Genomic DNA, 349,388 nt, shown 5'->3' on the forward strand with positions numbered 1-349,388 from the left:
TTGTGTGAATCTCCCGTGACTTGGGCGTGACGCCGTGCCATCCGCCTGTCGCCCTCTGCTTCCACGCCGCTCCCGCAGTCGGCCGCGTGCCTCTGGATGCGTGAGCTGGCTACCCCTCGACGCGCGGCAACGCCGCCGATGCCACGACGTCGCCGCTCTCTGCGCGGATTTCGACACTCGTGACCTCCTCGCGGAGGGCGGCCGCGTTCACGGCGCAGTTGATCTCGACTTCGGATCCGAGGAAGGTTCCAGAGCCGACCTCCTCGCCGGCCTCGTCGTCGACGACGACTGAATAGAACTCGCCACTCGGCAGGCCGGTGACGGTCAGCAGGGTCTCTGTGCCCCAGGTGTGCGCGACGACGCTTCCGTCGATCTCGACCCCAGACGGCTCTCCCTGGAAGTTGACGGCTTCAACCGCGCCGAGGGTGCCGGGGCCGCCGACCGGAGGTGGGGTGTCCGCCCGTGGGAGGTGGAAGTCTCCGACAGCGCCGATCACGAGCCCGGCGGCGGCGACTCCGAGGAGCAGCCCGCCTCCGAAGCGGGACCGCCGCAAAGGGGTGATCCGCGCATCCTGCTGGCCGGGGATCCGCGTATCCTCCGGGTCGCTCACGGTGCCGGCGCCAGCCTCGCGCCCGCGACGTGTGGCTTCCGATGGCCCGGACCCAACAGGTGTCCCCACGGCGCTCGCATCTGCAGTTCTGGCCTCGTCCGTTCCCGACTCGTGCGCTCCCGGTTCGTCCGTTCCCGACTCGTCCGTTCCCGACTCGTGCGCTCCCGATGCTCCGGCTCCGGCTCCAGTTCCAGTTCCAGCTCCAGACGCCCCACTCCCACCCCTGTCTGCGGCCGCGATCCCCAGCACCCGCTCGCGCAGCTCCTCGCTGGGTGACGCCTCCATCCAGTCGGGCAGCCCAGAGATGTTCCCGGTCAGTCCCTGGAGCTGAACCAGTTCGGCGTCGATCGTGGGGTCGGAGGCGCGCATCCGCTCGAATTCGGCCGCTTCGGCTTCGGTCAGTTCGCCCACGAGTGCGGCGGCGATGAGCTCGGCGCGGCGGTCTGCGTTCTGGTCAGGCACGAGCTCCTCCTGGTTCGTCGAGGTGGCCGCGGATGGCGCGGAGGCCGTAGAAGACGCGGGTGCGGAGAGTGGCGACGGGCACCCCACAGCGGGCGGAGAGCTCAGCGTAGCTGTAGCCCGTCAGGTGGATGGCGACGATCGCTTCGCGCTGTTCGTCTGGCAGTCGGGCGAGGGCTTCGGTGAGTCCGAGCCCGGTGAGGGGGTCGGGTGTCTCGGCTGCTGGTTCGCCGGCCCCAGTCGGGGGACCGCTCGCAGAGACGCGGGGCAATCGTTCGCGGGCGCGGAGGGCGTCCGCGATGACGTTGCGGGCGATGGCGAACAGCCAGGTGCGCTCCCCGCCCTTGGCGGGGTCGAAGCTGTCGCGGGCCCGCCACGCGCGCAGGAACGTCTCCTGCACGCAGTCCTCAGCCAGCGCGCGGTCGCGGAGGGCGTTGACGTTGAAGCCGAGGACACGCTGCCGTGGTCGCGGAATGCCGACTGGAGGTCGAACGAGTGTGGCGCATCCGCCATCCGTGCGTGTCCTCTCGTCGTCGTCCCCCTTGCGCGGTCAACGATAACGGCAGTGCTCACAGCTCCTCCCTCCAGCGACTCAACTGCGGTTGGTAGAGGGGTGTACTGCCTTACTGCGTGCCGCGTTCAGAGTGTCCCCGAAAACTTTCTCGAAAAAGTCTGGGGTCGGATGAACGCGGGAGGGCTTCACGCCGTATGCCCCTGTACAACGGCTCCACCGGGGAGCTGCGAAGCAGGAAGGCACCCTCATGCCCAAGCACACGTTCGCGAAGTCGCTCACCCTCGGCGCCACAGCTGTCGCCGCCATCGCTCTTGTCGCCGCCGCGCCCGCAACCACGGAGACGGAAGTCTCCGAACCCGACTCGTTCACGAGCGCCTACACGGTCATGGCGACCCCGGACGCGGTCATCAACAACGATGGCGACGTGACGCCGGGAGAGCCCGGTTCGATGGGTCAGTTCGACTTCCGCATCAACTCTGACCTGAACATCATCTGCTACGACATCACCCTCACTGGCGTGACGGGGGAGTACGAGAGCCCCGCGAAGACGGCCACGCACATTCACGAGGCGGCGGAGGGGGCAGGCCGGCCCGCCGCGCATCGCGTTCCCGAACCCCACCGACAACGGTGACGGCACGCGCACGAGTAGCGGCTGCCTCGAGGGTCCGTTCACGACGGGTCTCAACAGCGACGCTGGCACTGACACGGGCGATGGGTTCACGCTCAAGCAGATCGAGGCGAACCCGGCCGGCTTCACGGGCGACTCGCACACGGCTGACTTCAAGGCCGGCGTCGTGCGCGGCCAGCTCGTGCAGGTTCCGATCGGCGGCGTCGACACCGGTGCGGGCGGCGTAGCTGCCGGTGGCGCTGCTGCTGCCGGTGGTCTCGACGCCACGACGCTCGGCTTCCTCGGCCTCGGTGGCCTCGCCGTTGTCGGCGCGGCTGGCGTTGCAGTTGCGCGCAAGGCTCGCGCAGCGGGTCAGTGACCACACATCTCGATTGGTTGCCGGGGCGCGCACTGCGCGTCCCGGCGCTCGCCGTTGCAGCGTTGCTCCTTGTGAGCGGATGCGCGGCCGCGCCGAGCGGGGAGGGTTCAGCATCCGAAGGCACCCAGTCGCCGGCGGCCTCTGCCGAGGCAACTCCGGCGGCACCGTCCGAGGCGGCGACCGTTGCGCCGGCGCCCGAAACCCAGCCGCCGGCCGGGGCGGGCGGCGTCGAGGTCATGCCCGAGGGCATCGAGCCGACCGCCGTCTCGATCCCCGCCATCGACGTGGAGGGCACGCTCATCGACCTCGGCATCGCCGCCGACGGCAAGATGGAAGTGCCCGTCGATTTCGACGAGATCGGCTGGTTCACGGGCGGCGGCAAGCCAGGCGGTCGCGGGCCGACCGTCATCGCCGCGCACGTCGACGGCCTCGCCGGGCCCGCCGCGTTCTTCCGTCTCGACGAGCTCGCTCAAGGGGACGTGGTGAGCGTCACCGACGCAGAGGGCGGCGTCACGAGCTACGAGGTCACCGAGGTTGTCACGGTCGAGAAGGCCGAGTTCCCCACAGCGCGCGTCTTCGGCGCAGTTCCGGGCGACGAGCTCCGCCTCATCACGTGCGGCGGCTACTTCGACCGCGACATCGGCCATTACGATAAGAACGTCGTCGTGTTCGCAACGGCAGTCTAAGAACAGCTGGCGTCCGGCGCCGCGCTCAGAAGAACGTGCTGATCGCCGTGATGATGCCGGCGCTGATGATGATGCCGGTGCCGCAGATCGCGATCGCCTCCAGGGGGAGGGTGCTGCGTTGGTAGGCGTCCCAGAAGCCGTCGGCTGTGGTTACCTGTCGGCTCTCAGCTTCGTGGTCGATCCTCGTCTTGGGCATATAGCTAGTCTAACTAACTATTCCCGCGAAGCAAGGAATCGCCGACGTGGATGGGATGAACGCAGTTGGAAACGAACGTCAGGCACCGGGGTGCGGCTGCTCGAAATCCCGATACGGCACGGCTCCGAATGGTTTGCGGATGTGTCGAAGCATCCGGGTTCTGCTCGCCGCTCTCCATGACGGGGGATTCTCTCCCCGTGGCGGCTTCCAAGCGTCCGACTGAAAGCTCCAGAAGTGAGGTCCGTGACGATGCTCACGCTTGAGGCCGCACCGGCAGTAGCCGTAGCACCAGCAGCGACGGCCGTAGCCGTCGTGAGGGAGATGCCGTCCGTCGCCCGCACGAAGGCCATGGCTCAGTTCCGGAGCGTGGCCGCCCCCGGCGACAGCGACGAGTTCCTCGCGGGGCTCGCGTCGCTCGGCGATGCCCGCGCGTTCGACCTGCTTGTGCAGCGATACCGAACCCTCATGTACGTCTGCACCCGCCGGCGCCTCGGTTCTGACGCCGAGGCCGACGATGTCGTGCAGGAATCGCTCGCGCAGGCATGGACCAAATTGTCGACCCTCAAGGACCTCGCGGCCGTGCGGTCGTGGATGCTGCGCATCGTCGCATGCCGCAGCGTGGATGTGCTCAGGCGTCGCCGCGAGCACGACCGGGTCGATGAGTGGGAGCCGGCCGCGTCGGAGAACGAGTCGCCGACGACAAACACTCAGCTCGCGCTCCTCTCCGCAGCTCTCCATGTCGCCCTCTCGAACCTCCCCGAGCAGCAGCGCCGATGCTGGGTCTCGCGGGAGCTCGAGTCCATGAGCTACCAGGGCATCGCGGACCAGCTAGAGATTCCCGTCAGCACCGTTCGCGGTGCCATCGCGAGGGCGCGCAAGGCGCTTGCGGTTGCGATGGCTGACTGGCGCTAGGAGCGCGCCACCCGGCCCGCACAGACAAGACGTGGCCCGGACCACCTCTCGGGTTTTCCGGGCCACGCCCTGCCACGCGCATCCATCGTCGTCTGCTACTTGATCGACCCCCGCGTGACGCCGGAGATGACCCAGCGCTGCGAGAAGATGTACACGATTAGCAGGGGCGCCATGGCCATGAGGTACGACGAGAACGCCACCGTGTAGTCAGTGTTGTATTGGCCCTGGAACACGTACTGGGCCAGCGGCAGCGTGCGAGCGCCCGGGTCGGTGAGGATGACGAGCGGCATGATGAAGTCGTTCCACGCCCACACGCAGGTGAGGATGCCGACGGTCGCGTTCATCGGTCCGAGCAGCGGGAAGATGATCTGCCAGAACACTCGCCACGTGGAGGCGCCGTCGATGCGGGCTGCTTCCTCGAGCTCCATGGGGATGGAGCGGATGTAGGCCGTGTAGATGAACACGTTGAGCGAGAGGCCGTAGATCGTGTAGAGCACGATGAGGCCGAACGGGTTGTCGAGGCCGAGCAGTGACGTCTGCTTGACCAGCGGCAGCATGATGATCGGGAACGGCACGAAGAGCGCAGCCAGCAGGTAGAAGTAGACGCCCTTGAAGAAGCGCTTCTGCAGGTTGCGCGCCAGCGCATACGCGACCAGTGAGCTCGTCAGCAGCGTGAAGATCACCGACCCGACCGTGATGAGGCCCGTGTTGAGCAGCGCCTGCGGGAACTCGGTGCGCTCCCACGCGTCGGCGAAGTTCTCCCAGCGGATGGGCCACGGCAGCTCGAAGCCGGTGCCGTTAGCGACCTGCTCCGGAGTCTTCAGCGCGACCGCAACCGCGAGATAGAGGGGCACGAGGACGGTGAGGGAGCAGACCGCGATGAGCGCGGTCGCCCACCAGTTGGTCTTGCGGCTGTCGTCGTCGCTCTCGCGGACGCGCTTCCGGCGCACACGACCGACGGGCTTGTCGGGGAGCGGGGCTGCCGCGAGTTCCTGCGCGGCGGTGGTGGTTGCAGTTGACATCAGAAATCGGCCTCTCGACGCTGAAGGACCCGGAATTGCAGGAGGGAGATGACGGTGATGACGATGAAGAAGATCACCGCGTTGGCGGTCTGGTAGGCGAACTCGCCGCCCGAGAAACCACCGCGGAAGATGAGCATCGTCACGGACTCTGTAGACGTGCCGGGCCCGCCGTTCGTGAGCGAGATGATCGGGTCGAAGACCTGCAGGAACCCCTTCAGGCTCAGCACGACGTTGATCGTGAAGAACGCGCTGATGAGCGGGAAGGTGATGGCGGTGAACTGCCGCCACGGCGAGGCCCCGTCGAGGGAGGCGGCCTCGTAGAGGTCGCCCGGGATGGTCTGCAGGCCGGCGAGGTAGATGATGATCGAGAATGCGCACGACTGCCAGACGGCGAGGATCACGATCGCGACCCACGCCAGGTCGGGGTTGGTGAGGATGTTCTCGGCGATGAACGGGATGTTCGGGAGCAGCTGCGGCAGCGAGTTCGAGAAGATGAACTGGAAGACGTAGCCAATCACGAGGATCGCGAGCACGTACGGCACGAAGAAGACGCCGCGGAAGAAGTTCCGCGCCTTGATCTTCGCGTGCAGGCCGAGCGCGATGGCGAGCGAGATGACGTTCGTGAGGATGGTGGCGACGATCGCGAACAGGAACGAGAAGCCGTACGCCTCCAGCACCCGGTCATCCCGGAACAGGTTGACGTAGTTTGCGAAGCCGACGGCGTTCCATTCCCCGTAGCCCGCATAGTTCGTGAAGCTGAAGAAGATGCCGACGATCATGGGAACCGTGTGGAAAGCGGCGAAGGCGATGACCGCGGGCCACACCATCCAGTAGTAGCTGGAGCCGGTGCGCGAGCCCGTGTTTCGGGTGCGGGATGCGCGTTTCGTCTCGGGTCCGGACGCTGTGGTCCGCACCGCTTGCGTGAGCGTGGCCATGTCAGTCCTCCGTCAGCGGGATCGTCCGGGCGGCGACTTTTCGCCACTCGTTGTCGAGGGTCGCGAGGGCGGCGGAGCCGCCGTCGTTCGCGAAGAGGGACTCCTGGATGATGCCGACGAGGGGAATCGCTGGCGGCACCTGGTGGTCGATGAAGCCCGTGATCTTGCCGGCGTCGAAGTAGGGCTTGACCGACTGCAGGGCGGGGTCGTCGCTCGGCTCGGCCCCGATGATGGACGGGATCATGGTCTGGGAGGCCGCGTACTCCTCGACGGTCTCTTTCTCGAACATGAAGTTGATGAAGCGCAGCGCCTCCTCCTGGTGCGGCGTGTCCTTCGCCATCGTGACGACGACGTCGACGCCGGAGACGAGCATCCGGTCGTCCGGATTCTCCGGCACCGGGTAGGGGAAGATCGCCGCGTCGATGTCGGGGTTGATGTTCTTGACGGGGCTGAGCGCCCAGATGCCCTGCATGAGCATCGCGACCTCGCCGTTGGCGAAAAGGGCGCTGCCGTCGTCGTAGGAGGCGCCGCGGTAGCCGTCCTGCGTGTAGCCGAAGAGCTGCTGCTGCTTCGCCATGGTGTCAGGGAAGTCCTGCTCGAACGAGACCGCCGAATCGGGGCCAACCGCGTCCCCTTCGGCGCGCATGTCCTCGAAGAAGCCGTCCTGGGTCGCGTAGGCGCCGATCGCGTTCCACGAGGGCATGCCCGTCCAGCTGTCGGCGAGGGTGCCGGCGAACGGTGTGATGCCAGCGGCTTCGAGTGCGTCGCACGCGGCGATCAGCTCGTCCCACGTCGTCGGCACCTCGATGCCCTGCTCCTCGAAGATCTCCCGGTTGTAGATGATGCCGTTTGCGTTGTTGACGTAGCCGAGGCCGTTGACCTCACCCTCTGCGTTGCCGAGCTCGGCGAGGATCTCCTGCACGGCGGGGCTCACGGTCTGCAGCACGGGGTCTTCGCTGAAGTCGTGGAAGACGCCGGCCTCGGCGAGGCGTCCGAAGTTGCCGTTCGCATTGAGGGTGATGACGTCGGGCGTGCGGTCCTTCACGAGCAGCGTGCGGATCGCCGTCTCCGAGTCGGCGATCTGGTTCTGCACGACCTTGATGTCGGGGTTCTCGGCCTCGAAGTCGGCGATGATCTTCGCGAAGTCCTCGATCGCTTCTCCCTTGTACTGGAAGAAGTTGAGGGTCGTCACCCCCTCGTCGGCGTCGGTGCTGCAGCCGCTGAGGCTCGCCGAAAGGGCGAGGACCCCGACGGCGACCGCGGCCACCCTGGTGAATCTCTTCTTCATGTGCGCCTCCTTGCGCGTTCCGAGCTCGCCGCCGGTCAGGCGGTGAGCTCGATGACGATGCCTTGTTGTGGGTTCTGCACGGGTGGGCGCACTCCGACGATGGAGAGCATCCGCCCGGTCAGCACGGTGTTGTGGTGGGCCCAGGCCAACGGTGACTGGGCGGGTGATTCGGTGATGCCGCCCGGGGTGACCAGGCGCACCTGGTACTCGCGGTCGGGGTCGAGGCCCGGCAGCCGGACGCGCCCGGCGGGGGAGGAGATGAGGGTCTGCGTCTGCGCGACGGTGAAGTAGGCGCGGCTCTGGTCGTCGGAGATCACGCCGCGCACGTCGAGGCCGGGGTCGGCGGTGTCGACCTGCACGGATGCTCCCGTGGCGACGAGTGGACGCACCTGCTTGGAGAGTTCCACCCATTCGGAGACGGTGGCGCGCTCGTCGTCGGTGAGGGTCGTGAGGTCCCACTCGATGCCGAAGTGGCCGAAGAGGGCTACGGATCCGCTGAACGCGAGCGAGACGGTGCGGCCCGTCGAGTGCACGTGGGGAGTGGTGAGGTGCATGCCCATGAGCTCGGGCGGCACGACGAGTGAGGTGTAGCGCTGGTTCTCGAGCCGCTCGACGGGGTCGAGGCAGTCGCTCGTCCAGACGCGGTCGGTGCGGTCGAGAATTCCGAGGTCGACTCGGGCGCCACCGGATGCGCAGCTCTCGATCTCGAGGCCCGGGTGGGTCGTCTTGAGCTCGTCGAGCAGGCGGTAAAGGGCGAGCGTCTGCTCGTGGACGCGCGCTGCCTGGCCAGGGCCCGCGCCCGCGTCGACCAGGTCGCGGTTGTGGTCCCACTTCAGGTAGGCGATGGGGTACTCGTCGAGGAGCGCGTTGAGGTGCTCTGCGATGTACGCGTAGGCGTCGGGGTTGGCGAGGTCGAGCACCTGCTGCTGGCGGCCCGACGGTGGCAGCGTCGTGCGGGAGCGGAGGATCCAGTCGGGGTGCGCCCGCGCGAGGTCGCTGTCGGGGTTGACCATCTCGGGCTCGACCCACAGGCCGAACTCCATGCCGAGGGCCGTGACCCGATCGACGAGTGGATGCAGGCCCTCGGGCCAGACCCCGGCATCCACGGTCCAGTCGCCGAGGCTCGAGGTGTCGTCGCGGCGGCCGTGGAACCAGCCGTCGTCGAGCACGAACCGTTCGACGCCGACGTCGGAGGCAGCGTCGGCCAGGGCGAGCAGCTTGTCGAGGTCGTGGTCGAAGTAGACGGCTTCCCACGTGTTGAGGGTGACGGGGCGTGGCCGCATCGGGTGCTGCGGGCGGGCGCGCCACTCGGTGTGGAAGCGGGCAGCGAACTCGTTGAGGCCCTGCCCCCACGAGCCCAGCACCCACGGTGAGGAGAGTTCCTCGCCGTGGCCGAGCACGATCTCGCCGGGGAGGTAGAGCTCGCCGCCGCCGAGGAGCGATTCTCCCGTCGTGGCGCGCTCGGCGAAGGCGCGCTGGTTGCCGCTCCAGGCGACGTGGATGCCGTGCACGAGGCCAGACTCGAAGCCGAAGCCGGGGGTGCCGGCTGCGAGGAGCAGCGTCGAGTCGGCGCCGGGGCGGCCACGACGGCTTTCGCGGAGGTGGGTGCCGAAGGTCAGCTCGCTGCGCTGGGCGGAGCGTTCGCGGAGGTGGCGGCCCGTCGTGTCGAGGATCTCGGTCGCGTCCCAGGGGAGCGGGAACAGCAGGTTGAGTGCATCCACCGTGTACGGCGTCTCGCCGACGTTGCGGATCGTGATGCGCTGGCGCAGGAGGCCGCTCGCCCCGAGCTGGAGTTCGACGCGGGCCGTGAGGCCGCCCTCGTCGTCGGTGAGGAAGATGGCGATGCCGTCGGAGGTCGTCTCGGTGCGGGGGGATGCGCTGCTGGGGGCCGTGAAGCTCGTCGAGAAGGACAGGCCGCCGCGGTGGCCGGCGAGGGTCGGGGTGCCGAACCAGCCGTCGGCCGCCGTCGTGACGGTGCGGAGGCGGGGCGTCTCGTCGAGGCCGCCGGAGACGCGCTGGGGGCGGGTGGCGATCGCGAGGGAATCGAGGGTGGACGCGTCGGCCTCGCCGAGGTCAGGCCCCCAGTGCACGATGGCCGGAATGCTCCCTGTCTGGGCGTCGATGACGACGCTCGTGCCGCCCCGGCGCAGGTGGATGGCGCCGTTGCGGGTCACGGCCGAGACGAGGACGTCGTTGTCGAGGGAGTGCACGGATTAGTTTTAGCACGGAAGTAATCGCGGGGGCAACGACAAGTTTCTCCAGTCAGAGCACCCGCGGGAAGCCGACTTCGTGCCACAATGGAAGTAACTGATCGATGTCGAGGGGGTGGCGACCAATGGTTGCAAGCGGCGAGATCGCGGTGGCTCGGGCTGTCCTCATCCACGGGCCGCTGTCGCGCACGGCCCTGACGACGAGGCTCGAGCTGTCACCTGCCAGCCTCACTCGCCTGGCGAAGCCGCTCATCGACAAAGGCTTCCTCGTGGAGCTCGGCGATGTCGCCGACGGTTCCGTGGGCCGCCCATCCCGCCCGCTGGATGTCGCTCCCGACGCGGGCAGGTTCGTCGGCGTGAAGCTCACGGGCGAGCACCTTTATGCCGTGGCCACCGGCATCCGGGCTGAGCCGAAAGCCTCGCACGACCAGCCGCTGAGGAGCCGTAGCCCCGACGACGTGGTGTCCGACATTGTTCGCAGCGCCGAGGCGCTGGATGTGACCGACCTCAGCGGGGTCGGCGTGAGCCTCGGCGGGTTCATCCGCAGCGGCGTTGTGGAGAGCGCACCGTTCCTCGAGTGGAGTGGCGTCGACCTTGGCGGGATGCTGTCGTCGCGCCTCGGCGTGCCGGTGACGGTCGAGAACGACGTCGTGGCACTCGCAGAGGCGGAGCGTTGGTTCGGCATGGGACGCAACCTGCCCGGTTTCGTCGTCATCACGGTTGGCGTTGGCGTCGGCTACGGGCTGGTTGTCGACGGGCAGACGGTGCGAACCGTGGATGCTGGGGCTGGCACGGGCGGGCACATACCGCTCGCCGCATCCGGCCCCGTCTGCCCCGACGGGCACCGCGGATGTGCGCGAGCGATGCTCACGTCTGACGCGATCGCCGCTCAGGTGTCGACGGCGCTGCAGCGGCCGGTCACCTACGACGAGGTGCTGTTGCTCGCCGCGTCCGGCAAGGCTGCGGCGAGCACAGTGGTCGAGGCAGCGGGGGACGCGCTTGGCCGCTTCATCTCGCTCGCCACGAACCTCACGCTGCAGTCGTCGGTCGTCCTCGCCGGTGAAGGCGTTGGGCTGTACGACCTCGTCGCCGACCGGGTGCGGGCAGTTGTCGATGCCGAGCGCGATGCGCAGGCGGAGCCCGTGCGGATCCACGTCGACCGGGCGGGGTTCGGCGCCTGGGCGCGCGGCGCTGCCGTTGTCGCGATCCAGACGGCGATCACGCGACTGCCGGCGTAGGGCAGGAAAGCCGCCGCTTCTAGCTAGCTTTGGCCTGCTATTTCCTTGGGCAACGTCTGGCGAGGCTCGGGACGGACTGAGCTGACGCGTGTCGCCCTCGGCAGGTCCGCCGGCGGTTTCGTGCGCGCGCGCTCAGGCCGCCCCGGAGGCTACTGGCAAGATGGTCGCGTGCCCTGGCGCGGGCAACCAGGACAGCGAACAGGACGTGCACATGACTTCGCAGGATTTCGGGTTTCCGGACGCGGACAAACTCATCCAGCAGATGATCGCTGGAGCGTCGCCAGATCAACTCGCGGCCATGTTCGGCGGCGTCGGCGACGCGCTGAACGACTATCGTCGCCCCGAACCGAAGCTACTGCCGGTGCCCGCCACGACTCGCGGGTTCCGCATCCGCGTCGACCTGCAGCGCACGAAGCCGCCTGTGTGGCGACGTATCGAGGTTGCGGGTGACATGCTGATGCCGCGCCTGCATGAGGTAATTCAGGCGGCGATGGGATGGACGGACAGCCACCTGCATCGGTTCCGCACGGGCCATGAGCGCAACGCGCCCGAACTGCTGACGCAGTTCGACCTCGACGAGGGCGACGAGGGGATGCTCGAAGACGGGGTGCGGCTCGACCAGCTCGTCGCCAAGGTCGGCGACCGCCTCTGGTACGACTACGACTTCGGCGACGGGTGGGGCCACATCCTGCGCGTCGAAGAGGTGCTCGAGGAAGCGCCCCCTGTCGCGACGTGTGTTGCGGGTAAGTTGGCGTGCCCGCCGGAAGACTGCGGGGGCCCGTGGGGATACACGGAACTGGCAGACTGGGTGCGGGGAGGGTTCGCGGAAGAGTTGCGCCCGGAGGTGTTCGAGTCGGCCCGTGAGGCGAAAAGCTGGCTGCCAGAGGAGTGGCACCCGGACGTGTTCGACCTCGCTGAAGCCAACAGTTGGGTTTCGGAAGTGTCACGCGAAGCTGGGCCCGTGGGCGAAGAGCTGTCGTCGCTCCTCAACGCGGAACGGCGACACCGAATTGGTGCGTTGCGTGCCCGCCTCGCGCTTCCCTCATCGGCCGGTGGCACCGAAGTGGGTGCGGATGCGGCGGACAGGCTGACAGCGCCGTTCCGGGTGCTGCTCGAGGTTGTCGGCGACGGAGTGCCGCTGACCAGCGCCGGCTACTTGAAGCCCGCGCACGTCGAGGAGATCGCGCGGCGCACCGGCGTGAGCGAGTGGTGGATCGGCATGTGCAACCGGGAGGACCAGACCTGGCCGGTCGCGCAGCTGCGCAACGCGGCACGAAGCCTTGGCCTGGTCGCGGTTCGCAAGGGCCGCATGGTGCCGACTCGGGCCGGACAGGCGGTCGCCGGAGACCCGCAGGCGCTCCTCGCGCACATCCAGAGTCGGCTGCCGCTCGGGTCTGCCCCGCACGACCGGCACTCCGGGTGGAGCGCACTCGCAGTGGTGGGGAGCGAATCGCGTGCGGAGGAGTGGCGCGCCCAAGTCAGCGAGGTTCTGTTCTCGCTCGGGTGGCGCGATGGAAGCGACCACTATTCGGCCCCGCCGGCCGAGAGTAAGACGATGGGCGTGTTGGAGCTCCTCGCCGGCGCGACCCGCGCGGGTCGGCGGCTGCGCGGTGTTGACGCCGACGTCGCCGCGTTCGCGAGGGGCGCCACCCGACGGATCTAAGCCGGGGCCGCCTGCCCACCCTCTGCCGCATCCAGCCGCTCGCCGACGACCGCCATCGCACGCTGCTGGGTGGGGTTGAGCATGGACGCCGAGTACTCGTCGAAGAGCCTCGCCGCGTCGGACAAGTTGAGGTCTGGGGCGTCCGTGCGGAACGCCTCGACGACCTGCTCGAAGGTCGTGACGAAGCGTTCGATGAACGCGTCGAACCTGTCTTGGCTGGTGTGTTCGTCGAGTTCGTGGAACTCGGCGGCAATCGCGATGATCTGCGGCACCAGCGCAGGGTCGCTGAGCTGCTCGTAGTAGCCGACCAGGTGCGGCATCCCCTCCTCGCCGACGAGGTGCGCGAGCAGCACGGTCTGGTCGCGGTCCATCTGCTCGAGCTCGGGGGAGAGGTGGCTGGAGAGGGTGCCCATGAAGGCGGCGAGCTCCGGCGGCAGGTCCGGGGTCGTGGGGAGGCCGCGTAGCTGCGCGATGAGCGCCCGCTGCGCGGTCAGCCTCTCGATCTGAGCAGCGAGCTCGGCGTCGAGCCGGTCGAGCATCGCGGGCGTCTCGGCACCGTCTTCGTCGAGGAGGTTCGGCATGTCCTCGAGGGCGATCCCGAGGGCGGCAAGGCGGCGGATGCGCAGCACCCGGATCAGGTCGTGCACCCCGTACTGCCGGTACCCGTTCGAGGTGCGGGGCGGCTCATCCAGCACCCCGAGCTGGTGGTAGTGCCGCAGCGCGCGCACCGTGACGCCGGCGCGGCGGCGAGCTCACTGCTGTTCATCGCACTCCACCCGCGTTCACGCTCGCTGACTGGGGTTCCAGTGTACGAAGCGGGCGGGCGGCGAGGCCGTAGACGAACGCGCATCCCCAGGCTCCGAGCAGCACAAGCGCGGCGGCGTTGACGCTCGCGTACTCGGTGAGCACGGCCACGAGCATGATGCCAACCGACGGGGCCGCCGTCGTGAGGGCGTTCTGGGTGCCCATGATGCGGCCGCGCAGCTGCTCGGGGATGCGCTCGATCATGAGCACGCCCATGAGGCTGCCGAAGAGTCCGCTCGCGGCGCCCAGCACGAAGGCGCCCGCGAACGCGATCCACACCGAGGTGAGCAGGCTGATGAGGCCGATGCCGATCGTCGTGCCGATCATGCCGATTACGAACCAGGCCCGGCGCGGACCGCGCGTGCCAGCGAAGGCGTAGGCGCCACCGCCGACGAGCATTCCGAGGGCGAGTGCGCTGAGCACGAACCCGAGGAGCCCTGGCTGGTCGACGAGCTTGAAGTAGACGGGCAGCACGAGCCCCTGGAGTCCCGCGAGCACAAACACCGATACGAGGCTGAGCGCCGTGGTGGCGACGAGGAAGGGGCTGCGGAACAGGGCCCGCCAGCCGTCGCGTAGCTGCGACCATCCGCTGCCTGTTGGGGTGAATGCGCGCGAGCCGTCGTCGGCGACGAGAACGCCCACCGCCTTCGGGATGAGGAGGGTGATGAGGGCGGCGAGGAGTGAGGTGGCGGCGGTGATCCAGAGCACGGTGGAGCCGTCGAAGAGCACCATGAGGGTGCCGGCTGCGGCGGGGCCGACGAAGATGGCGACGGCGCTGAGGCTTTCGCGCAGGCCCATGAGGCGTTCGGCGCTGAGGTTGCCGTGGCGCACGATTGCGGGGAGGAGGGCTTCGCGGGCGGTCATGCCGGGCACGTCGCCGAGGGATCCGATGATGCCGAAGAGCACGAACCAGCCGAGGTTGAGCCCGGAGACGAGGTCGACGATCGGGAGCGCCGCGATCGAGGTGGCGGAGATGAGGTCGGTGACCACGGATGAGGTGCGCCGGTTGATGCGGTCGATGACGACCCCCATGAAGAGGCCGGCGAGCACGGCCGGGATGGCCGTGGCCGCCGCGACCGTGCCCGCCCCGAGGGTGCTGCCCGTCGTCGAGAGCACGATGAGCGGGAGGGCGATGCCGGCGATCGAGTTGCCGAGCAGGGACAGGACGTGCGAGGCGAGGTACGTGACAGGCAGGAGGTTCATGCGGTCAAGCAGAAACTATGACGTTGGGGCGGGGTCAAGTGGGTGGGGCGATGCTCTGCCCTCAGACCGGACGAGGCTGGGGCAGAGCGCAGGCTGCGTCACTGGGCGAGTAGCATCGTCGGACCGGTCTAAGGAGGAGCATGCGTCGAGTACGGCCGACCTTGCGGGTGATGAAGTCGTTGCCCGAGACACCTGCCATTTTGGAGGTGCTCTCCGCCATTGCTCGGGCCAAGTCGCTGGCCTCGGCGGACGAGTCGGCTCGGATACTCAAGCGGCTTGACCTTTATGCGCTCGATTGCGACCTCCTCAAGGATGCTCAGCGAGAGATCGACTCCGGCACTCCGTCCAAGCACGGTGAAGCTACCAAGTCCTTTGGTGCGACTGTTGTCGAGGCACGCGACCGATCGGGCGCTGGTTACCGGGGCGCTGTCGTATTCGACGGTCACGGTGACCCTTGGCTGGTGTACGCGGAGCGCCACGATCGGTTTCACGCGCACGTCGCGGAGGTGCTGAAGCTTGGCCAGCGTGAGGGTGCGGCGACGCCGGCCTACATGCCCTCGCGGTTCGAGTATTCGCTCCGTGAAGCTGAAGAGAGCCGCCAGGCCCTGCACGACGTCCAGGTCGACCTCGTCCGAGTCCTGTGCGACGGACTGCGGTCGACTGTTCGAGATGCACGCGAAGTGGTCTTAGTTTCGCCCGCGCACCCGAACGGAGGACAAGCGGGAGAGGCGCTCGAATTTCGGCTGAGCGTGGAAGTTGGCGATCCCGCAGATTCGGTTGGCGAGGCGAACTGGTCGTTTGGTGTCGTGTCCCTCACCGTCGCATACTCGCCGAGGACCCGCCTCATGCGGGAGCAGCTGATCTCGTGCGGCAGTGTTTACCTGCAACCGGATTCGCGGTATCGGGAGCAAGTGCATCTCCCGAGTGGAATTGTTTGCACTGGGTCGACTCCCTGCATCACACGGAAGGCTTCGTGCTCGGCCGCGCTATCCGCTCGCTGTGCGGTGCCTGGTTTGTACCGTCAGAGGGAGAGAATGCCGATCTGCCGGTCTGCCGTCTGTGTGAGAGTGTCAAGCCGCTCGCTCAAGCTTTTCTCGACCGAGTTCGTCTGATGCACGGCACTACAGGTCGTTGAGCTCCCGCAATTCCTCGTCGGTGAACGGTTCGACGGCCGAGTTCTGCGCCGCTGCGATGACTTCCGCGACGTATTTCGATGCGCTGTCGCGTCGGGCGACGAAGTCCTCGTAGTCCGCGAACGCGATCCGGAGATGTGTTCCGACGTGGTGTGCTTTCAACGCACCAGTGCGCACCATCTTCATGATGTGTGGCCGACTGACACCGAGAAGCGCGGCAACCTCGTTCGGGCTGAGCTCTTTGTCTTGTTCGACAAGTGTGATGCCCGCGCCTCGATCGAGAGCGGCGAGCATTCTGGTGACGACAGCGCGCACAGGGCTCTCGGGTGGAAGCGACTCGACGGCGGCGGTCAGCTGGTCGACATCGTTTTGTTCGATGGCGGCGCCTTGCAGGATCGTGGAAGTGTTCACGGCAGTACCCCTAACTGCAATAACTGTAACGCATCGCGTGGTGGGCGTGAAGCTTCGATCAGCTTCTGTGCAGTTACGCGCTGGAGTCGGCGGTCGATGTCCGCCGGGCGCCCGCCCTACGCGACCGTTGAGCGCCTTATTCTTCCATCCCGCGCCACGCGACCTCGAGGCCGGCCCGGCAGCGGGCGCGCGCGGCTGGGTCGTCAAAGCGGTCGCCGCGAACGACGAGTTGGTAGTAGAAGATGCCGGCGATGAGGTCGAAGCACGCCTCGACGTCGAGGTCAGCGCGCAGTGACCCCTCGGCGGCACCGGCGCGGAGGGCGTCTTCGATGGGGCGGCGACGCACGGAGACGTGTGACTCCCAGTACGCCTGCTGCAGTTCCCGGTCGCTCATGACGAGGCGGATGCGCTGCCGGAACCGCTGGTCCGGGTAGCTCGTCTCGTCTAGTTCGGCGGATGCCCCCATCAGGAACTCGAAGATGCTCGCCCGCAGGTAGCCCGGCTTGGCGAGGGGTGGGGGCACCGTGCGCCCGACGTCGAGGGCGTCCGCGATGAGGGTCGTCATCGACGGCCACCGTCGGTAGAGGGCAGCCCGGCTCACGCCGCTGCGCTCGACGACCCTCGACACGGTCACGGCCTCGCCGGCGTCGATGATCGCGAGCGTCGCTGCGAGGATCTGCCCGTCGAGTTCCTCGGTGCGGGGTCGACCGGGGCCGCGCCGCGTCTCCGACTCCTCGCTCACTGCCGCGGGCGCCGCGGCGCCCGCATCCAGTTCAAGGGATGCGGGCGCGGCGGCAGTCGCGGCGAATGTCACGCGAGCGCCTTCGCCCGAAGCTGCGCGACGGTCGCGTCGGTGAGCCCGGCCGCGCGCAGCGGCGCGAGGGGGTCGCCGTGGCGCTCGCGGAGGCGGGCGAGGAGGATGCGCATCGACACGTCCATGGGTTCGGCCCCGTCGAGGAGGGACCCGTTGAGCTTCGACACCTCTTCGAGGTCCTTGCCGAACTTCGCGAGCAGCACGCTCATCGTCGGCCCGATGCGGGTGAGGATCGCGCCCATGTTCGCGTCGGTCTTGGCGTAGTCGCGCACGACGTCGTCGTCGTTTGCGCCGAGTGCGAGGAGCAGCATTGCGGCGAGCACACCAGTGCGGTCGCGGCCGGCCGCGCAGTGGAAGGCGGTCGCGCCGGGGGAACGGCGATGATGCCGAGCGCCGTCGCGAGCTGCGGCGCGGCCGTCTCGACCATGAGCGCATACATTTCGCCCATGCCGGCGTGCGCGCTCCCGTGCTCGTCGGCGGCGGGGATGCCTCCGCCGACGCTGCCCATCAGGGGCAGATGGTGGTAGGTGACGGCGTGCGTGGCGAGCGGGCCGCGGCCCGTGAGGGCGACCTCGTCGGCGGTGCGCAGGTCGATGACCGAGGCGAGCCCGCCAGTGCTCAGCTCGCGTGCATCCTCTTCGGTGATGACGGACAGGTCGTCGGCGCGGATCGCGAGGCCGTCGCGGAGGGTGCCGCCGGCGATGGGGGTACCGCCGAGGTCGCGCAGGTTGACGGGCGCGGAGAGGGTGATGTCGAGCGTGGTGGTCATGTGAGTCGCTTTCGGATGAGGGCGCTGCCCTGGTCGATCAGCGTGACGAGCACGATGATGCAGATGATGATGGCGCTGAGATGTCCGTAGTCGTACATCTTCATCGCCGTGGTGAGCTCGAGGCCGATGCCGCCGGCCCCGACGAGGCCCAGGATGGTGGCGCCGCGCACGTTGCCCTCGAAGAGCAGCAGCGTGTACGACACGAGGAGCGGCGCGGCTTGGGGGAGCACGCCGTACTGGATGAGCTGGCGGCGGGACGCGCCGACGGCCTGCATGGCCGACATGGGGCCGCGGTCGACGGATTCCATGGCCTCGGCGTAGACCTTGCCGATGGAGCCGATCGAGCCGAGCGTCATGGCGAGGATTCCCGCGAACGGCCCGAGGCCGACGGCCGAGACGAACATGAGCGCGAAGACGAGGTCGGGCACGGAGCGGATGATGTTCATGACCCAGCGGGCCGGGTAGTACATCCACTTCGGGGCGATGTTCGACGATGCGGCGAACGCCATGAACAGCGACAGCACGGCCCCGAGGACGGTGCCGACGATGGCCATCTGCAGGGTTTCGATGAGGAGCGAGAAGATGGTGCCGAACTTCGAGAAGTCGGGCGGGAACAGGCGCGAGAGGAACTCGCCCATGTTGATGGCCCCGTCGCCGAGCTTCGCGAAGTTGAACTCGGCGCCCGCGATCGACCACAGCAGCACGATGACGGCGACTGGGATGCCCAGCATGAAGCGCGCTCGCGGGATCGAGAAGGCGCGTTCGAGGCGGTCGCGCTCGGCGGTCGTGAGGGTGGGGGCCGTGGATGCGCGGGGCGGCTTAGGCGCGGTGGTGGTCATCGTGGGCCTCCTCGTCGTCGTAGAGCACGGAGAGCTTGTCGGCGTCGAGCGCACCGCTTGGCGCCGAGACGAGCATCTCGTCGTGGCGGAGGCCGATGATGCGGTCGGTGTGGCGGAGTGCGAGGGGCAGCACGTGGAGGCTGACGAGCACGGGGATGCCGTCGCGGGTGGCGATGTCGCGCAGAAGTTCGAGCACGGAGTCGGCGAGCTTCGGGTCGAGGGATGCGACGGGTTCGTCGGCGAGGATCACTCGCGGCTGCTGCATGAGGGCGCGGGCGATGGCGACGCGCTGCTGCTGGCCGCCGCTCAGCGAGCGGGCGGGGTCCTTCGCCTTGTGCGCGACGCCGACGCGGTCGAGCAGCTCCATCGCCCGTCTGTGGTGTTCGCTGCTGAAGCCGCCGACGAGGTTGATGGGGCCCGCGCTGTGGAGGGCGCCGGTGAGCACGTTGGTGAGCACGCTGAGGCGGGGGATGAGGTTGAACTGCTGAAACACCTGACCGACGCCGGCGCGCAAATGCCGGAGCTCGCCCCGCCGGAGGTTGGTGACATCGTGGCCGGCGACGCGTGCCGTCCCGCCCGTGATGGGTGCGAAGCCGGTCAGGCTGCGCATGAGCGTCGACTTGCCGGAGCCGGACGCGCCGAGAAGGGCGACCATCTCGCCGGGGTGCAGGTCGAGGTCGACGCCGTCGAGCACGGTCGTCTCGTCGTAGGCGACCCGGAGGCCGCGCACGGTGACGCGGGGGAGGCGGGTGAGTGCATCCATGTCGCTGGTCGTGGTGGTTGCTGGTGCGGGCGCGGTGTTCGCGCTGGGTGCTGGGGCGAGGTTCGTCATTCGAGGTCCTCGAGCTTCACGCCAGCGATGCCGGCAATCTCCACGAAGCCATCGAAGACGGAGGGCTCGGGGTCGACGGAGACGGGGAGTCCGATGAAGCCGGAGCCGAGGGCGCCGAGGGCCTCGGCGTTCTCCTCGACGAAGACCGCCTGGATGGCGTCTTGGATGACGGTGCGCTTCTCGTCGCTGAGTTCAGGGCTGCCGAGGACGCTGCCCATGACGGGCATAGGCGCGCTCTCGCCGACGCCGCGCCACTCGCCGTCTGCGAAGGGGAAGATGGGTTCGCCGAGCTCGGTGAGCATGATGGAGGTGCAGGCGGCGTCCACCTGGCCTTGTTCGAGGGCAGCGAAGGAGCCCTCGTGGCCGCCGGCGAAGATCGCCTCGTAGTCGGTGCCCTGCTCGAGGCCCGCCTCCTGGAGCATGTGGACGGGCATGAAGTAGCCGGAGCTGGAGGCCTGGTCGGCGAAGGCGACGGTCTTGCCCTCGAGGTCGGTGAGTTCCTGCACGGGGGAGTCGTTCAAGACGACGCAGGTGGAGACGGGGTCTTCGCTGCCCTCCCAGGCGAGCAGCGCATCCACTTTGCCCGTGTTGACGGCGAGGGCGGACGGGAAGCCGCTCATGATGCCCATGTCGACGTGGTCGGCGCGGATGGCCCGACGACGCTGAGGTAGTCGGGCACGTCGGTGACCTCGACGGTGTAGCCGGTCTCGGCTTCGAGGAGCTCGACGAGTGCGTCGATGGGGTTGGCCTGGGTGGGGTCTTCGCCGAGGGGGATGGTGGCGATCGTGATGGTGGTGTCGTCGGCGGTGGCTTCGGCCGTCTGGCAGCCGGTGAGGGCGAGGGCGCTGACGCCCATGATGCCGAAGGCGAGGAGCGGTGAACGGCGCAAGTTCGGGGTCCTTCCGAGGGATGCTCCCGGGATTTCGAGGTATGCAAACTCGCGAAGGTGACCGGCAATTACGAGACCGCTGGACTGGAAATTGGCGCGCAGGTGAACAGTTGGGGTGGGGCGGCGGTGCCCAGTTCTAGTACGTAAAGACGTACGTGTTCTGGTACTATTGCGGCATGGCAACCACACGCATCCTGTCCAGCTCGGAAGCCCGCAAGGACCTCCCGGCCATCGGCAAGCAGATCGAGGCGGAAGGTCTCGATTTCAAGCCGGTCTTGTTCGGGACGCATCGCAAACCGGTCGGGGCGATCATTCCCGTCGAGCTGCTCGATCGTATGGAGAGTCTGCTCGAGGATGCCTTTATCGCGCGTACCGTAGCGCCCCGGCTTGCTGCCGGCGAGGGTGACGCCAGCATGGCGGAGATCGCTGCTGGTCTGGGTCTCGACCCGGCGCGCTTCGAGTGACGAGGTTCGCGAAGCCGCCTCGGGGGTTCCAAGCAGACCTCGATGCATTGCCCGACGATGCGACCCGCGTGAAAGCCCTGGAGATGGCAGTGCTCGTGCGAGACGGCAAGGTCCGCGGCCATTCGCTGGATGATCGAGTCGCGACCGGTGATCTCTCGGACTGCTTCAAGCTCTATTTCGACACGGTCGGCGGTATCAAGCCTCGCTTTCGGCTCGTCTATCGAGAGTGCCGGGATCGTGTGCAGCTTGTTGCCGTGCAGCCGGTCGCGGTCGGATTTCGTGAGGGTCTCGACGCCTACACGCGGGCGGCCAAGAACCTCGGCCGCTGAACTCGTGGCGAGGCTCCGACACGCGCCTCGGGGCTAGGCGTCGCGACTGGCGCGTTCGCGGAGCTTCTCGTACATATCCATCGCCAGCAGCATCTCTTTCACGCGGTCCCAGTCTTGTGACTGCAGCAGGTGCTGGAACGCGCGATTCTGCTGGGCACCTGACGCGTAGGCCGCGTCTTCCAGCTCGACGTTGATGCTCGGTGAGAACTCGAAATCGACGCGGGTGTTGGCGTTGGCCTGCGACCGCAGCTCATCGCTTTCGAGCACCTGGCCCATGAGCGTGTTCGCAGCCTCGACGGCCTGAACCTCGTCGATGTCAGCGCCAGCAAACAGGTCGTTGATCTTGTCGATCACCTCCGAAAGCAGCCCGTACTTCGTTTCTCGCGGCGAGGCCGAGCCAGCTGCCTTCAATCCGCTCAGCTCGCCTGCCTCCCCATCGACGAGCCGCAGCCGAGCCTGCTCCTGCTTCTTGAGCTGGAAGTGCTTCAGCACGATCTCGTCGGTGTCGATCGCCGACGCGAGGGTGTCTTTGCGCTTGATAGGCGTCCGGTACACGCGGAGGAAGATCGCCCATTTCTCGATGTCGGTGTCGTCGTAGTTGACGATCTGCGACAGGAAGTCGTATGACTTCACGAACTGGTTGACGGTGCCCCGGAACTCTTCGAGGCGAGCTAGCTCGACGGCATCCTCGTCGGCAACCGCCGCATCCCACCGATCCCAGAACACGTCCCGGGACACCTTGATGTAGGAGTAGAGCGCGTTGTGTCGCTTGCCTTCGAGCCACTCGTGCACGACCCCGTCGATGTCGTGCTGGTCGATGATGCGCATCGCCCGCAGCTTCGACAGCATCTCGTGGATGACGTTCGGGTCCGACTCCTCCGTCAGCTTCGCGTCCTCGTAGTAGACCTGGAACGCGGCGAGAATCTCGTTCGGGTCGTTCACGAAGTCGAGAACGTACGTGTTCTCCTTCCCCGGGAACGTTCGGTTGAGGCGAGACAGCGTCTGCACGGCCGTGATTCCCGACAGCTTCTTGTCGACATACATGCCGACGAGCATCGGCTGATCGAATCCGGTCTGGAACTTGTTCGCGACGATCATCACCTGGAACTCGTCACCCGCGAACGCCATCTCCAACGACCTGCCCTTGAGGCCAGGGTTCAGTTGGGCTGCCGCTATGTTCTCGGACAGTAGCTCCCCGGTAAATTGGGTAGGGAAGTCGCCGGGAGGGGCAATTCATGTCTCGTAGAAGATTTACGCAGGAATTTAAGGACGAGCTCTGTCAGGAGGTGATCGCGTCGTCGAAACCGATCAAGGACGTTGCAGCGTCGTATGGTGTGGGCGCGGAGACTCTCCGGAATTGGCTCGCGAAGTATCGGGCGGACAACCCGGTCACGGAACTCCCTGTGAGTGGATCGGAGCGAGAGCGACTCCGTGAGCTCGAGAAGGAAGTCCTGGAGCTACGGGCGGAGACCGCGTTCCTGAAAAAAGCTACGGCTTACTTCGCGCGGGAGCAGCGGTAGTGAGCAAGTATGAATACATTGACTCCCTGACCATTGACGCGAGTGTTAATCATTCCGTCACGAAAATGTGCGCTTGGCTTGGTGTTTCGAAATCTGGTTTCTATTCCTGGAGGGACCCGACGCCAACTCGCACGCAGGAGCGACGAGACGCACTTGTCGAGAAGATCACAATGTTCTTCGAAGCGTCGGACGGGACGTATGGGTATCGGCGAATTCACGCTGACCTTGCCGAGGCTGGCACGCACTGTTCCCCGGAGCTCGTTCGCCGCCTGATGGCTGAGCACAAGCTTGTGGCCTGCCAGCCTCGACCGTTCCGAGTCACGACAACCACGGATGGCGAGGAGCATGCCCTCCCGGATCTCGTCGAGCGCGACTTCACGGCCACCCGACCGGGTCGGAAATTCGTCGGCGATATCACCTACATTCACACCTGGCAGGGTTTCGTGTATCTCGCGACCGTCATCGATTGCTATTCAAAGAAAGTCGTTGGGTGGGCCATTGAGGACCACATGCGGACCGAGTTGATCGAGCAGGCGCTCAGAAATGCCGCCGAGAGCACACCGATTGAGGAGGGCGCTGTGTTCCATTCCGATCGCGGAAGTGTCTACACGTCCAGCGATTTTCGGAAGTCGGTGAAAGATCTCGGAATGCGTTCCTCGATGGGGCGAACTGGTGTATGTTGGGATAACGCGATGGCCGAATCATTCTTCGCTGCCTTGAAAAATGAGCGAGTGTATCGGACGACGTATCCGAGCAAGAAGCATGCTCGGAAGGATATCGTTCGCTATATCGAGGGGTTCTATAACAGTCGGCGTCGCCATTCGGGGTTAGGGTATCAAACGCCGAATCAGGTCCATCACGGGCCACTCACGTTGGCAGCATAAAAGTCATCGCATTCAGGCTGGGGACAGTCCGAAAACATCGCGGCAGACCAAGTGTCGTCTCCGTGTACTCGCTGGCCCCGCTTTCCGGGTCGGTGACCGTGCCCGAGAACGCTACGAGCGCGCCGAGGTTGCCGCCGTATCCGCGCTCCTTCAAGTATTTGTCGATGGCGAGCTTGTACCGCACCGCCTCCTTGCGCGACCCCGTTACGACCATCGCCTTCGCGCGCCCGCCGAGCTCGGGCTGCACGTTCGCGCGGAAGTGCTCCACGATGATGGCAACCTTCTGGCTGATGTTCGTCGGATGCAGCCGCACCCACCGCATCAGCTCCTTGCCGGCCTGCTGCGTGTCGACCTCAACCTCGGTGCCGCTTGAGTCGGTGTGCGCGATCTTGAACGCCAGGTCGTAGGGCAGGTAGTTCTTGAGCACGTCGAGGATGAAGCCCTCCTCGATGGCTTGCTTCATCGAGTACAGGTCGAACGCCTGCTTCGTGCCGCTCTCGTCCGGGCGCCCGAACAGTTCGATCGTCTTGCCCTTCGGGGTCGCTGTGAACGCGAAGAACGAGATCGATCCGGTGCCCACGCGACGCTGCATCACGTCGGCGAGCACGTCCTCGGCGTCGACGGATGCTTCGCTTGCGTCGGCATCTGCAGTGGCGGCGCCCGTGGTGTTTTCCTTAGCCACATCGAGGAGGTCGCGAGCGGATGCGCCCTTCGCGCCCGCGGTCAGCACCTGCTTGAGTTTGTCGGCTGCGTTGCCCGACTGTGAGGAATGCGCCTCATCGGCGATAACGGCATACTTCCGCCCGGCGAGGCCGACGCTTTTCTCGATGGTGTCGAGTGCCCACGGGAAAGTCTGAAGGGTGACGCCGATGATCTGCTTCCCAGCGAGGAGCGCGGCGGTGAGTCGAGCTGACTTCGCGGCGTCGCCGCCACGAGTGATCGCCTCGAACACGCCGCCGGTGGTCTCGAGCTGTTCGACGGCGCGCTGGAGCTGCCCGTCCAGCACCTGCCGGTCGGAGACGACGATGACCCCATCGAACACCTTCTCGCCGTCGGCGTCGTGGAGCTGCGCCATGCGGTGCGCGGTCCACGCGATGGAGTCGGTCTTCCCGGAGCCCGCCGAGTGCTGGATCAGGTAGTTGCTGCCAGGCCCCTCTTCACGCACCGCGGCTTCGAGCTTCGTGACGGCGCGCCACTGGTGGTAGCGGGGGAACCGCACCTGCTTGCTGACGGTCTTCTTGCCCGTGACGCTGTCGGTCTTCTCCTCGAACCGATAGTGCATGAACCGGCCGACGAGGTCGAGCCAGGTCTCGCGTTGCAGGATCTCCTGCCAAAAGTACGCGCTCGGGCTCGTGCCCGGGATGGGCGGGTTGCCGGCGCCGTTGTTCTTGCCGCGGTTGAAGGGGAGGAAGTAGGTGCTGGCGCCGGAAAGGCGCGTGGTCATGTGCGCTTCCTCGTTGGTGACGACGAAGTGCACAAGCGCCCCGCGCCCGAAGGTCAGAAGGGGTTCGCCGTCGGGGCGTCGGTCTCTCGCGTACTGCTTCAGGCCTGCTTGCAGGTTCTGGGTGAGGTCGGTCTTGAGCTCGATCGTCGACACGGGCAGACCGTTGACGAACAGCACCAGGTCGATGCGGTTGCCGTTCTTCGTCGAGTACCGCACCTGACGCATCACGCGGAGGCGGTTGGATGCGAACCGCTCGTTTACCTGCGCGTTCAGCTCGGTCGGTGGCTTGGCTTGGAAGAACGACAGCTTCGCCGACCCACCGCCCGCGGTGACGCCGAGCGGGTCACGCAGCAGGCCGAGGGTACCGCCACCGTTTTGGGGGTCCGTTGTGAGGTGTTTGGTGATGCGGTCGAGGATCTGCCGCTCCGCCTGCGCCTGCACTTCAGTGGATGCGCTCGGCTTGATCAGCTTGTCGAGCTGCGGTTGCTGCGTCTCCCGCAACCACGCGAAGAGATCCTCGGGGAAGATGGCCCGTTCGCGGTCGTAGCCGGCATCGTTGGGGGAGTAGAGCCAGCCGTTTGCTTCGAGGTGCTCGCAGATCTCGACCTCGAACGCGTCCTCTTTGTGGATGCTCATGCGTTGACCTTGCCGTGTTCCCGCACGTCGATCTTTCCCGTCACCGCGGCCGAGATGAGCGCGGCACGACGCTCCTTCGACAGGGCGATGGCTTGGCGGGCTTCGGCAATCGTCGCGTCGAGCTGCGCAGTAGTCGCGCGGCTACGTGCGAGCAAGAGACTCTGCATTTCCAAGTCCGGCACCGGCACCAGGATCTCGCGGACAACGGTCGTATTCAGGCGCTGGCGGGTGGAACCGCGTGAAGCGGTACGCATTCGGCTTCCCACACCAGGTGAGGAAAGCGCCCAGGCAAGGTAGGGGCCGGTCGTGAGCTCGTTTGGGCGAACTCTGAAGCAGTCAGCTTTGACTATGGCCGGTCCGATTTCGGGTACGACGGCGGCTCGCCCGAGCGGCATACGGTCGTCGCCCAGCCCTGCAACTATCACGTCCCCCGTGACTGCTTGGTGTGCGCTCAGCTCCGCGCCGTAGTCGGACGGGATGTAAGCCTCGTCCTCGCGCTTGAACTCGTTGATACCAACGTTTCCAAGACGAATGACTCGGGTCCCTGAGTCCGAGTAGTGCTTAGACGACAGCGATGATCCGAAAGGCCCATCTACGATCGACTTGATCACGCGCCGAAGTGGCAGGAGCGGGGGAACTGCCTCGTCAATGAGCTTCTGCCACGCTGCTGCGCGGCGCTCGATGAGAAGCTCGATGAGCTTCTCCTGGTCCGCGATGAACGCGTCGATCTCCGCCGTCTCCCGGTCGAGGTAGTCAGCTACTGCGGATTGGGTCTCCACTTGAGGTGCGGGAATGGAAAACGCCGCAACCTTCTCAGCAGTGAAATGTGGGAGCGTCGCCAGATTGCACGCCACTGCAATCTCGCCGTGTACGAGCGCGCTCTGAAGGGCGTAGTTGATAAACCGCCCATCCGACAGGTGGGCGTCCGGTCGGACCCGTACAATGGAGTTCTGGAAGCCCCAACCGGTGAGATCCTCTTCAAGGTATGTGCTGCGGCCGAACCCGGCTCCGCCCTCGACGATCGCGACATCGCCAGCGCGAAGCTCGAGGGACCGCAACTCGGCGGGAGAGAACCACATGGTCTGCTCGGGGAGGTCCAGTCTGCGACCGTTCGGCTGAATGTGCGCTGCCCGAAGATAGGGGGCACTGATGTCTGTTGGGTCGTTAGGCGCTGGCTGGACCATTTTGCCAAGTGCAACTCTGCCGAGTCGCTTGATCGGTTCTGGCGCAAAACTCCTCACGCCTTCACAGCCTCGAGGCGCGCGCGGATGCGCCCGAGGACCTCGTCGAGGTCGCGGTCGATCTCCTCGAGTGAGCGTGGCGGGACGTACTGGTAGAAGTGGCGGGTGAAGGGGATCTCGCACCCTTCCTTCGTCTTGGACTCGTCGATCCACGCGTTGGGTGCGAACGGCTTCACCTCGCGGTCGAAGTACTCGTGGATGTCCTCGTTCCACGGCACGTTCTCCGTGTCACGCAGCGACGAGTCTGCGATCGGCTTGCCCTTCGGGTCGAGGTTGAACTCGCCCCGCTCGTCCTCCTCGCTGAGTGTGTCAGCAAGAGCGGTCAGCGCGGCCGCCGGGAGCGCGACCGACGCCGTCTTCAGCCGCTTGTTGAGTTCGGCGGCGAAGGGCTTGCGGGCGAGCCAGACGCGAGGTGCCGCGCACGACTCGGGGTCGGTCTCAGCCGCGAGGTTCTCGAGGACGCGACGCAGTGCATCCGCTGCCTGCTCGTCGAGTTTCTGCACCTGCTTGAGCTGCATCGCGGCCTCGAGGTTGTCGGGGGTGACCGAGTAGGCGCGCTGGAGCGGGCGCTCGACGGTGATGGTGCGGTAGTAGAACGCTTCGCGGTCGAAGATCTTGGAGCGGTCGTTGTCTTCGAAGGCGGCGTAGAGGCGGGCGATCTCGTCGATGTTCTCTTGGCCGAGTTCGTTGCGCTTCGACCCGAGCCCCTTGCGCATCTTGCGGAACAGCTTGCTGCCGTCGACGAGCTGCACCTTGCCGCGGCGGTCCGGGTGCTTGTTGGTGGAGAGCACCCACACGTAGGTGGCGATGCCGGTGTTGTAGAACATGTCGGTCGGCAGCGCGATGATGGCGTCGAGGAGGTCGCGGTCGAGGATCGACTTGCGGATGTTGCTCTCGCCAGAGCCGGCTCCGCCGGTGAAGAGGGGGCTGCCATTGAGGACGATAGCGGCGCGCCCGCCTCCGTCTTCCGCTCGCCGCATCTTGGAGACGAGGTGCTGGAGGAACAGCATGGAGCCGTCAGAGACGCGGGGGAGCCCGGGGCCGAAGCGTCCCGCGTATCCGCGTTGCGTGTGCTCTTCGGCGACAGTTTTCTGCTGCTTCTTCCAGTCGACGCCGAAGGGTGGATTGGACAGGCCGTAGTTGAAGGTCTTGCCGAGGTGACCGTCGTTGGTGAGGGTGTCGCCGAAGAAGATGGCGTCGACGCTCTGCCCCTTCACCGTCATGTCGGCTTTGCAGATGGCGTACGACTGCGGGTTGATCTCCTGGCCGGCGAGGGTGAGCGTCGCGGTGGGGTTCATCTCGCGGATGTGGTCTTCGGCGACGGAGAGCATGCCGCCGGTGCCGGCCGTTGGGTCGTAAATGGAGCGGACCGTGTGCGGGGTGCTGAGGGTGTCGCTGTCGGGGTCAAGAAGCACGTCGACCATGAGCTCGATGACGTCGCGCGGGGTGAAGTGCTCACCGGCTGTCTCGTTGGAAGCTTCCGCGAACTTGCGGATGAGCTCCTCGAAGATGTGCCCCATCTCTTCGTTGGGAACTGCCCTGGGGGAGAGGTCGACGCCCGCGAAGCGTTGGGTGACATGGAAGAGGAGGTCGGCTTCGTCGAGTTCGGCGATGCGGTCGCTGATCTTGTACTTATCGAAAATGTCTTTAACACCGTCGGAGAAACCGTTGACGTAGTCGAGAAGGTTCGCGGCGAGGTTCTCGGAGTCACCGAGGGCGGTAGCGAGGTCGAAGCGCGAGGCGTTCCAGAACGAGTACGTGTGGCCGGCTTGATTCTTCAGGTACGCGGGGCGTACGGGGATGCCGGAGCGGTTCGCGATCTCGACTTCGCGGACCACGGCCTTCTTAGTCGGCGCGAGGACCGCGTCAAGGCGGCGGAGCACAGTGAACGGCAGGATGATGTCGCCGTACTGGTGTGCCTTGAAGCTACCCCGCAGCAGGTCTGCGATCTGCCAGATGAAGTTGGCGTGGTTGTTACTGCTCATAGGCGGGGTGGGGCTCCTTCGCGCGGCGGTGCGGGTGTTGCTATGTCAAATGTAGGCGAGATCGGTAGTCGGTGAACCCAGTCGACGAACTCGATGCCGAGCGAGACGCGGTGGTAGCGTCACCGTCTAGCGGCCGCTGTGCGCTCAACATAACCGGCTTGTGGTCCGGTCCAAAGGTCATTAGTCTGAACGCGAGAGATCAAGAAGGCATCAATTGAAGCTGTTATAACTGGTCCCTTACGCAGTGGTAGTAGCGGCGCCAAGCCTTTTTTTCTGCGGAAGATCTGTTTCGCGTCAGTCGCTATGCCTACTGAATCCAGGGGAAAGTAGGTGCCAACTTCAGTTGAACTAAATGCAACCAAGTGGGGCGTGGACGGGTTCCTCACCCCAAAAGAAGTTCTCCAGAAACTCCTCATCACAGAGTCAGTTGCTTCCACGACTTGACACCGACCTCGTCTCTGAAAAACTTACGTGCGATCAGTGGAGCAGACCAAAGGCGGTATGTGTGCGTATTAAGTCAGTCGGCATTGAGAATTTTCGATGCCTCAACGAAGTCGACATCGATTTTGACCAGATCACGACCTTTATTGGCCCCAACGGGGCCGGAAAAAGCTCAGTGCTTCGCGCGTTGGATTGGTTCTTCAACGGTGGAGTCATCGACGAGAAGGATGTCTGGTCGGGAAGCGACCTACAGCGAGTACGAGTGCGAGTCACCTTTGACACATTGACCAGCACAGATCGCGCGGCCCTTGGCGATAAGTATGCTCCAGTGAACGCCGATACATTCACCGCTTGGCGCACGTGGACCAATGGTCAAGACAAAATGACTGGGAACGCCTTAGTGTTCCCGCCTTTCGAGACAGTTCGAAACGCGTCTGGGGCTGGCCCGAAGAAGGATGCTTTAACCGAACTACTCGCGAATTACCCTGATCACGAACTACCCAAGTGGTCTTCCATGTCCAAGGTCGAGTCCGCCATGGATGAATGGGAACGCGCCAACTCTGAACACCTTGAAGAGTCCGAATCAGGCGGAAGCCATCTATTCGGATTCAACGGGCAGAACGTCCTGTCTGGAGTCTTCGATTTCGTGTTGGTAACTGCTGATCTTCGCGCCAACGAAGAGAGTCAAGATTCTCGGGGAACAATCATTGGTCGCATCCTTGAGAAGACAGTTGATCGTGCCAAGGCTGATGCCGCGTATTCCCGGCTCGCGGAGGACGTGGCGAGTCGTAGAGAAGCAATATCAAAAGAACATCTCGTTTCTCAGCTTGATCAGCTTGGCTCTGACCTAAGCCGTGAAATCGAGGCGTTCACCGCCGGTCGCAAAATCCAGTTGTCGGCTCAAGAGCCCGAGCTCAAGCCCCAGATGTCGAAGATACGGGTGACTGTAATGGACCAGATGACAGAAACCGATGTTGACCGGCAAGGGCATGGTTTTCAGCGTGCCCTACTAATCTCCAGCCTGAAAATGCTTGCCAGCAAGAGCGCAGGCGAGGATTCCGAGAGTGTCATTTGCCTAGCAATTGAAGAGCCTGAACTCTTCCAGCACCCCACGCAAGCTCGAGCATTCTCCAGCGTGCTCAGGACGCTCGCGAGCGACCTCGCCAATGGCCTGCAGGTCGCCTATGCAACACACTCACCCTATTTTGTAGACGCTCGGTACTTCGATGAGATTCGGCGAGTTCGGCGAAGTGCGGATGCCCCTGATCAGCACGCTCAGGTCACAGTCTCGCACGCAAAATTGGATGCAGTTGCTTCCAGGTTGACGGGTTATGTCGACCCGAAGGTAGTCACCGCCAGGTGGGACATGGTGTGCAACCAGCACCTATCCGAAGCCCTCTTTGCGGACGCCGTAATGCGGCTCTTCGGACTTTCGGTGGGGGTAGGGCTCGCCGGGTGAGGTTCGACGGGTAGGGGTCGAGGTCCCGGAGGATCAGAAGCGCTAACCACCTGATCCATCACGAGGACCTCGACGTGCTTCACCCTACTTCGGTGTGCGCTGACGCGCGCTCTGCCACTGACCCGTGTTCCCGCTGTGACCTCCTGCTCGGCCTCGAGGGCGTCCATGTCGAGCACGTGGACCGCCGCAACGGACTACTGATCGTGACGGTCTCGAGTCCTGCGGCGCCTGCCGGTTGCCCGTCGTGCGGGACCGTCGCGACCGGCCGTGGACGTCGCCGCCGGCTGCTTCATGACGTGCCCGGCATGACACGGGTGCGAATCGTGTGGCGGCAGCGAGTCTGGCGGTGTGACGAGTCGGGCTGTGCACGGCAGACGTTCGTGGAACAGCTGCCGTCTCTTGTCGCCCCGCGTGGGGTACTCACCCGACGCGCGGTCGTCTGGGCAGTCGGTCAGCTGCGTCGCGAACACGCCACGATCGAAGGACTGCGTCGCCAGCTGGGCACGTCGTGGAAGACGGTGTGGCGGGCCGTCGAGCCGGAGCTTGTGAAGCTCGCGGCCGATGAGTCCCGGTTCGAGAACGTGACAACGCTGGGCGTTGACGAGCACATCTGGCATCACGTCGACCCGCGCAAGCGCGGTCCGAAGGAGCTGACCGGGATGGTCGACCTCACCCGCGACAGCACCGGGAAGACGCGGGCCCGGCTGCTGGACCTCGTGCCGGGCAGGTCGGGGAAGGCCTACGCGACCTGGCTCAGCGCACGTGGCGACGCATTCCGCAAGCAGGTGAAGGTCGCGGCGCTGGATCCGTTCGCCGGTTACAAGACCGCGATCGACGACAAACTGCAAGATGCCACCGCCGTGCTGGACGCGTTCCATGTCGTCAAGCTCGGCACTCAAGCGGTCGACGAGGTCCGCCGCCGGGTCCAGCAAGACACCCTCGGCCATCGCGGACGGACCGGCGACCCGCTCTACGGGATCCAGACCATCCTCCGCGCCGGGGCGGAGAACCTGACCGAGAAGCAGCAGGCCCGCCTCATCGCGGCGATCGAGGCGAACCCGGCCCACGACGAGGTGTTCGTCGCATGGCAGTGCGCCCAACAACTCCGCGCTGCTTACCACCAGAGAGACCTGACCACGGGACGCCGGATCGCCGAGAAGGTCATCGAGTCGTTCCACACCTGCCCGATCCCCGAGATCGCACGCCTCGGCCGCACCCTGCGACGCTGGCGCTCAGCGTTCCTCGCCTACTTCACCACCAGCCGGGCAAACAACGGCGGCACCGAGGCGATCAACGGGATCATCGAGCTGCATCGTCGCCTCGCTCGCGGCTTCCGAAACCGAGAGAACTACCGGCTCCGCATGCTCCTCGCCGCCGGCGGACTCACCCCATGACCCCCACCGAATGTCCGAAGAGCCCGTAATGCTCGTCGAAGGTGATGACGATAAGGCCGTGTTCGAAGGCGTTGCTGCGCGGTCCAAGGATCTTTCTACAGATGGCATTGCAGTCGCTGCAGCACAAGGCAAGGGCCACCTGTATATCCCCCATGCAATCTTGAGCGAACTAAAAATTCCGACGATGGTGGTCTTCGATAACGATTCAGGCTGCGAGGCCCGGATGACTGAGAAGAAAAAGCATGAGAAGAATCCTGAGAAGATTAAAGAGAACGAGAGGGCTGTCAAAAATGCCGGTTACAATCATGTCAAAGACAACAAAGCTCTCCAGCGGTACTTTAATCTAGATGAGCTTGACTACCCAATTGGCGCTTTGTCGACTGAACTCCACGCTGTTGATGACACGCTTGAGACAGTCATCAACATTGACTGGCCCAGTTGGAATGACACCCTTCAGGAACTGGTTGACAGCGGCCAGGGTGTGGGAAATAAGAACGCGGCAACATATGCTCTTGCTTCGACAAACTGCGCTGACGAACCCAGTGGCCAAATCGCATTGGCAGTCGAGAGCATCAGAAACTTGGTACGCGCCACTAACCTCGATCTTTCATCGGGGGCCCGCGGGGTGTGATTCGAGCGTCGTTGCTGTTGTCGGGTGTTGATTCTGTCGTATGGGTACGACATTGGGGCGCGTGACGCTGCGTGCGGGGTTCCAAGCCGGTGGGTGTCCTCGGTTGTGGTGTGCGGTAGCAGTCCAGTGTCATCCGGGTGCTCGTGCGTGAGCGCGGAGCGTGCTGATCGCGGCCAACGTGGTCGTAGCCCAGGCGGCTCGGTCCGAGAGGTGCAGGGTGATGCGCCGCCCGGTCTTCGCGAGACTCGCGGGGAGAGAGAAGAGCCGGTAGCGGAGCCGTTTCGGCTCCCAACGCCGCGCCTGCTCGCCTGGGTGGCCGAGCATTCCCATCCAGGCGGTGATATCGGTCGCGAGGGCCACGAGCAGACACCAGATGCGGTTTTGCTCGAACCCGTGCAGGGGTAGATTCCGCAGGCCCGTATCTTTCGCGATGCGGATACGGTCCTCGCAGCGCGCCCGCTTGCGGTGCCGGAGCTCGAGATCGGGGAGCTGCCCTCGTGTCGTGTTCGTGACGAACGCTGTCAATCGGTAGCCGTCAACGTCCTCGAAGCGGAGCTGCGCGCCCGGATGCGGGCGTTCCCGGCGGACGATGACGCGCATACCCGCAGGCCACTTCTGCAGGTTCATGAGCCCGGTGAACTCGGCAACGTCCGTGCCGTCTCGGATGTCGCCGTCGGCGTCGTAAGCGGGCGTCCAGATCTTTTCGGGGATCTGTTTGTAGAGCTCTGGCGTCTCGAACGGGAGCGTGAACCCAACCGAGTAGGAGAGTCTGCGTCCGGTGAGCCAGGCGAGGAACTCGTGCGTGCCGCCGCCCCCGTCGGCGCGGATCAGAACTCTCTTCCCGGGCCGGGGCGAGCTGCCTGGGAGCTGCGCGAGTGCCTGCTGGACGACGTCGATGTGATCGGCCGCGGTGTTCGACCCCGCGTTCCCTGGGCGGAGTTTGATCGCGAGCGTCTCCCCGGTGCCGGCGGACCCGTGGTCCGCGAACGCGCAGAGCGGGTGGAAACCGAACCCCTTCTTGAACGTGGGTTTCGCGGATTCCTTCTCGGAGTGCGCGGTGATCAACGTCGCGTCCAAATCGATGACCAGCGGGTGCCTCGCGCTCGCTGCATGGTCGGGGGGCGTGCTCGCCGGCCAACGACCATGCCCGGGCGCGAGCAGCTTGGCGCGCCGTGTTGATCGCTGTGATCGCCCGGACGGGGTCGGCGGCGAGCGCGGTGATCAGGCGGGACACGGTCGGATCCGACGCGACAAGCCCGAACACGCCCGGCTCGCCCCGCAACGCGTCGATATCGGCGAGCGCGTCACCACCCAGAGCGAGCGCGATCGCGAGATCCGCGACAATTTTGCCCGGATCATGTGTCGCGAACGGTTTCCGCCACGACGACAACGCGTCCGACAACGCCAGGTCGAGGCCTGTCGCGCGCACCGTTTCCGTGAGCAGGACACCGCCCGCTTGCCCGACCGCGGCGACTCGCGCGGTGTCGACGCGAACTCGTGGGTACGCTCCGGTATTCTTCACCTTGAAGGTGCTCCTTTTGTGGACAATGAAGCTCTTAGACAAGCTCAATTATCCCAGATCAGGGGCACCTTTCTTACGCCACCACGCACCTCAACGACGAGAACCGTGAAACCCCGAGGCTAACCTCGATCTTTCACCGGGGTCTCGTGTGGCGTGAGTTGAGCGTCGTTGCTCGTCTTGGGGAGTCATTTTGCCTTATGGGTACGAAATTGGGGCGCGCGACGCTGCGTGCGGGTTTCCAGGCCGGCGGGGTCTCTCGGGTCGTGGTAGTTGCGGGTGCCCGGCGTTAACCGGCTCATCGCGTTTGAGAGTGTAGGAGTGGGGTAGCGCGTCTTTGCGTTGGTAGAGGTCGAGGTCTCCCAGGATGGAAGTTCCTACACACCCATCCGAGAGACCTCGACATGCGTAACGCTACCCTCCAGTCGCCGAACCTCACGACCTTCTGCCGTCTTGACGACCTCGGGCTGGAGGTGACCGGGCAGCTCGTGACGCACGAGCGAACGGTCCTCGTGTGCCGGGTCGTTGAGGCCGATGACTGGTGTCACCGCTGCGGCAGCCAGGGGAGGCTGAGAGACTCGGTGACGCGCAGGCTCGCGCACGAACCTTCCGGATGGCGACCTACTGTGCTCCTGCTCCAGGTGCGCCGCTACCGGTGCGAGCACTGCAAGCACGTTTGGCGGCAAGACACGACCGCCGCGGCCGCACCTCGCGCGAAGCTCTCCCGAGCCGCGCTGCGATGGAGTCTGGTCTCGCTCGTGTGTCAGCATCTCTCGGTCGCGCGAGTCGCTGAAGCGCTTGATGTGTCTTGGGACGCCGCGAACCGCGCCGTCCTGGCCGAAGGGCATCGCTTGCTCATCGACGATGAGCGCCGTTTCGAGCACGTCACCACGATCGGGGTCGATGAGCATGTCTGGAGACACACGCGACACGGAGACAAGTACGTGACCGTGATCATCGACCTCACCCCGATCCGCGCCAAGACAGGCCCATCCCGCCTTCTGGACATGGTCGAGGGCAGATCGAAGGCCGTGTTCCGGGACTGGCTCGAAGCCCGCCCCGACGCATGGCGCACCGGTGTCGAGATCGTCGCGATGGACGGGTTCACGGGCTTCAAGTGCGCCGCGGTCGAACAGCTCCCAGACGCGGTCGAGGTCCTCGATCCGTTCCATGTCGTGAAGCTGGCCGGTGACGCCCTCGATACCTGCCGGCAGCGAGTCCAGCAAGCAACGACCGGACACCGCGGCCGCACGAGCGACCCGCTCTACGGCGTCAGGCGAGCGTTGCGCACCGGGACGACGCTCCTCACTGAGCGTCAGATCGGGCGTCTCGAGAGCGTGTTCGCGAACCCCGAGCATGCCGAGGTCGAGGCTGTCTGGACGATCTATCAACGCGTGATCACTGCCTATCGAGAACCCCGGAAGCAGCTCGGGAAGACCGCGCTGCGCGCCGTGATCAATGCGCTCGCCGAGGCTACCGCGAAGACGGTCCCGGAGCTGGCAACGCTCGGCACCACGTTCAAGCGCCGGGCCGCCGACATCCTCGCGTTCTTCGATCGTCCCGGGAGCAGCAACGGCCCGACCGAGGCCATTAACGGGCGCCTCGAGCACCTCCGCGGTATCGCGCTCGGCTTCCGGAACCTGACCCACTACATCGCAAGATCACTCCTCGAGACCGGAGGATTCAGGCCCTATCTACACTCTCAAACGCAATGAGCCAGAAAAGCCCGTGGCGCGCGGTGATTCTTCGCGCGTAGCGCCTCAGTATCGCGATCTGTTCCAAGCGGTTCGCGTCACTGGCCCTGGACAAGCGACGGAGATAACGCTTCCTGATGGGGAGAATGGGATCTGGTTCGCGGGTAACGGCAAGGGTGATCTGCCTGCCATCGTGGCTCACATGGGACGCAAGGGTTGCGAACTTAACTCGTCGAAGGCTGGCGCGTTCAAGAGGCGGCTGGAAGCCCACAACGCGAGCGGCGCCGCACTGGCGACAGCGTTGGTCAGCGAGCTGCGCGACTTGTCCACGCGCAAGAGTGCTTGCTCGTGTGGAGTTCCGCTCGTTTTCAGCTAGAGCAAGACCTCGCGCTATGCAGGGCCGAGGCGACCGCGGCAGGGTGATCCGGAGCGACGGGGCTCGGGTTGTCGGAACGAAAGCCTCGCCGGCATCAGGGATCTGTAGCTCCGAGGCTCGCTTCCGATCGCCTCCTGAGGCTGTCGAGTACTCTGTTTGCATGCAAACGCGTCTTGCTGATCCCGCCTACACCCTGCCGCTCTATGGCAAAAGCGAAGCGGCACAGATCGTTCAGGCGCCGTCCTCGTCGTTTGCTCGCTGGGCCAACGGGCAACAGTTCGATCAGCGCGACGGTCAAGCGGGTTGGACGCCCCCACTCCTCACGGGAGTGACCGAGGGGCGAGGCCTCACCGTTCCCTTTGATGCCCTTGCCGAGGCGTTCATTGTCGAGTCGTTTCGCAAAGCAGGACTGCACATGACGCGCATCCGCCCCGCGGTGGAGGTGCTCCGCAAGGAGATGGGCTTACGGCAGGCGCTGCTCAGCGACAAGCTCCGGACTGACGGGGCCGAAATTCTCTACGAAAAGGGAGAAAACCAGCTCATCGTTGTTCGGAACGGGCAGGGTGTCTTCAATGAAGTTGTCGCGGAGTTCCTGGAGAGCATCGACTACGGTGACGGCTTCGCGCAGCGCATCCGCCTCCCGTTCTTCGAGCCCATCGACGTGATGGTCGACCCACGTCTGAACGGGGGGCAGCCTACGATCGCCAGAATCGGGGTCAGCATTCATGACGTTGTTGGCCGCGTCAAGGCTGGTGAGTCCAAACGCGATGTTGCCGAGGACTACGGGCTGACAGCTCCTGAGATCCGCTCGTTGATCACGCGAGCAGCCGCCTGACATGTCGGGGCCTCGGTTTCTCCTGGATCGCTCTCTCGGGCAGCGAACGGTGCGATCAAGGCTCGAGGGTGCCGGTTGGTCGGTGACAACGCTCGCCGCCAAATTCGGTGACGCTGAGGCTCAACGAATGCAGGACGAGACGTGGATCGCGGCCGGCACCGCGGCGGGGTTCATTCTCCTCACGAAAGATCACCGGGTAGCCACGAGACCGCTTGAAGCGCACGCCATCTACACTCACGACGCACGCGTCGTCTCGTTGGCAAGCGGCAGCCGAACCAGGGAACAGATGGCGGATCTCTTCTTGCTGCACGAGCGACGCATCCATGGGCTCGCCGACGCTCGCGGGCCGTTTGTCTACTCTCTGTCTCCCAGTGCGATGAAGCGGAAAACGCTGAATCTGCTGTACTAAGGGCCGCCCAGGAGGCGCGCTGGCCAGCCCGTTGCCCACTACAGTTCTCAGGTACCCGCGCGAGCCCCGCCCCCTTCTTCGGCTCGCCCGAGAAGAGGACACCCCTTTGACGCAGACACTCACCCGCAAGCTCGGCGTGCCCGGAATCGTGTTCATGGTGATCGCGGCCGCCGCGCCCATCACCGTGGTCGCAGCGAACTTCCCGATCATCTTCGGTGTCTCCGGCTCCGTCGGCGCACCCCTCATGGTGCTCGTCGCCACCGCGATCCTGTTGCTCTTCTCCGTCGGATACGCGTGGATGACCCCGCACGTGCCAGACGCTGGCGCCTTCTACTCGTACGTCGACCGCGGGCTCGGGCGACGCCTGGGGCTGGGCACCGCATCCATCGCCCTGCTCTCCTACGTGCTGCTCACCGTGTCGATGACCTGCTACCTCGGCGTTCAGGCCGGCAACCTCTTCGAGCTGTGGACCGGGATGCAGGTGCCCTGGTGGATCATCTCGGGCCTCATGATCGCGATCGTCGGGTTCCTCGGCTACCGCAACATCGATCTCTCCGCGAAGGTGCTCGGCGTCGTGCTGGTGCTCGAGGTCGTCGCGGTCATCGTCATCGACGTGGGCGTGCTCGCCTCCGGGCGTGAGCTCACGACGCTGCCGTTCAGCGTCAGCGAAGCCGTCTCAGGCACGCCCGGACTCGGGTTGCTCTTCGCGTTCCTGGGCTTCTTCGGCTTCGAAGCGACCGCCGTGTTCCGCAACGAAGCCCGCGACCCCGAGCGCACGGTTCCGCGCGCCACCTACATCGCGGTCATCGCCGTCGGTGCCCTCTACTTCGTCTCCTCGTGGCTCGTCATCGCGGGCCTCGGTGCCGATGACGCGGTCGCCCTCTCGAACGAAGACCCAGCCGGCGTCGTCGTCGGCCTCGCCGGCGACGTGGTCGCGCCGATCATGGCCGACATCGTGCAGGTGCTCGTCGTGACGAGCATGTTCGCGTGCATGCTCGCGTTCCACAACATCGTCACCCGCTACCTCTTCACGCTGGGGGAGCGGGACGTGCTCCCGCGCACCCTCGCCGCCGTGCACCCGAAGCACTCGGCGCCGTCGCGCGCATCCCTGTGGGTGACGATCATTACCGCGGTCGTGGTTGTCGTCTCCGCGCTCGCGCAGCTCGACCCGGTGCTGCAGATCTACACCTGGTACTCCGGAGCGGGCGCCGTGGGTGTCATCGTCATGATGACACTCGCGAGCTTCGCCGTCGTCGCCTTCCGCGCACGCCTGAAGCGGGATGCGGCCGACGGGACAGCCTCGTCCTGGGTCACGGTCGCGTCGTTGGCGGGTGGCATCGGGCTTGTCCTCGTGCTGGTCATCGCGATCTGGAACTTCCCGTTCCTCGTCGGCGGGGTCGTCGCCGCGATCATCTGGGGTGTTGTGCTGGCCGCTTTCTTCGTAGTCGGGATGCTGCTGCCTGCCCGCGTTGGCGTAGACGCAGCACCGGCTTCCGAGCCTCAGACTGCCCCTCGCGCGTAACCGAAGCATTGCGCTTCCCCGCGCACTGCCTGACCGGAGGAGCCGCCGAGGCGCTGTGAACCCCGGCGGCTCTGGCCGCACAGAACGGGTACTCGGTCCCGGACGATGCACTTCACCCGCAGAGATTCGCTGCGCGGCAAGTGATCAGGCCGGCCGTCAGGCCCGAACGTTCACTGGAGGTGGCGCCACCCCGCCGCGTGATTGAGGAGCACCTGCGTCTCAGCGTCAGAGTCGTCGTCTCGGTTCTCCACCAGCACCGTGTTCAGTAGCTCGTGCTTGAGCAGCTGCTCTCCGAGAGGGATGCCCCAACGTTTCCCTTCCGGGTAGAACTCCCACTGCCCGTCGTAGTCGATGCGCCATGCATATCGAACGACAGTCTGACCGCTTGGCGTCGGGATACCCAGGAGCAGATCCCGCGGACGGTCTCCGGCCCCTTGCATCCACGAAACGACCCTCCAACCTGCGATCGGCCAGTAGCGGCGAGCTCTGACACTCGCCTCTGCGCCTTCCCAGGGCTCGTCAGGGTCCCAACCCCGCCGCTCGCGTTCGACTTCAACAGACTCGAGCACCTTGATCCGGTCGGCGAGAGCACCGAAGCCGGCCGAGAGCAGGGACGCATCGGCCAGTCGATTCTCGAACAGGGCGAGCGGCTCGCGCGTCCCCTTCACGAGAAGCACCGGATGGCTGAAAGGCTGGACGCTGACATTGCGTCGCCGCGGGCTTATCTCGACAGGTATGTGAGGGAACGAGGCACTTATCGGTTCTTGGCCTCTGTCGTCCTCGCCCTGCTGGACTTCCTGGATCAGCGTGCCAGGGATGCGGGTCACCTGCTGTCCATGCCCGGGCGTCGCGTTCGACAGTGAGCGGCCCTGTGTACGAAGTAAGGCCTCAACGAGCGTCATCGCGAGTTGCTCCACGTTGTAGGCGTCCTTCTCCGTCTCGATACCCTCCGCGAAGATCAGCGCAGGAATCGATTCACCGCGTTCCAAGATGCGGCGGATCGTCGCCTGCTTCGAACCGAGTCGCTCGGAGATGATGAGTGCTTCCTGGACGTCCCTGGAATGCTGCTTCCAGCGTCGTCCTTTTCCCTTGCCCACATAGAACACGGCAAAGAGCTCATCTGCGGTTTCGCGAGCGACCTTCGGATCGATGAGGCCGTAGACGTAGAACGCGTCGTCAACCGCGGAAGGTTCAGACATGTGCCGAATTCGTCACGGCCGGAGCTGCGTCTGCGTTCCCGTTGAGCTCGCGGAGGACGCTGCCACTTCGCTCCCAGCGCACGCCGCTGGCATCGGTGAACGCAATGGAGTGCACGCGCCATTCTGGACGCTTCGTGATCGGGTGGATAGTGCCCTTGATGTAGCTTCTCGGCTTCGCGAGAGACCAGGGGAACTTCTTGTTGCGGAGCATGACAAGATCCCCCGGCGGAACGATGCTCAACGTCGCGTCCTTGTTCATGCCTGCAAACGAGCTGCTTCGAACAACAACATCGTGGACAGGAGCGTTCGACGAGTTCTGGATGCGCACGCCGTCTGACTCTTCGATGGGCGCACCGCGGAACTGCTCGAGCTCGTGGTCGGGGCAGGAAACCGTCCACGCGGAGATGAGCGTTGCTTGCTGCTGTCTGATGCGATTCGCGTTGTCGTGATCGCGAGCACGTTCGATCGTGAACAATGCCGCAGAAGTTCTGCCAGCCCAAACTGCAGCGACGAGAGCAGAGACTGCAGCGAACGCGGCTACCCATTCGGCGATGCTTCCCCAGAATTCCATCTGTCCCCCCAGGCGTCTGCACGATTCGATGTTGAATCGATGAGGTGAACGTAGCGACTTTTGTAGGCCAACGTGACTCAGCCTGGGCGCATTCGCGTATTGATCGCCCGTTTGGGCTACTTTGCTGCTTCGGTACGCACGATCGTTGCGGACTCGGACTCTGGTTCGACCCGCCCACCGCTTTGTCGGTGGCACATTGCACACTAGGAACATGACCCTCACCCCACCCCAGCTCGACCGCGCACGCGGCGCCGTCCTCGCATCCGCTGTCGGCGACGCCCTCGGCTCGCAGTACGAGTTCGGGCCGCCGCTCTCGGATGCGACGCCCGTGTCCTACGGTGTCGGCGTGTTCGGCCACGGGGTCGGCGAGTGGACCGACGACACCTCCATGGCCATGCCGATCCTTCAGGGCCTCGCGGCGGGGGAGTCGCTGAACGACGCCCATGTGCTCGCACGAATCGTCGTCGCTTGGCGTGAGTGGGCTCGGGATGCGAAGGACGTTGGAGCGCAGACGCGCACCGTGCTGTCCGCCCTCGAAGGAGAGGTCACAGAAGACCGAGCCCGCGGCGCCGCCCGCGACGTCCACCTGCGCGCCGGCCGAAGCGGCGGCAACGGCGCCCTCATGCGCACCGGCCCCGTCGCCCTCGGCTACCTCGCCGACGGCCAAGAGCGCGACCTCGCCGACGCCGCCGCCCGCATCGCGCAGCTCACCCACTGGGAAGACGACAACGCCGATGCCGGCGTGCTCTGGTGCCTCAGCATCCGCCACGCCATCCGCACCGGCGAACTCGACGTCCTCAGCCAGCTCGACGCCCTCCCCAGCGAACGCCGCGACAGGTGGCGCGGCTTCACCGAGGAAGCGCTCGCGCCCGGCGCCCACCCCCGCGACTTCTCCGAACAGAACGGCTGGGTCGTCCGCGCCTTCCAAGGCGCACTCGCCGCGATCACCGGTGCCACGTCAGCAGTGGATGCACTCGAACGCGCCGTCCGCGGAGGCAACGACACCGACACCGTCGCCGCCATCGCCGGGTCACTCGCCGGTGCCGTCCACGGCGCCGAAGCCCTCCCGGGGCCAGTCACAGAGCCGAATCACGGGTGGCCCGGCCTCCGCGCCGCGGACCTCAGAGACCTCGTCGACGCGGCCACCGCAACCCCAGCGGGCTCGAAGAACCCGAACTGACCAGCCGCGCACCGCCCCGGCCACCCGCACCCCGCTACCCGTGCGCGACCGGCCCCGCCCCGCAGCACCCACCCGACTCCCCGGATCCGCCCGACTCACCCGACCCGCCCGCCGCATCCTGGCCGCCGACCTCCTCCGCAGCGCAGCAGGAGCTCACCGCCCCGTGCGCCTTCATCGGCTCCGGCACGTCCAGGGTTGGGTTCCTGTCGAAGAACCCGTGCGGCACGAGACTGAACCCCGTCGAATCGACGGGCATGATCGGCCAGTCCTCGGTGCGCGGGAAATGGGTGAGCCCGAACGTGTGCCACAGCACGATGTCCTGCCCGTCGATGCCAGCGTTCCGCGCCACCCAGCCATCGATCGTGCCGAACCCGTCGTTCTGGTTCACCAGCTCGCCCGACGGGAAACGCTCCATCGGGCTGTACCTCGTCACCCACAGATCCTTCGTCGTGAACGCCGCCCTCCGCGCGATCGACGACGCAGGATCGGCGAGGAGACTCGGCTGCCCCTGGGCTGCCGCTATGTTCTCGGACAGTAGCTCCCCGGTAAATTGGGTAGGGAAGTCGCCGGGAGGGGCAATTCATGTCTCGTAGAAGATTTACGCAGGAATTTAAGGACGAGCTCTGTCAGGAGGTGATCGCGTCGTCGAAACCGATCAAGGACGTTGCAGCGTCGTATGGTGTGGGCGCGGAGACTCTCCGGAATTGGCTCGCGAAGTATCGGGCGGACAACCCGGTCACGGAACTCCCTGTGAGTGGATCGGAGCGAGAGCGACTCCGTGAGCTCGAGAAGGAAGTCCTGGAGCTACGGGCGGAGACCGCGTTCCTGAAAAAAGCTACGGCTTACTTCGCGCGGGAGCAGCGGTAGTGAGCAAGTATGAATACATTGACTCCCTGACCATTGACGCGAGTGTTAATCATTCCGTCACGAAAATGTGCGCTTGGCTTGGTGTTTCGAAATCTGGTTTCTATTCCTGGAGGGACCCGACGCCAACTCGCACGCAGGAGCGACGAGACGCACTTGTCGAGAAGATCACAATGTTCTTCGAAGCGTCGGACGGGACGTATGGGTATCGGCGAATTCACGCTGACCTTGCCGAGGCTGGCACGCACTGTTCCCCGGAGCTCGTTCGCCGCCTGATGGCTGAGCACAAGCTTGTGGCCTGCCAGCCTCGACCGTTCCGAGTCACGACAACCACGGATGGCGAGGAGCATGCCCTCCCGGATCTCGTCGAGCGCGACTTCACGGCCACCCGACCGGGTCGGAAATTCGTCGGCGATATCACCTACATTCACACCTGGCAGGGTTTCGTGTATCTCGCGACCGTCATCGATTGCTATTCAAAGAAAGTCGTTGGGTGGGCCATTGAGGACCACATGCGGACCGAGTTGATCGAGCAGGCGCTCAGAAATGCCGCCGAGAGCACACCGATTGAGGAGGGCGCTGTGTTCCATTCCGATCGCGGAAGTGTCTACACGTCCAGCGATTTTCGGAAGTCGGTGAAAGATCTCGGAATGCGTTCCTCGATGGGGCGAACTGGTGTATGTTGGGATAACGCGATGGCCGAATCATTCTTCGCTGCCTTGAAAAATGAGCGAGTGTATCGGACGACGTATCCGAGCAAGAAGCATGCTCGGAAGGATATCGTTCGCTATATCGAGGGGTTCTATAACAGTCGGCGTCGCCATTCGGGGTTAGGGTATCAAACGCCGAATCAGGTCCATCACGGGCCACTCACGTTGGCAGCATAAAAGTCATCGCATTCAGGCTGGGGACAGTCCGAAAACATCGCGGCAGACCACCCTCCGGGCGCAGCACGTAGCCGACCGGCTGGCCCACACAGTTCAGCGACTCCGGATTGATGACCCGCCACACCACGCCCCGCTTGCCGTCAGCCTCGCGCACGCCCTCCAGCTCCGACCTCAACCGCGTCGTCGCCAACGTGAACCCGTTGCCGTACGGATTGCCCCCACCCATCGGCACCCGCTGCGCCGCCAGCTCCTCCACCGAATTCTCGACACCGTCGACCGTCATATCCAGTCGCGCCGAGAACAGATGCTGGTGGTAGGGAGCCCCCACACCCGGGGCGATCTCCGACGCCCACGGATACTCGCCGCCATCCTCGAGCGGACCGGGGAACGCCGACGCGAACACCACCCCCGTCGCCTTGCACTCCAACTCGATGCGCCCGTCGAGGTACAGGTGCCAGTAGAAGCCGTAGTCGTAGTTGCCGACCGTGATGAAGAACGACACCACCAGGCGCCGGTTCCGCCGCACATCGCTCGAATGCGTGTACTCGTCGCTGTGCTTCCACAGGATCGACGCATCTTCCTCGTGCATGCAGATCGCGTTCCGGATGGTGCGCGGCCGGCCATCCGTCGCCGCGATCGTCGCGTCGAAGTAGCGGATCTCGCCCAGGCAGTCGCAGCCCAGCTCCAGCGAGTTCGCGACCTTGCCGAGCGAGTACTCGCCAGCATCGAAGTAGTTCTGCCAGAACCGCACCGGGCTCGGGTCGCCGTACGGCACCACCATCTCCGCGATCGACGCGCGGTACACGATCGGCCGAAGACGCCCGCCATCGGTGAAGCCGATCTCGTGCAGCGTCAGCCCCTCCACCTGGTTGTAGCCGATGCGGAAGCGCCACTTCTCCCACTCCACGACATCACCGTCGACCGCGAAGCTCGGCCCCTCCGGCTGCGTGATCACGATCGGCTTCTGCGTCGTCCGGGCCGCCGGTCGCTCCGCCTTCAGGTGGTAGTTCTCGCGCCGCGCCGGCACCTCGAAGATGCGGTCGTCGATGAGCTCCAGCACCTCGCCCGAGATGAGATCCAGGTACGCGACCACCCCGTCCACCGGATGCGCCCACGCGTTGTCGTCAGGGTCCTGCTGCAGGAACGACAGGCACCGCACGATGCGCCGCCCCTCCTCGCCGGGCAGGCCGAAGCGGCCCGCCGACAGCGCCGATATGCGCACCAGCGACACGTCCGTGATCCCACGGCGAGCCATCGCCGCCACCCACCCCTCGTGCCTGCGAAGCAGCTCCTCGACCCGGTCGAACTCCTCATCGACGATAGGTGGCTGCCCCTCCCGCTCCACATCCACGACGCGACTGCTCGCCACGCGCGGCGAGGTGAGCTCCGTCACCAGCTCCGTCACCGTGCCATCACGCCGATCGAGCAGCACGTTGCCGACCCGACGCTCGCGCACCGTCCCGGCCAGCACCTCCGCCTTGTCCGGCTCGACGAGGTTCGTGAGCATGAAAGCCGTCGAGGCTTCGTCGTGACCGGCGGCGAGCACGAGCGTTCGGTTCAGGTCGATCTCCTCGGCACTGAGCCGGGCAAGCGGATGCGTCATGGTGGAGCCTTTCGCGGAGAGGGATGCGCTCATCGGCCGGCGAACCAGGTCGTCTTGAGCGAGGTGTAGTTGTCGAACGCATGCAGCGACAGGTCGCGGCCGCTGCCGGACTGCTTGACGCCGCCAAAGGGGGTCGTCACGTCGAGCGCGTCGACCGTGTTCACGGAGACCGTGCCCACCTTGAGGGCCGACGCGACCCGATGCGCGCGGTGGATGCTGTCGGTGAACACCGACGCGGCGAGGCCGTACTCGCTCGCGTTCGCCAGCGCTACGGCCTCGGCCTCCGTCTCGAACGCGGTGACGGCGAGGACGGGGCCGAAGATCTCCTCCGTCGCGATGCGCGCATCCGGTCGCACGCCCGCGAACACGGTGGGCGACGCGAAGTAGCCGCCACTCGCATCCGCCGCACGCACACCACCCGTCACGAGTCGCGCCTCGGCGCTCCCGGACACCATGTAGTCGTGCACGCGCTCGAGCTGCCTCGCGCTCACGAGCGGACCCAGCTGCGTGGCCGGATCGAGCGGATCGCCGACGACGAGGCCGGCGGCGCGCTCCGCGACCAGCTCCGAGAGGCGCTCCGCGATCGAGGAGTGCACCAGCAACCGGGAGTTCGCGGAGCACACCTGGCCAGAGCAGGTGAAGATACCCGCGGCAGCCGCATCGGCCACCATCTCGAGGTCGTCGACGTCCGGGAACACGAGGTTCGCGCTCTTCCCGCCGCACTCGAGCCAGACGGCCTTCATGTTCGAGCGAGCCGAGTACTCGAGGAACCGCTTCCCGACGGCGGTCGATCCCGTGAAGGCGATGACGTCGACGTCCGGGTGGAGGCCGAGCGCCTGCCCCGCCTCGACGCCGAGGCCCGACACGACGTTCAGCACGCCCTCCGGCAGCCCCGCAGCGACCGCGATCTCCGCGAGCCGCAGCGCCGACAGGGGGCTCTCCTCAGCAGGCTTCAGCACCACGCTGTTGCCAGCGGCGAGCGCAGGCGCGATCTTCCACATGGCCGTCTCGAGCGGGTAGTTCCACGGCACGACGGCGCCGACGACCCCCACCGGCTCACGCGTGATGATCGCCAGGTCAGGCGCCGCAACAGGGGCGACCTCCCCGTAGCGCTTGTCGATCGCCTCGGCATACCACTGCAGGATCGCGGCCGTACCGGGCACGTCGATCGTCGAGGTCGCGCTGATGAGCTTGCCCCCATCCAGCGAATCGAGCACGGCGAGCTCGTCGGCTGCCGCCCGAATCGCATCCGCGACCGCGAGCAGCACACGCTTGCGCTCACCGGGTGCAGCTCTCGACCACACGCCTCGCTCGAACGACGCCCTCGCGGCGGCGACGGCCCGGTCGACATCGACGGATGCGCCGCGCGCGACCGTCGCGAGCACCGTGCCGTCCGCAGGGTTGAACGTCTCGAACGTGTCGCCCGAGGCGGCGTCGGTGAACTCGCCGCCGATGAAGAGGCGCGTGCGCGGGGTGACGGAATCGGCGATCGCCCGCCAGGCGGTCAGGTCGTTCATGCGGACTGCTCCTCGGAGTTGGGCACTGACGCGGTGCTGGTGCTCGTGCTCGTGCTCGCACCGTCGATCGCTCGTGCGGGAAGGTGCGCGAGCGCGTCGTCGATGATGGTCTGCGCCATCAGGATCGCCCCGTCGAGCGCGGCGCGGTCTGCGGCCGGAGTCGCGGCCGCGGCGGCGAACGCCGCCTGGTGGTTGACGGCCGGCGCCGAGTCGATGCCCAGGTACGGGTGGATGGACCGGACGAGGCGAGAGACGTTGCCCATGTCGGTCGACGCCGTGTTCATACCCGCTGGCTTCTTCTCGGCCAGGTCCATGTCCCGGCCGAGCGCTGCCGCGTTCTCGGCGAAGGCGCCGAGCAGCGGTGCGTCGTTCCGGAACTCGGCGTAGCGCCCGCTCGTCTCCTCGAGTCGCATCGTGCATCCCGTCGCGAGGGCGCCAGCCTCGAAGCAGGCGGCGACGCGCGGGAACAGCGCGTCGAGCTGCTCGAGATCATCGGCGCGCACGTACCAGCTGCCGAGCGCCATCGCCGGGATCGCGTTCGGCGCCGTGCCGGCCTCGCGCACGATGCCGTGCACGCGCACCCCGTCCGGGAGCTGCTGGCGGAGCAGGCCGATCGCCGTCTGCGCGACGGTGAACGCGTCGGCCGCGTTCACGCCGAGCTGCGGGTAGGCGGACGCATGCGACTCGACCCCCGTGTACTCGACGTCGAAGTGGGCGACGGCGCGCGGGCGGGCCCAGGCCGCGTCATCCGGCCCCGGATGCACCATCATCGCGAGGTCGACGCCCTCGAAGACGCCGCGCTCGAGCATGACGATCTTGCCCCCGCCGCCCTCCTCGGCCGGCGTGCCGATGACCCTCACGGTGAGGCCGAGCTCGTCGGCCACCGGGGCGAGCGCGATCGCCGCGCCCACGGCAGCCGCCGAGATGATGTTGTGCCCGCACGCGTGTCCGAGCCCGGCCAGGGCGTCGTACTCGGCGATGACCGCGGCCGTTCGCGGACCCGCGCCCGCCGTCGCGACGAACGCCGTCGGCAGCCCGGCGCTCCCGGTCTCGACCGTGAGGCCCGCCTCCTCGAGCGCCGCCACGATGAGCTCGGCGGAGCGATGCTCCCGCCACGCCACCTCGGGGGCGGCGTGCAGCGCGTGGCTGACGCCCAGGATGCGCGCGCTCGCCGCCTCGACCCGCGCGCGCACCTCGTCCTTGAGGGCGCCACCTGAATCGACGGCCCCCGGCGCGCGGCCCGCGGCGCTCACTCGTCCGCCTCGTCGCCTGGCACCCCGTACGAGGGGGCCTCGTCTGGCCGGAGGGCCCGGCTCAGGTAGGCATCCTTCTGCGGCAGCCACAGCCGCACGAGCCGCTCGAGCTCGCCCACCGGGTCATCGTGGTCGTCGACGCGCAGGTCGGTGACGCGCCAGGAAGCCCCCTCGACGACCGCGAGGCCCGCCGAGCGCAGCTCGCCCGCCTCGCCACCGGCGTCTGCAGCCGCGCGCAGGCCGGCCATCAGCCGTTCCTCGAACGGCCCGTCCGCCGACTCGAAGCCGGCCACCATCGCGGCCAGCACGCCGTCGCCCGCGAGCAGGTTGCCGGCCGCCACGCACGAGTCGCCGACGTGCTCGCCGTGCACGCCGAGGGCCCGCGCACCGGAGCGCACCGCAACACTGCCGAGCGCATCCACCGCCGTCAGCTGGCGGAAGTCGGGGAACTCGTCGCCGGCGAGGGCGGCCTCGAGCGCCGCATCCGCTGTCGCCCCCGACTCGAGGGCGTCGAGCACCGCACCGCCGAGCGCCGGGTTGGTCACGTTCTGCGAGGCGGATGCGCCGACACCCGCCCGCAGGTGCACGCAGCGGGAGGCGACGGCCGGGCTCGAGGAGGAGATGATGATGCCGAGCGCACCATCGGACGACCTGGCCGTGAGCGAGAGCGTCATCGTGTGCCCTCGATTCCGGCGTCCGCTGCCGGCTCGCTGATGACGGCAGTCGCATCGATCTCGACGAGCCACTCCGGCCGCGCGAGCGCGTCGACGACGAGCCCCGTCGACACCGGGTGGACGCCCTTCAGCCAGCGACCCATCACCCGGTAGACCGGCTCGCGGTAGCGGATGTCGGTGAGGTAGACGACGACCTTCACGATGTCCGCGAGCTGCGAGCCGCTCTCGCGCAGCAGGAGGTCGATGTTCGCCATCGCCTTCTCCGCCTGCGCCTCGACGTCGCCGATGCCCACGCTCTCGCGCGAGTCCAGGTCCTGGCCGATCTGGCCGCGCAGGTACACGACCCCGCCGGCGACCACCGCCTGGCAGAGGTCGTTGTCGAGCTCCTGCTCGGGGTACGTCTCCTTCGTGTTGAACGGGCGGATGCGCGTGTGCGTCGTCATGTCAGTGCTCCAGGGTCTCGAGGACATGGCTCGCGTGAGCCTGTCTGGTCGGAACGGGGTCGGGCTCGGTGTCGGCGCCAGGGGAGTAGGCGAGGTAGCTGCGCTGGATGGCGATGTGGTCGGCGAGGTGACCCGCATCGTGCCAGACGCCCCAGATGAAGCTCGAGCCGCGCCTCGACTGCCACGGCAGGCCGAGGAAGTAGATGCCGGGGGCCGCCGAGACGCCGCGCAGGTGCACGGGCTTGCCGCGCTCATCCACGGCCCCCTCCGGCAGCCACGAGTAGTCGGCCGAGTAGCCGGTGGCCCAGACGATGCTCGTGACGCCGGCCTCCTCGAGGTCGAGCTCCAGCAGCGGGTTGGTGACGGAGTCGGGATCAGGGCCCAGGAGGTGCGCCTCCGGTTCCGGAGGGAGGTCGATGCCCGTTCGCTCCACGTAGGCGTCCGCCTCTGCGAGCAGCGCACGCAGGTTCGCGTCGCCTCTGGCGATGTTGTCGCCGAGGTCAGGCGCGAACCGCAGCAGCGTTCCGTCGGCCGACTCGGTGCGCCCCACGAGCGTGATGCCGGCCGCGGCGAGGCCGCGGAAATCGACCGTGTGCCCTCCGTCGGCGCCGCTCACGGCGATCGTCACGTGCTTCGCCCCCAGCGGCGGCGTCGACGCATCCCACTTGTTCAGCACTCCGAGCCACCAGACGAAGTCGCGGCCACGGTAGCTGCGCGGGGGCCGCTCGTGCGGGCCGACCGAGAGGAAGACCTCGCGGCCGGCTCGCCGGAGCTCCGCGGCGATCTGCACGCCGGAGGAGCCGGCACCGACGACAAGCACCGCGCCGGGAGGCAGCTGCGCTGGGTTCCGGTAGTCGGCCGAGTGCAGCTGCGTGATCGCGTCGCTCTCCGGGACGATCGCCGGAACCACCGGCACCTGGAAGGCCCCGGTCGCCGCCACGACGGCGCCCGCCGAGATGCGCCCCGCCGACGTGTCGACGTCGAACTCCGGGGAACCGGGACGACGCCGCACCGCCGTCACCTCGACGCCCGTGCGCACCGGGCCGCAGAAGCGCTGCACGTACTCCTCGAAGTAGTCGGCCACCTGATCCTTCGTGGCGAACCCGTCAGGAGCGAGGTTCGGGAACTCCAGGCTCGGGAACCGGTCATGCCAGGCCGGCCCGTTCGCGACGAGCGAGTCCCACCGGCCCGTGCGCCATCGCTCCGCGATTCGATCGCGCTCCAGGACCAGGTGGCTGATGCCCTTCCCGGCGAGGTGCTCGCTCATCGCGACGCCCGCCTGTCCTGCGCCGACGACGAGCACGTCGACGTGCTCGCGGGGGAGACGATCCTGATCCGTGTGGGGGTCGTGCGGGGAAGTTGGCATATTGCCTGCTGCTTTCGCTTGTCCGGCTCTGTCGAGATCGAGTCTCGGAACCGGCGCGAGGCAAAGCAAATAGCCACAGCAGGCCTAAAGTATCTAAAATAGAGATGCAAGAGCTCGGCAATATCTCCGTAACACATTCGAAACGAGGACCGCATGCGCGCCACAGGACGCACCGACGTCTCCCTCACGCAGCTCCGCTACTTCGTGGCCGCCGCTGAGCAGGGGAGCATGACCTGGGCGGCCGACGAGCTCTTCGTCGCGCAATCCGCCGTCTCGACCGCGATCGCCAACCTCGAGACCGCGGTCGGCGCGCAGCTGCTCATCCGCCGCCGCGCGAAGGGGCTGCAGCTCACCGCGACCGGCGCCGACTTCCTGGTCCGCGCTCGCGGCATCCTCGCCTCGGTCGACGACGCCCTCGGCGCGCTCCGCCCGGAGAACACCGCGGGCCGCCTCACCGTGGGCTGCTTCCGCACCCTCGCCCCGTTCTACCTCCCATCGGTCATCAGCGGCCTCGGCGAGGCGCACCCCGAACTCCTCGTGGACGTCACGGAGATGACGGCAGAGAAGGTCCCGGATGCGCTCGCCAGTCAGGCCATCGAGATCGCCCTCACCTACGACCTGGGCCTGACTCCCGACATCGAGCGCGAGGTGCTCGCGGAGGTGCCGCTGTACGCAGCCGTCAGCGTGCACCATCCGCTCGCCGACCGCGAGAGCGTGAGCCTCGCCGAACTCGCCGAGCTGCCCATGGTGCTCCTCGACATGCCCGTGAGCCGCGACTACTTCCTCCAGTGGTTCACACGCGCCGGCCTCCGCCCACACGTGCGCTACCGCTTCGCGAGCTTCGAGGCGGTGCGCGCCATGGTCGGAAGCGGCCACGGCTTCACGCTGCTCAACCAGCAGCCGCGCGTCGCATCCACGTACTCGGGCGGGGAGCTCCGGCACCTCCACATCGTCGACAACCTCCCCCCGCTCGAGCTCGTGCTGGCCTGGTCAGGCGGCGCGAAGCAGCTCACCAAGAAGGCGGAGCTCTTCGCCGCGCAGTGCCGGCGCTCCGTCGCCGAGTACGGGGCGGGAGCCACTCAAGGGGCCTGGTAGACGAGCTCCCCGCCGACGTACGTGCGACGAACGCGCGCCGAGCCGTAGGCGCCGACCTCGCGGAGATCCGCATCGACCCAGACCAGGTCGGCGAGGCAGCCGGCCTCGAGGCGACCGGTCTCGGTCTCGAGGCGGTTCACCCAGGCCGCGTCGGCGAGGTAGGCGTCGAGGGCCACGCCGAGCGGGAGCGCCTGCTCCGGCAGCAGCGGATCGTCGAGCACGCCGGCCCCGATCGCGTGCGGATCCTCGGCCAGCCCCCGGCGGGTGACGGCGGTGCTGATCGACCAGAGCGGGTTGGGTGTCGTCACCGGCCAGTCGCTGCCACCCACGATCCGCGCACCAGCACGGTGCAGGTCGCCGAATGGAAAGTGCCGTTGCTCGCGTTCCGCGCCGAGCAGCGGCAGCTTGCGGTGCACGATCTCCTCGTCGCGCCGAGCCCAGAGGGCGGTGACGTTCGCGGCCACCTCCAGCTCCGCGAAGCGGGAGACGTCGGACACGTCGATCAGGTCCAGGTGCGCCACGTGGTGCCGGTTGCCGCGCAGCCCATGGTGCCTGATCGCGGCCTCCACGGCGTCGAGCGCGTGCCTGGCGGCGGCGTCGCCGACTGCGTGGAAGTGCACCTGGAAGCCTGCGGCGTCGAGCGCCGTGGTGAGCCCGATGAGCGTCTCCGGGCTGAGGAACGCGATGCCGACGTCACCGGGGTGGCCGGCGAACGGCTCCAGCATCGACGCCGTGTGGTTCTCGACCATGCCGTCGATCATGACCTTCACGGTGCCGGCATCCAGGCCGGCCGCCGCGGCGCTCGCGCGGACCTGCTCGAGGTCGGCCAGCTGCTCGAGCCCGCGTGCGCGGTCCCACCACTGGGCGAGCACGACGCGCGCCGTGAGGCGACCGTCGCCGGCCAGGCTGAGGTAGGCGGGCAGTGGGTCGGGGCCGAGGTCGCTCTCGCCGACGGCCGCGTCCTGCCAGGTCGTGACGCCGACCGAGTGCAGCTCGCGTTGCGCCGTCTCGAGGGCGGTCTCGAGGAAGGTGCTGTCCGGCACCGGGATGAGGTGCTCGACCAGGGCGACGGCCGATTCCAGGAGCATCCCGGTCGGACGCCCGCTCTCGTCGCGCACGATACGCCCGCCGTCCGGGTCGGGGGTGGTCTCGTCGATGCCGGCGGCCTGGAGTGCGGCCGTGTTGACCCACAGGCCGTGCGCATCGTGGCTGTGCAGCATCACGGGCCGGTCGTCGATGCCGTCCAGATCGGCGGCCGTGGGGAACCCGTCAGCGAAGACGTCGCCGAACCAGCCGCCTCCCGTCAGCACGTCTGCGTTCGGGTTCGCTTCGGCGTGCGCGGCGATGAGCGCCAGGTACTCGCCTCGGTCGTGCACGGGCTTGAGGTCGATGCCGAGGGCCTGGATGCCGGCGAGCAGCGGGTGGACGTGGGCGTCGTGGAATCCGGGCAGCAATGTGCCGCCCTCGAGATCCACGAGCTCCTCGGCGGCAGGGAGCTCGTCGCCCTCGGCAATGACTCGCAGGATCCGATCGCCGTCGACCAGCAGCGAAGCGTGCGCGAACACTCCGCGGCCGAGGTAGAGCTGGCCGTTCGTGAAGAGGGTGGCGTGCATGGTGCTCCCGTCCTGGGAGGCCGCGGTGGCCTGCCATATCGGCCACCCTGGGCGGGCTGTGTTTCGTATAGATTTCGTGGATATTGCTAGGCAATTGCATCGTATTTTTAGATGCGAAGATTCGTGTCTCGCTATTTGCTTGTGCTCCGCGGCCTCCCGATTCTTGACCCAACCCGCCCCAAGCGAACCGAGTCCCGGAAGGACCACCATGACCACCACCAAGAACGCACTCCGCACCGCGGGAGCCCTCGCTCTGAGTGCCGCGCTGCTGGCCACGACCGCATGCTCCGCCGACTCCGCAGCCTCCGCCGACGGGGAGGCCTCGACGATCGGCATGGGCATCCAGCCCTGGCTCGGCTACGGGCCCTGGTACATCGCCCAGGAGAACGGCTACTTCGAGGATGCCGGCGTCGACGTCGAGATCACCAACTTCACCAACGACGCGGACATGACCGCGGCGTTCGCCTCCGACCGCGTGCAGGTCGCTAACGTCGCGAGCCAGACCGCGCTCCAGTTCATCGAACAGGGCCTCGACGTCAGCATCGTCCTGCTGCTCGACGCCTCCCTCACCGCCGACGCGATCCTCTCCGACGGCAGCGTGACCGACATCGCCGACCTCAAGGGCAAGCAGATCGCCTTCGAGGAGGGCTCCGTGAGCAACCTCCTCCTCGGCTACGCGCTGCAGGAGAACGGCCTCAGCCTCGACGACATCGAGCACGTCCCCATGGACCCATCCGAAGCGGCAACCGCCCTCATCGGCGGCAGCATCCCAGTGGCGGTCACCTACGAGCCCTACATCTCCGAAGCCCGCACCTCGAGCCCCGAGATCACCGAGATCTACACGGCGGCCGAGAACGCCGGCCTCATCAGCGACGTCCTCGTCGTCGACAACACGTACCTCGAGGAGAACCGCGAGACCGTCCAGAGCGTCGTCGACGCCTGGGGCCCCGCCATCGACTTCTACGAGTCCGACACCGACGCCGCGAGGGCGATCATCGCCGAGAATCTCGGCAGCGACGTGGAAGCGCTCAACTCCGCCTTCGACGGCGTGCAGTTCTTCTCGCTCGAGCAGAACCAGACCGAGCTCGGCGGCAACTACCTGAACACCGTGCTCCCCAGCGTCGACAAGATCGCCGCCGAGATCGGCATCCTCGAAGGCGGCACCGACCTCCCGTCCATCGTCGACCTGACGTTCGTCGGCGCAGAGTAACCACAGGAGACCTGAGTCCCATGGCAGTTCAGAGCACCACCCCGGTCGCGAGCACGCGGCCCGCGACCGGGGCGCGCCGGAAACCGGTCAGAGCGCCGCTGACCCGGCGCCAGTACCTCATCACGTCCGTCGTGACCTTCGTCCTCCTCCTCGCCGTGTGGACCGCGGTCTCCACGAGCGGCCTCGTCCGCCCGCTCTTCCTCCCATCGCCGATCTCCGTGGGCGAGAAGCTCATCGACCAGGCGGTAAACGGCCAGCTCTGGACCGACATCGCCGTGAGCACGTACCGCGTGATGGTCGGCTACCTGCTCGCCAGCGTCATCGCGATCCCCATCGGCGTGCTCTGCGGGTCGATCCCGAGGGTCGAAGCCGCGATCGAGCCGATCATGGACTTCATCCGCTACATGCCCGTCGTGGCCTTCGTGCCGCTCACGATCCTGTGGGTCGGCACCGACGACTCGCAGAAGGTGCTCATCATCTTCCTCGGCACCTTCTTCCAGCAGGTGCTCATGGTCGCCGACGCCGTGCGGCGCGTCCCGATGTCGTACCAGAACCTCGGCGCGACCCTCGGCCTGAGCCGCACGAAGATCCTCGTCCGCATCGTCTTCCCCTCCGCCCTCCCGCGGATCTGGGACGCGCTGCGCATCAGCCTCGGCTGGGCCTGGACCTGGCTCGTCGTCGCCGAGCTCGTCGCGGCCACCGAGGGCATGGGCTACCGCATCACCCAGGCGCAGCGCTTCCTCGAGACCGACCTCATCATCGGCTACGTCATCGTGCTCGGAGTGCTCGGACTCGTCTTCGACCAGGTCATGCGCGCGCTCGGCCGCCAGTTCTTCCGCTACCTGAAAGGACGTGTCTGATGGCCGTCGAAACCGCACTCCGCGCACCCAAGGTCGTCGTCTCGGACGTCACGAAGCGCTTCGGCGAGGTGACGGCGCTCGCCGACGTCGACCTCGTGCTCGGCGACCGCGAGTTCGTCTCCGTGGTCGGGGCATCCGGTTGCGGCAAGAGCACGCTGCTCTCCGTCATCGCAGGCCTCGAGGCTCCGACCGCCGGCACCGCCTCGCTCAGCGGGCACGAGATCCTCGGCCCTGGTCGCGATCGCGGCGTCGTGTTCCAGCAGGCGACGCTCCTCCCGTGGCTCAGCGCCATCGACAACGTCGTGTTCGCGCTCGACGGCGAGGCCGATCTGACGAAGCGGCAGCGCATCGACCGGGCTCGGGATGTGCTCGACCAGGTCGGCCTCACCGGCTTCGAGTCGAAGTACCCTGCACAGCTGTCCGGCGGGATGCAGCAGCGCGTCGCGCTCGCCCGCTCGCTCGCCTACGGCCCGGACGTGCTCCTCATGGACGAGCCGTTCGGCGCCCTCGACGCGCTCACGCGCCGGACCATGCAGGAACTCCTCACCGAGGTGTGGGAGCGCCACCGCATGACCGTCATGCTCATCACCCACGACATCGAGGAGGCGGTCTTCCTCTCGGACCGCGTCATCGCGATGACACCGCGCCCCGGGAAGGTCGCCGCCGAGTTCGAGATCGACCTGCCCCGGCCGCGCGAGGTCGACGTGCTGGGAAGCCCGGAGTTCCACGGCTACTACACGGAGATCCTCGACCTCATCCACCGCGGCTGAGACGGAGAAGCGCGTGAGCGAAGAATCGGAAGCCCAGTTCGACTACCTGGTGCTCGGCGGCGGCACCGCCGGATGCATCGTCGCGGCGAGGCTCAGCGAGCAGCCGGGAGTCTCGGTTTTGCTCGTCGAAGCCGGCCCCAGCGACGCCGACGAGCCGAGAGCGGCGAGCATCCGCCGCTGGGACGAGATGCTCGAGGGGGAGTACGACCTCGACTACCGGAGCGAGCCGCAGGCACGTGGCAACTCGTTCATCCGCCAGGCGCGCCTGCGCATCCTCGGCGGCTGCTCGACGGCGAACACGATGATCAGCTGGCGTCCGCTCCGCGGAGACCTCGACGAGTGGGCGTCCCTCGGCCTCGAGGGGTGGGGGTACGAGGAGGTCAGCCCCTGGTTCGACCGCATCGCGGCGACGATCACCCCGGTCGCCGCCCAAGACCAGAACCCGTACATCCGTGACGCCGTGGACGCTGCGGCTGCCGCCCTCGAGGTCCCCAGGCGCGAGCGCTGGAACGACGTGGAGTTCATCGACGGGGCCGGATTTTTCGAGATCGGCTACGAGCCCTCCACGAACCAGCGCTCATCCGCCTCGTTCTCCTACCTGCACTCGCAGCCGGAACGGCCAGGCCTGACGATCCGCCTCGAGAGCATCGTCGAGCGGCTGCTCATCGAAGACGACCGCGCCGTGGGCGCCGTGCTCCGGAACCCCGACGGGACCTTCACGACGGTCCGGGCGCGACACGAGGTGGTCGTCAGCTGCGGCGCGATCGACACCCCGGCCCTGCTCATGCGCTCGGGCATCGGGCCGGCAGCCGTCCTCGAGGCCGCCGGGGTTCCCGTGCTCGTCGACGCGCCAGGCGTGGGGGAGAACCTCCAGGATCACGCGGAGGGGCTCGTCGTGTGGGAAGCGGCCGGGGAGCGCTCCGCGGTGTGCGCGACAGGGTGGGACGCGGGCTACGTCGTCAGCGTCGACCCCTCGACCAGCACCCCGGACATCTCGACCCACATCCCCCTGCACTCCTGGACCGTGCACGCGGAGCGAGTCGGCGCGCGGATCCCGACGAACAACGTGTCGCTCGCCCCCAACGTCGCGAAGCCGCGCAGTCGCGGCCGGGTGTGGATCACGTCCCCGGAACCCGACGCGCGACCATCCATCGACTACGGCTCCTTCACCGACCCGGAGGGGCGGGATGAGCGGATGCTCGTCGAGGGCGTGCGCCTCGCCCGTCGCGTCGCCGCCGCCGAGCCGCTCGCCACGCACCTCGTGCGCGAGGTGTTCCCCGGCCCGGAGGTGCAGAGCGACGAGGCGCTCTCGGCCGTGCTGAGGGAGACGCATCAGACCGTCTACCACGTCTCCTGCACCGCCCGAATGGGTGCGGACGGCGACCAGATGGCCGTGCTCGACAGCCGGCTGCGCGTGCGCGGCGTCGAAGGGCTGCGCGTCGTCGACGCCTCCGTGTTCCCGACCATCACGGCACTCAACCCGGTCGGCATGATCATGACCATCGCCGAGCGCGCCGCGGCGTTCCTCCTCGAGGACCGGGCGCAGGAGTCCGCGCCCCCATCCGCGATCGCGTCCGCCAGCGATGACGCGGCGACCTTCCGGGCGCTGCTCCTCGACGAGGACCTCCGGCTCACCGTCGGTCACCGTCCCGCCGTCGCACCCGCACCTGGTGAGGTCGTCGTGGCCGTCGAACGCGCGGGGATCTGTGGCTCCGACCTGCACGTCCTGCGCAGCGGCGACTGGGTGAGCTACTGGCCGGCCACCCTCGGGCACGAGGTCGTCGGCCGCATCCTGCAGAGCAGCGACCCGGGCTGGCCCGTCGGCACGCGTGTGCTCATCGACAGCCGCACGCCGCGAACCGACGACGGCAGGACCGTGCCGGCCGATCGACTCGACCCGAACCTCACCTGGCTCGGGGAGGAACGGCCGGGCGGATTCGCCGAGCGAGTCGTCGTCTCGACGGCGACGCTGCACGCCGTGCCCGACGCCCTCGATGCGCAGACCGCCGTGCTCGCCGAACCCCTCGCGGTCACCCTGTGCGCCTTCGACCAGGCGCGCGTCGAGAGACCGGAAACGGTGCTGATCATCGGCCACGGACCGATCGGCTTCCTCGCCAACGCCGAGGTGCGCCGTCGGTGGCCCGAGGCGGCCGTCGACGTCATCGATCCCGTGCCCGAGCGGTCCGACCTCGCCCGCGAGCTCGGCGCACACGCCATCGCCCACATCGAGCGCGACGACTACGACCTCGTCATCGACGCCGCGGGATACGACGGGTCCCTGGCGGCTGCCGTGGCCGCCGCGGCCCGCGGCGGCAGCATCCTGCTCGTCGCGCTCGGCCACTCGCCGTCCCAGCTCATCCCGGCCGACGTCGTCGAACGGAGCCTCACGATCACCGGCAGCGTCGGCTTCGACACCAGACACCTCGACGAGGCGCTCCGCATCCTCGAGCAGTCACCCGACGTGTACCGGCGCTCGGTCACGCACACCATCCCGCTGCTCGAGCTCCCCGCCTTCCTCGCCTCACCGGCTCGCCGCGAAGCCATGAAGATCCTCGTCGACTGCGGCGGCGCGTGATGGCGGCCGACGACGGCCGGGTGCTCATCACCGGCGGCACCTCGGGCATCGGACGCCACGTCGCCGGGCACCTCACCGCATCCGGTGCGCGGGTCTGGATCACCGGCACACGTGAAGAGACGGTCGCCGCCGCCCTGCAGGCCGGCGTCGCCGAAGGCGCGACGGTGTGCGACGTGACGAGCCCCCAGCAGCTGGAAGGCGCGTTCCGGGATGCGGCAGACACGTTCGGCGGCCTCAGCGGGGTCTTCGCCAACGCCGGCATCGACGGCCAGGGCAAGCCGGCCGTCGACCTCGACATCGGCGAGATCACCCGCCTCTTCGACGTGAACGTCGGCGGCATCCTGCGGACCGCGCAGCTGGCGCACCGCCACCTCGACCGCCCGGGTGCCCTCGTCGTCAACTCCTCCGTCAACGCCCTCCGCCCCGAGAGCGGGTTCGCCGACTACAACGCCTCCAAGGCGGCGGCAGCCTCCATCGCCCAGTCGCTGGCCGTGGAATGGGCCGCCGAGGGCATCGCCGTCACCGGCATCTGCCCCGGCTACTTCCCCTCGAACATGACCCAGGGCTGGCTCGACGACCCGGAGACCCGACAGCAGCTGCTCTCGCACATCCCCATGGGGCGCTTCGGTCGACCCGAGGAGATCGGGGCGACCGTCGCCTTCCTCCTCACCCCGCAGGCCCAGTTCCTCAGCGGAGCGCTGATCCCCATAGCCGGCGCCTCGAACGTCTGACCGCCCCACCCCGAGACGACACCCTCCCACCACCGACCTCGTGCCGAGCGCATCGACGTCGAACAGAACCAGGAGCACGACATGACCATCGAACGACCCCTGCGCGACCGCGGCCCATGGAGTCAGCTCTCCGCCGACCAGAAAGCGGACCTCCTCGATCGCGGAGCCGCCCGCATCTTCGATCCGGCACTTCGCGACGGCGTGCTGAGCATCATCGAGGACGTCCGTGACCACGGCGACGAGGCACTGCTGCGAGCACTCAAGACCTTCGACGGCGTCGACATCACGGCCGACCAGATCCGCGTCAGCGACGAGGAGTTCGCCGAGGCGCGCAGACAGATCGCCCCCGAGCTCGTGACCGCGATCCGGGACCTCATCGCGCATCTTCGCGCCTTCAACGAGAACCTCGTCGGCGCCGGCAGCTGGGAGTTCGAGTCGGAACCAGGACTGCTCGTCGGCGAGAAGGTGAGCGCCATCGCGAGCGCCGGCCTGTTCGTGCCGAGCGGCAAGGGCTCGTACCCCTCCGTCATGGCGCAGCTCGGCACGCCTGCCGTCGTCGCCGGCGTCAAGGAGCTCGCCGTCGTCGTCCCGCCCATCCCGGGCTCCGACGGGCAGGTCGACCCGGCCGTCCTCGTCGTCGCGGACGAGCTCGGGATCCGCAACGTCTTCCGGGCGAACGGTCCGGCGGGCATCGCCGCGCTCGCGTTCGGCACCGAGACGATCCCGAAGGTCCGCAAGGTCTGCGGTCCCGGAAGCGCTCCGGTCGCGTGCGCGCAGATCGAGGTGCAGCGCTTCGGGACGGTCGGCGTCATGCTCCTGGGTCCGAGCGAGTCGCTCATCCTCGCGGATGCGGCGGCCGACCCGTACCTGATCGCGGCCGACCTGCTGACCGAGGCGGAGCACGGGCCCGACTCCACGAGCGTGCTCGTGACCGACAGCGCCGACCTCATCGAGGCGGTGCAGCTCGAGCTCGTGACGCAGCTCGCCGACCTGCCAGACCAGCGCGCAGAGTACGCCCGCACGGCGCTCGGCGTGAACGGCGGGGCCGTGCTCACCCGCTCGCTCGAGGAATCCGCGGACGTCGCCAACGCCTTCGCTCCGGAGCACATGCAGATCGCGACGGCGCACCCGCGCGAGGTCCTCGAACTCATCGAGGACGCGGGGGAGGTCCTCCTCGGACAGGACACGACGATCTCCATGGCGAACTTCGTCATCGGCTGCCCCGCCGCGCTCCCGACGAGCGGCTACGCCAAGGTCTCCAGCGGCATCACGGTCGAGGCGTTCCAGAAGAAGACCGCCATCGCCCAGGCAGACACGACCGCGCTGCGACGCGTCGCGGACACCGTGGTGAGCTTCACGCAGCACGAGGGCTTCCCCGCCCACGAGGCGGCCGTGACCCGTCGCATCGCTCGGCTCGAGACGCAGCGCGCATGATGGTGTCGGAACCGACAGGCGGCGTCCGGTGAAGATCCGCGACGCGCTCTCGCTCATCGACCTGCGCCTGCCCTCCGGCGACCTGGCCGCGCGTCAGCTCGCCGCCTGCCACAGCATCGAAGACCTCGAACGGCTCGCCAGGCGACGACTGCCCCGCTCCGTGCTCGACTACGTCAACGGCGGCGCCGATCATGAGTTGAGCCTCGCGCAGAACACGGACGCCATCCGCCGCTGGTCGTTCACGCCGCAGGTGCTGACGGACGTCGCGCAGACCTCGACGGCGACGAGCATCCTCGGGCACCCGGCGGCCGCCCCGTTCGGCTTCGCGCCCACCGGCTACACGCGGATGATCTCGCCCCTCGGGGAGAAGGCCGTCGCCGCGGCGGCCGGGCGCGCGGGCATCCCGTACGCCCTCTCGACGATGGCGACGACCTCCCTCGAAGACCTCGCCGCGCGCGACGCGGGTCGCACCGACCTCTGGTTCCAGCTCTACATCTGGCGGGACCGCCGCCTCACCCAGCAGCTCATCGCTCGGGCCAGCGACAGCGGCTACCGAGTGCTCGAAGTGGCCGTCGACACGGCCGTGTCGGGCCTGCGTCTCCGCGACGCGCGGAACGGATTCACGATCCCACCGAAGCTGACCCTCGCGAGCGTCCTCGACATCGGCACGAAGCCGAAGTACTGGACGGGCATGCTCCGCAGCCCCTCGATGGAGTTCGCGAACGTCTCCGCCGCCGACGGACCAGACGGCGGGTACACGATCGAGAACATCACCAAGCAGTTCGACCCGTCGGTGCAGTGGTCCGATCTCGAGGACATCCGGTCGCGCTGGGACGGAAAGCTGGTCCTGAAGGGGCCGATCGGCCCGGCGGATGCGCTGCGCGCCGCTGACCTCGGCGTCGATGCGCTGCACCTCTCCAACCACGGAGGCCGGCAGCTCGACCGCTCGATCGCGCCGATCGACCTCGTCGCCCCTGTTCGTCAGGCGGTCGGCGACGACCTCGGAATCGTCGTGGACTCGGGCTTCCGGCACGGCGCGGACATCGCGACCGCCATAGCCCTCGGCGCGGACGCCGCATTCGTCGGGCGCCCATACCTGTGGGGCCTCGTCGCGGGCGGGCACGCGGGGCTGGACACCACTGCGCGTCTCTTCATGGACGGGCTGCGCCGCACCATGCAGCTGCTTGGCGTGCGTGACGTCGCTGAGCTCCGCCGCCGGGGCCCGGAGCTCCTGAGCACGCACGAGGCGAGAACAGGCCTGTTCTCGGACACGCCATACACATCAGTCGAGGAAACCCTATGACCAGAACGAGCACGGTCGCCGATGCTGTGGCGGACGTCGTCGCGGCCCACAGTCCCGTGGTGTTCAGCTTGGTGGGCAACGGCAACGCGCACTTCGTCGCGAGCCTGACGAGCCGCGGCCACCGCGTCGTGAGCGTGCGCCATGAGACCGCGACGGTCATCGCCGCGCACAGCTACGCCCTGGCCGGCGGAGGCGTCGCCGCGGCCTCGGCGACCTACGGTGCCGGCTTCACGAACCTGCTGACCTCGCTCGCGGAAGCGCGTCTCGCCCGAGTGCCCGTCGTGGTGATCGTCGGCGGGGAGCCGACGACCGGCTCCCGCGCCATCGACATCGACCAGATCGGGGTCGCAGCCGCGATGTACGTGCAGACGCTCACCGTCGGACGGGCGAACGCGACGGCGCAGACCGAGCTCGCCTATGCCATCGCGGCCAGGGACCGGGTGCCGGTGATCGTCACGATCCCGTACGACCTGGTGGACGCGTCAGTGGACACGTCAGTCGAGCCTGCGTCGCCGGTCGCCGCGCTCGAACAGGAGGCGGTGCTTCGGGCGCACGAGCTCGCGGAGGCCCCCGACATCGAGCGTGCGGACGCCACCCACGTCGCCGGACTCCTCGCTCGCGCACAGCGACCGCTCATCCTCGCTGGCCACGGGGCGGTGCTGGCTGAAGCCGGCGACTCGCTGCGACGGGTCGGCGACAGGGTCGGTGCGCTCTTCGCGACCTCCCTCATGGCGCACGGCCTCACCGGGTCGCCATGGGACCTCGGCATCGCCGGCGGATTCTCGAGGCCAGACGTCGCCGAGCTCATCGGCGAGGCCGACGTCGTGCTCGTCGTCGGCGCCAGCATGAACCTGTGGCAGATGCGCTACGAGACCCTGCTGACGCACGCCGAGACCATCATCCAGGTCGACACGCGCCCCGGCAGCACGCATCCGCGCGTCGACGAGTTCCACCGGGCGGATGCACGCGCCTTCGCGGAGGCGCTGCTCGCGGAGCTCACCGACGCCGACCGCGACGGGTGGCGCGGGTCTGTGACCATGCCCGGCGCGGACTCGCGGCCCTTCGAGGAGGTCGCCCCGGACGGACGGCTCGATCCCCAGGCCGTGATCACCGAGCTCGAGGCTATCCTGCCGCTCGAGCGGAGCATCACCCAGGACAACGGGCACTTCATGGGCTGGGCGCCGCGTCACCTCAGCGCCCCGGACCCGCACGCCATGCTGCTGCCAGGGCTCGCGCTGCACTGCATCGGCCTGGGCGTTGGGTCGCTGCTCGGTGTCGCGGCCGCCCGCCCCGACCGACTCCCGGTGCTCGTGACGGGGGACGGGGGATTCCTGATGGAGTTGAGCGAGCTCGACACGCTGCTCCGCGAGGTCCCGTCGGCGCTCGTCGTCGTCATGAACGATGCGGCCTTCGGCATGGAGGTGCACCAGTACGGCGTGCGCGGCCTCGACACCGACGCCATGACCTTCGCCGAGGTGGACTTCGCGGCGCTCGCGGTGGCCATGGGCGGGCGCGGGGCGAAGATCACGGCGCTCTCCGACCTGGACCGGGTGCAGGAGTGGCTCGACCGTGGGGCTGAGGGGATCTTCGTCGCCGACGTGGCGATCTCCCCGAACGTCGTCGCTGACTGGCTGCGGCTGAGCAATCGCTACAACGGGGTCGTGGAGGTGTCCGCCTGACTCTGGACGGCACCCGACCGAGCCTCCGCCAGGCACGGACGCACTGCCGATCGGCTTCGCGGCCGACCCGTAGCCTGTTGGTATGTTCTCCGCGCATCCCCGACTCCTGACGGCACTCGCGACTGCGCTGCTCGCCTCCACCGTGCTCAGTGGATGCGGGCCCGCGTACCCGGAGATCCCTCGCGACGCCGAGACCGGCGGGCAGACGCTCGTCGAGCTCGAGGACACCCTCAACTCCATCGAGGGGCTCACCTTCTCCGACGTCGGCGGGTCGGATCCCAACATCAAGGGCAACACCGGGTTCGGGATGAAAGTGACCCTGGAGGAGGGGTACCAGCTCGCCAACCCTGGCGCGCTCCTCGTCTTCCTCACCGAATCCGCGTGGTCGGTGCGCGACGGCTACATGCCGAACATCGCCGTCGAGATCCACTACATGGGCCCCGTGGACGACGACATCGACATGACCGCCGTCGGCATCGAAGCCGGGTGGGTGCCGAGCACCACCTCGACTCCTGGGGTTGCCGACAACGGCTTCACCAGCGTGTCCGTTCCCGTCGCCGACTACGCCGCAGAGAAGGGGGTGCCCGAGAACGCGCTGCGACTCGGGCCGTGGCCCGGCGACGTGCCCGAGGTCCCGACCGGGATGGTCGTCGAACGCCGCGACTGACCGACGCGCCCACTCCGCATGCCAGGGGGAGCATCCGGCCGCTCGCGTCGCATACTGGATCGGTGGCACACGCAACCGAGACCCCAGACCGACGCCAGTGGATGCGCGAGGCGATCCGCGTGCTCGAGGCCGACGCGAACCGCAGCGCCGACACGCACCTCCACGTGTTCCCGCTTCCGCCGGAGTGGGGCATCGACCTGTATCTGAAGGACGAGTCGGTGCACCCGACTGGGTCGCTGAAGCACCGCCTCGCGCGCTCCCTCATCCTCTACGCCATCGTGAATGGGCAGGTCGGTCCGCGCACCACGCTCGTCGAGGCGTCGAGCGGGTCGACCGCCGTGTCGGAGTCGTACTTCGCGCGGATGCTCGGGCTGCCGTTCGTCACCGTCGTGCCCCGCACCACGAGCCCAGAGAAGATCGAGCTCATCGAGTTCTACGGCGGCCGCTGCCATCTGGTCGACGAGCCCCTCCACGTGTACTCGGAGGCGGAACGGCTCGCCGCCGAGCTCGACGGGCACTACCTCGACCAGTTCACCAACGCCGAGCGCGCCACCGACTGGCGCGGCAACAACAACATCGCGAAGAGCGTCTACTCGCAGATGACGCTCGAACGCTTCCCCATCCCCAGCTGGATCGTCGTCAGCGCCGGCACCGGCGGCACCTCCGCCACGTTCGGCCGCTACGCCAGGTACTGCGGGCACGACACCCGCCTCGCCGTCGTCGACCCGGAAGGCTCGGCGTTCTACGAGGCCTGGAAGAGCGGAGACCGCAGCCACGCGACCGGTCGGGGCTCGAAGATCGAGGGCATCGGCCGCCCACGCGTCGAGCCGTCATTCATCGAGACCGTCATCGACGACATGATCCAGGTGCCGGACGCCGCATCCGTCGCCGCGATCCGCGTCCTCCGCGAACGCACTCAGCACTGGGCGGGCGGATCCACCGGAACGAACCTCGTGGGCGCCCTCCAGATCATCGCGCGGATGCTCGCCGCGGGTGAGCGGGGCAGCGTCGTCACCCTCATCTGCGACGGGGGAGCCCGCTACGCGAACACCTACTACGACGACGCCTGGGTTGCGGCGCAAGGATGGGAGCTCGAACCCCACCTCGACCGGATGCATGCGTTCCTCGACACGGGCACGTGGAACGACTGAGTCTCGCGGTCAGCGTCTTGCTCGGATCGCGCAAGGCGCAGGCCCCAGGCTGAGCGCGAGCACGGGCAAGACGAAACCCCGGCGATGTGGCTGGGCCAGGGATCGATCCGGGGTCTTCGAATGTCAGCCTACTAGCGGAGGCCTGAATGTCAACATCTGCATACTCCCGCGACGGTCTCCTCCCGTTGCTCACTGCGGAGCGTCTTGGGTCATACTCGCGCGCCACAAGCGGGTCAACCGAGGATGTCTTCGCCCTGTACGAGTGGAACATGAGGGCGTGCGCGAGCGTTGTCGAACTGACCTCGATGGTAGAGGTACTCGTGCGGAACGCCCTTGACCGAGAACTACGAGCGTGGTCCGCGGCAAGGGCGGGAGGGGTCTCCTGGTTCGACATCGCACCACTTGACGCGCGCGGTCTGGCAGACGTTGCGAAGGCCCGTGGCCGCGCAACTCGACAGGGGCGTCGCCCGGAAGTACACGGGAGAGTCATCGCTGAACTCACTCTCGGATTCTGGCGATATCTCGTCGAATCTCGGTATCTGACGGCACTTTGGGTGCCATCTACACATCGGGCTTTTCCAGACGGGCCGGGTGACCTTCGCGACCGACAGCAACAGGTCGCGTTCGCATTGCAACAACTGAACTACGTTCGGAACCGCGCCGCGCATCACGAACCCGTCCACGCGCGCGACCTTCGGCGTGATCGCAGGCTTGCTCTCGACCTCGCCGGATGGATCGCGGAGGACGCTCGTGAGTGGATCACAGATGTTTCGTCATTATCGAACGTTATCGCCCAGCGACCGTCGACCGCAGTCGAGCGCTGACCGCCAGGAAAGTCATCACGACGCAGTCGCACTTCGCATCGGACGGCTTCGTTCTGTTCCGCGAGCAGCTGCTCGAGCAAAGGCTGGCCGAGCCCAAGTCGAGCAGGCGTCCGCACTTTCTGGACAAGCGTCCGAAACTTGCTAGGCTCGTCGTGTGCCAACGACCGCCACGCCCCGCTCGCCTGACCCTCGCCCCGCCCGGACGCAGGCCGCGATCGTCGCCGCCGTCGAGGAGCTGTCAGCTCGTGGCGAAGAGGTCACGGTGCCAGCGATCGTCGCCGAAGCCGGCGTCAGCCGCTCGACCTTCTACGCGCAGTTCCGCGACCTCGACGCGCTCGCCGTCCGCATCCTCACCGAGGTCTTCACGCAGATCGAGGAACTCGACCTGAGCCTGCGCGCGTCCGCGACCCCCATCGAGACGGCCCGGGCGACGACCTCGCAGCTCGTCGCCGAGTTCGCGAAGCGCCGCACGCTCTACGCCGGCGTGCTCGGCAGCCGCACGACCACGGAAGCGGCCCGGGCCGTCCGCGCGGCCTTCGCCGAGCAGACCCTCGGCACCATGCAGCTCACGGTGCCTTCAGGCCTCGACCCGAAGGTCGCCGCCGAGTACGTCGCGGGCGGCAGCCTCGCCGTCATCACAGCCTGGCTGCTCAGCGATACCCCAGAACCCACCGAACAGCTGCTCGCGCTCCTCCCCGCCTGGCTCCTCAACGACGATAAGGACACCCCCTCATGACCCGCACCTACGTAGTCACCGGCTCCGCCTCCGGCATCGGCAAGGTCACCGCCGAGAAGCTCCGCGCCGACGGGCACACCGTCATCGGCGTCGACCTCAAGGGCGCCGACGTCAACGCCGACCTCACCACCGCCGAGGGGCGAGCTGAGCTCGTCGCCCGCGCCGAGGAGCTCAGCGGCGGCGTGGTCGATGGCGTGCTCGCGATCGCCGGCCTCGTCATCCCGGCCCCCGTCACCGTCGCCGTGAACCACTTCGGCGCCGTCGCCACGCTCGAGGGCCTCCGCCCGCTGCTCGCGAAGTCGGACGCGCCGCGCGCCGCCGTCGTCGCCTCCCTCGCCGCCCTCGAAGAGGTCGACCAGCAGTTGTTCGAGCTCATCGAGTCGGGCGACGAGGCCGGTGCGCTCGCCTACGCCGACTCGCTCGGTGCCACCGCCAACGCGACGGGCTCCTCGGTGCTCTACACGACCTCGAAGCTGTCGATCGCCCGCTGGGTGCGCAGGAATGCCCCGAGCGCCGAGTGGGCGAAGGCCGGCATCGCGCTCAACGCCGTGGCCCCCGGCGTCATCCTCACTCCGATGACCGCGGCCGCGCTCGAGACCGAAGAAGGCCGCGCGGCGATGGATGCGGGTGCCCCGGCACCATACGGTGGCCCGGCCGCCGACCCCATCCAGGTCTCGAACCTGCTCGCGTGGCTCACGAGCGAGGACAACGGATACGTCACCGGGCAGATCATCTTCATCGACGGGGGAGCGGAGAGCATCCGCCGACCCGAGCTGGTGTAGCGAGCACAGGCTCATCAACGAAGCCGGCCGGCAACGAGAATCCCGCTGCCGGCCGGCCGGCTTCGTCGTCAGACGACCTTCTTGACCACGCTCGACTTCAGCTGCATCTGCCCGAACCCTGGCACCTTCGCGTCGATGTCGTGGTCGCCGACGCCGTCCGTGATCAGGCGGATGCCGTTGACCTTCGTGCCCACCTTGACCGTTCCGCCGCCTGCGCCCTTGACCTTGAGGTCCTTCGCGATCGTGACGGAGTCGCCGTCGGCCAGCACGTTCCCGACCGAGTCCCGAACTTTGAGGTGTGCCTCGGCACCGTCGGCGTCATCGGCCGACCACTCGTGGCCGCACATCGGGCACACCAGCAGCGCACCCATCTCGTAGGCGAGCTCGCTCGCGCACTCGGGACATGGGGGAAGCTGATCAGGCATCGAGGCTGACCTCCAGGAAATCTTGCCGAACTCGGAACGTCGACAACGCTAGGGCACGAGGAGCTGCCGCACCGAACGAGGGCTATGGGCCTGCGAGCTGAAAGGCGACGACGGCCTGCTCCGTACGATGGTGCAGATGGATACCCCGTTCGCCGTTCGAATCGTTCTGGCAATCGTCATGGCAGGCTCCGGGCTCCTCGTCATGTGGATGGCCCAGGCCGCGGCCTCGGGCCAGCTGAGGCGGAACGACATCGCCGGCATCCGGACGCCGAGCACGATGTCAAGCGACGTGGCCTGGCTCGCCGCGCACGTGCGGTCGAAGCGCGCCACGATGACCGCCGGCATCCTGGCGCTCGTGACCGGCCTGGTGGTGCTGATCCCGATGCCCAGCCCGGTCATGATCGGGGTTGTGATGGCCGGATGCCTCGCCCTGCTCGGGTTCGTCCTCTACGGTGCCCGCGTTGGCGTCCGAGCGGCGAAGGCCGTCGGAAGAAGCTCGCAGAGCTGAGACTCTCACGCAATGCATCGAGATGTTCGCGGTCTTCATCGGGCTGGCAATCCGGGGACTGCCCGGGGATACGCATCGTGAGTATTTTCCCTAGCCTTCAGGAAACTCCCAGTTTCCGTCAGAAGGTTTCCGAATGTCCCCTCCTCCAGCAGCACCCAACTTCGGTGCGCAGTCGCAACCTCAGCCTCCGCAGAACGGGTACGGCCAGCAACAGAATCACCACAGCTTTCTCCCGGCTCAATCAGTCGGGAAGAAGCTCAAGGGGCTCGCGGTCACGGCCCTGGTAGTCGGCATCGTCGCTTTCCTGATCGGGCTCGTTCCGGTTCTTGGATTGCTCGTCGGGTTCGTGGCGATCGTGTTCGGTGTTCTCGCTCTCAGCAAGGGGCAGAGCCGGCCCATGGCGGTCGTTGGAATCGTCCTCGCGTCGTTGGCTGTGGTCGCGTCGATCGGCACCACGATCGGACTGGGCGGTTCGGGGGATGCAGACGAGCCGGTTGCGGCCGTTGCGACGACGGAAGCGACCGCTGCCGCAGAAGTAGAAGCTGTCGTCGAAGTGCCCGCTGAACCCGTTGAGGAGGCCCCCGCGGTTACTCCCACGCAAGCGCCGGCGGAGCCGGTTCCAGCTGACGCCTACGGTGGTTACCCCGACCAGCAATTGTCATTTGTCACGGTCGCTGATCAGCACCTGGACGCTTACGACGCAGCGTCTACAGAGCTTCAGGAATCGGAAGCCATCCGTTCGAGAGATGCAGCGCTCTGCGAAACCGTCCCTGGCGGTGCTACCCAGCAGTGGGTGGGCAAGATCATTGAGATCGGGGCCAACGATGAGGGCAAGGCGCACGTTCGCATCGAAATTGCGGAGAACATGGTCTTCCAGACCTGGAACAATGCGTTCTCGGACATTGGCGACAACACTCTGATCGAGCCTGGGACTCCGATGTTCACCGCCCTGACGTCAATGGAGGAAGGGCAGCTCGTCACCTTCTCTGGGACGCTCCTGACCGGTACCGACTCGTGCCTCAAGAAGGCAAACCTGACGGACGCCTTCTATGCCGTCGACCCGAACTGGCTCATGGTCTTCTCCGACATCCGCGCACAGTAAGACTTCGAGTGAACTGAACCGTCGTGGCTGCTGCCAGAGCAGTGGCGACGACGGTTCATCCGCGTCCGAACGACTCCACCTGAGTGCGCTCGCCGGCGCTGAACTCCTCCAAGGCACGATCGAACGTGTACGACGAGGCGCGGAACATGACGGACTCGTCGTCCCCGACGAGGATCATGCCGCCGCCGCGAACCGCGCGGAACACCGCGACCCCGCCCTCGAATGGCACCGCGCGCAACGGGTGAGGGGACTCCTGACCGGCCTTTGTCGCCATCACGCCGAACAATCGTCCGGCGGTCAGCGCGAGCCGCCGCTCATCCGGCGTCAGCGCCACGAACGAAGGGTCGGTCTCAAGGTTCTGCTCAGTCCCGGGCTCCTCGGGGACTCGTTAGGGAACCGCGTCGGAATCTCCGGAACCGGAGTCGACGCTGTTTGCGTCCCTCACGCGACGGAGCACTTCGCCTCGACCTCCACGAACGTGAACTGCTCGTCGCGGTCGTTCACGATGTTGTGGCGTGCGCCGGCCTCGCGGCTGTAGCTCACGCCGGCCGTGCACTCCATCGCGAACGGGTCAGCAGTCTCGGTCTCGACGGTCAGGGTTCCCGTCGTCTGCGGCACGACGACATACGGCATCGTGTGCGTATGCCAGCCGGTCTCGGCACCGGGAGGGAAGCGCCACTCGGTCACGCGGAATCGGTCGTCGTCGACCTGGACGGTTGGGGTGGCGGCGGGGCGAGTCATGACACGACGCTACCGGTCACGACGATGCGACGCCCATCCGCCTAGTTCTGCTCCTCGGCAGGGTCCTCTTCCTCCTGCTGCGTCTCCTCGGTGCGGTCGCGGAGCTTGTCGGCCATAGCGGCCGCGCCGTCCCGCCCGTGCTCGCCCTCGACCTCTTCGATGATGTCGCGCAGGTTCTCGTCGCCGGTCGAGGAGTCGTTCGAGTCGCCGGACGCGGGGGATACGTTCTGTGGGGTCGTCATGGCGCGACCGTACGCGAACAGTCTGGCTGGCGCATCCGTACCCGCTCGAACGTGCACCGCGCACACAGCCGCCTGTCCCGGGTTCCAGATACGAGGAATCCACCCTTCATGAGCCCGCGAGGTCGCCCTGCCTCCGTGTGTCTGGGGGTCAGCGGCGACCTGCGCCGCCCCAAGCAATGAACTCGGTGAGCAAGCGCACGCCGAACCCGGTGCCGCCGCTTGCCGAGAAGGCATCCGCAGACGTTTTGAAGGCGGGCCCCGCCATGTCGATGTGCGCCCACGGGATACCGCCGACGAACTGGTGCAGGAACAACGCAGCAGTCGACACACGGGCCTCCGCCGTGCCGGGGAAGTTCTTATAGTCGGCAACGTCCGAACGAATCTGTTCCTCAAGCTCTGGCTGCAGCGGCATCCCCCAGACGAGGTCGCCCGATTGCTTGCCAGCATCGATCAGGAGTTCCGCGAGTCGCTCATCTGAAGCCACCATTGCGGCGTAGCGCGAGCCCAGTGCGTGGTTCGCGGCGTACGTCAAGGTCGCGAGATCGACGATGGCTGCCGGGCAGCTCTCTGCTGCCAGCGCAAGCGAATCCGCCAGAATGACGCGCCCCTCGAAGTCGGTGTTCAGGATCTCCAATGTGGACCCGTTGCGCAGGACGACGACGTCACCGGGGCGCACTGACCTCGGGCCCGGCATGTTCTCGACAAGCGCGATGACGGCGCGAAACGAGCTCCCGGGGGCGAACTGTGGGAGTACTGAGAACACGGCAACCAGGGCCGCCGCACCCGCCATGTCCGACTTCATGTCCATCAGTGCGTCGGGAGGCTTCAACGACAGCCCACCCGAGTCATAGGTGACTCCCTTGCCGACAAACGTGCATGTGGGCGATTCCTCGCCGAACGCCAGCTCAAGCAGCACGGGAGGGTTGTCCGCCCCCTTGCCGATCGCGGTGATTCCGCCGAAGCCCTGCGCCTCAAGCTCAGCCGCATCGCGACGGGCCACGTTTACCCCGAGAGGGAGCAGCAGCTCGGCGGCCAGATCAGCGAACCCCGTCGGCGTGAGGGCCGACGCAGGGAGGTTGACGAGATCGCGGGCGCCGGCGACGGCGTGTGCCAGAGCGAGCTCAAGGACCGGAGCCTGCATGGCAGTGCCATCAGGTCGCCTGACGCTGACTCCGAGGGTCGATGATAGGTGGGTCACGGCGTCCAGCATCTGGAACTCGTAGCCGCCCTCGGACGCCCCGGCGAGCACTGCCGAGCGGAGCGCGGCGGCCGGTGCCGTGCGCGGGTTGAGGAACGAATCCACATCAACCACCAGATCGACGGCTGCACGCTCCGGCGACCTCGCTGGCAGCGCACGGGAGATTCGTCGCGCACCGGCGCGCGCGGCCATGCGAAGATCGGCCGCGGTGCCGGATGCGCGGGAGCCCAGCCCCGTGAAGCAGACGACCTCGCCGTCCACGTCCTCGATTCGAGTCTGCCCTGGTCGAGCGACGAAGCCGTCGACCGACCGGGCACCGAACTTCGCACAGGCACCGGCATTGGAGTCGTCCGCCCAGACCCCCTGCAGGACAACCCGGTTCATTGAGACGCCGACGCCGTGATGGGGACACCGTCCAGGACGACGCGTGGCCGACGCTGTGACCACAGCAGCTCCGGCGTCTCCAACGGGTTCCCGTCGAAGATCAGCACGTCGCCGAATGCGCCAGCGCCGATGCGGCCGAGCCGTTCCTCCCGGAGCAGGGCCGCGTTGACGGACGTGAGGCTTCGCAGCAGCTCGAGCACGCCCGTGACGTCGCTCTGCAGTCGGAGCCCCTGCAGTTGCTCGCCTTCGAGATCACCCATGAGGTCGGAGCCGAACCCGACCGGCACGCCGGAGTTTTTGGCGAGCTCGATAGCGTGCTTCCCTTGCTCAAGCACCTCAGCATTCTTGCTCAGCCCGACTTCAGTCATCCCCAGCGATCGCCCGTGACGCGACATCGCGTCGTAGGTAACCAGCGTCGGGACGAGGTAGGCGCCGGCCTCGCGCATCGCCTCCGCGGTTGGCGGATCCAACAGGTTGCCGTGCTCGATCGAACGGACCCCGCCGCGCAGCGCGTGCTGGATGGAGTCGGGGGAGTACGCGTGCGCGGCCACGTAGGAGCCTCGGCGCCCAGCTTCCTCGGCGACGACCTGGATCTCTTCAAGCGAGTACTGGGGGATCTTAAGTGGGTCGGCGGGAGAAGTGACCCCGCCCGAAGCCATGATCTTGATGGCGTGCGCGCCCCCATGCATCCGTGTCCGGACGGCGAGGCGGAGCGCCTCGACCCCGTCGACGATCTCCAGGCCGGGCCCCGAGTGGAAGCAGAGCGTGTCGTCGGCCGCGGTCGGGTCACCGTGCCCACCCGTCTGGCTCAGGGCGGCGCCCGTGTAGTAGTACCGCGGTGACTCGATGAGGCCCTCCTCGATGCCTCGATGGAGGCCCGCATCGCCGCCCGCGACGTCGCGCACGGTCGTGAACCCCCGGTGCAGGGTGCGCCCGAGCCGCTGCTTCGCGACGAGCGCCACGTAGCTGAGCAGGCGCGTCTCGTTGGTGAGCAGCGTGAGTGACAAAGCGTACGCGTGCAGGTGCGCGTCGATGAAGCCCGGAGTGACCATGCCGCCCTTCGCGTCGAGCGTCGGCACGTCGCGCGATCCGGAGCCGACCGTCTGCTCGTCGACGATGATCCCATCCCTGATGAGCACATCCCGGGCCTCGAGCGTCTCTGAGGTGCCGTCGAACACGAGTCCGTTCCGGATGCGGAGCGACCCGCCTCGAGTAGCGAACCGCGTCACCGGGTCACCTCGGGGAACGCCTCTGCGCGGGCCCTCGCGACGGCCGCGGTCGCCCGCGCCGTGATGTCGAGCGCCACTGCCACCGACTCCGAGGTCAGGCTCCCTTCGCTGCCGAGGAAGTTGATGGAGCCGATCGTCTCGCCGTCGAGGACCACTGGCGTGTTCACGATCGCACCGCAGCCGAGGCTCTCGATGGTCTTCCAGTCGAAGAAGAACTCGCGCACCGCGTCGCGGTTTGCGCCCAGGAACGCCTGCTGCCCTTCCACGACCTGCGACTTCCAAAGCGGGGAGGTCTGCGAGGGATCCATGCGCTTGCGACCGCCAACAGCGTAGGTCTCAGGGTGCGTGGAGTACAGGCGGGACACTTCTGTGCCGTCCGGTGTGAGGGCGGTCACGGTGACGAGAATGCTCGAGAGTTTCGCCGTCGCCTCCCCTGCGGCAGCGGTGAGCGAGAGCTGTGTGGGTGCGGTCATTCGTGGGACTCCATTTCCTGATCGGTTTGGTCGTGAAGGGGGAAATTCTGCTCTGGGCCGTCGGCGACGATCGCTGCGAGAAGCAGGTGCACGGGCAGGACCAGCTCGGGGCGATCAAGGCTGACTCCGAGTTCGGCCGCGCGACGCAACCGCCCCTGCAGCGTGTTGCGGTGCACTCCGAGGCGGAGGGCGGCTGACGTGCCGGACCCCGCCGCGTCGAGGTAAGCAAGCACTGCACGCATGATCTCGTCTGCCTGCGGATCCGCGAGGAGGTCCGGGTAGCTGACCTCGGCGAGCGCCCTCGCATCCTCGCGAGTCAGCAGCCGACGAAGCAGCGGGACGCCGATGTTCTCTGCGTCGATGACCTCGCCGCTACGCGCGAGTCGCGAGGCGAGGTGCGCGCGCCGCAGCAGCGCAGATTTCTCGTCGACAGAACCCGACGCGAGCCCGACGGCAAGTCCAAGACGTCCCGCCCCGCCCGTACCGCCGGGAATTCCGGATTGCCCGGCCAGACCAGCGCGACCAGGCTGTCCAGTCAGGAGGCTGTCAAGGCTGCGGTGAAGCTTGGCGTCGCCGCGTTCGTGCGGCACAAACGCGAACCAGCCGCCGGACGCGCGCGCCAGGGGCAGTTTGGGGAACGCGGTCCGCCACCGCTGTGACACAACCGGCGCAAGGCGAGAGGCGGCCAGGTCATCATTGCCTTCGACCCGCAGCACGACAACTGTCAGGGACGCTGTGTCGCGGCTCCGCGCCTCGGAACGCGAGAAGGTCGTGGTGGACTCGGCCTCCAGCGAGGGGACCACGGGCGTGTCAGCCAGTTCGGCGAAGCTGAGGAGCGGCGCGGCCGCGTCGATGTCGGCGAGCTCCTGAGCCATGAGGAGTGAATGGATGGTCGCGGCGGCCCTGGCGAGCGCCTGGTCGGCGAACTCCTGCTGGCCGCGCGCGACGAAAGCGCGCAGCTCGCAGTCGGCCTCGCGGGCGTCCAGGACGCGCCGCACCTCGATGGAGTCTGCCGGTGGCTGTCCGGCGCCGAAGAGCTCGATGCCGCCGACTACAAGCTGAACGCCAGCGCCGCCGAACTCCGTAGCGAGCGCCTCGAGAGCGCGCTGCGGCGAAGCCGACTTGGCGACACGCGACTGCAGCGCATCCAGTCGGCTAAGGACGCCGGCTTCGAGTGCTCCCAGCTCCCTTGCGAGCGAGACCGCGGCCCGGTCGATCGCGGCGCTCGCGGTGAGGAGCGCGACGCCGAAGCGCCGAGCCAGCTCGATGATGGAGTCGGAGAACACCTGCTCCGAGACGATCACGGCGACAGCGTGGCGTTCCCAGGCGTAGCGGAGGGCTACCGAGACGACCCAACCGCCAAGCGCGAGCTCCTCGCCAAGCAACACGACGCTGTCGGGACCGACGCTGAGTACGTCGTCGACGTTGGTGATGATGATCACTTCGCGCACCGCCTGCGGGTGCTCCGGCAGATGATGTGGAGTGAGCTCGTCGCCCGCCTGTGATGCGAGGAGGTCGGTGAGGTTCACTCCTCGTCGTGGAACGATCACCGGCGCCCCCGTTCGCCAATACCGCGCACTGTGTGCGTGGTCATCGGGGCCAGCAGCGAGAGGCCTTCAGGCGTATACCACTGCTCGGCAGCAGGGAAGGAGACGAGGTCGAGCTTGTTGCCAACCCACAGATCCTCGAGGCTCGTCACGCCCGCGTCCTCGGGCCTGAGCATGGTGATAATGTCCGGGATGATCGCGTGCACGGCCCCGTCGACGAGCATCATGAGGATCTCGTTCTGGACCTCCAAGCGGATGATGCGCCCCTGCGCCTCGTCGACGAGCGTGACGCTCGAGGGGCGGTCAGGGAGGCCGGGCAGGGTGGGTCGGGATAGCCCCTCCACGGCGGTGACTCGGGCGCGGATGGCCTTCTTCATGCCAAGGAGTCTGGTCAGTTCTGCGTGCTTCTCATGGGTGAACTTGTCGGAGTCAAGGATCCGACCGATTTCGATGAGGCGGCTGATGCTGCCGACGACCCCGTGCTGCAGGAGCTGCGCCCCTGTGACCGGGTACGAGGCGGTTGCCGCCCATCCACCGAGCTCGGCGGCCAGCGCACGCACGATGCGTTCTGCGCGAGCGGGGGAGAGCACTTCGAGGACGGCGGTCTCGCCCGTCGGACCCGTGAGCCCGATAGGCCCTGCGTTGAGCCCGGCGAGCGCAAACGTCGTCTGATCGAGCAGGGGAAAGACGCGGCCCATGGGGTCCGCATCAACCAGAGGAAGACCCGTTCGGAGCGCGACGTACAGCGGCACGATCACGTTGATGCTCGCCGCGGCCAGTGGGAAGACGCCCTCGAGCGGCTGGCTCAGGTGTCCGGCGAGGAGCTCAAGCGCCGTCTCGAACTCGTCGCCGACCGGTATCATCTCCAAGGTCATGAGGCCTTTGTTCACGAACCCCAGCGACGCCGACATGGCGTCGCTGTCGAGTTCGTCTGGAGAGATGAGCAGCGGACGCCGGCCGGTGGCCGACATGGCGGCGAGCGCCAAGTCGCGGTACTGCAGCGTGCCGCCGTGGTCAATGGTGCACGCCACAAACAGCGCGCCGGTGCAGAGGTGGCGCACGTCGGCCTCATGCAACTCGCGCCTCACGCGCCAGCTCCCAGGCTTGGGACGGTGCCGGCAATCGGCGTGAGCGAGTCATCGTGCAGAGGCGACGCATCGACCCCTGGTTTCCCGGTGTGGGCGACGCCCCGAACGCGGATGCGCACCATGTGAGTTTCGCCATAGGCCGTGCTGAGCACGCGTGATTCGGCGATGCGCACGGCTGCCGGTTCGGCTCCCGCAGCCACGAGGTTGGCGCGGGCGACAGTTTCCCCGTGCTGCAGGGCCCGGGTCATGCCTGCCGCGTCCTGCGCAGTCGTCACGCTGTGGTGCCAGTAAGACATGGGCGCAACTGCGGCGCCCACCGCCACGAGGTCCTCGTCGGTGACCGCGGTCGGCGCGAGCCCGAAGGGCGCGAGCGCCCGCTCTCCTCCGGGCACAAGCACCGTTGCCGTCGGCGACGCTGAGCCGGCAAGCAGGACTTCCGTGAGAGGCACCACTCGGGCCGCGCTCGAGGCGAGGGATGCGCCGCCAGGGAGATCGGTGCGGTTCAGCATCGCCGGCAGTCCATCGATGAGTTCGCCGATCACCACGCCGTTCTCTCTTGCGATCACGATCCACCCCTCTGACCTGCCGACGAGCGTCGCCGCGCCGATGAGCGACACGGACGGCTGGGAACGAAACGAGTGAACGGGGGTGATGGGGAGTCGAGTGAGCGGCGTGCATCCACCGTCGTTGGTGGTCACAAACGCCCGCACGCTGTTGTCGGACAGGGTCGCCACGGCGTCGGCCAGCCCTGAGGCGAGAAGCTCGGCGCTCGTGAGGAGCAGTGAGTTGACGACGGCGGTGAACTCTCGCGAGAGCAGGCTGTCGCTGGAGAACGAACTCGACTCGACCACGCTCGCGACTGTGGACCTCGACCGGAAGGCCGCCGCCGTGCGGTGCTCGTGTTCGGCGTTGACCGGGGAGCCTGCGGCCGAGACGACGATCTGCGCACCGGTCGGCACCCGCTCGACGAGGCGATGCAGCTCTGCAGTGCTCAGCTCGACGAGCTCGTGACCGAGCGCGTTGTGGCCACCTCGCAGTGCCTCGACCTGCACGGGGATATCCTCCGCCGCCCAGAAATGCGAGCGGGGTTCGATCGGGGAGCGGGGTTCGATGAACACCGAGGTCACGTTCGCGCCAGCGTCGAGCGCCAGCACCTCGCTCACGTCGAACACCACGGAGGAGACCCGCTCACCACCGGCGTCCCGCAACTCGGCGATCGCGGCGGCGACGGCGGCCACGAATCCGAGCGGTGACCTTGTTCCTGCTGTGAGCAGGCGGCCGTCTCCGAGCATCCCAACCGCCGAGATTTCGTCCTCGGACACGCGAACGCCGATCCGCATGGTGCCTCCTCGCTTCTGTTCACTGCATCGTGCGCCAGACGCCGCCACCTGCGCCAGACTTCCGAGTTGACGCTCGGCGCGCTGTCGGGTCTATCCTCCCGCTCGCCGCGACTTCCGCGACAGCCACGCATCCGCGGCGACGGCGATGAGGATCAGCGCGCCCGTGACGACCTGCTGGTAGGTCGTGTCCCAGCGGAGCAGGTTGAAGCCGTTGCCGATGACCGTGAGGATGATCACGCCGACGACCGTTCGCCAGACGGCGCCCGCGCCGCCTAGGATGCTCGTGCCGCCGATCACGACAGCAGCGATGGCGGTGAGCTCCATCCCGGTTCCGAGCGACGGCTGCGCTGAGCCCGCCCTGGACGCCAGGACCATGCCGGCGGCCGCCGCGCAGACGCCGTTGATGGCGAACACGGAGATGTGGATGAGCGGCGTCCGCACGCCAGAGAGCCGGGCCGCCTCCTCGTTGCCGCCGACCGCGTAGATGCGTCGGCCGAAAGTGGTGCCCCAGAGGACGAAGCCGAGCACAAGTGCCGCGATCGCGAAGAGGATCGTTCCGCCAGAGATTCCGCCGAACACGGGCGTCGCCCAGACCCGGAAGCCCTCGAGCTGCTCTGCAGGGACGGCGAGGATCATCCCGCCCGTGAGCACCACGGCAAGCCCGCGGTAGATGATGCTGATTGCGAGGGAGCCGATGAAGGAGTTCACTCGGGTTGCCACGATCATCGTGCCAGTGAAGGTGCCGAGCAGGGCACCGACGAGCAGAGCAAGCGCGAAGCCCACGCCGACGCCGAACTGCGAGGTGAAGTACACGCCCGCGATGGCCGAGACGGCCAATGTTGCTGACGAGGAGAGGTCGAAGACGCCCGAGACAATACAGAGCGTAGCCCCGACCGCGAGCAGCCCTATGACGACGGCTTGGTCGAGGAGATTCACGATGTTCTGGCCAGTGAAGAACGTCGACGTCGAGAGGCTCAGGTAGACGATGATGGCGAGCAGGCCGCCGAGGATGCCGAAGTCTTTGAGGTCAATACGCTTGTGCAGCGGCCGCGTCTCAGTCTCGACGGGAACGGTGTCTGTGGTCACGGTGTTCAACTCCTAGAGAAAAGCGGCGGACATGATGTCCTCGCGGTCGGCGGGGCTCGTGAACTCGGCGGCGATGCGGCCGTGGCGCATAACGAGGATTCGATGCGCCAGCGCCATCACCTCTTCGAGCTCGGAGCTCACAACGATGACCGCTGTGCCGGCGGCGGCGAGGTCGAGGATGAGGTTGTGGATGTTGACCTTGGCGCCGATGTCGACACCTCGAGTCGGTTCGTCGATCAGGAACACCTTCGGGGGAGTCATGAGCCACTTCCCGAAGAGCGCCTTTTGCTGGTTGCCGCCGGAGAGAGCGCCGAGCGGCACGTTGCGCACGGTGCCGCGCACGTCGACGGTCGCGATGACGCGGTCGACCGCCTGCCGCTCCGCCCGGCGGCGCAAGATCCCGCCCGTCTGCCTGGATGCGAGCGACGGTAGGGCGATGTTCTCGACGGTGTCGCGGCGCAGCACGAGACCGGTCTCCTTCCGCGACTCGGGGACCAGCGCAAGACCTCGGTCGATCATCTGGCGGATGCTGCTGCGCTTGACCTCGGAACCGCCGACTTCGATCGTGCCTGCGGTGATCCGGTCGGCGCCGAACAGCGCCCTGAGCACCTCCGATCTGCCGCTGCCGACGAGTCCGGCCAGGCCGAGGATCTCGCCGCGTCGCACGTCCAGGGAAATGTCCGTGACCCGCGCGCTGCTCATGCCGGTGGCTCGAAGCACGACCGGTGCACCCGCCGGAACGGGGTCCGGGGTTCGCGAGAGCGCGGCGACCTCGCGCCCCACCATGAGGCGCACCAGCGTTTCGGTGGAGTGGCCAGCGGCGGGTTCCGTCGTGATCTGCGCACCGTCTCGGAGGACGGTGATGCGGTCGGCGATACCGAGGACCTCCTCAAGGAAATGCGAGACGATGACGATCGTCGTGCCCCTGGCTGCGAGCGCCCGGAGTACGGCGAGGAGCTGCTCCTTCTCGCCCTCGCCGAGCGCGGCCGTCGGCTCGTCCAGGCACAGCACTCGAGAGCCTCTGGCCAGGGCCTTCAGGATCTCAACCTGCTGCGCCTTGCCGAGCGGGAGCGACCCGACGAGCGCCGACGGGTCGAGCTCGAATCCCGACTCCTCGCAGAGCCGATCAAACTCGGCCAGGTCGGCGGCCCGCGTTGCGAAGCCGGCCGCGTTGGCCCAGCGCCCCAGGAAGACGTTCTCAAGCACTGTGCGCCTCGGGAGCAGCGCTAGCTCCTGGGCGATCAGCGAGACGCCGTGCGCGATGGAGTCCCGAGGGCTCGAGAGCCGGATGGGGGCGCCGTCGAACGTGAGCGTGCCGACGTCGGCGGGGATTGCACCGCCGAGGATCTTGAGGAGCGTCGACTTGCCCGCGCCGTTCTCGCCGAGGAGGCCGTGGATCTCGCCAGGCACGATCTCGAAGGTGACGTCGCGCAGTACGGAGACGCCGTTGTAGGACTTCCCGACTCCGTCGAGCCCGATTGTTGGTGTGCGGGGGAGTACCGCGGTGCTGTCCACAGCTGCTTCCTCTCGTGTCTGCGGTCATCGGACCTGGGGTGCCTGGCGGGGCGTGACGCCCCGCCAGGCGGCAGGGTCAGTCGTCGTAGGTCGACTCGAAGCCCTCGAGGTTTTCGGCGGTGCCGATGCCCTTGCCCGGGGCCAGGTCGGCCTCGTTGACGGCGACTTCGACCTCTTCACCGTTGTGCTTGCCGATGCCGAGTTCGGCCGCCGTGTACCCGTTCGTGTAGTTGTCCAGCGAGTACGTCGCGAACCAGTCGCCGTTCTTGACGGCCTCGATGGCCTGCCTGGACGAGCCATTGCCGACGAAGAGGACGTCGCTGTCGGCGCCAGCCGCGAGCTTCGCGCCGCCAACGGCCTGCGAGGAGCCGATGACCACGTCGACGTCCGGGTTGGCCGTGATGATGTCCTGGAACGCGGCCTGGCCTGCATCCGCCGTGTAGCCGCCCTCGACCTTGGCGACGACTTCAGCGCCGCCCTCGGTGAGGGTGTCGACCACTGCCTGCGTGCGGGCGTTGTCGAGGGCGAGGGTGCGGAACCCCTCCATGTACGCGACCTTGCAGGGGGCGGAGCCGGCCTCTTCACACGCGAGGAGCCCCATTTCGCCGAGCTTCTCGCCGTTGGTGACGGCCGGATCCACGATCGAGATGGCACCCTCGATCTGCGGTTCCACCATCTCGAAGTCGGGGCCGACCGCGGTGAACTCGACTACAACCGTGATCCCTGCCGCGATCGCCGACTCCAGCGGCTGCTGCACCGCGAGGTTGTCGTTCGCCTGGATGATGATGACGTCGTATTGGCCTGTCGTGACCGCGTCGGTGATCTGCTGGGCCTGCAGCTGTCCGTCGAAGTTCGAGTCCACGAACTCCGCGGTCGCGCCGAGTTCTTCCGCCGCGGCCTCGACCCCACCCCACGTGCCCTGGGCGAAGGAGTTCGCGGCTGCGAAGCCGAAGAACCCGATGTTCAGCGATTCCTCGCCACCACTGGCAGTGGCTTCGGGTGCAGCGCCGCTGCAGCCGGCGAGAACAGCGACCGAGGCAAGTGCGATGCCCGGGAGGAGGACGGCATTCCTAGTCTTCATGATGAGTGCTCTTTCTCTGGAAGGGAGTGAGTGTCGCTAGGGGATCAGGATGTGGGCTGGAAGCCGTAGTCGGCAGCGGCTCGTTCCGCCGAGATGAAGCCGTTCTCGACGTCGTAGCGAATGGCTTCTGGGTCGCGTTTGCTCGCGTCGCCGTACCCGCCACCACCGCCGACGGCGAGGCGCACGACGGTGCCCTTCTTCGCGGGCTCCGCGTTGAGCTTCAGCGTGCGCTTCTCCTCGATGGTGCCCGGGTTGATGACCACCTCAGGGCCCGTGGCGCCGCTGCCCTCGAAGAGCCCCCACGCGGGAGTCTTCGAACGCTCGAACCAGAGGCCGAAGACGCCGTCGGCGAGGAACTCGTACTCGCGCACGACGCCGTTCCCGCCGCGCCACTGACCGGCTCCACCGGAGTCGGGGCGGATGGAGTACTCGCGGATGCGGAACGGCCACTTCGTCTCGACCATCTCGATGGGGAAGTCCTGCAGGGAGCCGTTGACGTTGTTGATGAGCGCCGACTCGCCGTCCGCGCCGTTCCATGCACCCCAGCCGCCGAGGGTCGCCTCCATGGAGACCCACTCGCGCCCGACGCGTGGATCGAACCCGGCGCTCGTGATGATCATCGAGTCTCCATGGCTGGCGGCAGCGACCCGATCTGGGAGCGCAGGTGCCAGCGCGCGGGACACCATGTCGATGAGCATCCCGAGGTGGGAGAAGTACCACTGGCAGGCGGCCGGAGCGACCGCCCCGAGCACGGAGCCCTCGCGCACCGTGACGGTGAGCGGACGGAACGAGCCGCCGTTGGAGTTGCTCTCTGGGCTGACGAGGATCTTGTAGCCGACCCGCAGCGCGGAGATCGTCTGCGCAACGCCGCAGTTCACCGGGCCCTCCGTCTGGTCAGCCGACTCGGTGACATCGAACTCGATCTGGTTGCCTGACACCGTGACGACGAGCTTGATCGGGATCGGCACGTCCAGGTTGATGCCGTCGTTGTCGAGCACTCCCTCGGCCGAGTAGACCCCGTCGGGGATCTCCCGCACCCGCTCGAGCTCGAGCGCCTCCGTCTGGCGGAAGATCTCGTCCCGCGCCGTCTCGATGACCTCGATCCCGTACTTGCGCACCAGCTCCTGCATCCGCACGGCACCCATGCGCAGGGCCGCAACCATCGCGTGCATATCGCCGATGGTCTGGTACGGGAAGCGGGTGTTCGTCTGGATGAGCTCAACCACGTCGGTCTCGACCCCGGCCGACATCAGCTTCACTGGCCCCATGCGGAAGCCCTCCTGGAAGATGCTCGTCGAATCCATCGACGCACCCACGTCCTTGCCGCCGACGTCCATCCAGTGCGCGCGTGTCGCCGAGAACCCGACGAGGCTGCCGTCGACGAAGACTGGCGCGAAGATGGTGACGTCGTTGAGGTGCGTGCCGCCGATGTACGAGTCGTTGAGGATCCAGACGTCGTCTTCCTGCCAGACGTCGCGGCCGTACTTCTCCTCGACCGCCTTCGAGCACGTCTCGATGTTGCCGAGGAACAGCGGGAGCCCCGCCGACTGGCCGAGCACCGCGTGGTTCTTGTCGAGCAGTGCGACCACGCAGTCGCCACCCTCGTAGATGATCATCGAGTAGGCGGAGCGGATGAGCGTGGCGTTCATGTCTTCGGCCGCGCTCGTGAGGGCGTTGCGGATGATCTCCACGGTGACCGGGTCGACCGTGACGGGAGCGAAGGTTGTGGTGGAACTCATGGGTCAGTCCTCACTTTCGATGTCGAGGTTGGTAATGATGAGCGAGCCGTGTGCGTCGACGGAGACCTCGAAGCCCGGGGGCACGACGGTGGTGGCCGTCGCCTCGATGACGATCGCCGGTCCTGCGAAGGTGTGTCCGGCGAGGAGCTCATCGCGCTCCGTGACGAGGGTGTCGAGCTGCTGGCCGTCGAAGATGACCTGCCTGGTCTCGTGGGCAAACGACGGCGACTCGGCTTCCCCGATGTAGTACGTGGATGCGCCCTTCAGGCGCCCGACAACCCGGGTGCGCAGGGTGACGATCTCGAGCGGGGCGCCGAGCGTCGAGTGCCCGTACCTTGCCTCGTACGCCTGGGCGAAGCGCTCGCCGAGCGCGGCGAGGAACCCCTCCCGAACCGGCTCGTCTGCGGACTCGAGCGGAATGGTGAGGAAGTACTCCTGGCCGACATAGCGCACGTCCACCGCGTGCTCAGCGTGACGGTCGTCTGCGGGAATGCCCTCGCTCTCGAGCGAGTGCAGCGCCGTCGCCTCCACCTCGCGCAGCACCCGCGACATGTCCGTCGCGTCGACATCCTCGTCGAGGAAGTAGTACGGCTCCGTGAAGTCTCGGCGGATGTCGCCCTGCAGCATGCCCCACGCTGAGAAGGCGCCAGGGAAGCGTGGCACGACGGTCTCCCGAATGCCCAGCTCCTTCGCGAGGAAGACGGCGTGCATGGGGCCGGCACCGCCGAACGCGACGAGCGAGAAGTCGCGGGGCTCGATGCCGCGCGAGATGGTGATGGTGCGGATGGCCTGGGCCATCTGCGAGTTCGCGACGTTGCAGATCCCCTCTGCCATCTGGACGACGCTCAAGCCGAGCTCGCCTCCGACGGATTCGAGCGCCGCGTTGGCCGCATCACGGTCGAGGTTCATCTGCCCGCCGGCGAAGTTCTTCGCATCCACTCGCCCGAGGATGAAGTTGGCGTCGGTGACGGTCGGCTCGGTGCCGCCCCGGCCATAGCACGCCGGTCCAGGTTGGGCGCCGGCCGAACGCGGTCCCACGCGCAGTCCACCAGCCTCCACCCATGCCACCGAGCCGCCACCCGCGCCGATGGTGTGGATGTTGACGATGCTCATCAGCATGGGGAGGCCCTCGAGGGTCGCCTCAGTCGAGACATCCGGAACCCCGTCGACAACCAGCGACACATCGAAGGACGTGCCGCCCATGTCAACGCCGATGAGGTTCTTGTTGCCAACGATTTTGGCGAGCGCCTCGCCGCCGATGGCCCCGCCGACCGGGCCAGAGAGGAGCGTCTGCAGCGGTCGCTCGCGGGCGGAATTCGCCGTCAGGACGCCACCGGAGGACTGCATGATGTGGAGGGGAGCTTCGACGCCGCGGTCGCTGAGCTTCTCCTCGAGGTCAACGAGGTAGTTGCGAACGACGGGGCCCGTGTACGCCTCGATGACCGCGGACGAGGTGCGCTCGTATTCGCGCCACTCCTTGGCGGCTTCATGCGAGAGGGCCACGGTGAAGTCGGCGCCGAGCACCTCTCGGATGATCTCGCGGGTTCGGAGCTCGTGCGATGCGTTGCGGTAGCTGAAGAGGTAGGCGACGGCGACTGCTCCGTAGCCCTCTGCTTTCGCGCGTTCGGCTGCGCTGCGCACAGCGGCTTCGTCGAGCGGCTGGAGTTCGGTGCCGTCGTACTGGAAACGGCCAGCGATGCCGACGACGTCTTTGCGCTCGACGAGTGGTTCCGGCTTGTGGTACTGCGCATCGTAGAGGCGAGTGCGGGGGCCGCGGGCGATGTGGTACACGTCCTCGACGCCCTGCGTGGCCAACAGCAGCACCCGCACGCCGCGGCGTTCGAGGAACGCGTTGAGCCCCTGGGTCGTGCCGTGGACGAGGAAGTCGATGTCGGTCAGGTCGCCGACGATCGACTCCAGGCCGCTGAGCACACCCGTGCTGAGCTGGCCCGGTGTGGTTGAGGCCTTGGTTGCGCTGAACTCGCCGGTTTCCTCGTCGAACCGGACGATGTCAGTGAATGTTCCGCCGATGTCCATGGACACCCTGTAGCTGGTCATGTAGTGCGCCTTCCGCTGCGTGCGTCTGATTAGTTGAGAACTCTAGAAACGCGGATGCAGCGGGCGAGTGCAGGTTGTCACCCCGGAGCTGAAGATGCTGTGCAGGGTGCACTTCGGGTGGAACTGGGGCGGGGTTCGGGGGAAAAGTCCCGCGGAAACTGCTGGATGTGCGCACCGTCATCACGGTGCAAGCAGCATGTTTCGAGTTTGTAAGATCCTCGAAACCGGGCTTGCGCGCCGGGTGTGGGGTGTCGGACTACGGCTGGAGTGACTCGAGTCTGCTGTGCAGGTCCAGCTTCTCGATGGCCCGCACCGCATCACGCCCCGCACGGTTCGCGCCAACGGTCGACTGCGACGGCCCGAATCCGATGAGGTGGATGCGCGGCTCCTCGGCCACCTGCGTGCCCCGCATTGTGATCCCGCCGCGCTCGTTGCGCAGGCCCAGGCTCTCGAGGTGTGCCAGGTCGGCCCGGAACCCTGTCGCCCACAGGATCGCGTCGACCGGCGTGAACGACCCGTCGGCCTCCCGTACACCCTCCGGCTCGATCGACGTGAACATGGGGCGCCGCTCGAGCGCACCCCGGTCGCGGGCGGCGATCGCGTACGGCGACCAGCCGAGGCCCGTGTACGAGACAACGCTGCTCGCGGGCTCGCCCGCCTCGACGTCGGCCGTCACCCGCGCGATCGTGCTCCTGCCCTCGACCTCCGGGTTGAAGCCGCGCTCCAGGAACACCGGCTCGCGCCTCGTGTACCAGAACGTCTTCGCGTCGCGCGAGATCTCCTCGAGCTGCTGCACGGCCGAGATGCCGCCGCCCACGATCGCGACCCGCTGCCCGGCGAACTCATCCGCCGACACGTAGTCGCGCGTGTGCAGTCGTCGCCCCTCGAACGACTCCTGGCCCGGGATGCTCGGCAGTAGCGGGTTGTTCCAGGTTCCGGTCGCGTTGATGATCGCGCCGGCACGCCACGATCCGGCGCCATCCGTGCGCACCAGAAAGTCGCCCCGCGGGTCGGCGTCAACGCGAGCAACCTCGAGCACCCGCACCGGCCGGAGGATGGGTAGTGGATTTGCCTGCTCGAACTGGGCGAAGTACCGCGGTACCGCATCCCGACTCGGCTCGGCTTCGCTCCCCGGCGTGCGCGCTAACGTCGGCAGGTCGAAGATGCCGTTCACGGTTGCCATCGTCAGCGACTCCCAGCGGTGCTGCCATGCCCCGCCGGCCCGCGGGTTGGCGTCGAGCATGACGAAGGTGCGCTCGGCGTCCGGCGCATCAAGCGCGCTCGCGAAGCCCCGCCGCTGCAGGTGGAAGCCGGCCGAGAGTCCGGCCTGGCCTGCGCCGATCACGATGACCGTCGCGAAGTGCGCGGCGCCAGCCGGAATCTCGCTAGCAGCGATCTCGTCAGTCACGATCTCGTCAGTCAAGATCCGGGCCGCCCTCCGACTCGTCGAGTCCCAGGTGCCCACGAAGGGCATCCGTCAGTGACGCGACCTGGGCCAGCTGCTCGGGGGAAAGGGCATCGAGGAATAGCTCCTGGATCGCCTTGAGGTGCGGCACCGAGCCGCGCCGGAACGCCGTCGCGCCCTCGTCGGTGAGGCTCACAACGGAGCCCCGCGTGTCTTCTGGGCAGGGGTCGCGGCGCAGTAAGCCGCGCTTCTCCATGCGGCCGAGCTGGTGCGAGAGGCGGCTGCGCTCCCAGCCGATCGACGACGCGAGCTCGGACGAGCGCAGTGAGCGACCAGGCGCCTCGCGCAGGGCGAGCAGCACGCCGTAGTCGCCCGTCGACAGTGCCGACTCGCTCTGCATGCGGCTCGCCAGGCGGGAATTGAGCACGCTTGTGGTCTCGATGAACCCGCGCCAGACACGCAATTCCTCTGCACTGATCTGGGTGCGGGGGTTGATCTGGGTTCGCTGCTGCTTGCTCATGGGGTGCTCCGCTCACTTCGGCCCCCATCATGCCACGTGGTTGACATATCAACTACTCGGGCGCATGATTGACGCGTCAACTACCTGGAGGCCCTGATGAGCGAGAGAGATGCAGTAGGCGCAGTGGATGCAGCCCAGTTCGGATTCGAGATCGGCCTCAACTCGTTTGGCGACGTGCCGAACGTCAACGGTCAGCCTCTGTCGGACGCCGAGACCGTCCGTCTCCTCGTCGACGAGGCGCGCCTCGCCGAAAAGGAGGGCCTCGACGTGTTCAGCATCGGCGAGCACTACCGCGAGGGCTTCGTCGACTCCGCGACCCCCGTGATCCTCGCCGGCATCGCGACCGCAACCGAGCGCATCGGCCTTGGCTCGGCCGTCACCGTGCTCAGCACCAACGACCCCGTGCGCCTCTACAACGAGTTCTCCACCCTCGACGCCCTCTCGAACGGGCGTGCGCAGATGGTCGTGGGGCGCGCATCCCAAACCCAGTCGTTCCCGCTCTTCGGCTACGACATCGCCGACTACGAGCAGCTCTTCGAGGAGAAGCTCGACCTCTTCATGCAGCTGCAGCGCAGCGAGGCGGTGACCTGGTCGGGCACCGTGCGTGCGCCGCTGGTCAACCAGACGCTGCACCCGACCATGCGCCCGGGCGGCATCCCCACCTGGGTCGGCGTCGGCGGCAGCCCCGACTCGGTCGTGCGCGCCGCCCGTTACGGCCTGCCGCTCATGCTCGCCATCATCGGCGGGCAGCCCGAGCGCTTCGCCGGTCACGTCGACCTCTACGACCGCGCGCTCGAGAAGTTCGGGATGCCCGCAAACCGGGTCGGTCAGCACGCGCTTGGCCTCGTGGCCCAGACCGACGAGGACGCCGCCGAGATCTGGTGGGAGTCATGGAAGCCCATGGTCGAGATGATGGGCAAGGAGCGCGGCTTCTACCCGCCCACCAAGGACCGCTACCTCATGGAGCTCGAGACGGGCGCCCTGTTCGTCGGTTCGCCAGACACGGTCGCGAAGAAAATCGTGCGCATGGTCGACGCCCTCCGCATCAGCCGTTTCGACCTCAAGTACGACCTCATCGGCCTCTCGACGGATGCTCGCTCGCAGACCATCACCCTGCTCGGCACCGAGGTGGCGCCGCGGGTGCGCGCGCTGCTCGCGAAGGAGTCCATCAATGTCTGACGCCCAGTCCGCGGCGAACCTGCCGGCCGTGAGCCTCCCCACGATCGGGATCCTCGGCGCCGGCAAGGTCGGCACGGTGCTCGCGCGCCTCCTCATCGGCAGCGGCTACCGCGTGCTCATCGCCGGGTCCGGCGCACCGAGCAAGATCGACCTCATCATCGACGTGCTCGTGCCTGGCGCGACCACCGGAACGAGCGCCGAGGTCGCAGCGCAGGCTGACGTGGTCATCTTGGCGCTGCCCCTCGGCAAGGCCCTGCCGCTCGACGGCCGCGAGGCGATTCCCCGCGACGAACTCCGCGGCAAGCTCGTCATCGACGCCATGAACTACTGGTGGGAGATCGACGGCGTGCGTGACGACCTCAACGACCCGTTCACGGCGAGCAGTGAGCTGGTGCAGGAGGCCCTCGCCGAGTCCCGGGTTGTGAAGGCTTTCAACCACATGGGCTACCACGACCTCGACGAGGGGCCCGTGCCCGCCGGTACAGCGGGGCGTCGTGGCATCGGCATCACGGGCGACGATGAGGCCGCGCTTGCGGGTGCCGCCAAGCTCGTGGATGCGGCAGGCTTTGACCCCGTCTTCGTCGGCACCCTGCACGACAGCTTCCTCCTGCAGCCGGGCAGCGAGCTCTTCGGCGCCAACTTCTCGGCCGACGACGTGCGCGCGACCGCCGAGCGCTTCCCCGCGAGCGAGCGTGGCCTTGAGCTCGAAGCTCAGCGCGCCTCCGCGCTCGACGATGCCCGCGCCTGACCTCAGATCTTCAGCACCTCAACGATCCAGCACCTCACACCACCGAACGGAACCCCCATGATCATCGCCCTCTGGGTCATCAACATCCTCCTCGCCGTCGCCTTCCTGGGTGCAGGCGCCATGAAGCTCGCACGCTCGAAAGCCGCGCTGCAGGCCAACGGCATGGGCTACGTCGAGGACTACAGCGCCGGCGCCGTGAAGGCCATCGGGGCGGTCGAGATCCTGGGCGCGCTCGGCCTCATCCTGCCTCTGGCAACCGGCATCGCGACGGTCCTCACGCCCATCGCCGCGGCCGGGCTCGCCATCACGATGCTGCTCGCGGTCCTCGTGCACGCGCGCCGCAAGGAGAGCTTCACGCCAGCGCTGATCCTCATGCTCCTCGCAGTGGTCAGCACCGTGATCGGATTCCTCGTCGTCCTCTGATCGGGCCGCCCACCTCGCCCGCGTCGCGTGGATGCTCGCCTCGGGTGGGTGAGCACGGTACCAGCCGAGAGTCTCCGAGCCTGAGCCGCGCCAAGCTCCCGCACACCGCGCATCCACGTGGGGGTGCTCCACTGTTCTCGTGGCGCAATCGCGTCGATCCGACGAAGCGAAGGAGACCGGATGGTATTCGAGAACATCGGTGACAAGGCAGCGCAGGCGACGAACAGCGAACAGGGTGAGCAGTTCACCGACCACGCGTTCGACGCCGCCGGAGACCACGCCGACACGGCGATCGGCAACCAGCACGACGAGCACATCCAGAAGATGCGCGACGGAGCCGACGCGGCCGTCGGCACCGAGTAGCGGCACGTCCGCAAACGCCGAAGGCCCGCCCAGGTGGCGGGCCTTCGGCGTGCGCAGAGCCCCCGAGCCGGGCTACCGGATGCGTGCGCGCAGCTCCTCCGTCGACGTCACGCCGTCATCGATGACGGTCCTTGCGGCGTCGCGCAGCGCCTCGTCCTCGCCGACGTCCCAGAGCAGCACGCCGACGGGGGCGCCCGATTCGTCGCGGAAGTAGATGACCCGGCTCTCATCCGACTCGCCAGACTCGGGCAGCTCCGCCTCGAGCACCTCGAGTGCCGGGTCGAGGGTTCCCACGGCCTCCCACCGCGTGCCGAACACCATCGAGTAGAAGTACGGCGTGTGCGAGTACGGGTCTGCGGCGCCCGCCATGGAACGGCCGGCGGCCGCCCCCATCTCGGTGGCGTTGTCGACGTGCTCGACGCGCGTCTGCCCAAGCACCGGGTCCGGGTAGACGGCGATATCGCCCGCCGCCCAGATCGACGGGTCGATGGTGCGCAGCAGCTCGTCGACCACGACGCCGCCCTCATCGACGACGAGCCCAGCCTCCTCCGCGAGGTCCACGACCGGCTTCGCGCCGAGCCCGAACACCACGAAGTCCGCTTCCGTCTCGGCGCCGTTGTCGAAGACGACGGTCACCCCAGACGATGACGTCGCGGGGGAGGAACCGCCCCGCTCACCCTCGGCGTCGCCCTCGCTGCCCACAAGCTCATCGGCGCTCTCGTCGAACGGCACCCGAACCTCGGCACGGACCCCGTCGACCCGCCGGCCGGGCACGAGCCCGACCCCGTGCTCGACGAACAGCTCCTGGAACCGCTCGGCGAGCGCGGACGGGAACGTGGATGCGCCGAGCACCTCCTCGGGGAAGACGAGGTCGACTTCGACGTCGTTCTGGGCGAGGGCGGCCGCGATCTCCGTGCCGATGTACCCGCCTCCGACGACGACGCCGTGGGCCCCACCCTCGCTCAGCTCGCGGAGCCAGCGGTAGTCGCTCGCCGAGCGGAAGAACAGGATGCGCGGGCTCTCCGGCACGTCGATCTCGACGGGCTTCGACCCGGTCGCGAGCAGCAGCTTCCCGTAGGTGAGCGTCTCGCCGCCGTCCGTCGTGACGGTCTTCGTCTCCCGATCGATGCCGGTCACGAGCGTGCCCAGGCTGATCTCCGCCCCCGTCGCGTCGCTCGTTCCGAGCGGCGTCTGCTCCCAGGTGAAGTCGGGGTCGACCCAGAGCTTCTTCGAGAGGGCCGGCCTCGCGTACGGTTCGTCGACGTCCGCACTGAGGATACCGATGGTGCCCGTCGTATCCCGTTCCCGGATGCCGCGAGCCGCCGCATCCGCCACCATTCCGCCGCCGATGATCAGGTAGTCGTAAGCGCTCATGCCCTCGAGGCTACGAAGCCAGCTCGGGTGCCTCCTGGGAGTGACGGCCGCGGCCGGGCGTCGTGCGGGTGCTCGACGACCCGGCAGCGAGGAAAGCGCTCCCGGCTTTTCCGACGGTTGTCTCACGGATGAATCCACGTTATGTTGGATCCATCGGGAAAGCGGTTACCACAAGTCTCGCCTTCACCCGAATTCCCTCTTACAACGCTGTAAGGAGCTCCGCATGACGAGCGCAACCACCAACACCCCTGTCATCGGCTCGCCGAGTGACACACCGACGCCCCCGCCCGCGAAGCGACGCTCGATCGCCAAGGGACTCTCCGGCTACACCTACCCGGCCATCTTCCTCATCGTCGCGTTCGCCGCCTGGTGGGCCGTGACGGAGACCGGAACCGTCGCCTCCTACATCCTGCCCTCACCCGCGGACACGCTCGCGGCGTTCACCGACAACCCGCAGTACCTCTGGGACAACACGTGGGTGACGACGGTCGAGACCGTCATCGGCTTCGCGCTCTCCGTCATCCTCGCCGTCGCCGTCGCCGTCATCATGGTCTACTCGCGCACCCTCGAGCGCACCTTCTACCCGCTCATCCTCTTCGCGCAGGTCATCCCCAAGATCGCCATCGCGCCCCTCTTCATCGTGTGGATGGGGTTCGGTCCCGAACCGAAGATCCTCGTCGCCGTGCTCATGGCCTTCTTCCCCATCGTCATCGCCGGCATCAGCGGCCTCCGCACCATCGACCCGGAGATCCTCGAACTCACCAGCACGATGGGAGCGTCACGCTGGAAGACGTTCGTGAAGGTGCGCTTCCCCGCAGCGCTCCCCGAACTCCTCTCCGGCATGAAGGTCGCGGCGACCCTCGCCGTCACGGGCGCCGTCGTCGGCGAGTTCGTCGGCGCGAACGCAGGCCTCGGCTACGTCATCCTGCAGGCCAACGGCAACGTCGATACCGCCATGCTCTTCGCCGCACTCATCATCATGTCGCTCCTCGGCATCCTGCTCTTCGCCGTGATCCTCGTCGCCGAGCGTTTCCTCGTGCCCTGGCACGCCTCGCGCCGCAACCTCGAGAGCTGACTACCCCACGACGCCCTCGCCTCCACCAGCCACCGAACATCCCCAACACCCACAAGGAAAGGCCCCTCATGTCAAAGAAGACAATCCGCACCGGGCTCGTCACCGCCGTCGCCGCCGGCGCGCTGCTCCTCACCGCCTGCTCGGGCAACGCCTCCACTGAACCGGCAGCGGGCGGAGCCGAGGGCGAAGGTGGCCTCACCGACGTCACCCTCATGCTCAACTGGTACCCGTACGGCGAGCACGCTCCCTTCTACTACGGGGTCGAGCAGGGCATCTTCGAGGAGCACGGCATCAATCTCACGATCCAGGCGGGTCAGGGATCGACGAAGACGGCGCAGGCCGTCGGGCAGGGTCAGGTCGACTTCGGCTGGGCCGACACCCCCGCAGTGCTCGCCAACATCGACAAGGGCGTGAGCATCCGCAGCGTCGGCGTCTTCCTCCAGACCACGCCGTCCGCGGTGCAGGTGTTCACCGACTCCGGCATCACGACGCCCGCCGACCTCAAAGGCAAGACCATCGCCACCTCGGCCGGCGACGCACCGACAACCACGTTCCCCCTCTACCTGGAAGCCGCAGGCCTCGAAGAAGGCGATGTCACACAGCAGAACCTCGATGCCGCGGGCAAGATGGCCGCGATGATCAACGAGCAGGTCGACGGACTCATCGGCTTCGCCCACGACCAGGGCCCGACCATCGCCGCGCAGAGCGGCAAGGACGTCACCTACCTGAAGTACTCCGACGTCGGACTGAACTTCTTCAGCAACGGCCTCATCGCCAACACCGACCTCATCGAGAGCGACCCCGACCTCATCGAGAACATGGTCGCCGCCACCTCCGAGGCCTACGCGGCCGCCGTCGAGGCACCGGAAGACGCCGTCGCCGCGATGGACGGCAAGGACCCTCAGATGCCCGCCGCAGAGGTGCTCATCGAGCAGTGGAACAACACCATCCCGCTTCTCACCTCGCCGGACAGCGACGGCAACGCCCCCGGCGTTAACACCACCACCGACTGGGAGGCGACCATCGACGTCCTCTCGACAGCCGGACTCATCGAGGAAGCCAAGCCGGTGGAGGAGTACTTCGACGCGAGCTTCGAACCAGGCGGAGCGGCAGAATGAGCATGACGGTCAACGAGCGCACGGCCCCAGCCTCGGCGGGCGGCCACCAGGACTACCTCCTCGGCATCAACGACGTCGGTATCCGTTTCGAGACCAAGCGGCGCAGCGTGCAGGCCCTGCGCGACGTGGACCTGCACGTCCGAAAGGGCGAGTTCGTCTCCATCGTCGGGCCATCCGGCTGCGGAAAGTCGACGCTCCTCAGGGCGGTCGCTGGCCTCACGGTCCCAAGCGAGGGAACGATCGAGCTGCGCGGCTCCCGCGTCACCTCGCCCCGGCAGGACGTCGGCTTCGTCTTCCAGCGCCCTGCCCTGCTCCCGTGGCGCGACGTGCGCGGCAACATCCTGCTGCAGGCCGAGATGCGGAACCTCGACAAGGCAGCAGCGTCCAAGCGCTGCGACGAGCTCCTCGAGCTCACGAGCCTCACCGACTTCGCGAAGGCCCTCCCGCACGAGCTCTCCGGCGGCATGCAGCAGCGCGTCTCGCTGTGCCGTGCGCTGCTCCACGACCCCGATGTGCTCCTCATGGACGAACCCTTCGGGGCGCTGGATGCGCTCACCAGAGAGCATCTCAACGTCGAGCTCCAGCGCCTCTGGGCGCAGACCGACCTCACGGTGCTCCTCGTGACGCACTCCGTGCCGGAGGCCGTCTACCTCGCGAGCCGGGTCGTCCTCATGGGACCGCGCCCCGGAACCATCATCCAGGAGTTCGACGTCGACCTGCCCCGCGAACGCGCGTACGAGCCGACGCTCGAGGATCCGCGCTTCCACAAGGTCGCCGGTCGCATTCGCGAACTCCTCGGCAGCCCTCTCGGCGGCGACTGACCGCATCCGGCGAAGGTCCACAGCCCGCTCACCGCACGGTGAGCGGGCTTCTTCGCGCGTGGAGGCGGGGGAGACAGTGGTGGGGGAGTCGTCGGTGGGTGAGGCGGCGGTGCTGTGCCGCTCAGTCTGCGCGCGCAGCAGAGCGCCTGCCCCGGTGGGAGGGCAGGCGCTCGGCTCGTGTGGAGTCGGCGGCTCAGCTGCGGACTGGCACCGCGAGGTGGCCGCCGACGTGGGCGCCGAACGCTTCGACGGTGTCGGCGACAGCCTCGTCGAAGTCCTTCGCCCACAGCTCGGCGTTGAACACCTCGACCTCGACGTCGCCCGTGTACCCGGCCTCGCCAACCCACCTCGTGAGCTCGGCGAAGTCGATGACTCCGGCCCCCGGCAGGTGGCGGCTCAGGAGCACGTCTGCCGGCAGGGGAGTGGCCCAGTCGCACACCTGGTAGGAGGCGATGCGTCCGTCCCGTCCCGCTCGAGCGATCTGCTCCTCGGCGTCCGGGTCCCACCAGACGTGGAACGCATCGATGACCACGCCCACGGCGGGGCTGCCGACGCGGTCGGCGAGGTCGAGCGCCTGCTTCAGTGTCGACAGCACGGCCCGGTCGGACGCGTACATCGGATGCAAGGGCTCGAGCACGAGCGTCACGCCTGCCGCCTCGGCCTCTGGCGCGAGTTCGGCGATCGCCTCCTCCAAGCGTCCGCGGGACCCGGCGAGATCGCGACTCCCGTCGGGGATGCCGCCGGCGACGATGATGAGCGACGCCGACGAACCGTCGGCTCCGGCGGCCGCGAGCGTCGCCGCCTCCTCGATGGCCCGGCGGTTGTCGTCGATGGCGGCCCGGCGCTCGGCGCCCTCTGCCATCGTCACGAACCCGCCGCGGCAGTGGCTCGAGAACCGCAGGCCCGAGTCGCCGAGCACGCGCGCCGACTCGGCGAGACCGAGCTCTGCGACCGGCTCACGCCACAGCCCGATGCTCTGCACGCCCTGCCGCACCGTGGCGTCGATGGCCTCGCGCAGCGACGCGTGCTTGATGGTCGCCTGGTTGATCGAAAGGCGTGGATGCGCGCTCATGCTTCGACCCCGTTCAGGCGGAGCATCGCGTTCCAGCGCTCGGCCGCGAGCTCCGGCCGCTCGAGCGCACCCGAGCCGTTCGCGAGCTCGACGATGCGGGAGAGGTGTGGGAGGCTGCGGGCCGCGTGCAGCCCGCCCACCATCTGGAACGCATCCTGGTGACCGTTGAGCCAGCTCAGGAACGCGACGCCCGTCTTGTAGTAGAAGGTCGGCGCCGCGAAGACCTGGCGAGACAGCTCCTGCGTCGGCTCCAGGATGCGCCGGAACTCGGCCGCGTCTCCCGCGTCGAGTGCCTGCACGGCCGCGGATGCGTTCGGAGCGAGCACGCTGAAGGCGCCCAGGAGGGCGTCCGAGTGGATGCCAGCCGCGTCATCCTCGATGAGCTCCACGTAGTTGAAATCGTCACCCGTGAACATCGTGACGCCCTCGGGGAGGCGAGCCCGCACAGCCCGCTCGGCGTCCGCATCCAGCAGGCTCATCTTGATGCCGCTGACCTTGTCCGCGTGCTCCTCGATGAGGGCGATGACGAGGTCGGACGCCTGCTGCCAGGCGTCGGCTCCGAAGTAACCGCGCAGTGCCGGGTCGAACGCCGTGCCCAACCAGTGCAGCACCGCCTTCGAGGTGACGGCGCCGAGCACGCGTGTGTACACGCGCGTGTAGTCGGCCGGCGACTGCGCCGCGCGGGCAAGGTGACGGCTCGCCATGATGACGGGCAGCGCACCCTGCGCCTCGGCGAACTCCAGCTGCTCGAGGTAGGCGCGCTCGATCTCGTCGAGCGTCAGCACCTCCTCGGTGCGGGAGTCGGTGTTGACGCCGACAGCGATCCTGCCGCCCGCGTCCTTCGCTGCCGCCGAGCTGCGGGCGATGAGCTCCCTTGTCGCGGCCGCGTCGAGGCCCATGTTGCGCTGCGCCGTGTCCATGGCGTCGGCGACGCCGAGGCCCCACGACCACAGCTGCCTGCGGTAGTCGAGTGTCGCATCCCAGTCGATGTCGGCAGGCGCGCCAGGTACGTTGTCCGCCGTCGTGCGCGGGATGACGTGCGCGGCGGCGTACAGCTCGCGCGAGCGAAGCCCGCCAGCCGGGCGCTGGAAGGCCGGGGCCTCGAGCAGCTCGACCCGCGACGCCTCGCCCGCAGGAGAGAGCAGCGTGAGACCAGTGCCCGTCGCACTGCGCGGCGCGGCGATGAGCTCGGTGGACGTCACTTCTCGCCCGCCTGCTCTGCCAGCGACACCCGGCGGCCGGAAGCGTTCGACTCGAGGGCGGCCTCCGCGAGCAGCATGCCCTTGGCGCCCGAGCGGAAGTCGTAGTTGTGCTCGCCGTCGTCGAGCACGTAGCGCAGGAACTCGATCCACTGCAGCTTGAAGCCGTTGTCGACAGCGTCGTTCTGCGGCACCTCGATCCAGTCGGCCGAGTAATCGTGGTCGTCGCGCAGATCGGGGTTCCAGGTGGGCTTCGGAGTGACGTTGCGAGGCTGCACCTTCGCGCCGAACAGACCAACCACGGCGCTACCGTGCGTGCCGTCGACGTGGATCTCGACAAGCTCGTCGCGGTTCACCCGCACCGTCCAGCTCGAGTTGAACTGCACGATCGGGCCGTCGGCGAGGTCGAAGATCGCGTAGGCCGCGTCGTCGGCCGTCGCCGTGTAGCTCTTCCCCGCCTCGTCGAAGCGCTCCGGGATGTGCGTGCGCGTCTCGGCGTAGACCGAGGAGATCTCGCCGAAGAGGTTCTCGATGACGTAGTTCCAGTGCGGGAACATGTCGACGACGATGCCGCCGCCGTCTTCCGAGCGGTAGTTCCAGCTCGGGCGCTGCGCGGGCTGCCAGTCGCCCTCGAAGACCCAGTAGCCGAACTCTCCGCGCACCGAGAGAATCTCGCCGAAGAAGCCGCTCTCGATGAGGCGGCGAAGCTTGATGAGCCCGGGCAGGTAGAGCTTGTCGTGCACAACCCCGTTCTTGACGCCGGCGGCCTCTGCCTCCTCCGCGAGTGCTAGCGCATCCGCGTAGCTCTCCGCCGTGGGCTTCTCGGTGTAGATGGCCTTGCCTGCCGCGATGGCCTTGCGGATCGCGGGGACCCGCAGGCGCGTGATGAGGGCGTCGAAGTAGACGGGGAAGTCCTCGTCGGCGAGCGCCACGTCGAGGTCCGTCGTGAACTTCTCGATGTCGTGCTTCGCGGCGAGCTCGCGGAGGCGCTCCTCGTTGCGCGCCACCAGGTAGAGCTCGATGGGTCGGCGCGTGCCGTCGGAAAGCGGAATCCCACCCTCGTCGCGGAGCGCAAGTAGGGAGCGGACGAGGTGCTGGCGGTAACCCATGCGCCCCGTCGCGCCGTTGACGATGATCCCGAGCTTGTCCGTGGTCATATCCATCCTCTCGTCTGAGCCTCGGCATTGAGGCTCAGGCCAGCGTATTGGAAAGCGCTTACCGAAACAAGCGCGAATTGAACGAGCGGATGCGGCGCGGGAGATCGCGGGAACGCGACGCTGAACGCGCGCCTTGCGTCGAGGGTGGGTCAGCCCCGCTGCGGGGTGCTCTCGCGGATGACGACGGCTGTGTTCACAGGGAGGACAACCGGGCCGTCCTTGCCGCGCTCGGCGAGGGCGAGGCGCACCGCGCGGTAGCCCATGTCGCTCAGCGGGGCGACGACGGTCGTGAGGGGAGGGGTGACGTCGCGCACGAGGGCGATGTCGTCGAAGCCCGCGACCGACACGTCGCGGCCAGGCTCCTTCCCGAGGTCCCTGAGCGCGGTGAGCACGCCGGTCGCCATGAGGTCGCTCGTCGCGAAGATGGTGTCGGTGTCCGGGAAGCGTGAGAGCAGGGTGCGCAGGGCCTCGTAGCCGCCGTCGCGCGTGAAGGCGGCCGGGACGATCGCGTCCTCGTGCACTGCGAGGTCTGACTCTGCGAGTCCCGCGCGGAAGCCGTCGACTCGATCCCGGTTCGTGAGCAGGTCGAGGGGGCCGGTGACGATGCCAAACGCTCGCCCGCCTTGCCTGACGAGCTGCCGCGCGAGCTCCTGCGCGCCGTCTCGGTTGCGCAGCTCCACGACGTCGAACGGGGACGGTGCCTGGGCAACGAGGACCACTCGCCCGCCGGAGGCGTCGTACGCGATCAGCTGCTCTTCGAGGGCAGCTTGCTGGGGGTCGTCGAGTCGGCGGGACCCCGTGAGGATGATGGCGCGTGGTCGTTGCCCACGGAGCGTGCGCACGATCTCCAGCTCGCTCGTGACGCTGCGCTCGGCGGCGGCGATCGTCACGATGAGGTTCGCCTCTTCGGCTCCCCGCATGACGCCAGCGGCGATGGCGCTGAAGTAGGGGTCGGCGATGTCGCTCACGACAACCGCGATGGTCGAGGATGCACCTCGCGCGACGGCCTGCGCGCTGAGGTTTGGCGAGTAGCCGAGCCGGTCCGCGGTCTCCTGCACCCGCTTCTTGATCTCCTCGTTCACGCGTCTGCCTGCGCTGCCGTTGATGGCGCGCGAGGCTGTGGCGATCGAGACGCCGGCGGCCTGCGCGACCTCGCCGAGCGTGACGTGGTTTCCGTGTCGACTCACGAGTCTCCTCCCCGGCGCGCGGCGGTGCGCGCCGCCCTGACTACCAGGAGCCTAGCGGGAAACGCTTTCCTCGGTCGCGTCTCGTCGGTAGATTGGGGGCATGCAGCGCCGCACCGTCATCGCACCCGATTCGTTCAAGGGCACCGCCTCCGCGGCTGAGGTCGCCGCGGCGATCAGGCGGGGGTGGCTGCGTGCCAGGCCAGATGACGACTGCGTCGAGGTGCCGATGGCTGACGGCGGCGAGGGTACAACCGCCGCGATTGCGGGGTCCGTTCCCGGCGCGCGGGTTGTCATCGTGCCGGTCGAGGGCCCCGTCGGGGCGCCGGTGGATGCAGAGCTCGTGGAGCTGCCAGACGGCACTTGGGTGGTTGAGCTTGCCGAGACGAGCGGCATCGCGCTCCTCGCCGGGGTCGACCATGACTCGTGTTTCCGTGCGTCGACGATCGGGCTTGGGCAGGCCATCCGGTACGCGGCCGAGCATGGAGCGAGGCGGGTGCTCGTCGGGCTGGGGAGCAGCGCATCCACGGATGGTGGCGCCGGGATGCTGACTGCTCTTGGTGCTCGGTTCCTGGATGCTCACGGTGCCGAGATCCCGCTTGGCAACAGTGGACTGCACGCTCTGGAGAGCGTCGACCTTTCCGGGCTCGTCCGGATTCCTCCTGACGGTCTTGTTGCGCTGACCGACGTCGTGAACCCGCTGTTCGGCGAGCTCGGTGCGGCGGCGGTCTTCGGCCCGCAGAAGGGGGCAGCCCCAGAAGATGTTCCCGTGCTCGAAGCCGGGCTGGCTCGCCTGACCCAGGTGCTCGAGAGGGCGCCAGAGGCGAGTGGCGATGTTCTTGCGCTCGCCGCGGAGCCCGGTTCTGGGGCGGCGGGTGGCACCGGGTTCGGCCTGCTGGCTATCGGTGCGGAGATCTCCGCGGGTGCCGTCGCCGTCGCCGAGGCGGTCGGCCTGCGTGACCTCCTGCGCGGGGCGGACCTCATCATCACGGGAGAGGGCAGCTTCGACGCGCAGTCGGCGGCCGGAAAAGTCCCGTCGCTCGTTCGGAAGCTCGCGCAGGAAGAGGGGGCGCGGTTTAGTGTGATCGCAGGTCGCGTCGGCCTCGAAGCCGAGGAGCGTCAGGCGCTCTCCGCAGCAGGGGTCAGCATTCTCTCGCTGTCCGAGCTCGCGGGGTCGGGGCAGCGGGCAATGGACGAAACGCTCGAATGGCTTGAGGTTGCAGGGGAGCGGATGGCGGCGGAGGTCGCTTAGCGCGCGCTCAGGAGCTCACCGCGCGGTGGATCGCGCCGTCGACGCCGCCGCCGCGCATCCCGGTGTTGGCCGCGTGCACGACCGCGTCGACGCCCTGCTCGGTGATGTCGCCAAGAATTGCCACGATGCGCGTCAAGCGATCAGTCTCGCAGGCAAGGCATCAGAGAGCGAGGGTGGGGAGCACTCACGCTAGCGCTGGCTGCGGCGGATACCCGAGGCGAATTCGTCCAGCGCGTCGAGGACCCCCGAGTGCTGCCAGACCCGTCCTCGACGTCGGCCCGTGCGCTCGGTGAGGACGCCTCGCTCCGTGAGCAGAGACAAGGCGCGATTCGCGGTCACCGCATCAACGGAGAGCATCCGCTGCACGAACGCGGAATCAACGATCGGCTGCCCCACGAGCAGTGGCAGCAGGCGCAGCCCAGTGGCCTGCGGCCGCACACCTGCAAGGAGCTCGCGTGAGCTGTCGAGTTCAGAACGCAACGCATCCACGAGATCCCGGCCAGCCGCCGCCGCGAACCTCGCCGCCTGCGCAAACGTGCGGACGATCGGCGCAGCGTCTCCCTGCCGGAAGGCGCCGAGTGCAGCGAAGTAGAGCTCGAGGTCGGTCAACAGGCCAGCGGAGAGCGGGACGGTCGTGTGCGACACGATTCCGCTCGCGCGAAGCATGACCTGGACCAGGGCGCGGCCCGTTCGCCCGTTGCCGTCGACGAATGGATGGATCGTCTCGAATTGCGCGTGCGCAACAGCGATCTGCAGCAGGGCGGGCATATCAGCGCGGTCGGCGAAGGTGAGCAGGTCATCGAGTGCTGAGGGTACGAGCTCCGGTTGGGGCGCCACGAAGTCGGCCTCTCGCGGGCCGGCGTTGCCTTTTCCGATCCAGACGAGTTCCTTGCGAAGCCAGCCGGCATGCTCCTCCATTCCGCGCTGGTGCGTGAGCAGTTCGCGGTGCATCGTCAGGATCGCGTCGACGGACAGCTGCTCCGTCAGCGCGACCGCCGCCTCCATTGCGCGGACGTTCCCAATGACCGTCTGTGAGTTCGGGGAGGCTCCAGCGCCGATCTCTGCCAGCGCGAGCTGTTTCGCGCTTACCGTCAGGTTCTCGATCTGCGAGCTGGATGCGCTCTCCGTGCGCAGCAGGATCGCCGACATCGGGCCGAGGGCGGCATTTTCTGTGCCCAGGACAAGCGAGGCGTGGCGATCGAAGTCGCTCAAGGCTCGCGTTGCATCCTCGAGGTCTGCCCCGAGCTCGCTCGTGAGCGTGGGTGACCAGGCTGCGAGCTGTGCCGGTACCGCTGACGTGTATGTGCCTGTCTGTCGTCTCACCTCGGAACGGGAAAACAAGCGGGCGTCGGAGGGGCGCCAGCTGTGGCGCGCCGCGCCGACCGCTGGCACGGCTATCACGGGCTCGCTCGTCTTGCTCTCCAGTGTTGCCATGCCTCCACTTTAGTAACACTTATGCCAAGAAGTGTTACTAGGTGGAACTCGTGTTGACACCATTGCCGATGGACGGTCTTGCGCTCACAACGACTTCTGCGTTGCGAAACGCTCGCACCGCGCCGCTCGCGGCCACTACTGTGACCAGCAGAGCCGAACACTTCCCCGCGACGAACGGAGCCTCCCGTGATCATTCAAGAGTTGTGGACGCAGGACACCGACCCGTTCGGGAATCCATGGATCTCGGCGCTCGTCGCCGTGATCCCCATCGCGATCTTCCTCGTCTGCCTCACGGCGCTCAAGATGAAGGGCATCCTCGCCGCGAGCATCGCCGTCGTCGCCGAGATCGTGGTCGCGCTCGTCGCGTTCGGGATGCCGGGCACTGCGGTCGCAGGGTCCGGGTTCCTCGGAATCCTCACGGCCATCTGGCCCATCGCGTACATCATCGTCATGGCCGTGTGGCTGTACCGCCTCGCCGTCGCCAGCGGACGCTTCGACGTGATCCGCGCATCCATCTCAGGTATCTCGCCCGACCAGCGCATCCAGGTGCTGCTCATCAGCTTTGCGTTTGGCGCCTTCCTCGAGGGGGCGGCCGGCTTCGGCGTGCCCATCGCGATCTGCGCCGCCTTGCTCGTGCAGCTCGGCTTCAAGCCCGTGAAAGCCGCCATGCTGTCGCTCGTCGCGAACGTCGCTGCCGGCGCCTACGGTGCCATCGGCATCCCCGTCATCGTCGGCGCGCAGGTCGCAGGCGTCGAGGTGCTCGAGATGTCGCGCATGATGCTGCTGCTTCTGCAGCCGCTGACGTTCCTCGTGCCGTTCCTGCTTGTCATCATCCTCGACGGCTGGCGCGGGCTCCGCGAGACCTGGCCCGCCACGCTCGTGGTGAGTGTCGTCTTCAGCGGAGTGCAGGCCTCCGTCCTCTGGTTCCTCGGGCCTGAGCTCGCCGACCTCGGCTCCGGCCTCACCGCCATGCTCGCCCTCTTCGCCCTCGGCCGCGTGTGGCAGCCGAAGCGAATCTTCCGCGAGGGCGGGGGAGAGGCTCCGGCCGTCGAGCGCCACAGCGTGCGCGAGATCGCCGTCGCCTGGAGCCCCTTCTACATCCTCACCGGCCTCATCCTCGTGTGGAGCATCCCCGCCTTCAAGCAGCTCTTCGCCGCCGACGGCCCGCTCGCGGCGGCCGTCATTAAGTTCCCCATCCCCGGGCTCACGGGACAGATCACGCTCCCGAGCGGTGACCCCGTCGCCAGCACCTGGGACTTCGCGCCCATCAGCGCGACCGGCACGGCCATCCTGCTCGCCGTCATCGTGTCGTTCCTCACGACGTCGAGCCTCAAGGCCGCCGACCTCTGGGGTGAGCTCGTCGCCACCCTCCGCGAACTCTGGCAGGCGCTTCTGCTCATCGCGCTCATCCTCGTGCTCGCGAACATCGCCAACTACTCTGGCGGCTCCGCCAGCATCGGAAGTGCGCTTGCCGCCGTCGGCCCCGTCTTCCCGCTGCTCGCCCCCATCATCGGGTGGCTCGGCGTGTTTCTCACGGGCTCGGTCGTCAACAACAACACCCTCTTCGGGCCCTTGCAGGTCGCGACCGCGGGACGCATCGGAGTCTCGCCCGAGCTGCTCGTCGCCGCGAACACGGCCGGCGGCACGACGGCGAAGGTCATCTCCCCGCAGTCGATCGCGATCGCGGCGGGCGCGGTTGGGCTCTCGGGGCGCGAGGGTGAGATCCTGCGCATCTCCATCGGCTACAGCCTCGGGATGCTTGCCTTCATCTGCGTGTGGAGCTACACGCTCTCGGTGCTGCTCCCGGTGTAGGCGCCGCATCCGCCGCATCCGCCGCTCGCCGCCGCTCGCCGCCGCTCGCCGCCGCTCGCCGCCGCTCGCCGCCGCATCCCTCCGCCCGCTCCAAGAGCGCAGAGTTGTGCCAGTGTGCGGTCCCGGATGCGGGCAACAGCGTTCTGCCACAACTCTGTGCCCGCGAGCCGCCCGCGGGGCGCACGCGGCACCCGCATCCGCTGCTGGCCGGCTGCTTCGGGCCACAGGATTGTGGCGTTGTGCTGTTCCGGATGCGCGGAACAGCGTTGTGCCACAACCCTGTGCCCGCGCCTCGCCTGCGCCGAGCAGTCGCAGCTACTTCGAGACGAAGAACTCCAGCGCGATCTGGTCGGGGTCCTTGAAGCTCAGAGCGCAGCCGTACGGCGCCTCGACGATGCCGCTGTGCTCGATGCCGTGCTCGCTGAGGTGGCTTGCCCAAGCCTCGAGCTCGTCGCGGCTCTCGACGGTGAAGCCGATGTGGTCGAGCCCGGGGGAGAAGGGTGAGAAGCTGTCGGCCCCGTCGCCAGCGCCCTTCGCGCCCCGGTCGTGCTGCGTGAGACCGAGGTTCGTGCCGCCCGGCAGCGCGAAGAGCTTGCGGTGCAGCTGGTTGTCGTCGATCTCGGTCGCTGGCTCGAAGCCGAAGACCTGCGCGTAGAAGGCGACGCTCGTGTCGAGGTCGCGCACGGTCACCGCGAGGTGATGGATGTTCGTGAAGGTGGGCATCGTCGCTCATTCCTGCGCGTGGGGGTCGCGCGCTCAGGAGGCCATCTAACGCCTGCGCCGCTGGGAGGCCCCAGCACGCAACCTTCGGGTGTCAGAGAGTTCGCCTCAGGGAGCCCGGCTCGTTTCGGGCGTCAGGTTCGCCCACAGGGGTGTGGCTAAGTGCGGTTGCCGTGCGTTGCAAGAGCACTTGCCCACAACTTTGGCGGCAGGCAGCCGCGGCAGGCAGCGGCGGCAGGCGGCAGGCGGCAGGCGGCAGGCGGCAGGCGGCGACAGGCGGGAGCGTGGCGGAGACAGCTGTGGCGAACCGCACCCCAGGAGTCAGAGGGTGCGGTTCGCCACAGCCTCGGACCGGGCGGGCAGCGCAGTCTGCGCCGCCCGGTCTCCCCAGACGTCAGCGCAGCACTGACACCCCACGGAAGCGCAGCGTGACCAGCTGGAACGGGCGCACCGAGAGCGCCAGCGCGCCCTCCGCATCCACGATCGCCGTCTGGTCGACGTCACGTTCGAGCAGGTCGGTCTCAGCGACCGACTCGAACGCGAACCCGGGCGTCACGACTGCCCGAGCCTTCGCACCGCGAGCCTCATACAGGCGGACGACGACGTCGCCGCTCTGGTCCTCGGCCAGCTTCACGGCCTCCACCATGACGGCCGGGTCGTCGACCGTCAGCAGCGGCTCGATCGCCGCGGCTCCGGTCACGGCGCGCGGTGCGACGTTGAGCCGGTAGCCCTCAGCGGCCGCGTCCAGCACATCCGCACCCACTCGCACCGAGGTGCGGAGCACGTGCCGGCCCTGGTCGGCGTGCGGGTCCGGGAAGGTGGGAGCGCGCAGCAGCGACTCCCGCACGAGGGTGGTCGTGCTGCCGGCTTCGCGGGTCGTGCGGGTCACGTCGTGCCCGTACGTCGAGTCGTTCGCGACGGCGACCCCGTAGCCGGTCTCGCCGACGTGCACCCAGCGGTGCGCGCTCGTCTCGAACCGTGCGACGTCCCACGACGTGTTGCGGTGGATGGGGCGGTTGACGTGCCCGAACTGGATCTCGGACGACGACCGCTCCGCGTGCACATCCAGCGGGAACGCCAGCTTGAGGAGCTTCTGACGCTCCTGCCAGTCGACATCCGTCGTCAGGTCGAGCGTCGGACGCCCGGCGCTCAGCGACAGCTCCTGCACGAAGGTGCTCGAGCCGTGCGAGCGAGACACGCGCACGACGACCCGGTCGGTGTCCTCCGAGACGACCTCGATCGAGTCGACCGAGCGGATCGGGCGGCCGTGGCGCTGGTAGTGCACGTCGATGTCCCACGCATCCCACTGGGCGGGGGTGTCGCGGTAGATCCACAGCTCGGCGGCGCGCTCACCGGCCGGAACCAGCTCGAGATCAGCGGCGATGTCGAAGAGCGACGACACGAGACCGTCGGCGTCGATCGTGACACGCACCAGCGAGTTGTCGAGCACGAGGGTGTCGCCGGAGCGCGTGAGCGTCACCGGGGCACCGTGCGAGGCGGCACCTGAGTTGGCACCGGATGCGCCACCACCGAGCGCGGGCACCCCGTCCACCGCGTACGGTCTGGCGTTCGCGAGCAGTGCCGTCTCGCCGGCGCCCGTCAGCGAGCCGAGCGCCGACGCGATGAGCGTCTCGAGCTCACCCGCGACGCGCTCGTAGTGCTCCTCCGCGACCTGGTGCACCCAGGCGATGGAGGAGCCCGGCAGGATGTCGTGGAACTGCTGCAGCAGTACCGTCTGCCAGGCTGAATCGAGCTCGGCGTACGGGTACGCGGCTCCCTTGCGGATCGCCGCGGCGGTCGCCCAGAGCTCTGCCTCGCGCAGGAGGTGCTCGCTTCGGCGGTTGCCGCGCTTCGTGCGCGCCTGCGAGGTGTAGGTGCCGCGGTGGAACTCGAGGTAGATCTCGCCGGACCAGACCGGGGCTGCTCGAGCTCGGCCTCCGCCTGCTCGAAGAACGCCTGCGGGCTCGTCATCTCGACCGTCGGGGACCCCTCGAGGTTGCGGGTGCGCTCGGCGGCCGAGACCATCTCGCGCGTCGGGCCGCCGCCGCCGTTGCCGTAGCCGAACGGCACGAGCGACGAGTTGGCCTCGCCCTTCTCCTTGTAGTCGCGCTGCGCCTTGTGCAGTTCCTCCTGTGAGAGCACGGAGTTGTAGGTGGCGACGGGCGGGAAGTGCGTGAACACCTGCGAGCCGTCGATGCCCTCCCAGTTGAACGTGTGGTGCGGCATGACGTTCGTCTCGTTCCACGACGGCTTCTGCGTCAGGAAGTACTTCGAGCCGGCTGCCTTCACGATCTGGGGGAGCGCCGCCGAGTAGCCGAAGGAGTCTGGCAGCCACACCTCTGGCGGCTCGATGCCGAACTCGCGGATGAAGAAGCCCTTGCCCGCGACGAACTGGCGGGCCATGGCCTCGCCGCCAGGCAGGTTCGTGTCCGACTCCACCCACATGCCGCCGACGGGCACGAAGCGCCCGTCGAGGACGCGCACCTTGATGCGCTCCAACAGGTCGGGGTAGTGCTCCTTCATCCACGCGAACTGCTGCGCGGACGAGCAGGCGAATAGGAAGTCGTCGTTCCCGTCCATGAGCGACAGCACGTTCGAGAAGGCGCGGGCGCACTTGCAGATCGTCTCGCGCACGGGCCACAGCCAGGCCGAGTCGATGTGCGCGTGCCCGACGGCGACCAGGTGGTGGGCGCTTGCGTAAGCGGGGGAGGCGAGCAGGGGCGCGAGCACCTCGCGGCCGGCTTTCGCCGTGCTGGAGATATCGTCCGGGTCGAGCGTGTCGATGAGGCGCTCGAGCCCGCGCAGGATCTCCGCGCGCCGAGGCTGCTCCTCGCCGAGCTCGCGCCACAGGCCATCGAGGGTCCACACGTCCTGCGCCAGCTCCCACACGGGAACGTCGCGCAGGCCGATGTCGAGCACACCTGTGCGGTAGTTGGGGGCATCGCCCGAGGTGGCGAGGTCGCCCATGGGGGTCGGCGCGTAGACCGACTCGCCCTGCACGTCCGGGTTCGAAGCGGCCTCTATATAGAGGTCGATGCTGTCGCCTGGTCCGATCTCGAGCGGCACCGCGGTGTTGCGCGGCTCGATGGCCTTCAGGATGTGCCCCTCGGGGGTCCAGACGAGCCCCTCGGCCTGGAAGCCGGGGTGGCCGCTCACGAAGCCGAGGTCGACGAGCACCTCGACGCGAGCATCCGTCATCTCCCAGTCGGCGGGAACCGTGCCGGTGATGTGGAACCACGTGGTTCCCCACGGGCGGCTCCACTCGTCGCCGACCCGGAAGGGCGCGTACTCCTGGGCGACGGCCTCGGCGAACGGCACGGGCTCGCCCGGCACATCCCACGAGGTGAACGTGAGCGGCACGCGCTCGCGGTAGATGGCGGGGGTGAGGCGTTCGGAGACGAACCGGCGGTTCCGGAGGTCGACGAACTGCGTGGGGTCAGGCATGGGGCGCCTTTCTGCGTTGGAGGAAGAGGTGGAAGTCGTAGGTCAGCCCTTGACGGCGCCGGCGAGCGCAAACGAGCCGCCGCCGAGGCGGGACACGAGCACGTACAGCGCCAGGACCGGCAGTGAGTAGAGGAGCGAGAACGCGGCCAGCTGCCCGTAGGCGACCGCGCCGTACTGGCCGAAGAACGAGAAGACGCTCACCGCGGCGGGCAGCTTGTCTGGGCTCAGCAGCAGGATGAACGGGATGAAGAAGTTCCCCCAGGTCTGGATGAAGACGAAGATGAACACGACCGCGATGCCGGGGCGCCGTCCGTCCAGGCGGCCTCCTCGAGGGAGACGGGCACCGAGTCCATGAAGTTCTTCATCATCCAGATCGCCATCGGCAGGGACGTCGCGGCGAGGAAGAGGATCGTCCCGAACATGTTGTCGATGAGGTTGAACGCCACGAACAGCGCGTAGACGGGCACCATCATCGCCGTGATCGGCAGGCAGGTCCCGAACAGCACCCCGTAGAGGAACGGCTTGTTGATGCGCGACTTGTACCTGGAGAGGGGATACGCGGCGAGGATCGCTGCGAGCACCGTCACGATCGCGCAGCCGCCGGAGAGCACGAGGCTGTTCCAGAGCGGGATGAGCGAGATCTCCGGTGTGAGGACGGCCGTGAAGTTGGCGAACGACGGGGCTTCCGGCCACTTGACCGACAGGGTGGCGGTCGAGTCGAAGGACGCGAGCACCAGCCAGACGAGGGGGAGGAGGAAGATGACGCCGATGACGACGAGCACGATGTTGGCGAACCAGCGCATCGCCCGCCCGCGCGGGGCGGCTGCGCTCGTCTCGATGTGGTGGCTGCCGGTCGCGATCGACCTGGTAGTGGGCGCGGGATCAGCCGCGGCCACGGATGTGTTGAGTGACATGGTCAGTCCACCTCCGGTTTGAGCGCCCGAATGTAGGCGACCGAGAAGAGCGCGCCGACGAGCAGGAGCATGGTGGCGATGGCGGTGCCGAAGCCGAGTTGGCCGAAGCGGAACGCCTCTTGGTAGGCGAGGAGCGGCAGCGTGGTGCTGTCGGTGCCCGGCCCGCCGTTGGTCATGACGAAGATGAGCGCGAAGACCGAGAGCGTCTGCAGGGTCGTGAGCATAAGGTTCGTCGAGATGCTGCGGCGGATCATGGGCAGCGTGATGAGGGCGAAGCGCTGCCATCCCGTCGCGCCGTCGACCTCCGCCGCCTCGGTATTTGCGAAGTTCAATTCGACATGTCCTGACCGTTCCTGCTGTGTTGGCCGTCGTTGTCGGCGTCGTCGTTTGGGAGATGCTCCGCCTGCAAATCGCCGTCGCGTTCCTCTTCACGGTTGTGCTTGAGATCGCAATGGGCGTCAAATCGTCCGTGCCGATGGCAGGCGTCGCGTCCCGAATCGACGATCGGTCCCGTCGAGTGTTTCTGACCTTCGGCATCGTGCTCGGGGTCGTCTTCGACAGGCTCCTGATTCCTGAGCTCGCGGTCGCGGCGGAGCACCTGAGTACTGGAGACGTGGGGCGAGCGCTCCGCGAGATCGTCGACGAGCCTGACCTCTTTGCGGCGGACCTCCTGGCGGTTCGACCCCTTCTCGCAGCATTCGGGGCGGTCTTCGTGTGGCTCGTGTTCGCCGAGTACCTCTTCAACACCGACCGCACGGAACGACGGGCGTGGCTGGGGGCGCCGGAAGCCGCGCTGGCCAGAGTGGAACGACCGTGGCTGGTGTCTGCGATAACGGCCGCAGCAGGCGCGACCACCGTTGCCGTCTTCGTGGAAGGGACCTCCTCGGTCGTGATCCTCGCGATGGGAGCCGCTGGCGGTGCGACGTACGCTCTCTCGAAGGGCATCTCGCGTTGGGCTCGTCGCAGCACGGGGCGCCGCGCCGTCTCCGTGCACGCAGGTACCGTCATTTTCGAACGCGCCCTCGTGATCTTCCTCATGTGCGAGATCCTCGACGGTGTGTCGGTCCTGCAATCGATGAAAGTTGTGCCGCAGCCCATCCTGCAGATCCTGGTCGTTGGCGCTGCCGTGACGGTTGGTGCCGTGGTTCTTGCACGCGCCAGCAGCCGAGTCGTCGAAGCCGAGGGGCTCAGCAGGAACAAGCATCTGCGTGCGGGGGCCGCCTACGTTCTCGGCGTCCTGAGCATCATGCTTTGGGCGAGTCTCCTCTTCCCCATTCCTGGCATCATCGCCGCCTGGGTGGGTACCGTCATCATTCTGGCTGCCTTTGTCACCTCCTGGCAGAGCTGGGACGACCTCAGGGCCAGCCTCTTACGCCGCACCCCCACGACCCAGAGCAAGCTGACGCCGGATGAAGCCGAACTCCCGCGCTAATGCGTCGGCGCCCATTGCAAGCCAATACCCTAAACAGCAGGCCCCAGATGAAAGAGGAAACATGACTGCACCCCGCGTGACGCCACAGGAAGCCTGGGATGACCTCGTCCAGGGCAACGAACGCTTCATCAAGGGCGATCTGCTCCACCCGCAACAGAGCGCAGCCCGCCGCACCGAGATATCCGGCAGCCAGGCGCCGAACGCCGCGTTCCTCGGGTGCTCCGACTCGCGAGTCGCCGCGGAGATCCTGTTCGACTGTGGCCTTGGCGACCTGTTCGTCGCCAGGAACATGGGCCAGATCGCCAACGAGAACACGACCGCGACCATGGAGTTCGCCGTTGCTGAGCTCGGTGTTGCCGTTATCGTCGTGCTCGCCCACGGCTCGTGCGGCGCGGTCAAGGCCGCCATCAACCAGACGACGGCGCACCCACGCGACGTGACGCCGGCCATCAAGGACGAGCTTGCGCGCATCCAGCCGTCGGTGCAGGAAGAGTGGTTCACGAGCGACCAGTCGACTCCGTACGTCGATGAGGCGCAGATCGACCCAGACGCCGTCGGCCGCCGCCACCTGTACTCGACGATCAACGCACTCGTGCGCAGCTCGCGCGTGATCAGCGACGCCGTCGCGAGCGGTGCACTCAGCATCGTCGGCTGCCAGTACGAGCTCGCCGACGGGCGCGTGGCACCTGTCACGGCCATCGGCCAGCTCGCCATCACCCGCTGAGCCGGCGTGTCCGGTCGCGCGGCGCGAGAGGCTCCGTCGAGGTGAACTAATGAGCGTCGAAGACGCCTCAAAGGCTTACGCCGAGCGCGCTCGGGAGTACGCGGACCTGCTCGGCAGCATCTCAGCGACCGCCGAGCAGGACCGCGAGCTCATCGGGTCATGGGCGCACCGGATCGAGGGTCCAGTGCTCGACGTGGGCTGCGGGCCAGGGCACTGGACGGCATGGCTGCGAGACCGCGGGGTGGACATCGGGGGAGTCGACCCTGTTCGCGAGTTCCTGGCCATCGCCGCGGACCGCCACCCGGGCTGCGAGTTCCGGCACGGCACCGCCGAGGCTCTCGACGTGGCGTCGGCGAGCCTGGGCGGCGTACTTGCCTGGTACTCGCTTATCCACCTCGAGCCGTCCCGCCTCCCGGTTGCGCTCGCGGAACTCGCCCGGTGCATTCGCCCGGGCGGCGGGCTACTTGTGGGCTTCTTCGAAGGGGCGAGGGTCGCGGCGTTTGAACACCGGGTGATCACCGGGTACACATGGCCGATTGCCGAGCTGGCCGCCCTCATCGACGGCGCAGGGTTCGCCGTTCAGGAGGCTCACGCGCGCACCGACTCAGGCGCGCGACCGCACGGGGCGCTCGTCGCGGTGCGCGTATCCGGAGACTAGGACGCCGAGAAGATCAGGCGGGGACGTGCGGCGGCCCCCGAAGGGAGTGCACGAACGCGAGCTTCTCGATGACCTTGTCCGGCAACACAAACGGGTAGAGGTCACGCTGCCCGAGCGAGCGGTTGACGACGTTCATGGCGGTCGCGAACGGCATCCAGCTGTTGATGACCACGTCGCGAGCAGATGCGCCGGGCTCCGGCGCGGGCAGCAGCTCGAACGCCACCGCCGTCTCGAGGGTGTCCTGGATGTGCAGGTAGTGCGCCCAGGTCTCCGCGAAGTCCTCGTACGGGTGCATGGTCGCGTAGCTGCTGAGGTAGTCGTCGCGCCAATTCTCCGGTGGGCCCTCCTCGTAGTGGCGGTCGATCTCTGCCTGGTAGTCGGCGCGCTCTTCTCCGAAGAGCTCCCGAGCCTCGTCGATGCGCGAGGTCAGTTCGACGAGTTGCCACTCGTAGTAGTGCCCGCTCTCGTGGCGGAAGTGCCCAAGCATCGTGCGGTAGGGCTCTTCGAGGCGCTGGCGCACCTGCTCCCGGTAGCTGTCGTCGCCCTCGGCGAGGTCGATCGTGATGACGCCGTTGGCATGGCCGATCGTGACGTTCTCGGAGACGCTCGAGAGCAGGTCGAAGACCGGCGCCTGCCCGACGGTGGCGGGCTCGCCGCCCTCCTGGGGTCGCGTCGCGAAGCCGAGGCGCGTGAGATCGCGCACGAGGTGCCGCTTCGACTCCTCGGCGACGGGGAACAGCTTCAGGCCCTTGGCATCGGCGTTGCTCGGCCGGGTCCGGGTCAGCTGGCAGCTCTCGCAGAGTCCTGACGGCTGCGCCGTCAGCCACGTGCATCTCGCGAGTTCAGCGTTGCTGCACCGCCGGAGGCCGGCGTCCTGTGCAGCGTTGCCACCTTCGACGAGCACGTCGTCGAGGCCGAGGACGTAGCCCAGCTTCGACGAGCATCGCTCGCAGGACACCGAGTCGAAGAAGACCTCGTTCTCGCACACATCACAGTGGAACCGTCGCACGGGGGAGCCTCACTTCTGCCGCGGCTCAGGGGTGCCGCGACGACCGACGCATCGCTGTACGCGGGGTCAGGTGGGAGGCCGCGGCGCTTGACATTGCGCCGGCTACTCGCGAACGGCCCCCTCGAGCATCCCCTGGATGAAGTGGCGCTGCAGGAACACGTAGAGCACGACGACGGGCAGCGCCACCATGATGGCGCCCGCCGCGAGCAGCGCCGTACCCTGCGTGTACTGCCCTTGGAAGAACGCGAGGCCGAGGGGCGCCGTGCGCACGCTACCGTTCGGCGACATGACGAGCGGGATGAGGAACTCGTTCCAGGTCCACATGAACGTCAGCAGCACGAGCGTCAGGATCGCGGGTCGGCCGATGGGCACGAGCACCTGCCACAGGATGCGCATGGAGCCTGCCCCGTCGAGCTTGGCCGCGTCGATGAGCGCCTGGCTGGAGGAGCGGAAGTAGGTGCGCATCCAGAACGTGCCGAACGCGATCGACATGGCGATCTGGGGAAACGCGACGCCCCACACCGTGTTCGTGAGGCCCACGGTGCGCAGGTCGAAGTAGAGCGGAACGATGAACGCCTCCGTCGGCACCATGATGCCGAGCAGGAACAGGTAGAAGATCGGCGTCGCGCCGCGGAACTTCATGGTGCCGAGCGCGTAGCCAGCGAGGATGGACGCGAGGACGGCGACCACCACCACGATCACCGCGACGACCACCGACGTCAGCATGTACTGCCCGAACCTGGCGACCTCCCACGCCGTGGGGAAGTTCTCCCAGTGGAAGACTCGGCCCTCCTGCGCGACGCTCGCGTTCTCCGGCCCGAACGCAAGCGTGACGATGACGCTGATCGGCCCGAGGATGACAAGCCCGAAGACGCCGAGGATCAGGTAGTTCGCGACCTTCTCGAACGGGGAGACCTTCATGCGCGGTCTCCGATCCGGTTCACGACGAAGTTGATGGCGAAGACGATAAGGGTGAGCACGGCACCGACGGCCGTTGCCGCCCCGACCTCGCCGAGTTCGAACGCCCGGCGGTACACCTCGAAGCTCGGTACGGTCGTGGACGTGCCTGGCCCGCCGCTTGTCGTGACGTAGATCAGGTCGAAGGTCTTGAGGGCCGCCACGATCGTGAGCGTCAGCGCCACCGTGATCTCGCCGCGCACGGAGGGCAGGGTGATCGAGAAGAACTCGCGTACGGGCCCGGCCCCGTCGAGCCGCGCCGCCTCGTACAGATCCTTCGGCACCCTGCTCATGCCCGCCATGAGCAGCACCGTCACGAGGCCGAGCGACACCCACGAGCCGATGAGGCCGACGGCCGGCAGCGTGAAGGTGTAGTCGCCGAGCCACGCGCGCGTCCAGCTCTCCAGCCCCACGAGGCGCAAGAGCCCGTTGAGCGGCCCGTCCGGCGCGTAGATCTGCCGCCACGTGACGGCCACGACGACCATGGCGATGACCTGCGGCAGGAAGATGAGCGTGCGGAAGAACCCAAGCCCGCGCACCTGCGCGCGCGTGAGGATCGCCGCGAGCATGAGCCCGACCGCGAGCGGCAGGATCGAGTAGAAGAAGATGAGCACAAACGCGTGCCCGAACGCCTCCCGGAGGCGCTCGTCCTGAACGATCTGCACGTAGTTGTCGAACCCGACGAACGTAGATGCGCCCAGCCCATCCCACTCGAAGAACGAGAACTGCACGGCTCGGACGAGCGGGAACAGCAGGAACGTGCCGTAGAGGATGAACGCGGGCGCGAGGTACGCGAACGGCACCCAGGCGGGGGTGCCCCTGCTGGCACCCCTCGCCGGGCGGCGTCCACGCGCCGTCGTGCTCGAGTCAGACATTCGCCGCGAGGTTCGCGCTACTCGTTGTCGGCGACGAAGGCCGCGTAGTCGGTCTCGAGCGCTTCCGTGAACTGCTGCGGGGTGAGCTGCCCGTCGATGAGCCCCTGCAGGGACTGGCCGATGGTGTCACCGAAGGTCGGCGTTGCGTAGTCCAGGTACGGGAGCACGCTCCCAGACTCGGTGACTTCGCCGAAGGCGCCGTAGATGTCGGCGAAGACGCCGGACTCCGGCGCGAGCTCCGCCGAGTTGTTGACGGGCAGGTTGCCAGTGTCGGCGAGGATCTGCATCGCTTCGTCGCTCGTGAGGAAGTCGATGTAGGCCGCGGCGACGTCGGTGTTGTCAGCTGCGGAGGTCATCGCGAAGGGCAGGCCGGTTCCGCCGGTCGTCGCGAGCGTGCCCTCGCTCGTCTTCGGCACGAAGAAGCCGAGGTCGTCGCCCATGCTCGCCTCGAGGTCAGCCGCAAGCCAGGAGCCGCCGATCAGGAAGACGCCGTTGCCGCCCGCGAGGGCCTGCCAGGCGGCGTCGTAGTCGGTGCCGTTCACGCCGCTGTTGAAGTAGCCGTCGTCAACCCAGCTCTTGAGCTCGGTCGCCGCCTCGACGTTCTCCGGGGTGGTCCAGCTGGCGCCAGGGTTGCCGAGCCCCAGGTTCGTGATGCTCTCCGCATCCACGTACTCACCCTGCAGCGGGCCGAACACGTGACCCGCCGGCCACTGCTCGATGTTGCCGAGCTGCAGCGGCGTCTCACCTGCCGCCTTCGCGGTCGCGAGCGCCGCGTCGAACTCGGCCCAGGTTCCAGGCACCTCGACGCCGATCTTCTCGAGCTTCGCCTTCGAGTAGAAGATGCCGACGACCTCGCCGACCTGGGGGAGGCCGTAGAGGTTGCCCTCGCCGAACACCTTCGCGTCCTCGCTATAGGTCGAGTACTGCAGGATCGACTCCTGGTAGCGGTCGAACCAGCCGTACGCCTCCGCGTAGTCGTCGAGCGGACGCAGCTGACCCGCTTCGACGAACGCTCCCATCGTGTTGCGGCCGTTGTTGGCTTGCACCACGTCGGGCGCATTGTCGTCGGTCAGCGCAAGACGGAGGGTCGTCGCAAGGTCGTCGAAGGCCTGCGAGTTCCGTTCGATCGTGACGTTCGGGTAGAGCTCCTCGAACGCCGCGTTGAGCTGCTCGATCTGCTCGTTCTGCCCGCCGCGCACCTCCTGGTCCCAGACCGTGAGGGTCACTTCCCCGACCTGCGAGATGTCGGTGCTGATCTCACCAGCCGGCGCAGCTGGAGCATCCGTCTGCCCAGTGCCTGGGGCGCAACCCGCCAGGGCGAGGGCAAGCGCCAACCCGCCAGCGACTGCCGCGGTTTTCCGGTGCTTCTCGTTCATGTTGGGCTTCCTTCTCTTGCTGGCTGCGGGGGAGCAGAGGGTAAAGATATCGGTTGGGGAGCTCACGTGGCGGGCTTCGTCACTCAAGCTGCGAGGGCCATTCAAGTGGCCGGGAAATGGTCGATGAGGCGGAAGGTCGCCTCGGCGCGGCGCACCGCCCCGGGGCGCTCCGGCGGGAGCACATCTTGCAGGAAGCCGTAGCGACTGATGAGGTCGGCGTCACCGGAGGCCCGCGTCGCATCCCACCAGTCGGAGATGTCACCCCATCCAGGGGCCGCGAGCGAGCCGCCGAACTGCTGCACGGCGAGCGCTGAGCAGAGCGCAGAGAACTTGAGGCGCTGCTCGAGCGGCCAGTCGCGCAGCGTACCGAGGACGAAGGATGCGCCGAACACGTCGCCGGCGCCCGTCGCGTCGTACGCGCGAACGGGCACAGCCGGGACACGCACTTCCTCGCCCGTCGCCGAATCGATGCCGATCGCACCGTCCTTGCCGCACGTCACCACCACGAGCGGGACGTGCGCTGAAAGTGCGCGCGCCGCGGCGAGCGGGGAGTCCGTGCGCGTGTACTCGACCGCCTCGCGTTCGTTGGGCAGGAACGCGTAGCAGGAGGAAAGCGGCTCGAGCACAGCCGGGTCCCACGCGCCGGTGTCGTCCCAGCCGACGTCCGCGAAGATCCTGGTGCCCTGTTTCGCGGCCCGCAGCCACCACGGCTCCTGCTCGAGGCTCGACATGACCCCGAGCTCCGTCAGCGCCGTGCGGCTCGACACGCCGTCGCTCAGCAGCGCGTCGCTCGAGATCGGACTCGGGTGCCCGTGCGTGATCATGCTGCGGTCGCCGTTCTGCGCCACCGAGACCGTCACGGCGGTGTGCCAGTTCTCGAAGCGCCGCGAGTGGCTCAGGTCGATGCCCTCGTGCTCCTCGAGCAGCTCCCAGCACCAACGGCCGTAGACGTCGTCGCCGAAGACCGACGCGAGCGAGGTCGTGAGACCGAGGCGGCTTGCCGCCACGGCCAGGTTGGCGATGCCGCCCGGCGTCGAGCCCATGCCCTCGGCCCACACCTCGGTGCCGGCGCTCGGCACTCCGTGAAGATCGGTGAAGACGATGTCGAAGAAGACCGAGCCCGCGAGCACGACGTCGAAGCGCGCATCCACGACCGCACCGGTCGGTGGAGTCTGGCGGTGTACCGAAGCCATCGCGATTCCTCTCGCTCTCAACAGCAGTGTCTGAGCTTCAAGTATGTTCGATCACTGGTGGAGCGCGCTTGCGGTTTCCCGCGCGGTGGTCGTCGACGCGAAAGCAGAGGTGTTGTTCTCATGAAGCTCACGATCATCGGAGGCGGAGGGTTCCGCGTTCCCCAGGTGTTCGAAGCGGTGGCGTCAGACGAAGCCCCGGTGCGCATCGACGAGCTGACCCTCTACGACGTGTCTCCCGAACGGCTCGCGATCATCCGCGTCATCGTCGAACGCATCGCGAGCGAGAAGCGCTTCGCGCCGCGCGTCACGGTGACCACCGACCTCGAAGAGGCCCTGCGTGGCACGGACTTCGTGTTCAGCGCGGTCCGCGTCGGCGGGACGGCGGGGAGGGTCGCGGATGAACGCATCGCCCTCGGCCTCGGGGTGCTCGGCCAGGAGACCGTCGGCCCTGGCGGGTTGGCGTACGCGCTCCGCACGATCCCGCTCATGGTCTCGCTCGCCGAGACGATCCGGCGGGTCGCGCCGGAGGCCTGGGTCATCAACTTCACGAACCCGGCCGGCATCGTGACGGAGGCGATGCGCGGAGTCCTCGGCGACCGGGTCGTCGGCATCTGCGACACCCCGATCGGACTCATGCGCCGCGCGGCGGCGGTCGCGGGGGCAGCGGCGCCAGGGAGCGCCGGAACCGCGTCGACCGTGGCGTTCGACTACGTCGGCCTCAACCACCTCGGCTGGCTGCGCTCGCTGCAGGTCGACGGCGTCGAGCGCCTCCCAGAACTGTTGGCTTCCGATGCCGCACTGCAGCGCATCGAGGAGGCGCGCCTGCTCGGATTCGACTGGGTGCGGGCGCTCGGCGCGCTGCCCAACGAGTACCTGTACTACTACTACTTCACGCGTGAGGCGAACGAGAGCATCCGTGCTGCCGCGACCACGAGGGGCGAGTACCTCGACGCGCAGCAGGGCGAGTTCTTCGCGAACCCGGGCTCGGACCCGCACGAGTCGTGGATGCACACCAGGCACGAGCGCGAGGCGAGCTATATGGCGGAGAGCCGCGAGGAAGGTGAAGAGCGCGAGGTCGAGGACGTCGCGGGAGGCGGCTACGAGAGCGTCGCGCTCGACCTCATGGCGGCGCTCTCGTCTGGCAAGCCCGCGACGATGATCCTCAATGTGCGCAACGGGTCGCTTGTGCCCGCGCTCCCGGAGGACGCCGTGGTCGAGGTCGGCTGCGTCGTGGACGCCGACGGCGTGCACCCGTGGCCCATCGCCCCCGTCGAGGGGGCGATGCTGGGGCTCATGACGCAGGTGAAGTCGGCCGAGCGCCTCGTCATCGAGGCCGCGACGAGGGGATCTCGTGAGCTCGCGTGGCGAGGCTTCGCCGCGCATCCGCTTGTCGACTCCGTTGGCGTCGCCCGCAAGCTCGTCGACGGGTACAGCGCACACTTCGAGGGCATCGGGCGACTGCTGCGGTAGTTGCCGGCGTAGATGCGTCGGCGTGTGGCCGCGTTGCCGTTGGTGAGGAGCTAGCGGGAGCCCAGGGCCCGGCTCATCCCGCGGAGCAGGAGCTTGCGGGGTGCGAGCTTCGAGCCGACGGTCAGGACCGTGTTGATGGGGCCGGGCACCACGGACGGCCCGGGCTTCGGCTTCTTGAGTTCCCGGAGGGTGATCGCGACGACGCTGCGCGCAGACATCCGTGGCAGGCCGGAGCCGATGTCCTCACCGGCGACGTCGAAGAACCCCGTTGAGGTCGGGCCGGGGGAGAGCGCGACCACGCGGAGGCCCGTGTCGGCCGACTCGGCCCAGAGTGCCTCGGTGAAGCTGCGCACAAACGCCTTCGTGGCTCCGTAGACCGCGAAGCCGGGCGTCGGCTGGTAGCCCGCGACGCTCGCGACGTTCACGAGGAAGCCGTCGCCTGCGCGCAGCTGCCCGATGAGCGCCTGCGTGAGGTCGACGAGCGCCGCCACGTTGAGGGCGATCTCGGCGCGAACCCGCTCGGGGGCCTCGTCGTGGAAGGCGCCGCTCGTGCCGAACCCCGCGTTGTTGATAAGACTCGTCACGCGCACGCCCCTGCGTTCGATCTCTGACGTGAGGGCGGACGCGGCGCCAGGTTCCCCGAGATCGGCGGCGATCGTCGTCACCGTCACGCCGTACCGGCCACGAAGGTCGGCGGCCAGCTCCGCGAGCTTGGCCTCGCGGCGAGCCACCAGCACGAGGTCGCTCCCGCGTGACGCCAGCTGCCTGGCGAACTCTGCGCCGAGTCCGGAACTGGCCCCCGTGACGAGCACGGTTTGCGAGCCGAAGCGGAGGGGGAGCATCCGGGAAGTCATGCCGCCAATGTACGAGCGGGCTGCTGACGAAGCCTGCATGCGGGCGCAGGAGCGTCAGGCCGTGCCAAAAAGTAGCTAGGCGGCCTCCTGAACCGGACGAAATCCGAGTCATGCTCGCGCCTTGGTTCTAGGGTTGAGCCAACCCCCTCAGTACCAACGAACCGCGCCCTAGCAGTCTTCGCCGCGCCTGTTTGCGGCTCATACGTCACTGAGCGAAACGCTCCCTCAGCGTGAAGGATCTCCCCAATGACTCGTACGTACGTTGTCACAGGCTCGGCAACCGGTCTCGGCAAAGCCACGGCCCTCAAACTCAGAGAAGACGGGCACCGGGTCATAGGCGTCGACCTCGTCGGCGCCGATATCAACGTCGACCTCACGAACGCCGACGGCCGCGAGGAGCTGGTGCGCAGGCGACCGAGTTGAGCGGCGGCATCGTCGACGGTGCCCTCGCGATCGCCGATCGCATGCGCCCCTCCTCCGAGACAGTCTCCGTCAACCACTTCGGCGCCGTCGCCACGCTCGAGGGGTTGCGGCCCCTCCTTGCGCTCTCCGACGCGCCACGCGCCGCGGTGGTCGCGACCCTGGTGCCGCTCGAAGAGGTGAATGGTCGGCTGCTCGAGCTCATCGAAACCGGCGACGAGGAGGCAGCCCTCGCCTACTCGGATGAGCTCACCTCAGAGCTGACCCCGCTCGGCTCCTCAGTGCTCTTCGCGACTTCGAAGCAGTCCGTTGCCCGGTGGGCCCGGCAGGCAGCGACCCGGCCGGAGTGGGGCGGATCGGGGATCGCCCTCAACGTGGTCGCCCCGGGCCGCTCCTTCATGTCGATGACGGCCGGGGCACTCGAGACGGACGAGGGCAGGGCCGCGCACGGCCACGAAGAGCCGGTGGCGCCCGGCCAACTGACGGGCGACGCCAGCCACGTCGCGAACCTCCTCGCCTGGCTCACCAGCGAGGACAACGGCTACGTGACGGGCCAGGTCATCTACGCAGACGACGGCGCCGAGAGTGCTCGCCGCCCCGCGCGCGTCTGACCCGCGCGCACCCGCCTGCCTGCGCACTTGCCTTCCCGCACATCCGCGCGCCCGTCTGTCTGCCTGCCTGTGTATCCGCGCGCTCGCGTCTTCGCGCATCCGCACCCCGGCGCATCCGGCAGGAAATGCAGGCTCGTTCGGGAACGAGCCTGCATTTGCCGTGAGGATGCGCGTGGTCGCGTCGGCGGACGCTGGGCAAGCGAGGGGGCGTCAGCGGACGCCGGCGACTTCAGATTCGTCACGCTGCACGTCGCGCTCGGCGGCCTTCGCCCGCATCGCCTTCTCGTCGTCGAGCCAGTTGACTCCCTTGTTGTTGAGGAAGAAGACGTAGACGACAAGCGACGCGGCGATCGCGATCGTGACGTAGACGATGAAGAGCGGCACTTGCTGAGCTTCGCCCGCCGCCGTGTAGAGCAGGGGCGCGGTGCCGCCGAACAGCGAGTTCGCCATGGCGTAGCCGAAGCCGACGCCGAGTGCACGGATGTGCGTCGGGAAGAGCTCGGCCTTCACAACGGCGTTGATGGAGGTGTAGCCGGTGAGGATCACGAAGCCGCCGACGAGGATGGCGAACGCCGCGAGCTCGTTGGTCTGCTGGGGCAGGTACGTGAGCAGGAACCAGGTGTAGAGCACGCCGCCTGCGCCGAAGAACACGAGCAGCGTCTTGCGGCCGACGATGTCGGAAAGCCAACCGCCGAGGGGCTGCAGCAGCATGAGCACGGTGAGGGCGATGAGGTTCAGGATCGTGCCCGAGACCACGTCATCTCCAGCGAACGCCTTCTTCACGATGCCGGGGCCCGTCACCGAGTAGGTGTAGAAGGCGACCGTGCCACCCATCGTGATGAGGAAGCACAGGAGGAGCGGGCGCCACTGGTGCAGGATGAGCTCCTTCATGGAGCCAGAGGTGCGCGACTGGCCGTCCTTGACTGACTCGAGGGCCGATTCGCTGAGCGACTCGTCCATCGTGCGTCGCAGGTAGAAGACGACGATTGCTGCGACGCCTCCGATACCGAACGCGATGCGCCAGCCCCACTCGGAGATCGCCTCGGTCGGCATGGCGAGCACCATGACCAGGAGCGTCGCCTGGGCGAGCACGTGGCCGCCGACCAACGTCACGTAGTGGAACGACGACAGGAAGCCGCGGCGTCCGCGGATCGCCGCCTCCGACATGTAGGTGGCGCTTGTGCCGTACTCGCCGCCCGTCGCGAAGCCCTGCACGAGGCGGCACATGATGAGGATGATCGCGGCACCCGCGCCGATGACCTCAGCCGACGGGGTGAGCGCGATGAGGAACGAGCATCCGGCCATGATCGAGACCGAGACGGTGAGGGCGAGGCGGCGACCGTGCCGGTCGGCGAAGCGCCCGAAGAACCAGGCCCCGATAGGGCGCATGAGGAAGGTGACCGCGAAGATGGCCCAGATGTAGATCTGCGAGTTCTTATCTTCCGAGTCGAAGAACTGGAACTCGAAGTAGGAGGCGAAGACCGAGTAGACGTAGACGTCGTACCACTCGACGAGGTTGCCGGCCGAGCCCTTCAGGGTGTTGGAAATCGAGCGGCGCAGGCTGCCCGGCACTTGTGTCGTCGTCATTGACTTCTCCATCGTCGTTGATCTGCTTCTGCCATCGGGGCGGGGCCCCGGCCCCACCTCGGTGTGGGTGTACTCGACAACTCTCGAGAGTGCGCAAGGGCTCGCGCGCGGATCCTTACATTCCCTTTACGTGGGCTGCGCACGGGCTGTCTTGGGATGTGCTCGACGGCTCGCATGGGCGTGACGGCCCACCCCACGCCTACCATTGGGGCATGCGTGTGCTCGTCGCCGAGGATGACGCGTCCGTCTCCGCCGCCCTCGCGGCCGTGCTCGGGCGCGCCGATCATGCCTGCCTTCGGGTCGCCCGCGGCAGCGACGTCTTGCTGCAGCACCGTGACGTTGAGCTTGTGCTCCTCGACCTCGGCCTCGAGGACATGGACGGGCTCGAGGTGCTCAGGCGGCTCCGCCAGGTGAGCCAGGTGCCCGTCATCGTGGTCACGGCTCGCGGCGATGAGCGCTCGACGGTGCGGGCCCTCGGGCTCGGCGCCGACGACTACCTCGTGAAACCCGTGCGCATGCACGAGCTGCTGGCTCGCATCGACGCGGTCGCCAGGCGGCGCGCTCCGGAATCAGAGCCGGAGGTCGTGCACGTCGGTGAGGCGCGCATCGAGCTGCTCTCGCGTCGGGTGGTGGTTGGCGACGGCGAGGTGGCCCTGACGCCGACCGAGTTCGAGCTGCTCGCCGTGCTCGCGAAACGGGTCGGCCGGGCGGTCAGCCGGCAAGAGCTCCTCGACCAGGTGTGGGGCGACGCCTACGCGGCGACCTCCCGTTCGTTCGACGTGCACCTCGCGCAGTTGCGGCAGAAGCTGCCAGCCGTCGCGATCACCACGATCCGCGGGTTCGGCTACCGACTCGAGACGAAGCTCACGCCGTGAAGCTGCAGGTGCTGCTGCCCCTCATGCTGTTCGGTCTGCTCGCCATCGTCGCGATCATCGTGCCGGCGAGCGAGGGCATCGCCGTGAACCGCACGCAGCAGCTCACTCTGCAGCGGGCGACCTCCATGGACCAGATCGTGCAGCGAGCAGAAGCGGCGGTCGCGAGCGACGACGCTGCCGGACTCGACCGTTACCTCGAGCGCTTCGCCGAGACCTACGGTGAAGCCGCGATGGTCGTCGACAGCGAAGGTCAGGTCGTGTCATCTGTCGGCGGCATCGAGATGGATGCGCGCGTCGCATCGCTTGTGCTCGCCGCGTCTCGCACGGTGCCCCAGCGTTCGATCCCGACCATCTACCCGTGGAGCGACGACACCCATCTTGTCGCCGAGCCCTTCGCGAACGGGTCGAGCGCAGCATCCGGTGCCGTTGTGCTCGAGGTGAACCAGGCGGAGGCCAAGGCCCAGATCGCGAGGTGGTGGGCGCTCGTCGCGCTCGCGGGCCTGCTCCTCTTGTTGCTGCTCTTCGCGGCGTCGCAGTTCTGGACGAGTTGGGTGCTGCGCCCCGTGCGCGCCCTCGACGCTGCGGCCAACGCGCTCGCGGAACAGCGCGAACCGGATCTCGAGGCGGCGACGGGTCCTCTCGAGCTGAGGCGCCTGTCGTCGTCGTTCGCTCGCATGTCGCGGGGTGTCGAGGATGCGCTCGAGCAGCAGCGTGGGTTCGTCGCGGAGGCGTCGCACCAGCTGCGCAACCCGCTTGCGGCGATCCGGCTTCGCATCGACGCCCTGCCGCGAGACGACGCTGACGAGGCGGACCTCGAGGCCGTGGGCGGTGACCTCGACCGGCTCGAGCACGTCGTCGACCGCATGCTCGTGCTGGCCAACGCCGAGCATCGCGCGACCGCTGAGGCGAGCGGCAGGCGCACCGGCTTCGCCGACGGCGCCGCCCGCGAGCACCTCACGTCCGCTGCCATGCTCGCGGCGCCCCACGAGGGGCGCTTCCGTGAGGCCGGGATGCGGCTGCGCGTCGTCGGCGACGCTGAGGTGCGGGTCGCGTGCCGAAAGAGCGACCTGGAGGAGATCGTCGAGACGCTGCTCGACAACGCGCGGAAGTACGCGGGGGACGGAGCGGAGATCGTGGTGGGTTTTGTTCTCGCGAGTGACTCCGATGAGGATGCGCGCGAGGACGACGTTGACGACGGCGGCGGCGCGGCCGGGCGCGCGGTGCTCGAGATCAGCGACAACGGGCCCGGCGTCGACAGCGGCGAGCTCGCGCAGCTCGGCACGAGATTCTGGCGCTCGCCCGCGCACCGAGCCAAGCCGGGAACCGGGCTCGGCCTCGCCATCGTCGGCGAGCTCGCGAGGGCCAACCGGGCCAGCGTCGGCTACGACCGTGCGCCGGAGGGTGGGCTCCGGGTGCGGGTGAGCCTGGTGCGAACATGGTGAGCCTCACACGCCGCGGACTGCTGCTGGGGGCCGGGGCCGGGGTGGCCGCGGCCGCGACCCTTGCGCTCAGCGGGTGCTCGCTCGGCCAGGCGCCACAGCGTATCCGCATGGCCTGCGGCGAGCAAGGCGGCACCTACGTGCAGTTCGGCGAGCTGCTCCGCGACGCCCTCGACAAGGACGGCACGACGGGCCTCGAGGTCGTGACGACCGGCGGAAGCCTCGCCAACCTGGCGCTGTTGCAGGCGCGGGACGCCGAGCTTGCCATTGTGCTCGCCGACGCCGCCGCGATCGACGCGCAGAACAAGGTAGCCATCGGTCGCGTCTACCAGAACTACCTGCAGTGCTTCGTCCGCAGCGGCGGGCCGATCGGCGGTGTCGGGGACCTCGCCGGGCGCAGGGTCTCGGTCGGGGCGCCGCAGTCTGGCGCGGCGCTCACGGCCAGGCGCGTGCTCACCTCCCTTGGCCTCCTCGACGGGCCCGGCACAGCGGTTGTCTCCGAGCTCTACCTCGACGAGGCTATGGCCGCGATCGAAGCCGACGCGGTCGACGCGATCTTCTGGTCGGGAGGCCTGCCGTTGCCGGCCGTGCAGAACCTCGAAGCGGGTGTCGAACTCGTCGACCTCACGAGTGCCCTCCCGGCTCTCGAGGTTGAGTTCCCGGGCGTCTACACGCTCACGGCCGTCCCGGCGAGCACCTACGGGAGCGACGCCGCGGTGCCGGCGATTGGCGTCTCCAACTACCTCCTCGCCCGTCCCGACCTGCCGGATGACATCGCTGACTCGCTTGTCGACGTGCTCATCCGGGATGCAGCGCAGCTCGTTCCGGAGGGGTCGCTCGGAGTGCAGTACCTGACGGCCTCGAACCTCATCGACACGTCACCGATCGCGCTGCATCCGGCGGCCCAGCGCCGGTATCGCCAACTGTACGGGTAGGGCACTAGCCCAGGCGGTGCCGTTAGCCGAGGAAGGCGTGCGCGATCGTGAAGATGGTGACGCCGGCGAGCGCCCCCACGATGGTGCCGTTGAGGCGGATGTACTGCAGGTCGCGCCCCACCATGAGCTCGATCTTCTCACTTGTCTCCTCGGCGTCCCAGCTCGCGACCGTGTCGGAGATGATCGACGAGATCTCGTGCCGGTACCGGTCGACGAGGAACACGGCGGCGTCGGTGACCCACGTGTTCACGCGCTGCTGGAGCTGCGCATCCGTCGTCAGCCGCTGGCCGATGTCGACGAGGGCCGCCGTGGCCCGCGTGCGGAGGGCGCTCTCTGGGTCCGCGAGCGAGCGGATGAGCCCGGTCTTGGCGGCGTTCCACGCCTCGGCCGCGAGCTCGCGCATGCGGGGGCTGTCGAAGATGTTCCCCTTCGCGCCCTCGAAGCGAGCGATGAGCTCGGGGTCGTGCTGCAGCTGGTCCGAGAGGCGGGCCAGGTAGCCGTCGATCGCGGCTCGTGCGGGATGCGCGTCGTCGGCCCGAACGGCGGCTACGAACTTTACGGCCTCGTTGTAGGCAGTGTTGTCGACGAGCCGCGTCGCGACCGACGGCACCCAGGACGGCAGGCGCCGCGAGACGAGGCCGTCGAACGCGCCCTGGTTAGCGGCGAGCCAGGCTGCGGCGCTGTCGGCGGCAAGGTCGACGGCCCCGCGATGCGCGCCGGTGGCGACGACGCGCGACATCCACTCGCCGAGCGGAGGGGCCCACTGCGGCTCCACGAGGTGCTCGCGGGCCAGGTCCTCGATGAGGCCCTGTACGTCGTCGTCGCTGAGCGCCTCGAGCACACCCGTCGCCATGATCGACGCCTCGGAGGCGATGCGCTCTGCATGCTCCGGTTGCTCGATCCACTCTCCGAGGCGAGACGCGATCGACGTTGCCTGAAGCTTCGTGCGGACGACGTCGCCGCGCAGGAACTCGGTCTCGACGAACTCGCCGAGCGTCCGGCCGATCTCGTCCTTGCGTTTCGGGATGATCGCAGTGTGCGGGATCGGGATCCCGAGCGGGTGCCGGAACAGGGCCGTGACGGCGAACCAGTCTGCGAGCGCGCCGACCATGCCGCCCTCGGCCGCGGCACGCACGTACGCAAACGCGGGAACGTCGCGCTGCAGCGCGAAGGCGACCACGAAGACGACCGCCATGAAGAGGAGCGCCCCGAGGGCAACGGCCTTCATGACCCGCAAGCTGCGTCGTCGCTCCTGGTCGGCAGGACTCAGGAGCTCGGTCGGGGTGCGCGACATGCGGTCATCCTCGCACGCGCGAGCCGGGCGGGAGCCGCGCGCCGCCCCGGGTCCCGCGCGGGTCTCCGGGGATTCGCGCGCCAACGCAGTTCGGCAGACTGGATGCATGACCCCACACCCCCAGCGTTCGTTCCGGTCCGCCGCTGACGGGTCCTCCGCGACGTCATTCATGTGGTGGGTGGTGTTCCTACTCATCGGGGCCCTGAGCGGAATCGTCTCGTCGCTCGCCTCAGCGCAGCTGGCTCTCGTCACGGACCATCAGGAGACGTTGGGCGTTGTGCTCTGGGTCTCGCTCATCGTCTGTGGGGTGTGTGGCGTCGGCGCGTTTGCCGCGTTCGTCCGTACGTTCTACGTGCTGCTCGACCGGAGTGACCGGCGCTGGAGCGGGGAGTAGCCGCGCGGGTCAGTCTGCTTCTGGCCTCGGTGGCTGACGGTGCCCGGTGCCCGGTGCCCGGTGTTCTAGGTCGCTGATGGTCTGGGTCGCTCATGGTCTGGGGTGCTGACCGAATCGGGCGATCTCCGTCGCGCAGCCGACGCGGCGGCCCGGGCGGATTTCGTACGGTTGAGCGCGTGGATCTCTCGTCGATGAACATGGGAGCGGTCGTCGCATCCGTCACGTGGATCGGGTTCGTGCCGTGGACTCGGCTGAGGCGCCAGCGCGAACTTGAGGCTCAGGTCCAGGTCCAGGTCCAGGTCCAGGCCCAGCCCCAGGCCCAGCAGGTGGCAGGGCGGTCAGAAGCCGGGGGAACGGGCGAGGAGCCGACCTCAACGCCCTAGCGTGAGCTCGGCTGGCGTGAGCGCCTCGTGCTTCACGACGCGGGGTAGGAAGGTCATCGCATCAGCGTAGGACGCTGGCTCTTCCCTCTTCTGTTCGGACGGTCCTGCTCTGTTCGGAGGGACCCGTGAGCAAGATCTCGCGATGGGCTGCTCGCGGATTTACCCTGCTCACCAGGGGATACTGCGCGTCGTGATTTTCTGTCGTAAGTAGATACGAGTTTGTCGTAGAAATCCTGGTCAATACCTAGTTTTTGGCGCGGTCCAGTGCTAAGCTGATGGTGATCTTGGGGGAGGTTATCGTGGCATCGGAGTCAGTGCAGGAGACGCATCGTCAGTCGTCGCATGAGACGGCTGTTGTGGATGCGCTTCTTGAGGCTCGGGCGCAGCTTTCGGGGGTTCCTGACGCTGAGATCGTGGTGATGGTGCACGAGTTGGTGGCTCGGCGTCGGGTTCTGGACGCGGCGCTGGTGGAAGTGGCTGGCGAGTTGCTGCGTCGGGAGGGCGAGACGCCGCGGTCGGAGACGGTCGCGCGGAAGGCGGGGTTCCGGAACTTGCCTGCGATGTTCGAGCAGGTGCTTGGCGTGAAGCCGGTTGAGGCGAACATGCTTGTGAAGGTGGCCGAGGCGACGCGGGGGCGGATGAGTTTCTCGGGCGAGCCGATCCCGGCCGCGTATGCGGAGGTGTCGCGTGCCGTCGCGTCTGGTGTGATGTCGGTGGCGCAGGCCTCGGCGATCACGAAGGGCTTGGAGCAGACCCGGAACCGGGTGGACGTCGAGGACGTCGCGCGGGCGGAGGTCGAGCTGGTGGCGTCGGCGTGTGGGCTGAACCCGGAGGACGAGCAGCCGGCGGTACCGAAGGTTCTGGAGGTGCAGGCCGCGACGTGGGTGTCGTGCCTGGATCCGGACGGTGACGAGCCTCGGGCGGAGAAGGTCGCGGAAGAGCGCGGCTTGTGGTGGGTGCGGCGCGCTGATGGTGCGATCGCGGGGAAGTTCGTCGCGACGCCCGAGCAGGGCGAGCAACTGATCTCGGTGCTGGACGCGCTCCTCGCGCCCCGCCGGAAGGTCGAGTTCCCCGCAGCATCCGAGTGCGGGGAGCCACACGCGCCAGCGCTCGGAGCCAACGAACTCCCACTGGCTGACACCCAAGTCGAAGACGGCTCCGATAGCCCCGAAGGGTCCGACACCTCCGACACCTCCGACGCGATCGGCGAAGTTCCGCTGGTGGACCCACGCTCGATCGAGCAGCGGCGGATCGACGCGCTCGACATGATCCTCCGCTGCTACGCGGAATCTCCCGACGCGCCCCGCACAGGCGGTGAAGCGCCCACAATCGTGATCGTCACCGCCGAAACCGGCTTGGCAGGAGAAGCAGAACGCCCCGAAGACGTGCCCCACCTCGAGCGCACGGGAGAGCCCATCCCGCCATCGTTCGCGGCCAAGACCATGTGCGACGGCTTCATCCGAATCGCTACGCGAACCGCCACCGGGGAGATCCTCGAGCTCGGCCGCAAGCAGCGCCTCTTCACCACGGCCCAACGCCGAGCGATCTTCGTCCGCGACCGACACTGCCGAGCCCCCGGGTGCGGAGCCCCAGCACGCTGGTGCGAAGCGCACCACGCTGTGCCCTGGAGTGAAGGCGGCCCGACCGACGTGAAGGACGGCATCTTGCTGTGCTCGTTCCACCACCACGAAGTCCACCGGAGCAGGCTCACCCTCATCCTCGGCCCCGACGGCCGCTGGAGAGTCGTCGCGACCGTCGGCCACCACGTACGGCGCCGAAACCCACGACGACGCACCTACGAGAGCACCGACGCCCCACGCCCCGAATGGAACCGCAGAACATGAAATCTGGATCCGGAACCACGAAACATGAAGTTGCAGGATCCGAAACCGTCGGAGCCGTCAGAACAGTCGGAACCGTCGGAACCGTCGGAACCGTCGGAACCGTCGGAACCGTCGGATCGGTCAGATCGAGCCGCCGACCAACGCGAAAGTGCCGCCGAGATCACGAGGACCAGGGCGGCACCGGTTGCTGTCCAACTCCGCTCAGGAAGAGCGGGGTGCAGCAGCGCGACTAGAGCTGCGGCTGACGAGTGTTGTAGCCGAAGCGCGTGGGGCGCTGCGCGTACCCATCCTTGCGGACGGCGCGAACAGTCTCAGCGGCGAAGGCGACAACCGCCACAACCCCGATACCAATAGCAAGAAGTTCCATGAGTCCACCTCCGTGATCTGCCGGCAGGCGCCGGATATTGCAATCCAATCGCAAACGCCCGGGCGTGTCGCGGTCCACTCGGGGGTCACTGGACTGGTCGCCGCAGGTCAGCCCGCGACTCCGGCCAGCCACTCCTCGAGGAACACCGCAACGCCGTCATCCGTGTTGCTCGGAATCACCGACTCCACCACCGCCAGCGCCTCGGGGCGCGCGTTCGCGACGGCGATCGGATGGCCGACAACCTCAAACGCGGGCAGGTCGTTGTAGTTGTCGCCGAAGTAGTAGAGGTCCTCGCGACCGACACCCAGCTGCTGCGCTACCGCGAGCAGGCCCGTCCCCTTCGAGCAGTCGGCGTTCGCGATCTCCAGGTACGTGTCCTTCGACCGGTAGCTCACCACCCCGGGGTGCCCGGCGAGCGCCGCCTCGAGCGCATCCACGAGCGCGGGGTCGCCCATGCACATGACCTTGTGCGGGGGAGTCGCATCCACGCCCCCGGAAGCGACGAACTCCAGCGTCGAAGCCGCCTCTGGATGCACCCACGTGTGGGTGCGCTCACGGTCCGTCCACTCGTCCTCACCCCACGTGTACCAGTGCTCCCCGGCGAAGAAGCTCGCGTGCAAGCCAGTGCCCTCGCAGTGCTCGGCGATGAACCGCGCATCAGATGGCGAGATCGGCACGTCGTGCTGCACCTCACCGCTGCCCGAGAGCACCAGCCCGCCGTTGAAGGCCACGAGCGGCGACCCGATTCCCCCGTACAGGCGCTCAAGGACGCGCATCGACTCGGGCGGGCGCGACGAGCAGAGTACGAAGTGGTGACCAGCTGCTCGCACCGCCCTGATCGCCTCGATTGTGCGGGGGGTGAGCGTGCGCTGAGCACCCGGCAGGGTGCCGTCGATGTCGCTGATGAAGAGAGCCATAGTCACACCATCTCAGGCAGACGCGTGTCAGCCATCGAACGGAGGTCGCGCGCCGAGAGTTGAGCCCACGAGTCGGCGAGGATCCGCGTCCCAGCTTCGAGGTCCGCGATCGGCGCCGTGAACGGCACCCGCAGGAACCGCTCGAGGCTCCCGTCGATCGAGAACTTCGGCCCCGCGACGAGTGCCAGACCTCGTGCCTCCGAGAGGGACGTCATGGCCGAGCTCGCCGACTGGGCGAGATGCACCCACATCGACAAACCACCGTCCGGCAGCGGGACGTGCCACTCCGGCAGGTGCAGGCTCAGGGCCTCGTGCAGCGCGTCGCGGTGCACCCGCATCTGCTCCCGGCGCCGCGGCAGCAGCTCGGGCAGCGCCCGCACGATCCGCTCCGCCAGCAGCTGCTCGATCTGAGGGGTCCCCAAGTCGCCGGCGGGCCGCGCCTGCACGAAGCGCCTGATCAGCGCGGCATCCGCCCGGATCCACCCGATGCGCAGTCCCGCCCAGGCCGCCTTGCTGAGCGACCCGACGGTCACGACCCCGGAACCGGAAAAGGGGGAGGCGCCCCGCGCGTGACGCGCGAACGGCCCGTCGTCCCAGGGTCGGTCGATCGACAGGTCGGCGGTCGTCTCATCGACGACCAGGATGGTGCCAGCAGCTCGCGCCGCCTCGGTGACCCGCACCCGGTCCTCAGGCTGCATGGACGCCCCCGTCGGGTTGTGGAAGTCCGGGATCACGTACGCGAGCGCCGGCCGCATCCGCTCGATCGTCTCGATGAGATGCTCGATCTCCCAGCCGCTTGTCGTGACGGGCGTCGCGATGAGTCTCGCCCCCGCCCGCCGCATCGCCTCGTACGCGTGCGGGTACGTCGGCGACTCGACGAGCACCACGTCGGAACGCGTCAGCAGCGTGTGGGCCGTCAACGAGATGGCGTGCTGGGCGCCCATCGTCACGATGATCTGGTCGGCCGTCGTCGGCAGGCCACGAGAGGTGTACCGGTCAGCGATCGCCGACCGGAGCGACAGCGTTCCGAGGAGGTCGAAACCGGGGGCGCCGAGCGCGAGTGGCATCGAGGCCGAGGCATCGGCGATGATCTCAGCCAGGCCCTCGACGGGTGACGGAACGGCCCGCGCGAAATCCACGCCGTAACTCTCCCCATCGCCGCTCGGGCGGTAGTCCTGCCTGCCGAGCCGGGGGAGCGTCACTCGGCTCCCCGACCCCTGCCGACTCAGCACATGCCCGCTGTCGCGCAACGACTGGTAGGCCGCCACGATCGTCGTTCGGCTCCGCCCGGACTGCACCGCGAGCTCACGCTCGGAGGGCAGTCGCGTGCCGACAGGAATGCGCCCGTCGACGATCAGCAGGCGGATGCGCTCGGCGAGGGCCTCGTACGCGGTCGAGTCGTCACGAAGCTCACCCGCCAGCGACAACAGGGTGCGGGCGGAAATGCGAGAACCAGAATTCGACTCCATGGGTCCAGTATGCGCGAAGTGGACCGCGACGGCCAGGCCAATACGGCGATTGGATGTGCGTACACGCAACATTCGTCGAACGTCACGGAGGTGGCCTCATGGAACTCATCACACTCGTCATCACAGGAATCTTCGCAGCCACGATCGCCGTGGCAGGCGTGACGGCGACCATGGTCGTCGTGCTCCGTGACGGCTACCGGGCCCGCCCGGTCCAGTCCAATTACGACTCCCGCCAGCCGCAGTAGTCGGCCCGCCTCGCGAGCGGCGACGCCGGCGCGGGGCAATTCTGGGGCACCCGCCGAGATTGCGGCCCGTACACTGGCCGCAACCTTGGGGGAGGCCACATGACCAGTGTCGATCACGGAGCCGACCGGGCTCCGGCCGTCAGCAGTGGCGCCGCTATTGGGAGGGCACTCGCCGCCGCGGTCGTCATGGCGATCGGCCTCGTCGCGTCGACCGAAGCCTCCGTGCTGCTGTTCGGCGTCGACGCAACCGCGGCGAGCGGGTTCGGGTTCAGGGTGCTCGTGGCGTCGTGCGTCACCGTGCTCGTCGTCGGGGCTGTCCTCCTGCTGCGGCGGCGCCTCGACCGACGCGCCCTCGCCAGCATCGGCCTGACGGGACTCCGGTCGGACGCTTCGGGGTTCGCTCTCGGCTTCGGGGTGCTCGCCGCCTCGGGAGTCGCCGTGCTCCTGCTGCTGGACCTCACGAACGTCATCCAGCTCATCGCCCTCGACCCGCTGCAACTCCTCGGCTTCCTCGCAACGAACACCGTCGTCGCGCTCCTCCTCGAGGCCATCCCAGAAGAGTTCGCCATCCGCGGCTACGCCCTCACGAACCTGCGTGACGCCTTCCCGCCTGCCGCCGCGGTTGTCCTCAACATCGCGACGTTCCTGGTCGTGCCCGTTGTCGTGCTCGCCGCCCAGTGGCTGCTCGCCGAGACGCGAGGGGTGAGCGACGGCATGCGGTTCGCGCCGGCCGGCAACGACCCGATCGTCTACTACACGATGCTCGCGGCCTTCGGGTACCTGCTGATCTGCGCGCGCGACTCAACAGCATCCGCCACCGTCTGGACCTGCATCGGCGCCCACCTCGGCTGGCTCACCATGAACCGCCTCGTGCTCGGCGTTGAGGGCGTGCAATTCGAGATGGATGAGCTTGGCATGCTGCTCTTCTTCGTGGGCTACGCGAGCCTCTCGATCATCGCCTTCAGCTGGCTCCGAGGACGACGCACGGGTGCCAGGTAGCTCGGCGTCGAGCCGATGAGGCGGGCCGGTGCTGGCGCCGGGGAAGCGGCTAGAAGAAGTTCACGAGCACAACAAACGTCGCCGTCCCGAGCCCGACGCTGAGGAGCGTTCGCCGCCCGAAACCCAGGTGCACGCCAACCGTCACTGCCAGCGCAATAGCTGCCCACAAGGCCGTGCGCGGCTCGCTCGCGAAATCGCTGAACGTCACGACCGCGAGAATCGCGAGGATTCCGGCGGGCATCCACACGGCAAGTCGCTGCACAGTCTTCGAGTCCCGCAGGGGCTTAAGTGCCGCGAACGGCAGGGCGCGCAACCCGAACGTGATCCCGCCGCACACGGCGAGTGTGCCGATGAACCACCACACGTCAAACATCGTGCACCCGCGTCTCCTTGCGGTCGCGCCGCGCGGCGAAGACCGCTCGCCCCGCGAGCGCTACGGCGAAGATGATGAGCGCCGCGAACAGGGGAGCGCCAGGCACGAACAACAGCCCGAACGACACGCTGAGGCCCGCGATGAGCAGTGACGGCACGTCTTCCCTCGAGCGGACCGCGTCGAGTGCGAGCACCGTGAACAGCGCGCACAGCGAGAACTCGAGTCCCTCGATCTCTACAGGCAGGATGCTTGCGAGCGCCACCCCGAGCAGCCCGCCGCCGACCCAGTACGTCTGCAGCGCGAGCTGCAGGGTGAGGAGGCGCGTCGCGGAGCGCTGCGCTGGCGGGATGGGGGTGATGATGGCGTACGCCTCGTCCGTCATCGCCCAGATCGAGTACAGGCGTGCGAGGCGCCCGCGCACGAGGTGCAGCGGGAACGAGAAGGCGTAGAAGACGTGGCGGAAGTTGACGAAGAACGTCGTGAGCGCCATCGTCGCGATCGGCGTCCCGGCGGCGATAAGGCCCACAAGAAGGAGCTCGATCGAGCCAGCGTAGACGAACACCGACAGTGACGGCGCGACCCACCATGGCAGTCCCGCCTGGAGAACCAGGACGCCGAAAGCCACGCCGAGCGGCACCACGCCGAGGCCAGCCGCGAGCGAATCGCGCAGTCCGGCGCGGATGCGCGCGCCGCGCGTCGCGGGTACGGCGGGTGCCGAAACGCCGCGGCCCCCGACGCTCGGTGGGGGTCGCTGCAGGCTCCGGAGGGCACGGTTCGCGTGCTTCGGGGTCTGCCGTCGTCATGCGAAAGATCTTGGCACGGAAGGCGCGCATCCCGAGAGCCAATTGGGGCACGCCGACGCCATATTCGGCAATAATCAAGTGTGGACACCATCGATCGCGCAATCGTGCGCGAACTGCAGGCAAACGCCCGACTCACGAACGCTGAACTCGCGCAGCGCGTGGGTCTCACGCCGGCGCCTTGCCTGCGACGAGTGCGTCGCCTCGAGGAAGACGGCGTCCTTCTCGGCTACCACGCGGAGGTCAACCCGGACAAGGTTGGCCGCGCCTTCAAGGTGCTCATCGATGTCGACCTCACGAGCCAGGCCCACACCACGGTCGAGGCGTTCGAGTCGCAAGCCGTCGAGCTTCCCGAGGTCACCGAGGTGCGACGCATGTTCGGCTCGCCCGACTACGCGTTTCGAGTCGAGGTCGCCGACCTCGAGAGCTTCGAGAAGCTGCTCCGCGAGAAGGTGTGGCGCCTCCCCGGCGTCCACCGCGTCACCTCCCACTTCACGATGAAGGTGCTCAAGGGGTGAGCGAATCGTCGTCGAAGCCCGCTCCGCGACGCGAACGGGCCTGGCTCGCTGCCGCGCCCGCCGTGCTCATGATGGCCTGGGGCGGCAACCAGTTCACGCCGCTCCTATTGCTCTACCGCAAGGTCGAGGGCTACTCGGCCCTGCAGGTCGACCTCTTCTTCGGCGCCTACATCATCGGGCTCATCCCCGGCTTCCTCATCGCCGGTTCGCTCTCCGACCGCTTCGGCCGCAAGCCCCTCATGGTCGCGTCCGTCGTCCTGAGCGTCGCCGCCGCTGCGGTGCTTGCGCTCGGAAGCGCGAGCCCGACCGCCATGATGGTCGGCCGCTTGCTCTCCGGTGTCTCAGTGGCCGTCGCCATGGTCGTCGGCACCACCTGGATCCGTGAGCTGTCCACGGGCATCGTTCCGCCCGCCGTCGCCGCGAGGCGCGCATCCCTCACCATCACGGCCGGGTTCCTGCTCGGCGCCGTCGCCGCCGGTCTGCTGGCCCAGTGGGCGCCATGGCCGACCCTCACCCCGTACATCGTGCAGCTCGTCCTGACGGCGATCGCCGCCGTCGCGCTCACTCGGGGAGCCGAGACCGCCGGCCCGCGGTCCCGGCAGGAAGCAGAATCCCCTCACTCGGGAGTCACCCCTCAGGCGGGGGAGGCTAGGCCGAGTCGGCCCCTCGTCGACGTGCACATCGCCCCGGAGCACCGGCGACGGTTCTTCACGGTTGTCCTGCCGATGGCACCGTGGGTGTTCGCGGCCCCGGCGCTCGCGTTCGCCGTCTCGCCCGCCATCGTCGTCGAGCAGCTCGGCGGCCTCGAAATTGCCTTCGCCGCCCTCCTGACGCTCGTGACCCTCACGGTCGGTTTCCTCATCCAGCCGAGCGTGCCGCGCATCGCGGCCCGCGTCGGGGGAGCGTCCGGCTCGCTCGGACTCGCACTGCTCGCCCTCGGCGCGCTCCTCGTCGCCGCCAACGTCGCCTTGCAGTCCCCGCTGCTCGCGTGCGCCGCGGGCGTCCTGCTCGGCGGCGCCTACGGGATCTGCATGCTCACGGGACTCGTCGAGGTGCAGGCGATGGCCGGCCGGCGCAACCTCGCGGGACTCACGGGCCTCTACTACGCCCTCACCTACATCGGCTTTGCCCTCCCCGCCATCCTCTCGGCACTCGCCCCGACCTTCGGCATGATCATCCTGCTCGTGGCAGTCGCGATCCTGGCGAGCGGATGCGCGGCGCTCGTCGCGCTCGGGGTTCGGCGCACGCGGTAGCCCCGCATCCCGAACCTGGGTGCGCGGACACCTGCTGGTCAGAGAACACCCACGTTCTGTCCCTAGCGTGAGATGGGTTCTCGGGCGGCCCACTGTTGCAGGCGAAGCGCCGTCCGCCAGTCACGACGCACAACCGACCCCCAACGGAGGCGAACGATGACCGCACTCACAGACCCACGCACGCTGTTCCGCGACAGCGGATTCCCCGACCAAGAGCAACAGCAGCCCGGTCTCACGGGCGAGACGACTCCGGCCCCGGACCACGGCGAGCACAGCTACACGGGCCACGGCAGGCTCAAGGGGCGCCGCGCGCTCATCACGGGCGGTGATTCCGGCATTGGCCGCGCCGTCGCGATCGCCTACGCCCGCGAGGGCGCCAAGGTGGCCATCTCGTACCTGCCCGAAGAAGAGGACGACGCCCAGGAGACGGCGCGCCTCATCAACGAGGCCGGCGAGACCGGGTTGCTCCTGCCCGGCGACCTCCGCAACGAGCAGTATTGCGCCGAGATCGTCCACGCAACCGTGGCGGCGTTCGGAGGCATAGACCTGTTGGTCCTCAACGCCGCTTACCAGCGCGACCGCATGAGCATCGGCGACACCCCGACCGACGAGATCCGCCGGGTCATCTCGACCAACCTCGAGGCGCCCATCTACACGCTCCGCGCCGCCGAGTCGCACCTCCCGCCCGGCGCATCCGTCATTTTCTCGTCCTCCGTACAGGGCTACGAGCCCAGCGAAGGGCTCTTCGACTACGCCATGACCAAGGCCGCCCTCGTCTCGCTCACGGAGTCGATGGCCAAGGAGTTCGGGCCGAAAGGGGTGCGCGTGAACGCGGTCGCGCCCGGGCCCATCTGGACGCCGCTCATCCCCGCCACCGGGTGGGACGAGGAGAAGCTCGCGAGCTTCGGGCAGGACACGCCCCTTGGCCGCGCGGGCCAGCCGGCCGAGCTCGCGGGCGCGTACGTCTACCTGGCCTCGGACGACGCGAGCTACACAACCGGCGCGATCATCGCTGTCACGGGTGGCAAAAACCTCTGACGGCGAGCCCGCAAGGCGAGAGCCTCCGGGCTATGGAGGGCCAGGCCCGACCCAATCGGGTCTCGACTGAGAGGAGCGGAGATGCCCAAGAAGAGCGACGACCAGCCCAGCCTGAAAGATCAGGAGCTCTACGAGAAGCTGCGCGACGAGGGCAACTCAAAGGAGAAGGCCGCCCGCATCTCGAACGCCGCGGCCAAGAGGGGGCGCGGCGCAGTGGGGAAGAAGGGTGGGGAAGCCGGTTCCTACGACGACTGGACGGTCGCCGAACTCAAGAAGCGAGCCAAGCAACTGGACCTCACGGGGTACTCGGGCAAGCGCAAGAGCGAGCTCATCGAAATGCTCCGCGAGCACTGATGCTCGCGCTGCCCCGCGGTGGGAGTTAGTCGAGCTCGAGCGTCTCGAACGGCTGCAGGTCGATGAGCTGCGCGCCCGCCCGCTCGGCCGACTCCCGCAACCGGGTCGTGGCGAGCGCCTTCCCGAGCTTCGCGAGCAGCATCTCGTGCACGGGCAGCACCCGCTTCGGACGAACCCGCTCGATGTAGTCCATCGACTCGGCAACGCGCATCCACGGCGCGTTCGCGCAGACGGCAAGCACGTCGATGTCGACGCCTTCCGGCGCGACGTAAGCGTCGCCGCCGTAGTAAAGGGCGCCGTGTTCGACCAGTACGCCGATGTTCTCGATGCGGGGGATCGAGCTGTGGATGATCGCGTGCTCGCCGCCGAAGAACTCCAGGTCGAACCCTCCGACGAGCACGGACTCGCCCGCGGCGACGTCGATGACCTCGCCGATGTCTGGCAGGTTCGCCGCCAGGATTTTCTCGGCGGCGGAGGTTGTCGTGAAGATCGGCGTCTTCGGGTTCCTGGCGAGGATGCGGGTCAGCTGCTCAGGGGTCCAGTGGTCGTCGTGCTCGTGCGTGATGACGATCGCGACCGTTCCGGCGGCTTCCGTGATCGGCGTCGTGAACTTGCCCGGATCGATGAAGAGTCGTGAGCCGCTCTTCTCGATCGAGAGTGCTGCGTGTTCAAGCTTGGTCAGGCGCATGATCCTCCTCGGTTCAGGTGGCCCCTTGGACACCGGACCGACGCGTCAACGCTAGCAACCGGCGTCTGGCCGGACCCTCAACAAGCCCGGAACGGCGGGCGACGCGCCGCCGCCCACACTCCGACTTGCGCTGGCTTCACCCGGTGTGCCAGAATATCCGAGTTGCCAAAACGGTCCCATCGTTTAGCGGCCTAGGACACCGCCCTCTCACGGCGGCAGCGCGGGTTCGAATCCCGCTGGGATCACCAACGGAAGCCCGGTTCGAGAATTCTCTCGCACCGGGCTTTCTGCATGCCTGTCCTTAATTGCACTCCGTGCCCCTCATCTCTCGGTTGACGCTTCTCGTGAGCAGGGATACGTTGGTGTGATTCCTGTTCCCGAAAGATTGGCAGGCCGGTGAGGATTCTCGACGCCCCCGTAACGCACACTGTGCGCTGACGATCGTCGAACCCACCTTCTGAGGCTTCCGGTGTCAGTGCGCGCACTGAACCACTAGGGAGCCCCATGTCTACGACGACACCCCACAACACCTTTCCACTCGCGTTCGACCTCCTCAGCCTGAACTGGCCAGATGGGACCCCCGCGCTCGACGCACTTTCTGGCGCCTTCCCGCCGGGCAGAACCGGCCTCGTGGGCCGCAACGGCAGCGGCAAGTCGACGCTCCTGCGCCTCCTCGCGGGCGAGCTCGCCCCGACCGGCGGAGTCCTACGGGCTGCTGCCGATGTGGCGTACCTCCCGCAGCAGCTGACGCTCGATACCGATCTCCCGGTCACGGCCCTCCTCGGCGTCGATGCCAAGATCGCCGCCCTGCGCGCCATCGACGGTGGCTCCATCGATCCCGCCGACTACGAAACGCTCGGCGACGACTGGGATATCGACGTGCGCGCTGAAGCCGCGCTCCGAAACCTCGGTCTCGATGAGGCGATGCTCACGCGTACCGTCGGCGGCCTCTCCGGCGGTGAGGCGATGCTCGTGGCCGTAGCGGGGCTCCGCCTCGGCGGTGCCCCCATTGTCTTGCTCGACGAGCCGAGCAACAACCTCGACCGGGATGCACGCGAGAAGCTCACCGCACTCGTCTCGTCGTGGCGGGGCACACTCGTCATCGCGAGCCACGACGAGGAGCTGCTCGAGCACGTCGACCAGATCACCGAGCTGCGGCGAGGCGAGATCAGCCTCACGGGCGGCGGGTACTCTCTCTATCTCGAACAGCTCCAGCGCGAGCAGAACGCGGCCGCACAGGCGCTGCGCTCAGCGGAGGGTGCGCTCAAGTCCGAGCAGCGCGACCGGAGAGAGGCCGAAGCCAAGATCGCGGGCAGCCTCCGAGCCGGGAAGAAGGCGCAGGCCAACAAGCGCGCGCCGAAGATCCTCATGAACGGGCAGAAGGCTCGGGCCCAGGTCTCCGCGGGGAAGCTGAGGGGAGAACACGACGCACGCCTGGCGGACGCTCGAGACGCCGTTGAGCGGGCCGAGGGTCGCGTGCGGGACGACGCGAGCATCCGCATCCAACTGCCTGACCCCGACGTCGCTACATCTCGTCGCCTCGCGACCCTCGAGTTGCCCGTTGAATCCGGTGGGCTCCGGCCCGTTGTCCTCATGGGGCCGGAACGGATCGCGCTCACGGGGCCGAACGGATCGGGCAAGACCACGCTCCTCGACGCCATCGCCGCCTCGGCTCAAGCGCTTGGCGGAGGTGGCGTCGATGGCGGAGCTGGCGCCGATGCCGCCGAGGGGACAGTGCGCGTCAGCACGCGAGGGGGAGCGTGGGTGGAGGCATCTACCTCCCGCGTCGGCTACCTGCGTCAGCGCCTCGACGGACTCGACGACGCGGCGAGCGTGCTCGAGAACGTGCAGCGATCGGCCCCCGAGACAGCCGTGCAGGAACTGCGCGCGTAGCTCGCCCGCTTCCTGCTCAGAGGCGCCGTCGTCGACAGGCCCGTCTCGTCGCTCTCCGGCGGGGAGCGCTTCCGGGTCTCGCTCGTGCGGCTCCTGCTCGCGACCCCGCCCGCGCAGCTCCTGCTCCTCGACGAGCCCACCAACAACCTCGACAGGGAGTCGGCCGCGCAACTCGTCGACGCGCTGCGCGACTACCGGGGCGCTCTGCTCGTCGTGAGCCACGACGAGCGGTTCCTCGGGCGGCTCGAACTGACCGGGCGCCTCAAGCTGACCCGCTCCGGGGGCCTCGATCCGGCGGGCGACATCGTTGAAGAAGCCTGAGACTGTGGCGGTCTCGCTGGCCGGTCTCGCAGCAGGGCCGCCGCAATGCCACAATGGACGCACGCGCGATCTACGCGTACAAGGTGTGCCTTCGGGGCAGGCCACCCGGGCAGAGTTCCAGAGGTGCTATTTGTGAATACTGAACTGGCTTCGTCGTACGCACGCGCGGAGGAAGCTGTTGCGCTGCGCGTGAGTGCCGCCAGCGACGTCGGAAGCGTGCGCCAGGTCAACGAGGACTCCGTGCTCGCGCGCATGCCCGTGTTCTTCGTCGCAGACGGGATGGGCGGCCACGCCTACGGCGACCGGGCGAGTCAGACGGTCGTCGCGACCTTTGACGAGGAGTTCCAAGTCGAGGAGCCTGCGACGCCTGACCGCGTCCTTCGCACCATCGACCGTGCCAACCAGGCAGTCCAGGACCTCGTGACCGAGGCCGACGGCCCAGGCGCCGTCGCCGGCACCACGCTGTCCGGCATCGCGCTCGTCGACCTCGCGGACCTCGGCGCCGAGCTGCTGCACTGGATGATCTTCAACGTCGGCGACTCTCGCGTCTACGGCTGGAACGGCCGCGCCCTCGTGCAGGTCACCGTCGATCACTCCGCCGTGCAGGAGATGGTGGCCATGGGCCTCATCTCGGCAGCGGATGCGCTCATCCACCCCGACCGCAACGTCATAACTCGCGCAGTCGGCTCCGAGAGCGACGTCGAGGCCGACATCTGGCTCATGCCAGTGCACGGCCACCAGGTATTCCTCGTCTGCTCGGACGGCCTCACGAAGGAGCTCAGCGACGAGCAGATCTCGCAGGTCATGCTCGATTACCACTCGGACCCGGAGCCGGAACTGACGCTCGCGGAGACGCTCGTGCAGACCGCCGTCGAGGTGGGAGGACGCGACAACGTCAGCGTCGTCGTCATCGACTCCGAGTACGCCAACGCCGACCAGGCCTCCGCGATGCCGATCGTCACGACAGGGCCGATCGCTGCTCCGCCCGCGGATGACACCTTCGAAGACACGACGCCGAGGTAACCATGACCGAGGCACTCAACGAGGTCGAGGCTGAAGCTTCCGTGATCTTCCGCCAGCGCCGCCACGCCCTCCTGGTCCTGAGGCCGCTCGCGTCTTCGCAGCTGGCAGACCCGGCCCTTGAGAGCGACGCGGGCTGCGAGGCAGGCGGCGCCCTCGGGGCGGCTCGCCTGGCTTTCGGAGACGGCGCGCTCTCGCACGACAGGGTCTTCGCGGCCCTCCTCGGTGGCGGCCCGCTCAGCGAAGTCGCCCCATTCGTGTACCTGATCGCCGAGGGCAACGGCCTTCGTGTCATCGCCAGAGGGCCGCTGCGCGTTGTCGAGCTCCCGAACGCGCCGCAGGTCGGGATCCGCCCATCGGTCATCAATTCTGGCGACGCTCTGACGTGGGTCGAGGCCGTCCTCCCAACTGCTCGAGGAGTCGAGGTCACCGTCCACGACGATCGGCGTGGGCTCGACGAGGTGCCCATCCAGCTGTTCTTCGCCGAGCGTGACGAGGAGATCTCGGAGACGCTCGCGCCTGCGAACGAGGCCCCGGAGACGGCAGCAGACCCGGACCTCGACGGCGCCGTCGGCCCAGGCGAGGCAGTGCAGGAGGGGGACATGCTCGAGGAGCAGACCCCGTCTGAGGATCGAACCCCGTCCGAGGAGCAGATTCCGTCCGACGACTCAGCAGCCGACGCGAGCGACGAACTCCCAGAGGCGACGATCATCGAGCTTCCGTCCGACGACGAGCTGGCTCTCGAGGACGGGCAGGCTCTCGAGGACGGGCAGGCTCTCGGAGACTCACTGGAATCCGGTGGAGACTCGGAGTCCGACGGCGAGCCGAACCGCGGCGCGCACACCTTCCCTGTCCCGATTCTCGACGCCGAGGCGCAGGCAGACCTGGTCGGGGAGCACGACGGTCGCACGATTCTCAGCGACGAAGCGAGCCGCATCCGACAGGAGGCGTCAGCACGACGCGCTGCCCGCCAGGAGTCGCGGAATGACGCGGACTCGCGCTCGGAGCCACGCGAGCTCGGTGAGCACGACGGCTTCACCGTCGTGGCAGCCTCTCTGCGTGATCTTCGCGGTGGCGCGATAAATCAAGCGGGTCTCGGCGAGCTCGGTGAGACCGTGCTCGCGCAGGCGCTGTCCTTCGAGACCCACCCGGAGGGGGGAGTTACGCCGCTCGCAACCCGGATGGCCCCGCCTGCTCCGACGACACCGACGGCTCCTCCGGTCGCCGCCGCGCCGAGCGCCTCCCCGGAGCCGTTCATCGCCCATCAATCGCCCGCACCCACCGCGCCAGACCAGCGCCGCGCGCACGGCGAAGCCGCGTACATCGTCGAACTCTCCACTGGCGGCACGGTCGAGCTCGCTGGCCCGCTTGTGCTCGGCCGAGCGCCCAACATGGGATCTGAGCAGACGGGAGGTGTCGAGCCACGCCACGTCAAGCTGTCAGGCGCCACCGACATCTCTCGCAACCACGTGCTCTTGAGCGTCGAGGGCGGCGTCATCGTGGTCACCGACCTGCACTCGCGCAATGGCACCGACGTCGTCATGCCTGGCCGCGGGCCCCAGCGCTTGCGTGCTGGCGAGCCGACCGCGGTCATGCCAGACACGGTCATCGACCTCGGCAGCGGCATCTTCCTGACCGTGCGGAACCTGTCGATGACGGCGAGGCACTAGGCATGGCCGGGCAGCGACGCTCGCCAGCGGAGCCGCCCGAGATTCCTGGCTACGTCTACCGAAAGCACTTAGGTTCCGGCGGATTCTCCGACGTGTTCCTCTACGAGCAGCAGTTCCCGAGACGGCTCGTGGCGGTCAAGGTGCTCCTCGGCGGAGACGACCTCGGCGAGACGAGCAGGCAAGCGTTCATCGGCGAAGCCAACCTCATGGCGCAGATGTCGTCACACCCCTACATCGTCACGATCTTCCAGGCGGATGTGGCCGGCGACGGCAGGCCCTACTTCATCATGGAGTTCGCGTCGGGGCTGAGCCTGTCTGAACGCTACAAGCGCGAGCAGATCCCGGTCGAAGAGGTGCTCCGCACCGGAGTGCGCATCTCCAGCGCGGTCGCGACGGCGCACGCCGTCGGGATCTTGCACCGGGACGTGAAGCCCGCGAACATCCTCACCAACGACTTCGGCTGGCCCGCACTCACCGACTTCGGCATCTCGTCAGCGGTCGACGATGAGCTCGCCGACGCGGGCGAACTCGTCGAGGCGGCCCCGGCAGGCGGAGGCGGGCTCTCGGTCCCGTGGTCCCCTCCGGAGATGTTCGAGGACGAGCCGAAGCCGGATGTGCGCAGCGAGGTGTTCTCCCTGGGCGCCACGGTCTTCTCGCTCGTCGCCGGTCACACCCCATTCGAACGACCCGGCCAGAAGAACACCACACTCGACCTCATCTCCCGCATCGAGCGCGGAGCCATCTCACCCATCGACCGAGGCGACGTGCCCCGTTCGCTCGTGAGCGTGCTCCACAAGGCCATGGCACGAAATCCCGCGCACCGCTACCAGAGCGCGGTCGAGTTCGCCTACGCGCTGCAGCGGGTCGAGTTGGAGCTGAACTACGCGCCGACCGCAATCGATGTCCCGAACATGACGATCTCAGCGCCGGCAGCGACCGGCGACGGGGATGTCGACGCGACGAGCCTGCGTCCCGTCTCCCTGATCAACGCACAGGTGCACGAGGGGGCAAGGGCCAGCAAGGCCGAGCTGACCTCGGCCCGCGCCGTCGTGCGCGTTGCGGCCCAGCAGGCGCCTGGTGGCTTCGCGGCACGGTACGAGACCGCCAGTGGGCCTCGCCCTGGCCGGAAGGTTCGGGGGCCAGAGCACACCGGCGGGCAGGCGATCGACGACTCCGGCCCGACCACTGCTCGCCGCATCACGACCCCGGGCCGGGCAGTTCCCGGACCCGCGCCGCTGGCACCGGACTTCGGCGGCGCATCCGCCGCTCCGAACCCCCAGTTCCCCGGCGGCAGTGCCTCGATGGCCGATGAACTGGCTCGCGTGAGTGAGGCCAACGCCGCCGCAAGCCAGAAGAAGCTGTCGCGCAATGGGCTCGTCGGCATCATCGCCGGAGGACTGGTGGTGGTTATCGGCGTCGCCGCGGCGGTCGCGTGGATGCTCACCCCGGGCGACGAGGAGATCGGGCGCGCGACCGCAACTCCCGTGTCGATCGAGGCAGGCGGCTTCCCCCCGGTTCTTGTCGCCCCCGTCGCCGTGCGTAGCCTCGACGGGTCCGTCACCTTCTCGTGGTCGAACCCCGACCCGAAGCCCGGCGACGTCTACTACTGGACGATGGGCGAGGGCGGGAAGGACGGGTCGACAACAAGTGAAACGTCGGTCGTCATCCCGGGAATCGCTGACGGCGCGCTCACCTGCATCGAGGTTGAGATTCGACGCGGCGGAAAGGTCAGCCCGGAGCCGCTCGAGGTCTGCTACCCGCAATGACCTCGTCGATCAGCCATGATGGTCATATGAGTGAGAGCAAGTACACCTCCGCCGCGGAAGCGAACGAGGTCCCTGAAGAGGCCGTCGAGATCCCGGACAGTGACGAGCGCGTCGTCAGCCAGGTGCCGCCACTCGGGCCGCTCCGCCTGGAGTTCGTGGGCGAGTGGTACGAGCTCGACCCGGCCGAGCCGTTCACGATCGGCCGCGACGCTGACCTCGTGATCGACGAGAACCCGTACCTGCACCGCCAGTTCCTTGTCCTCCAGGCGGAGTTCGGGATGTGGTGGCTCTCGAACGTCGGCTCCGTGCTCTCGGCGACCGTGACCGACGATTCAGGCCAAGTCCAGTCGTGGCTCTCGCCCGGCGCGAAGCTGCCCGTCGTGTTCCAGCACATGCAGGTCATGTTCACGGCCGGTTCGACCACGTACGACTTCGCCATCCACTCGGCATCTGACTTCTACAACACCTCGCACGTGAACATGTCGCCGTCCGGCAACACGACGCAGGCGGTCATCCACCTCACCGAGTCCCAGCGCGAGCTGATCCTCGCCCTGGCGGAGGATGTCCTGCGCAACTCCGTACCTGGCCGCGGCGTCATCCCGAGCTCCGCGGACGCGGCGGCGCGCCTGGGCTGGACCCTCCCGACGTTCAACCGCAAGCTCGACAACGTCTGCGACAAGCTCGACAAGTTCGGAGTCTCGGGACTGCGAGGCGGCCGCAACAAGCTCGCGTCGAACCGTCGCGCACGCCTCGTCGAGTACGCGATCTCGACGCGACTCGTGACACCGGAGGATCTCGACACCCTCGACCGTCGCTGACGAGGCCGCGCGGCACCCCGCCTCGATCACGAAGGTCCTGGTGGCCTACTCCACAGCAGGGCGCACCTAGGGAGTGTCTGACAATGGATCGCCGCAGCGAGCACGGCCTGGTCGTGCGAGATGCAAGGCGGAGAACGAAGCCCAATGCGGAGCATTGCGTGAGTTCTCCAACGCAGCAGATCGCGCGATCAGGACGAGCGGAGTAGGCGAGACATTGTCAGACACGACCTAGTCGAGAGGACTACGGGGAGCTCTACCGGTCGCGCTTGTGTCGAGTCCTCGTGCACAATGAAGTTTGGTGCGCTCTGGACGAGGCGCTGACGAGTTCTGCCGGGGGTGGGGAAGCATGCGCGGAACATCGCCGACCTCGCGAGGCCGCCGACAGCTCGCGATGACGCTTGTGCTTGCCTTGCTCATCGGCACGCCTCTCCTCTTCGCCTTGCTCCACGAGGGCTTCCCCGCCGCCGAGATCGAGCTGGAGAGCAGCGACGTCTGGGTCTCCAACAGCCAGGACCTCCGGGCGGGAAGACTCAACGCGCAGATCCAGGAGCTCGACGCGAGCGTCAGCCTCGTGACGGCCGACGTCGGCATCCTCCAGGACGGCGACACCGTCTTCTTGCACGACCAGACGAGCGGCTCGCTCGGCCGCGTCGACCCGGCGATGACCGACCTGCGCGAGAGCATCCTGACCCCGGCGGGCAGCCGGAGCGCCTACGGTGCCGGCGTGATCGCACTGCTCGACCCCGCGACCGGCAGCCTCTGGCTCATCGACGCCACGCAGCCGCTGGCCTTCGACGCGGCAACGGCTGAGCCCGTCGCCGAGCTCGGGGCCGACGCGCAGGTCGTCGTGACCTCGCTTGGCACGGTGCTCGCGGTGTCGCCCGAGAAGCAGCAGATCCTCCGCATCGAGGGCATCGGCGCCGAGCAGCGCTGGGAACCCATGGCGAGCGCGCCACGCGCCTACGAGTTGACGGCCGTCGGAGAGCAGCCCGTCGTCTTCGACACCCAGGCGAGCACGCTGCTTGTCGACGGCCAGACTCGCGAGGTTCCCAAGAGCACGCTCCGAGTCCAGCTACCGGGTGCCGCGGCCCCCGAGGTCGTGCTGGCGACGGTCGACGGGATCCTGCGGGTGCCTCTGAGCGGCGGCGAGCCCACTGGAGTGCCTGCCGGTATCGTCGGCTCGCAGGCCACCTCGGCTGGCACGGCGCGCCCTGCCGTCGTCGGCGGATGCACGCACGCGGCTTGGGGTCAGGCCGCCGCGACGATGGTGGTGTGCGGCGACGACGAACCCCGTGTGCAGTCGATGTCGACGGCTCCACTCGGGGAGATCCTCTACCGCGTGAACCGCAACGTCGTCGCCCTCAACGACGTCGCAACCGGCCAGGTGTGGCTGCCGCAGGAGAACATGCGGCTGGTGGAGAACTGGAACGAGCTTGTGCCACCGGAGGACACCGACGGCGTCGAGGGCGAGAACGAGGCGACGGAGGAGTCCTTCGAGGCCACGCTCGCCGAGCGAGGCGAGGAGAACACTCCACCGGAACTCATCGACGATTCCTTCGGCGTGCGCGCAGGCTCGACGGGCTACCTGACCGTGCTCGACAACGACTCGGACGTCGACGGTGACATCCTCACGATCGCTGGGCTTTCGGGCGAGGTGCCGGAGTCATTCGGAGAGCTTCGGCTCATCGACGCCGGACGCGCCCTGCAGTTCCGTGCCGCAGATGGCGCATCCGGTGAGCAGACCCTGACGTACACCGCCACGGACGGCAGACCGGGTGGCGTCGCGGATGCGCGGCTCACGATCCGCATCCAGCCAGCTGACGCCGAGAACCAGACGCCTACGACGAACCGGACGAGCACCGTCGCAGTCGAGGCTGGCCAGAAGATCTCCTACAACGTCATGCCCGACTGGGTCGACCCGGAGGGCGACCCGATCTTCCTGCAGGGCGCTACGGCCCCGGTCGGCGACGCCGTCAGCTTCACCCCTGACGGCCGCATCACCTTCACTGCCGTCAGCGCCGAGCTGGGGGAGCGGGTCGTGCCATACCTCGTCTCGGACGGCACCTCGCAGGCCGCGGGCGAGCTGCGCGTCCGCGTCGAGGCCCCGGGAACCCTCGGCCCGGTCGGTACCCCCGACTACGCGAAAGGTGTCGTGGGTGAGCCCATCACGGCTCAGCCCCTCGTGAACGACCTCTCGCCGAACGGGCAGGCCCTCGGACTCGTGGAGATCGCTGAGCTCGGCACGGCGACGGGAGGGGCGAGCTTCAACCCCGACCTCGGCACCGTCACCTTCGTCTCCGAGACCGCCATGACCGCGTACGTGCAGTACACGCTCACGGCAGGCGGTGCGACCTCGGTCGGCATCATCCGCTTCGACGTCGAAGAGCCAGCGGCGGAGCCGACGCAGGTGACGGCCGTGCGTGACCTCGCCTACCTGCGTCCCGGCCAGTCGAACGCCGTGAACGTGCTCGGGAACGACGTCTCGACGGGTACCGGTGTGCTATCCGTGCAGAGCGTCGAGACGACGGATGCGGCGCGGATCGCTGGCCTGGCCGTCGAGCTCATCGACAACACGATCGTGCGGCTCTCATCGCAGTCGGCGATCCAGCAGCCCATCGAGCTCCCGTACACGATCACGGACGGTACCGCGACGTCCGTCGGGTTCATCGTCGTCGTCCCGGTCGAGCCCGCAGTGACGCACGAGCCTCCGGTGGCAGTCGACGACACGAGGCGTGTGCGCGCAGGCGACTACACGAGTGTCTCCGTGCTCGAGAACGACTCGCACCCGGACGAGGCGCAGATGTCGCTGGCACCAGAGCTCAACAATGTGCAGGTCGGCGACGGCTACGCCTTCGTCTCAGGCGACGACGTCCGCCTCCAAGCGCCGACCGAACCGGGCAGCTACTCGCTCGGGTACACCGTCATCGACGAGCACGGGGAGCAGGCCGGCGCCAACGTCTCTTTCCAGGTCACGGCCCCGGATGAGTCGAGCAACAGGCCCCCGGCACCTGGCGTGGATACGGCGCGGGTGTTCGAGGGCGCAAGCGTCCGCATCGAGGTGCCGCTGAGCGGCATCGACCCGGACGGCGACTCCGTCGAGCTCACGCAGCTCATCGACGTGCCAAAGCTCGGCTCGGTGCGCGAGGTCACGCAGACCTCCTTCATCTACGAGGCGTTCGCGGGCGCCGCCGGCACCGACGTCCTGCGCTACGAGGTCGTGGACGGCTACGGCCAGCGGGCGGAGGGCACAATCAGGGTCGGTGTCGTCGCGCGGCCCGCCGCGACGTCGCCTCCCGTTGCTGTCGACGACAATGTCCGTGCCAAGCCAGGCTCGCGCATGGCGGTGCCCGTCCTGCAGAACGACTCGGACCCGAACGGGTACAAGCTCGAGCTCGTGCCGGAACTCGTCGGCGTCGACGCGAGCCTTGAAGCCGAGGTCGACGGCGAGTCCGTCATCGTCACGGTGCCAAGCGAGGGCGAGTTCATCTCCGTGCCGTACACGATCACGAACGGCCAGGGTGGGCAGGACGCCGCCTTCATCCACGTGACGATGAGCGCGGACGCACCGACGCTCCCACCCACGGCGACCGACCACGTCGTGCGCCTCGACGACTTCGCCGGGGCTGAGACGCTCAGCGTCAACGTGCGCGATGGCGCCGCGAACCCTGGGGGCCGCGTGAGCGAGCTCGCGGTCGACCTCGTGGGCACCGGCGCAGGGGCTGCGGAGGTCGAGGAGGACGGCCGCGTGACGGTGTCGCTCAGCGACGTCAGGCAGATCATCGTGTACCGGCTCACGGCCGCAGACACGGGCCTCACCGCTGCTGGCTTCCTCATGATTCCCGCGCTCATCACGGAGGAGTCGAAGCGCCAGTCTCCGTTCCTCATCCCCGATCTGCCAGCCCAGAAGGTGAAGGCCGGCGAATCCATCTCGTGGGACGTCAACGACCTCGTGCGCGCACCGTCGGGCAATAGGGTCGCCCTCATCAACCCGGAGCAGGTGTGGGCCGAGCAGGCCGACGGAAGCACCCTCGTGCAGGGCGATACAAAACTGAGTTTCACGCCGAAGCCCGGGTTCCGCGGGCCCGCCTCCATCACCTTCCAGGTCTCGGATGCGCAGGGCGACAACGATCCGAACGCCGGCATCGCGACCATCCGCGTGCCGATCACGGTCGGCGACCCCGACTTCTTCGACGTCGCACCGACGTTCGTGGCCCCACAGCTCACCGTCGAGCAGGGGACAGAGCAGAGCTTCGACCTGCGAACGGCCACTGGCCACCCCAACAAGGACGTCCTGCCGCAGGTGCAGTTCTCGAAGCTGACGGGTGGTTCCGGTGACCTGAAGGCGAGCCTCGACGGCAGCACCGTCAAGGTCGGGGCGGGCGTGACCGCGAAGGTCGGCACCGTCGCGAAGTACACCGTGACCTACACGTTCCGCGACTTCGTGCAGACGGGAACCGTCACGGTGACGGTCGTCTCGACCTCAAAGCCCCTGCCGCGCGCCGTGCCAGACGAGCAGCTCGCGCGCCGCAACGAGACCGTCACGATGAACGTCACCGGCAACGACTTCAACCCGTTCCCCGAGTCGCCGCTCAGGCTCATCTCGGCAAGCGAGGTTTCGGGAGCCGGCTCCGGCGCCGCCGTGTCGATTGTCGACGGGCAGGTCCGCATCGTTCCCAAGGCGAACTTCATCGGTACCATCACCGTCAGCTACCGCATCGGCGACCAGACCGGCGACCCGCTCCGCGAGACGACGGGGCTCGCGACCGTCCAGGTGCAGGACGTGCCTGGCGCGCCGACCACCGTGACGCTCGCGAAGGGCAGCGCCCTCGGCACCTTGGTCGTGAGCTGGTCAGGTGCCGTCTCGAACGGGCAGGAGATCACCGGCTATGAGGTGACGCTCACGGGCGGCCCTGTGCCAATCGAGAAGTCAGCCGGTCTCGCCAACAGCGTGACGTTCACCGCGGCGGACGGGCTTCTGCCCGGCCGCGAATACACGGCCACCGTGCGTGCCGCAAACGGACTCGGATTCGGACCACCCGCCAGCTCCGCCGGTGCGAAGCCGATAGACCTTCCACAAGCCCCGCAAGGTCTCAGCCTGCCGGACAAGTTGGCGGTACCCGGCGAGCTCACGGGCTCGCTGACAGCAGAATGGTCTGCGCCAACAGCGGATGGCGGCGGCCTCACCGGCTACGACGTGACGGTGCAGATCGGCACGCAGGCCCCGACGACCACAAGCGTGCCGGCCACTCAGCTGTCGTTCGAGATCACGGGGATCACAATCCCGAAATCAGCGTCGACGCAGGTGACTGTCTATGTGGCTGCGAAGAACGAGGCTGGCGTCTCGAACGCCACAGGCAAAGTCTTCGGCAACCTGATCTACACGCCTCTCTACAAGGTCAGCGTCACTGGCGGCAAGGCTGTTGAGGGAGAGCCCGACGATGTCAAGAGCTTCGTCATCAAGGGGGAGGACTTCCTGGCGGCAACGTCCTACGACGTCAAGTGCTACAGCAACAACAAGCCGGGAGACGATAAGTCGGTCGGTGGGCAGTCCGGAGTGAGCGCCACCGCGCTGAACTCCGAAGGCGGGGTCAACATTCCGAACTGCAAGGGGAGCCTCGGCGGGTACTGGGTGGAGATCATCGACAAGGGTGCAATCGTCGTGACGAGCCCCGTGCTGGAGAAGTGGTAGCCGAATGTCGGTGGCAGAAGAGACGATCAACAGAGGCGGCCCACAGCCGTCGCGAAGAGGAGCCCGTGTGACAGTGACCGAAGAGCAGGCGGCCTGGTTCCAGGATGCGTTCGACCGGTTGGCGGCGAACATCGAGCGCGCGGTCGTCGGCAAGCGCCACGTCGTCGAGCTCACTCTCACGACGCTCTTCAGCCAGGGGCACCTCCTCCTCGAGGACGTGCCAGGGACAGGCAAGACAGTTCTCGCGAAGGCGCTCGCGAAGACCATCGACGGCACCAACAGTCGTGTGCAGTTCACGCCAGACCTGCTGCCCTCCGACGTCACGGGCGTCACGATCTTCGACCAGGTGAAGCGCGACTTCGAGTTCCACCCAGGCCCGATCTTCGCGTCCATCGTGCTCGCCGACGAGATCAACCGAGCCTCGCCGAAGACGCAATCCGCGCTCCTCGAGGTGATGGAAGAGGGCCGGGTCACGGTCGACGGCACGCCGCATCCGGTGCCGGCCCCGTTCCTCGTCATCGCCACGCAGAACCCTGTCGAGCAGGCCGGAACCTACAAGCTGCCCGAAGCGCAGCTCGACCGCTTCCTCATGAAGACCTCGCTTGGCTACCCCGACCACGAGAGCACCGTCCGCCTGCTGATGGACGCCGGCAATCGGCAGCGCGCCGACAGCGTGCCAGCCATTCTCCACGCCGAAAACGTCGTCGTCATGCAGGAGCTGGCCGCCGAAGTGCACGTCGACGAGTCGATCATGGCGTACGTGTCGGAGATCGTGACGGCCACTCGCGCCGACCGCGACGTGCTTGTCGGCGTCTCCGTCCGCGGGGCCCTCGCGCTCGCGCGCGCCGTGAAGGCATGGGCCCTCGCGCACGGCCGCCGCTACGTCATCCCAGACGACGTGCGCACCCTCGCGCACCCCGTCCTCGCGCACCGCCTGATCCTCGACCCAGAGGCCGAGTTCTCCGGCACCACCCCCGATCAGGTCATCGACCGCTGCCTCCTCGAGGTGCAGCCTCCTCAGCACCGGGCTGTCTAGTGAGCGATGAGCACGAACCCGTAGGAGCCGACGTCGCCGAGCGCGACCGGCTCACGATCGGCGACGCCATCAAGTGCGTGACGCCGCTCGGCTGGATCGTGCTCGTTGCCGGTGTCCTACTCCTCGCCGCAGGGATCGCCTTCGGCTGGCTCGAGCTCATCGGCATCGGGGGAGTCCTCGTCGGAGTCTTCGCTGCGGCAGTTCCCTTCACGATCGGCCGGGAGAGCTTCGGCGTGCAGGTCGAACTCGAGCCGCGACGCGTGCGCGTCGGCGACCGCGCGCTCGGCCGCCTGCAGGTGACGAACCTCGGCGAGCGGCGCGTCCTCCCGACCCGCCTCGCGCTCCCGGTGGGGCAGGCCACGGCGCAGTTCAGCGTGCCGCCGCTCGCGCCAGACGAGACCCACGAAGACCTCTTTGCCGTGCCCACCACACGCCGCGCCGTCATCGAGGCCGGCCCAGCCCGCTCGCTGCGAGGCGACCCGCTCGGCCTCCTCGAGCGGGCCACGAAGTGGACCGGCGTCCTCGAGCTGTTCGTCCACCCGCGAACGGTGCGCATCACGGCTCAGGTCGCAGGCCTCCTGCGCGACCTCGAGGGCGTGACCGGCGAGCGCATCACCGACGACGACCTTGCCTTCCACGCGCTCCGCCCCTACGAACCGGGCGACGACCGGAGGAACATCCACTGGCGGACAAGCGCGCGCACGGGCCTGCTCATGGTTCGGCAGTTCCAGGAGACCAGACGCTCGCAGGCCAACGTGCTGCAGACGCTCGAGACCGCCGCCTACGCCTCGGAAGAGGAGTTCGAGCTTGGCGTTGAGGTGCTCGCCTCGCTCGCGCAGGAGCTCATCCACTCCGGCGTCTCCGTGAGCGCAATGACGCAGGGTGGGCGGCTGCCGACGCGAGCAGTCTCGTCGATGCTCGACGGCAGCAGCCGGCTCGAGCCGCTCGCAACGGCCGCTCCGTCGCTGCGAGACTTCGTCGCGCTCAGCGCACGGCGGCTCCCGCAGGCCAGCATCGTCTTCCTCGTCTGTGGCAGCGCCACGACCGACGCGCAACTCGGGCAGTTGCAGTCCGTCTTCACCGCCGACGTAACGCTCGTCGTCTTCCGATGTTCGATCGGGCACCCCGCGAGCCGCACGCGTCTCCGCGAGACGGTCGTGTGCACCGTGCCAGAACTTGACGACCTGCCCCGCCTGGTGCGCGAGACGCGGGTGCGCACATGACGACAGCGCAGGGACAGACCGGTGGAGCCCCGAACCCGCCGGGCAAGCCGCAGGCGCGGGCGCTCGGAGCGAGCGTCCTCGTCGACGCGGGCGTCATCGCGGCGCTCACTCTGCTCGCCTCGTGCGGGTTCGCGGCCGCCTACGGCAGCGCCTGGTTCCTGCTCGCCGTCGCGGGCGGGCTCCTCGTTGGCATCGGATCCGCGGTCCTCGGCGCCTGGCTTGGGCTCACTCGCTTCAACACGCTGCTCGTCGCGATCGCCGCCTACTTCCTGTTGGGGACAGCGTTCGCGCTGCCGCGCTCGGGCCTTGGCGGGGTGCTGCCGACGCTCACGACACTCGCCGACCTCGCCAGAGCGCCCGTATTCGCCTGGCGAGACGCCGTCACCCTTTCGACTCCACTGCTCGCGCCCACCCACCTCGCGGTGCTCCCGTACTTCGCGGCGACCGTCTCATCCCTCGTCTCGATGCTTGTGCTGCTGTGGGTCGCGCCGAACCGCCCCGGCGCCGTCTGGCCTCCGACGGTGGCCCTGCTTGGCCCCCTCGCGGTGCTCGCCAGCGCGATCTTCATCGGAACGGAGGACAGCGTCGCCGGCGTCCTCCGAGGAGGAGCCTTCGCGGTCATCGCGCTCGTCTGGCTCAGCTGGCGCCGCGGCCTCGGCAACATCGCATCGAAGGACGCGAGGCGTGCGCTCGCGCGCTCCCGCGCCCTCGGCACCGGCGTGCTTGTCCTCGTCGCCGCGCTGCTCACAACCGCCGGCGGCTTCGTGGCCTCCACGACCATCGCCGACCAGCGCGTCGTCGCACGAGAGCAGATCACGCCGCCGTTCGACCCGCTGACCCACACGAGCCCGCTCGCCGGCTTCCGCGAGTACTCGAAGCTCGCCCCAGACACGGTGCTCTTCGACGTGACCGGCCTCCAAGGCGGAGACCGCATCCGTCTCGCAACGCTCGAGAGCTATTCCGGCAAGGCCTGGCAGATCGCCGACCCGCAGGAGTCGATGGACGCAACGGGCAGCTACAACCTGTCGGGTCGGGTCGTGCCGAGCAACCCGTTCGTAACGTCGTCGTCCGATCGAGCGCTCGGCGTGACCGTCCGCGGATACTCTGACATCTGGCTGCCGAGCGTCGGCGTGCCCACAGGCGTGAATTTCACGGGCGGCAGCCTGCCTGGGCGCAGCGGCGACTTCCGCTACAACTCGCGCACGGGTGGCGGCCTCATCACCTCGGGCCTCCGGGAAGGCGACACGTACGAGATCGCCGCCCTGGCCCAGGACCTCCCGGTCGAGGGGCAGCTCGACAACGTGAACGTCGTCGACCTCGACTACCCGGCTATGCCAGCGGCCCCGGCTGCGCTCGTCGAGCGGATGCAGAGCTACGTCGCGGGCGAGACCTCCCCGTATCTTCAGCTCAAGGCCATCGAGAACGCCCTGGTCGCCGAGGGGTTCCTCAGCCACGGGACGGCAAGCGATACGGTTCCCTCGCGCGCCGGCCACGGGCTCGACCGCATGCAGGAGCTCTTCGACCTGCGCTACCTCGTCGGAGACCAGGAGCAGTACGCGTCGGCCATGGCGATCATGGCCCGCCAGCTCGGATTCCCGGCACGCGTGGTCATGGGGTACGCGCCGGAGCAGATCTCGGCCGACGGTACGACCGAAGTGCGCGGGTCCGACGTCACTGCCTGGGTGGAGGTCCCCTTCGAGCGATTCGGCTGGGTGGCCTTCGACCCGACACCCGAGCAGACCGACGTGCCCGTCAACACGACAACCGACCCGCAGTCGAAGCCGAAAGCCCAGGTCCGACAGCCGCCCCAGACGCAAGAGAAGCCGGATGAGCTCCTCACGAGCGCCGACGAACGACGGCAGGAGGAGGAACCTGAAGATGAGGAGAACCTGCCTGCCTGGCTCACCACAGTCGGCGTCTCACTCGCAGTTCCCCTTGTCCTCTTCCTGGCACCACTCCTTGTCATCGGCCTGCTGAAAAGACGGAGGCGGCGGAGGCGGCAGCACGAGGGCAGCCCTGACCTGCGCGCCGCGGGGGCCTGGAGCGACGGCATCGACAGGTTCGCCGAGCTCGGCTACCAGGTGCCGCCTCAACGGACGCGGCTCCAGATCGCGGAGGCGGTGCATCCGTCGCTTGTCTCGATCGCGGACCGAAGCGACCGGGCCGTGTTCGGCGACGAGCTTCCGACCGACGAGCAACTCGATAAGCTGTGGGCCGACGTGGACTCGTCCGTCGCAGAGGCGATGAGCTCCGCAGGCTTCTGGCGCCGTCTGCGTGGACGATATACGTTCCACAGGACCCAGCGAGCCGTATCATGGCGACGTGGAACGTTCGGGGTTCATCCAAGTACCGCCGGGAATGATCGGCCAGGAGCCGGTCGTGCCTGAAGCGGCGGGCCAGTCGGGTCGACCCGACTGGTCGCCTCACGGGGCAGGCAATGGGGCAGGCAACGGAGGAGCAGCAGAAGCTCCGGCCGATGACTGGCTGCGCGCCGAGCTCGACGACGAGTATCCGCTACCGCCAATGCCGGCCCCTCGGCCAAGGCTCGCGCCGCAGCCGCAGCCAGAACAAGGGCAGTCACTCCAGCCGGCGCCCGTCCTGCCTCCGGCCGCTCCACGCTTCGGCGAGGCTGCACAGCCGACGAGCGCGCCACTCGAGTCGCTGCTCGGACAACCATCAGCGCACGGTGGACAGCCGTCAGCGCAGGTCCCAGCCCCGTCGGCTCCGCCATCCGTGCTGGAGGCGCCGAGCGCGCCTGGGAGCGCAACCCCCGCCCCGTTGCCGGGGGAGACCCCGTTCGGTGCGCCGAACGGGCAGCCGGGCCAGAAGGAACAGTCCGGCCTTCCCGGCCAATCTGGCCAGCACGACCAGCATGACGCGGTCGAGCAGCCCCTCCCCGAATGGGTCATCGTGCTCTCCGACGGGGTCAGCCTCCCCATCTACGGACCGGTGGTCATCGGGCGGAACCCCTCTCAGGAGCGCTTCCCCGACGCGTCGGTCTCGGCAGTCGCCGACCTCACGCAAACCATGTCGAAGACTCACGCACGGTTCTGGGCCGACGGAGATCGCTTGTACGTCGACGACCTCAACTCGACGAACGGCGTCGCGCTCTTCCCAGGCGGGAATGCGCACGGTGCCCTCGCGGTTGAGCCTGGAGTCCCAGCGGAACTCCGCTCGGGCGATGTTGTACAGCTGGGCGAGTACCGGCTGTCGATTCGCCGGAGCTGAGGCCCGCACTCGCCCACGTCTCGTCAGGAGCCGCATGGTCACGTCGATGCGGTTCACACCCCAGAAGTCGGCAGGAGGTGCAGTGTTAGCATGGTTCGCATGTCTGCCGGTCTGCTCCTCCTTTGCTGCCGCGACGGGGGCTAACTTCGCCGGTGCATCCCGTCGCGGTGTCGATGGTGCCTGAGCAGATGCGAGGAGACACAAGCAACATGAAGACGAAAAACAGCACGACAGCAGCGCCAAGCACCGCCCCAGCGCAGCCGAGGACCCTCGCGCAGAAGGTCTGGGAAGACCACCTCGTCGCCAAGGGCGAAGATGGCTCACCTGACCTCATCTACATTGACCTGCACATCATGCACGAGGTGACGAGCCCGCAGGCGTTCGACGGGCTTCGGGTCGCGGGTCGACCGGTCAGGCGCCCTGACCTCACGATCGCGACGGAAGACCACAACACCCCGACGGTCGACATCCTGAACCGCATCGCGGACACCACGAGTCGCACACAGATCGAGACGCTGCGCCGGAACGCCAAGGAGTTCGGCATCCGCCTGCACCCGCTCGGCGACGCCGAGCAGGGCATCGTGCACGTCGTCGGACCGCAGCTCGGACTCACGCAGCCGGGCATCACCGTCGTGTGCGGCGACTCGCACACTTCGACCCACGGAGCCTTCGGGGCCATCGCGTTCGGCATCGGCACAAGCGAGGTCGAGCACGTGCTCGCGACGCAGACCCTCGCGATCAAGCCCTTCAAGACCATGGCGATCAACGTTAACGGGACGCTCAAAGAGGGCGTTACGGCGAAGGACATCATCCTCGCCGTCATCGCGAAGATCGGCACAGGCGGCGGCGCCGGCTACGTGCTCGAGTATCGCGGCTCCGCGATCGAAGCCCTCTCCATGGAGGGGCGCATGACGATCTGCAACATGTCCATCGAGGCGGGGGCCCGGGCCGGTCTGGTCGCGCCCGACGAGAAGACCTTCGCGTACCTCGAAGGCCGCGACCACGCCCCGAGCGGTGACGACTGGGATGCGGCGCTCGACTACTGGCGCACGCTCAGGACCGACGACGACGCCGTCTTCGACGCCGAGGTGTTCATCGACGCCGACAACCTCGAGCCGTTTGTGACGTGGGGGACCAACCCCGGCCAGGGCATCTCGCTGAATGGCGTCGTACCAGAGCCGTCCGACTTCACCGACCCCAACGACCGCCAGGCCGCCGAGCGCGCGCTCGAGTACATGGCGCTCGAAGCCGGTCGTCCCATGAAGAGCATCCCAGTCGACGTCGTCTTCATGGGCTCATGCACCAACAGCCGGATCGAAGACCTCCGGGCGTTCACGTCGGTCATCCAGGGGCGGAAGAAGGCCGACGGCGTCCGTGTCATGGTCGTTCCCGGTTCCGCGCGAGTGCGCCTCGAGGCGGAAGCCGAGGGCCTCGACAAGATCATCACGGAGTTCGGTGCCGAATGGCGCTTCGCTGGATGCTCGATGTGCCTCGGTATGAACCCAGACCAGCTCGAGCCGGGCCAGCGCTGCGCATCCACCTCCAACCGCAACTTCGAGGGCCGCCAGGGGAAAGGCGGGCGAACGCACCTCGTGTCGCCCCTCGTCGCCGCCGCGACCGCAGTTCGGGGTACGCTCTCGAGTCCGTCCGATCTCGACACGCCCGCCGCATCCGCGCCGAGCCATGACGCGCAGCGGCCGCAGGAGGTGACCGTCTGATGGAGAAGACAAGCCGCATCGAGGGCTCCGCCGTGCCGCTGCGGCGCTCCAACGTCGACACCGACCAGATCCTTCCAGCGGTCTACCTCAAGCGCGTCACCAAGACCGGCTACGAGGATGCGCTCTTCAACGGCTGGAGGCAGGACCCGAAGTTCGTGCTCAACCGGCCCGAATACCAGGCCAACCCGCGCATCCTGCTCGTCGGACCCGACTTCGGCACCGGCTCGTCTCGCGAGCACGCCGTGTGGGCGCTCAAGGATTACGGCTTCCGCGCCGTCATCGGCTCCCGCTTCGGAGACATCTTCCTCGGCAACGCCGGCAAGCAAGGGCTGCTTGTCGCCACGCTGGAGGAGCACATCGTAGAACAGCTCTGGGACGCCGCAGAAGCGGACCGGAGCGCTACAGCGGTCGTTGACCTCACTACGAACACCGTTACTGTCGGAGACATGACGGTGACGTTCGAGATCGACGACTACACGAGATGGCGTCTGCTCGAGGGCCTCGACGACATCTCGTTGACGTTGCGTGACGAACACGCGATCTCCACCTTTGAGTCACGCCGAGAGGCGTGGCGTCCGCGGACTCTTCCAATCCGCAGGTCCACCACCGCAGGGAGTGCAACTCAGTGAACACGATCACCAACGACTCGGCTCGCGCCGGCGCATCAGTCGGTCTGACCGGCGACACCATCGTCTTCAACGGCGGACGCCCGCTCTCGGGTCGCATCGAGGTGCGTGGCGCGAAGAACCTCGTGACGAAGGCCATGGTCGCGGCGCTCCTCGGCGAGGAAGTCAGCGTCCTCCGCGACGTGCCGGACATCTCCGACGTCCGCGTCGTCGCAGGGCTCCTCACGCTGCACGGCGTGAAGATCGACCGCAACGAGGTCTCCGGCGACCTGCGCCTCGACCCGACGAACGTCGAGACGGCGCACATGGCCGAGATCAACGCACACGCCGGCTCTAGCCGCATCCCGATCCTCTTCTGCGGCCCGCTGCTGCACCGTCTGGGCGAGGCGTTCATCCCCGACCTCGGCGGCTGCCGCATCGGCGACCGCCCGATCGACTTCCACCTCGAGGTGCTCCGCAACTTCGGCGCCGTCATCGAGAAGCTGCCGAGCGGCATCCGGATGAGCGCTCCCGAGGGCCTGCACGGCGCGAAGGTCACGCTCCCGTACCCGTCCGTCGGCGCCACCGAGCAGGTCCTGCTCACCGCCGTCCGCGCGAACGGCCGCACCGAGCTGCGCAACGCGGCCATCGAGCCCGAGATCATGGATCTCATCAACATCCTGCAGAAGATGGGCGCCGTCATCTCCGTCGACGCCGACCGCGTCATCCGCATCGAGGGTGTCGAGCGTCTCGGCGGCTACAGCCACAAGGCGCTCTTCGACCGCAACGAGGCAGCAAGCTGGGCCTCGGCGGCGCTCGTCACGAAGGGCGACATCTACGTCGGCGGCGCGAAGCAGCCCGAGATGCTCACCTTCCTCAACGTCTTCCGCAAGGCCGGCGGAGCCTTCGAGATCCACGACGACGGCATCCGCTTCTACCACCCGGGCGGCGAGCTGCGCCCCGTTGTCATCGAGACCGACGTGCACCCAGGCTTCATGACCGACTGGCAGCAGCCGCTCGTCGTGGCCCTCACGCAGGCCCACGGAGTCTCCATCGTGCACGAGACGGTCTACGAGCAGCGCTTCGGCTTCGTCGACGCACTCGTCGAGATGGGCAGCGACATCCAGCTGCACCGTGAGTGCCTTGGCAGCCAGGAGTGCCGCTTCGGTCAGCGCAACTTCCAGCACTCCGCCATCATCTCCGGCCCGACGAAGCTCAAGGCAGCCGACATCGAGGTCCCCGACCTGCGCGGCGGCTTCAGCCACCTCATCGCGGCGCTCGCGGCGGAGGGCACCTCGCGTGTCTCCAACGTCGGCATCATCGCGCGCGGCTACGAGAACTTCATCGCGAAGCTCGAGACTCTCGGAGCTGACTTCACGGTTGAGGCGTAGGGGTGTCCGCTGAGAAGCGGGGATCTGCGGAGAAACGTCTTTCGCCAGAAAAGGGTCGGCCTTCGATCTTCTGGTTCCTCGCGGCGGTCGCCTTCCCGTTGAGCTGGCCGATCATGCGGTGGGAGATTAAGGGCAAGCTGCCGGAGCGCGGCGCGTTCATCGTCGCCCCGAACCACACCAGCGAGATCGACCCGCTCATCATGGGCATGGCTGTCTGGAAGCTCGGCCGCGCGCCGCGCTTCATGGCCGCCGACCGCCTCTTCCGCGTGAAGGGGCTCGGCTGGATTCTCCGCAAGAGTGGGCAGATCCCCGTTTCGCGTGACGTGCGCGGCGCCAACCAGGCGGCCATCGCATCCGCGCAGCAGCTCGTGCGGCTCGGCCAGGGCGTCATCATCTACCCAGAGGGCACGCTCACCCGCGAGCCCAACCTGTGGCCGATGCGCGGCAAGAACGGCGCGGCCCGTGTTGCGCTGAGCGCCGACATCCCCGTCTACCCGACGGCGATCTGGGGCGCGCAGAACATCCTGCCCCGGTACGCCAAGAAGCCAACCCTGGGCTGGCGGAAGAAGATCACGGTGCACGTCGGTGAGCCCGTCAGCCTCGGAGAGTTCAGCGGGCGGATGCACAGCGCAAGCGCCATGAAGGGCGCAACGGAGCTCATCATGCACGACATCACGGGGCTGCTCGAGGGCATCCGTGGCGAGGTGGCTCCCGCCGAGCTCTACGACCCGGCGAAGCACGGGCAGACGGAGCACGGCAAGTTCCCGCAGGACCGCGGCGGCTCCTCCCGAGAGTCGGGCGGCGCGTGAGCTCGGCGCAGCGCGCGGTTGTGCTCGGCAGCGGAAGCTGGGGCACGACGTTCGCGAAGGTGCTCGCGGATGCGGGCCACGAGGTGACCATCTGGGCGCGTCGCCCCGAGGTCGCGAACGAGATCAACGAGTCGCACCGGAACACGGGCTACCTGCCCGGCATCGATCTGCCGAGGAACCTGCGCGCGACGCCCGACCTCGTCGAGGCGGTCAGCGGGCAGCACTTCGTGTTCGTCTCGGTGCCCGCGCAGACGGCGCGCGAGCTCGCCGTGCAGCTCGCCCCGCTCATCGACGACGACGCCGTCGTCGTGAGCCTCATGAAGGGGGTCGAGCGCTCGAGCGGCCTCCGCATGAGCGAGGTGCTCGAGGGCGTCCTGGAACTCCCGACCGACCGGATCGCCGTCGCGAGCGGGCCGAACATCGCGCTCGAGATCGCGAAGGAGCAGCCGACCGCGATCGTCGTCGCGTCGGACAGCGAGGTGACGGCGGTGAGCGTCGCGAAGCTCGCCCGCAACGGCTACCTGAAGTCGTTCGTGAACGTCGACGTCATCGGCACCGAGTTCGGCGGGGTCCTGAAGAACCTCATCGCCATCGCGGTCGGCATCGTCGACGGCGTCGGCTACGGCGAGAACACCAAGGCCTCCGTTATGACGCGCGGCCTCGCCGAGATCTCCGACTTCGCCGTCGCCATGGGCGCCCAGGCGTCGACCATGATCGGGCTTGCGGGCCTCGGCGACCTCATCGCGACCTGCGAGTCGCCGCTGTCACGCAACTTCACAGCGGGCCGGCTCCTCGGGCAGGGCTACGTCTACGACGACGTCGTCGCCCAGATGCAGCAGACCGCGGAGGGCCTTCGATCGGTCGGGGCGATCCTCGAGCTCGCCGAGCGGCACGGCGTCGACATGCCCATCGCGAAGCAGATCGACGACGTCCTCCACGGCCGCATGAGCCCCGCCGACCTGGCGCCGCACCTCGCCACCGACGACGGCCCGAGCGGCGAGTAACGCAGGCTCCCGTTCGTCTCGACCCGTACCCTTGGTAGCCGTGAGCGAAGACTCGCTCGTGGAAGGAACCCTCATGCCGATTGCACAGCCGAACGCCACCGCATCCGCCGACTCGCGGCCCCTCATCGCCGTCGTCTTCGGCGGCCGGTCGAGCGAGCACGCGATCTCCTGCGCGACGGCGAGCGGTGTCCTCGGGGCGATCGACCGCGAGAAGTACCGGGTGCTGCCGATCGGCATCACCCGCGACGGCGCCTGGGTACTGGAGGACGACGACGCGGACAAGTTCGCGCTCGACCCCGAGAACCTGCCGGAGGTCGTCGACAACGGCACGCGCATCCACCTGCCCGACTCGGCGAAGCACCGTGAGGTGACGGTCTCCCGTGTCGAGGGCGACGCACTCGGGGCTGAAGCGGGCGCAGAGCTCACCGAGCGCACCTCGCTCGGTGAAGTGGACCTGGTCTTCCCGATCCTCCACGGCCCGTTCGGCGAGGACGGCACCGTGCAGGGCATGCTCGAGCTCGTCGGCCTGCCGTTCGTCGGCTCGTCCGTGCTCGCGGCCAGCGTTGGCATGGACAAGCACTACACGAAGATCGTGCTCCGGGATGCGGGTCTTCAGGTCGCCGACGGCGTCACGATCACGCAGCACCAGTGGGACACGCAGGGCGAGTCCCTCGCATCCGAGGTCGTCGATCGACTCGGACTTCCCGTCTTCATCAAGCCGGCTCGCGCAGGCTCGAGCGTCGGTGTGAGCAAGGTCGCGGCGCTCGAGGAGTTCGCCGCCGCCATGACGACGGCGCTCGCGGAGGACGACCACGTGCTTGTCGAGGCCGCGGTTGTCGGGCGCGAGGTGGAGATCGCCGTACTCGAGTCGCGTCCGGGTGAGCGCGCACGAGCCTCGGTCGCTGGCGAGATCGTCATGACGAAGGCCGAATTCTACGACTTCGAGGCGAAGTACCTCGACGACTCTGGCGTCGAGCTGCGCTGCCCCGCCGAGCTGAGCGACGAGCTGCTCGCCGAGATGGCGGAGCTCGGCGTTCGTGCCTTCGAGGCGCTTGGCGCTTCGGGCCTCGCCCGAGTCGACTTCTTCCTTACCGACGACGGGTTCGTCGTCAACGAGATCAACACGATGCCCGGTTTCACGCCCATCTCGATGTTCCCGAAGTGCTGGCAGGCGAGCGGCATGAGCTACCCGGAGCTCATCACCGAGCTCATCGAAGTCGCGAGCGCGCACGCGGCGGCTCGCGAGGCACGGCTCACGCGCTAGCTGTTCGGCCGTGGAGCGCCAGCCGGCCCGCGCGGGCCGGTTGTTGTGCCCCTACTGGGCTCCGAGGACGTCGTCGGCGCCGACGCACGCGCCCGTCTTCGGGAGCTTCGCGACGGCGTTCTCGAGGTCGATGAGCACCGCGGTGCCAGAGACCACGTCGGAGTCGACGATGACCTCGACGGCGGGGGTGCGCCCGTAGCTCGTGAAACGGTACGTGGGCGCCTGGCTGTCGTCGAGCACCCAGTCGATGCCGTTGAGGTTCTGGCAGTAGTCGGTGGTCGGCCCCGGCGTCGGCACGCCGCAGCGCAGCAGCACGCCGGCCGGCGTTCCCCACGCCCCAGTGGCCTGGGCGTTGGTGAGCCGCAACTCGAGCCCGTCGACGGTCGAGGGGAGGCGCACGGAGACCTCGGCGCACTCGGGGGCCGCGGCGTCCGGCGCGGGTTCCATAGGCACGCTCGCGCTATTGCAGGCGGTGAGGAGCACGATGGATGCGGCGGTCGCGAGCGCGGCTGAGCCGATTCGCGAGAGTGAGCGGGAGGTTCGAGACATTTGCTCCCAGGCTATCGTGAACGGGTGCCTGCTCTCCCCGACGAAGCCGCCCGCCGCCCCGCCTCTGCCGCACTGACCGTTGGCGAAAGCCGTGAGGCTGAGGTGCTGCGGCGCATCCTCGCGAGGGTCCCAGCGTCTGCCGCCGCCGTGCTCGGGGCCGGCGACGACGCCGCTGTGCTCTCGGCGGGTGATGGGCGGGTGGTCATCACGACCGATCTCATGATCGAGGGGCCGGACTTCCGACTCGCCTGGTCGTCGCCTCGCGACCTTGCACGGAAGGCCTGCGCCTCGAACCTCGCCGATGTCGCCGCGATGGGCGCCACCCCGACGGGGATCACCGTGGCGCTCGCGCTGCCCGGCGAGACCGAGGTCTCCTGGGTTGAGGAGCTCGCTGAGGGCTTCGCGGAGGGGCTCGCAGACATGGCGCCCGGCTGCGGCGTCATCGGCGGCGACCTCTCGACGAGCGAGCAGCTCACGATCGCTATCACGGCGTTCGGTGATCTGGGCGGGGGAGACGCGGTGTTGCGATCCGGTGCCAAGGCCGGGGACGTCCTGGCGCTCAGCGGCCCGGCCGGTCGCAGCGGCGCCGGTCTCTCGCTGCTCTACTCGCTCGCCCGGAATGCGCGAGGCGAGGCCCTGGCTGAGGGCATCGCGGCCCTGCGCGCGCGCGGCGAGGCCGTGGCCGCAGTGATCGACTGGCATGTGGCCCCCACGATCGACGCCTCTCTCGGTCTCGCGGCCAGAGCCGCCGGCGCAACGGCCATGATGGACGTCTCAGACGGGCTCCTGCTCGACGCCGCCAGGCTGGCGCGTGCCAGCGGCGTGCAACTGGAGATCGAAACCTCGTGGCTCTCCTCCGACGTCGCAGCCGTTGAAGCCGCGCTTGGTGCTGCCGTGCCGGGACTTGCTGGCGAGGAGCGGCGCGCTCGAGCCACTGAGCTGGTCGTGGTCGGCGGCGAGGATCACGGCTTGCTCGCGGCCTTCCCGGCCGGGACGACGCTGCCGGACGGCTTCAGAGCCATCGGGCGGGTGCATCCGCTGCCCGACGGGAGCGAACCATCGGTGAAGGTCGACGGCGAGCCGAGGGATGCGCGGGGCTGGGACCCTTACGCCTGGGACTTCTCCTCGTCTGACTCCTCGACGGGGCTCGCCTCGTAGCTGTAGACGATCGTCTCGCCGTAGGCCTTGCGTCGCAGCGGCTCGAAGCTCTCCGGCACGAGCGGCGCGGGGGAGCGTGATCCGCGTTCGATCACGACGACCGCCTCAGGCGCGAGGTGCGGCACAAGCGCTTCGAGTGCTTCCGTGAGCTCGGCCTCGCCGAGTTCGTACGGGGGGTCGATGAAGACGAGCTCGAAGAGCTGGCCTGGGGGCGTTCGCAGGAAGCTGGCCACGGAGTTCTGCGCGATGCGCGACGTCACCGTGCGCCGTCCCTGCTCGCGCGCCACCCGAGCGAGCAGCTCGGCGTTCGCCCGCAGCACGCTGGCGGCCGACTTGGACTGCTCGACGAGCACGGCCGTGGATGCGCCACGGCTGAGGGCCTCGAATGCGAGCGCACCGGAGCCTGCGTACAGGTCGAGGACGGCGACGCCGCCGAGGTCGAGGAGCGACTCGAGCGAGGAGAACATCGCCTCACGAACTCGGTCGCTCGTGGGGCGCGTACCGCTCTTGGGGACGGCGAGCGAGTGGCCCCTGGCGGCTCCGGCGATGATGCGTGTCACGCAGTGATCGTAGCCGCGAGCGGGGGAGTGTCATACACAGCGGAGAGCGGTTGGCCGAATTTGTCGGGGGTGCGTGGAATGATGGGCACTTGAATTCGGAGGTGGCCATGGAATACGGCAACAGCGCGGAAACCGCAGCAGCGGGGGCCATGCCTGCTCAGCGGACTCCTTCTGCAGAGCGAGCTGGAAGAACTCGCGCATCGAGCACGGCCGTCGCGTTGCAGGACGGCGCGCGGCAGATCCGCGAGAGCGTGTCTTCGGTCATCTCCGGCAAGGACGAGCAGGTGCACCTCGCGGTCGTCGTGCTCCTCGCCGGCGGCCACCTGCTGGTCGAGGACGTGCCTGGCGTCGGCAAGACGGTGCTCGCGAAGACGCTGGCCGCGGCGATGGACTCGAGCGTGAGCCGCATCCAGTTCACCCCGGACCTTCTGCCCTCCGACGTGACGGGCGTCGCGATCTACGACCAGGTCGAGCGGCGCTTCGAGTTCCAGCAGGGGCCCGTGTTCGCGAATGTCGTCATCGGCGACGAGATCAACCGCGCCTCGCCGAAGACCCAGTCGGCGTTGCTCGAGTGCATGGAAGAGGGCCAGGTCACGGTCGACGGCGTCACCCACAAGCTTCCTGCGCCCTTCACGGTGTTCGCGACCCAGAACCCCTCTGAGATGGAGGGCACGTACGCACTCCCGGAGGCGCAGCGCGACCGCTTCATGGCGCGCATGTCGATGGGCTACCCGGAGCGTGACGACGAGCTGGCGATGGTCGATCGCCGCGACTCGAGCGACCCCCTCGCCAGCGTGCGCGCCTCGCTGAGCGCTACCGACGTGTCCAACATGATCGAGCAGGCGTCGCGAATCTACGTAGCCCCCGCCATCAAGCAGTACATCGTCGACCTCGCCCGGGCCACCCGCGAGCACGCCGACGTGCGCGTCGGCGTGAGCCCACGCGCCACACTGCACCTCGTGCGCGCCTCGCGGGCCGCTGCGGCCGTCGCCGGTCGCGACTTCGTGGTGCCGGACGACGTGGCGAAGCTCGTCGGTCCGGTCTTCGCGCACCGTCTCGTGCTGAGCGCCCGCGGTTCGCGGGGTACGGCGGCCTCGGCGTCTGCCGCCCGCATCATCGATCAGATCTCCCAGCAGATCGCCGTCCCCACGAGCGCGGCGACCGCGTAGCGCGTGGCGACGAGGCGTATCGAGAGGCGGCTCAGGCCCACCAGCCGCGCCATCGGACTGGTGGTGATCGGCGTGCTGCTGGCGGCCGCTGCCGTTGTGTTCGGCCGGGGCGAGCTGCTCGCGCTCGGCGGCTTCCTCGTCGCATTGCCCATCGTCGCCTTCGTCCTTCGCCTCATCTGGCGTCCGCGCCTCGAGGCCGAGCGCACCATCTACCCGACGACACTCGCCGTGGGCGACCGGATGCGCGTGGTCACCGAGGTGCGGAACCGCTCCTGGATCGCCCTCGAGCCGAGTTCCTACATGGACCTGCTGCCAGGTGCCGAGCCCTCGAGCATCGGCGGCGTGCTGCCGGCGATCGGGTCGCGATTCAACCGCAACGAAGACAAGCGCCGTCGCCGCGTCGCATACGGCATCGATTCCATGCGCCGCGGAGTCCATGAGGTCGGCCCGCTGTTCTTCGACAACATCGACGGCCTTGGGCTGACAAGGCGAGTCCTCAAGATCGGCGAGGCGACCTCGGTGGAGGTCTGGCCCCGCGTCGTCGAGCTGCCGGCCATGTCGGTACCGAGCGGCAAGAGCGGCGGTGAGGTCGAGGCCGGCGTCGCGCAGTCGGGTGACTCCGACGATGTGCTGACACGTGACTACCGGCGAGGCGACCCGTTGCGGCGCATCCACTGGCGTGCGACGGCGCACGCCGGGGAATTGCGAGTGCGCCAGGAGGAGCACCACGCTGAGGACACCTCGGTCGTGATCCTCGACACGAGTGAGGCGCAGGCAGGCGAGGAACCGAAGGCGCCGCTGACACTCATCGACCTCATGAACGAGCAAGCCCTCCCTGCGACCGCCGTGGACGCCGAGTTCGAGCTCGCCGTCTCGCTCGCTGCCTCCGTGCTCGCGCGTTTCCACCGCTTCGGCTACGAAACTGAGCTGTTCGAGACGCACGCCCACCCAGAAGGTGACACCGAGAGCACGCGCACCCCGTCAGAGGAAGCCCTGGAGGGCGTCATGCGCCGCCTCATGCTGACGCAGCCCCACTCGGCGGACGCCGAGCGACGGGAAGCCTGCGCCGAGGTCGTCGACGACATCTCCCGTGTCGCGCGCACGCCCGTCGTCTACGTGCACAGACACCTCGCCGGAGAGGGGCTGACGGCCATCCGCTCGCTCTCATCGTTCGCATCGCCCGCACTCGCGCTCATCGTCTCCGCGAAGCCCGTGCCGCCAGCCACGCTGAAATCGTTCACCGAAGCCGGCTGGAACGTCGCCGTCTACTCACCCGCCCGAGCCAAGCCGTTCACCCCGGTGCTTGAGCTGGAGGCCACTGCATGAGCACGCAAGCGAAGACTACGGCGCAGATGCGTCGACGCCAGGGCTGGAAGGGCACGCCAGGGGCCAACGGCTCGTGGGTTGTCACGGTCGCCCTCGCCGTCTTGATCTTCAGCGCGACGAACCTCCTCTGGCCGATCTTCGACACGAACTCCTGGTCGGCGAAGGCCATCGTCCTCGTCACGATCATGCTCGGCGCGGCAGCGCTCGTGCGAACGTTCACGGGCTCCCAGCTGTGGGCGCTCATCGCCTCGATCGTCGGTGGCGCCGTTGTGCTCGTCGGATTCACGGGGCGGGGGTCGCCGCGCGCGACCGTCGAAGGCTGGGGCGTGCTCACCGAGCAGCTCGTCGAACAGCTGCGCTCGGACGCAGCTCCTCTGCGCGAGACCGAAGCGATGACGATGCTCGTGCTCATCGGCGTCGCCGTCATCGTGGTGCTCTGCGACTTCTTCGTCTTCGGTATCAGGGGTCGCTCGCTCGCGATGCTGCCGCTGCTCGCCTTCCCGCTCATCCCCATGGCGCTCGGCGTCGACGCCTTCGACGGCTGGTCCTACGTGTTCGCCGCGCTGGCGCTCGCGGTCTTCCTCTACGCGGTCTCGAGCTGGCATCAGCGCGTGCACGACGAGGAACTCTCGTATCAGGGGTTCCTCGTCGACAACCGGGGCCTCGCAGGCCTCGGCGGAGCGCTCGCCGTCACCGCCGTCTCGCTCGTCGCGGTGCTCGTCGCATCGACGGTTGTGCCCGCGCCGACCGGCATCGAGGCGATCAGGCAGGCCTCGACTTCAGGGCTCTCCACGAACCGAGCGAACCCGATCATCGACCTCGGCGAGGACCTGCGCCGCAACAACCCGGTCGAGGTGCTCCGCTACGCCACGACCACCGACCAGGGCTCGCTCCCGTACCTGACGCTGCAGACGCTCAGCGATCTGAGCGGGAGCGACGACTGGATGCCGGGTGCCTTCGACGGGAACCGGCCCGTCGACGGCGGCGACCTGCCTCTCCCCACCGGCGTGAGCGCTGGAGCGCAGTCAAGCGAGTTCACGACGCGCATCGTCCTCAACGACGGCGTCAGCTCGTTCTTGCCTCGCCCCGGCTTCGCGGCCAACGTCATCGACCTGCAGGGGGAGTTCCTCCTCGATCAGCAGACGGGCGACGTGCGCAGCGCGAACGACGAGGCGCTCGCGCAGAACTACGAGATCCAGACGGTTGTGCCAACACCGAGCTTCGAGGTCATCTCCCAGCTCGACGTCGAGGTCCCGCCGGAGCTCGAGCCCCTCACGCAAGTGCCTGAGGGGCCGAGCACCGATCGCATCCGCGAGGTTCTCAGCGGGATCGTCGATGAGACTGCGCCGACCGGCACGCAGGCGCTGCAGTTGCAGGCGTTCTTCGCAGACGGCTTCGCCTACTCGGAGACCGCTCCGGTCCAGCAGGGGTACGACGGCACGAGCCTCGATGTCATCGCCGAGTTCCTGGAGGCCCGGGCGGGCTACTGCGTGCACTACGCGTCCTCGATGGCGGTCATGGCGCGCATGCTCGGTATACCTTCCCGCATCGGCGTCGGCTTCACACCGGGCTCCGCAGGTGAGCTGAACGCCGAGGGGCAGCCGGTCTACACCGTGACGAGCGACCAGCTCCACGCCTGGGCTGAGCTCTACCTGCCAGGCCACGGCTGGGTCATGTTCGAGACGACGCCGGCTGGCGCGCTCGGCAACCTCGTCGCACCCGGCCCCGGTGAGACGACGGCGCCCACCACCGATCCGTTCGAAACGACGACCCCGACCCCGACGCCCGTCGAGACCGAGAGCACGGGCGCACCAACCGCGCCACCAGAGACGCCCACGCCGACGCCCACGCCGACCGACGGCATCGAGAGCGCAGGAGAGCAGGACGGCGACGAGGCTGGGGTCGACCTCACCGCCCTGTTCGTCTCGCTCGCGGTCATCGCCGGTCTGCTCGCCGTCGCCGCGCTCCTCCTCATCCCTGCCTTCCTCCGCGGTGCCAGGCGTCGCGGGCGCAGGGCCGCGGTCCTGACGGGCTCACCGCCGCAGCACCCGAGCCCGGGCGGCGCCGCCTGGCAGGAGGTCTCCGAGAGCGCGGTTGACTACGGGATCCGTCTGCCTGCTGGCCTCACGCCGGAAGCGGTTGTCGACGCCATCGGGCTTGCCATCGCGGTCCCGGAAGACCAAGCAGCTACAGGCACAGGCACAGGCATAGGCACCGATACAGGTTCGGCCGTCAGGGCTGGCGCCGCGGAGCAGGCAAGCGAGGCTCGCGCAGCGCTCGGCCGCATCAGGGTGGAGCACGAGCACGCCGCCTTCTCCGACCCGGGCAGCGAGCAGTCTCTGAGGCAAGAGCAACGTGTGGAGCTCTGGAATGATGTCCTCGTGGTCCGTTCCGCACTCCGTTCCTCAGCCACGCCCGCTGCGCGCCGCCGGGCGGTGCTCGCGCCTGCTTCCCTGTCAGGGAGGCGCTAATGGAGGCTTTTGGCCTCGAGACCTTGCTCGAAGACGTTCTCGGGAAGCGCGACGCGCAGCAGCTCAAGAAGCAGCTCGACGTGACTACGGTGGCCGGCATGCTCGAGCACTACCCGCGCCGCTACGCTCGCCGGGGCGAGATGACAGCGATAGAGTCGCTGCCGCTCGGCGAGCACGTCACGCTGGTCGCCCGCGTCCTCCGGGTCAACGACCGACAGATGCGGGCTCGACGCGGCTCCATCCTCGAGGTCGAGATCACCGACGAGAAGGGCATCGTCTCCCTCACCTTCTTCAACCAGAGCTGGCGAGCCAAGCAGCTGCAGCCCGGAGTGACGGGCATCTTCTCCGGGAAGGCCTCCGCCTACCGCGGAGCGATCCAGCTCGCGCACCCCGAGTACGAGCTCTTCGAGAACGCCCCGCTCGAGGCCGTTTCGGAGCGACGCGACCAGTGGCTGAAGGAGCCGATCCCGATCTACCCCGCGACGGCAAGCCTGCCGACGTGGAAGGTTGCGGCCGCCGTCGAGGCTGTCCTCGACGCCGTGCCGTTCCTGCGCGACCCGGTCCCCGTCGAGACGCGCGCCATGTTCGGGATGTACAGCTACGACGAGGCGGTGCGCGCAATCCATCAGCCCGAGACCTTCAAGCTACTTGAGCGCGCGCGGGAAGCGCTGCGCTTCACTGAGGCGTACGTGCTGCAGGCCGCGCTCCTGCAACGCCGCGCCATCTCCGAGCTTGTCGCCGCGAGGGCCAGGACCGACGACGTCGGGCCAATGCTCGCGGCGTTCGACCTGCTCGTGCCCTTCGAACTGACACCCGACCAGAAGACGGTCGGCCGCCAGATCGCGAAGGACCTCGCGCGTGGCGTGCCCATGCACCGCCTCGTGCAGGGTGAGGTCGGCTCCGGCAAGACGCTCGTCGCGTTGCGGGCCATGCTGCAGGTCGCCGACGCCGGCGGCCAATCGGCGATGCTCGCGCCGACGGAGGTGCTCGCCTCCCAGCACTACCGCTCGATCATCGACTCGCTCGGGCCGGAGCTCGCTGCGAAGCTCAAGCCGACGCTCATCACGGGCAGCATGCCCAAGGCTGAGCGCAAGCGCGCGGCCCTCAGCGTCGTCGCCGGCGAGGCGAAGATCATCGTCGGAACCCACGCGCTCCTGAGCGACGACGTCATGTTCGACGACCTCGGCCTTGTCATCGTCGACGAGCAGCACCGCTTCGGCGTCGAGCAGCGGGAATCGCTGCGCGCCAAGGGCGCTCAGCCGCCGCACCTGCTTGTGCTCACCGCCACGCCCATCCCTCGCACGGTCGCGATGACGGTGTTCGGCGACCTCGACATCTCGAGCATCGTCACGATGCCGAAGGGCCGCCAGAAGATCGAGACGTTTGTCGTCGCGACGAGGGAGCATCCGCACTGGCTCGAGCGCGCCTGGCAGCGCGTCGCGGAAGAGGTCGACCGTGGCAGGCAGGCGTTCGTCGTGTGCCCGGCCATCGAGCCGACCGAACCCGCGGAGCCAGCTGAGGGGGAGGAGCCACCCCACCCGATCGCGGCCGTCATGGAACTCGCCCCGACGCTCGCCGTGCATCCGCTCTTCGCCGGCAAGCGCGTCGCCGCCGTGCACGGGGCGATGCCGAGCGACGAGAAGGACGCCGCAATGCGGGCCTTCGCGGAGGGCAAGATCGACGTGCTCGTCGCCACGACCGTCATCGAGGTCGGGGTCAACGTGCCGAACGCCTCGGTCATGATCGTGATGGATGCTGACCGCTTCGGCGTCTCGCAGCTCCACCAGCTGCGCGGCCGCGTGGGCCGAGGTGAGCACCCGGGCCTATGCCTGCTCGTGTCGAACTCCGAGGAGGAGTCAACAGCGCGCGAGCGCATCAACGCCGTCGCGGAGACGCTGGACGGGTTCGAGCTCGCCGAACGCGACCTCGAACTCCGCCGCGAGGGTGACGTGCTCGGCACAGCCCAGTCCGGTGGGCGCACCTCCCTGAAGCTGTTGCGAGTCATCGAGGACACCGACCTCATCCGCTCGGCGAGAGACGAGGCGGCGTTGCTCGTCAACGACGACTGGAGCCTGAAGCGCTGGCCCGACCTCACCGCGGCGATCGGGAGGCACAGCTTCGAGGAGCGGGAGTTCCTCGGGAAGTCCTGACTCGCCCTCGTCTGGCGTCGGCGGGATCCTTTAGCCGTCCGTCGTCCGCCGTCCGTCGACATCGCGGTCGGCCTCGGCCTCGGCCTCGGGTCGCCCTCGTGCCGCTGGCCTACGATGGTCGAGTGACCTCATCCTCCTCTGCACAGGCGCTCCGGATCGCCTCCCGCCTCATGCTTGCCGCGATGCTCGCGTTCCTGGCGCTCGCGCTTGGCCTCGGCTCACAGTTCGCGTCGGCGCACGACCAGCTTGTCGAGTCGACCCCGTCAGCGGACGAGCAGGTGGATGTCGCCCCGGTGAGCGCGACGCTGACCTTCTCCGCTGAGGTGCAGGCTGAGGGCACGCTCGGCCCGCAGCTGGAGCTGTTCTCGGTGAGCGCCGTCGAGGAGACTGCCGTCGGTTTCGAGTCGCCCGCGACGGTCGATGGCGCGGTTGTCACGCAGCCCCTCCCTGAGCTTCCCGCCGGCAACTACTCGCTCAACTGGCAGGTCGTCTCGTCCGACGGTCACCCGATCTCCGGGACGATCCCGTTCACCGTCTCCGTGGGAGTCGCACCGACCGAGGACGCACAGCCGTCCGCGTCGGCCCCGGCCGGCTTCGGTGCCGCCGAGAACACCGAGGGTGCGACCATCACGAACAACGACGCGGGAACCGCCGACGAGGCCGAGCAGTCCACGACGTCGGCCCCGCAGGACTCGGGCATCCCGCCGTGGGCCTGGGTGCTCATGGGCCTCGCCGGTGTCTCGGTCGTGCTCGTCTCGTTTGTCGTGTTCCGTCGCAAGGCCGCGGACCTCGAGGCGAGCCGCAAGCCACAGGCCGACAAGTCTCAGACCGACGAGCCGAACGCCGACGGTCTCGACGACACGCCCAACGGGGTCTGACGAGGGCTCCTCGACGCGCGGGTTTCGGCGCGAGGCGCCAGCCTCGCCGCCGAGTGAGGTGATCCTGCGCGTGACGCGCAGGACGTGCCCCGTAGTCTTGTCGGCATGAGCAGAATCGCTGTCGTTCCCGGCTCGTTTGATCCGGTGACCCTTGGCCACCTTGATGTCATCCAGCGCGCCGCCACGGTCTTCGAGGAAGTCCACGTCGTTGTCGTCCATAACCCGGACAAGCACGCGCTCCTGCCCATCTCCCGACGTGTGGAGCTCATCGAGCAGGCGGTTTCCGCGACCGGTATCCGCGGCAACGTGCGCGTCGCCTCGTGGAGCGTGGGACTGCTTGTCGACTACTGCACGGACGTTGGGGCGAAGGTCATCGTCAAGGGCATCCGCTCTCAGGCGGATGTGACGTACGAGACGCCGATGGCGATCGTGAATCGCAACCTCGCCCGCGTCGAGACCATGTTCATGTTGCCCGATCCGAGCCATGCGCACGTCTCGAGCTCCTTGGTCCGCCAGGTCGCCGGCCTCGGCGGCGACGTCTCGCCGTACGTGCCGCGGGTCGTCTACGAGTACCTGCAGGGCGACACCGACACGTCCATCGAGTAGGGGTCGGGATGCACTCCGAGCCGAAGGCGTACAATCTCCCGGTGACTTCCTCTCCGTACCTCGTGAACATCGCGACCATCGTGGGCAAGGCCGGCACGATGCGCACGCTCGAGCTCGACTTCGACGCGCCTGAGCGCATCGGCGAGGGGCTCGGCTACATCGAGAAGGGCACGCCCATTGAACTGGACGTGCGTCTCGAGGTGCTGCACGACGGAATCTTGGCGACCGTCGGCCTCGCATCGCGGATGAGTGGTGAGTGCAGCAGGTGCCTGACGCCGCTGGAAGAGCCGCTTCAGGTCGATTTCGCAGAGCTTTTCGCGTATGCTCGCGACGAAGCCCTCGAGTACGAGGTTCACGACGACACTGTCGACCTTGAACCGCCCGTTCGCGATGCGGTAGTGCTAGCACTGCCATTCCAGCCGGTTTGTCGGCCGGACTGCCTCGGCCTAGATCCCGAAACCGGCGAGAAGCTGGTGGAGCCGCTCGAAGAGCAGGCGCCCGCGGTTGACCCGCGTTGGGCAGCGTTGGCAGAGTTTGGCGCTTCAACAGAAGCAGCCGAGGAACCCGCAACGGGTTCTGAGGAAGCCGCGGATCCTCGTGAGGGTGCGCGCAACCATGATTACAAGGGGGAGCCGGGCCAGAATTGAGCCCGCCTCCCTGCACGATGAAAGATGAAAGGTAGACGCCGATGGCTCTCCCCAAGCGCAAGATGAGCCGCTCGAACACGCGTTCGCGTCGTTCGCAGTGGAAGGCCTCCGTGCCGACCCTCGTCAAGACCGTTGAGAACGGCAAGGTCACCTACAGCCTCCCGCACCGCGCGAAGGTTGTCGAGGACGCAGCTGGCACTCCGCTGTTCTTCGAGTACAAGGGCCGCAAGGTCGCAGACGTCTGATCCTTGCGTCATGCACGACGTGAAGATCATCGACCCCGACGCCGCACCGTCAGCTGAGCTGGCAGGCGGCCTCGGGGTCGACTTCGTTCCCGCTCTCCTCGAGCTCGCGCTGACCCACAGGTCGTACGCCGTCGAGAACGGCGGTATCCCCGACAATCAGCGCCTCGAGTTCCTCGGCGATTCGATTCTCGGTCAGGCCGTGACGGTCATGCTGTACAGCACGTACCCCGACTACACGGAGGGGCAGCTGTCGCGTCTGCGCGCATCCCTCGTGTCGACCGTGGCGCTTGCTGAGATCGCGCGGGGTATCGACCTTGGCGCCTACCTGCACCTCGGTCGCGGTGAGCACCTGACCGGCGGCAACAACAAGGACTCGGTGCTGGCTGACACGATGGAGGCCGTCATCGGCGCCGCGTATCTGTCTGCAGGTGTCGAGGTCGCAACTGAGCTGATCCTGCGCCTCGTCGAGCCGAAGCTCGCAGTCGTGTGGCGCCTCGGGGCGGAGCAGGACCCGAAGACGGCCCTGCAGGAGCTTGCCGACACCCGTGGCGCGGAGCCGCCGAGATACGAGGTCGAGGGTTCTGGGTTGGAGCATGACCGCAGCTTCACAGCGACGGTGACGGTGCTGAAGAAGAAGCGTGTCCTCGCGCAGGCGCAGGGGGTCGGTACAAGCAAGAAGCAGGCCGAGGTGGCCGGCGCGCTCGCGGCCTGGCACCAGCTGAGCGAGGGCGGCGACGGCGCCCCTGCGGTCTCCTAGCCGTGCCAGAGCTGCCCGAAGTCGAGGTTGTTCGCCTCGGCCTTGCACCCGCGGTGACGGGTGCAACCGTGTCTGCCGTCGAGGTGCTCGACGAGCGTTCCCTGCGCCGCCATGCCGGGGACTCGACTGACTTCGTGGGCGCCTTGGAAGGTGCGCGCATTCAGGCCGTCTCGCGTCGGGGCAAGTTCCTGTGGATGCCGCTCGAGGGGCGGGACGAGGCGCTGAGCGCGCACCTGGGCATGAGCGGTCAGATGCTGCTGCGCACCGCGGATGCGGCAGACGACCGACACCTGCGGGCGCGCATTCGGGTCGACGGTCCGGCCGGCGACTTCCTGGTCGCGTTTGCCGACCAGCGCGTGTTCGGCTCGCTCGCAATCGACCGTCTGGTGCCGACGGCGGACGTGGCGGGGGAGCGCGTTCCATCGCAGGTGGTGCACATCGCTCGCGACCCGCTCGACCCGAACTTCGACGACGACGCCTGGGCCGCGGCGATGCTGCGACGGAAGACGGGCGTCAAGGGGGCGCTGCTCGACCAGACGCTCATCTCGGGGATCGGCAACATTTACGCCGATGAGGCGCTCTGGCGCGCACGCCTGCACTACGCGCGCAACACGGCGGGCCTCTCGCCGTCGAAAGTGCGGGAGCTGCTGCAGCACGTACGCGAGGTGTTCGCGAAGGCGCTCGCCGAGGGTGGCACATCCTTCGACGCGCAGTACGTCAACGTCAACGGTCAGGCCGGCTACTTCGCGCACTCGCTCAACGTCTACGGGCGCCAGGGGCAGCCCTGCCCGCGGTGCGGGCGGCCAATCGTGCGCGAGAAGTGGATGAATCGGAGCTCGCACTTCTGCGAGAAGTGTCAGCGCGAGCGGTAGTCGCTCCAGCCCGCGACGTCGGCTCCGCTCGGACGAGCACTGCGGTCAGCGTCGGCCTGCGGCCACCGACTCGACTGCCGCCACCGCCGCATCCACTCCCTCGCTCCACGGGGCACCGTGGCCGGGTAGCACCCACTTAGCTTTGGTGCTGACGATGGCCTGCAGGGATGCGATCGCTTGGGCGGGCTCGTCGGTGAACGGGGCCGGTTGCGGGCCCTCCTGGCCCGTGAGGACGTGACGAGTGGTGAGCCCGTCGCCCACGAAGACCGCATCCGCTGCCGGCACGTAGACGGCGATGCTGCCCTCGGAGTGCCCGGGCATGCTGATGATCTGAGGTGAGCCGGGCAAGTCCAGTGTCTCTCCGCCCTGCACCTCGACCACCTCGGTCAGCCACTCGGTGCGCGCCCCGCCCTTGCGCAGCGTGTAGGCGGCGAACCCGAGAAGGGGGCCGAGTTTCATCGACTGCTTCGCGGTGGCTGGCTTCGGACCGCCCTTTGCGCGCTCCGCGTCTCCGGCGTGGATGAAGACCGGCACGCCGTGGTCGCGTCGGAGACGCTCCGCGAAGCCGACGTGGTCGGAGTCGCCGTGCGTCAGGATGACGCCTTTCACGTCGTCGACGGTCAGGCCGATCGACGCGAGCTCGGTCAGCAACTCCCGCCAGTGGCCGGAGAGCGCCGCGTCGATCACGGTCACGCCCTCCGGCGTCACGACCAGGTAGGCGGCCACGATGTTGTTGCCGATGCGGTGCAGCGAAGCGTCGAGTTTCATGATGGCTAATCTATGTAGCCATCATGGCTACTGTCAATAGCTATAGTGGATGCATGCCAACCCCGGACAGGACCTCCCTCGACGCCATCGTGCTCGCGGCCCGTGACCTTCTCGAGAGCGAGGGGCTCGCCGGCCTGAGCATGCAGGCGGTCGCCGCGCGGGTGGGCGTGCGGCCCCCCTCGCTCTACAAGCGCGTCGCGAACCGCGAGGAACTCATCCAGTTCGTTGCCGAGGCGAGCCTCGTCGAGCTCGGTGAACGGCTCGATGCTGCGAGCGACCTGTCGGATCTCGCAGACGAGTTCCGCGCCTTCGGGCACGAACGCCCCGCAGCTTTCCAGCTGATCCTGAGTCCAGGGGCGGGGACCCCAACGGCCAGGCCCGAGTTCGGTGCGGCCGCGAGCCAGGGCATCCTGCGTCTCGTGCGCAAGCTCGCCGGCGATGCTCATACGCTGGAGGCCGCCCGGACGGTGACCGCGTGGGCGGCCGGCTTCGTGAGCATGGAGCTCAACAGCGGGTTCAACCTCGGAGGAGACGTCGACGAGGCGTGGCGGTTCGGGCTCGCGAGTATCACCCGAGCTATCAGCACGGAGTAGACCGCGTCGAATCGCGAGCTACTGCGGCCGGCGGGCGTAGCCATGTCTCGATCCTACGGGTGGGCCTCTCGGGGCGTCTCAGGCGAGTTCCAACGCCAACGTCACCAGCATCGACAAGCCTAAGACGGCGAGGAAGGCTCCTGCTGCCTTTGTGAGAAGCGGGATCCAGCGGGAGAGCCTCGCGAGTCAGCGCTTTGAGCCGATCATGATCGCCACGAACAGGTCCCAAGCCAGCACTACGGTGACCATCCAAGCCCCATAGAGCAGAAGGGTCGAAGGCTGCGCGGAGGCGAGTGCCGCGGCAAGGCTGACGTAGAAGAGCACGTTCTTCGGATTGAGGAGTCCGGAAGCCAGCCCCAGGAGCAGGTTTCGTGCCCAGGCGGCTTGGGCGGCTCTTTCCGCTGCAGGCAGAGCGGTCGGCGCTCGGCTGCGCAGGAAGACCCAGCCGATGTAGATCAGGAAGACGCCGCCGGCTCCCTGCAGAACCAAGAGGACCTCTGGTTGAGAGATAAGAGCGATTCCGGTGAAGGTCGCCCCGATGAGAAGGCCGTTGGCGAGCGCGATTCCCACGCACACGCCGCCCGCGACCTTCCACCCGTTCGCCATGGCGCTTCGTGCGATGAGGAAGAAGTCGACACCGGGAATCAACAGCGCGAGGAAGTGGGCGACGGCGACGCCGAGAAATTGATCCATGGGCTTCCTGGACGAGTGAGGTGGACTCGACCAGTGTGCGGATCAGGTGGTCGGCGGGTCTTGTACGAAATTGCGTCGGCGGCGGTAGGCGCCGGGGGAGGCCGCGACGTGAGCCTGGAAGACCCGGTGGAAGTGGCTCTGGTCGACGAAACCGAGCGAGTGCGCGGTGTCGGCGATGCGCTCGCCCGAGCGAAGCCTGCGGCGTGCTTCCAGAACTCGAGTGTTCTGCCGCCAAGCGAGCGGTGAGAGTCCCGTCGCCCGCTTCATCTCCCTGATGAGCTGGAATCGGTCCATGCCGACGAGGTCGGCGAGATCATCCAGCCGGGGATTTGTCGCGTCGTCGCGTAGCCGCTGAAGCGCCGGGCTCAGGGTGGAGACCAGCGCTGGCTCGATGCTGCCCGCGACCCGAAGCTCGGGGAGTACAGCGCCGAGTTGGCCGAGCAGCCCAGCGAATGCGGATCTGAGCTCGAGCTCTGGGCGATCCGCGAAGATCGCGTCGATCGGGTCGTCCAGGGCATGTCGGAGCGTGGCGTCGCGGAGCACGGAGATCGATGCGGTGAGGTCGGCGGTGCCGGCCTGCGGTGAGAGTGATGTGAGCCACGCCTCGTCGACGTGGATCATCCGGTACCGCCAGCGTCCATCCAACGGATTGCAAGCGTGAACCTGACCGGATGGGATAAGAATCACGTCGCCCGGTTCCAGACGAACTGGTCCCGTGGTCATACCCGCGAAGTTCGAAGCACCGGATTCTATGAACCCGACCGAGAAGGCGTCGTGAGTGTGCGCCCGGTAGCACGAGTTCTCCTGCGATGAACGCCTAGCCTCGAGGTGGGCGACCGCGCTGCTCCGCGCGAACTCAGTCACGGCAAGTTCTCAAGGCTTCTAAGGCGGCGGGACACTGCAGAGCTAGCCTCGGCCGAGTGCCTGGTCGACGCCCTTGTTGGCGAGCATGTCGGCGCGCTCATTGCCGACGTCGCCAGAGTGGCCCTTTACCCAGCGCCACTCGATGGTGTGGCCGCTGTCCTCGACAAGCGCGTCGAGCTCCTTCCAGAGCTCTGCGTTCTTGACGGGCTGCTTCGAGGCGGTCTTCCACCCCTTCGCCTTCCACCCCTTGATCCATTCCGTAATGCCTTTGCGCACGTACTGGCTGTCGAGGTAGAGCGCGACGTTGCACGGCTTCTTGAGTGCGCTGAGGCCCTCGATGACGGCCTTGAGCTCCATGCGGTTGTTCGTCGTGTTGAGCTCGCCGCCGAACAGCTCCCGCTCGTGGTCGCCCGACTTCAGCCAGACGCCCCAGCCGCCGGGGCCCGGGTTGCCCTTGCAGGCCCCATCCGTGTACATCACAACATCGCTCACGTGCGTCCCTCATCTCCGTCGCCGACCACGCAAGAGTAGTCGCGGGAATGCTTCGACGCAGACTCAGCGCAGGCGGCGCACGAGCACGACGCTGTCCTCGAGCGTGCCGGGAACACCGTCCGGGGAAGTGACCTCGCGTGTTCGCGACTCGGCGATCACCGTCTCCCACTCGCCGACGGGGAGGGCCAAGTCGGCGACCTCGCGCTCGGGACGCACAAACAGGTGCGCGGGATGCTCCGAGTTTTCGACCCAGGACGGCGGGCCGGCGTGCGCGACCGTCAGGAGGTGCCCGCCAGGTGCGAGCATGAGGGCCGCCTCCCGGAGGATCTGGGTGCGCGGCAGGTGGACCGGCGACTGGAAGAAGCTCGCCGTGACGAGGTCAAGCGGCTCGTCCGGGCGCCACGTCTCGAGGTCGCCTGCCACGAAGTCGAGCAGCGACGCACCGATGTCCGCGGCGAGGGCCGCCGCGCGTGCGCGTTCGATGGCGACCGTCGAGATGTCGATGCCCGTGACCCGCCAGCCCTGCTGGGCGAGCCAGATCGCATCGCCGCCCTCACCGCATCCGAGGTCCAAGGCGCGGCCGGGCGTGAGCGCGCCGGCGACACTCGCGAGGTTCGCGTTCACGCGACCAGACCAGACCGCGGGCTTCGCCGAGTACAGGCCTTCCCAGAATTCGGTGGGGGCCTGCGGCTGATCGGCGGTCGCGGCAGAGGTCGCGCTCGAAGCGGCGGAGGCGTCGGATGCGTGGTGGTGATGCGAGGTCATGCGCTCAGCATGCGTACCAACTCCCGCATCCGCAACCATGCTTGCGGAAACCGCAAACGGGGCGCGCGTCCAACTTGCGGGACGATCCGGCCGACGGATGCGCGATGCTGGCCGTCCGCGTGCGTCTCATCACGCAAGTTGGCCGGCGTGCTGGCTACAACCGCTTCTGCCAGCCGCCCTCCGGGGCGAGGGGCGTGAAGCCGAGCGCCTCGTTGACGCGCAGCATGTGCGTGTTCTCCTCCGCGTTCCAGGTGAAGACTCCCGTGCATTCCGGGTAGCGCTCGGCCAGCTGCATGAGATTCGCGGCCTTCACGAGCATCCCGAGACGCTTGCCTCGGTGAGCCTCGGTGACAAGCGTGTTGTCCTGCTGCGCGGGTCGTGTCGTGTCGTCGAGGTCGAGCTGCAACATCGACTGGGCCACGAGGTGGCCGCTCGGGATGTGCAGCACGGCGGCGTTGAGGAACGTCGCCCCGGAAGCGATCGCGCGGCGTTCCATCTGCACGACCCGCTGGGCGTCCCAGTGCTCTTCGTCGACCTCGAGCTCGCCAGCAGGGGCGTCGATCGACATGTCGCCGTTCAGGCGAGCGAGGTCGTCGAGGTAGGCGGCGTCGCTCTCGCCCTCCCACGTCACCACGCGGTAGTCCGCCCCGGCGCGAGCCGACGCGGCCGCCGACTCGGCCAGCAGCACGTCGACGGGCACCGGCAGTCGCAGCTCACTGATCCGCTCGATCTGGCCGAGCTCCCAGCCGTGCTTCCAGAGGAAGCGGGCTGCCGGGTCAGCCGCCGAGACGCTGCCGTGGCCGGTCGGAGCCGGCACGCGCTCGCCTCCAGGGGTCGGATGCTCGACCCAGGCCTGCAGGGAGGTCCGCCCGTCCGCCCGCGCGATGCCCTCGAGGTGGGCCGCGACGAACGAGCCGATGCCGCGGCGGCGGTGGGGCGCATCCACCACCACGTGCGGGTATGCGTGGGCGGGCGAGTCGCGCGGGGAGACCATGAGCTTCGCCGCCGCGACCGGACGCCCTTCCTCGGCGGGCTCGTCACCCGACCGGAAGACGAGGAAGAGGCGGCTCGTGACGGGCCCAGGCATCGTCCAGTCGGCAAGCGTGTGCTGGCTGGTCTCGAGCACGCGTCCCGGGCCGTACGTCGCCGCGTAGCCCTGGTTTACCAGCGCTGAGTACTGCTCGAGGAGGCGCCAGGACTCCCCATCTCTGCCCGACGTTGGGTCTGGAGGCGTGAGCTCCCGAATGAAGTGGTCCACTCCGGTACCGTAGCTGTCAGGCAGGGGCCGCGTCAGCCCCGCCAGCGTGCCGGGCAACGGCACCGCCGGCTCACTCCGAGCGCCCAGGCCAGCCCGACCCACCATCCCAGTCGACCCACCAGCGAAGTCTGATCCAGCAGCGAGAGGCCAGCGAGCGCGCATGCATTTGAAGAGCCTCACGATGAAGGGCTTCAAGTCGTTTGCGCAGCCGACGACGCTCGCGCTCGAACCCGGCGTGACGTGTGTCGTGGGGCCGAACGGCTCCGGCAAGTCGAACGTCGTTGACGCGCTCGCCTGGGTCATGGGCGAGCAGGGCGCCAAGAGCCTCCGCGGCGGCAAGATGGAGGACGTCATCTTCGCCGGCACGGCGACCCGCGGGCCGCTCGGCCGCGCCGAGGTGACCCTCACGATCGACAACGCCGACGGGATGCTCCCGATCGAGTACAGCGAGGTGACGATCCGGCGAACCCTGTTCCGTAACGGCGGCTCCGAGTACGCCATCAACGGCGACGCTGTGCGGCTGCTCGACGTGCAGGAGCTCCTGAGCGACACGGGGCTCGGCAAGGAGATGCACGTCATTGTCGGGCAGGGGCGGCTCGACGCCGTGCTGCGCGCGACGCCCGAGGAACGCCGTGGCTTCATCGAGGAAGCGGCCGGGATCCTCAAGCACCGCCGCCGCAAGGAGAAGACGGTGCGCAAGCTCGAGGCGATGGAGGCCAACCTCACGCGCCTCCGCGACCTCACCAACGAGGTGCGCCGCCAGCTGAAGCCCCTCTCGAGGCAGGCCGACATCGCTCGCCGCGCCCAGGGCATCCAGGCCATCGCGCGCGACGCGAAAGCGCGCCTGCTCGCCGACGACGTCGTGCAGCTGCGCGCCGCCCTTCGGCTTGCGACCGGCATCGAGCAGGAGCGCTCCGAAGAGCGGGTCGTGCTGCAAGAAAAGCTGACCGCGGCGCTCAACCGGGCCGAGCTGCTCGCGGCCGAGAACCGCGGCGACGCGGCCGACGGCGCGCGCCGGGTCGTGTTCGACCTCGAGAGCGTGCGCGAGCGCATCCAGAACCTCAACGCGCTCGCCTCGCAGCGCAAGGGGCTGCTCGTCTCGCGGCTCGAGTCGCCCGCGTTTGTGCCGACCGTGACCCTCGAGGCCGTCGACGTCGCGCGCCGAGAGGCCGAGGTGCTCGTCGAGCGCGCCGCCGAGGCCGAGTCGCTCTGGGAAGCGACCAAGGTCGCGACCCAGGATGCGCGTGCCGCGCTCGACCGCATCGACGTCGAGATCCAAGCCCAGGCGACCCGCATCTCCGCCTACGACCTCAGCGGGAGCGAGCTGCGCGGCGCCGCCGACACCGCCGCTTCGAGGCTTGCCTCGGTGCGCGGCGAGGTGCTCAGGCAGCGCAACGCCCGCGACGCGGCAGGCGATCGCCTGGCTCAGGCCACCAAAGCGAAGGATGAACTCGACGCGAGCGCCGCCCAGAGCGCGTCGGACTCGAGCGAACTGGACGCCGCGTACAAGCGCGCCGAGGCCACGCAGCGCGAGGCGGAGCAGCAGCTCGACGGCGGGCGCACGAAGGCCCACGAGCTCGAACGCGAACGCGACGCCCTCCAGGCCCGCGTGCAGGCGCTCACCCTCGCGACGGCGGCGAAAGACGGCACCGCGGCCCTCCTCGCTGCTCGGCTCGACGGCGTCGAGGGGCCGGTCGCCGAGCACCTCCGTATTGACGAGGGCTACGAAGCCGCCATCGCAGCGGCGCTCGGATCGACGGCGGACGCGGTGCTCGCGAGCGACGCCGACGCAGCATTCCGGGTGCTCGCGCACGCCACGGGCGAGAAACTTGGCCTCGTCGAAGTTGTCGCCGAGCTGGGCGCTGTGATCGCGACTCCGGATGCCAGCTCTGCCCACGGCTCGGGCGGCGACGCGCTCGGGGCAGGTTTGCGGCCCGCCACGGATCTCGTGCAGGGGCCGCGGGCCATCACGGCGCTGCTCGCCCGCGTGCATGTGAGCGAGACGCTCGACGAAGCGCGGTCCGCGGTTGCTGCGTTCGCGTCCGCGTCCGAGGGAAGCTCCGGGGGAGGTGCGCTCACCGTCGTCACCCGTGCGGGTGAGGTCGTCACGAGCACCTCGCTGCGCGGCGGCTTCGCGGAAGAGGGGACAAGCCGGCTCGAGCTGCTCGCGGCCCGCGACCGTGCATCCGCTCGCCTCACGGTCGTCACCGACGAGCTCGACCAGGCAGCGCTCGCGCTCGCGGAGCACCGGGCCGCGTCTCAGGCCACGAAGACCGAGGCGAAGCGCACGCTCGATGCGCTGCGCGCCTTCGACGGGGCGCTCGCCGCCGAACGCGAGCAGCTCAACCGAGCCAGCGCGCGAGTGGATGCGGGCACGGCCGAGCTCGCGCGCGCCGCGAAGGCCTTCGACCTCGCCTCCGGCGGTGTCGAAGCCGCAGAGCAGGCGGCGAGCGCGGCGAAGGCTACGCTCGCGGAACACGAGGCCCTGCCCCGCCCCGAGCTCGACTCCTCGGCGCGCGTCGACGCCAACGCCGGTGTGGAGCGCGCCCGTGAGACGGAAGTCGAGGCGCGGCTGCAGCTCGAGACGCTGAGGGAACGCTCGCGCAGCGAACGACTCCGCGCCGAATCCCTCGATCGCCAGCTCGAAGCCGACCGGCAAGCCGCCGACAAGACCGCCCGCGAGACCGTCGTGCGGCGGGCGGAGCTCGCGCAGACCGAGCGTGTGCTCGCTGCGATCCCGCGCCTCGCCGCCGCCGTGCAGGAGTCGCTCGCCGAGGCCCAGCAGCAGCTCGCCGAAGCCGAGCGCGAGCGCGCCGCGCAGCACGAGGAACTCGGCCAGCTGCGCCAGACCGAGCAGCAGCTGCGCGCTCGCCTCAGCGAGATCACCGAGGACGTGCACTCGATCGAGCTGCAGATCTACGAGAAGAAGAGCTCCCTGCGGTCCACCCTCGAGCGCGCCGCGAGCGAGCTGCGCCTCGCCGAAGCCGTGCTTGTCGCCGAGTACGGGCCAGACCAGCTTGTGCCCGCCGACGACGACGCCCTGCGCGCGAAGGCCGAGCGTATTGCCTCGGCGCTCGCCGAGCAGCGCGCCAGGCACGAAGTCGCCGCCGAGGGTGAGGCGGAGGGCTCGGCTGCTGCGAACGGCGCGGAGGAGCCCGCCGCCGGACCCGCCGCGACCGGCAAGGACGAGCCGACGGATGCAACCGGCGGGCCGCGTTCATCCGGTGACTCGGCCGGCGCTGAAGCCGCTGCGACCCACGCTCCGACCGCGGCGCAGGCTGTTGGCCAGGCCGAGACGGCTACGGGCCCGGCGCTCGCGGAGCAGCTCGACGAGGACCTCGCGGCGACCCTTGAGGACGACGCCGAGGAGGAGTTCGTCGGCGTGCCGTTTGTGCGCGCCGAGCAGCAGGCGCGCCTCGCGGCGGCCGAACGCAAGATGTCGACGCTCGGCCGCATCAACCCGCTCGCCCTCGAGGAGTTCGCGGCCCTCGAGCAGCGGCACGCGTTCCTCGCGGACCAGCTCGATGACCTCGCCGCGACGAAAGCCGATCTGCTGCGCATCGTCGGCGACATCGACGAGCGCATGCGCACCGTCTTCGAGGCGGCGTTCGAGGACACCCGCGAGGCGTTCCACACGGTCTTCCCGATCCTCTTCCCCGGAGGATCAGGCGACATCACGCTCACGGCGCCGGACGACATGCTCGCGACGGGCATCGAGGTCATGGTGCGTCCGGCCGGGAAGAAGATCGAGCGCCTCTCGCTGCTCTCGGGCGGGGAGCGCTCGCTCGCGGCAGTCGCGATCCTCGTGTCGATCTTCAAGGCGAGGCCCAGCCCGTTCTACATCATGGACGAAGTCGAGGCCGCCCTCGACGACGCGAACCTCGGGCGCCTCCTCGCGGTCTTCGAAGAGCTGCGGGCCTCCAGCCAGCTCATTGTCATCACGCACCAGAAGCGCACGATGGAGATCGCGGATGCGCTCTACGGCGTCTCGATGCGCCAAGACGGCGTCTCCGCGGTCGTCGGCCAGCGCATCCACCGCGACGAAGACCGCCCTGTGGAGAGCGACCCCGCCGCGTAGAAGCACGCCTTTGCCGCGCATGCGCGCCCGTCTCCCTCCCTCCCTGCCACCGCGCGTGCGCCTCGGCGTGGGACGATGGATGCAATGACTTCCGTCGACGGCACCTCCGCCCCAGCCCCCGCCATCCCAGAGCCCAAGCTGGGTCTCGTGACCCTCCTCCCGGACCCGTACGACGCCGACTCGATGTTCGAGGCGTTCGAGCTGTGGACGACAAGCCGTGGAATCACGATGTACCCGGCGCAGGAGGAAGCCGTCATGGAGCTTGTCTCCGAGGCGCACGTCATCCTGTCGACGCCGACGGGCACGGGCAAGTCGCTTGTCGCGATCGCGGCCCACGCGGCCTGCCTCGCGCAGGGCGGCCGCAGCTACTACACGGCGCCCATCAAGGCGCTCGTGAGCGAGAAGTTCTTCGCGCTCGTCGAGATCTTCGGCGCCGCGAACGTCGGCATGGTCACGGGCGACAGCTCCGTGAACCCGGACGCGCCGATCATCTGCTGCACGGCCGAGATCCTCGCGAACCTCGCCCTGCGCCATGGATCAGACGCCGATGTCGACCAGGTCGTCATGGACGAGTTCCACTACTACGGCGACCCCGATCGCGGGTGGGCGTGGCAGCTGCCGCTGCTCATGCTGCCCGACGTGCAGTTCCTCTTGATGTCGGCGACCCTCGGCGACGTCACCGAGATCGTTGAGGACCTCGAGCGGCGCACGCAGCGCGACGTGTCGCTCGTGACCGGCGTCGAGCGCCCTGTGCCGCTCGACTTCTCGTACGTCGTCGCGCCGACCCACGAGACGGTCGAAAAGCTCGTCGAGGAGCGCAAGACGCCCATCTACATCGTGCATTTCTCGCAGGCCGCGGCCATCGAGCGGGCGCAGGCGCTGTCGAGCCTGAAGGTCGTCGACCGAGCCGGCCGGGATGCGATCGCTGAGGCGATCGGCGGGTTCCGCTTCACGACGGCGTTTGGCAAGGTGCTCTCGCGGTACGTTCGAGCCGGCATCGGCGTGCACCACGCCGGCATGCTGCCCCGCTACCGCCGCCTCGTCGAGACGCTCGCGCAGAAGGGGCTTCTCCGCGTCATCTGCGGAACCGACACGCTCGGCGTCGGCATTAACGTGCCCATCCGTACGGTGCTCATTACGGCGCTCGCGAAGTTCGACGGGCAGCGGATGCGGCACCTCTCGGCGCGTGAGTTCCACCAGATCGCGGGCCGCGCGGGACGTGCCGGCTACGACACCGCCGGGACCGTGGTCGTCGAGGCGCCAGAGCACGAGATCGAGAACGCCGCCGCCGTGCGCAAGGCGGGCGACGATGAGAAGAAGCGCAAGCGCATCGTCAAGAAGAAGGCGCCGCAGGGCTTTGTGTCGTGGGGCGAGAAGTCGTTCGAGAAGCTCGTCTCCGCCGAGCCCGAGCCGCTCACCTCGCACATGCACATCACGGCGTCGATGATCATCAACGTCATCGCGCGCGGGGGAGACGTCTTCGGCAACGCGAAGAAGCTCGTCTACGACAACCACGAGAAGCCGGCCCGCCAGCCGGAGCTGGCGTTGCGTGCCATCGGCATCTTCCGCACGCTCGTGACGGCAGGCATCGTCGAGATCGGCAGGCAGGGGCGCATCACCCTCACCGTCGACCTGCAGGCGAACTTTGCGCTCAACCAGCCGCTCTCGCCGTTTGCGCTTGCCGCCATCGAGCTCCTCGACCCCGAGGCGGAGGCGGCACCGGGCGACCGCGGCTCCGAGGAGAACACGAGCGGCGAGGGCGCGGTCGGCTCCGGCCACTACGCGCTCGACGTCGTCAGCATCATCGAGTCGACCCTCGACGACCCACGCCCCGTGCTCTCGCAGCAGCAGTTCAAGGCTCGCGGCGAGGCGGTCGCGCAGATGAAGGCCGACGGCATCGAGTACGACGAGCGCATGGAGCGCCTCGAGGAGATCACTCATCCCAAGCCGCTCGAGGGGCTGCTCGCGCAGTCGTTCGAGTTGTTCGCGCAGCACGAGCCGTGGGTGCGCGACTTCGAACTCTCGCCGAAGTCGGTGGTGCGCGACATGTTCGAGCGGGCTATGAGCTTCGCCGAGTACGTGAACTTCTACCAGCTCATGCGCAGCGAGGGCCTCGTGCTTCGCTACCTGAGTGACGCCTACAAGGCGATCCGCCAGACGGTACCAGACGAGGCGAAGACGGAGGAGCTGCTCGACATCATCGAGTGGCTCGGCGAGCTTGTTCGCCAGGTCGACTCGAGCCTCATCGACGAGTGGGCGTCACTCGTTGACCCCGAGCAGCAGGCCGCGAGCGACGAGCCGGTCGTGCCGCCGGCACCGCCAAGCGTCGTCGGTAACCGCCGCGCCTTCACGGTGCTCGTGCGCAACGAGATGTTCCGCCGCGTACAGCTCGCGGCCCTCCAGCGCGACGAGGCGCTCGCCGAGCTGGACCCGGACGTCGACTGGTCGAAGGCCCTCGACGACTACTTCGACGACCACGACACGATGGGGGTAGATGCGGCGGCCCGTTCGCCGAAACTCCTCACGATCGACGACTCGGAGGTGCGCCAGTCCGGCGGCCTCTGGAGCGGCGTGTGGCGCGTCGAGCAGATCATCGACGACCCAGCAGGCGACCACGACTGGCGCATCCGCGCGGAGGTCGACCTCGCCGAGTCGCACGAGGCCGGCGAGGCCATCGTGCGCGTCACGGACGTGTCGCGGCTCTAAGCGCGTCACCAAGCTCCGCGCCCACGGCCACCGAGAGCGGTGTTGTGGTCGCTCGAGCGCGCGTGAAGCGACCACAAGTCCGCCCTGGGTCGCCAGGCACCAGGCGGGAACGACAAAACCGGATGCTCGCGACTGGCGCGTGCATCCGGTTTTGTCAGTGCTGGTGGCCCAGCGGGGCGACTAGCGGTGGTCTGGCTCGTGGCTCGCGACCGGTGCAGCGTCGGTGTTCTCGGCGGTCTCAGGCGTGGTGCCTTCGACGCCAGCAGCTGCGGCCTCGGGGCCGCCGGCTGCGGAGCCCACGGCGCTGGCCTCGGGCTCCCCGCCCTTGGCGCGGGTGTAGATGATGCTCGCGATCGTCGCGACGATGAGCACGCCGAAGATGAACGTGAGCGACAGCCAGATCGGGATCTCGGGGATCCAGAGGAGCGGCTCGCCGCCGTTGATGAACGGCAGCTCGTTCTCGTGGAGAGCGTGGAACATGAGCTTCACGCCGATGAAGGCGAGGATGAACGCAAGACCAAGGTCGAGGAACACGAGGCGCTCGAGGAGCCCGCCGATGAGGAAGTACAGCTGGCGGAGGCCCATGAGCGCAAACGCGTTTGCCATGAAGACGAGGTAGGGCTCCTGCGTGATGCCGAAGATCGCAGGAATGGAGTCGAGCGCGAAGAGCAGGTCCGTGAAGCCGAGGGCCACGATGACGAGGATGAGCGGCGTCCAGACCTTCTTGCCGTTCTCGAGGATCTTCCACTTGTCACCGTCGTAGTGCTCGCTCGCGGGGATGACCTTGCGGACGAGGTTGACCCACTTGGGCATCTCGGGCTCTTCGTCCTTGAACGAATCGATGGCCTGCTTGACGGCCATGTAGAGCAGCCAGGCGGCGAAGATGTAGAAGACGGAGACCCAGGCCTCGAGGATCGCGGCACCCGCGATGATGAACGCGAAGCGCATGACGAGCGCGATGGCGATGCCGATGAGCAGCGCCTTCTGCTGCGCGATCTTCGGCACCTTAAAGCTCGTCATGATGATGAGGAAGATGAAGAGGTTGTCGACGGACAACGCCTTCTCAGTGGTGTAACCGGCGATGAACTCGCCAGCGTGCTGCCAGTCCCACACGAGGCCGACGCCGAACATGAAGACGACGGCGAGGGCGATGTAGAAGATCGACCACCAACCGGCTTCCTTGAGGCTCGGCTCGTGGGGGGTCTTCACGTGCGTGAAGAAGTCAAAAACAAAGAAGCCGATGACCACGGCAATGGTCACCGCCCAGATCCAAATAGGAACGTCCACGGGTCCTCCGGAGGGGTGTGTTCGGCGAATCGGCCGAAGGTCTCTTCCGCCGGCAGAAACCGACCGACGCGCCCGGGTGGCCGATGACAGTCACCGTGATGACGAGCGCGTCGCAGGAGGAATACTCCCCTTCAACGAAGCTCATCGTACACCGTGGAGAGGGCCCCGCTAGGGGTGGGATCGAATCTGTGGTGTGAATCCGGGACGCGCCCTACGGGGTGGGGACAAGCGGGTAGCCGTTCAACAGGGTGACGACGAACTCGCCTTCGGCTCCTGGCCGCAGGATGCTGAGGGCGAGGTTGCCGATGTGCGGCGCCTGGGCGCCGAGGATCGCCGTGAGGACGAGGCGGATGACGCTGCCGTGGCAGACGATGAGCGAGTCCTCGTCCGGATGGGCGGCCGCGACCTCACTGATCGCGGCCAGCGACCGCTCGACGACAGCCGCGCGCGGTTCGACGCTCGGGTGGTCGAGTGGGCGGCGCGTGCCGTCGGGCATCCAGTACTTCTCGCCCTCGAGGACACCGAAGCTGCGCTCGATGACCCCCGGCAGCAGGGTGGGTGCGCCGAGGCTGGTTCCTTCGCCGATGATCTCGGCCGTCGCTCGCGCCCGGGAGAGTGGCGAGCTGTAGAGGCGGCTCCAACCCTGCCCGACGAGGAGCCCTGCTGCGTCGCCCGCCTGGTCGAGGCCTCTGGAGTTCAGCGGGATGTCGGTCGCTCCCTGGAGGAGTCCGGTCGCGTTCCACTCGGTTTCGCCGTGGCGGATGAGGCCGATGCGCATAGTGCTCCATTCGAGGTTCCAGGCCGTCGCTGCTGAAGATTCAGCGGCTGGCTGAGGGGTCAGCACCCATGGTGTCAGAGCGCTGACTACGCTTGGCACATGGCTGAACGCACTCCCTGGTCACTGTCCGGCGCTCTGCGCGGCATGTTCGGCAGGCAGAAGATCGACGAGACGACGTGGGATGACCTCGAAGAGGCGCTGATCACAGCGGACTTCGGGCCTGATATCACCGACGAGATCGTCGAGCAGCTGCGTGACCAGGTTGCCAGGTTCCACACGGAGGACCCGAAGGACCTGAAGCGGATGCTCCGCGAGCTCATCGAGGAGCGCCTCTCGAAGTTCGACACGACCCTGAACCTGCGCGAGCGTCCGGCGGTGACGCTGGTGGTCGGCGTGAACGGGGTTGGTAAGACGACGACCATCGGAAAGTTCGCGAACTTCCTGCGCATCAACGGCCGCACGGTGGTGGTGGCTGCGGCCGACACGTTCCGTGCCGCCGCTGTCGAGCAGCTCGCGACGTGGGCGCAGCGCGCTGGGGCCGGCATCGTCCGCCCGCAGCAGCACGGGCAGGACCCGGCGTCGGTCGCCTATCAGGCGGTGGAGATCGCGATGCGCGAGGGCCTCGAGATGGTGGTCATCGACACCGCCGGGCGTCTCCAGACGAAGAGCGGCCTCATGGACGAGCTGTCGAAGATCCGCCGCGTGGTCGAGAAGCTGGCGCCCGTCTCCGAGGTGCTCCTGGTGCTCGACGCGACGACCGGCCAGAACGGCGTCGCGCAGGCTGAGGCGTTCATCCAGCACGCCGGCGTGACGGGGCTTGTTGTCACGAAGCTCGACGGTTCGGCCAAGGGCGGGTTTGTGCTCGCCGTGCAGGAGCGCACCGGCTTGCCCATCAAGCTCATCGGCCAGGGTGAGGGCATCAACGACCTTGCCGGCTTCACGCCGCACGTGTTCGCGGAGAAGCTTGTCGGCTGATATGCGCTCGCAGGCGATGGCAGACGTGCAACGAGGAGGCTGCTGATGGAGACCGACGCGCGGTTCGGAGTGCTGTCTCTCGCGCTCGCGGTGGTCCTTGCCGTGGCCGGCGGAGCGCTGCTGGCCGTCGGCTCGGTGCCGGCCAGGTCTTGGCCCGTGACGGCGCTGGCGGCGGCGATCCTGCTCGGAGCGGCGGTGCTGATCTGGTCTTCGTTCGGATCGCAGCCGTGGGTCGGCGCTGTCCTGGTGCTTGTCGCAGTCGCTGCGAACATCGTGGGGAGTGCACTGCGGTGGCGGAAGCTCCCGCAGCTCACTGGGGCCAGGCTGCCTGAGTTGCTCCGTCTCGTCGTCCTGCGGCCGGACATTCTGCGCCGAATGGCGGCGGATGCGGCGCAGTTGGAGGAAGGCAAGCGTCGGAGGTAGGGACGCTCACCGAAATGTCGGTGTCCCGGAGTAGCCTGCAGGCCACGTGCCGAGGAGGTCGCTGATGATGACGGATGTGCTGTTCGTGTTCCTGGCGTACGCCCTCGCGGTTGTGCTCGCCGGGAGCGGGGGCGTCTTCTACGCGCTCGGTTCCGTGCCCATCAACTCGTGGCCCGTCAAGGTGTTTGCTCTCTCGAGTCTCATCGGAGCGGGCCTCCTCGTCTGCACGGCGTTCCCTTCGCTCACGTGGATCGGCGTCATCTACGTGCTGGTCGCCGTCGGCTCCAACGCGGTGGCGAGCGCGCTGCGCTGGAAGTCGCTTCAGCGGTTCCAGGATGTGCCGTTCCCCGAGCTGCTGCGTTTCGAGCTCCTTCGTCCGTCGATCCTCCGTCGCATGGCCGCGGATGCGGGCGGACCACCGGATGGGGCTGTGCACCCAGAGGGCACCCGAAAAAGTTAGGCCGCTCGGTTTTCCCACGATGCGAGACAAAGCGCCGAATTTGCCCGCGTACGGAAGCAAACACCAGAGTTGCGGGTTGCCTGACTCGTGAACCGCCAGCAACGCCAGATCCTCGTCATCGCGATCCTCGCCTCGTTTGTCGCCTTCCTCGACGGGTCGGTGACCAACGTCGCCCTGCCTGCGATGGTTGCGGAGCTCGGGGGCGGGCTCGGCACGCAGCAGTGGATCGTTGACGCGTACCTCATCACGCTCGGTTCGCTCATCCTGCTCGCGGGCTCATTGTCCGACGTGTTCGGCCGCATTTCCGTGCTGCGCTTCGGTCTCATCGGCTTCGGCATCACGAGCGTCGCGATCGCGCTCTCTCCGACGCCGGAGTTCGTCATCGTCGCGCGGGCGCTGCAGGGCGTGGCCGGGGCTCTGCTCGTTCCGAGCTCGCTCGCGCTCATCATCTCCGCGTTCCGCGACGCGGCCCAGGCGAAGGCGATCGGCGTTTGGACGGCGTGGACCGGCGCCGCGTTCCTCGCGGGCCCCTTCCTCGGCGGCCTCGCAGCCGACTACCTGACCTGGCGACTCGTCTTCGGCATCAACGTCATCCCGATCCTCGTCACCCTGTGGATGCTCACCAGGCTCGACAAGGGCGTCGACAGTAGGTCGGGAGGCCGCATCGACATCCTTGGTGCGGTCCTCGGGTTCCTCGGACTCGGCGGGCCTGTCTTCGCGCTCATCGAGCAGGGCAACTACGGGTGGGGGAGTCCCGTGGTGTTCCTGCCGCTTGTGCTCGGTCTCCTGAGCTTCGCGGCGTTCCTCTTCTGGCAGGCGCGCGCCCCGCATCCGATGCTGCCGCTTGGGCTGTTCCGCATCCGTAATTTCTGGGCCGGCAACATCGCGACGGTGTTCATCTACGCAGCGCTCTCGCTTGGCGGCTTCGTGCTGGCGATCTACCTGCAGCAGGTCGCCGGCTTCAGCGCGACCTTCGCCGCACTGGCGACGCTCCCCACTTCGATCGCTAACGTCGCGCTCTCCTCGTGGTTCGGCTCGCTGAGCGGGCGCTTCGGCCCGCGAATCTTCATGACGGTCGGGCCCATCCTGGCCGGTATCGGAACCCTCATGTATTCGGGGCTCGGGGCCGAGGTGAACTACTGGACTCAGGTGTTGCCTGGCGTCATCGTCTTCTCGCTTGGACTCTCCATGACGGTCGCACCGCTGACGTCCGCCATCCTGGGGTCCGTGCCGACGACACAGTCGGGCATCGGTTCGGCCACGAACAACGCCATCTCGCGCGTCGCCGGGCTCGTTGCGATCGCCATGATTGGCGTCATCGCCGGCGGCACCATCGACGTCGTCAGCTTCCAGCCACTCATGTTCGTCACGGCCGGCCTCCTCTTCGCTGGGGCGCTGAGCTCGTGGCTCGGCGTGCGGAACCCGAAGCCCGAGGTCGTGCCCGCGAGGTGAGGGCTGCGAGCTTGTCGCCGCCTCGAGGGCGAAATCGCCCTCGGCGGAAGGGGTGCGTCGGGGAGAGGGCGCTGGGAGGATGGGCGCATGAAGATCGCGATCGCCGGGGGCACGGGCACTGTGGGACGCCTCGTCGTTGACGCGGCGCAGGAGCGTTGGCACGAGGTTGTTGTGCTCACCCGTTCGAACGGCGTCGACGTGACGGCCGGATCGGGGATCGTCGCGGCGCTCGCGGGCGTCGACGTCGTCATCGACGTCCTCAACGTGACCACACTGAAGAAGGCCGAGGCCGTCGCCTTCTACGAGACGACGACCGAGAACCTGCTCGACGCTGAGCGACAGGCGGGAGTTGCGCACCACGTCGCCCTTTCGATCGTCGGCATTGACACCTCGCCGTCCGGCTACTACGAGGGCAAGCTCGCGCAGGAGCGTGGCGTGAAGGCGGGCCAAGTGCCATGGACGATCCTGCGGGCGACCCAGTTCCACGAGTTCGCACCGCAGATGTTCGGCACACTCCGCCAGGGGCCGGTCATGCCCATCCCCATCATGGCGACGCAGCCGGTTGCAGCTCGCGAAGTCGCGGAGATGCTCGTGGGGATCGCCGAAGCCTCACCGCGGCGCGCGACGCTCCAGCTCGCGGGGCCCGCCCCAGAGCGCCTCGTCGACATGGTCCGCAGCGACGGCCGTGCGACCGGAGTGAAGGTGCTCTACGTGCCGCTGAATCTGCCGGGCGCATCCATGGTCGCGATGCGAGACGGGACGCTCCTGCCGAAGGGCGAGTACCGAAAGGGTCGCGAGAGCTACGCGCAGTGGCTCGAACGCGTCACGTCGCGCTGAGGGTGAACTCGAGCAGGGTGTCGTCTCCATCGCGCGGAGAGCCCCGCCCGTCCGTGTTGTTCGTCAGCACCAGCAGCTTGCCGGCTGAAGTGACGACGGTGTCGCGGAGCCTGCCGAACTCGTCGACGTAGAGCGCCTCGGCGCTCGCCTCGGAGGCCTGCGGAATCGCGATCTTCCAGAGGCGCTCGCCGCCGAGGCCCGCCATGAACAGCGTGTCTCGCGAGTAGGCGAGGCCGCTCGGGCTGGCCTCGTCGGTCGGCCACTGCAGCACGGGATTGAGGAACGAGGGGTCGTTGCCCTGGCCTTCTACGGCTGGCCAGCCGTAGTTGCCGCCAGCCTCGATCTTGTTGAGCTCGTCCCACGTGTTCTGCCCGAATTCGCTTGCCCACAGGGCCCCAGCCCCGTCGAATGCGAGTCCCTGCGGGTTGCGGTGGCCCATCGAGTAGACCAAGTTGCCGAACGGGTTGTCCGCGACGGGGGATCCGTCGAGCTGCATGCGCAGGATCTTGCCGTTGAGTGAGTCCTGGTCTTGCGCGAGGCCGGTCTGGGAGGCGTCGCCCGTCGCTGCGTACAGGTAGCCGTCGGGCCCTATCGCGAGCCTGCCTCCGTTGTGGTTGCCCGCCTTCGCGATGCCATCGACGATCACCTCCGGCTCGCCGACGCCGATCCCACCCTCCCAAGTGACGGGGAAGCGCACGATGCGGTTGTCAGAGGCCGCCGTGTAGAAGGCGTACAGCCACTGTTCGTCGTCGTCGCTTGTGCCTGCGAGCGCGAGGCCGAGGAGCCCGCCCTCGCCACCGGGCGCGACGTCCGCAACCGTCGTCACGACTCGGTTCGGGTTGGAGCCGTCGGCGGAGACCTGGACGATCTGGCCGGAGTCGCGCTCGCTCACGAGGTAGTCGCCCGTCTCGAGCTCAACCATCGACCAGGGCGCCTGCAGCCCGGTTGTCACGACGCGTGGATCACCGCTCGGCGTGACGGGTCCGGCTTCCTCGGCGGCCGGCGACGAGGCCTCGGGGGGAGCTGATGCCGGAGTCGCGGATGCTTGAGGTGCGGTGTTCTGGCTTGTCGAACTCGGCGCGGATGGCGAGGCGCTTGGCGTGCATCCGGCGAGGGTGAGGGCTGTGACGGCGGCGAGGGCAATGAGGGGAGCGGTGCGCTTGGTCATGGTGGCGGCCAATCGGTCGACGGCGGATGCGACCAGTCAAGCCGAGCAGCCTGTACTGGTGCTCCGTGTCGCGCGCGCTGGCTCGTCGGCCGCGAGGGCGCCCTAGCTGTAGTTCCCCGACACGTTGTGAACGCGAGCCGCAGGGACCGCCCCGCCGATTCCCGAGTGGGGGCGGTGATGGTTGTAGTGGTGCAGCCAGCGCGGGTAGTCCACCGCGCGAGCTTCGTCGGAGTCGTAGGCGGCCGCGTAGGCCCACTCAGCCGCGAGTGTCCGATTGAATCGCTCGACCTTTCCGTTTGTCTGTGGCCGGTATGGACGGGTGCGGCGATGCTTGATCTCGCCAAGCGCCGTCGCGAAAGCACTTGACCGGTAGCAGGAGCCGTTATCTGTCATCACCGCTGTGACCTGGATGCCCGCGCGCTCGAAGAACACTCGAGCCCGCGGCCAGAACGCTGCGGCTGTTTCTTTGCGCTCATCGCTGAGGATCTCGGAATAGGCCAGCCGCGAATGGTCATCGACGGCATGGTGGAGGTAGGCATAGCCCCGTCCCTGCTTCTTGTTGTTCCGCGCGCCGGCCTTTCGGCCGAGCACGCGATGGCCTCCGCCGTCAGGGATGCGTCCGAGCTTCTTGATGTCGATGTGGACGAGTTCACCGGGAGCTGACTTCTCGTAGCGAATTGGCTTCGCCGCGCGGACTGGGAGGCCGGTGGCTTGGTCGAGGTGCGCCAACAGCGGCATCCGATAACGGTTCAGCACCCGTACGACTGTGGAGCGCGGGATACCAAGGTGGTAGCCGATTCGATGTGGACCCCAGCGCCTGTTGGCACGAAGCGAGATGATCCGTCGTTCCGTATGTGTGTCTGCGCGTTGAGGCATCCTGTGCGGGCGTGAGCTGAGATCGGTGAGCGGCAGGCCGGCTCGGTGACGCCGCACCCATTTCGAGACCGTCGCAGGTGAGCATTGGAACCGGTCGGCGGCTCGCCGGAGCGGCCATCCGTGTTCGACGACCAAGGCCACGAGCCGTCGCCTACCTTCGGCCGTGAGGGGTGCGTTCGCGTGTGTCACACCGAGTCCGATTCGACCCGTTCGAGGAGCCGTCGAAGTGTTCCGAGGCTGCGCGTGGTTGCCGAAGCATTGACGAGGGATTCCACGAACCTGTTCACATCTCCCGCCTTCGAGCCGGGTTTCCAGCAGAAGCTGACCGCGACCCCGGCTTCAAGCTCGCGCAATTCGACGAGGCGGTCGCGGCTTTGCATCGGGATCTGGACCCGCGGGACCGAGGGGACATCAAAGAACGAGACCATGGTGCGGTAAACGCCGCGATCTCGGTCCGGTTCCGCGGCGTGCTCGATGGCCTGGTGGATCTCCGCGCTCGTGCGGATGACGACGGGCTGGGTGTAGCCGGCGGCACGTAGTCGATCAATTCCCCGCGGCAGGAGCGTGCGTGCGGAAGGCCCAGTAAGGAGGACTGTTCCGTTCGTCTGAAAGATGCTGGCCGATTGAGGTCCGCCGAATATCGTGAGTAGCTCTTCGCCTGTAGGGCTGCCAGGGTGGCCGAGATTCATGTTTCGGAAGAGGACGACGGTAGTCACGGTGTCGCCAGTTCTTCGATCACTGCGGCGGTGAGGGCTGGATCGGTGATCATCGGCCAGTGTCCAGTGGCAAGGGTCCGGAAGGCCCATCCACGCGTCGTGTCGGCGATGTCTGCAACGGGTGGAGTGGTGCGGACGCACCGAACGTAGTCGAGGTGAGTCTTCTCGGGGTCAATCTCTCGCGTGATTGCCGGTTGCGCATACGTTCGGATTGGTTGGGCGGCAATGTGCGCGCCCATCCACTCCCAGTCATCTCGACTGATCCCATGTCCCGGGTGGATTTGGTCGAGCTGCTCCAGCGTGAAGAACGGAATGGCGCTCTCCACTGCGAGTGACGACATGAATGCCTTGGTCTGGGGCCCCATGACGTCGAACCACGAACGATTCGGGGCGGGCAGCGCAGCATCGAGAAAGATGGCTCTTCGGACAATGCGGGGGTTCCGCTCGAGTGCCGCTGCGGCCACGTAGCCAGCAAACGAGTGAGCCACGAGCACGGTGTTGTCGAGGTTCGACGCCTCGAGCGCGCCGAGAAGGTCCTCGGCCCAGTCCGAGAGTGTGACCTCTGTTGCCGAAGTGGGGTCGTCGCCAGTGGATCTCAGTTGGGGTAGGACGACATCAAATCCACGCGCCTCCAAGAATGGTGTGACGCGTTCCCAGGCCCACGGGCCCAGGCCGCTGCCTCCTAGTAGAACTACGGTCGTTGAGGACGTCATGCCACGGTCTCCATTCGGTTCACGAAGTCGGAAAGGTCTGAGATGAAGCTGTCAGTGGCGTCGAGGGCCGCGACGTGACCGCCGTCGGCATGCTCGTACCAAGCGATCAGATTGTTCTCTCGCATAGAGACCTCACGGCAAGCGAAATCGCCGGTTCCGAACACGCTCACTGCGGTCGGAACCGCCGAGGGTGGAGCGGCGGGAACATCCCTGTTCTCGGAGTAGATGCGCATGCTGCTCCCGATTGAACCCGCAGCCCAATAGAAGGTCGCGTTCGCAAGAATGAAGTCTTCGCCAAGCCCGAAGTCTGGACCGAGGCTTGCCTGCCACAGCTGATACTTGTCGAGTTGCCACGCGAGCAATCCCGCGGGCGAGTCGCCCAGGCCGACGGCCAGGAAATCGGGACGATGCGACTGAAAGTGGAGATAGCCCCTGCCTTTGTCGGCGAAGGCACCGAGGCGTCGCCAGGAGTCACCGCATGCGGGACCGTCGGCCATGAATCCTTGTAGCCCCGCACTGACGTGCACCCCGACTACGCGATCAGGGAAACTGACCGCAATCTGCCGGGCGACGACTGAGCCCCAATCCTGGCCGTGGACGATAAACCGAGAATGCCCGAGGAGCATCATCGCGTCCGCGAGTACCCCGGCAATGGCGGCGATCGCCATGCCGTCCTTGGGAGCCGGAGCGGTGCCGAACCCGGGAAGGATCGCCAAAACGACCTCCGACGCCATCTGCCTCACCGGCCCGATTGCGCGATGGAACGCGAGGAAGGACGTGGGCCATCCATGGATTAGCAAGATAGGTATCTTCCCGTGGCCGACGAATCGAATCACATGCGCTTCTCCGTGACTCGTCGGGATGAGCAGGGACTGGCCATCCGATGGACCCGGTTCTTGCTCAAGCCATCGCGCCCACGCATCGACGAAACGGAGGGTCAATGCCGCTGCTGCGTCGTCGGACCCCGCAGGAAGCCACCGAGTGTTTTCCAATCGATCCGTGAGGTCGGACGCGGTGTGAGCCAGCTCGGGCGTCACAGTCGAGAGAAGTTGGTAACATGTTGTCACTCCGCAACTCTAAGAAAGGTGACAACAAATTGTCAACTGTGGAAGAGGTGGACGATGTGATTCACGCGCTTGTCTACGTGAACAAGCTTCTGCGCGACGCCGGCGAGAAAGCGGCCGCCGCTGCCGGACAGACGCACGCGCGCCGAATGGTGCTCCAGAGCGCGGGCGATGGCACCACGGTCGCCGACATCGCGCGAGCGCTCGGCCTCCAGCGCCAGGGTGTGCAACGAATTGCTGACGAACTCGTGGCCGACGGTCTCGGGCGCTACGGGAACAATCCGCGCCACAAAAAGTCCAGACTGTTCGCAGTAACACCGTCCGGACAATCGACGCTCGCGGCGGTCCACGAAGAGCACGCCGCCTGGCTCACCGAGCTCAATGAGGCGGCACCTGACATGGACTGGGCCTCACTCCACCTAACCCTCGATCGCCTCACGGCGGCGCTTCAGACCAGCAGCCACCAGCCTGCCCGAGCTTGACCTGCGGCCTCTCGTGCCGATTGCTGTTCACAACGTGTCGGGGAACTACACCTAGCTCGTCATGAGCAGGATCCCGAGGAGTGCCTGCGCGACGCCGATGACGAGCGCCGTCAGCACGAGCACGGCGTGCACCGTGAGGAAACGAGTCGGGCGGCCGTTCTCGTCGCGGGCTCGAGGGTCGTTCGAGACGCGTCGGTAGAAGGACGGCCAGACGAGGACGTTGAAGACGGCGCCGACGAGGAGGGCGATGCTTGCGAGGAGGACCATCCTTCAAGCCTATTCGCGGGGGAGGGCCTCTCCGAGTGCAGGGGCCTCGCTTGACGGGCTCTGCCGTTTCGCAAGCGCGACGTAGCCGGACGCGTGAGGGATGAACGCCGCGCTCTCCTCAGTCGTCAGTTCGCGACGGACCTTGGCCGGCACGCCAGCTGCCAGCACGCGATCCGGGATGTTCGCCCCCTCCAAAACCACCGCACCGGCCGCAACGAGCGAGCCAGTGCCGATGACTGACCGAGACAGGCAGGCGGCCTTCATGCCGATGAGTGTCCCGTTTGCGATCGTCGTACCGTGCAGGAGCGCCTGATGGCCAGCGGTGACGTCGTCGCCGATGATCGTGTCGACGTCATGCTCGACGTGCACAACCGTGCCGTCCTGCAGGTTCGACCTGGCTCCGATGACGATGCGGCCGCCCACATCCGCTCGCAGCACGCAGCCGTACCAGACCGAGGAATCGGGGCCGATTTCGACGTCTCCGATGATGACGGCGCCTGGCGCTATCCATGCAGATTTGTGGATGCGGGGCGTCTTGCCCTCGAACGGAAGGATCAGGTGAGCTGCGCTGGTCATGCCCCGATGATCGCAGTTGTGCTTCTCCCAGGCCACCCCGCGCGCCAGAGTCCGTCACCTCGGCTAAAATGGGCGAACTATGGCCATTTTCGGGAACCTCTCTGACCGGCTGACGCAGACGCTCGCCGGCCTCCGCTCCAAGGGCAAGCTCACGCCCGCCGATGTCGACGGCACCGTGCGCGAGATCCGTCGCGCCCTGCTCGAAGCCGACGTCGCGCTTCCCGTGGTCAAGGACTTCGCCGCGCACGTGCGTGAGCGTGCCCTCGGCGACGAGGTCAACCGCGCCCTCAACCCTGCGCAGCAGGTCGTGCAGATCGTCAACGAGGAGCTCGTGCGCATCCTCGGCGGCGACACTCGGCAGATCGAGTTCGCCAAGCAGCCACCGACGATCATCATGCTCGCCGGCCTCCAGGGTGCAGGTAAGACGACGCTTGCCGGCAAGCTCGCGAAGCGCCTCGCGGGGGAGAAGCACACGCCGCTCCTCGTCGCGGCCGACCTCCAGCGCCCGAATGCCGTGACGCAGCTGCAAGTCGTCGGCCAGCAGGCCGGCGTGCAGGTCTACGCACCCGAGCCGGGCAACGGTGTCGGCGACCCCGTGCGCGTCGCGAAGGACGCCGTCCGATTCGCGCAGGACAAGCTGCACGACGTGGTCATCATCGACACGGCCGGCCGCCTGGGCGTCGACCAGGAACTCATGAAGCAGGCGGCCGACATCCGCCGCGCCACCAACCCGGACGAAGTGCTGTTCGTCATCGACGCGATGATCGGCCAGGACGCGGTCGCGACGGCGAAGGCGTTCCAGGATGGCGTCGACTTCACGGGTGTTGTGCTCTCGAAGCTCGACGGTGACGCTCGTGGTGGTGCCGCGCTCTCGGTGGCTCAGCTCACCGGCCGCCCCATAATGTACGCGTCGACCGGTGAGGGGCTCGACGACTTCGAGGTCTTCCACCCCGACCGCATGGCGAAGCGCATCCTCGACATGGGTGACATCCTCAGCCTCATCGAACAGGCGCAGAAGGCGTTTGACGAGGACGAGGCGATGGAGATCGCCAGCAAGCTGGCGACTGAGAACTTCACGCTCGATGACTTCCTCAAGCAGATGCAGCAGCTCCGCAAGGCTGGCAACTTCAAGAAGATGATGGGCATGCTCCCCGGCATGGGCCAGATGAAGGAGGCGCTCGAGAACTTCGACGAGCGCGAGCTGGTCCGCACCGAGGCGATCATCCAGTCGATGACCACCGCCGAGCGACAGAACCCCAAGCTCCTCAACGGCTCCCGTCGCGCGCGGATCGCCCGTGGCTCCGGCCGCACGGTCACTGACGTCAACGAGCTCGTCAAGCGCTTCGAACAGGCCGCGAAGATGATGAAGACCGTCGCTCGCGGCGGCACCCCGCAGATTCCGGGCATGGGGCCCATCCCGGGTCAGCACGGCGGTCGCAAGGCTGTCGCGAAGGGCGGCAAGAAGAAGCAGCAGGGCAAGCGCAGCGGCAACCCGGCGAAGCGCGCACAGCAGGCGGTCGAAGAAGCCGCGGCCCCGAAGCGCCCGGGCGGCGCCTTCGGCGGCGCCGGATTCGGGCGGCCAGCGGCCGGCGATGGGCAGCCGAACGAGGCTGAGCTCGAGCAGCTGCAGAAGTACCTGGGCCGCGGCTAGCTCGCAACGGCTCATCTGAGCGAGACACGAAGCGGAGGGGCGCACCCAGACACCTGGGTGCGCCCCCGTTTGTTTGCGTCGGCCGTGTGTTTGCGTCGGCCGGTGTCCCCGATTTCGGCGCATGCACCCGGGGCGCATCCGCTCTTTCGAGTGGATGCGCCCCAGGGCTCGTGCGTTCCCGCTTAGTCGGAGTTCCTCATGCGGCGCGTGAGGAGCAACGTTGCGCCTGCGGCGAGCAGGAGGCCCGCGCCGATCGCGAGCGTCGGTGCGAAGCCGTCAGCGCCCGTTGTGGCGAGTCCGCCTCCCGGTGCCGGCGGCGTCGTCGCGGTGGCAGTTGGGGTCGGCGTCCAGGTGGGGCTCGTGGTCGGAACCGGAGGTACCACTGTGGCGGTTGTCGTCGGTGTAGGCGTGATGGTCGGTGTCGGTGTTGCCGTCTCGGTTGGTGTCACGGAGGGAGTCGGTGTCACAACGACAGGGCTCACCGTGATGGTGACGGTGGCGACCTCGCTGTCGAGCGCCCCGTCGTTCGTGGAGAACGTGAAGCTCGTCTCTCCCTCGAACCCTTCCGCGGGCGTGAACGTGAGGTTCGGGCCATCGCCGCTCAGCGTGCCGTTCTCGGGCTGCGTGAGAACCGAGTAGGTCAGCGGGTCGCCTTCAGCGTCCGTTCCCGCGAGTGTGATGTTGAGCGGAGTGTCGATGTCAGTCGAGAGCGACTGCGAGGCAGCGGTCGGCGGGGTGTTCGAGCGGAAGCTGCCCGCCTGGATGAGCACAGCGGAGTCGTAGGCGTAATCACCTCGGTCGGCGATGACGAGCTTGATGTGGTTGCTCTCGCCCTGCTGGACGGGCGCCGAAAGACCGAGCACCGTCGTGAGCCCGTCGAGGCCTGTGTCGAAGGAGCCGGAGTCGACCGGGTTGTCACGGTAGAGCTCGGTGTTCCGCAGGTGGTTGATGTTGTTGATCGCGACGGCAGTGTTGGTGCCGTCGGCGTCGAACGTCGCGTAGTTCGTGCCGTTGACGAAGAACGCGAAGACGTCGTTGTAGTCCGTGTCGACGAACTCCTGGTACTCCTCGGAGCCGAAGACGTAGGAGAACGCGATGTTGTCTTCTGTGGGCACGAAGTCGAACTCAAGCACGGAGGCGTCTCGGGTCTCGCCCTCGACGATCGCGTCGAGGTCGGCGTCTCCTGGAAGGCCGCGTGACGCGCTCGTCGAGTCGTCGCTGTTTGGGCCCAAGAGCGCCCCGCCTTCGCCGGCGGTTCCCGTTGTCAGCGCGATGCCGCTCTCGACACCGAGGTCAGTGAATCCCGAGTAGGTGCCGGCCGCGAGGGCATCTCCTGTGTAGACGACGTTTGAGACTGCGGTCTCGTCACCGACAAGGGTCGCTACGAGGTCTTCCGGGGTCTGTGCCGAGAGGTCAGTGACGGTCTGCCCGGGTGAAGCGGCGGCGGCGCCGACTCCGACTCCGAGAAGCAGGACCGATGTTGCCCCTGCGGCGAGGGCTGTGCGGAGTCGCATGAGTTCTCCTGAAGGTCTGGGGGTTCGGTGATGTTAAGCCGACAGTTCGCTGAAGATCAAGAGAATTGAGGGATACGGGACCCGTTGTTTCGCCTCGTGACCTCACCGGTGTGACGGGTGTGGTTCGTGTGAATGAACGCCACTCCGAAGGCGCCCCTCGTCGTCCACGCGGGGACAGGTACTCTTGTCACGTCATCAAGCCGTTTGAGGAGTGCGCCATTGAGCAATGAAGCTGCAGCAACAGGCGAGGCCCGACTCCCGCTCGGGCTCTTCGTCGGCATCGATCGTTCGAGCCCGGTACCCCTCTACCACCAGGTCTCGGAGCGCATCGAGAAGGCCATCCGCGACGACACGCTGCCGGCGGGTTCAAAGCTCGAGAACGAGATCTCGCTGGGCCACAGGCTTGGGCTCTCGCGCCCGACCGTTCGCCGGGCAATCCAGGAGCTGGTCGACAAGGGCCTTCTCGTGCGTCGTCGCGGTGTCGGCACGCAGGTGGTGCACGGCCCCGTCACCCGCAACGTCGAGCTGACGAGCCTCTTCGAGGACCTCGAGCGCTCCGCGCAGAAGCCGACCACGACGCTGCTCTCCCGTCGCGTGGAGGCGGCCACGCCTGAGCTCGCCGAGACCCTCGGTATCGAGGTGGGAAGTCCGACGCTGCACATCTCGCGCTTGCGGAGTGCCGACGGTGTTCCACTCGCGATCCTCGACAATGTGCTGCCCGAGCCATTCGTTGAGCTCACCGAGGACGAACTTGTGGAGCACGGTCTCTACCAGCTGCTGCGCGCCAGGGGTGTGACCATGCGCGTCGCCAAGCAGCGCATTGGCGCGAGGGCTGCGTCCCGCGAAGAGGAGCGACTGCTCGACCTCTCCGGTGGGGCCGCGGTGCTCACGATGTCGCGCGTTGCATTTGATGCTGCGGGGCGCGCCGTGGAGTACGGACGCCACTGCTATCGCCCAGACCTCTACACGTTCGAGATCACGCTCGTCGAGCGCTGATCTCTGGCTCCGCACCGCTGATCTCTGTCTCCGCACACAGGAACGCCCACGGCTCTGCCGTGGGCGTTCCTGTCTTGTACGGCGGGTACTACGCGCGGTTCGGCACCGCGAGCTCGCCGGTCAGGTACTGCGCGCGACCGAAGCCGAAGGTCCAGTCCTCTGGCCCGTTCTCGACGTAGCCGATGAAGACGTCGTTGCCCTCCACGCCCTGGGTGCCGAGCGCCTCGGCGATGCGCGCGTAGAGTGCCTGCTTGGCTTCCGTGGTGCGCCCGCGCTGCGTGAAGATCTGAATCATGACGACGCCGGACGAGCGGTCGAAGCCGAGACCAGCATCCTGAGCGATGATCTGGCCGCCCTGGTGCTCGGTGATGATCTGGAAGCGGTCGCGTGCCGGGATGCCGTACTCCGCGACGATGGCGTCGTGGATAGCGTCGGCGATGGCGGAGATCTGCTCAGGCGTGCGGCCGGCATTGACGTCGATGCGTACGAGAGGCATGGTGCGGTGTCCTTGTGGTCGAGGTGTGACGTGCGTTGTCTGTGCTGTCAGCCTAGCGTTAAAAGTCCTAATGTCCTAACAAATGATGTAGGTGGACGGGAACCACAAAGGGCCGCGTCCAAAGGGATGCGGCCCTGGTGGTCGGGCGCGGGGCTCTCGCAGAAGAGTCGCGCCCAAATCTGGGGTCAGAGCGACGCTTTGAGCGCGGCGTCGGCGTCGGCGAGGACTTTCGCCGCCACCTCGAGGCCTTCGATACGTCTAAGCGAAGTGTCCTCGTGTTCGATGTTGACCCACATCTCCGGGTCGACCTCGTGGAGCGCGCGCAGGAACTCCGTCCAGAACTCCGTGTCGTGGCCGCGTCCGAGGGCGACGAAGTCCCACGCGGAGTTCTTCGGCCACTCGTTGGCCCACTCGTCGCCACCGAGGTTGGTGCGCGGCTCGTCGGCCGAGAGCTTGCGGAACTGGTTGTCGAGCACACCGTAGATCGCGGCGGCGGGGTTGACTCGAACGTCCTTGGCGGCCGCGTGGAAGACCCACTTGCCGAGGTCGCGGACCACGGCGACCGGGTCCATCTGCTGCCAGAAGAGGTGCGAGGCGTCGAGCTCGACACCGATGTTGGTCGTACCGGCCCGCTCAATGAGCTCGCGGAAGTTCGCCGGGTTGAAGGCCACGTTCTGCGGGTGAAGTTCGAGTGCCACCTTCACGCCGTGCTCGCGGGCGAGTTCGTCGATCTCGGCCCAGAACTTCGCCGCAACGTCCAGTTGGTAGTCGATGACGTCGAGTGCAGCCGAGTTCCAGGCGTTGACCACCCAGTTCACGGTCGAAGCTCCTGGCTCGCCCCCGGGGAGGCCCGACATTGTGACGACGCGGTCCTGGCCGAGTCGAGCCGCGAGGCGGATCGAGCGGCGGATGTCCTCCGCGTGCTTCTCGCCGATCGCCCGGTCTGGGTGCAGCGGGTTGCCGTTGCAGTTGAGCCCGGCGATCGAGACGCCCGTGCCCTCGAACTGGGCGAGGAACGCATCCCGCGCCTCGTCGCTCTCGAGGATCTCGTCGAAGTTCGGGATGTGGGTTGCAGGGAGGAAGCCGCCCGAGTTGAGCTCGATTCCCGTGAGCCCGAGGTCGGCGATGACCTTGATCGCCTCAGGCAGCGACCGGTCGTGGAGGATCGCGTTGTAGACGCCGAGACGCATCAGGAACCTGCCTTCGCGGAGATCGTGGTCGAGGAGTCGATCGTGACCGTCGCGCCGCCGGCCGCAGCCGACTCGGCAACTGCGCCGAGCAGTTCCATGTTGTGGATGCCCTCTGCGAACGTGGCGCAGCGGGGGAGTGCCTCGGCTTCCGGTACGCCGGCAACCTCTTCGAGGAACGAGCGCGCCTGATAGGCAAAAGCATCGTTCTGGCCGAAACCCACGCTCGGCGCATCCATGGCGAGGCCGCCGCCGATGTAGGGGTGCTCCGGGCCGAGGATGACCTGGCGGTAGCCGTTCTGGGTGCCTTCACCGGTCTTGAGGAAGAGCTCGATCTCGGCGGGGCGGCGCTGGTCGAAGCGCGCGGCACCGTTCTCGCAGAAGACCTCGAAGATGAGACTGTTGGCGTGGCCCGGGGCGACGCGGGAGACCTCGAAGCCGCCGACGCCGTGCTCGAACTTCGCCGAGAAGGCTGCGTAGTCATCGTTTTCGACGGGTTCGAAGGTGTCGCTGACGGCGGCGTGATCGTGGCCGAGCACTGCGCCGAGCGGCAGGGGGCGCTCGGTGATGACAGTGCTGAGTCGGCCGCCGCTGATCTCCTGGATGTCGCCGCACAGGAACTCCGCGACGTAGGCCAGGTGGCTGCCGACGTCGGCAAGTGCACCAGTGCCGGCACCACCCTTGAAGCGCCAGCTCATGGGTGCTGTGGGGCTGGAGGCGTAGTCGGTCCAGTAGCGGCCGCTGAAGTGGAGCACTTCGCCGAGCGTTCCGTCCTGGATGAGCTGGCGGATGTATGCGATGCCCGGCGTGCGGCGGAACGTGAAGCCGACGCGAGCGATGGATTCGGCGCGCTCGGCGGCCTCTGCCATGGCGTAGGCGTCCTCGATGGAGTCGCTGAGCGGCTTCTCGCAGAGCACGTGCTTGCCGGCCGCGAGGAGTCCCTCGACGACCTCGCGGTGCAGCGAGTTCGCGATGACGACGCTCACGACGTCGATGTCGTCGGCGGCCGCGATGGCCTGCCAGGACGAGTCGGTGCGCTCGTAGCCGAAGCGCTTGGCGGCGAGGGCGCCGAACTCCGGGTTGACGTCGCCGATGGAGACGAGGCGGATCTCAGGCAGCGTGGGGCTGTAGAGGGTGGATGCAACGCGGTAGGCCGCGGCGTGTGCGCGCCCGGCCATGCCTGCGCCGATGACGGCGACGCCCAGTGACTTGGACATTGGTTCTCCTGTAGTTCTGCGAGAGCTGTGGTGGGTGAGCGCAGGCGACCGACGACGGTGTTGGAGCGCTACACTGGAAGGTAGGTCATGAAAGAATGTCCTGTCAAACACAAGTTCTCCGGAGTGTCGAATGCCTGCATCCCCTCGCCAGAAGCGACCGACGATCTACGACGTCGCCGAGAGGGCCGGGGTTTCCAAATCGCTCGTCTCACTTGTGCTGCAGAACTCGACCCGGGTGAGCGACGAGAAGCGCGCAGCCGTTCGCGCCGCCATCCAGGAGCTTGGCTATCTGCCGAGCCGGGCGGCGACGGCACTCGCAGGGAATCGGACGCGCGCGATCGGCGTCATGATCGACGACTTCAGGAACCCGTGGTTCGTCGACCTCCTCGAGGGGATGCAGGAGGTCCTCAACGGGCCCGGCTTCCACGTGACTGTCGCAGATGCGAACCTGAACGCACACCTCGAGCAGTCCCCGATCAGCGGCTTCCTGGCGGCCGGAGTCGAAGGTCTTGTCATCGGCGGCGACGTCGACGCGGTGCCGGTGGAGGGCTTCCCGGTGCCGACCGTCGTCGCGGGGAACCGGGCGACGGTTCCGGTCGGGGCGGACCTCGTGGCCAACGATGACGAGGCGGGGGGCCGCCTGGCTGTCGAGCACCTGCGAGCGCTCGGACACACCAAGATCGGCCACGTCACGGGAAGCGGTCGCGCGGCTGAGCTACGGCGCAGCGCCTATGAGGCGGCGATGGTGGAGGCGGGGCTTGAGCCGCGAATCGTCGGGGGGTCCGGCGTGACCGACCAGGATGAAGGTCGTCGGGCATCGCGTGAGCTGTTCGAACGCTGGCCAGAGACGACCGCGATCTTCGCGGCGAACGACGTCATGGCGCTCGGCGTGCTCGGGACGCTCGACGAGCTCGGGATGCGCGTGCCTGCCGACGTGTCGATCGTCGGCTACGACGACTCTCACCTCGCGGGTGCCGACCACCTGTCGCTCACGTCCGTCGACGACCGGAGCGCCGACGTCGGACGGGTCGCGGCGGAACTCCTCCTGGCTCGTATCGAGCGGCGGCTGCCGAGTTCGGGCGAGGCGACCGTTACGGGCGAGGCGACCGCCACGGGTGAGCTTGGGGGAGTCCGCAGGCTCATCCAGCCGACGCTCACCGTTCGCGGGTCGACGGCGTTCGCGAAGCGCTCAGCCTGAGCGCCGCGGGTCGTGATGTCACGACCGTGAGGGATGCGCCTCAGCGGTCTCGTCTGGCGCCGGCTTCGGGCTCGAAGGAGAGCACAAGTGGCGCCTCCCAACCTTGCTCGGCGTAGGCGCTCAAGACGCTCTCGCGTAGCTCTTCGACTTTGTCGACGGGGTGCATGACAAACACCGAGCCTCCGAGGCCCGTGCCGGTCATACGCGCACTCGCCGCGCCGAGGTAGGTCGCCAGCTCGACCGTGAAGTCGATTCGGGCCGTGGAGACCTCGAAGTCCTCGCGCAGCGAGGTCTGTGACGCCGCGAGCAGGTGATTCCGTTCCTCGGGGGACTCGCCGGTTCGCATCAGCTTCGTGAATTCGAGCGTGCGCGCGATCTCGGAGACGACGTGCCTCGCGCGACGGAACACAACCTCGTCGAGCTTGTCTGCAGCGGCGTCGAGCTCGGCGGGCCGAACTTCTCGAAGTGTCTGAAAGCCGAGAACCTCCGCGGCCCTCGCGCAGTCGCCGGCCCGTGTCGCGAACTCGGCCGACCAGTTTCGGTGCGACTCCTTGGTGTCGATGAGCACGCGGGCGAGGCCCGATTCCGCCGAACTCGTCGCGGCGAGGATCGAGACGTCGGAGCCACGCGCGTCGAAGAAGACGTCCTCGTCACTTCGCGCCGCGTGCACGGTGATGTGGTCGGTCAAGCCGCCTGGCGCGCCGACGATGTCGGCCTCCGTTTGGCGTCCGACCTCAGCGAGTTCCTCGACGTTCATGCCGAGGCCCCAGAAATCGTTGAGTGCAGTGCTGATCGTCGCGCAGATGGATGCCGAAGAGGCGAGTCCTGCCCCGATCGGGATATCCGTCGTGAGGAAGATCTCGAGGCCCGTTCCGAGGAAGAAGGGAACCCCAGGGTCGGTCTCGTCACCGTCGCCTCGCGTGCCCTCTGGCGGGTTCTCGCGTGCGAAGCGGAGCATGCTGGCCACGGCTCCGAGGGGGTAAGCGCGCCAGTCCTGAGTTGGGATCTCGGAGGAGATGGACCGCAAGTCGGTCACGGCCTCGTCCGTCGAGAGGTCCGTGACGATGCGGATGCGCCCGTCCTCGCGCGGAGCGATCGCGGCGCTCGAGCGGAGGGGGATCGCGCAGGCGTAGCCGACCCCGTCCTGCAGATCGGTGTGGTCGCCCATGATGCTGACCCGGCCCGGCGCCGACCAGACTCCGAGGGGCTCGCGATCGAACGCGGCTCGGAAGCCGTCGCAGACGATCGTCGTCAGGTCTCTGCTCATCTCGTCACCGTTTCTCAGGCATGGGCGATAGGTGGCCGCCCTGTGCATGCGCAGGGTGATTCTAATAAATGCGTCCTGAATGACCGCCGAAACCCTCATCCGCAGGCCTGCCATCTGGTTGGGATCGAAGCGACGTGCTAGGGTCGACAGCTTGTGGGTCCTATTTCCCACAATCGTCGTACCGTTTGTTGTTCGAGGGCACCTTTTCTGCCTCGGCACGATTTCACGAGTTGCGGCGAACGGGCACATTCGCCCGCATCATCGCCGCAAGAGCGCAGCACACGAGTGTTGTGCGTTCTCTGCGTGCCGATTGAAAGGCAACACCTCCATATGACGGAAACAACCTCAACTTTCGCCGAACTCGGCGTCCCCAAGTCGCTCGTGAGCGTGCTCGATGCAGCAGGCAAGCACGAAGCATTCCCCATCCAGCAGTCGACGCTCCCCAGCACCCTCGCTGGGCGCGACGTGCTCGGCCGCGGCAAGACCGGCTCGGGCAAGACCCTCGCCTTCGCCATCCCGCTCGTCGCACGCCTTGCTGGCGCGGTTTCCGGTGGCAAGCGCCGCCCGGGCCGCCCGCTCGGCCTCGTGCTGCTCCCGACGCGCGAACTCGCGACTCAGGTCGCCGCGGTCATCGAGCCCCTCGCCAAGGCTGCCGGCCTCACCGTGACGACCGTCTTCGGCGGCGTCTCACAGCGCCCGCAGGAGACCGCGTTCCGCAACGGCGTCGACATCGTCGTGGCCTGCCCTGGCCGCCTCGACGACCTCATGAAGCAGCGCATCGTGAACCTCGACGCCATCGAGGTCACCGTCCTCGACGAGGCCGACCACATGGCCGACCTCGGCTTCCTGCCCGTCGTCACGCGCATCATGAACGCCACCCCGCAGAGCGGGCAGCGCCTCCTCTTCTCCGCCACGCTCGACAACGGCGTGGACAAGCTCGTCAAGAAGTTCCTCAACGACCCGATCCTGCACTCGGTCGACGAGTCCAACTCGCACGTCGCCGCCATGACGCACCACGTCTACGAGGCGGAGACGCCTGAGGCGAAGACCGCGCTTGTGCACGCTCTCGCGAGCGGCAAGGGTCGTCGCATCATGTTCATGCGCACCAAGCACCAGGCGAAGAAGCTCGCGAAGCAGCTCACGGCGTCAGGCATCCCGGCAGTCGACCTGCACGGCAACCTCTCGCAGAATGCCCGCGACCGCAACCTCGCAGCCTTCTCCGGCGGTGAAGTCAACGTGCTCGTCGCGACCGACGTCGCCGCCCGCGGCGTCCACGTCGACGCGATCGAGCTGGTCGTGCACGTCGACCCGCCCGCCGAGCACAAGGCGTACCTCCACCGCTCCGGCCGCACGGCACGCGCCGGCTCCGAGGGTGACGTCGTCACGCTCATGCTCCCGAGCCAGCGCAAGGACACGGAGATGCTCCTCCGTCGCGCGAAGATCGGTGTCACGCCGCAGCGCGCGAACGTCAACTCGCCCTTCGTGGCCGAGCTCGTCGGCGAGGTCGCCCCGACCGTGCGCCCCGTTCCGGGCGGACCGGGATCCGGCAACGTCGAGGTCAATCAGGGCCGTGGCACGTCGCAGGGCGCCAACGCGCGCCGCAAGCGTGACGCTGCCCCTGCACGTGGCGGTTCTGCGCGTGGTGGCTCCGGCAACGGCGGCGGCGGTGGCCGCGGTCGTGCAGCCTCGTCTTCCTCGCAGGGCTCGTCTGCGTCGCGTCCAGCGCGCGGACAGGCTGGCGAGGGGGCGGCTCAGGGTCAGCGCCGCGGTGAGGGTCGCCCGCGTCGTGCAGGCACCTCCTCGCCCGCATCGCCGTCACGCGGCGGCGAGCGCGGCTCGCGTCGCGCCAGCTGGTCGTCCGGCCAGTAGTCAGCGGCAGACACGCAGTATCCCCGAACGGGCGGTCCGAGCAATCGGCCCGCCCGTTCGGCGTCTGCGCTGCGCCTGCTCCCGCTGTCGCTGTCGCTTGGTGCGCAACAGTGAGCCAAAACCACCCTGGCGAGAAAATCAGCGTGTATCTGGCTGACTTCTCAGTAAGGCGCTAGGCGCTAGGCACTAGGCGTCGGGCGCTAGGCGCTAGTTCGCTGGGTGCGGCAGGTTGGGCGACAGCAAGTGCGCCGTGAGGGCATCGAGGTGGGCGCGGACGGCGGCTGGGCCCTCGCGCTCGAGCAGACGCAGGTAGTCCTCGTGATCATCGGCGAGGCCCGCAGCGCCGTAATGCTCGTGCGCCCCCGCGAGCAGCAGGCGCACTTCGCTTTCCAGTGAGCGGGCGGCCTCGCTGATCCTCGGGCTCGCGGCCGCATCGATGATTGCCTGGTGCACCGACGCATGGGCGGTCTCGAGCAGACGCCAGGACTCCTGGTCTCGTGCTTCGAGCGCTCGGAGCCGTTCGATCTCTGCGAGCACGGGCGCCCGCACCTTTTCCGGCCATCCCTGCGGGTGTCTCGTGTTCAGGATGCGCACGGCCTCGGACTCGAGGGCGCACCTGAGATCCTGCATGGCGCGGATCTCGGCGTCGTCGAGCTTCGTGACCTCGACCCCCTTGTACGGCGCAGAGTGGACAAGGCGTTCCGCGGCGAGCGCGGCCAGTGCAGTGCGCACCGTGTGCCGTGAGAGTCCAAACTCGGCGGCGAGATGCTCTTCGCGGAGGGACTGGCCGCGGGCGTAGCGCCCCTCGAGAATTCGTTCGCGGAGGGTTGTGGCCAGGTTCGCGGCTGCGGTCGGCCGTGGTGGTGAGCCCGGCGTCTCTGCGGCGGTCATCGCTGCCCCCGATCCGTCGAGTCAGGACTGGCGCTGGCGCTCGCGCTTGCACTGACACTCGCGCTGCCACCGGCACTGGCCGGAGCCGCTGCCTTGGTGCCGCGACGCGTGAGGGCGCCGGTTGAGCCGAGCACCAGCACGACGATGCCTGCCGCGAGTACGGCGAGTCCCAGGGCCTCGAGCGTCGCTAGCTGCTCGCGCAGCACGAGGAGGCCCAGGATGCTCGCGGTCAGCGGTTCGGCGAGCGTGAGCGTCGAGACGGTCGCGGCCTGCAGCTTCGCGAGCCCCGCCCCGAAGCAGAGGTAGGCGATGGTAGTCGTGACGATACCGAGCCACGCGGCGGTCGCGAGCCCGGTCGGGGTGAGCATCCACTCTGCGCCGCTCAGGAGGAGTAGGGGGATGCTCACGAGGCCTGCGACTCCGAAGACCACGCCCATGGTTCCGTCGGCGCTCCAGCCTCGGTTCATGAGGGCCTTGGCTGAGAGCGTGTAAATGCTGTAGCTCGCGCCCGCGCCGATTGAGGCCGCGATGCCGCCGAGGTTTGCGCCGCCCGCATCCCCCGCTCCGGCAGCTGCGATGAGCGTCACGCCGAGGATGGCGATCGCGGTTGCGACTCCCCAGCTCAGGCCGGGGAAGCGGCGCGCAAGCGCCCACTGAAGCAGGCCGGTGAGAACCGGTGCCGAACCGAGCGCAAGCACAGTGCCGACGGCGACTCCGCTGCCGGCCGTGCCCGCGAAGAAGAGCGGCTGGTAGAGGAGCACTCCGAGCGCACCCACGAGGACGAGGACGAGGTGGGTGCGGGTGGGGCGGCGGAGCGCGGTCGCCTGCAACCTGATCCCGGCATCTTCACGAGAGCGGCGGCGTTGGGCGGCAATCAGAGCCCAAAGGCCAAGCAATGTCCCGCCGAATGCGAGTCGAGCGGAGCCCAGCGAGAGGGCGCTCACCTCTGGGGCGCCTAGCGCCTGCGCGGTGCCGGTTGTGCCGAAGCAGACCGCGGCGAAGAGGACGAGGAGGAGGGCCATCACGGCTAGATTGTTACACAATCTGCGAGCTTGCGCTGAGCAAGACCCAACGAGCGCTGGGCTCGGCCGAAGTGGCCAAGCCCAGCGCTCGTTGTTGGAAGGTCCGAACTCCTACTTCGCAGTCGGGAGGAAGATCGCTCCGGTCGTGACGTCCTCATCCAGCGACTCGAGCGTGCGGCCGCGAGTCTCGGGGATCTGCGTCGCCACGAAGATGAGTGCGATCACGTTCAGCGCGCCGAACAGGAAGAAGGTTCCAGTGATGCCCATCCCGTCGACGAGCGAGGGGAAGTACAACGACAGGAAGCCGTTCGCGACCCAGAGGAAGAAGATCGAGACGCCCATGCCAATGCCGCGCATGTGCAGCGGGAACACTTCGGACAGGTAGACCCAGACGGCCACGTTCAGGAACGTCTGCATCGACCCGACGAACGCGACGACGAGGAACAGGATGACCCAAGGGCGCAGCGGGTTGCCGACCTCGAGCAGCATCGAGGACAGGCCGATGAGCAGGTGGCAGATCGTTGTCAGTGTGAAGCCGATGATGAACGTCTTGCGGCGGTCGAACTTGTCCATGTAGGAGAGTGCGATGAACGCACCGACCACGGCGATGATGCCGGGGGCGATGTTGGCGATGAGCGCGGCGCTCGAGTCGAAGCCAGACTCGATGAGCACGATCTGGCCGTAGTACATGATCGAGTTGATGCCCGTGAGCTGCTGGGCGACACCGAGTCCGATGCCGACGAGGAGGATGCGGAGGAGCCACTTGTTCTTGAGGATGGCTGCGAAGCCGACCTGCTTCTCGTTCCCCTCCTCGATCGCGACCTTCTCGACCTGGGCGAGCTCTGCTTCTGCGCGCTCGGGGGATCGGACCGTCTTGAGGACCTCGAGCGCCTCGGCGTCGCGGCCCTTCTCGACGAGCCAGCGGGGCGACTCTGGCATGCGCAGCATGCCGAAGAACAGGCAGATGGCCGGGATGGCGCAGACGGCGAACATGATGCGCCAGACGCCGTCGAGGTGGCCGAGTGTGTTGCCGAGGATGGCGTTGATGATGAAGGCCGAGAGCTGGCCGATGACGATGGCGGCTTCGTTGCGGCCCGAGATGGACCCGCGGATCTCGTAAGGCGCCAGCTCGGCCAAGAAGACCGGGACGACGGTTGACGCGCCGCCGACGGCGAGACCCAGGAGGATGCGGCCGACGACCAGAACTTCGAAGTTCGGCGTGAAGACGACGACGAGCGTGCCGAGGAAGAACAGCACGGCGAGCATGATGATCGTCTTGCGGCGGCCCCAGCTGTCGGAGAGGCGGCCGCAGAAGATGGCGCCGATGGCCGCTGCGAAGACGAGGGAGCTCGTGACGACACCCTCGGTGAAGGGTGTGAGTCCGAGCTCTTCGGTCATCGGGTTCAGGGCCCCGTTGATGACACCGGTGTCATAGCCGAAGAGGAGACCGCCGAAGCACGCGACGATTGAGATCAGCCCGAGCCGCGAGCGGTGCGGTCCGGCTGTGAGGGGCGGAAGTGATTTCTCGGCGGTGTTGCCCGCCGGATGCGATGAGGCCATTTTGGACGTCCTTGTCGTGGATGCTGCGAGGTTGTGCGAGGTGCTGCCAGACGCGTCTTCTGCGAACGCGTGTCATGATGGTAACCGAAGAATGACAGGATGTTAATATGTCCTGACAATTTCTTCGAAGCCGAGTGTGGCCCCGCAGCTCAGAGCTGCGGGGCCACACTCGGGTCAGGAGGAGGCGACAAGCTCCCTGATCTTCTCGAGCTGAAACTTCGAGACCTCGTCGGCCCGCTCGTCTTCCGCGAAGACGTTCGAGACGATGAGCGCGTCCGGGCGGTCGAGGTAGCCGATCTCCTTGAGCGTCGTGAAGAGCTCCGTGAAGTCGACGTCGCCGTCCCCGATGCGGAGGTGCTGGTGGATGCGGGCCTCGTTCCCTGGAGGGTTCGAGATGTAGCGCAGCCCGTGCGAACGGTGGTGGTCGAACGTGTCGGCCGTGTAAACCGCGCCGAGGCGCTCGCCAAGCTCGGGCAAGAGGGTGGTCGCCCGGTCGCCGTAGTGGAACGTGTGCGAGGCGACGTACACGAAGCCGACGTTCTTGCTGTTGAGGCCGCGGATGACGCGCCATCCCTCGAGGCCGTCCTCGACGAAGTCGTTGGGGTGCGGGTCGATGTTCAGCTGGATGCCCTCGCGCTCGAGGATCGGCAGGAGCGTCTCCATGGAACGGTGGAAAGCATCCTCCGACTCGTTGAACTGCGAGGGTTCGCCGCTGAACTCGGTGTTGATGACCGGGATCTCAAGCAGGGAGGCGAGCTCGATGACCCGTGTGAAGTTGCGCACGGCCGCGAGGCGGCCCGCCTCTTCTGGGCCCGAGATGCGCTGGACCGGCAGGATGGCGGGGATCGTGACCCCAGCATCCGCTGCGCGCTTCTTGAACTTCAGTGCGTAGGCGTCATCCGCCGACGGGTGGCGGAAGAACCACGAGAAGTCGGGGTGCGGAGTGATCTGCAGGTATTCGTAGCCCAGGCGGGCTGCGATATCCGGGAAGTCGAGGAAGCCGGCGTCGTGGTGGAACGGCGTCGGGTCCAGCGCGATGCGAACCATTGGAGTCTTTCCTTATGCCTTGTCGTAGAACGCGGGGCGCTCGACCTGCTGCACCTCGACGATGCCGCCGTCGAACGCCTTGACGCCGGCCTCGCAGGCGAGGGCCACGCGGTAGCCGTGGAAGGCGTCCGGGCCGTCGATCGTGCCGCGGGCAACCGCGTCCACCCAGCGCTGGATCTGAACGTCGTAGGCCGCCGCGAAGCGGGTCACGAACGACCGGTGCTCTTCCTTCGCGAACGCGCCGTCCGACCAGGTCTGCAGGCCGTTGGCCTGGCCGATGCGGGCGAGCCCGTTCGAGAACACGGCCTCGGTGGCGACCTGGTAGCCGAACTTGATGCTGACGTTCATCTCGACGTCGACGAGGATGCCGTTCTCGAGCTCGAGGAGCACGAGGATCGGCTCGCGGAGGCGCTCCGGAGAGTTCGGGTTGCGACGCATGTACTTGATCTCGATGCTGCGGATCTCGCTGCCGGCAAGCCACGGGATGACGTCGAGCTCGTGCACGACCGAGTCGTTAATGAGCATGTCCTGCGTGTACGTCTCCGGCACGTCGGGGTTGCGGTGCACGGCGCGCAGCGCGAGCAGCTCCCCGGCCTCGCCGGACGCGATGATCTCGCGCAGACGGGCGTACTCGGCGTCGAAGCGACGCATGAAGCCCAGCTGGATGAGGGGACGGTCAGACGCGGCCATCTCGGCCTCGACGACCCGCAGCGACGACGCGGAGTCGGCCGTCAGCGGCTTCTCGCACAGGATGGGCAGCTTCGCCGCGAGTGCAGGGAGCAGCACTGGCTCGTGGAACTTGCCAGGGGTCGCGATGACAACCGCGTCGACGGCGTTCGCCGCGATGGCGTCCTCGATGCTCGTGAACCACTGCGCGCCAGGGGCGTTCTGCAGGGCCGCGGTGCCGCGCCCCTCGTCTGGCTCGATGACGGCCGAGACGACAGCGCCGCTGATGCGCTTCGTGATGCGGGCGATGTGGTCGGCGCCCATGAGGCCGGCGCCGACGACGCCGACGCGGAGGTCAGTTGAAGTCATGTCGATGGTTCCTGTTCTTCTCGGGCGTTACTTGGCGCGGGCGGCTGGTGTGGAGCCGCAGATGTGCTTGAGGGTGCGCTCGGCGATCGGGTACGGGCGGTCGGCGGAGCAGCCGAACATGTCCTGCTCGACGATGCCGAAGATGTTCGGGTCGATCTCGGCGGCGCGGGCCACGATGGGGCCGAGCTCCGGGATGCCGTTCGGCGGCTCGACCATGATCATGTCGGCGGCGGCTTCGGCCCACGGAACGTCGTTCTTGAGGACGTCGAACAGGCGGTCAGGATCGACCTGCTTGAGGTGCAGGTAGCCGATGCGCTCGGGGTAGGCGTTCATGAGGCGCAGGCTGTCGCCGCCGTAGTAGGAGAAATGACCCGTGTCGAGGCAGAGATTCGTGTACTGAGCGTCGGTCTCGTTGAGGAGACGCTCGACCTCGCGGTACGTGCCGACGTGGCTGTCGGCGTGCGAATGGAACTGCTGCTTGACGCCGTACTCCTCGAGGAGCGCCTTGCCGAGCCGGTCGTGGCCAGCGGCGAGGCGCGTCCACTGCTCGGCGTCGAGCGTTCGTGGTTCCTTGGCCTGACCCGTGATGTCGTCGCGCCACATGTCGGGGATCGTCACGAGGTGCTCGGCGCCGAGCTTCGAGGCGAGGCCCGCGACGGCGATGGCCTGGTCCCAGGCGCGCTGCCACTGGCTCTCGTCCTCATTGTGGAAGCCCGTGAACACCGTGCCGGCGGAGAGCTTGAGGCCACGCGACTCGAGCTCGTCAGAGAGCTGGTTGGGGTCGGTGGGGAGGTAGCCGTACGGGCCGAGCTCGATCCACGTGTAGCCGGCCTTCACAACCTCGTCGAGGAAGGTCTGCCAGGGGATCTGGCCGGGGTGGTCGGGGAGCCAGATGCCCCAGGAGTCAGGGGCGGTTCCGATTCGGATGCTCTGCGACATCGTCGTCTGCTTTCTGTTGGTGTTCGTAGTGAAGTTCGTGTGCGTGTTCGTGCGTGTCCTGCGGTGAGGGGCCGGCGGCGGGAGATCCGATCCGGCCCCGACCGGTCAGCCGAGCAGGGGCCGCTGAGCGGCCTTCTGCTGCTTGTAGTCCTCGAGCGCGCTCTTTGTGGAGTCGAGCGTGGAGGTCTCGGCGACCGGCACATCCCACCATCCTTCGCCGTCAGGCGCGTAGATGAGGGGGTTGCTGTTGATGTGGATGAGCGTCGAGGTGTCGGAGGCCTTCGCCTTGGCCATGGCCTCGCGCAGGTCGCCGATCGCGTCGGCGCTCGGCTCGATCTCGATGGTGTCGATGCCGTAGCTGCGGGCGTTGGCGGCGAGGTCGACGGGCAGGATCTGGTCGCCCTGGAAGTTCGAGCCTGCCTCGTCGAACGCGCGGTACCAGGTGCCGAAGCGCTCGGAACCGACGGTCTCGGAGAGGTGTCCGATGGAGGCGTAGCCGTGGTTCTGGATGAGCACGACGATGATCTTGATGCCCTCGGCCACTGCCGTCACGAGCTCCGTGTGGAGCATGAGGTAGGAGCCGTCGCCGACCATGACGATGACGTCACGGTCCGGTGCGCCACGGCGAACGCCCATGCCACCGGCGATCTCGTAGCCCATGCAGGAGAAGGCGTACTCGACGTGGTAGCCGAGTGGGTCGCGGACCCGCCACAGCTTGTGGAGGTCGCCGGGCAGCGAGCCGGCAGCCTGGACGATGACGTCGCGCGGGTCGCTCGACTCCTGGACAGCGCCGATGATCTCCGGCTGGCCCGGCAGGTCGAGGCCGCTCGGCTCGAAGGCGACATCGACGGCCGCGTCCCACTCGCTCTTCTCGGCCGCGATCTGCCGCGAGTAATCGTCGCTCACGCGGAACCCGGAGAGGGCACCGATGAGCTTCACGAGCGTCTCACGAGCGTCCGCTACGACGGGCAGCTGCGAGCCGTGCTTGTAGGCGTCGAAGGCGGCGACGTTGATGTTCACGAAGCGCGCGCCGTCGTTCTGGAACACAGTGCGGCTGGCCGTCGTGAAGTCGCTGTAGCGCGTGCCGATGCCGATGACGACGTCTGCCTGCGCTGCGAGGCGGTTGGCCGCTGTTGTGCCGGTCGCGCCGATGCCGCCGAGGTACTGCGGGTGGTCCCAGTCGAGGGATCCTCCGCCTGCCTGGCTTGTACCGACGGGAATGCCCGTGGCCTCCACGAAGGCGCGCAGCTCGTTCTCGGCACCCGAGTAGATGACGCCGCCGCCGGCGACGATGATCGGGTTCTTGGCGTTCTTGATCGCCTCGACGGCGCGCGCGAGCGGGCCCGCTTCGGGGAGGGGGCGGCGGATGTGCCACTCGCGCTCCTCAAGGAAGGCGAGGGGTACGTCGATGAGCTCTGCCTGGACGTCCTCGGGCAGCGCGATCGTCACGGCACCGGTCTCAGCCGGGTCGGTGAGGACCCGCATGGCGGCAAGCGCGATCGAGTACAACTGCTCGGGGCGCTGCACGCGGTCGAAGAAGCGGGAGAGGGGACGGAACGCATCCGTCACCTGGATGCCCGTGTCGTGCGGGAACTCGAGCTGCTGCAGCACGGGGTCGGCGACGCGCGTCGCGAAGGTATCGCTCGGCAGGAGCAGCGCTGGCAGGCGGTTCGCCGTGGCGAGGGCCGCACCCGTGAGCATGTTGGCTGCGCCCGGTCCGACGGACGCGGCGCTCGCGTAGGTCGCGCGGCGGCGGTGCATGCGCGCGTAGCCCACCGACTGGTGCACCATCGCCTGCTCGTTGCGCGCCTGGAAGTACGGCATGAGCGTCGGGTCCTCGACGTTGGCCTGCTTGAGCGCCTGGCCGATGCCGGCGACATTGCCGTGGCCGAAGATTCCGAACATGCCGGGGATCGTGCGCTCGCGCACGTCGCCATCGACGGTGTACTGCTTGCCGAGGAACTCGACGAGGGCCTGGCCGACGGTCATTCGCTTGGTTGACATCTGCGTCATCTTTCTGCGTTGGTACTGAGCTGTTGCTGGTGCGCTGGAGGCGCGGCGTTACTGCTTGGGGCCGTACGGGAGGCGGGAGTCGAACTCCTGAGAGGTCCACTGCTCGCGCACCCAGCCGTGGGCCGGGTCGTCGCTGATGAGCCACTCGCGCGCCTCGTCCGGACCCGCCATGACGTTCAGGTAGTACAGGTCGTAGCCGGGGGCCGCGACGGCGGGGCCGTGGTAGCCGAACGGGACCAGCGCGATGTCTCCGGTGCGGACGATCTCGTTGATCGAGATCTCGCCGGCAGGCGACGTGTAGGTCGCGAACATGCCGAAGGCGTCAGCGCCCTCTGGGACCGTCGCGTTCTTGGTTGGCTCGCTCTCGAAGTAGTAGATCTCCTCGAGGCGGCTCTCGTGGCCCGGGTGGTGCTCGTCGTGCTTGTGGGGAGGGTACGACGACCAGTTCTCGGCCGGCGTGATGACCTCGCACACGATGAGCTTGGCGGCCTGCAGCGAACCGGGGATGCCGAAGTTCTGCACCTGACGGCTCGAGCGGCCCGCACCCCGGAGCTCGACCGGCACGTCGCCCTTGCGCAGCACCTGGAAGGGGAAGACCTGCGTCGTCGGTGCCTCTGCAACGGCGACCCTGCCGCTGCCGGTCACCGTGGCGCTGGTCCCGACGGGCAGGTAGGCCACGTCAGCTGGCCCGTCGAAGACTGAGGGACGGCCCTCGAGCTCGACGGATGCGGGCGCATCCGCCCCGTCGAGCTCGAGGCGCGCGTTTCCGCGGAGGGGGATGACCATTCGCTCAATGTCGCCTGCTGGCAGCTCGAGGCGCAGACCATCGGAGAGGTTCGCGACTCGGATGCCGGTGTGTTCCCAGCCGGGGAGCGTCGCATCGACAACGCTCTCCCAGCCGTCTCGCGAGAGGGCTCCGCGGGCCCTGAACCAGGTGTTCTCTGCTGTGTCCCTGTGGGGAGATGCTGCGTGTGAGGACATTGCTCGTGAGTCTTTCTAGGTGCGAATGGTCTGGCTAGCCGTGTGGGCTAGTCGTGCTGGGCTGGTTATTCGTTTTCGGGGAAGCCGAGGTTGATGCCGCCGTGCTTGGCGGGGTCGAGCCAGCGGCTGGTGACGGCTTTCTCGCGGGTGTAGAAGTGGAAGCCTTGGAGGCCGTAGGCCTTGCTGTCGCCGAAGGCGGAGTCTTTCCATCCGCCGAAGGAGTAGTAGGCGACGGGGACGGGGATGGGCACGTTGATGCCGATCATGCCGACCTGGATCTCGTTCTGGAAGCGGCGGGCGGCGCCGCCGTCGTTGGTGAAGATCGCGGTGCCGTTGCCGAACTGGCCGGTGTTGATGAGCTCAACGCCTTCCTCGAAGCTCTTGACGCGGACGATGCCGAGGACGGGGCCGAAGATCTCTTCCGTGTAGGCGCGGCTGGTGGTGGGGAGGTTGTCGATGAGGGTCGGTCCGAGCCAGAACCCGCCGTCCGCGCCTTCGGCCTGGATGGTGCGGCCGTCGACGAGGACGTCGGCGCCGTCGTCTTTCGCGATCTGGATGTAGGAGGCGATCTTGTCGCGGTGTACTTCCGACACGATGGGGCCCATGTCGGGTTCCTTGTGGGTGTCGGTGGGGGTGCCGTCACCGATGCGGAGCTTCGCGATGCGCTCGGTGACTTTCTCGATGAGCTTGTCGGCGACGGGTTCGATCGCGAGGACCACGCTGATGGCCATGCATCGCTCGCCCGCGGACCCGTAGCCGGCGTTGATGGCCTGGTCGGCGACGAGGTCGAGGTCCGCGTCTGGGAGCACGAGCATGTGGTTCTTCGCGCCGCCGAGCGCCTGGACGCGTTTGCCGTTCTTGGACGCGGTTTCGTAGATGTACTGCGCGATCGGGGTCGAGCCGACGAACGAGATCGCGGCGACGTCGTCGTGGTTCAGGAGGCCATCGACGGCTTGCTTATCGCCGTGGAGGACGTTGAAGACACCGTCGGGAAGGCCCGCTTCTTTCCAGAGTTCGGCGAGCCAGACCGCGGCGGACGGGTCCTTCTCGGAGGGCTTGAGGACGACGGTGTTGCCGACGGCGATCGCGATGGGGAAGAACCACATGGGGACCATGGCGGGGAAGTTGAAGGGGCTGATGATGCCGACCACGCCGAGGGCTTGCTTGATGGAGAACACGTCGACGCCGGTGGAGGCGTTCTCGGTGAAGTCGCCCTTCATGATGTGGGGGAAGCCGGTCGCGAGTTCCACGACCTCGAGGCCGCGCTGGATCTCGCCAGCGGCGTCGGAGACGACCTTCCCGTGCTCGGACGTGATGATGCGGGCGAGCTCGAACTTCCGCTCGTTCAGCAACTCACGGAACTTGAAGATGATGTTCTGGCGCTTCGCGATCGACGTGTTCGACCAGCCGGGGAAGGCGGCCTTGGCGGCGGCAATCGCGGCGTTGATTTCAGCATCGTCGGCGAGAGCGACGTTGCTCGTCGCGGTGCCGAGAGCCGGGTTGAAGACCGGCGAGGTGCGCGCTGGCGTCGCGGTCGAGAAGGCGCCGTTGATCCAGTGCTGGATCGTGGGCAGGGCGGTGTCAGTCATGGGTGTTCCTTCGCTGTGTTGCGCCGGTCTGGAGCGGCGCTGGTGGATGCGGCAGCTGCCGCGACGAGGGGTGTTGGTGGTCCGAGCTCAGCTCGTGGTGTGGACGAGGCTTGCGGCCGTGTCCACGGCCGCGGCGACGTCGCCATCGGCGGGGTAGAGGAGGGTGCGCCCCACGACGAGCCCACGAACGCCCGGGAGGGCGAGGGCGTCAGCCCACTTGGCGTACACCGCCTCTTGGTCGCCGTTCGGCTCGCCGCCGAGCAGGAGCGTCGGCAGGGTCGTCGCCGCCATGACGCGCTCCATCTCAGGCACGACGGGCAGCTTCATCCAGGTGGATCCGGAGCTGTTGCCGAGGCCGGAGGTGATCGCGATCGAGTTGATGACGGCGTCGGGCGACAGGTCGTTGACGATCCGTCCCTCCCTCCACTCGCTCATGAACGGCTCGAGCATGATGGGGAGGGATGCTGCTGCCGCGTCGTCGACCGCACGGGCGTTGGCCTCGAGCGTCGAGACCGTGCCGGCATCCGCAAGGTTCACTCGCACGAGCGTCTTGGCGAAGTCGATGCCGTCGCGCACCATCGAGTCGACGTCGTAGCCCGTGAAGCGGTCGTCCATCTCGAAGCTCGCGCCCCTGAGGCCACCGCGGTTCATGGAACCGACGATGAGCTTGTCGTCGAGCACGCCCAGCAGGGCGAGGTCGTCGATGATGTCCGGCGTTCCGAGCACACCGTCGACGCCGGGCCGCGAGAGGGCAAGCGCGAGACGGTCGAGCAGGTCGTAGCGGTCGGCCATCGCCATGGCGTCGTCGCGGACGCCGAGGGCGCCACGCGCAGGGTGGTCGGCGGCCACGAAGAACAGCCTGCGGTCTTCAGGGAGGAGCGACGCACGGCGCTTGCGGTTCGCGAGCGCTTCCCGCAGTGCCGCGGGGCCATCAGCCCTGGCGTCACGGAGCTTCTCGAACGCCGCTTCGTCGAGGATCCGGTACTTCTCAGGCAAGAGAGTTCTCCTTCAGGATCTCGTCGACCTCCGCCGTCGATGGCATTGCGGTCGAGCACTCGAGTCGCGAGGCCACGATGGCGCCGGCGATGTTCGCGAAGCGCAGGATGTGCTCGAGGTCCCACCCTGCGATGAGGCCCTTGCAGAAGGCTCCGCCGAAGCTATCGCCGGCTCCGAGGCCATTGATGACGTCGACGAAGTGCGTCGGCACTTCGATTGAGCCCTCGCGGGTCTTCGCGAGGACGCCCCTCGGACCCTGCTTGACAACCGCGATGTCGACGCCTCGCTCGAGGAGCGCATCCGCCGCCCGCTGGGGCTCGGTCTCGCCGACGGCGACCTCGCACTCCTCCTTGTTGCCGATCGCGATCGTCGACTGCGCGAGGATCGGCTCGATCACGGCCGTCGCGGTGGCGGCGTCGGGCCAGAACATGGCGCGGTAGTCGAGGTCGAGGATCGTGTGGTCGCGGCGAGCACGCGCAGCGAACGCGGCGTGGTGCGCGGCGCGGCTCGGCTCCTCGGAGAGGCCCGTGACGGTCGCCCAGAAGATCTTGGCGTTGCGGATCGCGTCGAGGTCGAGCGTCTCGGCCTCGATGTTGAGGTCCGGAGCCTTCGGCTGTCGGTAGAAGTAGAGGGGGAAGTCATCCGGCGGGAAGATCTCGCAGAACGTGACCGGGGTTGCGAGCGAGTCGTCGCGCGTCACGAAGTCGCTCTTGACGCCGAGGCGCTCGAGCTCCCGCACGATGTAGCGGCCGAAGGGGTCGTCGCCGGTGCGGGTGATGACCGCCGAGCTCAGGCCGTGCTTCGCACCGGCGACGGCGACATTCGTCGCGCTGCCGCCGAGGAACTTCCCGAAGGTCGAGACGTCCTCGAGCCCGACTCCGGTCTGGAGGGGGTAGATGTCGACACCCACACGGCCAAGCGTGATGAGGTCAAACGCGGAGGTTTGTGTTGCAGTGGTCATACGGCTCTGTACAACTTTCAGTCCGATGGTGAACGAGGACGAGAGTCAGCATACACCTAATGTCCTGACAAAGTAACAAAGTCTGGAAGGCGAATTCGAGGCCCCAGCAGTAGGGGAGTGTCAGGCCTTGAGTTCGGCGATGAGCGAGTCCACGACCGGCACGAGTGCGCCGTCGTGTTGCTCGGCCACGCGCCGCTGGCGGTCGCTCGATGAGCCGCTCTCGATGATCTCCGCGATCGCGCCGAGCTCCTCCGTGCATCCGAGGTCCTCGGCCACCTGCAGGTAGTCGCCCTCGATGCGCTCGGCGAGTACCTCAGTGACGGGGCGCTCGTTGCCGGCTGCGTCCTCGATGATGATCGCGTCGAGGCCGTAGCGCGCTGCTCGCCATTTGTTCTCCCGCACGAACCACGATGGCAGGCGGTCCGTGTCTCGGCCTGCGTCGAGCTGGCGAGAGGCGTGCTCGACGATGACGTGATTGAGCGCGACCATGGCGCCGAGCTCGCGCAGGTTCGTCGCGCCGTCCGAGACGCGGATCTCAACCGTGCCCCAGTGCGCGGAAGGGCGCACGTCCCAGCGAAGCTCCTGGACCTCGTCGACGATGCCCGTGTGCAGGACGTCGTGCGCGACGCGCTCGTAGTCCTCCCAGGTCTCCATCTCTGGGGGCAAGCCGCCCGTCGGGAGCTGCTGGAAGATCATCGTGCGATGCGAGCTGAAAGTCGTGTCCTCGCCCTGCCAATACGGGCTGGACGTCGAGAGGGCCAGCATGAGCGGGTAATTCGCGAGGGCCGCCCGCATGATCGCCGGCACCTTGCGGCAGTCCTCTACGCCGATGTGCGTGTGCACGCCCCAGATGGCGAGCTGCCCTCCCCAGCGACCTGAGCGCTCAGTGACCAGGCGGTAGCGCTCACCGGGCGAGCGCTGCTGCTCCCGCCACTTGGAGAAGGGATGCGTGCCGGAGCCGATCACGCCAGCGCCCGCCGCATCCGCCGCGGTCAGCAGGGAGTCCCTCAGGCCGCGCAGTTCGTCAACGGCCGACCCAGCCGATCGATGCACGCCCGTCACGAGTTCGACGGTGTTCGTGAGGAACTCCTTCGTGAACCGCTCGTCGCCGAGGCGCGAGATCAGTTCAGGGCCGATGCCGGTCAGCTCGCGCGACTCAGCGTCGACGATACCGAGCTCCCATTCGACACCAAGTGTCGAACGCTCTGATGAGGCGAAACGCATGGTGAAAGCGTAGACGTACCAAGGGTCGCGGCGTGTCTGCATTGCGGGCCAATCGGCATCCGCCGCAATATAGAGAAAGGACTAGGGCGACGGCACGCGCCGCCCCCAGAAGCGGAGGCCCCCATGCGCTACTCGGATTCCCTTGCGGAACTTGCGACGGCCGGAGCGCAGGACTTCGTTCCGTACGTGATCGGGGCCGTTCTGCTTGTCCTGATCGGCGGCATCGTGCTCTTCTTCGTCCAGCGTCGGCAGCGCGCCGCGGAGCGAGCAGCGGACCTCGGCGAGCGTTCGGGGTCCGGCCACGATTCTGCGGTTGGCTAACTGGCCAAGTATCTGCCAAACTAGGCAGTTGAGTCTCGCGGGCTCGACCCTCTAATCCGGCCCGCGGTTCACCATTGAGCTCTGCCGAGTGTGCCCCACGCCCTCCGGCTGTCGTTCGCCGATACACACACCATCAGGAGACACGTGGCTGTCAAAATTCGTCTGAAGCGCCTTGGAAAGATCCGGGCACCCTACTACCGCATCGTCGTCGCCGACTCGCGCACCAAGCGCGACGGTCGCGTCATCGAGGAGATCGGCAAGTACCACCCCACCGAGAACCCCTCGTTCATCGAGGTCAACTCGGAGCGTGCACAGTACTGGCTGAGCGTCGGCGCACAGGCCTCCGAGGCTGTCGTCGTCCTGCTCAAGCTCACGGGCGACTGGGGCAAGTTCAAGGGCGAGGGCTCGACCGAGAACCAGGTCAAGGCACCTGAGGCCAAGGTCCCCTTCGTCGCAGAGGCTGGCAAGAAGCCCGTCCTGCGCCCCAAGGCTGAGCCGAAGGCAGCTCCGGCCGCCGCAGAGGTCACCGAAGAAGCGGCGACTGAAGAGGTCGAGGCCTAGTCATGCTCGCTTCCGCGCTGGAACATCTCGTCAAGGGAATCGTCGATCACCCCGACGATGTCCGCGTGGACCGCAGCACTGCTGCACGCGGCGAGGTCCTCGAAGTGCGTGTGCACTCCGAGGACCTCGGCCGTGTCATCGGTCGCTCCGGCCGCACTGCCAAGGCTCTGCGCACCGTAGTGACCGCACTTGCCGATGGCCGCCGAGTTCGCGTCGACGTAGTTGACGACTGAGGTGGCAGGCAAGAAGAAGGGCATCACCCAGCTCCGTGTCGGGCGCCTCACCAAGGCCCACGGCCTCAAGGGCGCTATCAAGCTCGAGCTCTTCACCGACGAGCCAGACCGGCGCTTCGTGCCAGGCGCGAGCTTCAGCCTCCAGGTGCCGCCCGACCACGAGTGGCACGGCAAGAGCCTGGAGCTGCATGAGCTCCGCTGGTACAACGGGCACCCCGTCGGATTCTTCGTCGGCGTTTCTGACCGCACCGCCGCCGAGAGCCTCGCCAAGGCGATCCTCTGGGTCGACTCCAACGACGCCGAGGAGCTCGAGGACGACGCCTGGTACGACCACCAGCTCGTTGGCCTCGATGTGCAGCGCGATGGCGTTTCCGTCGGCAGTGTCATCCGGGTCGAGCACTTCCCGGCCCAGGACCTGTTGGTCGTCAAGACCGCGGACGCCGAGGTGCTTGTTCCACTCGTGAAGGCGATCGTCTCCGAAGTCGACCTCGAGGCCGGAGTGGTCAGCGTTACCCCTCCCAACGGTCTCTTCGAGGAGATCGAAGAGACGCCGTCAGAGTCGAAGGCCCCGGCCGTCGAGCCCAAGGCCGACGCCGAGTAGTCTCGCCTCTCCATCTGCGTAGTCCTGCGCGCCCGCGATCAGTCGCGGGCGCGCATCCGCTTAAGCTGGACCCCATGCGCGTCGACATCGTCACCATCTTTCCCGAGTTCTTCCAGGTGCTCGACGTCTCACTCCTCGGCAAGGCGCGGCAGGACGGCATCATCGACGTCCGCGTGCACGACCTGCGCGACGCGACGACCGACCGGCACCGCACCGTCGACGACACGCCATACGGCGGCGGCGCCGGCATGGTCATGAAGCCAGAGCCGTGGGGGCAGACGATCGACGCCATCCTCGATGACGCCGCCGGCCAGCCGGCCGTGCCAGCGGAAGGCTCGGGCTCGGGGGACGCGCGCCCCCTCGTCGTGTTCCCGTCGCCAGCAGGGACGGTCTTCACGCAGGCAACCGCCAGGCGGTATGCGCTCGAGCCGCACATCGTCTTCGGCTGCGGCCGTTACGAAGGGATCGACCAGCGGGTCTTCGATGACACTGCTGAGCGCGCCAGGGTTGAGCTCGTGAGTCTCGGCGACTATGTGCTCAACGGGGGAGAGGTCGCCGTCACCGCCATGATCGAGGCGTTCGGACGGCTTGTGCCGGGCGTCGTCGGCAACCCCGAGTCGCTCGTTGAGGAGTCGCATGAAGACGGGCTGCTCGAATACCCGAGCTACACGAAGCCGGCTCTGTGGCGCGGGCGAGAGGTTCCTGACGTGCTGCTGAGCGGCCACCACGCGAAGATCGCCGCCTGGCGCCACGAGCAGCAGATCGAGCGCACGCGCCGCGTCCGCCCAGAGCTGCTGCCGCCAGAGCTCCGGTAGCGCTGGCCCCGCTTCAGCGCTAGCTGCGCGCGGTGAGGATGATGGGGTCGCCGTCGGTGATGACAACCGTGTGCTCGCTGTGCGCCCCGCGCGAGCCGTCAGCGCTGCGGAGCGTCCAGCCGTCCGCATCCTGCACGAGCTTGTCCGTCGTCTCGAGGAACCATGGCTCGATCGCGAGGACGAGGCCCGGCTTGAGCGGCATGCCGCGGTTCGCGCGACCGCGGTTCGGGACGCTCGGCTCCTGATGCATGGTGCGCCCGACGCCGTGGCCGCCGAACTCGACGTTGACGGGGTAGCCGGCGTTCTTCGCAACCTGCCCGATGGCGTGCGAGATGTCGCCGAGCTTGTTGCCGGGGCGGGCCGCTTCAATGGCAGCCTCGAGCGCCACTTCGGTCGTGTCGATGAGGCGCAGGTCGGCCTCGCGTGGCGTGCCGACGACCACCGTTATGGCGGAGTCGCTGACCCAGCCGTCGACTGCCACGGCGAAATCGAGCGTCAGAACGTCACCGTCCTTGAGCGCGTAGTCGTGCGGAAGGCCGTGCAGGACGGCATCGTTGACCGACGTGCAGATGACCTTGCCGAACGGCGAGTTGCCGAATGAGGGGTGGTAGTCGATGTAGCAGCTCTTCGCGCCGCGCTTCGTAATGAGCTCGTGAGCTCTGGCGTCGAGCTCGAGGAGGTTCGTGCCGACAGCGGCGCTCTGCGAGAGCTCACTGAGGACCTCGGCGACGAAGCGCCCCGCGGGTCGCATCTCTTCGATTTCGTTCTGGGTGCGCAGCTCGATCATCCGGCAATCGTACCGGCGCTCGTGCCGTGAGCGAACGCTCAAGCCTCTGCTCGGGAACCTCCCGTAGCGTTGCGTCATGGGCATTGGCCGTCTCGTCTACCGCGCACTTCTCCCTGCTGCGCTTTTCCTCGCCGCCTGGCAGTTCGTGGGCTGGCTTGTCCTGGGCGCTCCCGTGGCACGCCTCTTCGTCTTCGGTTTCGCAGGGCTTGCCGCCGTCGCAGGGCTCCTCATCCTGTCCGCGAACTTCTGGCTGCGGCCGGACATCCGCGAGACGAAGGCTCTGCAGTTGCGCGACCTGCCCCTCATCGTCGTGCCCTGGCTGCTCTGGGCGGCAGGGGCTGTTGTGCCGGATGCTCCCGGGCTCTGGGTGCTCGCCGCCGCGTTCCTGTCCATGGTCGTTGCCGGCTCGATAGCGCGACGCAGACTCACGGCGGTCGTGCAGGAGCGACTCGCCTCCGCTCAGGCCGCGGGACCCCAGGCCAACCCTTTCGGCATGTTCGGTGGGATGCCAGGCATGGCTGCTCCTGGGATGCCAGGCTCACCGGGCAACAGGACGCCGCCTGCCGGGCCGGGAGGCGCATCCGGACCCGACGCCGGCAAGGTGATCACGCTCGATCCTGAACCGGACGACGACCGTCGCTGACCAGGACAGTCGACGCCGAGCTCGAGCGGGCCGGTCTTCGCATTGCGGGCGTCAAGCTGGCATGGTTTACTAGACCCTTGTGCCGCGGCTCGACTCTGCCACAGGGGATGAGAGCACCTCGCGATGCACGCCAACCTCTTCACTGACCTTCGCAGCCGACCTGTGGCGACTGCAGAGAGCGAAATCATGACCAACGTTATTGACGTCATCGACGCAGCATCGCTGCGCAGCGATGTCCCAGACTTCCGCCCCGGCGACACCGTCAAGGTGCACGTGAACATCGTTGAAGGCACGCGCTCGCGCGTTCAGGTCTTCCAGGGTGTTGTCATCGCACGTCAGGGTGCCGGCGTCCGCGAGACCTTCACGGTCCGCAAGGTCAGCTTCCAGGTGGGCGTCGAGCGTACGTTCCCCGTGCACACCCCGGTCATCGAGAAGATCGAGATCGTGTCCCGCGGTGCTGTGCGTCGCGCGAAGCTCTACTACCTCCGTGGTCGTCGTGGCAAGGCTGCGAAGATCCGAGAGAAGCGCGACAACTAAGCGCCAGCAGTAGGCGAATGGCTCCCCAACGCGGGAGCCATTCGTGTCGATCCACACGTTGACTGAGGGTTCCGCCGCGGCGGACCGACCGCGAGGGGGAGCCATGGGCGACGCGAGTGCGCGCGACCGCCGCGCTCCATCGCACGGCAGGGCACCGCACGACGGCAGGCACCGGCTGAGTCAGACTGATCGCCCCGCGGGTCTTGGCTCTTCCGACATCGCGAGCGCGCCCATCCACGCCGTCGGTCTCATCGCGGAGAACGAGCCGGCTCCGGCGCCCAGCCGCGGACTCGGCAAGGCGATGCTGTCGTTTGCTCGCGACCTTGTCATCGTCGCCGTGCTTGCGATCGTCATGTCGATGCTCATCAAGACCTTCCTGCTTCGGCCCTTCTACATCCCCTCCGCGTCGATGAACGACACCCTGGTCGTCGAAGACCGCGTGCTCGTGAACCTGCTGGTCCCCGACCTCGTTGGGATCGAGCGCGGCGACATCGTCGTGTTCGAGGACCCGGGCGGATGGTTGCCCGTCGCGGCTCCCGCCGAGAAGTCCCCGTCGCAGGCCGCGGTCGACGGTGCACTCGAGTTCGTCGGCCTCAAGCCCGAGGAGACGAGCAACCACCTCATCAAGCGCGTCATCGGGCTGCCAGGCGACGTCGTCTCCTGCTGCAACGAGTACGGGCAGGTGCTCATCAACGGACTGCCGATCGGCGAGCCCTACCTGCTGCTCGAAGACGGGCAGGCCGCATCCGGGATGCCGTTCGAGGTGACAGTGCCGGAAGGTCACCTCTGGGTGATGGGTGACAACCGCTACAACTCGGAGGACTCCCGGTACCACCAGGACGAGCCTGGCGGCGGGTTCGTGCCCGTCGACGACGTGGTTGGCAAGGCGTTCCTGCTCAACTGGCCCCTCGACAGGTTCACCTTCCTCGGCAACTACCCAGAGGTATTCGACCGCGTGCCAGAACGAACGGACCAAGAGTGACCCCGCCCGTGGACCCGACGCTCGACGTCGAACGCGAGCTGCTGCTCACCGCGCCCGTCGTGATCGGCGTCGACGAGGTGGGCCGCGGCGCGATTGCGGGCCCCGTCGCAGTCGGCGCCTGTGCGATCGACGCTCGCAGGGTTGAGCTTGGTGCCCCCTCCGGCGTGCGCGACTCCAAGCTGCTGAGCGCGAAGCGTCGCCTCGAGGCTCGAGAGGGTATCGAGTCGTGGGCCATGGGAGTCGGTGTCGGCTACGCCAGCGCGAGCGAGATCGACGAGCGCGGCATCACCGCATGCCTCGGAGCGGCTGCCAAGCGTGCGCTCGCAGAGTTGCACGCGAGTGGAGTGCCGGTCGCGGATGCGGTGGTGCTGCTCGACGGATCGCACGACTGGCTCTCCCCGTGCCTCTCGACGCCGCTCCGTGTCGTGGTGCGTCCCAAGGCAGACCGCGACTGCACGTCGGTGGCTGCGGCGTCGGTGGTCGCGAAGCTCGAGCGCGACGCGCTCATGATCTCGGCGGCAGAAGCCCATCCCGAATACCTGTGGGAGTCGAACAAGGGATACGGCAGCGCGGCCCACCTCGCTGCCATCGCTGCGACGGGCCCGAGCGAGCTCCACAGGCACACGTGGCTCCGCGCCGCGACCCCGTAGACTGGGCGGATCATGGACGACGAGAATTTCGACGATTACGAGCGCGAGCAGGAGCTTTCCCTGTTTCGCGAGTACCGCGACGTCGCGGGGCAGTTCAAATACGTGATCGAGACCGAGCGCCGTTTCTACCTGGCGAACAGCGTAGATCTGGTCAGGCGCGACACCGAGCACGACTTCTACTTCGAACTCACGATGAAGGACGTCTGGGTGTGGGACATCTACCGCTCTGACCGCTTCGTGAAGCAGGTCCGTGTGCTGACGTTCAAGGACGTCAACGTCGAGGAGACCGGCTCGAAGGAATTCGAGCTCCCCAAGGAGCTCGCGCTCGACGAGTAGCCGCCCGGCGTCGGAACGGGAGCGCGCTCTCGCGCTCGCGACGCGCCGCCTGGACGCCGATGTCGGTGGTTCGTGGGAGCCTCGTGGAGTGACAGAGACGATGATTCCCGCCGCCACCGCATCCGCCGCCACACAGATCCTCCGGGCGCTGGTCGGGAGAGACGACGCGGTCTTCCACGACGGTCAGCTCGAGGCGATCTCGGCGATCGTGGACGAGCGACGGCGAGTCCTCGTCGTGCAGCGCACGGGCTGGGGCAAGTCGGCGGTGTACTTCATCGCGAGCCTCATGCTGCGCGCGCGTGGCGCGGGGCCGACCATCCTCATCTCGCCGCTGCTTGCCCTCATGCGCGACCAGGTCGAGGCCGCGAGCAGGGCGGGCGTCAGGGCCGTCTCCATGTCGTCCGCAAACGCGCACGAGTGGGCGAGCATCCGCGAGCAGCTCGCGGCCGACGAGATCGACGTGCTGCTGGTGTCGCCGGAGCGTCTCAACAACCCGGAGTTCCGCGACACGCAGCTTCCCGAGCTCCTTCGCCGCACCGGCCTGGTCGTGGTCGACGAGGCGCACTGCATCTCCGACTGGGGGCACGACTTCCGCCCCGACTACCGCCGCATCGCGTCGCTCATCTCCGGTCTCGGCACGGACATCCCTGTGCTCGCGACGACGGCGACCGCCAACGAGCGAGTTGTGCACGATATCGAGGAGCAGCTCGGCCGCAGCAGCATCCTGACCATTCGCGGCCCACTCGCTCGCGCCAGCCTGCGGCTCGGGGTACTCAGGCTCGGCAACGCGCGCGAGCGTCTCGCCTGGCTGCTGCAGCACCTCGACGAGCTGCCGGGGTCGGGCATCATCTACACCCTCACGGTCGCGGGGGCCGAGGACACCTCGGCTGCCCTGCGCGAGGCGGGCATCCACGCGCCCGCGTACACGGGCAAGACCGACCCGGACGAGCGCGAGCGTCTCGAGGGCGCGCTCAAGCGCAACGAGGTCAAGGCGCTCGTCGCCACGAGTGCGCTTGGCATGGGCTTCGACAAACCCGACCTTGGGTTTGTGGTGCACCTCGGCGCTCCTTCTTCTCCTGTCGCCTACTACCAGCAGGTGGGGCGCGCTGGCCGCTCGAGTGCGTCCGCTGACGTGCTGCTGCTGCCCGGTGAGGAAGACCGGGCGATATGGGAGTACTTCGCCACGGTCTCCATGCCAGACGAAGAGCGCGCGCAGGCGGTGCTCGGAGCCCTGGGAGCATCGCCCAGGTCGACCGTCGCCCTCGAGTCAGCGGTCGACCTCCGCCGCTCGCGCCTCGAGCTGCTCCTCAAGGTGCTCGACGTCGACGGCGCCGTTCGGCGCGAGCAGGGCGGATGGGTCTCGACGGGGCAGCCGTGGAGCTACGACGGCGACCGGTACTCGCGCATCGCCTCGGCTCGGTCTGCCGAGGCGCAGGCGATGATCGACTACGAGCGCACCGACGGCTGCCGCATGGAGTTCCTACAGCGGCAGCTTGATGACGCGACGGCGGCGCCGTGCGGGCGCTGCGACAACTGCGCGGGCGTCTGGTTCGACGCGACGACTGACGCGGCCGTGCAGGCGCGGGCTGGCGCAGCTCTCGATCGCGTCGGCGCGGACATCGCGCCGCGGCGCCAGTGGCCGAGCGGCATGGCGAGCCTCGGCGTCGACCTGAAGGGGCGCATCCCCAAGGAGCAGCAGGCTTCCGAGGGGCGCGTGCTCGCGCGCCTCAGCGACCTCGGCTGGGGCGGGCCGCTGCGTGAGCTCTTCGCCTCCGCGGGGCCCGACACGGTCGTGACTGGCCCACTCCTGCAGGCGTGCATCCGCATCCTCTCCGAGTGGAAGTGGGATGCCCGCCCGCAGGCCGTCGCCCTTGTGCCGTCGCGGTCGAGGCCGTTGCTCAGCGAGTCGCTGGCTGAGGGCATCGCGGGCGCGGGGCGCCTGCCCCTCCTCGGCTCCTTGGACCTGGTCCACGGTGGACCTGCCGGGCAGCCGGGCGGGAACAGCGCGTTCCGGCTCTCCAACGTCGAGGGCCGGTTCTCGGCGGCCTCGCTCGAGATCCCGGCGGGGCCAGTGCTGCTCATCGACGACTTCGTCGACAGCGGTTGGACCATGACCGTCTGCGCGCGCGAGCTCCGTCTTGCCGGGGCGAGCGCCGTGCTGCCGTTGGCTCTCGCGCAGAAGGGCTGACACGCAGAGCGGGCGGGCCCGCCATTTCACGCCGGTGTCTCGCCATAGGGAGGGGCACCTGCGGCGCCGCGGAAGGTGCCCCGCTACTGGGCGACCACCTTGCTGAGGTGACCGTACTGCTGAGGCGACCACTCTGCTGACGTCGTGACTGTGGACAAGTGGTTGTCCACAGCGTCCCTCTTCGTTGTGGGTCGGTCGCTCGTGGCAGGCCAGACTCCCGGCAAGGGAGGTGGTGCGGATGCGTGCCAAGGATCAGCTGGGGCGGCTCGGCGAGAATCTCGCGACCGCGTACCTCGAGGAGCGCGGCCACGACGTGGTGGAGCGGAACTGGCGCTGTCGGGAGGGTGAGATCGATGTCGTCTCGAAGCAGGGCGGGTACATCGTCTTCACGGAGGTGAAGGCGAGGCGGTCGACTGCCGCCGGGCACCCGCTCGAGGCGATCACGCCCACGAAGCTCGCGCGGATGCGGCGCCTCGCGGGGCTCTGGATGCTCGCCCACCCCGACGAGCGGGGCGCGATGCGGCTCGACGTGATCGCTGTCATCGCGCCGAACGACCGCACGCCCGTCGTGGAGCACGTGGCGGGAGTGGGCGCGTGACGCAGGGCACGGTCGGTCACTCGGTGGCGATTGCGCTCGAGGGCCTCGGGGGCGAACTCGTGGAGGTGGAGACGCAGATCAGCCCCGGCCTACCGTTCTTCAAGCTCGTTGGCCTGCCGGACACGTCGCTCGGGGAGGCGCGCGAGCGGGTGCGGGCTGCCCTGCAGAGCTCGGGATGCCCGCTGCCGGCAAGCCGAGTCATCACGAACATGTACCCGGCCTCGCTGCGCAAGCACGGCGCCGGGTTCGACCTCGCGATCGCTGTTTCGTTCCTCGCGGCTGCCGGCATCATCGCGGCCGAGTCGCCGACGAAGGCCGTCCACATCGGGGAGCTCTCGCTGACGGGGCAGGTGCGGGCGGTCGTCGGCGTGCTGCCCGCCGTCGCGGCGGCTCGAGCCGCGGGCTTCGACACCGTAGTTGTGCCAGCGGACTCGAAGGCCGAGGCAGAGCTCGTTGAAGACATTCGTGTTGTCGCCGTCGCGTCACTCCGCGCGGTCGCGCTGCACTATGGCGCGGACGCCGATGACCTCACAGAGGAGCTGGGGTACCCCTCGGGTTCACCCTCCCGGGGCATCACGACAGGGGAGCGCGGCGGAGCCGGCGCAACCGCAGGAGCGTATGAGCTTGGCTCGGCGCTCGACCTGTCTGACGTCGTTGGCAACGAAGCGGCGGTGCGTACGCTCGTCATCGCCGCCGCCGGCGGCCACCACCTGCTCATGCTCGGCCCGCCAGGCGCGGGCAAGACGATGCTCGCGGAGCGCCTGCCAGGCATCCTCCCCGACCTCGAGCCCGACGCGGCCGTGACGTTGGCCGCGGTCCGATCGCTCCGCGGCATCCCGTTGTCCTCCCGCCTCGACCGCCGGCCGCCCTTCGAGGCGCCGCACCACACGGCGTCGGCGGTGGCGCTGCTCGGCGGCGGCAGCGGCATGATCCGACCGGGTGCCGTCTCGCTCGCGACGGGCGGGGTCTTGTTCCTCGACGAGGCCCCGGAGTTCGCGCGGCACACACTCGACTCGATGCGACAACCGCTCGAAAACGGCGTCATCGAGATCCACCGTGCCCAGGGGAAGGCTGCCTACCCGGCGGAGATGCAGCTCGTGCTGGCCGCGAACCCGTGCCCGTGCGGCAACCACGGCGACCCGGACGGGCAGTGCCGGTGCGATGCCTCCGCGCCACGACGCTACCTCGCCCGACTCTCCGGTCCACTGCTGGACCGAATCGACCTGCAGCTGCGCGTGGAGCGCGTCTCGGCCGCCCGCGCTCGGCTCGTCGATCACGAGGCGCAGCTCGAAGGAACCGCGGCGGTTCACGCGGCAACCAGCACGGCTGCCGCCCGCGAGCTGGTCCAACAGGCGCGCTCTCGGGCCAGGCATCGGCTGGCATCGACTCCGTGGAGCATCAACGCTCGCGTCGTCTCGCGCTGGCTTCGCGCCCCGGACAACCGTCCCAGGAGGGAGGCCTACGCGCCCCTTGCCCTCGCACTCGAGCGAGGGCAGGTCACGATGCGCGGGCACGACCGGGTGCTGCGCGTCGCTTGGACCATCGCCGACCTCGCCGGGGCGCCTCGCCCCGAACTCGAGCACATCCACGAGGCCCTCTCGTACCGGATCAGGTTGGGGTAGGCGGCGATGACAGCACAGTTCGGCCAAGGTGACGGGTACGCCGGGCCACGAAGAAGCGCAGCCCAGGAGCCCGGGCGGGAGCCGGGCCTCGATGATCTGCGCGCGGCCCTCGCGGGAGTGAGTGGCCCGAGCACCGAGGCGATGACCGACGACGAGGTACGCGCCCGTATCGCTCAGCTCGCTTGGTCGTGCACCGTCGAACCCGGCGACGCGACGGCTGGGCTCCTGCTCGGTGCACTTGGGCCCGTCGCGGCCCTGGAAGCCGTCACCTCAGGCTCACTCTTGCGTCGGGCTCGGCAGCGCGGGGCTGGAGCCGGCATCCCGCTCGCTGACCTCGCGTCGGCACTCGAGAGATGGCACGACCGTCTCGACATCGCCCGCACCGCAGCCATCCTGCGCAGCTCGGCGAGACTCGGAGTTCGGGTCGTGCTGCCGGGGGACACCGAATGGCCCAGGCAACTCGAGGACCTCGGACCGCATGCGCCGTGCGCGCTGTGGGTGCGCGGGTCCGTGGAGACGCTTCTGGAGTTGGCTCCGTCGGTTGCGCTTGTCGGCGCTCGTGCCTCCACAACGTACGGTGAAGAAGTCACGGTGCGGCTCGCGAGTGGGCTGGCCAATCGGGGCTTTGCCATCGTCTCAGGCGGGGCCTACGGAATCGACGCTGTCGCGCACCGCGTTGCGCTCGCCGAAGGAGCCCCGACCGTCGCCGTGCTTGCAGGTGGGCCCGACCGTCTCTATCCGCAGGGCAATCGATCCCTCCTCGAGCGCATCATCGCGGAAGGCGCGCTCGTCTCGGAGCTGCCGGTCGGACAGGCGCCCACTCGTTGGCGTTTTCTCCAGCGCAACAGGATCATCAGCGCCCTCGCCTCGGCCACGGTGGTCGTGGAGGCTGGCCGCCGCTCGGGGGCGGCGAACACGGCTGCCCACACGTTGACCCTCGGGCGGCCACTCGGCGCGGTGCCCGGCCCGGTGACCAGTGCAGCGTCTGTGGGATGCCATCGGCTGCTGCGGGAGTCGGACGCGACGCTCATCACCTCGGTTGACGACATCGTTGCGATGCTCGGCCAGGGTCAGGGCAGCGAGCTTGCGCTTCCCGACGGGGAAGCCTGGCCGGGGCACAGGGGCTCGCTCCAAGGCGCGGGGGATCGGCTCAGTTCGAACGCGGTGCGGGCGAGGGATGCGCTCCGCGTCGGCAGGCCGCAGCGCCTCGACGCGATCTCCTCTGCGGCGGGCCTCACGACTGCCGAGACTGCCGCGGGCCTCTCCGAGCTGGAACTGAATCGCCTCGCTCGCGAGACGCCGAGCGGTTGGGTCAAGGTGTCGGAAGTCAAGCGTTGACAAACGGATGCCACGCCCAGCACGGACACGCGCGTAGTCAGCGGCGTGCAGGTGGTCTCGGCTACCTCGCTGAGGGATCCAGGTGCTCTCGGTAGCTCGCGACGACGCCTTCCAGGTACCGCACGATGACCTCGCGCTCTGCCTCGTCGAAGTCCTGGGCCACCGAGTCGATATCCATGATCATGGGTGCGAGGAGACCCCGAGCCTTTGCGGTCGAGTCCTCGTCGGGAACTACCAGTACGCCGCGACGATCGTTCGGGTTCGGCTCACGTCGCACGTGACCGGCCTTCACGAGGCGATCAACCACCACGGTCACCGCGGCGGTCGTGATCCCGAGCCGTCGCGCGATGTCGGAGGGCGTGAGGTGGCCCGACGAGATCAGGTGCTGCATCGCGACGAGGTCCGTGTGGTTCACCTCGAGTTCCTTCGCGACCACAACCTCGTACTCGTCGGAAATCGTGAGGATCTCGCGCAGCAGTGCGGTCGACTCATGGACGCGCGGAAACGCGCGACCCCGCTCATCCCCGGATTGCATGACACCCATCCTAGCGCTAGTTTAGCTAAGCAAATTGATTACTAGTGAAATTAGGCGGTTCGTTCATGGGCGGGATCATTCGATTCATCACGGGCAAGGCGAGCGGCGCGATCGTCATCGCCGTCTTCGTTGCCCTCAGCGGCCTCGCGTTTTTCTGGGGCTCGGGGGAGAGCGGCGACGTCGCGCCGGCCGGAGACCTTCCCGCGTCTGCAGAGTCCGCGAAGGTCGAGGAGGCCCTCGCGGCCTTCGAGACCGAGGACCGCTCGGCGGCCCTCTTCGTATTCCACCGTGACGGTGAGACGCTCACCCCGGACGATCTTGCCGCCGTCGCGGCGGCGAGCCCAGCGATCGCCGAAGCTGCAGGAGCCGACGCGCTCCCACCCGCGTTCCCCGCGGAAGACGGTGAGGCCATGATCCTGACCGTGCCGCTCGACGCAACCACAGACGTCGACGCGCAGTCCACTCGCGCGGAAGCCATGCGCACCGCGGCAGCCGACGGCCTCCCCGAAGGTCTCGTTCCCGTCATGACCGGCCCAGAGGGCTTCGCCGTCGATATCGCGGCGGTCTTCGAAGGCGCAAACTTCACGCTCCTCACGGTCACGGTGCTGGTGGTCGCCTTCTTGCTCATCGTCACCTACCGGAGCCCAGTCCTCTGGCTCATCCCGCTTTCCGTGGTCGGCCTCGCCGACGGCGTCGCAGGCATCGTGGCGACGCGCATCGTCGGCGCGTTCGGACTAACGATGGATGCATCGATCAAGGGCATCCTGTCGGTGCTCGTCTTCGGCGCGGGCACCAACTACGCGCTGCTCCTCATTGCCAGGTACCGCGACGAGCTACGTGTCTCCGCAGACCGTCGCGAGGCGATGGCAACCGCGCTCCGGGGCGCGGGACCGGCGATCATCGCGAGCGGTGGCACGGTCGCGCTGAGCCTCGCGACGCTCCTCTTCGCCTCGCTCGGAGGCAACGTGGTGCTTGGTCTCGCGTGCGCCATCGGCGTTGTCGTTGCGATGGCGTTCGCGCTTGCGCTGCTGCCCGCGACCCTGGTGCTCTTCCCTCGAGGCATCTTCTGGCCCGTCGTTCCCCGCGTCGGTGACGACCAGCACGGCAAGGGCTTCTGGTTCAAGCTCGGTACCGGAGTCTCGAAGCGCCCGGCCATCGTGGCGGGGGCCGGCATCGTCGTGCTCATCGCGCTGGCCGCCATCGCCCCGAGCATCAAGGTGGGCCTCGCGCAGACGGAGCGATTCACGTCGACGCCAGAGGCGGTTGTCGGCCAGGAGCTGCTCAACGACCACTTCCCTGACCTGGCCGGAGCTCCAGCCATCGTCGTCGCGCAGTCGAGCGAAGCCGAGGCGGTTGCGCAGCGCGCTTCCCAGATCGAAGGCGTCGCTTCGGCGGCGGTTGGCGATTCGAACGGGACGGTGACGCGCATCGACGTGGGCCTCTCGTCGCCAGCGGAGACCGAGGAGGCGCTCGCGACGGTCGAGCGACTGCGCGCCGAGCTCTCCCAGATCGACGGGGCGGACGCCATCGTCGGCGGCCTCGACGCCCAGGCGCTTGACGAGCAGGCAGCCCAGGACCGCGACCAGCTGCTCCTGTTCCCGCTCATCCTCGCCGTGGTCTTCGTTGTGCTCCTGCTGCTCCTGCGCTCGCTCGTCGCGCCGATCCTGCTCTTGCTCACCGTTGTCGGCTCGTTCTTCGCCTCGGTCGGAGCGAGCTGGCTGCTGTTCACGAACGTCTTCGGCTTCCCAGCCCTGGACACCTCGGTGCTGCTGTTCAGCTTCCTGTTCCTCGTCGCCCTTGGCGTCGACTACAACATCTTCCTCGTGACGCGGGCACGCGAGGAGGCCGTGAAACACGGCACGAGGGATGGCATGATCCGCTCGTTGTCCGCGACCGGAGGGGTGATCACGAGCGCTGGAATCCTGTTGGCCGCGGTGTTCGCTGCCCTGGGAGTGCTGCCGCTCATCACGCTCACGCAGATCGGCATCATCGTGTGTGTCGGCGTGCTCCTCGACACTCTGCTGGTGCGAACGGTCATCGTGCCAGCGCTTGCCTTCCTGACCGGCGACCGCTTCTGGTGGCCGAGCAAGGCTGTGCTCGGAGAACGGAAGCCAGCGCACGCGAAGCCTGCGCACGCAGCGCCGACGGACCTGGAGAGCTCGAAGTCCAAGCCGGCCCACGCCAAGTAGGCCCCTCGGTCGAGTCGCCGCCCGGCCTTCCGGGCGGAGACCTACGATGGGCACCATGCAGGAGCTTTCCGTGGCCGTCGACGCGTACTTGCGTTCGCTGCGCTCCGAACGCGGGCTGTCTCCCCGCACGACCCAGGCATACGCGAGCGACCTAAGCCTCCTCCTCGATTTCTGCGAACGCGCCGGAGTTGCAGACCCGAAAGCGCTGACCCTCGAGGTGTTCCGCGACTTGCTCTGGCAGCAGACCCAGGGCGGCAAGGCTGCCTCGAGCATCGCCCGAATGGCGGCCTCGTTTCGAGGGTTCACGTCGTGGCTCGACGAGACGGGGCGGGGCCCTGATTCGGCTCGCCGCCTCAAGAGCCCGAAGGCTGGGTCGACGCTGCCTCGAGTTGTTTCTGCCGACGGGATGCGGGGCATCCTGGACTCGCTCGCGGACCGGGCGGCGACCGGGGATCCCGTCGAACAGCGCAACCTCGCGATCATCGAGCTGCTGTACGCGTCTGGGATCCGCGTCTCGGAGTGCTGCTCGCTTGATGTTGGTGCCGTCGATCTCGGTCGGCGGGTAGTGAGGGTCGTCGGTAAGGGCGACAAGGAACGTGTTGTGCCATTCGGTGCCCACGCGGCGAGAGCCATTGATCGCTGGCTGGAGTCTGGTCGCCCCACGCTCGAGCAACCTCGATCGGGTCGCGCGCTCTTTCTCGGCGCTCGCGGTGGACGACTGGACGTCCGTACGGTGTACGCGTTGTCCCGCGAAGTGCTCGGGGCTGCGCCAGGCGGTGGCCCTTCTGGGCCGCACACGTTCCGACACACTGCTGCGACGCATCTGCTTGATGGGGGAGCAGACCTGCGGGCCGTGCAGGAGATCCTGGGCCACTCGGATCTCGGCACGACACAGATCTACACGCACGTCTCGGCCGAACGTCTCCGAGCCTCGTACCTGCAGGCGCATCCGCGAGCCTAGGGAGTAGGCGGCGAGGCGCTGGCTTCCAGGGGCGTTCTTGGCATCGAGGCCTGGGGATTGGGAGTCGAGCAGCCCACACGCGTCGCCGCGACGGGTGGGTCTGTCCGTCGCGGCGCGCATGCGTGAGCGTGATTCTCCTTCTGGGTGCGGCACCTCCTCTCTTCGGGCGAGCCCGTGGTCTGTCCTTCTGGCGAGTGGGTTTCCTGCCGGCTCTGAGTCGACCCGGCACTTCGAGCGTGTCGGGGTCGGTCAGGCCTCCCGTCGACGACTCAGGAATCCCCAGACCAGAGCGCCGGCGCCGATGACGAGTGCTCCTACGCCGAGCAGCAGCGGCCAGCTCATGGCCGAGGCTCCGGTCTGGGCAAGCGTCTCCGGCTGGGGGCTCGTCGGCACTGCCCCCGTCGTCGCAGCCGCCGTGTGTGCTGGCGTTGCGGTGGGCGGAACCGGAAGCGGCGTTGCACTGGCGGCCGGTGTCGCTGGTGAGCTTGGTGGAACCTGCGTTGGTGGGGCCTGCGTGCTCGTGGCCGTCGGGGGTGCGGTCGTGGGTGCAGGGGGCAGTGCGGTCGCCACGGGCGGCTTGGCCGTTTGCGTAGGCGGCGGAGTGACGGGTGCAATCGGCGGTGTCACGGTCGGGCTGCTCGGAGGCGCGGTTTGCGTCGGGGTGACGCTTGGTGTTGGTGTTGGTGTTGGTGTTGGCGCGGCGGTCGGCGTCGGCGTTGGGGTGGGCGCGGCTGATGCCGTTTGGGTCGGCTTCGGGCTCGGGATACGCGGGGGAGCGGCTGTCCGCGTCGGCGTTGGCACCGCAGTCGGAGTCGGAGTCGGCACGGCTGTTGGCCCCGCGGGCTCCGTCGGCTTCGCGGTCGGCGTCGGGGTTGTGGCCGGGACCCGCGGTACGCGGTCCTGCCCGACGGCCGAGAACTCCCCAGGGATCGTGCCTCCACTGCTCCCGAGCAGCTGCGCGTCCGGCGTGTGCAAGAGCAGGATCTTCGCAGCCCACGATTCCGACGGCGAGGTGACCTTCGCCGTGCCGCTCACCGTGACAGGGCCACGATCAAACGCACTCGACGCCACCACGATCGACGCAGGCTCGCCGACCGCGAGCGTCGCGGTGTTGCTTCCCGTCGACGCGAACGTGGCGCCATTCAGCACTACCGTGCCCGTGGCTCCGGCGAGGTTCGTCGCCAGAGAGACGGTGCCCTTCTTCTCGTCCGCACCATCGGTGGTGAACTGCAGGCTGCCCGAGTGGTTCGCGGGTGCTCGAGCCCCGACTTTTGCGGCACCCTCCCGGATGCTGGCGAGCGTGCTGCTGACCTCGGCCCTCCGGGGCTCTGGGACCCGGCCCAGGAAGTACTCGTCGCCACTTGTGCCGTGGCTCGCGTAGCTTTCTGGGGCCGCGAGCGACCAGACGAACATTGCGACTGCGCTCGTCACGGCCGGGTCAGCTGACTGCCCGTGCGTGGAGATCGCCCAGTTCACTCGCGCGGTGCTGTCGTCGCTCATCCGGAACTGCTGCCCGTCGACGACATCCCCCTTGGTCGTTTCGTCGAGCGGTCGCGGGAGCCAGGGCTGCAGGCAGTACACGTTGCGCCCCTCGAAGCTGTAGGCGCCGATTCGTCCTTGGCCGCCATTCTGCGCGTCATCGAACCCCGGGCCGTAGCCTGCCGCGCTCGCAGTCTGTGCTCCCGAGAAGAGCAGGAACGTCGCCGCCATCGTGAGCATCAGGATTCCCGCGCCAGCTCGAGCCACGAGAGTCATGTAGCGGCGAGCAGGGCGCTCGCGCAGACGTGATCGGTCGTCGGCGGTTCGAGTTCTGTGGTGGGCTCGGGGCCTCTGACGGTTGAGAGGAGACATGTGGTGCCTTTCTGGTGTGGTCTGGGTGCTGGTGGTGCTCGGCGAGTCGGCTTGTCATCGGTAAAGCGGGAGAAGCACCGCCGCAGGTGGGTGAAGCGCGCCGAATCGGGGTGCAGGATCGCGGTAGGCGCCGTCCTGCCGCAGGCCGATGTGGAGCGAGCCTTCCGGTGAATGCCTGTGCCCCGTGCTTAGGACGCCGATGCGCTGCCCGGCCAGGACGGCGGCGCCTGGCTCGAGTTCGGAGACGACAGGCTCATAGCTCGTCAGCGCCCCGTCGGCATGCTGGATCGAGAGCACTGGCCTGTCGACGACGAAGCCGGAGAACCTGACGGTTCCCGCCGCGGGGGCGAGAATGACGGCTCCGGGAGCTGCAACGATGTCGATGCCGCGGTGGCCAGCCCCATACGGCGAGGCGAGTTCGAACGCCCGCGAGACCGCTGGCGTTGACTCCACCGGCCATTGCCAACCGACCGACGAGGCCGTCGCGGCCGAGGCGTGAGGCGCGGAGAGCTGACTGAGCCCGCACAGGAGCGCGACAGCGAGCAGCATCGCGAGGGTGCGAGCTCCTCGGGCGATGGTCGATGCAAGTGGCGGCGGGTGGCGCATGCAGTCATCGTGCTTCGGCGCGAGGTGGTTTTCCGAGTGAGATGAGCTGGCTGTGGATTACTGTTTTCCACAGGGTCTGCGACAACAGAGTCGCCGCCCCTGTTCCCTGCGCCACCGCGCGTGTGTAGACTGTCGCCAGCAGCCCGCAATGCGGGCTGACTTCGCGTGCCCATCGAGGTGTGCATCCATCGGTCTCCAGCACTGCTGTGCGAGAGCGGATGTGCATCGGGCACCAGGCTGTGCGGCCGCCGGTCGCAGAGAAAAACCGCGCGCAGAGATGCGCATTCGAAAAGGGAGAACGACCATGGCTGTCGTTACCATCCGCCAGCTGCTTGACAGCGGCGTGCACTTCGGGCACCAGACCCGCCGCTGGAACCCGAAGATGAAGCGCTTCATCTTCACCGAGCGCAGTGGCATCTACATCATCGACCTCCAGCAGTCGCTTGGATACATCGATGCTGCATTCGACTTCGTCAAGGAGACGGTTGCCCACGGCGGCACCATCCTCTTCGTCGGCACGAAGAAGCAGGCACAGGAGTCGATCTCCGAGCAGGCAACTCGCGTGGGCCAGCCCTACGTGAACCAGCGCTGGCTCGGTGGCCTTCTCACGAACTTCGGCACCGTCCAGAAGCGCCTCAACCGTCTCAAGGAGCTCGACCTCGTCGACTTCGACGACACGACGCGCGGCTTCACCAAGAAGGAACTCCTCATCCAGCGTCGCGAGCGTGACAAGCTCGAGAAGTCGCTCGGTGGTATCCGCAACCTCTCGAAGACGCCTTCGGCGCTCTGGGTTGTCGACACCAAGAAGGAGCACCTCGCGATCGACGAGGCCAAGAAGCTTGGCATCCCTGTCATCGCGATCCTCGACACGAACTGCGACCCTGACGACGTCAACTACCCGATCCCGGGTAACGATGACGCCATCCGCTCCGTTGCACTGCTCACGCGCATCATCGCCGACGCAGCAGCAGAGGGCCTCATCCAGCGCCACCAGAAGCCGACCGAAGGTCAGGCAGAAGTTGAGCCGCTCGCTGAGTGGGAGAGCGACCTGCTGCAGGGCGACGCTCCTGCCGCCGAGGCCGTCGTCGAGGCACCTGCCGAGGAGACCGTTGTCGTCGAGGCAGCAGCTGAGCCCGCAGAGGCAACCGAGGCCGCTGAAGCGGTCGAGGAAGTCGAAGCCGTCGAAGAGTCCAAGTAACTTCAAGCACTAGGGAGAACCCCACACATGGCTAACTTCACCCTCGCTGATGTCAAGGAGCTGCGCGAGCAGCTCGGTACTGGCATGGTCGACACGAAGAAGGCGCTCGAAGAGGCCGACGGCGACAAGGAAAAGGCCGTCGAGATCCTCCGCCTCAAGGGTGCGAAGGGCAACGCGAAGCGCGCTGACCGTTCCACCAGCGAAGGCCTCGTCGCCGCAAAGGACAACGGAAACGGCACCGCGACGCTCATCGAGCTCGCAACCGAGACCGACTTCGTAGCGAAGGGCGACAAGTTCATCGCCCTCTCCGAGAAGGTGCTCGATGCTGTGGCCGCCGCTGGCGCGTCGACCCTCGACGAGGCTCTCGCAGCCCCCGTCGACGGAACGACCGTCAAGGAGACCATCGACGGCGTCGCTGCGATCCTCGGCGAGAAGATGGAGCTCCGCAAGGTGACTCTCCTCAAGGGAGCCAACTTCGAGATCTACCTGCACCGCACCTCGCAGGACCTGCCGCCGCAGGTTGGCGTCGTCGTGGCGTACGAGGGCGACGACGCGGCTACGGCTCGCGGCATCGCTCAGCACATCGCGATGTTCGACCCGCAGTACCTCACGCGTGAGGACGTTCCTGCCGAGGCAATCGACAAGGAGCGGGTCATCGTCGAGGAGATCTCGCGGAGCGAGGGCAAGCCCGAGGCTGCCCTTCCGAAGATCATCGAAGGCCGCCTGACCGGCTTCTTCAAGCAGATCGTGCTCCTCGAACAGGACTACGCTCGCGACAACAAGCAGACCGTCAAGAAGATCGCTGACGCCGCAAACGTCAACGTCGTCGACTTCGGCCGCATTCGCGTCGGCGCGTAGCACCACACGTTCACGAACTCGGGGCCGGATGCACATGCATCCGGCCCCGTTTCGTGTCTCTGGGGGTGCCTGGGCGAGCCGCTCCGAGACATGCCGATGCTCCGCACAAGGTAGGCTCGTGGACGATCAGCGACCCCACAAGGAGCACAAATGTCACCACAGGCCCCGCGCAGACGCGTTCTCCTCAAACTCTCTGGCGAAGCGTTCGGTGCAGGCAAGATGGGTGTCGATCCCGAGGTGCTCACGAGCATCTCCAAGGAGATCGCCGCTGCTGCACGCGACGTGGAAGTCGCCATCGTCGTCGGCGGAGGAAACTTCTTCCGCGGCGCTCAGCTCGCGAACGCCGGTATGGACCGGGCGCGCGCCGACTACATGGGCATGCTCGGCACGGTCATGAACGCACTCGCGCTCCAGGACTTCATCGAGCAGGCGGGCACCCCTGCCCGTGTGCAGTCCGCTATCGAGATGCGCCAGGTTGCCGAGCCCTACATCCCGCTCCGCTCGAAGCGCCACATGGAGAAGGGCCGCGTTGTCATCTTCGGCGCCGGCGCCGGACTCCCGTACTTCTCGACCGACACCGTCGCAGCTCAGCGCGCGCTGGAAGTCGGCGCAGACGTGGTGCTCGTCGCCAAGAATGGCGTCGACGGCGTCTACACAGCCGACCCACGGCGCGACCCGAGCGCGGAGCTGCTCCACTCGGTCACCTACCAGGACGCGCTTCAGCGCGGCCTCAAGGTCGTCGACTCGACCGCGTTCAGCCTCTGCATGGACAACGGCATGGATATGCGTGTGTTCGGAATGAGCCCAGAGGGCAACATCGCGCGTGCGATCCTCGGCGAGGACATCGGAACGCTCGTCACGTCGAGCCTCGACTAGCCGACTGCCCCGGCAGGAAGCGTCACCCCGCGACTATTTCGTCAGCGCGCCGCGCCTTTGAGCGTGGCGTGCCCATCCCACCACCTCGGTAGGATGATGCAGAACGCCCTGGAAAGGACACCCCGTGATCAACGACGTGCTCACCGAGACCAAAGACAAGATGGCGAAGGCCGTCGACCACGCGAAGGAAGACTTCGCAACGGTGCGAACGGGGCGGGCGAACCCTCAGCTCTTCACGAAAATCCCCGTTGACTACTACGGCACGGCGACCCCGCTCGAGCAGCTTGCTTCGATCGCGGTGCCCGAGGCCCGCGTGCTGGTCATCACGCCCTACGACAAGTCGGCGCTCAAGGAGATCGAGAAGGCCATCGTGTCTCGCCCGAACCTGGGCGTGACGCCGAGCAACGACGGCAACCTCATCCGCGTTGTCATGCCGGAGCTCACGGCTGACCGCCGCAAGGAGTACGTCAAGCTGGTGCAGACGAAGGCGGAAGAGGCTCGCGTCGCCGTCCGCAACATTCGTCGCAAGGCGAAGACCGACCTCGAGGCCCTGAAAGACGAGGTCGGCGAGGACGACATCACTCGCGGAGAGAAGGAACTCGAGACCGCCACGAAGGCGCACATCGACCGCATCGACGAGGCTTCCAAGCACAAGGAAGCCGAGCTCCTCGAGGTCTAATCACTCGTGTCCACGACTGGGAGTGACGGGGCTGACCCCGGCGAGCACCCGGACCAAGTGGTCCGGGAGTCGGCAGCGGAGTCCGAAGCGCACGGCACGGCGAGCGCTTTCGGGTCGGCTGCTGCTGAGGATGAGGGCGAGACCGCACCGGTAACCGGCGACCCGTCGGCCGCCGGTGAGCTCCCAGTCATGGCAAACGGTGAGGCTGCCCCGCCGCTGACCCCGCTGCGTGCTCAGTCACGCCTTGGCGACACTGGGGCGAACATCCTGCACGATCTCGAGTCGCGCGCGCAGCATGCGCGCACGCAGGTTCGTGAGCAGCGCGACAAGCTGCGCGCACGCAACGACGCGATCAACGCCCGCAGCGGACGCAACCTGGCCTTCGCCGTGCTCTTCGGTGTCGTGCTCGGGGCGATGCTCATCTCGAGCCTCATCTTCATCAAGGAACTCTTCATCCCGTTCGCGATCGCCATGGTCGTCTTCGCGACGATCGAGCTCGCGAGCGCCATGCGTGGTGCAGGGCGTGACGTGCCGAGGATCCCGCTGGTCGCCGCGGCCGTCGCGATCATCCCTGCCGCCTACTACTTCGAAGTCGTGGGCCAGTGGATCGCTTTACTCGTCGGTGTCTTCGTCGTCACGGTGTGGCGACTCGTCGAGGCCTCGGTCTCCAGCAACAGGCCGCCGAGGAAGGCGGTCTGGGCCGACTTCCTGGCCGCGGCGCTCATCCTCATCTACGTTTCCTACCTCGGCTCGTTCACGGTGCTCCTCACCGCCCAGGAGGACGGGCAGTGGTGGGTGCTCGGCTTCCTCATCATCGTCGTGGCCGTGGACGTCGGGGCGTACGTCTTCGGGCTCAACTTCGGCAAGCACAAGCTCGCCCCGAAGATCAGCCCAGGGAAGACCTGGGAGGGATTCGCGGGCGCCGCGCTGACCTCTGTAGTCGTCGGCATCCTCGTCAGCATCTTCCTCCTCGACCAGGCGTGGTGGTTCGGCCTGGTCATTGGGCCCCTTCTCCTCATCACCGCCACAGCGGGCGACCTCACCGAGTCGATGATCAAGCGGGACCTGAAGATCAAGGACATGAGCTCCTGGCTTCCCGGTCACGGCGGCTTCTTCGACCGAATCGACTCGATCCTTCCGTCCGGGGCGATGGCCTTCGCGTTGTACTTCTGGAGCGCCGATACCACCCTCTGGTGATGCCCCACCGGGGAGCCTGCGCCATCTTCGCCCGCAATGCGGCAGAATGGTCCGCGTGAGCAGCACTTCATTCCCTCTGGCATCTCGTGGCACCCTCGGCTACGACGCCGAAGAGGTCGACCGTGCATTCCGCGTCGCCCGGCAGCGTTACGACAACTTCGACAACGGCACGCAGGGCAAGCGCCTGTCCACGAGCAGCATCCGCCACACGGCGTTCACGATGCGCAAGGGCGGATACTCCGCCCCGCACGTGGATGCGGCCCTCGAGCGGCTCGAGGACGCGGTCGCGATCCGCGAGCGTGACGAGCACATCGACCGCGTCGGCCGCGACGTCTTCCTGCGTGAGACCAAGACCACGGCCCGCGCCGTGCTGGCACGGCTCCGTCGTGAAGACGGCGAGCGCTTCGATCGAGTCTCTGTCCTGCAACGTGGCTACGACGTCAAGGAGGTTGACGAGTTCTCGAGTCGCCTCGCAGACTTCCTCCGCGGGGGCACGGCGATGTCGCTGCGTGAGGTCCGAGGCGTGGCGTTCACGCCAAAGCGCCACGGCTACAAGGAGACGCAGGTCGACCTGCTCATCGACGCCGTCATCGACGTCATGCTGGCCATTCGTTAGGAACACCTTTCACCTGCGCTTGGCCTGAGCGTTGTCAAATCGTGACCTTCCCGTTACGATTGCCGGGTCCCCTCGACCCGTCGGATGGAGCTCCATGCCGGAAACCACTGCAACGCGCGGAGAGCGTGCGCGCCAGCGCCGCAAGCAGCGCGCGAAGCGCCGTGCCGCGATCTTCGGATCAACGGCCCTCGGCGTCGTCGCAGCTGGAGCAATCGCGGTGACGACGCTCACGGGTGCAGGCGCGACCGCCTCGGCAGACGCATCGCTCTCGCCGAGCGTGCAGGAGATCTCGCAGGAACAGGCGCAGGCCTACGCGGTACTCGCCGTTTCGGGCGAGAGTTCCCAGGGCGCCGCCATCGACGACCGCGGCTCGAGCGTCAGCATCGACGTCGTGCCGACCGACCCCGCCTCGCTCAAGAAGATCACCGAGGAGATGGTCAAGTCCCAGTACGGCTGGGGCGCAGACCAGATGTCCTGCCTCGACAAGCTCTGGATGAAGGAATCCGGCTGGAACTATCTGGCCGAGAACGCCGAGTCCGGGGCGTACGGCATCCCGCAGTCCTGGCCCGCTGAAAAGCTCGCCACGATGGGTGCCGACTGGAAGACGAACCCGATCACGCAGATCAAGTGGGGGATCGACTACATCGACCGAGCGTGGGGCACCCCCTGCGCCGCCTGGAACCAGCACAACGGCTCCTACTGAGTCGGCAGCGGCGCGCGGCACCACCGCAGCGTCCCGTCCGGCTGAAGACCTCGCACTCGCGATCCACCTGGGAGTACCCGCATGACCACGACAACCATCCGCACCGGCTCGACTCGGGCCTCACGCCCAGTGGGCCTCCGCAAGCGCGTCAGCGCACGGGCCGTCGTCCCGACGCTCGCCGGCATCGCGATCGCCGCCCTGGCAGTCACCGCGACGGTGCAGCTCGGAGCGCCGAATGACGGCGAGAGCGGCGTGCTTGCGGTTGCCTCCGTCGACGAGCTCACCGCCGCAGGGGCGCAGGGCTACGCCGTGAGCCTCGTCTCCGCCGTCGACGACACGCAGGCCTCGGATGCCCGCACGAGCGACATCGCGAGCATCGTCGTGACCACGCCGACGCCAACCCCCACGCCGGAGCCCGAGCCCGCACCGGCCCCCAAGGCGCCATCTCCGGAGAGCAGCTCCTCCGGTGGCAGCTCCTACGAAGAAGCGAACGTGTCCTCCGACCCGAGCATCGATGCGACGCTCGCGCGCATCGCGCAGTGTGAGTCCGGCGGTAACCCGGCTGCGGTGAACCCGGCCGGCTACTACGGCCTCTACCAGTTCTCGATCCCGACCTGGCAGTCCGTCGGCGGTACGGGCCTCCCCTCGGAGGCATCAGTCGCCGAGCAGACGATGCGCGCCAAGATGCTCCAGGCGAAGGCCGGCTGGGGCCAGTGGAGCTGCTACTGAGCCCCATTTCACGAGGGCTCAGGACTGTTTTTTGCGGGGATACCCGGGGGGCTGACACCGGTTTCGTTGCCATTCCGTAACCATTCCGTTATTCTCGATGGGTACCTAGTTCCAACCCCGGGAGATCAATGACCACGTTGCAGCGAACCGGCTCGACGCGAGCAGCGCGTCCGACAGCCGCACGACGCTCACGGGCGAAGATCATCGTCCCCATTGTCGCGAGCACGGCCGTCGGAGCCCTTGCGCTCACCGCCGTCCTGCAGGCGGGCGTCGCGGGTGGCGCATCCCCGGCCCTTGCCATCGCCCCGAGCGTCGCCGATCTCACGGCAGCTGGCGCGCAGGCCTACGAGGTCAGCCTCGTCTCCGCCGTCGATGCCCAGGATGACGGTGTCGTCGCGGACAACGGAGGAGACGAGGACGCAGCAGTTCCGACGGCAACTCCCCGCAGCAACGACCTCGCGGGAATCGTCGTGACGACGCCGACACCCACACCAACTCCGACGCCGACCGAGGAAGAGTCCAGCTCCTCGTCCTCGTCTTCTTCGAGCTCCTCGTCGTATAGCAGCCCCGACTATGTCGCGCCAGACCCGGGCACTTCGAAGGCCGTCGCGGCCGACGTCGTCGCGTCCATGGGCTGGGGCACCGGCGAATTCGCCTGCCTCGAGAAGCTCTGGCAGCGCGAGTCCGGCTGGAACGCCGCAGCTGAGAACCCATCCTCCGGTGCCTACGGCATCCCGCAGTCGCTTCCTGGCAGCAAGATGGCCACTCACGGCTCCGATTGGCGCACGAACCCCGAGACGCAGATTCGCTGGGGCATCGACTACATCAAGGGCCGTTACGGCACTCCCTGCGGCGCATGGGCGCACTCGGAAGCCAACAACTGGTACTGATTCGCTGGTCGTGACTCTGCAGTCATCACAACGCCGCGTGACCTCAGCGTCACGCGGCGTTGTCTGTTAGCTGCCGTGTGACTGGCTTCCTAGAATGGTTCTCATGCCCCGCTCGAACAGATCCCGCCGCCAAGGTGGCGAGACCTCTCCAAGGGCGAGGGGCGGACGAGCGGCGAAGCGGCAGCAGGCCGCTGTCGACCGCGAGTCCGGCGCTGCGGATGAGCTCGAGCACCTGCGCGACGGCTGGCGGCGCACCGAGGTGCGCCGAGGCGTCTCCTACACGGTGCAGCCCATCTCGGCGGCTCGCGCACTCAAGGACTACGTCTGCCCGGGATGCCCGAACGCTGTCGAGGCCGGGGTTGCCCACGTCGTCGTGTGGCGCGCGGAGGGCATCCTGGGCGACGAGCATGCACTGGCGGCTCGCCGCCACTGGCACAACCACTGTTGGAGGATGGCGTGACAGAAGCACAGAAGAGCCCGAACGCAACCGCCCCCGTTGAGATCAAGAGCGGCACGGAACTGCCCGCGCGGCGCGAGGAGATCGAGCTCCGCACCAGCGATGGCCTCACACTCGTCGGCGAGCTCGCCATGCCCCTCGAGCGGGAGCCCGTCGCGACGCTGGTGACGCTGCATCCGCTGCCCACCGCTGGCGGGTTCATGGACTCGCACGTGCTGCGCAAGGCCTCGCTGCGGCTCCCGGCTCAGGCCGACCTCGCGGTGCTCCGCTTCAACACGCGCGGCACGACGTCTCCCCGTGGGACCAGCGATGGGGAGTTCGGTGACGGTGAGACCGAGCGCGCCGACGTCGAGGCCGCCATGGCGTTCGTTCGCGAGCGCGGCCTGCCGAACCCGTGGCTCGTGGGCTGGTCGTTCGGCACGGAGCTGGCACTCAAGCACGGTCACGAGCACGGCGACGTGCAGGGCCTCATCCTGCTCTCGCCGCCGCTGCGTCGCACGAGCCAGACCGAGCTCGACCAATGGGCGGATGCGAGCATCCCAGTCGTGCTCGTCGTGCCGGAGCACGACGACTTCCTGAAGCCCGACGAGGCGGCAGCGCGCATCGCGCACCTCCCGAACCTCGAGCTTGTTCCCGTCGACGAGGGGCGCCACCTCTGGGTGGGGGAGAAGCAGACCAGGCGCGTGCTGACCGAGATCGTGCAGCGCACGAACCCAGCCGCGCTGCCCCTCAGCTCGTCGTGGCCGACCGGCGAGTGATCCGCGTCAGGATGCGGTGCATGAACCCGAGCTTGACCTCGGTTGGCGCGTTCAGCACAAACGGATAGAGATCGTTCTGCCCCATCGCCCGACTGAATCTGTTGAGCAGCAGCGACACCTCGTGCCAGTCCGCGAGCACGCGCTCGATCGGCTCGTCGGTGTAGTCGATGAGCGGGGTCGTCGAGGGCTGCAGGTGCACGTTGGAGGCGGCGGCCGTCCAGAGCGAGCCGAGGATGTGCAGGTAGTGGGCGAAGGTCTCGGCGAAGTCCTCCCACGGGTGCATCGTCGCGTACTCGGAGATGTATGACGCTGACCAGCCCTCTGGGGCCCCAAACCGGTAGTGGTGGTCGAGTGCGTCCCGGTAGCTGGCCCGCTCGTCGCCGAAGAGCTCCCGGCACTCGGCGAGCAACGCCTCGTCGTCGAGCAGGATCGACTGGTAGTAGTGGCCGATCTCGTGCCGGAAGTGCCCGAGCAGCGTGCGGTACGGCTCACCGAGGCGCACGCGGAGCGCCTCGCGGGGCGCTTGCGGACGAGCCGGCAGGACAGGCACGAGGACGTGGCGATGCCGTCCTCCACGAGCCAATTGCACTGCCAGCCACGGTTGCCGCAGGCTCACCAGAGGCGGCCATCGACGAGCACGGCGCCGCCGCTCACGTCGACGAAGGTCTGCGTCTCGTCGTGGAATGCGATCGGCGTCGCGCACGCATCGCACGACAGCGATTCGAGCATGACGAGGGAGGCGCAACGGGGGCACTTGATGCTCTGCACGCCTCGAATCAGATGGGCAGGAACGTGCCTCCGTGCGCACGCCGGGGTGCGGCTCAGTGGGAGCTCTAGCGTTCGTTCTGCGAGGGGATCCAGACCTGCTTGACGATGAGGAGGATCGCCGCCGCGATTGGGATGGCAACGAGGGCGCCGAGCAGACCGAGCAGCGTGCCGCCCGTGAGGGCAGCGATGACGACGATCGCGCCGGGAACCTGTACCGCCGAGCTCATGATGCGCGGGCTGATGACGTACGCCTCGACCTGCATGTAGATGACGTAGTAGAGAGCAGCCATCCACCAGACGCTGCTGTCGACCGGCATGAGCGCCAGCTGCAGCAAGACGATGATGACCGAGGCGGAGAGCGTGCCGACGAGCGGGATGAGCGAGCCGAGGAACGCGATAAGCGCGAACGCCGCGGGCATCGATGCCCCGATGATCGAGAGGAACGTGAACGACAGGATGCCGTTCGCGAGACCAAGCGCCACCTGACCCAGGACGAACTTGCCAACGGAAGCGGTGATCTGTTCGGTCAGCTCCGCGGTCCGGGCCCGCTTCGATGCGGGCAGCAGCTGGTAGAAGCCGCGCTTGATGCTGTTCATGCTCGAGACGAAGTAGAGCATGAGGATGAACACGATGAGCACGCCGAAGAACGCGTTCACGATGCCGAAGCCGACCTCGAGCACTCCTCCGCCGATGGTCGCGAGATTATTGCGCAACCACTCGAGCGCGTCGGTCACGAATTCCTGAGCCTGAAGGTCAGGGAAGCGCTCGTCGACCCATTCGATGACGTTCGAGCCAGCAAGGTCGTTCACGATCGACGAGTAACGAACCGAGAGTTGTTCGACCTGCGTCGCGATGCTCGGGATGAGCGCCCAGACGACCAGGCCGAGCGCAATCGCCGCGCCGCCGAGCGAGGAGATGATCGCCGCCCACCTCGGCCAGCGGTGTCGCTCGAGGAACGCGATGATCGGTTCGAAGCCGAGCGCAAGGAAGAGCGCGGCGCCGATGTAGGTGAGGATCGTGCTCAGGGAGGCGACCATGCCCCCGAGGACAAGCGCCGTGAGCACGCCGATCGTGGCGATGAAGCCGAGCCTGAACGGATTCTCGATGCGCATGCGGTGTTCCCCCTGATCGGATCCCGACCGAAGGACGGGATCCGAGTCTAGACGCGAGGCGTAGCTCTAGATCGCGTTGCGCGGGTCAGCGCTGACGGGGTGCGCCTGGCTTCTGATTCGGGCTCTGACGGCCGCCGTTGCCCGCTGACTGTGCGGGGGCAACGGCCTCTGTCGAGGTGTCGCTCTCGGCAGCCTCGGTTGCCTCGTCGTTCTGAGGCTCCTGCTGCGCACCGCCGCTGGAGAGGGCGAACGCGTGGGCTTCGGCCGATGCGTCGCCGGACTCTTCTGTCTCAGCTTCGGACGCCGACGGGCGCTTGCTGATCTGCTCGTCCGCCTCCGGGAGGCTGAAGTCAGTGCGCGAGAAGGCGCGCTTGAGCTGATCGAGGTAGCTCTGTACCTGATCGCGCTCCTCGCGGAGCTCCGAGAGGCGCTGCTCGGCGTTGTCGAGGAGGCTCTGCGTGTGCTGCTCCACCTCTGTGTTGCGCTCGCGAGCTTGCTTGTTGCTCGTCTCGAGGAGGTCGGCTGCCTTGCGCTCCGCCTGGTCCTGCGTCTCCTGTGCGCGACGGCGTGCATCCGCCATGATCTTGCCTGCCTCGCGGCGAACCTGCTCGCTGCGCTGGTTGAGGTCCGCCAGCTGTTCGGTCGCGTCGTCGATGAGCTTCTTGGCGGCGGCTTCGGCCTTGCGTCCCGCTGCCACGAGCTGCTGCTCGAAAGCGTTGCGGCGCTTGGAGAGCTCGACGTCCAGCTCGGTGCGCTTGGCGTTCAGCTCACGCACGGAGGCCTCGCGGAGCGCGTCGATCTCGCCCTTCGCCAGCTGGCGCTCGGCTTCCTGCTCGTGTTCCATCTGGGTGCGGCGCGCTGCGGCCTCGCGCTCGAAGTCGGCACGTGCCCTTTCCATCTCACGCTGACGCTCCGCAAGGCGTGCCGAGGACTCGGCGATCTCGTTCTCAACGGCTTGGCGCTTGGTCGCGAGGTCCTCGTCAACGGATGCGCGCAGCGCGTTGACTTCTAGGTCGGTCGAATGGCGCTGCTCGCGAAGCTCCGTCGTGACCTGGTCCTTGACCGTCTCGATCTCGCGCTCCTGATTGGTGCGCGTGAGCTCGGCCTCCTGCTTCGCGTTCTCGAGCAAGCTGTCCGCCTCGGAACGAGAGTCGCTCAAGACGCGCGAGGCGCGAACGTCCGCCTCTCGTGTCACGCGCTCCGCGTAGTCGTTCGCTTCCTGGTGGATGCGGGCCGCGTTGCGGTGAGCCTCGCTGAGGATCTTGTCGGCTTCGCGCTGTGCCTCGGCAGTGAGCTTCTGGGCTTGCTGCTCCGCGGTCGCAAGCGTGCCCGCGAGCTTCGTCCCCAGCCCCGAGTACGTCGGGCTGCCAACCTCGTTGAGCTCGGTTTCGAGTTGCTTGATTCGGGTGCGCATTGCAGCGATCTCGCGGCTGGCACCGGAGTCCTGGTTGCCGGCCTGCGCAAGCTGGGTCCGCAGCGACCTGATGACCTCGTCGACCTCTTCGCGGTTGTAGCCGCGCATAGCAGTGTTGAAGTTGATGTCGTCGAATGCCAAGGACGCCTCCGCGTGAGTCAGGTTGCACGTGCGCGCCGACCGCGTGCGCACGCTGTGAAGTCTAGACGGCAGGCACGTGGAGCATCCTGACGGCCCTGAAAGAGAGGGAGATATTGCTCAAAGGAGGGGCGTCTCGCCGCGCGAGGACCCGCACTTTGGCCGTTTTCAGGGCTGACACCGGCGTATTCCAGGGGAAGTGCGGGCAACGTGCGTTAGATTGAGGGGTCGAGAGTCTTCATGAACCTCATGTAAGACGACGGCACCCTCGCGAGAGGAGCACGTCGAGCGCACAAACGATGCACGGCGCAATCACTCGAGAAGGAGTCACTCAGTGAGATTCATCCTAGCCGCGATCGCATTCCTCGGAAGTGCGGCGCTGCTTGTCGTCGGCTGGCTGCAGGTCACAGAAGCTCGTGCCGCAGACTCGGTCGTCGCGACGGGCACGCTGTCCCAAGAGTCGCCGTTGCTTGTCATCCCAAGCGACACGCTCATCGAGCACGCGGGCACGCAGTCCATCACGATCAGCGGGGACGGCCCCATCCGCGTCGCAATCGGCCGCCAGGCCGACATCGCGGGCTGGGTCGGCACGACGCAGCACGAGATCGTCACGCTCGATGACGCGAGCGGAGCGCTCGTGTTCACCCCCGGCGAGGCGTCGGCGGAAGAGACGACGGCGCCGAACATCCTCGGAAATGACCTGTGGTTCGAGGAATACGAGGGCGACGGAGAGCTCGAACTTCAGCAGACGCTCCCGGTCGGCTTCGCGCTTCTCGTGCAGTCCGACGGTGAGGCACCTGCGCCGAGCGAAGTCTCGATCTCCTGGCCGCTCGACGGCCGGGCACCGATGGCAGGTCCGCTCCTGCTCGGCGGCGGAGTCCTGCTGCTCGTTTCTCTTGGCCTTCTCCTCTGGGCGCTGCTCAGCATGCGACGCCGTTCGAAGCCTCAGCGCCAAGCTCGCGAGGAACTCGAGTCCGAGATTCCCGTAGCTCTTCCCGCTTCCGAGGCAAGCGCCGCCACAACTCCGGCCTTCTCGTTCGAACGCGCAGCACCGGGTGCCGATGATGGCCTCGATGCAACTGATCTCGACGCGGTTGAGCAGTCGCAGAGCGTCGTCGCGGCATCGGTCAGGCTCGTCGAGGGCGACTCTCCCTCTGAAGAACCGTCACGTGATGCCGAACGCCTCGAGCCGCAAGCGGAACCCGTCCATGCCTGGGCAGCGCCGACGCCAAGCGAGCAGCCGGCTCTTCAGCCCGAAGCACCCGCGTTCCCCTCGTTCAGGGCACCGAGCGCAGAGGGCGCCGGCACGCCGTTCGTGCCAGCCGTTGCCCAAACGCCAGCCGCCGTTGACGACCCGTTCAGCTGGAGCGCCCCGGTTGAAGCGAGTGAGCAGCCCGACGCGAGCGAGCAGCCCGACGCGAGCGAGCAGCTTGAGTCTGCGTCGCAGCCCGAGTCCGTGGAAGCGAAAGAACTTGATTCGTCTTCGGGCGACGACACGACAAGCGGCGACGACACGACAAGCAAGGACGACTCCTCCAACGGTGGGGAGCCCCCCGCAGGCGGCGCTTCCGGGCCAGGCGAGGCGGCACCTTCAGCGGACGCGCCGGTGGCAGCACCACAGGAGTGGCGTCGACCGCGCGGCCGCGACCGGTCGCAGGCGCCGAAGCGCCTCTTCCGGCTCATCCCGGTGCTCCTGGTCGGCTCGATAGCGCTCACTGGATGCTCGGCAGATTTCTGGCCTGAGCAGTTCGGCGGCTCGACAAGCGCCCCGACGACTCCGACGCCGACCTCGTCGATCGACCAGGCGCTCATCACCGAGGGCGAGGCCCTGCCCGCCGTCAACGCGCAGAAGCTCACGCAGATCCTCGACGACGCTGCCAAGCTCGCTCAGGAGGCGGACGCCGCCAACAATGCGGATGGGCTCAAGCCTCGCTTCACGCAGGCCGCCTACCAGGAGCGCGCCGCCGAGTACCAGGCCAAGGCTGCAGACAACGCGCTGCCTGGGCCTGTTGCCTTCCCGACGGGCGAGGTCGTCTACGCCGTTCCGCAGGCTTCTGAGACCTGGCCGAAGTCGATCTTCGTCGTGCGAGAGGCCGGGGGAGAGACTCCGACGGCACCGTTCGGAATCATGCTCACCCAGTCGAGCGCCCGCGACACCTATAAGGTCGCATCCATCGTGCAGCTCACGCCTGACGTGACGCTGCCAGAGGCTGCGCCCGCTGAGATCGGCGCCCCTGGCATCGACGGCCTTGAGCAGCCGCTGCTGATCGCACCGGAAGAGCTGGCAGCCGCCTACGCCGACGTCATCAGCAACGGCGACGGCTCGCAGTACGCGGCCCTCTTCTCTCCAGATGGCGACTCGCTGCGGACGCAGATCGCCGACGCTCGTGCGACGGTCTCTGGGGAGATCGACGCCAACGCGGCGCGCATCGAGTTCCAGACGCGCGCGTCGGACGACCCGCCCTTCGGCGTGCAGACGCTTGACGGCGGGGCGATCGTCGCCGTCTCCATCGAAGAGGTCGAGAAGCTGAGTGCGCGTACGCAGCTCGCGACCCTCAGCGTTCAGGGACGCACCGCTGCACTCGCGGGTGCCAGCTCGTCGTCACTCGGGTTCGAGACGCTCTACACGAACCAGCTCATGTTCTACGTGCCGTCGGAAGCGACAGGCGGCGCCATCCAATTGCTCGGCTTCGCCAACACCATGACAGGCGCACGCCAGCTCAACGCCAACGAGGTTACCTATGGCTGAAACCCCTCCACTCAACCCAGCAAGTCTCTACGGAGCAGTTGATCTCTCCTCGCTCGTGCAGCGCGCGAACGCGCCCGCGGGCCAGGCTCCGGGTGCATCCGCAGCCCCGACGCCAGGGCAGCCCGCCGAGGCCGGCCAGCCGGCCGCGGGGGAGCCCGTCGCGACGCTGCCTGACGTCGTCATCGACGCGGACGAGCAGACGCTCGAGCAGTTCATGCAGCTCTCGCAGTTCCTGCCCGTCATCGTCGAGATGCACGCGAAGTGGTCAAGCGATGCGCAGGCGCTCTCGCCCGTCCTCGCCAAGATCGTCCGCAGCGCGGAAGGTCGGATCGTGCTCGTGCGCGTCGACCTGGATGCACATCCGCAGCTCGGCCAGCAGCCGCAGGTCATCGCCATCATCGGCGGTCGGCCGCTTCAGCTCTTCTCGGGTAACCCGCCGGAGGAGCAGATCACGCAGATCGTCGGCGAGATCCTGCAGGTCGCAGCCCAGCAGGGTCTGACCGGCCACGTCGCGGTCGACGGGGCGCCTCAGGGTGAGGCCGAAGAGCAGGAGCCAGTGGCCCCGCCGCTGCCGCCGCTGCACGCCGAGGCCTTCGAGGCGCTCGAGCGCGGCGACTACGCTGCGGCGATCGACGCCTACGAGCGCGCGCTCGCCGAACGCCCGGCAGATGACGAGGCTCGTGCCGGCCTCGCACAGGTCCAGCTCCTCGTGCGTCTTCAGGGCAAGACCCTCGAAGAGATCCGCCAGCGTGCTGCCGCGGGCCCGGACGACCTTGATGCTCAGCTCGACGTCGCCGACCTCGACCTGTCGGGTGGCCACATCGACGATGCGTTCGACCGCTTGCTGACCCTCTTCCCGAAGCTCGACGCCGAGGGCAAGACGGCCGTGCGCGAGCGCCTTCTTGACCTGTTCCTCGTCGTCGGGGTCACCGACCCTCGCGTGGGTTCGGCACGGGCGAGGCTCACGAACCTCCTGTTCTGACGCCGCCGAGAGCGACGACACGAGGCCCGGATGCGATCAGATCGCATCCGGGCCTCGTCGTGTCAGTCGCGGGCGCTGACTACCCCTCGTACTTGAACCAGACAGCTGCGAGCGGCGGTACCGTGACGGCGGCAGACTGCGCGAAGCCGTGCGACGCGATGTCCTCGGTGGCCACCGAGCCGTAGTTGCCCGCCCCGGATCCCGCATACGTCTCGGCGTCGGTGTTGAGCACCTCAGACCAGCGACCGGCGTGCGGCAGGCCCAGCCGGTACCCGCTGATGACCTGGTTCGAGAAGTTGAAGATCATCGCGACGTCCGGGGTCCCGTCGAAACCGCGGCGCGCGAACGCCAGCACGCTGTTGGCCGCATCGTCGCCGCTCAGCCACACCATGCCGGACGGGTCGTCGTCGCGCTGCCAGAGCGCGCCCTCGTTCTTCGCAAGGCGGTTGAGGTCGCCGACCAGCCGCTGCACGCCTGCGTGGCCCGGGTTGTCGAGCTGCCACCAGTCGAGGCCGCGCGACTCGCTCCACTCGGTCTGCTGCGCGAATTCCTGGCCCATGAAGAGCAGCTGCTTGCCGGGGTGGCCCCACTGGTAGGCGAGGAAGAGCCGCGTGCCCGCGAGCTTCTGCCACTCGTCACCCGGCATCTTCGAGTAGAGGGACCCCTTGCCGTGGACAACCTCGTCGTGGCTGATGGGCAGCAGGAAGCGCTCGCTCCACGCGTAGACGAAGGAGAAGGTCAGGTCTCCCTGGTGGTGGGAGCGGTAGATGGGGTCGCGCTCCACGTAACGGAGGCTGTCGTTCATCCACCCCATGTTCCACTTGAGGCCGAAGCCCAGCCCGCCCCACTCGGTGGGCTTCGTGACCCCCGCCCAGCTCGTCGATTCCTCGGCGATCATGGCGATGCCGGGGTAGAGCTTGTAGGCGGTGGCGTTGACCTCCTGGAGGAAGGCGATGGCCTCGAGGTTCTCGCGGCCACCGTGGATGTTCGGCACCCACTCCTCGCGGGAGTAGTCGAGGTAGAGGATGGAGGCGACGGCGTCGACGCGGAGCCCGTCGATGTGGAACTCCTCGAGCCAGTAGAGCGCGTTGGCGACGAGGAAGTTCCGCACCTGGGAGTCGCCGAAGTTGAAGACCTTCGTGCCCCAGTCGAGCTGCTCGCCGAGTCGCGGGTCCGCGTGCTCGTAGAGCGCCTGGCCGTCGAACTCCGCGAGGCCGAAGCTGTCCTTCGGGAAGTGGCCAGGCACCCAGTCCATGATGACGCCGTAGCCGGCCTGGTGCAGGCGGTCGATGAGGTAGCGCAGATCGTCGGGCGAGCCGAGCCGCGAGGTGGGCGCGTAGTAGCCGGTGACCTGGTAGCCCCACGAACCGCCGAACGGGTGCTCCGCGAGAGGCATGAACTCGACGTGCGTGAACTCGAGCCCGTCGAGGTATTCGACGAGCTGGTCCGCGAGCTCGCGGTAGCCGAGGCCCGGGCGCCACGACATGGCGTGGAGCTCGTAGGTGGTCATCGGGCCCGTGTGCGGGTCCTTCTGCGCGCGTTCGCCCATCCAGCCGCCGTCACCCCACTCGTAGGTGCTGGGGGTCGCGACGACGGATGCGGTCTGCGGCGGCTGCTCAGCGTGCAGGGCCATCGGGTCGGCTTTCTCGACCCAGTCGCCGGATGCGGTGCGAATCTGGAACTTGTAGGTCTCGTGGGGCGAGACGCCCGGCACGAAGAGTTCCCAGATGCCGAGCGCGTCGAGGCGGCGCATTGCGTGCGCCCTGCCGTCCCAGCCGTTGAACGAGCCGATGACGCGGACGGCCTGGGCGTGCGGCGCCCAGACGACAAACGAGGTGCCCCAGACCGGAGCGTGGGTGCCCCAGTGCTCCCGGTGGTGCGCGCCGAAGACGTGCCAGAGCCGTTCGTGGCGTCCCTCACCGAAGAGGAACTGGTCGACTTCTCCGACGACGGGGAGGAAGCGGTACGGGTCGTCGACCGTGTGCGGGACTCCGTCCCCGTAGACCGTCTCGATCCTGTAGTCGTCGAGGCCAAGGGTGTGGGCGCCCTGCCAGATGCCGTGGGCGAGGTGCTGCAGCTCGACTCGTTCGCCGCTCGTAGCGAGGATCGCCGCGACGCGCTCGGCAAGCGGACGGCGGGCGCGGATGATCGTCGCCCCGTCTGCCTGCAGGTGCTGCCCGAGGATCGAGTGCGGCCCGGAGTGCGTGCCGTCCGCGATCGCGCGCAGCTCGCCGTCCGGGAAGCTGATAGCGGGAGCCGCTGGCTGGAGTTCGTCGGTCATGGTGTTTCCGTTCTCGAGACCGTCCGGCCGCGCCAGAAGCGCGACCGGACGACGGGTCAGAGTGCCGAGTGCCTGACGCGCAGGATGTGCGCAGGGAGGATGGAGGGGTCGAGGCGCACGTAGTTCGCGCCGCCCCAGATCCACTCCTGCCCGCTGAGGAGATCTTCCACGCCGAACTCCGTGTCGGACGCGAAGCCGAACTTGGTCTGGTCGATGTAGACCGTCGCCTCTTCGATGCCGGAGTGGTTGAGGTTGACCGCGACGATCACCGTGTTGGAGACGCCGTCAGGGGAGTACTCGGCCGGCAGGTGCTTGGAGAAGACAAGGACGTTCTCGTTGTCGCTGAACTGCACCTCGAAGTTGCGGAGCTGCTGCAGGGCGGGGTTCGCGCGACGCAGCTCGTTGAGCTTCGTGAGGAGCGGCGCAAGCGAGTAGCCGCTGGCCTCCTGGGCGGCCCAGTCCCGCTGCTTGTATTCGTACTTCTCGTTGTCGATGTTTTCCTCGGAGCCGGGGCGCGCCACGTTCTCGGCGAGCTCGAACCCGGCGTAGACGCCCCAGAGCGGTGAGGAGGTGGCGGCGACGATGGCGCGGATCTTGGCCGCGTTCCGCCCACCCTGCTGCAGGTACTCCGTGAGGATGTCCGGGGTGTTGACGAAGAAGTTCGGGCGCAGGAAGTCGCTCGATTCCTTCGACACCTCCGTGAGGTACTCCTCGAGCTCCGTCTTCGTGTTGCGCCACGTGAAGTACGTGTACGACTGCTGGAAGCCGGCCTTGGCGAGTGCGTGCATGACGGCGGGGCGGGTGAACGCCTCGGCGAGGAAGATGACCTCAGGGTGCTTCGCGTTGACTTCGTGGATCAGCCACTCCCAGAACTGCAGCGGCTTCGTGTGCGGGTTGTCGACGCGGAAGATCTTGACGCCGAGTCCGATCCAGTACTCGACCGTGTCGAGCACCTCGGCGTAGAGGCCGTTGCGGTCGCCGTCGAAGTTGATCGGGTAGATGTCCTGGTACTTCTTCGGCGGGTTCTCGGCGTAGGCGATGCTGCCGTCTGGCAGCTGCGTGAACCAGTCAGGGTGCTCGGCGACCCATGGGTGGTCCGGAGTCGCCTGGAGCGCCAGGTCGAGCGCGAGCTCCATGCCGTGGCGCTCGATCTCGCCGACGAAGTAGCGGAAGTCCTCCACGGTGCCGAGGTCCGGGTGGATGTCGCGGTGCCCGCCCTCTGCCGCGCCGATCGCCCAGGGCGAGCCCGGGTCGCCTGGCTCGGTCATGAGCGAGTTGTTCGGGCCCTTGCGGTTCGTGTGGCCGATCGGGTGGATCGGTGGCACGTAGAGCACGTCGAAGTTCATGGCAGCGACTGCAGGGATGCGCTCAGCGGCGGTCCGGAAAGTTCCCGAGGTCCAGCTGCCGTCTGCCGCCTGCTTGGCGCCCTCCGACCGAGGGAAGAACTCGTACCAGGCCGCGTTTCCTGCGAGCGCGCGCTCCACCAGGACGGTCCGCTTCGCCGAACGCGTCACGAGCGAGCGCACGGGGTGAGCCTCGATGACCTCGAGTACGTCCTCGGCGAGGAGCGAGGCGAGGCGGAAGGCCGCGGAACGCGACGTGAAACGCGACGCGGTCGCCGCATCCCGAAGCACGGCGCTCTGGTGATCGGTGAGTTCGGGGTTGGTAGCCGCGCGGTCGACGACCAGCGCCCCGAGCTCGAGCATCACATCGACGTCGATGCCTGCTGGGATCTTGATCTCCGCGTTGTGCTGCCACGTCGCGAAGTCGTCGTTCCAGGCCTCAACCCACCACTCGTGAGGTCCGGCGACGGTGACCTGGGCCTCGGCCAGCCAGGAGTCTGTGCCCTTCGGGCCCGGCTGCATGCGGATGCGCTGAGCCTGCGCCCCATGAGCGTTGATGACCAGCTCGACGCCGATGATGTCGTGTCCTTCTCGGAAGGAGACGCACGAGAACGGGACGACGTCTCCGACGTACCCCTTCGTCGGGAAGAGGTTGTCGACGAGCTGCGGCTGCAGGTCGAGGATCGGGATGCGGCCGATCGCCGGGACGTAGCCCGAGCCAGGGAAGCTGTCTCCGGTCGGCGGCAAGGCGGTGGCCACGGCGGCCTCAGCCGCTGGCTTGGCCGTCGCAGCCTTCGGCTTGCGCGCGCGAGCCGCCTTGGCTGGCGCCTCCGCGGGCACGCTTGTGCTCGCCGTCCCAGCTGCGTCGGGGGCCTGCGCCGCCTTCGGCGAACTGCTCGCGCGCTTCGCGGCTGCCCGACGAGGGCGGCTCGGTGGAATCTGGTCTTCTGACGCTGGTGTCGTTGCCACAACCGAACGCTACCAAAACCCACCCTCATCGGGGCTGTCCGCGTGTCACGGAATGTGAACGACGTCTCGCACCGGGTCAGATCAGAGGTGGTGGTGCAACCGCTCCACGTCCACCGCGTAGACCTGCACGGACGGGCCCTCGATGCCGGTCAGCTGACCTGGCACCAGCACGCGGCTCGCCCCGAGCGCCTCGTCAGGATGCTCGTGCGTCGAATCCCAGAGCAGACGGTAACCGGTGATGTCGTCGACGGCCGGCGTGCGGAGCGCCGCGTCGTCCTCGCTGCCGTGCACGACGATCAGGAGCCGGTCGATGAGCATCCGCACGCCGTCGACGAGCTCGGCGCCCGTGAAGTCTGCGTCGGCTTCCGGGATGTAGGCGTCGAGCAGCACCTGCAGCGTGCGGCCGCCTGGGCCCTGCCACGACCCGTCGCCCATAGGGTTGCCAAGCGCGTCGAACCAGCGGCGTCTCGTGCCGTGCTCGCTGAGGGCGTGCCCATGGTTGAAGCTGCTCGGGCGGAGCACCTGGTGTGCGCCGCGCAGTTCGATGAGTCGGCGCGTGTGCGCGAGCTGCGCGAGCTGGATCTCGCTGAGGTCCCAGGAGAACCACGTGAGCGGCGAATCCTGGTTGTACGGGTTGTTGTTCCCCTTCTGCGACCTCGCAACCTCGTCGCCGGCCGTGAGCATGGGAACGCCCGCGCTCAGGAGCACGGTGCTGAGCAGGTTGCGCATGGTGCGCCTGCGCAGGGTCTCGATGCTGCTGCTGTCGCTCGGCCCCTCGACGCCGAAGTTCCACGAGCGGTTGTCGCCCGTGCCGTCCCGGCCGAGCTCGGCGTTCTGCAAATTGTGCTTGACGTTGTAGGAGACGAGGTCGCGAAGCGTGAAACCGTCGTGGGCCGTCACGAAGTTGACGGAGGCCAGTGGGCCGCGGTCGTCGCTGAACATGTTGGAGGACCCCGCGAAGGAGGTGCTAAAGGCTCCAGCGCCCTCGGGGTGCACGCCGTAGCTGCGCGCCTCCGCGATGTCGCGCACCCAGAACGAGCGGGCGTGGTCACGGAAGCTGTCGTTCCACTCCGACCAGTCCTCGGGGAAATTGCCCGTCTGCCAGCCGCCCATGCCGACGTCCCACGGCTCGGCGATGAGCTTCGTGTCGGCGAGGCGGTCGTCGTTGACGATGGCCTCGAGGAGGGGGTGGTGCCGCTCGAAGGCGTGGTGCGCGTTGCGGCCGAGCGTGGCCGCGAGGTCGAAGCGGAATCCGTCGATGCGGAACTCCTCGACCCAGTACCTCAGCGAGTCGAGGATGAGCTCGCGCACGACCGCCTCTGACGTGTCGAGCGAGTTGCCGCATCCGGTCTCGTCGACCGGGTTGCCGTGCATGTCGTGGCGGTAGTAGGTGGCGTTGTCGAGCCCACGGAACATGGAGGTCTCGTCACCGCGGCCGCCCTCGGACGTGTGGTTGTAGACGACGTCCAGGTAGACCTCGATGCCCGCCGCGTGCAGGTGCTTGACCATGCCCTTGAACTCGCGTGCGACGGCGTGTGGACCAGCGGCGCGGGCGGCGGGGGAGGCGTAGTCGGCGTGCGGCGCGAAGAAGCCGAGTGTGTTGTAGCCCCAGTAGTTCGCCATGCCCTGGCGGCGCAGGAACGACTCGGAGGCGAAGGCGTGCACGGGCAGCAACTCGACCGCCGTGACACCGACGGACTGCAGGTACGCGATCGTGTCCTCGTGGGCGAGGCCCGCGTAGCTGCCCCGCAGCTCCTCAGGCATGTGAGGGGCGAGCTGCGTGAAGCCCTTCACGTGCGCCTCGTACACGACGACGTCGCGCAGAGGGAGGAGCGGGGCGCGCACCTGGCCCCAGTCGAAGGGCTCGGTCTCGACGACCTGGGCGGTCCAGATCGGGACCGCGACGGTGCCGACGTTCGCGACCTGCCTGGCGTACGGCTCGACGAGCAGGCGGTGCTTGTCGAACGCGTTCGTGCCGCTCGAAGGGCCGTCCGCACGCACGGCGTACCGTTGACCATTCACGAGCTCGGCGCACTCCGCCTGCCAGATGCCGCCTGGCATGCTGGCCATCTCGATGGTGCGGGTGACGGTGCCGTCCGCATCCACGAGGCAGAGGGTCATCGCCGTAGCGTGCGTTGAGAACACGCGCAGGCGCGCGATCCCCTGGTGGTGGGTGACGCCGAGGTCGGAGCGGGTCTGTGAATCGAGCATGAGGCCTAAACTGTTCGAATTGAGTGGCTGGTGCCGTCGTAGGGCGGCACCGAGCACGTTCGTGCGCCGACTGATGCGCACAGATCGCGCAATTCTATGTCGAGAGTTAGCAGGTCCCGGGCAGGGCGAGGAGTGAAATGGCCGTTTACCTCGACCACGCGGCGACGACGCCGATGGTGCGGGAGGCGCGGGAAGCGCTCCTCGCCGGACTCGAGCTGACTGGGAATCCGTCGTCGATCCATGGCCACGGGCAGGCTGCGAAGCGGATGCTCGAAGGCGCGAGGGAACGCGTCGCGTCTGCGCTCGGCGCTGATCCGATCGAGGTCGTACTCACGTCCGGCGGGACCGAGGCGATCAACCTCGGGGTCAAGGGTCTCTACTGGGCCAGGCGCCAGCGGGACCCGGCGCTCACTCGCATCCTGGCCCCTCGCGGGGAACACCACGCGACGGTCGACGCAGTGGAGTGGCTCGCGAACCACGAGGGCGCGACCATCGACTGGCTGCCGGTCGATGGGGCCGGACTCGTCGATCTGACGGTTGCTGAACAGCGGATGCGCGAGCACGCCGGTGAGGTCGCCCTCGTCACCGTCATCCTCGCGAACAACGAGGTCGGTTCCATCCAGCCGGTGCGCGCACTCGCTGCGCTGGCGGCGGAGCACGAGATCCCGGTGCACGTCGACGCCGTCGCGGCCTTCGGGCATATCCCGGTGTCGCTGCGGGATCTCGGCGTGGCCGCGCTCAGCGTCTCGGCCCACAAGATCGGCGGGCCAGTCGCGATGGGCGCGCTTGCGCTTGCGCGCGCGCACACCGTTGAAGCCCTCATCCACGGAGGTGGGCAGCAGCGAGGCGTGCGCTCAGGCACGCAGGACGTGCCGGCGGCGCTCGCGTTCGCGGCCGCAACTGACGCGGCGATGTCACGCATGGACGCCGAGGGCGCGCGCCTCGATGCGCTTGCACACCACCTCGCCGACGGGCTCTCGAAGATCCCGGGCGCGCAGCTCCGGGGCGCGCCCCTGGACGGGACGCTCGACGACGCCGGCGTCGAGGTGCAAGCGCGGGTTCCAGGCAACGTGCACTTCACCTTCGACGGCTGCCAGGGCGACTCCCTGCTCTTCCTCCTCGACATGGCGGGCTTCTCCGTCTCGACCGGATCCGCCTGCCAGGCTGGCATCGCCGAGCCGTCGCACGTGCTGCTCGGAATGGGGCTCGACGAGCGCAGCGCGCTCAGCGCGCTGCGTTTCACGCTCGGCGCATCAACGACCGAGGCCGAGATCGACGCGCTCCTCGGCGTGCTCCCGAAAGTCGTCGAGCAGGCGCGAACGGCCGGGTTCTCCGACCGAGCCGTGTAGCCCGACTCGGGTTCCGCCTGCAGCGCATCCAGCCCGCACTGACGTCTGAGTGTCGGCGGATGCGCCTACGCTGACCGCATGACGATGCGAGGCGCAGGAGGCGGGCCGTCAGCCGGAGGGCGCGTGCGCGACGAATCTGTGATCCGTGCGGCGAACGAGCAGGCCCCGGAGATCGATGGCCTGTGGCAGCGCGTGCTCCGCCTGTTCGCGCCCTACCGCGGGAAGATCGCGATCGCGCTTGTGCTTGTGCTCATCACGGCGGCGATCTCCGTGTTGCCCCCGCTGCTCACCGAGCAGGCCTTCGACGTCGGGCTCTTCCCACCCGGTGGCACGGGCCCGAATATCGGCGAGCTGTGGAAGATCGTCGGCCTGATGGCGCTGCTCTGGGTCGCATCGAGCGCGCTCGGGGTCGTGCAGACGTACTTCACGGCGAGCGTCGGCAACTCGGTCATGGGCGATCTTCGAGTGCGCCTGTTCGAGCACCTTCAACGCATGGAACTCGCGTTCTTCACGCGCACCAAGACGGGCGTCATCCAGTCCCGCCTGCAGAACGACGTGGGCGGCGTCGCGTCGACGCTGCAGTCCATGATCACGAGCGTCGTGGGCAACATCGTGACGGTCCTCGCCGCAGTCGTGGCGATGGCCCTGCTGTCGTGGCAGCTCACGATCATCGCGTTTGTGCTCATGCCAGCGCTCGTCTGGGCTCAGCGTCGTGTTGGCCAGGTGCGCGCGCGCATCGCGACGAAGACGCAGGAGTCGCTCTCGGAGATGACGGCGATCACCCAGGAGTCGCTGAGCGTCTCCGGCATCCTGCTCGCGAAATCGTTCGGCCGCGAGGAAGCAGAGGGCCAGCGGTACCGCGCTGAGAACTTCAGGCAGATCGGTCTGCAGGTGAAGCAGACCATGAGCGGGCAGACCTTCTTCGCCTTCGTGTCGATCGTCTTCTCGCTTGTACCAGCCGCGGTCTACATCGTCGGCGCCTACCTCATCACGGGAGGCGTCGACCTGACGGCCGGCGCGATCGTCGCGTTCACGACCGTGCAGACGAGGCTCACGATGCCGCTCATCGGCCTCATGCGCATCGGGCTCGAGGTGCAGACCTCGAAGGCCCTCTTCGCGCGCATCTTCGAGTACCTCGACATGACCCCGGCCATCACACCGTCCTCTGCTCCCGTGCCGCTCGACGCGTCGAAACTCGGCGAGGTCGAGTTCGACCACGTGTCGTTCCGGTACCCGGATGCGGAGACCGACTCGGCGCCGACGCTCGACGATGTGTCGTTCACGGTCCGCCCGGGGGAGTTCGTCGCGTTCGTCGGTCCGAGCGGCGCAGGCAAGACCACGATCGGCTACCTCGTGCCGCGGCTGTACGAGGTCTCAGCTGGTGCCGTGAAGTTCGCAGGCACCGACGTGCGCGACCTCGACCACGACGCGCTCATCGCCAACACGGGAATCGTGAGCCAGGAGAGCTACCTGTTCCACGCGTCGATCGCCGAGAACCTGCGCTTCGCGAAGCCGGATGCGACCCAGGAAGAGATCGAGGAAGCCTGCCGGCAGGCGAATATCCACGAAACGATCTCGAAGTTCCCCGACGGCTACGAGACGCTCGTGGGGGAGCGTGGCTACCGCCTCTCTGGCGGAGAGAAGCAGCGAGTGGCGATCGCCAGAGTGCTCCTCAAGGACCCGGCGGTGCTCGTGCTCGACGAGGCGACGAGCGCACTTGACACACGCTCCGAGCGGTTCGTGCAGCGCGCCCTCGATGCGGCTTCGAGAGGGCGCACGGTGCTCGCGATCGCGCACCGGCTCTCGACGGTCAAGGACGCCGACCTCATCTGCGTCATCGACGAGGGCCGCATCGTTGAGCGAGGGAACCACGCAGAGCTCATGGCCAGGGGCGGTCTCTACGCGGCCCTCCACGCCGAGCAGCACACCGAGCTCGAGGCGCTGCCAGAGCGAGAGGCGCCGCTGTAGCATTGGGCCTCATGGCAACCGAGCTTGGTGCAGTTGTCCGCACCGCGACCGTGGGCTCTTCGGGACGCTGAGCCGTGGTCGAGACCGCCACCGTGCGCAAGTGGGTGCTTGACTCCAACGACGGCATCATCTCGACGACCGGCATCATCCAGGGCTTCGCTGGTGCGGGCGCCAGCGACGAGACCGTGCTGTTCGCGGCCGTGACGCTCATGATCACTGGCGGGCTCTCGCTCGGGGGCTCGGCCTATGCCGAGGCGGCTCAGGACCGAGCCGCGGAACTCGCCATCATCGAGGAGCAGCAACGTCGCCTCGCGATGAGCCCTGACGAAGAACGCGTGGAGCTCCGCGAGCACTACGTCAAGCGTGGCTCGACCCGCGTCTCGCCGACCAGGTCGCGTCGCAGCTGATGACGCGGGACCCGCTCGGCGCGCAGCTCGAAACGGAGTTCGGCATCCTCGACGGCGCGAGCCCCGCCACTCAGCCGTTCTGGATCGCGGTCCGCGGCTTCTTCGCCTTCCTCTGCGGCGCGCTGCCCCTCACGGTTGCCGTCGTCTTCGTCGACGATGCCTGGCGCCTCGCGGCGTCGTTGCTTGTGGTGGTCCTCTCCCTCACGATCACGGGGCTCGTGTCAGCGAGAGCGGGGACCGGCCACCCGCTGAGGGCCGTCATCCGGTCGATCGGAGTCGGCCTGTTCATCGCACTGCTTTCGTACCTTGCCGGCAACGTCTTCGAAGTGGTTGACCAGTTCATCCCGCAGATCGACGTCGACGGTGACGTGGTGCCGAGCCCCAGTCCCTAGCGCACAGCCGCCTCGAGGGGAGTGTGACTAGCGCGCGAGCTGGATCTCGTCCTCGATCTTCCACTTGCCTGCAAGCGCAGGAGCGAGTGGGATGACGGCGAGGGTGAGTACGGCGAGCAGGCCGAGCGAGATCGACCAGTCGCCCGTCGCGGTGGCGAGCACGCTGACCGTGAGCGGGGCAAGGGCCGCGAGTGCGTAGCCGACAAGCTGCACGAAGCCGCTCAGGATCGCGGAGCCGCGCTGTCCTGCCGCCCGCAGTCCGATGAGCGTGAGGCAGATCGGGAAGATGAGCTGGCCGAATCCGATGAGCACAACCCAGAGGACCGGGGCCCCGGTCGGCGCGAAGATGAGCCCCGCGTAGCCCACGGCGAAGCCGGTTGCTGCCGAGATGAGCGGCCAGGTCGTGCCGAGGTGTGTGATGACGAGGGGAGTGGCCAGGGAGAGAGGGATACCCATGGCGGCGAACAACGAGAGGTAGCCGGCGGCCGCCACCGTATCCGCCCCCGCTCGGTCCTGCAGGATCGTTGGCAGCCAGCCGAAGCAGCAGTACGCGTTCATCGAGGAGATCGCGAACGTCGCGGCCAGCGCCCACGCGCGCTTCGAGCGCCAGATGGATTTCGCGGGCTTGGCGCGCGTGCCATCCGGGAGCGTGATCGCACCGGTGCTGGGAGCGACGTGGCCCCGTGCGGCGCGTACCTGGGCGCGCACGAGCAGGACTAGCCAGGGCACGGCGGCTGAGGCCGCGACGACGGCCCACATCGAGAGCGAGGTGCGCCAGCCGGAAGCCAGTGCGACCGGGGCGGCGACGAGCGGCGGAAGCATGGTGCCGAGCGCGACGATGATCGCGTAGGTCGAGGTCATCAGGGGGATGCGCGACCTGAAGTAGGTGACGACAACCGGTGGCAGGAGGATGTTGCCGATTCCCATGCCGAGCAGCGCGACGACGCTGCCGCCGAGGAGGGTCGGGATGTTCGGCGCCGCGCCGCGCAGGAGGTGGCCGGCGATGATCGCGGCGAGGGCGACGACGATGAGGAGCTCGAGACGGACTCGTCGCAGCAGCCAGGGGGTGATGAGCCCGGCGATCGCGAAGGCGACAGGGGGGAGCATCGTCAGCACGCCCGTGGTGGCCCCCTCGAGCGGAAGGTCGGCCGAGATGAGGTCGAAGATCGATGACGCGTTCGTGACGGCCGTCCGCAGGTTCAGAGCGAGGAGGACAAGCGCGAGGACGGCGACTGCCGTCCAGATCCACGGTGACCGCGCGCTGTCCGAGGGGCTCTGGGAGGGGAGACATGACACGAGGTGCAACTGTACCCAGGACCCCCACAGGAACGTTGCACTTGTGAAAGTTTGCACTCATGCATATTCTTGAGTGGTGTCGAACCCAGCCCTCTCCCTCCGCGAACGCAACCGCATCGACTGCTGGCACGCCATCCACGACGCGGCTGCCGACCTCACCATCGAGCGCGGCCTCGACGAGGCGACGATCGACGCCATCAGCGATCGTGCGGGCGTCTCACGCCGGACCTTCTTCAACTACTTCCCGAGCAAGGAAGACGCGGTCCTCGGGATGCAGGCGCCGACTTTGCCAGAGGGGGCGCTCGACGACTACCGCACAGGCGATGGCGACTCGTTCGGCCGCACGATGCGGCTCATGCTCGCCGTTCTCGACTCGGCGATCCCCGACCACGACGACTTCCCGAGGCGACGCACGCTCGCCGACCAGCATCCCGTGCTGGAAGAACGACTCAGGCGCCACATCAGCGCGGCAGAGGACATCGTGCTCGCGATCCTGACGGCGCAGGACGCCGATAGTGAGACCGAGTCCCTCCCGGACGGCATCGAATCAGCCAAGGCGCTCCTGTCGCTCGCCGCGACCATCCTGCGCTTCACGAGCAGGAACGATCCCCAAGGCATCCTCGTCGACCGGGAAGCCGCCATCAACAACTCCATCGACATCTTCCGGAAAGCGATCTCAGAATCTCTATGACGACTCCCCCCAGCATCGATTCGCAGGCGCGCACCGACGCAGCGACCACTGCAGAAGCCACGACGACCCCCGATGCCGGGGCCGTCAAGCCTGCCGCGGTTGCCGATGCTGCTGGCGCCCACAAGCGCAGTATCGTCCCCCTCTTCCTCGGGCTCATGGTCACGATGCTCATGGCCTCCCTCAACAACACGGTGCTCTCCAGCGCCATGCCGACGATCGTCGGCGAGCTGCACGGCGTCGAGCACATGAGCTGGGTCGTGACGTCGTTCATCCTGGCCTCGACGGTCATGATGCCCGTCTACGGCAACCTCTCCGACCTCTTCGGCCGCAAGCCGCTGCTGCTCATCGCCATCGGGCTCTTCATCGCGGGATCCGTCCTGGGCGGGCTCGCCCCGTCGATCGAGCTCCTCATCGGTGCCCGCATCGTGCAGGGGCTCGGCGGTGGCGGCCTCATGATCCTGTCGCAGGCGGCGATCGCGGATGTCGTGCCGGCTCGAGAGCGCGGCAAGTACATGGGTGTCATGGGTGCCGTATTCGCGTTCTCGTCCGTGGCGGGGCCGCTACTCGGCGGCTGGTTCACAGAGGGTCCGGGATGGCGCTGGGTCTTCTGGATCAACCTGCCGCTCGGCGCACTCGCTCTGCTCGCGACGATCTTCCTCCTCCGTCTGCCGAAGCGGCCCGCCCACGAACGCACCCGCATCGACGTCGGCGGGATGGCTCTCATCTCGCTAGCCACCACGGCTCTTGTGCTCGTCGGCACGTGGGGCGGCTCGCAGTACGAGTGGACGTCGCCGACGATCCTGCTCCTGGCTGCGCTCGCGGTGGTCTCGGCGACTGGCTTCGTGTTCGTCGAGCGCAGTGCCGCGAACCCGATCATGCCGCTCGGCATGTTCCGCGACCGCAACTTCATCTTGACGACGATCGCGAGCCTCTCGACGGGCGTCATCATGTTCGGCACGCTCGGCTACATGCCCACGTACCTGCAGATGGTGACGGGGTCCGGCCCGACCGTCTCTGGCCTCCTCATGACCCCGATGATGGGCGCACTGCTCATCACCTCCATCCTGAGCGGTCAGTACGTCTCGCGCACGGGTCGCTACAAGTGGGTGCCGATCGCCGGTTCCGCTGTGCTTGGCGTCGGCCTAGGGGTGCTCTCGTTCGTGACGGTCGACAGCCCCGTCTGGCTCATCTGCGTGGCCCTCGGCGTCATGGGCATCGGGCTCGGAGGCAGCATGCAGCTGCTCACACTCATCGTGCAGAACTCGTTCCCCGCACGCATCGTGGGCACCGCGACGGCAGCGAACAACTATTTCCGCCAGGTCGGCGCGACCCTCGGCTCCGCTGTCGTGGGGTCGGTCTTCGCCGCGCGACTGACGCAGATGGTCGCCGATCGTCTCCCAGCAGGGGCGGCTGCCGAGGACGGCGCAAGCTCGTTCACGCCCGCCGCGATCGCGGAGCTGCCCGACCAACTGCGGGCCATCATCGTCGGGTCGTACAACGAGGCGCTCATCCCGATCTTCCTCGCACTCGTCCCGCTGACAATCATCTCGATCATCGCGCTGTCGTTCCTCCGCGAGAAGCCGCTCGCGACAGGCTCAGAGCCAGCCACGACCACCTCGGCAACCCACATCGGCTGACCCGCGGCTCGGGCTGGGGAGCGTCGTCAGATGCAGAGCTCCGGCCCGAGGTCGATGGTCTCGCCACCGGCCGTCATGGTGGCGAGGCCGCACCAGCGCTCGCTTGTCTCCGGGCTGATCCCGAGGGTCGTGTAGACCGACTGCACGTCGTGGGCAGACACCGACTGGCCGTGCTCCGAGTCGCGGTCGACGGCCGGGTAGACGGACATCGTGAGCTCGTTGCCTGCTGCCATGCCGTCGTACCTGGTGACTCGGCCCCAGACGGCCTTGCAGTTTGTGGAGTACATCATCTGCACCTGCGTCTCGCGATCCCGCATCTCGCTTGCGGCGACCACGGCGTCGTCGCGGCAGATCGTCTGCATAGGGTCCATGCCGTCGGCGATCTCCGCGTACGGGTCCTGCTCGGCGTTGAGCTGTCCGACGCCGAACCAAATGCCGCTCGTCACGGCAGCCGAGACGAGGGCAGCGGCCAGGGTTGTGGTCACGAGCCTGCGCTTCGAGATACCCGCAGACGGAGGGGGCATGAGGGTGGCGGATGCACGGAGCGGCAGCTCCGTGGGCGCCCCAGCTTCCGCATCCTCAGGCGCGGATGCGGCCGACGGCTCGGCGAAGGGCGAAGCCTCGGCGCTTGCCAGCGTCGCGAGCGCGCTCCTGCGCTCGAGCCAGGCGTCTGGCTCGGCGCCGAGCGCCTTGACCAGACGCGCGACGGTTTTCTCCGTCGGCAGGCGGTTTCCAGCGAAGGCGTCTCCCACGACGCTCTTGGAGATGCCCGTCTCGTTGGCGAGCCTCATGATGGTCGGCTTACCCGCTTGTTCGCGCAGCGCCTGGAGGTCCGAGGCGAACGAGGAAGGAGAGTCGGGGATGTCGCTCACGCGTTGCCTGCCTCGGGGTAATCGTCATTCACTGGCGCTGAACATGGTCAAAATACCAGAGTCGGGAGGCGGCCCAGGGGCGCTGTCGGAGGCCCGACGTACACTTATGCGGTGAAAGTTCTAGCCGCAATGAGCGGCGGGGTCGATTCCGCTGTCGCAGCAGCCCGAGCCGTCGAGGCCGGGCACGAAGTCATCGGCGTGCACCTCGCCCTCTCCCGAATGCCAGGTACCCTCCGCACGGGGTCGCGGGGGTGCTGCACCATCGAAGACTCGATGGACGCGCGCCGTGCCGCCGACCTCCTTGGCATCCCCTTCTACGTGTGGGACTTCTCCGAGCGCTTCAAGCTCGACGTCGTCGACGACTTCATCGCGGAGTACAGCGCGGGACGCACGCCGAACCCGTGCATGCGCTGTAACGAGAAGATCAAGTTCGCCGCCCTCCTCGAGAAGGCCATCGACCTCGGGTTCGACGCGGTGTGCACCGGGCACTACGCGACACTCGAGACGGGCGATGACGGGTTGATTGAGCTGCACCGCGCGAGCGCGTGGGCAAAAGACCAGTCGTACGTGCTCGGGGTACTCACTCAGCAGCAGCTCGAGCACTGCTACTTCCCATTGGGGGACACCCCCTCGAAGGACCTCATCCGCGCAGAGGCAGCAGAGCGCGGCATCAGTGTGGCTCAGAAGCCCGACTCGCACGACATCTGCTTCATCCCTGACGGCGATACCAGGGGATGGCTCGGCGACCGCATCGGAACCGCGACCGGCGAGGTCGTGGACAGCGCGGGCGCGAAGCTCGGCGAGCATGACGGTGCCACGGCCTACACCGTGGGCCAGCGCAAGGGGCTCCGCCTCGGCGTCCCCGCCCCTGACGGCAAGCCCCGCTTTGTCCTCGAGATCCGTCCGAAGACCAACGAGGTTGTCGTTGGGCCCAAGGAGGCCCTCAACATCGCGGAGATCGCGGGTCAGCGGATGAGCTGGACGGGCGCCGCGAGGGCAGAGGCCGACGGGGAGTTCCGTTGTGACGTGCAGATCCGTGCGCACGCCGACCCGGTGCCCGCGACTGCGCGGGTGAGTGCGAGCGCTGAGAGCACGCGAGACGACGCGACGATTCCAGGCGTCGAGTGGAGTGTCATCGTGGATGAGCCGCTCGTCGGCGTCGCCCCAGGTCAGACTGCCGTTGTCTACGTCGGCACGCGAGTGCTCGGCCAGTTCACGATCGATCGCACGGTCAGCGCGGTTCAGAGCGACGAGACCGTCGCAGGGGAAGCCAAGGTGCAGAGCGCGGACGGGCAGGAAGCAGCATGAGCATGCAGGCAGAGGGCTCCGTACTGAAGGACGGAGAGGCGATGGATCTGCTGACCGACCGTGCTGAGCGCTGGGCGGGGAAGTACAAGAACCTCTCCGATCCGGAACGGTGGCGCAGCGACTACGACGAGCACTTCACTGCCCCCGCGCTGCAGCTCGCCAAGCGGTGCACGCTCGAGGCCCGTCCGTTCGGCGCAAAGGACTGGATCCTCGCGTTTGTGCTCTGGTTCCTCATCGGCGGCACGGTCTTCCTCGCCTCGAACTTCCTCATGCAGCTCGAACCGACCTGGCAGATCGTCTTCGCGATCTTCGCGGCGCTCATCGCGGTCGTCGGCATCGTCCAGAGCTACCTCGAGACCACCAGCGAGAAGCGTGCGGCGAAGCGACTGAGCGCGAAACACGAGTGGCTCCTCAACGTGAGCCGCAAGGCCGCGCTGGCGACGCTCAACTCGCGCTCGGGAGCGGCAGCATGACCTCGTTCGAGGACGCACGCGTTCGCGTTGACGAGTTGCGGGAGCTGGTCGCCGGCTACCAGGCTGCCTACTACGAGCGCGACGCACAACTCGTCTCAGACGCCGAATACGACGGGCTCGTCCGCGAGCTCGACGCCCTGGAGCGCGAGCACCCCGAGCTGCAGTCGCAGGACTCCCCGACGCAGACCGTCGGCGGCGGCGTTGCCGAGGGGCTGCGCCCCATCGAGCACGCGGAGCGGATGCTCTCGCTCGACAACGTCTTCTCCATCGAAGAGCTGCGCGAGTGGTGCGCAAAGACCGAGGCGTCCGCGGGACGACGCGTCGACTGGCTGACCGAGCTGAAGATCGACGGCCTCGCCATCGCCCTGCGCTACGAGCACGGCAAGCTCGTGACCGCCGCGACGCGTGGCGACGGACGCACGGGCGAGGAAGTCACGCAGAACGCCCTGCAGATCGACGGAATCCCCGCGACGCTGTCCGGCGAGGGGCATCCGCCGATCGTCGAGGTGCGTGGCGAGGTCTTCATCCCGGTCGCCGCCTTCACGGCGCTCAACGAGTTCCAGGCCTCGCTCCGGCCCCGTGCCGTCGAGGAATACCGGGCACGATGGGAAGCGCGCCCGGCCGCATCCCGCGGTGAATTCGACGAGGAAGCCGAGCTGGCTCGAGCCACGAAGCGCTTCCCGGACTTCGCCAACCCCCGCAACGCCGCGAGTGGCGGACTGCGCCAGCAGCTCGAGAAGAAGAGCGGCCTCGAGCGCGAGGCGGGAGAGCTTCGCCTCCACTCGCTGCAGATGTACGTGCACGGCATCGGTGCCTGGCCGTCGCCCCCCGTTGAGTCGCAGAGCCAGATCTACGAGCTCCTCGCCGGCTGGGGTCTGCCCGTGACGCCGTACGCCAAGGTCAATGCATCCGTCGACGACGTCGTCGAGTTCGTCGAGCACTACGGCGCTGAGCGACACTCGGTGGAGCACGAGCTCGACGGCATCGTCGTGAAGGTCGACGAGCTCGACCTGCACGACGAGCTCGGCATGACGAGTCGCGCGCCTCGCTGGGCGATCGCCTACAAGTACCCGCCAGAGGAAGTGCACACCAAGCTCCTCGACATCGCGGCGAGCGTCGGTCGCACGGGCCGGGTCACTCCGTTCGCCATCATGGCGCCGGTCAAGGTCGCGGGCAGCGTCGTCCGCATGGCCACCCTCCACAATCAGGACGTGGTGCGCGCCAAGGGCGTGAAGATCGGCGACACCGTCGTGCTCCGCAAGGCCGGTGACGTGATCCCCGAGGTGCTCGGCCCCGTGCTCGAACTGCGCGGCGACGACGTACGCGACTTCGTCATGCCAAGCGACTGCCCCGAGTGCGGCACGCCGCTGCGGCCCATGAAGGAGGGCGACGTCGACCTGCGCTGCCCGAACGCGCGGTCCTGCCCCGCCCAGGTGCGCGGGCGCGTCGAGCACATCGGCTCGCGTGGTGGGCTCGACGTGGATGCGCTCGGAGAGGTCACGGCCGCGGCCTTGACCCAGCCGACCGTGCCGGAGCAGCCGCCGCTCGAGACGGAAGCGCGGCTGTTCGCGCTCACGCTCGAGGAGCTCGTGCCCATCGAGGTCGTCGTGCGCGACTCTGAGACCGGCGAGCCGAAGACTGACGAGGAGACGGGCGAGCTCATTCGTCGCGCTCCGTTCCAGAAGGTCTCCCTCGTCTACCCGCCAGGCTCCGAGGAGTTGACGCCGGCGGAGCGGCGCAAGGCGCGGATCAAGAAGGACTTCAGGCTCGTGGAGCCCTCGAAGCAGGCCACGACCCTGCTCGAGCAGCTCGAGGTTGCCAAGACGAAGGACCTCTGGCGCCAGCTCGTTTCGCTCAACATCCGCCACGTCGGCCCCGTCGCGGCGCGCGCGCTCGCCGACTGGTTCGGCTCGCTCGAGGCCATCGAGGCGGCACCCGCCGAGGAGCTCGCCCAGGTCGAGGGCGTGGGGCCGACGATCGCCGACGCCATCGTCGAGTGGCTCGCCGAAGACTGGCACCGGGACATCATCGAGGCCTGGCGAGCGGCGGGAGTTCGCTTCGCGACCCCAGGACACCCAGGTCCCGGGGCGATGACCAGCACGGAGGGTCCGCTCTCAGGCCTGAGCGTCGTCGCGACGGGAACGCTCGAGGGATTCACGCGCGACGGCGCGAAGGAAGCCATCATCACCGCAGGCGGCAAGGCGGCCGGAAGCGTGTCGAAGAAGACCGACTTCGTTGCAGCCGGCCCAGGAGCAGGCTCGAAGCTCACGAAGGCGGAGGAACTCGGCATCCCGATTCTCGACGCGGACGGCTTCCGTCTGCTCCTCGAGGGCGGGCCGAGCGCCGTCGAGCACCTGCGGGCCGAAGCCGAATGAGCGCCCCTCTGGCGTCCACGACCGCGGGCAGGCTCCGAGGATCCGGCACGGTGTCTCGGCTACAGTGTGCAGGCCGTGGCATCGGCTCGCCGCGGGGGAATGGGGAACCATGCTCAATGTGAGCTTGCAGGAACTGGCAGACGACGCCGCCATCCTTCACTTCGACGCGCAGGCGCAGCTCACCGGGCAGCTCGGCGACGCCGGATGGGATGTCGACCTCACCGCACCTTCGATCACCTATCAGACGCAGCCGTCGGCGACGGTGCTCCCAGTGCAGCTCATCGGCAGCGTCGCGCAGAGCGCTGGCACGTGGATGTGGGGCTGGAACAACGTCAACAACTTCCCGGAGCAGGCCATTGAGCTCGCCGGGCGAGTGCGCTCGTTTGTGATCGACGGAGGGCCCGAGCAGCTCTCGTCGTCCGTTGTGAAGACCGACGAGACCGCGCCACTGTTGCTCGTCCTGGCTGCCAAGGCGCTCACGAGGTCACGCGACAGCGTCGTGGTCGAGGCTGCTCCGGGCGTGCAGGTGCACCTCATGGTGCAGGCGGGCCCTGACACCCAGACCTCCGCCGACCGGGCGACGCGCGCCATTCTCGACGCCCTCGACTCCGGCGTCCTCGGCGACCACGTGCGCGCACTGCACTCCTACGCGGCGCGCAGCGACGCGCGGCTGCAGCGCACAGGGGAATCGAGCTACGAGCTCGTCACGGGCGACGGAGCGGTCGAGATCACGCTCGACGACGCACAGCGCATCCTCGTTGTGCGGGTTGCGCCGGGCTCCGAGGCCGTCGGAAGCGACACCGAAGTCCCGCCAGAAGCGGCCCTGGAGCCTGATTCGACCGTGGAGCCTGATTCGACCGTGCGGTCCGAGTTCGAGTCCGTCGCCGAACTAGAGTCTGCTCCCGAGCCCATCGCGGAGGCGGAGTCTGCTCCCGTGCCCGTGCCGGTCGCTATCTCACTCGAGAAGGAGCCCCTCCCCGTGGTTCCTGAGGAGCGCGAACCCGCGCCAGATCACGCGTCTGAGTCCGAGTCTGCGCCCGCATCCGAGTTTGCGTTCGCATCTGCGTCTGAGCTCCCATCTGCGTCTGCACCTGTGTCCCCGTCGGTATCGGCGCCGGTCGCCGGGTTGGACCAGGCACCGTCGGATGCACCCCAGGAACCCCTGCACGAGCTCCAGACCTCGGATGTCCAGCCAGCGCCCGTTCCCGTGGTCCCGCCAGCTGGCCTCGCCGCACCGACACCTCCGGTAGTCCCGGCCTCTGCGCCGTACGTCGAGGCGCCGCGCCGCCCAGAGCGGTCGACGGGAGGGGCGGTCTCCAGCGACCCCGCACTGCCCTCTGCGCAGTCGCCGGCGCCGGGCGCGCCGTGGCAGCCGTTCGATGCCTCGCCCCGCTGGGAGCGCACGCCTCCGTCTGCGGTGGCGCCCGCGGGAGGTCCACCTCCAGTGCCAGCGCCCGCACCCGGTGAGGGAGCAGCGCAAGGCTTCCTCCCGCCGTATCTGGCCAACCCGCCGCAGGCCGCGCCCTCCGCGTCCGGAGCCCCGCCCGCACAGGGCGGGCCGTCCGGTCAGTTCGGTCGTCCAGCCGCCTACGGTCAGCCGTCACAGTTCGGCCAGCCGGGTCAGCCGCACCCGCAGCAGGGCCAGTTCGGCAATCTGGGGTACCCGAGCAGCCAAGCCCACCAGGGCAACCCGGCGCAGCCCGGCTACCAGGGCAATCAGGGTCAGTTCGGGAATCAGGGTCAGCCGCCGCAGCAGGGCTGGCCGCAGCAGGCTCCCCAGCAGGGGCAGCCGTGGCCGCAGGGTCAGCCCCCTCAGCAGGGCCAGCCACCGCTGCAGGGGCGGCCGCCCCAGCAACCCGGCTCGTGGCAGCGGCCTCAGGTGCAGCCGCCCGTCTCAGGATCCGAGTATGGAAGGGCGCCCCAGCAACAGCGCCAGCCCTATCCCGGTCAACCGCAGGGCGGTCCCCAGCAGGGGCAGCCGTTGCAGGGCCAGCAGGGCGCTGGGAACCAGTACCCGGGAAACCAGTTCCCCGGTACCCAGTTCCCGGGGCAGCCGGGCGGCTTCGACCCACGGCAGCAGGGCCAGCCACAGCAGTTCCAGCAGTCACAGCAATTCCCACAGTCGCGTCAATCTCAGACGCGACCGCAGGAGGGCGGCTGGAATGGCCAGCCTCCGTATGGGCAGGCTCCGCAGGGGCAGGTCCCGTTCGGGCAACCACCACAGGGGCAGCCCCCGTACGGGCAGGCGCCGCAGGGCCAGCCACCCCGCCAAGGGCAGTACCCCCACCAGGCGCCACAGCAGGGCCAGGCGCCGTATCCCGGGCAGCAGCCCTACCCCGGACAAGCACCGCAGCAGGGACAGCCCGGGTACGACCCCCGCTGGCCAGGCAACGGCCAGCCACCCTTCCCGCCACACCAGCAGCCACCACGCCAGTAGCCAGGCGTCGAGCACGGTCGCGCCTCGTGCGCGGCCTAGACTTGTCCAGCCCTGGCCGACGCACTATCGGAGACGAATGACCGACATCACTGCCGCCGACGTTGAGCACCTCGCTCAGCTCGCACGCATCGACCTCGCAGAAGGCGAGATCGAGCGCGTCACCGGCGAACTCATCGAGATCCAGCACCTCATCCAGAAAGTGCAGGAGGTGGCAACGCCAGACGTCAAGGTGACAACTCACCCGATCGCCATGCACAACGTGACTCGTGCTGACGAGGCCGGCGAGCCGCTGGACCGCGACGCCGCGCTCGCGGGCGCACCGGACAGCGACGGGACCCGATTCCGCGTGACCGCAATCCTGGGGGAAGAGCAGTGAGCGTCGACATCACGCGCCTGAATGCGACCGACCTGGCCGCAGCGATCGCCGCGGGCAGCATCAGCTCGATCGAAGCGACGACCGCTCACCTTGAGCGCATCGAGGCCGTCGACGGTGACGTCCACGCGTTCCTCCACGTCGACGCCGACTCTGCGCTTGCCGCAGCGGGACGTGTCGACGCAAAACGCCAGGCAGGCGAGAAGCTCGCGCCGTTGGCTGGTGTCCCCGTCGCCGTCAAGGACAACATCGCCACGAAGGGCACGCCGACAACCGCCGGCTCGCGCATCCTCGAAGGCTGGATCCCCCCGTACGACGCCACCGTCGTCGAGCGTCTCCGAGGTGACGACCTCGTCATCATCGGCAAGACCAACCTCGACGAGTTCGCGATGGGCTCCTCCACGGAGCACTCCGCGTACGGCGCCACGCACAACCCGTGGGACCTCGAGCGCATTCCAGGTGGCTCCGGCGGAGGCTCCGCCGCAGCTGTCGCCGCCTACGAGGCGCCACTTGCGCTCGGAACCGACACGGGCGGGTCCATCCGCCAGCCCGCATCCGTCACCGGGACCGTCGGCATGAAGCCCACCTACGGCGGAGTCAGCCGCTACGGTGCGCTCGCGCTTGGCTCCTCGCTCGACCAGATCGGGCCAGCAGCACGCAACGTGCTCGACACCGCAGCACTCCACGACGTGCTCGCGGGGCATGACCGCCGCGACTCCACCTCGCTGACGGGAGAGTGGCCGTCGTTCACCGACGCCGCGCTCGCCGGTCGCCAGGTGGACTCCGTTCGTGGTCTTCGCATCGGTGTGCCGAAGCAGATCGCTGACGGCGCTGGCTTTGAGCCAGGCGTCACGCAGCGCTTCCAGGAGGCGCTCGCCGCGCTCGAGGAGCGCGGCGCGATCATCTCCTGGATCGAGACGCCACACTTCGAGTACGCGGTCGCCGCGTACTACCTGATCATGCCGGCGGAAGCATCGAGCAACCTCGCCCGGTACGACTCCGTGCGCTTCGGGCTGCGAGTTACCGACGCTTCCGCGACCACCGTCGAGAAGGTCATGTCGGCAACGCGAAGCAAGGGCTTCGGGGCTGAGGCGAAGCGCCGCATCCTGCTCGGCACCTACGCACTCTCGGCCGGCTACTACGACGCCTTCTACGGCTCGGCGCAGAAGGTTCGCACGCTCGTGCAGCAGGACTTCGCCGCCGCATTCGCCGAGGTCGACGTGCTCGCCGCGCCCACCTCGCCGACCACGGCGTACAAGCTCGGCGAGAAGGCCGAAGACCCGACCGCGATGTACCTCGCGGACCTCACGACGATCCCCGCAAACCTCGCGGGTGTCCCCGGCATCTCCGTGCCTGGTGGCCTTGCGCCCGAGAACGGGCTGCCCGTCGGTATCCAGTTCATGGCGGCAGCCCGTGACGACGCGCGCCTCTACACGGTGGCCGCGGCACTCGAACAGACTCTCGAAGATCGATGGGGCGGACCCCTGCTCGCGCAGGCCCCCCAGCTGAAGGCAGGTGCACGCTGATGGCCAAGCCAGAGCTGATGGACTACGACCGCGCGCTCGAACTCTACGAGCCCGTCATCGGTCTCGAGGTGCACGTCGAACTCGGCACCAAGACCAAGATGTTCTCCGACACCCCGAACCACTCGGGCAACGAGGTTGGCGGCGAGCCGAACACCAACATCGGACCCGTCGATCTGGGACTCCCAGGCACGCTGCCCGTCGTCAACGAGCAGGCCGTCCGCTACTCGATCGCGCTCGGGCTGGCGCTCGGCTGCGAGATCGCCGAGGTCTCGGGCTTCGCTCGAAAGAACTACTTCTACCCGGACAACCCGAAGAACTACCAGATCTCGCAGTACGACGACCCCATCGCGTTCGACGGCGAGGTCGAGGTCGAGCTCGAAGACGGCACCGTGTTCCACGTGCCGATCGAGCGCGCCCACATGGAAGAGGATGCCGGCAAGCTCACACACGTCGGCGGCTCGACCGGGCGCATCCAGGGTGCCGAGTACTCGCTTGTCGACTACAACCGCGCCGGTGTGCCGCTCGTCGAGATCGTGACGCGGCCAATCTTCGGCGGCGAGGCCCAGACGCCGCAGCTCGCGGCGGCCTACGTCTCGACCATCCGCGACATCGTGCGGGCGCTTGGGGTCTCCGAGGCCCGCATGGAGCGCGGCAACCTGCGCTGTGACGCGAACGTCTCGCTGCGCCCGCGTGGCGAGGAGAAGCTCGGAACGCGCACGGAGACGAAGAACGTCAACTCGTTCAGGTCGATCGAGCGCGCCGTCCGCTACGAGATCCAGCGCCAGGCTGCCCTGCTCGCTGCCGGAGGCAGCATCACGCAGGAGACGCGCCACTGGCACGAGGACACGGGACGCACCTCGTCCGGGCGCCCGAAGTCGGACGCCGACGACTACCGGTACTTCCCGGAGCCAGACCTCATGCCGCTGCGACCCAGTCGCGAGCTTGTCGAGGAGCTTCGGGCAACGCTCCCAGAAGCACCCGTGGCGCGTCGCCGCCGCCTCAAGGCGGAGTGGGGCTTCGCCGACCAGGAGTTCCAGGACATCGCGAACGCTGGCCTCCTCGAGGTCGTTGACGCGACCGTCGCGGCAGGGGCGACGGCGGCTGGCGCGAAGAAGTGGTGGATGGGCGAACTCTCGCGTATCGCCAACGATCGCGGCGTGCAGGCCACAGACCTGGCGACGCCGGAGCAGATCGCCGAGCTCGACGGCCTCATCACCGCGGGCACAGTCAACGACCGGCTCGCTCGCGACGTGCTCGAGGGAGTGCTCGCAGGTGAAGGCTCGCCCGCCGAGGTCGTCGAGTCGCGTGGGCTCGCCGTCGTCAGCGACGACGGACCGCTCATCGAAGCGATCGACGCGGCCCTCGCGCAGCAGCCTGACGTGCTCGCGAAGATCCGCGACGGCAAGGTACAGGCCGCGGGTGCGGTCATCGGCGCCGTCATGAAGGCGATGAAGGGCAAGGCGGACGCAGCGCGCGTCCGCGAGCTCGTGCTGGAGCGCGCGCAGAACTCATAGGACTCAGACGTCGTACACCGAGGAATTGTCGGGAACGACCTAGGTGCTGCTGTGGCTCTGACGATAACGTCAGAGCCACAGTGGCCTCGGTGAACGGAGAAGTGAATCGTATGGGCAAGAAATCTGGAAAGAAATCTCGAGTCGAGCGACCCGACGCCACCCAGGGTGGGCCCCGGGCGAAGGTCAAAAAGGAGCGGGTGCAGCCGCCCAAGACGGTGCTGCGTCCTGGCGCCGGTGAAGAGGCTGGAGACCTGACTGTCGTTGCCCCCGTGGCTGCTGTCGACGCCGCGCCCACGAAGCAGGGAAAGCGCGACAAGAAGTCCAAGTCGGGCAAGAAGGCAACGTCGGCTAAGAGCGACAAGGTCGAGAAGCAAGAAGAGGCTGATACCTCAGGCAAGAACGACAAGTCAGGCAAGAACGACAAGTCGGGCAAGAACGACAAGTCCGGCAAGAAAGACAAAGCCGGCAAGAAAGACAGAGCCGGCGGGAAAGCGAAGAAGAGCAAGATCGACCAGCTCGATGCGCCGGAGGTGTCCGAGGGCGAGAAGAATCCTGCGGACGCGGAGGCCGCTGCGACAGTGGCCTCGCCCGAGCAACCAGCCGCGAAGCCGGCGAAGCTCTCGAAAGCCCCCAGGGCCAGCAAGCAGTCGAGCGAGCCCTCGGCGGCGGTGACACCCGGCGAGACCGGGAAGGCTTCGGCGAAGAAGCCAGTCAAGCCCGCCTCGTCGGACGCCAAGAAGTCGAACGTCAAGGCGGATGCCGGCGACAAGAAGCACACGGTTCGCGTCGCGTCGCTGCTCTCCGAACAGAGCGACGGCGCTCACGGCTTCGCGAGGTTCATCCAGGCCATGCCAGGCATCGTCGCGCTCGTCGAACAGCATGAGACGCCGGTGCACCGTGCCGTCTTCGACAGCTATGTGACCGCGGTGGTCGAGTTCGGCGTCGACGCTGCTGACCTCGCGTCGATCGATATCCGAACGTCGGCGCCCGACGCTCTGACGGCTGCGGAGCCGGCTCCGGCTGCGGGCCGGAGCGGCTCGGCGCGTGCCAGCGGGTCCTCCGCGGGATCGGTCAGGGCCGGACGAACGCGCCGCCCGTCCGGGATCAATAGCGCCCAGCCTGAGGTTGCGCAATCGCCGGATGCCACCAGCGGGCAGAAGGCGGGCGGTTCTCCGACGGTGGCGAAGCCGGAGCAGGTGCGCAGCCCACGCTCGTCCGTTCGGGCCTCCACCAGGGCCGGCGCGGGCCAGACTCGAGCCTCGGCCGCCAAGGTCGCCACGGAATCGGCCGCGGGGAGCCGCGCGGGAACGACGCCGATCGCCTCCCGCACGCGGGCCGGTGCTCGCGGCGGCGCCGGGAGTCGTTCCCGCGCCGCCGCTCGGGTGAAGAGCCTCGAGGAGCTCGCCGCCGAGCTCAAGCCGACGAACAACGGGCAGCGCATCGCTCTTGCCATCGCGTCCATCCTGCGCGGCGACGGCGAGGTCTCTGCGTCGTCGATCTCCGGCGAATTCGAGCGCATGACGTGGCGAGTGCCCGTCAACGTTGCCGCGTCGATTCGGCAGGCGGCACGTGCTGGGCTTGTGGACCTCGAGGGCCCGACCGGCACACGCCTGACACCCGCCGGTGAGCGGTACGTCGCCGGAAGCTGAGCCCGAGCTACCCGGCACGCAGAGAGCCCGCCCCGCAGGCGGCGGGCTCTTGCCTGTTCTCGGCGCTAGGGCATGTCTGACAAAGCCTTGGTCCAGGCAATCACCGCGTTCAGGACGGCGGCTGCGCGGTAGACGAGGGCGAGTTTGTCGTAGCGCGTGGCGAGTCCACGCCATTGCTTGAGGTGACAGAAGCGACGCTCGATGACGTTGCGACCGCGGTAGTCGTCCCGGTCGTAACCGACGGGGCGACCGCCGCGGGAACCGCGCCGTTTCCGGTTCCCTTGCTGGTCGGCGGGCTCCGGAATCACCGACCGGATCCCGCGCTCACGCAGGTGCGCGCGAATCGCCCGCGAGGAGTAGGCCTTGTCGCCTCGGACTGCGTCGGGTCTCGTCCGAGGACGCCCGAGCGGGCGAGCGGGCGAGCGACGCGCAACTGTTCGAGCAGCGGCAGGAACATCGGGGAATCACCCGCCTGCCCTGGCGTGACCTCGATCACCAACGGCAGCCCGGACCCATCCACGAGCTGGTGGATCTTGGTCGAGAGCCCGCCTCTGGAGCGGCCGATCGCGTGATCAGGCGGCTCGACGAGCGGATTCTTGTAATTCGATGAAGCCCCCTGTGAGACGGGTGACGTTCGTTGCGTGCTGGTGCGCACGAGCGATCGTCGAGTCGACCGAGATCGACCAATCGATGACCCCCGCGCTGTCAGCGGCCGCGGTCAGCTTCGCGAGCACGCGATCCCAGCTCCCATCCGCAGCCATACGACGATGCCAGGTCCACACCGTCTGCCACGGACCGAACACCTCGGGAAGATCACGCCACGCGATTCCCGTCCGATACCGGTACGCGATTGCCTCGACCATCGTCCGAGCACCAGAAAACTTCCGCCCGGGCCGCCCAGTCGGGGCGGGCAACAAACCCTCGATCAACGACCACTGCACATCCGAAAGCAACTGAAACCTCGACACCCAGCAAGCCTCTCAACGAAGACCCTCAACCTTTGTCAGACACGCCCTAGTGTCGCGTTTCTGAAGTTGGTTGACGGTTCGCTTTCGCGAGGATCTCGTCGCTGGTCTTGGTCCAGACGAATGGGTGCTTTCGGTCGTTCCAGCCAGTGATGAACTGCCGGATCTTCGCGTTGAGGTCTTTCACCGAGGTGAAAATCCCGCGACGGATCGCTTGCCGGTCGATGATCCCGAACCACACCTCGACCAAGTTCAACCACGACCCGGACGTCGGCGTGAAATGAACGTGGAAGCGGGGTCGTTTCTCGAGCCAGGTCTTGACCTCTGGCGTTTTGTGGGTGGCGTAGTTGTCCATCACGAGGTGCAGGTCCCGTTCCGGGTAGGCGCGGTCGAGTTGCCGGAGGAACGAGAGGAACTCTTGCCGGCGATGCTTGGGTTTGACCGCTCCGGTGACGTGTCCGGTCGCGACGTCTAATGCAGCGAACAGTGTGGTCGTGCCGTGGCGCTTGTAATCATGCGTGCGCTTCTCGGTGTCCCCGATCCGCATCGGCAGCATGGGTGCGGTCCGGTCAAGGGCCTGGATCTGGGACTTCTCGTCCACGCAGAGCACGATCGCGTTCTCGGGCGGCGCGAGATACAAGCCGACAACGTCGGTGACCTTCCCGACGAGCTCCGGGTCGGTCGAGAACTTGAACGTCTCCGACTTCCATGGCTGCACCCCGTACTCCCGCCACGCCCTGGCCACCGTCGCGTTCCCAACCCCCAGGCGCTGCGCGAGCAGGCGCGAGGACCAATGTGTCACGCCGTACTTCTTCGGCGGGGCCGTCAAGGTCGCTGCCACGATCTCGGCATGATCGAGATGCTTCGGCCGGCCAGAGCGCGGCGCATCGGAGAGCCCCGCAATTCCGGCCTCGGCATACCGTTTCCGCCACTTCCACACCGAGGTCGTCGTAGTCCCAACCTCGGCCGCGATCCGCGAGTTCGCGACACCTTCCGAGGCGAGCAGCACGATCCGCGCTCGCATCGACAGGCCCGCACGAATACTCGTCGACCGAGCCCACGACACCAACTCAACACGATCCACGTCAGGGAGTAGCAGAGCCGCAGCAGGAGAATTCGCCATTCCACATTCTCCCAAACACAAACCGTTTAGGAACTAACGACACGCAGCACTAGTTCGCTTCCGGGGTGGGGGCCGTCGCGCCCTCGTCATCGTCCGCCGGCGCCGCTGTCGCATTGCGGTTCTGCTGGAGCGCATCCCGAACCTTCTTGCGCAGCACCTTCCCGATGAGCGACTTCGGGAGTTCCTCCCAGACGACGTATGAGCGGGGAACCTTGTGCTCGGAGAGCCGTTCGCGGACAAACGCGCGCGCCGCCGCCTCGTCGAAGGTTGCCCCGTCGTCGAGCACAACAACGGCGGTGACAACTTCGGCGCCGCCGCCTCGCTTGATGCCGACGACAGCAGCCTCGGCGATACCCGGGACCTCGGTGACAACCCGCTCGACCTCGGAGGGCGACACATTGAAGCCGCCCGTGATGATGAGCTCCTTCTTCCGGTCGACGACGGTCACGAACCCGTCCTCGTCCTGCACGACCAGGTCGCCTGAACGCAACCAGCCGCCCTCGATGAGCACCTCGGCGGTCTCCTCCGGGCGGTTCCAGTAGCCCTGGAACGTCTGCGGGCCCTTGATGAGCAGTTCGCCGACTTCGCCAAGCTCAACCTCGGTGCTCGGGTCGTTGGGGTCCGTGACCTTGATGAACGTCGACGGGAAGGGGATGCCGATCGTCCCAGTCTTGCGCTTGTCCGTGAACGGGTTGCCGAGCGCCACGGGGGACGTCTCGGTGAGGCCGTAGCCTTCGACAAGCTGGCCCCCGGCGACGGCCTCCCAGCGGTGCACGATGGCGTCGTTGAGGGTCATCGCCCCGGAGATGGCGTAGATGACGCCGGAGAGGTCGAGCTTGCCCTCCTTCGAGACGCGCGCGAGGCGGTCGTACATGGGAGGCACAGCGGGGATGAACGTCGCAGGGGACTTCTTCGACGCCTCGATGACCAGCTCCGGGTCGAACGTCGGGAAGAGCACCGCCTTCGCTCCGACGCTCACGGAGTAGATGACCGAGAGCAGCACGCCGAACGCGTGGAACATCGGCAGGACGCCGTAGATGGTCTCGTTGCCCGCGGTGAACTCTGGCATCCACGCGGCGCCCTGGCGTGCGTTTGACCAGAGGTTGCGGTGCGTGAGCATCGCACCCTTGGGGTTGCCGGTTGTGCCGCTCGTGTACTGCAGACTCGCAAGGTCCTGTGGACCGGGGGTCGGGATGCTCGCGTCGAGCCGCTGCTGCTTCGCGAGCTTCTCGAACGGCACGGTGCCTGGGGCTTTCGCGCTGAGCTTGGCGCGAGACTCCCGCGCCTTGGCAATGGGCAGACGCAGGAGCAGCTGCGTCTTGAGCGGCATGCCCTTCGTCACGTCGACCGCGATGACGTGGCGGATGCCGAGGCTGTGGGGGAGCGACTGCACCGTCGACGCGGCCTTGTCCCAGGCGATGACGATCTCGGCGCCGTGGTCCTCGAACTGCGTGCGCAGCTCGTCGCGCGTGTAGAGCGGGTTGTGCTCGACGACGACAGCGCCGAGGCGCAGGACGGCGTAGAAGGCGACCACGTGCTGCGGCGCGTTCGGCATGATGAGCGCGACCCTGTCGCCTCGCTTGACGCCGATGCGGCGGAGCCCCTGCGCGAAGCGCAGCACCTGGTCCTGCAGCTCGGAGAAGGTGGTCTGGGCGCCGAAGAACTCGATCGCGGGCTTGTCTGGGAAGCGTTCGGCGATCTCCGAAAGCATGTCGGGGAGTGAGCCGTTCGGGACTTCGATGTCCTTCGGGGTTCCGGGTGCGTAGAAGGCGGTCCAGGCGCGAGACTCGTTGAGCTGCATGCGCAGAGTCTATTCGCGGAGAGCATCGCGCAGATGACGGACAGCGTCCCGCGGATGTCGGTGGGACATCGCACAATGGATGCATGACGAGGAAAGACATGGGAGTGCGGCAGACGGGTGCGGCGTCCGAGCGCGACGCGTCCGCGAGCATCCTCCATGTCGACATGGACGCGTTCTTCGTGGCCGTGGAGTTGCTCGAGCGGCCCGACCTCATCGGCAAGCCCGTCATCGTCGGGGGAACGCGAGAGCGAGGCGTCGTCTCGAGCGCCAGCTACGAGGCGCGCGCAAGGGGCGTCCGCAGCGCGATGCCCATGCATCAGGCCATCGCGCGCTGCCCGGAGGCGGTCGTACTGCCCGGCAGCATGCACAAGTACCGCGAGGCGTCCCAGCAGGTCATGGAGATCTTCCGGGAGTTCACGCCGCTCGTCGAGCCGCTCTCGATCGACGAGGCGTTCCTCGACGTGTCCGGCGCTAGCCTGCTGTTCGGCTCACCTGGCGAGATTGCGGCCCGGCTGCGGGAGCGGGTGAAGGCGCAGACGGGGCTGACGTGCTCGGTGGGCGCCGCATCCACGAAGTTCGTGGCGAAGCTCGCCTCCGGCAAGTGCAAGCCGAACGGCATGCTCGTCATCCCGCACGAGGAGACGATCCCGTTCCTGCATCACCTGCCGGTCGGTGCCCTCTGGGGCGTCGGCGAGAAGAGCGAGGCGAAGTTGCGGGGGATGGGCATTCACACGGTCTTCGACCTTGCTCACACGCCCGTGCCTGTCCTCGAGCGGGCGATTGGCAAGGCGGGAGCTGCGAAGCTCAGCGCGCTTGCGTGGGGCCGAGACGAGCGGGGCGTCGAGGAGGCCCACCGCGAGAAGTCGATCAGCCACGAGCAGACGTTCTTCGAGGATGTTGGCGACTTCGTCTTCCTCGAGCGGGAGGTGCGGGCACAGGCGGATGCCGTGGCGACGCGCCTGCGCCGCGCTGGCCTGCAAGCCCGCCAGGTCGGCATCAAGCTCCGCTGGTCAGACTTCTCGACCATCACGCGCTCGCACACGCTGGCAGAGCCGAGCGACGTCGGTCATTCGCTGTACCTCGAGGCGCGCGAGATGCTGCGCACAGCGCTCGTGCCGCCAAGGCCCGTGCGCCTCATCGGCGTGCGCGCCGAACGCCTCGTGGAGGCCGGCAGCTCCGGCCAGCTGTCGCTCTTCGGCGCCGAGGAGGACGACGACTGGGAGGCCGCGGAGCGAGCCGTCGACCAGGCGGTGGCCCGCTTCGGGAAGTTCGCCCTGCGCCCGGCGTCACTGCTCGGCCGCGGCGAGCGAAGCGACGGCACCGTTGGCCTCAGCGAGCGCGCGAACCGCACGCAGGACGAGGCCCCCGACCGTCACTGAGCCGCGCGCGAGCCCTCGCTCGCGGTGATCGCGCAGTACACCGCCCTGCGGATGGCTCTGCAGACGCTAGGAGGCGGTCTTGGCGGCTTCCCGCGCGGCGATGCGTGCCTGCACCTCTGGCCGGCGCAGCGGAGGCGCGGACTTTGGGGGCTGGCGTCGCTCTGGCAGGTCCTCGAGGAGGTGCTCGGTGATGTGCGCGATCTCGCGGACGGCCTTCTCGAAGGCCTCGCGAGTGCGCTCCGTCGGATGCGTGATTCCGGAGACCTTGCGCACGTACTGGCGTGCGGCCGCCTCGATCTCGTTGTCGTTCGCGGCTGGTTCGAGCCCGCGGAGCTCCGTGATGTTTCTGCACATGCGCGTCAGGGTATGGGCTGACCCCGTTTGGTAGGTCCGGTGGTTGTGTGAGTCGTCCTGTTGCCCGGGGGTCCGGGCAGTGAGACTGGTCAGATCATGACGAACAGCAGGAAGCGTCACACCTCGGAGCAGGTCGTCCGTAAGCTCGGGCAGGCCGACAGGATGCTCGCGGGCGGTAGCGACATCGCCGGGGTGTGTCGAGAGCTCGGAGTGTCCGAGCAGACGTACTACCGGTGGCGGAACCAGTACGGCGGGCTGAAGGCCGACGACGCGAAGCGGCTGAAGGAGCTCGAGAAGCAGAACGCCACGCTCAAGCGGCTGCTCGCCGAGGCAGAGCTCGAGAAGGCCGCGCTCAAGGAGCTGGCTGAGGGAAACTTCTAGGCCCGGGCAGGCGCCGCGCCGCCGTCGACCACCTCAAGCGCAAGCTGCGGGTGAGCGAACGAATGGCGTGCCGTCTGGCCGGGCTGAGCAGGTCCGCATACCGTCGCCCGCTCCAGGGTGAGACGACAGCCGACCCGGACCTGGCGTTGCGGGACTGGCTGCGGGCGTATGCGAAGAAGCACCCGCGGTGGGGATACCGCAGGGCCTACCACGATGCCCGCGGCGAGGGGTGGGTCGTGAACCACAAGAAGATCCAACGGCTCTGGCGCGAGGAAGGGCTGCGCGTCCCGCAGCGGCGTCGCCGCAAACGCGTTGGGTCTTCGACCGTCGACGCCCCGGCAGCGGTCGCACCGAACCTCGTGTGGGCGGTGGACTTCCAGTTCGACGCGGACGAGCAGGGCCGTCCGATCAAGATCTGCTCCATCGTCGACGAGCACACCCGCGAGTGCATCGGCGGGCTCGTCGAACGGTCGATCACCGCGGACCGGCTCACCGCCCACCTCGAGGACCTCGTCGCCGTCCGCGGCGCCCCCGCGGTGCTCCGATCCGACAACGGCCACGAGTTCATCAGCGACGCGATGGCCGACTGGGCCGGCACCCGCACCGGCCTGTTCTACATCCCGCCCGGCTCGCCCTGGCACAACGGGTACGTCGAGTCGTTCAACAGCAGGCTCCGCGACGAGTGCCTGAACATCAACAGCTTCTACTCGCTGCTCCACGCCCAGGTCGTGATCGGCGACTGGAAGACCGAATACAACCACGACCGCCGGCATTCATCGCTCGGCTACCTCGCACCCGTCGACTACGCTCGGCAATGCACCCATCAATCGGAAACCGACGACTCGCACAGCGACCGGACCGAATGAAGGGGGCGGCCCAGCCTCCCCCGGCATCTCGGGGGAACGTTCACAGTGTTCTCACGCGAAGGGACGCTGCTGCACGACGCGGAGAAGAGGTGCCAGGCCGCCCCGCAACACCGCGCGGGTCCCAGGATCACCGAGAGGCTGCCGCCGAATTCGATGGCCGGGCCGAGTGATTCGACCCATGAGGGCGCCGGTCCCGGACTCACCCCCGAGGGGCGGAGCCGACATGCGGCGACGGCGCCACCCTCGCAAGGGTGACGCGTCGCTCGGCCGGGCTCGGCGATGCAGGCCCGCCACAGGTGGGCGTGGTGGTGATGGCCACGCCCACCTGTGGTCGCTCAGGAACGGGCGAAGAACATCTGGTTGACGGACTTGTTCGCACCCCAGGCGGAGGTGGGGCGGGAGCCCTTGCCGAGCTCCCACGCGATCGTCACCGAGCGACCACGCGTGATGGAACGCAGGCGCGAACCGGTGTGCACGTCACCCACACGCGAGGACGTCTTGGCGTTGATCACGGCCATGACCTGCGCCTTGCTCGCGTCGGCGGGCACCCGCACCGTCACGAACTGCCAGTTGTTCGCGCCCCAGAGGGCGCGGTCCTCGCGGTAACGCAGCACGCCGTCGTCGTCGAGGCGCGCCGCGACCCGGGCCTGAGCCGCGGTCTTGGGCATGTACCGGTCCACCTGGAAGGTGCGCTGCACCGCCTTCACTGCGGGGACGCTCGGACGGGTCGTCGGGCGCGTGGTGGGCGTGGTCGTGGGGCGCGTCGTCGGCGCGGGCACCGTAGTCGCGGGCGACGAGGGCCGCGGCGTGATCGCCGGGACCGAGGTCGTCGGCGCCGGGCTCGTCGGCCGGGGGGCCGTCGTCGGGTACACGCAGCACCGGAGCGGGGACGCCGTTTCTCCATGTGATGTCCCGTGTCGCCTGTCTGATCGACCCCGGCCTCACCTTCCTTAGCCGCGATGCCGAGGCCTGGTCCACGTTCTGCGGGCCGTCCGGGCGTGGACGGGCACGCCCGGCGCCGGCACAGAGCGTCCGAAGTGCCACGGGGCGGGCCGGCAGGCATGATCCGGGCGGGACGCGGCCCCGTTACCTTCTTCATACCCAGTTCGGGGAGTGATCCTTGGAGGGTGTTGGCCATCCCGGGCTCGGCATGACTCTGTGCTGGGCTGCCGCTATGTTCTCGGACAGTAGCTCCCCGGTAAATTGGGTAGGGAAGTCGCCGGGAGGGGCAATTCATGTCTCGTAGAAGATTTACGCAGGAATTTAAGGACGAGCTCTGTCAGGAGGTGATCGCGTCGTCGAAACCGATCAAGGACGTTGCAGCGTCGTATGGTGTGGGCGCGGAGACTCTCCGGAATTGGCTCGCGAAGTATCGGGCGGACAACCCGGTCACGGAACTCCCTGTGAGTGGATCGGAGCGAGAGCGACTCCGTGAGCTCGAGAAGGAAGTCCTGGAGCTACGGGCGGAGACCGCGTTCCTGAAAAGAGCTACGGCTTACTTCGCGCGGGAGCAGCGGTGGTGAGCAAGTATGAATACATTGACTCCCTGACCATTGACGCGAGTGTTAATCATTCCGTCACGAAAATGTGCGCTTGGCTTGGTGTTTCGAAATCTGGTTTCTATTCCTGGAGGGACCCGACGCCAACTCGCACGCAGGAGCGACGAGACGCACTTGTCGAGAAGATCACAATGTTCTTCGAAGCGTCGGACGGGACGTATGGGTATCGGCGAATTCACGCTGACCTTGCCGAGGCTGGCACGCACTGTTCCCCGGAGCTCGTTCGCCGCCTGATGGCTGAGCACAAGCTTGTGGCCTGCCAGCCTCGACCGTTCCGAGTCACGACAACCACGGATGGCGAGGAGCATGCCCTCCCGGATCTCGTCGAGCGCGACTTCACGGCCACCCGACCGGGTCGGAAATTCGTCGGCGATATCACCTACATTCACACCTGGCAGGGTTTCGTGTATCTCGCGACCGTCATCGATTGCTATTCAAAGAAAGTCGTTGGGTGGGCCATTGAGGACCACATGCGGACCGAGTTGATCGAGCAGGCGCTCAGAAATGCCGCCGAGAGCACACCGATTGAGGAGGGCGCTGTGTTCCATTCCGATCGCGGAAGTGTCTACACGTCCAGCGATTTTCGGAAGTCGGTGAAAGATCTCGGAATGCGTTCCTCGATGGGGCGAACTGGTGTATGTTGGGATAACGCGATGGCCGAATCATTCTTCGCTGCCTTGAAAAATGAGCGAGTGTATCGGACGACGTATCCGAGCAAGAAGCATGCTCGGAAGGATATCGTTCGCTATATCGAGGGGTTCTATAACAGTCGGCGTCGCCATTCGGGGTTAGGGTATCAAACGCCGAATCAGGTCCATCACGGGCCACTCACGTTGGCAGCATAAAAGTCATCGCATTCAGGCTGGGGACAGTCCGAAAACATCGCGGCAGACCATGCCCCCTGTCGCTGTTCATGATCTGGGGGGTGTTGTCACCGAGTCCCGGTTTGGCGGCTTGTGATCGCTGATAGGGACAGGGCCCGGACGTGTTCCGAGTGTCGTTCGTAACGTGGATGTCGAGACTCGCCGCTTCTTGGTTCGGCCAACGCTGGAACCGAAATTTGAGAGGGGAAGGGCTGATGGAAACAAGCATCACCGGACACGACAGCGTCGACGTGTTCATCGGTGTCGATGTCGGCAAAGGCGAGCATCACGCGGTCGCGATCGACCGCACGGGGAAGAAACTCTTCGACAAAGCGCTGCCCAACGACGAGAGCAAACTCCGCGCGCTCATCGATGGGTTGAAGGACCACGGGACGCTACTGTTCGTCGTCGATCAGCCTGCCACGATCGGCGCGCTGCCGATTGCGGTCGCGCAAGCCGCGGGAGTCCTCGTCGGCTACCTGCCGGGGCTCGCGATGCGCCGCATCGCGGACCTCCACGCGGGCGAAGCGAAAACCGACGCGAGAGACGCGGCCATCATCGCGGAATCCGCCCGGACCCTCCCGCACGCCCTCCGATCGATCCAGCTCGCGGACGAGCAGGTCGCGGAACTCTCGATGCTCTGCGGCTTCGATGACGACCTCGCGGGACAAGTGACCGCGACGAGCAACCGCATCCGCGGCCTGCTCACGCAGATTCACCCCGCGCTCGAACGAGTCCTTGGCCCGCACCTCGATCACAAGGCCGTCGTTGATCTCCTCCAGCGTCACCCCGCGCCCGCGGATCTCGCGAAGCTCGGCCCGACACGGCTAGCCAACCGACTCGTAAAGCTCGCTCCCCGCATGGGCAAACGCCTCGCGGCCGAGATCATGCAGGCGCTCTCCGAGCAGACGGTCGTGGTCGTCGGCACGAACGCTGCCAGCCTCGTCCTGCCGCGCCTCGCGAAACAACTCGAAGACCTCCGCACCCAACGGGCCGAGATCGCGGTCGAGGTTGAACGGCTCGTCGATGCGCACCCTCTTCACCCGGTCTTGACGAGCATGCCAGGAGTCGGCGTCAGGACCGCAGCGAGACTCCTCACCGAAGTCGCCGGGAAACAGTTCGCGACCGCAGGTCACCTCGCGTCCTACGCCGGACTCGCGCCCGTCACGCGACGCTCCGGCTCTTCCATCCGGGGCGAGCACGCCTCCCGACGCGGGAACAAGATCCTGAAACGGACTCTGTTCCTCTCCGCGTTCGCGGCACTGAAAGACCCCGTCTCGCGCACCTACTACGACCGGAAACGCGCGCAAGGCAAACGCCACAACCAAGCCCTCATCGCACTCGCCAGACGACGCTGCGACGTCCTCTACGCAATGCTCCGAGACGGCACCATCTACCAAACCCCGACACCCCAAAACCCTTGACAAAACCATAGGGACACCCCCCCCACCGGGGGTGACCCTGCCGGGACGCCGGGTCCGGACCCGGTCACGCGGCTCTCGGGACGGGCTGGGCGCGTACCTGCCGCTCTCAGCGCCCGCGACAGGGAGTTCCGCGAGTGGGCGACGGAGGTCGGGGGCCGGACATCCCGTTGTCGGCAGGTACGGTAGGGTCATACCGTCGAGCTCCCCGCCCGAGGGGCATGACGAGGAGGTCAGCATGGCTCTGCGCGAACTCGAGTTCACGTCGCACAACGGCACCGACACCATCCAGGCCTGGGTGTACGAACCGGCGGTCACGCCGGTGGCGGTGGTCCAGCTCATCCACGGTCTCGGCGAGCACTCCCGCCGGTACCTGCACGTGACGGCCGCGCTAGTGGATGCGGGGTTCGTCGTGGTCGCGGACGATCACGCGGGTCACGGTCGGACGGCGATGCAGTCGGGGACGTGGGGTGACGCCGGTGACGAGTCGGCGACGGTCATCGTGCAGGACGAGGTGACGCTGTACCGGAAGGCCAAGGAGCTGTTCCCCGACCTGCCGTACGTGGTGTTCGGCCACAGCCTGGGGTCGATGATCGCGCGGGCGCTGGTGCTGCAGCCGGGTGTCGAGGTCGACGGGCTCGCGCTGGGCGGTATCGCCGTGGGCATGCGCGGTGTCGAGTCGACGCTGGATCGCGAGGCCCTGAAGGCTGCCGTGGCGGCCGACGGTTCCGCCCCCGCTGCGGATGCGTTGGTGGGCCAGCTGTTCGACGGCTTCTACGACCGCCTCGGCCCGGACTTCGGCCCGACGGACTGGGTGGCGCGCAACGCGGACGTCGTCCGTGATCACGGCCGCGACCCCTTCAACAACTTCGGCGCCCCCTTGAGCAACCGGTTCCTGCAGGGCTTCGTCGACGTGTACGACCAGGCCAACGGCGACGACTTCTTCGACCGCCCTCCGCAGGTTCCCGTCGCGATCTTCGCGGGCGCGGAGGACCCGGTGACCAACTACGGCGAGGGTGCGCGCGAGGTCGCCCGGCGCCTGGAGGAGAAGGGCCACGACGTCGAACTCCACATCTACCCCGACGTCCGCCACGAGGTTCACAACGAGCCCGAGACCCGCGCCGAGATGGAGAACTCCCTCATCGAGTTCGTCCACCGCGCCGCCGGGCGGGACGACGCCTGACCCCCGAGGCGCACCCGGCCGCTCGCGCCCAAGCACCGTGACGGGGCCCTGCCGTGAGGATCGTCTCTCGGCAGGGCCCCGTCGGTGATGTGAGGTCTCAGGCCATGACGGGACGCACGCGTCGCCCAGCGAGGGGCTCGTCCATGGTGACCTCGCGAAGCGGAGGATGTCGCCGGTGGCGCAGCGAGGGCGAGAGGTGGGCGGTGGACTTCCAGTTCGACGCGGACGAGCAGGGCCGTCCGATCAAGATCTGCTCCATCGTCGACGAGCACACCCGCGAGTGCATCGGCGGGCTCGTCGAACGGTCGATCACCGCGGACCGGCTCACCGCCCACCTCGAGGACCTCGTCGCCGTCCGCGGCGCCCCCGCGGTGCTCCGATCCGACAACGGCCACGAGTTCATCAGCGACGCGATGGCCGACTGGGCCGGCACCCGCACCGGCCTGTTCTACATCCCGCCCGGCTCGCCCTGGCACAACGGGTACGTCGAGTCGTTCAACAGCAGGCTCCGCGACGAGTGCCTGAACATCAACAGCTTCTACTCGCTGCTCCACGCCCAGGTCGTGATCGGCGACTGGAAGACCGAATACAACCACGACCGCCGGCATTCATCGCTCGGCTACCTCGCACCCGTCGACTACGCTCGGCAATGCACCCATCAATCGGAAACCGACGACTCGCACAGCGACCGGACCGAATGAAGGGGGCGGCCCAGGTACGCCGACGCTCTGCGAGCGACAAGCGAGTCTGCCTTCGGGAGCTGGGCTGGGCGCGACCACGCCCACATGTCCAACTTGCGTGATGAACGCGTGGTCTCGGGGCCACCCGCTGCACCAACTGCCGTCTGAACACGGAAGTTGGTCAGCGGTGGCCGCGGGAACCCGCCGCCCGCCGAGTCAGGCGCGGGTGACCCGGATGACGGCGGCGCTCTGCGCGGGGAGGCTCAGTGGCACGAGCGGGGTGCCGACGGGCGCACCGGTTGTGGTGCCAGTGGTCTTGCCGAGGGCGACGCGTGCATCCGTCGCGAACAGCACCTCGGTGGCGTGCCTGACCGGCAGCTGGCGCTCGTCCGACGAGAAGTTCACGGCGACGACGAGGCTACCTCGCGTGATGACAAGCGTGCCGTCCTCCGCGGAGACGTCGACGGTGCTCGCGTCGAGCCATGGCGTCGTGATGTCCGCCTCGCGACTGCGGAGCGCGATGAGCTCGCGGTAGATCTCGAGGAGCCTCGCGTGCTCTGGCTTGTCGAGCTCGCTCCAGTCGAGTTTCGAGCGGTTGAAGGTCTCCACGTCCTGAGGGTTCGGGACGACGGCCGCATCCCAACCCATGCGCGCGAACTCGCCGATGCGTCCCTCGGTTGTCGCCTTCGCAAGCTCGGGCTCCGGGTGCGAGGAGAAGAACTGGAAGGGCGTTGTCGCACCCCACTCCTCGCCCATGAAGAGCATCGGAGTGAAGGGCGAGGTGAGTTCGAGGGTCGCGGCGATGGCGAGCTGGCCTGGTGAGAGGGATGCCGTGAGGCGGTCGCCGATGGCGCGGTTGCCGATCTGGTCGTGGTTCTGCGACGACACGACGAGCCGCCAGGCCCGGGTCTGCGCCGGGAGCGGACGCCCGTGGTGGCGGCCGCGGAACGTGGAGAGCGTGCCGTCGTGGAAGAAGCCCTTCGTGAGCACCTTCGCGAGTGCGTCGAGGCCCGCGAAGTCGCCGTAGTAGCCGCTCGTCTCGCCGGTTAGGTTGACGTGGACGGCGTGGTGGAAGTCGTCGGACCACTGCGCGTCGAGCCCGTAGCCGCCAGCCTCGTCAGAGGTGATGAGGCGCGGGTTGTTGAGGTCTGACTCCGCGATCAGGGTCAGCGGCCTGCCGACGTGCGCCTCGAGTTCGTCGACGTCGCGCGCGAACTCCTCGAGGATGTGCACGGCCCGGTCGTCCACGAGGGCATGCACGGCGTCGAGTCGGAGCCCGTCGACGTGGAAGTCGCGCAGCCACATGGCCACGTTGTCGCGCAGGTAGGCACGCACCTCGTCGGAGTTCTCGCCGTCGAGGTTGACGGTGTCGCCCCAGGCAGTGGCGTGGTGGTCCGAGAGGTACGGGCCGAACTTGCCGAGGTAGTTGCCGGAAGGTCCGAGGTGGTTGTAGACGACGTCCTGGATCACGCCGATGCCGCGCTCGTGGCACGCGTCGACGAAGCGCTGGTAGGCGGCAGGCCCGCCGTAGCCTTCGTGGACGGCGAACCAGTCGACGCCGTCGTAGCCCCAGCCGTGCGTGCCGCTGAACGCGTTGACGGGCATGACCTCGACGAAGTCGACGCCGAGCTCCTGCAGGTGGCCGAGGCGGTCGATGGCCGAGTCGAGGGTGCCTTCGGGAGTGAACGTGCCGATGTGCACCTCGATGATGACCGAGCCGGCGAGCGGCCTGCCCGTCCAGTCGCCGTCCACCCACGAGTGCCTTGCCGGGTCGAACGTGCGCGAGAGACCGTGCACGCCCTCCGGCTGCCAGCGGGAGCGGGGGTCTGGGACGGGGGTCGAGTCGTCGTTGATGAGGTACCCGTAGTCGTGGGTTGTCTCATCGAGCTCGAGCGCCGCATCCGGAACCCACCAGTCGCCGTCGGTGCTCCGCATCGGCACCTGAGTGCCGTCGAGGAGCAGGGTCAGCGTCTCGGCGTGGGGTGCCCAGACGTCGAAGCGGGAATCGCGCACGGAGAACTCCTTGATGGAAGGCGAGGTGTGTGGATGCGGGTGGCGGCTAGGACTTGGCCAGGAGCGCCACGGGGTACTGCTGCAGGATCGCGGCGAGCGGCACATCCTTGCCGCCCGTGTAGACGGCTGCGGTGAGCTGGTCGATCCACTCGCCCTCTGGCAGTGCGATGGTCGTGCCGATCCAGCCGCCGCCCTGTTCGAGGCCGATGGGCAGGCGAGTGCCGATCGTGATGGCGCCTCCCCGGGAGAAGGCGAGGGCGTGCTCGGAGGCCGGACCGTTCGCCATGATGCCCTCGTACTCGGTGAAGAGCTCGGGGCGGCCGCGCCGCAGGCGGAGGCACGCGGCGGTGACGAGGAGCTTGGCTGCTCCGGAGTCGTCGACCTCTGGCACGGCGCCGTGCAGGATCGCGTCGAGCGCCGAGGTGCGCGACGAGTAGTCCACGGGCTGCCGGTTGTCGGGGTCGACGAGCGTGCGCGCCCAGAGCTCCGTGCCCTGGTAGACGTCGGGGATGCCCGGCATCGTGAGCTGAACGATCTTCGCGGTGAGCGAGTTCGACCAGCCGGCGGACTGCGTCTCGGCGACGACGTTCTGGACGACGTTGGATGCGACGGGGTTGTCGAACACCGCGTCGACTGCAGAGCGCAGCTGCTCTTCGAACTCCTCGTTCGGGTTGGTCCAGCTTGTGTGCAGGTCGGCTTCGCGAGCCGCCTTCTCGAGGTAGGCGGTGAGGCGCTCCCTGGAGGCGGGCCAGGCCCCGACGATCGCCTGCCAGGTGAGTTGCGCAAACGCGTTGTCGTCGATGGGGGCGACGTTCTGCAGCTCCGCCACGCTTTCGGCCCAGAACTCCGGCACCTCGCTGAGGGCCGTGATGCGGGCTCGCGTGTCCTCGCCGCGCTTGGTGTCGTGGGTCGACAGCGTGGTCATGGCGTCGGGCCAGTCGCGCGCTCGCGCGGTCTGCAGCTCGTGGAACCGTTCAGGCGTGATGGAGAAGACGTTCGGGTCCCCGCCGACTTCGTTGAGCGAGGTGAGGCGTGCGTACCGGTAGAAGGACCGATCCTCGACGGCCTTCGCCATGATCATGCCCGTCGTCTGCTGGAGCCGCAGGGCGGCCTCGGCCTCCGGTGCTTCGAGGAACGGCAGGATGCGCGCGATGGGCTCCGCGAGGTCGGGCCGCTGCTCCTTCGCGGCCAGCGCCGCGTCGGCAAGATGGTGGGCACCGGTGGGGAGGTAGCTGCGGTAGACGCTGAAGTGGGCGGCGATCTCGGCGACCGAGTCCTCGATGAGGCTGTCCTCGAGGCCGGTCGAGCGCAGCTCGCGGGCGATCCTTCGGATCTCAGCGTTGAGGGAGACGTCCGCGACCGCGCGCTTCGCCTCGTGGATGAGCTGCTCCCAGTCGATCGGGCTGCCATCCGCTCCGGCGAGTTCGTCGAGCGCTTCCTCGGCGTCGGCGTCGACGAGGACACGGTCGATCTGCCCGAGCGCGTCGTAGCCGGTTGTGCCGGCCGTGCGCCAGTCCGCTGGCAGCGACTCGTCGCCCTCGAGGATCTTCTCGACGAGCACGTAGGCGCCGCGCGTCCGGTCGGCGAGGTGGCGCAGGTAGCCGCCGGGGTCGCGCAGTCCGTCCGGGTGGTCGATCCGGAGCCCGTCGACGAGGCGGTGCCGCATCCAGTCGAAGATCTCCTCGTGCGCTTCCTCGAACACGTCATCGTCTTCGACCCGGATGCCCGCGAGCGACGTGATCGTGAAGAAGCGACGGTAGTTGAGGCGGGTGTCGCCCTGACGCCAGTGGATGAGCTGGTAGTGCTGGTTGTCGAGCACCTCGCGCACGGAAGCGCCGTCAGGTGCGGACCCCTCGGCGAGCGGGTACTCGGTCGAGTGATAGCGCAGCACGCCGGCCTCAGCATCGACGGTCACGTTGGCGATCGCGGCGCCGCGCTCGCGGGGCATGTCGTCGTCGCCGACGGTCGGGATGAGGAGCTTGCCGCCCCCGGCCTCCCAGTCGATGTCGAAGGACTCGGCGTGCGCCGCGTCCCGGCCGTGCGCGAGCACATCCCACCACCACGGGTTGTCGCGCGGTGTGCCGACCCCCATGTGGTTCGGCACGATGTCGACGAGCACGCCGAGACCCAGTTCGCGTGCCTTGGCGGAGAACCGCTCGAGCGCCTCTCGGCCCCCCCGCTCGTCGTCGACCCTCGAGGGGTCGACGACGTCGTAGCCGTGTGTGCTACCCGGCGTCGCCTGCAGGATGGGCGAGAGGTACACCCATCCGACGCCGAGCCGCTCCAGGTAGGGGAGCTGCTCGGCGGCCGCGTCGAGGTCGAACTCGGACGTCAGTTGGAATCGGTACGTGCTGGATGGGATGCGCATCATGGTCTCCGTCGCGCGAGGTGCTTCTGAGTTGGGACAGGCCTGGTCAGCTGCCGAGGGGAGGCCGCGTGATGATGGCGATGGGCGTCGTCATTGCGGCGACGGAGGCGGCGACCGAGTGGTCTGGCTTCTCCTTGAGCTCGGCCTCGCGCAGGACGACAAGCGAGCGGGGCTCGAGCGGGATCGTCGAACCCGGCTCGACGGCCTCGAGGTCCGTGTGCATCCCCGACGTGTCGATGACGACGTCCCAGTGAGACGTGATCTCGACGCTGGGGAGCGTCGCCTCGACGACGGTCTCGCTCGCGTTGAAGTAGACCATGAAGCTCACGTCGGTGATCTCCTCGCCTCGCTCGTCGCGCCCGGCGATGGCGTTCCCGTTGAGGAACATGCCCATCGACTTCACGAACTCGGCGTTCCAGTCTTCCGACGCCATCTGCGTGCCGTCGGTCGAGAGCCACACGATGTCTGGCAGCGCTGATCCCTCTGGGCGCTCCTCGACGCGACCGTTGAAGAAGCGGCGGCGGCGGAAGGTGGGGTGGTCGGCGCGCAGCTGCGCGACGGCCCTCGTGAACTCGATGAGCGGCTCGTCTGCGCTCTCCCAGTGCACCCAGCTGAGCTCGCTGTCCTGCGCGTACGTGTTGTTGTTGCCGTTCTGGGTGCGGCCGAGCTCGTCACCGTGGAGCAGCATCGGGACGCCCTGGCTGAGCAGCATCGTCGCGATGATGTTGCGCTGCTGGCGCGCGCGCATGCCGTTGATCTCTGGGTCGTCGGTCGGACCTTCGACGCCCAGGTTGTACGACCGGTTGTGGCTCTCGCCGTCGTTGCCGTCCTCGCCGTTGGCGTCGTTGTGCTTCTCGTTGTACGAGACGAGGTCGCGCAAGGTGAAGCCGTCGTGGGCCGTGACGAAGTTGATGGACGCGAAGGGGCGGCGGCCGGAGTGCTCGTACAGGTCCGCCGAGCCGGTGATGCGGCTCGCGAACTCGCCGAGCGTCGAGGGCTCGCCGCGCCAGAAGTCGCGGACGGTGTCGCGGTACTTGCCGTTCCACTCCGTCCACTGCGGCGGGAAGTTGCCGACCTGGTAGCCGCCGGGGCCGACGTCCCAAGGCTCGGCGATGAGCTTCACCTGCGAGACCACCGGGTCCTGCTGCACGAGGTCGAAGAACGTGGAGAGCTTGTCGACGTCGTGCAGTTCGCGGGCGAGCGTCGACGCGAGGTCGAAGCGGAAGCCATCGACGTGCATCTCGGTCACCCAGTAGCGCAGCGAGTCCATGATGAGCTGCAGCGAGTGCGGGTGGCGCATGTTGAGCGAGTTGCCGGTGCCCGTGTAATCCGTGTAGTACCGCTTGTCGTCTTCCTCGAGGCGGTAGTAGGCGGCGTTGTCGATGCCGCGGAAGCTGAGGGTCGGGCCGAGATGGTTGCCCTCGGCGGTGTGGTTGTAGACCACGTCGAGGATGACCTCGATGCCGTTGGCGTGCAGCGTGCGCACCATCGACTTGAACTCCTGCACCTGCTGGCCAGCAGTGCCCTGGGAGGCGTAGTCGGCGTGCGGGGCGAGGAAGGAGATGGTGTTGTAGCCCCAGTAGTTGCGGAGGCCCTTCTCGATGAGGGTGCTGTCCTGCACGAACTGGTGCACGGGCATGAGCTCGATCGCGGTGACGCCGAGCCGCTTGAGGTGCTCGACGATCGCAGGGTGCGCGATGCCCGCGTACGTGCCGCGGATCTCCTCTGGCACATCCGGGTGCAGCTCGGTGAGGCCCTTGACGTGCGCCTCGTAGATGAGTGACTCGTTGTAGGGGATGCCAGGCTTCCGGTCGCCAGCCCAGTCGAAGTAGGGGTTGATGACAACGCCCTTCATCATGTGGGGCGCGGAGTCGAGGTCGTTGAACGAGTCGGGGTCGCCGAAGTTGTAGCTGAACAGCGACTGGTCCCAGTCGATGTCGCCCGTCGTCGCCTTCGCGTACGGGTCGAGGAGGAGCTTGGCCGGGTTGCAGCGGCTTCCGTTCGCGGGGTCGTAGTCGCCGTGCATCCGGTAGCCGTACTGCTGGCCTGGCTGCACGTGGGGGAGGTAGGCGTGCCAGACGTGCGCATCCTGCTCGTGGAGTCTCACCCGCTCTTCGTTGCCGTCGTCGTCGAAGAGGCAGAGTTCAACTTTGTGGGCGGCTTCGCTGAAGATCGCGAAGTTGGTGCCACTTCCGTCGAACGTCGCTCCGAGGGGGTAGGCATTTCCGGGCCACGTTTTCATGCACGCTCCTATTGCTTCATCGAAGAACATCGCGTGTGGATGCAGGCCCTAAAGCTACCAAAGGGTGGGAGGGGCCTTGCCCACCAGCACACAGGACTTCTCCTGGTTGGCAGGCATGTCGACGACCTACGCTGGCCGCATGACGAACCTCACACAGAACCTCACCGACTCCGTCAAGAAGCTCGGCGTCACGCTCGCCTACGGCGAGAAGGTGGAACTCGGCAAGTCCACCATCCTTCCAGTCGCCCTCGTGTCGTACGGCTACGGCGGCGGCGAGAGCACCGAGGAGGGGCAGGAGAACTCGTCGGGCGCTGGCGGCGGCGGCATGGCGATCCCGGTCGGCGCGTACGTTGACGACGAGTTCGGCACGAGCTTCCGTCCGAACATCATCGCCCTGATCGCGGTCTCGATTCCGCTGGTATGGACGGTCGGCCATGCGCTTCCTCGCCTCATCAAGGCGCTCAAGAAGTAGCTCGGGTCGCGATTCGACCTATACTCGAGGTGTTCACGGGAGTCCGGTAGTCCGGGCTGAGAGGAAGGCACAAGCCTTCGACCGTCAAACCTGATCTGGGTAATGCCAGCGCAGGGAGGCACATCTCCGAGCAGAGCCACCCCAGGCTCTGCGCCCGTGCACTTTCACTCGAAAGGGCACACAGCATGACAACTTCTTCATCACCATCCCCGACGTCGGCCGTGCAGTCAGAGGCTCCGGCGAAGCAGCCGAAGAGCCGCTTCCGCTGGCGCGTCATCGACATCGTCACCGCCGCCGTCCTCGGCGTCGCCACCGGGCTCATCTTCATCGTCTGGAACAGCGTCGGCTACCTCTGGTTCACAGCCATGGATGCGGTCACGCCGGGAGTCGGCGGCATCGCGGTCGGCATCTGGCTGCTCGGCGGGGTGCTCGGCGGGCTCATCATCCGCAAGCCTGGCGCCGCGCTCTTCGTGGAGGTGCTCGCCGCCTCCGTCTCCATGCTGCTTGGCAGTCAGTGGTCGATTGAGACCGTCTACTCCGGGATCGCCCAGGGGCTCGGCGCCGAGCTCATCTTCGCGTTGTTCTTCTACAAGCGCTTCGGCCTCGGAGTCGCGATGCTTGCTGGCGCTGGTGCCGCCGTCGCGGCGTGGGTGCTTGAGCTTTTCCTGAGCGCCAACATCGAGATGGGACCAGCGTTCCTCACGATTTACCTGGTGTCGATCGTGCTCTCCGGCGCCGTGCTCGCGGGTGTGGTCGGCTGGCTCTTGACCCGCGCGCTCGCGGCGACGGGCGCCCTGAACCGCTTCGCCGCTGGCAGAAGCGCGAAGCGAATCGGCTAGCTCGCATGGGCGCGAGAGTTGAGGCGAGGGGGTGGGGCTGGCGCCACGCCGATCGCGCGAAGCTGGCCGTAGCCGGACTCGACCTGACGATCGAGCCCGGCGAGGCCGTGCTCCTGCTTGGGCCGTCCGGGGCGGGCAAGTCCACGCTCCTGGCGGCCCTGGCGGGAGTCCTCGGCGACCACGAAGACGACGGGCAGGAGCTCGGCTCGCTGTCGATCGACGGTAAGCATCCTTCGGATGCCCGCGGCGCGGTCGGGCTCGTGCTGCAGGACCCGCAGGCCAACACGGTGCTCGCCCGCATCGGCGATGACGTCGCGTTCGGCTGCGAGAACCTCGGGGTGCCGCGCGCGGAGACCTGGGTTCGCGTCCGCGAGGCGCTCGACGCCGTGGGACTTCGGATGCCACTCGATCGCTCGACGGCGCAACTCTCCGGCGGCGAGCGCCAGAGGCTCGCGATCGCTGGTGTGCTCGCGATGCGGCCAGACCTCATCCTGCTCGACGAGCCGACCGCCAACCTCGACCCTGATGGCGTCGAGGAGGTTCGCGAGGCGGTCGTCCGGGCGGCCGAGGCCAGCGGCGCGACACTCATCGTTATCGAGCACCGGGTCGACGTGTGGCGTTCGAGCGTTGACCGCGTTGTTGTGCTCGGCGCCGAGCAGCACCTGCTTGCCGACGGCGACCCAGATCTCGTGCTGGAGCAGCACCGCGCGTCACTGCTTGCCGCCGGCGTGTGGATCGGCGGCCACGAGCCCCAGGTTCTTCGGGCCCCGGCGTCGCCTGGCGAGGATCTGCTCGTTGCGGATGGGCTGGGCTTCGGGCGTGCCGACCACCCCCTCCACACTCAGTTCGGCGCGACCCTCCGCGCGGGGCAGTCGACAGTGGTCCTTGGCCCGAACGGTGCGGGCAAGACGACGCTTGCGCTCACGCTTGCGGGCCTGCTGAAGCCCGTCGAGGGTGAAGTGCGCGCCACGCAGGTGCTTCGCGACGCTGGAGACGGAGCGACCGAACGAAGGAACGGGTGGGGGCTCGGCCGGATCCGTCCTGCCCAGGCCGCTGGCCCGCATCCCTCCGCCTGGCGTTCTCGCCAACTGCTGACAAGAATCGGCACCGTCTTCCAACAGCCAGAGCACCAGTTCGTCGCGGGAACCGTGCGCCGCGAGCTGGAAGTCGGCCCGGATGCGGCGGGACGCGGCAAGCGGGAGACGAGCGAACGTGTCGACGAGCTGCTCGCGGCGCTTCGCCTCTCGCACCTCGCGGAGGCGCACCCCTTCACGCTCTCCGGCGGCGAGCAGCGCCGGCTCTCGGTCGCGACGGTGCTCGCGACGGCGCCGCGTGTCCTCATCTTCGACGAGCCCACCTTCGGGCAGGACCGAAGGACCTGGACGGAGCTCGTCACGATCATGGCCGGCCTGGTCGCCGAAGGGCACTCGCTGGTCTCCGTGACCCACGACGAACAGCTCGTGCGCGTGCTCGGCGACCAGTGCATCCGCATCGGCGCCCACGACCGTAAGAACGAGAAGGTGCCCGCGTGAGCGGGGGAATCGCCTCGGCTGGCGCTCGGCCGGCAAGGTCGGTTGAGGTCGACGGCGACGGCGTGCCCCTCGAGGTGATGCCGGTCGGGGCCATGTTCCTCGACCGAGTCAACCCGGTCACTCCGTTCCTCGCCGCCGTGCTCTACTCGATTCCCCTTCTCACGACGCTCGACGTCGTCTCGGCCGTCGTGGCGCTGGCACTCTCTCTGTTGGCCTTCGGGGTCGCAGGCGTGCGCCCCATGGAGGTCCTGCGCTCGAGCTGGATTCTCCTCATCGCCGCCCCCGTCTCCGCCATGAGCATGCTGCTCTACGCCAAGCCGGGCGGCACCAGCTACGGGCAGTTCCTGTACGCGAACATCACTGACAACTCGATCCAGCTGGCCATCGCCGTCGGGCTGCGCGTGCTGGCCATCGGGGTACCGACGCTCGTCGCGCTGAGCCGCATCGATCCCACCCGTCTCGCTGATGGGCTCGCGCAGGTCGCGCACCTGCCAGCGAGGTTCGTCGTCTCGGCGCTCGCGGGCATCCGCCTCTTCGCCGTGTTCCGTGACGACTGGACGGCCATGAGCCAGGCCAGGCGCGCTCGCGGACTGGGCGATTCCGGGGCGATCCGGCGCCTCATGACGATGGCCTTCGCGCTGCTGGCACTCGCGATCCGGCGGGCCGGGACCCTTGCCACCGTCATGGAGGCTCGCGGTTTCGGGGCGGAGGACGTGGCGCGCACCTGGGCACGGCCCTCGCGCCTCGGCTGGCGTGACCTCGTGCTCGTCCTTGCCGCCGTCGTCATCGCGGCGGTCGCCGTCGGGGTGGCCATCGCGACGGGGTCGTACCGCCTTGTGGGGAGCGCGTGAACGCGGCGGCGGAGATGCTCGACCGGGTGCTTGCCGACGTCGAGGCCGACGGCTCGCGGCCCGTGGTCCTCATCGACGGGGGCTCCGGCTCAGGCAAGACGACGCTCGCTGGCGAGTTGCTCGCCGAGTTCCAAGCTCGCGGCTTCGGCGGCGCGCAGCTCGTGTCGCTCGACGACGCCTACCCGGGCTGGGGAGGTCTTGCCGCCGCCTCCCAGGCCGTGCACCGCGACATGCTCAGAACGGAGCACCCCGGGTACGAGAGCTGGGACTGGGCGGCGGATGCGCCTGGGCCGTGGCGCGACATCGACGGTTCCGCCCCGCTCATCATCGAGGGCTGCGGATCACTGTCGCGCGAGAGCGCGCCGCTTGCCACGACGAGTGTGTGGATCGAGCTCGACGAGGCGCACCGGAAGCCTCGCGCGCTGTCGCGACCTGGTGACGTCGGCGTCTTCGAGGAGTTCTGGGAGATGTGGGCTGCCCAGGAGCGAGAGCATTGGCGACGCAACGCGCCGTTCCTGCTCGCCGACGTCGTCGTCGAGGTCAGCCCCGACGCCTGAAGCCTTGTTCCCAAGCCTGGCTTCGGGGTTCGCTGTCCCTCAGCCCATCCCGGTCAATTTAAGGGCGACTTGGCTCGGGCCGATCTGAATTGGCTTGACGTTCCGGGTCCGATCGGCGAATCAGGGCGCAACTCGCCCTTAAATTGACGCAGCGTCGCGGAGACGACGGCACGGTTGAACGTCAGCGAGGCCTCGGTGTCGGTGTCGGCGTGAGGGTCAGCGAGGCGTTGCGCCGCGCTTCTTGGCGCTGTGTTGGCGGCGCGCGCGGACGTAGCTCACGGTGAGGATCGCGGCCAGTACGACGCCGACCTGTGCTGCGAGCAGCCAGACGCCGCCCGTGATGAGGCCGTAGACGGCGTCGCTGTAGTTGACGCCGGGACCGGCGTCGAAGGAGAGATCCGTGCCGATGCTCTCGGCGACCGGCCGGAACACCGTCCCGGCCAGTGCGCCGATTCCCGTTGCGAGTGGAATCGCGAGCGCCCAGCCCCAGAGCACGGACCCGAAGGTCGGCCCCGTCGCGATCACAGGTCGCCGCGCGGCCTGCATGCTCTGCACCCCTAGCAGGATCAGCACGACTAAGCCGGCGCCTGCGGAGATGAACGTCGCCCAGAAGGCGAAGGCTGAGAGCAAGCCTTGGCCGGCTGAGGCAAGGGGCGCGACCGTTCCGACGGCGTCGACGGTGATATTCGCGGCGGCGAGCGCGGACAGCAGCCCGGTCACGGCCATCCAGATCGCGAAGACCGGGGCTGCGAGGACGAGCGTGATGCCCCAGAGGAGGCGGCCGACCCGCAGAGGCTCGCGTGCTGGTGCCGATTGCTGCATTCAGGAAGCGTACCGGGGCAGGTCAAGCGGGTGGAGGAGGGGCCCGAAGGCACCTGGCCTGTGGCGGTGGTCGCTGCTAGAAAGGTCGCATGAGAGTTGCTCTGGCGAGTGCAGTGGGTGCATTCCTGCTGGTGACACTGACGGCCTGTTCGAGTCCAGCGCCCGAAGCACACCAGGATCTCTGGGTTGCGACGGAATCCAGCGGCGTCAGCGGGCGGCCATCGTGGCCGGAGATCTGACTCGTAACGCAGGTGGATGCTTCGGGCTGTCGATGCCCTACGGGCAGCCAGGTGAGTCGGAGTTCTACACCACACAGTTTCCGAAGGGCACCGAAGTGCTCGAGGATGAATCGGGGGTCGCGCTGCCGAACGGAGATATTGTGATGCTCGGAGAGTTCATCAACGGAGGCGGTGGCTACCTTTCGGAAAGCTCACTCGACGAGCTCGAAAACTTCCCCGCGAGTTGCCCGTCGGCGGAAGTCGCCGTCCTAGAAGCGCTGTGACCTCGAGCCCCTACGAGTAGACAGCCAACCAGAAGCGGCCCGAGCGTCTACGCCCAGCCGAGCTCGTGGAGCTGCGCGTCATCGATGCCGTAGAAGTGCGCGATCTCGTGCACGAGCGTCGTGTGCACCTCGTCGCGAAGCGTCTCTTCATCGTCGCAGATGGAGAGCAGTGGCTCGCGGAACAGCACGATGCGGTCGGGCAGCTCGCCGAAACCGTACTGACCGCGGTCCGTGAGTGCGAAGCCCTCGTAGACCCCGAGGAGATCGAGCGAGCCGTCCTCAGGTCGGTCTTCGATGACGAAGATCACGTTGTCGAGGCCATCGACCATCTCGTCAGGCAGGGCATCCAGCTCGTCGACGACCAGGGCCTCGAAGTCCTCGCGCGACATGTCCATCCGCCTATTGTCCCGCAGGCTCGCTGGGCGAGACCCGCTGTCCGCTCCGCCCCCGACCACCCCCAGGCCTCGCTCGCTAGCCTGGCGACGTGGATGATTCGACGGATGCGCGAGCGTGGCGGGATGCGTACGCCGCATCGCAGATGATCGGCTGGGATTTCAGCCGCCTTGATGGGCGGCTCACGGCCGACGAACCCGACTGGGATTTCGACGCGGAATGTCGGGCGGCCCTGACAACCGCATCCCGAGTCGTGGACCTCGGAACGGGTGGGGGCGAGCAACTCATCGCGCTGCTCGAAGCCGTCGGCCGTGGCGTCGACGATGGGCTCCAAGTCGCTGCCACCGAGGGGTGGGAGCCGAACGTTGCCGTCGCTCGCCGCAACCTCGCGCCTCACGGAGTGAGCGTGCACGGGCACGATGTCGAGGCGGGGGAGCCGCTCCCGTTCATGGATGACTCCCTTGATCTCGTCATCTCTCGGCACGAGGATTTCAAGGCCCACGAGATCGCTAGAGTGCTGGCCCCCGGCGGACGCTTCCTCACGCAGCAGGTTGACGGCCGGGAAGCCCACGAGTTCCGAGAGTGGTTCGGTGGCGAGGTGCTGCACGCAGACGTGACGCTGGCCAACTCCGAATCTGAGTTGCGTGCGGCGGGGCTGCGCATCGAGGTTGCCGAGGAGTGGGCGGGGCGCATGGAGTTCGCCGACGCCCTGACTGTCGTGGAATACCTCGCGCTCGTGCCGTGGGACGTCCCCGGCTTCAGCGTCGAAGACAATCTCGAGCAGCTCAGGCGCCTCGACGCGGTGCGGCCCATCAGCGTGACACAGCGGCGTTTCCGGCTGATCGCGGTTCGCGACTGATGCCGTGACGTACGCGCTCATCCGGCGGCCCGACACTCCGCGCGGATCGCACCAGTAGCCTCACCACATGACGCACGCGTGCCCAGGCCAGGGGTATCCGCTGCGCCGAGCAGTACGCCTCGGGCTGAGGCGAAGGCCTAGGATTTCTCGCGTGTACGTCAAAGTGTGTGGCCTGGATTCTGTCGAGTCGGCGGCGGTTGCCGTCGAGAGCGGAGCCGACGCCATCGGCATCGTCATGAGTCGCACGAGCCCGCGCCGGCGTACCGTCGACGAGGCGTCCGCGATCTTCGGGGCCGTGCCCGCGAGCATCGACCGGGTGCTGGTCGTGCACGACACGCCATCGACCGATGCCGCCGAGATCGCGGCCGCGGTCGGCGCGAACGTGCTCCAGCTCCACGGCTCCTACACGGGCGACGAGGTGCGAGCCGCTGGAGCGATCTTCCCGCGCATCTGGCGCGCCACCTCCCTCGCTGACGATCCTGAGCTGCGCGTCGGCGCGTTCGGCGAGGAGCTCCTGCTGCTGGATGCGCCCAAGCCCGGGTCGGGCGAGCGCTGGGACCTGTCGGAGCTCGTGCGCCGCAGGCCTGACGGGCGTTGGCTGCTAGCCGGTGGCCTGCACCCGGGAAACGTGGCGGAAGCGATCGGCGAGGCAGGCCCGTGGGGCGTGGACGTCTCCAGCGGAGTCGAGTCGGCACCCGGCGTCAAAGACCATGAGCGCATTCGCGCGTTCGTGGCGTCGGCCAAGCGCGCGGGCTGACGGCTCTTCGCCCCAGCTTCAGCTGTCTAACTTGCGTGACGAAAGCTGCTCCGGACGACGCAACGGGCGTCCATCCGCCGATTGAGCACTGAAGTTGGTCAGGAGCGCTGTGGGTCAGCTTTCGCGAATCTCGCCTCGAGGTCCGCGCCCGCTGCCGTGAGATGGTCGAGCACCGTGCGCACAGCGAAGCGTGCGTGACGGTCTGGGCGTGCAAGCGCGACGATGCTCCGCACCGAGCGGACGCCGTCGAGCGGGCGAAGCACCACCCCTGGCCGCGGGCGCGTCGTGAACCGGGGGAGGAGCGCAAGCCCCGTTCCCATTGCGACGAGCGCCTCGACGAGTCGGTTGTCCCGGAGCCGCTGCACGCGATCGAGGTTGGTGCTCGTCGCGTTTTCGACTGCGATGAGGATGCTGTCGAACGGGTAGTCGACGGGGACGCCCACCCAGGTGGTGCCGACGAGGTCGTCAGGCGCGAGACGCTCGAGTGAGGCAAGCGGATGCTCCGACGGCAGCGCAACGTCGATGGGCTCGCGCGCGAGGACGCGTGTGTGCAGGTGCTCCGCGCCGCGCGGCACGTCGCCAGTGAGGCTGTGCCCGATGACGATGTCCGCGTCGAGCGTTCGTCCGGCGTACTCGGACTCGGCGAGGTCGAAATCGTCGAGCTCGAGAGCGATGGCCGATCCGCTGGTTCGCTCCAGCAGACCGGGGTAGAGGGCTTCGCTGGCGCTCGGCAGGGCACCGATTGAGACGGTGCCGCTCGGTTCGCCGAGGCTCGCTTCGAGCTTCGCTTGCACCTCGGCGAGGGCGCGGCCAACGTCATCGGCGCCATCCGCAAGGATCTGCCCCGCTGCGGTGAGTCGAAGGCCGCGCGAGAATGGCTCGACGAGGCGCAGCCCGAGCTCACGCTCGGCGGTCTTCAGCTGCTGCGAGACGGCGGATGGGGTGCGGTGCGTGGCTTCGGCGACCGCCGCGAGGGTGCCTCGCATCGACAGCTCTCTGAGCAACTCGAGGTGTCGGAACTCCATGTAGGGAGCCTACAGTGACAGGTGACGGATCATCACTAGTGCTTCAGAGTGGATGCGCTCCACACTGAGTTCGTGCCCCCTCGTCATATCGCGCTCGCCTGCCTCGTCGCAGTCCTCTGGGGCGTGAACTTCCTCGCCATCCACGCGTCGCTCGAACAGTTCCCGCCGTTCTTCCTAATCGCGCTGCGCTTCGGTCTACTCGCGATCCCGACGATCCTGTTCATCCCGCGCCCCAAGGTGAAGCTGCGCTGGCTCATCGGGTACGGGCTGGGATTCGGCACCCTACAGTTCGTGGGGCTGTACCTCGGCATGGCGGCAGGCTTCCCGACCGGACTCGCGTCGCTTGTGCTGCAGATGTCGGCACCCTTCACGGTGCTGCTCGGCGCGATCTTCCTGCGGGAAAAGCTCACGACGCGTCGCGTGATCGGCATCGCGGTTGCAGTGGCCGGCCTGTTGCTCGTTGGCGTAGCCCGCGGCGGCGCCGGCAGCTGGTGGCCCTTCCTGCTCGTTGTCTTCGGCGCGTTCGGTTGGGCGATCGGCAACATCTCGAGCCGTCTGGCGGAGCCGCCGAAGCCGCTGCACCTGACGATGTGGATGGCCGTCGTGCCGCCCATCCCGATGCTCGCCGTCTCGCTGCTCGTCGAGGGGCCCGACCAGATCTGGTCGTCTCTCGCGACCGCCTGGACCGCCGCCGCGGTTCCCGCCTGGGTTGGCCTCGTCTACACGATCGTGCTCGGCACGGTTCTCGGATCCGGCATCTGGGTGTGGCTCATGAAGCGCCACCCGGCCGGCGTCGTGGCGCCCTTCTCGATGCTCGTGCCGGTCGTCGGTATCTCGACGGCGTGGCTTGTACTGGGGGAGCGGCCAGGTCCGCTGGAGCTCGTCGGCGGCGCGATCGTGCTCTTCGGGGTGTTGTGGGCGAGCAAGATGCCGGCCGCAGCGCTTGTGCTCGAACCGGAGTCGAGCATCCCGGCCCCACCGTCGGACCCGCCTGCGGACCCGCCCGTCCCGGACACACCAAAGCTCGAGGCCGCTGCGCCTCGCTAGAAGCACACGGGAATGCAGGTTCCCGGCACTGGGAACCTGCATTCCCGTGTGGATGCGGCCGCCGACGACTCGGCCGCACGACGAAGGCCCCGACCCCCTTGCAATAGCGAGGGGGTCGGGGCCTTCAACATGGGGTGAGTAACGGGGCTTGAACCCGCGGCCTCCTAGACCACAACCAGGCGCTCTACCAGCTGAGCTATACCCACCATGTCTGCCGCACGCTTGCTCTCGCTCGCCTGCGACTACGAGAGTCTATTACAGATTTTGGGCGAAGTCGTTCACGACTTCGGCTGCGACCTCTCGGAGCTCTTCGCTGGTCGGTCCCGGCTCCGGCACGAGCACCGCCTTGCGGTAGTACTTGAGCTCGCGAATGGACTCAAGGATGTCGGCCTTCGCGCGGTGCCCGCCGTCCTTATCGGGGGAGTGGAAGTACACGCGCGGGAACCAGCGACGCGAGAGCTCCTTCAGCGTGGACACGTCGACGTTGCGGTAGTGCAGGTGCTGGTCGACCTCCGGCATGTACTTCGCGAGGAACATGCGGTCGGTGCCGATCGTGTTGCCCGCGAGGGGTGCTGTGCGGGGCACGGGCACGTGCTTCTTCAGGTACGCGAGGAGCTGAGCGGTGGCCGCCTCGAGCGTGGCACCGTTCGGGATTTCCTCAATGAGGCCAGACGTCGTGTGCATCTGCGTCACGAAATCGCCCATGTTGGCCATGGCGGCGTCGCTCGCGGAGATGACGATCTCGAAGCCGTCGTCGAGGATGTTCAGGTCGCTGTCGGTCACGAAAGCGGCGACCTCGACCAGTTCGTCGATAGACGGGTCGAGGCCTGTCATCTCGCAGTCGATCCAGACGAGACGTTCCTGAGCAATAGCCATGAGGGACATCGTAGTGATTCCCTGCGTTTCGTGGCGGCCAGTGCAGCGTTTCGAGGCCCGCTATGCTGGCTTGGATCGCGCCCCAGTAGCTCAGTGGATAGAGCAACGGCCTTCTAATCCGTCGGTCGCAGGTTCGAATCCTGCCTGGGGCACTCTTCTCCGCGGCTCCCCGCCCCGTCGACTCCCATTCCGGAGGCATCCACGTGATCGTCACCCAGCTCTCGTCCGAGTTCGTCCGCGGAGCCGCTGAGCTTGAGCAGACCGACAGGGGACTGCGCCCGCACCGGCTTCCCGAAACCGTTCGGGCTCAGTTCCCGGATCCGCAGCTGCTGCTCGTCGAGAGTCAGCCGTCCGGCGTCCGCGTAGTGGTCGGTACGACCGCTGCGCGGGTCGAGCTGGAGCTGCTGCCGACCCGGTCGGTCTACACGGGCATCGAACGGCCGCGTGGTCGCGTCGACGTCTTCGTCGACGGCGGGCGCGTTTCGAGCGACGAGCTGAGCGGCGGAGACGCCGTCGAGGTCAATCTGCAGACGGGCGCGATGTCGCTCCACCCCGGACCGTCGCACGCGACCATCGTCGATGGCCTGCCGTCGGGAGAGACGAAGCGCGTCGAGCTCTGGCTGCCTCACAACGAGTCGGTTGAGCTCATCGAGCTGCGTTCGGACGCGCCCCTCGAGCCGGTCACCGCATCCGCGCCCCTGTGGCTGCACCACGGCAGCTCGATCAGTCACGGCTCGAACGCCACCTCGCCGAGCGACATCTGGCCCGCAGTCGCGGCGCGTCGCGGCGGGGTCGAGCTCGTGAACCTCGGCCTCGGCGGCAGCGCCATGGTCGATCCGTTCCTTGCCCGTGTCATGCGCGATACGCCGGCGGCCCTGATCAGCGTGAAGCTCGGCATCAACGTCGTGAACGCCGACGCGATGCGCGTGCGCGCGTTCGTGCCGGCGGTCAACGGGTTCCTCGACACGATTCGGGACGGGCACCCCACCACTCCGATCGTGCTCATCTCGCCGATCTTCTGCGGCATCCACGAGCACACGGCGGGCCCAGGCGCGTTCGACCCGGAGTCGTTCGCCACCGGCCAGGTCAAGTTCATCGCGACGGGTACCCCCGACGACGAGACGCAGGGGCGCCTCTCGCTCAGCGTCATCAGGAGGGAACTCGCGGCCCTGGCCGAGCGGCGTGCACACGACCCGAACCTGCACTTCCTCGACGGCACCGAACTCTATGGAGAAGCGGATGCGCAGCTCCTGCCGCTCCCGGACGACCTGCACCCGGGGCCGGAAGCCCACCAGCTGATCGGCACCCGATTCGCTGACTTCGCGTTCGCCCCCGGAGGCCCGTTCCACGCGAGGTCCTAAACCGCACTGTCGAGGCTTCCGCGCTGACCCGGCGTCGAGCCGAGCCTGCAACGATGTGGACTATGGCCTCCCGACTCCCGATGATCCTCGACGCGCTTGCCCTCGCTGAGGGCGATCCGCCCGTCCGGCGGCTGGTCGACGCGTTCGGTCGCGAGCCGGTTGCCGTCGCGGAGCGGAGCTTTGGCGAGCCGGCCACGCACTCCCGTCGCCTGCGATTCGCGGCGGGTGGCGAGCTCATCCTGCACGACGACATGCTGGTGGCCGTGCTGCTGCACACCGTGCCGACGACGACTGCGACGACTGTGACGTCGGCCATCGACCTCTCGGAGTGGCTCGACGGCGCCAGTAACGCCGCAACTCTCGACGACCTCAAGAAGGCCATCGCCGGGCGTCGACGCTTCGCCGGATTCGGGACTCCCTACTTCGAACTCGACGGCGGATACGCGCGGGCCGAATTCAAAGACCATCGCGGCTGGAACGACCCAGGCAACCTGGTCGCCCTCGCCTTCACTGTCGAGCAGCCGGGGCTCACCTGCCGCCCCGAGGACGACGACTGCCCGAGCTGCAGTGAGCTCGTCATGCGCGACGAAGCCGAGGAACTCGACGTCGAAAAGACCGTGGCGTCGCTGACGCAGGCAGTCGCGGCCGGCAACCTCAAAGAGGACCCCAGCTGGGTCGGCCTCGAGGACCTCCTGGCCATGCACGGGTCGGGCCTCATGGAGCGAGTCGAAAGCCAGCTGACGTGCCAGACGTGCCGCCGCATCCTCTGCATCGCCCTCGAGAAGGGCCCAAAATCGACCGTCGTGTACCTCGCGCTCAACGAAGCAAGGCGGCATCGACTCGGTGCGATCCCACCGGTCGAAGACTGGGGGAGCGCCGAGCGGATCGCCCAGGAGCGGGACGCCATGCACTACGTCGACCACGAGCCAGGGCGCTGGTTCCTCGTCGAGCAGGGAGATCAGCTCTACCTCGACGCAAGGTACGTGGTGTCTGACATGGTCGACGACTCCGCACTGATTGCGCTCGACGACGCGGAGACCGAACGGTACCGCTCAACCGGCCGCACCTTCCTCGCCAGCCTGGCCGAGCGTATCCACAACGGCTCCCCGCACCGGGAGGCTTCCCCCTTCTTCCCCCGAGACCTCAAGCGCGGGCCGGAAGGCGCCGCCTATCGAGATGCAGTCAGCAAGGCGATCGTGAACCACACGTGGCTGGCCCGGCAGCGCTCAGAGAGCTGATCTTGGTCAGGGAGCAGGTCGTACGCGGTCCGCCTACAGCTTGGCCAGCACGGTGGGGATGAGAATCGGCGCGTTGACGAGCAGGTGCAGGAGCATCGTCGCGACGAGGTTGCGGCGGATGAGAGTGAAGGCCACGAGCGCGAGCGAGCCGACGAGCTGGTGGAAGAGCCAGGTCGGCCCGAAGAACACGATGTGGGGCGCGATGAAGATCGCCAGGCTGACGGCCGCGCCGATACACCTCGACCGCAGGAGCGACCCGAGGCGCTCCTGCAGGTACCCGCGGTAGACGAGCTCCTCGGTGACGGCGGCGGTGATGATGAGGAGCACGACGCCGGCGACGCTCATGTTCGAGATGATCGCGACCCCCGCGTTGTCCTCCTGGGGTGAGATGAGACTCGCGATCCACGACCACGCCATAACCCCGCCGAAGGCGTAGAAGGCCCACTCGATGTCCTTGCCAGAGGGCTTGGTGATCAGGAGCGACGCGAGACCGCGTCGTTCGCCCCAGACGACGAGCGCGATGAGCAGGAGGCCTCCGGCCCATTTCCACGGGTTGCTCGAGGCTGGCCCCTCCAATCCCAATGTCAGATCGAAGCCACCGATCTCCCGTACGGGAGGTCCGTTGAACACGAACCAGAAAGTCAGGAGGCCGAGGAGGAAGATCCAACCGTCACGCGGCAGAGCTGTGAACGTTGGTGTGCCGATGCTGGTTCGCTTCTCGGGGGCATCGACAGGCCCAGGCGTTGAATCGGTCATGTTCTAGAGTAAGCACTCTAGAGTGAATGCTCTAGAGGCGATTCCTGGGTCGAGCGGAAGGGGTGCTGTGGCAGCACGGACAGGTGACGGGCGCGCGTCCATCGTCGCGGCCGGCTACGCTCTCATCTCTGAGCTGGGCTACGCGGGCGCGACCACGGCGCGGATCTGCGCCCGTGCAGGCGTTTCGTCCGGGACCTTCTTTCACTACTTTCCGAAGAAGATCGACCTCCTTGTCGGCATCCTCGAAGCGGATGTGCTCGACGCGAACCGTCAAGGGGAGACCCTGGCGTCGCTGGCGTCGGAAAGCCCCCCAGGCGCGCTTCAGGCCTGGATCGACGAGCTCCTCGATGAGGCGGCTGACCCGCTCCTTGCTGGTTTCGTGACGGCTCTCGGCGCCGCGCCGAGCGACCCGCGCCTGGTGGAGTTGCTCGCCGACGCCGCCTCGCTTCAAGAGAAGAGGCTCGAAGCGATCATCTCGGCCGGTCAGCGGCAGGGGCTGTGGCGGTCGGATCTCACCGCGGGGCGTCTCGCCGTCTGGGTGGGTGTGGTCGCCGATGGGCTCCTCTCGCGCAGCGTCGAGGACTCGAACTTCCATCCGCGAGAAGTTGCGGATGGGCTCCGCGACCTGATCGCCCGCTACCTCGCGCTCTGAGGGCGTCCGTCGCAAGTCGTCGCGTGGCTGGGAGGGCGCCCGCACTCTGGAAGAATGGCCAGCGTGACGAGCTTCGATGCCGCAGGTCTCCACGAATCCGCCCCCACCGCGATCGACGCTGATCGGCGCGCCTTAGGCCAGAGCCTCGAGCGTGACCCTGGCATGCCCACGAGCACGTGGCGGCTGCGCAGCGACGCCTGGGAGTACCTGCGCTTCGCAATCAAGCGCCTCGAGTCCGGACACGAGACGGCGAGCATCCTGGATGGTGACGGCGAGATCGCCCGCAACCTGCGCGCCCTGGAAACTCTTGAGCTGTACTGGGCGGGCTTCGGGCAGCGCTACGTCGCCGAGATCCGCGAGGCCCTCGACAACGGTGAGTATTCGACGGCTCTTGAGCGCATCGGTCGGGTGGTGAGCCGCCTTCGCGGCACGAGCATCCCGGCAGACCATCGTGACGACCGGCTCGATGAGGCGGAGCGAGCCGAGCTGCAGGATGACGCTGATCCGCGTCCCCGCTTCGAGGTGCTGCTCGTCGACGAGACGACCACGGCCGATCGCGACGCTCTGCGCGCCGATATTCTCAAGCTCCGCAGCGCCGCGGATGCGTTTGTCTACGACTACGTGATCGTGCCGTCTGCTGACGACGCCGTCGCGGCCGTGCTCACGAACCCGAACATCCTGGCCGTGATCATTCGGCCTGGCTTCAGCGACCGCAGCCAGCAGCGCTTGAGCCGCGACATGCGCGAGACCATCGACCTCGCGCACGTCGACTCGTCCGCCGCGCTCGCGACCTCGCGCTCGAGCCTCGCATCGGTGCAGCGGGTGCTCGGTCTTGCGGACACGCTCAACACGCTGCGCCCGGAACTTGACCTGTACCTCGTGGCCGGCGCTCACATCGAGGACCTCGCCGGCGTGCTCACGCGTCGTTTCCGTCGCGTGTTCTTGCGTGAGGACCAGCTCGAGCTGCACCTCTCGCTGCTGCGCCGCGTCTCGCACCTCTACGACACCCCGTTCTTCACGGCCATCCAGGAGCACGCGCGCCGACCCGCTGGCGTGTTCCACGCGCTTCCCATCTCGCGCGGCGGCTCGGTCGTCACCTCGAAGTGGATCACCGACCTCGTCGACTTCTACGGCCTGAACCTGCTGCTGGCGGAGACGAGCGCCACCTCCGGTGGGCTCGACTCGCTGCTCGCGCCAGTGGGGGCCATCAAGAAGTCGCAGGAGCTCGCGGCTCGCGCGTTCGGGGCGAAGCACACGTTCTTCGTCACGAATGGCACCTCGACGGCGAACAAGATCGTGCACCAGGCGCTCGTCTCGCCTGGCGACATCGTGCTCGTCGACCGCAACTGCCACAAGTCGCACCACCACGCGCTCATGCTGACGGGCGCCCGTACCGCGTATCTGGAGGCGTACCCGCTCAACGAGTTCGCGTTCTACGGGGCCGTGCCGCTCGACCGCATCAAGCAGCTGCTGCTCGACTACCGCGCGGCCGGTCGCCTCGACGAGGTGCGCCTCGTGACGCTCACGAACTGCACCTTCGACGGCATCGTCTACGACCCAGAGCGGGTCATGGCCGAGTGCCTCGCGATCAAGCCCGACCTGGTCTTCCTGTGGGACGAGGCCTGGTTCGCGTTCGCCGCGTTCCACCCCATCACTCGCCGCCGCACGGCGATGGCGGCGGCCAAGCACCTCGAGGACCGCCTTTCGTCGAGCACCCACGCGGCCGCGTACCAGGAGCAGCGCGCCCGCCTCTTCAACCCAGAGACGGGCGAGCCCGCAGCCGACGACGTCTGGCTCGCCGAGCGGCTCCTGCCCGCACCGGATGCGCGCATCCGGGTCTACGCGACGCAGTCCACGCACAAGACCCTCACTGCGCTGCGCCAGGGCTCGATGATCCACGTCTACGACAAGGACTGGTACCGCGAGGCCGAGGAGCCGTTCCACGAGGCGTACATGACGCACACGTCGACGTCGCCGAACTACCAGATCCTCGCCTCGCTCGACCTCGGCAGGCGCCAGGTCGAGCTCGAGGGCTTCGAGCTCGTGCAGCGACAGCTCGACCTGGCGACGAGCATCGCGCAGGCGATCGCGCGCCACCCGCTGCTGCGCCGCACCTTCCGGGTCCTCTCCGGCCACGACCTCATCCCCGCCGAGAACCGGGCCAGCGCGCGTCCCATGCCCCACCGCGACGGCTTCTCCACGATGTGGCAGGCGTGGGAAGAGGACGAGTTCGTCGTCGACCCGAGCCGCATCACCGTCGAGATCTCGCGAACGGGCGTCGACGGCGACACGTTCAAGCACGAGCACCTCATGGATCGCTACGGTATCCAGGTCAATAAGACGAGCCGCAACACGGTGCTCTTCATGACCAACATCGGCACCTCGCGCAGCTCCGTCGGCTATCTCATCGAGGTGCTCGTGAAGCTCGCCGAGCGCTTCGAGGAGGAGCAGCAGGCACGCGAGATCGACGGCGAGCGCCCGGCCCCCGCACCGATGCCGCCGCTGCCCGACTTCAGCGCGTTCGCGCCCGACTACGCCTCGGCCGACGGCCTTCCGGACGGCGACCTCCGCACAGCGTTCTTCCGCGGCCAGCGCCGGGCCAATATCGAGCACCTGAGCCACGCGCAGCTCGCGGAGCGCGTGAAAGGTGGCAGCGAGCCCGTCTCAGCTGGTTTTGTGACCCCGTACCCGCCCGGATTCCCGGTGCTCGTCCCGGGTCAGCTCGTCACCGACGAGGTGCTCGACTTCATGGCCGTGCTCGACACCCGCGAGATCCACGGCTACGACCCGGTGCGCGGCTACCGCATCCTGCGCGAAGACTGATCCCCGCTCGAGTCGGCGGCGGCGAGCACGTCGTCGGTTCGCTCGTCGAACGCATCACGCGAGACGAGCACTTCCTCGATGTGGGCTTCTGCCCAGACTTGAAGGGCGAGCAGCGGGGCTTCGGGGCTCGTCCCCAACGGCGTCAGCGCGTAGACGCGATGGCCGTCCCTCTCAGCTCGCTCGAGCATCCCGTCGCGCTCGAGTGACCGCAGGGTGTCGACCAGCACCTTCTTCGAGATGCCCTCGATCGTGCGGTGGAGTTCGCTGAATCGCTTTGGCCCCTGCGAGAGGGTGATGACGATCATCGCCGTCCACTTGTTCGCGATCTGGGCGAGCGACGTGCGCGACGGGCAGGTCGCGGAGAAGACGTTCCACTTCGGGCTCACGGGTGACCTCTTGTCGACGGGATGCTGGCTTGGTTCGGGATGCGGTTGGTCACGGTTAAGTGACCTGCGCCCGGTGCGTAGAACTGGAGGTACACCGAGAGAGGAACACCATCATGAACGCATTCGAGACCTTCACCAAGTACGACACGAGCCTGGCTGCTGGGGACCTGCCCGCCGTCGCCGCCATTCTCGCCCCCGACGTGATCTGGCATCAGCCGGGCAACAACCCGCTGTCGGGTCGAGCTGTCGGGCCGGAGGGTGTGCTCGCCCACCTCGGCCGTTTCTTCGAGCTCAGCAGCGGAAGCTTCCGCCTTGCGACCAAAACGGCAGCCGCGAACGGCGACCTCGTTGTGGCCACCGTCGAGTTCTCGGCGCAGCGCGAGGGACGGACGCCGCTGGCGCAGTCGGGCATCGACGTATTCCGGATCGTCGACGGGCACATCGCCGAGGTCTGGCTCTTCAGCGAGGACCAGGCAGCCGAGGACGAGTTCTGGTCGTGATGGTTTACCTCCCCTGAGCGGGAATACCTTCTGGGGGTATACGGTTGCATCTGGCGTACATACCCCCAGGGGGCACTGCCCCGGATAAGGAGACCTCCATGACCAGCACCACGTACCAAGTCACCGGAATGACCTGCGCCCACTGCGAGCGCGCCGTCACCCAGGAAGTCAGTGACCTGGCAGGTGTGGAACGCGTCGCTGTCTCCGCCGAGACCGGCGAGCTCGTGGTCGAGAGCGCTGCACCGCTCGACGACGCGGCCGTCATCGCGGCCGTCGACGAGGCCGGCTACGCAGCGATCCGAGCCTGACGTGAACGCGCCAGTCAAGCTCAGCCTTTACGCCGCGCTGCTCGCAGCGGTCTTCGGCGCGGCCTTCTTCACGGCGCAGGTCGTCGCTGAGGCGGACCGGGCTGGCGACTGGCGCCCGCAGCTGCAGCAGACCGCGCAGACTCCGAGTCCAACGGAGTTGCCGGACAGTGCTGATGAGCACTCGGAGGCGCCACAGCACGGGGAGGGTGAGAAGTGAGCGCAACAACCGATATCGAGCTGGAGATCGGTGGCATGACCTGCGCGTCCTGCGCGATGCGCATCGAGAAGAAGCTCAACAAGCTCGAGGGCGTGACCGCGAGTGTCAACTATGCGACGGAGAAAGCGCGTGTTCACGCGCCAGAGGGCCTCGACCCCCAGTCACTTATCGACGAGGTCGAGAAGACCGGCTACACCGCTGTGCTCCCTGTGCCAGAGCAACACAACGCTGAGGGGACGACCGTCGGGGATACGGACCCCGAGCTCACGAGCCTGCGGCAGCGTCTCATCGGCAGCATCGCGCTCGCCGTCCCCGTCATCGTCCTGGCCATGGTGCCGGCGTTTCAGTTCACGCACTGGCAGTGGGCGTCCCTCGCCCTGGCATCCCCGGTCATCGTCTGGGGTGCCTGGCCGTTCCACCGGGCCGCGTGGCTGAACCTTCGGCACGGCACCGCCACGATGGACACGCTCATCTCCGTCGGCACGATCGCCGCGTTTGTGTGGTCGCTCTACGCCCTTTTCTTCGGAACGGCCGGTGAGGCGGGGATGAAGCACCCGTTCGAATTCACGATCGCGCCGTCCGACGGAGCTGCCAACATCTACCTGGAGGTGGCTGCCGGCGTGACGATGTTCGTGCTGGCGGGCCGCTACTTCGAGAAGCGATCCAAGCGGCAGGCGAGCGCAGCCCTGCGCGCGTTGCTTGAACTCGGAGCGAAAGACGTCGCCGTTCTGCGCGGGGGAGCAGAACAGCGCATCCCCATCGGCGAACTCGCCGTTGGCGACGAATTCGTGGTGCGCCCTGGCGAGAAGATCGCGACGGACGGCGTCGTCGTCGGAGGTCGCTCGGCTGTCGATGCGTCCATGCTCACTGGCGAGTCAGTGCCGGTTGAGGTCATCGAAGGAGACCGAGTTGTCGGTGCGACGCTCAACGCAGGCGGGCGGCTCGTCGTGCGTGCGGCCAAGGTCGGGGGAGATACGCAGCTCGCGCAGATGGCGAAGCTCGTCGAGGACGCCCAGACCGGCAAGGCGGAGGTGCAACGCCTCGCCGACCGAATCTCGGGCGTCTTTGTGCCGATCGTCATCGCTATCTCGGTCGCGACCCTCGGAGCCTGGCTCGGTGCAGGTTTCCCCGTCGCGGTAGCCTTCACGGCGGCCGTCGCCGTGCTCATCATCGCGTGCCCGTGCGCGCTTGGCCTCGCGACCCCGACCGCGCTGCTCGTGGGCACGGGCCGGGGCGCGCAGCTCGGGATCCTCATCAAGGGGCCGGAGGTGCTCGAGTCGACTCGAAGCGTCGACACCATCGTCGTCGACAAGACCGGCACCGTCACGAGCGGCAAAATGGAGCTCGTGGGAGCCTGGGCGGCCGACGGCGTCGAACGGGGCGAGCTCCTGCGCCTCGCCGGCGCCCTTGAGGCGGCATCGGAGCATCCCATCGCCCGGGCACTCGCCGCAGGCGCCGCAGCCGAGGTCGGTGCGCTTCCAGAAGTAGAGAATTTCCAGAACCACGAGGGCACTGGCGTGCAGGGCATCGTCGAGGGCCACCTGGTTGTCGTCGGGCGCGAGAAGCTGCTCGCCGATTGGGCCATCCCGCTCGACGGAGGACTCGCGGAGCGCAAGCGACACGCAGAGTCCCTCGGACAGACCACGGTTATCGTGGCCTGGGATGGCGCGGCTCGCGGCGTGCTCGCGGTCGCCGACACCATCAAGCCGACCAGCGCGCAGGCGATCGCCGAGCTACGGAGCCTCGGGCTCCGCCCCGTGCTGCTCACCGGCGACAACACGACCGTCGCTGAGCAGGTCGCCGAGGCCGTCGGCATCTCTGAGGTGATCGCGGAGGTGCTGCCGCAGGAGAAAGTCGACGTGATCCGTCGTCTGCAGGACGAGGGCCACGTCGTCGCAATGGTGGGTGACGGGGTCAACGATGCGGCGGCGCTCGCGCAGGCCGACCTTGGTCTTGCCATGGGAACCGGCTCGGACATCGCGATCGAGGCGGCCGACGTCACGCTTGTCCGTGACGACTTGTTGGCTGCATTGGATGCGATCCGCCTGTCCCGACGCACGCTCGGCACGATCAAGGGCAACCTCTTCTGGGCCTTCGCCTACAACATCGCGGCGATCCCCCTGGCGGCGCTCGGGATGCTCAACCCCATGCTGGCGGGCGCCGCCATGGCGTTCTCCAGCGTGTTCGTCGTCGGGAACAGCCTCCGACTGCGCGCTTTCCGTGGCGTGAAGAGCACCACGACATCTCTCGACAGCAACCCAAGGAAGGCAACGTCATGAGCGACACCACCGAGACGGGCGGCCACGCCCACCACGGCTACATCGAAGACAAGAGCAAGTACCTCACGCGACTGAAGCGCATCGAGGGCCAGGCGAGGGGCATCCATCGGATGGTCGACGAGGAGCAGTACTGCATCGACATCCTCACGCAAATCTCGGCGGTCACGTCTGCCCTCGAGAACGTGGCGCTCGGGCTCATGGACGACCACCTCAAGCACTGCGTCGCGGACGCTGTCAAGCTTGGCGGCGCTGAGGGAGAACTGAAGCTCAAGGAAGCGTCTGACGCCATCGCGCGCCTCGTGCGCAGCTGAGCGACTCTCGCCGCGAGCGCGGTGGCGGTGAGGCTCTTACGGCCTGCAGGCGCAGGATGCTCGGAGGCAGTACCCGCGAAAATGACTCCCAGCGGAAACAGGTGCTCGCTAGGATCGGTCGCACCATGAGCGCACAACAGGAAATCATCACGGCCCTCGGCGTCAAGCCGGTCATCGACCCCGCAGGGGAGGTTCGCGCGCGGATCTCCTTCATGCGGGAGTACCTCGCGGCGACCGGCGCCAAGGGGCTCGTGCTCGGTATCAGTGGCGGCCAGGACTCTTCGCTGCTCGGCAAGCTCGCACAGCTCGCGGTTGAGCAGGTTCGAGCCGAGGGCGGCGAGGCGACGTTCGTTGCAGTGCGTCTCCCGCACGGCGTGCAGGCGGACGAAGACGATGCGCAGCTTGCCCTGGAGTTCATCCAGCCGGACGAGCGGATCACCTTCGACATCAAGCCGGCGACGGACGGCCTGCAGCAGGCCTTCCTCAGCGCCACGGGGCGCGCCATCACGGACTTCAACAAGGGCAACTCGAAGGCTCGGCAGCGCATGATCGCGCAGTACGCGATCGCGGGCGAGCGCGGGTTCCTCGTGCTCGGCACAGACCACGCGGCCGAGGCCGTCACGGGCTTCTTCACGAAGTACGGCGACGGCGGCACCGACCTCAACCCACTTGCTGGCCTGACAAAAGCCCAGGGGCGTCAGCTACTTGAGGAGCTCGGCGCACCGGAGCGCCTCTACGTCAAGGCGCCGACGGCCGACCTGCTCGACGAGACACCTGGACAGACCGACGAGGCGAACCTCGGTCTCAGCTACACGCAGATCGACACGTACCTGACCGGCGGCGACGTCGGCGCGGAGACGTCAGCTCGTATCGAGGCGCTCTACCGGAAGACCGAACACAAGCGGCAGCTTCCCGTGCTGCCCACCGACACGTGGTGGCGTGGCTAGAGGTATCGAAAGGCCGTGACGGCTTCGGCGAAGTCTGCGAACTCGTCGAGTGTGAGAAACGCGGTGGACGTTCGGCTCATGCGCGTGGCGGCGTAGGCCACGCCCGTGCCGTGTCGGTGTTCCTCGACGTACCCGCGCACTGCGCCGTTTGGGCCAGTCACCCGCCACCGCGCGGCGTGCACCTGCGTGGCGGTGAGCCCCGCGAAGCGGCGCGTGAACGGGCCCGTGCGGGGCGTCAGCGTGGGAGCCGGTGTGGACTGAGCGAGCTGTGTCGAGGTCATGTCGTCAGGCTAGGTGCGACCACCGACGTTCTTCGGGCAGGCGGAGTTCGCGCAGGGCTGAGCCACGACGTCGCCCACCCGCGTAGCCTTGGCGCATGACCGAATTCGTGCTTGCAGGTGGCTGTTTCTGGTGTCTCGACGCTGTGTACAGGAACGTCAAGGGCGTCAGCGACGTGATCTCTGGCTACACGGGTGGCGAGCATCCCAAGCCCGACTACGAACTGGTGTGCACCGGCTCGACCGGCCATGCTGAGGCAGTGCGCGTCGTCTTCGACGAGAGCGTGGTGCCCGCCGATGTGATCCTCGACATCTTCTTCACGCTGCACGACCCTCGCCAGCTCAACCGACAGGGCAACGACGTCGGCACGCAGTACCGGTCCGCGATGTATTACACCGACGATGCTCAGCGTGAGCTCTTCGAAGCTGCTCGCGACCGAGCAGACGAGCTCTGGGGTGGCGGCATCGTCACCGAGATCGCACCTCTCGGTCAGTACTTCGACGCAGAGGACTACCACCAAGACTTCTTCGCCAAGAACCCCGGTCAGGGCTACTGCAACTTCGTCGCAGTGCCGAAGGTCAATAAGGTGCGCGCGAAGTTCACCCCATACATGCTCTGACCAGCGCTGCCATGCTCTGACCTGCACGGCCCGCATTTCGCAGCGGGTCTCCCAGCGCTCGGCACTCTGCCGACAAGGCGCCTGTGGACGGAACACCGTCCACAGGCGCCTTTCTCGTCTGCCCCGTCGCCCCTCGACGGACACACACTGGTGCCGCGATCCGGCGCGGAGCTTCCGGCACGAGCGCCGCGCCGGATCGCACCGCATCCAGAACGCACAGCATCCGAATCCAGGGGGAGACATGCAAGACCACATCACGCTCATCGGAAACCTCGGCAGCGAGCCGGAGGCCAAGACGACAACAAGCGGGCAGCAGGTCGTGAACTTTCGCATCGCGACCAACTCGCGGCGTCTGAACCGGGCGACAAACACCTGGGAGGACGTCGACCCCAACTGGTACGACGTCTCGGCGTGGGGCGACCTCGCGAGGCATGCCGCCTCGTCGTTCCGGAAGGGGCAGCGAGTCATCGTCGTCGGAAAGCTCCGGATGCGGAAGTTCGACTCGCAGAACGGGCCGCGCACCAAACACGAGGTGGTGGCGGATGCACTCGGCCACGACCTGACGGCTGGAACCTCGATCTTCGCGAAACTCGAGCGAGCCCCTCGGGAGCAGGCGAGCGGTGAGACGCGGCAGGGCTTCGATGGATCCAAGGGCTTCGGCAGAACGCAAGGCTCCGAGGGGACGTTGGGGGAGGCACCTCCTGAGGAGGACGGAGCAGCGGCGCCGCCGAACGAGGCGGAGTGGCACCAGCCATCTGTCGCCGACGAGGGGGAGTACCCGACGCCCTTCTAGGGGCCGGCGCCACCTACACTGGTGACCGCCCCGTCCGAGAAAGGTCCCGAATGCGCTGCTCCCGTCTCATCGCCCCAGCGGCACTGGTGGCGGTGCTGGCGCTCGCGGGATGCTCATCGCAGGAGGGGCAGCCCCCTGCCGAGACGACCGCAGCAGCTGAGCCCACCCAGGCGGCGCCGGCAATCTTCGTTCCTGGCGGCTCTGCGGGCGAGAACAAGCCCATCTTCGACCAGACAAACCTGCAGACGATCGCGACGAACGGCTCCGCCAGCTCGGTGGAGCTCGTGAACGCGCTCAGCACGACCGGCTTTGACAAGGCGGCCATGGAGGTCACCTTCGACCGCACGAATGTGGATCTCGAAGCCGACTACATCATCGTCTCGGTGAAGATCGGCGAGGAGTGCCTTGTGGGCCAGCGCGGCCCGCGCGGCTACACCTCGGACGTCGTCGCTCCCGTCAGCACGGGCAAATGCCTCATCGGCCTCACACAGCCCATCACCTGGTAGCGAAGCTCCGCGCGCCGAGTGCCAACCAACTCCTAGACTGGAACCCATGGCCGAGTACATTTATCAGATGATCCGCGCCCGCAAGGCGGTCGGAGACAAGCTCATTCTGGACGACGTGACGATGTCGTTCCTCCCAGGCGCCAAGATCGGCATGGTCGGCCCCAACGGGGCTGGTAAGTCGACGATCCTCAAGATCATGGCTGGCCTCGACACTCCCTCGAACGGCGACGCGACCCTCACACCAGGGTTCACTGTCGGCATCCTCATGCAGGAGCCGGAGCTCGACGAGACGAAGACGGTTCGCGAGAACGTCGAGCTCGGCGTCGCGGAGACGAAGGCGAAGCTCGACCGCTTCAACGAGATCTCCGCGCTCATGGCGGAGCCCGATGCAGACTTCGACGCGCTCATGGAAGAGATGGGCACGCTCCAGGAGTACATCGACCACGTCGACGCCTGGGACCTCGACTCGCAGCTTGAGCAGGCGATGGACGCCCTCCGCCTCCCACCGGCAGACGCAGATGTCAGCGTCCTCTCTGGTGGCGAGAAGCGCCGCGTCGCGCTCTGCAAGCTCCTCCTCGAGAAGCCCGACCTGCTGCTCCTCGACGAGCCCACGAACCACCTCGACGCCGAGAGCGTGCTCTGGCTCGAGCAGCACCTCCAGAAGTACCCTGGCGCAGTCATCGCCATTACGCACGACCGGTACTTCCTCGACCACGTCGCCCAGTGGATCGCCGAGATCGACCGTGGCCGTCTCCACGGCTACGAGGGCAACTACTCGAGCTACCTCGAGAAGAAGCAGGAGCGACTCCAGGTCCAGGGCAAGAAGGACCAGAAGCTCGCGAAGCGCCTCGAAGAGGAGCTCGCCTGGGTTCGCACGAACGCGAAGGGCCGCCAGGCGAAGTCGAAGGCGCGTCTCGCCAGGTACGAGGAGATGGCTTCCGAGGCGGAGCGCACCAGGAAGCTCGACTTCGAAGAGATCCAGATTCCAGCTGGCCCGCGCCTCGGCAGCATCGTTCTCGAGGCCAACAAGTTGAAGAAGGGCTTCGGCGAGCGCGTGCTCATCGACGACCTGAGCTTCTCGCTGCCCCGCAACGGCATCGTGGGCATCATCGGACCGAACGGTGTTGGAAAGACGACGCTGTTCAAGTCGATCGTCGGCTTCGAGGAACTCGATGGCGGCGAGCTCAAGATCGGCGAGACGGTCAAGCTCTCCTACGTCGACCAGTCGCGTGGCGGCATCGACCCGGAGAAGAATGTGTGGGAAGTCGTCTCCGACGGCTTCGACTACATGCAGGTCGGCAACGTCGAGATCCCCTCCCGCGCCTACGTGTCCACCTTCGGGTTCAAGGGGCCAGACCAGCAGAAGAAGGCCGGGGTGCTCTCCGGTGGTGAGCGCAACCGCCTCAACCTGGCGCTCACGCTCAAGCAGGGCGGCAACCTGCTGCTGCTCGATGAGCCAACGAACGACCTCGACGTCGAAACGCTGTCGAGCCTCGAGAATGCGCTGCTCGAGTACCCCGGATGCGCCGTGGTCATCACGCACGACCGGTGGTTCCTCGACCGCATCGCCACGCACATCCTCGCGTACGAGGGCACCGAGGAAGACCCGAGCCGCTGGCACTGGTTCGAGGGCAACTTCGAGGGCTACGAGGAGAACAAGATCGAGCGCCTCGGCCCAGACGCGGCCAAGCCGTCGCGGATGACCTACCGCAAGCTCACGCGGGACTAGTCCCACCCGGAACCCCGGGGCCGCTCAGCGCGGCCCCGGGGTTTCCTCGTCCCACCCAGCCACACTCCGCCGACTCCGGCAGGTCACCCGCCGACACGAAGGACACGTCACTCCGATGCGCTTCCACGTCCCCACGCTCCTCCGCTGGAGCGACCTCGACGCCTACAACCACGTCAACAACTCACGCGTGCTCACGCTGCTCGAGGAAGCCAGAGTCCGCGCCTTCTGGAACATCGGCGCATCCAACGACGAAGAGCGGCCGCTCGCGATCATCGACGCCGCCGCAGAAGGCGGCGACACGCTGACCCTCATCGCCCGCAACGAGATCGAGTACCTCGCCCCGATCCCGTACTCGACGAAGCCCCTCGACGTGCAGCTGTGGATCTCCAAGATGGGGGCAGCCAGCGCCGAGGTCGACTACGAGATCTGGAGCCCGGAGGAAGGGCAACCAGGCGGCACCGAACGCGTGAGGTACGTTATCGCGTCGTCAACCCTGGTCTTCATTGACGCCGCCACGCAGCGCCCGCGCCGCATCAACGACCGCGAACGCGAAGCCTGGACCCCATTCATCGGCGAGCCGCTCAAGTTCCGCGGCGGCCGCAGCAACGACTAGAACACCTGCAGCGCTCCGAGCGACGTGCGTCAGCTCCGCTTGCGGCGCACCATGCCCTCCTGGGCGACGGTCGCGACAAGCGCGCCGTCGCGCGAGAACAGCTGGCCGCGCGAGAGGCCACGGCCACCGCGCGCGACGGGAGAATCCTGCACGTACAGCAGCCACTCGTCCGCGCGCGCATCCCGGTGCCACCAGACGCCGTGATCGAGGCTCGCCGCGCGAAGCCCCGGAGTCGACCAGGTCAGGCCGTGCCCGCGCATGATGGGCTCGAGGATCGAGTAGTCGCTCGCGTACGCGATGGCCGCGCGGTGCAGCATCAGGTCGTCAGGCATGCGCTCGACCGCCTTGATCCAGACCGCCTGAGCTGGCGTCGGATCGCTGGCGGGTTCCAAGTAGACGGGGCCGTTGACGTGGCGCATCGTGAACGGGCGCTTCAGCAGCCAGTACGCGGCCAGTGACTCCGGCGCTTCGGATCCGAGCGTCGCCTTCACGGTCTCGAGCAGGTCTGCCTCGCTCGGCAGGTCCTCAGGGTCGGGGATGCCCTCCGGCATCGTCACCTCGTGCTCGAAGCCGTCATTCACGTCCTGGAACGACGCGATCATCGACCAGATTGGCTGACCGCTCTGGAACGCGCTGACGGCGCGGGTCGTGAACGAGTTGCCGTCGTGGATTCGGTCGACGGCGAAGGTGATAGGCAGTTTCACGTCGCCCGGGCGAAGGAAGTAGCCGTGCATGGAGTGCACCGGACGGTCGCTTGCGACGGTTCTGGCGGCGGCGACCAGCGACTGGGCTGCCACTTGTCCGCCGAACACGCGGCCGTGCGGCATCCACTGGCTCGGCCCGGTGAAGATGTCGTCGCGCGTTCGGGCGCCCGTGTCGGTGAGGTCGAGCGTGTGCAGGAACGCCTCGATGGGCGACAGCGCCTCGAGTGCGTCGAACGAGAGCGGGGCCGGCTGGTGCGGCGCGGACGAGTGCGAGGGCGACTCGGGGAGCAGATCTGCCATCCCTGCAGTCTAGAGACCCGCAACCCGGGGAGAACTGGGTAGGTTAGAAGGCAATGTCTCCCACCCTCCGCATCTCCGACCTCCGCGCTGCTCGCGACCTCGAATCGTTCCTGGGTCGAGCCGGTCGCGTCGAAGACGGCGCCGTGCGGATCGTCGCGAGGGGCGCAGTCGCTGCGTTCTGGGTGCCAGTCCTCCGGCCGCAGGGGATCCTCGACACCTCACCGCTTGTGCTCGGCGTGCGCGCACTCCGCGCCGAGCTCGTGGGCGCGGTCGACGACGACGTCCACGCTGGCGCGTTCGACGTGACAGTCCCTCTGCGCGCGCTGCTCGACCGCCTCGCCCGGCAACGCAGCGTCGACGTCGACGTCGACGGGCCAGCGGATGCGACCGTCGGGTTCGATCTCGTTGTTCCGCCTGAGCGGCTCCGAGAATCCTGGGCAGGCATCGCCGCACCTACGGGCGGTTGGGCCCTCGCCGGAACTCTGCCGGCCGCCAGGCTCATTGCAGCGGCCGACCAGGGCATCGCCGAAGTCGCCGAGGCTGTGCCAGGCAACCTCGGGACAGCGCTCGTCGAGAGAGTCCGCACGGACGTGTGGACGCGTGTGATCGACGAGCAGAGCGGGCTCACGAGCGGGGGGGGCGTTTGCAGCCCTGAGCCTCGGCTTCCTGCGCTCGGGCGAAGACGCCCGCATCCTCACTGCCGGAGCCTGGCTCCGCCTCGAAACCCCGCAGGGCAACGTGCTCCTGCGATCCAACTCGGCACGCTAAGCGCTGCCGACGCCCACTGAGCGGGCTACTCGCTCAGCATCCGCGCACCCCGTGCGCCCCACCCCCGGAGGACACCCATGGACCGCAGCATTGATCGCCTCAAGGCAGACATCTTCGCCAGGAACGCGGGCGAACCTGAGTTTCACCAGGCGGTCGCCGAGGTGCTCGACACCCTCGGTCCGGTACTCGATCGGCATCCGGAGTACTTCGAGCTGGCGGTCATCCGCCGCTTGAGCGAGCCTGAGCGGCAGATCATTTTCCGTGTGCCGTGGGTGGATGACAACGGGCACGTCCAGATCAACCGCGGCTACCGGGTCGAGTTCAGCTCGGCGCTTGGCCCGTACAAGGGCGGGCTGAGATTCCACCCTTCGGTGAACCTCGGCATCGTGAAGTTCCTCGGTTTCGAGCAGATCTTCAAGAACTCGCTGACGGGTATGCCGATCGGTGGCGGGAAGGGCGGTGCCGACTTCGATCCGCGCGGCCGAAGCGAGCGCGAGATCATGGCGTTCTGCCAGTCGTTCATGTCTGAGCTGTTCCGCCACATCGGGGAGCACACGGATGTTCCTGCCGGTGACATCGGAGTCGGTGGCCGCGAGATCGGCTACATGTTCGGCCAGTACAAGCGCCTCACGAACCGCTTCGAGGCCGGTGTGCTGACGGGCAAGGGAATGACCTGGGGCGGCTCGCTGGTGCGCCCGGAGGCAACGGGCTACGGGACGGTCCTGTTCGCGCAGGAGATGCTCGGCGCGGCCGGCGACGACCTCGAGGGCAAGAGGGTCGCGGTTTCCGGGTCTGGCAACGTCGCGATCTACGCCATCGAGAAGGCGCAATCGCTTGGCGCGAAGGTCGTCACGGCGAGTGACTCCTCTGGCGCCATCCATGACCCCGACGGCATCAACCTCGAGGTGCTCAAGCAACTCAAACTTGTCGATCGCGGGCGCATCAGCGAGTACGTGGACCGCGTGGGCGGGCGCTCCGAGTTCCTCGCCGAACCAGGCGCTATCTGGCGTGTGCCCGTCGATATCGCGCTGCCGTGCGCGACGCAGAACGAACTCGACGGAGAGGCAGCCGCGGTCCTCATCGAGAACGGCGTGCGGGTCGTCGCCGAGGGGGCCAACATGCCGTGCACGAAGGCGGCGGCCGAGCGATTCCGCGCCGAGGACGGGGTGCTCTTCGGCCCGGCAAAGGCAGCGAACGCGGGTGGCGTCGCCACGAGTGCGCTCGAGATGCAACAGAACGCGCAGCGGGATTCTTGGTCGTTCGAGCACACCGAGACTCGCCTGACGGAGATCATGCGAGACATCCACACGCGTTGCCAGGAGACGGCAGGCGAGTACGGGAAGCCCGACGATTACGTGCTGGGCGCCAACATCGCCGGCTTCTCCCGCGTGGTCGACGCGATGCTCGCGCAGGGCGTCGTCTAGGCCTCAGACCGCGAGGGCAGAGCGAGACCGTTCGGTCCGAGCTCAGGAGTCGGCTTCTGCTCCTGGGCTCGGCTCGAACGTGTTGACCATGGCGGTCGCTGCGCGGTCGAAGTAGTCGGCCATCTGCGTCCGGTGGATGGGAGCCAGGTCCAGCTGGTCCATGGCGGCGTGCATGTGCCGCAGCCAGTGCTCCCTTGCCTCCGGGTTGATGTGGAACGCGTTGTGGCGCATCCGGAGCCGCGGGTGGCCACGCTCGGCGCTGTACTCGCTCGGCCCGCCGAAGTACTGGGCGAGGAAATGCCCGAGTCGCCAGGTTGCGCCCTCGAGGTCGTCCTGCGGGTACATGCGCCACATGAGTTCGTCTTCGCGGACGCCCTCGTAGAAGGCGCTCGCGAGTTTCTCGAAGGCTGGCATGCCGCCGATCTCGTCGTACAGCGTTGGCACGGCGGCGGCTCCGCCCTCAGAGGCGCGCAGGTGGATTGGGTTGCCGGTCATTTCTTGTCCTTGCCGCTGTCGATGCCGTTCGGACCATCAAAGACGATGGTGTTGAGCGGTGGCAACTCGATGCCCTCGCGCTTAAGGAGATCCTGCGTGCGGGCGCGGATCTCGCGCTCGACGTCGCCGCGCACGCCGGGCCGTACTCGCGCGACGAGGCGCACGACGACGGCCTCGTTCGACAGCGTCTGGAGTCCCCACACTGCGGGTTCCTCGATGAAGTGGTCGAGCCACTCCGGGTCGTTGGCGACTTCCTTGGCGGCGCGGAGCAGCAGCTGCTCGATCAAGTGGCGGTCGATGCTGTAGGGCACGGCGAGGTCGAACACGACCCGGTTCCAGCCCTGCGAGTTGCTGCCGACGCGCTGCACCTCGCCGTTGCGGACGAACCAGAGGGTGCCGTAGACGTCGCGCACCTGCGTGACGCGCACTCCCACTTTCTCGACGACACCGGATGCGACGCCCAAGTCGACGTCGTCGCCGACGCCGAGCTGGTCCTCCATAACCATGAAGAGACCGTTGAGCACGTCACCGACGATGCGCTGGGCGCCGAAACCAAGGCCAGCGCCAACGGCGGCGCTCAGGAGGGAGAGCGAGGCGAGGATGCCAGGGTCGATCTTCGAGATGATCATCACGATCAGAGTGACGACGATCACGACGTTCACGATGTTCGTCAGCACGGAGCCGATCGTGCGCGTGCGCTGCACGGTGCGGACGGCTGCGAGCGGAGAGCGCACCGACAGCGCCTGGGTGTCGGTCACGCCGCGCTTTTTCTTGACGCCGCTCACGATCTGCTTCACCGAGCGGTCGATCAGCCTCAGCAGGACCCAGCGGACCACGAAGGCTCCGAGGATGTAGAAGACGATCGTGATGGGGATGTCGAAGGGGGCGAGCGCGGTCGTGAGTGAAGTCCAGAAGTCTGCCATAGCGCAACGAGTGTAGGCGGACGCGCCTATCTGTCTCGTGTGAGCGGCGTGCGAGGAATAGGGGAGCGGCGCATCCGGTTGCCCTCCGTATGAGCCTGAACGTGAACGACATCGAAGTCACCACCATCGACGGCGAGGCCAAGAAGCTCGCGGCCTACGAGCCCGTGAAGCTCGTGGTGAACGTCGCCTCGAAGTGCGGCCTCTCCGGCCAGTACGAGAAGCTCGAGGAGCTGCAACGGCAGTACGGCGCGCAGGGCTTCACAGTGCTCGGCTTCCCGAGTAACCAGTTCCTGCAGGAGTACTCCGACGCAGAGAAGATCAAGCAGTACTGCTCGCTCACGTGGGGTGTCAGCTTCCCCATGTTCGAGAAGGTCAAGGTCAATGGGCGGTCGGCGCACCCGCTCTACGCGGAGTTGACGAAGACTCCGGATGCGAACGGCAAGGCGGGGCGTGTGAGCTGGAACTTCGAGAAGTTCCTCATCGGGCGAGACGGCAAGATCACGCGCTTCCGCCCGACCACCGAACCCGACGCGCCGGAGGTCGTCGCCGCTATCGAGGCGGCACTGGCCCAGTAGCCTCAATGCACGATGGGTAGCGTGGGAGCGGCGGGCATCACAAGCATCCGTTGGGGCAGGGGGCTTCGAGATGGTGTTGAACTGGTTGCGCCGTGCGCAGGAAGACGCCGTGTCCACGAGGCTCTGCGATCTGCCGTGGAGCCGATTCTCGGTGGACACGACCACGGAGCCACCCGCCTGGTCACCGTGCCGAAACCACGAGATCGCGGGCGACGCGCGCGACCTCGCCAGCGTCGATGAACGCCTGCGAGGGCTCCGCCGGAACCTGCTCGATGGGTCGCCGCGCGGGGCCTGCAAGAAGTGCCCTGACAAGCCGCGGGCGTCTCCCCGCCAGCTGAAGGAGCACCTCGCGGTCGAAGGAGTGGCCGAAGGCAACCTGCTCATCGAGGCGGTCCGGGAAGTGATCGACGAGCCGCCCGTGATGCCGCCCGCTGAGCTCATGCACCGCGTGGCCCATACCCGCGACGCCATCGATTTCGCGCTCTCCGGCACGGTCAGCTTCTTCGACTTCACCCCCTGATCGATCGGTACGACCGCGCGTCGCAGCCTCGCGTGCTCGACTGGGGCTGCGGCAGCGGCCGGCTCTCCATCCCGCTGGCGGCGAGGCGTCCAGACCTCGCCCTCACCGGCTGCGACATCGACGCAGAGGCGGTGCAGTGGTGCCGCGACAACATCGCGGGAGGAGACTTCCACGTCATCGACCCGCTGCCGCCGACCTCGTTCACGCGCGGCGAGTTTACGTCGATCATCGGCTACTCCGTGATCACCCACCTGAGCCGCGAGCTGCAGTTCGCGTGGCGAGACGAGCTCCACGCGCTGCTCGCCGACGGCGGCATCGCCATGGTGACGACGATGGGCGAGTCCGCGGCGCGTCGGCACGGGCTCGAGGAGCGCCTGAAGCGGGAAGGCATCATCGACGACCTCCTCGACAGCACCCTCGACGACGTTGCCGCGGACGGCTACTACCGCAGTATCTTCCAGAGCAGGGCCTTCACCGAGGCGGCCTGGGGCGAGCGCTTCGACGTCCTCGAGGTCATCGAGGCCGGCGCGTTCAACTACCAGGACATCGTCGTGCTGCGGAAGCGAGCCTGAGCTTCGACGTCCGCTTCCGAACGCGAGCGAGGGCCGTCCACCTCAAGGTGAACGGCCCTCGACTCGTCGTCTGGCCCCGCGGGGGATGACTACTCTGGCTGCGCGTCGCGCTCCTGAGCGGCCAGGGCGCGCACGACTCCTGCGCGCCCTTCGATGATCATGCGGCGGAACGCGGGGGCCGCGCCCTCGTTGTTCGCGAGCCACTCATCTGCGGCGTCGCGGATGCGCGCTGTCGCGAGGCCCGCCGGGAAGAAGCCCTCGATGAGCGTCTCGGCGATCTGGAAGCTGCGATCAGCCCAGATCGTTGAGATGTGACCGAAGTATCGGTCGACGAACGGCTCGAGGAGCGCCTCGTCGTTGACACGGTCGAAGCCGGCGACGGTGGCGCGCACGATTGCGTTGGTCGCGTCCGAGCGGTCCATGACAGACGCCCAGGCCGCTTCCTTGCCCTCCGGCGTCGGGAGTGCCGCGCGTGCGTGTGCCGCGCTGCGCTCGCCGTCCGCCGTGCGATCCGTCTCGAGACGTGCAGCGATCTCCGCCTCGCCAGCACGGCCACCGGCGACCAGCGCGTAGAGCAGCTCCCAGCCGAGGTCGGTGTCGATCTCGAGCCCCTCGAGCGCGAAGGTGCCATCAAAGAGCGCTGCGACAGCGTCGAGCTGCGGCGCGGTCTCGGCGAGCGAGGCGAAGGCCTTCACGAAGCTGAACTGCGCGTCCGAACCCGCCTCGGCCAGCTTTGCAAGCTCGAACAGCTCGTCGGTGACCACCTCGACGATCTCGGCGCGGTCCTCTGGGGCCGTGTAGAACTTAGCGGCCGAGGCGAGCTGGCCGAGCACCGTGCGGCGCGTCGTCGACTCGCTCTCGGTGCCGATGACGCCGAGGACGGCGCGGATGAAGTCGCGGGCGCGAAGCTCCCCATCCCGGGTCGCATCCCACAGCGAGCTGACGACGAGCGAGCGCGAGAGCGGGGCGCGCAGCTTGGGCAGGTGCTGCTGCACGGTCGCGACCGAGTGCGCGTCGAGGCGGATCTTCGTGTACGCGAGGTCGTCGTCGTTCACGATGATGAGGTCGGGGAGTGCTCCGCCGATGAAGCTCGGCACCTCGGTACGCTCGCCATCGACGTCCAACTCGAAGCGGTGGATGCGCACGAGCTCGTCGCCCTGCACGTTGTAGAGGCCGATCGCGAGGCGGTGCGGTCGGATCGTGGGGTGCTCGGCCGTTGCCGTCTGCTCGATCGCGAACGACGTGAAGTTGCCGCTCTCGTCCAGCTCGTAGACGGGGCGCAGCGTGTTGACCCCCGCCGTCTCGAGCCACTTCGAGCTCCACTCGGTGAGGTCGCGGCCGCTCGTGACCTCGAGCTCGGCAAGCAGGTCGCGGAGCTCGGTGTTGCCCCAGGCGTGCTTCGTGAAGTACGCGTTGATGCCGGCGAAGAAGGCGTCGCGGCCGACCCAGGTGAAGAGCTGCTTGAGAACCGAGCCGCCCTTGGCGTAGGTGATGCCGTCGAAGTTGACCTGCACGTCGTCGAGGTCACGGATCTCCGCGACGATCGGGTGCGTGGAGGGCAGCTGGTCCTGGCGGTACGCCCACGACTTCTCGCTGGCGTTGAAGGTGACCCAGTTCTCGGTCCACTCGGTGGCCTCTGCGGTCGCGAGCGTCGAGATGAACTCGGCGAACGACTCGTTGAGCCACAGGTCGTTCCACCACTTCATGGTGACGAGGTCGCCGAACCACATGTGGGCGAGCTCGTGGAGGATCGTGACGACGCGGCGCTCGCGCACCGCATCCGCGACCTTCGAGCGGAACACGTAGGTCTCGGTGAACGTGACGCATCCCGCGTTCTCCATGGCGCCCGCGTTGAACTCGGGGACGAAGAGCTGGTCGTACTTCGTGAACGGGTACGGAACCCCGAACGCCTTCTCGTAGTACTCGAAGCCCTGCTTCGTGGTGCGGAAGATGTTGTCGGCGTCGAGGTTCGGCGCGAGGGATGCACGGCAGTACACGGCGAGTGGGATGGTGCGTCCGTCGATGGAGGTGAGCTCGTCGCGCACGACCGTGTACGGACCCGCGACGAGCGCCGTGATGTAGCTCGAGATGCGCGGCGTGGTCGCGAAGTGCCAGACGGCGCGCTCATCGTCGATGGGCTGAGGGGCCTGTGACGGCTCGTTGGAGATGACCTGCCAGGAGGCGGGGGCCGTGACGTGGAAGGAGAAGTTCGCCTTCAGGTCGGGCTGCTCGAACACCGAGAACATGCGGCGGGAATCCGGCACCTCGAACTGCGAGTAGAGGTAGACCTCGCCGTCGGCAGGGTCGACGAAGCGGTGCAGTCCCTCGCCCGTGTGCATGTAGATGGCATCGGCGTCGATGGTCAGCGTGTTGTGCTCGGCCAGGTTCGGCAGCTGGATGCGCACCCCGTCGTTGACCGCCGCGACGTCGAGCGCCTCGCCGTTGAGCACAACGCTGTGCACCTGGCGGGTGATGGCGTCGATGAAGGTGGACGCACCCGGAACCGCCGAGAACGTCACCGTCGTGATCGAACGGAACGTCTCAGGACCCGTCGTGAGGTCGAGGGCGACGTCGTAGTGCTCGACACCAAGCACTACTCCTCGACGCTCGACCGACTCAGCGCGAGTCAGGTTCTCTCCGGGCATTCCAGCTCCTTTGGTGTCAGGTGCCCGGGGGTTCCGGGCTTGCGGCGCGGCCAGCCTAGTCCTGCCGAGTAGGCTTATGCGTATGCCCGCACCGATCAAAGTAGATTTCTGGTTCGACCCGATCTGCCCATTCGCTTGGATGACCTCGCGGTGGATCGACGAGGTCGCCCGTCAGCGTGACCTCGATGTCACCTGGCACATCATGAGCCTCGAGCTCTTGAACGAGGAGAAGGACATCCCGCAGTCGTACCGCGACATGCTGCAGGGAACGTCCCGCCTCGGCCGTGTCGTCTCCGGTGTCGAGCAGGACCTCGGCAACGAGAAGGTCAAGGCGCTCTACGACGCGCTCGGCACGCGAATCCACCCGGGCGGACGCAAGGACCGCGACGCGGTGCTGCAGGAGGCCATCGCGGAGCTCGAGATTCCCGAGTCCATCGTCGAGCGCGCCGATGCAGGCGAGTTCGACGAGCGGTACCGCGCGAGCCACCTCTCCGGCATGGAGCGTGTCGGCGACGAGGTTGGTACCCCCATCATCGCCATCGACGGCGTCGCGTTCTTCGGCCCCGTCATCTCCCCGGCACCGAAGGGCGAGGAGGCGCTTCGCCTGTTCGACGGTGTTGTCATGGCCGCATCGGTCGACGGCTTCTTCGAGCTCAAGCGCAGCCGCACGCGTGGACCGGTGTTCGACTGATGCGCATTCACGTCGCCACGGATCACGCCGGCCTCGAGTTCTCGCAGCAGCTGCAGGAGCACCTGCGCGACCAGGGCCACGAGGTCGTCGACCACGGGCCCGCCGAGTACGACGCGCTCGACGACTACCCCTCGTTCTGCATCAACGCCGCTCAGGCCGTCGCCAACGATTGGGCGAATGGCTCCAAGTCGCTTGGCGTGGTCTTCGGTGGCTCTGGCAACGGCGAGCAGATCGCCGCCAACAAGGTCACAGGGGTGCGCGCCGCGCTGGCATGGAGCGACGCCACGGCGCAGCTCGCCCGCGAGCACAACAACGCCAATGTGATCTCGATCGGCGCGAGGCAGCACGAGATCGTCGACGTGCTGCGCTTCATCGACATCTTCATCGCCGAGCCGTTCCCTGGCGAAGAACGTCACCTGCGTCGCATCTCGCAGCTGGCAGAGTACGAGCAGACGGGCAAGATCGCCGGCAAGTCGATGCTCGGCGCGGTTGGTACCGTCGTACCCCCGATGGTGGAGTCGGAGACACCGGCGGGGAATGCCTGAGGGTCATTCCGTTCACCGCATCGCCCGCCAGTTCACCGCGAACTTTGCCGGGCGAGTCGTGGCCGCTTCCTCGCCCCAAGGCCGTTTCGCTGAGGGAGCCGGGGAGATCGACGGTCGTGAGATGGTCGAGACGTTCGCCGTCGGCAAGCACATGTTCTCGCGCTTCGACGGCGGCGTCTGGCTGCGTGTGCACCTCGGAATCTACGGGGCGTGGGACTTCTCTGGCCAGGTCTCGACGACGCTCGGGCAGACGGGGGAGTACTCGCGCAAGCGTCCCGGCGTGACGATCGAGGACTCGCGCGGCGAGACTTCCCTGTCGAGCATCGGCGCCCCGCGGCGCACACGATTGAAGATGGCGGAGGCGGAGCGCGAGCAGGAGCTCTCGCAGTGGCCGCCTGAGCCTGTCGGCGCCGTGCGGCTTCGCCTTCTCACGGCGGAGACGTGCGCAGATCTGCGCGGACCGACGGCGTGTGAGCTCATGACGGGCGACGAGGTCGCTGCCCGCATCGAGAAGCTCGGCCCTGACCCGCTCGTCGACCGTGGCGCGAAGGCCGAGGCGCGGTTCCTCGAGCGAGCTCGCGGGAAGCGCACGCCGATCGGCATCGTGCTCATGGACCAGCAGATCGTCAGCGGGATCGGCAACGTGTACCGGGCGGAGATGCTCTACCGGGCGGGCATCAACCCGCACACGCCGACGTCGCAGCTCACGGATGAGCAGCTCAGGGAGCTGTGGCGTGACTGGACGAAGCTCCTCAAGATCGGTGTCGAGGTCGGCCAGATGATGACGATCGACGGGCTCCGCGGCAAGGCGAAGGCGGCGGCCCTCGAGAACCGCGAGGACCGGCACTGGGTGTACGGCCGAGCGGGGGAGCCGTGTCGCGTATGCGGCACGCCGATCGCGCTGGAGGAGATGCAGGCGCGCAAGCTCTACTGGTGCCCCGGCTGCCAGCTCTGACCTGCAGGCGTTGCGCCCGCACGCGAAGAGCTGACAGCCGGTAGCGTCACCGCAGCGAGCGGATGGATGCTGCGGCGCGCTTGGCGTCGCGAAGCCGCGCCTCGTACGTGGTGGCGATGACCACGAGTACTGTGCCGGCCAGCGCGAGCCACACCCACCAGGGCACAACTCCCGCGACGACGGCGAGCTGCTGCCGGAATGCGGTGACGGCGTGGAGCACGGTGATGATCGCGCCCAGGACAAGCGGCGCCTGCAGGCGGCCGACCGCACCCCAGATCGTCACCGCGACGGCGATGAGGCCAAGCGCGATGAGGCGCCACGGTTCGGAGTCTGCAAACTGGGCGAGGTAGCTCGGGACCAAGAGCAGAGCCAGCCCGGGGGCCAGCGCCGGCCAGCTGCGGAGCGTCGGCCGGATCGCGAGGAAGTGCGCCCCGCCTGCGAGGAGGGTTGCGGCGAGTGGCACCGTCGCGAGTTCAAGCCAGCGGACAGGGCCCTCGCTCTGTACGACGCCGGTGAAGGCGACGAGGGCCACGGCGGAGAGCGCGAGAACGGGGACGCGCAGCGACTGCGGGCCGCCTGGCACCCGATTGGCCCCCGACAGCGTCGGCAGGAGCTCCGGCCTGAGGAGAGCGGTGAGCGAAAGCGCACAGAGCGCGACGACCCAGGTGAGCGCGAGCGCCTGGGTGTTGGAGACTTCGCTGCGCAGGATGCTCGGGAGTGAGGACACCACGAGTGCGGCGACGGCCAGTGGCACGAGCACCGTGGACGCGAGGGACGCGAGCCGCGGGTTCTCGAGCTGGTGCTGGCGGCGCCAGAGTGCGCTCGCGAAGAGCAGCACGAGGCACGCCGGGAGGACACCCCAGACCGGGAGCGCGATCGGAGTCAGCGGCCCCTGGACCGCGAGGACAAGCGCTGGTCCGAGCACGGCCGCCGAGATCGACGCACCGACTCCGAGGGCATTCACCGATGCGCGCAGCCACCCGGCGACGGGCACCACGGCGCAGACGACGACGAGCGCGAGGGTGAGGAGTGCAAGCGCGAATTCGGGCACCGACAGCGCGAGGACGCGTGACTCCGCGGGGTCGAGCGGCTGGGCGACGGCGGCGATGGCTCCCGCGCTGAGCCAGATACCTGGGGCGGCGGCAAGCCAGAGCAGGCTCTCGACGCTGGATGCCCGTGGCTCGCTCCCTTGTCGGTCGAATCTCGCAGTCGCGACTCCCGCCGCGAAGAGCACGAGGAAGGCGCCTCCGAAGGCGACGAAGATGGATGCTCCGTCCCAGTTCGCGAGGACCTCCCACACCCAAGCGAGTGCGAGGACGGGGACGCCGAAGTAGCGCAGCACGGCGTAGGGAGACCGCGCGCCGAGTTGCCCACTGGAGACGATGGACGTCGCGGCGAAGAGGGCGACCGCGAGGGGGAACGGGGTCCAGCTTTCGAACCCTTCGCCGGGCGCGGCCGAGGCGGCGGCCGGCGCGAGCAGGGTTCCGAGGAGCGCCGTGCCGAGCCCAAGCGCGCGGAGCGCAACTCCGTCGCCCCGACGTATCCCGTGCGGGGCCAGGAGCACGCCGAGCATGGCGGTGAGGGCGCCGATGACGCCGGCGGTCGCGACGAGTTGAATCGGGTTCGTGCTCTCGAGGTCGATGAGCTGAACGTGGTGCACCAGCATCCACGCCGCCAGTAGCCCGGACGCGTAGCTGGGGAGTCTCGTCAGGAGCCCCGCTTCGACACTCAGGCGGGCGACCAGGACGATGGCTGCAAGGACGATCCCGACCAGCAACAGTGTTGTGCCCGTCTGCTGCGCGACCCAGATGTTGGTGGGCGCGGTCGGGGTCCAGATCGCGAGGGAGAGGCTCTGCGATGCGAGGGCCAGGAATCCCACGAGGGCGATGCCTGCGCGCCCAGTCGGGCTGACGAGTCTGGCGGGGAGTCCGGCGGCGACGACTGAGGCCAGCAGTGCGAGCCCCAGCAGGAGAAGACCACTCTCGAACCGCGTCATGAGGAGGACGCCGGTGGCAACGGCGGCGCCGAGCGCCGTCAGGAGCGCGACGAGCAGCTTGCGACGTGCCCTGGCCTCGTCGTCTGCCCAGACGGGGCGGAGCAGCAGCCAGGTCACCGCGCCGACGAGCAGCACGCATGCAGTGAGCCAGAGCAATGCCTCCACGCTCGTGAGCAGGCCGGTGAAGATCCCGCTTCGATTGACGTCGCCCGTCAGGTTGGCCGCGACGTGCGCGAGCGCTGCGAGCACGGCAACCCCTCCCGCCGATGAGCTCAACGAGACAAGCAGCGGACGCGCGTGGACGGGAACGCGCACCAGGGTCGCCGTCACGGCGACCGCGAGTGCGAGGGCTGTGCCGACGATGAAGTACAGCAGCGTGCTCGCGGGAGTGTCGGCCGAGGTGATGGCGGGGACAACAAGCGAAACTGCGAGGCCGGCCGCGAGCACGGAGGCGGACGCGCGTGCCGGTTCGCCGGCCTTGCGCGCCCTGCCGAACCACCAGAGCAGCAGTCCGGCCACAACAAGCGGAGCCCCGGCGGGGAGATGGAAGGCCTCCGAAGTGCGGATACCAGGGGTCGCGATCGCGAACACGTACCAGGCGAGGGTGAGCAGGCCGACACCGATCCACGCCAGGAACGCTCTGCCTCGCGCCTGGAACAGGCCAGAGGGAGAGAGCGCGAGCAGGATCGGCACGAGCGCGGAAACCGCGATCGTCGCCGTGAAGTACTGGGCTCCCGCCGGCTGGCCGAACGCGCTCGTGAAGATCGGGGTGCTTGCAAGCGAGACGACCGCGACCGCAGCGGCAGCCAGCTCGGCAGGGAGAGCGCGTGCGGCCGGTGCGCCACGGAGCCGTGCGGCGAGCATTCCGCCTGCCGTCAGGGCGCCTGCGGCGACACGAGCGACGCCGCGACGGCCGGGAGGTATGGTCGTCACGAACGAGGTGACCACTGCCGCGAGCGTCGCCCAGAGCGACGGGGCGAGCACGGCCAGGAGCGGCGCGACCGCAGGTACAATCCGGCTCCCGTGGTCGGCGCAGGGCGACGACGACGATCGCAACGCAGAGCAGGGCACCGAAGGCGGCACTCGCGAACCAGAGCGCGCCGAGTGGCCACACGGCGTCGGTGAGGAGGGCGTCAGCGTCCGCTGCGGTTGGCCGTCGACCGAACGAGTGCGAGGAGGGCAAACGATGCCACGAGCGCGGGGATCGCAGCGGAGTAGGCGAGCAACGTGCGTTCCGCAGCAGCGAGCCACGGCCTCGGGAGCAGCAGCGTCGCGGTGAGGAGCATGACGATGCCGAGATTACGCGCAGGTGATGGCGAGGTTGGTGCCGGATGCGCTCGACGAGCCCCATGCGTCGCGCACGAAGGCGACGAGCAGCGGCACGGCGA

General features: G+C 67.7%; 309 protein-coding genes, 3 tRNA genes, 13 pseudogenes and 1 riboswitch. Of the genes and pseudogenes, 183 read left to right on the top strand and 142 right to left on the bottom strand.

Annotated features, from left to right (window positions below; genetic code table 11):
• Positions 1 to 109: 109 nt before the first annotated feature.
• Positions 110 to 1,072 (bottom strand): anti-sigma factor, encoded by a 963-nt coding sequence (locus FHX72_RS07970; RefSeq protein ID WP_183624255.1) that lies wholly within the window; start codon positions 1,070 to 1,072, stop codon positions 110 to 112.
• Positions 1,065 to 1,469, bottom strand: coding sequence for an RNA polymerase sigma factor (locus FHX72_RS07975; protein WP_338110083.1), 405 nt, complete (start codon positions 1,467 to 1,469; stop codon positions 1,065 to 1,067). The genes FHX72_RS07970 and FHX72_RS07975 overlap by 8 nt, the downstream gene beginning before the upstream one ends.
• 361 nt (positions 1,470 to 1,830) lie before the next feature.
• Here FHX72_RS07975 and FHX72_RS18870 point away from each other — a divergent pair, with 361 nt between their 5' ends.
• The 3 genes from FHX72_RS18870 (at position 1,831) to FHX72_RS07985 (ending at position 3,255) form a co-directional block, all read left to right on the top strand.
• Positions 1,831 to 2,214: a CHRD domain-containing protein gene (locus FHX72_RS18870; protein ID WP_244964108.1), complete on the top strand. Its 384-nt coding sequence runs from the start codon at positions 1,831 to 1,833 to the stop codon at positions 2,212 to 2,214.
• A 163-nt stretch (positions 2,215 to 2,377) separates the two neighbouring features.
• Complete coding sequence (locus FHX72_RS18875; RefSeq protein ID WP_244964109.1) at positions 2,378 to 2,569, top strand: hypothetical protein; 192 nt, start codon at positions 2,378 to 2,380, stop codon at positions 2,567 to 2,569.
• Positions 2,566 to 3,255 (top strand): class F sortase, encoded by a 690-nt coding sequence (locus FHX72_RS07985; RefSeq protein ID WP_338110084.1) that lies wholly within the window; start codon positions 2,566 to 2,568, stop codon positions 3,253 to 3,255. Before FHX72_RS18875 ends, FHX72_RS07985 begins: the two co-directional genes overlap by 4 nt.
• A 25-nt stretch (positions 3,256 to 3,280) precedes the next feature.
• Here FHX72_RS07985 and FHX72_RS07990 read toward each other — a convergent pair whose 3' ends face one another.
• A complete protein-coding gene (locus FHX72_RS07990) occupies positions 3,281 to 3,451 on the bottom strand; it encodes a hypothetical protein (RefSeq protein WP_156475731.1) in 171 nt (56 codons plus the stop codon).
• Between the two features lie 249 nt (positions 3,452 to 3,700).
• Here FHX72_RS07990 and FHX72_RS07995 point away from each other — a divergent pair, with 249 nt between their 5' ends.
• Entirely contained in the window at positions 3,701 to 4,363 is a 663-nt protein-coding gene (locus FHX72_RS07995; protein ID WP_235812735.1) for an RNA polymerase sigma factor, read from the top strand.
• A 95-nt stretch (positions 4,364 to 4,458) separates the two neighbouring features.
• On the opposite strand, the gene FHX72_RS08000 is transcribed toward FHX72_RS07995, so the two are convergent.
• Genes FHX72_RS08000 through FHX72_RS08015 form a run of 4 tightly spaced genes read right to left on the bottom strand, consistent with a single transcriptional unit; the run spans position 4,459 to position 9,818 of the window.
• On the bottom strand, positions 4,459 to 5,385 hold the full coding sequence (locus FHX72_RS08000; protein WP_068480546.1) for a carbohydrate ABC transporter permease: 927 nt from the start codon (positions 5,383 to 5,385) through the stop codon (positions 4,459 to 4,461).
• Positions 5,385 to 6,320 (bottom strand): ABC transporter permease subunit, encoded by a 936-nt coding sequence (locus tag FHX72_RS08005; RefSeq protein WP_183624257.1) that lies wholly within the window; start codon positions 6,318 to 6,320, stop codon positions 5,385 to 5,387. The genes FHX72_RS08000 and FHX72_RS08005 overlap by 1 nt, the downstream gene beginning before the upstream one ends.
• A 1-nt stretch (position 6,321) precedes the next feature.
• Positions 6,322 to 7,608 carry an ABC transporter substrate-binding protein gene (locus FHX72_RS08010; RefSeq protein WP_068480544.1) on the bottom strand — a complete coding sequence of 429 codons (1,287 nt, stop codon included), beginning with the start codon at positions 7,606 to 7,608 and terminating at the stop codon, positions 6,322 to 6,324.
• Between the two features lie 35 nt (positions 7,609 to 7,643).
• Positions 7,644 to 9,818 carry an alpha-galactosidase gene (locus FHX72_RS08015; protein WP_338110085.1) on the bottom strand — a complete coding sequence of 725 codons (2,175 nt, stop codon included), beginning with the start codon at positions 9,816 to 9,818 and terminating at the stop codon, positions 7,644 to 7,646.
• 125 nt (positions 9,819 to 9,943) lie between these two features.
• Between FHX72_RS08015 and FHX72_RS08020 the strand changes: the two genes are divergently transcribed.
• Together FHX72_RS08020 and FHX72_RS08025 are read left to right on the top strand one after the other, a co-directional pair.
• Positions 9,944 to 11,056: an ROK family transcriptional regulator gene (locus tag FHX72_RS08020; protein WP_183624258.1), complete on the top strand. Its 1,113-nt coding sequence runs from the start codon at positions 9,944 to 9,946 to the stop codon at positions 11,054 to 11,056.
• Between the two features lie 211 nt (positions 11,057 to 11,267).
• On the top strand, positions 11,268 to 12,719 hold the full coding sequence (locus FHX72_RS08025; RefSeq protein WP_183624260.1) for a plasmid pRiA4b ORF-3 family protein: 1,452 nt from the start codon (positions 11,268 to 11,270) through the stop codon (positions 12,717 to 12,719).
• Here the strand turns inward: FHX72_RS08025 and FHX72_RS08030 are convergent.
• Positions 12,716 to 13,453 (bottom strand): annotated as a pseudogene (locus FHX72_RS08030) (MerR family transcriptional regulator); the annotation flags it as partial. The gene FHX72_RS08025 and the pseudogene FHX72_RS08030 overlap by 4 nt on opposite strands.
• A gap of 28 nt (positions 13,454 to 13,481) precedes the next feature.
• A complete protein-coding gene (locus FHX72_RS08035; RefSeq protein ID WP_183624264.1) occupies positions 13,482 to 14,726 on the bottom strand; it encodes an MFS transporter in 1,245 nt (414 codons plus the stop codon).
• 973 nt (positions 14,727 to 15,699) lie between these two features.
• On the opposite strand from FHX72_RS08035, the gene FHX72_RS19910 reads away from it, so the two are divergent.
• Complete coding sequence (locus tag FHX72_RS19910) at positions 15,700 to 15,861, top strand: DUF3039 domain-containing protein (RefSeq protein ID WP_420892897.1); 162 nt, start codon at positions 15,700 to 15,702, stop codon at positions 15,859 to 15,861.
• On the opposite strand, the gene FHX72_RS19360 is transcribed toward FHX72_RS19910, so the two are convergent.
• The 7 genes and pseudogenes from FHX72_RS19360 to FHX72_RS18900 all read right to left on the bottom strand — a co-directional run bounded on the left by FHX72_RS19360 (position 15,848) and on the right by FHX72_RS18900 (position 20,413).
• Complete coding sequence (locus FHX72_RS19360; RefSeq protein ID WP_183624268.1) at positions 15,848 to 16,270, bottom strand: excisionase family DNA-binding protein; 423 nt, start codon at positions 16,268 to 16,270, stop codon at positions 15,848 to 15,850. The two genes, FHX72_RS19910 and FHX72_RS19360, sit on opposite strands and share 14 nt — an antisense overlap.
• Before the next feature lie 136 nt (positions 16,271 to 16,406).
• Positions 16,407 to 17,084 (bottom strand): TetR/AcrR family transcriptional regulator, encoded by a 678-nt coding sequence (locus FHX72_RS08050; protein ID WP_338110086.1) that lies wholly within the window; start codon positions 17,082 to 17,084, stop codon positions 16,407 to 16,409.
• Positions 17,081 to 17,853: pseudogene (locus FHX72_RS19915) on the bottom strand (tyrosine-protein phosphatase). The gene FHX72_RS08050 and the pseudogene FHX72_RS19915 overlap by 4 nt, the downstream one beginning before the upstream one ends.
• Positions 17,850 to 18,692 (bottom strand): phosphonate ABC transporter, permease protein PhnE, encoded by an 843-nt coding sequence (gene phnE, locus FHX72_RS08060; protein ID WP_183624270.1) that lies wholly within the window; start codon positions 18,690 to 18,692, stop codon positions 17,850 to 17,852. Before phnE ends, FHX72_RS19915 begins: the two are co-directional and overlap by 4 nt.
• Positions 18,673 to 19,524, bottom strand: a complete 852-nt coding sequence (locus tag FHX72_RS08065) for a phosphonate ABC transporter ATP-binding protein (protein ID WP_183624272.1) — start codon at positions 19,522 to 19,524, stop codon at positions 18,673 to 18,675. Before FHX72_RS08065 ends, phnE begins: the two co-directional genes overlap by 20 nt.
• Positions 19,521 to 20,144 (bottom strand): phosphate/phosphite/phosphonate ABC transporter substrate-binding protein, encoded by a 624-nt coding sequence (locus FHX72_RS08070; protein WP_244964111.1) that lies wholly within the window; start codon positions 20,142 to 20,144, stop codon positions 19,521 to 19,523. Before FHX72_RS08070 ends, FHX72_RS08065 begins: the two co-directional genes overlap by 4 nt.
• Positions 20,141 to 20,413 carry a substrate-binding domain-containing protein gene (locus tag FHX72_RS18900; RefSeq protein WP_244964112.1) on the bottom strand — a complete coding sequence of 91 codons (273 nt, stop codon included), beginning with the start codon at positions 20,411 to 20,413 and terminating at the stop codon, positions 20,141 to 20,143. The genes FHX72_RS08070 and FHX72_RS18900 overlap by 4 nt, the downstream gene beginning before the upstream one ends.
• Before the next feature lie 176 nt (positions 20,414 to 20,589).
• On the opposite strand from FHX72_RS18900, the gene FHX72_RS08075 reads away from it, so the two are divergent.
• Both FHX72_RS08075 and FHX72_RS08080 read left to right on the top strand, forming a co-directional pair.
• Positions 20,590 to 20,877 (top strand): type II toxin-antitoxin system Phd/YefM family antitoxin, encoded by a 288-nt coding sequence (locus FHX72_RS08075; RefSeq protein ID WP_183624274.1) that lies wholly within the window; start codon positions 20,590 to 20,592, stop codon positions 20,875 to 20,877.
• 47 nt (positions 20,878 to 20,924) lie between these two features.
• A complete protein-coding gene (locus tag FHX72_RS08080) occupies positions 20,925 to 21,206 on the top strand; it encodes a hypothetical protein (protein WP_244964113.1) in 282 nt (93 codons plus the stop codon).
• A 33-nt stretch (positions 21,207 to 21,239) separates the two neighbouring features.
• Here FHX72_RS08080 and FHX72_RS08085 read toward each other — a convergent pair whose 3' ends face one another.
• Positions 21,240 to 22,334, bottom strand: a complete 1,095-nt coding sequence (locus FHX72_RS08085) for a type I restriction endonuclease subunit R (RefSeq protein WP_183624276.1) — start codon at positions 22,332 to 22,334, stop codon at positions 21,240 to 21,242.
• A gap of 107 nt (positions 22,335 to 22,441) precedes the next feature.
• Between FHX72_RS08085 and FHX72_RS08090 the strand changes: the two genes are divergently transcribed.
• Positions 22,442 to 23,610, top strand: a protein-coding gene (locus FHX72_RS08090) for an IS3 family transposase (protein ID WP_183623042.1) whose coding sequence is annotated in 2 segments (ribosomal slippage) — positions 22,442 to 22,697 and positions 22,697 to 23,610 — 1,170 coding nt in all. Because the reading frame shifts where the segments join, the coding sequence is not laid out codon by codon here.
• Here the strand turns inward: FHX72_RS08090 and FHX72_RS08095 are convergent.
• The 3 genes from FHX72_RS08095 to FHX72_RS08105 are packed head-to-tail and all read right to left on the bottom strand — an operon-like array spanning position 23,594 to position 28,916.
• A complete protein-coding gene (locus FHX72_RS08095; RefSeq protein WP_183624278.1) occupies positions 23,594 to 25,690 on the bottom strand; it encodes a type I restriction endonuclease subunit R in 2,097 nt (698 codons plus the stop codon). The two genes, FHX72_RS08090 and FHX72_RS08095, sit on opposite strands and share 17 nt — an antisense overlap.
• A complete protein-coding gene (locus tag FHX72_RS08100) occupies positions 25,687 to 26,874 on the bottom strand; it encodes a restriction endonuclease subunit S domain-containing protein (RefSeq protein WP_183624280.1) in 1,188 nt (395 codons plus the stop codon). The genes FHX72_RS08095 and FHX72_RS08100 overlap by 4 nt, the downstream gene beginning before the upstream one ends.
• 53 nt (positions 26,875 to 26,927) lie before the next feature.
• On the bottom strand, positions 26,928 to 28,916 hold the full coding sequence (locus FHX72_RS08105; RefSeq protein ID WP_183624281.1) for a type I restriction-modification system subunit M: 1,989 nt from the start codon (positions 28,914 to 28,916) through the stop codon (positions 26,928 to 26,930).
• 505 nt (positions 28,917 to 29,421) lie between these two features.
• On the opposite strand from FHX72_RS08105, the gene FHX72_RS08110 reads away from it, so the two are divergent.
• The 3 genes from FHX72_RS08110 to FHX72_RS08120 all read left to right on the top strand — a co-directional run bounded on the left by FHX72_RS08110 (position 29,422) and on the right by FHX72_RS08120 (position 32,841).
• Complete coding sequence (locus FHX72_RS08110; protein ID WP_183624282.1) at positions 29,422 to 30,816, top strand: AAA family ATPase; 1,395 nt, start codon at positions 29,422 to 29,424, stop codon at positions 30,814 to 30,816.
• A gap of 74 nt (positions 30,817 to 30,890) precedes the next feature.
• Positions 30,891 to 32,210: an ISL3 family transposase gene (locus FHX72_RS08115; RefSeq protein ID WP_420874862.1), complete on the top strand. Its 1,320-nt coding sequence runs from the start codon at positions 30,891 to 30,893 to the stop codon at positions 32,208 to 32,210.
• 28 nt (positions 32,211 to 32,238) lie between these two features.
• Positions 32,239 to 32,841, top strand: coding sequence for a TOPRIM nucleotidyl transferase/hydrolase domain-containing protein (locus FHX72_RS08120; RefSeq protein ID WP_183624283.1), 603 nt, complete (start codon positions 32,239 to 32,241; stop codon positions 32,839 to 32,841).
• A 129-nt stretch (positions 32,842 to 32,970) separates the two neighbouring features.
• On the opposite strand, the pseudogene FHX72_RS08125 reads toward FHX72_RS08120, so the two are convergent.
• Positions 32,971 to 34,363: pseudogene (locus FHX72_RS08125) on the bottom strand (IS1380 family transposase).
• Positions 34,364 to 34,764: 401 nt separating this feature from the next.
• Here FHX72_RS08125 and FHX72_RS08130 point away from each other — a divergent pair.
• From FHX72_RS08130 to FHX72_RS08145, 4 genes are all read left to right on the top strand, one after another.
• Complete coding sequence (locus FHX72_RS08130; RefSeq protein ID WP_183624284.1) at positions 34,765 to 36,075, top strand: ISL3 family transposase; 1,311 nt, start codon at positions 34,765 to 34,767, stop codon at positions 36,073 to 36,075.
• A 515-nt stretch (positions 36,076 to 36,590) separates the two neighbouring features.
• Entirely contained in the window at positions 36,591 to 37,265 is a 675-nt protein-coding gene (locus FHX72_RS08135) for a DUF433 domain-containing protein (protein WP_183624285.1), read from the top strand.
• 1 nt (position 37,266) lies between these two features.
• The gene (locus FHX72_RS19920; protein ID WP_377605791.1) at positions 37,267 to 37,674 is read left to right on the top strand and encodes a PIN-like domain-containing protein; all 408 of its coding nucleotides are present in this window, start codon (positions 37,267 to 37,269) and stop codon (positions 37,672 to 37,674) included.
• A 106-nt stretch (positions 37,675 to 37,780) separates the two neighbouring features.
• Positions 37,781 to 39,196: an APC family permease gene (locus FHX72_RS08145; RefSeq protein ID WP_183624288.1), complete on the top strand. Its 1,416-nt coding sequence runs from the start codon at positions 37,781 to 37,783 to the stop codon at positions 39,194 to 39,196.
• Positions 39,197 to 39,366: 170 nt separating this feature from the next.
• On the opposite strand, the gene FHX72_RS08150 is transcribed toward FHX72_RS08145, so the two are convergent.
• Together FHX72_RS08150 and FHX72_RS08155 are read right to left on the bottom strand one after the other, a co-directional pair.
• The gene (locus FHX72_RS08150) at positions 39,367 to 40,395 is read right to left on the bottom strand and encodes a GIY-YIG nuclease family protein (RefSeq protein WP_183624290.1); all 1,029 of its coding nucleotides are present in this window, start codon (positions 40,393 to 40,395) and stop codon (positions 39,367 to 39,369) included.
• Positions 40,388 to 40,966, bottom strand: a complete 579-nt coding sequence (locus FHX72_RS08155) for a hypothetical protein (protein WP_183624292.1) — start codon at positions 40,964 to 40,966, stop codon at positions 40,388 to 40,390. The genes FHX72_RS08150 and FHX72_RS08155 overlap by 8 nt, the downstream gene beginning before the upstream one ends.
• A gap of 211 nt (positions 40,967 to 41,177) precedes the next feature.
• On the opposite strand from FHX72_RS08155, the gene FHX72_RS08160 reads away from it, so the two are divergent.
• The gene (locus FHX72_RS08160; protein ID WP_183624294.1) at positions 41,178 to 42,146 is read left to right on the top strand and encodes an ADP-ribosylglycohydrolase family protein; all 969 of its coding nucleotides are present in this window, start codon (positions 41,178 to 41,180) and stop codon (positions 42,144 to 42,146) included.
• A gap of 34 nt (positions 42,147 to 42,180) precedes the next feature.
• On the opposite strand, the pseudogene FHX72_RS08165 reads toward FHX72_RS08160, so the two are convergent.
• Positions 42,181 to 42,660, bottom strand: a pseudogene (locus tag FHX72_RS08165) (copper amine oxidase); the annotation flags it as partial.
• A gap of 68 nt (positions 42,661 to 42,728) precedes the next feature.
• Here FHX72_RS08165 and FHX72_RS08170 point away from each other — a divergent pair.
• A protein-coding gene (locus tag FHX72_RS08170) for an IS3 family transposase (RefSeq protein ID WP_183623042.1) occupies positions 42,729 to 43,897 on the top strand; the annotation gives its coding sequence in 2 pieces (ribosomal slippage) (positions 42,729 to 42,984 and positions 42,984 to 43,897; 1,170 coding nt in all).
• On the opposite strand, the gene FHX72_RS08175 is transcribed toward FHX72_RS08170, so the two are convergent.
• Genes FHX72_RS08175 through FHX72_RS08200 form a run of 6 tightly spaced genes read right to left on the bottom strand, consistent with a single transcriptional unit; the run spans position 43,881 to position 50,753 of the window.
• Positions 43,881 to 45,533 (bottom strand): primary-amine oxidase, encoded by a 1,653-nt coding sequence (locus tag FHX72_RS08175; protein WP_183624296.1) that lies wholly within the window; start codon positions 45,531 to 45,533, stop codon positions 43,881 to 43,883. The genes FHX72_RS08170 and FHX72_RS08175 overlap by 17 nt on opposite strands.
• Positions 45,530 to 47,017, bottom strand: coding sequence for an aldehyde dehydrogenase family protein (locus tag FHX72_RS08180; RefSeq protein WP_183624298.1), 1,488 nt, complete (start codon positions 47,015 to 47,017; stop codon positions 45,530 to 45,532). The genes FHX72_RS08175 and FHX72_RS08180 overlap by 4 nt, the downstream gene beginning before the upstream one ends.
• A complete protein-coding gene (locus FHX72_RS08185; RefSeq protein WP_338110087.1) occupies positions 47,014 to 48,270 on the bottom strand; it encodes an amidohydrolase in 1,257 nt (418 codons plus the stop codon). Before FHX72_RS08185 ends, FHX72_RS08180 begins: the two co-directional genes overlap by 4 nt.
• Positions 48,267 to 48,944: a DUF1028 domain-containing protein gene (locus tag FHX72_RS08190; RefSeq protein WP_183624300.1), complete on the bottom strand. Its 678-nt coding sequence runs from the start codon at positions 48,942 to 48,944 to the stop codon at positions 48,267 to 48,269. The genes FHX72_RS08185 and FHX72_RS08190 overlap by 4 nt, the downstream gene beginning before the upstream one ends.
• Positions 48,941 to 49,387 (bottom strand): RidA family protein, encoded by a 447-nt coding sequence (locus FHX72_RS08195; protein WP_183624302.1) that lies wholly within the window; start codon positions 49,385 to 49,387, stop codon positions 48,941 to 48,943. Before FHX72_RS08195 ends, FHX72_RS08190 begins: the two co-directional genes overlap by 4 nt.
• Before the next feature lies 1 nt (position 49,388).
• Complete coding sequence (locus FHX72_RS08200; RefSeq protein WP_183624304.1) at positions 49,389 to 50,753, bottom strand: flavin-containing monooxygenase; 1,365 nt, start codon at positions 50,751 to 50,753, stop codon at positions 49,389 to 49,391.
• Between the two features lie 153 nt (positions 50,754 to 50,906).
• Between FHX72_RS08200 and FHX72_RS08205 the strand changes: the two genes are divergently transcribed.
• A complete protein-coding gene (locus tag FHX72_RS08205) occupies positions 50,907 to 51,848 on the top strand; it encodes a LysR family transcriptional regulator (RefSeq protein WP_179557312.1) in 942 nt (313 codons plus the stop codon).
• On the opposite strand, the gene FHX72_RS08210 is transcribed toward FHX72_RS08205, so the two are convergent.
• On the bottom strand, positions 51,833 to 53,461 hold the full coding sequence (locus FHX72_RS08210) for an amidohydrolase (RefSeq protein ID WP_183624306.1): 1,629 nt from the start codon (positions 53,459 to 53,461) through the stop codon (positions 51,833 to 51,835). The two genes, FHX72_RS08205 and FHX72_RS08210, sit on opposite strands and share 16 nt — an antisense overlap.
• Positions 53,462 to 53,669: 208 nt before the next feature.
• On the opposite strand from FHX72_RS08210, the gene FHX72_RS08215 reads away from it, so the two are divergent.
• The 12 genes from FHX72_RS08215 to FHX72_RS08270 all read left to right on the top strand — a co-directional run bounded on the left by FHX72_RS08215 (position 53,670) and on the right by FHX72_RS08270 (position 68,183).
• The gene (locus FHX72_RS08215) at positions 53,670 to 54,671 is read left to right on the top strand and encodes an ABC transporter substrate-binding protein (protein WP_183624308.1); all 1,002 of its coding nucleotides are present in this window, start codon (positions 53,670 to 53,672) and stop codon (positions 54,669 to 54,671) included.
• Between the two features lie 20 nt (positions 54,672 to 54,691).
• Positions 54,692 to 55,531, top strand: a complete 840-nt coding sequence (locus FHX72_RS08220; protein ID WP_183624310.1) for an ABC transporter permease — start codon at positions 54,692 to 54,694, stop codon at positions 55,529 to 55,531.
• Positions 55,531 to 56,301 (top strand): ABC transporter ATP-binding protein, encoded by a 771-nt coding sequence (locus FHX72_RS08225; protein ID WP_183624313.1) that lies wholly within the window; start codon positions 55,531 to 55,533, stop codon positions 56,299 to 56,301. Before FHX72_RS08220 ends, FHX72_RS08225 begins: the two co-directional genes overlap by 1 nt.
• 13 nt (positions 56,302 to 56,314) lie before the next feature.
• A complete protein-coding gene (locus tag FHX72_RS08230) occupies positions 56,315 to 58,876 on the top strand; it encodes an FAD-dependent oxidoreductase (protein ID WP_183624315.1) in 2,562 nt (853 codons plus the stop codon).
• Entirely contained in the window at positions 58,876 to 59,607 is a 732-nt protein-coding gene (locus FHX72_RS08235) for an SDR family NAD(P)-dependent oxidoreductase (RefSeq protein ID WP_183624316.1), read from the top strand. The genes FHX72_RS08230 and FHX72_RS08235 overlap by 1 nt, the downstream gene beginning before the upstream one ends.
• Positions 59,608 to 59,688: 81 nt before the next feature.
• Positions 59,689 to 61,041: a histidinol dehydrogenase gene (gene hisD / locus FHX72_RS08240; protein WP_183624318.1), complete on the top strand. Its 1,353-nt coding sequence runs from the start codon at positions 59,689 to 59,691 to the stop codon at positions 61,039 to 61,041.
• Between the two features lie 28 nt (positions 61,042 to 61,069).
• Positions 61,070 to 62,344, top strand: a complete 1,275-nt coding sequence (locus FHX72_RS08245) for an alpha-hydroxy-acid oxidizing protein (RefSeq protein WP_183624320.1) — start codon at positions 61,070 to 61,072, stop codon at positions 62,342 to 62,344.
• Positions 62,341 to 64,023 carry a thiamine pyrophosphate-binding protein gene (locus tag FHX72_RS08250; RefSeq protein WP_183624322.1) on the top strand — a complete coding sequence of 561 codons (1,683 nt, stop codon included), beginning with the start codon at positions 62,341 to 62,343 and terminating at the stop codon, positions 64,021 to 64,023. Before FHX72_RS08245 ends, FHX72_RS08250 begins: the two co-directional genes overlap by 4 nt.
• Positions 64,024 to 64,105: 82 nt before the next feature.
• Positions 64,106 to 64,690, top strand: a complete 585-nt coding sequence (locus FHX72_RS08255) for a hypothetical protein (protein ID WP_183624324.1) — start codon at positions 64,106 to 64,108, stop codon at positions 64,688 to 64,690.
• Between the two features lie 101 nt (positions 64,691 to 64,791).
• The gene (locus FHX72_RS08260) at positions 64,792 to 65,841 is read left to right on the top strand and encodes a PLP-dependent cysteine synthase family protein (RefSeq protein WP_183624652.1); all 1,050 of its coding nucleotides are present in this window, start codon (positions 64,792 to 64,794) and stop codon (positions 65,839 to 65,841) included.
• A 978-nt stretch (positions 65,842 to 66,819) separates the two neighbouring features.
• Positions 66,820 to 67,401: a TetR family transcriptional regulator gene (locus FHX72_RS08265; protein ID WP_183624326.1), complete on the top strand. Its 582-nt coding sequence runs from the start codon at positions 66,820 to 66,822 to the stop codon at positions 67,399 to 67,401.
• Positions 67,398 to 68,183, top strand: coding sequence for an SDR family oxidoreductase (locus FHX72_RS08270; protein WP_183624328.1), 786 nt, complete (start codon positions 67,398 to 67,400; stop codon positions 68,181 to 68,183). The genes FHX72_RS08265 and FHX72_RS08270 overlap by 4 nt, the downstream gene beginning before the upstream one ends.
• Before the next feature lie 68 nt (positions 68,184 to 68,251).
• Here the strand turns inward: FHX72_RS08270 and FHX72_RS08275 are convergent, their stop codons facing one another.
• Positions 68,252 to 68,608: a zinc ribbon domain-containing protein YjdM gene (locus FHX72_RS08275; protein WP_183624330.1), complete on the bottom strand. Its 357-nt coding sequence runs from the start codon at positions 68,606 to 68,608 to the stop codon at positions 68,252 to 68,254.
• A 136-nt stretch (positions 68,609 to 68,744) separates the two neighbouring features.
• Between FHX72_RS08275 and FHX72_RS08280 the strand changes: the two genes are divergently transcribed.
• Both FHX72_RS08280 and FHX72_RS08285 read left to right on the top strand, forming a co-directional pair.
• The gene (locus FHX72_RS08280; protein WP_068494951.1) at positions 68,745 to 69,116 is read left to right on the top strand and encodes an SdpI family protein; all 372 of its coding nucleotides are present in this window, start codon (positions 68,745 to 68,747) and stop codon (positions 69,114 to 69,116) included.
• A gap of 133 nt (positions 69,117 to 69,249) precedes the next feature.
• The gene (locus FHX72_RS08285) at positions 69,250 to 70,218 is read left to right on the top strand and encodes a DUF4190 domain-containing protein (RefSeq protein WP_183624332.1); all 969 of its coding nucleotides are present in this window, start codon (positions 69,250 to 69,252) and stop codon (positions 70,216 to 70,218) included.
• A 55-nt stretch (positions 70,219 to 70,273) separates the two neighbouring features.
• On the opposite strand, the gene FHX72_RS08290 is transcribed toward FHX72_RS08285, so the two are convergent.
• The 16 genes from FHX72_RS08290 to FHX72_RS08365 all read right to left on the bottom strand — a co-directional run bounded on the left by FHX72_RS08290 (position 70,274) and on the right by FHX72_RS08365 (position 87,864).
• Positions 70,274 to 70,552 (bottom strand): hypothetical protein, encoded by a 279-nt coding sequence (locus FHX72_RS08290; RefSeq protein WP_183624335.1) that lies wholly within the window; start codon positions 70,550 to 70,552, stop codon positions 70,274 to 70,276.
• A 107-nt stretch (positions 70,553 to 70,659) separates the two neighbouring features.
• Positions 70,660 to 70,959 (bottom strand): cupin domain-containing protein, encoded by a 300-nt coding sequence (locus tag FHX72_RS08295; RefSeq protein WP_068494957.1) that lies wholly within the window; start codon positions 70,957 to 70,959, stop codon positions 70,660 to 70,662.
• Between the two features lie 41 nt (positions 70,960 to 71,000).
• Positions 71,001 to 71,201 carry a hypothetical protein gene (locus FHX72_RS08300; protein ID WP_068494959.1) on the bottom strand — a complete coding sequence of 67 codons (201 nt, stop codon included), beginning with the start codon at positions 71,199 to 71,201 and terminating at the stop codon, positions 71,001 to 71,003.
• 148 nt (positions 71,202 to 71,349) lie between these two features.
• On the bottom strand, positions 71,350 to 72,783 hold the full coding sequence (locus FHX72_RS08305; RefSeq protein WP_183624337.1) for a M17 family metallopeptidase: 1,434 nt from the start codon (positions 72,781 to 72,783) through the stop codon (positions 71,350 to 71,352).
• Positions 72,780 to 74,012: a metal-dependent hydrolase family protein gene (locus FHX72_RS08310; protein ID WP_338110088.1), complete on the bottom strand. Its 1,233-nt coding sequence runs from the start codon at positions 74,010 to 74,012 to the stop codon at positions 72,780 to 72,782. The genes FHX72_RS08305 and FHX72_RS08310 overlap by 4 nt, the downstream gene beginning before the upstream one ends.
• A complete protein-coding gene (locus tag FHX72_RS18910; protein WP_068494966.1) occupies positions 74,009 to 74,485 on the bottom strand; it encodes a hypothetical protein in 477 nt (158 codons plus the stop codon). The genes FHX72_RS08310 and FHX72_RS18910 overlap by 4 nt, the downstream gene beginning before the upstream one ends.
• A complete protein-coding gene (locus FHX72_RS19650; protein WP_183624339.1) occupies positions 74,482 to 76,035 on the bottom strand; it encodes a helix-turn-helix domain-containing protein in 1,554 nt (517 codons plus the stop codon). Before FHX72_RS19650 ends, FHX72_RS18910 begins: the two co-directional genes overlap by 4 nt.
• Positions 76,032 to 77,120 carry an S-methyl thiohydantoin desulfurase domain-containing protein gene (locus FHX72_RS08325; RefSeq protein WP_183624341.1) on the bottom strand — a complete coding sequence of 363 codons (1,089 nt, stop codon included), beginning with the start codon at positions 77,118 to 77,120 and terminating at the stop codon, positions 76,032 to 76,034. Before FHX72_RS08325 ends, FHX72_RS19650 begins: the two co-directional genes overlap by 4 nt.
• Entirely contained in the window at positions 77,117 to 78,460 is a 1,344-nt protein-coding gene (locus tag FHX72_RS08330; RefSeq protein WP_068494970.1) for a hypothetical protein, read from the bottom strand. The genes FHX72_RS08325 and FHX72_RS08330 overlap by 4 nt, the downstream gene beginning before the upstream one ends.
• A gap of 90 nt (positions 78,461 to 78,550) precedes the next feature.
• Entirely contained in the window at positions 78,551 to 79,546 is a 996-nt protein-coding gene (locus FHX72_RS08335; protein ID WP_068494972.1) for an ABC transporter permease, read from the bottom strand.
• 12 nt (positions 79,547 to 79,558) lie between these two features.
• Positions 79,559 to 81,061: an ATP-binding cassette domain-containing protein gene (locus FHX72_RS08340; protein ID WP_183624343.1), complete on the bottom strand. Its 1,503-nt coding sequence runs from the start codon at positions 81,059 to 81,061 to the stop codon at positions 79,559 to 79,561.
• 76 nt (positions 81,062 to 81,137) lie between these two features.
• Positions 81,138 to 82,142, bottom strand: a complete 1,005-nt coding sequence (locus FHX72_RS08345; protein WP_183624345.1) for a sugar ABC transporter substrate-binding protein — start codon at positions 82,140 to 82,142, stop codon at positions 81,138 to 81,140.
• Positions 82,143 to 82,186: 44 nt separating this feature from the next.
• A complete protein-coding gene (locus FHX72_RS08350) occupies positions 82,187 to 83,881 on the bottom strand; it encodes a hydantoinase B/oxoprolinase family protein (RefSeq protein ID WP_183624347.1) in 1,695 nt (564 codons plus the stop codon).
• A gap of 3 nt (positions 83,882 to 83,884) precedes the next feature.
• A complete protein-coding gene (locus FHX72_RS08355; protein ID WP_183624349.1) occupies positions 83,885 to 85,939 on the bottom strand; it encodes a hydantoinase/oxoprolinase family protein in 2,055 nt (684 codons plus the stop codon).
• A gap of 256 nt (positions 85,940 to 86,195) precedes the next feature.
• On the bottom strand, positions 86,196 to 87,347 hold the full coding sequence (locus FHX72_RS08360; RefSeq protein WP_338110089.1) for a flavin-containing monooxygenase: 1,152 nt from the start codon (positions 87,345 to 87,347) through the stop codon (positions 86,196 to 86,198).
• Between the two features lie 7 nt (positions 87,348 to 87,354).
• Positions 87,355 to 87,864: a MarR family winged helix-turn-helix transcriptional regulator gene (locus FHX72_RS08365; RefSeq protein WP_183624352.1), complete on the bottom strand. Its 510-nt coding sequence runs from the start codon at positions 87,862 to 87,864 to the stop codon at positions 87,355 to 87,357.
• Positions 87,865 to 87,960: 96 nt separating this feature from the next.
• Between FHX72_RS08365 and FHX72_RS08370 the strand changes: the two genes are divergently transcribed.
• The 4 genes from FHX72_RS08370 (at position 87,961) to FHX72_RS08385 (ending at position 90,577) form a co-directional block, all read left to right on the top strand.
• Positions 87,961 to 89,043: an LLM class flavin-dependent oxidoreductase gene (locus FHX72_RS08370; RefSeq protein WP_183624354.1), complete on the top strand. Its 1,083-nt coding sequence runs from the start codon at positions 87,961 to 87,963 to the stop codon at positions 89,041 to 89,043.
• A complete protein-coding gene (locus tag FHX72_RS08375; protein WP_183624356.1) occupies positions 89,036 to 89,791 on the top strand; it encodes an NADPH-dependent F420 reductase in 756 nt (251 codons plus the stop codon). The genes FHX72_RS08370 and FHX72_RS08375 overlap by 8 nt, the downstream gene beginning before the upstream one ends.
• Positions 89,792 to 89,848: 57 nt before the next feature.
• Positions 89,849 to 90,214, top strand: coding sequence for a DoxX family protein (locus tag FHX72_RS08380; RefSeq protein ID WP_183624358.1), 366 nt, complete (start codon positions 89,849 to 89,851; stop codon positions 90,212 to 90,214).
• A 180-nt stretch (positions 90,215 to 90,394) separates the two neighbouring features.
• Positions 90,395 to 90,577: an antitoxin gene (locus tag FHX72_RS08385; RefSeq protein ID WP_160074100.1), complete on the top strand. Its 183-nt coding sequence runs from the start codon at positions 90,395 to 90,397 to the stop codon at positions 90,575 to 90,577.
• Between the two features lie 72 nt (positions 90,578 to 90,649).
• On the opposite strand, the gene FHX72_RS08390 is transcribed toward FHX72_RS08385, so the two are convergent.
• Positions 90,650 to 91,951, bottom strand: coding sequence for an NAD(P)/FAD-dependent oxidoreductase (locus FHX72_RS08390; RefSeq protein WP_183624361.1), 1,302 nt, complete (start codon positions 91,949 to 91,951; stop codon positions 90,650 to 90,652).
• Between the two features lie 223 nt (positions 91,952 to 92,174).
• Between FHX72_RS08390 and FHX72_RS08395 the strand changes: the two genes are divergently transcribed.
• From FHX72_RS08395 to FHX72_RS08405, 3 genes are all read left to right on the top strand, one after another.
• Entirely contained in the window at positions 92,175 to 93,026 is an 852-nt protein-coding gene (locus FHX72_RS08395; RefSeq protein ID WP_183624363.1) for an ABC transporter permease, read from the top strand.
• A gap of 68 nt (positions 93,027 to 93,094) precedes the next feature.
• The gene (locus FHX72_RS08400; protein ID WP_183624365.1) at positions 93,095 to 94,144 is read left to right on the top strand and encodes an ABC transporter substrate-binding protein; all 1,050 of its coding nucleotides are present in this window, start codon (positions 93,095 to 93,097) and stop codon (positions 94,142 to 94,144) included.
• 2 nt (positions 94,145 to 94,146) lie between these two features.
• Positions 94,147 to 94,965: an ABC transporter ATP-binding protein gene (locus tag FHX72_RS08405; RefSeq protein WP_221186847.1), complete on the top strand. Its 819-nt coding sequence runs from the start codon at positions 94,147 to 94,149 to the stop codon at positions 94,963 to 94,965.
• Positions 94,966 to 95,158: 193 nt separating this feature from the next.
• Here FHX72_RS08405 and FHX72_RS08410 read toward each other — a convergent pair whose 3' ends face one another.
• The 4 genes from FHX72_RS08410 to FHX72_RS08425 all read right to left on the bottom strand — a co-directional run bounded on the left by FHX72_RS08410 (position 95,159) and on the right by FHX72_RS08425 (position 99,580).
• Complete coding sequence (locus FHX72_RS08410; protein WP_183624369.1) at positions 95,159 to 96,037, bottom strand: sugar phosphate isomerase/epimerase family protein; 879 nt, start codon at positions 96,035 to 96,037, stop codon at positions 95,159 to 95,161.
• Entirely contained in the window at positions 96,034 to 97,239 is a 1,206-nt protein-coding gene (locus FHX72_RS08415) for a DUF993 family protein (RefSeq protein WP_183624371.1), read from the bottom strand. The genes FHX72_RS08410 and FHX72_RS08415 overlap by 4 nt, the downstream gene beginning before the upstream one ends.
• Entirely contained in the window at positions 97,236 to 98,393 is a 1,158-nt protein-coding gene (locus tag FHX72_RS08420) for a Gfo/Idh/MocA family protein (protein ID WP_068494993.1), read from the bottom strand. The genes FHX72_RS08415 and FHX72_RS08420 overlap by 4 nt, the downstream gene beginning before the upstream one ends.
• 149 nt (positions 98,394 to 98,542) lie before the next feature.
• Positions 98,543 to 99,580: a LacI family DNA-binding transcriptional regulator gene (locus FHX72_RS08425; protein WP_068494995.1), complete on the bottom strand. Its 1,038-nt coding sequence runs from the start codon at positions 99,578 to 99,580 to the stop codon at positions 98,543 to 98,545.
• Positions 99,581 to 99,680: 100 nt separating this feature from the next.
• On the opposite strand from FHX72_RS08425, the gene FHX72_RS08430 reads away from it, so the two are divergent.
• Positions 99,681 to 100,829, top strand: a complete 1,149-nt coding sequence (locus FHX72_RS08430; RefSeq protein ID WP_183624372.1) for a glycerate kinase — start codon at positions 99,681 to 99,683, stop codon at positions 100,827 to 100,829.
• A gap of 19 nt (positions 100,830 to 100,848) precedes the next feature.
• On the opposite strand, the pseudogene FHX72_RS19365 reads toward FHX72_RS08430, so the two are convergent.
• Together FHX72_RS19365 and FHX72_RS08440 are read right to left on the bottom strand one after the other, a co-directional pair.
• Positions 100,849 to 100,965: pseudogene (locus FHX72_RS19365) on the bottom strand (macro domain-containing protein); the annotation flags it as partial.
• Between the two features lie 53 nt (positions 100,966 to 101,018).
• A complete protein-coding gene (locus FHX72_RS08440; protein WP_183624374.1) occupies positions 101,019 to 102,263 on the bottom strand; it encodes a Fic family protein in 1,245 nt (414 codons plus the stop codon).
• Positions 102,264 to 102,464: 201 nt separating this feature from the next.
• Between FHX72_RS08440 and FHX72_RS08445 the strand changes: the two genes are divergently transcribed.
• A complete protein-coding gene (locus FHX72_RS08445) occupies positions 102,465 to 104,075 on the top strand; it encodes an L-lactate permease (RefSeq protein WP_183624656.1) in 1,611 nt (536 codons plus the stop codon).
• Positions 104,076 to 104,390: 315 nt separating this feature from the next.
• Here the strand turns inward: FHX72_RS08445 and FHX72_RS08450 are convergent, their stop codons facing one another.
• The 4 genes and pseudogenes from FHX72_RS08450 to FHX72_RS08465 all read right to left on the bottom strand — a co-directional run.
• The gene (locus FHX72_RS08450) at positions 104,391 to 104,798 is read right to left on the bottom strand and encodes a VOC family protein (RefSeq protein WP_068477800.1); all 408 of its coding nucleotides are present in this window, start codon (positions 104,796 to 104,798) and stop codon (positions 104,391 to 104,393) included.
• Positions 104,799 to 105,189: 391 nt separating this feature from the next.
• Positions 105,190 to 108,239, bottom strand: a pseudogene (locus tag FHX72_RS08455) (alpha-mannosidase).
• 42 nt (positions 108,240 to 108,281) lie between these two features.
• Positions 108,282 to 109,042, bottom strand: a pseudogene (locus tag FHX72_RS08460) (carbohydrate ABC transporter permease).
• Between the two features lie 113 nt (positions 109,043 to 109,155).
• Positions 109,156 to 109,470, bottom strand: a pseudogene (locus FHX72_RS08465) (carbohydrate ABC transporter permease); the annotation flags it as partial.
• A gap of 41 nt (positions 109,471 to 109,511) precedes the next feature.
• Between FHX72_RS08465 and FHX72_RS08470 the strand changes: the two are divergent.
• From FHX72_RS08470 to FHX72_RS08480, 3 genes are all read left to right on the top strand, one after another.
• Positions 109,512 to 110,585: a DUF475 domain-containing protein gene (locus FHX72_RS08470; RefSeq protein WP_183624376.1), complete on the top strand. Its 1,074-nt coding sequence runs from the start codon at positions 109,512 to 109,514 to the stop codon at positions 110,583 to 110,585.
• Positions 110,586 to 110,646: 61 nt separating this feature from the next.
• Entirely contained in the window at positions 110,647 to 111,309 is a 663-nt protein-coding gene (locus FHX72_RS08475; protein WP_068495003.1) for a carbonic anhydrase, read from the top strand.
• Between the two features lie 49 nt (positions 111,310 to 111,358).
• Positions 111,359 to 111,967, top strand: coding sequence for a class I SAM-dependent methyltransferase (locus tag FHX72_RS08480; RefSeq protein WP_183624378.1), 609 nt, complete (start codon positions 111,359 to 111,361; stop codon positions 111,965 to 111,967).
• Between the two features lie 13 nt (positions 111,968 to 111,980).
• Here the strand turns inward: FHX72_RS08480 and FHX72_RS08485 are convergent, their stop codons facing one another.
• From FHX72_RS08485 to FHX72_RS08505, 5 genes are all read right to left on the bottom strand, one after another.
• The gene (locus FHX72_RS08485) at positions 111,981 to 112,976 is read right to left on the bottom strand and encodes a putative zinc-binding metallopeptidase (RefSeq protein WP_183624379.1); all 996 of its coding nucleotides are present in this window, start codon (positions 112,974 to 112,976) and stop codon (positions 111,981 to 111,983) included.
• A gap of 102 nt (positions 112,977 to 113,078) precedes the next feature.
• Positions 113,079 to 113,897 (bottom strand): carbohydrate ABC transporter permease, encoded by an 819-nt coding sequence (locus FHX72_RS08490; protein WP_068477790.1) that lies wholly within the window; start codon positions 113,895 to 113,897, stop codon positions 113,079 to 113,081.
• On the bottom strand, positions 113,894 to 114,808 hold the full coding sequence (locus FHX72_RS08495; RefSeq protein ID WP_068495012.1) for a carbohydrate ABC transporter permease: 915 nt from the start codon (positions 114,806 to 114,808) through the stop codon (positions 113,894 to 113,896). Before FHX72_RS08495 ends, FHX72_RS08490 begins: the two co-directional genes overlap by 4 nt.
• Positions 114,809 to 114,825: 17 nt before the next feature.
• A complete protein-coding gene (locus FHX72_RS08500; protein ID WP_183624381.1) occupies positions 114,826 to 116,184 on the bottom strand; it encodes an ABC transporter substrate-binding protein in 1,359 nt (452 codons plus the stop codon).
• 101 nt (positions 116,185 to 116,285) lie between these two features.
• Positions 116,286 to 117,377, bottom strand: coding sequence for a carbohydrate kinase family protein (locus FHX72_RS08505; RefSeq protein WP_183624383.1), 1,092 nt, complete (start codon positions 117,375 to 117,377; stop codon positions 116,286 to 116,288).
• A 120-nt stretch (positions 117,378 to 117,497) separates the two neighbouring features.
• Here FHX72_RS08505 and FHX72_RS08510 point away from each other — a divergent pair, with 120 nt between their 5' ends.
• On the top strand, positions 117,498 to 118,847 hold the full coding sequence (locus FHX72_RS08510) for a 6-phospho-beta-glucosidase (protein WP_183624385.1): 1,350 nt from the start codon (positions 117,498 to 117,500) through the stop codon (positions 118,845 to 118,847).
• Between the two features lie 50 nt (positions 118,848 to 118,897).
• Here the strand turns inward: FHX72_RS08510 and FHX72_RS08515 are convergent, their stop codons facing one another.
• Positions 118,898 to 119,701, bottom strand: a complete 804-nt coding sequence (locus FHX72_RS08515) for an SDR family NAD(P)-dependent oxidoreductase (protein ID WP_221186848.1) — start codon at positions 119,699 to 119,701, stop codon at positions 118,898 to 118,900.
• Between the two features lie 246 nt (positions 119,702 to 119,947).
• Between FHX72_RS08515 and FHX72_RS08520 the strand changes: the two genes are divergently transcribed.
• Together FHX72_RS08520 and FHX72_RS08525 are read left to right on the top strand one after the other, a co-directional pair.
• Complete coding sequence (locus FHX72_RS08520; RefSeq protein ID WP_183624387.1) at positions 119,948 to 120,124, top strand: hypothetical protein; 177 nt, start codon at positions 119,948 to 119,950, stop codon at positions 120,122 to 120,124.
• Positions 120,121 to 120,732: an SDR family oxidoreductase gene (locus FHX72_RS08525; protein WP_183624389.1), complete on the top strand. Its 612-nt coding sequence runs from the start codon at positions 120,121 to 120,123 to the stop codon at positions 120,730 to 120,732. Before FHX72_RS08520 ends, FHX72_RS08525 begins: the two co-directional genes overlap by 4 nt.
• A 210-nt stretch (positions 120,733 to 120,942) precedes the next feature.
• Here FHX72_RS08525 and FHX72_RS08530 read toward each other — a convergent pair whose 3' ends face one another.
• Positions 120,943 to 122,319, bottom strand: a complete 1,377-nt coding sequence (locus FHX72_RS08530; protein WP_244157539.1) for an MFS transporter — start codon at positions 122,317 to 122,319, stop codon at positions 120,943 to 120,945.
• 212 nt (positions 122,320 to 122,531) lie between these two features.
• Here FHX72_RS08530 and FHX72_RS08535 point away from each other — a divergent pair, with 212 nt between their 5' ends.
• The 3 genes from FHX72_RS08535 to FHX72_RS08545 are packed head-to-tail and all read left to right on the top strand — an operon-like array spanning position 122,532 to position 125,568.
• Entirely contained in the window at positions 122,532 to 123,194 is a 663-nt protein-coding gene (locus tag FHX72_RS08535) for a response regulator transcription factor (RefSeq protein WP_183624391.1), read from the top strand.
• Positions 123,191 to 124,636, top strand: a complete 1,446-nt coding sequence (locus tag FHX72_RS08540) for an ATP-binding protein (protein ID WP_183624393.1) — start codon at positions 123,191 to 123,193, stop codon at positions 124,634 to 124,636. The genes FHX72_RS08535 and FHX72_RS08540 overlap by 4 nt, the downstream gene beginning before the upstream one ends.
• Positions 124,630 to 125,568: a TAXI family TRAP transporter solute-binding subunit gene (locus FHX72_RS08545; protein WP_183624395.1), complete on the top strand. Its 939-nt coding sequence runs from the start codon at positions 124,630 to 124,632 to the stop codon at positions 125,566 to 125,568. The genes FHX72_RS08540 and FHX72_RS08545 overlap by 7 nt, the downstream gene beginning before the upstream one ends.
• Before the next feature lie 22 nt (positions 125,569 to 125,590).
• Here the strand turns inward: FHX72_RS08545 and FHX72_RS08550 are convergent, their stop codons facing one another.
• The gene (locus FHX72_RS08550; protein WP_183624397.1) at positions 125,591 to 126,862 is read right to left on the bottom strand and encodes a DUF445 domain-containing protein; all 1,272 of its coding nucleotides are present in this window, start codon (positions 126,860 to 126,862) and stop codon (positions 125,591 to 125,593) included.
• A gap of 106 nt (positions 126,863 to 126,968) precedes the next feature.
• On the opposite strand from FHX72_RS08550, the gene FHX72_RS08555 reads away from it, so the two are divergent.
• From FHX72_RS08555 to FHX72_RS08565, 3 genes are all read left to right on the top strand, one after another.
• On the top strand, positions 126,969 to 127,256 hold the full coding sequence (locus tag FHX72_RS08555) for a hypothetical protein (protein WP_068477770.1): 288 nt from the start codon (positions 126,969 to 126,971) through the stop codon (positions 127,254 to 127,256).
• A gap of 176 nt (positions 127,257 to 127,432) precedes the next feature.
• Positions 127,433 to 127,639, top strand: coding sequence for a hypothetical protein (locus FHX72_RS08560; protein ID WP_183624399.1), 207 nt, complete (start codon positions 127,433 to 127,435; stop codon positions 127,637 to 127,639).
• Positions 127,640 to 127,938: 299 nt separating this feature from the next.
• Entirely contained in the window at positions 127,939 to 129,483 is a 1,545-nt protein-coding gene (locus FHX72_RS08565) for a DUF222 domain-containing protein (protein WP_183624401.1), read from the top strand.
• 229 nt (positions 129,484 to 129,712) lie between these two features.
• Here FHX72_RS08565 and FHX72_RS08570 read toward each other — a convergent pair whose 3' ends face one another.
• The 3 genes from FHX72_RS08570 to yczR all read right to left on the bottom strand — a co-directional run bounded on the left by FHX72_RS08570 (position 129,713) and on the right by yczR (position 132,236).
• Positions 129,713 to 129,850, bottom strand: coding sequence for a hypothetical protein (locus tag FHX72_RS08570; RefSeq protein ID WP_156475896.1), 138 nt, complete (start codon positions 129,848 to 129,850; stop codon positions 129,713 to 129,715).
• 107 nt (positions 129,851 to 129,957) lie between these two features.
• Entirely contained in the window at positions 129,958 to 130,767 is an 810-nt protein-coding gene (locus FHX72_RS08575) for a Cof-type HAD-IIB family hydrolase (protein ID WP_183624403.1), read from the bottom strand.
• A 2-nt stretch (positions 130,768 to 130,769) separates the two neighbouring features.
• The gene (yczR, locus tag FHX72_RS08580) at positions 130,770 to 132,236 is read right to left on the bottom strand and encodes a MocR-like transcription factor YczR (protein WP_183624405.1); all 1,467 of its coding nucleotides are present in this window, start codon (positions 132,234 to 132,236) and stop codon (positions 130,770 to 130,772) included.
• 98 nt (positions 132,237 to 132,334) lie between these two features.
• On the opposite strand from yczR, the gene FHX72_RS08585 reads away from it, so the two are divergent.
• Both FHX72_RS08585 and FHX72_RS08590 read left to right on the top strand, forming a co-directional pair.
• Complete coding sequence (locus FHX72_RS08585) at positions 132,335 to 132,481, top strand: hypothetical protein (RefSeq protein ID WP_156475895.1); 147 nt, start codon at positions 132,335 to 132,337, stop codon at positions 132,479 to 132,481.
• A 99-nt stretch (positions 132,482 to 132,580) separates the two neighbouring features.
• Entirely contained in the window at positions 132,581 to 133,480 is a 900-nt protein-coding gene (locus FHX72_RS08590; RefSeq protein WP_183624407.1) for a CPBP family glutamic-type intramembrane protease, read from the top strand.
• 49 nt (positions 133,481 to 133,529) lie between these two features.
• On the opposite strand, the gene FHX72_RS08595 is transcribed toward FHX72_RS08590, so the two are convergent.
• Entirely contained in the window at positions 133,530 to 133,853 is a 324-nt protein-coding gene (locus FHX72_RS08595) for a branched-chain amino acid transporter permease (protein WP_068484348.1), read from the bottom strand.
• Complete coding sequence (locus tag FHX72_RS08600; RefSeq protein ID WP_338110091.1) at positions 133,846 to 134,493, bottom strand: AzlC family ABC transporter permease; 648 nt, start codon at positions 134,491 to 134,493, stop codon at positions 133,846 to 133,848. Before FHX72_RS08600 ends, FHX72_RS08595 begins: the two co-directional genes overlap by 8 nt.
• 243 nt (positions 134,494 to 134,736) lie before the next feature.
• Here FHX72_RS08600 and FHX72_RS08605 point away from each other — a divergent pair, with 243 nt between their 5' ends.
• The 4 genes from FHX72_RS08605 to FHX72_RS08620 all read left to right on the top strand — a co-directional run bounded on the left by FHX72_RS08605 (position 134,737) and on the right by FHX72_RS08620 (position 137,816).
• A complete protein-coding gene (locus FHX72_RS08605) occupies positions 134,737 to 135,171 on the top strand; it encodes an Lrp/AsnC family transcriptional regulator (protein WP_068484346.1) in 435 nt (144 codons plus the stop codon).
• Complete coding sequence (locus FHX72_RS08610) at positions 135,168 to 136,424, top strand: MFS transporter (protein WP_183624409.1); 1,257 nt, start codon at positions 135,168 to 135,170, stop codon at positions 136,422 to 136,424. Before FHX72_RS08605 ends, FHX72_RS08610 begins: the two co-directional genes overlap by 4 nt.
• 156 nt (positions 136,425 to 136,580) lie before the next feature.
• Positions 136,581 to 137,462 (top strand): SDR family oxidoreductase, encoded by an 882-nt coding sequence (locus tag FHX72_RS08615; protein ID WP_183624411.1) that lies wholly within the window; start codon positions 136,581 to 136,583, stop codon positions 137,460 to 137,462.
• 81 nt (positions 137,463 to 137,543) lie between these two features.
• Positions 137,544 to 137,816, top strand: coding sequence for a DUF7218 family protein (locus FHX72_RS08620; protein ID WP_068484339.1), 273 nt, complete (start codon positions 137,544 to 137,546; stop codon positions 137,814 to 137,816).
• Between the two features lie 25 nt (positions 137,817 to 137,841).
• On the opposite strand, the gene FHX72_RS08625 is transcribed toward FHX72_RS08620, so the two are convergent.
• Positions 137,842 to 138,504 (bottom strand): MBL fold metallo-hydrolase, encoded by a 663-nt coding sequence (locus FHX72_RS08625; RefSeq protein WP_183624413.1) that lies wholly within the window; start codon positions 138,502 to 138,504, stop codon positions 137,842 to 137,844.
• Between the two features lie 172 nt (positions 138,505 to 138,676).
• Between FHX72_RS08625 and FHX72_RS08630 the strand changes: the two genes are divergently transcribed.
• The 17 genes and pseudogenes from FHX72_RS08630 (at position 138,677) to FHX72_RS08710 (ending at position 163,959) form a co-directional block, all read left to right on the top strand.
• A tRNA-Glu gene (locus tag FHX72_RS08630) sits at positions 138,677 to 138,752 on the top strand.
• Positions 138,753 to 139,008: 256 nt separating this feature from the next.
• Positions 139,009 to 140,718, top strand: a pseudogene (locus FHX72_RS08635) (ABC-F family ATP-binding cassette domain-containing protein).
• Positions 140,719 to 140,850: 132 nt separating this feature from the next.
• Positions 140,851 to 141,741 carry a PP2C family protein-serine/threonine phosphatase gene (locus tag FHX72_RS08640; RefSeq protein ID WP_235812835.1) on the top strand — a complete coding sequence of 297 codons (891 nt, stop codon included), beginning with the start codon at positions 140,851 to 140,853 and terminating at the stop codon, positions 141,739 to 141,741.
• Between the two features lie 2 nt (positions 141,742 to 141,743).
• Positions 141,744 to 143,408, top strand: a complete 1,665-nt coding sequence (locus FHX72_RS08645) for an FHA domain-containing protein (protein WP_183624414.1) — start codon at positions 141,744 to 141,746, stop codon at positions 143,406 to 143,408.
• Between the two features lie 2 nt (positions 143,409 to 143,410).
• A complete protein-coding gene (locus FHX72_RS08650; protein ID WP_183624416.1) occupies positions 143,411 to 145,174 on the top strand; it encodes a serine/threonine-protein kinase in 1,764 nt (587 codons plus the stop codon).
• A 26-nt stretch (positions 145,175 to 145,200) separates the two neighbouring features.
• Positions 145,201 to 145,992 (top strand): FHA domain-containing protein, encoded by a 792-nt coding sequence (locus FHX72_RS08655; RefSeq protein ID WP_244964116.1) that lies wholly within the window; start codon positions 145,201 to 145,203, stop codon positions 145,990 to 145,992.
• A gap of 346 nt (positions 145,993 to 146,338) precedes the next feature.
• Positions 146,339 to 151,681, top strand: coding sequence for an Ig-like domain-containing protein (locus FHX72_RS08660; RefSeq protein WP_183624418.1), 5,343 nt, complete (start codon positions 146,339 to 146,341; stop codon positions 151,679 to 151,681).
• Positions 151,682 to 151,754: 73 nt separating this feature from the next.
• Entirely contained in the window at positions 151,755 to 152,717 is a 963-nt protein-coding gene (locus tag FHX72_RS08665; RefSeq protein ID WP_068484364.1) for an AAA family ATPase, read from the top strand.
• On the top strand, positions 152,717 to 153,940 hold the full coding sequence (locus FHX72_RS19655) for a DUF58 domain-containing protein (RefSeq protein WP_183624422.1): 1,224 nt from the start codon (positions 152,717 to 152,719) through the stop codon (positions 153,938 to 153,940). Before FHX72_RS08665 ends, FHX72_RS19655 begins: the two co-directional genes overlap by 1 nt.
• Positions 153,937 to 156,327 (top strand): transglutaminase-like domain-containing protein, encoded by a 2,391-nt coding sequence (locus tag FHX72_RS08675; protein WP_183624424.1) that lies wholly within the window; start codon positions 153,937 to 153,939, stop codon positions 156,325 to 156,327. Before FHX72_RS19655 ends, FHX72_RS08675 begins: the two co-directional genes overlap by 4 nt.
• The gene (locus tag FHX72_RS08680) at positions 156,320 to 157,168 is read left to right on the top strand and encodes an FHA domain-containing protein (protein WP_183624426.1); all 849 of its coding nucleotides are present in this window, start codon (positions 156,320 to 156,322) and stop codon (positions 157,166 to 157,168) included. The genes FHX72_RS08675 and FHX72_RS08680 overlap by 8 nt, the downstream gene beginning before the upstream one ends.
• Before the next feature lie 209 nt (positions 157,169 to 157,377).
• A complete protein-coding gene (leuC, locus tag FHX72_RS08685; protein WP_183624428.1) occupies positions 157,378 to 158,886 on the top strand; it encodes a 3-isopropylmalate dehydratase large subunit in 1,509 nt (502 codons plus the stop codon).
• Positions 158,886 to 159,515, top strand: a complete 630-nt coding sequence (gene leuD / locus FHX72_RS08690; protein ID WP_183624430.1) for a 3-isopropylmalate dehydratase small subunit — start codon at positions 158,886 to 158,888, stop codon at positions 159,513 to 159,515. Before leuC ends, leuD begins: the two co-directional genes overlap by 1 nt.
• On the top strand, positions 159,512 to 160,882 hold the full coding sequence (gene murA, locus FHX72_RS08695) for a UDP-N-acetylglucosamine 1-carboxyvinyltransferase (protein ID WP_068484317.1): 1,371 nt from the start codon (positions 159,512 to 159,514) through the stop codon (positions 160,880 to 160,882). The genes leuD and murA overlap by 4 nt, the downstream gene beginning before the upstream one ends.
• A gap of 113 nt (positions 160,883 to 160,995) precedes the next feature.
• Positions 160,996 to 161,691 carry a lysophospholipid acyltransferase family protein gene (locus FHX72_RS08700; RefSeq protein ID WP_183624432.1) on the top strand — a complete coding sequence of 232 codons (696 nt, stop codon included), beginning with the start codon at positions 160,996 to 160,998 and terminating at the stop codon, positions 161,689 to 161,691.
• The gene (locus FHX72_RS08705) at positions 161,688 to 162,695 is read left to right on the top strand and encodes an NAD(P)H-dependent glycerol-3-phosphate dehydrogenase (RefSeq protein ID WP_068484313.1); all 1,008 of its coding nucleotides are present in this window, start codon (positions 161,688 to 161,690) and stop codon (positions 162,693 to 162,695) included. The genes FHX72_RS08700 and FHX72_RS08705 overlap by 4 nt, the downstream gene beginning before the upstream one ends.
• Before the next feature lie 73 nt (positions 162,696 to 162,768).
• Positions 162,769 to 163,959 carry a D-alanine--D-alanine ligase family protein gene (locus FHX72_RS08710; protein ID WP_183624434.1) on the top strand — a complete coding sequence of 397 codons (1,191 nt, stop codon included), beginning with the start codon at positions 162,769 to 162,771 and terminating at the stop codon, positions 163,957 to 163,959.
• Positions 163,960 to 164,010: 51 nt separating this feature from the next.
• On the opposite strand, the gene FHX72_RS08715 is transcribed toward FHX72_RS08710, so the two are convergent.
• Positions 164,011 to 164,508 carry a DUF3515 family protein gene (locus FHX72_RS08715; protein ID WP_183624436.1) on the bottom strand — a complete coding sequence of 166 codons (498 nt, stop codon included), beginning with the start codon at positions 164,506 to 164,508 and terminating at the stop codon, positions 164,011 to 164,013.
• Positions 164,509 to 164,532: 24 nt separating this feature from the next.
• On the opposite strand from FHX72_RS08715, the gene thiL reads away from it, so the two are divergent.
• Positions 164,533 to 165,666, top strand: a complete 1,134-nt coding sequence (gene thiL / locus FHX72_RS08720) for a thiamine-phosphate kinase (protein ID WP_183624438.1) — start codon at positions 164,533 to 164,535, stop codon at positions 165,664 to 165,666.
• On the opposite strand, the gene rsmD is transcribed toward thiL, so the two are convergent.
• On the bottom strand, positions 165,615 to 166,226 hold the full coding sequence (gene rsmD / locus FHX72_RS08725; protein WP_183624440.1) for a 16S rRNA (guanine(966)-N(2))-methyltransferase RsmD: 612 nt from the start codon (positions 166,224 to 166,226) through the stop codon (positions 165,615 to 165,617). The two genes, thiL and rsmD, sit on opposite strands and share 52 nt — an antisense overlap.
• Before the next feature lie 107 nt (positions 166,227 to 166,333).
• On the opposite strand from rsmD, the gene FHX72_RS08730 reads away from it, so the two are divergent.
• The 10 genes from FHX72_RS08730 to mutM all read left to right on the top strand — a co-directional run bounded on the left by FHX72_RS08730 (position 166,334) and on the right by mutM (position 177,347).
• Positions 166,334 to 167,395, top strand: a complete 1,062-nt coding sequence (locus FHX72_RS08730; protein ID WP_244964117.1) for an AAA family ATPase — start codon at positions 166,334 to 166,336, stop codon at positions 167,393 to 167,395.
• 60 nt (positions 167,396 to 167,455) lie between these two features.
• Positions 167,456 to 168,721 carry a DUF58 domain-containing protein gene (locus tag FHX72_RS19660; RefSeq protein ID WP_183624442.1) on the top strand — a complete coding sequence of 422 codons (1,266 nt, stop codon included), beginning with the start codon at positions 167,456 to 167,458 and terminating at the stop codon, positions 168,719 to 168,721.
• Positions 168,718 to 171,192, top strand: a complete 2,475-nt coding sequence (locus tag FHX72_RS08740; RefSeq protein ID WP_183624444.1) for a transglutaminase TgpA family protein — start codon at positions 168,718 to 168,720, stop codon at positions 171,190 to 171,192. The genes FHX72_RS19660 and FHX72_RS08740 overlap by 4 nt, the downstream gene beginning before the upstream one ends.
• Positions 171,192 to 173,342, top strand: a complete 2,151-nt coding sequence (locus FHX72_RS08745) for an ATP-dependent DNA helicase RecG (protein WP_068484303.1) — start codon at positions 171,192 to 171,194, stop codon at positions 173,340 to 173,342. The genes FHX72_RS08740 and FHX72_RS08745 overlap by 1 nt, the downstream gene beginning before the upstream one ends.
• A 122-nt stretch (positions 173,343 to 173,464) precedes the next feature.
• Positions 173,465 to 174,220: a copper resistance protein CopC gene (locus FHX72_RS08750; RefSeq protein ID WP_183624446.1), complete on the top strand. Its 756-nt coding sequence runs from the start codon at positions 173,465 to 173,467 to the stop codon at positions 174,218 to 174,220.
• A gap of 105 nt (positions 174,221 to 174,325) precedes the next feature.
• The gene (gene coaD, locus FHX72_RS08755; RefSeq protein WP_068484299.1) at positions 174,326 to 174,826 is read left to right on the top strand and encodes a pantetheine-phosphate adenylyltransferase; all 501 of its coding nucleotides are present in this window, start codon (positions 174,326 to 174,328) and stop codon (positions 174,824 to 174,826) included.
• A 62-nt stretch (positions 174,827 to 174,888) separates the two neighbouring features.
• Positions 174,889 to 175,473 carry a YceD family protein gene (locus tag FHX72_RS08760; protein WP_338110092.1) on the top strand — a complete coding sequence of 195 codons (585 nt, stop codon included), beginning with the start codon at positions 174,889 to 174,891 and terminating at the stop codon, positions 175,471 to 175,473.
• A gap of 41 nt (positions 175,474 to 175,514) precedes the next feature.
• Entirely contained in the window at positions 175,515 to 175,718 is a 204-nt protein-coding gene (rpmF, locus tag FHX72_RS08765; protein ID WP_068484295.1) for a 50S ribosomal protein L32, read from the top strand.
• Between the two features lie 10 nt (positions 175,719 to 175,728).
• Entirely contained in the window at positions 175,729 to 176,475 is a 747-nt protein-coding gene (rnc, locus tag FHX72_RS08770; protein WP_068484293.1) for a ribonuclease III, read from the top strand.
• Positions 176,476 to 176,477: 2 nt separating this feature from the next.
• Positions 176,478 to 177,347 (top strand): bifunctional DNA-formamidopyrimidine glycosylase/DNA-(apurinic or apyrimidinic site) lyase, encoded by an 870-nt coding sequence (gene mutM / locus FHX72_RS08775; RefSeq protein ID WP_068484291.1) that lies wholly within the window; start codon positions 176,478 to 176,480, stop codon positions 177,345 to 177,347.
• 45 nt (positions 177,348 to 177,392) lie between these two features.
• Here mutM and FHX72_RS08780 read toward each other — a convergent pair whose 3' ends face one another.
• Complete coding sequence (locus FHX72_RS08780; RefSeq protein ID WP_068484290.1) at positions 177,393 to 178,115, bottom strand: MBL fold metallo-hydrolase; 723 nt, start codon at positions 178,113 to 178,115, stop codon at positions 177,393 to 177,395.
• Positions 178,116 to 178,168: 53 nt separating this feature from the next.
• Between FHX72_RS08780 and FHX72_RS08785 the strand changes: the two genes are divergently transcribed.
• Positions 178,169 to 178,708, top strand: a complete 540-nt coding sequence (locus FHX72_RS08785; protein WP_183624450.1) for a TetR/AcrR family transcriptional regulator — start codon at positions 178,169 to 178,171, stop codon at positions 178,706 to 178,708.
• A gap of 186 nt (positions 178,709 to 178,894) precedes the next feature.
• On the opposite strand, the gene FHX72_RS08790 is transcribed toward FHX72_RS08785, so the two are convergent.
• From FHX72_RS08790 to FHX72_RS08810, 5 genes are all read right to left on the bottom strand, one after another.
• Entirely contained in the window at positions 178,895 to 179,401 is a 507-nt protein-coding gene (locus FHX72_RS08790; protein WP_221186850.1) for a LysE family translocator, read from the bottom strand.
• 42 nt (positions 179,402 to 179,443) lie between these two features.
• A complete protein-coding gene (locus tag FHX72_RS19665; protein ID WP_183624452.1) occupies positions 179,444 to 180,265 on the bottom strand; it encodes a helix-turn-helix domain-containing protein in 822 nt (273 codons plus the stop codon).
• A 42-nt stretch (positions 180,266 to 180,307) separates the two neighbouring features.
• Complete coding sequence (rnhA, locus tag FHX72_RS08800; RefSeq protein ID WP_104284999.1) at positions 180,308 to 180,757, bottom strand: ribonuclease HI; 450 nt, start codon at positions 180,755 to 180,757, stop codon at positions 180,308 to 180,310.
• A 63-nt stretch (positions 180,758 to 180,820) separates the two neighbouring features.
• A complete protein-coding gene (locus FHX72_RS08805; protein WP_183624454.1) occupies positions 180,821 to 181,522 on the bottom strand; it encodes a class I SAM-dependent methyltransferase in 702 nt (233 codons plus the stop codon).
• A 154-nt stretch (positions 181,523 to 181,676) separates the two neighbouring features.
• Positions 181,677 to 182,780, bottom strand: coding sequence for a GNAT family N-acetyltransferase (locus tag FHX72_RS08810; protein WP_183624456.1), 1,104 nt, complete (start codon positions 182,778 to 182,780; stop codon positions 181,677 to 181,679).
• Positions 182,781 to 182,940: 160 nt separating this feature from the next.
• Here FHX72_RS08810 and FHX72_RS08815 point away from each other — a divergent pair, with 160 nt between their 5' ends.
• Both FHX72_RS08815 and FHX72_RS08820 read left to right on the top strand, forming a co-directional pair.
• On the top strand, positions 182,941 to 186,858 hold the full coding sequence (locus FHX72_RS08815; RefSeq protein ID WP_183624458.1) for an AAA family ATPase: 3,918 nt from the start codon (positions 182,941 to 182,943) through the stop codon (positions 186,856 to 186,858).
• 84 nt (positions 186,859 to 186,942) lie between these two features.
• Positions 186,943 to 189,564, top strand: a complete 2,622-nt coding sequence (locus tag FHX72_RS08820; RefSeq protein ID WP_183624460.1) for a DEAD/DEAH box helicase — start codon at positions 186,943 to 186,945, stop codon at positions 189,562 to 189,564.
• Between the two features lie 180 nt (positions 189,565 to 189,744).
• Here the strand turns inward: FHX72_RS08820 and FHX72_RS08825 are convergent, their stop codons facing one another.
• Both FHX72_RS08825 and FHX72_RS08830 read right to left on the bottom strand, forming a co-directional pair.
• On the bottom strand, positions 189,745 to 190,851 hold the full coding sequence (locus FHX72_RS08825; RefSeq protein ID WP_068484271.1) for a TerC/Alx family metal homeostasis membrane protein: 1,107 nt from the start codon (positions 190,849 to 190,851) through the stop codon (positions 189,745 to 189,747).
• A gap of 211 nt (positions 190,852 to 191,062) precedes the next feature.
• Positions 191,063 to 191,629, bottom strand: a complete 567-nt coding sequence (locus FHX72_RS08830) for a histidine phosphatase family protein (RefSeq protein ID WP_068492437.1) — start codon at positions 191,627 to 191,629, stop codon at positions 191,063 to 191,065.
• Positions 191,630 to 191,728: 99 nt separating this feature from the next.
• Here FHX72_RS08830 and ftsY point away from each other — a divergent pair, with 99 nt between their 5' ends.
• The 5 genes from ftsY (at position 191,729) to FHX72_RS08855 (ending at position 195,776) form a co-directional block, all read left to right on the top strand.
• Positions 191,729 to 192,604, top strand: coding sequence for a signal recognition particle-docking protein FtsY (gene ftsY / locus FHX72_RS08835; RefSeq protein WP_068484267.1), 876 nt, complete (start codon positions 191,729 to 191,731; stop codon positions 192,602 to 192,604).
• A gap of 45 nt (positions 192,605 to 192,649) precedes the next feature.
• Positions 192,650 to 193,027: a hypothetical protein gene (locus FHX72_RS08840; RefSeq protein WP_068484265.1), complete on the top strand. Its 378-nt coding sequence runs from the start codon at positions 192,650 to 192,652 to the stop codon at positions 193,025 to 193,027.
• A gap of 64 nt (positions 193,028 to 193,091) precedes the next feature.
• Positions 193,092 to 193,487 carry a hypothetical protein gene (locus FHX72_RS08845; protein WP_183624462.1) on the top strand — a complete coding sequence of 132 codons (396 nt, stop codon included), beginning with the start codon at positions 193,092 to 193,094 and terminating at the stop codon, positions 193,485 to 193,487.
• An 87-nt stretch (positions 193,488 to 193,574) separates the two neighbouring features.
• The gene (locus FHX72_RS08850) at positions 193,575 to 194,939 is read left to right on the top strand and encodes an MFS transporter (RefSeq protein WP_068484261.1); all 1,365 of its coding nucleotides are present in this window, start codon (positions 193,575 to 193,577) and stop codon (positions 194,937 to 194,939) included.
• An 87-nt stretch (positions 194,940 to 195,026) separates the two neighbouring features.
• Positions 195,027 to 195,776, top strand: coding sequence for an SDR family oxidoreductase (locus tag FHX72_RS08855; protein WP_183624464.1), 750 nt, complete (start codon positions 195,027 to 195,029; stop codon positions 195,774 to 195,776).
• Here the strand turns inward: FHX72_RS08855 and FHX72_RS08860 are convergent.
• From FHX72_RS08860 to FHX72_RS08880, 5 genes are all read right to left on the bottom strand, one after another.
• Entirely contained in the window at positions 195,763 to 196,944 is a 1,182-nt protein-coding gene (locus FHX72_RS08860) for a PQQ-dependent sugar dehydrogenase (RefSeq protein WP_183624466.1), read from the bottom strand. The two genes, FHX72_RS08855 and FHX72_RS08860, sit on opposite strands and share 14 nt — an antisense overlap.
• Before the next feature lie 102 nt (positions 196,945 to 197,046).
• On the bottom strand, positions 197,047 to 198,009 hold the full coding sequence (locus FHX72_RS08865; protein ID WP_183624468.1) for an IS481 family transposase: 963 nt from the start codon (positions 198,007 to 198,009) through the stop codon (positions 197,047 to 197,049).
• Complete coding sequence (locus FHX72_RS08870) at positions 198,006 to 198,536, bottom strand: DUF1697 domain-containing protein (RefSeq protein WP_183624470.1); 531 nt, start codon at positions 198,534 to 198,536, stop codon at positions 198,006 to 198,008. Before FHX72_RS08870 ends, FHX72_RS08865 begins: the two co-directional genes overlap by 4 nt.
• Positions 198,533 to 199,249 carry an alpha/beta fold hydrolase gene (locus FHX72_RS08875; RefSeq protein ID WP_183624472.1) on the bottom strand — a complete coding sequence of 239 codons (717 nt, stop codon included), beginning with the start codon at positions 199,247 to 199,249 and terminating at the stop codon, positions 198,533 to 198,535. Before FHX72_RS08875 ends, FHX72_RS08870 begins: the two co-directional genes overlap by 4 nt.
• Positions 199,246 to 200,316 carry an alpha/beta fold hydrolase gene (locus tag FHX72_RS08880; RefSeq protein WP_311198218.1) on the bottom strand — a complete coding sequence of 357 codons (1,071 nt, stop codon included), beginning with the start codon at positions 200,314 to 200,316 and terminating at the stop codon, positions 199,246 to 199,248. The genes FHX72_RS08875 and FHX72_RS08880 overlap by 4 nt, the downstream gene beginning before the upstream one ends.
• Between FHX72_RS08880 and FHX72_RS08885 the strand changes: the two genes are divergently transcribed.
• Positions 200,307 to 200,795, top strand: coding sequence for a MarR family winged helix-turn-helix transcriptional regulator (locus FHX72_RS08885; protein WP_183624476.1), 489 nt, complete (start codon positions 200,307 to 200,309; stop codon positions 200,793 to 200,795). The two genes, FHX72_RS08880 and FHX72_RS08885, sit on opposite strands and share 10 nt — an antisense overlap.
• A 51-nt stretch (positions 200,796 to 200,846) precedes the next feature.
• Here the strand turns inward: FHX72_RS08885 and FHX72_RS08890 are convergent, their stop codons facing one another.
• Positions 200,847 to 201,062, bottom strand: coding sequence for an SCO4848 family membrane protein (locus FHX72_RS08890; RefSeq protein ID WP_068492429.1), 216 nt, complete (start codon positions 201,060 to 201,062; stop codon positions 200,847 to 200,849).
• Between the two features lie 9 nt (positions 201,063 to 201,071).
• A complete protein-coding gene (locus FHX72_RS08895) occupies positions 201,072 to 201,638 on the bottom strand; it encodes a gamma carbonic anhydrase family protein (protein WP_183624478.1) in 567 nt (188 codons plus the stop codon).
• Between the two features lie 79 nt (positions 201,639 to 201,717).
• Here FHX72_RS08895 and ffh point away from each other — a divergent pair, with 79 nt between their 5' ends.
• Complete coding sequence (ffh, locus tag FHX72_RS08900; RefSeq protein WP_068484249.1) at positions 201,718 to 203,289, top strand: signal recognition particle protein; 1,572 nt, start codon at positions 201,718 to 201,720, stop codon at positions 203,287 to 203,289.
• 182 nt (positions 203,290 to 203,471) lie between these two features.
• On the opposite strand, the gene FHX72_RS08905 is transcribed toward ffh, so the two are convergent.
• The gene (locus FHX72_RS08905; protein WP_183624480.1) at positions 203,472 to 204,803 is read right to left on the bottom strand and encodes a choice-of-anchor L domain-containing protein; all 1,332 of its coding nucleotides are present in this window, start codon (positions 204,801 to 204,803) and stop codon (positions 203,472 to 203,474) included.
• A 219-nt stretch (positions 204,804 to 205,022) separates the two neighbouring features.
• On the opposite strand from FHX72_RS08905, the gene FHX72_RS08910 reads away from it, so the two are divergent.
• A complete protein-coding gene (locus FHX72_RS08910) occupies positions 205,023 to 205,799 on the top strand; it encodes a GntR family transcriptional regulator (protein ID WP_068484245.1) in 777 nt (258 codons plus the stop codon).
• Between the two features lie 88 nt (positions 205,800 to 205,887).
• On the opposite strand, the gene FHX72_RS08915 is transcribed toward FHX72_RS08910, so the two are convergent.
• From FHX72_RS08915 to FHX72_RS08925, 3 genes are all read right to left on the bottom strand, one after another.
• The gene (locus tag FHX72_RS08915) at positions 205,888 to 206,295 is read right to left on the bottom strand and encodes a tautomerase family protein (protein ID WP_068484243.1); all 408 of its coding nucleotides are present in this window, start codon (positions 206,293 to 206,295) and stop codon (positions 205,888 to 205,890) included.
• A 185-nt stretch (positions 206,296 to 206,480) separates the two neighbouring features.
• Positions 206,481 to 207,485, bottom strand: coding sequence for a sugar phosphate isomerase/epimerase family protein (locus FHX72_RS08920; RefSeq protein ID WP_183624482.1), 1,005 nt, complete (start codon positions 207,483 to 207,485; stop codon positions 206,481 to 206,483).
• Complete coding sequence (locus FHX72_RS08925) at positions 207,485 to 208,699, bottom strand: Gfo/Idh/MocA family protein (RefSeq protein WP_068492423.1); 1,215 nt, start codon at positions 208,697 to 208,699, stop codon at positions 207,485 to 207,487. The genes FHX72_RS08920 and FHX72_RS08925 overlap by 1 nt, the downstream gene beginning before the upstream one ends.
• Positions 208,700 to 208,829: 130 nt before the next feature.
• On the opposite strand from FHX72_RS08925, the gene FHX72_RS08930 reads away from it, so the two are divergent.
• Positions 208,830 to 209,897 (top strand): LacI family DNA-binding transcriptional regulator, encoded by a 1,068-nt coding sequence (locus FHX72_RS08930; protein WP_183624484.1) that lies wholly within the window; start codon positions 208,830 to 208,832, stop codon positions 209,895 to 209,897.
• A 40-nt stretch (positions 209,898 to 209,937) separates the two neighbouring features.
• Here the strand turns inward: FHX72_RS08930 and FHX72_RS08935 are convergent, their stop codons facing one another.
• Positions 209,938 to 211,164 carry a galactokinase gene (locus FHX72_RS08935; protein WP_183624486.1) on the bottom strand — a complete coding sequence of 409 codons (1,227 nt, stop codon included), beginning with the start codon at positions 211,162 to 211,164 and terminating at the stop codon, positions 209,938 to 209,940.
• Positions 211,165 to 211,494: 330 nt separating this feature from the next.
• On the opposite strand from FHX72_RS08935, the gene FHX72_RS08940 reads away from it, so the two are divergent.
• On the top strand, positions 211,495 to 213,033 hold the full coding sequence (locus FHX72_RS08940; protein ID WP_068492418.1) for a DEAD/DEAH box helicase: 1,539 nt from the start codon (positions 211,495 to 211,497) through the stop codon (positions 213,031 to 213,033).
• 207 nt (positions 213,034 to 213,240) lie between these two features.
• Here the strand turns inward: FHX72_RS08940 and FHX72_RS08945 are convergent, their stop codons facing one another.
• The 12 genes and pseudogenes from FHX72_RS08945 to FHX72_RS09000 form a co-directional block, all read right to left on the bottom strand.
• Positions 213,241 to 213,924, bottom strand: a complete 684-nt coding sequence (locus FHX72_RS08945) for a GntR family transcriptional regulator (protein WP_068492417.1) — start codon at positions 213,922 to 213,924, stop codon at positions 213,241 to 213,243.
• On the bottom strand, positions 213,921 to 214,946 hold the full coding sequence (locus FHX72_RS08950; protein WP_221186880.1) for a DMT family transporter: 1,026 nt from the start codon (positions 214,944 to 214,946) through the stop codon (positions 213,921 to 213,923). The genes FHX72_RS08945 and FHX72_RS08950 overlap by 4 nt, the downstream gene beginning before the upstream one ends.
• Before the next feature lie 111 nt (positions 214,947 to 215,057).
• Positions 215,058 to 216,515 (bottom strand): annotated as a pseudogene (locus FHX72_RS08955) (sugar porter family MFS transporter); the annotation flags it as partial.
• A 165-nt stretch (positions 216,516 to 216,680) separates the two neighbouring features.
• Positions 216,681 to 217,553 carry a sugar phosphate isomerase/epimerase family protein gene (locus FHX72_RS08960; protein ID WP_068484227.1) on the bottom strand — a complete coding sequence of 291 codons (873 nt, stop codon included), beginning with the start codon at positions 217,551 to 217,553 and terminating at the stop codon, positions 216,681 to 216,683.
• Between the two features lie 12 nt (positions 217,554 to 217,565).
• Positions 217,566 to 218,588 (bottom strand): Gfo/Idh/MocA family protein, encoded by a 1,023-nt coding sequence (locus FHX72_RS08965; RefSeq protein WP_068492411.1) that lies wholly within the window; start codon positions 218,586 to 218,588, stop codon positions 217,566 to 217,568.
• Positions 218,589 to 218,615: 27 nt separating this feature from the next.
• The gene (locus FHX72_RS08970; RefSeq protein ID WP_068484222.1) at positions 218,616 to 219,527 is read right to left on the bottom strand and encodes a sugar phosphate isomerase/epimerase family protein; all 912 of its coding nucleotides are present in this window, start codon (positions 219,525 to 219,527) and stop codon (positions 218,616 to 218,618) included.
• A gap of 105 nt (positions 219,528 to 219,632) precedes the next feature.
• Complete coding sequence (gene iolD / locus FHX72_RS08975) at positions 219,633 to 221,531, bottom strand: 3D-(3,5/4)-trihydroxycyclohexane-1,2-dione acylhydrolase (decyclizing) (protein ID WP_377605504.1); 1,899 nt, start codon at positions 221,529 to 221,531, stop codon at positions 219,633 to 219,635.
• A gap of 57 nt (positions 221,532 to 221,588) precedes the next feature.
• On the bottom strand, positions 221,589 to 222,521 hold the full coding sequence (gene iolB, locus FHX72_RS08980; RefSeq protein WP_183624492.1) for a 5-deoxy-glucuronate isomerase: 933 nt from the start codon (positions 222,519 to 222,521) through the stop codon (positions 221,589 to 221,591).
• Positions 222,522 to 222,586: 65 nt separating this feature from the next.
• Positions 222,587 to 224,110, bottom strand: a complete 1,524-nt coding sequence (locus FHX72_RS08985) for a CoA-acylating methylmalonate-semialdehyde dehydrogenase (RefSeq protein ID WP_183624494.1) — start codon at positions 224,108 to 224,110, stop codon at positions 222,587 to 222,589.
• A gap of 87 nt (positions 224,111 to 224,197) precedes the next feature.
• The gene (locus FHX72_RS08990) at positions 224,198 to 225,106 is read right to left on the bottom strand and encodes a Cgl0159 family (beta/alpha)8-fold protein (protein WP_068484108.1); all 909 of its coding nucleotides are present in this window, start codon (positions 225,104 to 225,106) and stop codon (positions 224,198 to 224,200) included.
• Complete coding sequence (iolC, locus tag FHX72_RS08995) at positions 225,099 to 226,067, bottom strand: 5-dehydro-2-deoxygluconokinase (RefSeq protein WP_068484106.1); 969 nt, start codon at positions 226,065 to 226,067, stop codon at positions 225,099 to 225,101. The genes FHX72_RS08990 and iolC overlap by 8 nt, the downstream gene beginning before the upstream one ends.
• A 120-nt stretch (positions 226,068 to 226,187) precedes the next feature.
• Positions 226,188 to 227,291, bottom strand: coding sequence for a glutamate--cysteine ligase 2 (locus FHX72_RS09000; protein ID WP_068484114.1), 1,104 nt, complete (start codon positions 227,289 to 227,291; stop codon positions 226,188 to 226,190).
• A gap of 123 nt (positions 227,292 to 227,414) precedes the next feature.
• On the opposite strand from FHX72_RS09000, the gene FHX72_RS09005 reads away from it, so the two are divergent.
• From FHX72_RS09005 to trmD, 5 genes are all read left to right on the top strand, one after another.
• Positions 227,415 to 227,612, top strand: a complete 198-nt coding sequence (locus FHX72_RS09005; protein WP_068484103.1) for a hypothetical protein — start codon at positions 227,415 to 227,417, stop codon at positions 227,610 to 227,612.
• 144 nt (positions 227,613 to 227,756) lie between these two features.
• Positions 227,757 to 228,173 (top strand): 30S ribosomal protein S16, encoded by a 417-nt coding sequence (rpsP, locus tag FHX72_RS09010; RefSeq protein ID WP_183624495.1) that lies wholly within the window; start codon positions 227,757 to 227,759, stop codon positions 228,171 to 228,173.
• A 2-nt stretch (positions 228,174 to 228,175) separates the two neighbouring features.
• Positions 228,176 to 228,406, top strand: a complete 231-nt coding sequence (locus FHX72_RS09015) for an RNA-binding protein (protein ID WP_068484100.1) — start codon at positions 228,176 to 228,178, stop codon at positions 228,404 to 228,406.
• A 1-nt stretch (position 228,407) separates the two neighbouring features.
• Entirely contained in the window at positions 228,408 to 229,007 is a 600-nt protein-coding gene (rimM, locus tag FHX72_RS09020; protein WP_183624497.1) for a ribosome maturation factor RimM, read from the top strand.
• Positions 229,008 to 229,081: 74 nt separating this feature from the next.
• Positions 229,082 to 229,822, top strand: coding sequence for a tRNA (guanosine(37)-N1)-methyltransferase TrmD (gene trmD, locus FHX72_RS09025; protein WP_068484096.1), 741 nt, complete (start codon positions 229,082 to 229,084; stop codon positions 229,820 to 229,822).
• 19 nt (positions 229,823 to 229,841) lie between these two features.
• On the opposite strand, the gene map is transcribed toward trmD, so the two are convergent.
• Positions 229,842 to 230,609 carry a type I methionyl aminopeptidase gene (gene map, locus FHX72_RS09030; RefSeq protein WP_068492878.1) on the bottom strand — a complete coding sequence of 256 codons (768 nt, stop codon included), beginning with the start codon at positions 230,607 to 230,609 and terminating at the stop codon, positions 229,842 to 229,844.
• A 76-nt stretch (positions 230,610 to 230,685) separates the two neighbouring features.
• Between map and FHX72_RS09035 the strand changes: the two genes are divergently transcribed.
• From FHX72_RS09035 to dprA, 9 genes are all read left to right on the top strand, one after another.
• Positions 230,686 to 231,252 (top strand): hypothetical protein, encoded by a 567-nt coding sequence (locus tag FHX72_RS09035; RefSeq protein WP_183624499.1) that lies wholly within the window; start codon positions 230,686 to 230,688, stop codon positions 231,250 to 231,252.
• A 186-nt stretch (positions 231,253 to 231,438) separates the two neighbouring features.
• The gene (gene rplS / locus FHX72_RS09040) at positions 231,439 to 231,789 is read left to right on the top strand and encodes a 50S ribosomal protein L19 (RefSeq protein ID WP_068484112.1); all 351 of its coding nucleotides are present in this window, start codon (positions 231,439 to 231,441) and stop codon (positions 231,787 to 231,789) included.
• A gap of 103 nt (positions 231,790 to 231,892) precedes the next feature.
• On the top strand, positions 231,893 to 232,771 hold the full coding sequence (lepB, locus tag FHX72_RS09045; RefSeq protein ID WP_183624501.1) for a signal peptidase I: 879 nt from the start codon (positions 231,893 to 231,895) through the stop codon (positions 232,769 to 232,771).
• Positions 232,768 to 233,421 (top strand): ribonuclease HII, encoded by a 654-nt coding sequence (locus FHX72_RS09050; protein ID WP_338110093.1) that lies wholly within the window; start codon positions 232,768 to 232,770, stop codon positions 233,419 to 233,421. The genes lepB and FHX72_RS09050 overlap by 4 nt, the downstream gene beginning before the upstream one ends.
• A gap of 12 nt (positions 233,422 to 233,433) precedes the next feature.
• The gene (locus FHX72_RS09055) at positions 233,434 to 233,757 is read left to right on the top strand and encodes a DUF2469 family protein (protein WP_068484088.1); all 324 of its coding nucleotides are present in this window, start codon (positions 233,434 to 233,436) and stop codon (positions 233,755 to 233,757) included.
• Between the two features lie 100 nt (positions 233,758 to 233,857).
• Positions 233,858 to 235,945 carry a RecQ family ATP-dependent DNA helicase gene (locus FHX72_RS09060; protein WP_183624668.1) on the top strand — a complete coding sequence of 696 codons (2,088 nt, stop codon included), beginning with the start codon at positions 233,858 to 233,860 and terminating at the stop codon, positions 235,943 to 235,945.
• A gap of 238 nt (positions 235,946 to 236,183) precedes the next feature.
• Entirely contained in the window at positions 236,184 to 236,543 is a 360-nt protein-coding gene (locus tag FHX72_RS09065) for a YraN family protein (RefSeq protein WP_068483975.1), read from the top strand.
• Positions 236,540 to 238,165: a YifB family Mg chelatase-like AAA ATPase gene (locus FHX72_RS09070; protein ID WP_183624503.1), complete on the top strand. Its 1,626-nt coding sequence runs from the start codon at positions 236,540 to 236,542 to the stop codon at positions 238,163 to 238,165. Before FHX72_RS09065 ends, FHX72_RS09070 begins: the two co-directional genes overlap by 4 nt.
• 6 nt (positions 238,166 to 238,171) lie before the next feature.
• Positions 238,172 to 239,503, top strand: coding sequence for a DNA-processing protein DprA (dprA, locus tag FHX72_RS09075; protein WP_183624505.1), 1,332 nt, complete (start codon positions 238,172 to 238,174; stop codon positions 239,501 to 239,503).
• Between the two features lie 61 nt (positions 239,504 to 239,564).
• On the opposite strand, the gene FHX72_RS09080 is transcribed toward dprA, so the two are convergent.
• Positions 239,565 to 240,038: a MarR family winged helix-turn-helix transcriptional regulator gene (locus FHX72_RS09080; protein ID WP_082805565.1), complete on the bottom strand. Its 474-nt coding sequence runs from the start codon at positions 240,036 to 240,038 to the stop codon at positions 239,565 to 239,567.
• Between the two features lie 65 nt (positions 240,039 to 240,103).
• Here FHX72_RS09080 and FHX72_RS09085 point away from each other — a divergent pair, with 65 nt between their 5' ends.
• Both FHX72_RS09085 and FHX72_RS09090 read left to right on the top strand, forming a co-directional pair.
• Positions 240,104 to 242,227 carry an MMPL family transporter gene (locus FHX72_RS09085; protein WP_183624507.1) on the top strand — a complete coding sequence of 708 codons (2,124 nt, stop codon included), beginning with the start codon at positions 240,104 to 240,106 and terminating at the stop codon, positions 242,225 to 242,227.
• Between the two features lie 55 nt (positions 242,228 to 242,282).
• Positions 242,283 to 243,188 carry a tyrosine recombinase XerC gene (locus FHX72_RS09090; protein ID WP_183624509.1) on the top strand — a complete coding sequence of 302 codons (906 nt, stop codon included), beginning with the start codon at positions 242,283 to 242,285 and terminating at the stop codon, positions 243,186 to 243,188.
• A 249-nt stretch (positions 243,189 to 243,437) separates the two neighbouring features.
• Here the strand turns inward: FHX72_RS09090 and FHX72_RS09095 are convergent, their stop codons facing one another.
• Both FHX72_RS09095 and FHX72_RS09100 read right to left on the bottom strand, forming a co-directional pair.
• On the bottom strand, positions 243,438 to 244,934 hold the full coding sequence (locus tag FHX72_RS09095) for an LPXTG cell wall anchor domain-containing protein (RefSeq protein WP_183624511.1): 1,497 nt from the start codon (positions 244,932 to 244,934) through the stop codon (positions 243,438 to 243,440).
• A 159-nt stretch (positions 244,935 to 245,093) separates the two neighbouring features.
• Positions 245,094 to 245,645, bottom strand: a complete 552-nt coding sequence (locus FHX72_RS09100; RefSeq protein WP_183624513.1) for a murein hydrolase activator EnvC family protein — start codon at positions 245,643 to 245,645, stop codon at positions 245,094 to 245,096.
• A gap of 304 nt (positions 245,646 to 245,949) precedes the next feature.
• Between FHX72_RS09100 and rpsB the strand changes: the two genes are divergently transcribed.
• The 11 genes from rpsB (at position 245,950) to FHX72_RS09155 (ending at position 254,606) form a co-directional block, all read left to right on the top strand.
• The gene (gene rpsB, locus FHX72_RS09105) at positions 245,950 to 246,843 is read left to right on the top strand and encodes a 30S ribosomal protein S2 (protein WP_068483066.1); all 894 of its coding nucleotides are present in this window, start codon (positions 245,950 to 245,952) and stop codon (positions 246,841 to 246,843) included.
• 27 nt (positions 246,844 to 246,870) lie between these two features.
• Positions 246,871 to 247,701, top strand: a complete 831-nt coding sequence (tsf, locus tag FHX72_RS09110; protein ID WP_183624515.1) for a translation elongation factor Ts — start codon at positions 246,871 to 246,873, stop codon at positions 247,699 to 247,701.
• 150 nt (positions 247,702 to 247,851) lie between these two features.
• Positions 247,852 to 248,577: a UMP kinase gene (pyrH, locus tag FHX72_RS09115; protein ID WP_068483060.1), complete on the top strand. Its 726-nt coding sequence runs from the start codon at positions 247,852 to 247,854 to the stop codon at positions 248,575 to 248,577.
• 124 nt (positions 248,578 to 248,701) lie between these two features.
• Positions 248,702 to 249,256 (top strand): ribosome recycling factor, encoded by a 555-nt coding sequence (gene frr / locus FHX72_RS09120; RefSeq protein ID WP_068483057.1) that lies wholly within the window; start codon positions 248,702 to 248,704, stop codon positions 249,254 to 249,256.
• Positions 249,257 to 249,262: 6 nt separating this feature from the next.
• A complete protein-coding gene (locus tag FHX72_RS09125) occupies positions 249,263 to 250,453 on the top strand; it encodes a phosphatidate cytidylyltransferase (RefSeq protein WP_338110094.1) in 1,191 nt (396 codons plus the stop codon).
• 55 nt (positions 250,454 to 250,508) lie between these two features.
• Positions 250,509 to 251,069 carry a DivIVA domain-containing protein gene (locus tag FHX72_RS09130; RefSeq protein WP_374953083.1) on the top strand — a complete coding sequence of 187 codons (561 nt, stop codon included), beginning with the start codon at positions 250,509 to 250,511 and terminating at the stop codon, positions 251,067 to 251,069.
• A gap of 94 nt (positions 251,070 to 251,163) precedes the next feature.
• Entirely contained in the window at positions 251,164 to 251,772 is a 609-nt protein-coding gene (locus FHX72_RS19670; RefSeq protein ID WP_068483050.1) for an aggregation-promoting factor C-terminal-like domain-containing protein, read from the top strand.
• Positions 251,773 to 251,853: 81 nt separating this feature from the next.
• Positions 251,854 to 252,501: a transglycosylase family protein gene (locus FHX72_RS19675; protein WP_068492895.1), complete on the top strand. Its 648-nt coding sequence runs from the start codon at positions 251,854 to 251,856 to the stop codon at positions 252,499 to 252,501.
• Between the two features lie 128 nt (positions 252,502 to 252,629).
• On the top strand, positions 252,630 to 253,391 hold the full coding sequence (locus tag FHX72_RS18555; protein ID WP_221186852.1) for an aggregation-promoting factor C-terminal-like domain-containing protein: 762 nt from the start codon (positions 252,630 to 252,632) through the stop codon (positions 253,389 to 253,391).
• A 103-nt stretch (positions 253,392 to 253,494) separates the two neighbouring features.
• Entirely contained in the window at positions 253,495 to 253,851 is a 357-nt protein-coding gene (locus tag FHX72_RS09150; RefSeq protein ID WP_167349115.1) for a hypothetical protein, read from the top strand.
• Positions 253,848 to 254,606: an alpha/beta hydrolase gene (locus FHX72_RS09155; RefSeq protein WP_068483043.1), complete on the top strand. Its 759-nt coding sequence runs from the start codon at positions 253,848 to 253,850 to the stop codon at positions 254,604 to 254,606. The genes FHX72_RS09150 and FHX72_RS09155 overlap by 4 nt, the downstream gene beginning before the upstream one ends.
• Here the strand turns inward: FHX72_RS09155 and FHX72_RS09160 are convergent.
• The 4 genes from FHX72_RS09160 to FHX72_RS09170 form a co-directional block, all read right to left on the bottom strand.
• On the bottom strand, positions 254,578 to 255,156 hold the full coding sequence (locus FHX72_RS09160; protein WP_338110095.1) for a putative zinc-binding metallopeptidase: 579 nt from the start codon (positions 255,154 to 255,156) through the stop codon (positions 254,578 to 254,580). The two genes, FHX72_RS09155 and FHX72_RS09160, sit on opposite strands and share 29 nt — an antisense overlap.
• 62 nt (positions 255,157 to 255,218) lie before the next feature.
• Positions 255,219 to 255,374: a hypothetical protein gene (locus FHX72_RS18950; protein ID WP_244964118.1), complete on the bottom strand. Its 156-nt coding sequence runs from the start codon at positions 255,372 to 255,374 to the stop codon at positions 255,219 to 255,221.
• A gap of 65 nt (positions 255,375 to 255,439) precedes the next feature.
• Positions 255,440 to 256,486, bottom strand: a complete 1,047-nt coding sequence (locus FHX72_RS09165) for an AI-2E family transporter (RefSeq protein ID WP_183624519.1) — start codon at positions 256,484 to 256,486, stop codon at positions 255,440 to 255,442.
• A gap of 85 nt (positions 256,487 to 256,571) precedes the next feature.
• The gene (locus tag FHX72_RS09170; RefSeq protein WP_183624521.1) at positions 256,572 to 258,092 is read right to left on the bottom strand and encodes a DivIVA domain-containing protein; all 1,521 of its coding nucleotides are present in this window, start codon (positions 258,090 to 258,092) and stop codon (positions 256,572 to 256,574) included.
• Positions 258,093 to 258,372: 280 nt separating this feature from the next.
• On the opposite strand from FHX72_RS09170, the gene FHX72_RS09175 reads away from it, so the two are divergent.
• Both FHX72_RS09175 and FHX72_RS09180 read left to right on the top strand, forming a co-directional pair.
• Positions 258,373 to 260,787: a DUF8094 domain-containing protein gene (locus FHX72_RS09175; RefSeq protein WP_183624523.1), complete on the top strand. Its 2,415-nt coding sequence runs from the start codon at positions 258,373 to 258,375 to the stop codon at positions 260,785 to 260,787.
• Positions 260,780 to 261,769, top strand: coding sequence for a tetratricopeptide repeat protein (locus FHX72_RS09180; RefSeq protein WP_183624526.1), 990 nt, complete (start codon positions 260,780 to 260,782; stop codon positions 261,767 to 261,769). The genes FHX72_RS09175 and FHX72_RS09180 overlap by 8 nt, the downstream gene beginning before the upstream one ends.
• Before the next feature lie 79 nt (positions 261,770 to 261,848).
• Here FHX72_RS09180 and glgB read toward each other — a convergent pair whose 3' ends face one another.
• The 3 genes from glgB to glgX (FHX72_RS09195) all read right to left on the bottom strand — a co-directional run bounded on the left by glgB (position 261,849) and on the right by glgX (FHX72_RS09195) (position 268,573).
• Positions 261,849 to 264,050, bottom strand: a complete 2,202-nt coding sequence (gene glgB, locus FHX72_RS09185) for a 1,4-alpha-glucan branching protein GlgB (protein WP_183624528.1) — start codon at positions 264,048 to 264,050, stop codon at positions 261,849 to 261,851.
• A 56-nt stretch (positions 264,051 to 264,106) separates the two neighbouring features.
• The gene (locus FHX72_RS09190; protein ID WP_235812792.1) at positions 264,107 to 266,362 is read right to left on the bottom strand and encodes an alpha-1,4-glucan--maltose-1-phosphate maltosyltransferase; all 2,256 of its coding nucleotides are present in this window, start codon (positions 266,360 to 266,362) and stop codon (positions 264,107 to 264,109) included.
• Between the two features lie 81 nt (positions 266,363 to 266,443).
• Positions 266,444 to 268,573 carry a glycogen debranching protein GlgX gene (glgX, locus tag FHX72_RS09195; protein WP_183624530.1) on the bottom strand — a complete coding sequence of 710 codons (2,130 nt, stop codon included), beginning with the start codon at positions 268,571 to 268,573 and terminating at the stop codon, positions 266,444 to 266,446.
• A 137-nt stretch (positions 268,574 to 268,710) separates the two neighbouring features.
• Here glgX (FHX72_RS09195) and FHX72_RS09200 point away from each other — a divergent pair, with 137 nt between their 5' ends.
• From FHX72_RS09200 to FHX72_RS09215, 3 genes and pseudogenes are all read left to right on the top strand, one after another.
• The gene (locus FHX72_RS09200; RefSeq protein WP_068483022.1) at positions 268,711 to 269,922 is read left to right on the top strand and encodes a cysteine desulfurase family protein; all 1,212 of its coding nucleotides are present in this window, start codon (positions 268,711 to 268,713) and stop codon (positions 269,920 to 269,922) included.
• Between the two features lie 84 nt (positions 269,923 to 270,006).
• Complete coding sequence (locus FHX72_RS09205) at positions 270,007 to 271,890, top strand: ABC transporter ATP-binding protein (RefSeq protein ID WP_244964172.1); 1,884 nt, start codon at positions 270,007 to 270,009, stop codon at positions 271,888 to 271,890.
• Positions 271,891 to 271,994: 104 nt separating this feature from the next.
• Positions 271,995 to 272,689: pseudogene (locus FHX72_RS09215) on the top strand (VIT1/CCC1 transporter family protein).
• A gap of 27 nt (positions 272,690 to 272,716) precedes the next feature.
• On the opposite strand, the gene FHX72_RS09220 reads toward FHX72_RS09215, so the two are convergent.
• Positions 272,717 to 273,985, bottom strand: coding sequence for an MFS transporter (locus FHX72_RS09220; protein WP_183624536.1), 1,269 nt, complete (start codon positions 273,983 to 273,985; stop codon positions 272,717 to 272,719).
• A 76-nt stretch (positions 273,986 to 274,061) separates the two neighbouring features.
• Between FHX72_RS09220 and FHX72_RS09225 the strand changes: the two genes are divergently transcribed.
• The gene (locus FHX72_RS09225) at positions 274,062 to 274,676 is read left to right on the top strand and encodes a TetR/AcrR family transcriptional regulator (RefSeq protein ID WP_068483011.1); all 615 of its coding nucleotides are present in this window, start codon (positions 274,062 to 274,064) and stop codon (positions 274,674 to 274,676) included.
• The gene (locus FHX72_RS09230) at positions 274,673 to 276,313 is read left to right on the top strand and encodes an MDR family MFS transporter (protein WP_183624538.1); all 1,641 of its coding nucleotides are present in this window, start codon (positions 274,673 to 274,675) and stop codon (positions 276,311 to 276,313) included. Before FHX72_RS09225 ends, FHX72_RS09230 begins: the two co-directional genes overlap by 4 nt.
• A gap of 26 nt (positions 276,314 to 276,339) precedes the next feature.
• Here the strand turns inward: FHX72_RS09230 and FHX72_RS19680 are convergent, their stop codons facing one another.
• Positions 276,340 to 277,185, bottom strand: a complete 846-nt coding sequence (locus FHX72_RS19680; protein WP_068492922.1) for a DUF2690 domain-containing protein — start codon at positions 277,183 to 277,185, stop codon at positions 276,340 to 276,342.
• 111 nt (positions 277,186 to 277,296) lie between these two features.
• Between FHX72_RS19680 and mnmA the strand changes: the two genes are divergently transcribed.
• The 8 genes from mnmA to FHX72_RS09275 all read left to right on the top strand — a co-directional run bounded on the left by mnmA (position 277,297) and on the right by FHX72_RS09275 (position 288,840).
• Positions 277,297 to 278,493: a tRNA 2-thiouridine(34) synthase MnmA gene (gene mnmA / locus FHX72_RS09240; protein ID WP_183624540.1), complete on the top strand. Its 1,197-nt coding sequence runs from the start codon at positions 277,297 to 277,299 to the stop codon at positions 278,491 to 278,493.
• Positions 278,490 to 278,966 carry a G protein-coupled receptor family protein gene (locus tag FHX72_RS09245; RefSeq protein WP_183624542.1) on the top strand — a complete coding sequence of 159 codons (477 nt, stop codon included), beginning with the start codon at positions 278,490 to 278,492 and terminating at the stop codon, positions 278,964 to 278,966. The genes mnmA and FHX72_RS09245 overlap by 4 nt, the downstream gene beginning before the upstream one ends.
• The gene (gene ligA / locus FHX72_RS09250; protein ID WP_183624544.1) at positions 278,963 to 281,341 is read left to right on the top strand and encodes an NAD-dependent DNA ligase LigA; all 2,379 of its coding nucleotides are present in this window, start codon (positions 278,963 to 278,965) and stop codon (positions 281,339 to 281,341) included. The genes FHX72_RS09245 and ligA overlap by 4 nt, the downstream gene beginning before the upstream one ends.
• A gap of 118 nt (positions 281,342 to 281,459) precedes the next feature.
• On the top strand, positions 281,460 to 283,778 hold the full coding sequence (locus FHX72_RS09255) for a DUF6882 domain-containing protein (protein ID WP_183624546.1): 2,319 nt from the start codon (positions 281,460 to 281,462) through the stop codon (positions 283,776 to 283,778).
• A gap of 76 nt (positions 283,779 to 283,854) precedes the next feature.
• Complete coding sequence (gatC, locus tag FHX72_RS09260; protein ID WP_068482991.1) at positions 283,855 to 284,154, top strand: Asp-tRNA(Asn)/Glu-tRNA(Gln) amidotransferase subunit GatC; 300 nt, start codon at positions 283,855 to 283,857, stop codon at positions 284,152 to 284,154.
• Complete coding sequence (gene gatA / locus FHX72_RS09265) at positions 284,151 to 285,677, top strand: Asp-tRNA(Asn)/Glu-tRNA(Gln) amidotransferase subunit GatA (RefSeq protein WP_068492933.1); 1,527 nt, start codon at positions 284,151 to 284,153, stop codon at positions 285,675 to 285,677. Before gatC ends, gatA begins: the two co-directional genes overlap by 4 nt.
• Positions 285,677 to 287,191 (top strand): Asp-tRNA(Asn)/Glu-tRNA(Gln) amidotransferase subunit GatB, encoded by a 1,515-nt coding sequence (gene gatB, locus FHX72_RS09270; RefSeq protein ID WP_068482986.1) that lies wholly within the window; start codon positions 285,677 to 285,679, stop codon positions 287,189 to 287,191. Before gatA ends, gatB begins: the two co-directional genes overlap by 1 nt.
• A gap of 197 nt (positions 287,192 to 287,388) precedes the next feature.
• Positions 287,389 to 288,840: a hypothetical protein gene (locus FHX72_RS09275; protein WP_183624548.1), complete on the top strand. Its 1,452-nt coding sequence runs from the start codon at positions 287,389 to 287,391 to the stop codon at positions 288,838 to 288,840.
• Positions 288,841 to 288,905: 65 nt separating this feature from the next.
• Here the strand turns inward: FHX72_RS09275 and FHX72_RS09280 are convergent.
• The 3 genes and pseudogenes from FHX72_RS09280 to FHX72_RS09290 form a co-directional block, all read right to left on the bottom strand.
• Positions 288,906 to 289,808: pseudogene (locus FHX72_RS09280) on the bottom strand (IS5 family transposase).
• 46 nt (positions 289,809 to 289,854) lie between these two features.
• Positions 289,855 to 290,928: an IS630 family transposase gene (locus FHX72_RS09285; protein WP_183623125.1), complete on the bottom strand. Its 1,074-nt coding sequence runs from the start codon at positions 290,926 to 290,928 to the stop codon at positions 289,855 to 289,857.
• Positions 290,929 to 290,977: 49 nt separating this feature from the next.
• Positions 290,978 to 292,729 (bottom strand): long-chain-fatty-acid--CoA ligase, encoded by a 1,752-nt coding sequence (locus tag FHX72_RS09290; RefSeq protein ID WP_068492937.1) that lies wholly within the window; start codon positions 292,727 to 292,729, stop codon positions 290,978 to 290,980.
• A gap of 83 nt (positions 292,730 to 292,812) precedes the next feature.
• Between FHX72_RS09290 and dinB the strand changes: the two genes are divergently transcribed.
• A complete protein-coding gene (gene dinB, locus FHX72_RS09295) occupies positions 292,813 to 294,108 on the top strand; it encodes a DNA polymerase IV (RefSeq protein ID WP_183624555.1) in 1,296 nt (431 codons plus the stop codon).
• A 66-nt stretch (positions 294,109 to 294,174) separates the two neighbouring features.
• Here dinB and FHX72_RS09300 read toward each other — a convergent pair whose 3' ends face one another.
• Positions 294,175 to 294,462, bottom strand: coding sequence for a DUF2277 domain-containing protein (locus FHX72_RS09300; RefSeq protein WP_068483111.1), 288 nt, complete (start codon positions 294,460 to 294,462; stop codon positions 294,175 to 294,177).
• Between the two features lie 96 nt (positions 294,463 to 294,558).
• Between FHX72_RS09300 and FHX72_RS09305 the strand changes: the two genes are divergently transcribed.
• Positions 294,559 to 295,709, top strand: a protein-coding gene (locus tag FHX72_RS09305) for an IS3-like element ISAar43 family transposase (RefSeq protein WP_183624557.1) whose coding sequence is annotated in 2 segments (ribosomal slippage) — positions 294,559 to 294,829 and positions 294,829 to 295,709 — 1,152 coding nt in all. Because the reading frame shifts where the segments join, the coding sequence is not laid out codon by codon here.
• 335 nt (positions 295,710 to 296,044) lie between these two features.
• Here the strand turns inward: FHX72_RS09305 and FHX72_RS09310 are convergent.
• Positions 296,045 to 296,416 (bottom strand): hypothetical protein, encoded by a 372-nt coding sequence (locus FHX72_RS09310; RefSeq protein ID WP_141388381.1) that lies wholly within the window; start codon positions 296,414 to 296,416, stop codon positions 296,045 to 296,047.
• Positions 296,417 to 296,944: 528 nt separating this feature from the next.
• On the opposite strand from FHX72_RS09310, the gene FHX72_RS09315 reads away from it, so the two are divergent.
• From FHX72_RS09315 to FHX72_RS09330, 4 genes and pseudogenes are all read left to right on the top strand, one after another.
• Positions 296,945 to 298,113 (top strand): IS3 family transposase gene (locus FHX72_RS09315; protein ID WP_244964119.1). Its coding sequence is split into 2 segments (ribosomal slippage): positions 296,945 to 297,200 and positions 297,200 to 298,113, totalling 1,170 coding nucleotides; the frame shifts between segments, so codons are not numbered across the junction.
• A gap of 233 nt (positions 298,114 to 298,346) precedes the next feature.
• Positions 298,347 to 299,555, top strand: a complete 1,209-nt coding sequence (locus tag FHX72_RS09320; RefSeq protein ID WP_183624561.1) for an IS110 family RNA-guided transposase — start codon at positions 298,347 to 298,349, stop codon at positions 299,553 to 299,555.
• A gap of 235 nt (positions 299,556 to 299,790) precedes the next feature.
• Positions 299,791 to 300,735 (top strand): alpha/beta fold hydrolase, encoded by a 945-nt coding sequence (locus tag FHX72_RS09325; RefSeq protein WP_183624564.1) that lies wholly within the window; start codon positions 299,791 to 299,793, stop codon positions 300,733 to 300,735.
• Positions 300,736 to 300,848: 113 nt separating this feature from the next.
• Positions 300,849 to 301,436: pseudogene (locus FHX72_RS09330) on the top strand (integrase core domain-containing protein); the annotation flags it as partial.
• Between the two features lie 195 nt (positions 301,437 to 301,631).
• Here FHX72_RS09330 and treZ read toward each other — a convergent pair.
• The 3 genes from treZ to glgX (FHX72_RS09345) are packed head-to-tail and all read right to left on the bottom strand — an operon-like array spanning position 301,632 to position 308,038.
• The gene (gene treZ, locus FHX72_RS09335; RefSeq protein WP_338110096.1) at positions 301,632 to 303,428 is read right to left on the bottom strand and encodes a malto-oligosyltrehalose trehalohydrolase; all 1,797 of its coding nucleotides are present in this window, start codon (positions 303,426 to 303,428) and stop codon (positions 301,632 to 301,634) included.
• A 46-nt stretch (positions 303,429 to 303,474) separates the two neighbouring features.
• A complete protein-coding gene (treY, locus tag FHX72_RS09340; protein WP_338110097.1) occupies positions 303,475 to 305,799 on the bottom strand; it encodes a malto-oligosyltrehalose synthase in 2,325 nt (774 codons plus the stop codon).
• Positions 305,800 to 305,842: 43 nt separating this feature from the next.
• Complete coding sequence (glgX, locus tag FHX72_RS09345) at positions 305,843 to 308,038, bottom strand: glycogen debranching protein GlgX (protein WP_183624567.1); 2,196 nt, start codon at positions 308,036 to 308,038, stop codon at positions 305,843 to 305,845.
• Between the two features lie 139 nt (positions 308,039 to 308,177).
• Between glgX (FHX72_RS09345) and FHX72_RS09350 the strand changes: the two genes are divergently transcribed.
• From FHX72_RS09350 to FHX72_RS09370, 5 genes are all read left to right on the top strand, one after another.
• Positions 308,178 to 308,510 (top strand): hypothetical protein, encoded by a 333-nt coding sequence (locus FHX72_RS09350; RefSeq protein ID WP_068493157.1) that lies wholly within the window; start codon positions 308,178 to 308,180, stop codon positions 308,508 to 308,510.
• A 25-nt stretch (positions 308,511 to 308,535) separates the two neighbouring features.
• Positions 308,536 to 308,645: riboswitch (TPP riboswitch) on the top strand.
• Between the two features lie 50 nt (positions 308,646 to 308,695).
• Positions 308,696 to 309,349, top strand: coding sequence for an ECF transporter S component (locus FHX72_RS09355; protein WP_183624569.1), 654 nt, complete (start codon positions 308,696 to 308,698; stop codon positions 309,347 to 309,349).
• Between the two features lie 5 nt (positions 309,350 to 309,354).
• Positions 309,355 to 310,881: an ABC transporter ATP-binding protein gene (locus tag FHX72_RS09360; protein ID WP_183624571.1), complete on the top strand. Its 1,527-nt coding sequence runs from the start codon at positions 309,355 to 309,357 to the stop codon at positions 310,879 to 310,881.
• Entirely contained in the window at positions 310,878 to 311,732 is an 855-nt protein-coding gene (locus FHX72_RS09365; RefSeq protein ID WP_244157461.1) for an energy-coupling factor transporter transmembrane component T family protein, read from the top strand. Before FHX72_RS09360 ends, FHX72_RS09365 begins: the two co-directional genes overlap by 4 nt.
• Positions 311,729 to 312,289 carry a nucleoside/nucleotide kinase family protein gene (locus FHX72_RS09370; RefSeq protein ID WP_235812790.1) on the top strand — a complete coding sequence of 187 codons (561 nt, stop codon included), beginning with the start codon at positions 311,729 to 311,731 and terminating at the stop codon, positions 312,287 to 312,289. The genes FHX72_RS09365 and FHX72_RS09370 overlap by 4 nt, the downstream gene beginning before the upstream one ends.
• Before the next feature lie 216 nt (positions 312,290 to 312,505).
• Here the strand turns inward: FHX72_RS09370 and FHX72_RS09375 are convergent, their stop codons facing one another.
• Positions 312,506 to 313,111, bottom strand: coding sequence for a hypothetical protein (locus FHX72_RS09375; RefSeq protein ID WP_183624573.1), 606 nt, complete (start codon positions 313,109 to 313,111; stop codon positions 312,506 to 312,508).
• Positions 313,112 to 313,334: 223 nt separating this feature from the next.
• Between FHX72_RS09375 and FHX72_RS09380 the strand changes: the two genes are divergently transcribed.
• Positions 313,335 to 313,613: a hypothetical protein gene (locus FHX72_RS09380; protein WP_183624575.1), complete on the top strand. Its 279-nt coding sequence runs from the start codon at positions 313,335 to 313,337 to the stop codon at positions 313,611 to 313,613.
• 47 nt (positions 313,614 to 313,660) lie between these two features.
• On the opposite strand, the gene FHX72_RS09385 is transcribed toward FHX72_RS09380, so the two are convergent.
• Entirely contained in the window at positions 313,661 to 314,008 is a 348-nt protein-coding gene (locus FHX72_RS09385) for a metallopeptidase family protein (protein WP_183624577.1), read from the bottom strand.
• A gap of 89 nt (positions 314,009 to 314,097) precedes the next feature.
• On the opposite strand from FHX72_RS09385, the gene FHX72_RS09390 reads away from it, so the two are divergent.
• Together FHX72_RS09390 and FHX72_RS09395 are read left to right on the top strand one after the other, a co-directional pair.
• Complete coding sequence (locus tag FHX72_RS09390) at positions 314,098 to 314,865, top strand: class I SAM-dependent methyltransferase (protein ID WP_338110098.1); 768 nt, start codon at positions 314,098 to 314,100, stop codon at positions 314,863 to 314,865.
• A gap of 151 nt (positions 314,866 to 315,016) precedes the next feature.
• Positions 315,017 to 315,622, top strand: coding sequence for a phosphoribosylanthranilate isomerase (locus FHX72_RS09395; protein WP_183624579.1), 606 nt, complete (start codon positions 315,017 to 315,019; stop codon positions 315,620 to 315,622).
• Positions 315,623 to 315,720: 98 nt separating this feature from the next.
• Here the strand turns inward: FHX72_RS09395 and FHX72_RS09400 are convergent, their stop codons facing one another.
• Positions 315,721 to 316,647 carry a LysR family transcriptional regulator gene (locus tag FHX72_RS09400; protein ID WP_183624581.1) on the bottom strand — a complete coding sequence of 309 codons (927 nt, stop codon included), beginning with the start codon at positions 316,645 to 316,647 and terminating at the stop codon, positions 315,721 to 315,723.
• Positions 316,648 to 316,719: 72 nt separating this feature from the next.
• Here FHX72_RS09400 and FHX72_RS09405 point away from each other — a divergent pair, with 72 nt between their 5' ends.
• Positions 316,720 to 317,694: an EamA family transporter gene (locus FHX72_RS09405; protein ID WP_068493162.1), complete on the top strand. Its 975-nt coding sequence runs from the start codon at positions 316,720 to 316,722 to the stop codon at positions 317,692 to 317,694.
• Between the two features lie 130 nt (positions 317,695 to 317,824).
• Here FHX72_RS09405 and FHX72_RS09410 read toward each other — a convergent pair.
• Both FHX72_RS09410 and orn read right to left on the bottom strand, forming a co-directional pair.
• Positions 317,825 to 317,900 (bottom strand) — tRNA-His (locus FHX72_RS09410).
• Positions 317,901 to 317,949: 49 nt separating this feature from the next.
• Entirely contained in the window at positions 317,950 to 318,570 is a 621-nt protein-coding gene (orn, locus tag FHX72_RS09415) for an oligoribonuclease (RefSeq protein ID WP_068493164.1), read from the bottom strand.
• A gap of 79 nt (positions 318,571 to 318,649) precedes the next feature.
• On the opposite strand from orn, the gene FHX72_RS09420 reads away from it, so the two are divergent.
• The 3 genes from FHX72_RS09420 (at position 318,650) to FHX72_RS09430 (ending at position 321,169) form a co-directional block, all read left to right on the top strand.
• A tRNA-Arg gene (locus tag FHX72_RS09420) sits at positions 318,650 to 318,722 on the top strand.
• A 51-nt stretch (positions 318,723 to 318,773) separates the two neighbouring features.
• A complete protein-coding gene (locus FHX72_RS09425; RefSeq protein ID WP_183624583.1) occupies positions 318,774 to 319,931 on the top strand; it encodes a GDSL-type esterase/lipase family protein in 1,158 nt (385 codons plus the stop codon).
• A gap of 62 nt (positions 319,932 to 319,993) precedes the next feature.
• Complete coding sequence (locus tag FHX72_RS09430) at positions 319,994 to 321,169, top strand: hypothetical protein (RefSeq protein ID WP_183624585.1); 1,176 nt, start codon at positions 319,994 to 319,996, stop codon at positions 321,167 to 321,169.
• Positions 321,170 to 321,202: 33 nt separating this feature from the next.
• On the opposite strand, the gene FHX72_RS09435 is transcribed toward FHX72_RS09430, so the two are convergent.
• Positions 321,203 to 321,925, bottom strand: a complete 723-nt coding sequence (locus tag FHX72_RS09435) for a CPBP family intramembrane glutamic endopeptidase (protein WP_183624587.1) — start codon at positions 321,923 to 321,925, stop codon at positions 321,203 to 321,205.
• A gap of 67 nt (positions 321,926 to 321,992) precedes the next feature.
• Between FHX72_RS09435 and FHX72_RS09440 the strand changes: the two genes are divergently transcribed.
• A complete protein-coding gene (locus FHX72_RS09440) occupies positions 321,993 to 322,577 on the top strand; it encodes a TetR/AcrR family transcriptional regulator (RefSeq protein WP_068482928.1) in 585 nt (194 codons plus the stop codon).
• Positions 322,578 to 322,739: 162 nt separating this feature from the next.
• The gene (locus tag FHX72_RS09445; protein WP_068483088.1) at positions 322,740 to 325,400 is read left to right on the top strand and encodes an aminotransferase class I/II-fold pyridoxal phosphate-dependent enzyme; all 2,661 of its coding nucleotides are present in this window, start codon (positions 322,740 to 322,742) and stop codon (positions 325,398 to 325,400) included.
• Here FHX72_RS09445 and FHX72_RS09450 read toward each other — a convergent pair.
• Complete coding sequence (locus tag FHX72_RS09450) at positions 325,376 to 325,786, bottom strand: winged helix-turn-helix transcriptional regulator (protein WP_183624591.1); 411 nt, start codon at positions 325,784 to 325,786, stop codon at positions 325,376 to 325,378. The genes FHX72_RS09445 and FHX72_RS09450 overlap by 25 nt on opposite strands.
• 113 nt (positions 325,787 to 325,899) lie before the next feature.
• Between FHX72_RS09450 and FHX72_RS09455 the strand changes: the two genes are divergently transcribed.
• The 6 genes from FHX72_RS09455 to nadE all read left to right on the top strand — a co-directional run bounded on the left by FHX72_RS09455 (position 325,900) and on the right by nadE (position 330,348).
• Positions 325,900 to 326,286 carry a nuclear transport factor 2 family protein gene (locus tag FHX72_RS09455; RefSeq protein WP_068482922.1) on the top strand — a complete coding sequence of 129 codons (387 nt, stop codon included), beginning with the start codon at positions 325,900 to 325,902 and terminating at the stop codon, positions 326,284 to 326,286.
• A gap of 98 nt (positions 326,287 to 326,384) precedes the next feature.
• Positions 326,385 to 326,594: a heavy-metal-associated domain-containing protein gene (locus FHX72_RS09460; RefSeq protein ID WP_068482919.1), complete on the top strand. Its 210-nt coding sequence runs from the start codon at positions 326,385 to 326,387 to the stop codon at positions 326,592 to 326,594.
• 1 nt (position 326,595) lies between these two features.
• On the top strand, positions 326,596 to 326,811 hold the full coding sequence (locus FHX72_RS09465) for a hypothetical protein (protein WP_183624593.1): 216 nt from the start codon (positions 326,596 to 326,598) through the stop codon (positions 326,809 to 326,811).
• On the top strand, positions 326,808 to 329,090 hold the full coding sequence (locus FHX72_RS09470; protein ID WP_338110099.1) for a heavy metal translocating P-type ATPase: 2,283 nt from the start codon (positions 326,808 to 326,810) through the stop codon (positions 329,088 to 329,090). The genes FHX72_RS09465 and FHX72_RS09470 overlap by 4 nt, the downstream gene beginning before the upstream one ends.
• On the top strand, positions 329,087 to 329,401 hold the full coding sequence (locus tag FHX72_RS09475) for a metal-sensitive transcriptional regulator (RefSeq protein WP_068482913.1): 315 nt from the start codon (positions 329,087 to 329,089) through the stop codon (positions 329,399 to 329,401). Before FHX72_RS09470 ends, FHX72_RS09475 begins: the two co-directional genes overlap by 4 nt.
• Before the next feature lie 125 nt (positions 329,402 to 329,526).
• The gene (nadE, locus tag FHX72_RS09480) at positions 329,527 to 330,348 is read left to right on the top strand and encodes an ammonia-dependent NAD(+) synthetase (RefSeq protein ID WP_183624600.1); all 822 of its coding nucleotides are present in this window, start codon (positions 329,527 to 329,529) and stop codon (positions 330,346 to 330,348) included.
• On the opposite strand, the gene FHX72_RS09485 is transcribed toward nadE, so the two are convergent.
• Entirely contained in the window at positions 330,345 to 330,629 is a 285-nt protein-coding gene (locus FHX72_RS09485; protein WP_068482909.1) for a hypothetical protein, read from the bottom strand. The two genes, nadE and FHX72_RS09485, sit on opposite strands and share 4 nt — an antisense overlap.
• A gap of 95 nt (positions 330,630 to 330,724) precedes the next feature.
• On the opposite strand from FHX72_RS09485, the gene msrA reads away from it, so the two are divergent.
• The 5 genes from msrA to FHX72_RS09510 all read left to right on the top strand — a co-directional run bounded on the left by msrA (position 330,725) and on the right by FHX72_RS09510 (position 334,887).
• A complete protein-coding gene (gene msrA / locus FHX72_RS09490) occupies positions 330,725 to 331,246 on the top strand; it encodes a peptide-methionine (S)-S-oxide reductase MsrA (RefSeq protein ID WP_183624603.1) in 522 nt (173 codons plus the stop codon).
• Positions 331,247 to 331,487: 241 nt separating this feature from the next.
• The gene (locus FHX72_RS09495) at positions 331,488 to 332,039 is read left to right on the top strand and encodes a single-stranded DNA-binding protein (RefSeq protein ID WP_068482903.1); all 552 of its coding nucleotides are present in this window, start codon (positions 331,488 to 331,490) and stop codon (positions 332,037 to 332,039) included.
• Positions 332,040 to 332,089: 50 nt separating this feature from the next.
• Positions 332,090 to 332,545 carry a DUF6993 domain-containing protein gene (locus FHX72_RS09500; RefSeq protein ID WP_068482900.1) on the top strand — a complete coding sequence of 152 codons (456 nt, stop codon included), beginning with the start codon at positions 332,090 to 332,092 and terminating at the stop codon, positions 332,543 to 332,545.
• Between the two features lie 46 nt (positions 332,546 to 332,591).
• A complete protein-coding gene (gene ettA / locus FHX72_RS09505; RefSeq protein ID WP_068492973.1) occupies positions 332,592 to 334,274 on the top strand; it encodes an energy-dependent translational throttle protein EttA in 1,683 nt (560 codons plus the stop codon).
• A 115-nt stretch (positions 334,275 to 334,389) separates the two neighbouring features.
• Positions 334,390 to 334,887, top strand: coding sequence for an acyl-CoA thioesterase (locus FHX72_RS09510; protein ID WP_068482895.1), 498 nt, complete (start codon positions 334,390 to 334,392; stop codon positions 334,885 to 334,887).
• Positions 334,888 to 334,916: 29 nt separating this feature from the next.
• On the opposite strand, the gene FHX72_RS09515 is transcribed toward FHX72_RS09510, so the two are convergent.
• On the bottom strand, positions 334,917 to 335,798 hold the full coding sequence (locus FHX72_RS09515; protein WP_377605736.1) for an acyl-CoA thioesterase: 882 nt from the start codon (positions 335,796 to 335,798) through the stop codon (positions 334,917 to 334,919).
• A gap of 146 nt (positions 335,799 to 335,944) precedes the next feature.
• Here FHX72_RS09515 and FHX72_RS09520 point away from each other — a divergent pair, with 146 nt between their 5' ends.
• Positions 335,945 to 336,679 (top strand): DUF8010 domain-containing protein, encoded by a 735-nt coding sequence (locus tag FHX72_RS09520; RefSeq protein ID WP_183624605.1) that lies wholly within the window; start codon positions 335,945 to 335,947, stop codon positions 336,677 to 336,679.
• 57 nt (positions 336,680 to 336,736) lie between these two features.
• Positions 336,737 to 338,083, top strand: a complete 1,347-nt coding sequence (gdhA, locus tag FHX72_RS09525; protein ID WP_183624606.1) for an NADP-specific glutamate dehydrogenase — start codon at positions 336,737 to 336,739, stop codon at positions 338,081 to 338,083.
• Positions 338,084 to 338,125: 42 nt separating this feature from the next.
• Here gdhA and FHX72_RS09530 read toward each other — a convergent pair whose 3' ends face one another.
• Together FHX72_RS09530 and FHX72_RS09535 are read right to left on the bottom strand one after the other, a co-directional pair.
• Positions 338,126 to 338,578 carry a globin gene (locus FHX72_RS09530; RefSeq protein WP_068482886.1) on the bottom strand — a complete coding sequence of 151 codons (453 nt, stop codon included), beginning with the start codon at positions 338,576 to 338,578 and terminating at the stop codon, positions 338,126 to 338,128.
• Positions 338,575 to 339,501 (bottom strand): mechanosensitive ion channel family protein, encoded by a 927-nt coding sequence (locus FHX72_RS09535; RefSeq protein ID WP_183624608.1) that lies wholly within the window; start codon positions 339,499 to 339,501, stop codon positions 338,575 to 338,577. Before FHX72_RS09535 ends, FHX72_RS09530 begins: the two co-directional genes overlap by 4 nt.
• Positions 339,502 to 339,590: 89 nt before the next feature.
• Here FHX72_RS09535 and FHX72_RS09540 point away from each other — a divergent pair, with 89 nt between their 5' ends.
• From FHX72_RS09540 to FHX72_RS09550, 3 genes are all read left to right on the top strand, one after another.
• Positions 339,591 to 340,076, top strand: a complete 486-nt coding sequence (locus FHX72_RS09540) for a glutathione peroxidase (protein WP_183624609.1) — start codon at positions 339,591 to 339,593, stop codon at positions 340,074 to 340,076.
• Between the two features lie 151 nt (positions 340,077 to 340,227).
• Complete coding sequence (locus FHX72_RS09545; RefSeq protein ID WP_183624611.1) at positions 340,228 to 340,596, top strand: hypothetical protein; 369 nt, start codon at positions 340,228 to 340,230, stop codon at positions 340,594 to 340,596.
• Positions 340,596 to 341,168 (top strand): class I SAM-dependent methyltransferase, encoded by a 573-nt coding sequence (locus FHX72_RS09550; protein WP_338110103.1) that lies wholly within the window; start codon positions 340,596 to 340,598, stop codon positions 341,166 to 341,168. Before FHX72_RS09545 ends, FHX72_RS09550 begins: the two co-directional genes overlap by 1 nt.
• An 89-nt stretch (positions 341,169 to 341,257) precedes the next feature.
• On the opposite strand, the gene pepN is transcribed toward FHX72_RS09550, so the two are convergent.
• A complete protein-coding gene (gene pepN / locus FHX72_RS09555) occupies positions 341,258 to 343,813 on the bottom strand; it encodes an aminopeptidase N (protein WP_183624616.1) in 2,556 nt (851 codons plus the stop codon).
• An 82-nt stretch (positions 343,814 to 343,895) separates the two neighbouring features.
• Here pepN and FHX72_RS09560 point away from each other — a divergent pair, with 82 nt between their 5' ends.
• From FHX72_RS09560 to FHX72_RS09570, 3 genes are read left to right on the top strand one after another with little or no spacing between them, the layout of a single operon-like run.
• Entirely contained in the window at positions 343,896 to 344,504 is a 609-nt protein-coding gene (locus tag FHX72_RS09560) for a mycothiol-dependent nitroreductase Rv2466c family protein (protein ID WP_068482875.1), read from the top strand.
• Positions 344,504 to 345,049: a ribose-5-phosphate isomerase gene (locus FHX72_RS09565; protein ID WP_068492983.1), complete on the top strand. Its 546-nt coding sequence runs from the start codon at positions 344,504 to 344,506 to the stop codon at positions 345,047 to 345,049. Before FHX72_RS09560 ends, FHX72_RS09565 begins: the two co-directional genes overlap by 1 nt.
• Positions 345,042 to 346,004: an Fpg/Nei family DNA glycosylase gene (locus FHX72_RS09570; RefSeq protein ID WP_068482869.1), complete on the top strand. Its 963-nt coding sequence runs from the start codon at positions 345,042 to 345,044 to the stop codon at positions 346,002 to 346,004. The genes FHX72_RS09565 and FHX72_RS09570 overlap by 8 nt, the downstream gene beginning before the upstream one ends.
• A 46-nt stretch (positions 346,005 to 346,050) precedes the next feature.
• On the opposite strand, the gene FHX72_RS09575 is transcribed toward FHX72_RS09570, so the two are convergent.
• Together FHX72_RS09575 and FHX72_RS18560 are read right to left on the bottom strand one after the other, a co-directional pair.
• A complete protein-coding gene (locus tag FHX72_RS09575; RefSeq protein WP_183624619.1) occupies positions 346,051 to 348,984 on the bottom strand; it encodes an SCO7613 C-terminal domain-containing membrane protein in 2,934 nt (977 codons plus the stop codon).
• Between the two features lie 149 nt (positions 348,985 to 349,133).
• Positions 349,134 to 349,388, bottom strand: a 255-nt coding sequence (locus FHX72_RS18560; RefSeq protein WP_221186855.1) for a hypothetical protein, incomplete at its 5' end; no start/stop codon positions are given.

It is taken from the genome of Pseudoclavibacter helvolus (genome assembly GCF_014191305.1).
Taxonomy (GTDB): Bacteria; Actinomycetota; Actinomycetes; order Actinomycetales; family Microbacteriaceae; genus Pseudoclavibacter; species Pseudoclavibacter helvolus.

Bases quoted from the DNA above. Each gene is read 5' to 3' on its own strand.
- FHX72_RS08130 (WP_183624284.1), top strand. From the start codon at position 34,765: ATGCGTAACGCTACCCTCCAGTCGCCGAACCTCACGACCTTCTGCCGT.
- FHX72_RS08500 (WP_183624381.1), bottom strand. From the start codon at position 116,184: ATGAACGAGAAGCACCGGAAAACCGCGGCAGTCGCTGGCGGGTTGGCG.
- FHX72_RS08225 (WP_183624313.1), top strand. From the start codon at position 55,531: ATGGCCGTCGAAACCGCACTCCGCGCACCCAAGGTCGTCGTCTCGGAC.
- FHX72_RS08005 (WP_183624257.1), bottom strand. From the start codon at position 6,320: ATGGCCACGCTCACGCAAGCGGTGCGGACCACAGCGTCCGGACCCGAG.
- dprA (WP_183624505.1), top strand. From the start codon at position 238,172: ATGACAGCACAGTTCGGCCAAGGTGACGGGTACGCCGGGCCACGAAGA.
- FHX72_RS08495 (WP_068495012.1), bottom strand. From the start codon at position 114,808: ATGTCTGACTCGAGCACGACGGCGCGTGGACGCCGCCCGGCGAGGGGT.
- FHX72_RS08855 (WP_183624464.1), top strand. From the start codon at position 195,027: ATGAAGATCGCGATCGCCGGGGGCACGGGCACTGTGGGACGCCTCGTC.
- rpmF (WP_068484295.1), top strand. From the start codon at position 175,515: ATGGCTCTCCCCAAGCGCAAGATGAGCCGCTCGAACACGCGTTCGCGT.
- FHX72_RS09385 (WP_183624577.1), bottom strand. From the start codon at position 314,008: ATGGACATGTCGCGCGAGGACTTCGAGGCCCTGGTCGTCGACGAGCTG.
- FHX72_RS08490 (WP_068477790.1), bottom strand. From the start codon at position 113,897: ATGAAGGTCTCCCCGTTCGAGAAGGTCGCGAACTACCTGATCCTCGGC.
- FHX72_RS09055 (WP_068484088.1), top strand. From the start codon at position 233,434: ATGGACGACGAGAATTTCGACGATTACGAGCGCGAGCAGGAGCTTTCC.
- FHX72_RS08530 (WP_244157539.1), bottom strand. From the start codon at position 122,319: ATGACGACGACACAAGTGCCGGGCAGCCTGCGCCGCTCGATTTCCAAC.
- FHX72_RS08820 (WP_183624460.1), top strand. From the start codon at position 186,943: ATGACTTCCGTCGACGGCACCTCCGCCCCAGCCCCCGCCATCCCAGAG.
- FHX72_RS08070 (WP_244964111.1), bottom strand. From the start codon at position 20,144: ATGAGCGGCTTCCCGTCCGCCCTCGCCGTCAACACGGGCAAAGTGGAT.
- FHX72_RS09325 (WP_183624564.1), top strand. From the start codon at position 299,791: ATGGCTCTGCGCGAACTCGAGTTCACGTCGCACAACGGCACCGACACC.
- rnc (WP_068484293.1), top strand. From the start codon at position 175,729: ATGCACGACGTGAAGATCATCGACCCCGACGCCGCACCGTCAGCTGAG.
- FHX72_RS08830 (WP_068492437.1), bottom strand. From the start codon at position 191,629: ATGCGCATCGGCCTCATCCGCCACGGCGAAACCGAGTGGAACGCGACC.
- dinB (WP_183624555.1), top strand. From the start codon at position 292,813: ATGACGAGGAAAGACATGGGAGTGCGGCAGACGGGTGCGGCGTCCGAG.
- FHX72_RS08985 (WP_183624494.1), bottom strand. From the start codon at position 224,110: ATGACTGACACCGCCCTGCCCACGATCCAGCACTGGATCAACGGCGCC.
- FHX72_RS08020 (WP_183624258.1), top strand. From the start codon at position 9,944: ATGGTTGCAAGCGGCGAGATCGCGGTGGCTCGGGCTGTCCTCATCCAC.
- FHX72_RS08675 (WP_183624424.1), top strand. From the start codon at position 153,937: ATGACGACAGCGCAGGGACAGACCGGTGGAGCCCCGAACCCGCCGGGC.
- FHX72_RS09455 (WP_068482922.1), top strand. From the start codon at position 325,900: ATGAACGCATTCGAGACCTTCACCAAGTACGACACGAGCCTGGCTGCT.
- FHX72_RS18870 (WP_244964108.1), top strand. From the start codon at position 1,831: ATGCCCAAGCACACGTTCGCGAAGTCGCTCACCCTCGGCGCCACAGCT.
- FHX72_RS08860 (WP_183624466.1), bottom strand. From the start codon at position 196,944: ATGACCAAGCGCACCGCTCCCCTCATTGCCCTCGCCGCCGTCACAGCC.
- FHX72_RS09495 (WP_068482903.1), top strand. From the start codon at position 331,488: ATGCAAGACCACATCACGCTCATCGGAAACCTCGGCAGCGAGCCGGAG.
- FHX72_RS09080 (WP_082805565.1), bottom strand. From the start codon at position 240,038: ATGCAATCCGGGGATGAGCGGGGTCGCGCGTTTCCGCGCGTCCATGAG.
- FHX72_RS08715 (WP_183624436.1), bottom strand. From the start codon at position 164,508: ATGTCTCGAACCTCCCGCTCACTCTCGCGAATCGGCTCAGCCGCGCTC.
- FHX72_RS08545 (WP_183624395.1), top strand. From the start codon at position 124,630: ATGGTGAGCCTCACACGCCGCGGACTGCTGCTGGGGGCCGGGGCCGGG.
- lepB (WP_183624501.1), top strand. From the start codon at position 231,893: ATGGGCGACGCGAGTGCGCGCGACCGCCGCGCTCCATCGCACGGCAGG.
- FHX72_RS08515 (WP_221186848.1), bottom strand. From the start codon at position 119,701: ATGACTTCCCGGATGCTCCCCCTCCGCTTCGGCTCGCAAACCGTGCTC.
- FHX72_RS08370 (WP_183624354.1), top strand. From the start codon at position 87,961: ATGAGCGAGAGAGATGCAGTAGGCGCAGTGGATGCAGCCCAGTTCGGA.
- FHX72_RS08330 (WP_068494970.1), bottom strand. From the start codon at position 78,460: ATGCGGATCGGCGTTCGCGTGTCCGAGGACGAAATCTCGGCGGTTGGG.
- FHX72_RS08305 (WP_183624337.1), bottom strand. From the start codon at position 72,783: ATGAACCGGGTTGTCCTGCAGGGGGTCTGGGCGGACGACTCCAATGCC.
- FHX72_RS08585 (WP_156475895.1), top strand. From the start codon at position 132,335: ATGGAACTCATCACACTCGTCATCACAGGAATCTTCGCAGCCACGATC.
- FHX72_RS09200 (WP_068483022.1), top strand. From the start codon at position 268,711: ATGGCCGTTTACCTCGACCACGCGGCGACGACGCCGATGGTGCGGGAG.
- msrA (WP_183624603.1), top strand. From the start codon at position 330,725: ATGACCGAATTCGTGCTTGCAGGTGGCTGTTTCTGGTGTCTCGACGCT.
- FHX72_RS19920 (WP_377605791.1), top strand. From the start codon at position 37,267: ATGTCGGGGCCTCGGTTTCTCCTGGATCGCTCTCTCGGGCAGCGAACG.
- FHX72_RS08195 (WP_183624302.1), bottom strand. From the start codon at position 49,387: ATGACGACGCACACGCGCATCCGCCCGTTCAACACGAAGGAGACGTAC.
- FHX72_RS18910 (WP_068494966.1), bottom strand. From the start codon at position 74,485: ATGACCGCACCCACACAGCTCTCGCTCACCGCTGCCGCAGGGGAGGCG.
- FHX72_RS08010 (WP_068480544.1), bottom strand. From the start codon at position 7,608: ATGAAGAAGAGATTCACCAGGGTGGCCGCGGTCGCCGTCGGGGTCCTC.
- FHX72_RS08395 (WP_183624363.1), top strand. From the start codon at position 92,175: ATGACGAGCGCAACCACCAACACCCCTGTCATCGGCTCGCCGAGTGAC.
- gatB (WP_068482986.1), top strand. From the start codon at position 285,677: ATGGCCAAGCCAGAGCTGATGGACTACGACCGCGCGCTCGAACTCTAC.
- orn (WP_068493164.1), bottom strand. From the start codon at position 318,570: ATGGCTATTGCTCAGGAACGTCTCGTCTGGATCGACTGCGAGATGACA.
- FHX72_RS09535 (WP_183624608.1), bottom strand. From the start codon at position 339,501: ATGGCAGACTTCTGGACTTCACTCACGACCGCGCTCGCCCCCTTCGAC.
- FHX72_RS09150 (WP_167349115.1), top strand. From the start codon at position 253,495: ATGCCCCGCTCGAACAGATCCCGCCGCCAAGGTGGCGAGACCTCTCCA.
- rpsB (WP_068483066.1), top strand. From the start codon at position 245,950: ATGGCTGTCGTTACCATCCGCCAGCTGCTTGACAGCGGCGTGCACTTC.
- FHX72_RS08790 (WP_221186850.1), bottom strand. From the start codon at position 179,401: ATGGATCAATTTCTCGGCGTCGCCGTCGCCCACTTCCTCGCGCTGTTG.
- phnE (WP_183624270.1), bottom strand. From the start codon at position 18,692: ATGACCACCACCGCGCCTAAGCCGCCCCGCGCATCCACGGCCCCCACC.
- FHX72_RS08740 (WP_183624444.1), top strand. From the start codon at position 168,718: ATGAGCACGCAAGCGAAGACTACGGCGCAGATGCGTCGACGCCAGGGC.
- FHX72_RS08065 (WP_183624272.1), bottom strand. From the start codon at position 19,524: ATGACGAACCTCGCCCCAGCACCCAGCGCGAACACCGCGCCCGCACCA.
- FHX72_RS08935 (WP_183624486.1), bottom strand. From the start codon at position 211,164: ATGAGCAGAGACCTGACGACGATCGTCTGCGACGGCTTCCGAGCCGCG.
- pyrH (WP_068483060.1), top strand. From the start codon at position 247,852: ATGTCACCACAGGCCCCGCGCAGACGCGTTCTCCTCAAACTCTCTGGC.
- FHX72_RS08570 (WP_156475896.1), bottom strand. From the start codon at position 129,850: ATGGAACTTCTTGCTATTGGTATCGGGGTTGTGGCGGTTGTCGCCTTC.
- FHX72_RS08520 (WP_183624387.1), top strand. From the start codon at position 119,948: ATGACTCGTACGTACGTTGTCACAGGCTCGGCAACCGGTCTCGGCAAA.
- FHX72_RS09035 (WP_183624499.1), top strand. From the start codon at position 230,686: ATGGGCATTGGCCGTCTCGTCTACCGCGCACTTCTCCCTGCTGCGCTT.
- FHX72_RS08380 (WP_183624358.1), top strand. From the start codon at position 89,849: ATGATCATCGCCCTCTGGGTCATCAACATCCTCCTCGCCGTCGCCTTC.
- FHX72_RS08475 (WP_068495003.1), top strand. From the start codon at position 110,647: ATGACTGCACCCCGCGTGACGCCACAGGAAGCCTGGGATGACCTCGTC.
- FHX72_RS08355 (WP_183624349.1), bottom strand. From the start codon at position 85,939: ATGACCAGCTACAGGGTGTCCATGGACATCGGCGGAACATTCACTGAC.
- FHX72_RS08915 (WP_068484243.1), bottom strand. From the start codon at position 206,295: ATGCCTCTCGTACGCATCGACGTCAATGCCGGCCGCACGCCTGAGCAG.
- FHX72_RS09060 (WP_183624668.1), top strand. From the start codon at position 233,858: ATGATTCCCGCCGCCACCGCATCCGCCGCCACACAGATCCTCCGGGCG.
- FHX72_RS09400 (WP_183624581.1), bottom strand. From the start codon at position 316,647: ATGGAGTTCCGACACCTCGAGTTGCTCAGAGAGCTGTCGATGCGAGGC.
- FHX72_RS08085 (WP_183624276.1), bottom strand. From the start codon at position 22,334: ATGGCGTTCGCGGGTGACGAGTTCCAGGTGATGATCGTCGCGAACAAG.
- glgX (WP_183624530.1), bottom strand. From the start codon at position 268,573: ATGCTCGATTCACAGACCCGCTCCGACCTCGGCGTCACCCACCACCAG.
- pepN (WP_183624616.1), bottom strand. From the start codon at position 343,813: ATGCCCGGAGAGAACCTGACTCGCGCTGAGTCGGTCGAGCGTCGAGGA.
- glgB (WP_183624528.1), bottom strand. From the start codon at position 264,050: ATGACCGACGAACTCCAGCCAGCGGCTCCCGCTATCAGCTTCCCGGAC.
- FHX72_RS08840 (WP_068484265.1), top strand. From the start codon at position 192,650: ATGGAGACCGACGCGCGGTTCGGAGTGCTGTCTCTCGCGCTCGCGGTG.
- FHX72_RS08925 (WP_068492423.1), bottom strand. From the start codon at position 208,699: ATGTCCAAGTCACTGGGCGTCGCCGTCATCGGCGCAGGCATGGCCGGG.
- FHX72_RS08400 (WP_183624365.1), top strand. From the start codon at position 93,095: ATGTCAAAGAAGACAATCCGCACCGGGCTCGTCACCGCCGTCGCCGCC.
- FHX72_RS08190 (WP_183624300.1), bottom strand. From the start codon at position 48,944: ATGACGCTCTCGCTCACGGCCAGGTCGTCCGATGGTGCGCTCGGCATC.
- hisD (WP_183624318.1), top strand. From the start codon at position 59,689: ATGACCATCGAACGACCCCTGCGCGACCGCGGCCCATGGAGTCAGCTC.
- FHX72_RS08660 (WP_183624418.1), top strand. From the start codon at position 146,339: ATGCGCGGAACATCGCCGACCTCGCGAGGCCGCCGACAGCTCGCGATG.
- FHX72_RS08255 (WP_183624324.1), top strand. From the start codon at position 64,106: ATGTTCTCCGCGCATCCCCGACTCCTGACGGCACTCGCGACTGCGCTG.
- FHX72_RS08615 (WP_183624411.1), top strand. From the start codon at position 136,581: ATGACCGCACTCACAGACCCACGCACGCTGTTCCGCGACAGCGGATTC.
- iolD (WP_377605504.1), bottom strand. From the start codon at position 221,531: ATGTCAACCAAGCGAATGACCGTCGGCCAGGCCCTCGTCGAGTTCCTC.
- FHX72_RS09350 (WP_068493157.1), top strand. From the start codon at position 308,178: ATGACGAACCTCACACAGAACCTCACCGACTCCGTCAAGAAGCTCGGC.
- FHX72_RS09560 (WP_068482875.1), top strand. From the start codon at position 343,896: ATGCCCGCACCGATCAAAGTAGATTTCTGGTTCGACCCGATCTGCCCA.
- FHX72_RS08275 (WP_183624330.1), bottom strand. From the start codon at position 68,608: ATGCCTGATCAGCTTCCCCCATGTCCCGAGTGCGCGAGCGAGCTCGCC.
- FHX72_RS08950 (WP_221186880.1), bottom strand. From the start codon at position 214,946: ATGGCCCTCCTCCTCGTCCTCTTCGCCGCGGTCTGCTTCGGCACAACC.
- FHX72_RS08365 (WP_183624352.1), bottom strand. From the start codon at position 87,864: ATGAGCAAGCAGCAGCGAACCCAGATCAACCCCCGCACCCAGATCAGT.
- gdhA (WP_183624606.1), top strand. From the start codon at position 336,737: ATGGACCGCAGCATTGATCGCCTCAAGGCAGACATCTTCGCCAGGAAC.
- FHX72_RS08075 (WP_183624274.1), top strand. From the start codon at position 20,590: ATGGCAACCACACGCATCCTGTCCAGCTCGGAAGCCCGCAAGGACCTC.
- FHX72_RS08620 (WP_068484339.1), top strand. From the start codon at position 137,544: ATGCCCAAGAAGAGCGACGACCAGCCCAGCCTGAAAGATCAGGAGCTC.
- FHX72_RS09165 (WP_183624519.1), bottom strand. From the start codon at position 256,486: ATGCGCATCGAGAATCCGTTCAGGCTCGGCTTCATCGCCACGATCGGC.
- FHX72_RS08535 (WP_183624391.1), top strand. From the start codon at position 122,532: ATGCGTGTGCTCGTCGCCGAGGATGACGCGTCCGTCTCCGCCGCCCTC.
- FHX72_RS08730 (WP_244964117.1), top strand. From the start codon at position 166,334: ATGGAATACGGCAACAGCGCGGAAACCGCAGCAGCGGGGGCCATGCCT.
- FHX72_RS09445 (WP_068483088.1), top strand. From the start codon at position 322,740: ATGCCCACGAGCACGTGGCGGCTGCGCAGCGACGCCTGGGAGTACCTG.
- ettA (WP_068492973.1), top strand. From the start codon at position 332,592: ATGGCCGAGTACATTTATCAGATGATCCGCGCCCGCAAGGCGGTCGGA.
- ligA (WP_183624544.1), top strand. From the start codon at position 278,963: ATGACCTCGTTCGAGGACGCACGCGTTCGCGTTGACGAGTTGCGGGAG.
- FHX72_RS08845 (WP_183624462.1), top strand. From the start codon at position 193,092: ATGATGACGGATGTGCTGTTCGTGTTCCTGGCGTACGCCCTCGCGGTT.
- FHX72_RS08220 (WP_183624310.1), top strand. From the start codon at position 54,692: ATGGCAGTTCAGAGCACCACCCCGGTCGCGAGCACGCGGCCCGCGACC.
- trmD (WP_068484096.1), top strand. From the start codon at position 229,082: ATGCGCGTCGACATCGTCACCATCTTTCCCGAGTTCTTCCAGGTGCTC.
- FHX72_RS08375 (WP_183624356.1), top strand. From the start codon at position 89,036: ATGTCTGACGCCCAGTCCGCGGCGAACCTGCCGGCCGTGAGCCTCCCC.
- FHX72_RS08250 (WP_183624322.1), top strand. From the start codon at position 62,341: ATGACCAGAACGAGCACGGTCGCCGATGCTGTGGCGGACGTCGTCGCG.
- FHX72_RS08300 (WP_068494959.1), bottom strand. From the start codon at position 71,201: ATGACGACCCCACAGAACGTATCCCCCGCGTCCGGCGACTCGAACGAC.
- FHX72_RS08920 (WP_183624482.1), bottom strand. From the start codon at position 207,485: ATGCGTCTCGGCGTCTACAACGCGATCCTCCACGACCGGTCGCTGCCT.
- FHX72_RS08510 (WP_183624385.1), top strand. From the start codon at position 117,498: ATGAAGCTCACGATCATCGGAGGCGGAGGGTTCCGCGTTCCCCAGGTG.
- map (WP_068492878.1), bottom strand. From the start codon at position 230,609: ATGATCGAGCTGCGCACCCAGAACGAAATCGAAGAGATGCGACCCGCG.
- FHX72_RS09230 (WP_183624538.1), top strand. From the start codon at position 274,673: ATGACGACTCCCCCCAGCATCGATTCGCAGGCGCGCACCGACGCAGCG.
- FHX72_RS09005 (WP_068484103.1), top strand. From the start codon at position 227,415: ATGCGCTACTCGGATTCCCTTGCGGAACTTGCGACGGCCGGAGCGCAG.
- FHX72_RS08100 (WP_183624280.1), bottom strand. From the start codon at position 26,874: ATGGTCCAGCCAGCGCCTAACGACCCAACAGACATCAGTGCCCCCTAT.
- FHX72_RS09375 (WP_183624573.1), bottom strand. From the start codon at position 313,111: ATGCAGCAATCGGCACCAGCACGCGAGCCTCTGCGGGTCGGCCGCCTC.
- FHX72_RS09485 (WP_068482909.1), bottom strand. From the start codon at position 330,629: ATGACCTCGACACAGCTCGCTCAGTCCACACCGGCTCCCACGCTGACG.
- FHX72_RS08160 (WP_183624294.1), top strand. From the start codon at position 41,178: ATGACCCTCACCCCACCCCAGCTCGACCGCGCACGCGGCGCCGTCCTC.
- ftsY (WP_068484267.1), top strand. From the start codon at position 191,729: ATGGCTGAACGCACTCCCTGGTCACTGTCCGGCGCTCTGCGCGGCATG.
- FHX72_RS08385 (WP_160074100.1), top strand. From the start codon at position 90,395: ATGGTATTCGAGAACATCGGTGACAAGGCAGCGCAGGCGACGAACAGC.
- FHX72_RS09565 (WP_068492983.1), top strand. From the start codon at position 344,504: ATGCGCATTCACGTCGCCACGGATCACGCCGGCCTCGAGTTCTCGCAG.
- FHX72_RS08155 (WP_183624292.1), bottom strand. From the start codon at position 40,966: ATGGAATTCTGGGGAAGCATCGCCGAATGGGTAGCCGCGTTCGCTGCA.
- FHX72_RS09530 (WP_068482886.1), bottom strand. From the start codon at position 338,578: ATGACCGGCAACCCAATCCACCTGCGCGCCTCTGAGGGCGGAGCCGCC.
- FHX72_RS08970 (WP_068484222.1), bottom strand. From the start codon at position 219,527: ATGTCGCAGAGCATCCGAATCGGAACCGCCCCTGACTCCTGGGGCATC.
- FHX72_RS08890 (WP_068492429.1), bottom strand. From the start codon at position 201,062: ATGGTCCTCCTCGCAAGCATCGCCCTCCTCGTCGGCGCCGTCTTCAAC.
- FHX72_RS08215 (WP_183624308.1), top strand. From the start codon at position 53,670: ATGACCACCACCAAGAACGCACTCCGCACCGCGGGAGCCCTCGCTCTG.
- FHX72_RS09510 (WP_068482895.1), top strand. From the start codon at position 334,390: ATGCGCTTCCACGTCCCCACGCTCCTCCGCTGGAGCGACCTCGACGCC.
- FHX72_RS08405 (WP_221186847.1), top strand. From the start codon at position 94,147: ATGACGGTCAACGAGCGCACGGCCCCAGCCTCGGCGGGCGGCCACCAG.
- rplS (WP_068484112.1), top strand. From the start codon at position 231,439: ATGACCAACGTTATTGACGTCATCGACGCAGCATCGCTGCGCAGCGAT.
- FHX72_RS08210 (WP_183624306.1), bottom strand. From the start codon at position 53,461: ATGCACGCCACCCTCTTCACGAACGGCCAGCTCTACCTCGGCCGCGGA.
- FHX72_RS08095 (WP_183624278.1), bottom strand. From the start codon at position 25,690: ATGAGCATCCACAAAGAGGACGCGTTCGAGGTCGAGATCTGCGAGCAC.
- FHX72_RS08295 (WP_068494957.1), bottom strand. From the start codon at position 70,959: ATGACTCGCCCCGCCGCCACCCCAACCGTCCAGGTCGACGACGACCGA.
- FHX72_RS08815 (WP_183624458.1), top strand. From the start codon at position 182,941: ATGCATTTGAAGAGCCTCACGATGAAGGGCTTCAAGTCGTTTGCGCAG.
- FHX72_RS08700 (WP_183624432.1), top strand. From the start codon at position 160,996: ATGCGGTGGGAGATTAAGGGCAAGCTGCCGGAGCGCGGCGCGTTCATC.
- leuC (WP_183624428.1), top strand. From the start codon at position 157,378: ATGAAGACGAAAAACAGCACGACAGCAGCGCCAAGCACCGCCCCAGCG.
- FHX72_RS08905 (WP_183624480.1), bottom strand. From the start codon at position 204,803: ATGCGACTCCGCACAGCCCTCGCCGCAGGGGCAACATCGGTCCTGCTT.
- FHX72_RS08025 (WP_183624260.1), top strand. From the start codon at position 11,268: ATGACTTCGCAGGATTTCGGGTTTCCGGACGCGGACAAACTCATCCAG.
- FHX72_RS08270 (WP_183624328.1), top strand. From the start codon at position 67,398: ATGACCCGCACCTACGTAGTCACCGGCTCCGCCTCCGGCATCGGCAAG.
- FHX72_RS08655 (WP_244964116.1), top strand. From the start codon at position 145,201: ATGAGTGAGAGCAAGTACACCTCCGCCGCGGAAGCGAACGAGGTCCCT.
- FHX72_RS08430 (WP_183624372.1), top strand. From the start codon at position 99,681: ATGCAGCGCCGCACCGTCATCGCACCCGATTCGTTCAAGGGCACCGCC.
- FHX72_RS08285 (WP_183624332.1), top strand. From the start codon at position 69,250: ATGTCCCCTCCTCCAGCAGCACCCAACTTCGGTGCGCAGTCGCAACCT.
- FHX72_RS08785 (WP_183624450.1), top strand. From the start codon at position 178,169: ATGCCAACCCCGGACAGGACCTCCCTCGACGCCATCGTGCTCGCGGCC.
- FHX72_RS08940 (WP_068492418.1), top strand. From the start codon at position 211,495: ATGACGGAAACAACCTCAACTTTCGCCGAACTCGGCGTCCCCAAGTCG.
- FHX72_RS08205 (WP_179557312.1), top strand. From the start codon at position 50,907: ATGCGCGCCACAGGACGCACCGACGTCTCCCTCACGCAGCTCCGCTAC.
- FHX72_RS08175 (WP_183624296.1), bottom strand. From the start codon at position 45,533: ATGAGCGCATCCCTCTCCGCGAAAGGCTCCACCATGACGCATCCGCTT.
- FHX72_RS08260 (WP_183624652.1), top strand. From the start codon at position 64,792: ATGCGCGAGGCGATCCGCGTGCTCGAGGCCGACGCGAACCGCAGCGCC.
- FHX72_RS09090 (WP_183624509.1), top strand. From the start codon at position 242,283: ATGCAGGAGCTTTCCGTGGCCGTCGACGCGTACTTGCGTTCGCTGCGC.
- FHX72_RS08480 (WP_183624378.1), top strand. From the start codon at position 111,359: ATGAGCGTCGAAGACGCCTCAAAGGCTTACGCCGAGCGCGCTCGGGAG.
- FHX72_RS08930 (WP_183624484.1), top strand. From the start codon at position 208,830: ATGCCTGCATCCCCTCGCCAGAAGCGACCGACGATCTACGACGTCGCC.
- FHX72_RS08895 (WP_183624478.1), bottom strand. From the start codon at position 201,638: ATGACCAGCGCAGCTCACCTGATCCTTCCGTTCGAGGGCAAGACGCCC.
- FHX72_RS08745 (WP_068484303.1), top strand. From the start codon at position 171,192: ATGGAGGCTTTTGGCCTCGAGACCTTGCTCGAAGACGTTCTCGGGAAG.
- FHX72_RS09100 (WP_183624513.1), bottom strand. From the start codon at position 245,645: ATGCGCCACCCGCCGCCACTTGCATCGACCATCGCCCGAGGAGCTCGC.
- FHX72_RS08200 (WP_183624304.1), bottom strand. From the start codon at position 50,753: ATGCCAACTTCCCCGCACGACCCCCACACGGATCAGGATCGTCTCCCC.
- FHX72_RS09290 (WP_068492937.1), bottom strand. From the start codon at position 292,729: ATGCAGCTCAACGAGTCTCGCGCCTGGACCGCCTTCTACGCACCCGGA.
- FHX72_RS09500 (WP_068482900.1), top strand. From the start codon at position 332,090: ATGCGCTGCTCCCGTCTCATCGCCCCAGCGGCACTGGTGGCGGTGCTG.
- treY (WP_338110097.1), bottom strand. From the start codon at position 305,799: ATGATGCGCATCCCATCCAGCACGTACCGATTCCAACTGACGTCCGAG.
- FHX72_RS09180 (WP_183624526.1), top strand. From the start codon at position 260,780: ATGGCTGAAACCCCTCCACTCAACCCAGCAAGTCTCTACGGAGCAGTT.
- FHX72_RS08945 (WP_068492417.1), bottom strand. From the start codon at position 213,924: ATGACCGCCGCAGAGACGCCGGGCTCACCACCACGGCCGACCGCAGCC.
- gatC (WP_068482991.1), top strand. From the start codon at position 283,855: ATGACCGACATCACTGCCGCCGACGTTGAGCACCTCGCTCAGCTCGCA.
- tsf (WP_183624515.1), top strand. From the start codon at position 246,871: ATGGCTAACTTCACCCTCGCTGATGTCAAGGAGCTGCGCGAGCAGCTC.
- FHX72_RS09085 (WP_183624507.1), top strand. From the start codon at position 240,104: ATGGGCGGGATCATTCGATTCATCACGGGCAAGGCGAGCGGCGCGATC.
- FHX72_RS09460 (WP_068482919.1), top strand. From the start codon at position 326,385: ATGACCAGCACCACGTACCAAGTCACCGGAATGACCTGCGCCCACTGC.
- FHX72_RS08650 (WP_183624416.1), top strand. From the start codon at position 143,411: ATGGCCGGGCAGCGACGCTCGCCAGCGGAGCCGCCCGAGATTCCTGGC.
- FHX72_RS09475 (WP_068482913.1), top strand. From the start codon at position 329,087: ATGAGCGACACCACCGAGACGGGCGGCCACGCCCACCACGGCTACATC.
- FHX72_RS08595 (WP_068484348.1), bottom strand. From the start codon at position 133,853: ATGTTTGACGTGTGGTGGTTCATCGGCACACTCGCCGTGTGCGGCGGG.
- FHX72_RS19670 (WP_068483050.1), top strand. From the start codon at position 251,164: ATGCCGGAAACCACTGCAACGCGCGGAGAGCGTGCGCGCCAGCGCCGC.
- leuD (WP_183624430.1), top strand. From the start codon at position 158,886: ATGGAGAAGACAAGCCGCATCGAGGGCTCCGCCGTGCCGCTGCGGCGC.
- FHX72_RS08280 (WP_068494951.1), top strand. From the start codon at position 68,745: ATGGATACCCCGTTCGCCGTTCGAATCGTTCTGGCAATCGTCATGGCA.
- FHX72_RS08575 (WP_183624403.1), bottom strand. From the start codon at position 130,767: ATGGCTCTCTTCATCAGCGACATCGACGGCACCCTGCCGGGTGCTCAG.
- FHX72_RS07990 (WP_156475731.1), bottom strand. From the start codon at position 3,451: ATGCCCAAGACGAGGATCGACCACGAAGCTGAGAGCCGACAGGTAACC.
- FHX72_RS09300 (WP_068483111.1), bottom strand. From the start codon at position 294,462: ATGTGCAGAAACATCACGGAGCTCCGCGGGCTCGAACCAGCCGCGAAC.
- FHX72_RS08000 (WP_068480546.1), bottom strand. From the start codon at position 5,385: ATGTCAACTGCAACCACCACCGCCGCGCAGGAACTCGCGGCAGCCCCG.
- FHX72_RS08035 (WP_183624264.1), bottom strand. From the start codon at position 14,726: ATGAACCTCCTGCCTGTCACGTACCTCGCCTCGCACGTCCTGTCCCTG.
- FHX72_RS09435 (WP_183624587.1), bottom strand. From the start codon at position 321,925: ATGACCGATTCAACGCCTGGGCCTGTCGATGCCCCCGAGAAGCGAACC.
- FHX72_RS08875 (WP_183624472.1), bottom strand. From the start codon at position 199,249: ATGACGTCCTCAACGACCGTAGTTCTACTAGGAGGCAGCGGCCTGGGC.
- FHX72_RS08550 (WP_183624397.1), bottom strand. From the start codon at position 126,862: ATGTCGCGCACCCCGACCGAGCTCCTGAGTCCTGCCGACCAGGAGCGA.
- iolB (WP_183624492.1), bottom strand. From the start codon at position 222,521: ATGTCCTCACACGCAGCATCTCCCCACAGGGACACAGCAGAGAACACC.
- FHX72_RS09065 (WP_068483975.1), top strand. From the start codon at position 236,184: ATGCGTGCCAAGGATCAGCTGGGGCGGCTCGGCGAGAATCTCGCGACC.
- FHX72_RS08410 (WP_183624369.1), bottom strand. From the start codon at position 96,037: ATGAGCGCGCATCCACGCCTTTCGATCAACCAGGCGACCATCAAGCAC.
- FHX72_RS09000 (WP_068484114.1), bottom strand. From the start codon at position 227,291: ATGCGTTTCGCCTCATCAGAGCGTTCGACACTTGGTGTCGAATGGGAG.
- FHX72_RS08960 (WP_068484227.1), bottom strand. From the start codon at position 217,553: ATGGTTCGCATCGCGCTGGACCCGACGCCGTTCCACCACGACGCCGGC.
- FHX72_RS09245 (WP_183624542.1), top strand. From the start codon at position 278,490: ATGAGCATGCAGGCAGAGGGCTCCGTACTGAAGGACGGAGAGGCGATG.
- coaD (WP_068484299.1), top strand. From the start codon at position 174,326: ATGAGCAGAATCGCTGTCGTTCCCGGCTCGTTTGATCCGGTGACCCTT.
- FHX72_RS08780 (WP_068484290.1), bottom strand. From the start codon at position 178,115: ATGAAACTCGACGCTTCGCTGCACCGCATCGGCAACAACATCGTGGCC.
- FHX72_RS08710 (WP_183624434.1), top strand. From the start codon at position 162,769: ATGCCGATTGCACAGCCGAACGCCACCGCATCCGCCGACTCGCGGCCC.
- FHX72_RS09540 (WP_183624609.1), top strand. From the start codon at position 339,591: ATGAGCCTGAACGTGAACGACATCGAAGTCACCACCATCGACGGCGAG.
- FHX72_RS09360 (WP_183624571.1), top strand. From the start codon at position 309,355: ATGGGCGCGAGAGTTGAGGCGAGGGGGTGGGGCTGGCGCCACGCCGAT.
- FHX72_RS08120 (WP_183624283.1), top strand. From the start codon at position 32,239: ATGCTCGTCGAAGGTGATGACGATAAGGCCGTGTTCGAAGGCGTTGCT.
- FHX72_RS08150 (WP_183624290.1), bottom strand. From the start codon at position 40,395: ATGTCTGAACCTTCCGCGGTTGACGACGCGTTCTACGTCTACGGCCTC.
- FHX72_RS09520 (WP_183624605.1), top strand. From the start codon at position 335,945: ATGTCTCCCACCCTCCGCATCTCCGACCTCCGCGCTGCTCGCGACCTC.
- FHX72_RS08555 (WP_068477770.1), top strand. From the start codon at position 126,969: ATGACCCCACACCCCCAGCGTTCGTTCCGGTCCGCCGCTGACGGGTCC.
- FHX72_RS08235 (WP_183624316.1), top strand. From the start codon at position 58,876: ATGGCGGCCGACGACGGCCGGGTGCTCATCACCGGCGGCACCTCGGGC.
- FHX72_RS08390 (WP_183624361.1), bottom strand. From the start codon at position 91,951: ATGAGCGCTTACGACTACCTGATCATCGGCGGCGGAATGGTGGCGGAT.
- FHX72_RS19675 (WP_068492895.1), top strand. From the start codon at position 251,854: ATGACCACGACAACCATCCGCACCGGCTCGACTCGGGCCTCACGCCCA.
- FHX72_RS08625 (WP_183624413.1), bottom strand. From the start codon at position 138,504: ATGCGCCTGACCAAGCTTGAACACGCAGCACTCTCGATCGAGAAGAGC.
- FHX72_RS09430 (WP_183624585.1), top strand. From the start codon at position 319,994: ATGGCCTCCCGACTCCCGATGATCCTCGACGCGCTTGCCCTCGCTGAG.
- FHX72_RS09205 (WP_244964172.1), top strand. From the start codon at position 270,007: ATGCGAGGCGCAGGAGGCGGGCCGTCAGCCGGAGGGCGCGTGCGCGAC.
- FHX72_RS09285 (WP_183623125.1), bottom strand. From the start codon at position 290,928: ATGGCGAATTCTCCTGCTGCGGCTCTGCTACTCCCTGACGTGGATCGT.
- FHX72_RS08350 (WP_183624347.1), bottom strand. From the start codon at position 83,881: ATGAGTTCCACCACAACCTTCGCTCCCGTCACGGTCGACCCGGTCACC.
- FHX72_RS08105 (WP_183624281.1), bottom strand. From the start codon at position 28,916: ATGAGCAGTAACAACCACGCCAACTTCATCTGGCAGATCGCAGACCTG.
- FHX72_RS18555 (WP_221186852.1), top strand. From the start codon at position 252,630: ATGACCACGTTGCAGCGAACCGGCTCGACGCGAGCAGCGCGTCCGACA.
- FHX72_RS08180 (WP_183624298.1), bottom strand. From the start codon at position 47,017: ATGAACGACCTGACCGCCTGGCGGGCGATCGCCGATTCCGTCACCCCG.
- glgX (WP_183624567.1), bottom strand. From the start codon at position 308,038: ATGAAAACGTGGCCCGGAAATGCCTACCCCCTCGGAGCGACGTTCGAC.
- FHX72_RS08805 (WP_183624454.1), bottom strand. From the start codon at position 181,522: ATGACCTCGCATCACCACCACGCATCCGACGCCTCCGCCGCTTCGAGC.
- FHX72_RS08345 (WP_183624345.1), bottom strand. From the start codon at position 82,142: ATGAAGACTAGGAATGCCGTCCTCCTCCCGGGCATCGCACTTGCCTCG.
- nadE (WP_183624600.1), top strand. From the start codon at position 329,527: ATGAGCGCACAACAGGAAATCATCACGGCCCTCGGCGTCAAGCCGGTC.
- FHX72_RS08505 (WP_183624383.1), bottom strand. From the start codon at position 117,377: ATGGCTTCGGTACACCGCCAGACTCCACCGACCGGTGCGGTCGTGGAT.
- FHX72_RS09570 (WP_068482869.1), top strand. From the start codon at position 345,042: ATGCCTGAGGGTCATTCCGTTCACCGCATCGCCCGCCAGTTCACCGCG.
- FHX72_RS08450 (WP_068477800.1), bottom strand. From the start codon at position 104,798: ATGCCCACCTTCACGAACATCCATCACCTCGCGGTGACCGTGCGCGAC.
- iolC (WP_068484106.1), bottom strand. From the start codon at position 226,067: ATGACCACTGCAACACAAACCTCCGCGTTTGACCTCATCACGCTTGGC.
- FHX72_RS09015 (WP_068484100.1), top strand. From the start codon at position 228,176: ATGCTCGCTTCCGCGCTGGAACATCTCGTCAAGGGAATCGTCGATCAC.
- FHX72_RS08440 (WP_183624374.1), bottom strand. From the start codon at position 102,263: ATGGCAACACTGGAGAGCAAGACGAGCGAGCCCGTGATAGCCGTGCCA.
- FHX72_RS08420 (WP_068494993.1), bottom strand. From the start codon at position 98,393: ATGACCACGGACAAGCTCGGGATCATCGTCAACGGCGCGACGGGGCGC.
- FHX72_RS08590 (WP_183624407.1), top strand. From the start codon at position 132,581: ATGACCAGTGTCGATCACGGAGCCGACCGGGCTCCGGCCGTCAGCAGT.
- FHX72_RS08965 (WP_068492411.1), bottom strand. From the start codon at position 218,588: ATGACTTCAACTGACCTCCGCGTCGGCGTCGTCGGCGCCGGCCTCATG.
- FHX72_RS09320 (WP_183624561.1), top strand. From the start codon at position 298,347: ATGGAAACAAGCATCACCGGACACGACAGCGTCGACGTGTTCATCGGT.
- ffh (WP_068484249.1), top strand. From the start codon at position 201,718: ATGGCCATTTTCGGGAACCTCTCTGACCGGCTGACGCAGACGCTCGCC.
- yczR (WP_183624405.1), bottom strand. From the start codon at position 132,236: ATGGAGTCGAATTCTGGTTCTCGCATTTCCGCCCGCACCCTGTTGTCG.
- FHX72_RS08135 (WP_183624285.1), top strand. From the start codon at position 36,591: ATGCAAACGCGTCTTGCTGATCCCGCCTACACCCTGCCGCTCTATGGC.
- FHX72_RS08885 (WP_183624476.1), top strand. From the start codon at position 200,307: ATGTTGTCACTCCGCAACTCTAAGAAAGGTGACAACAAATTGTCAACT.
- FHX72_RS09355 (WP_183624569.1), top strand. From the start codon at position 308,696: ATGACAACTTCTTCATCACCATCCCCGACGTCGGCCGTGCAGTCAGAG.
- FHX72_RS08645 (WP_183624414.1), top strand. From the start codon at position 141,744: ATGACCGAGGCACTCAACGAGGTCGAGGCTGAAGCTTCCGTGATCTTC.
- FHX72_RS07995 (WP_235812735.1), top strand. From the start codon at position 3,701: ATGCTCACGCTTGAGGCCGCACCGGCAGTAGCCGTAGCACCAGCAGCG.